This window comes from Streptomyces sp. NPDC047079, from assembly GCF_040643755.1.
In the GTDB taxonomy this organism is placed as follows: Bacteria; Actinomycetota; Actinomycetes; order Streptomycetales; family Streptomycetaceae; genus Streptomyces.
This window is the reverse complement of sequence record NZ_JBEYUZ010000004.1, coordinates 112,388-460,899: the sequence shown is the minus strand read 5'-3', so window position 1 is coordinate 460,899 and position 348,512 is coordinate 112,388. Positions and strand designations below refer to the sequence as shown.

General features: G+C 71.1%; 305 protein-coding genes, 7 tRNA genes, 5 pseudogenes and 1 riboswitch (1 of these 318 cut by a window edge). Of the genes and pseudogenes, 95 read left to right on the top strand and 222 right to left on the bottom strand.

Annotation, left to right across the window (positions count from 1 at the left end):
* Positions 1 to 490: 490 nt before the first annotated feature.
* Positions 491 to 2,032, bottom strand: a complete 1,542-nt coding sequence (locus tag ABZ823_RS09130; protein ID WP_361655859.1) for an amino acid permease — start codon at positions 2,030 to 2,032, stop codon at positions 491 to 493.
* A gap of 47 nt (positions 2,033 to 2,079) precedes the next feature.
* Positions 2,080 to 3,036, bottom strand: coding sequence for a hypothetical protein (locus ABZ823_RS09125; RefSeq protein WP_361655905.1), 957 nt, complete (start codon positions 3,034 to 3,036; stop codon positions 2,080 to 2,082).
* A gap of 220 nt (positions 3,037 to 3,256) precedes the next feature.
* Here ABZ823_RS09125 and ABZ823_RS09120 point away from each other — a divergent pair, with 220 nt between their 5' ends.
* Together ABZ823_RS09120 and ABZ823_RS09115 are read left to right on the top strand one after the other, a co-directional pair.
* Complete coding sequence (locus ABZ823_RS09120) at positions 3,257 to 3,841, top strand: hypothetical protein (RefSeq protein WP_361655902.1); 585 nt, start codon at positions 3,257 to 3,259, stop codon at positions 3,839 to 3,841.
* 466 nt (positions 3,842 to 4,307) lie between these two features.
* Positions 4,308 to 6,167 carry an AAA family ATPase gene (locus ABZ823_RS09115; protein ID WP_361655857.1) on the top strand — a complete coding sequence of 620 codons (1,860 nt, stop codon included), beginning with the start codon at positions 4,308 to 4,310 and terminating at the stop codon, positions 6,165 to 6,167.
* A 100-nt stretch (positions 6,168 to 6,267) separates the two neighbouring features.
* Here the strand turns inward: ABZ823_RS09115 and ABZ823_RS09110 are convergent, their stop codons facing one another.
* The 9 genes from ABZ823_RS09110 to ABZ823_RS09070 form a co-directional block, all read right to left on the bottom strand.
* Positions 6,268 to 7,338 (bottom strand): hemolysin family protein, encoded by a 1,071-nt coding sequence (locus tag ABZ823_RS09110; RefSeq protein WP_361655854.1) that lies wholly within the window; start codon positions 7,336 to 7,338, stop codon positions 6,268 to 6,270.
* A complete protein-coding gene (locus tag ABZ823_RS09105) occupies positions 7,335 to 8,666 on the bottom strand; it encodes a hemolysin family protein (RefSeq protein ID WP_361655852.1) in 1,332 nt (443 codons plus the stop codon). The genes ABZ823_RS09110 and ABZ823_RS09105 overlap by 4 nt, the downstream gene beginning before the upstream one ends.
* 233 nt (positions 8,667 to 8,899) lie before the next feature.
* Entirely contained in the window at positions 8,900 to 9,355 is a 456-nt protein-coding gene (locus tag ABZ823_RS09100; protein ID WP_361655849.1) for a PH domain-containing protein, read from the bottom strand.
* A gap of 14 nt (positions 9,356 to 9,369) precedes the next feature.
* The gene (gene hisG / locus ABZ823_RS09095) at positions 9,370 to 10,218 is read right to left on the bottom strand and encodes an ATP phosphoribosyltransferase (protein WP_361655847.1); all 849 of its coding nucleotides are present in this window, start codon (positions 10,216 to 10,218) and stop codon (positions 9,370 to 9,372) included.
* 48 nt (positions 10,219 to 10,266) lie between these two features.
* Positions 10,267 to 10,539, bottom strand: coding sequence for a phosphoribosyl-ATP diphosphatase (locus tag ABZ823_RS09090; RefSeq protein WP_128789165.1), 273 nt, complete (start codon positions 10,537 to 10,539; stop codon positions 10,267 to 10,269).
* Between the two features lie 34 nt (positions 10,540 to 10,573).
* Positions 10,574 to 11,059, bottom strand: a complete 486-nt coding sequence (gene ribH, locus ABZ823_RS09085) for a 6,7-dimethyl-8-ribityllumazine synthase (RefSeq protein WP_361655844.1) — start codon at positions 11,057 to 11,059, stop codon at positions 10,574 to 10,576.
* A gap of 19 nt (positions 11,060 to 11,078) precedes the next feature.
* A complete protein-coding gene (locus ABZ823_RS09080; RefSeq protein WP_361655841.1) occupies positions 11,079 to 12,449 on the bottom strand; it encodes a bifunctional 3,4-dihydroxy-2-butanone-4-phosphate synthase/GTP cyclohydrolase II in 1,371 nt (456 codons plus the stop codon).
* Positions 12,446 to 13,090 carry a nicotinamide mononucleotide transporter family protein gene (locus ABZ823_RS09075; RefSeq protein WP_361655838.1) on the bottom strand — a complete coding sequence of 215 codons (645 nt, stop codon included), beginning with the start codon at positions 13,088 to 13,090 and terminating at the stop codon, positions 12,446 to 12,448. Before ABZ823_RS09075 ends, ABZ823_RS09080 begins: the two co-directional genes overlap by 4 nt.
* A complete protein-coding gene (locus tag ABZ823_RS09070; protein WP_361655835.1) occupies positions 13,087 to 13,689 on the bottom strand; it encodes a riboflavin synthase in 603 nt (200 codons plus the stop codon). Before ABZ823_RS09070 ends, ABZ823_RS09075 begins: the two co-directional genes overlap by 4 nt.
* 146 nt (positions 13,690 to 13,835) lie before the next feature.
* Positions 13,836 to 13,966, bottom strand: a riboswitch (FMN riboswitch).
* Positions 13,967 to 14,284: 318 nt separating this feature from the next.
* Here ABZ823_RS09070 and ABZ823_RS09065 point away from each other — a divergent pair.
* On the top strand, positions 14,285 to 15,169 hold the full coding sequence (locus tag ABZ823_RS09065) for an RNA polymerase sigma-70 factor (protein ID WP_361655833.1): 885 nt from the start codon (positions 14,285 to 14,287) through the stop codon (positions 15,167 to 15,169).
* 95 nt (positions 15,170 to 15,264) lie between these two features.
* Positions 15,265 to 16,023: an NAD(P)H-binding protein gene (locus ABZ823_RS09060; protein ID WP_361655830.1), complete on the top strand. Its 759-nt coding sequence runs from the start codon at positions 15,265 to 15,267 to the stop codon at positions 16,021 to 16,023.
* 96 nt (positions 16,024 to 16,119) lie between these two features.
* Here the strand turns inward: ABZ823_RS09060 and ABZ823_RS09055 are convergent, their stop codons facing one another.
* The gene (locus tag ABZ823_RS09055; protein WP_361655828.1) at positions 16,120 to 17,406 is read right to left on the bottom strand and encodes an ROK family transcriptional regulator; all 1,287 of its coding nucleotides are present in this window, start codon (positions 17,404 to 17,406) and stop codon (positions 16,120 to 16,122) included.
* Between the two features lie 132 nt (positions 17,407 to 17,538).
* On the opposite strand from ABZ823_RS09055, the gene ABZ823_RS09050 reads away from it, so the two are divergent.
* A complete protein-coding gene (locus ABZ823_RS09050; protein WP_361655899.1) occupies positions 17,539 to 18,750 on the top strand; it encodes an MFS transporter in 1,212 nt (403 codons plus the stop codon).
* On the opposite strand, the gene ABZ823_RS09045 is transcribed toward ABZ823_RS09050, so the two are convergent.
* On the bottom strand, positions 18,710 to 19,168 hold the full coding sequence (locus ABZ823_RS09045) for a hotdog domain-containing protein (protein WP_361655825.1): 459 nt from the start codon (positions 19,166 to 19,168) through the stop codon (positions 18,710 to 18,712). The two genes, ABZ823_RS09050 and ABZ823_RS09045, sit on opposite strands and share 41 nt — an antisense overlap.
* A 99-nt stretch (positions 19,169 to 19,267) precedes the next feature.
* Positions 19,268 to 20,533 (bottom strand): alginate lyase family protein, encoded by a 1,266-nt coding sequence (locus tag ABZ823_RS09040; RefSeq protein WP_361655822.1) that lies wholly within the window; start codon positions 20,531 to 20,533, stop codon positions 19,268 to 19,270.
* A gap of 121 nt (positions 20,534 to 20,654) precedes the next feature.
* Here ABZ823_RS09040 and ABZ823_RS09035 point away from each other — a divergent pair, with 121 nt between their 5' ends.
* The 3 genes from ABZ823_RS09035 to ABZ823_RS09025 all read left to right on the top strand — a co-directional run bounded on the left by ABZ823_RS09035 (position 20,655) and on the right by ABZ823_RS09025 (position 24,100).
* Positions 20,655 to 22,085, top strand: a complete 1,431-nt coding sequence (locus ABZ823_RS09035; protein ID WP_361655819.1) for a solute carrier family 23 protein — start codon at positions 20,655 to 20,657, stop codon at positions 22,083 to 22,085.
* 320 nt (positions 22,086 to 22,405) lie between these two features.
* A complete protein-coding gene (locus ABZ823_RS09030; protein WP_361655817.1) occupies positions 22,406 to 23,080 on the top strand; it encodes a DUF5995 family protein in 675 nt (224 codons plus the stop codon).
* Positions 23,081 to 23,170: 90 nt separating this feature from the next.
* Positions 23,171 to 24,100 carry an LLM class F420-dependent oxidoreductase gene (locus ABZ823_RS09025; protein ID WP_361655814.1) on the top strand — a complete coding sequence of 310 codons (930 nt, stop codon included), beginning with the start codon at positions 23,171 to 23,173 and terminating at the stop codon, positions 24,098 to 24,100.
* A gap of 29 nt (positions 24,101 to 24,129) precedes the next feature.
* On the opposite strand, the gene ABZ823_RS09020 is transcribed toward ABZ823_RS09025, so the two are convergent.
* From ABZ823_RS09020 to ABZ823_RS08975, 10 genes are all read right to left on the bottom strand, one after another.
* Complete coding sequence (locus tag ABZ823_RS09020; RefSeq protein ID WP_361655811.1) at positions 24,130 to 25,827, bottom strand: NAD(P)/FAD-dependent oxidoreductase; 1,698 nt, start codon at positions 25,825 to 25,827, stop codon at positions 24,130 to 24,132.
* Positions 25,828 to 25,876: 49 nt separating this feature from the next.
* Positions 25,877 to 26,665 (bottom strand): carbon-nitrogen hydrolase family protein, encoded by a 789-nt coding sequence (locus ABZ823_RS09015; protein ID WP_361655808.1) that lies wholly within the window; start codon positions 26,663 to 26,665, stop codon positions 25,877 to 25,879.
* A 221-nt stretch (positions 26,666 to 26,886) separates the two neighbouring features.
* Positions 26,887 to 27,270 (bottom strand): DUF742 domain-containing protein, encoded by a 384-nt coding sequence (locus tag ABZ823_RS09010; RefSeq protein ID WP_361655797.1) that lies wholly within the window; start codon positions 27,268 to 27,270, stop codon positions 26,887 to 26,889.
* A gap of 6 nt (positions 27,271 to 27,276) precedes the next feature.
* Complete coding sequence (locus ABZ823_RS09005; protein ID WP_361655789.1) at positions 27,277 to 27,726, bottom strand: roadblock/LC7 domain-containing protein; 450 nt, start codon at positions 27,724 to 27,726, stop codon at positions 27,277 to 27,279.
* Positions 27,716 to 30,166 carry a nitrate- and nitrite sensing domain-containing protein gene (locus tag ABZ823_RS09000; RefSeq protein ID WP_361655787.1) on the bottom strand — a complete coding sequence of 817 codons (2,451 nt, stop codon included), beginning with the start codon at positions 30,164 to 30,166 and terminating at the stop codon, positions 27,716 to 27,718. Before ABZ823_RS09000 ends, ABZ823_RS09005 begins: the two co-directional genes overlap by 11 nt.
* A 137-nt stretch (positions 30,167 to 30,303) precedes the next feature.
* Positions 30,304 to 31,770: an HAD-IA family hydrolase gene (locus ABZ823_RS08995; RefSeq protein WP_361655783.1), complete on the bottom strand. Its 1,467-nt coding sequence runs from the start codon at positions 31,768 to 31,770 to the stop codon at positions 30,304 to 30,306.
* 47 nt (positions 31,771 to 31,817) lie between these two features.
* Complete coding sequence (locus ABZ823_RS08990; RefSeq protein ID WP_361655780.1) at positions 31,818 to 32,906, bottom strand: ABC transporter ATP-binding protein; 1,089 nt, start codon at positions 32,904 to 32,906, stop codon at positions 31,818 to 31,820.
* A 5-nt stretch (positions 32,907 to 32,911) separates the two neighbouring features.
* Entirely contained in the window at positions 32,912 to 33,724 is an 813-nt protein-coding gene (locus ABZ823_RS08985) for an ABC transporter permease subunit (protein WP_361655777.1), read from the bottom strand.
* Positions 33,712 to 34,611 carry an ABC transporter permease subunit gene (locus ABZ823_RS08980; protein WP_361655775.1) on the bottom strand — a complete coding sequence of 300 codons (900 nt, stop codon included), beginning with the start codon at positions 34,609 to 34,611 and terminating at the stop codon, positions 33,712 to 33,714. Before ABZ823_RS08980 ends, ABZ823_RS08985 begins: the two co-directional genes overlap by 13 nt.
* On the bottom strand, positions 34,608 to 35,765 hold the full coding sequence (locus ABZ823_RS08975) for an extracellular solute-binding protein (protein ID WP_361655772.1): 1,158 nt from the start codon (positions 35,763 to 35,765) through the stop codon (positions 34,608 to 34,610). The genes ABZ823_RS08980 and ABZ823_RS08975 overlap by 4 nt, the downstream gene beginning before the upstream one ends.
* Positions 35,766 to 35,988: 223 nt before the next feature.
* Here ABZ823_RS08975 and ABZ823_RS08970 point away from each other — a divergent pair, with 223 nt between their 5' ends.
* Positions 35,989 to 36,729 carry a GntR family transcriptional regulator gene (locus ABZ823_RS08970; RefSeq protein WP_361655769.1) on the top strand — a complete coding sequence of 247 codons (741 nt, stop codon included), beginning with the start codon at positions 35,989 to 35,991 and terminating at the stop codon, positions 36,727 to 36,729.
* A 102-nt stretch (positions 36,730 to 36,831) separates the two neighbouring features.
* Here the strand turns inward: ABZ823_RS08970 and ABZ823_RS08965 are convergent, their stop codons facing one another.
* The 8 genes from ABZ823_RS08965 to fmt all read right to left on the bottom strand — a co-directional run bounded on the left by ABZ823_RS08965 (position 36,832) and on the right by fmt (position 45,916).
* A complete protein-coding gene (locus tag ABZ823_RS08965) occupies positions 36,832 to 37,284 on the bottom strand; it encodes an Lrp/AsnC family transcriptional regulator (protein WP_361655766.1) in 453 nt (150 codons plus the stop codon).
* Positions 37,285 to 37,294: 10 nt separating this feature from the next.
* Positions 37,295 to 38,788, bottom strand: coding sequence for an amino acid permease (locus tag ABZ823_RS08960; RefSeq protein WP_361655763.1), 1,494 nt, complete (start codon positions 38,786 to 38,788; stop codon positions 37,295 to 37,297).
* A gap of 350 nt (positions 38,789 to 39,138) precedes the next feature.
* Positions 39,139 to 40,581, bottom strand: coding sequence for a GuaB1 family IMP dehydrogenase-related protein (locus ABZ823_RS08955; protein WP_361655760.1), 1,443 nt, complete (start codon positions 40,579 to 40,581; stop codon positions 39,139 to 39,141).
* A 106-nt stretch (positions 40,582 to 40,687) separates the two neighbouring features.
* Positions 40,688 to 41,041 carry a barstar family protein gene (locus tag ABZ823_RS08950; protein WP_361655758.1) on the bottom strand — a complete coding sequence of 118 codons (354 nt, stop codon included), beginning with the start codon at positions 41,039 to 41,041 and terminating at the stop codon, positions 40,688 to 40,690.
* A 356-nt stretch (positions 41,042 to 41,397) separates the two neighbouring features.
* The gene (locus ABZ823_RS08945; RefSeq protein WP_361655896.1) at positions 41,398 to 42,441 is read right to left on the bottom strand and encodes a sugar-binding domain-containing protein; all 1,044 of its coding nucleotides are present in this window, start codon (positions 42,439 to 42,441) and stop codon (positions 41,398 to 41,400) included.
* A 78-nt stretch (positions 42,442 to 42,519) separates the two neighbouring features.
* Positions 42,520 to 43,206 (bottom strand): ribulose-phosphate 3-epimerase, encoded by a 687-nt coding sequence (gene rpe, locus ABZ823_RS08940; protein WP_361655755.1) that lies wholly within the window; start codon positions 43,204 to 43,206, stop codon positions 42,520 to 42,522.
* A gap of 283 nt (positions 43,207 to 43,489) precedes the next feature.
* A complete protein-coding gene (locus ABZ823_RS08935; protein WP_361655753.1) occupies positions 43,490 to 44,908 on the bottom strand; it encodes a transcription antitermination factor NusB in 1,419 nt (472 codons plus the stop codon).
* A gap of 75 nt (positions 44,909 to 44,983) precedes the next feature.
* Entirely contained in the window at positions 44,984 to 45,916 is a 933-nt protein-coding gene (gene fmt / locus ABZ823_RS08930) for a methionyl-tRNA formyltransferase (protein WP_361655750.1), read from the bottom strand.
* A gap of 297 nt (positions 45,917 to 46,213) precedes the next feature.
* On the opposite strand from fmt, the gene ABZ823_RS08925 reads away from it, so the two are divergent.
* On the top strand, positions 46,214 to 46,747 hold the full coding sequence (locus ABZ823_RS08925; protein ID WP_361655747.1) for a hypothetical protein: 534 nt from the start codon (positions 46,214 to 46,216) through the stop codon (positions 46,745 to 46,747).
* Positions 46,748 to 46,858: 111 nt separating this feature from the next.
* Here ABZ823_RS08925 and ABZ823_RS08920 read toward each other — a convergent pair whose 3' ends face one another.
* The 14 genes from ABZ823_RS08920 to pyrR form a co-directional block, all read right to left on the bottom strand.
* Positions 46,859 to 49,021: a primosomal protein N' gene (locus tag ABZ823_RS08920; RefSeq protein ID WP_361655744.1), complete on the bottom strand. Its 2,163-nt coding sequence runs from the start codon at positions 49,019 to 49,021 to the stop codon at positions 46,859 to 46,861.
* 149 nt (positions 49,022 to 49,170) lie between these two features.
* Positions 49,171 to 50,379 (bottom strand): methionine adenosyltransferase, encoded by a 1,209-nt coding sequence (gene metK / locus ABZ823_RS08915; RefSeq protein ID WP_361655741.1) that lies wholly within the window; start codon positions 50,377 to 50,379, stop codon positions 49,171 to 49,173.
* Positions 50,380 to 50,618: 239 nt separating this feature from the next.
* Positions 50,619 to 51,821, bottom strand: a complete 1,203-nt coding sequence (gene coaBC, locus ABZ823_RS08910) for a bifunctional phosphopantothenoylcysteine decarboxylase/phosphopantothenate--cysteine ligase CoaBC (RefSeq protein ID WP_361655738.1) — start codon at positions 51,819 to 51,821, stop codon at positions 50,619 to 50,621.
* Positions 51,822 to 52,000: 179 nt separating this feature from the next.
* Positions 52,001 to 52,273, bottom strand: a complete 273-nt coding sequence (rpoZ, locus tag ABZ823_RS08905) for a DNA-directed RNA polymerase subunit omega (protein ID WP_003982715.1) — start codon at positions 52,271 to 52,273, stop codon at positions 52,001 to 52,003.
* Between the two features lie 52 nt (positions 52,274 to 52,325).
* Positions 52,326 to 52,883 (bottom strand): guanylate kinase, encoded by a 558-nt coding sequence (gene gmk / locus ABZ823_RS08900; RefSeq protein WP_361655735.1) that lies wholly within the window; start codon positions 52,881 to 52,883, stop codon positions 52,326 to 52,328.
* 37 nt (positions 52,884 to 52,920) lie between these two features.
* Positions 52,921 to 53,244 (bottom strand): integration host factor, encoded by a 324-nt coding sequence (locus ABZ823_RS08895; protein ID WP_055492888.1) that lies wholly within the window; start codon positions 53,242 to 53,244, stop codon positions 52,921 to 52,923.
* A gap of 275 nt (positions 53,245 to 53,519) precedes the next feature.
* Positions 53,520 to 54,365, bottom strand: coding sequence for an orotidine-5'-phosphate decarboxylase (gene pyrF / locus ABZ823_RS08890; RefSeq protein ID WP_361655732.1), 846 nt, complete (start codon positions 54,363 to 54,365; stop codon positions 53,520 to 53,522).
* Positions 54,362 to 55,468, bottom strand: coding sequence for a quinone-dependent dihydroorotate dehydrogenase (locus tag ABZ823_RS08885; RefSeq protein WP_361655729.1), 1,107 nt, complete (start codon positions 55,466 to 55,468; stop codon positions 54,362 to 54,364). The genes pyrF and ABZ823_RS08885 overlap by 4 nt, the downstream gene beginning before the upstream one ends.
* A gap of 57 nt (positions 55,469 to 55,525) precedes the next feature.
* On the bottom strand, positions 55,526 to 58,834 hold the full coding sequence (gene carB, locus ABZ823_RS08880) for a carbamoyl-phosphate synthase large subunit (protein ID WP_361655726.1): 3,309 nt from the start codon (positions 58,832 to 58,834) through the stop codon (positions 55,526 to 55,528).
* On the bottom strand, positions 58,827 to 59,969 hold the full coding sequence (gene carA / locus ABZ823_RS08875) for a glutamine-hydrolyzing carbamoyl-phosphate synthase small subunit (protein WP_361655724.1): 1,143 nt from the start codon (positions 59,967 to 59,969) through the stop codon (positions 58,827 to 58,829). The genes carB and carA overlap by 8 nt, the downstream gene beginning before the upstream one ends.
* Positions 59,966 to 60,526 carry a hypothetical protein gene (locus tag ABZ823_RS08870; RefSeq protein WP_361655721.1) on the bottom strand — a complete coding sequence of 187 codons (561 nt, stop codon included), beginning with the start codon at positions 60,524 to 60,526 and terminating at the stop codon, positions 59,966 to 59,968. The genes carA and ABZ823_RS08870 overlap by 4 nt, the downstream gene beginning before the upstream one ends.
* The gene (locus ABZ823_RS08865) at positions 60,523 to 61,809 is read right to left on the bottom strand and encodes a dihydroorotase (RefSeq protein WP_361655718.1); all 1,287 of its coding nucleotides are present in this window, start codon (positions 61,807 to 61,809) and stop codon (positions 60,523 to 60,525) included. Before ABZ823_RS08865 ends, ABZ823_RS08870 begins: the two co-directional genes overlap by 4 nt.
* Before the next feature lie 5 nt (positions 61,810 to 61,814).
* A complete protein-coding gene (locus ABZ823_RS08860) occupies positions 61,815 to 62,810 on the bottom strand; it encodes an aspartate carbamoyltransferase catalytic subunit (RefSeq protein ID WP_361655716.1) in 996 nt (331 codons plus the stop codon).
* A gap of 104 nt (positions 62,811 to 62,914) precedes the next feature.
* Positions 62,915 to 63,484, bottom strand: coding sequence for a bifunctional pyr operon transcriptional regulator/uracil phosphoribosyltransferase PyrR (pyrR, locus tag ABZ823_RS08855; RefSeq protein WP_361655713.1), 570 nt, complete (start codon positions 63,482 to 63,484; stop codon positions 62,915 to 62,917).
* Positions 63,485 to 63,750: 266 nt separating this feature from the next.
* Here pyrR and bldD point away from each other — a divergent pair, with 266 nt between their 5' ends.
* Complete coding sequence (bldD, locus tag ABZ823_RS08850) at positions 63,751 to 64,254, top strand: transcriptional regulator BldD (protein WP_361655710.1); 504 nt, start codon at positions 63,751 to 63,753, stop codon at positions 64,252 to 64,254.
* Between the two features lie 189 nt (positions 64,255 to 64,443).
* On the opposite strand, the gene nusB is transcribed toward bldD, so the two are convergent.
* The 18 genes from nusB to ABZ823_RS08760 all read right to left on the bottom strand — a co-directional run bounded on the left by nusB (position 64,444) and on the right by ABZ823_RS08760 (position 83,312).
* Complete coding sequence (gene nusB, locus ABZ823_RS08845) at positions 64,444 to 64,872, bottom strand: transcription antitermination factor NusB (RefSeq protein WP_361655707.1); 429 nt, start codon at positions 64,870 to 64,872, stop codon at positions 64,444 to 64,446.
* A 2-nt stretch (positions 64,873 to 64,874) separates the two neighbouring features.
* Positions 64,875 to 65,441, bottom strand: coding sequence for an elongation factor P (efp, locus tag ABZ823_RS08840; RefSeq protein ID WP_361655704.1), 567 nt, complete (start codon positions 65,439 to 65,441; stop codon positions 64,875 to 64,877).
* A 56-nt stretch (positions 65,442 to 65,497) separates the two neighbouring features.
* The gene (locus ABZ823_RS08835) at positions 65,498 to 66,604 is read right to left on the bottom strand and encodes an aminopeptidase P family protein (RefSeq protein WP_361655701.1); all 1,107 of its coding nucleotides are present in this window, start codon (positions 66,602 to 66,604) and stop codon (positions 65,498 to 65,500) included.
* 353 nt (positions 66,605 to 66,957) lie between these two features.
* The gene (locus ABZ823_RS08830; RefSeq protein WP_361655698.1) at positions 66,958 to 67,824 is read right to left on the bottom strand and encodes a Pro-rich N-terminal domain-containing protein; all 867 of its coding nucleotides are present in this window, start codon (positions 67,822 to 67,824) and stop codon (positions 66,958 to 66,960) included.
* A 201-nt stretch (positions 67,825 to 68,025) separates the two neighbouring features.
* Complete coding sequence (gene aroB / locus ABZ823_RS08825; protein ID WP_361655695.1) at positions 68,026 to 69,117, bottom strand: 3-dehydroquinate synthase; 1,092 nt, start codon at positions 69,115 to 69,117, stop codon at positions 68,026 to 68,028.
* On the bottom strand, positions 69,114 to 69,632 hold the full coding sequence (locus ABZ823_RS08820; protein ID WP_361655692.1) for a shikimate kinase: 519 nt from the start codon (positions 69,630 to 69,632) through the stop codon (positions 69,114 to 69,116). The genes aroB and ABZ823_RS08820 overlap by 4 nt, the downstream gene beginning before the upstream one ends.
* Positions 69,629 to 70,813, bottom strand: a complete 1,185-nt coding sequence (gene aroC / locus ABZ823_RS08815; protein WP_361655689.1) for a chorismate synthase — start codon at positions 70,811 to 70,813, stop codon at positions 69,629 to 69,631. The genes ABZ823_RS08820 and aroC overlap by 4 nt, the downstream gene beginning before the upstream one ends.
* 177 nt (positions 70,814 to 70,990) lie before the next feature.
* Positions 70,991 to 71,827 (bottom strand): shikimate dehydrogenase, encoded by an 837-nt coding sequence (locus ABZ823_RS08810; protein ID WP_361655686.1) that lies wholly within the window; start codon positions 71,825 to 71,827, stop codon positions 70,991 to 70,993.
* Positions 71,824 to 73,587, bottom strand: coding sequence for an endolytic transglycosylase MltG (gene mltG, locus ABZ823_RS08805; RefSeq protein ID WP_361655683.1), 1,764 nt, complete (start codon positions 73,585 to 73,587; stop codon positions 71,824 to 71,826). The genes ABZ823_RS08810 and mltG overlap by 4 nt, the downstream gene beginning before the upstream one ends.
* Positions 73,588 to 73,710: 123 nt before the next feature.
* Positions 73,711 to 74,175 (bottom strand): Holliday junction resolvase RuvX, encoded by a 465-nt coding sequence (gene ruvX / locus ABZ823_RS08800; protein WP_361655680.1) that lies wholly within the window; start codon positions 74,173 to 74,175, stop codon positions 73,711 to 73,713.
* A gap of 13 nt (positions 74,176 to 74,188) precedes the next feature.
* Positions 74,189 to 76,861 carry an alanine--tRNA ligase gene (gene alaS / locus ABZ823_RS08795; protein ID WP_361655677.1) on the bottom strand — a complete coding sequence of 891 codons (2,673 nt, stop codon included), beginning with the start codon at positions 76,859 to 76,861 and terminating at the stop codon, positions 74,189 to 74,191.
* A complete protein-coding gene (locus ABZ823_RS08790) occupies positions 76,861 to 77,208 on the bottom strand; it encodes a hypothetical protein (RefSeq protein WP_361655674.1) in 348 nt (115 codons plus the stop codon). The genes alaS and ABZ823_RS08790 overlap by 1 nt, the downstream gene beginning before the upstream one ends.
* Positions 77,209 to 77,215: 7 nt before the next feature.
* Entirely contained in the window at positions 77,216 to 77,683 is a 468-nt protein-coding gene (locus tag ABZ823_RS08785; RefSeq protein ID WP_361655671.1) for a DUF948 domain-containing protein, read from the bottom strand.
* A 291-nt stretch (positions 77,684 to 77,974) separates the two neighbouring features.
* Complete coding sequence (gene rpsD / locus ABZ823_RS08780; RefSeq protein WP_361655669.1) at positions 77,975 to 78,589, bottom strand: 30S ribosomal protein S4; 615 nt, start codon at positions 78,587 to 78,589, stop codon at positions 77,975 to 77,977.
* A 346-nt stretch (positions 78,590 to 78,935) separates the two neighbouring features.
* Positions 78,936 to 80,291, bottom strand: a complete 1,356-nt coding sequence (locus tag ABZ823_RS08775) for a replication-associated recombination protein A (RefSeq protein WP_361655666.1) — start codon at positions 80,289 to 80,291, stop codon at positions 78,936 to 78,938.
* 67 nt (positions 80,292 to 80,358) lie between these two features.
* Positions 80,359 to 81,015, bottom strand: a complete 657-nt coding sequence (locus ABZ823_RS08770; protein ID WP_361655663.1) for a vitamin K epoxide reductase family protein — start codon at positions 81,013 to 81,015, stop codon at positions 80,359 to 80,361.
* A 313-nt stretch (positions 81,016 to 81,328) separates the two neighbouring features.
* Complete coding sequence (gene hisS / locus ABZ823_RS08765) at positions 81,329 to 82,591, bottom strand: histidine--tRNA ligase (protein WP_361655660.1); 1,263 nt, start codon at positions 82,589 to 82,591, stop codon at positions 81,329 to 81,331.
* Positions 82,592 to 82,601: 10 nt separating this feature from the next.
* Positions 82,602 to 83,312 carry an MBL fold metallo-hydrolase gene (locus tag ABZ823_RS08760; protein WP_361655657.1) on the bottom strand — a complete coding sequence of 237 codons (711 nt, stop codon included), beginning with the start codon at positions 83,310 to 83,312 and terminating at the stop codon, positions 82,602 to 82,604.
* A gap of 169 nt (positions 83,313 to 83,481) precedes the next feature.
* On the opposite strand from ABZ823_RS08760, the gene ABZ823_RS08755 reads away from it, so the two are divergent.
* Positions 83,482 to 84,312: a peptidylprolyl isomerase gene (locus ABZ823_RS08755; RefSeq protein ID WP_361655654.1), complete on the top strand. Its 831-nt coding sequence runs from the start codon at positions 83,482 to 83,484 to the stop codon at positions 84,310 to 84,312.
* A gap of 135 nt (positions 84,313 to 84,447) precedes the next feature.
* Positions 84,448 to 85,677, top strand: coding sequence for a DUF349 domain-containing protein (locus ABZ823_RS08750; protein WP_361655651.1), 1,230 nt, complete (start codon positions 84,448 to 84,450; stop codon positions 85,675 to 85,677).
* Positions 85,678 to 85,759: 82 nt separating this feature from the next.
* Here ABZ823_RS08750 and ABZ823_RS08745 read toward each other — a convergent pair whose 3' ends face one another.
* The 15 genes from ABZ823_RS08745 to pgsA form a co-directional block, all read right to left on the bottom strand.
* The gene (locus tag ABZ823_RS08745) at positions 85,760 to 88,282 is read right to left on the bottom strand and encodes a bifunctional (p)ppGpp synthetase/guanosine-3',5'-bis(diphosphate) 3'-pyrophosphohydrolase (protein ID WP_361655648.1); all 2,523 of its coding nucleotides are present in this window, start codon (positions 88,280 to 88,282) and stop codon (positions 85,760 to 85,762) included.
* Between the two features lie 205 nt (positions 88,283 to 88,487).
* Complete coding sequence (locus tag ABZ823_RS08740) at positions 88,488 to 89,036, bottom strand: adenine phosphoribosyltransferase (RefSeq protein ID WP_361655645.1); 549 nt, start codon at positions 89,034 to 89,036, stop codon at positions 88,488 to 88,490.
* A complete protein-coding gene (secF, locus tag ABZ823_RS08735) occupies positions 89,033 to 90,133 on the bottom strand; it encodes a protein translocase subunit SecF (protein ID WP_361655642.1) in 1,101 nt (366 codons plus the stop codon). Before secF ends, ABZ823_RS08740 begins: the two co-directional genes overlap by 4 nt.
* A gap of 3 nt (positions 90,134 to 90,136) precedes the next feature.
* Positions 90,137 to 91,939 carry a protein translocase subunit SecD gene (gene secD, locus ABZ823_RS08730; protein ID WP_361655639.1) on the bottom strand — a complete coding sequence of 601 codons (1,803 nt, stop codon included), beginning with the start codon at positions 91,937 to 91,939 and terminating at the stop codon, positions 90,137 to 90,139.
* Between the two features lie 141 nt (positions 91,940 to 92,080).
* Positions 92,081 to 92,566 carry a preprotein translocase subunit YajC gene (yajC, locus tag ABZ823_RS08725; protein ID WP_361655637.1) on the bottom strand — a complete coding sequence of 162 codons (486 nt, stop codon included), beginning with the start codon at positions 92,564 to 92,566 and terminating at the stop codon, positions 92,081 to 92,083.
* A gap of 162 nt (positions 92,567 to 92,728) precedes the next feature.
* Positions 92,729 to 93,799 (bottom strand): Holliday junction branch migration DNA helicase RuvB, encoded by a 1,071-nt coding sequence (ruvB, locus tag ABZ823_RS08720; RefSeq protein WP_361655634.1) that lies wholly within the window; start codon positions 93,797 to 93,799, stop codon positions 92,729 to 92,731.
* 37 nt (positions 93,800 to 93,836) lie between these two features.
* Positions 93,837 to 94,442, bottom strand: coding sequence for a Holliday junction branch migration protein RuvA (gene ruvA / locus ABZ823_RS08715; protein WP_361655632.1), 606 nt, complete (start codon positions 94,440 to 94,442; stop codon positions 93,837 to 93,839).
* Complete coding sequence (gene ruvC, locus ABZ823_RS08710; RefSeq protein ID WP_361655629.1) at positions 94,439 to 94,969, bottom strand: crossover junction endodeoxyribonuclease RuvC; 531 nt, start codon at positions 94,967 to 94,969, stop codon at positions 94,439 to 94,441. The genes ruvA and ruvC overlap by 4 nt, the downstream gene beginning before the upstream one ends.
* A gap of 145 nt (positions 94,970 to 95,114) precedes the next feature.
* Positions 95,115 to 95,867, bottom strand: a complete 753-nt coding sequence (locus tag ABZ823_RS08705; protein WP_361655626.1) for a YebC/PmpR family DNA-binding transcriptional regulator — start codon at positions 95,865 to 95,867, stop codon at positions 95,115 to 95,117.
* Between the two features lie 48 nt (positions 95,868 to 95,915).
* The gene (gene pdxT / locus ABZ823_RS08700) at positions 95,916 to 96,524 is read right to left on the bottom strand and encodes a pyridoxal 5'-phosphate synthase glutaminase subunit PdxT (protein WP_361655623.1); all 609 of its coding nucleotides are present in this window, start codon (positions 96,522 to 96,524) and stop codon (positions 95,916 to 95,918) included.
* 50 nt (positions 96,525 to 96,574) lie between these two features.
* A complete protein-coding gene (gene pdxS, locus ABZ823_RS08695) occupies positions 96,575 to 97,486 on the bottom strand; it encodes a pyridoxal 5'-phosphate synthase lyase subunit PdxS (protein ID WP_361655621.1) in 912 nt (303 codons plus the stop codon).
* A 135-nt stretch (positions 97,487 to 97,621) separates the two neighbouring features.
* On the bottom strand, positions 97,622 to 98,167 hold the full coding sequence (locus ABZ823_RS08690; RefSeq protein WP_361655618.1) for a hypothetical protein: 546 nt from the start codon (positions 98,165 to 98,167) through the stop codon (positions 97,622 to 97,624).
* An 85-nt stretch (positions 98,168 to 98,252) separates the two neighbouring features.
* Complete coding sequence (locus ABZ823_RS08685; RefSeq protein WP_361655615.1) at positions 98,253 to 99,413, bottom strand: glycosyltransferase family 4 protein; 1,161 nt, start codon at positions 99,411 to 99,413, stop codon at positions 98,253 to 98,255.
* Positions 99,410 to 100,333, bottom strand: coding sequence for a phosphatidylinositol mannoside acyltransferase (locus tag ABZ823_RS08680; protein ID WP_361655612.1), 924 nt, complete (start codon positions 100,331 to 100,333; stop codon positions 99,410 to 99,412). Before ABZ823_RS08680 ends, ABZ823_RS08685 begins: the two co-directional genes overlap by 4 nt.
* 28 nt (positions 100,334 to 100,361) lie before the next feature.
* On the bottom strand, positions 100,362 to 101,048 hold the full coding sequence (pgsA, locus tag ABZ823_RS08675) for a phosphatidylinositol phosphate synthase (protein WP_361655609.1): 687 nt from the start codon (positions 101,046 to 101,048) through the stop codon (positions 100,362 to 100,364).
* 341 nt (positions 101,049 to 101,389) lie between these two features.
* On the opposite strand from pgsA, the gene ABZ823_RS08670 reads away from it, so the two are divergent.
* On the top strand, positions 101,390 to 103,588 hold the full coding sequence (locus tag ABZ823_RS08670; protein ID WP_361655606.1) for an elongation factor G-like protein EF-G2: 2,199 nt from the start codon (positions 101,390 to 101,392) through the stop codon (positions 103,586 to 103,588).
* 191 nt (positions 103,589 to 103,779) lie between these two features.
* Positions 103,780 to 105,438: a hypothetical protein gene (locus ABZ823_RS08665; RefSeq protein WP_361655603.1), complete on the top strand. Its 1,659-nt coding sequence runs from the start codon at positions 103,780 to 103,782 to the stop codon at positions 105,436 to 105,438.
* An 88-nt stretch (positions 105,439 to 105,526) separates the two neighbouring features.
* Here ABZ823_RS08665 and ABZ823_RS08660 read toward each other — a convergent pair whose 3' ends face one another.
* The 4 genes from ABZ823_RS08660 to ABZ823_RS08645 all read right to left on the bottom strand — a co-directional run bounded on the left by ABZ823_RS08660 (position 105,527) and on the right by ABZ823_RS08645 (position 110,129).
* Complete coding sequence (locus ABZ823_RS08660; RefSeq protein WP_361655600.1) at positions 105,527 to 106,087, bottom strand: HIT domain-containing protein; 561 nt, start codon at positions 106,085 to 106,087, stop codon at positions 105,527 to 105,529.
* Positions 106,088 to 106,271: 184 nt separating this feature from the next.
* Positions 106,272 to 108,248 (bottom strand): threonine--tRNA ligase, encoded by a 1,977-nt coding sequence (thrS, locus tag ABZ823_RS08655; protein WP_361655597.1) that lies wholly within the window; start codon positions 108,246 to 108,248, stop codon positions 106,272 to 106,274.
* A gap of 100 nt (positions 108,249 to 108,348) precedes the next feature.
* The gene (locus tag ABZ823_RS08650; protein WP_361655594.1) at positions 108,349 to 109,566 is read right to left on the bottom strand and encodes a hypothetical protein; all 1,218 of its coding nucleotides are present in this window, start codon (positions 109,564 to 109,566) and stop codon (positions 108,349 to 108,351) included.
* Positions 109,563 to 110,129, bottom strand: a complete 567-nt coding sequence (locus ABZ823_RS08645; RefSeq protein ID WP_361655592.1) for a DUF4365 domain-containing protein — start codon at positions 110,127 to 110,129, stop codon at positions 109,563 to 109,565. The genes ABZ823_RS08650 and ABZ823_RS08645 overlap by 4 nt, the downstream gene beginning before the upstream one ends.
* A 169-nt stretch (positions 110,130 to 110,298) precedes the next feature.
* Between ABZ823_RS08645 and ABZ823_RS08640 the strand changes: the two genes are divergently transcribed.
* Positions 110,299 to 111,024: a 3'-5' exonuclease gene (locus ABZ823_RS08640; RefSeq protein ID WP_361655589.1), complete on the top strand. Its 726-nt coding sequence runs from the start codon at positions 110,299 to 110,301 to the stop codon at positions 111,022 to 111,024.
* Positions 111,025 to 111,103: 79 nt separating this feature from the next.
* On the opposite strand, the gene ABZ823_RS08635 is transcribed toward ABZ823_RS08640, so the two are convergent.
* The 4 genes from ABZ823_RS08635 to ABZ823_RS08620 all read right to left on the bottom strand — a co-directional run bounded on the left by ABZ823_RS08635 (position 111,104) and on the right by ABZ823_RS08620 (position 112,685).
* A tRNA-Val gene (locus ABZ823_RS08635) sits at positions 111,104 to 111,175 on the bottom strand.
* 39 nt (positions 111,176 to 111,214) lie between these two features.
* Positions 111,215 to 111,661: an SRPBCC family protein gene (locus ABZ823_RS08630; RefSeq protein WP_361655586.1), complete on the bottom strand. Its 447-nt coding sequence runs from the start codon at positions 111,659 to 111,661 to the stop codon at positions 111,215 to 111,217.
* A gap of 460 nt (positions 111,662 to 112,121) precedes the next feature.
* Positions 112,122 to 112,193 (bottom strand) — tRNA-Val (locus ABZ823_RS08625).
* Positions 112,194 to 112,247: 54 nt separating this feature from the next.
* Positions 112,248 to 112,685 (bottom strand): TIGR02611 family protein, encoded by a 438-nt coding sequence (locus ABZ823_RS08620; protein ID WP_361655583.1) that lies wholly within the window; start codon positions 112,683 to 112,685, stop codon positions 112,248 to 112,250.
* A gap of 191 nt (positions 112,686 to 112,876) precedes the next feature.
* Between ABZ823_RS08620 and ABZ823_RS08615 the strand changes: the two genes are divergently transcribed.
* Together ABZ823_RS08615 and ABZ823_RS08610 are read left to right on the top strand one after the other, a co-directional pair.
* Positions 112,877 to 113,290: an SsgA family sporulation/cell division regulator gene (locus tag ABZ823_RS08615; protein ID WP_003959770.1), complete on the top strand. Its 414-nt coding sequence runs from the start codon at positions 112,877 to 112,879 to the stop codon at positions 113,288 to 113,290.
* Between the two features lie 296 nt (positions 113,291 to 113,586).
* Entirely contained in the window at positions 113,587 to 114,144 is a 558-nt protein-coding gene (locus tag ABZ823_RS08610; protein WP_361655580.1) for a CGNR zinc finger domain-containing protein, read from the top strand.
* 267 nt (positions 114,145 to 114,411) lie between these two features.
* On the opposite strand, the gene ABZ823_RS08605 is transcribed toward ABZ823_RS08610, so the two are convergent.
* Positions 114,412 to 114,564, bottom strand: coding sequence for a hypothetical protein (locus ABZ823_RS08605; RefSeq protein WP_361655578.1), 153 nt, complete (start codon positions 114,562 to 114,564; stop codon positions 114,412 to 114,414).
* A gap of 162 nt (positions 114,565 to 114,726) precedes the next feature.
* Positions 114,727 to 115,227, bottom strand: a complete 501-nt coding sequence (locus ABZ823_RS08600) for a hypothetical protein (RefSeq protein ID WP_361655575.1) — start codon at positions 115,225 to 115,227, stop codon at positions 114,727 to 114,729.
* Between the two features lie 193 nt (positions 115,228 to 115,420).
* Between ABZ823_RS08600 and ABZ823_RS08595 the strand changes: the two genes are divergently transcribed.
* A complete protein-coding gene (locus tag ABZ823_RS08595) occupies positions 115,421 to 115,942 on the top strand; it encodes a DsbA family protein (RefSeq protein WP_361655572.1) in 522 nt (173 codons plus the stop codon).
* Between the two features lie 3 nt (positions 115,943 to 115,945).
* Here ABZ823_RS08595 and ABZ823_RS08590 read toward each other — a convergent pair whose 3' ends face one another.
* The 3 genes from ABZ823_RS08590 to ABZ823_RS08580 form a co-directional block, all read right to left on the bottom strand.
* Positions 115,946 to 116,770, bottom strand: coding sequence for a GNAT family N-acetyltransferase (locus tag ABZ823_RS08590; RefSeq protein ID WP_361655569.1), 825 nt, complete (start codon positions 116,768 to 116,770; stop codon positions 115,946 to 115,948).
* A gap of 54 nt (positions 116,771 to 116,824) precedes the next feature.
* Complete coding sequence (locus tag ABZ823_RS08585) at positions 116,825 to 117,646, bottom strand: aminodeoxychorismate lyase (RefSeq protein WP_361655566.1); 822 nt, start codon at positions 117,644 to 117,646, stop codon at positions 116,825 to 116,827.
* Between the two features lie 127 nt (positions 117,647 to 117,773).
* On the bottom strand, positions 117,774 to 118,820 hold the full coding sequence (locus ABZ823_RS08580; RefSeq protein ID WP_361655564.1) for a chorismate-binding protein: 1,047 nt from the start codon (positions 118,818 to 118,820) through the stop codon (positions 117,774 to 117,776).
* 176 nt (positions 118,821 to 118,996) lie between these two features.
* Between ABZ823_RS08580 and ABZ823_RS08575 the strand changes: the two genes are divergently transcribed.
* From ABZ823_RS08575 to ABZ823_RS08555, 5 genes are all read left to right on the top strand, one after another.
* Positions 118,997 to 119,069: transfer RNA gene (locus tag ABZ823_RS08575), tRNA-Gly, on the top strand.
* A gap of 39 nt (positions 119,070 to 119,108) precedes the next feature.
* Positions 119,109 to 119,182, top strand: a tRNA-Cys gene (locus ABZ823_RS08570).
* A 1-nt stretch (position 119,183) separates the two neighbouring features.
* Positions 119,184 to 119,255: transfer RNA gene (locus ABZ823_RS08565), tRNA-Val, on the top strand.
* Between the two features lie 29 nt (positions 119,256 to 119,284).
* Positions 119,285 to 119,356, top strand: a tRNA-Val gene (locus tag ABZ823_RS08560).
* Positions 119,357 to 119,399: 43 nt separating this feature from the next.
* Positions 119,400 to 119,471, top strand: a tRNA-Val gene (locus ABZ823_RS08555).
* A 45-nt stretch (positions 119,472 to 119,516) separates the two neighbouring features.
* Here the strand turns inward: ABZ823_RS08555 and ABZ823_RS08550 are convergent.
* The 3 genes from ABZ823_RS08550 to ABZ823_RS08540 form a co-directional block, all read right to left on the bottom strand.
* Positions 119,517 to 119,804 carry a zf-TFIIB domain-containing protein gene (locus ABZ823_RS08550; protein ID WP_361655562.1) on the bottom strand — a complete coding sequence of 96 codons (288 nt, stop codon included), beginning with the start codon at positions 119,802 to 119,804 and terminating at the stop codon, positions 119,517 to 119,519.
* 74 nt (positions 119,805 to 119,878) lie between these two features.
* On the bottom strand, positions 119,879 to 120,817 hold the full coding sequence (locus ABZ823_RS08545; protein ID WP_361655559.1) for an aminoglycoside phosphotransferase family protein: 939 nt from the start codon (positions 120,815 to 120,817) through the stop codon (positions 119,879 to 119,881).
* Between the two features lie 295 nt (positions 120,818 to 121,112).
* On the bottom strand, positions 121,113 to 121,319 hold the full coding sequence (locus ABZ823_RS08540) for a hypothetical protein (protein ID WP_234517230.1): 207 nt from the start codon (positions 121,317 to 121,319) through the stop codon (positions 121,113 to 121,115).
* Between the two features lie 610 nt (positions 121,320 to 121,929).
* Between ABZ823_RS08540 and ABZ823_RS08535 the strand changes: the two genes are divergently transcribed.
* Entirely contained in the window at positions 121,930 to 123,243 is a 1,314-nt protein-coding gene (locus ABZ823_RS08535) for a serine/threonine-protein kinase (RefSeq protein ID WP_361655893.1), read from the top strand.
* A gap of 203 nt (positions 123,244 to 123,446) precedes the next feature.
* Here ABZ823_RS08535 and ABZ823_RS08530 read toward each other — a convergent pair whose 3' ends face one another.
* From ABZ823_RS08530 to ABZ823_RS08495, 8 genes are all read right to left on the bottom strand, one after another.
* Positions 123,447 to 124,265 carry an RNA methyltransferase gene (locus ABZ823_RS08530; protein ID WP_361655556.1) on the bottom strand — a complete coding sequence of 273 codons (819 nt, stop codon included), beginning with the start codon at positions 124,263 to 124,265 and terminating at the stop codon, positions 123,447 to 123,449.
* Between the two features lie 90 nt (positions 124,266 to 124,355).
* Positions 124,356 to 125,588: a uroporphyrinogen-III C-methyltransferase gene (gene cobA / locus ABZ823_RS08525; protein WP_361655553.1), complete on the bottom strand. Its 1,233-nt coding sequence runs from the start codon at positions 125,586 to 125,588 to the stop codon at positions 124,356 to 124,358.
* A gap of 175 nt (positions 125,589 to 125,763) precedes the next feature.
* On the bottom strand, positions 125,764 to 129,429 hold the full coding sequence (cobT, locus tag ABZ823_RS08520; protein ID WP_361655550.1) for a nicotinate-nucleotide--dimethylbenzimidazole phosphoribosyltransferase: 3,666 nt from the start codon (positions 129,427 to 129,429) through the stop codon (positions 125,764 to 125,766).
* A gap of 344 nt (positions 129,430 to 129,773) precedes the next feature.
* Positions 129,774 to 130,985, bottom strand: coding sequence for a precorrin-6y C5,15-methyltransferase (decarboxylating) subunit CbiE (gene cbiE, locus ABZ823_RS08515; RefSeq protein WP_361655547.1), 1,212 nt, complete (start codon positions 130,983 to 130,985; stop codon positions 129,774 to 129,776).
* A gap of 130 nt (positions 130,986 to 131,115) precedes the next feature.
* The gene (locus ABZ823_RS08510) at positions 131,116 to 131,754 is read right to left on the bottom strand and encodes a GNAT family N-acetyltransferase (RefSeq protein WP_361655544.1); all 639 of its coding nucleotides are present in this window, start codon (positions 131,752 to 131,754) and stop codon (positions 131,116 to 131,118) included.
* Positions 131,755 to 131,885: 131 nt separating this feature from the next.
* On the bottom strand, positions 131,886 to 132,719 hold the full coding sequence (locus tag ABZ823_RS08505; protein ID WP_361655541.1) for a MetQ/NlpA family ABC transporter substrate-binding protein: 834 nt from the start codon (positions 132,717 to 132,719) through the stop codon (positions 131,886 to 131,888).
* Between the two features lie 83 nt (positions 132,720 to 132,802).
* Positions 132,803 to 133,540 carry a methionine ABC transporter permease gene (locus ABZ823_RS08500; protein ID WP_361655538.1) on the bottom strand — a complete coding sequence of 246 codons (738 nt, stop codon included), beginning with the start codon at positions 133,538 to 133,540 and terminating at the stop codon, positions 132,803 to 132,805.
* Positions 133,537 to 134,580 carry an ATP-binding cassette domain-containing protein gene (locus tag ABZ823_RS08495; protein ID WP_361655535.1) on the bottom strand — a complete coding sequence of 348 codons (1,044 nt, stop codon included), beginning with the start codon at positions 134,578 to 134,580 and terminating at the stop codon, positions 133,537 to 133,539. The genes ABZ823_RS08500 and ABZ823_RS08495 overlap by 4 nt, the downstream gene beginning before the upstream one ends.
* Positions 134,581 to 135,182: 602 nt before the next feature.
* Here ABZ823_RS08495 and ABZ823_RS08490 point away from each other — a divergent pair.
* Both ABZ823_RS08490 and ABZ823_RS08485 read left to right on the top strand, forming a co-directional pair.
* Complete coding sequence (locus tag ABZ823_RS08490) at positions 135,183 to 135,542, top strand: hypothetical protein (protein ID WP_361655532.1); 360 nt, start codon at positions 135,183 to 135,185, stop codon at positions 135,540 to 135,542.
* Position 135,543: 1 nt separating this feature from the next.
* Positions 135,544 to 135,972, top strand: coding sequence for a hypothetical protein (locus tag ABZ823_RS08485; RefSeq protein ID WP_361655529.1), 429 nt, complete (start codon positions 135,544 to 135,546; stop codon positions 135,970 to 135,972).
* A 41-nt stretch (positions 135,973 to 136,013) separates the two neighbouring features.
* Here the strand turns inward: ABZ823_RS08485 and ABZ823_RS08480 are convergent, their stop codons facing one another.
* From ABZ823_RS08480 to ABZ823_RS08470, 3 genes are all read right to left on the bottom strand, one after another.
* Positions 136,014 to 136,517, bottom strand: a complete 504-nt coding sequence (locus tag ABZ823_RS08480) for a GNAT family N-acetyltransferase (RefSeq protein ID WP_361655526.1) — start codon at positions 136,515 to 136,517, stop codon at positions 136,014 to 136,016.
* 45 nt (positions 136,518 to 136,562) lie between these two features.
* Entirely contained in the window at positions 136,563 to 137,069 is a 507-nt protein-coding gene (locus tag ABZ823_RS08475) for a sigma-70 family RNA polymerase sigma factor (RefSeq protein WP_361655523.1), read from the bottom strand.
* A gap of 74 nt (positions 137,070 to 137,143) precedes the next feature.
* Positions 137,144 to 138,319, bottom strand: coding sequence for a glycerophosphodiester phosphodiesterase (locus tag ABZ823_RS08470; protein ID WP_361655520.1), 1,176 nt, complete (start codon positions 138,317 to 138,319; stop codon positions 137,144 to 137,146).
* Between the two features lie 338 nt (positions 138,320 to 138,657).
* Here ABZ823_RS08470 and ABZ823_RS08465 point away from each other — a divergent pair, with 338 nt between their 5' ends.
* Entirely contained in the window at positions 138,658 to 139,347 is a 690-nt protein-coding gene (locus ABZ823_RS08465) for a lysophospholipid acyltransferase family protein (protein WP_361655517.1), read from the top strand.
* A gap of 138 nt (positions 139,348 to 139,485) precedes the next feature.
* Here the strand turns inward: ABZ823_RS08465 and ABZ823_RS08460 are convergent, their stop codons facing one another.
* The 5 genes from ABZ823_RS08460 to ABZ823_RS08440 form a co-directional block, all read right to left on the bottom strand.
* The gene (locus tag ABZ823_RS08460; protein ID WP_361655514.1) at positions 139,486 to 141,009 is read right to left on the bottom strand and encodes an MFS transporter; all 1,524 of its coding nucleotides are present in this window, start codon (positions 141,007 to 141,009) and stop codon (positions 139,486 to 139,488) included.
* Positions 141,006 to 141,557 (bottom strand): helix-turn-helix domain-containing protein, encoded by a 552-nt coding sequence (locus ABZ823_RS08455; protein ID WP_361655511.1) that lies wholly within the window; start codon positions 141,555 to 141,557, stop codon positions 141,006 to 141,008. The genes ABZ823_RS08460 and ABZ823_RS08455 overlap by 4 nt, the downstream gene beginning before the upstream one ends.
* Before the next feature lie 80 nt (positions 141,558 to 141,637).
* A complete protein-coding gene (locus ABZ823_RS08450; protein ID WP_361655508.1) occupies positions 141,638 to 142,609 on the bottom strand; it encodes an aldo/keto reductase in 972 nt (323 codons plus the stop codon).
* Positions 142,610 to 142,683: 74 nt separating this feature from the next.
* On the bottom strand, positions 142,684 to 144,117 hold the full coding sequence (argH, locus tag ABZ823_RS08445) for an argininosuccinate lyase (protein WP_361655506.1): 1,434 nt from the start codon (positions 144,115 to 144,117) through the stop codon (positions 142,684 to 142,686).
* A 109-nt stretch (positions 144,118 to 144,226) separates the two neighbouring features.
* Positions 144,227 to 145,420, bottom strand: coding sequence for an argininosuccinate synthase (locus tag ABZ823_RS08440; protein ID WP_361655503.1), 1,194 nt, complete (start codon positions 145,418 to 145,420; stop codon positions 144,227 to 144,229).
* A gap of 34 nt (positions 145,421 to 145,454) precedes the next feature.
* Between ABZ823_RS08440 and ABZ823_RS08435 the strand changes: the two genes are divergently transcribed.
* The 3 genes from ABZ823_RS08435 (at position 145,455) to ABZ823_RS08425 (ending at position 147,044) form a co-directional block, all read left to right on the top strand.
* Positions 145,455 to 145,625 (top strand): hypothetical protein, encoded by a 171-nt coding sequence (locus tag ABZ823_RS08435; protein WP_361655500.1) that lies wholly within the window; start codon positions 145,455 to 145,457, stop codon positions 145,623 to 145,625.
* Between the two features lie 120 nt (positions 145,626 to 145,745).
* Positions 145,746 to 146,333, top strand: coding sequence for a pyridoxamine 5'-phosphate oxidase family protein (locus ABZ823_RS08430; protein ID WP_361655498.1), 588 nt, complete (start codon positions 145,746 to 145,748; stop codon positions 146,331 to 146,333).
* Between the two features lie 3 nt (positions 146,334 to 146,336).
* Positions 146,337 to 147,044: a L,D-transpeptidase family protein gene (locus ABZ823_RS08425; RefSeq protein WP_361655495.1), complete on the top strand. Its 708-nt coding sequence runs from the start codon at positions 146,337 to 146,339 to the stop codon at positions 147,042 to 147,044.
* A 33-nt stretch (positions 147,045 to 147,077) separates the two neighbouring features.
* Here ABZ823_RS08425 and ABZ823_RS08420 read toward each other — a convergent pair whose 3' ends face one another.
* On the bottom strand, positions 147,078 to 148,580 hold the full coding sequence (locus ABZ823_RS08420) for a HAMP domain-containing sensor histidine kinase (protein ID WP_361655492.1): 1,503 nt from the start codon (positions 148,578 to 148,580) through the stop codon (positions 147,078 to 147,080).
* Complete coding sequence (locus ABZ823_RS08415) at positions 148,577 to 149,317, bottom strand: response regulator transcription factor (protein WP_361655489.1); 741 nt, start codon at positions 149,315 to 149,317, stop codon at positions 148,577 to 148,579. Before ABZ823_RS08415 ends, ABZ823_RS08420 begins: the two co-directional genes overlap by 4 nt.
* 231 nt (positions 149,318 to 149,548) lie before the next feature.
* Here ABZ823_RS08415 and ABZ823_RS08410 point away from each other — a divergent pair, with 231 nt between their 5' ends.
* From ABZ823_RS08410 to ABZ823_RS08390, 5 genes are all read left to right on the top strand, one after another.
* Positions 149,549 to 150,898 (top strand): ferric reductase-like transmembrane domain-containing protein, encoded by a 1,350-nt coding sequence (locus ABZ823_RS08410; RefSeq protein WP_361655486.1) that lies wholly within the window; start codon positions 149,549 to 149,551, stop codon positions 150,896 to 150,898.
* A gap of 7 nt (positions 150,899 to 150,905) precedes the next feature.
* Positions 150,906 to 151,448 carry an FMN-binding protein gene (locus tag ABZ823_RS08405; protein WP_361655483.1) on the top strand — a complete coding sequence of 181 codons (543 nt, stop codon included), beginning with the start codon at positions 150,906 to 150,908 and terminating at the stop codon, positions 151,446 to 151,448.
* A 124-nt stretch (positions 151,449 to 151,572) separates the two neighbouring features.
* Positions 151,573 to 152,910, top strand: a complete 1,338-nt coding sequence (locus ABZ823_RS08400) for a ferredoxin reductase family protein (protein WP_361655890.1) — start codon at positions 151,573 to 151,575, stop codon at positions 152,908 to 152,910.
* Positions 152,911 to 152,938: 28 nt separating this feature from the next.
* Complete coding sequence (locus ABZ823_RS08395; RefSeq protein ID WP_361655480.1) at positions 152,939 to 153,766, top strand: FMN-binding protein; 828 nt, start codon at positions 152,939 to 152,941, stop codon at positions 153,764 to 153,766.
* Between the two features lie 12 nt (positions 153,767 to 153,778).
* The gene (locus ABZ823_RS08390; RefSeq protein ID WP_361655477.1) at positions 153,779 to 154,567 is read left to right on the top strand and encodes an FAD:protein FMN transferase; all 789 of its coding nucleotides are present in this window, start codon (positions 153,779 to 153,781) and stop codon (positions 154,565 to 154,567) included.
* Positions 154,568 to 154,632: 65 nt separating this feature from the next.
* On the opposite strand, the gene ABZ823_RS08385 is transcribed toward ABZ823_RS08390, so the two are convergent.
* From ABZ823_RS08385 to ABZ823_RS08360, 6 genes are all read right to left on the bottom strand, one after another.
* Positions 154,633 to 155,169 (bottom strand): arginine repressor, encoded by a 537-nt coding sequence (locus ABZ823_RS08385; RefSeq protein ID WP_361655474.1) that lies wholly within the window; start codon positions 155,167 to 155,169, stop codon positions 154,633 to 154,635.
* 7 nt (positions 155,170 to 155,176) lie between these two features.
* The gene (locus ABZ823_RS08380) at positions 155,177 to 156,421 is read right to left on the bottom strand and encodes an acetylornithine transaminase (protein WP_361655471.1); all 1,245 of its coding nucleotides are present in this window, start codon (positions 156,419 to 156,421) and stop codon (positions 155,177 to 155,179) included.
* Positions 156,418 to 157,335, bottom strand: coding sequence for an acetylglutamate kinase (gene argB / locus ABZ823_RS08375; protein ID WP_361655468.1), 918 nt, complete (start codon positions 157,333 to 157,335; stop codon positions 156,418 to 156,420). Before argB ends, ABZ823_RS08380 begins: the two co-directional genes overlap by 4 nt.
* The gene (gene argJ / locus ABZ823_RS08370) at positions 157,332 to 158,483 is read right to left on the bottom strand and encodes a bifunctional glutamate N-acetyltransferase/amino-acid acetyltransferase ArgJ (RefSeq protein WP_361655465.1); all 1,152 of its coding nucleotides are present in this window, start codon (positions 158,481 to 158,483) and stop codon (positions 157,332 to 157,334) included. Before argJ ends, argB begins: the two co-directional genes overlap by 4 nt.
* Complete coding sequence (gene argC, locus ABZ823_RS08365; RefSeq protein WP_361655463.1) at positions 158,480 to 159,508, bottom strand: N-acetyl-gamma-glutamyl-phosphate reductase; 1,029 nt, start codon at positions 159,506 to 159,508, stop codon at positions 158,480 to 158,482. Before argC ends, argJ begins: the two co-directional genes overlap by 4 nt.
* A 97-nt stretch (positions 159,509 to 159,605) precedes the next feature.
* Positions 159,606 to 160,037 carry a GtrA family protein gene (locus ABZ823_RS08360; RefSeq protein WP_361655460.1) on the bottom strand — a complete coding sequence of 144 codons (432 nt, stop codon included), beginning with the start codon at positions 160,035 to 160,037 and terminating at the stop codon, positions 159,606 to 159,608.
* Between the two features lie 507 nt (positions 160,038 to 160,544).
* On the opposite strand from ABZ823_RS08360, the gene ABZ823_RS08355 reads away from it, so the two are divergent.
* Genes ABZ823_RS08355 through ABZ823_RS08345 form a run of 3 tightly spaced genes read left to right on the top strand, consistent with a single transcriptional unit; the run spans position 160,545 to position 161,875 of the window.
* Positions 160,545 to 160,970, top strand: a complete 426-nt coding sequence (locus ABZ823_RS08355; RefSeq protein ID WP_361655457.1) for a MerR family transcriptional regulator — start codon at positions 160,545 to 160,547, stop codon at positions 160,968 to 160,970.
* Complete coding sequence (locus ABZ823_RS08350) at positions 160,967 to 161,404, top strand: carboxymuconolactone decarboxylase family protein (RefSeq protein WP_361655454.1); 438 nt, start codon at positions 160,967 to 160,969, stop codon at positions 161,402 to 161,404. The genes ABZ823_RS08355 and ABZ823_RS08350 overlap by 4 nt, the downstream gene beginning before the upstream one ends.
* Positions 161,405 to 161,422: 18 nt before the next feature.
* The gene (locus tag ABZ823_RS08345) at positions 161,423 to 161,875 is read left to right on the top strand and encodes a DUF6314 family protein (protein ID WP_361655451.1); all 453 of its coding nucleotides are present in this window, start codon (positions 161,423 to 161,425) and stop codon (positions 161,873 to 161,875) included.
* Positions 161,876 to 161,886: 11 nt separating this feature from the next.
* Here the strand turns inward: ABZ823_RS08345 and ABZ823_RS08340 are convergent, their stop codons facing one another.
* Positions 161,887 to 162,474: a histidine phosphatase family protein gene (locus tag ABZ823_RS08340; RefSeq protein ID WP_361655448.1), complete on the bottom strand. Its 588-nt coding sequence runs from the start codon at positions 162,472 to 162,474 to the stop codon at positions 161,887 to 161,889.
* Positions 162,475 to 162,527: 53 nt separating this feature from the next.
* Entirely contained in the window at positions 162,528 to 164,024 is a 1,497-nt protein-coding gene (locus ABZ823_RS08335; protein WP_361655445.1) for a PLP-dependent aminotransferase family protein, read from the bottom strand.
* Between ABZ823_RS08335 and ABZ823_RS08330 the strand changes: the two genes are divergently transcribed.
* Both ABZ823_RS08330 and ABZ823_RS08325 read left to right on the top strand, forming a co-directional pair.
* Positions 164,023 to 164,988: a DMT family transporter gene (locus ABZ823_RS08330; protein WP_361655443.1), complete on the top strand. Its 966-nt coding sequence runs from the start codon at positions 164,023 to 164,025 to the stop codon at positions 164,986 to 164,988. The two genes, ABZ823_RS08335 and ABZ823_RS08330, sit on opposite strands and share 2 nt — an antisense overlap.
* 94 nt (positions 164,989 to 165,082) lie before the next feature.
* Positions 165,083 to 165,289 carry a DUF1918 domain-containing protein gene (locus ABZ823_RS08325; protein WP_361655440.1) on the top strand — a complete coding sequence of 69 codons (207 nt, stop codon included), beginning with the start codon at positions 165,083 to 165,085 and terminating at the stop codon, positions 165,287 to 165,289.
* Positions 165,290 to 165,365: 76 nt separating this feature from the next.
* On the opposite strand, the gene ABZ823_RS08320 is transcribed toward ABZ823_RS08325, so the two are convergent.
* The gene (locus tag ABZ823_RS08320; RefSeq protein ID WP_361655437.1) at positions 165,366 to 166,586 is read right to left on the bottom strand and encodes a family 10 glycosylhydrolase; all 1,221 of its coding nucleotides are present in this window, start codon (positions 166,584 to 166,586) and stop codon (positions 165,366 to 165,368) included.
* A 222-nt stretch (positions 166,587 to 166,808) separates the two neighbouring features.
* On the opposite strand from ABZ823_RS08320, the gene ABZ823_RS08315 reads away from it, so the two are divergent.
* The gene (locus ABZ823_RS08315; RefSeq protein ID WP_361655435.1) at positions 166,809 to 167,666 is read left to right on the top strand and encodes a 3-hydroxybutyryl-CoA dehydrogenase; all 858 of its coding nucleotides are present in this window, start codon (positions 166,809 to 166,811) and stop codon (positions 167,664 to 167,666) included.
* Between the two features lie 630 nt (positions 167,667 to 168,296).
* Here ABZ823_RS08315 and ABZ823_RS08310 read toward each other — a convergent pair.
* The 12 genes from ABZ823_RS08310 to ABZ823_RS08255 all read right to left on the bottom strand — a co-directional run bounded on the left by ABZ823_RS08310 (position 168,297) and on the right by ABZ823_RS08255 (position 185,956).
* Positions 168,297 to 169,091 (bottom strand): DUF6008 family protein, encoded by a 795-nt coding sequence (locus ABZ823_RS08310; protein ID WP_361655432.1) that lies wholly within the window; start codon positions 169,089 to 169,091, stop codon positions 168,297 to 168,299.
* A gap of 89 nt (positions 169,092 to 169,180) precedes the next feature.
* Positions 169,181 to 169,525 carry a winged helix-turn-helix domain-containing protein gene (locus tag ABZ823_RS08305; protein WP_361655430.1) on the bottom strand — a complete coding sequence of 115 codons (345 nt, stop codon included), beginning with the start codon at positions 169,523 to 169,525 and terminating at the stop codon, positions 169,181 to 169,183.
* A 31-nt stretch (positions 169,526 to 169,556) separates the two neighbouring features.
* Positions 169,557 to 170,528 carry a hypothetical protein gene (locus ABZ823_RS08300; RefSeq protein WP_361655427.1) on the bottom strand — a complete coding sequence of 324 codons (972 nt, stop codon included), beginning with the start codon at positions 170,526 to 170,528 and terminating at the stop codon, positions 169,557 to 169,559.
* A gap of 575 nt (positions 170,529 to 171,103) precedes the next feature.
* On the bottom strand, positions 171,104 to 172,477 hold the full coding sequence (locus ABZ823_RS08295; protein ID WP_361655424.1) for a cytochrome P450: 1,374 nt from the start codon (positions 172,475 to 172,477) through the stop codon (positions 171,104 to 171,106).
* A 3-nt stretch (positions 172,478 to 172,480) separates the two neighbouring features.
* The gene (locus tag ABZ823_RS08290) at positions 172,481 to 173,455 is read right to left on the bottom strand and encodes a DUF1702 family protein (protein ID WP_361655421.1); all 975 of its coding nucleotides are present in this window, start codon (positions 173,453 to 173,455) and stop codon (positions 172,481 to 172,483) included.
* Between the two features lie 2 nt (positions 173,456 to 173,457).
* Positions 173,458 to 174,456 (bottom strand): DUF1702 family protein, encoded by a 999-nt coding sequence (locus tag ABZ823_RS08285; RefSeq protein WP_361655418.1) that lies wholly within the window; start codon positions 174,454 to 174,456, stop codon positions 173,458 to 173,460.
* 496 nt (positions 174,457 to 174,952) lie between these two features.
* Positions 174,953 to 175,504: a flavin reductase family protein gene (locus ABZ823_RS08280; protein ID WP_361655415.1), complete on the bottom strand. Its 552-nt coding sequence runs from the start codon at positions 175,502 to 175,504 to the stop codon at positions 174,953 to 174,955.
* Positions 175,501 to 175,974, bottom strand: a complete 474-nt coding sequence (locus ABZ823_RS08275) for an acyl-CoA thioesterase (RefSeq protein WP_361655412.1) — start codon at positions 175,972 to 175,974, stop codon at positions 175,501 to 175,503. Before ABZ823_RS08275 ends, ABZ823_RS08280 begins: the two co-directional genes overlap by 4 nt.
* Positions 175,975 to 175,976: 2 nt before the next feature.
* Positions 175,977 to 181,868 carry a type I polyketide synthase gene (locus ABZ823_RS08270; protein WP_361655409.1) on the bottom strand — a complete coding sequence of 1,964 codons (5,892 nt, stop codon included), beginning with the start codon at positions 181,866 to 181,868 and terminating at the stop codon, positions 175,977 to 175,979.
* Complete coding sequence (locus tag ABZ823_RS08265; RefSeq protein WP_361655406.1) at positions 181,865 to 182,860, bottom strand: enediyne biosynthesis protein; 996 nt, start codon at positions 182,858 to 182,860, stop codon at positions 181,865 to 181,867. Before ABZ823_RS08265 ends, ABZ823_RS08270 begins: the two co-directional genes overlap by 4 nt.
* Positions 182,857 to 184,812, bottom strand: a complete 1,956-nt coding sequence (locus ABZ823_RS08260; RefSeq protein ID WP_361655403.1) for a CRTAC1 family protein — start codon at positions 184,810 to 184,812, stop codon at positions 182,857 to 182,859. The genes ABZ823_RS08265 and ABZ823_RS08260 overlap by 4 nt, the downstream gene beginning before the upstream one ends.
* 532 nt (positions 184,813 to 185,344) lie before the next feature.
* Positions 185,345 to 185,956, bottom strand: a complete 612-nt coding sequence (locus ABZ823_RS08255) for a TetR/AcrR family transcriptional regulator (protein ID WP_361655400.1) — start codon at positions 185,954 to 185,956, stop codon at positions 185,345 to 185,347.
* 110 nt (positions 185,957 to 186,066) lie between these two features.
* Between ABZ823_RS08255 and ABZ823_RS08250 the strand changes: the two genes are divergently transcribed.
* Positions 186,067 to 187,425 (top strand): carotenoid oxygenase family protein, encoded by a 1,359-nt coding sequence (locus tag ABZ823_RS08250; RefSeq protein WP_361655398.1) that lies wholly within the window; start codon positions 186,067 to 186,069, stop codon positions 187,423 to 187,425.
* A 373-nt stretch (positions 187,426 to 187,798) separates the two neighbouring features.
* On the opposite strand, the gene ABZ823_RS08245 is transcribed toward ABZ823_RS08250, so the two are convergent.
* Both ABZ823_RS08245 and ABZ823_RS08240 read right to left on the bottom strand, forming a co-directional pair.
* Complete coding sequence (locus tag ABZ823_RS08245) at positions 187,799 to 188,140, bottom strand: hypothetical protein (protein ID WP_361655396.1); 342 nt, start codon at positions 188,138 to 188,140, stop codon at positions 187,799 to 187,801.
* 442 nt (positions 188,141 to 188,582) lie between these two features.
* Complete coding sequence (locus tag ABZ823_RS08240) at positions 188,583 to 189,380, bottom strand: TIGR03084 family metal-binding protein (RefSeq protein ID WP_361655393.1); 798 nt, start codon at positions 189,378 to 189,380, stop codon at positions 188,583 to 188,585.
* 252 nt (positions 189,381 to 189,632) lie between these two features.
* Between ABZ823_RS08240 and ABZ823_RS08235 the strand changes: the two genes are divergently transcribed.
* From ABZ823_RS08235 to ABZ823_RS08215, 5 genes are all read left to right on the top strand, one after another.
* Positions 189,633 to 190,193 carry a DUF5987 family protein gene (locus ABZ823_RS08235; RefSeq protein WP_361655391.1) on the top strand — a complete coding sequence of 187 codons (561 nt, stop codon included), beginning with the start codon at positions 189,633 to 189,635 and terminating at the stop codon, positions 190,191 to 190,193.
* On the top strand, positions 190,190 to 191,842 hold the full coding sequence (locus ABZ823_RS08230; protein ID WP_361655388.1) for a GMC family oxidoreductase: 1,653 nt from the start codon (positions 190,190 to 190,192) through the stop codon (positions 191,840 to 191,842). Before ABZ823_RS08235 ends, ABZ823_RS08230 begins: the two co-directional genes overlap by 4 nt.
* 5 nt (positions 191,843 to 191,847) lie before the next feature.
* Positions 191,848 to 192,942 carry a carboxymuconolactone decarboxylase family protein gene (locus ABZ823_RS08225; RefSeq protein ID WP_361655385.1) on the top strand — a complete coding sequence of 365 codons (1,095 nt, stop codon included), beginning with the start codon at positions 191,848 to 191,850 and terminating at the stop codon, positions 192,940 to 192,942.
* Positions 192,943 to 193,547: 605 nt separating this feature from the next.
* Entirely contained in the window at positions 193,548 to 194,378 is an 831-nt protein-coding gene (locus tag ABZ823_RS08220; protein ID WP_361655382.1) for a hypothetical protein, read from the top strand.
* 19 nt (positions 194,379 to 194,397) lie between these two features.
* Complete coding sequence (locus ABZ823_RS08215; protein WP_361655379.1) at positions 194,398 to 195,252, top strand: helix-turn-helix domain-containing protein; 855 nt, start codon at positions 194,398 to 194,400, stop codon at positions 195,250 to 195,252.
* A 430-nt stretch (positions 195,253 to 195,682) separates the two neighbouring features.
* Here ABZ823_RS08215 and ABZ823_RS08210 read toward each other — a convergent pair.
* Positions 195,683 to 195,941 (bottom strand): annotated as a pseudogene (locus ABZ823_RS08210) (wyosine base formation domain-containing protein); the annotation flags it as partial.
* A 200-nt stretch (positions 195,942 to 196,141) separates the two neighbouring features.
* Positions 196,142 to 197,443 (bottom strand): transposase, encoded by a 1,302-nt coding sequence (locus tag ABZ823_RS08205; protein ID WP_361655376.1) that lies wholly within the window; start codon positions 197,441 to 197,443, stop codon positions 196,142 to 196,144.
* A gap of 296 nt (positions 197,444 to 197,739) precedes the next feature.
* Between ABZ823_RS08205 and ABZ823_RS08200 the strand changes: the two genes are divergently transcribed.
* Positions 197,740 to 198,336, top strand: a complete 597-nt coding sequence (locus ABZ823_RS08200; RefSeq protein ID WP_361655373.1) for a TetR/AcrR family transcriptional regulator — start codon at positions 197,740 to 197,742, stop codon at positions 198,334 to 198,336.
* 478 nt (positions 198,337 to 198,814) lie between these two features.
* Here the strand turns inward: ABZ823_RS08200 and ABZ823_RS08195 are convergent, their stop codons facing one another.
* Complete coding sequence (locus ABZ823_RS08195) at positions 198,815 to 200,224, bottom strand: FAD-dependent monooxygenase (RefSeq protein ID WP_361655370.1); 1,410 nt, start codon at positions 200,222 to 200,224, stop codon at positions 198,815 to 198,817.
* Between the two features lie 577 nt (positions 200,225 to 200,801).
* Here ABZ823_RS08195 and ABZ823_RS08190 point away from each other — a divergent pair.
* Together ABZ823_RS08190 and ABZ823_RS08185 are read left to right on the top strand one after the other, a co-directional pair.
* Positions 200,802 to 201,911 (top strand): hypothetical protein, encoded by a 1,110-nt coding sequence (locus ABZ823_RS08190; protein ID WP_361655367.1) that lies wholly within the window; start codon positions 200,802 to 200,804, stop codon positions 201,909 to 201,911.
* A gap of 141 nt (positions 201,912 to 202,052) precedes the next feature.
* A pseudogene (locus ABZ823_RS08185) lies at positions 202,053 to 202,271 on the top strand (IS1380 family transposase); the annotation flags it as partial.
* A gap of 132 nt (positions 202,272 to 202,403) precedes the next feature.
* Here the strand turns inward: ABZ823_RS08185 and ABZ823_RS08180 are convergent.
* A complete protein-coding gene (locus ABZ823_RS08180; RefSeq protein ID WP_361655364.1) occupies positions 202,404 to 203,204 on the bottom strand; it encodes a helix-turn-helix transcriptional regulator in 801 nt (266 codons plus the stop codon).
* A 666-nt stretch (positions 203,205 to 203,870) separates the two neighbouring features.
* Here ABZ823_RS08180 and ABZ823_RS08175 point away from each other — a divergent pair.
* Both ABZ823_RS08175 and ABZ823_RS08170 read left to right on the top strand, forming a co-directional pair.
* A complete protein-coding gene (locus tag ABZ823_RS08175) occupies positions 203,871 to 205,052 on the top strand; it encodes an acyl-CoA dehydrogenase family protein (RefSeq protein ID WP_361655361.1) in 1,182 nt (393 codons plus the stop codon).
* 15 nt (positions 205,053 to 205,067) lie between these two features.
* Entirely contained in the window at positions 205,068 to 205,532 is a 465-nt protein-coding gene (locus ABZ823_RS08170) for an SgcJ/EcaC family oxidoreductase (RefSeq protein ID WP_361655358.1), read from the top strand.
* Here the strand turns inward: ABZ823_RS08170 and ABZ823_RS08165 are convergent.
* The 7 genes from ABZ823_RS08165 to ABZ823_RS08135 all read right to left on the bottom strand — a co-directional run bounded on the left by ABZ823_RS08165 (position 205,521) and on the right by ABZ823_RS08135 (position 213,443).
* Complete coding sequence (locus ABZ823_RS08165) at positions 205,521 to 206,015, bottom strand: hypothetical protein (protein WP_361655908.1); 495 nt, start codon at positions 206,013 to 206,015, stop codon at positions 205,521 to 205,523. The genes ABZ823_RS08170 and ABZ823_RS08165 overlap by 12 nt on opposite strands.
* 371 nt (positions 206,016 to 206,386) lie before the next feature.
* Entirely contained in the window at positions 206,387 to 207,241 is an 855-nt protein-coding gene (locus tag ABZ823_RS08160) for an alpha/beta hydrolase (RefSeq protein WP_361655355.1), read from the bottom strand.
* A gap of 125 nt (positions 207,242 to 207,366) precedes the next feature.
* Positions 207,367 to 208,824, bottom strand: a complete 1,458-nt coding sequence (locus ABZ823_RS08155) for an MFS transporter (RefSeq protein WP_361655353.1) — start codon at positions 208,822 to 208,824, stop codon at positions 207,367 to 207,369.
* Between the two features lie 96 nt (positions 208,825 to 208,920).
* On the bottom strand, positions 208,921 to 209,745 hold the full coding sequence (locus ABZ823_RS08150; RefSeq protein ID WP_361655350.1) for a hypothetical protein: 825 nt from the start codon (positions 209,743 to 209,745) through the stop codon (positions 208,921 to 208,923).
* Positions 209,746 to 209,776: 31 nt separating this feature from the next.
* The gene (locus tag ABZ823_RS08145; RefSeq protein WP_361655348.1) at positions 209,777 to 211,351 is read right to left on the bottom strand and encodes a condensation domain-containing protein; all 1,575 of its coding nucleotides are present in this window, start codon (positions 211,349 to 211,351) and stop codon (positions 209,777 to 209,779) included.
* Positions 211,352 to 211,466: 115 nt separating this feature from the next.
* Positions 211,467 to 212,822 carry a condensation domain-containing protein gene (locus ABZ823_RS08140; protein ID WP_361655888.1) on the bottom strand — a complete coding sequence of 452 codons (1,356 nt, stop codon included), beginning with the start codon at positions 212,820 to 212,822 and terminating at the stop codon, positions 211,467 to 211,469.
* A gap of 81 nt (positions 212,823 to 212,903) precedes the next feature.
* Positions 212,904 to 213,443: a phosphopantetheine-binding protein gene (locus tag ABZ823_RS08135; protein ID WP_361655345.1), complete on the bottom strand. Its 540-nt coding sequence runs from the start codon at positions 213,441 to 213,443 to the stop codon at positions 212,904 to 212,906.
* A gap of 188 nt (positions 213,444 to 213,631) precedes the next feature.
* On the opposite strand from ABZ823_RS08135, the gene ABZ823_RS08130 reads away from it, so the two are divergent.
* Positions 213,632 to 214,291: a DUF899 domain-containing protein gene (locus ABZ823_RS08130; RefSeq protein WP_361655342.1), complete on the top strand. Its 660-nt coding sequence runs from the start codon at positions 213,632 to 213,634 to the stop codon at positions 214,289 to 214,291.
* Between the two features lie 106 nt (positions 214,292 to 214,397).
* On the opposite strand, the gene ABZ823_RS08125 is transcribed toward ABZ823_RS08130, so the two are convergent.
* Positions 214,398 to 215,411 (bottom strand): alpha/beta fold hydrolase, encoded by a 1,014-nt coding sequence (locus tag ABZ823_RS08125; RefSeq protein WP_361655339.1) that lies wholly within the window; start codon positions 215,409 to 215,411, stop codon positions 214,398 to 214,400.
* 229 nt (positions 215,412 to 215,640) lie between these two features.
* Here ABZ823_RS08125 and ABZ823_RS08120 point away from each other — a divergent pair, with 229 nt between their 5' ends.
* The 3 genes and pseudogenes from ABZ823_RS08120 to ABZ823_RS08110 all read left to right on the top strand — a co-directional run.
* On the top strand, positions 215,641 to 217,245 hold the full coding sequence (locus ABZ823_RS08120) for an NAD(P)/FAD-dependent oxidoreductase (RefSeq protein WP_361655336.1): 1,605 nt from the start codon (positions 215,641 to 215,643) through the stop codon (positions 217,243 to 217,245).
* A gap of 161 nt (positions 217,246 to 217,406) precedes the next feature.
* Positions 217,407 to 218,627, top strand: coding sequence for a cytochrome P450 (locus ABZ823_RS08115; RefSeq protein ID WP_361655333.1), 1,221 nt, complete (start codon positions 217,407 to 217,409; stop codon positions 218,625 to 218,627).
* A 469-nt stretch (positions 218,628 to 219,096) separates the two neighbouring features.
* A pseudogene (locus ABZ823_RS08110) lies at positions 219,097 to 219,447 on the top strand (transposase); the annotation flags it as partial.
* A 100-nt stretch (positions 219,448 to 219,547) separates the two neighbouring features.
* On the opposite strand, the gene ABZ823_RS08105 reads toward ABZ823_RS08110, so the two are convergent.
* The 4 genes from ABZ823_RS08105 to ABZ823_RS08090 all read right to left on the bottom strand — a co-directional run bounded on the left by ABZ823_RS08105 (position 219,548) and on the right by ABZ823_RS08090 (position 227,312).
* On the bottom strand, positions 219,548 to 220,981 hold the full coding sequence (locus tag ABZ823_RS08105; RefSeq protein WP_361655330.1) for a tryptophan 7-halogenase: 1,434 nt from the start codon (positions 220,979 to 220,981) through the stop codon (positions 219,548 to 219,550).
* Positions 220,982 to 221,065: 84 nt separating this feature from the next.
* Positions 221,066 to 222,088: an LLM class flavin-dependent oxidoreductase gene (locus ABZ823_RS08100; RefSeq protein WP_361655327.1), complete on the bottom strand. Its 1,023-nt coding sequence runs from the start codon at positions 222,086 to 222,088 to the stop codon at positions 221,066 to 221,068.
* Positions 222,085 to 227,037 (bottom strand): amino acid adenylation domain-containing protein, encoded by a 4,953-nt coding sequence (locus tag ABZ823_RS08095; protein WP_361655324.1) that lies wholly within the window; start codon positions 227,035 to 227,037, stop codon positions 222,085 to 222,087. The genes ABZ823_RS08100 and ABZ823_RS08095 overlap by 4 nt, the downstream gene beginning before the upstream one ends.
* A gap of 65 nt (positions 227,038 to 227,102) precedes the next feature.
* Positions 227,103 to 227,312, bottom strand: coding sequence for an MbtH family protein (locus ABZ823_RS08090; RefSeq protein WP_361655321.1), 210 nt, complete (start codon positions 227,310 to 227,312; stop codon positions 227,103 to 227,105).
* Between the two features lie 199 nt (positions 227,313 to 227,511).
* On the opposite strand from ABZ823_RS08090, the gene ABZ823_RS08085 reads away from it, so the two are divergent.
* Positions 227,512 to 227,775, top strand: coding sequence for a helix-turn-helix domain-containing protein (locus ABZ823_RS08085; RefSeq protein WP_361655318.1), 264 nt, complete (start codon positions 227,512 to 227,514; stop codon positions 227,773 to 227,775).
* Here ABZ823_RS08085 and hppD read toward each other — a convergent pair.
* From hppD to ABZ823_RS08065, 4 genes are all read right to left on the bottom strand, one after another.
* Positions 227,772 to 228,809: a 4-hydroxyphenylpyruvate dioxygenase gene (gene hppD / locus ABZ823_RS08080; protein WP_361655885.1), complete on the bottom strand. Its 1,038-nt coding sequence runs from the start codon at positions 228,807 to 228,809 to the stop codon at positions 227,772 to 227,774. The genes ABZ823_RS08085 and hppD overlap by 4 nt on opposite strands.
* Positions 228,810 to 228,956: 147 nt before the next feature.
* Entirely contained in the window at positions 228,957 to 230,246 is a 1,290-nt protein-coding gene (locus ABZ823_RS08075; protein ID WP_361655315.1) for a PLP-dependent aminotransferase family protein, read from the bottom strand.
* Entirely contained in the window at positions 230,239 to 230,913 is a 675-nt protein-coding gene (locus tag ABZ823_RS08070) for a hypothetical protein (protein ID WP_361655313.1), read from the bottom strand. Before ABZ823_RS08070 ends, ABZ823_RS08075 begins: the two co-directional genes overlap by 8 nt.
* Positions 230,907 to 232,394: an FAD-linked oxidase C-terminal domain-containing protein gene (locus ABZ823_RS08065; protein WP_361655310.1), complete on the bottom strand. Its 1,488-nt coding sequence runs from the start codon at positions 232,392 to 232,394 to the stop codon at positions 230,907 to 230,909. Before ABZ823_RS08065 ends, ABZ823_RS08070 begins: the two co-directional genes overlap by 7 nt.
* Positions 232,395 to 233,458: 1,064 nt before the next feature.
* On the opposite strand from ABZ823_RS08065, the gene ABZ823_RS08060 reads away from it, so the two are divergent.
* Positions 233,459 to 234,568 (top strand): NAD-dependent epimerase/dehydratase family protein, encoded by a 1,110-nt coding sequence (locus ABZ823_RS08060; RefSeq protein ID WP_361655308.1) that lies wholly within the window; start codon positions 233,459 to 233,461, stop codon positions 234,566 to 234,568.
* Between the two features lie 70 nt (positions 234,569 to 234,638).
* Positions 234,639 to 234,782 (top strand): hypothetical protein, encoded by a 144-nt coding sequence (locus ABZ823_RS08055; RefSeq protein ID WP_361655306.1) that lies wholly within the window; start codon positions 234,639 to 234,641, stop codon positions 234,780 to 234,782.
* 130 nt (positions 234,783 to 234,912) lie between these two features.
* Here the strand turns inward: ABZ823_RS08055 and ABZ823_RS08050 are convergent, their stop codons facing one another.
* Positions 234,913 to 237,096, bottom strand: a complete 2,184-nt coding sequence (locus tag ABZ823_RS08050) for a molybdopterin-dependent oxidoreductase (protein WP_361655303.1) — start codon at positions 237,094 to 237,096, stop codon at positions 234,913 to 234,915.
* Positions 237,097 to 237,370: 274 nt separating this feature from the next.
* On the opposite strand from ABZ823_RS08050, the gene ABZ823_RS08045 reads away from it, so the two are divergent.
* From ABZ823_RS08045 to ABZ823_RS08035, 3 genes are read left to right on the top strand one after another with little or no spacing between them, the layout of a single operon-like run.
* Positions 237,371 to 237,910: a phosphopantetheine-binding protein gene (locus ABZ823_RS08045; protein WP_361655300.1), complete on the top strand. Its 540-nt coding sequence runs from the start codon at positions 237,371 to 237,373 to the stop codon at positions 237,908 to 237,910.
* Positions 237,911 to 237,912: 2 nt separating this feature from the next.
* Positions 237,913 to 239,064, top strand: coding sequence for a pyridoxal phosphate-dependent aminotransferase (locus ABZ823_RS08040; protein WP_361655297.1), 1,152 nt, complete (start codon positions 237,913 to 237,915; stop codon positions 239,062 to 239,064).
* A gap of 2 nt (positions 239,065 to 239,066) precedes the next feature.
* Positions 239,067 to 239,846, top strand: a complete 780-nt coding sequence (locus tag ABZ823_RS08035; protein ID WP_361655295.1) for an SDR family oxidoreductase — start codon at positions 239,067 to 239,069, stop codon at positions 239,844 to 239,846.
* A gap of 55 nt (positions 239,847 to 239,901) precedes the next feature.
* Here the strand turns inward: ABZ823_RS08035 and ABZ823_RS08030 are convergent, their stop codons facing one another.
* The 5 genes from ABZ823_RS08030 to ABZ823_RS08010 are packed head-to-tail and all read right to left on the bottom strand — an operon-like array spanning position 239,902 to position 243,825.
* The gene (locus tag ABZ823_RS08030) at positions 239,902 to 240,129 is read right to left on the bottom strand and encodes an acyl carrier protein (protein ID WP_039658261.1); all 228 of its coding nucleotides are present in this window, start codon (positions 240,127 to 240,129) and stop codon (positions 239,902 to 239,904) included.
* Between the two features lie 32 nt (positions 240,130 to 240,161).
* A complete protein-coding gene (locus tag ABZ823_RS08025; RefSeq protein ID WP_361655292.1) occupies positions 240,162 to 241,190 on the bottom strand; it encodes a beta-ketoacyl-ACP synthase III in 1,029 nt (342 codons plus the stop codon).
* The gene (dmpG, locus tag ABZ823_RS08020; protein WP_361655290.1) at positions 241,187 to 242,233 is read right to left on the bottom strand and encodes a 4-hydroxy-2-oxovalerate aldolase; all 1,047 of its coding nucleotides are present in this window, start codon (positions 242,231 to 242,233) and stop codon (positions 241,187 to 241,189) included. Before dmpG ends, ABZ823_RS08025 begins: the two co-directional genes overlap by 4 nt.
* Complete coding sequence (locus ABZ823_RS08015; protein WP_361655288.1) at positions 242,230 to 243,141, bottom strand: acetaldehyde dehydrogenase (acetylating); 912 nt, start codon at positions 243,139 to 243,141, stop codon at positions 242,230 to 242,232. The genes dmpG and ABZ823_RS08015 overlap by 4 nt, the downstream gene beginning before the upstream one ends.
* Positions 243,142 to 243,168: 27 nt before the next feature.
* Positions 243,169 to 243,825: a class I SAM-dependent methyltransferase gene (locus ABZ823_RS08010; protein ID WP_361655285.1), complete on the bottom strand. Its 657-nt coding sequence runs from the start codon at positions 243,823 to 243,825 to the stop codon at positions 243,169 to 243,171.
* A gap of 216 nt (positions 243,826 to 244,041) precedes the next feature.
* Between ABZ823_RS08010 and ABZ823_RS08005 the strand changes: the two genes are divergently transcribed.
* Both ABZ823_RS08005 and ABZ823_RS08000 read left to right on the top strand, forming a co-directional pair.
* Positions 244,042 to 245,859, top strand: coding sequence for a non-ribosomal peptide synthetase (locus tag ABZ823_RS08005; protein ID WP_361655282.1), 1,818 nt, complete (start codon positions 244,042 to 244,044; stop codon positions 245,857 to 245,859).
* A complete protein-coding gene (locus ABZ823_RS08000) occupies positions 245,859 to 247,382 on the top strand; it encodes a 4-hydroxyphenylacetate 3-hydroxylase N-terminal domain-containing protein (RefSeq protein ID WP_361655279.1) in 1,524 nt (507 codons plus the stop codon). The genes ABZ823_RS08005 and ABZ823_RS08000 overlap by 1 nt, the downstream gene beginning before the upstream one ends.
* 61 nt (positions 247,383 to 247,443) lie before the next feature.
* Here the strand turns inward: ABZ823_RS08000 and ABZ823_RS07995 are convergent, their stop codons facing one another.
* Positions 247,444 to 248,742 carry a cation:proton antiporter gene (locus ABZ823_RS07995; protein WP_361655277.1) on the bottom strand — a complete coding sequence of 433 codons (1,299 nt, stop codon included), beginning with the start codon at positions 248,740 to 248,742 and terminating at the stop codon, positions 247,444 to 247,446.
* A gap of 635 nt (positions 248,743 to 249,377) precedes the next feature.
* On the opposite strand from ABZ823_RS07995, the gene ABZ823_RS07990 reads away from it, so the two are divergent.
* Entirely contained in the window at positions 249,378 to 249,635 is a 258-nt protein-coding gene (locus ABZ823_RS07990) for a hypothetical protein (protein WP_361655274.1), read from the top strand.
* Positions 249,636 to 249,657: 22 nt separating this feature from the next.
* On the opposite strand, the gene ABZ823_RS07985 is transcribed toward ABZ823_RS07990, so the two are convergent.
* The 10 genes from ABZ823_RS07985 to infC form a co-directional block, all read right to left on the bottom strand.
* Positions 249,658 to 250,203 (bottom strand): NUDIX domain-containing protein, encoded by a 546-nt coding sequence (locus tag ABZ823_RS07985; protein ID WP_361655271.1) that lies wholly within the window; start codon positions 250,201 to 250,203, stop codon positions 249,658 to 249,660.
* A gap of 163 nt (positions 250,204 to 250,366) precedes the next feature.
* On the bottom strand, positions 250,367 to 251,707 hold the full coding sequence (locus ABZ823_RS07980; RefSeq protein WP_361655268.1) for a transcriptional regulator: 1,341 nt from the start codon (positions 251,705 to 251,707) through the stop codon (positions 250,367 to 250,369).
* Positions 251,708 to 251,976: 269 nt separating this feature from the next.
* Positions 251,977 to 253,137: a PP2C family protein-serine/threonine phosphatase gene (locus tag ABZ823_RS07975; RefSeq protein ID WP_361655266.1), complete on the bottom strand. Its 1,161-nt coding sequence runs from the start codon at positions 253,135 to 253,137 to the stop codon at positions 251,977 to 251,979.
* A 276-nt stretch (positions 253,138 to 253,413) separates the two neighbouring features.
* The gene (gene pheT / locus ABZ823_RS07970) at positions 253,414 to 255,957 is read right to left on the bottom strand and encodes a phenylalanine--tRNA ligase subunit beta (protein WP_361655264.1); all 2,544 of its coding nucleotides are present in this window, start codon (positions 255,955 to 255,957) and stop codon (positions 253,414 to 253,416) included.
* Positions 255,957 to 257,078, bottom strand: coding sequence for a phenylalanine--tRNA ligase subunit alpha (gene pheS / locus ABZ823_RS07965; protein ID WP_361655261.1), 1,122 nt, complete (start codon positions 257,076 to 257,078; stop codon positions 255,957 to 255,959). Before pheS ends, pheT begins: the two co-directional genes overlap by 1 nt.
* A 148-nt stretch (positions 257,079 to 257,226) precedes the next feature.
* Positions 257,227 to 258,381 carry an ATP-binding protein gene (locus ABZ823_RS07960; RefSeq protein WP_361655258.1) on the bottom strand — a complete coding sequence of 385 codons (1,155 nt, stop codon included), beginning with the start codon at positions 258,379 to 258,381 and terminating at the stop codon, positions 257,227 to 257,229.
* A gap of 89 nt (positions 258,382 to 258,470) precedes the next feature.
* Entirely contained in the window at positions 258,471 to 259,331 is an 861-nt protein-coding gene (locus ABZ823_RS07955; RefSeq protein WP_361655255.1) for an RNA methyltransferase, read from the bottom strand.
* A 206-nt stretch (positions 259,332 to 259,537) separates the two neighbouring features.
* Positions 259,538 to 259,921, bottom strand: coding sequence for a 50S ribosomal protein L20 (rplT, locus tag ABZ823_RS07950; RefSeq protein ID WP_055492778.1), 384 nt, complete (start codon positions 259,919 to 259,921; stop codon positions 259,538 to 259,540).
* A 96-nt stretch (positions 259,922 to 260,017) separates the two neighbouring features.
* The gene (gene rpmI / locus ABZ823_RS07945; protein WP_003947156.1) at positions 260,018 to 260,212 is read right to left on the bottom strand and encodes a 50S ribosomal protein L35; all 195 of its coding nucleotides are present in this window, start codon (positions 260,210 to 260,212) and stop codon (positions 260,018 to 260,020) included.
* Between the two features lie 186 nt (positions 260,213 to 260,398).
* Positions 260,399 to 261,121: a translation initiation factor IF-3 gene (infC, locus tag ABZ823_RS07940; RefSeq protein ID WP_361655253.1), complete on the bottom strand. Its 723-nt coding sequence runs from the start codon at positions 261,119 to 261,121 to the stop codon at positions 260,399 to 260,401.
* A gap of 338 nt (positions 261,122 to 261,459) precedes the next feature.
* Between infC and ABZ823_RS07935 the strand changes: the two genes are divergently transcribed.
* Positions 261,460 to 261,873 carry a DUF1844 domain-containing protein gene (locus ABZ823_RS07935; protein WP_361655250.1) on the top strand — a complete coding sequence of 138 codons (414 nt, stop codon included), beginning with the start codon at positions 261,460 to 261,462 and terminating at the stop codon, positions 261,871 to 261,873.
* Positions 261,874 to 261,897: 24 nt separating this feature from the next.
* Here ABZ823_RS07935 and ABZ823_RS07930 read toward each other — a convergent pair whose 3' ends face one another.
* Positions 261,898 to 262,629, bottom strand: coding sequence for an SseB family protein (locus ABZ823_RS07930; protein WP_361655247.1), 732 nt, complete (start codon positions 262,627 to 262,629; stop codon positions 261,898 to 261,900).
* A 150-nt stretch (positions 262,630 to 262,779) separates the two neighbouring features.
* Between ABZ823_RS07930 and ABZ823_RS07925 the strand changes: the two genes are divergently transcribed.
* Positions 262,780 to 263,742 (top strand): serine hydrolase, encoded by a 963-nt coding sequence (locus tag ABZ823_RS07925; protein ID WP_361655244.1) that lies wholly within the window; start codon positions 262,780 to 262,782, stop codon positions 263,740 to 263,742.
* Positions 263,743 to 263,802: 60 nt separating this feature from the next.
* On the opposite strand, the gene mycP is transcribed toward ABZ823_RS07925, so the two are convergent.
* Together mycP and ABZ823_RS07915 are read right to left on the bottom strand one after the other, a co-directional pair.
* Positions 263,803 to 265,038 (bottom strand): type VII secretion-associated serine protease mycosin, encoded by a 1,236-nt coding sequence (gene mycP, locus ABZ823_RS07920; protein WP_361655242.1) that lies wholly within the window; start codon positions 265,036 to 265,038, stop codon positions 263,803 to 263,805.
* Complete coding sequence (locus ABZ823_RS07915; RefSeq protein WP_361655239.1) at positions 265,035 to 266,261, bottom strand: hypothetical protein; 1,227 nt, start codon at positions 266,259 to 266,261, stop codon at positions 265,035 to 265,037. Before ABZ823_RS07915 ends, mycP begins: the two co-directional genes overlap by 4 nt.
* Before the next feature lie 805 nt (positions 266,262 to 267,066).
* Here ABZ823_RS07915 and ABZ823_RS07910 point away from each other — a divergent pair.
* Entirely contained in the window at positions 267,067 to 268,269 is a 1,203-nt protein-coding gene (locus ABZ823_RS07910; protein WP_361655236.1) for an amino acid deaminase/aldolase, read from the top strand.
* Positions 268,270 to 268,380: 111 nt separating this feature from the next.
* Here ABZ823_RS07910 and ABZ823_RS07905 read toward each other — a convergent pair whose 3' ends face one another.
* The 3 genes from ABZ823_RS07905 to ABZ823_RS07895 are packed head-to-tail and all read right to left on the bottom strand — an operon-like array spanning position 268,381 to position 271,930.
* A complete protein-coding gene (locus ABZ823_RS07905; protein ID WP_361655233.1) occupies positions 268,381 to 269,172 on the bottom strand; it encodes a 3-oxoacyl-ACP reductase in 792 nt (263 codons plus the stop codon).
* A complete protein-coding gene (locus ABZ823_RS07900) occupies positions 269,169 to 270,536 on the bottom strand; it encodes an aldehyde dehydrogenase family protein (protein WP_361655882.1) in 1,368 nt (455 codons plus the stop codon). The genes ABZ823_RS07905 and ABZ823_RS07900 overlap by 4 nt, the downstream gene beginning before the upstream one ends.
* 23 nt (positions 270,537 to 270,559) lie before the next feature.
* Positions 270,560 to 271,930, bottom strand: coding sequence for a glutamine synthetase family protein (locus ABZ823_RS07895; protein ID WP_361655230.1), 1,371 nt, complete (start codon positions 271,928 to 271,930; stop codon positions 270,560 to 270,562).
* Between the two features lie 75 nt (positions 271,931 to 272,005).
* On the opposite strand from ABZ823_RS07895, the gene ABZ823_RS07890 reads away from it, so the two are divergent.
* Positions 272,006 to 272,743 carry an FCD domain-containing protein gene (locus tag ABZ823_RS07890; protein WP_361655227.1) on the top strand — a complete coding sequence of 246 codons (738 nt, stop codon included), beginning with the start codon at positions 272,006 to 272,008 and terminating at the stop codon, positions 272,741 to 272,743.
* A 64-nt stretch (positions 272,744 to 272,807) separates the two neighbouring features.
* Complete coding sequence (locus ABZ823_RS07885; protein ID WP_361655224.1) at positions 272,808 to 273,497, top strand: gamma-glutamyl-gamma-aminobutyrate hydrolase family protein; 690 nt, start codon at positions 272,808 to 272,810, stop codon at positions 273,495 to 273,497.
* Between the two features lie 56 nt (positions 273,498 to 273,553).
* Here the strand turns inward: ABZ823_RS07885 and ABZ823_RS07880 are convergent, their stop codons facing one another.
* Positions 273,554 to 274,477 (bottom strand): LysR family transcriptional regulator, encoded by a 924-nt coding sequence (locus tag ABZ823_RS07880; RefSeq protein WP_361655221.1) that lies wholly within the window; start codon positions 274,475 to 274,477, stop codon positions 273,554 to 273,556.
* A 71-nt stretch (positions 274,478 to 274,548) separates the two neighbouring features.
* Between ABZ823_RS07880 and ABZ823_RS07875 the strand changes: the two genes are divergently transcribed.
* Complete coding sequence (locus ABZ823_RS07875) at positions 274,549 to 275,673, top strand: TDT family transporter (RefSeq protein ID WP_361655218.1); 1,125 nt, start codon at positions 274,549 to 274,551, stop codon at positions 275,671 to 275,673.
* On the opposite strand, the gene ABZ823_RS07870 is transcribed toward ABZ823_RS07875, so the two are convergent.
* Positions 275,639 to 276,358, bottom strand: coding sequence for a helical backbone metal receptor (locus ABZ823_RS07870; RefSeq protein WP_361655215.1), 720 nt, complete (start codon positions 276,356 to 276,358; stop codon positions 275,639 to 275,641). The two genes, ABZ823_RS07875 and ABZ823_RS07870, sit on opposite strands and share 35 nt — an antisense overlap.
* Positions 276,359 to 276,402: 44 nt before the next feature.
* Positions 276,403 to 276,981 (bottom strand): XRE family transcriptional regulator, encoded by a 579-nt coding sequence (locus ABZ823_RS07865; RefSeq protein ID WP_361655213.1) that lies wholly within the window; start codon positions 276,979 to 276,981, stop codon positions 276,403 to 276,405.
* A 607-nt stretch (positions 276,982 to 277,588) separates the two neighbouring features.
* On the opposite strand from ABZ823_RS07865, the gene ABZ823_RS07860 reads away from it, so the two are divergent.
* Both ABZ823_RS07860 and ABZ823_RS07855 read left to right on the top strand, forming a co-directional pair.
* Positions 277,589 to 278,518, top strand: coding sequence for a 5'-3' exonuclease (locus ABZ823_RS07860; protein ID WP_361655879.1), 930 nt, complete (start codon positions 277,589 to 277,591; stop codon positions 278,516 to 278,518).
* A gap of 234 nt (positions 278,519 to 278,752) precedes the next feature.
* A complete protein-coding gene (locus ABZ823_RS07855; RefSeq protein WP_361655210.1) occupies positions 278,753 to 279,595 on the top strand; it encodes a siderophore-interacting protein in 843 nt (280 codons plus the stop codon).
* 60 nt (positions 279,596 to 279,655) lie between these two features.
* On the opposite strand, the gene ABZ823_RS07850 is transcribed toward ABZ823_RS07855, so the two are convergent.
* The 3 genes from ABZ823_RS07850 to ABZ823_RS07840 all read right to left on the bottom strand — a co-directional run bounded on the left by ABZ823_RS07850 (position 279,656) and on the right by ABZ823_RS07840 (position 282,324).
* Positions 279,656 to 280,432: an ABC transporter permease gene (locus ABZ823_RS07850; RefSeq protein ID WP_361655207.1), complete on the bottom strand. Its 777-nt coding sequence runs from the start codon at positions 280,430 to 280,432 to the stop codon at positions 279,656 to 279,658.
* Positions 280,429 to 281,442, bottom strand: coding sequence for an ATP-binding cassette domain-containing protein (locus ABZ823_RS07845; RefSeq protein WP_361655204.1), 1,014 nt, complete (start codon positions 281,440 to 281,442; stop codon positions 280,429 to 280,431). The genes ABZ823_RS07850 and ABZ823_RS07845 overlap by 4 nt, the downstream gene beginning before the upstream one ends.
* A 231-nt stretch (positions 281,443 to 281,673) precedes the next feature.
* Positions 281,674 to 282,324 carry a PadR family transcriptional regulator gene (locus ABZ823_RS07840; RefSeq protein ID WP_361655202.1) on the bottom strand — a complete coding sequence of 217 codons (651 nt, stop codon included), beginning with the start codon at positions 282,322 to 282,324 and terminating at the stop codon, positions 281,674 to 281,676.
* Between the two features lie 218 nt (positions 282,325 to 282,542).
* On the opposite strand from ABZ823_RS07840, the gene ABZ823_RS07835 reads away from it, so the two are divergent.
* Both ABZ823_RS07835 and ABZ823_RS07830 read left to right on the top strand, forming a co-directional pair.
* Positions 282,543 to 284,066 carry an amino acid permease gene (locus ABZ823_RS07835; RefSeq protein WP_361655199.1) on the top strand — a complete coding sequence of 508 codons (1,524 nt, stop codon included), beginning with the start codon at positions 282,543 to 282,545 and terminating at the stop codon, positions 284,064 to 284,066.
* 31 nt (positions 284,067 to 284,097) lie between these two features.
* Positions 284,098 to 284,646 carry a GNAT family protein gene (locus ABZ823_RS07830; protein WP_361655196.1) on the top strand — a complete coding sequence of 183 codons (549 nt, stop codon included), beginning with the start codon at positions 284,098 to 284,100 and terminating at the stop codon, positions 284,644 to 284,646.
* 29 nt (positions 284,647 to 284,675) lie between these two features.
* Here the strand turns inward: ABZ823_RS07830 and ABZ823_RS07825 are convergent.
* Positions 284,676 to 284,801, bottom strand: a pseudogene (locus tag ABZ823_RS07825) (GNAT family N-acetyltransferase); the annotation flags it as partial.
* A 151-nt stretch (positions 284,802 to 284,952) separates the two neighbouring features.
* Between ABZ823_RS07825 and ABZ823_RS07820 the strand changes: the two are divergent.
* Positions 284,953 to 285,894, top strand: coding sequence for an RluA family pseudouridine synthase (locus tag ABZ823_RS07820; protein ID WP_361655193.1), 942 nt, complete (start codon positions 284,953 to 284,955; stop codon positions 285,892 to 285,894).
* Between the two features lie 4 nt (positions 285,895 to 285,898).
* Here the strand turns inward: ABZ823_RS07820 and ABZ823_RS07815 are convergent, their stop codons facing one another.
* The 6 genes from ABZ823_RS07815 to ABZ823_RS07790 all read right to left on the bottom strand — a co-directional run bounded on the left by ABZ823_RS07815 (position 285,899) and on the right by ABZ823_RS07790 (position 291,584).
* Complete coding sequence (locus ABZ823_RS07815) at positions 285,899 to 287,431, bottom strand: cytochrome P450 (RefSeq protein ID WP_361655190.1); 1,533 nt, start codon at positions 287,429 to 287,431, stop codon at positions 285,899 to 285,901.
* Between the two features lie 138 nt (positions 287,432 to 287,569).
* The gene (locus ABZ823_RS07810) at positions 287,570 to 288,190 is read right to left on the bottom strand and encodes an ATP/GTP-binding protein (protein WP_361655187.1); all 621 of its coding nucleotides are present in this window, start codon (positions 288,188 to 288,190) and stop codon (positions 287,570 to 287,572) included.
* Positions 288,171 to 288,587, bottom strand: a complete 417-nt coding sequence (locus ABZ823_RS07805) for a DUF742 domain-containing protein (protein ID WP_361655184.1) — start codon at positions 288,585 to 288,587, stop codon at positions 288,171 to 288,173. Before ABZ823_RS07805 ends, ABZ823_RS07810 begins: the two co-directional genes overlap by 20 nt.
* Positions 288,584 to 288,991 (bottom strand): roadblock/LC7 domain-containing protein, encoded by a 408-nt coding sequence (locus ABZ823_RS07800; RefSeq protein WP_265559338.1) that lies wholly within the window; start codon positions 288,989 to 288,991, stop codon positions 288,584 to 288,586. The genes ABZ823_RS07805 and ABZ823_RS07800 overlap by 4 nt, the downstream gene beginning before the upstream one ends.
* Entirely contained in the window at positions 288,988 to 290,607 is a 1,620-nt protein-coding gene (locus ABZ823_RS07795; RefSeq protein WP_361655180.1) for an ATP-binding protein, read from the bottom strand. Before ABZ823_RS07795 ends, ABZ823_RS07800 begins: the two co-directional genes overlap by 4 nt.
* Before the next feature lie 350 nt (positions 290,608 to 290,957).
* A complete protein-coding gene (locus tag ABZ823_RS07790) occupies positions 290,958 to 291,584 on the bottom strand; it encodes a helix-turn-helix domain-containing protein (protein ID WP_361655177.1) in 627 nt (208 codons plus the stop codon).
* A 337-nt stretch (positions 291,585 to 291,921) separates the two neighbouring features.
* Between ABZ823_RS07790 and ABZ823_RS07785 the strand changes: the two genes are divergently transcribed.
* The 4 genes from ABZ823_RS07785 to atzF are packed head-to-tail and all read left to right on the top strand — an operon-like array spanning position 291,922 to position 298,518.
* A complete protein-coding gene (locus ABZ823_RS07785; protein ID WP_361655174.1) occupies positions 291,922 to 292,746 on the top strand; it encodes an urea amidolyase associated protein UAAP1 in 825 nt (274 codons plus the stop codon).
* Positions 292,743 to 293,339, top strand: coding sequence for an urea amidolyase associated protein UAAP2 (locus tag ABZ823_RS07780; protein WP_361655171.1), 597 nt, complete (start codon positions 292,743 to 292,745; stop codon positions 293,337 to 293,339). Before ABZ823_RS07785 ends, ABZ823_RS07780 begins: the two co-directional genes overlap by 4 nt.
* Positions 293,336 to 296,854 (top strand): 5-oxoprolinase/urea amidolyase family protein, encoded by a 3,519-nt coding sequence (locus tag ABZ823_RS07775; protein ID WP_361655168.1) that lies wholly within the window; start codon positions 293,336 to 293,338, stop codon positions 296,852 to 296,854. The genes ABZ823_RS07780 and ABZ823_RS07775 overlap by 4 nt, the downstream gene beginning before the upstream one ends.
* Positions 296,855 to 296,865: 11 nt before the next feature.
* On the top strand, positions 296,866 to 298,518 hold the full coding sequence (gene atzF / locus ABZ823_RS07770; protein ID WP_361655165.1) for an allophanate hydrolase: 1,653 nt from the start codon (positions 296,866 to 296,868) through the stop codon (positions 298,516 to 298,518).
* A 119-nt stretch (positions 298,519 to 298,637) separates the two neighbouring features.
* Here the strand turns inward: atzF and ABZ823_RS07765 are convergent, their stop codons facing one another.
* From ABZ823_RS07765 to ABZ823_RS07715, 11 genes are all read right to left on the bottom strand, one after another.
* Complete coding sequence (locus ABZ823_RS07765) at positions 298,638 to 301,490, bottom strand: DEAD/DEAH box helicase (protein WP_361655162.1); 2,853 nt, start codon at positions 301,488 to 301,490, stop codon at positions 298,638 to 298,640.
* A gap of 91 nt (positions 301,491 to 301,581) precedes the next feature.
* Entirely contained in the window at positions 301,582 to 302,532 is a 951-nt protein-coding gene (gene tatC / locus ABZ823_RS07760) for a twin-arginine translocase subunit TatC (protein WP_361655160.1), read from the bottom strand.
* 48 nt (positions 302,533 to 302,580) lie between these two features.
* Positions 302,581 to 302,862, bottom strand: a complete 282-nt coding sequence (gene tatA, locus ABZ823_RS07755; protein WP_361655157.1) for a Sec-independent protein translocase subunit TatA — start codon at positions 302,860 to 302,862, stop codon at positions 302,581 to 302,583.
* Positions 302,863 to 303,096: 234 nt separating this feature from the next.
* Positions 303,097 to 303,291, bottom strand: a complete 195-nt coding sequence (locus ABZ823_RS07750) for a hypothetical protein (protein WP_361655155.1) — start codon at positions 303,289 to 303,291, stop codon at positions 303,097 to 303,099.
* Positions 303,292 to 303,300: 9 nt separating this feature from the next.
* Positions 303,301 to 303,561 (bottom strand): hypothetical protein, encoded by a 261-nt coding sequence (locus tag ABZ823_RS07745; protein ID WP_361655876.1) that lies wholly within the window; start codon positions 303,559 to 303,561, stop codon positions 303,301 to 303,303.
* Positions 303,562 to 303,638: 77 nt separating this feature from the next.
* Positions 303,639 to 304,667 (bottom strand): WYL domain-containing protein, encoded by a 1,029-nt coding sequence (locus ABZ823_RS07740; protein ID WP_361655152.1) that lies wholly within the window; start codon positions 304,665 to 304,667, stop codon positions 303,639 to 303,641.
* 17 nt (positions 304,668 to 304,684) lie between these two features.
* Positions 304,685 to 305,638 (bottom strand): WYL domain-containing protein, encoded by a 954-nt coding sequence (locus ABZ823_RS07735; protein WP_361655149.1) that lies wholly within the window; start codon positions 305,636 to 305,638, stop codon positions 304,685 to 304,687.
* A 189-nt stretch (positions 305,639 to 305,827) separates the two neighbouring features.
* A complete protein-coding gene (locus tag ABZ823_RS07730; protein WP_361655146.1) occupies positions 305,828 to 306,199 on the bottom strand; it encodes an FKBP-type peptidyl-prolyl cis-trans isomerase in 372 nt (123 codons plus the stop codon).
* Positions 306,200 to 306,269: 70 nt separating this feature from the next.
* Positions 306,270 to 307,274 (bottom strand): FKBP-type peptidyl-prolyl cis-trans isomerase, encoded by a 1,005-nt coding sequence (locus ABZ823_RS07725; protein ID WP_361655143.1) that lies wholly within the window; start codon positions 307,272 to 307,274, stop codon positions 306,270 to 306,272.
* A gap of 129 nt (positions 307,275 to 307,403) precedes the next feature.
* Positions 307,404 to 308,765: a Pup--protein ligase gene (pafA, locus tag ABZ823_RS07720; RefSeq protein WP_019754142.1), complete on the bottom strand. Its 1,362-nt coding sequence runs from the start codon at positions 308,763 to 308,765 to the stop codon at positions 307,404 to 307,406.
* 9 nt (positions 308,766 to 308,774) lie between these two features.
* Positions 308,775 to 310,034 carry an MFS transporter gene (locus ABZ823_RS07715; protein WP_361655140.1) on the bottom strand — a complete coding sequence of 420 codons (1,260 nt, stop codon included), beginning with the start codon at positions 310,032 to 310,034 and terminating at the stop codon, positions 308,775 to 308,777.
* Positions 310,035 to 310,138: 104 nt separating this feature from the next.
* On the opposite strand from ABZ823_RS07715, the gene ABZ823_RS07710 reads away from it, so the two are divergent.
* Entirely contained in the window at positions 310,139 to 311,152 is a 1,014-nt protein-coding gene (locus tag ABZ823_RS07710) for a LacI family DNA-binding transcriptional regulator (RefSeq protein WP_361655138.1), read from the top strand.
* Between the two features lie 119 nt (positions 311,153 to 311,271).
* Here the strand turns inward: ABZ823_RS07710 and prcA are convergent, their stop codons facing one another.
* The 6 genes from prcA to arc form a co-directional block, all read right to left on the bottom strand.
* Entirely contained in the window at positions 311,272 to 312,024 is a 753-nt protein-coding gene (gene prcA / locus ABZ823_RS07705) for a proteasome subunit alpha (protein ID WP_361655135.1), read from the bottom strand.
* Positions 312,025 to 312,085: 61 nt separating this feature from the next.
* A complete protein-coding gene (gene prcB / locus ABZ823_RS07700; protein WP_361655132.1) occupies positions 312,086 to 312,931 on the bottom strand; it encodes a proteasome subunit beta in 846 nt (281 codons plus the stop codon).
* Positions 312,883 to 313,116: an endonuclease VII domain-containing protein gene (locus ABZ823_RS07695; protein WP_361655130.1), complete on the bottom strand. Its 234-nt coding sequence runs from the start codon at positions 313,114 to 313,116 to the stop codon at positions 312,883 to 312,885. Before ABZ823_RS07695 ends, prcB begins: the two co-directional genes overlap by 49 nt.
* A gap of 281 nt (positions 313,117 to 313,397) precedes the next feature.
* Entirely contained in the window at positions 313,398 to 313,616 is a 219-nt protein-coding gene (locus ABZ823_RS07690; RefSeq protein ID WP_030608326.1) for a ubiquitin-like protein Pup, read from the bottom strand.
* Positions 313,617 to 313,797: 181 nt separating this feature from the next.
* Positions 313,798 to 315,309, bottom strand: a complete 1,512-nt coding sequence (gene dop / locus ABZ823_RS07685; protein ID WP_361655127.1) for a depupylase/deamidase Dop — start codon at positions 315,307 to 315,309, stop codon at positions 313,798 to 313,800.
* 233 nt (positions 315,310 to 315,542) lie between these two features.
* Positions 315,543 to 317,309, bottom strand: coding sequence for a proteasome ATPase (arc, locus tag ABZ823_RS07680; protein WP_361655124.1), 1,767 nt, complete (start codon positions 317,307 to 317,309; stop codon positions 315,543 to 315,545).
* A 246-nt stretch (positions 317,310 to 317,555) separates the two neighbouring features.
* Here arc and ABZ823_RS07675 point away from each other — a divergent pair, with 246 nt between their 5' ends.
* On the top strand, positions 317,556 to 317,858 hold the full coding sequence (locus ABZ823_RS07675; protein WP_361655121.1) for a ferredoxin: 303 nt from the start codon (positions 317,556 to 317,558) through the stop codon (positions 317,856 to 317,858).
* Positions 317,859 to 317,973: 115 nt separating this feature from the next.
* Here the strand turns inward: ABZ823_RS07675 and ABZ823_RS07670 are convergent, their stop codons facing one another.
* From ABZ823_RS07670 to ABZ823_RS07660, 3 genes are all read right to left on the bottom strand, one after another.
* Positions 317,974 to 318,549: a hypothetical protein gene (locus ABZ823_RS07670; protein ID WP_361655118.1), complete on the bottom strand. Its 576-nt coding sequence runs from the start codon at positions 318,547 to 318,549 to the stop codon at positions 317,974 to 317,976.
* A 212-nt stretch (positions 318,550 to 318,761) separates the two neighbouring features.
* Positions 318,762 to 319,664, bottom strand: coding sequence for a tRNA (adenine-N1)-methyltransferase (locus ABZ823_RS07665; RefSeq protein ID WP_361655115.1), 903 nt, complete (start codon positions 319,662 to 319,664; stop codon positions 318,762 to 318,764).
* Between the two features lie 54 nt (positions 319,665 to 319,718).
* On the bottom strand, positions 319,719 to 321,413 hold the full coding sequence (locus ABZ823_RS07660; protein ID WP_361655112.1) for a site-2 protease family protein: 1,695 nt from the start codon (positions 321,411 to 321,413) through the stop codon (positions 319,719 to 319,721).
* A gap of 218 nt (positions 321,414 to 321,631) precedes the next feature.
* Between ABZ823_RS07660 and ABZ823_RS07655 the strand changes: the two genes are divergently transcribed.
* Both ABZ823_RS07655 and ABZ823_RS07650 read left to right on the top strand, forming a co-directional pair.
* A complete protein-coding gene (locus ABZ823_RS07655; protein WP_361655109.1) occupies positions 321,632 to 322,576 on the top strand; it encodes a RecB family exonuclease in 945 nt (314 codons plus the stop codon).
* Between the two features lie 14 nt (positions 322,577 to 322,590).
* A complete protein-coding gene (locus tag ABZ823_RS07650) occupies positions 322,591 to 323,262 on the top strand; it encodes a response regulator transcription factor (protein ID WP_234518887.1) in 672 nt (223 codons plus the stop codon).
* 42 nt (positions 323,263 to 323,304) lie between these two features.
* Here ABZ823_RS07650 and ABZ823_RS07645 read toward each other — a convergent pair whose 3' ends face one another.
* The 4 genes from ABZ823_RS07645 to metH form a co-directional block, all read right to left on the bottom strand.
* Positions 323,305 to 324,888, bottom strand: a complete 1,584-nt coding sequence (locus ABZ823_RS07645; protein WP_361655106.1) for an ABC transporter substrate-binding protein — start codon at positions 324,886 to 324,888, stop codon at positions 323,305 to 323,307.
* Between the two features lie 137 nt (positions 324,889 to 325,025).
* Positions 325,026 to 326,630: an ABC transporter substrate-binding protein gene (locus ABZ823_RS07640; RefSeq protein WP_361655103.1), complete on the bottom strand. Its 1,605-nt coding sequence runs from the start codon at positions 326,628 to 326,630 to the stop codon at positions 325,026 to 325,028.
* Positions 326,631 to 327,047: 417 nt separating this feature from the next.
* Complete coding sequence (locus ABZ823_RS07635) at positions 327,048 to 327,749, bottom strand: HAD family phosphatase (RefSeq protein WP_361655101.1); 702 nt, start codon at positions 327,747 to 327,749, stop codon at positions 327,048 to 327,050.
* Positions 327,750 to 328,001: 252 nt separating this feature from the next.
* Positions 328,002 to 331,526 (bottom strand): methionine synthase, encoded by a 3,525-nt coding sequence (gene metH, locus ABZ823_RS07630; protein ID WP_361655098.1) that lies wholly within the window; start codon positions 331,524 to 331,526, stop codon positions 328,002 to 328,004.
* A gap of 266 nt (positions 331,527 to 331,792) precedes the next feature.
* On the opposite strand from metH, the gene ABZ823_RS07625 reads away from it, so the two are divergent.
* The 7 genes and pseudogenes from ABZ823_RS07625 (at position 331,793) to ABZ823_RS07595 (ending at position 339,409) form a co-directional block, all read left to right on the top strand.
* Positions 331,793 to 332,557 (top strand): IclR family transcriptional regulator, encoded by a 765-nt coding sequence (locus ABZ823_RS07625; RefSeq protein WP_361655096.1) that lies wholly within the window; start codon positions 331,793 to 331,795, stop codon positions 332,555 to 332,557.
* Positions 332,558 to 333,000: 443 nt separating this feature from the next.
* Positions 333,001 to 333,789 (top strand): MIP/aquaporin family protein, encoded by a 789-nt coding sequence (locus ABZ823_RS07620; RefSeq protein WP_361655093.1) that lies wholly within the window; start codon positions 333,001 to 333,003, stop codon positions 333,787 to 333,789.
* Positions 333,790 to 333,898: 109 nt separating this feature from the next.
* On the top strand, positions 333,899 to 335,437 hold the full coding sequence (gene glpK, locus ABZ823_RS07615; RefSeq protein WP_361655091.1) for a glycerol kinase GlpK: 1,539 nt from the start codon (positions 333,899 to 333,901) through the stop codon (positions 335,435 to 335,437).
* A 6-nt stretch (positions 335,438 to 335,443) separates the two neighbouring features.
* Positions 335,444 to 337,051: a glycerol-3-phosphate dehydrogenase/oxidase gene (locus ABZ823_RS07610; protein ID WP_361655088.1), complete on the top strand. Its 1,608-nt coding sequence runs from the start codon at positions 335,444 to 335,446 to the stop codon at positions 337,049 to 337,051.
* A 64-nt stretch (positions 337,052 to 337,115) separates the two neighbouring features.
* Positions 337,116 to 337,325: pseudogene (locus tag ABZ823_RS07605) on the top strand (purine-nucleoside phosphorylase); the annotation flags it as partial.
* 260 nt (positions 337,326 to 337,585) lie between these two features.
* The gene (locus tag ABZ823_RS07600; protein ID WP_361655085.1) at positions 337,586 to 338,257 is read left to right on the top strand and encodes a FadR/GntR family transcriptional regulator; all 672 of its coding nucleotides are present in this window, start codon (positions 337,586 to 337,588) and stop codon (positions 338,255 to 338,257) included.
* Positions 338,258 to 338,434: 177 nt separating this feature from the next.
* On the top strand, positions 338,435 to 339,409 hold the full coding sequence (locus tag ABZ823_RS07595; RefSeq protein WP_361655083.1) for a PAC2 family protein: 975 nt from the start codon (positions 338,435 to 338,437) through the stop codon (positions 339,407 to 339,409).
* A gap of 120 nt (positions 339,410 to 339,529) precedes the next feature.
* Here ABZ823_RS07595 and mshC read toward each other — a convergent pair whose 3' ends face one another.
* The 4 genes from mshC to ABZ823_RS07575 all read right to left on the bottom strand — a co-directional run bounded on the left by mshC (position 339,530) and on the right by ABZ823_RS07575 (position 343,302).
* The gene (gene mshC, locus ABZ823_RS07590) at positions 339,530 to 340,759 is read right to left on the bottom strand and encodes a cysteine--1-D-myo-inosityl 2-amino-2-deoxy-alpha-D-glucopyranoside ligase (protein ID WP_361655080.1); all 1,230 of its coding nucleotides are present in this window, start codon (positions 340,757 to 340,759) and stop codon (positions 339,530 to 339,532) included.
* A 374-nt stretch (positions 340,760 to 341,133) separates the two neighbouring features.
* Positions 341,134 to 341,952: an SCO1664 family protein gene (locus ABZ823_RS07585; RefSeq protein ID WP_361655077.1), complete on the bottom strand. Its 819-nt coding sequence runs from the start codon at positions 341,950 to 341,952 to the stop codon at positions 341,134 to 341,136.
* Positions 341,916 to 342,506, bottom strand: a complete 591-nt coding sequence (locus tag ABZ823_RS07580; RefSeq protein ID WP_361655074.1) for a DUF3090 domain-containing protein — start codon at positions 342,504 to 342,506, stop codon at positions 341,916 to 341,918. Before ABZ823_RS07580 ends, ABZ823_RS07585 begins: the two co-directional genes overlap by 37 nt.
* Before the next feature lie 109 nt (positions 342,507 to 342,615).
* Entirely contained in the window at positions 342,616 to 343,302 is a 687-nt protein-coding gene (locus ABZ823_RS07575) for a histidine phosphatase family protein (protein ID WP_361655071.1), read from the bottom strand.
* Between the two features lie 125 nt (positions 343,303 to 343,427).
* On the opposite strand from ABZ823_RS07575, the gene corA reads away from it, so the two are divergent.
* Positions 343,428 to 344,426 (top strand): magnesium/cobalt transporter CorA, encoded by a 999-nt coding sequence (corA, locus tag ABZ823_RS07570; protein WP_361655068.1) that lies wholly within the window; start codon positions 343,428 to 343,430, stop codon positions 344,424 to 344,426.
* Between the two features lie 43 nt (positions 344,427 to 344,469).
* On the opposite strand, the gene ABZ823_RS07565 is transcribed toward corA, so the two are convergent.
* Entirely contained in the window at positions 344,470 to 345,258 is a 789-nt protein-coding gene (locus ABZ823_RS07565; protein ID WP_361655065.1) for a ferritin-like domain-containing protein, read from the bottom strand.
* Positions 345,259 to 345,471: 213 nt separating this feature from the next.
* Positions 345,472 to 346,527, bottom strand: coding sequence for an LLM class F420-dependent oxidoreductase (locus ABZ823_RS07560; RefSeq protein ID WP_361655062.1), 1,056 nt, complete (start codon positions 346,525 to 346,527; stop codon positions 345,472 to 345,474).
* A 254-nt stretch (positions 346,528 to 346,781) separates the two neighbouring features.
* On the opposite strand from ABZ823_RS07560, the gene ABZ823_RS07555 reads away from it, so the two are divergent.
* Together ABZ823_RS07555 and ABZ823_RS07550 are read left to right on the top strand one after the other, a co-directional pair.
* The gene (locus ABZ823_RS07555) at positions 346,782 to 347,765 is read left to right on the top strand and encodes an aldo/keto reductase (protein ID WP_361655060.1); all 984 of its coding nucleotides are present in this window, start codon (positions 346,782 to 346,784) and stop codon (positions 347,763 to 347,765) included.
* Positions 347,762 to 348,512, top strand: the beginning of a protein-coding gene (locus tag ABZ823_RS07550; protein ID WP_361655058.1) for a helix-hairpin-helix domain-containing protein. The gene runs 1,562 nt beyond the window's last position; only the first 751 of its 2,313 coding nucleotides appear in the window; the start codon lies at positions 347,762 to 347,764; the stop codon falls past the right edge of the window. Before ABZ823_RS07555 ends, ABZ823_RS07550 begins: the two co-directional genes overlap by 4 nt.

Sequence of the window (348,512 nt, the reverse complement as noted above, 5' to 3'; positions counted from 1 at the left end):
CGGGGCCACGCGGACCACGCGGGGTCCCCCCCGGACGGGGGGTTTCCCGCCGCCGGCCGGGCGGCGGGGGCGGCCCGGGCCGCGGGGGGCGCGGGCGGGGCGGTCGCCGTGGCTACGGCGACCGCCGCGGCGAGGACGGTTCTGCGGGACGGCTCTGAAGCTCTGCTCATCGGTGGATGACCCCCAGGTGTCCTGAAGCGATGGTTCAGACGCACGGTGTGCGCCAACTATGGCGGCCGTCCCGGCCGTCCGCCACCGCTTCGGCCCACGGCGTGTCCACCACTATTGGTCCCTACCACCGGCAGGACCGGGGCCGCCGCGCCCGGCACGCGGACGCCGTGGCGCCGGGCGCGGCGTCCGCGCGCCGGGGCATGCATGCGCCGTGCACCCGCCGCGCCCGACGGGGAACGCCCGGCGCGGTATGCGCCATGCGTTCCCCGTCGACCGCGGTCCCGGGGCGGCGGTGGCCCCTCGAACCAGGTCCATCGCCTCAGACCAGGTCCATCGCCGCCACCTCGTCCGGGCGGCCGTAGCTCACCGGCCCCCGGAAGCGACGGCGCGCGGTGGCGAACCACCACACCGTGGCGACCACCAGCACGACCGCCAGGGCGATCGGTGCGTAGTTGAAGGAGTCGATGGTGATCGGCGACGCCTGGGGCAGCATGAACAGCGCGCTGCTGAGCATGATCCAGAGGACGGCGACCACCCCGACGGGCCGGCTCCAGCGTCCGAGGTGCCAGGGCCCCGGGCGGAAGTCGGCGCCGAGCCGGAGCCGCAGGAAGATCGGCACGGCGTAGGCGAGGAAGAGCCCCACGACGTTGACGCTGACGATCGCGGTGAAGGCGGTGTGCGACCACCAGCCGGGCAGCACCAGGGCGAGCGAGCAGGCGACCGCGAGCCACACCGCCTTGACCGGCGTACGGGTGCGCGGCGAGACGGAGTGCCACCAGTGGGAACCCGGCATCGCGCCGTCCCGGGAGAAGGCGAAGATCTGCCGGGTGTTGCTGGTCAGGTTGGCCAGCCCGCAGAAGAGCATGGCGCCGATGACGATCAGCAGCAGGGCCTTCGCCGGGCCCGTGCCCACCCCGTCGATGAGGATCTGGACGGGCGGCGCCGCGGAGCCGGCCACCTTGGCGTAGTCGCCGATGCTGTACACCAGGGCCAGCATGAGGACCAGTCCGGTGGCCGCCGACCAGGAGATGGCGCGGGTGATACCCCGGGGAGCGTTGACCGTCGCCCGGACCGTTTCCTCGGACATGTGGAAGCTGCCGTCGAAGCCGGTGAAGGTCCAGCTGGCGACGAGCAGCCCGAGCATGCCTCCGTAGAGCGCGTTGGTGAATCCCGTGTTGTTCACGAAATCCGTCACGAAGGAAGCCGGCCGGTGCTCGTCCGGGCCGACGACCAGTGCGCCCACGATCACCACCAGCCCGATCAGCAGCCACCACACGGAGATCCTGTTGAGGACCGCGACAAGACGCACGGTGTAGGTGTTGGCCAGCCCCTGGAGCACGATGATCAGTGCGGTGATCAGCACGGTCTGGTGCGCGGTCGGCCGGTAGGAGGGCCACTGGAGGGCGAGGAAGGCCTGGATGAACGTGGCGGCCGCGTATCCGGTGGCCGCGGTGCCGCCCACCTGGCCCACGAAGTTGAGCCAGCCGGTGTACCAGGACCAGGCTCCCCTGTGCCGTCGGGCGAGTTTACCGGCGGAGAAATACAGGGCCCCGCTCGTCGGATAGGCGGACGCCACCTCCGCCATCGCGGCGCCGATGAAAAGCACCATGACGGAGACGCCGATCCAGCCGAAGACGAGAACGCGCGGGCCGCCCGCGTTCATACCGAAGCCGAATGAGGAGAATATTCCGGAGAGAATGTTGATGATGGTGAAGGATATGGCGAAATTGTCGAAGGCCTGGAACCTCCTGGTGAGTTTCCGTGGGTATCCCATCGCGTGCAGGGTCGCGTCGTCGTCGATCGCGACGGTATCCCGGCCCGCACGTCGTCTCGTACGGGGCATCGACATCCGTTCTGACACAACCGGACCTTTCTGTGTGGGGGGTTGGCCGTGGGCGGACAGACGGGTCAGGCAGCTCCCGGCGCGGGCAGTCCGCAGGCCCGGCGGGCGCGCGAAAGCTGTTCTTCGGGCTCCCCGAAGACGCTCCACGGCATACGGGAGGCGTAGGGCCCCATGGCCGTCAGGACGGCGCGCCCCTCGAACACGCACTGGCCCATGACCAGCGCGTGCGCGAGGTACGCCAGGTCGAGCACCGGCGTGAAGCGGTAACCGGCGACCTCCGGCAGCCAGTTCTGGTACGCCGCGAGCGCGGTGGAGCGCCACTGGGGCTGCTCCCAGACGCGGTCGGCGAGCGCCTGCGCCGGGTTGTAGCTCTCCACGAGGGCGACCAGGGGCAGCAGTCGCAGGGGTGAGGTGGCGGGCGCCCGCTGGCTGAGGAAGGCGGCGACGTCCCAGGCGGCGTTCGCCGAGCCGCGGTGGCGGGTGAAGAAATAGGCGAGGAAACGGTGGTGGCCCTCGCGGTGGAAGGGCTCGAGCCGCAGGATGTGCGAGAACAGCTGCCAGGGGCCCGGCGGCGCGGTGAGCAGGCCCTGCGGGGCGGGTTCTCTGATCTTGTGCAGACGCGCGAGCGCCAGCCTGGCCACCCAGGGAGTGGGGTCGTGCGGCGCCATGACGGTGGCGCGCGCGCACGCCTTCAGGGCGATGCGCTCCAGCGGGCGGGCCCGCTCGTCACCGGCGTCCACGGCGCGCAGTGCCCGCAGGACGGCGACGCGCGCCCACAGCAACGCGGCCTCGGGGCTGGGCTCCTCGGCGAGCCAGCGTTCGGCCAGGTCGGAGTCGGCGGCCTCGGAGGCGAGGACCAGGGAGCGGTGGGCGCGCAGTCCGGGGTCGTCGCGCGTCTCGGCGAGCAGTCCGTGGGCGCCCAGATAGCGGCCGGCCCGCACTTCCACGCATACGCTCGCCAGCTCGCGGTCGTCGGCCGCCGGATGCCACACGTACTGCCCTGCGAATAACTCCGCGGCCATGCTCCCCTGTCCGTCCCCGTACGACCTGCGCTTGCGCAGCAGCACCTTACTCACCATGCGGCACAACCGGAATGCCGTTTCCTGCCTCCTGGACCGTCTCGGTGATTGACCACTGGACAGTTCAACGCGGCACTAATTTTCCGGGGCCGGCCACCTCCGCCCGCTCGCGTAAAATGTTCGTTCGGAAAACGCCCACACTCCTTCCCGTCCAGGAATCGCCATTCACACGCTCGCGTCCCGTCTGCGGCGGCTGCCGCCCTCCTGCGGCCCCGTCCGCCTCATCGGTGTCGACGGGCACGCCGGCTCCGGGAAGTCCACCTTCGCCGGGCAGTTGGCCGCCGCGCTGGACAACGCGCCAGTACTGCACCTCGACGACATCGCCACCCATGAGGAGCTGTTCACCTGGACGGATCGGCTCCTGCACGAGGTGATCACCCCGCTCGGCCGCGGTCAGACCGCGCGCTACCGGCCCTACGAGTGGCGCACCCGCAGCTTCGGCCCCGCCCGCTCGCTGCCGCCCGCCGAGGTGATCCTCGTCGAGGGGGTGGGCGCCGGACGCCGCGCGCTGCGTCCACATCTGGCACGGCTGCTGTGGATGGAGACACCGCGCGAGGAAGCCTGGGAGCGCGGGCGGTTCCGGGACGGCGGGGAGCAGAGCGCGTTCTGGGCCGGATGGGTCGCGGCGGAGCGGCGGCATTTCGCCGAGGACCCGTCGCGACCGTTCGCCCATCTCCTGGTGCTGCAGAGGCCGAAGGGCTATCAGATGCTGCAAGGGCCCGCCGGGGCCCATTGTCCGGACCGATAGATCACTGTCAGTGACCAGCCCACGCCGTTGTGCTGAACTTGTGAAGGCCCTTGCGGGCGAACTTCTTTGAGTGCTTCACGTCGGCTTGACCCCGGGGCGGGGCAGGACTTACGTTCTCAATGTGCGGTTTCGAAGCCGCCCCCAGAAACGCGAAGCCCCCGGTTGTTCCCCCGTGATCGGGGGCTTCGTTCTGCCCTGTGACCCCGCTTCCGGGCGCCGCGAGGCGTGATCCGCTCACCCTCGGTCACCATGCACGGCGCGCCCCGCCCGCCCCCACCTCACCGAACGGCTTGTGCGGCACCCTTCGGTGCGCCGCTCCCCCGCAGGTACGATGCCTCTCGACGCGACCTTCGGACGGCTGCTTGACCGTTCCAACTCCGGTCCGCGGTACAGCGGTTCGAGCAAAGCGGCCGACGGGCACGGGCCCGGCGGTGAACCAACGGGGGCACGGTTTGTGGGGGACGTGATGGACTTCGGCTCGCGGGGCCCCGAGGCCCCGGCCGACCTCGCCTGGCTGCGAGGTGTCGACGCCTACACCATGGGCGCGTATCCGCAGGCGGAGGAGGAGTTCCGCGTGGCGGTCCGGATGGATCCCGGGATGGCCGACGGCTGGCTCGGGCTGCACGCGCTGCGCGTCGACACGACGACCGCGCTGCTGCGGATGTTCCGCCACCGGGACCGCTTCGGGGAACAGCGGGCGCGGCACCGGCGGACTCTGAACTCCTGGTACTGGCTGGGATGGTGGGTGCAACCGGTACTGGAGAGCCCGCGGGACCTGCTGCTCGCGCATGCCTCGCACTGGCTGGACGGCCGCCATGTCCCGGAGCTGGACCGGGCGCTGGCGGGGCTGCCGCCCGTCGACGCCGACCCCCAGGTCCGCTTTCTGCACGCCTGCCGCGCCTACCTCGTCAAGGACTGGGAGCAGCTGGTCCGGCACACCGACCCGCTGATCGACGACCCCATGCTGGGCATCGAGGCCGGACTGTTCGGCGGGATGGCCCGGGTCCGCCTGGAGACGTACGGACAGGCCGAGCCGCTGCTGTCCGCGGCGCTGATGCGCTGCCGCAGCGAGCAGCCGCAGCGCAAGGAGCTGCGGTACTGGCTGGCGCGGGCACACGAGGGCACGGGCCGTTCGGCGGCCGCCCTGCCCCTGTACCGGGCGGTCCACCGGGTCGACCCGGCGTTCATGGACACCTCCGCGCGGCTCGCGGCGATCGCCGAGGGCGACGGGTACGACGAGTCGACCGACCTCACCGCCGTGGCGCTCGCCGGGGGCGGCGACGCGCTGGAGAGTCCGGACGGTCTCGATCCGTTCTTCGGTACCGAGAGCCGGGAGGTGAAGTTGTCCGAGCCCGACCTCCCGCCGACGGGCGCGCTGCCGGCGCAGAACGACCTCGTGCGCGAGAAGGTGACGGTACCGGCGTCGCCCCTGCCGACGGGCCCTACCGATCCGGCACTGCTGGAGGAGGCACTCGCCGAGCTGGAGCGCATGGTCGGCCTTGAGCCGGTCAAGCGCCAGGTGAAGGCCCTGTCGGCGCAGTTGAACATGGCAAGGCTGCGGGCCGGCCAGGGCTTACCCGTGCAGCCGCCCAAGCGCCACTTCGTCTTCTCGGGACCCTCGGGCACCGGCAAGACCACGGTGGCACGCATCCTGGGCCGGGTCTTCTACGCGCTCGGCCTCCTCGGCGGCGACCATCTCGTGGAGGCCCAGCGGGCGGACCTGGTCGGCGAGTACCTGGGTCAGACCGCGGTGAAGGCCAATGAACTGATCGACTCGGCGATCGGCGGCGTCCTGTTCGTGGACGAGGCGTACTCGCTGTCCAACTCGGGCTACGGCAAGGGCGACGCGTACGGCGACGAGGCCCTTCAGGTGCTGCTGAAGCGCGCGGAGGACAACCGCGACCACCTGGTGGTGATCCTGGCCGGCTATCCCGAGGGAATGGACCGCCTCCTGGCCGCCAACCCCGGCCTGTCCTCCCGCTTCACGACCCGGGTCGACTTCCCCTCGTACCGCCCCCTGGAGCTGACCGCGATCGGCGAGGTCCTGGCCGCCGAGAACGGCGATGTCTGGGACGAGGAGGCCTTGGAGGAGCTCCGTTCCATCGCCGGTCATGTCGTGGACCAGGGATGGATCGACGAGCTCGGCAACGGGCGGTTCCTGCGGACGCTGTACGAGAAGAGCTGTGCGTACCGGGACCTTCGGTTGAGCGGGTATCCCGGGACCCCGACTCGGGACGACTTGTCGACTTTGCGGCTGCCGGATCTGATGCAGGCGTACGGGGAAGTCCTGTCGGGCCGGGGACCTCAGGATCCGTCGGGCCCCTGACCTCGATCGCCCGGTCCACCCGCGAATCCGGTTCGCCCGCGGATCTCGAATGCCCGGTTCACCCGCGCCCCCTCACGGGGCGCGGGTGAACCGGTCTCGGTCAGCTCGGTACCGCTTCCCGATCTTCCGGCATGCGCGGCTGGGGCGGGGCCTCGCGATGGGCCGGGTCCCTGACCTCGCCCACCAGGAGCTCCAGGACGTCCTCCAGGGCGACCAGGCCGAGCACCCTGCCGGAGCCGTCGGCCACCTGGGCGAGGTGGGTGGCGGCCCGGCGCATCACCGTGAGCGCGTCGTCGAGCGGCAGCTCGGCCGCGAGCGTGGTCATCGGGCGCCAGAGCCGCTGCGGCACCGCCCGCTCGGAGTCCTCCAGATCGAGGACGTCCTTGACGTGCAGATAGCCCATGAAGGCGCCGTTCGGTGCGACCACCGGGAAGCGGGAGTACCCGGTGCGCGCGGTGAGCGCCACCACCTCGCCCGGGGTCACCGTGGGCTCCACCGTCACCAGCAGCGCCGGATCGAGAAGCACGTCGGTCACCGGGCGCGAGCCCAGCTCCAACGCGTCCTCCAGCCGCTCCTGCTCCTCCGGGTCGAGCAGGCCCGCCTGGCCGGAGTCCTCCACCAGCTGGTTGAGCTGCTCGCTGGTGAAGACGGCCTCGACCTCGTCCTTCGGCTCCACCCGGAACGACTTGAGGATCACCCGGGCGCAGGCGCTCAACGCGACCGTCACCGGCCGGCACAGCCGCGCGAACCCCACCAGCCCCGGGCTCAGCCACAGCGCGGCCTTCTCCGGTGCCGCCATCGCCAGGTTCTTCGGCACCATCTCGCCGATCACCAGGTGGAAGAAGACGACGGCGGCGAGCGCGATCACATAGCCGAGCGGATGGACCATCCCGTCCGGCAGACGCACCGCCTCGAACACGGGTTCAAGCAGATGCGCCACCGTCGGCTCGGCGACCGCGCCCAGCGTCAGGGAGCAGACGGTGATGCCGAACTGGGCCGCGGCCATCATCTGCGGGAGCCGTTCGAGACCGTAGAGCACCTGCCGGGCCCGTGCGGTCCCGAGCGGCTCGATCTGACTGCGCCGCACGGACACAAGCGCGAACTCGGCGCCGACGAAGAACCCGTTCACCAGCACCAGCAGCGCCGCGAACAGGAGTTGCAGCAGGCTCATCGCACCGCCTCCGCGGCCGGCGCGGGGGCGTCCACGACGAGCCTGACCCGCTCGGCGCGGTAGTGCCCCACCTCGCGCACCGTGAGCCGCCAGCCGGGCAGCTCGGCCCGGTCCCCGGGCGCCGGGATCCGGCCGAGCAGATCGGCGACCAGCCCGGCGACGGTCTCGTACGGCCCCTCCGGCACTTCCAGGCCTATCCGCTTCAGGGTGTCCACCCGGCAGCTGCCGTCGGCCTCCCAGGCGGGGCGCCCGTCCTCGGGCGGCACGGCGGCGAGCTCGGGCAGGTCCTGTCCGTCGTGCTCGTCACGCACCTCGCCGACGAGTTCCTCGACGATGTCCTCCAGGGTGACGACCCCTGCCGTGCCGCCGTACTCGTCGACGACGACCGCGATGGGCTGCTGGCTGCGCAGCAGCTCCAGCAGGGGCTGCACGGGCAGTGTCTCGGGGACGAGCAGCGGCGTCTGGGCGATGCGGGTCACAGGGGTGCGCAGCCGTTCGTGCGCCGGCACCGCGAGGGCGTCCTTGAGATGCACCATGCCGACGACCTCGTCGATCTTCTCTCGGTAGACGGGGAAGCGGGAGAGGCCGGTGGCCCGGGTCAGGTTGACCACGTCCTGCGCCGTGGCGGACGACTGAAGGGCGCTCACCTTCACCCGTGGGGTCATCACGTGCTGCGCGGTCAGCTCGCCGAGGGACAGCGTGCGTACGAACAGGTCGGCCGTGTCCTGTTCCAGCGTCCCGGCCCGCGCCGAGTGCCGGGCCAGGGACACCAGCTCCCCGGGCGTGCGGGCGGAGGCCAGCTCCTCGGCGGGCTCGACACCGAGCGCGCGCACCAGCCGGTTGGCGACCGTGTTGAGGGCCGCGATGACGGGCCGGAACAGCCGGGAGAACTGATGCTGCGGGCCCGCGACGAAGCGTGCGACCTGGAGCGGCCGGGAGACCGCCCAGTTCTTGGGCACGAGCTCGCCGATCACCATCTGCGCGGCGGACGCCAGCAGCATGCCGACGACCACGGCGATGCCGTCCGCCGCGCCCTCGGGGAGGCCGGTCAGGCCGACGGGGCCGCGCAGCACCTGGGTGAGCGCCGGTTCGGCGAGCATGCCGACGACGAGCGAGGTGATGGTGATGCCGAGCTGGGTGCCGGAGAGCTGGAAGGACAGCTCCTTGAGCGACTCGACGACCGTACCGGCCCGTCGGTCGCCCTCGGCCGCGGCCTTCTCGGCATCGGGCCGTTCGACGGTGACCAGTCCGAATTCGGCCGCGACGAAGAATCCGTTGGCCAGGATGAGCAGGAATGCCGCCCCGAGGAGCAGCAGGGTGTTGGTCATGATGCCGCCGCCTCCGCGTCGACGCGGACCTCAGGGATTCGGTCCGCGCTATGTCGGCAGGGGGCGGCGCAGGTACTACAGGACGATCCGTCCATCGCCGGAGGGAGTCACTCCTCGGGTAGCAGGAACCCCTGAGCACCGGGCGGAGCCTCAGGGGCGGAGGCGCAACGGAAGCGCCTCCCCCACCAGATTAATCAACATTCCGTCTTGTGCGTCAGGGCGGCCGGGCGGAGTCAGCCCGGATGTCGCTCGGGATCGGCCGTGGAGCGGGCTTCGGCGAGCGCGCGCAGCGTGCGCGCGTCCTGGATCGCCCGCTGCCTGGCGATGCCCGGCTGGATGCCGAGGGCGGGCAGGCTGGTGCCGTCGCTCAGGTCGAGGAACACCCACGGATCACCCGGACGCAGGTTGACCTGGAGGATCTCCGCCCAGTCGAGGCGGCGCCGGCTGGCGATGTTCACGACGGTGACCCCGGACTCCTCGGCGACGACCTTGGGCCGGGAGAACAGCAGCAGTACCCCGCACAGGAGGGCCGCCGTGGTGATGAAGCCGAGCCGCTCCCCGGTGGTGAGCGGCTCCAGCAGCAGGCCGACCGTGGTGATGACGGCGAATATCGTCATCCCCGCGGTCACCAGCACGACCCGGGTGGTGGCGGGGCGGAAGGTCACGGGGAGGGTGGGCAGGTCCGACATCGGTGTGTGGTCTCTCACAGGCGGCAGGCGTGGATCGCCGTGGTCAGGATGGCCCGGGCGCCGATCGCGTACAGGTCGTCCATGATCCGCTGGGCCTCCTTGGCCGGGACCATGGCGCGGACGGCGACCCAGCCCTCGTTGTGCAGCGGGGAGACGGTCGGGGACTCCAGGCCGGGGGTCAGGGCGACGGCCTTCTCCAGCTGCTCGACACGGCAGTCGTAGTCCATCATCACGTACGTCCGCGCGACGAGTACGCCCTGGAGGCGGCGCAGGAACTGCTGGACCTTGGGTTCCTCGGTGTCGGCGCCGGTGCGGCGGACGACGACGGCCTCGGACTTCATGATCGGCTCGCCGATGACCTCCAGACCCGCGTTGCGCAGCGAGGTGCCGGTCTCGACGACGTCCGCGATGACCTCGGCGACACCGAGTTCGATGGCGGTCTCGACGGCGCCGTCCAGGTGGACGACGGAGGCGTCGATGCCGCGGTCCGCGAGGTGCTTGGCGACGATGCCCTCGTAGGAGGTGGCGACCGTCGTGCCCGTGAGGTCCTCGACGCCGTTCGCCGTTCCGGGCTTGGTGGCGAAGCGGAAGGTCGAGCGGGCGAAGCCGAGGGGGAGGATCTCCTCGGCGTTGGCGCCGGAGTCGATGAGCAGGTCCCGCCCGGTGATGCCGATGTCGAGGCGGCCGGAGGAGACGTAGATCGCGATGTCGCGGGGGCGGAGGTAGAAGAACTCGACCTCGTTCTCCGGGTCGACGATCCTGAGCTCCTTGGACTCCCGGCGCTGCTGATAGCCGGCCTCATGCAGCATCTCCGCCGCAGGGCCGGACAGTGAACCCTTGTTGGGGACGGCGATGCGCAGCATGAGGTCGGCTTCCTTTGCTCGTTCGTACGGAAATGTGTGCGGATCTGCTCAGAGGTGGGCGTAGACGTCGTCCAGGGAGATTCCGCGCGCCACCATCATCACCTGGACGTGGTACAGCAACTGCGAGATCTCCTCGGCGGCCGCGTCCTTGCCCTCGTACTCGGCGGCCATCCAGACCTCGGCGGCCTCCTCGACGACCTTCTTGCCGATGGCATGGACACCCTTGCCCACCAGCTCGGCGGTACGGGAGGTGGCGGGATCGCCGTGGGCGGCCTTGTGCTGGAGCTCGGTGAAGAGCTCCTCGAACGTCTTCTTGGACATGGTGGTGCTAACCCTACGCGCTCCGGACGCTCTCTCAGTGCCAGGGCTCGGATACGGAGCGGAGCGTCGCCGCGGTCGCCACCGCCGCAGTCACGGCTTCGTGGCCCTTGTCCTCGCTGGATCCCTCCAGACCGGCGCGGTCCAGGGCCTGCTCCTCGGTGTCACAGGTCAGCACCCCGAAGCCGACGGGGACGCCGGTCTCGACGGACACCTGGGTGAGGCCCTGGGTGACGCCCTGGCACACATAGTCGAAGTGAGGGGTGCCGCCTCGGATGACGACACCGAGGGCGACGATGGCGTCGTAGCCGCGGCCCGCGAGCACCTTGGCGGCGACCGGCAGCTCGAAGCTGCCGGGGACCCGCAGCAGCGTCGGTTCGTCGATCCCCAGCTCCCGCAGGGCGCGCAGGGCGCCCTCCACCAGACCGTCCATCACCTTGTCGTGCCACTGTGCCGCGATGACGGCGACCCGCAGGTCGCTCACGTTGCGTACGGACAGCTCCGGTGCACCCTTGCCGCTCACGTCTCTCCTCAGTGCTCTGTTACTGGTTGCCGCAGGCGGACACGGCGGTCGTGTCCAGCCACGGCAGGTCGTGCCCCATCCGGTCCCGCTTGGTGCGCAGGTAGCGGAGGTTGTGTTCGCCCGCCTGTACGGGCATCGGCTCCCGCTCGGTGACCTCGAGGCCGTGCCGGACCAAGGCGTGGGTCTTGTCGGGGTTGTTGGTCATCAGACGCAGGCTGCGGACGCCGAGGTCCTCCAGGATCTGGGCGCCGGCGGCGTAGTCACGGGCGTCGGCGGGCAGTCCCAGCTCCAGGTTGGCGTCCAGGGTGTCGCGGCCGCGTTCCTGGAGTTCGTAGGCGCGCAGCTTGGACAGCAGCCCGATGCCGCGCCCCTCGTGGCCGCGCAGATAGACCACCACGCCCCGGCCCTCGGCCTGGATGCGCTCCAGGGACGTCTCCAGCTGGGGGCCGCAGTCGCAGCGCAGGGAGTGGAAGACATCGCCGGTGAGGCACTCGGAGTGCATCCGGACCAGGACGTCCTCGCCGTCGCCGATCTCGCCGTGGACGAGGGCGACATGCTCGACGCCGTCCACGGTCGACCGGTAGCCGTACGCCGTGAAGGTGCCGAACACGGTCGGCAGGTGGACCTCGGCCTCGCGGCGGACGGTGGGTTCGGAGGTGCGGCGGTAGGCGATGAGGTCCTCGATCGAGATGATCGTCAGGCCGTGCTTGCGGGCGAACGGGACGAGTTCGGGCAGGCGCAGCATGTGGCCGTCCTCGCCGGCGATCTCCACGATCGCGCCGGCCGGGCGCAGGCCGGCGAGCCGGGCGAGGTCGACGGCGGCCTCCGTGTGGCCGTCGCGGACGAGGACGCCGCCGGGCTTGGCGCGCAGCGGGAAGATGTGGCCGGGGCGGACGAAGTCGTCGGGGCCCGCCTCTCCCCCGGCCAGCAGCCGCAGGGTGGTGGCGCGGTCGGCGGCGGAGATTCCGGTGGTCACACCGTGGGCGCCGCTCGCGTCGACGGACACGGTGAACGCGGTGCGCATCGACTCGGTGTTGTGGTCGACCATCTGGGGGAGTTGGAGGCGGTCGAGTTCCTCGCCCTCCATGGGGGCGCAGATCAGGCCGCGGCACTCGCTCATCATGAAGGCGACGATCTCGGGGGTGGCCTTCTCGGCGGCGATCACCAGGTCGCCCTCGTTCTCCCGGTTCTCGTCGTCGACGACCACGACCGGGCGCCCGGCCGCGATGTCGGCGATGGCCCGCTCGACCGGGTCGAGTGTGAAGTCCTCGATGGCGTCGGTGCTGTAGGGAACGGGCCTCGGGGCGGCGGCGCGATCGGCGTCTCCCCAGGGCTTCTGCTCTTCGCGAGCTTCGGGCAGGGCGGTGGTGGACGATGGGCGGGACGTCATGCGCGGGCTCCTTCCAGGACGGGCCGCGCGGCCCTGCGGGAGCGCAGCCACCAGTCGCGCATGCCCCACAGGACGAGCGCGCCGTAGATGACGTAGACGAATCCGGAGAAGGCGAATCCGTTGGCGAAGTTGAGCGGGACGCCGACGGCGTCGACGAGCAGCCAGGCGAACCAGAACTCGACCATGCCGCGCGCCTGGGCGTACATGGCGACGATGGTGCCGACGAAGATGTAGGCGTCGGGCCAGGGGTCCCAGGACAGCGACGGGAAGGCGGTGAACAGGCCCGCCACGGCGAGCGTGCCCGCGGCCGCGGCGCCGGCCAGGACGCCGCGCTCGCGCCAGGTGGCGAACCGCACCGCGATGTGGCCGTCCTCCGCCTGCTCCTTGCCGCGGTTCCACTGCCACCAGCCGTAGACGGCGACGACCATGACCACGATCTGCTTGCCGGCGCTTCCGGACAGATGGGCGGTGGCGAAGGCCGCGAAGAGGATGAGGCCGGACAGGAACTGGATCGGCCAGCTCCATATGGAGCGCCGCCAGCCGAACGCCAGGGCGATGAGGCCGATGACGTTGCCGATCATGTCCGACCACTTGATGTGCTGGCCGAAGAGGACGAAGGCTTCGGAGTTGAGCCAGTTCACCGGCCGGCCCCCTGGTTCGCCAGCAGCCGCTCGACATACTTGGCGACGACGTCGACCTCGAGGTTGACCGGGTCGCCGGGCTGCTTGAGGCCGAGCGTGGTCAGGGCGAGCGTGGTGGGGATGAGGCTGACGGTGAAGTGGTCCGGGCCCGCTTCGACGACCGTGAGGCTGATGCCGTCGACGGTGATGGAGCCCTTTTCCACGACGTAGCGGGAAAGGCCCGCGGGGAGCGAGACCTTGACGATCTCCCAGTTCTCGGAGGGGCGGCGCTCCAGCACGGTGCCCGTGCCGTCGACGTGGCCCTGCACGATGTGCCCGCCGAGGCGCGCGCCGACGGCGGTGGGGCGTTCGAGGTTGACCCGGGAGCCGACCGTGAGTGCGCCGAGGCTGGAGCGGTCCAGGGTCTCCGCCATGACGTCGGCGGTGAACTCGTCGCCCTCGTGCTCCACGACGGTGAGACAGACGCCGTTGACGGCGATGGAGTCTCCGTGCCGGGCTCCCTCGGTGACGACGGGTCCACGGAGCCGGAAGCGGGAGGAGTCGCCGAGATTCTCGACGGCGGTGACCTCACCCAGCTCTTCGACGATTCCGGTGAACACTTCCCGGGTCCTCCTGCCTCAGTAGGGCACGGACTCCGGGGCCTGTCGATGACGACAGCAGACACGGGCGAGGACACCGGGGCGACGCCGGACAGGGCCCGTCCTCAGGACGAGCCGATACGGCGGCACGCATGAATGCCCGCCCGCCGCGCACTGCCTCCCATCCGGACTTTAACCGTCGGTCCAGGAATTTCACCTGGTCAACCGATCGCTGGAGGCGACCGGGTCGCGGACTGTAACCGCCGGTTCGGACTTTCACCGACCCCGGAGTGCGCTGCTTTTGGTACAGGGCCAGTCTGCCACGCCTGATCGGGGCCATGCGGGTGAACCACTGTGGGGTGCCTCACATGTTCACATGCTGGACTTGCGCGCTCCGCCCGGCAGGCCCCACCACCCGGCTGCCGGGCATCTCAGGGACAACCGCCGTCCCATCAACGGCATTTGACAATTGGTCCATACCTATTGACCGATCTGGTCTAGTCCTCTTAGGGTCGCGTCCCGGCGCGGTGCGCCGTCCCTGAGCGGCCCGGCGGCGGTGACGGAGGCCCTTGCCCCGCCGCCGGGCCTCCACCAGCGCGTCTGGGAGGCTGGCGGCGTGACGACGCACGCCGACGAGTTCGAGAGCCACCGTGCCCGCCTGTTCGGCCTGGCCTACCGGATGCTGGGGTCCGCCGCGGAGGCGGAGGACACCGTGCAGGACGCGTATCTGCGCTGGAGCGCGGCCGACCGGGGCGCCGTGGAGCGGCCGGGCGCATGGCTCGCCAAGGTCGTCACCAACCTCTGTCTCAGTCGGCTCACCTCGGCTCGCGCCCGGCGCGAGCTGTACCCCGGACCATGGCTGCCGGAGCCCGTGGTCACCTCGGACGGCACGCTCGGCCCCCTGGAGTCGGCCGAACAGCGCGATGCCGTGTCCTTCGCCCTACTGGTCCTCCTGGAGCGGCTCACCCCCGCCGAGCGCGCGGTGTACGTGCTGCGGGAGGCGTTCGCATACGGCCACCGGGAGATCGCGGAGGTGCTGGACCTCGGCGAGGCCAACTGCCGCCAGCTGTACCGCAGGGCGGTGCGGCGCCTGGCGGACGCCGGCGCGCGGTTCGAGGCGGAGCCCGAGCGCCAGGCCCGGCTCGTGGAGTCGTTCCTCACGGCGGCCCGGGAGGGAGATCTGACCGGTCTGGAGAAGCTGCTCGCGGCGGACGTGACCTGGTGGAGCGACGGCGGCGGCAGGGTCAGCGCGGCGCGGCGGCCGATCGAGGGACGGGAGAAGGTGCTCAGGTTCCTCGCGGGCGCCCTGCGGGGATTCGCCGCACACGTCGGCTTCACCGTCGTGGAGGTCAACGGCGCGGCCGGGCTGGTGGCCCGCCTCGGCGGCCGGGTCGTCGGGGTGGTGGCGTTCGAGGTCCGCGACGGGCTCGTCGCCCGGGTGCGGGCGGTGGTGAACCCCGACAAGCTGGCGTTCGTGGAGCGCCGGCTTCGCCGCTGCTGAGCCTGTCGCTGTCACATACGACGGGTGCCGTCCGGTCGTACCGGCGAAGGGGCGTTCCACGGGGAGCGCCCGGCGTCCGAAGGGACGGGAACGGCATGAACACGATCCTGGTGACCGGCGGCACCGGAACCCTCGGCAGGCTCGTCACCGAGCGGCTGCGGGCGGACGGCCACGAGGTACGCGTCCTGGCACGGCACGCGCAGCCCTACGCCGTCGATCTGATCCGGGGCGGCAGCGCCCTGGAGGCGGCTCTCGCCGGCGTCGACACGGTGGTGCACTGCGCCAGCACGCCCCGCGGGGGCGACGAGCAGGCCGCCGCCCACCTGATCGCGGCCGCGCGGCGGGCGGGGGTGGGCCATCTCGTGTACATCTCGATCGTCGGGGTGGACGCGGTGCCGATCGGCTACTACCAGGCCAAGTACGCCGTCGAACGGCAGATCCGGGAGTCGGGAATGGGCTGGACGATCCTGCGGACGACCCAGTTCCACGATCTGCTCGTCCGGATCTTCGAGGCCATCGGCAGGCTGCCCGTGCTGATGCTGCCGGCGGGGGTCGGCGACCAGCCGATCGCGGTGGCCGAGGTGGCCGACCGGCTGGCGGAGCTGGCGGTGCAGGGGCCTGCCGGACGGGTCGCGGACATGGGCGGACCCGAGGTGCTGACGTTCCCCGACCTCGCCCGCGCCTGGCTGCGGGCGACGGGGCGCAGCCGGCCGGTCGTGAGCGTACCGGTCCCCGGCAGGGCGTTCCGCGCACTGCGCACCGGTGGCCATCTGACCCCCGGGAACGCGGTGGGCAAGGGCACGTTCGAAGAACACCTGGCGGCGCGGCTCGGGAGCGGGCCCTCGGGGCGCTGACCGCCGGGTGCCACGGGGATGGCGCCGCGTCGGGGTGGCAAAGAGTACGGGGGCGATAGGGGGCCTGTGGGGCGGCAGGGAGGGCGCGCTAAGGGGTCAGCGGGGCGCAGGCGCGAACAGTTCGTCCTGCGCGCCGTCCCGCGCGGTCAGCAGCGCACCGCGCAGCACCGCGCCGCCGCCCAGCGCGGTCGCCCGTACCTCGGTCCGCAGCGGCGACATACGGACGAGCCGCTCCTGCACCCGCGCGGCGAGCAGCTGCCCACCCGCCCGTCCGACCTCGCCGCCGAGCACCACGCAGCCGGGGTCGAGGACGGCGGTGACGGACGCGGCGCCGATGGCGAGACGGCCGGCGAGGGCGTCGAGGAAAGCGGACGCGGTGCGCTCGTCCGGGGCGGCGTGCCGGCCTGCCACGGCCTCCCGGTCCGCCGCCCCGGCGGCATCGTGGCCCGCTTCGGCGCCGTGCCCTGCCCCGGTGTCCCTGCCTTCCGCCGCCTGCACGGCCCGGCGGACCAGCGTGGCCGCGGACGGCCCGTCCGGCTGACCCCGGGTCACCAGCCCGTGACCGACCGCCAGTTCGGCGATGGCGGCAGCCCCCGCGAGGGAGTGGAAACCGCCCTCGCAGTCCGTCGCCGACGGCAGCGTCACGGTGCCCGGGACCGGCAGGAAGCCGATCTCGCCGGTGCCGCCCGAGGCGCCGCGGCGCAGGGCGCCGTCCAGCACCACGGCCGCGCCGGTGCCGTGTCCCAGCCACAGCAGCACGAAGGTGTCACGGTCACGCGCGACGCCCTCCCGCTGCTCGGCCAGAGCGGCGAGGTTGGTCTCGTTCTCCACGATCACCCGCGCGGGCAGCCGCTCCTGGAGCGCGATGACCAGCCGGCGGTGCCACTCGGGCAGCCCCGTGGAGTCACGCAGTTCTCCCGTGGCCGGGTCGATCAGTCCGGGCGCCCCGATGCCGACCGTGTGCAGCGAGGGGGCACCGGCCTCCTTGGCGGCGCGCTCCACCAGCGTTACCGCCTGTTCGACCGCCGGCCCGGTACCCGTGTCGCCGCCGATGGGCACCGAGGCCTCGGCGAGCACCCGGCCGAGCAGATCCGACACGAGGACGGAGACACCCCCGGTGCGCACATCGAGGGCCGCGAGGTGGGCGCGGTCGCCGACGATCCCGTACAGCCGCGCGTTCGGACCGCGCCGCTGTTCGCCCGACTCCCCCACCACCGCGATCAGCCCGGCCGCGGCGAGCCGTTCGACGAGGTCGGCGACCGTGGGCCGGGACAGTCCGGTGAGCTGTTTCAACTGCCCTGCCGTCAAGGGGCCTTCCTGCTGGAGAAGGCGCAGGGCGAGCCGGTCGTTGATGGCCCGGGCGGTGCTCGGGGATGCGGGCATGCCGGGAATCCTCCCAGATCGACGGGGCCGCTCGCGGGGCGGCTTCCCAGCCGCTATCTATCAGGCAGGGTTCCTGATAGTTTACGCCCGCAGGGGGGCGGCGACGCGGGGAGGGGCCCGAGAATGAGCGTGATGACCGCAGGGGGCTATGAGCAGCGCGAGGTGAGGCGCGCCCGGCACGCCGTGGCGGCCGTGTTCGCCGTGCACGGTGCCGTCACCGGCTCGTTCGCGACCCGGGTGCCCTGGATCCAGGACCATGCCGCGGTCAGCGCGGGCCAGCTGGGACTGGCGCTGGCGTTCCCCGCGCTCGGCGCGTCCCTCGCCATGCCGCTCGCGGGCCGCATCACCCATCGCTTCGGCGCCCGCAACGCGCTGCGCGGCCTGATCGCCCTGTGGACGCTCGCCCTGGTCCTGCCGTCCCTCGCCCCGAACCTTCTCACCCTGTGCCCGGCGCTGTTCGTCTACGGCGCCTCGGCGGGCATGGCGGACGTCACGATGAACGCCCTGGGCGTGGAGGTAGAGAACCGGCTCGGCCGGTCGATCATGTCCGGTCTGCACGGCATGTGGAGCGCGGGCGCCCTGCTGGGCTCGGCGGCGGGCACGCTCGCCGCGCATCTCGGCTCGGACGCCCGGGTGCACCACGCCCTGGCGGCGGCCGTCCTGACCGTGCTGGGGCTGGCCGCCTGCACCTGGGTGCTGGACCTTCAGCCCGCCGAGGGCGAGGAGCCGCCGCCCCGGTTCGCGCTGCCGCCGCGGTCGGCGCTGCTGATCGGTGCGATCGGGTTCTGCGCGGTGTTCGCCGAGGGGGCGAGTCTGGACTGGTCCGCCGTGTACCTGCGGCACCAGCTGGACAGCTCCGCCGGGCTGGCGGCCGCGTGCACGACGGGCTTCACGCTCACCATGGCCCTCGCCCGGATCGCCGGTGACCGGGTGGTCGACCGTTTCGGTTCGGTGCGCACGGTGCGGGCGGGCGGCGTCCTGGCCGTCCTCGGCGGCCTGATGATCGTGAGCGCGGGGCACCCGGCGGTGGCGATGGCCGGGTTCGCGCTGACGGGCCTCGGCATCGCGGTCGTCGTACCCCTGTGCTTCGCGGCGGCGGGCCGCAGCGGGCCGAACCCGAGCCAGGCCATCGCCGGTGTCGCGACCATCACCTACACCTCGGGGCTCGTGGCGCCGAGCGCGATCGGCGGACTGGCCCAGGCGACCAGCCTCGTGGTGTCGTTCGGCCTGGTGACGGTGCTGTCCTGCGGGCTCGCCGCGTTCGCCGGGGTGCTGCGCACGGGCGGGCGGGACACCGTGAAGGTCAGCCGGCCGGACGCAGCAGTTCCCGGCCCACGGCCCTGAACCGCTCGCTCCAGGACGTCGGGCGAAGCGTCGCGGCGTCGAGCCGGACGAGGACCCGGGTGCCGTGCGCGTATGTCACCGACCCGTCGGCCGAGCAGAACCGGAACCCGTATGTGAGGCCGGTGTTCCCGAGCCGCTCGAGCCACAGGTGGACGGCGTAGGCGCCCGGCCTGGTCACCGGGGCCTCGTAGCTGATCCGTAGCTCCTTGACGGCGTTGCAGAAGTCGCCCGCCGCCTGCCAGTCGCCTTCGAAGGCGAATCCCCGCTCGTGCCACAGCGCCGTCCAGGCCCGCTCGACCATGACCGGATAACGGGCGTTGTGGAGCAGCCCCAGTGCGTCCAGGTCGTCGAAGTGGACGGTGACGGGGATCAGGCGGCCGTACGACAGGACGGGCGCGGTTTCGACGTCGGCGGTCACGGGCGGGGCTCCTCGACATGGTCCGGAGAGGCGCTCGCGACGGTGCGGCGCTGGAACACGCCCATGGTAAGCGGTCGCTCAGCCGCCTTCTCCCCAGGGTCAGCCCGCGATGGAGTCCAGTTGTTCGGCGGCGGGGCGCAGGACCCAGAGGTCACCGCCGGGCGGGGTCTCCAGCAGACGTACGGCCTGCTGGGCCCGGGCGTCGCCCGCGTCCGCGGCCGCGTGCACGACGTCCGTTGCCGCGTACCGGTGGAACTCCAGCTCCGGGTGTGTCCAGGCCGTGGCGCCGGTGGCGGCGGGCAGGAGGTAGTCGACCGCCTTGAACAGGCTCTGCCCGTCCGGGCCCCGGTGGGCCCACAGGTCGACGCCGACGTGCCGGCCGATCGCCGCCAGCCGGGTGTACGCCACCAGGTCGAAGGTGGAGTAGTGCCAGCTGCGCGTCCTGGCCAGTTCCTGGGGCTGGCTGCCGTCCCCCGCGATCTGCGTGTCGATGCGCGCCGCGCGCGCGGCGAGGACGGTCCGCCGGGCGAGTTTCTCGTCGCCGGTCGCGTAGGCGAGGGCGGCGAGTTGCATGTCGTAGAAGGTGCCGTGGTTGTTCTGCGCGGCGCCCTCCTCCTTGCCGAAGGCGCTGTCCGTCAGCCAGGTACGGAAGGCGATGTTCCACTCCCGCATCGCGGTCCGGTCCGCCTTGGACCAGCCGGGAGCGCCGGTGTCCAGGAGGGCGACCGCGTCGAGGACGCTGGTGTAGGACTGCGAGAAGTCGATGATGCCGATGGCGCGGCCGTCGTACTTGCACGGGATGAACTGCCCGTGGTCCAGGTTGGGGTTCATCCGCGTCGCCGGGTCGAGGAACCAGGTGCGCAGGACCTGGGCGGCCTTCTCGGCGTACTGCTGCCTGCCGGTGTAGTACCAGGCGAGCGAGAGGTCGTAGGTCGAGTCGAAGACCTTCTCCACGTCCTGGCGGTCGGTGCCGCTGTCGACCTCGGGGTTGCGCTGCCCGTCGCGCTGTACATAAGGGCAGCCCCAGGGATTGTCCGCGGTCTTCGGCCGTGTGGGCCACCAGTAGGGGGCCTGGCTGAGGTAGTCGTGGACGTCGCCGCCGGGTGCGGGCTTCGGTTTGTCGACGACCGTCCAGGGTCCCTGGCCCAGCCAGGCGTCGGCGCGCGTGGTCAGATCGTTGAGCGCGCTCCGCAGGCGCGGGTCACCGTGGTCGAGCCGGAGCCTGGTCTGCTGAAGCCGGGTGCCGTCGAGGACGGGCGTGCGGGGCACTTTCGGGGCCGCGTGGGCGGAGGCGGTCGGCATCAGGACGGCCGCGAAGGCGGTTGCGGCGGCGAGCAGGGCGGCCAGGCGGGGGTGTGCACTCATCGGACTCCGATCAGCTAGGTGAACGCAGTTCATAAGTGAGATCGTGTGAGCGTAGGACTCCCTGGAGCCCCTGACAATGGTTCGGACGGTTCTTCACGTACAGAGAAAGAGAAGCCTCACCATGGACCTCGGCGTGCGCTGGAAGCTGCACGGTGACGGGCACACGCCCGCGCCAGGAGCGGTCGTCCGCCCCGACGAACGGCTTTCCTGGCCCCGCACGATGGGGCTGGGCGCCCAGCACGTCGTGGCCATGTTCGGCGCGAGTTTCGTGGCGCCCGTGCTCATGGGGCTGGACCCCAATCTCGCGATCATGATGTCGGGCGTCGCGACCGTGATCTTCCTGCTGGCCACCCGTGGCCGGGTGCCGAGCTACCTGGGCTGCTCACTGTCCTTCGTGGGTGTCGCCGCGGTGATCCGGGCCCAGGGCGGCACCAGCGCCACCGTGACCGGCGCCGTGTTCGTCGTGGGCGTCGCGCTGTTCCTGGTGGGCCTCGCCGTCCAGCGGTTCGGGGCGCGGATCATCCACGCGGCGATGCCGCCGATCGTGACCGGCGCGGTCGTGATGCTGATCGGGTTCAACCTCGCGCCGGTGACCGCGTCGACGTACTGGCCGCAGGACCAGTGGACCGCCCTGCTGGTGATGCTGTTCACCGGGCTCGCCGTGGTCTGCCTGCGCGGCTTCTGGTCACGGATCGCGATCTTCCTGGGCCTGGTCTTCGGCTACGGGATCTCGTGGGTGTTCGACCGGGTCCTCGGAAAGATCCACTCGGTGGACGCGAGCGGCAGGCTCACCGACCACTGGCGGCTGGACCTGTCCGGCGTCGGCAAGGCGGACTGGATCGGCCTGCCCCACTTCCACGGGCCGTCCTTCCAGTGGTCCGCCGTCCTGGTCGCCCTGCCGGTGGTGATCGCGCTGGTCGCGGAGAACGCCGGACACGTCAAGGCGGTCGGCGAGATGACCGGCGACCCGCTTGACGACAAGCTGGGCACCGCCATCTCCGCCGACGGCGTCGCCTCCATGCTCTCCACCGCGGTCGGCGGCCCGCCCAACACGACGTACTCCGAGAACATCGGCGTGATGGCCGCCACCCGCGTCTACTCGACCGCCGCCTACTGGGCCGCCGCCGGCTTCGCCCTGCTCTTCGGCGTCTGCCCCAAGTTCGGCGCGGTCGTGGCCGCGATCCCCGGCGGTGTGCTCGGCGGTATCACCGTCATCCTCTACGGCATGATCGGCCTGCTCGGCGCGCAGATCTGGATCAACTCCGATGTCGACCTGCGCAATCCGCTCAACCTGGTGCCCGCCGCCGCGGGCATCGTCATCGGCGTGGGCAACGTCAGCCTCAAGTTCACCGATCACTTCTCGTTGAGCGGTATCGCCCTGGGAACGGTGGTCGTGATCACCGGCTATCACGCGCTGCGGGCCCTGGCCCCCGCGCATCTGAGGACCCAGGAGCCGCTGCTGGACTCGGGCACCTCCTTGTACGACGAGGAGACCGACGCGGAGGACGGCGCCGCGGCGTCGCGGGCCGCGCGCGGGAGTGACGACTCGTAGGCGGACGCGCGGCGCGCGCACGGCTCGACGAGGAACGGCTTCTGTGCGGCCCCGCCGGTCATGGCCGGCGGGGCCGGCCCTTCGCGCGACCGTCGTCGAGTGCGGCCGTCGTCGTGGCCGCGGTGCCCACCGCGACCACCGCCGAGGCCGCGGCGACCAGGACACCGCGGCGCACGCCACGCCTGCGGCCGCCAGGCCCGTAGGCCTGACACTGCCGCCCCCTTCCGTCCCCCTGATGGCCCACGTGGGGCGTCGCCCGTTCCGGGGAAGCCCGCGGGCCGATGGGACCCCGGTCGGCCCCGGGCTGGAACCCTGCCCCCATGGTGCGTTTGGAGCAAGGGACCACCGGGGTGGACACGGTCGTCTCACGCATGCGGGCGCTCGACGGAGCCTGGCCGGAGCACGACGGAGTCGCGGTCTTCAACCGCGTCTACCTCGCCGTCACCCAGGAGGTCGACCGCCGTCTGGACGGGGGGTACTTCCCGGACCGCCGGGCCGCGATCGCGCTGGACGTACGGTTCGCCGAGCGCTATCTCACCGTGGCCGAGGAGGGGCCGGTGCCCGCCTGCTGGCGGCCGTTGTTCCAGCTCCGGCGCCATCCCGGTGTACGGCCGCTGCAGTTCGCTCTCGCGGGCATCAACGCGCACATCGGCCACGATCTGGCGCTCGCCGTTGTCGACACCTGCCGTGCGCTCGGCTGCGAACCGGCCGGTCTGGAGGACGAGTTCGAGCGGGTGGGCGACCTCCTCGTCTCGCTGGAGGAGCGCATCCGCGACGACCTGATGCCCGGCCCCGATCTGCTCCAGCTCGCCGACCCCCTGACCCATCTGCTCGGTGCGTGGAGTCTGGAGCGGGCCCGGGAGGCCGCATGGTCGGCGGCCCGGGCGCTGTGGGCACTGCGGCACCTGCCGGACGTCGCCGAGGAGTTCGGGCGCCGGCTGGACGCGGCCGCGGGATTCACGAGCCGGATGCTGCTGACGCCCCTGCCGCACTGATCCGGCCGCCCGCGCCTGTCGTGCCCGGCCGTGCCCGGTCGCCGCTGTACGTTGACGAGGGGGCCCATCCACGGCGAAGGAGCAACAGGTATGGCGACCCGGCTCGGACTCGGCCTCCCCCAGAACCAGCAGTACGACATCGGCCGGGACGTGCCGGATGTCGCACGCGCCGCCGAGGACATGGGCTACGACAGCCTGTGGGTGTACGAGCGCGCCCTGTTCCCCGTGTCGACGACCCAGGGGCTGTACGGCATCGAGGGCATGCCCTGGCCGGAGAACTACCGCGGGGTGGCCCACCCCCTGGTGTGCCTCGCCCTCGCCGCCACGGCCACCCATCGCGTGCAGCTCGGCACGAGTGTCCTGGTGGCGCCCCTGCACGGCCCCTTCCAGCTCGCCAAGGCGCTCGCCTCGCTGGACGCGGCGAGCGACGGCCGGGTCGTGGCGGGCCTGGGCACCGGCTGGTCCCTCGACGAGTACGCGGCGGCCGGGATCCGCCCGTTCGAGGAGCGCGGCCGGGTCATGGACGAGATCATCGATGTCTGCCGTGCCGTCTGGGGACCGGACCCGGTCTCGTACGAGGGCAGGCTTTCGAAGATCTCCTCCGCCGTGGTCGCGCCCAAGCCGGCCCGGCCGATCCCGATCCTGCTGGCCGCGACCAACAGGACCGCCCAGCGGCGGCTCGTCGACAAGGCCGACGGCTGGATCCCGGTGGGCCTCGGCGCCGACCAGCTGGCGGCGCAGTGGCGCGCGCTCCAGGACCTGGCCGCCGAGATGGGCCGCATCGAGCCGCTGAAGACGGTGATGCGCGCGAACGCCGCGTACACGGCGAAGGCGTACGACGGCCCGGACCGGGGCCCCTTCCAGGGCAACGTCGACCAGATCGTGGAGGACCTGGCGGCCCACGCCGAGGTCGGCGTCGACGAGATCCTCATCGACGTGCAGGGCTCGGTCAGGGACGCGGAGGAGCTGAAGGACGTGGCCGCGAAGGTGTACACGACGGCGCGGGCGGCCGGCGTCTGACCGGCCGCCCTCCCCTCGTCGGCGCGGCTTCAGTCCTCCGGCAGCTCCACCGGCGCGATCTCGTCGTAGACGTCGCCGGGGCCGGGGTTGGACGGGTCGGTGGCACCGCCGAAGTGGTGCATCACGCCCCACACCGCGTTGAGCGCGGTCTGCACGGCGCCCTCGGCCCAGCCCGCCGTCCAGGAGATGTCGTCGCCGGCGAGGAAGATGCCCCGCTTGTCGGCGGGCAGCCGGTCCTGCATGAAGTGCGTGAACAGGCGCCGCTGGTAGCGGTAGTGGCCGGGCAGGTTGGCCTTGAACGCGCCCATGAAGTAGGGCTCGTTCTCCCAGGAGACCGTCACCGGGTTGCCGATGACGTGCTTCCTGATGTCGACCTTCGGGTAGATCTCGCCGAGCGACTTCAGCATGACCTCCATCCGCTCGTTCGCGGACAGCGGCAGCCACTTCAGGCTGTCGTCGCACCAGGTGTACGACAGGCAGATGACGGCGGGCTTGTCCGGGCCGTCGTCCAGCAGGTAGGTGCCACGGGTCATCCGGTCGGTGAGCGTCATCGACATGACGTCACGGCCCGTCTCCTCGTCCTTGTCCAGCCAGAACGGCCGGTCCACGGGCACGAAGAGCTTGCTGGACTCCATGTAGTGGGTGCGCTCGATCGCCGTCCAGTGGTCGATCGGGAACAGCGCGTCGTCACAGGCGATCTTGGAGAGCAGCATCCAGGACTGGGCGGTGAAGATCGCCGCCTGGTAGGTGCGGATGTCCCCGTGCGCGTCCGTCACGGTGATCCGGTTGCCGGCGGTGCGGTGCAGCCGGGTCACGGCGGGCCGGGGCTCGCCGTTCTCGTGCAGCGACTTCAGGGACGTGCCGTAGGCCCAGTGCACGATCTTCTGCGGCTCGCGCTCCCACAGGCGCAGCGGCAACTGCTGCGAGCCGCCGACGATGCCGCGGTGGTGGTCGTCGGCCTCGGTGTAGACGACCCGCAGGATCTCCAGGATGGAGTTCGGGAAGTCGGTGTCCCAGCCGCCGGTGCCGAAGCCGACCTGGCCGAAGATCTCGCGGTGCCGGAAGGACCTGAAGGCCTCGGAGTCGCAGAGGAAGCCGTAGAACGTCTGGTTGTCGAGCTTCTCGACGAGCTTGGACCAGATCTCGCGGATGCGCGGCACATCGCGCTCGCGCATGGCCCGGTTCATGTCGGAGAAGTCGGCGCCCTCCTCCAGGCACGCGTTCCACGCCTTCGCCACGTCACGGTAGACCTGCGGCAGGTCGTCGAGGGTCTCGGCGTAGTGCGTCTCTCCCTTGAGGTCCACGACGGTCGAGGGGGTGGCCTCGGCGAGCGGGTTGGGGAACGGCCTGGTCTTCAGGCCCACCAGGTCGATGTAGTGCTGGAGTGCCGTGGAGGACGGCGGGAAGCGCATCGCGCCCATCTCGGCGGTCAGCGACGGGTCGCAGCCCTCGAAGCCGACGGTGCGCAGCCGGCCGCCGATCTTGTCGGCCTCGTAGACGACGGGCTTGAGGCCCATCTTCATGAGCTCGTACGCGGCCACGATGCCGGACAGGCCACCGCCGATGACGGCGACCTCGGTGCCGTGCGCGGTCGCGGGTATCTGGCCGAGGCCCGCCGGATGGGCGAGGAAGTCGTCGTAGGCGTAGGGGAAGTCCGGGCCGAACATGGTGATCGGCGGCTGCTGCTCGTCTGCGTGCTCGACGGCGTTGGGCACCGTGGACGTCATGGGGTACGGACTCCTTGCGCGGGAAGAACTCGGGGGAAGGCTGCGGAGGTCAGACGAGGGACCCGTAGAGGCCGGGGCGGCGGTCCTTGAGGTACGGGTTCGCCTCGCGGGAGGCGGCGAGGTGGGCGGGGTCGGCGTCGGCGAGGACGAGTTCCTCGACGCGGCCCGCCCGGGCGCGGGCGACACCGTCGGGTCCGGCGAGGGTGGACAGCCCGACGAATTCGAACTCGCCTTCCTGACCGACCCGGTTGACGTAGGCGACGTACATCTGGTTCTCGAAGGCCCGCACCGGGACGAGGGACTCGGCGACGAACTGGAACGGATGCATCTGGGCCGTGGGGACCACGAGGAGGTCGGTGCCGGCCAGGGCGTGGGCGCGGACGTTCTCCGGGAACTCCACGTCGTAGCAGATCATCAGGCCGATGCGCAGGCCGTTCAGCTCGGCCTGGACGACCGGCTGGTCGCCCGGGGTGAAGTGGTCGCGTTCGAAGCAGCCGAAGAGGTGGGTCTTGCGGTAGTTCGCGAGGCGGACGCCGTCGGCGGAGATGAGCTGCGCGGCGTTGAAGACGGTCTCGCCGTCCCGCTCCGGGTAGCCGTAGGCGAGCGCCAGACCGTGCCGCGAGGCGATGTCCGCGATCGCGTCCGCGGAGTCGCCGTCGGCCGGCTCGGCGAGCCGGGTGATCGCGGCACCGATCGCGTACCCGGTGAGGAACATCTCCGGGGCGACCAGCAGCCCGGCCCCGGCGGCGGCGGCACGGCCCGCGGCCTCGTCGAGCACCTTGAGGTTCTCGGCGACCGAGCCGGGGCGGCCGGAGCTCTGGAGCAGGGCGGTGCGCATGCGTGTTCTCCACCGGTACGGAGGGGGTCAGGGGGCCAGTTAGACGGTACGGTCGGCGCCCTCGGCCGGACAAGGAGGAGCCGTTGCGCGCCCGTGCGCGGATCGTTGCGTGCGAGACGGGCCATCCGGCGATTCGTTGCGTGCCGGCGGCCCCGTCCTGGGGCCGCCGGGGCGGGGGCAGAAGGCGCTCCGGCCGGTGCGGGCCGGTGCCTCCCCGGGGCTCACAGCTCGCGCAGCCGCTCCACGATCTCCCGTAGCAGCTCCGGGTCGGCCGCCGGGGCGCCCGCGGGTCTGCGGCGCGGCTCGTCGATGCGCACCAGACCGGCCTCGGCCAGATCGCCCAGCAGCACACGGACGACGGTGAGCGGGAGGTCGGCGTCCGCGGCGAGTTCCACGACCGGCCGCGGCCCACGGCGCACCAGGTCGAGCAGGGACGCCCGGGCGTGATCGACGTCCGGGCGCGAGTCCTCCGTGTCCAGGGCGGTGACCTGCGACATCAGGTCGATGGGGTGCCGGTGCGAGGGACGGGTCCGGCCCCGCGTCACGGTATAGGGGCGCACCATCGACCCGGTCTCGTCCTCGTACCAGTGGTCGTCTTCGGGCACGGCCGGTCAGGTGTCGGCGGGGCCCGAGGCCGACCGCACGGCGGCGTCCATATGGCGGCCGACCCGGCGTACGAGCAGCGCCATCTCGTGCGCCAGCTGTCCGACGTCGGTCCGGGCCTCGCTCAGTACGGCCAGCCGGGTGCCGGCTCCGGCCGGGGTGACGAACAGGTATGCGTCGTCGAGCATCACCATGGTCTGCCGGACCTGCCCCGCGCCGAACCGCTCCCCCGCCGAGCGGGCCAGGCTGTGGAAGCCGGAGCTGACGGCGGCGAGGTGCTCGATGTCCTGTCGGCGCATGCCCTCCGAGCAGCTCAGCGGGAGGCCGTCCGCGGTCAGCAGCACGGCCTGGCGTACGTGGTCGGTTCTGGCCACGAGGTCGTCGAGCAGCCAGCCGAGGTCCGTGCCGGGCGGCTGGTCGGCCTCGGCGGGGTGCTCGGGGCTGCGGTCACGGCGCATCGTCGGCGTCCGTCCCTTCCTCGCTGTCGGTTCGCTCCGTGGGGATTGCGGTTCGCCCGGTGGGGCCGGGTTCCATGGGCGTGCCCTTCCGGCCGCGGTCCAGGCCGCGCTGGTAGGCGCCGAAGATGGCCCGGACCTCATCGGCGCTCACCTCGCGTCCCGGGGCCGGCCCAGAGGTCGGGGCCTCGGTGCGCAGACCGGGGGCGAGGGAGGTCTGACGGACCCGGGTGGGCAGGGCGGGAACGCCGGAGGGCGGGCCACCGGAGGCCTGGGGGCCGGACGTCGAACTCCCGGAGGCCGGGGAGCCGGACGTCGAACCCCCGGAGGCCGTGGCGCTCCCGGTTCCGCCGGCCGCCGTCCCCTCCGTGGCCGGCGACCCCCGCTCGCCCGTATACGCGGACCCTTCCTCACGCGGATGCCGCTGCTCCCGCTCCGGCTCCCGCTCCCCGTCCCGGGTGAGCACCGCCGTCCTCCCCCGAGCGGGCAGCGCCCGCACGGGCGCCTCGTCGCCCTGGACCGGTGTCCCGGGCCCGACCTCCGCCAGGACCGCCTCCGGCAGCAGCACCACCGCCGTCGTACCGCCGTACGGCGACCGGGTCAGGGTGACCTCGACACCGTGACGGGCGGCGAGCCGGCCCACCACGTACAGCCCCAGCCGGTCGTGGCGCGTCGGATCGAAGTCGTCCGGCCCGGTGAGCGTGCGGTGGGCCGCTTCGATCTGGTCGGGGCCGAGGCCGAGGCCACGGTCGTCGATCTCCAGGACGAAACCGCCGCGGGCCTGTTCGGTGCGCAGGGTGACCCGTGTGTGGGGCGGAGAGAACACGGTGGCGTTCTCTAGCAGTTCGGCGAGCAGATGCACGATGTCGGCGACGGCGTCCGCCGCGATGCCCACGTCCGGCATCGGCGGCACCACCACGCGTGCGTAGTCCTCGATCTCGCTCACCGCGGAGGACACCACGTCGGCGACGGGCACAGGTCGCCGCCATCTGCGGCCGGGGGCCGCGCCGGAGAGGATGATCAGGCTCTCCGCGTGCCGCCGCATACGGGTGGTCAGATGGTCGATCCGGAACAGTTCCTCGAGGACGTCCGGGTCGTCCGTACGTCTCTCCAGTGTGTCGACGAGCTTCAGCTGGCGGTGGACGAGGGCCTGGTTGCGCCGTGCGATGTTGAGCAGCACGGCGAAGAGTCCGCGGCGGAGCGTGGCCTGCTTCACGGCGGCTTCGACGGCCGCGCGGCGTGCGGCGTTGAACGCCCGGCCTACCTGCCCTATCTCGTCGGGGCCCCCCTCGCCCTCGGCCAGCGGCGGCGCCTCGGCGAGGGCGTCCACCTCCTCGCCGGCACTCAGCCGTTCCATGACCTCGGGAAGCTGTCGGGTGGTCAGCAGGTCGGCGGCGTCCCGCAGTGTCTCCAGACGGCGGGAGATGCGCCGGGCGCCGCGCACCGCCAGCCACAGCGACAGGCCCACGGCGGCCAGGCCGACCACCCCGACGGCTGCGGCCACGGCCAGCTCCCGGTAGGCGAAGGCCCGCCCGTGCGCGGCCGAGTTCTTGGCGGCCTGGGTGCACAGCAGCATGTAGCGCTTCACGGCCCGGTCGGTGGTCGTGCGCCAGGAGTCGGCGGCGACCGCCCGGCCCGCGCCGGCGGCACCCGCCCGCAGAAGCGCGTCCTCGCCGGCCGTCAGGGCCTCGTGCACCTGGTCACGCCGGAACCGCTCGAAGAGCGTGCGCGAGTCGGCCGGAAGGTCGGGCACATAGGTCCGCTCGAACACACGGCGGTCCTCGATGGTGGCCGTGAGCATGTCGTACTGACGGTCGGTCAGTCGACCGGCCGCGCGCGCGCCGGCGACCAGCGCGTCCTCCCGCGAGACGAACTCCCGCACCCGCACCAGCTCGGTGACGACCTGTGCCTCCCGCGCGAGGCGGCCGGCCTGGAGCGCGGTGAGGGCGGACTGGACGTCGAAGCCGGGTTCCACGAGCGTGCTGTACTCGCTCACCGCACGGTCCCAGGAGACACGGCCCGACAGCACGCGCTCCCGCAGCACCTCCAGCCTGCCCGCGGCGGCGAGCGCGGCGTCGAGCGTCCGGCGCTGCCGGGCGGACAGCCGGCCGCGGTCCCCGTCCCGGATGGCGTCACGCAGGGCGTTCACCGCCCGGTCGGTTCGGCGCTGCTGCTCCAGCAGGTCGAGGGCCTCCCCGTTGCGGTGGCCTCCGCCCAGATACGCGGCCGCGAGCCGCCGTTCGATCTGGATCTGTCCGATGGCCGTGTCGACGGGCGTGCCGAAGTCCTCGTACACGCCCTGGACCCGGACGAGCGCGCGGAGGTCGCCGGTGACCGACACCATGGCGAAGCTCCACAGCGTCAGCAGGGCGACGGCCGGAGCGAGCGAGAGCGCCACGATGCGCGCGCGGACCGTGGTGGGACGGCCGAAGGACCAGCGCATGGTCTCCCCAGGGGACAGGACGGTGGGGTGCCGGGCGGGGCTCGGGCGACCCGCAGGTGTTACTCGCCGGTAGCGAGTGCGGCACAACCTACGGGATGGCGTGCCGCCACCGCAATGGTGTTCCGGGTGACCCGGTGTCATGACCTCCGGGAGACGGCGAAGGTGGTGACCACCGCCGCGTGGTCCGAGGGCCAGTCGTTGCCGGTGACGTCGGGCCAGGGGTGCGGGGTGCCGGTGACCACCGTGCGGGAGTCGAGCACCTCCAGGCCCCGGTGGAGCACGTAGTCGATGCGGTCCTGCGGTTCGGGGCGCCCGCTGCCGTCCTCGTGCAGGGGGTGGACCGGGGACCAGGTGTGGCCCGGGTCGCGGGCCGGGTCCGGGTGCGCCTCGCGGTAGGAGTCGCGAAGGCCCGCCTCCTCGGCGGCCTTCGTCACCGGCCAGGCGACCTCCGGCCGGTCCAGGTGCGAGGGGCAGTTGAAGTCGCCGACGAGCACGATGGGAACGCCCTCGGCGACCGACTCGTCGATCCGGCGCAGGGTGTCCCGCATCTGGGCGAGCCGCACCTCCTCGTGGGCGATCAGCTCGGCCGCGGGCAGCCCGTCGAAGGCGGATTCGTAGGGGCCGTACGGCGTGTAGTCCAGGTGTGCCGTCCAGATGTCGACCTCGCACCCCGGGCCGATGCGTACCCGCACGCCGGCCGCCCCGTAGAAGCCCACGTCCGGGTCGCCGAAGCGGGCGGTGATCGGGTACCGGCTGATGACGCCGAGGTTCTGCCCGGCCCGGTGGTGGTACCAGCCGAGTGCCTCGGCCAGTTCCCGGGCCGCAGTGCCGCCGGTCTCCTGCAGGCCCACCACATCGGCCCCCGTCTCCAGGACGGCCTTGAGCTGCTTGGCCCGGTGGTCGTCGACCATGCTGCCGCCGAGCCACAGGTTCCAGCTCATCACGCGCAGCTCGTACGACAGCAGGGACCGCAGCCGCTCGGGTGTGGCCTCCTCCAGGCTGGCCAGCACGGTCCGTCCGGGCGCCGCGTCGATCGGCGCGAGCGACGGTACGGCGAGCACCGCGCAGCCCGCCGCCTCGGCGGAGGCGACCCCGGTCGGGGTGTCCTCCACGGCCACGCAGCCGGCGGGGTCGACGCCGAGCGCGCGGCACGCGGCCTGATAGGGGTCGGGCGCGGGCTTGGTGCGCTCGGTGTCGTCGGCGGTGACGGAGACCGCGAAGCGTTCGGCGCCCAGTGCTTCCAGGACCATGTCGGTGACGGCCCTCGGGGAGGCGGTCACCAGGGCGGTGGGGATGCCGTCGCGGGCGAGGGCGTCGAGCAGGCCGAGCGCGCCGGGGCGGGGTACGACGCCGTCCCGGACGCGGTCGGCGAACTCACGGTCCAGCTCGGCGGCGAGTTCGGCGGCCGGGGCGCCGGTGAGCGAGGCCAGCCAGCCGGCCGTGTGCTCGACGGGTCGGCCGAGCACCTCCGGCTGGTCGCCGGCTCCCAGTGTCCGGCCGACTCCGGCCGCGACCCGCTCCACCGCCTCCCACCACAGACGCTCGGTGTCGACGAGCGTGCCGTCCATGTCGAACAGGACGGCCTGGAGGGGGCGTCGGGTCACGGTTCTCTCTTTCCTGTGTGGGGGGAGGGCTTGCATCCGGGTGGGCTTCAGCGGGTGCGCTCGGCCACCAGCGCGGGGCGCTCCGGCAGCGTCACCGTCACGGCGGCGCCCGCGGTCAGCGCCGCCGCCTCGGGCGCCGGCAGGTCGGCCTTCACCTCGGTGGCGTCGGCGAGGCGCACGGTCAGCCGGACCGTCGCGCCGAGGAACGCGGTGGCCACCACGCGCGCCTCTCCCTTGTCGTCCGCGGTCACCCGCACCGCCTCTGGCCGCACCAGCACGTCCACCTCGCTCACGGCGGGCGCCTCCCCGTCGACGGGCAGCCGCTGCCCGAGGACCTCGACGGCGCCCGAGGACAGCACGCCGGGGATCCGGCTCATCGTGCCGACGAACTCGGCGACGAAGGGTGTGGCGGGGCGGCCGTACAACTCGGCGGGTTCGGCACACTGTTCGAGCCGTCCGGCGCGCATCACCGCGACGCGGTCCGCCATGGACAGGGCCTCCTCCTGGTCGTGGGTGACGAACAGGGTGGTGATGCCGAGTTCCTGCTGGAGGCGGCGGATCTCCTCGCGCAGGGTGAGCCGCACCTTGGCGTCGAGCGCGGAGAGCGGCTCGTCGAGCAGCAGGACGCGCGGGCGCAGGGCGAGCGCCCGGGCCAGGGCCACGCGCTGCTGCTGTCCGCCGGAGAGCTGGTGCGGGAAGCGATCGCCCTTGTCGCCGAGGCCGACCAGGTCGAGCAGTTCGGCGGCACGGGCGCGGCGCTGCGCGGTGCGCACCTTGCGCATGCGCAGCCCGAAGGCCACGTTGTCGACGACGGTCAGATGCGGGAAGAGGCTGTACGACTGGAAGACCATCCCGGCGTCGCGGCGGTGGGCCGGGACGCGGGTGACGTCCTCGCCGTCCACGAGCACCTCCCCGGAGTCGGGGTGCTCGAATCCGGCGAGCATGCGCAGCGCGGTGGTCTTGCCGCAACCGGACGGCCCCAGCAGGGCGAGGAGCTCGCCGGGACGGACGGTCAGGTCGAGTCCGTCGAGGGCGACGGTGGCGCCGAACTCGCGCCGCAGAGCGCGGAATTCGACGGTCGCTGCGTGGTCGCGGGATACGGCCGCAGCGCGCGGGGCGGCCTGGTCGAGGGTCATGTGGTTCATCCCTTGGCGGCGGATCGGGAGCGCCCGCCGAAGACGGCGAGCGAGAGGAGCAGGGCCCAGGTGACGAGCAGGCTGAGCACGGAGACGGCGACGGAGAGCTGGGCCTGGGAGCCGCCGACGCTGTAGATCCACACCGCGAAGGGAGTGAAGCCCAGCAGCTGGGCGACGGTGAACTCGCCGAGGACCAGCGCCAGCGTGAGGAAGGAGGCGTTCAGCAGCGCTCCGCGCAGATTCGGCAGCACCGCCCGGACCAGCGCCTGGGCCGGGCTCGCCCCGCAGCTGCGCGCGGCCTCCACGAGGGTGCGCACGTCGATGGCCCGCAGGCCCGCGTCCAGGGCCCGGTACACGAACGGCAGCGCCATCACGACGTAGGCGAGGACGAGCACGACGGGGAAGTCCTGGTTCTGGATCGCCACGAACGTCTGGAACAGCGGTGTGCGGGAGAGGTAGTCGGGTCCCCACTTCAGGACGGTGGCGATGCCCGCGACGAACGCGATCGGCGGGACGACGAGCGGCAGCGAGCAGACCACCTCGACGACCGGCCGCAGCCGGGGCGCGTCCAGTCGCAGCGCGACGGTGGCGGGCACCATCAGCAGCAGCACCACGACGATGGTGGCGGCCGCCAGTTCCAGCGACAGCAGCAGGCCGGAGCCGAAGCCGGGGGTGGAGACGATCCGGCGGTAGGCGTCGAAGGTGACACCCTGGCCGGGCACGTCCACCGTGAAGACCACGGAGGCGGCGAGCGGGACCAGGAAGTACAGGCCGGCCAGGGTGAGCACGCCCCAGCGCCACAGGTTCAGGCGAGCCATCGCGCACTCCGTCGTTGCAGGGGCAGGTACACGGCCATGACCAGGCCCGCGACCAGGACCATGTCGAGGCTGAGGGCGAGCGCGACGTTCTCCTGGCCGACCAGGACGTTGCCGGAGAGGGCGTCGGCGATCTGGAGGGTGACCAGCGGTACCGCGCTGCCCACCATGGCCGCGGCGGTGGCGTACGCGGAGAAGGCGCTGCCGAACAGCAGCACGAGTCCACCGAGCAGCGAGGGCAGCAGCACGGGCAGGGCCACATGGCGCCAGTACTGGACGGTGGTGGCGCCGTTGTTGTGCGCGGCCTCCCGCCACTGGGCGCGCAGGCCCTCCAGCGCCGGGGTGATGGTGAGGACCATCAGCGGGACCAGGAAGTAGAGGTAGACGATGACCAGGCCCCAGAAGCTGTAGAGGTTCCAGCCCTTGTCGGTGAGGCCCAGGTGGCGGGTGACCACTCCGGAGTTGCCTAGGGTGGCGACGAAGGCGAAGGCCAGCGGCACGCCGCCGAAGTTGGCGAGGACCCCGGAGGCGGTGAGCACGGCCTCGCGCAGGGCGCGGAATCGGGAGGTCACCACGGCCTGGGCGAGCAGCAGCCCGAGGACGGTGCCGAGGGCGGCGCAGACGGCGGACAGCTTCACGCTGCCTGTCAGGGCGGTGAGGTAGGCGCCGTGCAGGGAGACGGTCAGGTTCGCCGTGCCGTAGGTCGTGGCGCCCGTCGTGGGGTCCTTGACGCTGAAGGCGCCGTTCAGCATGGCCAGGGCGGGAATACCGAAGGCGACGGCCGTGAAGGCGAGCAGCGGGACGACGGCGAGGGTGCCGGGGACGCGGCGCCGCCGCTGCTGTGGAGCAGCGGCGGGCGCCACCTCGGCCTCGGTGAGGACGGCGGTCATCCGGAGACGGCCTTCCCCCAGCCCTGCGCGATGGCCGTCTTGGCCTTGCTCTGCTGTGCCTCGGTCGGGAAGGCCGGCGTGCCGGAGACCTGCGGGAGCTTGGCCGCGGCGGTCTTGTCGAGCGTGCCGGCCTTGTCCATGGCGGTCATCAGCGCGGGGCGGGCGTATCCCTTGAGCCAGAGGTTCTGCCCCTCGGTGCTGTAGAGGTACTCCTGCCACAGGCGGGCGGCCGCCGGGTGCGGGGCGTCCTTGGTGATGGCCTGCGAGTAGTACTGGGCGTACCGGCCGTCGGAGGGGATGGCGACCTTCCAGTCGACGCCCTTGGACTTGAACTCGTCGGCGTACCCGGCGTTCAGGTAGTCCCAGTCGATGCTGATCGGGGTCTCGCCCTTCTCGACGGTGGCCGGGGTGGACTCGACGGGCGTGTAGTTGCCGTTCTTCTTGAGCTTGGCGAAGAGGTCGAGGCCGGGCTGGACGTCGTCGAAGGAGCCGCCGTTCGCGAGCGCGGCCGCGTAGACGCCACCGAAGGCGGAACCCGACTTGGTGGGGTTGCCGTTGAGCGCGACCTGGCCCTTGTAGCGCGGCTCGAGGAGGTCCTTGAAGCTGGTCGGGCACTGCTTGACCCGCTTGGCGTCGCAGCCGATGGAGATGTAGCCGCCGTAGTCGTTGTACCAGCGGGCCCGCGGGTCCTTCTGGCCTTCGGGGATGTCGGCGTAGCCCGTCACCTTGTACGGCGCGAGCAGTCCCTGCTGGGCGGCGCTGAGCGCGAAGGAGCTGCCGAGGTCGAGGACGTCGGGGGCGCGGTCCTGGCCCTTGCGGGAGGTGACGGCGTTGATCTCGTCCTGGCTGGAGCCGTCGGGGTTCTCGACCTGCACCTTGATGCCGTACTTCTTCTGGAAGCCGTCGATCAGGGCGCCGTAGTTGGCCCAGTCGCGGGGCAGGGCGATCGCATGGAGCGTGCCCTCCTTCTTGGCCGCCTTCACGAGGGCGTCGAGGCCGCCGAAGTCCGCGGCCGAGGCCGCGGTGGCCGCGCTCTTGCCGTCGGCGGTGGTGGACGCGTTGTCGGGGGCCGCGCCGCAGGCGCTGAGGGCGAGGGCGGCGGCGACGGCGAGGCCACCGGTGAGGACGGCGGTTCTCGGCAGGAACACGGTCACTGTCTCTCCAGGAGTACGCGCGAGCGGTGAGCTGAGGCAGGGAGAACTTGCTGAACTTGTCTGAACAAGTTGTCCTTAGTACGCCCGTCGCGGATGTCCTTTTCGTAAACGACGGCGAAACCCTGGACCCTTCTTGCCTGCACAATCCCGACAGGGGAAGATCACGCCCAGGTCTCGACTAGGCTGGCCACGCTGTGAACAGCAGCCGACTCAGAGGGGAAGCATGGCGGCGCGACACGAGGAGATCGCCGACGAACTGCGGCGGGCGATCGACCGCGAGGAGTACACGGTGGGCAGTCTGCTGCCCACGGAGACGGATCTCGCGGCCCACTACGGCGTCTCCCGCGGCACGATCCGCCAGGCGGTCGCGGCCCTGACCGCCGAAGGGCTCATCGGGTCCCGGCAGGGCGCCCGCCGGGTGGTGCTGGCCAGCCGCCGCAGCCAGAGCTTCGCGGAGCTGCGCAGCTTCGCGCAGTGGGCCCGCGCCATGGGGCGCGAGGCGACCGGGCATGTGGTGCGGCAGGAGTACCGGCCGGCCGCCAAGGAGGACGCGGTACGGCTCCAACTGGCGGAGCGCACACCGGTGTTGCACGTGCTGCGGGTGCGCGGGCTGGACGGCGAGCCCGTGCTGCTGGAGCGCACCGTGTACGCCGACTGGATCTCCCCGGCGGTGGAGTCCATCGAGCCGGACTGCCCCTCCGTCACCCAGCGGCTCTTCGAGGACACGGGCCTGGTGTTCGCATACGGCGAGCACATCATCGACGCCGTCGCGGCGGGCGCCCAGGACGCCGAACTGCTCGGTGTACGCAGGGCCGGCCCGCTGCTGCGGGTCCGCCGGGTCACGACCACCCGCGAGGGGCGGCCGGTGGAGTGGTCGGACGACCGCTACCGCTCGGACGCCGTGAGCTTCAGCGTCCACAACTCGATAGGGAACAACGCGCTGGCCCGGAAGACCGCGGAATAGGGCTCGGGATGTGCCGATTCCTGCCGGGTGCGGGCCGTCCTGGGCCGGTCGCGCGGTTTGCCCGGGGCCCTCGGGCGCGCAGGAGCGGCCGCCCGGGAGGGTTTACGTCGGCGATCCCGACGAGAACCGGCGCAGCAGCGGCGACAGCACGAGCACCGACTTCGTGCGCTCCACGAACGGCTCCCCGGCGATCCGCTCCAGCACGCGCTCGAAGTGGCGCATGTCGGAGGCGAAGACCTGCGCGATCGCGTCCGCCTCACCGGTGACGGTGGAGGCGGCCACGACCTCCTGGTAGCGCTCCAGACCCCGCTGGATGGTCTCCGGCGACGTGTTGCGCCGGCAGTAGATCTCGACGAACCCCTCGGTCTCCCAGCCGAGCGCCCCCGGGTCCACCCGGACCGTGAACCCGGTGATCGCGCCGGTGGCGCGCAGCCGGTCCACCCGCCGCTTCACGGCGGGCGCGGACAGGCCGACCAGATACCCGATGTCCGCGTAGGAGCGGCGGGCGTCCTCGGCGAGGGCGTGGACGATGCGTTCGTCGAGATCGTTCAGCAAGGCGGGTGGTTCACTTCTCTACGGTGACTGCGGGTGCCGTGGGCTCCGCGGCGGACAGCCGGGAACGCCGGTAGCCATACAGGAAGTAGAACATGAGCCCGACGGCCATCCAGACCCCGAAGACCACCCAGGTGACGGTCGACAGGCTGCCCATCATCCACACGCAGAGCGCGAAGCCCAGCGCGGGCAGCACCGGCGACAACGGCACCCGGAAGGTACGGGACATGTGCGGACGGGTCCGGCGCAGCACCACGACCGCGATATTGACCAGCGCGAAGGCGAACAGCGTGCCGATGCTCGTGGCGTCGGCCAGCTGCCCGAGCGGGATCGCCGCCGCCAGGACACCGCAGAAGGCGGAGACGATGACGGTGTTGGCGCGAGGTGTGCCGGTCCTGGGGTGCACCCGGGAGAAGACCTTGGGCACCAGGCCGTCCCGGGACATCGCGAAGAGGATGCGCGTCTGGCCGTAGAGCACGGTCAGCACGACGCTCGCGATGGCGATGACCGCGCAGGCCGCCAGCAGCGTGCCCCAGAACGTCTGTCCCGTGACGTCCTTCATGATCTGGGCGAGCGCCGCCTCCGAGTCGTTGAACCGCTTCCAGGGCTTCGCGCCCACGGCGACGGCGGCGACGACGACGTACAGCGCCGTCACGATCACCAGCGAGAGCATGATCGCGCGCGGCAGGTCGCGCTGGGCGTTCTTGGCCTCCTCACCGGCCGTGGAGGCGGCGTCGAAGCCGATGTAGGAGAAGAAGAGCGTGGCCCCGGCAGCGCTGACCCCGGCCATGCCGAGCGGCATGAAGTTCGCGTAGTTGCCGGAGCGGAAGCCCTGGATCCCGATCAGGCAGAACAGCAGCAGCGCGGCGATCTTCACACAGACCATGATCGTGTTGGCGCGCGCCGACTCCCTGGCACCGCCGAGCAGAAACGCCATGGCCAGCAGTACGACGATCAGCGCGGGCAGGTTGAAGATGCCGCCGTCACCGGGCGGGGCGGACAGAGCGGCCGGGATGGTGACACCGATGGTGCCGTCCAGCAGCTCGTTGAGGTACTCGCCCCAGCCGACCGCGACGGCGGCGACCGACACGCCGTACTCCAGGACCAGACACCAGCCGCAGATCCAGGCGATCAGCTCACCCATCGTTGCGTACGCATACGAGTACGAGGAACCGGAGACCGGGATCGTGCCCGCCAGCTCGGCGTAGGACAGCGCGGAGAACAGCGCGGTGAGACCGGCGATCACGAAGGACAGCGTCACGGCCGGACCGGCCTTCGGGACGGCCTCGCCGAGAACCACGAAGATGCCGGTGCCGAGCGTGGCACCGATGCTGATCATGGTCAGCTGCCACAGCCCGAGCGAACGCCGCAGCGTTCCTCCCTCGCCCTGGCCGCCCTCGGCGACCAGGCGTTCCACGGGCTTACGGCGCATCAAACGCGCACCGAGGCCGGGTGAGGGCGTTGCCGGATGACTGGGGGACTGCGGGGGTGCGCCTTGGTCGAGCACGCGTGGGCTCCTTATCGCTGCTGGTCAAGGGGGCAGGCGCGGACCGGCGGCACCCGGGGACGGGGACCACCGAGCGGGGTCCTCGCCACGCACGTACAGCGCATGACCCTATGAGTCCGCCCTTCACGGGCGTAATGCAGCAACCTTGCGCACCGTCGCAAGATCCTTGCGTTCATCGGGAAGTGGCGGAATTTTGTTGCGCGAGCCCTTTCGATGTTTGCGCCGGTCGATCACCGGGGCTGCCCCCTCCCCCCGTCCCCCGGCCGGCGGCCGCCGTCCGCCCGGGCATGCGGACGGCCCCCGCTCCCCGTTTCCGGGGTGCGAGGGCCGTGGCCGAGGACGTCGTCCCGTCAGCTCCAACTGGCGTGCAGCGGCTTGCCCTCCGCGTAGCCCGCCGCGCTCTGGATGCCCACGACGGCCCGCTCGGCGAACTCCTCCAGGGAGCTCGCGCCGGCGTACGTGCAGGAGGAGCGGACGCCCGCGATGATCGAGTCGATCAGGTCCTCGACGCCCGGGCGGGCCGGGTCGAGGAACATGCGGGAGGTCGAGATGCCCTCCTCGAACAGCGCCTTGCGGGCCCGGTCGTACGCCGACTCCTCCGACGTGCGGTTGCGGACCGCGCGCGCCGACGCCATGCCGAACGACTCCTTGTAGAGGCGGCCGCCCGCGTCCTGGTGCAGGTCGCCCGGGGACTCGTAGGTGCCCGCGAACCACGAGCCGATCATCACATTGGACGCACCCGCCGCCAGTGCCATGGCGACATCGCGCGGATGACGGACGCCGCCGTCCGCCCAGACGTGCTTGCCGTGCTTCCTCGCCTCGGCCGCGCACTCCAGCACCGCCGAGAACTGGGGCCGGCCGACGCCGGTCATCATCCGCGTGGTGCACATGGCACCGGGGCCCACACCGACCTTGACGATGTCCGCTCCGGCCTCGATCAGGTCGCGCACGCCCTCGGCGGCGACGATGTTGCCCGCCACCAGCGGCACCTTCGCATCGAGCGCCCGCACCGTCCTGATGGCGCTGATCATCGACTCCTGGTGGCCGTGCGCGGTGTCGATCACGAGGGTGTCCACACCCGCGTCGAGCACCTGCTTGGCCTTGCCCTCGACGTCACCGTTGATGCCGACGGCGGCGGCGACGCGCAGCCTGCCGTGCGCATCGGTGGCCGGGGTGTAGAGCGTGGCGCGCAGGGCGCCCTTGCGGGTGAGGATGCCGGCGAGCTTGCCCTCCTTGTCGACGGCGGGCGCGTAACGGCGGTTGGCGCCGTCGAGGACGTTGAACGCCTCACCCGGGTCGATGTCGGCGTCGAGCAGCAGCAGGTCCTTGGACATGACCACTTCGAGCTGGGTGAAGCGGTCCACTCCCGAGAGGTCCGTGTCCGTGACCACGCCGATCGGCCGCTGCTCCGCGTCGACGACCACGCCCGCGTTGTGCGCGCGCTTGGGCAGCAGCGCCAGGGCGTCGGCGACGGTCTGGTGCGGGGCGAGCACGATCGGGGTGTCCAGCACCAGATGACGGCTCTTGACCCAGGAGATGACGTCGGTGACCACGTCGATCGGGATGTCCTGCGGTATGACGACCAGCCCGCCGCGCCGGGCCACCGTCTCCGCCATACGGCGGCCGGCGATCGCGGTCATGTTGGCGACGACCAGCGGGATGGTGGTGCCCGTACCGTCCGGGGCGGAGAGGTCCACGCCCTGCCGGGAGCCGACCGCCGAGCGGCTCGGCACCATGAACACGTCGTCGTACGTCAGGTCGTAGGCGGGCTGGATGTCATTGAGGAAACGCACGTGCTGCACATCCCAGTCGATCAGAGGCGGCCCCCGGACAGGTCAGCCAGGGGGAAGAGCACGTACTTCATTGTCCCATGGCGGCACTCGTCCGGACCCCGGCCAATCATCCAGGCAGGTCAGAGGCTCCTTCGTGGGATCCTCCAAGCTCGAGCGCCACGGACAGCTCCGGCGTCCCCTCCACGGCCTCGGAGAACACCTCCTCGGCGATCCGCCACTCCTCGGGCCGCTCCTTCGCGTACGCCCGCCAGCCCCGCACGACGAGCAGCAGGCCCCGCTCCATGGCACCGGCGGGCCAGACGGAGAGGTCGGTCAGCGAGTCGGCGAGCGCGTCCCAGTTGCGGCCGAACCACTCGGGGAGGTCCAGGGCGCGCACGACCCGTTCCATGAAGGCGGCCTTGTCGGTGGCCCCCTCGAGGTCGAGCGCGACCACGAGGCGGCCCCGCAGGTCGTCGGTCATCTCCGCACCGCCCTGAACGCGTCGTAGTGATCCTCGATGTGATCGTCGAGGTAGTAGACCTCGCCGCACCGCCCGTGACAAGGCGCCGGGCCCCGCGCCGGCTGCCCTGTGGAGCGTCCCCCGCGCGCGGGGGACGCCACTGGACGACGTGCCCGCGCCTACACGGCGTGGTGCCGTCACGGCCGTCCCTTCCCGTCCGGGCGGCCGCCAGGTGCGCGACCACGCCCGGGCGTCGGCCCCGTGGAGCCGCGCCCGGGCCCAAGGCCCCCCTCAGGGCCCTCAGGGCGCCGTCGGGGTCCTCATGGACCCTCGGGGCCCCCAGGGGCCGTCCGAGCCCCCGGAGACCGTCTGAGCCCTCAGGGGCCGTCGGGGTCCGCCCGGTGCAGCGCGGGGGTCGGCGTCGGGCCCACCGTCATCAGGGAGTCCGCCGCCGCCGTGTCCGTCACCAGGCTGGTGACGAGGCCGGAGCGCAGTACCGCGTCGATGGCGGCCGCCTTCCGCTGCCCGCCCGCGATCGCGACGACCTCGGGGATACGCCGCAGCTGGTCGGCCTTGACCGTGATGCATCGCTCCCCGAGGTCCCGTCCGACCCGGCGGCCCTCGGCGTCGAAGAGGTGCGCGGACATCTCGGCGGCGACACCGAGGGACGCGTAGTGGGCGCGCTCCTCCTCGGTGAGCATGTCGTGCACCGTGGAGATGCCGGGCTCCCAGGAGCCGATGGAGACGCAGGCGACCGTGACCTTGTCGAAGTACTCGAAGGCGCGAGCGATCCCCGTCTGGTTGCGGAGGGCGGCCGCGGTCGCCGCGTCCGGCAGCAGCATCGGCGCGTAGATCGGGTGCGCGTCGCCGCCCGAGACCTGCGCGGCGCGGCGAACGGCCTCCACCGAGCCGCGCTCGGCGGTCCCGGCGTCGTACACGCCCGTCAGCTGCACCACCGTGCAGGGCGGCAGCCGGTCAAGGGCGGCCGCCATGTGGATGGTCGACCGGCCCCAGGCGAGCCCCAGCACATCGCCCTCGGTCACCAGTTCGCCGAGCAGGTCGGCGGCCACCTCGCCCAGGTTCTCGGGATCGGGCGACTCCTCGGCCTCGGCCGGGGACTCGACCACGACGGCGTGTCTGAGGCCGTAGCGGGCGCGCAGCGCGTCGGAGCGCTCCGCGTCCAGCTCGGCCGGAACACGGATCTCGATCCGTACGAGATCCCGTTCGAGGGCGGTCTCCAGGACCCGGGCCACCTTGAAGCGGCTGACGCCGAACTCCTCCGCGATCTGGATCTTGGACTTGCCCTCGAGATAGAAGCGACGGGCCATGGCCGCCGCCTGCACCAGCTCAGCGGGTCCCATCCGCATGGCTGACCGGCCCGCCGACATACCCGACACGGCCATCTCCTCACTGCTGTTCACACTCTGCATTCGCCGTTCATCCTTGCAGATCCGGCGGATTCGATCAGCCCGGACGGACGGCGTTCAGGTTCCGTTGGCTCAGTCGTCGCACGCCCAGGACGCACGGGCCGTCGCCGCCTGAGCCTGGGTGCGTAGTGCACGTACCGCCGCGGCCGGGTCCGCCGCCCCGTACACCGCCGAACCGGCCACGAAGACGTCCGCTCCCGCCTCCGCGCACCGCTCGATGGTGGAGGCGGAGACGCCGCCGTCGACCTGCAGCCAGAGCTCGAGGCCGTGCTTGCTGATCAGCTCACGGGTGCGGCGGATCTTGGGCAGCATGATGTCCAGGAACGCCTGACCGCCGAATCCGGGCTCGACCGTCATGATCAGCAGCATGTCCAGCTCGGGCAGCAGGTCCTCGTACGGTTCGATGGGCGTCGCAGGCTTGAGCGCCATGGAGGCCCGGGCGCCCTTGGCCCGGATCTCCCGGGCGAGTCGCACGGGCGCGCCGGCCGCCTCGACGTGGAACGTGACCGATCCGGCACCCGCTTCGACGTACTGCGGCGCCCACCGATCGGCGTCCTCGATCATCAGATGGCAGTCCAGCGGGGTGTCCGTCGCCCGTGCCAGGGCCTCCACGACCGGCACGCCGAGCGTGAGGTTCGGGACGAAATGATTGTCCATGACGTCGACGTGGAGCCAGTCGGCTCCCTCCACGGCCTTCGCCTCCTCGGCGAGGCGGGCGAAGTCGGCGGACAGGATGCTGGGGTTGATCTGCACGGCCATGCACCAAGCCTGCCATGCCCGGCTCCGGTCGCTCTCCCCGGTCCGCGCCAAGGGGCTTGGCCGGTCCGACGACGGGCGACGCGCTCCGCACGGCAGCGCCCCGCCCCGCGCCGGCACGGTCGTCCCGCCGGGTGCCGGAAACGCCCCACCACGCCCTGACGAACCCGCCGGGGCCCCGTACCGCACCGCGGCACGCACACGCCGGGCCCTGTACCGCACCGCGGCACGCACACGCCGGGCCCTGTACCGCACCGCGGCACGCACACGCCGCCCGGCCCGGATGTCAGGCAGTGCGGCGGACCAGCGCCAGATACATCGCGTCGGTGTCGTGCAGATGCGGCCACAGCTGCACGTCGGGACCGTCGCCGAGGGCGGGTACGCCGGGCAACAGCGGCCGGGCGTCGATGAGTTCCGCGTCGCGGTACTGCTTGAGGACGTCGTCGACCACGGCCCGGGTCTCGGCGAGGTGGGGCGAGCAGGTGGCGTAACCCACGACGCCCCCGACCCGCACGGACTCCAGGGCCGTCCGCAGCAGGCCACGCTGGAGGGGCGCGAATCCGTCGAGGTCCTCGGGCCGGCGACGCCAGCGGGCCTCGGGCCGTCGGCGCAGCGCACCGAGCCCCGTGCAGGGCACGTCCATCAGGACCCGGTCGAAGGAGCCGGGGCGCCAGGGCGGCCGGGTCCCGTCGGCGGCGATGACCTGGTACGGCCCCGGGTTTCCGGCGAGCGCCCGGGCCACCAGGCCGGCCCGGTGCGGCTGCTTCTCGGAGGCGAGCAGCGTGGCGCCGCGCTCGGCGGCGAGGGCGGCGAGCAGCGCGGCCTTGCCGCCGGGGCCGGCGCATCCGTCCAGCCACCGCTCGTCCGGCCCCTGGAGGGGCGCGTTCGCGAGGGCGAGCGCGACGAGCTGGCTGCCCTCGTCCTGGACGCCCGCACGCCCCTCCCGCACGGCCTCGACGGCCCCGGGGTCACCGCCCTCGGTGAGCCGGACGGCGTACGGCGACCAGCGGCCGGGGACCGCGGCCTCCTCGCGCAGCAGCTCCTCGGCGCCGGCGCGGCCGGGCCGGGCCACGAGCGTCACCTCGGGCCGCTCGTTGTCGGCCTCCAGCAGGTCCTCGATCCCGGCACGACCGCCGCCGAGGGAGTCCCACAGGGCGGAGACGACCCAGCGAGGATGCGAGTGCACGACGGCGAGGTGGTCCTCGGGATCCTGGTCGTAGGGCGGAGCGACCCGTTCCAGCCAGCCGTCGAGGTCGTGCTGGGCGACCTTGCGCAGGACGGCGTTGACGAACTTGGCCCGCCCGTCACCGAGCACGACGCGGGCGAGCTCGACGGTGGCGGACACGGCGGCATGGCTGGGGATCCGTGTTCCCAGCAACTGGTGCGCGCCGAGACTGAGTACGTCGAGCACCGGCGGGTCGACCTCGCGCAGCGGCCGGTCGACGCAGGCCGCGAGGATGGCGTCGTACGTCCCCTGCCGGCGCAGCGTCCCGTACACCAGCTCGGTGGCGAGCGCCGCGTCCCGTCCGTCCAGGTCGCCCTTCTCGCGTGCCTTGCGCAGCAGCGGCGGCAGGACGAGGTTCGCGTAGGCGTCCCGCTCGTCGACGGCCCTCAGCGCGTCGAAGGCGAGGATGCGGACGGGGTCCTTCTTGGGCCGGCGGTAGGGCTTGCCTGGCGTGCGGGGACGACGGGACTGGTCGCTCACGAAAAAGGTGCTCCGGCTATGGGACGACGTGTACCTCCCAGCGTACGTCCGGGAGGTGACGGGCAGGCGGGGAGGTCAGCCGCCGAGGGTCTCCGAGGCGCCGATCCGCACCCCGCGCGCCCAGTCCGCGGCCTGCATCGGCTTCTTGCCCTGGGCCTGCACCCACACCAGCTCCACGGCGTGGGAACCGGTGCCGACGTACACGTTGTTCTTGCCGACCGACAGCTGCCCCGGGGCGAGATCCGTGCGGTCGGGCACGGGGGTGACCTGGATCAGCTTGAGCCGCTCGCCGCGGAAGGTGGTCCAGGCGCCGGGCGCGGGCGTGCAGCCCCGCACCACGCGGTCGACGCGGAGCGCGGGCGCGGCCCAGTCCACATGCGCGTCCTCGACGGTGATCTTGGGTGCGAGAGTGACGCCCTCGGCGGGCTGCGGTACGGCCTTGAGGGTGCCGTCCTCGATGCCGTCCATGGTGGCGGCGAGCAGCCCGGCACCGGCGAAGGCGAGCCGGGTGAGCAGGTCGCCGCTGGTGTCGGTGGGGCGGATCCGCTCGGTGACGGTGCCGTAGACGGGCCCGGAGTCCAGTCCTTCCTCGATCAGGAAGGTGGAGGCCCCGGTGATCTCGTCGCCCGCCATGAGGGAGTGCTGCACGGGGGCGGCGCCGCGCCAGGCGGGCAGCAGCGAGAAGTGCAGGTTGACCCAGCCGTGGGCGGGGATGTCGAGGGCCACCCGGGGCAGCAGCGCGCCGTAGGCGACGACGGGGCAGCAGTCGGGCGCGATCTCCCGCAGCCGCGCGAGGAAGTCCTCGTCGCGGGGCCTGTTCGGCTTGAGGACCTCGACCCCCGCCTCCTCCGCCCGTTCGGCGACGGGGCTGGCGACGAGCCTGCGCCCGCGACCCGCCGGTGCGTCGGGCCGCGTGACGACGGCCGCCACCTCGTGCCGCCCGGACGCGAGCAGGGCGTCCAGCGCGGGAACGGCGACCTCGGGGGTACCTGCGAAGACAAGCCTCATGGGTGGATGACGGCCTCTCGGGCGGGAGTCGGGACGAGCCCGGGCGACTGCGGCGGGCCGAGGCGCGCGGGTAGCGCACCAGTCTATGGGGGGCCCTGGCGCCGGAAGCGCGAAGGGCGCCCCGATCCAGGGCGAATGCTCCTCACAGCGCACACCGCCTCGGGGGGCGTGCATATGGCTGCTTACGCCCCGCACCGTGACCAGAGCCCCGCCTGCGCGTTGGTCAAGAAAGAGTTGACCACAACGGGCCGCGATCGCGGCCCGATTCCTTTCAACGCCGGTTCGAGAGGCTTGTTCATGGCCGACCACGCAACCCACGACGCCCAGGCTCGGGCCAGCCTGCACCTGCTGGTGCGGGACATCGAGCGGGTCCGCCGACAGGTGGACGCGCTGCGCACCCTCACCGCCCAGTTGGGCAATGTCTATCGCCCGCGCCGCTCCGGCCCGTCCACGGGCTTCGTCGTCTACGGACGTGCCCCCGCCCCGACCGTCCGGCTCGCCCAGGAGCTGCGGGACAGCGTCGAGACCCTGGTGACGGCGGCCGTGGACTTCGACCGCTCGCTCGGCTTCTCGTGGGACGCCGTGGGCTCCGCGCTCGGCGTCACCAAGCAGGCGGTCCACCGCCGTTACGGCGCCCGCCGGGCCGCCGCCCAGGCGGCGCCCGAGGCCGAACGCTCGCCCGAGCCGACCGGCAACCGCGCGCTCAACGTCGGCGCGGGCCTCCCGACCGTGCCCGCCGCCCGCTCGATGCCGACGCAGCCCACCGCGGGCAGCCCCACGCTCCGCGACGAGGTGCGCCCGTCGGCCTTCCCGGGCCCCCGCAACGGCTGAGTCGGCCTCCGCCTGCCTCCCGGCCACCGGGAGGCAGCCGTGCGCCCGCGCCGCACATCACGCCAAGGGCGGGGGCCCTACGGCGGACAACGGGACGGAACCGGGCGCCCTTCAGCCGATGTCCGGCGGGTCGATCCGAATCCGCACCGTCTCGCTCCCACCGCTGCCGCCACGGGCCATCCTGGCCGCCAGCGCGGTCTTCAGCGCTGCGGCCAGCGCCGCTCCGCTCCCGGGTGGCACCCGGATGAGCGCCCGCTCCCACCGCTCCCCCGGTGGCGGCCCCCCTGGCCGCCGTGGCCGCCCGGCCTCGGTGACCGGCGCGGGCACGGGTCCGAGCACCTCGGCGTCCGGCGGCAGTCCGGCACCGGCGAGAAAGCCCGCGACGGCCTCGGCCGGACCCGAAACCGCAGCCATCCGCGACACCGGCGGAAAGCCCAGCTCCGCCCGCTCGGCCAGCTCCCGCACCGCGTGCCCGACGGGGTCCCACCGGACCAGCGCCTGAACGGGCCGCAGCGTCGGCTCGGCGACGGCCACCAGGGTCCCGCCCGCCGACTGCGGCCGGACGAGCGCGCCCGCGCCGATCCAGCGCCGCAGCGCCTCCTCGCCCGCCCGCAGATCCGGCCGCCCGAGCATGGCCCATCCGTCGAGCAGCAGCGCGGCCGCGTAGCCGCCCTCGGCGACGGGCTCGGCCCCCGGTGTGCTGACGACCAGGGCGGGGGTGTCCGGAACCGTGTCCAGCACCTGCTCGCGCCCCGAGGTCCGCACCGGAACGGCCGGGAAGGCGCGCCCCAGCTCCTCGGCGGTCCGCCGGGCGCCCACGATCTGGGCGCGCAGCCGGAAGCCGCCGCACTCCGGGCAGTGCCAGGCGCTCTCCTCCCGCCCGCACCAGCCGCACCGCAGCTCCCCGGCGTCCTGGGCCGTCAGCGGCCCGGCGCAGTGCCGGCAGCGGGCGGGCGCACGGCATTGGGCGCAGGCCAGCCGGGGGACGTACCCCCGCCGGGGCACCTGTACCAGCACGGGGCCGTGCCGCAGCCCCTCCCGTACGACCTCCCAGGCCAGTGTCGGCAGTCGGGCCGCCCGGGCCGCCTCGTCGCGTGCGAGGTCCTGGTCCCCCACGGTCCGCACGAGCGGCGCGGCGGCTCGCACCTGCTCACGGTCGGCGACGAGCGGTGCCGCCCAGCCGGTCTGGACGAGCTGGGCGGCTTCGACGGTACAGCTCCAACTCCCCAGCAGGAAGGCGCATTTGTCGCGCGACGCCCGGAGCTCCAGGACCTCGCGGACGTGCGGGAAAGGGGCGTTGTCGTCGCTGTGGCTGGGGTCCCCGTCGTCCCAGACGACGACGAGCCCGAGGTCGTGGACCGGCGCGAACATCGCGGCCCGTGTCCCGACGACGGCCCGCACGGCCCCGCGCCGTATCGCGAGCCACTCCCGGTACCGCCGCTCCTGTCCGGCGTCGGCGGTCAGGACCGCGTGCTGTCCCTCCCCCATCAGCTCCCGCAGCGCGGCGTCGACCCGTGCGGCGGGCCGCCCCGCGGGTACGACGACCAGGGCTCCCCGGCCCGAGGCGAGCGTGGCCTGCACGGCCCGGGCGATCTCCTCCACCCACTGCGGTCCGGGCAGTGCGGTCCACACGGCCCGCGGGGCGCCGCCGGAGGCCAGGGACCGCAGGAACTCCGGCCCCCGAACGTACCGACGCCAGGATCCGGGGTCAGGCGCGGAGGGCGGCGCGGGCGGGGGGCCCATCTGCGTGGCCTCGGCCCGGCCGTGCCGCGGTGGCACAGCGAGCTGGAGCACGTCGGCGAGACTGCCCGCGTACCGGTCGGCGACGGCGCGGGCGAGCTCCAGCAGCTCGGGCGAGAGGACGGGCTCGGGTGACACGACCTGGGCCAGCGCCGCGAGAGGCCCGGTGTAGTCGGACTCGGCGACCCGCTCGACGAGGAAACCGTCGATGAGGCCGCCGCCCTCGCGCCGCCCCTCGCGCACCGTGCGCACGCCGGCCCCGAACCTGACCCGGACCCGGACCCCGGGCCGGGCCACCGCGTCCAGTTCCTCCGGCACGGCGTAGTCGAAGTACCGGTCCAGATGCAGCACGCCCTTGTCGACCAGGACGCGCGCGACGGGCAGCTCCTTGGCGAGCGCGGCCCCCCGCCAGGTACGCGGCTTGGCGCGGGGCGCCCTGGCGTTGCGCACGGCCTCACGGATCAGGGCAAGCTGCTCCGGGGGTGCGGCATCGTCCCCGCCCGCCCCTCGCTCCTGCCCGTTCCCGCTGCTCACGCTTGCATTCTTACCAAACCCCACTGACACCGCCGTGCGGGCCCGGGGCGGGCCTCGAAGCCCGCGGGTGACGCGCCGAGGCCCAGGGGTGACGCGCCGAGGCCCGGCGCCTCAAGGGCACCGGGCCTCGTGCGCAAGGGGGCGAGGGCCTACAGGCCTGCCGCCGCGCGCAGCTGCTCCACGCGGTCCGTGCGCTCCCAGGTGAAGTCGGGGAGCTCGCGGCCGAAGTGGCCGTACGCGGCGGTCTGTGCGTAGATCGGGCGGAGCAGGTCCAGGTCGCGGATGATCGCGGCCGGGCGGAGGTCGAATACCTCGGTGATCGCGTGCTCGATCTTCTCTGCGTCGATCTTGGCCGTGCCGAAGGTCTCCACGAACAGACCGACGGGCTCGGCCTTGCCGATCGCGTACGCGACCTGCACCTCGCAACGGGAGGCCAGTCCCGCCGCCACGACGTTCTTGGCGACCCAGCGCATCGCGTACGCCGCCGAGCGGTCCACCTTGGACGGGTCCTTGCCGGAGAACGCGCCACCGCCGTGCCGGGCCATGCCGCCGTAGGTGTCGATGATGATCTTCCGACCGGTCAGGCCCGCGTCGCCCATCGGGCCGCCGATCTCGAACCGGCCCGTGGGGTTGACCAGCAGGCGGTAGCCGTCCGTGTCCAGCTTGATGCCCTCGTCCAGCAGCGCCTTCAGCTCCGGCTCGACCACGAACTCACGAATGTCGGGGGCGAGCAGCGACTCCAGGTCGATGTCGCTCGCGTGCTGCGAGGAGATGACCACCGTGTCCAGGCGGACCGCCTTGTCACCGTCGTACTCGATGGTGACCTGGGTCTTCCCGTCCGGGCGCAGATAGGGGATGGTGCCGTTCTTGCGGACGTCGGACAGTCGCTTGGACAGACGGTGCGCCAGGAAGATGGGAAGCGGCATCAGCGTCGGGGTCTCGTCCGTCGCGTAGCCGAACATCAGCCCCTGGTCGCCCGCGCCCTGGCGGTCCAGCTCGTCGTCGTCGCCCTCGACACGCGACTCGTACGCCGCGTCCACACCCTGCGCGATGTCCGGGGACTGCGCGCCGATCGACACCGAGACACCACAGGACGCGCCGTCGAAGCCCTTCTTCGACGAGTCGTAGCCGATCTCGAGGATCTTGTTGCGCACCAGCGTCGCGATGTCCGCGTACGTCTTGGTCGTGACCTCGCCGGCCACGTGCACCAGACCGGTGGTGATCAGCGTCTCCACGGCGACCCGGGAGGCCGGGTCCTCGCGCAGAAGCGCGTCGAGAATGGTGTCACTGATCTGGTCAGCGATCTTGTCGGGGTGGCCCTCGGTCACGGACTCCGAGGTGAACAGGCGACGGGACACAACGCTCCCTGGGGTTGCAGCGGCTGCTGGCTGATCATTGGCGGACGGGACGGGGGCTGCGCCCGGCGTCGTCCGAGAACAGTTTATCGGTCGCGCTCCACCGCCGGCCCACCTGTCTCGCCTCTCGGGAGCCCTGTGACCTGCGGCACGGGCATTCTGCCCATGCCGCGCGCTCTTTTCCAGGGTCGCCACGCTCAAATGTGCCGGGGCTCGAGCGGGCCTCGACGGAACGGAGAAGTTCAGGCCAGGCGGGGTGCCACGAGGTCCCACACCTTCTCGGCGAGTGCTTCCTTCGGCCCGTAGGGCACCGGGGTCTCACTGCCGTCGGCGCCCAGCACCACTGCCTCGTTCTCCTCGGAACCGAAGGTCTTGCGCTCCCCCACCTCGTTCACCACGAGCAGGTCGCAGCCCTTGCGCTCCAGCTTCGCACGGCCGTTTTCCAGCACGTTGTCCGTCTCCGCGGCGAATCCGACGACGACCTGGCCCGGGCGGGCCCGGTCGGCCGAGATCTCGGCGAGAACGTCCGGATTCCTGATCAGGGCGATGGGCTCGGGGTCCTGGTCGTCCTTCTTCTTGATCTTCCCTGAGGCGTAGACGGCCGGCCGGAAGTCCGCCACCGCGGCCGCCATGACCACGGCGTCAGCGTCCGCGGCCGCCTTCAGCACCGCCTCGCGCAGTTGCACGGCCGTGCCCACCCGCACGACGTCCACTCCGGCCGGATCGGGCAGGCTCGTGTTCGCGGCGACCAGGGTGACGCGGGCCCCCCGGGCGGCGGCCGTGCGCGCCAGGGCGTAGCCCTGTTTGCCGGAGGAGCGGTTGCCGAGGAACCGGACCGGGTCGAGGGGCTCGCGGGTGCCGCCGGCAGTGACGACGACATGACGGTCCTTGAGGTCCGGCTCCCGCACGCTCCGGGCCAGCACCCGGCGGCACACCTCGAAGATCTCGGCCGGGTCGGGCAGTCGCCCCTTGCCCGTGTCGACGCCGGTCAGTCGGCCGACCGCCGGCTCGATGACGAGGGCGCCGCGGCGGCGCAGCGTCGCCACGTTCTCCTGTGTGGCCGGGTGCTCCCACATCTCCGTGTGCATCGCGGGGGCGAAGACGACCGGGCAGCGCGCGGTGAGGAGGGTGTTGGTCAGGAGGTCGTCGGCGAGGCCGTGGGCCGCCTTGGCGAGCGTGTCCGCCGTCGCGGGGGCCACGACGACCAGGTCGGCGTGCTGGCCGATGCGGACGTGCGGAACCTCGTGGACGTCGTCCCAGACCTCGGTCGAGACCGGGTGGCCGGAGAGGGCGGACCAGGTCGCGGCGCCGACGAAGTGCAGCGCGGAGGCGGTGGGCACGACACGGACGTCATGCCCGGACTCGGTCAGTCTGCGCAGCAGCTCGCATGCCTTGTAGGCGGCGATGCCGCCGCTGACCCCCAGAACGACCTTGGGCTTGTCCACCGTCTCTCCCCGGACTCGGTTACGTACATCCCCATGCTGCATCGGTGCGGGGGACGACCCCGCGCCCCCCCCGAGCAGACCACAGGCCCGGCAGGAGCGCTGCCGGGCCTGTGGAAAAACCTATCGCGGTACGGCGATATGGACGCGGCATGGCGCTATGACCTGCCGCACGGTCGGGCTTACTGCGCCGGGCCCTCGACGGCCTCGGAGGTCAGCAGACCCGCGTTGATCTCGCGCAGGGCGATCGAGAGCGGCTTCTCGTGGACATGGGTGTCGACGAGGGGACCGACGTACTCGAGGAGGCCCTCACCGAGCTGCGAGTAGTACGCGTTGATCTGGCGGGCCCGCTTGGCCGCGTAGATCACGAGGCTGTACTTCGAGTCGGTGGCCTCGAGGAGCTCGTCGATCGGGGGGTTGATGATGCCCTCGGGCGCGGTAATGGAAGAGGACACGCTCTACCTTCCGAAAGATGGGGAAAGATCAGACCTGATCACACAATCCTGATCACACAACGTTCATCAAGGCTAGCAGCTCGCGCGCCACGTCCTCGACCGAGGTGTTGACCAGGGACTCGTGGAACTCGGGCTCGGCCGCCAGCTCGATCGCGGCCGCCTCCAGGCGGCGCTCGATCACCTCGGGCGGCTCGGTGCCGCGGCCGGTGAGCCTGCGCACCAGCTCCTCCCAGGAGGGCGGAGCCAGGAACACGAGCTGCGCCTCGGGCATGGACTCGCGGACCTGCCGGGCGCCCTGGAGGTCGATCTCCAGCAGGACCGGCACGCCGGCCTCCAGGTGCTCCAGGACGGCGGCCCGCGGCGTGCCGTAGCGATTGCCGGCGAACTCGGCCCACTCCAGCAGCTCGCCGTTGGCGATCAGCTTGTCCATCTCGTCGTCGGTGACGAAGAAATAGTGGACCCCGTGCAGCTCACCGGGGCGAGGCTTACGGGTCGTCGCCGACACCGAGAGCCAGACCTCGGGGTGTTCCTTGCGCATATGGGCGACGACCGTGCTCTTGCCGACCCCGGAGGGGCCGGAGAGCACGGTCAGCCGCGGACGTTCACTCATGCAGCGATTATTCCAGCAATCCCGGAGTGCACCGGACTCAGCTGGCGGCGCCACCGAACTCGCGCTCCAGGGAGGCGATCTGGTTGGAACCGAGGCCACGGACCCGGCGGCTCTCGGAGATCCCGAGCCGCTCCATGATCTGCTTGGCGCGGACCTTGCCCACGCCCGGCAGGGACTCGAGGAGGGCGGAGACCTTCATCTTGCCGATGACGTCGTTTTCCTGGCCCTGCTTGATGACCTCGTGCAGGGAGGCGCCGGAGTGCTTGAGTCGATTCTTGACCTCGGCCCGCTCCCGGCGAGCCGCGGCGGCCTTTTCGAGCGCGGCTGCGCGCTGTTCAGGGGTAAGGGGCGGAAGAGCCACGCCTACGTCACCTCGGATGTCGAACTGTCGGATACGGACCGGTGAGGAACCTAGTCGCCCCACACCTGGGGAGCCACGAGCAACACGCTTGCCCGTTCTCTCGTCGGAGACTAGCGGGCAAGTCCGCCAGAGTCAGCGAGAACAGCGGAAAAGTCCTGGTCAGCCTCCGTCGAGACGGACTTTCCGGACATACTGCCCCGGATTTGAGGATGTATTCAGACTCAGGCGGCTCCGAGGGCACGCACCGGAGGACTCCCGCGGCGACCGCGGAACCCCTAACCGGCCGCCACGGCGATCCGGATCTCCTCCGCGAAGCGTTCCGCGGCGTCACGGAGCGCGACCACATCGGGACCGTGCCGCAACACGCCCCGGCTCACGTTCGGCACGACGTTGCGCACGGCCTTGCCGAAGACCCCGGGAAGGTCGGCCGGAGTGGCTCCCTGAGCGCCGATGCCGGGCGCGAGAAGGGGGCCGCCCATGTCGAGATCGTACGACGACAGGTCACCCAGCGTGGCGCCCACGACGGCCCCGAAGGAGCCGAGGGGCTGCTGTCCGGCGTTCTCGGCCGCGAGGTGGGCGAGCATCGTCGCGCCCACGGTCCGGCCGTCGGGGCGCAGGGCGTGCTGCACCTCGCCGCCCTCCGGATTCGAGGTCAGCGCGAGCACGAACAGCCCGGTGCCGTTCTCGCGCGCGAGGTCCACGGCCGGCTTGAGCGAGCCGTAGCCGAGGTAGGGCGAGACGGTCAGCGCGTCGGAGAACAGCGGAGCGTCCTTGTGCAGGAAGGACTCGGCGTACGCGGCCATGGTCGAGCCGATGTCGCCGCGCTTGGCGTCCATGACGACCAGGGCCCCGGCCGCGCGCGCCTCCTCGACCGCCTTCTCCAGGACGGCGACCCCACGGGCCCCGAAGCGCTCGAAGAAGGCGCTCTGCGGCTTGAGCACGGCGACGCGCTCGGCCATCGCCTCGACGACCGTGCGGCTGAACCGCTCCAGGCCCGCCACGTCGTCGTCCAGGCCCCACTGAGCCAGCAGCGAGGCATGCGGATCGATACCGACGCACAGCGGGCCACGCTCGTCCATGGCCCGGCGCAGACGCGTGCCGAAGGGTTCGAGACCTGTCATGCGGACTTCCTCACATCGGCGCCGACCGCGTCGGCGAGGGTGGCGTACGGGCTCGTGCGCAGGCGCGCCGCGAGTCCCTTGTGGAGGGCACGGCCCCAGAACGGACCCTCGTAGACGAACGCGCTGTAGCCCTGCACCAGCGTGGCACCGGCCAGGATGCGCTGCCAGGCGTCCTCGGCGCTCGTGATGCCGCCGACGCCCACCAGGGTGATGCGGTCGCCCACGCGCGCGTAGAGGCGGCGCAGCACCTCTAGGGAGCGTGTTTTCAGCGGCGCGCCGGACAGTCCGCCGGTCTCCTTCACCAGGGCAGGGTCGGAGGTCAGCCCGAGCCCCTCGCGTGCGATGGTGGTGTTCGTGGCGATGATCCCGTCCAGCTCCAGCTCCACGGCGAGGTCGGCGACGGCGTCGACGTCCTCGTCGGCGAGGTCCGGGGCGATCTTGACCAGCAGGGGGACGCGCCGGGTGGTGACCGTGCGGTCGGCGGCCTCGCGCACAGCGCTCAGCAGCGGGCGCAGTGCCTCAGTCGCCTGAAGGTTGCGCAGGCCCGGGGTGTTCGGCGAGGAGACGTTGACGACCAGGTAGTCGGCGTACGGCGCGAGCCGCTCGGTCGACTTCACGTAGTCCGCGACCGCCTCCGCCTCGGGTACGACCTTGGTCTTGCCGATGTTGACGCCCACGACGGTCCCGAAGACGGGCGTACGCGAGGCCAGGCGCGCGGCGACGGCCAGCGAGCCCTCGTTGTTGAAGCCCATGCGGTTGATCAGCGCCCGGTCGGCCACGAGCCGGAACAGACGCTTCTTGGGGTTGCCCGGCTGCGGCTCCCCCGTCACCGTGCCGATCTCGACGTGGTCGAAGCCCATCATCGCCATGCCGTCGATGGCCACGGCGTTCTTGTCGAAGCCGGCCGCGAGTCCGAACGGGCCGTGCATACGCAGCCCGAACGCCTCCGTGCGCAGCTCCTTGTACCGGGGCGCGAGGACCGCGGCGGCGAAGGTGCGCAGCACGGGGAGGCGGGCGGCGCGGCGGATCCAGCGGAAAGCCAGGTGGTGGGCCTGCTCCGGGTCCATCCGGGTGAAAACCAGACGGAAGAAAAGCTTGTACATGTCCCTGTGTCCTCACGAAGAGGGGGACACCGTTTCCGATGTCCCCCTCAAGGGCTGCTAGTCGCGGGCCGCGGTCAGGTGTTCCGCGTGTTCCTGGAGCGAGCGGACGCTCACATCACCGCGGTTGAGGGCGTCGATGCCCTGCACGGCGGCGGCGAGCGCCTGGACCGTCGTCAGGCAGGGCACCGAGCGGGCCACGGCGGCCGTGCGGATCTCGTAGCCGTCGAGGCGGCCTCCGGTGCCGTAGGGGGTGTTGACGATGAGGTCGACCTCGCCGTCGTGGATGAGCTGGACGATGGTCTTCTCGCCCGCCGGGCCGGTGCCCTCGGACTGCTTGCGCACGACCGTGACGTTGATGCCGTTGCGCTTGAGCACCTCGGCAGTGCCGGAGGTGGCGAGCAACTCGAAGCCGTGGGCGACCAGCTCCCGCGCCGGGAAGATCATCGAACGCTTGTCCCGGTTGGCGACCGAGATGAAGGCGCGGCCCTTGGTCGGCAGCGGCCCGTAGGCGCCGGCCTGCGACTTGGCGTACGCCGTGCCGAAGACGGAGTCGATGCCCATGACCTCGCCGGTGGAGCGCATCTCCGGGCCGAGGACCGTGTCCACGCCCCGTCCGTGGATGTCGCGGAACCGCGACCACGGCAGCACGGCCTCCTTGACCGAGATCGGCGCGTCCAACGGAAGCTCGCCGCCGTCGCCGTGCCTGGGCAGCAGGCCCTCCTCGCGCAGCTGTGCGACGGTCGCGCCCAGCGAGATCCGGGCGGCGGCCTTGGCCAGCGGCACCGCGGTCGCCTTCGAGGTGAAGGGAACGGTGCGGGAGGCACGCGGGTTGGCCTCGAGGACGTAGAGGATGTCACCCGCCATCGCGAACTGGATGTTGATCAGTCCGCGGACCCCGACACCCTGCGCGATGGCCTCCGTGGAGGCGCGCAGCCGCTTGATGTCGAAGCCGCCCAGCGTGATCGGGGGCAGCGCGCACGCCGAGTCGCCGGAGTGGATGCCGGCCTCCTCGATGTGCTCCATCACACCGCCCAGGTACAGCTCCTTGCCGTCGTAGAGGGCGTCGACGTCGATCTCGATCGCGTCGTCGAGGAACCGGTCGACGAGCACCGGCCGGGACGGGCTGATCTCGGTCGACTCGGCGATGTACGACGCGAGCCGGGCCTCTTCGTAGACGATCTCCATGCCGCGCCCGCCGAGGACGTACGACGGCCGTACGAGGACCGGATAGCCGATCTCGTCCGCGATGGCCTTGGCCTCGTCGAACGTGGTGGCGGTGCCGTGCTTGGGCGCCGGCAGCCCGGCTTCGGCGAGCACGCGCCCGAACGCGCCGCGGTCCTCGGCGGCGTGGATCGCCTCCGGGGAGGTGCCCACGATCGGCACGCCGTTGTCCTTCAGCGCCTGCGCGAGGCCCAGCGGGGTCTGGCCGCCGAGCTGGACCACGACGCCCGCGACCGGGCCTGCCTGCTGCTCGGCGTGGACGATCTCGAGGACGTCCTCCAGCGTCAGCGGCTCGAAGTACAGGCGGTCGGAGGTGTCGTAGTCCGTGGAGACCGTCTCGGGGTTGCAGTTGACCATCACGGTCTCGTACCCGGCGTCATGGAGCGCGAAGGAGGCGTGGACGCAGGAGTAGTCGAACTCGATGCCCTGGCCGATGCGGTTGGGGCCGGAGCCCAGGATGACGACCGCGGGCTTCTCGCGCGGCGCGACCTCGCTCTCCTCGTCGTAGGAGGAGTAGAAGTACGGCGTCTTCGCGGCGAACTCGGCGGCGCACGTGTCGACCGTCTTGTAGACCGGGCGCACGCCCAGCGCGTGCCGGACCTCGCGCACGACGTCCTCGCGCAGCCCTCGGATCTCGGCGATCTGCTGGTCGGAGAAACCGTGCCGCTTGGCCTCGGCCAGCAGCTCGGCGTCCAGCCGCTCGGCGGCGGCCAGCTCGTCCGCGGTCTCCTTGATGAGGAAGAGCTGGTCGACGAACCACGGGTCGATCCGGGTGGACTCGAAGACCTCCTCCTGGGTGGCGCCCGCGCGGATGGCCTGCATGACCGTGTTGATCCGGCCGTCCGTGGGACGGGCGGCCTCGCGCAGCAGCGTCTCCTTGTCGCCCGCCTCGCCGACGAACGTGAACTGGCTGCCCTTCTTCTCCAGCGAGCGCAGAGCCTTCTGGAACGCCTCGGTGAAGTTGCGGCCGATCGCCATGGCCTCGCCGACCGACTTCATGGTCGTGGTCAGGGTGGAGTCGGCGGACGGGAACTTCTCGAAGGCGAACCGGGGCGCCTTGACCACGACGTAGTCGAGGGTCGGCTCGAAGGAGGCCGGGGTCTCCTGCGTGATGTCGTTCGGGATCTCGTCGAGGGTGTAGCCGACGGCGAGCTTGGCGGCGATCTTGGCGATGGGGAAGCCGGTCGCCTTGGAGGCGAGGGCGGACGAGCGCGAGACACGCGGGTTCATCTCGATGACGATCACGCGACCGTCCTCGGGGTTCACTGCGAACTGGATGTTGCAGCCGCCGGTGTCCACGCCGACCTCGCGGATCACGGCGATGCCGATGTCGCGCAGGACCTGGTACTCGCGGTCGGTCAGGGTCATCGCCGGGGCGACGGTGATCGAGTCACCGGTGTGGACGCCCATCGGGTCGAAGTTCTCGATGGAGCAGACGACCACGACGTTGTCGTGCTTGTCGCGCATCAGCTCCAGCTCGTACTCCTTCCAGCCGAGGATGGACTCCTCCAGGAGCACCTCGGTGGTCGGCGACAGGGTGAGGCCCTGTCCGGCGATACGGCGCAGCTCCTCCTCGTCGTGCGCGAAGCCGGAGCCGGCGCCGCCCATGGTGAACGAGGGGCGGACGACGACCGGGTAGCCGCCGAGCCGCTCGACGCCGGCCAGCACCTCGTCCATGGTGTGGCAGATCACCGAGGAAGCCGACTCGCCGTGTCCGATCTTGCGCCGGACGGCCTCGACGACCTCCTTGAACTGGTCGCGGTCCTCGCCCTTGTGGATGGCCTCGACGTTGGCGCCGATCAGCTCGACGCCGTACTTGTCCAGGACGCCGTTCTCGTGCAGCGAGATGGCGGTGTTGAGGGCCGTCTGACCGCCGAGGGTGGGCAGCAGGGCGTCGGGGCGCTCCTTGGCGATGATCTTCTCGACGAACTCGGGGGTGATGGGCTCGACGTAGGTGGCGTCGGCGATCTCCGGGTCGGTCATGATCGTTGCCGGGTTCGAGTTCACGAGCACGACCCGCAGGCCCTCGGACTTCAGGACCCGGCACGCCTGGGTGCCGGAGTAGTCGAACTCGGCTGCCTGGCCGATGACGATCGGGCCGGAGCCGATGACCAGGACGGACTGGATATCGGTGCGCTTAGGCACGCTGGCCCTCCATCAGGGATACGAAGCGGTCGAAGAGGTAGGCGGCGTCGTGCGGGCCCGCGGCGGCTTCGGGGTGGTACTGGACGCTGAAGGCCGGCCGGTCGAGCAGCTGGAGGCCCTCCACCACGTCGTCGTTGAGGCAGACATGGGAGACCTCGGCGCGGCCGTAGGGGGTGTCGGAGACCTTGTCGAGCGGGGCGTCGACCGCGAAGCCGTGGTTGTGCGCGGTGACCTCCACCTTGCCGGTCGTACGGTCCTGCACCGGCTGGTTGATGCCGCGGTGGCCGTACTTCAGCTTGTAGGTGCCGAAGCCGAGCGCACGGCCGAGGATCTGGTTGCCGAAGCAGATGCCGAACAGCGGCGTCCTACGCTCAAGGACGGCCTGCATGACGGAGACGGGGTGGTCGGCGGTGGCCGGGTCGCCGGGACCGTTGGAGAAGAACACGCCGTCCGGGTTCACCGCGAACACGTCCTCGGCGGTCGCCGTCGCGGGCAGCACATGCACCTCGATGCCGCGCTCGGCCATGCGGTGCGGGGTCATCCCCTTGATGCCGAGGTCCACCGCGGCGACGGTGAACCTCTTCTCCCCGATGGCGGGGACGACGTACGCCTCCTTGGTGGCGACCTCGGCGGAGAGGTTCGCACCCTCCATCTCGGGGGCCTGGCGGACCTCGGCGAGCATGGTGCCCTCGTCGGGCAGCGCGTGGCCGGAGAAGATCCCGACGCGCATGGCGCCGCGCTCGCGCAGATGGCGGGTCAGCGCCCGGGTGTCGATGCCGCTGATGCCTACGACGCCCTGGTGGCGCAGCTCCTCGTCCAGCGAGCGCTTGGCGCGCCAGTTGGAGGGCACGCGCGCGGGGTCGCGCACGACGTAGCCCGCGACCCAGATCCGCTGCGATTCGGGGTCCTCGTCGTTGACACCCGTGTTGCCGACGTGGGGGGCGGTCATCACGACGACCTGGCGGTGGTACGAGGGGTCGGTGAGGGTCTCCTGGTAGCCGGTCATGCCGGTGGAGAACACGGCCTCGCCGAACGTCACCCCCACGGCCCCGTAGGCGCGGCCGCGGAAGATCCGGCCGTCCTCCAGGACGAGTACGGCGGGAGCCTTCGAGGCTCCCCTGGTGGAGGTGGTCATCGTGCGCCTTCCATCTTGTTGATCATCTGGTTCAGGGTGTCGACCCAGTCGTTGTGCTCGGCCGCGCGGTCGGAGCGGAAACCGGAGTCGAGCAGCTTGCCGCCGTGCTCCCAGGTCACGATCAGCAGTCCGCCCTCGGTGAGGACCTTGCCCGCGATGCCCTTGTCGAGCCGGGCCCCGCGCAGCCGCTCGGCGGGGACGAAGAAGTCGGTCGCGCCGGGGCGTACGACATCGAGGCCGGCGTCGGTCAGCGTGAGCTCGGCCCGGCTGCGTGAGCCCAGGCCGTGGGCCACGATGCGGTCCAGCCACTGCCCGGCGGTGGTGGAGCCGTGGTAGCGGCCGCTCATGCTCAGTTTCGCCGGGCCCGCGTCCTGGGGCGCGGTGGGAAGCTCGGGCAGGTCGCCCTGGAGGGTGCCGCGCCACTTCCAGCCCTCGCGCATCAGCCAGTAGACGAGCGCGATGAACAGGGCGAGCCCCACGAGCCAGCCGATGCGAGCGGCCCAGTCGGTCACTTCCGCCGATTTCTTCTCGGCGGCGAGCAGGATTACAGGTGTCACGCGAGCTTCCCGTCGACGAGCGTGGCCTTGCCCCGGAGCCACGTGTGGGTGACACGGCCCGGCAGCTCACGGCCCTCGTACGGAGTGTTGCGGCTGCGCGAGGCGAAGCCCGCGGGGTCCACCTGCCCACGGTATGCCGTGTCCACGAGCGTGAGGTTGGCGGGCTCGCCTGCCGAGACGGAGCGGCCGTGGCCCGTGGCCCGTCCGATCCTCGCGGGCTTGACGGACATGCGGTCGGCGACACCCGCCCAGTCGAGCAGGCCGGTGTCGACCATGGTCTCCTGCACCACGGACAGCGCGGTCTCCAGGCCGACCATGCCCATGGCAGCCGCGGCCCACTCGCAGTCCTTGTCCTCGTGCGGGTGCGGGGCGTGGTCGGTGGCGACGATGTCGATCGTGCCGTCGGCGAGCGCCTCGCGCAGCGCCAGCACATCGCGCTCGGTGCGCAGCGGCGGGTTGACCTTGTAGACCGGGTTGTAGGTGCGCACCAGCTCGTCGGTGAGGAGGAGGTGGTGCGGGGTGACCTCGGCGGTGACGTCGATGCCGCGGGACTTCGCCCAGCGCACGATCTCGACGGACCCGGCGGTCGACAGGTGGCAGATGTGTACGCGGGAGCCGACGTGCTCGGCGAGCAGCACGTCCCGGGCGATGATCGACTCCTCTGCGACCGCGGGCCAGCCGCCGAGCCCCAGCTCCGCGGAGACGATGCCCTCGTTCATCTGGGCGCCCTCGGTGAGCCGCGGCTCCTGCGCGTGCTGGGCGACGACGCCGCCGAAAGCCTTCACGTACTCCAGTGCCCGGCGCATGATCACCGCGTCGTCGACGCACTTTCCGTCGTCGGAGAAGACGGTGACGCCGGCCGCGGACTCGTGCATGGCTCCCAGCTCGGCGAGCTTCTTGCCCTCCAGGCCGACGGTGACGGCACCGACGGGGTGGACGTCGCAGTATCCGTGCTCCCTGCCCAGCCGCCAGACCTGCTCGACGACGCCCGCGGTGTCCGCGACCGGGAAGGTGTTGGCCATGGCGAACACGGCCGTGTAGCCGCCGCTCGCGGCGGCCCGGGTACCGGTCAGGACGGTCTCGGAGTCCTCTCGGCCGGGCTCGCGCAGGTGGGTGTGCAGGTCGACGAGGCCCGGGAGCAGCACCTTGCCGTCGGCCTCGACGACCTGCGCACCCTCGGCGGACAGTCCCGTACCGACCGCCTCGATGATCTCACCGTCGATGAGGACGTCCTGCGGCTCGCCGCCGAGCACCCTCGCACCACGGATCAGGGTCTTGCTCATGTGTCTTACTTCTCCTCGGTACGGGTCTGGGGGTGGGCGGGCATGTTCCGGGCATCGAATACAGCCCCGCCGAGCAGCAGGTACAGGACCGCCATCCGGATCGAGACACCGTTCGCCACCTGCTCGACGGCGGTGCAGCGCTCGGAATCGGCGACCTCCGCGGTGATCTCCATGCCGCGGACCATCGGGCCGGGGTGCATGACGATGGCGTGTTCGGGCATCCGCGCCATCCGGTCGGCGTCCAGGCCGTAGCGCCGCGAGTACTCGCGCTCGGTCGGGAAGAAGGCGGCGTTCATGCGCTCGCGCTGGACGCGCAGCATCATCACCGCGTCCGACTTCGGCAACGCGCTGTCGAGGTCGTAGGAGACCTCGCAGGGCCAGGAGCCGACGCCGACCGGCAGCAGGGTGGGCGGGGCGACGAGGGTGACGTCGGCGCCGAGGGTGTGGAGGAGGTCGACGTTGGAGCGGGCGACCCGGCTGTGCAGCACGTCTCCGACGAGCGTGATGCGCTTTCCGGCCAGGTCGTGGCCGAGCCCCGCGTCCCGGCCCACCAGGCGGCGGCGCATGGTGAAGGCGTCGAGCAGGGCCTGGGTGGGATGCTGGTGGGTGCCGTCGCCGGCGTTGATGACGGCGGCGTCGATCCAGCCGGAGTTGGCCAGGCGGTAGGGGGCTCCGGAGGCGCCGTGCCGGATCACTACGGCGTCGACGCCCATGGCCTCCAGGGTCTGGGCGGTGTCCTTGAGGGACTCGCCCTTGGACACCGACGACCCCTTCGCGGAGAAGTTGATGACGTCCGCGGACAGTCGCTTCTCGGCTGCCTCGAAGGAGATCCGGGTGCGGGTGGAGTCCTCGAAGAAGAGGTTGACGACGGTGCGGCCGCGCAGGGTCGGCAGCTTCTTGATCGGCCGGTCGGCGACCCGGGCCATTTCCTCGGCGGTGTCGAGGATCAGGACGGCGTCGTCGCGGGTGAGGTCGGCGGCCGAGATGAGATGGCGCTGCATCTGTCAGGCTCCGTAAGGCAGTTCATCATTCGGGAGGTTTCGGGCAGGCGCGCACATGCGCAGGCGCACTGCCGGGGCGTACGGCAGAGGTGTACGCCGGAGTGCTATTGCTGTGCGCCCGCCACGGTCTTCACACCGAGCAGCACGGTGTCGCGACCGTCCTCCTCGGTGAGCTGGACCTTGACCGTCTCCCGCAGCGACGTGGGGAGGTTCTTGCCGACGTAGTCGGCACGGATCGGAAGTTCGCGGTGGCCGCGGTCGACGAGGACCGCGAGCTGGACCGCGCGCGGACGCCCGATGTCGTTCAGGGCGTCGAGGGCGGCACGGATGGTGCGGCCGGAGAAGAGCACATCGTCGACGAGGACGACGAGACGGCCGTCGAGGCCGTCACCGGGGATCTCCGTGCGGGCCAGCGCACGCGGGGGTCCCAGGCGCAGATCGTCGCGGTACATCGTGATGTCGAGGGAGCCGACCGGGACCGTGCGGCCGGTGATCTGCTCGAGCTTGGCGGCGAGCCGGCGGGCGAGGAAGACGCCTCGCGTCGGGATGCCGAGGAGCACCACGTCGTCGGCGCCCTTGGCGCGCTCGACGATCTCGTGGGCGATGCGGGTGAGCACCCGCGCGATGTCGGGACCTTCGAGGACGGGCCGCGCATCGGAATGCTGCGTGTCCATACGAAAAGGACCTCCTTCTCCGCCTCACGGGACGGACCTTAAAGGACGTCGGAATTGCGCCAATCAGCTTACCAGCCCTCCGGGGGCGGTCGGTCACCCCCCTGGCGGCCAGCTGTCACCCGTTCGGCGTCACCGCACGTCGCCTTCCACGGACGGGTCGGCCGGGACCGTTCGGCTTGACGGGGCAGAGTCACGCTGCGTAACCTCACAGTGAGTCACCAGCCGCGCGGCGGAGCCGCATGCCGACACCGTGTCCGGGGAGCTATATGTCCAGCGAATACGCCAAGCAGCTCGGGGCCAAGCTCCGGGCCATCCGCACCCAGCAGGGCCTTTCCCTCCACGGTGTGGAAGAGAAGTCCCAGGGACGCTGGAAGGCGGTCGTGGTCGGGTCGTACGAACGCGGCGACCGCGCCGTCACCGTGCAGCGCCTCGCCGAGCTGGCGGATTTCTACGGGGTCCCGGTCCAGGAGCTGCTGCCCGGCACGACTCCTGGCGGTGCCGCCGAGCCGCCGCCGAAGCTCGTTCTGGACCTGGAGCGCCTGGCCGGCGTGCCGGCCGAGAAGGCGGGTCCGCTTCAGCGTTACGCGGCCACGATCCAGTCGCAGCGCGGTGACTACAACGGCAAGGTGCTGTCGATCCGCCAGGACGACCTGCGCACCCTCGCGGTGATCTACGACCAGTCGCCTTCGGTGTTGACCGAGCAGCTGATCAGCTGGGGCGTTCTGGGCGCGGACGCGCGCCGCGCCGTGGCGTCCCACGAGGAGAGCTGATCCCACCAGACTCAGCAGAAACGTGCCGCCGGGGTGGCGGGGCCATTGCGGTCCGGCCACCCCGGCGGCGTTTTCGCAAGGAGCCGCACCCGCCCGGGCCGCCGTACAGCCCGGCCCGGCCGCCGTACAGGCCAAAGGGCCCGCAGCTTGGATGCTGCGGGCCCTTTTGGTGTGAGCGCGACCGCGAAACTACTCGCGGCGCAACGACGGCTTCAGGTCCTTCAGCCGGCCGAGCAGACCGTTGACGAACGCGGGCGACTCGTCCGTGGAGAACTCCTTGGCGAGCTGAACCATCTCGTCGAGCACCACGGCGTCCGGCGTCTCGTCCACCCAGATCAGCTCGTAGGCACCGAGGCGCAGGATGTTGCGGTCGACGACCGGCATCCGGTCGAGCGTCCAGCCGACCGCGTACTGCGCGATCAGCTCGTCGATGCGCTTCGCGTGCTCCGCGTACCCCTCGACCAGCTGCATCGTGTACTCGCTCACCGGCGGCTGCCGTGTGTCGGTCCGCGAGTGCCGGATCCAGTCCGCAAGGACCGTGAGGACGTCGGCCCCGCGCTGGTCGCCCTCGAAGAGGATCTGGAAGGCGCGCTTGCGGGCCGTGTTACGGGCAGCCACGGTTAGCTGTTCACCCGGCCGAGGTAGTCGCTGGTACGGGTGTCCACCTTGATCTTCTCACCGGTGGTGATGAAGAGCGGGACCTGGATCTGGTGGCCGGTCTCCAGCGTCGCGGGCTTGGTACCGCCGGTGGAGCGGTCGCCCTGGACGCCCGGCTCGGTCTCGGCGATGGTCAGCTCGACCGCGGCCGGCAGTTCGACGAAGAGCACCTCGCCCTCGTGCTGCGCGACGGTGGCCGTGAAGCCCTCGATGAGGAAGTTCGCGGCGTCGCCGACGGCCTTCCGGTCGATGTGCAGCTGGTCGTAGGTCTGCATGTCCATGAAGACGAAGTACTCGCCGTCCATGTACGAGAACTGCATGTCGCGCTTGTCGACGGTGGCCGTCTCGACCTTGACGCCGGCGTTGAAGGTCTTGTCGACGACCTTGCCGGAGAGCACGTTCTTGAGCTTGGTGCGCACGAAGGCCGGGCCCTTGCCGGGCTTGACGTGCTGGAACTCGACGACGGACCAGAGCTGGCCGCCTTCGAGCTTGAGCACCATGCCGTTCTTGAGGTCGTTCGTGGAAGCCACGGTTGCGGAATCTCCTGGACTGACGTACGACCCCGGGGCAGGCGCACAGCCGGAGGCTAGAGCGCGAGGAGCTCCTTGGTCGTGATGGTGAGTAGCTCGGGTCCGCCGTCCGCCTCGGGGCGTACGACGAGCGTGTCATCGATCCGGACACCGCCCCGGCCCGGGAGGTGAACCCCGGGTTCGACGGTGACCGGCACGCAAGCGTCCAGTTTACCCATGGCTGTCGGGGCCAGCTGCGGGTCCTCGTCGATTTCGAGTCCCACACCGTGCCCGGTCACCGGCGCGAGGCCCCCGCCGTACCCCGCGGAGTCCAGCACCTGACGTGCCGCGCGGTCCACGTCCCGGTACGCGGCGCCGGGGGCCAGGGCCTGGCGTCCGGCGCGCTGGGCGGCGAAGACGAGATCGTACAGCTCGATCTGCCAGTCGGCCGGCGAGGTGCCGATCACGAAGGTGCGGCCGATCTCGCAACGGTAGCCGCGGTAGGCGGCACCGAGGCAGACGGAGAGGAAGTCGCCCTCCTCCACCCGCCGGTCGGTGGGGCGGTGACCTGGGCGGCCGGAGTTCGGGCCGGTGCCGACGGAGGTGGTGAAGGCGGGCCCGTCGGCGCCGTGGTCGATCAGCCGGCGCTCCAGTTCGAGGGCGAGGTGACGCTCGGTGCGGCCGACGAGGATCGACTCCAGCAGCTCGCTCAGCGCCTGGTCGACGATCTCCGCCCCGATGCGCAGCAGCGCGATCTCGTCCTCGTCCTTCACCAGGCGCAGCTGCTCGACCGCGCCGCCGAGGTCGGTGAGCCGCAGCCGGGGGGCGGCCGACGTCAGGGACCGGTGCCGGGCGACCGTGAGGTGGTTCTCCTCGACGGCCAGGGTGTCGGCGCCCTGCGCGGCGGCCAGGTCCGCCCCGGCCACTGCGGGGTCGCCGCCGGACGGCGGCAGCACCTGTACCCGCAGCGCCTCGTCCGGCCGCCCGTCGATCAGCTCGTCGTCGGGCGGTCCGGCGCACAGCAGCACGTCCTCGCCCGCGCCGACCAGCAGGACGGCGCCTTCGGGAGCGGCACCCGCGAGATAGCGGACGTTGGCGGGGCGGGAGATCAGCGCCGTCGCACTCCCACCCGCGCTGAAGCGATCCCTCAGCCGCTCCCGGCGGGCCGCGTACACCTCTGACATGACCCGAGCCTACGAGCGGTGGCCGAATGTCGCCGGTCCAGCGGGGCCGGACGGGCGGCTGCACACGGTTCGGGGGCGGCCCGGAGTCCCCAGGGGACGAGCGGCTGGGCGCCCCGGGAGGCGGCTCGGAACCGCCCCGGGCTGGGCGCCCCAGGACGCGGCTCGGAACCGCCCCGGGCTGGGCGCCCCAGGACGCGGCTCGGAGCCCCCTGGGCTGGGCAGGGGCCCTCGGCGCGATGCCGGTGGAGAGTCCCTGAGCGGCCCGGGAACGGGTCCGGCTCAGCTTCCCGACCGGCCTCCGGAGGGGACCGTGAGCGCGCGCTGCCGGCCCACGACAGCCGCCGTGCGCCGCATCACCACTGGGGCGGACTCGCGATCGAGCGGGCCAGGACCTCGTCGAGCGCCCGGGCCGTTCCCGCCACGTCGAGCTGGGAGTTGTCGATGATCGGCAGTCCGGAGCCGTACCAGCCGGCCATACGGCCGTGGATACGGGCGACCTCCTCGTCGGTGAGGCGCCGGTTGCCGGTGCGCTCCGCGTTGCGCTCCAGGACTATCTCCAGACCGGGCAGCAGCACGACCGGCAGCAGACCGGGCCCCACATGCCGTTTCCAGCCACCGAGGCCGACGACCGGGCGGTCCGGGAAGACGGCGTCGTCGAGGATGCAGGAAATGCCGTTGGCCAGGAAGTTGCGGGCCGCGAAGCCGCAGGTGCGGCGGGCGAGACGATACTGCGCCTCCGAGTTGTCGTTCCACCCCGACTGCGGGTCGGCGAAGCCGGAACGCACCCATTCACGTACGTCGTCGAGGCTGATGTGGGCCGTGGGGACGCGACGGTGGTCGGCCCAGTACTTGGCGACGCTCGTCTTGCCCGCGCCCGCGGGGCCGATGAGCAGCACGGCGAGCGTGGCGGAGGCGAGGTCGGGCGCGCTCGCGGCGGGAATCGTGCCCGGTACGCCGTCAGGGGCGCCGGACGGCAGTCGGACATGGCCCGTGGGGTCCGGCGCGGGCGGCACGGGCGCGTGGTGCGAAGGGGCGGGGGTGTGCGGGGGACCGGAAGGCCCCGGAGGGCCCAGGAAGCCCGGCGCGGGCCGGCCATACGGTGCGGGGCCCGGGTGGGCGCCCGGCTGTCCCGGGTGGTGTGCGGTCGGTGACCAGGCGGTCGCCGGTCCATGCCCCGGCTGGTGGGGCGGTGGCAGCGGATCTCCCACTGCGTGCTGCATCCGGTGCCACTCCGTCTCGTTGTCTCGGGCTCGTCCGCCTCAGGGGGCGCGGCACCCCGCTCCCCACCGAACGGTACCTTCCCCCGGCCGTCGTTGTGTGAACGGCCGGGGAGGGCCCGAAGTGCCTGTCGCCGCAGGCGAATCGGGGCAGCCGGTGCCCGACGGAGCGAGTCGCCCGCCGTTCGGCCCCTGGCGGGCGGGCTACTGGCCCACTTCGCCGTACGCGGCGAGCAGCACCGCAGGGTCCGGGCCTTCCAGCACCGTCGGCTTGGCCAGGCCGTCCAGGACGATGAACCGGAGCAGGTCGCCGCGGGACTTCTTGTCGACCTTCATCGTCTCGAGCAGCCTGGGCCACTGGTCGTAGCGGTAGTGCAGCGGCAGCCCGACGGCCTCGAGGACCGTACGGTGGCGATCGGCCGTGGCGTCGTCCAAGCGGCCCGCCAGACGCCCGAGTTCGGCGGCGAAGTGCATGCCGACGGCGACGGCCGCGCCGTGGCGCCACTGGTAGCGCTCGTTCTTCTCGATCGCGTGGGCGAGCGTGTGCCCGTAGTTGAGGATCTCGCGCAGGCCGGACTCCCTCAGGTCGGAGGAGACGACCTCGGCCTTGACCCTGATGGAGCGCTCGATCAGCTCGGCGGTGTGCGGGCCTGCCGGGGTACGGGCGGCCTTGGGGTCTTCCTCGATCAGCTCCAGGATCACCGGGTCGGCGATGAAGCCGGCCTTGATCACCTCGGCGAGCCCGGATACGTAGTCGTTGACCGGAAGGGAATCAAGCGCGGCGAGGTCGCACAGCACGCCCGCGGGCGGATGGAAGGCGCCGACCAGGTTCTTGCCCTCGGCGGTGTTGATACCGGTCTTGCCGCCGACCGCGGCGTCCACCATGGCCAGCACGGTGGTCGGCACGGCGATCCAGCGCACCCCGCGCAGCCAGGTCGCGGCCACGAACCCGGCCAGGTCGGTGGTCGCGCCGCCGCCCACGCCGACGATGACGTCGGTGCGGGTGAAGCCGGACTGGCCGAGCGCCTTCCAGCAGTAGGCGGCGACCTCGGCGGTCTTGGCCTCCTCGGCGTTCGGGACCTGGATGGCGATCGCCTCGAAGCCCTGTCCGGCGAGGTCGGCGCGCAGCGCCTCGCCCGTCTCGGTCAGTGCCTCCGGGTGGACCACGGCGACACGCTTGGCCCGGTCGCCGACCAGACCGGCGAGCTCGCCGAGGAGCTGACGGCCCACCAGTACCTCGTACGGATCGGTGCCCGCGGTGCCGCCGACCTGGATCCGCGTGACTGCCTCGCTCATGCTTGCTTCAACTCCACTGCGTCCAGGACGGCTTGGGTCACCTCTTCGGGGCTGCGGGCGTCGGTGGGCACGACGGCCGTGGCGACCCCTTCGTACAGGGGGCGGCGCGCCTCCATCAGCTCGCGCCACTGGCGGCGCGGATTGATCGCGAGCAGCGGGCGGGCCACGTTGAGACCGGTGCGCCTGACGGCCTCCTCGACGTCCATCGAGAGGTAGACCACGCGCTGTCCGGCGAGCAGCGCACGGGTGTCCTCGTCGAGGATCGCGCCGCCGCCCAGGGCCAGCACACCGTCGTGCTCGGTGACCGCCCGGTGCACGGCCCGCTTCTCGATCGCGCGGAAGACGGGCTCGCCCTCGTCCAGGAAGATCTCCGCGATGCTCCGGCCCTGCTCGGCCACGATGTCGTCGTCGGTGTCGCGGTAGCCGACCCCCAGCCGTTCGGCCAGCAGCCGGCCGACGGTGGACTTGCCCACGCCCATCGGGCCGACGAGGACGACCGCGGGCACCGCGCTCACCGGATCTCCAGGCTGTCGAGGTAGGACCGCACGTTGCGGCGGGTCTCGGTCACACTGTCGCCGCCGAACTTCTCCGCCACCGCGTCCGCGAGGACGAGCGCGACCATCGCCTCGGCGACGATGCCGGCCGCCGGGACCGCGGCCACGTCGGAACGCTGGTGGTGGGCCTGCGCAGGCTCGCCCGTGGACACGTCGACGGTCCGCAGCGCGCGGGGCACCGTCGCGATGGGCTTCATCGCGGCCCGTACGCGCAGCAGCTCACCCGTGGACAGACCGCCCTCGGTGCCGCCGGAGCGGCCCGTCGCACGCTTGATGCCCTCGGGCGTCGTGAGGATCTCGTCATGGGCCTTCGAGCCCGGCACCCGCGCCAGCTCGAAGCCGTCGCCGACCTCGACGCCCTTGATCGCCTGGATGCCCATCAGGGCGGCCGCGAGCCGCGCGTCGAGCCGGCGGTCCCAGTGCACGTGGGAGCCGAGGCCGACGGGAACCCCGTAGGCGAGGACCTCCACCACGCCACCCAGGGTGTCGCCGTCCTTGTGAGCCTGGTCGATCTCCGCGACCATCGCCTTGGACGTGTCCGCGTCCAGGCAGCGCACGGGGTCGGCGTCCAGCTTCTCCACGTCGGCCGGGGTCGGGTACACGCCGTACGGCGACTTCGCCGAGGCGAGTTCGACGACGTGCGAGACGATCTCGATGCCCGCGGTCTCCTTCAGGTACGAGCGGGCCACCGCGCCGAGCGCGACCCGGGCCGCGGTCTCACGGGCGGATGCGCGCTCCAGGATCGGCCGCGCCTCGTCGAATCCGTACTTCTGCATGCCGGCGAGGTCGGCGTGGCCGGGCCGCGGCCGGGTCAGCGGCGCGTTGCGGGCCAGTCCCGCCAGCACCTCCGGGTCCACCGGGTCGGCCGCCATCACCTGTTCCCACTTGGGCCACTCGGTGTTCCCGACCATGATCGCCACCGGGGAGCCCAGGGTGAGCCCGTGCCGGACGCCACCGAGGAAGGTGACCTCGTCCCGCTCGAACTTCATCCGCGCACCGCGCCCATAGCCCAGCCGCCGCCGCGCCAGGTGGTCCGCCACCATCTCCGTGGTGATCGGCACGCCGGCGGGAAGGCCCTCCAGCGTCGCGACAAGTGCGGGACCGTGGGACTCCCCCGCGGTCAGCCAGCGCAACCTGCTCAACGGTGCTCCTCAGTGCTCGCGCCTGGTACTGCCCTGCGTACGCGCGTCCTCGCGTACGGCGACAGCGCGACCGGGTGCGCGGCCCCGGTCCGCCACCACCGATCCTCCCACGTCCGGCGTTGTGAACCGGCCCCAGGTCCATCAGGCGGACGCGGAGCGAGCGTCCTCCGGCGGCCCCTACCGGGCCGCCAGGGCGTGCTCCCCCGCCTTGCGCATGGCGTCCAGCGGGGCCGGGGAACGGCCCGTCATCCGCTCGACCTGGAGCACCGCCTGGTGCACCAGCAGATCGAGGCCGCTGACGACGGCGCCGCCGTACGCGGACCAGCGCGCCGCGAGGTTGGTGGGCCAGGGGTCGTACAGCACGTCGAAGAGGGTCGCGGGACGCTCCGGTACGGCGGCGGCGAGCGCGTCCGTCGTACCGGCCGGGGTGGTGGCGATGACGAGCGGCGCGCTCAGCGCGCGGTCGGCGTCGGACCAGTCGGCGGTACGGACCTCCACGCCGATGCGCTCGCCCCATCGCCGCATTTCAGTCGCCCGTGCCTCGCTGCGGACGTAGGCGACGACCTCGCCCGTGCAGACACGGGCCAGTGCGGCGAGCGCGGAGGACGCGGTCGCGCCGGCACCGAGGATCGCGGCCGAGTCGACCTGCTCGACTCCCCGCTCGCGCAGCGCGGCGACCATCCCGGGGATGTCGGTGTTGTCACCGACTCGCCGCCCGTCCGCGGTGAACACGACCGTGTTCACCGCCTCGACGCAGGCCGCGGTGTCGCTGACCGAGTCGAGCAGGGGAATGACGGCCCGCTTGAGCGGCATGGTCAGCGAGAGCCCGGCCCAGTCGGGTCCGAGGTCCGCGAAGAACCCCGGCAGCGACTCCTCGTCGATCTCGAACCGGTCGTACGACCAGTCCTTCAGTCCCAGCTCCTGGTAGGCGGTGCGATGCAGCACCGGGGAGAGGGAGTGCGCGATCGGGGAGCCGAGGACGGCGGCCCGGCGCTTGCTGGTGGTGCCCGTCATTGCCCCTTCTTCTGCCCTTGCAGGTACTTCTCGCGATTGCGGTTCTGCTCTTCGTTGGTCTCGGCGAACAGAGTCTCGTTGTCGTTGATGGAGACGAAGTAGTACCAGTTTCCCTTGGCCGGCTTGAGCGCGGCCTTGATCGCGACTTCGCCCGGGTTGTCGATCGGGCCGGGGGGCAGGCCCTTGAAGCGGTACGTGTTGTACGGGTTGTCGATCTTCCGGAGGTCGTCGACGGAACCGGTGCCGAGCCGGGACTCGCCGCGCAGGTAGTTCACCGTCGAGTCGAAGTCGAGCAGACCGTTCGTCTCGGTGTTGTTCGGCTTGAGCCGGTTGTAGACGACCGTGGCGACCTTCTCGAAGTCGTGCTTGTACTTGCCCTCGGCCTGGACCAGGCTCGCGACCGTCAGGACCTGCAACGGGTTGTCCAGGTTGAGGTTCTTCGCCTTGGCCTGGATGCCGAACGCGGCGTACTTCTCCTTGGCCGTGTCGACCATCTGCTTCAGGACGTCCTCGGGCTTCATGCCCTTGGCGACGGGATAGCTGGACGGGTACAGGAACCCTTCCAGCGGGTCCCTGATGGCGCTGTTGTCGTTGGCCCAGTCGGGCAGGCCGAAGCTCTTCCACTTCTTCGCGGCGATGTCCCGGGTGGTGCCGGCCTTGAGCTGAAGCCGGCCGTCGATCGCCGCGTAGATCTTCGCGTTGCGCCAGCCCTCGGCGATGATCAGGTTGTTCTTGCTCTTCGGGCTGAGCATCAACTGCACGGCCGCCGCCGCGGACATGTGCTTGTTCAGCGTGTACGTGCCCGCCTGGATGGTCTTGCCGTTCGGGTTCTGCTCCTGCGCCGCGACGAACGCGTCGACGCTCTTGACGACACCGGCCTGCTTGAGCACCTGGCCGATGGCGAAGCCACCGGACCCCTTCGGAATGGTGACCGTGACCTGTTCGCCACTGCCCTCGCCCACATAGTCGGGCGCCGCGCCGAAACGATTTTGGTAGAACTGATACCCGAAGTAACCCACTCCGCCGATACCGCCGCCGAACACCAGGACGACGACGAGGCAGGCGCATCCATTGCGGCGCTTCCTGCCGCCCTTGTCGCCGCGCCCCCGCCGGTCGCCACGACCGCGGCGGTCCCCGGTGTCGTCGTCGTCATCGTCGTCGCCGCCCGCGAAGAAGGCGTGTTCGCCCTGATCGGGGCCCGGATCCCAGTCGGTCTTCGGCTCCGGCTCGGCCTGCCTGCGGTGCGGCGGCTCGGGCGGCGGATAGGCGTCCGGAGTCTGGTAGAAGTCGGGCTGCTCACCGCCGTACGCACCTGTCTGGGCGCCGTACGGGTCCCCGGGGTCGGCGGCGTAGGGGAGGTGGGCCTGTCCTCCGCCGCCCCATCCCTCGTCGCCCTGGCCTTGCTGCGGTTGGCCCGCGTACGGCTGCGCGTTCTGCTGCTGGTACGGGTCCGGGTACTGCTGCCCGGCCTGCTGCTCGTACTGGCCCGGGTACTGCTGACCGCCGTGGTCGGGGTACTGCTGACCGCCGTGGTCGGGGTACTGCTGGTAGCCCTGCTGCCCCTGGCCGTAGCTGGACGCCTGCGGGCCGCCGTCCCAGTGCCCGTGGTGCTGCCCCGCCTGCTCCGGGTCGTACTGGGGCCGGCCGCCGTAAGGGGACTGGCCCTCAGGGGCCTGCTGTCCTCTCCATCCGCCGTCCCCGTACAACGGGTCCTCCGGATGCCACGGTGCGGAGCCTTGGCCCCGGCCATACTCAGTCATCGATCCCCTAGAGCCGCGAGGCGGCGGTCGCGGGCTCCGGTGCCCCAGCTTCCGTTCCGCCTCTTTGCTGTGCGGTGGCTGTTCGAACACCCTCGCATCGCGCGGAACGTTACCGTATCGCGATCAGATGACCACTTCGACGCCCTCGCCGGGTGCTTTACCTGACACCCGTTCGGATTCGAGGGCCTGCTGAAGGATGATGACGGCCGCCGCCTGGTCGATCACGGACCGGCCCTTCCTGGACTTCACACCGGAGGCTCGCAGTCCCTGACCGGCCGTCACCGTCGTCATCCGCTCGTCCACGAGGCGCACCGGCACGGGTGCGATCGCACGGGCCAGTTCCTGGGCGAAGCCGCGGACCTTGACGGCGGCCGGGCCCTCGCCCCCCTTGAGGGAGCGAGGCAGGCCGACGACGACCTCGATCGGCTCGTACTCCTCGACAAGTTGCCTCAGCCGGCGCTGGGCCGCCGGAACGTCCCGTCCCGGGACCGTCTCCACCGGGGTGGCGAGGATCCCGTCGGGGTCGCAGGAGGCGACCCCGATACGGGCGTCACCGACGTCGATCGCGAGTCGGCGTCCTCTTCTCATGCGCGCGGCCGTCCTACTTGGCGGTCTCGGCGACCAGGCGCTCGACGGCCTCGACGGCGTCACCGATCGCGGCCGCGTTCTGGCCGCCGCCCTGGGCGACGTCGGGCTTGCCGCCCCCGCCGCCTCCGAGGGTCTTGGCGGCCGTACGGACCAGCTCGCCGGCCTTCAGTCCGCGCTCGCGGGCGGCGTCGTTGGTGGCGATGACCGTGAGCGGCTTGCCGTTGTTCACGGTGAACAGGGCGACCACCGCGGCCCGTCCGCCCCGGATGCGGCCGCGCACGTCGAGAACCAGCTTGCGCAGGTCGTCGGGGGTGGTGCCGTCCGGGACCTGCCCCGTGACGACGGCGATCCCGTGGACGTCCCTGGCGGACTCGGCGAGCCCGGCGGCGGCCTGCAGCACCTTCTCGGCGCGGAACTTCTCGATCTCCTTCTCGGCGTCCTTCAGCTTGCCGAGCATTCCGGCGACCTTCTCCGGCAGTTCCTCCGGACGGCCCTTGAGCAGCTCGGTGAGCTGGTTGACGACCGTGTGCTCCCGGGCCAGGAAGTTGTAGGCGTCGACGCCGACCAGCGCCTCGATACGGCGGACACCGGAGCCGATCGAGGACTCGCCGAGCAGCTTCACCAGACCCAGCTGGGCGGTGTTGTGCACATGCGTGCCGCCGCACAGCTCCTTGGAGAAGTCGCCGATGGTCACGACGCGGACGCGCTGGCCGTACTTCTCGCCGAACTCGGCGATGGCGCCCTGCTTCTTGGCCTCATCGATCCCCATGATCTCGGCGTGCACGTCGAGGTCGCGGGCGAGCACCTCGTTGATCTTCTGCTCGACATCGCTCATCACGGTCGTCGGGACGGCCGACGGGGAGCCGAAGTCGAAGCGGAAGCGGCCGGGCTGGTTCTCGGAACCGGCCTGGGCGGCCGTCGGGCCGAGGGCGTCGCGCAGGGCCTGGTGGGTGAGGTGCGTGGCCGAGTGGGCGCGGGCGATGGCCTTGCGGCGGCGGGAGTCGATCGAGGCCTGGGCCTTGGCGCCGACGGTGACCTCGCCGACCTGGACGACGCCCTTGTGCACATACACACCCGGGACCGGCTTCTGGGTGTCGCGGACCTCGATGACGGCACCGGAGTCGGTCCTGATACGGCCGGTGTCGCCGATCTGGCCGCCCCCCTCGGCGTAGAACGGGGTGCGGTCGAGGACGATCTCGATCTCGTCGCCCTCGGTGGCGGCCGGCGAGGAGACGCCGTCGACGAGGATGCCGACGACCGTGGACTCGGCCTCGGTGTCCGTGTACCCGATGAAGTCGGTGGCACCGGCGCTGTCGGCGATCTCACGGTAGGCGCCGAGGTCGGCGTGGCCGGTCTTCTTGGACTGGGCGTCGGCCTTGGCGCGCTCCCGCTGCTCCTTCATCAGGCGGCGGAAGCCCTCCTCGTCCACCGAGAGTCCCTGCTCGGCGGCCATCTCGAGGGTGAGGTCGATCGGGAAGCCCCAGGTGTCGTGGAGCAGGAAGGCCTTGTCGCCGGACAGGGTCGTGCCACCGGCGGCCTTGGTCTCGGTCACGGCGGTGTCGAGGATGTTGGTGCCGGCCTTCAGCGTCTTGAGGAAGGCGGCCTCCTCGGCGAGGGCGACCTTCTCGATCCGCTCCCGGTCGGTGACCAGCTCGGGGTACTGCTGGCCCATCATCTCGATCACCGTGTCGATCAGGTCCTTGACGACCGGCCCGGTGGCGCCGAGCAGGCGCATGTTGCGGATGGCGCGGCGCATGATGCGGCGCAGGACGTAGCCGCGGCCCTCGTTGCCGGGGGTCACGCCGTCACCGATCAGCATGGTGGCGGTGCGCATGTGGTCGGTGACCACACGCAGGGAGACGTCCGAGGCGTGGGCGTCGCCGTAGGCGACACCGGTCAGCTCCGTGGCCTTCTTGATCACGGCCATGGAGGTGTCGATCTCGTACATGTTCTGCACGTCCTGCAGAATCATGGCGAGGCGCTCGAGGCCCAGGCCCGTGTCGATGTTCTTGCTCGGCAGGTCGCCGAGGATCTCGAAGTTGTCCTTGCCGGTGCCCTCGCCCCGCTCGTACTGCATGAAGACGAGGTTCCAGATCTCCACGTACCGCTCGTCGTTGACGGCGGGGCCGCCCTCGACGCCGAACTCCGGGCCGCGGTCGTAGTTGATCTCGGAACAGGGGCCGCACGGGCCGGGGACGCCCATGGACCAGAAGTTGTCCTTCATGCCCAGGCGCTGGATGCGCTCGGCGGGGACACCGATGACGTCACGCCAGATCTGCTCGGCCTCGTCGTCGTCCTTGTAGACGGTGATCCACAGACGCTCGGGGTCGAGGCCGTAACCGCCCTTGTCCTGGGGCGCGGTGAGCAGCTCCCAGGCGAGCTTGATGGCGCCTTCCTTGAAGTAGTCGCCGAAGGAGAAGTTGCCGCACATCTGGAAGAACGTGCCGTGGCGCGTGGTCTTGCCGACCTCTTCGATGTCGGGCGTGCGCACGCACTTCTGCACGCTGGTGGCGCGCGGGAAGGGCGGCTTGACCTCGCCCAGGAAGTAGGGCTTGAAGGGCACCATGCCGGCCGGGACGAGGAGCAGAGTCGGGTCGTCCGCGATGAGCGACGCCGAAGGGACGACGGTGTGACCGCGCTCCTCGAAGAAGCTCAACCAGCGGCGGCGGATTTCAGCCGACTCCATCAGTGGTCCTCATTCCGGTTGTGCGAGTGCGTCGTGGTCTCGACGTACTTCGGGTTGCTGCGGTTCTCGATGGCGGCGTGCCGCCGGGGTGCCGGGAGGGGGTCGACGGGCGCGTTCGTACCGAGCGCGTCGCCGAGTTCCGCCTCCCGCTGTGCCATGCCGGCCCGGACATCGAGCGCGAAGTCCAACGCGCGGTCCTTGAGCCGGTGACCCGCCTCGATCGCCTTGTTCGCCGCCTGCGCGGCCAGGCTTTCGGGGGTCAGCTGCCTCAGCTTGCGGTTGACCTTGGTGGTGGCCCACACACCGGCGGCGACACCGGTGGTGAACCAGAACGTACGGCGGAACATCGCTCGGTCAGAGCCCCTCTTCCCGGTTGTTTCCCCGGTTGTTCCGCTTCCCCCGTCGCGGAGACGGGACGGTGCGGCCCACGATCACGGTACGCCGGGGTGCCTTGGCAGGCACGTTCTCTCGACGGCCGGCGATGGCCCGGCGCACGCCGTAGCCGAACGCCGCGACCTTGACCAAGGGACCGCCGAAGGTGGAGGCGACGGTCGTCGACAGCGCCGAGGCGTTCGACGTGACCTCCTGGACGTCCGAGGCGATCGCGTCGACCCGGTCGATCTGGGTCTGCGCCGAGCGCACCGCCGCGGAGGCGTCGGACAGCAGCGGGACGGCCTGGTCGGTCACGTCCGCCACCAGCTTGGTGGTCGCCTTGAGCGTCTGGGCCAGCCTCGCCAGCGCGACGGCGAGGAAGGAGACCAGGATCGCCCAGAAGACAGCCACCAGAATCCCGGCCACCTCTCCACCGGACACCGTGTGCACCCGCTCCCTGGAACGTGCCTGAACATCGAAAAGTCGCCCCCCGAGCCTATCGCGCCGGGGCGGTCGGTCCGTACCGGATTAGAGGCCGAGCGCAGCGGAGTGCGCGGGGGGTGCACACCGTGGGCACACGGGGCCCGCACACGCCACGTGCACGTTCGCGTCCACCACGTCCATTCCCGGGCCTCGCCGAAGGGTTCGGCCCGGACATGCGTCGGCCCGCCGCCCCGACCGCCCTGAGGGGCGGGGGACGACGGGCCGATGCGCTGGGGTGCTACGTCCGCCGGAAAGGGATCAACGGGCGTAGTACTCGACGACGAGCTGCTCGTCGCAGATCACCGGGATCTCCTTGCGGTTCGGCTCACGGTCCAGGCGGAACGCCAGGGCCTTGAGGTTCACCTGGAGGTAGCGCGGGGTCTCGCCGTCGGGGGCGAAGCCACCCTCGCGGGCGACCTGGAAGAGCGCCTTCTCACGGCTGCGCTCGCGGACCATCACGACGTCGTCGGGACGGACGCGGAACGACGGCTTGTCGACCTTCTGGCCGTTGACCTCGATGTGGCCGTGGACGACCATCTGGCGGGCCTGGTAGATCGTGCGGGCGATGCCCGAACGCAGGACCAGCGCGTCGAGACGGCGCTCCAGCTCGACGATCAGGGCCTCACCGGTCTTGCCCTGGACCTTGGAGGCACGGTCGTAGGCGCGCACCAGCTGGCGCTCGGAGATGTCGTACTGCGCGCGCAGACGCTGCTTCTCCAGCAGACGGACCTTGTAGTCCGAGTTCTGCTTGCGGCCGCGGCCGTGCTCGCCCGGCGGGTAGGGGCGGGCCTCGAAGTACTTGACGGCCTTCGGGGTCAGCGCGATGCCGAGGGCACGCGACTTCTTGACCTTGGGGCGGGACTGGTTCGCCATGAACCAAACACCTCGTGTTTCTGTATGGAATCGGCTTCACCAGGGTTAGGGGAGGTCGCATCCGCAGCCGGGGAAACCCTGCGGGTCCGCGTGGGACCTGCCGGGCAGCCGCTCCCCTGGTCTGGGCACATACGTGCAGCACGCGAGAGGCCCACCGACCGGTCCCGGGGAGTGCCGGGAGGTGGTGGGCTGCCCGCGACACCGTTCGACGGTGCGCGACGCTCCTGGATCCCCGTGCCGTACGGCGGTGGGGTTCCGGCTGGTTGTCCCGCTCTGGTGGCGCCGGCCTCTCATTTCTGAGGTTCCGGACACGGGACTCAGCGCTTCGAGCAAGTCTACAGGGTGGCTACGGCTGCTTTCGACGCAGATGCTTGCGGGTCCACTCCACGGCGTCCGCGTACCGCGCCTCGGCGCCGTGCCGGGTCGGGCTGTAGTACTCGCGGTCCTTGAGCGCGTCCGGGGCGTACTGCTGGGCGGCGATCCCCTCCGGCAGGTCGTGCGGGTACACATACCCCTGGGCGTGGCCGAGCTTGGCCGCGCCCTTGTAGTGCCCGTCGCGCAGATGCGGGGGCACGGGTCCGGCCAGGCCTGCCCGGACGTCCGCCATGGCCGCGCCGATCGCCGTGGTCGCCGAGTTGGACTTGGGGGCGAGCGCGAGGGCGATGGTGGCGTGGCTGAGGGTCAGGGCGGCCTCCGGGAAGCCGATCATGGCCACGGCCTGGGCGGCGGCGACGGCGATCGGCAGCGCGTTCGGGTCGGCGAGGCCGATGTCCTCGCTGGCGGAGATCATCAGGCGGCGGGCGATGAACCGGGGGTCCTCACCGGCTTCGATCATGCGGGCCAGGTAGTGCAGGGCCGCGTCCACGTCGGAGCCGCGGATGGACTTGATGAGGGCACTCGCCACGTCGTAGTGCTGGTCGCCGTCCCGGTCGTACTTCACGGCGGCGCGGTCGACCGTCTCCTCCAGCGTCGTGAGGCCGATCTCCGTCTCGCCCTTGTCGAGGGCGGCGCCCGCGGCGGCCTCCAAGGCCGTCAGGGCGCGGCGGGCGTCGCCGCCGGCGATCCGCAGCAGATGGTCCTCGGTGTCCTCGGGCAGGGCGACGGCGCCGGCGAGGCCCCGCTCGTCGCTCAGGGCCCTGCGCAGCAGGCCGCGTACGTCGTCGTCCGTGAGCGGTTCGAGCGTGAGCAGCAGGGACCGGGACAGGAGCGGGGAGATCACCGAGAAGTACGGGTTCTCCGTGGTCGCCGCGATGAGGGTGACCCAGCGGTTCTCGACGGCCGGCAGGAGGGAGTCCTGCTGGGCCTTGCTGAAGCGGTGGATCTCGTCGAGGAAGAGGACGGTCTCCTTGCCGAAGCCGCCGGTGGCGCGGCGGGCGCCGTCGATGACCGCGCGGACCTCCTTGACACCCGCGGTGATCGCCGACAGCTCCACGAACCGCTTGTTGGTCGCCTTCGAGACGACATACGCCAGGGTCGTCTTGCCGGTGCCGGGCGGACCCCAGAGGATGACCGAGGAGGGTCCGGCGGGCCCGCCGTTGCCCTCGCCGACCAGTCTGCGCAGCGGGGACCCCGGCTTGAGCAGGTGCTGCTGGCCCACCACCTCGTCGAGGGTGCGCGGGCGCATACGGACCGCCAGGGGGCTTGCGGCCGGGTCCTTCTCCTGGCGTTCTTCTGCTGCGGCGGTGAACAGGTCGGGCTCCACGCTGAAACCCTATGTCACGCCACTGACAATGCCCCCGGGCCCGGGGCGGCAGCCGGGCGGCTCCCCGTCAGGCCCAGAGCTGGCTGCCCCACCGGGTCAGGATCAGCATGGCGATGATGCCGACGTGGGTGACGGGAAGCACCCAGGTGAACTCACCGAGGAAGTTCTTCACGGGGCGCGGCGCGGGCAGGAAGTCGTTGCGGACGTTGAACGAGGTCACGTACCAGAACATGACGCTCGTGGCGACCCAGGCCAGCGAGCACCACAGGCACAGGGCGTTGATCCGGTACAGCGACTGGAACTGCAGCCAGGTGCAGAAGGCCACGCCGAAGAGCGTGCCGACGTTGAAGGTCAGCCAGTACCAGCGGGGGAAGCGGGCGCGAGCGAGCAGGCTCACGCCGACGCAGATGACGATGCCGTAGCAGACGAGGCCGAGCATCGGGTTGGGGAAGCCGAAGGCGGCGGCCTGCTTGCTCTCCATGACGCTGCCGCAGGAGATGATCGGGTTGATGCTGCAACTGGGGGTGAACGTCTTGCCGCTCACCTTGCCCTCGAGGATCTTGAACTTGTCGATCGTGATGACCCACGCGGCGAGCAGACCGGCCGCACCGGTGATCACGAGCAGCAGGGCGAACGCCAGACCGCCGCCCGCCGCCCGGGAGGCATCCACGCTTTCCGGCTCGGTGGACCCGGTGGAGACGTCCTTGACTGTCGTCTTGCTCATCACGCCGATTCCGATGCTTGAGGGAATGGACCTGCGGACAGTGGTCATTGTGCCGCACGCCCGCGGGTGCCCACCGTTCGCTGTGTACAAGGACGTACGCACGCTGGTCCCGGAACGTTCGGTTCAGGCCAGGCTCGTGGCCAGGGCCACATCCGTGGCCCCCCTGCTTTCGCACGGCGGGACGAATCGGCGTGGGCGCGGTTGACGGGCGCGAGCGCGGCGGCGCCGGACGCGCGTGACCGGATCGGGGGGCTCCCGGGCGCCGGTGTCACGCCTGACGGGGGCGAGCCGCCGTGGCCCGCCCCCGGCCGGCTCAGCCCAGTCGGGACTCCAGCTCCGCCACGATCTCGTTCACGCCGATCGCCGTCTGCTCTCCGGACTCCATGTCCTTGAGCTGGACGACACCCTCGGCGAGATCGCGTTCGCCCGCGACGATCGTGTAGCGGGCGCCGCTTCGGTTGGCGTTCTTCATGGCGCCCTTCAGGCCCTTGCCGCCGTACGCGAAGTCCGCCGCGACACCGAGCTTGCGCAGCTCCGTGACCTTGGCGAACAGGATCCGGCGGGCCTCCTCGCCCAGCGGGACCGCGAACACGCTGGTGGACTCGGGCAGTTGGAGCTCGATGCCCTCGGCCTCCAGCGCGAGTACCGTGCGGTCGACGCCCAGCGCCCAGCCCACGGACGGCAGCGCGGGGCCGCCGATCATCTCCGAGAGGCCGTCGTAGCGTCCGCCGCCGCCCACCGCGGACTGGGAACCCAGACCGTCGTGGACGAACTCGAAGGTGGTCCGGGTGTAGTAGTCCAGGCCGCGCACCAGCTTCGGGTCGTCCTCGAAGGACACGCCCGCCGCCGTGATCAGTTCGCGGACCTCCTCGTGGTACGCCTTGCACGCGTCGCACAGGTAGTCGCGCAGCAGAGGGGCGCCCGTCAGCTGCTTCTGGACCGACTCGCGCTTGTCGTCGAGGACCCGCAGCGGGTTGATATCGACGCGGCGGCGCGTGTCCTCGTCCAGGTCCAGGCCGCGCAGGAAGTCCTGGAGCGCGGCGCGGTAGACCGGGCGGCACTCCTTGTCGCCCAGGCTGTTGAGCAGGATGCGGAAGTCGCGCAGGCCGAGCGAGCGGTAGGCCTGGTCGGCCAGGATGATCAGCTCGGCGTCCAGGGCCGGGTCCTCGGCACCGATCGCCTCGGCGCCCACCTGGGAGAAGTGGCGGTAACGGCCCTTCTGCGGGCGTTCGTAGCGGTAGTAAGAGCCCGAGTACCAGAGCTTGACCGGGAGGTTGCCGGTCTTGTGGAGGTTGGCCTCCAGGGCGGCGCGCAGCACGGAGGCCGTGCCCTCGGGGCGCAGGGCGAGCTTGTCGCCGCCCTTGGTCTCGAAGGCGTACATCTCCTTCGTGACGATGTCGGTGGACTCGCCGACGCCGCGCGCGAACAGTTCCACGTTCTCGAAGCCGGGTGTCTCGATGTAGCCGTAGCCGGAGGCGCGCAGCGGGGCGGCGATGGCCTCGCGCACCGCGAGGTACTTGGCGGAGTCCGGCGGGATCAGGTCGTACGTGCCCTTGGGGGCCTTGAAGGTGCTCACGGAGGTCTCGTCACATTCCTCGTCGGGGAGCGTCCACATCCGCTCCCGGGCCGGCGGCCACCTGCCGCAGATACGGGTTGGTGGCGCGCTCCTGGCCGATGGTCGTCTGGGGGCCGTGGCCGGACAGCACCACGGTCGAGTCGTCGAGCGGCAGGCACACGCGGGCCAGCGAGTCGAGCATCTCGGCCGTGTCACCGCCGGGCAGGTCGGTGCGTCCGATGGAGCCGGCGAACAGCAGGTCGCCCGAGAACAGGATGGGCGGGATGTCCGCCGCCTCGGGCAGCCGGAAGGTCACCGACCCCTTGGTATGGCCGGGCGCGTGCGCGACGGACAGCTCCAGACCGGCCAGCTCGAGCCTCGCACCGTCGGCCAGCTCCTTGACGTCGTCGGGCTCCCCCACGGTGAGCTCACCCATCAGCGGCATCCCGATGGAGCGCCCGAGCGCCTTCTCCGGGTCGCTCATCATGTACCGGTCCTCGGGGTGGATCCAGGCCGGCACGTCGTGCGCGCCGCAGACCGGGACGACCGAGGCCACGTGGTCGATGTGACCGTGGGTGAGGACGACCGCGACGGGCTTGAGCCGATGCTTCCGGAGCGTCTCCTCGACCTGTCCGGCGGCCTCGTGGCCCGGGTCGATGATCACGCACTCCTCACCCGCTGCGGGGGCGACCAGGTAACAGTTGGTCCCCCAGGCCCCTGCGGGGAACCCGGCAATCAGCACGATCGTCCTTAAGTGTGTCGTACGGAGAGTGACTGTTTCGCGGTCAGAGCCTACCGGCGCTGCCGATTCCTCAGCGAACCCATATACGGTACGGGGCACACGCAAGCGGAAGACACACCAGACGCACGCGTACCGGTCGGCGTTACGAGACGCATGAGGAGACAACCCCGTGGTCAGCCAGGAACAGCGGCGGCGGCAGCTCGCCCGGGAGAAGTTCTTGCGGCAGCAGCAGCGGCGTACGGAGGCACGGCGCAAGTCACGCGCACGCAATGCGGTGGTCGGTGCCGTCCTGGGAGTGGTGCTGGTGGGCAGCGTGGTGTCCTACACCGCCGGGGTCTTCAAGGGCGACGACAAGAAGGCGAACGCGAGCGCGGATGTGTCCCCGAGCGCCTCCGCACCCAGCAAGGCGCCGGATCCCTGCGCGAAGCCCGCCAAGGGCGCGGTCAAGCCGCTGAGCTGGAAGAAGGAGCCGGCGATGACCATCGACACGTCGGCGACGTACACGATGAAGCTGGCGACCACGTGCGGTGACATCGGTATCGCGCTGAAGACGGCGGCGGCCCCGCACACCGTGAACTCGTTCAACTTCCTCGCGGGCAAGGGCTACTTCGACCACACCAAGTGCCACCGGCTCACCGCCGAGGGCATCTACGTGTTGCAGTGCGGAGACCCCCAGGGCACCGGCACCGGCGGCCCCGGCTACACCATCCCGGACGAGAACCTCAAGGACAAGAGCCTCAAGGGGAGCGTGTATCCGGCGGGGACGGTCGCCATGGCGAACAAGTCGCAGAAGCACACCGGCGGCAGCCAGTTCTTCCTGGTGTACCAGGACAGTCCGTTGCCGCCGAGTTACACACCGTTCGGCACCGTGGACGCGGCGGGCATGAAGGTCCTGAAGAAGATCGCGTCCGCCGGTGCCCAGCCGGCGGACCCCACCACGGGCAATACCGCACCGAACGCAACTGTTGTGGTCAACAAGGCGACGGTGACGAAATCCTGACCGTCAACTGCGGAATTTCGGTCGCGCGGGATGCGGACAGCCGCCCCGCCGGTCGCCTATGTTGGCGGTGACGAAACTGTGGACGATGCCCGGGGGCGCTGAGGCCTCTGGCGGGCATCATGTGGAGGAGGCGCTGTGAGCAGCGACCCGTGGGGCCGCGTCGACGAGACGGGGACCGTGTACGTGCGTACGGCCGACGGTGAGCAGGTCGTCGGTTCCTGGCAGGCCGGCTCCCCCGAGGAGGCGCTGGCCTACTTCGAGCGCAAGTACGAGGGCCTGGTGGTCGAGATCGGCCTCCTCGAGAAGCGAGTGCAGACCACCGACCTGTCGGCGAAGGACGCCCAGGCCGCGATCGGTCATCTGCGGGAGCAGGTGGACGCGCACCACGCGGTCGGCGACCTGGAGGCGCTGCGGACCCGTCTGGACAAGCTCCTGGGGACGGTCGAGGCTCGCCGTGAGGAGCGCAAGGCGCAGCGGGCCCGGCAGTCCGACGAGGCACGCAAGTCCAAGGAGGCGCTGGTCGCCGAGGCGGAGGAGCTGGCCCAGTCCGATCAGTGGAGGGCGGCCGGTGAGCGGCTGCGGGCGCTGGTGGACACCTGGAAGGGGCTGCCGCGGCTCGACCGGAAGTCGGACGACGAGCTGTGGCACCGCTTCTCGCATGCCCGGTCGGCGTTCTCCAAGCGCCGCAAGGCCCACTTCGCGCAGCTCGACACGCAGCGCGAGGAGGCCCGCAAGACCAAGGAGAGGCTGGTCGCCGAGGCCGAGGCGCTCTCGGCCTCGACGGACTGGGGTCCGACGGCGGCGCGCTACCGCGAGCTGATGGCCGAGTGGAAGGCGGCGGGCCGCGCACAGCGCGAGCACGAGGACGATCTGTGGAACCGCTTCCGCGGCGCCCAGGACGTGTTCTTCGCCGCCCGCAGCTCGGTCTTCGCGGAGCGCGACGCCGAGCAGGCCGAGAACCTCAAGCTCAAGGAGGAGCTGGCCGAGGAGGCGGAGAAGCTGCTGCCGGTCACGGACCTGAGGAGTGCCCGCGGCGCCTTCCGCGCGATCAACGAGCGCTGGGAGGCCATCGGCCATGTGCCGCGGGACGCCCGGGCGCGGGTCGAGGGCCGCATGCACACGGTCGAGCGGGCCATCCAGGAGGCCGAGGAGGCCGAGTGGCGCCGTACGAACCCTGAGGCCCTTGCCCGTGCCGAGGGCCTGACCGGCCAGCTTCAGGCGGCCGTCGACAAGCTGAGGGGCCAGATCGAGCAGGCCCGGGCCGCGGGCAACAACGCGAAGGCCGAGAAGCTGGAGAGGGAGCTGGAGGGCCGTCAGGCGCTCCTGGACCAGGCCCTGAAGGGTCTGCAGGAGTTCGGCGGCTGAGAACGGCTGACCCTGTCTCGCGAAGGGGGCTCCCGTACGGTGCGTACGGGAGCCCCCTTCTCCGTGTGCGGGACCGGGCCGGTCAGTCCGACGGCCTGCGGGCCGAGGTCACGCGGTACACGTCGTACACGCCCTCGACGCCCCGTACGGCCTTCAGGACGTGGCCCAGGTGCTTCGGATCGCCCATCTCGAAGGTGAAGCGGGAGGTGGCGACCCGGTCACGCGACGTCTGCACCGCGGCCGAGAGGATGTTGACGTGCTGGTCGGACAGGACCCGGGTCACGTCGGAGAGCAGCCGCGAGCGGTCCAGCGCCTCCACCTGGATCGCGACGAGGAACACGGACGACTGGGTGGGGGCCCATTCCACGTCGAGGATGCGCTCGGGCTCGCGCGACAGTGACTCGACGTTCACGCAGTCCGTGCGGTGAACCGATACGCCGCTGCCGCGGGTGACGAAGCCGATGATGGGGTCGCCGGGGACCGGCGTACAACAGCGGGCCAGTTTGACCCAGACGTCCTCGACGCCCTTGACCACCACACCCGGGTCCTGGCTGCGGCGCCGCTTGCGCCCGCGGCTCCGGGTCGGCGGGACGGCCTCGTCGATCTCCTCGGTGGCCGCCTCTTCACCACCGAGCGCCTGCACCAGCTTCTGCACGACGTTCTGCGCGGCGACATGGCCCTCACCGATGGCCGCGTACAGCGAGGAGATGTCGGGGTAGCGCATCTCGTGGGCGAGGGTCACGAGCGAGTCGCCGGTCAGGATCCGCTGGATCGGCAGATTCTGCTTGCGCATCGCCCGCGCGATGGCGTCCTTGCCCTGCTCGATCGCCTCGTCGCGCCGCTCCTTGGAGAACCACGCCCGGATCTTGTTGCGGGCGCGCGGCGACTTCACGAAGCCGAGCCAGTCGCGGGACGGGCCCGCGCCCGGCGCCTTGGAGGTGAAGACCTCCACCAGGTCGCCGTTGTCGAGAGTGGATTCCAGCGGTACCAGGCGGCCGTTGACCCGCGCGCCGATGGTCCGGTGGCCGACCTCCGTGTGCACCGCGTACGCGAAGTCCACGGGGGTGGCCCCGGCCGGCAGCGCTATGACATCGCCCTTCGGGGTGAACACGAAGACCTCGTTGCGCGACAGGTCGAAGCGCAGGGACTCGAGGAACTCGCTCGGGTCCTCGGTCTCCTTCTGCCAGTCGAGCAACTGGCGCAGCCACGCCATGTCGTTGACGGCGTCCTTGTCCTTGGCGTTGGAACGAGGCGCGTCCGTACGGACCTTGGAGGCGCCCGCGACGGCCTCCTGCTTGTACTTCCAGTGCGCGGCGATGCCGTACTCGGCGCGGCGGTGCATGTCGAACGTGCGGATCTGGAGTTCGACGGGCTTGCCGTTGGGGCCGATCACCGTCGTGTGCAGCGACTGGTACATGTTGAACTTGGGCATCGCGATGTAGTCCTTGAACCGCCCCGGAACCGGGTTCCAGCGGGCGTGGACCGTGCCCAGCGCCGCATAGCAGTCACGGACCGTGTCGACGAGGACACGGATGCCCACCAGGTCGTAGATCTCCGCGAAGTCACGGCCGCGGACGATCATCTTCTGGTAGACGCTGTAGTAGTGCTTGGGGCGGCCGGTGACAGTCGCCTTGATGCGGGCGGAACGCAGGTCGGCCTGGACCTCGTCGGTCACTATCGCCAGGTACTCGTCGCGCTTGGGCGCGCGCTCGGCGACCAGGCGGACGATCTCGTCGTACATCTTGGGATAGAGGATCGCGAAGGCGAGGTCCTCCAGCTCCCACTTGATGGTGTTCATGCCCAGGCGGTGGGCGAGCGGCGCGTAGATCTCAAGCGTCTCCCGCGCCTTCTTCTCCTGCTTCTCGCGCTTGAGGTAGCGCATGGTGCGCATGTTGTGCAGGCGGTCGGCCAGCTTGATGACCAGGACACGGGGGTCCTTGGCCATGGCCACGACCATCTTGCGCACGGTCTCGGCCTGGGCGGCCTCGCCGAACTTGACCTTGTCGAGTTTCGTGACGCCGTCCACGAGCAGGGCGACGGTGTCGCCGAAGTCACGGCGCAGCTGGTCCAGGCCGTACTCGGTGTCCTCGACGGTGTCGTGCAGCAGGCCCGCCATCAGGGTGGCCGGGTCCATGCCCAGCTCGGCGAGGATCGTGGTCACCGCGAGCGGGTGCGTGATGTACGGGTCGCCGCTCTTGCGTTTCTGACCGCGGTGCCAGCGCTCGGCCACCTGGTAGGCGCTCTCGATCTGGCGGAGCGTGGCGTTCTCGATCTTCGGGTCGTTGCTGCGCACTATCCGCAGCAGCGGCTCCAGGACCGGGTTGTACGGGTTGGCGCGCTGCACGCCGAGGCGAGCGAGGCGGGCGCGCACGCGGTTGGAGGAGCCTGAGCGGGCGGACGGGGCCGGAGCGGGACGGACCGCGGAGGTGCGCTCGGCGGGGGCCGGCTTGGGGCGCGGCCGCTCGGCGGCCGACTCGACGGGCGCGGACTGGGCGTGCTCGACCGGCCCGTGCGGGGCGTCCTTCGCTGAGCGCGCGGACTGGGCCGCGGCCTTCGACGACGCGTCGGCCTTTGCGGCGGTCAGGTGCTGGGCCTCGTCTGGCAAGAGGGCTCCTCGTGCGCGATCCGGGTCCCCCGGTCAGGCTCCGGAGACCCCATGGTAGCGATCCCGGGCTCCGGGCTCCCCCTCAGGCCGCACGGACGGCCTGCTACTGAAGGAACGCACGAGGCGGGCACCGGATTCCTCCGGGCCCGCCTCGCGGTGTACGGCGGTCTTCCGCGGCCTTGCGCGGGGGTGACCCGCACGGGTCTCAGACCTGAAGCAGCGCCTCCAGCGGCGCACCGTCGAGGGCCGGCTGCAGACGGGCACGGCCGCCCAGGAAGCCCAGCTCCATGAGGACGGACACCCCGGCGACCTCCGCTCCCGCCCGGCGGATCAGCTGGAGGGAGGCTTCGGCGGTGCCGCCCGTGGCGAGGACGTCGTCGACGACCATGACGCGGTCGGTCGCGGAGAGGTCCTCGGCGTGCACCTCGATCTCGGCGGAGCCGTACTCCAGGTCGTAGGCCTGGCGCAGGGTGGCTCCGGGGAGCTTGCCCGCCTTGCGGACGGGGATGAATCCGACGCCGGCGCGGACGGCGACCGGGGCGCCGAGGATGAACCCGCGGGCCTCCAGTCCGACGATCTTCGTCGCGCGATGCCGTACGACGAGGTCCGTCAGTGCGTCCGTGAGCGCGGTGAAGGCCCCCGGGTCCGCGAGGAGCGGCGTGATGTCCTTGAACATCACGCCCGGCTCCGGGTGGTCCGGTACATCACGGATGTGACTGAGCAGAAGTGCCTTTATGTCGGTTGTGTCGGTCATCGACGCTTTCCTGAGGGTCGGCCGCGGCCGCGGCCACGGGACGCTGGCTGGTGACGCTGGCCGACGACCGCGGGCGTCGCGTCCTGCGGCTCCTCGCCGTTCGGCGCCTCGACGAACCCGTCCTCGGCGGCGGCCTGGGTGCGCTTGGCCAGGACCCGCTTCCTGAGGGCCTTCATCTGCGGCTCGCGCTCCTTGAGGTCGGCGACGAGCGGCGTGGCGATGAAGATCGACGAGTAGGCACCGGCCGCGAGGCCGACGAACAGCGACAGCGAGATGTCGTTGAGCGTGCCCGCGCCGAGGAAGCCGCCGCCGATGAACAGCAGGCCCGCGACCGGCAGCAGCGCCACCACGGTGGTGTTGATGGAGCGGACCAGGGTGCTGTTGATCGAGCGGTTGGCGATGTCGCTGTAGGTCCAGCGGGTCTGCTTGGTGAGGTCCTTCGTCTGCTCCTTGAGGCTGTCGAAGACGACGACCGTGTCGTAGAGCGAGTAACCGAGGATCGTCAGCAGACCGATCACCGTGCCGGGCGTCACCTCGAAGCCGACGAGGGCGTAGATACCGGTCGTGATGGTGATGTCGTGGATCAGCGCGACGAGGGCCGCGAGCGCCATGCGCCATTCGAAGGCGATCGCCAGGTAGATCACCACGAGCACCATGAAGATCGCCAGGCCCTGCCAGGCCTTGCCGGCGATCTGCTCGCCCCAGCTGGGGCCGACCAGGTCGGCGTTGATCTGCTCGGAGCCGACCTTCAGGTCCTTGGCCAGCGTGTCCTTGATCTGGTCGGACTTGTCGGTGTCGATACCCGCGACCTGGATGCGCAGGCCGCCCGTGCCGAGCTTCTGCACGACGGCGATGTGGCCGGAGGCGTCCTGAGCGTAGGTCTCGGCCTGGGCCACCGAGACGCTCGTCTTCGGGGTGGTGAAGATCGCTCCGCCCTGGAACTCGATGCCCATGTTCAGGCCGCGCACCGTCAGGCCCAGGATGGCCGTGATGGTGATCAGGATCGAGATGCCGTACCAGATCTTGCGGTTGCCGACGAAGTCGTAACCGACCTCGCCTCGGTGGAGCCGGGCGCCGAGGTTGCCGAGCTTCGACATCTCTCACGCCTCCTTCGGGTCGACGGGGGCGGAGGGACGACGGGTGCGCCGCAGGGGCGGCTTGGCACCGAGGCGCTTGGGGTCCAGCCCGGACCAGCTGTGGCCGCTCGCGAAGAACGTGCGGCGGGCGAGGATCGTCATCAGCGGCTTGGTGAAGAAGAAGACGACGACCACGTCCAGGACCGTGGTCAGACCGAGCGTGAACGCGAAGCCCTGGACCTTGCCGACGGTGACGATGAACAGCACCGCGGCGGCCAGGAACGACACGAAGTCGGAGACCAGGATGGTCCGCCGGGCACGCGGCCAGGCACGCTCGACGGCGGGCCGGAGCGAGCGGCCCTCGCGGATCTCGTCCCGGATGCGTTCGAAGAACACGATGAAGGAGTCCGCGGTGATGCCGATCGCGACGATGGCACCGCACACGGCGGGCAGGTTCAGCGCGAAGTGGATCGTGGGGCCGAGCAGCGCCATGAGCACGTACGTGAGGGACGCGGACACCAGGAGGGAGGCGACGGCCACGAGCGACAGACCGCGGTAGTAGACGACCAGGTAGATCACGACCAGCGCCAGGCCGATGGCCCCGGCGATGAGACCGGCCTGCAGCTGCTCGCCGCCGAGCGCCGCGGTCACCGTGGTCACGCTCGACTCCTTGAAGGTGAGCGGAAGCGCGCCGTAGGACAGCATGTTGGACAGGCTCTGGGCCTCGGTCTGGGTGAAGCTGCCGGAGATCTCCGCGTTGCCACCGGTGATCGCCGTCTGGACGTAGGGGTGGGAGACGACCTCGTCGTCGAGGACGATCGCGAACTCGTTCTGCGGGGTGGTGTTCTTGGACAGTCGGCTGGTGACGTCGGCGAACTTCTTCGAGCCGGTGGAATTGAAGGTCATCTGGACCTGCCAGCCGGCGGCGCCCTGGGTGTCGAAGACGGCCTGGGCCTTCTTGACCTCTGTGCCGTCGACCGCGACCGGGCCGAGGATGAACTTGTTCCAGACGTTGCCGTCCTTGCCGCAGGCGACGGTGGTCTCGCCGGGCTTGGCGCCCTTGCCCGCGGTGGCGCGCTGCTCGGGCTTGCTGCAGTCGAGGGCGGCGTACTGAGCCTGGAGCTTGCTCGCGTCGCCGGAGCCGCCGCTCACGGACGGCGAGGGGCTGGCGGAGGCCTTGGCGGACGCGGAACCGGTCGCGGAGGGGGTGGCGGATCCGGTCGCCGACGGCGTGGCGGATCCGGCCTTCAGCGCGTCGGTGAGGGGGCGGCCCTGCGTGGTGGAGGAGACCGTCGGGGTGGCAGTGGAGCCGGACGTCGGCTTGCCCGTGCCGCCCGCCTTGGCGCTGCTCGACGCGCTCGGCTTGGCGCTGCCGCCCGTGCTCGGGCTGGCGCTCGGACTGGCCGGGGTGGCGGCGCCGGACGCCTCGCGTTGCAGGACCGGACGGAAGTAGAGCTTCGCGGTGGTGCCGACCTGGTCCCGGGCCTCCTTGGAGTTCATGCCCCGGGGGATGTTGACGATGATGTTGCGATCGCCCTGGGTCTGGACCTCCGCCTCGGAGACGCCAAGACCGTTGACACGGCGGTTCATGATGTCGACCGCGGTGTCCATGTTGGTCTTGTTGATCGCATTGGGCTGACCGGGTTCGTTGACCGCCGTCAGCGTGATGCTCGTGCCGCCGGCGAGGTCGATGCCGAGACGCGGAGTGGTGTTTCCGGAGGCGAACATTCCCCCGGTGAGCGCCGCGATGGCGATCAGGATGAGGGCCAGCGAGCGCCCTGGCTTGCTCTGGGCGCTCGCGCTCCGGCCCTTCTTCGGTGCTGCCACCTTCTCGTACTCCCTCTCGGGCCGCCCGGCGCCGGACGGGCGCGCGGGCGGCCATGACATGGTGTCGGGACTCCGTGCGGGAACGACACGTCCCGGGCCAAACACGGCGCGAGCGCTGCGCGCCGTGCTCCCGGGGCGTGACTACTTCGCTTCGGACTCGCCGTCGGTCTTCTTCGGCTCTGCTGCGTCGGCCTTCGCGCCGGGCGTCTCGTCGGCCACGTCGTCCGCGTCCTTCTTGCCGAGGTCGACGGCCTTGTCGGCGGAGGCGTCTGCGGGCTCGTCCGTCTCCGTGAGGGAGGAGGCGTCGTCCGGCACCACGGAGCCGTCGGCCTTCAGGTCGTGCTCGATGCCGTGGACGATGCGGTTGTACTCGTCGTCGGTGAGGACGGCGCCGATCGCGTTCTTCGCGAAGAGCAGGTCCACGCCCGGGCCGGCGTCAAGGAGGACCGTGTCCTCGTTGACCTCCTTGACCGTCGCGTACATGCCCCCGATCGTGCGGACGCCGGAGCCGGGCTGCATCTGATTCCGCATGTTCACGGCCTGCTGCTGCTTCTTCTTGGCCGAGCGCGTCATCAGGAACATGGCCGCGATGAGCACAATGAACGGGAGAAGGGTCAAGGTATTCACGGGACGGGATTTCCTTCGCACGACCGCGGATCGGCGGCCTGGTGGATGGGGGTGGTCGGCACCGCCCGCAAGGGCGGCATCGGCGGAGTCTAAGCGAGTCCGCGCACATGGAACAACGCCCAGCATGGCACCCGGGTTCCTGCCCGGGCGAGTACCGCGCCGTCACGCCCCGAACAGGTCCTGTTGTCCGTTTCCCCCGGTCGCGCCGTGCGGGGCGGTGAGGCCGAGGTGGGCCCAGGCGGCCGGCGTGGCCACGCGCCCGCGCGGGGTGCGCGCGAGGAGACCCTCTCTGACCAGGAAAGGCTCGGCGACCTCCTCCACGGTCTCACGTTCCTCCCCCACCGCGACAGCCAGCGTGGAAAGCCCGACCGGGCCACCGCCGAACAGCTTGAGGAGAGCCTCCAGGACGGCCCGGTCGAGGCGGTCGAGGCCCCGTGCGTCCACCTCGTACACGCCGAGCGCTGCCGAGGCGATCTCGCGGGTGATCACTCCATCGGCCTTGACCTGCGCATAGTCACGTACGCGGCGCAGCAGCCGGTTGGCGATACGGGGCGTGCCGCGGGAGCGCCCGGCGATCTCCGCCGCGCCGTCGGAGTGGATCTCGACGTCGAGCAGGCTCGCCGAGCGGTGGATGACGCGCTCCAGCTCGGCGGGTTCGTAGAACTCCATGTGCGCGGTGAAGCCGAAGCGGTCGCGCAGCGGGGGCGGCAGCAGACCCGCGCGCGTGGTGGCGCCGACCAGGGTGAACGGAGGCAGTTCCAGGGGAATGGCCGTGGCGCCGGGGCCCTTGCCGACGATCACGTCGACCCGGAAGTCCTCCATCGCCATGTAGAGCATCTCCTCGGCGGGCCGGGACATGCGGTGGATCTCGTCGAGGAAGAGGACCTCGCCCTCCTGGAGGGAGGAGAGGATCGCGGCGAGGTCACCCGCGTGCTGGATGGCGGGGCCGCTGGTGATGCGGATCGGGGCCCCCATCTCGGCCGCGATGATCATCGAGAGGGTGGTCTTGCCCAGGCCGGGAGCGCCGGACAGGAGTACGTGGTCGGCGGTGGCACCGCGGGCGCGTGCCGCGCGCAGCACGAGGTCGAGCTGCTCGCGGACCCTCTCCTGGCCGATGAACTCGTCCAGGTCCTTGGGGCGCAGGGCGGCCTCGACGGCCTGGTCCTCACGGTCGGCGACAGAGCCCACCAGCCGCTCGGAGGCGGGGGTGTCGGTCGTGTCGTCCCAGTTCATGGAGTGTGCCTCGGGGTCTCGTGGGGGCGCGGGTGGTTCAGCGGGCGCGGTTCAGGGTCTGCAGGGCGGCCTTCAGGAGCGCGCCCACCTGGGGGATGCCCTGGGCGGCTTCGGCCTGCGGGGTGACGGCGGCCACGGCCTCGTCCGCCTCCCGGGTCGCGTACCCGAGGCCGATCAGGGCGGCGTGCAACTGGTCGCGCCAGCCGGCGGTGACGGGCGCGCCGACCGCGGGGGCGCCGGTCGGCGCGCCCAGGCGGTCCTTCAGCTCCAGCAGCAGCTTCTGGGCACCCTTCTTCCCGATGCCCGGCACGGCCGTGAGGGCCTTCTCGTCGCCGGTCGCCACGGCGCGGCGCAGGGCGTCCGGGGTGTGGACGGCCAGCATCGACTGGGCCAGGCGCGGGCCGACACCGCTCGCGGTCTGCAGCAGCTCGAAGACCTGGCGCTCGTCGTCGTCCGCGAAGCCGTACAGCGTCAGCGAGTCCTCCCTGACGACCAGGGATGTGGCGAGCTTGGTGTCCCGGCCGACCCGGAGTCCGGAGAGGGTGTTCGGCGTGCACTGGACGGCGAGGCCGATGCCGCCCACCTCGACCACGGCGGAGTCCGGGGCGAGGGCGGCGACCGGGCCGCTGACGAAGGCGATCATGCGTTACGGCCTTTCGAGGCGTGCAGGGCGACGGCCTGCTGGAGTCGGTTCTGGGCGGGGGCGCGCCAGATGTGGCATATGGCGAGGGCGAGGGCGTCCGCGGCGTCGGCGGGCCTGGGGGGCGCGTCCAGCCGGAGCAGCCGGGTGACCATGGCGCCGACCTGCGCCTTGTCGGCGCGTCCGGTGCCGGTGACGGCGGCCTTGACCTCGCTGGGGGTGTGCAGGGCGACGGGGATGCCGCGGCGGGCGGCGCAGAGCATGGCGACGGCGCTGGCCTGGGCGGTGCCCATGACCGTACGCACGTTGTGCTGGCTGAAGACGCGCTCCACGGCGACGAATTCCGGCCGGTGGGCGTCCAGCCACTGCTCGATGCCCTCTTCGACGGCCACGAGACGGCGGCCCAGGTCGGCGTCCACGGGCGTACGGACGACGCCGACGCCGAGCATGGTCAGCGGTCGCCCGGGCACGCCCTCGACGACACCGACCCCGCACCGGGTCAGCCCCGGGTCCACCCCCAGTACGCGCACCCCCGTGCCTCCCTTCGCTCTCCCCCGGCCACCGCCGGGCCGGCTACCCCCGGTTTGTGCAGGCTATCGGCTGCCACCGACAACGACCGGCAAAGCGACGGGCCGACGGGAGGTGTCCCGTCGGCCCGGTCGTTTCGCGGCAGCGCTATGCGCCGACCTGCTCCATGATCTCGTCGCTGACGTCGAAGTTGGCGAAGACGTTCTGCACGTCGTCGCTGTCCTCGAGGGCGTCGATCAGCTTGAAGATCTTCTTGGCGCCCTCTTCGTCGAGCTGGACCTGCATGGTCGGCACGAAGTTGGCCTCGGCGGAGTCGTAGTCGATCCCGGCTTCCTGGAGGGCGGTGCGGACCGCGACCATGTCGGTGGCCTCGCTGATCACCTCGAAGGACTCACCGAGGTCGTTGACCTCCTCGGCACCCGCGTCGAGCACGGCACCCAGGACGTCATCCTCGGTGAGCTCGCCCTTGGGGACGATAACGACGCCCTTGCGGTTGAACAGGTACGACACGGAGCCCGGATCGGCCATGGAGCCGCCATTGCGGGTCATGGCGACACGGACGTCGGAGGCGGCGCGGTTGCGGTTGTCGGTGAGGCACTCGATGAGCACCGCGACACCGTTCGGACCGTAGCCCTCATACATGATCGTCTCGTAGTCGGCGCCGCCGGCCTCCAGGCCCGCGCCGCGCTTGACCGCCGAGTCGATGTTCTTGTTCGGAACCGACTGCTTCTTGGCCTTCTGGATGGCGTCGTAGAGAGTCGGGTTACCCTCGGGGTCCGCGCCTCCGGTCCGGGCCGCGACCTCGATGTTCTTGATCAGCTTCGCGAAGAGCTTGCCGCGCTTGGCGTCGATGACGGCCTTCTTGTGCTTCGTCGTGGCCCATTTAGAGTGGCCGGACATCTGCCTGTCTCCTTCGCGTAACCCGTCTCTGTATGAACGCCAGAGATCCTACAAGGACTCCGGTGCCCGGTTGGCCCGCACCATGTCGACGAACAGGGCGTGGATGCGGTGGTCGCCCGTCAGCTCCGGGTGGAACGACGTGGCCAGCGCGTTGCCCTGGCGTACGGCCACGATGTGACCGTCGTGCTCGGCGAGCACCTCGGCCTCGGCGCCCACGGACTCGACCCAGGGGGCCCGGATGAAGACGCCCTCTACAGGATCGCCCTCGATGCCGTCGACGTCGACCGCCGCCTCGAACGACTCGTTCTGCCGTCCGAAGGCGTTGCGGCGCACGATCATGTCGATGCCGCCGATGGTCTCCTGGCCGGAGCGCGGGTCGAGGATCTTGTCGGCGAGCATGATCAGGCCCGCGCAGGTGCCGTAGACCGGCATGCCGTCGCGCACGCGCGCGCGGAGGGGTTCCATCACTCCGAAGAGGACGGCCAGCTTGGAGATGGTGGTGGACTCGCCGCCGGGGATGACGAGGCCGTCGATCACGGCAAGCTCTTCGGGGCGCCGCACCGGCCTGGCCACGGCGTCGGCCGCGGCCAGGGCGATGAGGTGCTCCCGTACGTCGCCCTGGAGGGCCAGGACGCCGATGACGGGTACGTCGGTCATGTACGTGGTGTCCTCGGTGGGGTCGTGCGGTGTCCCGCGGGGGGTGCGTCTTACCAGCCGCGGTTGGCGTAGCGCTCGCTCTCGGGGAGGACGTCGCAGTTGATGCCGACCATGGCCTCGCCGAGGTTGCGGGACGCGTCCGCGATGATCTTGGGGTCGTCGTAGAAGGTGGTGGCCTTCACGATGGCGGCGGCGCGCTTGGCCGGGTCACCGGACTTGAAGATGCCGGACCCGACGAATACGCCCTCGGCGCCGAGCTGGCGCATCAGCGCGGCGTCGGCGGGGGTGGCCACACCGCCGGCGGAGAACAGCACGACCGGGAGCTTGCCGAGCTCGGCGACCTCCTTGACCAGCTCGTACGGGGCGCGCAGCTCCTTCGCGGCGGCGTACAGCTCGTGGTTGTCGAAGCCGCGCAGCTTGGCGATCTCGTTCTTGATCTGGCGCAGGTGGCGCACCGCCTCGACCACGTTGCCGGTGCCGGCCTCGCCCTTGGAGCGGATCATGGCGGCGCCCTCGGCGATACGGCGCAGGGCCTCGCCCAGGTTGGTGGCGCCGCAGACGAACGGCGTGGTGAAGGCCCACTTGTCGGAGTGGTTGACCTCGTCGGCCGGGGTGAGGACCTCGGACTCGTCGATGTAGTCGACGCCGAGGGACTGGAGTACCTGCGCCTCGACGAAGTGGCCGATCCGGGACTTGGCCATGACCGGGATGGACACGGCGTCGATGATGCCCTCGATCATGTCCGGGTCGGACATGCGGGCGACCCCGCCGTCCTTGCGGATGTCGGCCGGGACCCGCTCCAGGGCCATGACGGCGACTGCGCCCGCGTCCTCGGCGATCTTCGCCTGCTCCGGCGTGACGACGTCCATGATCACGCCGCCCTTGAGCTGCTCGGCCATGCCGCGTTTGACGCGGGCGGTGCCGGTCTCGGGGGTCTGGGGGGTGGAGAGCGTGCTGGACACGGGTTCGACCTCACTCGGGGAAAGGCGGATTTCTGCTGGACCGAGTGAACGCGAGGTGAACAGGCCACGGCAAGGGCCAATGGGGAGGCGGTGGATCGTTTTGGGAGACGGCACGGTCCGCACCGCCCCCGTGGCTCACCCCGCCGACCGGTCCGTCAGTGCCGACGGCGGCTCGTCGTCCATCTCGAAGGCCAGCGGGAAGGGGGCGTGGCCGGCCAGACGGAACCAGCGCACCTTGCGGTGGCGGCGCAGCGCCCGGGCCGCGCGTACGGCGTCGTTGTGGAACCTGCGGGCCATCGGCACCCGGCGCACGGCCTCGGTCAGCTCACGGGCAGCCGTCTCGCCACCGGGGGCCTCCCGCACCGCCTCCACCTGCGGCGCCTCGCCGAAGACGGCCCGCAGCGCCTGGCTGAGTTCGCTCTCGGCGACCTCCCGCTGCTCCTCCTCCGCCTGCCGGGCCGCGTGCGCGGCCTCGTACAGAACGATCGACGCGGCCGGATCGAGCACGCCCGAGGTCGCCAGCTCCTGGGCGACGGAGGCCCGGCGCAGCAACTGGGCGTCGAGCGCGGCTCGGGTCGCGTCGATACGGGAGTGCAGCCGGTCGAGGCGGCCCGCGGTCCAGCTCAGGTAGAGGCCGATCGCGACCAGGGCGACAAGGATCCAGATGAGGGTTGCGGTCACGGGCGGCAAGGCTACCGGGCCGGCCCCAGGGCCCTCCGCCCCGAGCAGGGCGGGCCCCGAGCAGGGCGGGGGCGGGCCCTCGGCGTCAGTCCCGGACCAGGCCCAGGCGGGCCCGCAGGCCGGTCCGTTCGTCCGTGGCCACCGCCGCCGCGCCGTCCGTCACCGTCTCGTAGACCGACAGGATGTCGGCACCGACCGTGGCCCAGTCGAAGCGACGTACGTGGGCGCTGCCGCGCGCCCGCAGTACCTCCCGGCGCCCGGGGTCCGCCAGCAGGCCCAGGGCCGCGTCGGCGAGCGCGTCGGGGTCCTCGTTGGCGAACAGCTCGCCGGCCGCCCCCTGGTCGAGGACCTGGGCGAAGGCGTCCAGGTCGGAGGCGAGCACGGGCGCGCCCGCCGACATGGCCTCGACCAGGATGATCCCGAAGCTCTCACCCCCGGTGTTGGGAGCCACGTACAGATCGACGCTCTGCAGGAAGCGTGCCTTGTCCTCGTCGCTGATCATGCCGAGGAACTCCACACGCGGGCGCAGTTCGGCGGGAAGCGTCTCCACCGCCTCCTCCTCGTCGCCCCGTCCGGCGACCAGCAGCCGGGTCCCCGGGCGGGCGGCCAGGATCTTCGGCAGGGCCTTCATGAGGACCGGCAGGCCCTTTCGCGGCTCGTCGATGCGCCCTATGAAGCCGATCGTGTCCCCCTGCCATTCGGCCTTGGGCTCGGCCTTCGCGAAGAAGTCGACGTCCACGCCGTTCGGGATCACCACGGCGTCGCCGCCCAGGTGTTCGACGAGCGTGCGCCGTGCGTACTCGCTCACCGCGATGCGCGCGCTGATCTTCTCCAGGGCTGCCTGGAGGATCGAGTAGGCCGCGAGCATCGCCCGCGAGCGCGGATTGGAGGTGTGGAAGGTCGCCACGATCGGGCCCTGCGCCGCCCAGCAGGCCAGCAGACCCAGCGACGGGGAGGCCGGCTCATGGATGTGGATCACGTCGAACTCGCCGTCGTGCAGCCAGCGCCGCACCCGGGCCGCGCTGAGGAAGCCGAAGTTCAGGCGGGCCACCGAGCCGTTGTACGGCACCGGCACCGCGCGGCCGGCCGAGACGACGTACGGCGGCAGCGGGGTGTCGTCGTCCGCGGGGGCGAGGACGGAGACCTCGTGCCCCAGACGGATGAAGTACTCGGCGAGATCGCGGATGTGGAACTGGACGCCGCCCGGCACGTCCCAGGAGTACGGGCAGACGATGCCGATCCTCACGGCGTCCCCTTCCGGGGGTCCTTGCCGGGATCCAGGTCGGCGAGCCACAGACGTTGCAGCATGTGCCAGTCCTCCGGATGCTCGGCGATCCCCGTGGCGAAGGCGTCGGCCAGCGCCTGTGTCATGACAGACGTCTTCTCGGCCCGGGTACCTGACTCGGGTACCTCGATCGGCGGATGGACGCGTCCCCGCATGATGGGCGAGTCGTCGTACCAGAGGGTCACCGGCAGCAACAGCGCACCGGTCTGCTGGGCGAGCAGCGCGGGTCCCGCGGGCATCCGCGCCGTCTCGCCGAAGAACGTCACCTCGACGCCCGACGCCGACAGGTCGCGGTCGGCGACCAGGCAGACCAGCCCGCCGTCGCGCAGCCGGCGGGCCAGGGTGCCGAACGCGGAGCCGCCGCTGTGCGGCAGCACCTCCATGCCGAGGCCTTCGCGGTAGGCGACGAAGCGGTCGTAGAGCGTCTCGGGCTTGAGCCGCTCGGCGACCGTCGTGAACGGCGTGTCAAGACCGGTGGTGACCCAGGCGCCCGCCAGGTCCCAGTTGGCCAGGTGGGGCAGCGCCAGGACGACGCCCTTGCCCGCGGCCAGTCCGTCGGTGAGGAAGTGCAGGTCCTTGGGGTCGAAGCCGTCCCTGATGCGCTCCGCGCTCCAGGCCGGGAGCCGGAAGGACTCCATCCAGTAGCGCAGATAGGAGCGCATGCCCGCCCGGGACAGCTCGGCGAGCCGCTCGGGGCTCGCGCCGGGCACCACGCGCGCGTAGTTGCTCTCGAGCCGTTGCACGCCCTTGCCGCGCCGTCTCCAGGCGATGTCGGCGATGGTCCGGCCCAGCCGCGTGGCAACGGGCTCGGGCAGTGTCCTGACCGCGCTCCAGCCGAGTCCGTACAGCCCGTCGGTGAGCCGGTCCTGGAAGCTGGTCACGTCGTCGCCCCGCTCCTGTGCCCGTCCCTCACTGCGCCGTCTCGCTTCCGTGCGAGGCGTTCTCGCCCCGGTGGGCGTCCGCCGCCGCATCCGCCTCGGCGGATTCCCGGCGGACCGTGACGACACGCTGGATCAGCGTGATCAGGCTGCCGACGGCGACGAACCACAGCGCGATCGGCAGCAGCACCTGGATGCCCGGCACACCGAACTTGTGCAGACCCGCGAACCCGGCCGCGACGAGCGAGATCACCAGTCGCTCGGCCCGCTCGACCAGCCCGTTCACGGCGACGGGCAGCCCGATCGACTCGCCGCGGGCCTTCGTGTAGGACACTACCTGGCCGCTGGCCAGGCAGAAGATCGAGACCGCGCACAGCACGTTGTCGTCGCCGTTGCCCGCGTACCAGAGGGCGAAGCCGCCGAAGATCGCGCCGTCGGCGACCCGGTCGAGGGTGGAGTCCAGGAAGGCGCCCCAGCGGCTGGAGCGGCCGAGCTGGCGGGCCATGTTGCCGTCGACGAGGTCCGAGAACACGAAAAGGGTGATGACGACCGTTCCCCAGAAGAACTCCCCCCTGGGGTAGAAGACCAGCGCGCCCGCGATCACTCCGGCGGTGCCGATGAGTGTGACCGTGTCGGGGCTGACGCCCCTGCGGATCAGAAACGCGGCGAACGGTGTGAGGACACGCGTGAAGAATGCACGCGCGTACTTGTTCAGCATGGCCTTCCCGACGGTCGGTGAGCCGCGCGGCCCCTGCTGGCCACCGGCTGGCCCATCGTAGCCACGCGCGCGTGCGGGTGACGGCCGGGCACCCGCACCCCTGTGTCACGTCCTGGTGCCGCAGGGGTCGTGGGGCGATCGCGGCGGGCGTGGCATGCCGGGTGGCGGGACCGTGGCCGCCGGATCACAGCCGGGAGGCGGGATCGCGTCCCTCGTATGGACGCACCGTGACGGTAGTGCAAAGCTCGAAGCAACCGCGGGCGTCACCGGAGCCGCCTACCGCACGCGGGTCCGCATGTCCGCGCCCACACACGACCTCACCGTCCACGGGAGGCAAAGCCATGGGCGACAAGGCGAACGCACACCCCGGAGCCGCCGGCAGGGCTACAGCGGCCGACCACCCCGCGTCCGTACGGAATGTGGTGCTGGTCGGCCACAGCGGATCGGGCAAGACGACTCTCGTGGAGGCTCTCGCGCTGACCACGGGAGCGGTGAACCGGGCGGGCCGCGTGGAGGACGGCGGCACCGTCTCGGACTACGACGAGATCGAGCATCGGCAGCAGCGTTCGGTGCAACTCTCGCTGGTCCCCGTCGAATGGGACGGGATCAAGATCAATCTTCTGGACACCCCCGGATACGCCGACTTCGTCGGGGAGTTGCGGGCCGGTCTGCGCGCGGCGGACGCGGCCCTCTTCGTCGTCTCGGCCGCGGACGGGGTGGACGGCTCCACCCGCATGGTCTGGGACGAGTGCGCGGCCGTCGGCATGCCGCGTGCCCTCGTGATCACGCACCTGGAGGCCGCCCGGGCCGACTTCGAGGAGATGACCCGGGTGTGCGCGCAGGAGTTCGGCGGGGCCGACCCCGACGCCGTCCTGCCCCTGTACCTGCCCCTGCACGGCCCTCAGGGCCCCGACGGGCACGCGCCCGTGACCGGGCTGGTCGGGCTGCTGTCGCAGAAGCTGTTCGACTACTCCTCCGGCGAGCGCAAGGAGTCCGAACCGGGGCCCGAACAGCTGCCGGTGATCGAGGGCGCCCGCAACCGGCTCATCGAGGGGATCATCTCGGAGAGCGAGGACGAGACCCTCATGGACCGCTATGTGGGCGGCGAGGACATCGACCTCGGCACGCTGGTGCAGGACCTGGAGCGGGCGGTCGCGCGCGGGGTCTTCTTCCCGGTGCTCGCCGCCGCGCCCGCCGCCGACGGCGCTCGCCAGGGCATCGGCACCGTCGAGCTGCTGGAGCTGATCACGGGCGGCTTCCCGACCCCGCTGGAGCGTGAGGCCTCCGCGGTCACCACTGTGGACGGCAAGCCCCGTGAGCTCGCGCTCTGTGACCCGTCGGGGCCTTTGGTGGCGGAGGTCGTCAAGACGTCCTCCGACCCGTATGTGGGCCGTATCTCGCTGGTCCGCGTCTTCTCGGGCACCCTGCGCCCCGACGACACGGTCCATGTGTCCGGGCACGGGCTGTCCGACCGCGGCCACGAGGACCACGACGTCGACGAGCGCGTCGGCGCCCTGTCCGTGCCGTTCGGCAAACAGCAGCGCCCGCTGACGCAGTGCATCGCGGGCGATCTGGCGTGCGTGGCGAAACTCAACCGGGCCGAGACCGGGGACACGCTCTCGGCCAAGGACAACCCGCTGCTCATGGCGCCCTGGGACATGCCGGACCCGCTGCTGCCGCTAGCCATCCAGGCGCACAGCAAGGCGGACGAGGACAAGCTCAGCCAGGGGCTGTCCCGCCTGGTCGCCGAGGATCCGACCATGCGGCTCGAGCAGAACCAGGACACCCACCAGGTGGTGCTGTGGTGCCTGGGCGAGGCGCACGCGGACGTCGCCCTGGAGCGGCTGCGCAGCCGCTACGGGGTCCAGGTCGACGTGGTGCCGCACATGGTCTCCCTCCGGGAGACGTTCGCGGGCAAATCCGCCGGGCGCGGGCGGCACGTCAAGCAGTCCGGCGGGCACGGCCAGTACGCGATCTGCGAGATCGAGGTGGAACCGCTGCCCGGCGGCTCCGGCATCGAGTTCGTCGACAAGGTGGTCGGCGGGGCCGTGCCCCGGCAGTTCATCCCGTCCGTGGAGAAGGGCGTTCGCGCCCAGGCCGCCAAGGGAGTCGCCGCCGGCAATCCCCTGGTGGACGTCCGGGTCACGCTCCTCGACGGCAAGGCGCACTCCGTGGACTCCTCGGACGCCGCCTTCCAGACGGCGGGCGCGCTCGCCCTGCGCGAGGCGGCGGCCGACGCGACGATCCATCTACTGGAACCGGTCGCCGAGGTCACGGTACTGGTCGGCGACGACTACGTGGGCGCCGTGATGAGCGACCTGTCCACGCGCCGCGGCCGGGTCCTCGGCACCGAACAGACGAGCGGTGGCCGGACCCTGGTGCGGGCCGAGGTGCCGGAGATCGAGATCGGCCGGTACGCGGTCGACCTCCGCTCCCTCTCGCACGGCACGGCCCGCTTCAGCCGCTGCTACGCGCGGCACGAGCCGATGCCGCCGCAGCTCGCCCAGAAGATCCGCGAACAGGCGCGGCAGAACGCGTAGTTGGGTCTGGCTATTTCCCTCCCTCCGGCGGGCGGCTTCTTGGCCGTCCGCCGACGGATGTCGGCGGCTGCGGATACGCTGATCACCTGATCAAGTTGAGACGCGATCACCATGATGACCTGTTCAACAGGTGTGCGGGGCAAGGAAGTCGGGAAGGCCGCAGAAGCGGGTTCGGCGGCGAGGGGGCGGCAGTGACGGACGGATTCGATTTCAGCCCCGGGGCACAGGTGCCCCTCTCGGGCTCCGCGGGGCAGACCGCGGCGACCTACGCCCTGGCCTCGGCGGCCTACAGGGACGCGAAGGTCGAGACGATCCTCGACGCCAACAACGAATGGCATAAGTCGACCGTCAGCCTTCCCCGCCCCTGGGCGAAGATCTTCCGGCCGAACCTCGGCGAGGCCTTCTCGCTCGCCGTGCGGGACCGCATGCTGGGTGCCGACCGCAAGCCGCTGATCCAGTCCTTCGGTACCGAGCCGCAGGTGGTAGTGGAGCACTGCCTGGCCGCACACCGCATCCGCCGGGAGCGCGACAACTGGCTGTCGGCGGTGACCGTGCTGTGCGGGGTGCTGTTCCTGCCCGGGCTGCTGGTGTGGCTGCTGATCTTCACGATCCGCGCCGGCATCGCCAAGCGGGACGCCAAGCGCGGGTCCGCCCTCGGCACCACGCTGCTGGTCGCGGCGGGCGCCCTAGCCGTGATCTTCCTGATCCGGATGCCGTTCACCGGCTTCTGGGGGTGGTACGCGCGCGCGTCGGTCGTCCTGCCCGTCGTCGGCTGGTTCTGGGCGAAGCAGATCTGCGAGCGGACGGCCAAGGACCTGCGCGAGCGCTGGGAGAGCCTGCTCGCCGGCGGCGGCCTCGGCGCGAAGATCCCCGAGGCGGTGCCCGGCAGCCCCGGGGAGAGCTCCGCCGAGCGGCTGCGCCAGGCACTCGCCCGGCTGAGCGCCGAGCAGCAGTCCAACTCCGTCTTCTACGCCGGGCCCAAGGGCATCCTCGGCATGGGCACGCGCTGGGGCAGCTGGCAGCTCGCCGAGGACCTGGTGCCGCGCGACCCGGACAAGGAGATCCACCCGTTCCGCAGCTGGGACGTGATCAAGGCGATCCACGACCAGTTGCGCATGCTGGAGCGCGGCCCGCTCAACACCGGCGGCTTCCCGACCCCGTCGATCAGGCACTGGATCGTCAGTCCGATCGGGGAGAAGGCCGCGGAGGTGTCCCGCCCCGAGGGCACGGACGTGGACGCCTACCGGATCAAGCCGCACGCGATACAGGAGATCTGCAACAAGCAGCAGTTCGGCGGCGGTGAGCGGCACTACCTCGGGGTCCAGTGGACCCTGTGGGACGGCCAGCTGATCCTCACCATGCTGATCACGGTGACCGTGCTGCACGAGACGCTGCGCATCGAGGTCACCGGGCACGCCCTGGGGCCGGTGAACGCGCTGTTCACGACCAAGCCCTCGGCACCGACCAAGAAGGTGCAGAAACAGGTCAGGTTCTGGGAGACCCGCGAGGTGAAGCTCCCGCTGGTCGACACGGACGAGGTGGTGCGGCTGGCGGTCCGCGCCCCGTTCAGCTGGTATCCCCCGGTGCTGAACTGGCTCGGCGGTTCGCTGACCCTTCCCGAGCCGTTCGGTCTGCGTCACGCCTGGGCGGACCAGCCGTGGCGGCACCGCTTCATGGCGGACGACGCGCTGCGGGCGGCCACGCCGGTGCTGCGGGTGGTGCACGCGGCGGCGATCCGGGTGCTGGAGGAGAACGGCGTGGACACGGAGAAGTTCGGGACGCGGTCGGCGTTCCTCAGCACGCAGGTGCAGGACCCCACGCCGCGAAAGGCCGACGTCTACGACGCGTAGGGCTCCGGCGGTCAGACAGGGGCCGTGGCGCGGGACGGGGCGGCCGGGCTCCGTCCTCGGACACGGGACGGGCGGAGTCCGCCCGCCCTCAGGCCGTAGGCCAGGACTCCGCCAGCATGGTGCGGGTGTCGGCCAGCAGCTGTGGCAGCACCTTGGTGTGAGCGACGACCGGCATGAAGTTGGTGTCGCCGCCCCAGCGTGGCACGACGTGCTGGTGCAGGTGCGCGGCGATGCCCGCGCCGGCGACCGAGCCCTGGTTCATGCCGATGTTGAAGCCGTGGGCCCCGGAGGCCCGGCGCAAGGCGGTCATCGCCTGCTTGGTCAGCTCGGCGAGCTCCGCGGTCTCCGGCTCCGTCAGCTCCGTGTAGTCGGCGACGTGGCGGTAGGGCACGACCATCAGGTGGCCGCCGTTGTACGGGTACAGGTTGAGGACCGCGTAGACCTGTTCGCCACGCCTGACGATCAGCCCGTCCTCGTCGGACTTGGCCGGAATGGTGCAGAACGGGCAGCCGTCGTCGGCCCCCGGACCGGTCGGCTTGTTCTCGCCCTGGATGTAGGCCATCCGGTGGGGCGTCCACAGGCGCTGGAACGCGTCCTGCGTCCCCACTCCGATCTGCTGCTCCGGCTCACTCGTCATGAAGTGCAGCATATTGCTTCGCTCGTTCTCGGCGTGTCGGCGGGCTCGGGCGCATCCCCTCCGAGCGGCGCCCGCCCCGGGGAGGAGGGCCTCCGAGCGGCCCCGGCCCGGCGGAGGAGGATCTTTGGACGGTCACCGGGAGCGGCGACAGGGCCCTGGGGAAACCGGTCCCCAGGGCCCTGCCGTCCCGTACGGATCAGATCTGTGCCCGCTCCTCGACGACCTTCACGATCTTCGCGATGGCCTCGTCGAACGGGATGGCGTTCTCCTGGGAACCGTCCCGGTAGCGGAAGGACACCGATCCGTTTGACATGTCCTCGTCGCCCGCGATGACCATGAAGGGCACCTTCTGCTTCTGGGCGTTGCGGATCTTCTTCTGCATCCGGTCCGAGGAGGAGTCGACCTCCATGCGCAGGCCCTCCTTCCGGGCGGCCGCGGCGAACTGCTGAAGATAGTCGACGTGCGCGTCACCGATCGGGATGCCGATGGCCTGGACCGGGGCCAGCCAGGCCGGGAAGGCGCCCGCGTAGTGCTCGAGGAGCACCGCGAAGAAGCGCTCGATGGAGCCGAACAGGGCCCGGTGGATCATGACCGGGCGCTGCTTGGAGCCGTCCGCGGCCGTGTACTCCAGGTCGAAGCGCTCCGGCAGGTTGAAGTCCAGCTGGACCGTCGACATCTGCCAGGTGCGGCCGATCGCGTCCTTGGCCTGGACGGAGATCTTCGGGCCGTAGAAGGCGGCGCCGCCCGGGTCCGGGACCAGCGGCAGGCCCTGCTTCTCGGCGACCTGGCGGAGGGTCTCGGTGGCCTCCTCCCATGCCTCGTCGGAGCCGACGTACTTCTCCGGGTCCTTGGTGGACAGCTCCAGGTAGAAGTCGGTCAGGCCGTAGTCACGCAGGAGGTTCAGCACGAAGGTGAGCGTCTTGTCGAGCTCGTCGGCCATCTGCTCGCGGGTGCAGTAGATGTGCGCGTCGTCCTGGGTGAAGCCCCGGGCGCGGGTCAGGCCGTGCACGACGCCCGACTTCTCGTACCGGTACACGGTGCCGAACTCGAACAGGCGCAGCGGCAGTTCGCGGTAGGAGCGGCCGCGCGCGTCGAAGATCAGGTTGTGCATCGGGCAGTTCATGGGCTTGAGGTAGTAGTCCACGCCCTCGTCGAGCTGCATGGGCGGGTACATGCCGTCTGCGTACCAGTCCAGGTGGCCCGAGGTCTCGAAGAGCTTCCCCTTCGTCGCGTGCGGGGTGTAGACGAACTCGTAGCCCTCCTCCTCGTGGCGGCGCCGCGAGTAGTCCTCCATCACCCGGCGGACGATGCCTCCCTTGGGGTGGAAGACCGCGAGGCCGGAGCCGATCTGCTCGGGGATCGAGAACAGGTCGAGCTCGGCGCCCAGCTTGCGGTGGTCACGCTTCTCGGCCTCGGCGAGGAAGTCCAGGTGCGCCTTCAGCTCGTCCTTGGTCGGCCAGGCCGTGCCGTAGATGCGCTGGAGCATCGGGTTCTTCTCGCTGCCGCGCCAGTAGGCGGCGGCGTTGCGCATCAGCTTGAACGCCGGGATGAGGCGGGTGGAGGGCAGGTGGGGACCTCGGCAGAGGTCCTTCCAGCACAGCTCACCGGTCTTGGCGTCCAGGTTGTCGTAGATCGTCAGCTCACCGGCGCCGACCTCGACATCCGCGCCGTCCTCGCTGGAGGCCGAGCCCTTGAGGCCGATCAGCTCCAGCTTGTACGGCTCGTCCGCCAGCTCCTCGCGGGCGGCCTCGTCCGTGACGACACGGCGCGAGAAGCGCTGGCCGCGCTTCTGGATCTCCTGCATCTTCTTCTCGACGGCCTTGAGGTCCTCGGGCGTGAACGGCCGCGCGACCTCGAAGTCGTAGTAGAAGCCGTCCTTGACCGGCGGGCCGATGCCCAGCTTCGCCTCGGGGAAGAGCTCCTGCACGGCCTGCGCCATGACGTGCGCGGTGGAGTGGCGCAGGATGTTGAGACCGTCCTCGGAGGAGATCTCGACGCCCTCGACGGTCTCGCCGTCCTTCACCTCGTGGCTGAGGTCCTTCAGTTCGCCGGCCACCCGCGCGGCGATGATCGAGCGCTCGCCGGCGAAGAGGTCGGCGGCCGTAGTGCCCGTCGTCACCACGCGCTCTTCCCGCTCGGAATCGCGTTGGATGATCACACGGACGTCTGACACCGGTCTCTCCTGACTGCTGGTGGATGCGGCGCCATACCTGGAGCGCGCGCATGACTGGGATCGTACCGACCCGGCGCCGCCCACCGCGAAGCGGTTGTCGTCAGTCCCCGCCGCAGGCCTCCTCGAAAAAGTCGAGGTTCTCCTGGAGGGACTTCATCAGCCGGTCCCGCTCGGCCTCGTCGACCTGCACCGGGGCCACCCCGGACGGGTCCACCAGACGCCGGAAGCCGCCGCGGCTCTGAAGCCTGCCGTGCACCCGTACGGGCAGCCCGACGAGGTGGGCCTGGCCCGCTATCCGGTACGCCTCCTCGTCCAGGGTCATCCGTACGTGCGGCACCTCGGCCCCGGCGATGACGCGTAGCCGTACGGTGCCCTCGCCGCGCGGTCCCGACCGGCGCAGGCGTACCACCGCGCCGGTGATCCGCACCGGGACGGAGGGCTCCTCGCGCAGATAGCGGGCCCCGGCCTCGCGCAGTACGGGAAGGTCGCCCGGCGAGAACTCGACCGGCTCGGCGGGCGTCGCGCCGCCCTCCGGCACACCGGCGGCGGGCGCCCACTCGACGGCGATGCGGGCGCCCTCGGAGCCGCGTACGAAGGCGACGAGGGCCTCGGTCAGCTCATGGCTCACGCCTGCCTCGACGGCGGCGTCGAAGGCGTCCATGCCCCCGGTGGCGCGCTGGTAGTCGACGGCCTCCCGGGCCGCGTACAGCGCCTGGTAGAGGCGTACGGCGAGCGGCCGGCCGGTGGTGACGGGCACGAAGGCGGTGAGCCGGCGGCCGCCGGGGGCGGCACCGACCAGCACGTTCTCCAGCAGTGCGGCGGCGGGCCTGCGGTGCCGGGCACCGTAGTAGCCCGCACGCGCGCGGGTGGCGAGCGCGGCGGCCAGCAGCATGCGGCGGGCGGCGGAGCGCAGTTCGTCCTCGACGGCCCAGGGCGCGGCGCCCGCGGGTCCCGTGGCCACGTCCCGCCACCAGCGGATCTCGTCGCTGGGCACGGAGAGCCCGAGCAGGACGTCGCGGGCGGAGGGCGAGCCGCTGCGGGTGAGGGCGAGGAGGGCCTCGGCGAGCAGGTCGTCGCTGTCGGGGAAGGCCCGGCTCTCCGGTACCAGCAGGCTCGTCCCGCCGGCGCCCGGGCCCGGCGGCGTCCACCGGCCGTAGCGTCCGGGGGCGCCGCCACGCCGCTGCCAGCCGTGCCGGTGCAGGAGGGCGCCGAGCACGGCGGGATCGACCTCGTCGGGTGCGGGCGGCTGGTTCCACAGCGGCTCCGCCGGGTGCGGCCGGACGGCGCGGGCGGGCTCGTCGAGGGGACGGTGGGTCACGGTCTGCCTCCCGTTCCGACCCGGGTCATGATCTCGCACAGGGCACGGTCGTCGAAGATGCGTGAGGTGGGGATGCGCACGGTGGTGCGGTGCCGGCCCGTGATCGCGTGCCCGGCGAGGTTGATCCAGTAGCAGCAGTGCCGCAGGTCGAGACGGTCGTGGCCGGCCCGCAGCCACTGCTCCTGGGACCGGGGCACGATCATCACGACGAGGATCTTGTGTACGGAGACGGGGGTACGGGCGAGCTTCGCCAGGTGCTCGTTGTCGAGCGTGAAGGAGAAGAAGCGGCCCGGCGGGTTCGGCGGGATCTGGTAGGTGCACTTGAGCTGCACCTTGATGGTGACCTCGTCGTCGACGGTGTGGCCGGGGGCGCTGTGGCTGACGTGCCAGTCGATGCCGTTGTCCGGGAAGGGCTGGGACAGCGAACAGCCGGCCGCCGCGGCGACCGCGTGCAGATAGCCCACCTGGAGTGTCTCCATGCAGGCGGTGGTGGCGAGGGTGCCGCGAATCAGGCCCGTGCGTTCGGGCAGCAGCCCGCCCCGCTCGGGCTGCGCTATCGCCATGACCAACAGCCTTCCCCGTCGGACCAGTCCCCGTGACGGGTCGCTGAACTGCAAAGACCCGTACTCCTGTTGTGTCCTTCCGGCGTACGGCGCAAACGGCCCGGGTATCACCAAACGGGGCAGAAGACGGTACGTCAACTGCCGAAGGTGGACGAGGAGTTGGGTTCGTATGACGTGCTGGTACGAGGGCCCCCTGGCCGCGTTCGACACGGAGACAACGGGCGTGGACGTCGAGACCGACCGGATCGTGTCGGCCGCCGTCGTCGTCCAGGACGCACCGGGCACCCGGCCGAGGGTGAGCCGGTGGCTGGTGAACCCGGGCGTGCCGGTGCCCGCTGAGGCGACGGCGGTGCACGGGCTGACGGAGGAACACCTCCAGCACAACGGCCGCTGGCCGTCGCCCGTGATGGAGGAGATAGCCAAGGAGCTGGCCGAACAGGCCGCGCTGGGACGGCCGTTGGTGGTGATGAACGCACCGTTCGACCTGACGCTCCTGGACCGGGAGTTGCGCCGCCACCGCGCCTGCGCGCTCGAGCGCTGGTTCGCGTCGCAGCCGCTGTGCGTGCTCGACCCGCGGGTCCTCGACAAGCATCTGGACCGCTACCGCAAAGGCCGTCGCACCCTCACCGACCTGTGTGCGCACTACGGGGTCGCACTGAAGGGGGCCCACGACGCGGCGGCGGACGCGGTGGCCGCGCTGGAGGTCGTACGGGCGCTGGGCCGCCGTTACGCGACCCGTTTGGAGCGGCTGACTCCGGTCGAACTGCACAGCCTTCAGACGGGATGGCACGCGGCGCAGGCGCGGGGGCTTCAGGCGTGGTTCGCGCGCAGTGGCACGGAGGAGGTGGTGGACACGGCCTGGCCGCTGCGCCCGGAGCTGCCGGCCGCTGCCTGACCTGGGCGGACCGGGGCGGAGCCTGCCGCCCCGGTACACGAAAGACCGGTCCGCCTGTGACGGACCGGTCTTCTCCGGGTGGGCGATACTGGGTTCGAACCAGTGGCCTCTTCGGTGTGAACGAAGCGCTCTCCCACTGAGCTAATCGCCCCGGAACGCAGTGAACAATACAGGTCCGGGCCGGGTTCCTTCAAACCGCTTCGAGGTGCGCCAGCAGTCCCCGCCGTCCCGAGCGCATCATGATCCGGTGGTTCGCGCGGAAGACCGGCCGCCCCACCAGGGCGAACCGCCTGAGCAGCGGCTTGGTCGCCTCGACCTCCTGGTCGTAGCGGACGAGGCTGCCGGAGGCGGTCGCGGTGACCGTCCAGCGGGCCCAGCCGTCGAGGTCGCCGGACAGCACGGCCTCCAGGACACCGGCCGCCGGATCGCGCCGCACCTCCCGCGCGGTGAAGGTGATGTCGTACGGCAGCAGCGAGCGGGCCCGGACGACGGCGGTGGTGTCGTCGAGCCGGATCACTTCCCGCACTTGAGGCCACCAGTCCGGGTATTCCTGGGAACGCTCCAGCACCGCGTACACGGCGGCGGGCGGCGCGGGCAGCGCCCACAGGCTGCGGAAGCGGTAGTGGGTCAGGTCCATGAGCAGAGTCTGCCCGGGTCCGCCCCGGTTTCTGAGTACGCGTACTCATGCCGTGGGACGCGGGGCGGGCCACACTTGCGGGTGCGAGCGCCGCCGCCCGTGCGGCGGCGCTCCCCGACTCGTCGGCGTGAAGAGGGAGTTCGGCGATGCGGGCGGTGCCGTACGCGACGGCGAACGGGACTTGAGACCGGGCAGTGACCACTGCTGCCGCACTTCCGAGGGAATCCGAGGGCGTTCCGGAACACCTCCGCGGAAATGCCGCCGACCGCCTGGGTCCGGGACTTATCGCCAAAAAGCGACACGACCTGGGAACGTCGTGAATCGTTTTGAGTAAGCGCTTGCCGACGCACGGTAAGGATGTACGGCAAGGGGGCCGGCATATGGCCGAAACAGGCCCGTGCACACGACGAGGGCGGCGGGCACTCGCGCTGTCCGCGCATACCCGCCGCCCTCAGTGCTGTGGGCGATACTGGGATCGAACCAGTGACCTCTTCGGTGTGAACGAAGCGCTCTCCCGCTGAGCTAATCGCCCGGGCGCAGGGAGAACATTACCCCATGTCAGGGCGCGCCTTTGACCGGGAGCGGATCACTCCTCCTCGACGCTCCAAGGCATCGCGAGGCCGAACTTCCACACATAGACCCCGACGAGGGTCGCGGCGATCACCACGCCCACCGACGTCAGGACGATGTTCCGGCGGCGCACCCTGGGGTCGAGCGCACGCCGGGCCGCCTCGGTGACCTTCCGCTTCGTCCAGCGGAGCACCAGCTGGGCCCAGACGAACTCCGTCGCCCAGATCGCCATGCCCGCGAAGATCACCAGCCAGCCCGGCCCGGGCAGCGGAAGCATGATCACGCCCGCGCCGACCACCGCGAGGCCGGCCAGGAAAACGCCCACCTGCCAGCTGAGATGCAGGGCCCGCCGCTCCCTGATGAATTCCGGCGCCCGGGAACCGAGGGCCCGCTCGGACTTCGGCTCCTCTTCGGTCGCGGCGCCCTTGCCCCGCTCGTCACTCCCCGTATTCATGCGGCCCGACCCTACCGGAGAGGAACCGGTCACCGGAATGGCCGAACCGCCCGAACGGTGTCTCGGCCGTACGAGCTACGCAAAGACACGCAAAACGCTCAGAGGGGTTTACAACGGCACCGTAGGTGGCATGTCGATTTCGCCGACGTGCGAATCCCCGAGCGCACACTGAGCGAAAGGCCCTGGCGCTTATGAACACCACGGTCAGCTGCGAGCTGCACCTGCGCCTCGTTGTGTCGAGCGAGTCCTCACTGCCTGTACCCGCAGGACTGCGGTATGACACGGCCGATCCCTACGCCGTGCACGCCACCTTCCATACCGGAGCCGAGGAGACCGTCGAGTGGGTGTTCGCCCGCGACCTCCTCGCGGAAGGGCTGCACCGGCCCACAGGGACCGGTGACGTCCGCGTCTGGCCGTCCCGCAGTCACGGTCAGGGCGTCGTATGCATCGCCCTGAGCTCTCCGGAGGGCGAGGCGCTGCTCGAGGCCCCGGCGCGGGCACTGGAGTCGTTCCTGAAGCGGACGGACGCAGCCGTGCCTCCGGGCACGGAACACCGGCATTTCGATCTCGACACAGAGCTCTCCCACATCCTGGCGGAGAGCTAGCGCACGATCCGCAAGCCGCCCGTCGCCGTCCACTCGGGGAGACGGTTCGGGCCGGGACAACCGCATACGGCACACCCTGGCGCCGTCACCGCGAGCCCTCGCGGAGGCGGCGCCCGGGCGTACGCACAGTGGGTTACCGCGCCACTCCGCGCCGTGGCGTGGTGGCTCCGCCCGCGCGCCACGGAAGTCGAGCGACGCCACGGCTTGGTGCGTGGCGGCCCCACGGCGACGAGGAGCCGCTAGGCTCGGCCAGCATCGGCGGGCGTCCGCCCGACCCCCAGGCCAGGGAGCGACACGTGCTGATCACCCATGACACCCGGTGCGCGCTCGACCTCGTGGTGGATCTGGTGAACACCTCGGCCGAGGGCGACGAGAGGGAGGGGCTTCCCGATGTCGCCGCCCTCGACCGTTTCGCGCGGGAGCACGCTCTGAGTGACGTCGGCGTGCTGTCGGAGCTCGATCTCGCCGCGGTGCGCCGGATCCGCGGGCGGCTCGCCACGATCTTCTCCGCGCCCGACGCCCGGATCGCGGCCGGGCTGATCAACGAATTGGTGGCGGCGGCCGGAACCACGCCCCAGCTCACCGATCACGACGGCTACGACTGGCATGTGCACTACTTCGCGCCCGGCGCCTCGATCGCCGACCACATCGCCGCGGACTGCGGGATGGCGCTGGCGTTCTTTGTGGTGGCCGGGGAGCAGGAGCGGCTGCGCCACTGCGAGGCGCCCGACTGCCGGCGCGCGTTCGTCGACCTCTCCCGCAACCGCTCCCGCCGCTACTGCGACAGCCGCACCTGCGGAAACCGCCTCCATGTGGCGGCCTACCGGGCGCGTCGCAAGGAAGCGGCGGGCTGAGCGCGGCCCGACCAGGGGACGTCGCCGCGCGCCGAGCCGGGGAAACGGCGTCCCATGGGGGTGTGGGTCCGGTGGTCTTTAGGCTGATCCGCCGCCGGGCGCAAGCGCCCGCCGTGCCACCGCCACCGTCGGGACGGAGTCGGGCGGAACCCCTTCTCCGCTACTCTCCGTGAGCGCGTAACCGGCCCGGCGGTGATCCCTTCGACGCGTACCGTGGCGGGGCTGACGGAGCCCGCGGCGGGTGGCGCCGGGGGCTCCGCATACGGCTCAGAGCAGCAGCAGATCGTGCAGTGATGCCATGAGCAGCAGGCAGCCGATCACCGCTAGGAAGATCATCAGCGGTGGCTGGGAAAGCGCGAAGAGACAACCACGGCGCTCCTCGGGAGGAACGCCGGTGCCGCTCTGGGTTCTGTCCAGCATCTCGCGGCGATGATGACGTAGCCGACGCCCGCATCGCGATCAACACGCCCGCAATGCCCGGGAGTTCGCCAATATCCGCGACACCGGGACCGAAGTTGATCTCGGAGCGCCCTCTCGTGATCGTCGGGCGCCCACCGTCCGGCCACGTGCCGTTTCAATCCGTCATATGCCGTGCTTCTTGAGAATGGCCTCGATATCGCTGAAGTCGTCCGCGGAGTCGGCCGTACGGGCCTTGTGGGGATCGGCCGCGGGCCGGGCGTCCGGGCGGGCCCCGGCGCCGAGTGCCGGCCCGGAGGACGAGGGAGCCACCGCCGCCCGGCGCGCGGCCTCGGCCGCCCTGCGCTCCCTGCGTCCACCGCCGCGGCGCTCCACGGCGCGGGTCGTCAGGAAAAGGAGCCAGGCGACACCGAGCACTCCGAAGCCCGCCCAGGCCATGGGACTGAACGCCGTGCCGGCGAGCCAGCCCACGACGCCGGTCATGACCAGGCCGATCGGCACGAGCGAGTACGCGGCGAGACGGAAGGCCGCGAGGAAGCGCTTGCGGTAGGCCGTGACCGCCGCGACACCCAGGCCGGCCGCGGAGACGGCGGAACAGACTGTCTCGGCGATCATCCGGTCCTCCAGGCGCAGCTCGGTCGGGCGGGGTCGGTTCGTCCCTTCCATCCTGCACCGTTCCGCGCCCCCGGTGCCACGGTCCGGGCGGACCTCAGGGACATCTCCGGGTCGGCTCCTCCCCAGGGTGCGGAAACACCTCCACCCCTGACCGCACGGCCCCTCTCCCGTCTCCACCCCGGCCGCAGGGGGCCGCCGACGGACCCGTTTGGGGCGGGGTCCCGAGGCTGGAAGACTGGTGACCATGAGCGACTCCTCCCCCGCACCCGTCACCGCGCCCGTCCTCGAGGTCTGGTGCGAACTCCAGTGCCCCGACTGCCGCAGCGCCCTCGACGATCTCCGCGCGCTGCGGGCCCGCTACGGCGACCGGCTGGAGCTGCGGCTGCGGCACTTCCCGCTGGAGAAGCACCGGCACGCCTTCGCCGCCGCGCAGGCCGCCGAGGAAGCGCTCGAGCAGGGGCAGGGCTGGCCCTACGTCGAGGCGGTGCTCGGCCGCGTCGAGGAGCTGGACCGCAAGGGGGAGGCGTTCCTGGTCGAGGTGGCGCGCGAACTCGGCCTGGACGCCGAGGAATTCGACACCGCGCTGATCGACGGCCGGCACATCCTCGCCGTCGACGCCGACCAGGCCGAGGGCAAGGCGATCGGCGTCACCGGCACTCCCACCTATGTCATCGGCGGCGAGCGCCTCGACGGCGGCAAGAGCCAGGAGGGGCTGCGCGGGCGCATCGAGGAGATCGCGGACCGGCTGCTGGCCGAGGGTGCGTGAGCCTCAGGCCAGCACCTTGTACAGGTGGTGCGCGGTCGTCTCGTACCCCAGTGAGGCGTAGAGCCGTTCGGCGGGGGTGTTGCCCGCGAAGACACTGAGTCCGATGCGGTTCTTGCCGCCCTCCACCGCCTGCGCCTCCGCCAGCGCCATCAGCGTGCGGCCGTGACCGCGGCGCCGCTGCTCAGGACGGACCTCCACACCGAGCACGAACGCGGTCTCGGGCCACAGCCCGAGCCACAGGCTGCCGGCCGGATCCCCCTCCTGTTCCAGAACGCTGACCAGGGTGTTCTCGGTCGCCAGGCCGTCCGGCAGGAACTTGGCGAGATCCCGGTCCGCCTTGGCGTACGCCTGGCGCTCCGGCACTCCCCGCTCGATCAGGTCCCGAGCGAAGCCGTCACGCTCCCGGGCGTGCCACGGCCCGTACTCCGCCTCGGTCATGGGTCGGGCGACGCTGCCGGCGGGCAGCCGGGGCCTGCCGGAGCCCAGGCTCTTGGCCATGCTCCGGCTGCGCGGCACGTACCCGAGCGCCGTCACGAGCCGGAGGGCCGCCTCGGCGTCCGCGGGCACCGACACCACGATGTGCGCGCAGCCCCAGCCGCGCAGCACCTCCTCGGCGGCGAGCGCCGCCACGGTGCCCCTGCCCCTGCCCCGGTCCGGTTCCTCGATACGCAGGTCGTCCAGACGTGCCACCGTGGGCCCGTACTCGGGGTGCGTCGACAGACGCAGGCCTCCCACCGGGCGGCCGTTCACACATACGTGGTAGCACCGTGAACGCGTTCCGTCCGGGTGCTGTCGAAGCGGCTCGTCCGGCCGCAGGGTCGTGGTCATCAGGGGTTGTTCTACCCCCTGCCGGGCCGCGGTTCAGCCGAATATTCCCGGCGGTCAGGGATCGAGGTCGTCCCCGGCCCGCTCGGCGAAGATCCGCATGGCCTTGGCGGTCACCGGCCCCGGCGCGCCCGGCAGTTCGCGGCCGTCCACCCGGTGCACGGCCTGGATGTCCCGCAGGGTGGACGTGAGGAAGATCTCGTCCGCGCGCTCCAGTACGTCCAGCGGCAGGTCGGTCTCGCGGGCTCCTGCCCACTCGACGGTGAGCGCGCGTGTGATGCCCGCGAGACAGCCGGAGGCGAGCGGCGGGGTGTGGATCTCGCCGTCGAGGACGACGAAGACGTTCGAACCGGTGCCCTCGCAGAGCTGTCCGACGGTGTTCGCGAACAGCGCCTCGGAGGCGCCCCGTTCGGAGGCCCGGGCGAGGGCGACGACGTTCTCCGCGTACGAGGTGGTCTTGAGGCCGGCCAGCGCGCCGCGCTCGTTGCGGGTCCACGGGACGGTGATCACCGCGGTGGAGTCGGGACGCCGGGTGGTCTCGCCGAGGGCGACCACGAGGGTCGGGCCCCGATCACCACGGTCGGAGCCGAGGGGGCCGTGACCGCCGGTGTAGGTGATGCGCAGGCGCCCGAGCGGCATCGGGTTGGCCTCCAGGACCGCGGCGCAGGCGCGCCGGACCTCGTCGAGATCGGGGTCGGGCAGGCCGAGGCCGCGCGCCGAGCGGGTGAGCCGGTCGAGGTGGCGGGTCAGCGCGAACGGCCGGCCGCCGGTGGCCTTGACGGTCTCGAAGATGCCGTCCCCCACGGTCAGTCCGTGGTCGAAGACGGAGACGCGGGCGGAGTCGATGTCCTGCAGCCCGCCGTCGAGCCAGAGCTTCACTGGTCTTTACCTCGCAAGATGGTGGCGGAAGCGTCGTCCGACGCATGGGTGCGGCCGCGAGTCGGACCCGCGACCACACCGCGCACGGGCACGCCGTCCCCCGGATGGACACAGCACGGGAGGTGGCTCATGCCGGTCCCGTGTCCTGGTACTCCCCCGACGCTACCGCGAGCAGCCGGGCGGCCTTGAGCTCGGTCTCGTGCCATTCCCCCTCGGGGTCGGAGCCCCAGGTGATGCCCGCGCCCGCGCCGAAGCGCAGGACGGGGGCGCTCCCGGCGGGCCGGTCGATCCAGAAGGTGCGGATGCCGACGGCCAGCTCACCCACGCCCCGGTCCGCGTCGACCCAGCCGATGCCGCCGCAGTAGGGGCCGCGGGGGGCGGTCTCCAGGGCGTCGATGATCCGCAGGGCGCTGGACTTGGGGGCGCCGGTGATCGACCCGGCCGGGAACGTGGCGGCGAGCAGCTCCGGCCAGCCGGCGTCCGCGCGCAGTTCGCCGCGGACGGTGGACACGAGGTGGACCAGTCCGGGGTGCTTCTCGACGGCGCACAGGTCGGGCACGGTCACGCTCCCCGTGGTGCAGACACGGCCGAGGTCGTTGCGCACCAGGTCCACGATCATCACGTTCTCGGCGTAGTCCTTGTCCAGGAGTTCCGCCTCGGTCCGCGCGGTGCCCTTGATCGGGCCGGATGCGACGGAGCGGCCGTCGCGGCGCAGAAACAGTTCGGGGGACGCCGTGGCCGTCTCCACGCCGTGCCCCGGCAGGCGAATCGTTCCTGCGTACGGTGCCGGATTGCCTCGGGCGAGCACGGAGGTCAGGGCGTCCACGTCGGCGTCGGCCGCGATCGGCGCGGAGAGCACTCGGCAGAGGTTCACCTGGTAGACCTCCCCGGTCGCGATGTGCTCGCGGATCCGCCGCACCCCGGCCGTGTACGCGGCGCGGTCGAGCGAGGACGTCCAGTCACCGACGGCCGGACCTCGCCATGCCCCGGGCCGGGGCGCGGGCACCGGCGCCTCTCGTACGTCCGCGAAGCGGGCGCAGGTCAGGCGCCCCTCGTAGTCCGCGCAGACGGCCCAGAAGCCGGTGGAGTCGAGGGCCGCGGGATCGCTGGTGACATCGAGGAGACCGGTGGCGACGCGGTCACCGAAACGCGCGAGAGGAGGGAGGTCGGACACACAGCCGAGTCTATGGCGGGTGTCCCCGAGGTGGCCTGGGCGTGTCCGCTCGGGACCCCGGCCGTGTCCGTGACCAGGCGCAGCGCAGCACGCTGCGCAAACGCGTTTTTGTACTGGCCCGGGAATCCGCTAGAGTTCAACACGTCGCCGGGCGCGGAAGCGATCCGAAACGACAAGCGGACGTAGCTCAGTTGGTAGAGCGCAACCTTGCCAAGGTTGAGGTCGCGAGTTCGAGCCTCGTCGTCCGCTCGAAGGAACCAGGGGATCTTCCCGAACCCCTGCACTCCTGGTGGAGTGGCCGAGAGGCGAGGCAACGGCCTGCAAAGCCGTCTACACGGGTTCAAATCCCGTCTCCACCTCCAAGGACGATTAGCTCAGCGGGAGAGCGCTTCCCTGACACGGAAGAGGTCACTGGTTCAATCCCAGTATCGTCCACTGGACTCCCCGGCAACGGGTGTCCCCCGGCGCGATTAGCTCAGCGGGAGAGCGCTTCCCTGACACGGAAGAGGTCACTGGTTCAATCCCAGTATCGCGCACGCAGCACCCCTGGCCGTCTCCCCGGAGCGGTCGAGGTCCCGAGGACGATTAGCTCAGCGGGAGAGCGCTTCCCTGACACGGAAGAGGTCACTGGTTCAATCCCAGTATCGTCCACACATCGAAGCCCCCGGCCCCGCGGCCGGGGGCTTCCTCGTGACCTCAGCTGGAGAACAGCATGTGGCCGAAGCTCTTGTGGCGCTGGTGGCCGTAGTGACCGTGGCCGCCGTGATGGCCGCCGTGCGGGGCACCCCAGGCGGGAGCGGCGGGGTAAGCCTGCTGGGCGGGCGGGGGCGGCGGGGCGGGCTGCGCCCACTGGGACTCCAGACGGGTCAGCGCCTCCAGCTCCCCGTAGTCGAGGAAGATGCCGCGGCAGCCGCTGCACTGCTCGATCTGGACGCCGTTGCGGTTGTACGTGTGCATCGGCGCATGACACTTCGGACACTGCATCGTCTGCTCAACTCCTCTTACTTCGGTGGTGCTTCGCCAGGTAGGGACTCGGCGGGGTGCCGATCGGTTGCAGCCTACTGGGCACACCTTTCCGTCAACTCCGGCGGAATGCGGCTCATTCGGACGCAGGAGTCGATGACCGCCTGCTCCGCCTCGTCCAAGGGGCGCTGCTGGACGAGGGACTTGGCGATGGCCAGGGCCGCGGTCTGCACCGTGAGGGCGCGGGCCGGGACGTCCAGCGCCGGCCAGGGGTCGCCGGCGGAGGGAACGGCCGGGCCGCCCTCCTCCCGGTACGCGGCAAGGAAGCGGGACCACTCGCCGGGTGGCAGAAGACCGCAGGCGTACCAGGCGGCCGGGCGGGCCAGGTCCCAGGCCGGATCGCCCACGCCGAGGTCGTCGACGTCGATGAGGAGCCACCGGCCGGTGTCCGAGGGGTGGCGGACCAGCTGGCCGAGGTGCATGTCGCCGTGGCAGAGGGTCCGGGCGAGCGGCGCGGGAGCCTGCGCCCGGGCCCAGGCCGGGAGGGCGGCCCAGGCACGCAGGACGGGTTCGGCGGCGGGGTGGGGGCCGGCCGCGCGCAGGCGCCGGACGGCGCGGGCGGCCTTGGCGGGGCCGCGCATGAGCGGCAGTCCCGCGGGGACGGGGGCCAGGTGCAGCCGGGCGAGAAGACCCGCGGCCGCCTCCCAGGGAGCGGCCTCGGGGGTGTCGGGGTCCACCGGGGTGCCGTGCGGCCAGAAGGTGACGAGGCGGTCGTGCAGGGTGACGGCGGCCGGGCGCAGGGGCGCGAGAAGGATGCCGGGGAGCCGGGTGGCGGTAGCGAGGCGGAGGGAGAGTCCGGCGGGGTCGGTGCCGGGGGCGTGGGCCTTGGCGATGGTGTCGCCGTGGCGGACGACGGTGGCGTCGTCGTCGCGCTCGGCCAGGACCGTGCCCGGGTCCGCGCAGCGGCAGGCCGCGCCGACCGGGTGCGCGGCGGCGCGCAGCTGCGCGGTCAGCGCGGGCAGGAGTACGTTCACGAATCCCCCGGGGTGTGCGGGTGGCTGTGCCGGGAGCGTACGGGCAAGGGGGCGGCCAGGATCAAGGGGCCCGGCACTCCACATGCCCGGTACCTCCGGCCGGGCGGGGGCGGGATGCTTCTTTCCGCGCTCGGCGGGTGCCTCCCGCCGGGAACCCTGTGCCCGGTGGAAGAGCAACGCCCGCGCAGCTCCCCAGCTGCGCGGGCGTCTGTGCCGTCCGCCGCACCCCCGTCCCCACGGGGTTTCATGGGTGGATGTCCCCGCCCGGACCGCTCTTCCGGGCCTGGGGCGCCGCTCAGCGCCCCAGCATCACGCCCACGGACGACGCTTGTGTGACCACTGCCTCCCAGCCGCCGAAGACGTACACGAGCAGGGCCGCCAGGGGGAGGACCATCGCGGTCGCCACCAGCGGGTGGCGGCGGCCCGGGCGGCGGGTGCCGAACGCGTCGTACGCCCTGCGTTCCCGCGTGCGGATCAGTGTCCGCGGTGCCGTGTGGGCCATGGTCCCTCTCCTGACCGTGGTTCCGTTGTCGCTGGCAGCGGCGGGTGTCTGACCTCGGGGGACGAGTGCTCCACCCGCCGCTTGACCTCAAATCTAGGCTCCGGGAGGGCTTCGGACGTCATGCCCTCGTATCGATTGCCGGGCCTCCCGGAGGATGAGCGACAGCCCGCGGCGTACTCCCCTGGGTGGAGAAGAGGTCCTACGTCTCAGGGTCTTCCCGGAGGGAACGCCGGGTGTGGTCCTTCCGCTCGGCACCGTCTGCTCCGTACCGCCCGGGGGCGCTCACCGGGTGACTTCGCTCACTTCCACGGCTTCCCCGCGGACCGTGGTCTCCACCGGGCGATCCGCCCCGCTCGCCACCGCCTCGGGGGTGCGCATCGCGTCCCCGGCCGTCCCGGCACGACCACGCCCCGCGGATCCAACCCCCGTGCCCCGTCCGTCGGTTGGGATCATGGTCGGCGTGGGGCCGCGTTGCCCGCCACAGCCCTGACCACCTCTCAAGTTTCGCGCCCCGCAACGACAATCGATCGGGGAGAGAGGGCGCGGCCTCTGCGCGGACATGGCCGTGGAAACGTAAGCTGTGGCTCGTCAGACGGACCGGGCAGCGGGGATGGACATGGCGATGATGCGCCTGAGGCGTGAGGACCCGCGTGTCGTCGGCTCGTTCAGACTTCACCGGCGGCTCGGCGCGGGCGGGATGGGCGTCGTCTACCTCGGCTCCGACAAGCGGGGCCAGCGGGTCGCACTGAAGGTGATCCGGCCGGACCTGGCGGAGGATCAGGAGTTCCGGTCACGGTTCGCGCGTGAGGTCTCGGCGGCACGACGGATTCGTGGAGGGTGTACGGCGCGGCTGGTGGCCGCCGACCTGGAGGCGGACCGTCCGTGGTTCGCCACGCAGTACGTGCCCGGCCCCTCCCTGCACGACAAGGTCGCCGAGGAGGGGCCCCTGACGGCCGCCGACGTGGCCGCCGTGGGTGCCGCCCTGTCCGAGGGTCTGGTGGCGGTTCACGAGGCCGGGGTCGTCCACCGCGACCTCAAGCCGTCCAACATCCTGCTGTCCCCGAAGGGGCCGCGGATCATCGACTTCGGTATCGCCTGGGCGACGGGCGCCTCGACGCTCACCCATGTCGGGACGGCCGTCGGCTCGCCGGGCTTCCTCGCGCCCGAGCAGGTGCGCGGCGCCGCCGTGACCCCGGCCACGGACGTGTTCTCGCTGGGTGCGACGCTGGCGTACGCGGCTACCGGCGACTCCCCCTTCGGGCACGGCAGTTCCGAAGTGATGCTCTACCGCGTGGTGCACGAGGAGCCCCAGCTGCACGGGGTGCCGGACGCGCTCGCCCCGCTCGTCCGCGCATGCCTGGCGAAGGACCCCGAGGAACGGCCCAGCACGCTTCAACTCTCCCTCCGGCTCAAGGAGATCGCGGCGAGGGAGGCGCAGGGCATCGCGGATGTGAGGCCGCCCGCCCAGCGCGGTGAGCCGGACCGGCCGACGGGGCGGCTGGCGGAGCAGTACGCCGAGCAGCGCACCGTGCGGCGTCCCCAGGGCCCCGGCACTCCCCCACCCCGCAGCAACGGCTCCCGGCCCGGGGCGCGCCCGACGCCCGCGCAGCGCAACACGACCCGCTCCGGCGGCCGGCCCGCACCGCGCAGCGGAGCCGGGCGGCCGGCCCCGCGGACCACCGGGACCGGTCGTCGCCCGGCCAACCCGCGGCTGCTGCGCCAGCGGCTGTTCGTGTTCGTGGTGGTGACGCTGATGGTGGCGCTGGGCATCGCGGCCGCCCAGGGCTGCCAGGGCCCGGCGCGCGGGCTGGGTGAGGGGGGCGGGCACAGGGAGGTACGACCGGAGCGGTCGTACGCTCCGTTGCCCGGGCCTCCCGTGGCCGTCCAGTACCGCAGCGAGCCGAGCCTGCACCGGCTCGGTTGAGTAGATACGTAGGCACCGGCCTGAGTAGGCGTACTCAGGAACCGGCGATGACCACCGACCACAGTGGAGGCAGACCGAACAGCCGACAGGAGACGTCGACGAGAAGGGCAACATCGTCGCCGCGTCGGACGCGGGGTGAGCCGGCCCGGCCCAGGGCGCGTGTCCTTCCTTCGTACCGCCCGGGCTGATCCGGACGAAACCCTTCAGGACCCGGGACGGCCGGTGGCCACCGCGTAGAAGGCCACCGCGGCCGCCGCGCCCACGTTGAGCGAGTCCACTCCGTGGGCCATGGGGATTCGGACCCATTCGTCGGCGGCCACCAGCGCCTGGGTGGACAGGCCGTCGCCCTCCGCGCCGAGCATCAGCGCGACCCGTTCCATCCTGTGCGGTGCCGTCTCGTCGAGCGTCTTCGCCTTCTCGTCGGGGGTGAGCGCGAGCAGGGTGAAGCCCGCCCCGCGGACCGAGTCCAGTCCCTTCGGCCAGGTCTCGAGGCGGGCGTGCGGCACCGAGAAGACCGCGCCCATGGAGACCTTGACGCTGCGGCGGTAGAGCGGGTCGGCGCAGTCCGGCGACAGCAGGACCGCGTCCATGCCGAGGGCGGCGGCCGAGCGGAAGATAGCGCCGATGTTGGTGTGGTCGTTCACCGACTCCATGATCACCACTCGGCGGGCGGTGGCCAGCAGCTCGTCCGCCGTCGGCAGCGGCTTGCGCTGCATCGAGGCGAGGGCGCCACGGTGCACGTGGTAGCCGGTGACCTGCTCGGCGAGTTCCGGGCTGACCGCGTACACCGGGGCCGGCAGTTCGTCGATGACGTCCCGCATCAGGTCGACCCACTTCGCGGACAGCAGCATGGAGCGCATCTCGTAACCCGCCGCCTTGGCCCGTCTGATCACCTTCTCGCCCTCGGCGATGAACAGGCCCTCCGCGGGTTCGCGCTTGCGGCGCAGCTCCACGTCGGTCAGGCCCGTGTAGTCACGCAGACGCGGGTCGGTGGGGTCCTCGACGGTGATGAGATCGGCCACAGGGTGATACTGCCTTGTCCTGGGAGCGGTGCCAACGGCTGGAAGGGGCTGGTTACGGCGGGTTACGAAGGGCTGGAACGGGTTGATCGGTCACGCTTCGGGACGTGGGCCCGCCTTCACGACCTGCCCGATGACGATCACGGCCGGTGGCCGCACGTCCTCGGCGCGCACGATCTCGGCGACCGTCGCGAGGGTGGCGTCGACCCGGCGCTGGGCGGCCGTGGTGCCTTCCTGGACCAGGGCGACGGGCGTGTCGGGCGCCTTGCCGTGGGCGACGAGCGCCTCGGCGATCTTCCCTATCTTGTCGACGCCCATGAGGATCACCAGCGTGCCGGTGAGCTTCGCCAACGACGGCCAGTCGACCAGAGAGCGCTCGTCGTCAGGGGCGACATGGCCGCTCACCACAGTGAACTCGTGTGCGACACCACGGTGGGTGACGGGGATGCTGGCCGCACCCGGCACCGAGATCGAACTGGAGATGCCCGGGACCACCGTGCACGCGATGCCCGCCTCGGCGAGGGCCTGCACCTCCTCCATGCCCCGGCCGAACACAAAGGGGTCACCGCCCTTGAGCCGGACGACCGACTTGCCCTGCCGGGCGTGTTCGATCAGCGCGTTGTTGATGGCCTCCTGCGCCATGGAGCGGCCGTAGGGGATCTTCGCCGCGTCGATCACCTCGACGTGCGGCGGGAGTTCGGCGAGCAGGTCGCGGGGGCCGAGCCGGTCCGCGATGACCACGTCGGCCTCGGCGAGCAGGCGCCGGCCGCGGACCGTGATGAGGTCCGGGTCGCCGGGGCCGCCACCGACCAGCGCGACACCGGGCGTACGGGTGCGGTGGTGCGGAGCGACGAGCGTGCCGTCGCGCAGACCCTCGACGACCGCGTCGCGGACGGCGGCGGTGTGCCGAGGGTCGCGGCCCTTGGCCTCGGTCGTGAGCACGGCGACCGTGACGCCCTCGCTGTGGCCCGTCGCCGGGGTCCAGGCGGTGGCCGCGTCGGCGTCGTCGGAGCGGACGCACCACACACGGTGGCGCTCCGCTTCGGCGGAGGCGGCGGCGTTGGCCTCGGGGTCGCTGCTGGCGATGAGGGCGTACCAGGCGTCCGCCAGGTCCCCGTCCCGGTACGGGCGCCTGAGCCAGGTGATCTCGCCCGCGTCCGCCATGGCCTCCACCGAGGGGGTCACCTCGGGAGACACGAGATGGACGTCCGCGCCGGCCGCGATCAGCGCCGGGAGACGTCGCTGGGCGACCTGGCCGCCACCCAGGACGACCACGCGGCGGTCGAACAGGCGGAGCCCTACGGGGTACGGGGGGTGTTCGGCCATGGAGGTGCGGCTCCTCGTCCAGGCGGTACGGAAGGGGCCTCTACGGCGTCGGAGCGGCCCTGACGTGGGAATTTTACGTACGGCACAGCGGAGCGCCGCGCTCGGTCCGGTCCGTGGACAAGGACACGGAACCCCGGGAGGCCCGGGAACCTCCGCCCCGGGCCTCCTCGCGTGCCTACTTCTCGGTCACTCCGGCCGAGTCGAACGTCGCCACCTCGTGCATCGCCCGCGCCGCGCTCTGCACGAGCGGCAGCGCGAGGAGCGCGCCGGTGCCCTCGCCAAGGCGCAGGTCCAGGTCGACAAGGGGGCGCAGGCCGAGCTTGTTCAGGGCGGCGACATGGCCGGGCTCCGCACTGCGGTGGCCCGCGATGCAGGCCGCGAGAACCTCGGGGGCGATCGCGCGGGCCACCAGGGCGGCGGCGCCCGCGCTGACACCGTCGAGGATCACCGGGGTGCGCAGGGAAGCGCCGCCGAGCAGCAGTCCCACCATCGCCGCGTGTTCGAGGCCGCCGAATGCCGCGAGGACGCCGATGGGGTCGGCCGGATCCGGCTGGTGCAGTTCGATCGCGCGGCGCACGACCTCCGTCTTGCGGGCGAGCGTCTCGTCGCTGATGCCGGTGCCACGGCCCGTCACCTCGGCCGGGTCGGTGTCGGTGAAGACCGCGATCAGGGCGGCGGAGGCCGTGGTGTTGGCGATGCCCATCTCACCGGTGAGCAGCGCCTTGTTGCCGGCGGCCACCAGGTCGCGGGCCGTCTCGATGCCGACCTCGATCGCCTGCTTGACCTCCTCGCGGGTCAGGGCCGGTCCGGTCGTCATGTCGGCCGTGCCCGCGCGGACCTTGCGCGGCAGCAGGCCCGGGGTCGCGGGCAGGTCCGCGGCCACGCCCACGTCGACGATGCACACCTCCGCGCCCACCTGGTTGGCGAACGCGTTGCACACCGCTCCGCCGCCGAGGAAGTTGGCGACCATCTGGCCCGTCACTTCCTGGGGCCATGGCGTGACGCCCTGGGCGTGGACACCGTGGTCGCCGGCGAAGATCGCGACGGCCGCGGGCTCCGGGATCGGCGGCGGGCACTGCCGGGACAGGCCGGACAGCTGCGCGGAGATGATCTCCAGCATGCCGAGCGCGCCCGCGGGCTTGGTCATGCGCTTCTGCCGCTCCCAGGCCTCGCCGAGTGCCTTGGCGTCCAGAGGGCGGATCCCCGCCACGGTCTCGGCGAGCAGGTCGTGCGGCTCCTCGCCGGGCAGGGCACGACGGCCGTAGGTCTCCTCGTGCACGACCCAGGACAGCGGGCGGCGCTTGGACCAGCCCGCCTGCATCAGCTCCGGCTCCTCCGGGAACTCGTCGACGTAGCCCACGCAGAGGTAGGCCACGACCTCCAGGTGCTCGGGCAGGCCGAGGGCGCGGACCATCTCGCGCTCGTCGAAGAAGCTGACCCAGCCGACGCCGAGGCCCTCGGCGCGAGCCGCGAGCCACAGGTTCTCCACGGCGAGCGCGGAGGAGTACGGGGCCATCTGCGGCTGGGTGTGCCGGCCGAGGGTGTGGCGGCCGCCCCGGGTCGGGTCGGCGGTGACCACGATGTTCACCGGGGTGTCGAGGATGGCCTCGATCTTCAGTTCCTTGAACTGCTTCGCGCGGCCCTTGGGGAGCGACTTGGCGTACGCCTCGCGCTGACGCTGCGCCAGTTCGTGCATGCTGCGGCGGGTCTCGGCGGAGCGGATCACGACGAAGTCCCACGGCTGGGAGTGGCCCACGGAGGGCGCCGTGTGGGCGGCCTCCAGGACGCGCAGCAGCACCTCGTGGGGGATCGGGTCGCTGCGGAAGCCGTTGCGGATGTCGCGGCGCTCGCGCATCACGCGCAGCACCGTCTCACGTTCGGCGTCGTCGTATCCGGGTGCCGCCGGGCCGGTGGACTCAGTGACGTCTTCCACTGCGGCCGTGCTCTCTTCCTGGTCGGCGGCCCGGGTGTCCAGGTCCTCCGCCTGCTGTGCGACTACGGGCTCCGGTTCCGCGGTACGCGGCTCCGGAGCGGATGCCTCGCCCTCCCGGGGCGCGGGAACGGTGACGACGGGTTCCTCCGTCGCCGCTGCGGCGACGGCCGGGTCCTCCTGTTCGGCGCCGGGAGCGGGTTCTTCGGGGGCCCCCTGCTCCTCGGCGGGCAGCGGCGGCACGTCCAGAGCGTGCGGCGGGGTGGGGGCCAGGTACGGACCGGCCGGGACGGTGCCCTCGACGGGCACGAACCTGCCGAGCGAGTGGTCCGCTCCGGACTCCGCCGGGACGGCGGCCGGCTCGTCGTGTGCGGGATGCTCGCCCGGGGCCTGGTCGGCGGACGCCGTCGGCGCCTCGGCCGGGGCTACCACGGCGGCCGGTACGGCCTGGCCGGGCTCGGCGACCGCGGACTGCGCCACCTGCTCGGCGGACTCCGGCAGCGGGATCGCGAGGTCCGGCACCCCGCTCTCGGTCGTCTGGGCGGGCGGGGCGCCGTGCACGGCCTCCTCCGGCTGCTCGTCCGGCCCGGCGGTCATCGTCTGGACCGCGTCCTGCGGAAGCGGGGCCGGGGCGGGCACACCGGGCTCGGGGGCCCCTGCGGGCGGCGCCGCGAAGCCCGTGGCCGGGGTGGCATGGGCGTCGGTCGCCTGCCGGGGTACGCCCGCGTGGGCCGCCTCGTCCGCCGGCTGCGGTTCGTTCGGCACGGCGGCGAAGGAGGCGGGGTGCGGCAGCTCGGTGTCCCGTGCCGCCTCCGGGCCCTGGGGGCCGGTCGCTGCGGGCTGCCCGTCCGGAGCGGCCTGGGGGGCGACCGCGACGGGCGACGCCTCCGGAGCCGATGCGGTTTCGGGTGCCGGGGCGGCCTCGGCGGGAGACGTCTGCGGGACCGCAAAGCCTTCGGCCGTCTGCGGGGCGTCCGGGAACGGCGCCCCCTCCGCGTCGGGCACGGCCACGACGGTCGGGCCCTCGGGGGCGACGGGCGTCCCCTCGGCGATGGGAGCGGCGGGGGCGGTGTCCGTGACGTGCGGAACCGCGGGCTGAGCCGTCGTCGGCAGTCCCTGGGCATCCTGCGGCAGCCCCGGGGCGTGCCGCGGCTCGGAGTCGGACGGCGCTTCGGGTGCCTGGGGGCCAGGGGCGTGAAACGCCTCGGGGCCGGCCGGAGCCGGCTGCCCCTCGAACCGCCCCTGACCGTCCGGGTGCTGGGGCACGGCCTCGGGGGCGAACGGCGCGGGATCCGGGGCGAAGGGCGCGGCCTCCGCGACCGTCACCGGCGAGGGCGCCGCCGCGGGAACGACCGTTTCTGCGGTGCTCCCCTCGGGGCCCACCGGTCCCGGGGCCCCGGCCTGGTGCGAGGCACCCCATGGCATCGCGCCCTGCGGGGAGTTGTCCACCAGTTGCGGCACGTCGAGGTACTCGGGCCCGGTCGTCGGCGGCCCCGCCGGCCGCAGCGGCGCGTCCGCCGGGCCGCGGTCGGAGAGGGAACGCACCGGGCTCGCGGTGGCGTCCGGGGTCGGCGGGCCGAGGTGCAGCGGGCGCCGCGCCGGGGCCGGCTGCGGCACGGACGCCGGAGGCGGCGTACGGACCGCGCCGAGGTCGATCGAGCCGCTGTCCCGCCCGGCGGTCTCGTGCGGGCCCGGCTCATGGGAATACGACGCCGGGGCCTGGGCGGTCTGCGGCATCTCGTTGCCCCATGCCCCCTGCTGGCCGGGCATCAGGAGAAGGTCGTCGTCATCGGGGGCGCTGTCGGAGGGGTTGAGGTAGGTGTACGCGCCCGGCGCGAGGACGCCCGGCTGATCCACCATGCCTGCGCTCTCCGGCAGCCCCTCGCCCGGGACCTGGCCGGTGTCGGTCATGCGTACCCCTCGCCCATCGGTTAGTGCTCCTACGCCCAGCTCGCCCGGAACGGCGCGCCGACCGCCCGCAGTGAAGAACGAGCGTGCGTGCCCAGCGGCACGAACGACCCGCCAACAATGACGACAAAGCCATTGAACGGCATTGTCGCGGCGACCTCGCCGTCGCGGCAGCCTGATCCACGACGACCCGCTGTGGACTGCGCCACGTTGCGCGCGCTCCGGTTCTGCCGTACCACACTGCCCCCAAAAGAGGCATGGTTTCCGGACATTGGCTGATGTAGTGCCGGATCACCCAAGTGCGGTACAACGATCGGCCAGCCTACCGCGCCGGTACGACGACCGGATCACGGGGCGCGGTCAGGCAATCGCCCGCTGAGCAGGAACGCGACACTCCGTTCCTTCTCCGCCCAGGCCCGCGTGTCCAGTTCGACGGACTGCAACAGGGCACACTCCACGTCGTAGCCGTGCTCCGACAGGTCCCGGCCGAGGAGTTCGGCCTCGTCCCGGGTGGCCGCGTGCGCGACGATGCGCTGCGGGCGGCGGTCGGCGACGGCGGAGACCACCACGGCTCCCCCGCCTCCGACGCGTACGACGTCCGGTTCCGGGAGGTCCTCGAGGATGTGCGGGGCGGTGCCGTGCACGATCTGGGGCTGGACGCCGAAGCGGCGCGCCGCGGCCGCGGTGCGGCCGCACGCGTCCGGGTCGCGGTCGACGGCGATGACGGCCGCCCCGCAGCGGGCGGCCTCCACGGCGAACGCCCCGCTTCCGGTGCCGATGTCCCACACGAGATCCCCCACCCTGGGGCCGAGGCGGGCGAGTTGGACGGAGCGCAGCAGATCCGTTTCCCCTTCGCCGAGTCCGCCGCCGTACGCCTCGGCGGGCAGCGCCCAGCCGCGCGGTTCCGCGCCCGGGTCGCGGCCGGCGATCCAGCCGCCGTCGTCCGTCACGGTCACCGGTCCCCCGATGACGATGACGACGTTGGGGTCGCGCCAGGTGTGGTCGGCGGCCTTGTCGGAGGTCACGACGGTGACCTGTTCCCGCTCGGTGCCGAGTTCCTCGCAGATGACGAAGGTGCGGTGCACCCCCTCGAGGAGCAGGCCCAGTTCGGCGGGCCCGGCACCCGGTGAGGTGAGGACCGCGACTTTGGTGTGGGCCCGGCAGACGTTCACCGCGCGCCGCAGCGTCCGGCGGTGTGCGACGACCACCTGCGCGTCATCCCAGGGCATTCCCGCACGCGCGAAGGCGGCGGCCACCGAGGAGACGGCCGGCACGACCTCGACCTCCAGGCCGAACTCGGGGGCGCGCAGGGTCCGTACGACACCGAAGAAGCCCGGGTCGCCGTCGGCGAGGACAACGGCGGTGCCGCGGTGGCCGGCGATACGGCGGGCGGCGAGGGCGAGGCTGCCGAGGCGGATGCGCTCGGCCGTCTGGGGCACCTCCGGGAGCGCGAGGTGGTGGGCCGCGCCGGCGACGAGCGTGGCGGCGCCCAGGGCGGAGCGCGCGGCGGCGGTCAGCGGCGAGCCGTCCCAGCCGATCACCGTGACCCGGTCGGCCATCGTCGTCAGTCTCCCAGCAGGTCTTCGCAGGTCGTCAGGGGGCACGCCCGCACGGCGGGCTCCGTGAGACTACCCGGTCGAGCTGGGGCCGGCCGCCCGGGGGCCCGGCCGGTGGGAGCGGATCCCGGTTTCAGTGCCAGTGCGAGAACGACGTGAAACCGCCGCTGTCGGCCAGCTCGTCGCTGACCCCGTCCAGATCCTCCGGCAGCAGGCTCCAGACGATGAAGTCGGTCCGTACGTCGGTCCAGGTGCCGTCCTCCGTGCGGACGCGGGCTATGCAGGCGTTGCGCAGGACACCCTCGCTGATGCAGCCGATCTTCTGGGCGACCTGCTGGGAGGCGGTGTTGTCGGCCGCCGTGCGCAGTTCGATCCGCTCGAATTTCTGATCCCCGAAGAGCCATTGGGCGGTGGCGAGCGCCGCCTCGGAGGCGTAGCCCTCGCCGCGCGCCCAGGGGGCGATGACATAGGCGATCTCACTGGATCGGACACGCCAGTCCGTGTTCTGCAGATGCACGATGCCGACGAGACGCTGGGTGAGGAACTCGGTGACCGCGAAGACGATGCCACGGCCCTCGGTCCGTTCGGCGGGGGCACGCTCGGTGATCCACCGCCGGGCGTCGGCCTCGGTGTAGGGGTACGGGACGGAGGTCCAGGCGGTGACGAGCTCGTCGTTCATCATCTCGGCGAAGGCCTGGACATCGGGCTCCTCGAAGGGGCGCAGAACCAACCGCTCCGTGCTGATGGAGACGTTGGGGAAGGTGCCAGTCATGCGCCGCTCCGTAACCGTTGAAAAACCTGCAGGGCCTGCTGAACTGCCCAGCATGCAGCATGAAAGCACTGAACCGCACCACGGGGTCCACACCCTGTGAAGGTATGGACCCCGTGCCTGACGATATGAGATCAGAACGACGCGATGACCGACCCCTGGTACTTGTCCTCGATGAACTTCTTCACCTCGGGCGAGGTGAGGAGCTTCGCGAGCTTCTTGACCCGCGGGTCGTCCTCGTTGCCCTTCTTGACCGCGAGGAAGTTGCCGTACGGGTTGTTCTTCGGGGACTCCAGGACGAGGGCCTCCTTTGCGGGCTTGAGGCCGGAGGAGATGGCGTAGTTGCCGTTGATCACCGCGGCGTCCACGTCGTCCAGGGAACGCGGGGTCTGGGCCGCCTCGACCTCTTTGAACCGGAGGTTGTTCGGGTTCTTGGCGATGTCCTGGGGGGTCGCCTCGTTGCCGGCGCCGTCCTTGAGGGTGATGAGCCCCTTGGAGGCGAGCAGCTTCAGGGCCCGCGCCTCGTTGACCGAGTCGTTCGGGACGGCGATGGTCGCACCGCTCTTCAGGGCGTCGGCGCTCTTCACCTTGTGGGAGTAGAGGCCGAGCGGCTCCAGGTGCACCGTGACGACGGGCACGATGTGGGTGCCCCGCTTCTTGTTGAAGTCGTCCAGGTACGGCTGGTTCTGGAAGTAGTTGGCTCCGACGGAGCCGTCCTCGGTCGCCGTGTTCGGCGTGATGTAGTCGGTGAACTCCTTGACCTGGAGGTCCAGGCCCGCCTTCTTCGCGAGGTTGTCCTTCACGAAGTTGAGGATCTCGGCGTGCGGGGTCGGGCTCGCGGCGACGACCAGCGGGCCGCTGGTGTCCGCGGCGGAGGACGAGCTCTTGCCGGAGCCGCAGGCGCTGAGCCCGAAGGTGAGGGCCCCGGCGGCGAGGACAGCGGTGGTGATCTTGGCGGTGTTACGCACGAAAAGTGCCTTTCCTTATGGGTGGTGCGACCCCGTCATGGGTGGGCGGGGAGTCAGGGGGATCCGGGCGGCCCGGTGGGGGCTCAGGCGGCCTTGCTCACGTCGGCCGCCGCGGGCTCCTTCGCCTTCAGCAGCCGCAGTTTCGGCACCGGCCCGGAGCGGCCGCCGCGCCGGTGCAGAAAGTGGGCCGCGTAGTCGCCGGCGAACTGGATGAGCGAGATGACGACGGCGAGGATCGCCACGGTGATCCACATCAGCTGGGTCTCGAAGCGCTGGTAGCCGTAGCGGATGGCGATGTCGCCGAGGCCGCCGGCGCCGACCGTGCCCGCCATCGCGGAGTAGCCGATGAGGGCGACGACCGTGGTGGTGGCGGAGGAGATCAGCGAGGGCAGGGCCTCCGGTACGAGGACCTTGCGCACGACGGTCCAGGTGTTGCCGCCCATCGCCTGCACGGCTTCGACGAGGCCGCCGTCCACTTCGCGGACGGCCGTCTCGACCAGACGGGCGAAGAAGGGGATGGCGCCGATGGCGAGCGGCACGATGGCCGCCTCACGGCCGATGGTCGTCCCGGTGACCCAGCGGGTGAAGCTCATCAGGGCGACCATCAGGATGATGAAGGGCATCGAGCGGGCGATGTTCACGATCTGCCCGAGGACCTTGTTGGCGACGACGTTCTGAAGCAGCCCGTCCCGGTCCGTGAGGACCAGCAGGATGCCGAGCGGAAGTCCGCCGACGACGGCGATGAGCGTGGACCAGCCGACCATGTAGAGGGTGTCCCAGGACGCCTGCGACAGCAGCGGTTGCATCTCGGACCAGGTCACTTGGCACCTTCCTTCACCAGCGCGGGCTCTTCGGCGTCCCGGCCCACGACGTCGATCTGAAGGCCCTGCTCGCGCAGGAAACCGATGGGCACCACGTTCTCCTCGTAGCGGCCGGGGAGTTCGATGCGCATCCGGCCGACCTGCTTGCCGCCGACGGTGTCCATGGCTGCGCCGAGGATCGAGATGTCGATGTTGTAGGTGCGCGAGAGCTGCGAGATGACGGGCTGGGTGGCGGCGGCCCCGTGGAAGGTGACGTCGAGGACGGTGCGGTCGTCGCCCGACGCGGCACCGCTGACCGGGAAGAGGGCGGCGGCCAGTTCGGAGCCGGGGGTGGCGAGCAGTTCGCTGACGGTGCCGGACTCGACGATGCGGCCCTTCTCCATGAGGGCAGCCGAGTCGCAGATGCTCTTGACGACGTCCATCTCGTGGGTGATGAGCAGGACGGTGAGCCCCAGCTGCCGGTTCAGGTCGCGCAGCAGCTGGAGGATGGAGCGCGTGGTCTCCGGGTCGAGGGCGCTGGTCGCCTCGTCGGAGAGCAGCACCTTGGGATCGCCGGCGAGGGCGCGGGCGATGCCGACGCGCTGCTTCTGACCGCCGGAGAGCTGGGCCGGGTAGGCCCTGGCCTTGTCGGCGAGGCCGACGAGGTCGAGGAGTTCGAGAGCCTTGCGGGAACGTTCCTTCCCTGACTTGCCGAGGATCTCCAGCGGCAGCTCGACGTTGTCCTGGACCGTCCGCGAGGACAGCAGGTTGAAGTGCTGGAAGACCATGCCGATACGGCTGCGCGCCTGGCGGAGCTCCTTGCCCGCGCGCGGACCGCGGCCGGCGAGCGCGGTGAGGTCCTGCCCGGCCACGGTGACCGTGCCGGACGTGGGGCGCTCCAGGAGGTTGACGCAGCGGATCAGCGAGGACTTGCCGGCGCCGGACTGGCCGATGACGCCGTACACCTCACCCTCGCGTACGTGCAGGTCGACGCCGTCGAGGGCGGTCACCTCGCGGCCGCGCGAGCGGTAGACCTTGGTAAGGCCCGATGTGGTGATCACTGGGGTTTCCGTCACTGTCGAGTGCAGGGCGTGGATGTGCGCCGGGCACGGGTGCGTGGGGAACGCGACACGGTTCTCACGATCGAACCGGGGAGGACCTGTGCGCGTTGGGGTCCCCCTGTGCCGTTCCGGCGGTGGGGGGAGGCTCAGTCGCATACGACACGGGCGTAGGGACAGGGCACGGCGGTCTCGCTTCGGGGCGCGAGGCTCTGGATGGTGCGGGGGCCCTCTAGCAGGCGCACATTCGACACATACAACGAGCACCGGGCGTCATGGTCGCCTCGGTCGCAAGGGCGCGGCAGCTCGTCGTGGTCATGGGCCTCAGTAAAGCAGACACGTCACCGGGGCCCGCCACGGCCGTCCGCTATTCGGACAGCCGTGGACAGTGTTCGGCCGTCTCACTGGACCCCGGCGCATGCCGGTTGACCAGTGGCGACACGGCCGAGGGGCCACGAGCACCGGACCGTGTCCGGCAGGCGGACCGGGCGGGTTGTGGCCAAGGCCACGGTGTCCGGCCCGGTGGGGCGCCGGCTGCCGGTGTCCGCGGGGCACCCGCCGGGGGCGAGGGCACCGGGTCTTTTGGACCGTAATAGGGTCACGGCATGCTTGATGCCCTGACGCTGGCGACCGGTGTCGCCGCGCTGCTGCTCGCCGCCTGGTGCGGCTGGGCGGCCTACCGCGACCAGCCCACGAAGGACTGGCACTTCATCGGCATGGCCGTGGTGACGCTGCTGACCCTGGCCCAGCTGGTCGTCGGCATCGTCCAGCTGGGGCGCGGCGAGAAGCCGGAACAGGGCACGACGATCTTCGTGGCGTATCTGCTCGGCGCCTTCGCTTGCGTCCCGGCGACGGGTTTCATGTCGCTGGCGGAGCGCACCCGCTGGGGTTCGGTGACGGTCACGGCCGGCGGTGTGGTCCTCGCGGTGCTGGAGGTGCGGCTCTATGACATCTGGGGAGGCTGAGATGGCGGCCACGCAGGAGAGGCCGGCGAAGACGCGGCTCATCACCGGGCCCGGCATGCTGCTCGTCTGGCTGTACGGCGTGATGGTGGTCGGAGCGGTGTCACGCTCGGTCGTACAGATCTCGACCCAGTTCGACAAGGCCCCGCTGGCCTACTCGCTGTCCGCGGTGGCCGGAGTCGTCTACGGCTTCATCACGTACTCCCTGGTCCGCGGCGGCGAGAGGGCCCGGCGGGTGGCCCTGGCGTGCTGCGCGGCGGAGCTGGTGGGCGTACTCACCGTCGGCACCTGGACCTTGGTGGAGCCGTCCGCGTTCCCGGACGCGACCGTCTGGTCGGACTACGGGATGGGGTACCTCTTCATCCCCGTACTGCTGCCGCTGTCGGCCGTGTACTGGCTGCGGAAGGCGCGCGCGCGGCCACAGGACGGCTGAGCGCCGGGAGGGGCGCGCCCCTCGCGGGGCGCGGTGTCCGCTCAGGCCGTCGTCGCGTACGTCGACGCCGGGGCCTGCTTCTCCAGGACGATCATCGGTACGCCGTCGGCGCCCCGGGACGTGCCCGCGGCCTCGTAGCCGAGGCGGCGGTACAGCCGCAGGCTGCCCTCGCTGCGGTGACCCGCGCTGAGGCGGAACTTCTTCGCGCCGCGTTCCTCCGCCAGCGCAGCCTCCGCCGCGCGCAGCAGGCGGGCGCCGATGCCGTGGCCCTGCAACCTCGGGTGGACGCACAGCTTGCCGATGGACGCCGCGCCGTCGTCGGTGACAGTGCCGCGCACGGAGCCGACGACCTCCTCGCCGAGGCGCGCCACGAAGACGCAGTCCGACGCGACCTCCTCGCGGACCGAGTCGAGGCTCTGGACGAGCGGATCGATGCGGTAGTTGCCGTACCGCGCGGCCTCGCTCTGGAAGCACAGGTACTGCAGCCTGAAGATCTGCTCGGCGTCCTGTTCGGTCGCCACAGAGATGGTCACGCTCATGCCCATGTGCGCATGCCTCCCGCTCACCTGATCGCCGGTCGTACCCCACTCCTATCCCCGCGGTTCACCGGCCGCAACCTCCGTCGCCAGCAATCGCCGCAGACATCCCAGGCATTTGGAACGTTCAGGGCCGAGGCTGCCCTGTGAGATACCCAACTCCCCCGCGATTTCCCGATACGTCAGGTCGTGCGGGGAGAGCAGTGCCGCCATGAGACGGGGGCAGCGGCCGGGCAGCCGCCGTACGGCCGCGTGCAGCGCCCTGCGGCGAGCCGCCATGAGGGCCTGCTGCTCGGGATCGCGGCCCGTGTCGTCTACGGGCTCGGTCCCATACGGGAGTTCGAGGCGGGCGGTTCGGCGGCCGCGGCGCGCCTCGGCGCGCACGGCGCGGCGCAGCCATCCCTGCGGATCGACGGGCGGCCGGTCCCCCTCCAGCCGCTCCAGAAGCCGCAGCCACACCGCCTGTTCCAGATCGCCCGGCTCCAATCCCGAGGCGTGCGCCTCCGCCGACGCCTCGGCGGTGAGCAGGGGGCGCAGGGCCGTCAGCATCTCGTGGGTCATATGCGGCGTGACGCGGCCGCCCCGGCGACGGGTTGCCGGGGCGGCCGGGAATCACCCCAAGCGGGGTCCTCGCGTCAGGCGTTGACCCCTCGGCCGCGCAGGAAGTCCTCGCGGGCGAGCAGTCCGGTGTCGGCGTTGTCGGTGAACACCCCGTCGATACCGGTCGCGAAGTACGCCTTGAAGGCGCCGAACACGTCGCCGTACGCCGCCGGGTCCGTGCCCTTCCTGAAGTTCGCGGGCAGGAAGGTGTTCTCGTTGCGCATCGTGTAGGGGTGCAGGATCAGGCCCGCGGCGTGCGCGTCGGCGACGAGTGCGGACGGCTGGGTGAGGTTGCCGTTGGCGTCCTTCGGGATGACCAGGTCGAGGGTCGGGCCGATGCCCTGGGCGTAGGAGGCGATCTCCTTCAGGCCCTTGGGGGTGACGAGGTCGGCGACCGTGCGCGGGTCGCCCGTCTCGACGAAGTCCCACGGGCGCGTGTTCGCGGCCGACAGCAGCACGACGAGCGGGTTGCCGACCAGCTTGTCCAGGCGCTGGATGCTGGTCGGCTCGAAGGACTGGATGATGACGGGCGAGCCCTTGCGGTCCTTGCCGTGCGTCCGCAGGATCTTCGCGAGCCGCTCCTCCAGGCCGAGGCCCAGCTTGCGGAAGTAGGTGGGGTGCTTGGTCTCGGGGTAGATCCACACCTGCTTGCCGCGCTTGCGGGTCTGCTCGTCCTGCCAGCGGAGCACCTCCTCGAAGGTGGGGATCTCCCAGCGGCCGTCGTAGAGCGTGTTGCGCTGACGGGTGGCCGGGATGCGCTCGATCGCCCGCAGGGTCTTCAGCTCCGCGAGAGTGAAGTCCTCGGTGAACCAGCCGGTGGTGGAGACGCCGTCCAGGACCTTGGTGGTCTTGCGGTCGGCGAACTCGGGGTGGTCGGCGACATCGGTGGTGCCACCGATCTCCGGCTCGTGCCGGCACACGAGGTGGCCGTCCTTGGTCGGTACGAGGTCGCCGGCCTCCACGATGTCGGCGCCCATGTCGAGCGCCAGCTGGTAGGAGCCGAAGGTGTGCTCCGGGCGGTAGCCGCTGGCGCCACGGTGCCCGATGACGGTCGGCACCGGGAGCCCCCTCAGTCCTCCGCCGTGCCGCGCGTCCGCGCTCGCCACGCCGGGCAGTCCGAGGACCGCACCGCCCGCGCCCAGCACCGCGGCCCCGAGCAGCGCCCTCCGGCCCGTCCCCCGCCCCCGCTCGTACGACTCCAGCGTCCCCATGGGTTCCTCCCGCCACGCGTGTCGAAAGCGGGTCGATCGTAGGTGCGGCCGGGTGACGGCCGGGAGACGTAAACAGGAACGCCCGACGCACGCGGGCCGTCCTGCCGGATGCATGGAGGCGCTCGTGCGGGACACCCGTGCCCACGACAGCGCGTGACGTGCCGTCAGCGCTCGGGCGCGATGTCCGTCACACCCGTCCGGCGGATGACGAACGTGCGACACGACGCCGCCGCAGGTAAACAGTCGTCAATGACTCGTCACAACCCGGTGAACCCGATGTGCGCCGGACCGGGCGCTCCGAGTATCGTCCTCACCTGCACAGACTCATACCGCATCCCTTGACACCGGAGGGCCCGTTGTCCCGCTTCGCGCTCATCAAGGCAGTGCTCGGACCGATCATGCGCCTGATGTTCCGCCCACGGGTGGAGGGCGCGGAACACATCCCGGGAGACGGCCCGGTCATCCTGGCCGGCAACCACCTGACGTTCATCGACTCGATCGTGCTGCCGATCGTGACCACGCGGCAGGTGTTCTTCATCGGCAAGGACGAGTACGTCACCGGCAAGGGGCTCAAGGGCAGGCTCATGGCCTGGTTCTTCACGGGCGTCGGCATGATCCCGGTGGACCGGGACGGCGCGAACGGCGGGGTGGCCGCCCTGATGACCGGCCGCCGGGTGCTGGAGGAGGGCAAGATCTTCGGTATCTACCCGGAGGGCACCCGCTCCCCCGACGGCCGTCTGTACCGCGGCCGCACCGGCATCGCCCGCCTCACCCTGATGACCGGCGCCCCGGTGGTCCCCTTCGCGATGATCGGCACGGACAAGCTCCAGCCGGGCGGCCGCGGTATGCCGCGGCCGGGCCGGGTCACCGTGCGCTTCGGTGAGCCGATGGAGTTCTCCCGGTACGAGGGGATGGACCGGGACCGCTATGTGCTGCGGGCGGTCACCGATTCCGTCATGACCGAGGTCATGCGGTTGTCGGGGCAGGAGTACGTGGACATGTACGCCACGAAGGCGAAGGCCGCGTAGCGGGTGCCGGGGGCGCCTCGGCGGCGCCGGGGTCCGGGTGACGGGGCGGGTGCCGGTGCGTCGTGGCGCATCGCGCCCGCGCGGCGGAGCCGCACATCGGCACGGTCCCGCTCCCCTGCCGGGGCGCGGTCGCCTCGTTCACGACGGGCTGTCCAGCCGTCGGCCGCGCAGCAGGAACCACGCCGCCACCGCCGTCGCCAGCAGGACCGCCGCGCCCGCGCCCGTGGCCAGCCTCAGGCCCTCGACGAAGGTGTCGCGGGCCGCCGACAGCAACGCCTCGCCGGTGCCCGTGGGCAGGTGCCGCGCCGCCTCGACCGCGCCGCCCAGCGATTCGTGGGCCGCGGCCGGGGTGCCCGCCGGGGCCGTGAAGTCGCGGTAGACGCCGGTCACGATCGAGCCGAGCAGGGCGATGCCGAGGGCCGCGCCGAGTTCGTACGCCGTCTCGGAGACCGCCGAGGCGGCACCCGCCTGCTCCTTGGGCACGCTGGAGAGGATCACATCGGCGGTCACGGTGAACGACAGACCGGCGCCCACGCCCACGACCAGCAGTGCGGACCCGATCAAGGGGTAGCCGGTGGACCGGTCGAGCAGGGTGAGGGCGGCCAGCGCCAGCCCCACGGCGGCGAGCCCGCCGGAGACCACCGCGCGCACCGAGAAGCGACGGGCCGCCGCGCCCGCGACGAGCCCCGCCGCCACCGCGCCGACGGCGGCGGGCAGTTCGGCGAGGCCTGCCTCGAAGGGCCGCCTGCCCTGCACCAGTTGCAGATATTGCGAGAGGAAGAAGACCAGGCCGGACATGCCGAGGACGGTCAGCAGGTCGGCGAGGACCGCCCCGCTGAAGCCGCCGCGGCGGAAGAGCCGCATGTCCAGGAGCGGCACCGCAAGCGTCAGCTGACGTCGTACGAAGCCGGCGAGCGCCGCGGCGCCGAGGACACCGGTGGCCGCGACCGCCGAGGTGAGACCGTGTGCGGCCGCCTCCTTGACCGCGTACACGACGCCGACCATGCCGACGAGCGACAGCCCGACGCTGATCAGGTCCCAGGGGCCGGGGTTCGGGTTGCGGGACTCGGGCAGCGTGCGGATGCCGACGAGGACGAGGACCACCATCACGGGCACGTTGATGAGGAAGACCGAGCCCCACCAGAAGTGTTCGAGCAGGAAGCCGCCGGTGATGGGGCCGACCGCGGTGCCGGCCGAGGCGGTGGCACCCCAGATGCCGACCGCGAGGCTGCGTTCGCGCGGGTCGTGGAAGATGTTGCGGATCAGGGCCAGCGTGGCGGGCATCAGGGTCGCGCCCGCGACACCGAGCAGCGCCCGCGCGAGGATCATCGTCTCCGGCGTCGCCGCGTAGGCGTTGAGGACGGATATCAGGCCGAAGGCCGTGGCGCCGCCGAGCAGGATCCGTTTGCGGCCGATGCGGTCGCCGAGGCTGCCCATGGACACGAGCAGCCCGGCGATGACGAACGAGTAGACGTCGCCGATCCACAGCAGCTGGGTGCCGGACGGCTGCAGGTCCTCGGTGATGTAGGGGGTCGCGAGGCCGAGGACGGTCGCGTCCACGGCCACCAGCAGCACGGCGAGCACGAGCACCGAGAGCGCGAGCCACCGCTCCGGTCGCTTCTCCACCCGCGGCGCGAGCGCCGGCTGCAAGGTGCTGGTCATGGTTCCTCTCTCCTGAGGGCGCCGCCGAGGAACATCTCGACGATCATGTAGGTGAAGTCCTTGGGGGCCAGGCGGCCCTCCGACAAGGCCCAGGCGCCCGACGCCAGCAGGCCGTACAGCGCGTCGGTGAGCCAGGCCGGGGTGAGGTCGATACGGAACTCGCCGCTGGACTGGCCGCGCCGGAACAGCGCGGCCATCCGGGCGTCGATCCGGGCCCAGCCCGCGTTCTGTACCGCGCCCTCGTAGAGCTGGTTCTCGCTGTAGAGGAAGGCGAGGAGGGCCGCGGCGGGCTCGATCTCCGTCACGAAGCGGCGCAGGGCTTCCTGAGCCGAGCCGTCGTCGAGCCGTGCGGCGTCCAGCGCCGCCTCGCACTCCTCGATACCGAGTGCCTCCAGGGCCCGAACGAGCGCGTCGCGCCCGGCGAAGTGGCGGTGCAGCGTGGCCCGGCTGATCCCGGCCGCCTTGGCGACCTCGTCCATGGTGGCGGTGGATTTCCGGGTGAGCAGGGCGGCTGCGCTGCGCAGCACGTGGTCACGATCGACGGCCATGAGACGAGGATAGCGCATATGAGACATCATTGTCTCAGACAATCCGTAAACGTCTCAGCAGCCGCGAGTTTCGGGGAAGATCAGTGCCAGGGCAGCTGTCCGCGTCGCTCCCAGTACGCACGCGGTTCCTCGGCGAGGGCTTCCAGCCGGGCGAGCTGGTCCCCGTCGAGGTCGACGACGGCGGCGTGCAGGTTGGAGGCGAGCTGGTCCGTGGTGGCGGCGCCGGAGAGGACGACATCGGCCCAGGGCCGGCGCAGGATCGCGGCGAGGGCGACCGCGTCGGAGCCGAGCGATGTCTCCTCGGCCACGGCCTTCAGCGCCCCCGGGGCGTACTGGCCCGCCAATCGGCCGTTGGCCATGCCCTCCTTGACGAGCACGGTGAGCCCGGCGTCGTGGGCCTCCGCGAGGGCGGGGGCCGCCGAGGTCTCCAGGAGGTTGTACGTGGACTGGACGGTACGGAAGAGGGGCTCACCGTCGACGGTCACGGCGAGCGCGGCGCGGATCGTGTCGGCCTGCGCCGGGCCGCTGGTGGAGAAGCCGATGGTCAGGCCCTGCGCCGCGGCCTCGGCGAGCTTCGCGTGGAGTCCCCTGTCGGTGAGCGCCGGGCTGCCGGGGGTCACCGAGTGGATCTGGTAGAGGTCGAGCCGGTCGCCGAGCAGGGCGGCGGTCTCGGCACGCTGCCGCTCGTACGTGGCGACGCTGTGGTCCTTGACCTCGTGCTGCTCGGCGTCGGTGGTCCAGCCCGCGGTGTAGGTGTAGCCCCACTTGCTGCCGACGACGACGTCGTCGATCCCGGGGCGGGCGTTCAGCCAGTCGGCGAGGAACTCCTCGGAACGGCCGTACGAGCGGGCCACGTCGAAGTAGCGGACACCCTGGGCGTAGGCCGCGTCCAGCAGTTCGTGGGTACGGGCGCGCAGGGCGTCGACGCTGCGGACGGCCGGGAGGTCCTGCTCCCGGCCCAGGTTGATGTACCCGGGGCGACCGACGGCGGCCAGACCCAGGCCGAGGTGGCAGGTGGGTGTCGTGGCCGAGGCCAGTCGGGCGAAGGGCATCGCGGGCTCCCGTTCGGTCGGCTCCTTGCGGCTCGGACCCAACGTAGCCCGCGCCGCCCCTCCCCGTACGCCCGCTACTTCCTCTGCCGCGCGGTGGCCCACGCGTGCTGCGCCGCCACGTCCGCCTTCACCTCGGCGAGCTGGACGGCGACCGCACTTGGGGCCGTTCCGCCGCGGCCGTCGCGGGAGGCGAGGGCACCGGGGACGTCGAGGACGGTACGGACCTCCGGGGTGAGATGGGCGCTGATCTTGGCGAACTGTTCGTCCGTCAGCTCGTCCAGCTCCTTGCCCTCGGCCTCCGCGGCCTTCACGCACTCGCCGGCGACCTCGTGCGCCACCCGGAAGGGCACACCCTGCTTGACCAGCCACTCGGCGATGTCCGTGGCGAGCGAGAAACCGGCCGGGGCCAGCTCCTCCATGCGCTCGCGGTGCACGGTCAGCGTGGCCATCATGCCCGTGAAGGCCGGGAGCAGGATCTCGAGCTGGTCGATGGAGTCGAAGACCGGTTCCTTGTCCTCCTGGAGGTCGCGGTTGTACGCGAGCGGCAGGGCCTTGAGGGTGGCGAGGAGACCCGTCAGATTGCCGATCAGACGGCCGCTCTTGCCGCGCGCCAGCTCCGCGATGTCCGGGTTCTTCTTCTGCGGCATGATCGAGGAGCCGGTGGAGAAGGCGTCGTGGAGGGTGACGAAGGAGAACTCCTTCGTGTTCCAGATGATGACCTCCTCGGCGATCCGGGAGAGGTTGACGCCGATCATCGCGGTGATGAAGGCGAACTCGGCGGCGAAGTCGCGGGAGGCCGTGCCGTCGATGGAGTTGCCGACGCTGCCGCGCTCGAAGCCGAGGTCCTCGGCCACCGCCTCCGGGTCCAGGCCGAGGGAGGAGCCCGCGAGGGCGCCGGAGCCGTACGGCGACACGGCGGTCCGCTCGTCCCACTGGCGCAGCCGCTCGGCGTCCCGGGAGAGGGACTGCGCATGGGCGAGCACGTGGTGGGCGAAGAGCACCGGCTGGGCGTGCTGGAGGTGGGTGCGGCCGGGCATCGCCACGTACGGGTGGGCCTCGGCCAATCCGATCAGCGCGTCCTGGAGGTCGGCGATCAGGCCGCCGATGACGCGGGCGTGGTCGCGCAGATACATCCGGAAGAGGGTGGCGACCTGGTCGTTGCGGGAGCGGCCCGCGCGCAGCTTCCCGCCGAGGTCGGGGCCGAGGCGTTCGAGGAGGCCGCGCTCCAGGGCGGTGTGGACGTCCTCGTCGGCGATGGTGCCCACGAAGTCTCCGGAGGCCACGTCGGCTTCCAGCCGGTCGAGGCCCGCGATCATCCGGGTCAGCTCGTCGTCCGTGAGAAGCCCCGCCTTGTGCAGCACGCGCGCGTGGGCGCGGGAACCGGCGATGTCGTACGGCGCGAGCCGCCAGTCGAAGTGGACGGACGCGGACAGCTTGGCCAGGGCCTCGGCGGGACCGTCGGCGAAACGGCCGCCCCAGAGCCGTACGTCACCGCTGTTGCTGCTCAACTCTGTGCTCCTCGGAAGGTGGGGATGTGCCACCGCCTCCCCACCCGGGAGTGAGGAGGCGGCGGTCAGGCTCATGCGTGTCTGTCGGGCGGTGCCAGGGGCCCGCGCCCTACGCGAGGTCCCGCTTGGCGGCGATCTTGGACGACAGGCTGTAGATGTCGATGAAGCCCTTGGCCGCGGACTGGTCGAACGTGTCGCCGGTGTCGTAGGTCGCGAGGTCGAAGTCGTACAGCGACTCCTGGGAGCGCCGGCCGGTGACGACCGCGCGGCCGCCGTGCAGGGTCATACGGATGTCCCCGGAGACGTGCTGGTTCGCTTCGGCGATGAAGCCGTCCAGGGCGCGCTTGAGCGGGGAGAACCACTGGCCGTCGTAGACCAGTTCGCCCCAGCGCTGCTCGACCTGCCGCTTGTAGCGGGCGAGTTCACGCTCGACGGTGACGCTCTCCAGCTCCTGGTGGGCGGTGATCAGGGCGATCGCGCCCGGAGCCTCGTACACCTCGCGGGACTTGATGCCGACGAGCCGGTCCTCGACCATGTCGATCCGGCCGATGCCCTGGGCGCCGGCCCGCTCGTTGAGCTGCTGGATGGCCTGGAGGACGGTGACGGGCTTGCCGTCGATGGCGACCGGGGCGCCCTCCTTGAAGGTGATGACCACCTCGTCGGCGTCGCGAGGCTCGGCCGGGTTGGAGGTGTACTCGTAGATGTCCTCGATCGGGGCGTTCCAGATGTCCTCGAGGAAGCCGGTCTCGATGGCCCGGCCGAAGACGTTCTGGTCGATGGAGTACGGGGACTTCTTGGTGGTCGCGATCGGCAGGCCCTTGGCCTCGCAGAAGGCGATGGCCTTGTCGCGGGTCATCGCGTAGTCACGGACGGGGGCGATGCACTTGAGGTCGGGGGCGAGGGCGACGATGCCGGCCTCGAAGCGGACCTGGTCGTTGCCCTTGCCGGTGCAGCCGTGGGCGACCGTGGTGGCGCCGTGCTTCTTGGCGGCGGCGACCAGGTGCTTGACGATCGTCGGCCGGGACAGGGCGGAGACCAGCGGGTAGCGGTCCATGTAGAGGGCGTTGGCCTTGATCGCCGGGAGGCAGTACTCGTCGGCGAACTCGTCCTTGGCGTCGGCGACCTCGGCCTCGACGGCACCGCACGCGAGCGCTCGCTTGCGGATGACGTCCAGGTCCTCCCCGCCCTGACCGACGTCCACGGCGACGGCGATGACCTCGGCGCCGGTCTCCTCCGCGATCCAGCCGATGGCGACGGAGGTGTCCAGACCGCCGGAGTAGGCGAGTACGACGCGCTCGGTCACGGGTTTCTCCCTCACAGTGCATTCGCTGATATGCATGAGTATGCAGGAGGCTGCATGGTTCGTCAATCCCATCGGGGTCGTGGCGAGGGTTCGAGAGGAGATCTCAGAACTCCGTGAACCGCCGAAACGGCTTGCCCGTATCTCTCGCCGGGGCCTGGACTGCCTGGCCGCCTACTCCCTGGCCGCCTGCACGCTCACCGAGTGACGTGACAGGCACCGTGGCCGCCCCGCGCGCCGGCCGGGGCGGCCACGGACCCCCCCGAAGGGCCCAGCGGAAGCCGCAATTCCTTAGACAGGCGAAAGATCTCAGCCGATAATCGGCGGCATGGGAAAAACCTATGAGCGCATAGACGGCAGACTGCGGACGTTCATCGAGGCACAGCCCCTGTTCTTCACCGCCACCGCCCCCCTCGCCGCCGACGGCACGGTCAACCTCTCCCCGAAGGGGCTCAAGGGGTCGTTCGCCGTCGTCGACGACCTCACCGTGGCCTACCTCGACTTCGCCGGATCCAACGCCGAGACCATCGCGCACCTGCGGGAGAACGGCCGGATCACCCTGATGTGGTGCGCCTTCCAGGGACCTCCGAACATCGTGCGGGTGCACGGCCGGGGGGAGCCGGTCTTCCGCGACGACCCGCGCTTCCGGGATCTCCTCGCGCACTTCCCGGACATCGCCCCGGCCCCGCACGGCCTGCGCGCGATCATCGTCGTGACCGCGGAGCGGATCCGGGACACCTGTGGCTACGCGGTTCCCTTCATGGCGTACCAGGAGGACCGCGATCTGCACGCCAAGCGCTTCGCGCGCGAGGACGACGCCTCCCTCGATGCGTACTTCCGGAGGAAAGAACACATCGGAACCAGCCTCGACGGCCTGCCGGGACTGCCGTTGCCGCTGCCGCCCTCTACGTTCTGAGCCATGCGCTCCGGTGTCGTCGCCGCCCTCGCCTCCGCTCCCCTCCTCCTGCTGCTCGCTGCCGCGCCGTACCCCGCCGGGGAGGTCCCGCTCCCCGGGCGGATGGCGGACACCGGCGGCGGCAGCCAGCTGATCACCGCGCAGGCGCCCACGGCCGCCGCGACCTCTGGCACGGTCACCTGGTGGGACCGCCGGGGCGGGCAGTGGGTGAAGGCGGGTTCGGCGGCCGCGCGCTTCGGCGCGCGGGGCCTGGTGGAGGGCGGCTCGCGCACACAGGGCACCAGCACGACTCCTACGGGGCTGTACGACCTGCCGTTCGCGTTCGGCATCGCGGCGGCCCCCGCGGGGACCAGGGTGCCCTACCGCCGGGTGCACCAGAGCTCCTGGTGGTGCCAGGACAACGACTCGCGCTCCTACAACCGCTGGACGGAGCCCCTCCCCGCCGACTGCCGGGCCTCGGAGGCGGAACACCTCAGCGCATACGACCCGCAGTACTCCCACGCCATGGTCATCGGCTTCAACTACCACGCCCCGGTGCGCGGACGCGGCGCCGGGATCTTCCTGCACGTCAACGGCAAGGCGGCGACGTCGGGCTGTGTGTCGGTGCCCGGCGACGCGATGCGGCGGATCCTGGCCTGGGCGGATCCCGCGCGGGCGCCGCACATGGCCATCGGAACGACCACCGGGGCCACCGCGCTCACGCGCTACTGACCCCGCCCCGGGGCCCGGGCGCCCGTCCCGCGGTCACTCGCCACCGGCCCCGTCACCCGGCAGCCGTACGGTGAACGCCGTCGCGCCGGGACGGCTGTCCAGCTCCACCGTCCCCCCGTGCGCCTCCGCCACCGCCGCCACGATCGACAGGCCCAGCCCCGCACCGCCGCCGGGGTGGTCCGGGCGCCGGCGGTGGTCGGCCCGGGTGAAGCGTTCGAAGACGCCGGGGCGGATGTCGCCGGGCACTCCGGGGCCGTCGTCGTGGACCGTGAGGACGGCCGTGGTGCCCTCGGTCTCCAGCGATACGACCACCCGGGTGCCCACAGGTGTGTGCAGACGCGCGTTGGCCAGCAGATTGGCCAGCACCTGCTGGAGCCGGTGGGTGTCGCCGGTCACCGTCACCGGCTCCTCGGGCAGCTCCATCGTCCAGCGGTGCCCCGGGCCCGCGGCGCGCGCGTCCGTGACCGCGTCGAGGACCAGTCGGGTGAGGTCGACGGGACGGCGCTCCAGCGGGCGGCCGGCGTCCAGCCGGGCCAGCAGCAGCAGATCGTCGACCATTTCCCCCATGCGCGCCGACTCGGCGGCGATCCGCTCCAGGGCACGGTTCACCTCGGACGGGACCGGGACCGGGTGCAGCAGCGCCAGTTCGGCGTGGCCGCGGACCGAGGCAACCGGAGTACGCAGCTCGTGACTGGCGTCGGCGGCGAAGCTGCGCAGCCGTTCCTCGCTCGCGTGCCGCTTGGTCAGCGCGTCCTCGACATGGCCGAGCATGCGGTTGAAGGCGGTGGCGACGCGGCCCACCTCGCTGCGCGGATCGCCCTCGGGGGCGCGCGGCGGCAGCGCGACCTCACCGCTGGCGAGCGGCACTTCGCTGACCCGGACGGCGGTGTCGGCGACCCGGCTGAGCGGTCGCAGGGACCAGCGCACCCAGACGGCGCCCGCGACCCCGGCGACCGCGAGTGCCGCGCCGAAGACGACGGCGGCCACGAGTTCCAGCCGGTGCACCGCGGCCTCCACCGGTTCCAGCGGAAGCCCGGTGACCAGGACGTCGCCGTCGCGGCCGGTCGCCGCCGTCATCCGGTAATCGCCCAGGGCCGACAGATGGACGCTGTGGCCCCTGCCGTCCGTGCGGACGGCCGCAAGCGTGCGCTCGTCCCGGGCGCTCAGCGGGGCGCTCAGACCGGTGCTCTGGGTGCCGGGGCGCACGACCGCCGCATTGGTGACCGTGTCGCCGACCAGCCGGGCGCCGAAGGTGCCGGCGGACTGCTTGCGTGTGTCACCGTGTTCGTCGCCGTCGTGGTCCGACGGTGCGACGGCGTGCTCGAGGCTCGCCGGGAACCGTGCTCCGACATCGCGCAACTGCTGGTCCAGCCTCCCGGTGAGGAAGCCGTTCAGCTCCACGACGGCGGCGACCCCGACGGCGGCGCAGCCGAGCGCCAGCAGCACGACGAGCCCGGCCGTGAGCCGGGCCCGCAGGGTCCGCGGCCGGGGCACGCGCCGCACGCGCCGTACCGCCGCCGACAGCACGGCCTTCACCGGGCCACCGGCTTGAGCACGTATCCCGCCCCGCGCACGGTGTGGATCATGGGCTCGCGGCCGGAGTCCACCTTCTTGCGCAGATACGAGATGTACAGCTCCACGACGTGGGCCTGGCCGCCGAAGTCGTACGACCACACCCGGTCGAGGATCTGGGCCTTGCTGAGCACGCGCCGCGGATTGCGCATCAGGAAGCGCAGCAGTTCGAACTCGGTGGGCGACAGCTCGATCAGGTCACCGGCCCGGGTGACCTCCCGGGCCTCCTCGTCCATGACCAGGTCGCCGACGGCGAGCCGGGGGCCCTCCTCGAGCTGCCGCGCCATGCCGGCGCGGCGCAGCAGTCCGCGCAGCCGGGCGACGACCTCCTCCAGGCTGAACGGCTTGGTCACATAGTCGTCACCGCCCGCGGTGATGCCGGCGATGCGGTCCTCGACGGCGTCCCGGGCGGTGAGGAACAGCACACACACATCCGGCTTCACCCCGTGCAGGGAACGCAGTACCCCGAAACCGTCGGTGTCCGGCAGCATCACGTCCAGGACGACGGCGTCGGGCAGGAGGTCCCGTGCCTGGGCGACGGCGGCGGCCCCGTCGTCGGCCGTGCGCACGTCCCAGCCCTCGTAGCGCAGGGCCCCGGACAGCACCTCGGCGAGGTCCGGGTCGTCGTCGACGACAAGGACGCGCACGGGCGTGCCGTCGGGACGGGAGAGCGCGGGGCGGCCGGATCGTGGTGTGTTCATCGCACTTACCAGGATGACCCCTGTCGGAGGCGGCCGGTGCCGCCGGAGCCTCTGAGTTCGCTATGAGCGCCCGGCACCGTGCGCCACGAGTGCCCGGCACCCCGCCCCGAGTGACCGGCGCGCAGCCACCCCCGCAGGCTGCTCCGGCTCAGGAGTGACTCATGTCCCTCAGAGCGTCCTCAGAACTTCCGCCTGCACAGTTGCGTTCTCGACGCCCGAAAGGAACCCCTCATGACCACGGTGTACCGGCAGCAGGCGCCGCCCGTGCCGCCGATCGTCCGGCGCTCCCCCGCTTCCCCGCTGCTGGGCGCCCTGTGGGCCGGGGCGGCCGCCGTGGTCACCCTGTGGTGGCAGAACACCCAATCGGTGGTGGGCACCGCCGGCTGGCTCACCGGGGCCGGACGGATCGCGGGGCTGTTGTGCGGATACGCCTGCGCGGTCCTGGTCGGGCTGATGGCCCGGGTTCCGCTCCTGGAGCGGCGGATCGGCTCGGACCGGGTGTCACGCTGGCACGCGATGGCCGGGCGGTACACGGTCTGTCTGCTGGTGGCGCACATCGTCCTGATCATCGCCGGGTATGCCGCTCAGGACCGGGTCTCGCTTGTGCGCGAGACGCTCACGGTGGTCCTCGACTACCCGGAGATGATCAAGGCGACCCTCGGGACGGTCATCCTGTTCGCGGTCGGGATCACGTCGATGCGCGCCGTCCGCCGACGGACCGGCCACGAGTTCTGGTACTACGTGCACCTCCTGACCTACGCCGCGGTGTTCCTGGCCTTCGGCCACCAGCTGGCACTGGGCGCGGAGTTCGCCGGGAGCGCCCTCGCGCAGGGTGTCTGGTACGCGCTGTACCTGGGTGTCGCGGCCCTCGTGGTGTGGTTCCGGGTCCTCGGCCCGGTGCGGCTGAACCTGCGGCACCGGCTGCGGGTGGAGGCGGTGCACCAGGAGGCGCCGGGCGTGTGGTCCGTGGTCGTGCGAGGCCGGCGGCTGGACGAGCTGGGCGCGGAGCCGGGGCAGTTCTTCCGCTGGCGGTTTCTCACGGAGGGCCTGCGCTGGACCTCGACGCCGTACTCCCTGTCCGCACCGCCTCGCCGTACGCAGCTGCGCATCACCGTCAAGGCGCTCGGCGACCACAGCACGTCGGTCGCCCTGCTGCGGCCGGGCACCCGGGTGTGGGCGGAGGGCCCGTACGGAGCGCTGACCGCCGACCGGCGGACCACCGGCAAGTCGCTGCTGATCGCGGGCGGAGTCGGGATCACCCCGCTGCGCGCCCTGTTCGAGACGCTGCCGGGCGAGGTGACGCTGCTGTACCGGGCGCGCTCGGCCGAGGACCTGGCACTGGGCGGCGAGCTGGAGGCCATAGCCCGGTGGCGCGGCGCCCGGGTGCTGTACGCCCTCAACGGCGAGGACGGCTCGCGCCCGCGTCTGACACCGGGCGCGCTGCACGGCTCGGTGCCCGAACTCGCCGACCACGACGTCTTTCTGTGCGGTCCGCACGGGTTCGCCGAGGACATGTACGAGGCGCTACGGGCGGCCGGGGTCCCGGACCGCCGTATCCATCACGAGTCGTTCGAGCTGTGAGGGCGTCATGCACCCGTTGAAGAGGAAGAGCCCGCTGCGGCGGATCGTGCTGGCGAGCGCCGCCACGGTGTCCGGCATGGTGATGCTGCTGTCGCTGAAGCCGCATGTGTCACCGTCCGTCGCGGTGGGCGCGCCGCCGCCGTCGGGTTCCGGCGCGTCGGGCGTCCCGGGTGGATCGAACGGTTCCGGCGGATCAGCGGGGTCGAGCGCCTCGGGCGGTTCGAGCGCCTCGAGTGGATCCACCGGTTCCGGGGGGTCCGGTGCGTCCGCCGGCACCAAGACCGTGACCGGGACCTCCGTGCAGACCCGGTGGGGCCCCGTCCAGGTCCGCGTCACGGTGACGAACGGCAGGATCACCGACGTCGCGGCGGTCGACTACCCCCGGGACAACCCGAGGGACCAGGAGATCAACAGCTATGCGCTGCCCCAGCTGAGGAGGGAGGCCCTCGCCGCCCAGAGCGCGAGCATCGACACGGTCTCGGGCGCCAGCTACACCAGCGAGGGTTACCGTGCGTCACTCCAGTCCGCCCTTGACTCCGCGGGACTTTGAACGCGGGGCAGGTACGGCACGTACCTCTGGGCCAAGGGGGCCGCTGGCCTCACCCGTCCCATGGAGGAACACGGAGGAGACCGTGTCCACGATCGCCGGTGGCCGCGCCGCGCGGCGCCAGACGATGCGCGCCATCCGCCCTCGCCGCTCCCCTGCCGTCCCGCTTCTGGTCGCGGTCTGGGCGGGCGCGGCGGGCGTCATCTGGCTGTGGTGGGCGAACACCCCGTCCATCGCCGACAACAACAGCAGGATCCTCAACGCGGGGCGGATCACCGGCCTGCTCGCCGGCTATCTGATGGCGCTGGTCGTGCTCCAGATGGCGCGGGTGCCCGCGCTGGAGCGGCGGGTCGGCTCCGACCGGGTCGCGCGCTGGCACGCCATGACCGGCCGGTACACCATCTGCCTGGTCCTCGCCCACCTCTTCCTGACCATGTGGGGGTACGCCCTGCAGAACGGCAAGGGGCTGGGCGGGATCGTGCAGCAGACCATCGACTCGGTCGACCAGCTGCCGGACGTCGGCAAGGCCACCATCGGCACGGGCCTGCTGGTGCTCATCGGGCTGATCTCGATCGGCCCGATCCGCCGCAGAATCTCGTACGACCTGTGGTATCACGTCCACCTGCTCACTTACGCGGCCACCTATCTGTCCTTCTGGCACCAGCTGTCGACCGGCAACGAGTTCGCCGCCCAGCCCGCGGCCAAGACCGCCTGGTACGCCCTCTACGGCTCGGTGACCGCGCTGGTGATCTGGTACCGCATCCTCACGCCGATCCGGCTGAACCTGCGCCACCGGCTGCGGGTGGAGGCGGTCATCGAGGAGACGCCCGGCGTCGTCTCGGTGCTGATGACGGGGCGGAAGCTGCACCGGATGGGCGCGGAGGCCGGGCAGTTCTTCCGGTGGCGCTTCCTCGCGCCAGGTATGCGGTTCAGCTCGCACCCGTACTCGCTGTCGGCGGCACCCCGCCCCCAGATGCTCCGCATCACGGTGAAGGCGATCGGCGACCACAGCTCCGCGCTGCGGGACCTTCAGCCGGGCACCCGGGTGTGGGCGGAGGGGCCCTACGGCGCGCTGACGGCGGCCCGGCGCAGCCGCGGCAAGGTGCTGCTGGTGGCCGGTGGTGTCGGCATCACGCCGATGCGGGCGCTGTTCGAGACACTGCCCGGCGCACCCGGCGATCTGACCCTCCTCTACCGGGCCAACACCACCCAGGACCTGGCCCTGTGGGACGAGCTGGCCCAGATCGCCGAGGAGCGCGGCGCCCGGCTGATGTACGCGGTCAACAGCCCGGACGGGGAGCGCCCGGACATCTCGGCGGACACCCTGCGCCGGAAGCTGCCGGACATCGACCACCACGACGTCTTCATGTGCGGACCGCCCGGCTTCGCACAGCAGGTGTTCGAAGCACTGCGCGGCGCGGGGGTTCCCGCCCGCCGCATCCATCACGAGTCGTTCGAGATGTGAGCGACGGGATTCAGGAGCTTTGGGAGCGATGAGGAAGACCCACCCCCTCAGGCGTGCCGTACTCGCCGGCGCCGCCACCGTGTCAGGGATCGTTCTGCTGCTGTCGCTGAAGCCGGCGTCGGATCCGGCCTCGGCCCAGGCGGCGGGCGGAGCCGCGCCGCAGCAGACGGCCGCGGCCCAGGAGTCGCCGCAGGGCGGCAGCGGGCGGCAGACGGGGACGCAGACCGTCACCGGCGATGTGGCCAGGACGCAGTACGGCGATGTCCAGGTGCGTCTGACGCTGGACGGCGGAAAGATCACCAAAGCCGAGGCGGTCCAGGCGCCCAAGGGCGGGGTCAGCGACCAGAAGACCGCGCTGGCCGTCCCCCGGCTCAACCAGGAGGCGGTCGCCGCGCAGAGCGCCAACATCGACGCGGTCTCGGGCGCCACCTACACGAGCGGCGGCTACAAGCAGTCGTTGCAGTCGGCGATCGACAAGGCGAAGGCCGCCTCGGGTGGGGGGACCTCCGGCGCGGCGGGCGGTTCCGGTTCCGGTTCCGGTTCCGGTTCCGGTTCCGCGGGAGGCTCCGGGTCGTCGGCCCAGGCGCGTACGGTCACGGGGAGCGTGGCACACACCCAGTACGGCGATGTCCAGGTGCGTCTCACGCTGAGCGGCGGAAAGATCACCAAAGCCCAGGCGGTCCAGGCGCCCAAGGGCGGGGTCAGCGACCAGAAGACCGCGCTGGCCGTCCCCCGGCTCAACCAGGAGGCGGTCGCCGCGCAGAGCGCGAACATCGACGCGGTGTCCGGCGCGACCTATACCAGCGCCGGATACAAGCGGTCCTTGCAATCGGCCCTGGACAAGGCCGGTGGCTGAGTGGCCGGACAGGTGACCGATCCCGCCGCGGCACCGCCCGCGCTGCGCCACACGGAAGAGGTGATGGGCACCGTCGTCTCCTTCGATGTGCGCGGCGGTGAGCCCGAGGCCGTACGCACCGCGCTGGAGGAGGCGATCGCCGAGCTCCACCGCGTGGACGAGGTGTTCAGCACCTACCGGGAGCACAGCCAGATCTCACGGCTCGCCCGGGGCGAGGTGACCATCGAGGAGTGCGATCCGGAGGTTGCCGAGGTGCTCGCGCTGGGTGCCGAGGCGCAGCGGCGCAGCGGCGGCTGGTTCAGCACGCGCTACGAGGGCCGGGTCGACCCGACCGGCATCGTCAAGGGCTGGGCGGTCGAACGGGCGGCCCGGCGGCTGGCGGCGGCCGGGGCGAGCGGGGTGAGCGTCAACGGCGGCGGGGACGTACAGCTGTACGGGGTGCCCGGGCCGCACCGCCCCTGGCGGGTCGGTGTGTCGGATCCGCTGCGCCCCGGCGGGCTCGCCGGGGTGGTCTCCGCGGCCGGCAGCGACGAGCTGGCCGTGGCCACGTCCGGGACCGCGGAGCGCGGCGCGCACATCGTGGATCCGCGTACCGGCCGTTCGGCGGTGACCGACCTGGTCGCCGTGACCGTGGTGGCGCCCCGGCTGACCTGGGCCGACTGCTGGGCGACGGCCGCGTTCGCCATGGGCTCGCGGGAGGGGCTGGCCTGGCTTGAGTCGCTGCCGGACGTGGAGGCGCTGCTGATCACGGCGGGCGACGAGGTGCGGTGCACGGGTGGGCTGGCGGCACGGCTGGGATGACCGGACATACGGGGAGGACGCACCGGAGCCGGTGCGTCCTCCCCGTATGTCCGGGTTCTTCCGTATCAGTGCCCGGCCTGCGCCAGCCGCAGCAAGTGGTCCGCCAGCGCCTGGCCCCCGGTGGGATCCCGGCTGATCAGCAGCAGGGTGTCGTCACCGGCGATCGTGCCGAGGATGTCGTGCAGTTCCGCCTGGTCGATCGCCGAGGCGAGGAACTGCGCCGCACCCGGCGGGGTGCGCAGGACCACGAGATTCGCGGACGCCTCCGCGGAGATCAGCAGCTCCTGGGACAGGCGCCGCATCCTCTCCTCCTTCGCCGACCCGCCCAGCGGTGCGCGAGGGGTGCGGAAGCCGCCCTCGCTGGGAACCGCGTAGATGAGGTCGCCGTCGGTGTTGCGGATCTTCACCGCGTTCAGCTCGTCCAGGTCCCGGGAGAGCGTCGCCTGAGTGACGTTCAGCCCGTCGTCGGCGAGGAGTTTCGCCAACTGGCTCTGGGAGCGCACCGGCTGCCGGTTGAGGATGTCCACGATCCGGCGGTGGCGCGCGGTGCGGGTCTGCGGCACGGCTGGTCCCGTGTGCTCGTGGTCCTGCGCCTGGGTCATCGTCGTCTCATTCTCCGGATCGTCCGTCCCCGTTCACTGCGTCGAGGACACCGGGAAGCGCCTGGAGGAAGGCCGCCACGTCGTCATTGCCGAGGTTCAGCGGCGGCATCAGCCGTACGACGTTCGGGGCGGGCGCGTTCACCAGGAAACCGGCGTCCTGAGCCGCCTGCTGCGCCTGCTGCGCGAGCGGCTCGCTGAGCACGATACCCAGGAGCAGGCCCGCACCCCGGACATAGTCGATCAGCGGGTGCCCCAGCGCCTCGATTCCCTCCCGCAGTCGCTCGCTCTGCCGTTTGACGTTCTCCAGGAGTCCCTCGGCCGCGATGGTGTCGAGGACGGCGAGCCCGGCGGCGCAGGCGACGGGGTTGCCGCCGAAGGTCGTGCCGTGCTGGCCGGGCCTGAGCAGCTCGGCGGCTCGGCCGAAGGCGACGGTGGCGCCGAGCGGCAGCCCGCCGCCGAGGCCCTTGGCCAGCGTGACCACATCCGGCAGGACACCCTCGTGGGCCTGGTACTCGAACCAGTGCCCGGTGCGGCCGACACCGGTCTGCACCTCGTCGAGCACGAGCAGCGCCCCGGTGGCGGCGGTGATCGCCCGGGCCGCCTTGAGGTAGCCGGCGGGCGGGACGACGGCCCCGTTCTCGCCCTGGACGGGCTCGATGATCACGAGGGCGGTGTCCTCGGTGACCGCGGCGGCCAGCGCCTGGGCGTCGCCGTAGGGGACATGCGTGACCTCGCCGGGCAGCGGCAGGAACGGCTCCTGCTTGCCGGGCTGGCCGGTGAGGGCGAGGGCGCCCATGGTGCGGCCGTGGAAACCGCCGTCGGTGGCGACCATGTGGGTGCGTCCAGTGAGCCGGCCGATCTTGAAGGCGGCTTCGTTGGCCTCGGCGCCGGAGTTGCAGAAGAACACCTTCCCGTCCCGGCCGAAGAGCTGGAGCAGCCGTTCGGCGAGGGCGACGGGCGGTTCGGCGATGAACAGGTTGGAGACATGGCCGAGGGAGGCGATCTGCCTGCCCACCGCCTCGACGACGGCGGGGTGGGCGTGACCGAGCGCGTTGACGGCGATGCCGCCGACGAAGTCGAGGTACTCCTTGCCGTCCGCGTCCCACAGCCTGGTGCCCTCGCCGCGGACGAGGGGCAGCCTCGGGGTGCCGTAGTTGTTCATGAGCGCCCCCCGCCACCGCTGAGTCAGCTCCTCGTTGGCGGAGTGCGCGAGGCCCCCGGAGTCGGCGGTGATTCCGGTCGTACCAGTCATTCGGAGACCCCCTGAGCGTATTCGTCGGGCACGACCATCGTGCCGATGCCCTCGTCGGTGAAGATCTCCAGCAGGATCGAGTGCTGGACCCGGCCGTCGAGGACGCGGGCGGTGGTGACGCCGTTGCGCACGGCGAACAGACAGCCCTCCATCTTCGGGGCCATTCCGGAGGACAGCTCCGGCAGCAGCTTCTCCAGCTGGGAAGCGGTCAGACGGCTGATCACCTCGTCGGAGTTCGGCCAGTCCTCGTAGAGTCCCTCGACGTCCGTGAGGACCACGAGGGTTTCGGCGCCCAGAGCCGCAGCGAGTGCCGCAGCCGCCGTATCAGCATTGACGTTGTAGACATGTCCGTCGTCCTGACTGCGGGCGATCGAGGACACGACCGGGATCCGGCCGTCGGCGAGCAGCGCCTCGATCGCGCCCGTGTCGATCGCGGTGATCTCGCCCACCCGCCCGATGTCGACCGGTCGGCCGTCGATCTCGGGCCGGTGCCTGGTGGCGGTGATGGTGTGCGCGTCCTCGCCGGTGAGGCCGACCGCGAACGGACCGTGCTGGTTGAGCAGCCCGACCAGCTCGCGCTGCACCTGACCGGCCAGCACCATCCGTACGACGTCCATGGCGTCCTCTGTGGTGACGCGCAGGCCCGCCTTGAACTCGGTGGGGATGCCGTGCCGGTCGAGGGCCGCGCTGATCTGGGGGCCGCCGCCGTGCACGATGACGGGCCTGAGGCCGGCGTGCCGCAGAAAGACGACGTCCTGGGCGAAGGCGGCCTTCAGCTCGTCGTTCACCATGGCGTTCCCGCCGAACTTGATGACCACGATCTTGCCGTGGTGACGGGTCAGCCAGGGCAGCGCCTCGATGAGGATCTGGGCCTTGGGCAGGGCGGTGTGTTTACGCGTCGTTCCGGTGCTCATGAGGAGTAGGCGCTGTTCTCGTGGACGTAGTCGGCGGTGAGGTCGTTGGTCCAGATGGTGGCGGTCTCGGTGCCGGTGGCGAGGTCGGCGACGATGTGCACCTCGCGGTAGCGCATGTCGACCAGCTCGCGGTCCTCGCCCACGGAACCGTTCTTGCAGACCCAGACACCGTTGATGGCGACGTTGAGCTGGTCGGGCTCGAAGGCGGCCCCGGTGGTGCCGATCGCCGACAGGACACGGCCCCAGTTGGGGTCCTCGCCGTGGATCGCGCACTTGAGGAGGTTGTTGCGGGCGATGGAACGGCCCACCTCCACGGCGTCCTCCTCGGTCGCGGCGCCCACGACCTCGACCTTGATGTCCTTGCTGGCGCCCTCGGCGTCGCCGATGAGCTGGCGGCCCAGGCCGGCGCAGACCTCCCGGACGGCGTCCGCGAATTCCTCGTACTCCGGGATGACGCCGGACGCCCCGGAGGCGAGGAGGAGGACGGTGTCGTTGGTGGACATGCAGCCGTCGGAGTCGACGCGGTCGAAGGTGACCTTGGTGGCGGCGCGCAGCGCCTTGTCCAGGGTCTCGTTGTCGGCCTCGGCGTCGGTGGTGAGGACGACGAGCATGGTGGCGAGGCCGGGAGCGAGCATGCCCGCGCCCTTGGCCATGCCGCCCACGGTCCAGCCGTCCCGGGTCACCACGGAGGTCTTGTGGACGGTGTCCGTGGTCTTGATGGCGATGGCGGCCTTCTCGCCGCCGTGCTCGGACAGCTGGGCGGCGGCCGTATCGATGCCCGGGAGCAGCTTGTCCATGGGGAGCAGGACGCCGATGAGGCCGGTCGAGCAGACGGCGACCTCGATGGCGCCCCGGCCGAGGACGTCGGCGGCCTTCTCCGCCGTCGCGTGGGTGTCCTGAAAGCCCTTAGGGCCGGTGCAGGCGTTGGCGCCGCCGGAGTTGAGGACGACCGCGGAGACCTGGCCGGCCTTGAGGACCTGCTCGGACCACAGCACCGGCGCGGCCTTCACGCGGTTGGAGGTGAAGACGCCCGCGGCGGCGCGGCGGGGCCCGTTGTTGACTACGAGGGCCAGGTCCGGGTTACCGTTCTCCTTGATCCCGGCGGCGATACCGGCCGCCGTGAACCCTTTTGCTGCCGTGACACTCACGGTGCGACTCCGATCGTGGAAAGCCCGGTGGTTTCGTCGAACCCGAGGGCGATGTTCATGCTCTGCACGGCACCGCCCGCGGTGCCCTTGGCCAGATTGTCGATGGCGCTGATCGCGATGATGCGGTGCGCGGCGGCGTCGTATGCGACCTGCACCTGAACGGCGTTGGAACCGTGGACGGACGCGGTGGCGGGCCACTGCCCCTCGGGGAGCAGATGGACGAAGGGCTCGTCGGCGAAGGCCTTGTCGTAGGCGGCGCGGACGGACTCGGCGGTGACGCCGGGGTTCGCCTTCGCACTGCACGTGGCCAGGATGCCTCGGGACATGGGCGCCAGGGTCGGGGTGAACGAGACGGACACGGTCTCGCCGGCCGCCGCACTGAGGTTCTGGATCATCTCGGGGGTGTGCCGGTGCACGCCTCCGACGCCGTACGGGGACATCGAGCCCAGGACCTCGCTGCCGAGCAGATGCGGCTTGGGCGCCTTGCCGGCGCCGGAGGTGCCCGAGGCGGCGACGATCACGGCCTCGTTCTCGGCGAGGCCCGCCGTGTAGGCGGGGAAGAGTGCGAGCGAGACGGCCGTCGGATAGCAGCCGGGCACCGCGATGCGCTTGGACCCCTCCAGCGCGGCGCGGGCGCCCGGCAGTTCGGGAAGGCCGTAGGGCCAGGTCCCGGCGTGCGGTGAGCCGTAGAACCTCTCCCAAGCGGCCGCGTCCTCCAGCCGGAAGTCCGCACCCATGTCGATCACGAGCACCTCCGCCCCGAGCCGCTCGGCGACCGCGGCGGACTGGCCGTGGGGCAGGGCGAGGAAGACGACGTCGTGCCCTGCGAGATGATCGGGTCCGGTCTCCTGGAGCACCTGGTCGGCCAGGGGCAGCAGGTGCGGCTGGAGCGCGCCCAGCCGCTCACCGGCGTTGGAGTTCCCGGTCAGGGCGCCGATCTCGATCTCGGGGTGGGCCAGGAGCAGCCGCAGCAGCTCCCCGCCCGCGTATCCGCTCGCTCCGGCGACCGCCGCACGTACCGTCATGGAACCTCCTCCTGGATGGCATGACTATACGTATCGCTGCACGTTTATGCAATCCTGGAGGCCGAGCCTCTCTCTCGATGGTGACCGCCGGGCCGCGTCACCGCACAGGAGCGCGTGAGGGGGCGCCCGCGGCGGCACCTTCGTCCTTGGGCAGCATGATCGTGCGGGAGACGACGAAGGTCACGGGAATCGCCGCGGCGGAGGCGAGCAGTGGGGCGAATCGGCTCCCGGCGTGGAGGACGTCGACGATCACGTAGACACCCGCCGTCGTGACCAGGAAATTGGTGGCATTCGTCAGGGGGAACAGCATGAATTTACGCCAGGTCGGCCGCGTGCGGTAGGTGAACCGAGCATTGAGGAAAAAAGATCCGATCATGCTGAGGATGAACGCGAGAATATGCGCGGCAAGATAAGGAAGACGGACGAGAAACAGGAGGTAGAGCCCGTAATAAGTCAGGGTGTTGACGACGCCGACCATGGCGAAATTAAAGATCTGCCTCGCCATCGGACGCGTGAGTACGGTACGCATCAGGGAATGAGGTCCTTCGTCGTGCCGCGCACCGTGCAGTCTTCCGTCCGCAGGACGCGGTGACGGTGATGACCGCCGCGAGCAGGGCGGCGGCGTGCGTCGGCCGGATCCGCCGGTCGGGAGGGATGGCGGGTTTCACACCCTCTCCCTGTCCGGTCGGCGTCGCGCGTTCCCGCGAGCAATTCCACGGCCGGCTGATTCGACCGTTGACTGGGTCGGGCAAGGCATTGCTGACAGGCCCCCAGAGAATTGGGACGTAGGTCGTCTCGTTCGGGGGCGCCACTCCCCGCCTTTCGCTTGTTTCGCCCACGTAGACAGGTGGTTCTTCCCGATGGTTGTGTCGCCCGCGGAAAGTGAAAGGATGAATTCCGAATACGGGGTGAGCCATTCAAGGGTTTCCATTGCCATTGGGCGAACAAAAGCAGTACGGAAAGTGACGGCCAAGTGCAACTCCGGTCGTCGGCGCCCGCTTGACCTGGAGCGCGCTCCAGGTTCTACGGTCTTTCCATGACCAGCGGACAGCCTCTCCCGCCGGGCCGCGAGCCGACCCTGACGATCGCCCAGGTCGCCGAGCGCACCGGTCTCAGCCACGACACCCTGCGCTACTACGAGAAGGCGGGCCTGATCGAGCGGGTCGGCCGGACCACCGGCAACCAGCGGCGCTACGAGGCGGCCGACCTGGCCTGGCTGGAGTTCCTGCTGCGGCTGCGCGAGACGGGGATGTCGATCGCGGACATGCAGCGCTTCGCCGGGCTGCGGGCTCGGGGTGACAGCACCGTGGCCGACCGGCTGGCGATGCTCCGCGCGCACCGTGCCGACCTGGCCGAGCGGATCCGCGCGCTGCGGCGCACCGCCGCCGTCCTGGACACCAAGATCGACCACTACGAACGGCTGCTCCTCGAGCGGCAGCCGGGAACGGACGAACCGATATGAGCCAGAGCACCACCCGTGAGGACCGCTTCGCCCACGGCCTGGAGGTCCTGCGCAGAGTCGACGGCGAGGCCGGTCAGCGGGTCGTCGACTCGCTCGCCGACATCAACCCCGAGCTCGGCCACCAGATCGTCGCCTGGGCCTTCGGCGAGATGTACGACCGGTCCGCGCTCGCCCCGCGCGACCGCCAGTTGGTGACCCTGGGCATGCTCACCGCGCTCGGCGGCTGCGAGCTGGAACTCGACGTGCACGTCAACGCGGCGCTGAATGTCGGCCTGACCCCCGAGCAGATCGTCGAGGCGCTGCTGCACTCCGCCGTCTACTGCGGCATACCGAGGGCACTGAACGCGACACTCGCCGCGAAGAAGGTCTTCGCCGAGCGTGGGCTTCTGCCCCTCGGGCAGCAGCCCACCGCGGGATCCGCCGCCACCGCTTGATCCCATAGGGTCGACGGTATGGATTCCAGGTTCTGGCCCGTGCGGGACGTGCTCGCCCATCTCGCCGGACGGTGGAACGTGGCGCGGGTCGTACGCGACCTGGCGAGCGGTGAGGAAGGGCGCTTCACGGGGACGACGGTGTTCTCGCCGCTGGAGGACGGCGGCGACGGGCTCCTGCACCACGAGTCGGGCACGTTCGTCTGGCGGGGCACGCCGCGTCCCGCCGAGCGGAGGCTGTGGTTCCTGCCGGGGGACTCCGCCGGCACCGCGCGGGTGCGCTTCGCGGACGGCCGCCCGTTCCACGACCTCGATCTCACCACCGGCCGCCATGTCGCCGACCATCCCTGCGCGGCGGACCTGTACCGGGGCGAGTTCACGGTCCAGGACGCGGACCACTGGCGCACCAAGTGGCGTGTCGCCGGGCCCACGAAGGACCTGGTCCTGACCACCGACTACACACGCGGTGGCTAGTGCCCCCTCACTCACCCCCGCCTGCGGGCCGCCGGCTCCAGGCGGAGGTTCCAGCGGCCGTCGCGTCCGGCGAGCGTGACCGTCGACAGGGGGCGGACGTCCATGTTCCAGTACGACGACGGCTGAGCCCTCAGCGCGTACACGACGGCGGCCCGGACCACCGACGGCTCCGCCACGGCCACGATGCGGCTGCCGTCGTCCACCGGGCGTGTCTCCAGCCAGCCGCCCACCCGGGAGATGAACGCGGCCAGCGACTCGCCGCCGTGTGGCGTGGAGCGGGGATCGGAGAGCCAGGCGTCCACCATCGACGGCTCCCGCGCCATCGCCTCGCCCAGCGTGAATCCGCGCCAGCGGCCCATGTCGCAGTCCCGCAGCGCGGGCTGCACCAGCGGGGCGTACCCGAGCGCGTCCCCGGTCGCCCGGCTGCGCGGCGCGGGCGAGCAGTAGCGCAGCTCGGCCGCCGCCAGCTGCGCCAGATCTCCGGCGGCCCACTGCACCTCGTCCCAGCCCGCCTGGTCCAGCGGGCGGTCGTCCTCGAATCGCTCGGCGAGCAAGGAGGAGCAGCGCGCGGCGGCGACGAACGTGACCCGAACATGCACAGGGCGATCGTGGGACCCGCAAGTGCGCAGGTCAAGGGGGCGTTACTCAGGAGTTACCAAGGGTATCGCCCCCGGGGGTCACCGAGGGCGTGACCATGGGTTTCGTCCTCGCGGGGCCCGAACACCTCGTCGCAGGCGGCACGCAGACGCCGTACGCCTTCCACGATCTCCCCCGCCCCGGCGACGGACGCGAAGCTCAGCCGGAGGTGGGCGGCGGGGGGTTCGGCGCTGAAGTAGGGGCGGCCGGGCGTGACCGCCACGCCCGCGCGGAGGGCGCCCGCGACGAGGGACGGCTCGTCGGTGCCGTCGGGCAGGCGCGTCCAGAGGTGGTAGCCGCCGGAGGGGATGTGCGCCGGCGCGAGTTCGGGCAGGTGCAGGCCGAGGGCGGCGGTCATCGTGTCCCGGCGGTGCTTCAGCTCGGCGGCGACGGCGCGCAGATGACGGGGCCAGGCGGGCGAGCCGACGAGTTCCAGGGCGGCCTCCTGGAGCGGGCGCGGCACGAAGAAGGTGTCGACGACCTGGATCGCCCGCAGCCGCTCCAGTACCGGGCCGCGTGCGGCCAGCGCGCTGACCCGGAAGCTGGGCGAGGTGGCCTTGGTGAGTGAGGACACGTGCACGACGACACCGTCGGGATCCTCGGCGACCAGCGGGGCCGGCAGCGGACCGGCGTCCTCGTGCGCGAGCCGCCGTACGAAGTCGTCCTCGACGACGAACGCGCCGGCCTCGCGCGCGATGTGCAGCACCTCGCGCCGGCGCTCCGGTGCGAGGACGGCGCCGGTGGGGTTCTGGAACAGCGGCTGACAGACGACGAGGCGGGCCCCGCTCGCCCGGAAGGCGTCGGCGAGCAGGTCCGGTTTCATTCCGTCCGCGTCGACCGGCACGGGCACGGGTCGCAGGCCCGCCGCGCGGGCGATCGCCAGCATGCCGGGGTAGGTGGGCGACTCGACCAGCACGGGTGCGCCGGGCGGCGCCAGTGCCCTCAGTGCGGTGGTCAGCGCGGACTGGCCGCCGGCCGTGATCAGTACGTCGGCGGCGGTGATCGCGCCGCCGATGCCCCGTGCGAACCACTCGCGCAGCTCGGGCACGCCCTCCACGGGTGGCCGGGCCCACACGCCGGGGCGGCGCCCGGCCCGCGACAGGGCCGCGCCCATCGCGCGCTCCGGTTGCAGTCCCGGGTGCAGATAGCCGCCGTTGAACTCGACCACGCCGGCGGGCGGGGCGGCCAGGGAGTGCAGCACTCCGGAGGCATCGACGCTCCGGGGCACGAGTTCGGCGGCGGCCTCCGCGCTGAGCGCGACCTCCTGCCAGGCGGTGTCGCCCACCGTCGGGGCCGCCGCGCGCGGCTCGGTCCGATAGGCGCCGGCTCCGGGCCGCGTGACCACGAGCCCCTCGGCGGCCAGCTGCGCGAGCGCACGGGAGACGGTCACCGGGCTGACGCGGAAGCGCTCGACCAGCGCCCGACTGGACGGCAGCTTCTCCCCTGGCGAGTAGCGGTTTATCTCGGACCGCAGTCTGCTCGCCAATTCCCGGACACTGCTACGCTCTTGCATGAGAGCACAGGATAGCGCTACCGGTAGTAGGTCGATAGCGGCCGCACAGACGAACGGCGGCACGGCCCGCGGGCGGGTACGGCGGGTCGGGACGGCAGGCCCGGCCCCGCGGTACGGGGGCACGCTTCAGGCCGCCCTCGGGGTCGTGGCCTTCTCCCTGACGTTTCCCGCCACCGCCTGGGGACTGGAAGGGTTCGGGCCCTGGTCGCTCGTGGCGATGCGCAGTGTGCTGGCCGCGGTCATCGCCGGTGGGTGCCTGCTCGCGCTGCGGGTCCCGCTGCCCGCGCGGCGGCACCGGGCGGGACTCGCGGTGGTCGCGGCCGGGGTCGTGCTCGGTTTCCCTCTGCTGACGACCCTCGCCCTGCAGACCTCGAGCACGGCGCACGCCGCGGTGGTCGTCGGACTGCTCCCGCTCACGACGGCGCTCTTCTCCGCCCTGCGCGTCGGCGCCCGCCCCTCCCGTACCTTCTGGCTCGCCGCCCTGGCCGGCGCCGCGGCCGTCATCGCGTTCACCGTGCAGCAGAGCGGGGGCGCGCTGACCGGCGCGGACGCCTATCTCTTCGGTGCGCTGCTGGTCTGCGCCGCGGGCTACACCGAGGGCGGCCGGCTGGCCCGGGTGATGCCCGGCTGGCAGGTCATCGGCTGGGCCCTGGTGCTGTGCCTGCCGCTCAGCGTGCCGGCCACGCTCATCGCCCTCTCCCACGAACCCGTCCACCTCACGGCCCACGGCGTGGCGGGCCTGCTGTGGGTGGCGGCGGGCTCCCAGTTCCTCGGACTGTTCGTCTGGTACCGCGGCATGGCGGCCATCGGAATCCCCCGGGCCAGCCAGTTGCAGCTGGCACAGCCGCTGCTCACACTGGTGTGGTCGGTAGTGCTCCTCGGCGAGCAGCTCACTCCGGCCGCACCGCTGACGGCCGCTGCGGTGCTGGTGTGTATCGCGGTCACCCAGCGGGCGCGGGCCTGACCGGGGCGGGGGCGCGCGGAGCGGGTCGACCGGCGCCACCGGCCGTGGATCGCGGCCACGGACCGACACTCGCATGTGACGAGGAGGCCCCCAGATGCGCGCAACCGTGGGCGACAAGCTGGTGCAGCACGGCAGGACCGTCGGGCAGCACGACAAGATCGGTGAGATCGTCGAAGTGATGGGCACGAACGGCACCCCGCCGTACCGTGTCCGCTTCCAGGACGGACACGAAGGCGTGTGCTCACCAGGACCCGACACCGAGATCCGCCACAAGGAGATGGGTCAGCAGATCGGGCAGTAGGGCAAACCGGACGGGCCGGGCCCGGACCGGAGCCGAGTCCGCCCGTCGGATCACGCACGGCGGTACGGGCGCGGACTCAGCGCGGAGGATTCGCCGGCCGGCCGTAGTGGTCGGCGACGATCCGCGCCATGGCCCCGGCCGGGTCCGCCCCCACCTCCTTGGCCGCGAAGAAGACATGTCCCCGCGCCTGCGGGTACCGCTTGGCCAGGGTGAGGTGGCGCGAGAGTTCCGCGGGGTCCTGCCAGGCGGGGGGCTGCGCCGGGTCACCGGCCTTGTAGAGCGCCTCACCCACGTACAGCTGTGTGCGCGTGCCCTGAGTCTCCCCCGCCCACCAGGGCACGAGCTTCGCATAGTCGGCCGCGCGGAAGCCGATGTTCCAGTACAGCTGGGGGCAGATGTAGTCCAGCCAGCCGGACCTCACCCACTTCCTGGTGTCCGCGTACAGGTCGTCGTATGTCTGCACCCCGGCCCGGGTGTCCGAGCCCCGGGGGTCGGTGTCGGCGTTGCGCCACACTCCGAAGGGGCTGACGCCGAAGCGCGCCGCCGGCCGGAGCGCGCGGACGCGCGTCGCGGTCTCCTGTACCAGAAGGTCGATGTTGTGCCGCCGCCAGGCAGCCCGGCTGGTGAACCCGCCGCCGTAGGCCGCGTACGCCACGTCGTCGTCGAAGACGCCGCCCTCGACGGGATACGGATAGAAGTAGTCGTCGAAGTGGACTCCGTCGATCGGATAGCGGCGTACGGCGTCGAGGATCGCTTTCTCGACGAACAGGCGCACCTGCGGCAGTCCGGGGTTGTAGTACAGCTTGCCGCCGTAGGCCACCACCCAGTCCGGGTTGCGGCGGGCGGGATGCCGGGCGGCGAGCCGCGTGAGGTCGGTGTGGGAGGCCACCCGGTACGGGTTGAACCAGGCGTGCAGCTCCAGTCCCCGGGCGTGCGCCTCCTGCACCGCCGTGCCGAGCGGATCCCAGCCGGGGTCCTGACCCTGGATGCCGGTCAGGAACTGGGACCATGGCTCGTAGGGCGAGGGCCAGAGCGCGTCGGCCGACGGGCGTACCTGGAAGAAGACGGTGTTCAGCCGGCGCCGTACCGCGGTGTCGAGGTGGGCGCACAGCTCGGCGCGCTGCGCGGCGGGCGGCAGTCCGGCCCGCGAGGGCCAGTCGCGGCGGAACACGGTCGCCAGCCACATCCCCCGCATGTCCCCGGCCGCCGCGCGGCGTGGTCCTGCGACGGCATCACCCGCCGACGCCAGGGTCGACAGGGCGGCCACCGTGAACGCCCGGCGTGACATCCCTGGCATAGCTGCACCCCCATACGCTCCGGAACTTTCCGATCACGGATCGTATCCCCTGGGGGCGGGCCCGACCCGGACGATCGATCACCGGCACGCCGGGGGTAACGTGCAGAGTCGAAAGCAGGCACCGAACCACGGGGGACCTGCCAGAGGGCGTCCTGTGATCGCGCGAGCCGGTGTGGTGCGCAGACCCCCTCCCCAGGCCCGATGATCAGCTAAGGGGACGATGTGACCGACATCGAACGCGTCGGAGTGGTGGGCTGCGGCCAGATGGGAGCGGGCATCGCCGAGGTGTGCGCCCGCGCCGGACTGGACGTGAAGGTCGCCGAGACCACCGGCGAGGCCCTGGAGATCGGCCGGACCCGTCTGTTCAGCTCCCTGGCCAAGGCGGCGGAGCGCGGCAAGATCTCCGAGGAGGAGCGGGAGGCGACGGAGGCACGCCTCACCTTCACCACCGACCTCGGCGAGTTCGCGGACCGCGACCTGGTGATCGAGGCGGTCGTCGAGAACGAGCAGGTCAAGACGGAGATCTTCCAGGTGCTCGACCAGGTGGTGATCCGCCCGGACGCCATCCTCGCCTCCAACACCTCCTCGATACCGCTGGTGAAGCTCGCGGTCGCGACCGCGCGGCCGGACCAGGTGGTCGGCATCCATTTCTTCAACCCGGCACCGGTGCAGAAGCTCGTCGAGCTGATCCCGGCGCTGACCACGTCCGAGGGCACGCTCGGCCGGGCCCAGCTGTTCGCGGAGAAGCTCCTCGGCAAGCACGCGATCCGCGCCCAGGACCGCTCCGGTTTCGTGGTGAACGCCCTGCTCGTGCCCTATCTGCTCTCCGCCATCCGTATGTTCGAGTCGGGTATCGCGGGGCGCGAGGACATCGACAACGGCATGGAGCTGGGCTGCGCCCACCCGATGGGCCCGCTGAAGCTGTCCGACCTGATCGGCCTGGACACCATCGTCTCCATCGCCCACTCGATGTACGAGGAGTACAAGGAGCCTCTGTACGCCGCTCCCCCGCTGCTCCAGCGCATGGTGGAGGCGGGCCGGCTGGGCCGCAAGACGGGTTCTGGCTTCTACACCTACTAGCGAGTGCGGCGACGCCGCCAAGTGGCGCTGTTCCAGGGCGAATTCACCCGGGCCAGCGCCTACGGCGGCGCTGCTGTCGGGAGACTCTCGCGGCGTCCGCCAGGTCCTCATCCGAGCGACCACGGGAACCAGTAACCGCCGGGCCCCCGACCGGGGCTGCACCCACCCCGACTACGGGCGTGCCCGGGTCCACCGGCACGCAACGCCCCCGCCGGGAAGCAGCGTCCGAGCGCGCGTCGGCCCGCCGGGAGGGCACACTCCACCCCCGCAACAAAACAGGCGGTGAAGCCGGCGGACGGAACATCTCGTGCTCCGCGGCCGGCCCACCGCCCGCTACCGTCCACATCACGCCCCGCCGCCCTGGCCGCACACATCCTCGACCGCCCCAAAACCCCCGGCCTGCCCGACGGATACCCCACCGCGGACAAGCCCGGTCACTGCGGCCGGCGGCGACCGACACCGGGATGCCCACGGCATGCGAGCCGGGTCGCTGCAGCCGGTGGCAGCCGGTACCGGGACAACGACGCATGCGCGGCCGCCCGGCACCGCATGCCCTGTGAGGCGGTGCCACACCGCCTCACAGCAGGAATCGGTCACCGCACCACCCAGTGGCGTGCACGACCACGGACCTCAGGAGCGGCCGGCCAGGGTCGTCCCGCTCACCGGGCCCTCCTCGGAAACCCCGAGCGCCCCAGCAGCCCCAGCCACGGCCTCCACCGTCTCGCACGCGTCAGGCACAAGACCCTCATACGCCGCCCTGACCGCGCGCCGCTCCTTCCAGAGGTGGTAGACCGCGACAACCAGAATGACCGTACCGATCAGGTTGGCGACGAAGTGCCACCACACCCGGTATGTCACCAGCGCCGGACCCGGTTCGATCAGACCGAACCAGGTCGACAGCCCGATCGCACGGCTGGCGCCGAACGCAATGGACAAAGTCAACGCGACATGCTCCAGACCATGGACGGTCTGCATCCACACACCCATCCTGGCCCACTTGCGCGACCTGAGATCACGAGCGGCCCGCCGCGTGATCTGCGCGACACCGACAAGCCCCGCAAGGAAGATGAAGTTGCCAACCAGATGCAGAATCTCCATACCCAGCGTCGGCTTGGCCGGATCCACCTGCCCCATGCCACGCGCCAGCCCGGTCCCCCACGGAGTCATCCAAGCAGGCGAATACGGGTGAGCCACCCAGTAGCCCACCTGCGCCACATGCTCCTGGAAGTGACCGACCTGACCGATCACACCCAGCCCGATCACAGCAACGGCAGTCTTGTACGTCCAGGGCCTGACCCGCCCACGACTCCCGAAAGCGAGGACGACGACAGCCCCCCACATCACCACCGCCCACCCCGTCAACAACAACGCCCCCAGCGTGTCCCACGACGACACACCACCCCCCATACCCGACATACCATCCATCCCGTGCGCTCCACCCGCGTGACCCATGAACGCCCCCTCCCAGAACCCGACATCCGACACCGGACAGCCACCCACAAAGGCGCCCGGCGCTACGCTAAACACCCCCAACCCCCAACAACCACTCCCCGCGTGCGCAAAAGGTGCCGGCCGGGTTGTAGCCGGCACCGGTCACCCGAGCGGGCGGTGCGCGCCCCGGCACATCGTGCCGCCGTAGCCCTGCCGGTACCCGGCCGGCCGCAACGGTCGCCGGGAAGGGGAACTGCCTTCTCCTCGGCCCAAATCGCCTCCCAGCCGGAAACAGCCCGCTCATCGCGCTGGACGACTCGCCGTGCGGGCACTTGCGGGCTGAAGCCGAGCCGGCGCACCAACCTCGTCGCGCCGGAGACGCTGTGGCAGATAGGGAACTTCTTGCCGATCGGCGTGCGCTCACTCACCCGTTCGGCGCGGCATCCCGGAGCCCTGCTGTCAGTTGTTCCAAGGTGCCGTCGGGAACCAGATGTAGTCGAGCCTGCCGAGAATCCGCACGGTCCAGTAGACGAGGGTGAAGACGCCAGTGACCAGGAACGCCGAGGCGGTCAACGTGGCACCCCTTCCTGGCTTGCTCGTCAGCCAGCGCTGTATGCGTTTGCCAGCTCCGTAAGAAAGTGCGATGAACAGCAATGACATGACGAGTATGTTGCCGATGGACTGCAGAGAGAAGGCGATTGCGCCGTACAGCGGGTTGTGGGTGGTCGCGGCGTGCCGGAACAGATTGCGGAACAGAGGATAGGGCCGCCCTATCAGAAAGGCGCCGACCAGCGCACCCATCAGGATCAGCGGCGCGTTTCGGAATCGACGGGAGATGGCGGCCAGCGGGTCTTTGATCAGGCCCATGGCGGCCAATCCAAGGACGATCATTACGATCCCGATGCAGCCAAAAGTGACCATCGCCTGGACGATCCTGGGAGTGATACCTCCGGCGGGATTCACGGCGTTCGAGAACTGCGGCATGTGCGTGCCGACCATGCCGACTATCATTCCGTAGACGACAGCTACCGGAATCATGCCGACGGCCATCCAGCCCAGCGGCTTGACGGTATGCAGGAACCGGGCCCGTCTCGACTGGCTCTGCCCCATCAACGGCCCCACCGCCCCAAAGACCGCGATGTTGCACGCCGTGAAGGACCCGGCCAGGCCGGTGACGAACGCGAAGACCACACCGGCGGCGATACCGCCGATAGGCGTGGCCGCTGCGTCGTGCCCGAGAATCGTATCGGCGGTGTTGAATCCGATCTCGTCGTCCACGAGCTTGGCGGACCAGGCGTAGGCGAGAAAGAGACCGCCGATCAGGCTGAACAATACAATCAGTCCCCGCCTTCGCGGGAAGCTGTCGGGAACGAAGAGGGAGGTCTTGCGCGAACTGATGGCAGGTGCCAGAACTGTGGGTGTCTCACTCACGGAGATGGCCTCCTGTGGCTTGGCGTACCGGATGTCACGACCGCCGATTATGAGGGGACGGCTCCCGGCGCAGCTACTCCGAGCTTGCCTTGCGGAACCTTGCGCACGCTCAGTTCACCTGCTGCTTCCCACACACGTAGGTGCCGGTAACAGCAGTCGCTGGTACTCGCAATACGATTTTGCGATGAGGTGCTGGTGGGCAGGCTCGCTGTGGCTGTCCTGCCATTCGTGAGTGTGTGAGCAACAGGCCGTGGCCGCATCCTCGCACTGGTCGTGCCGGCGAAGTCGTTGCCCGGCGCGGGCTCCCGGCGGCGGGCGCGCTGCGCGACCTCGCCGGTGCGTTCGGCACGGCTGCGGTCGGACTGCTGCCCGCGTACCGCGCCCGGTTCGGGGACACGGTCCTTGGACGGGCCGGCCCCGGCTGCCGCCCTGGCCGGGCTGGTCTGCCTGGCCGGGGCCGCGACGTACTCCGCGGTACCGAGCCGCCGAAGCCCCGTCCGGTAAGACCTCGGCGGCGCGGCGTACTTCATCCGCGACCACCGGGCCGCGACGGGCAGACATGGCCCGCTGAGGCATCAGCCGCGCTGCACGGACATCCGCAGGCCGCCGCGCACCCGGAGCGAGAGCATCGGCTCGGGCACCACGGACGCGCCCTTCGGCAGCACCAGGCGCAGTTCGCGCATGACCATCGCGATCACGAAGACCGCCTCCATCATTCCGAGATGGTTTCCCACACAGAAGCGCGGTCCGGCGCCGAACGGAATGTATGCGTAGCGGGGACGCTGCGCGCGCCGCTGCCGGTCGAAGCGGTCCGGCTCGAAGCGCTCGGGCCGCTCCCAGAACGCGGGGTGACGGTGCAACGTGTAGGGACACACCACCACGTCGGCACCGGCCGGGATGTCGTATCCAGCGATGACATCAGGACCCTGAGCGATCCGGGAGAGCATCCACACCGGCGGGTAGAGCCGCATGGTCTCCTCGACCACCATCGTCGTGTACGTCAGCCGTTGCAGGTCTCCGAACTCCGGCAGCCGGTCGCCGAGCACGCTCCGGGCCTCATCGCGTAGCCGCTCGACCACCTCGGAATTCTGATCTATGAGATGGAAGGCCCAGCTCAGGGTGCTGGCCGTGGTCTCGTGTCCGGCCAGCAGCAAGGTGACCAGCTCGTCGCGCAATCTGCGCCGCGCCACCCGCGGGTCCTGTTCGGCGTGCACGGATTCGAGCAGCCGGGAGAGCACGTCGTCCGTGTCTCCGCCGGAGCGCAACGCGCGGTGCGCCGCGAGCTGTTCGGTCACCTTCTGCAGCCGAGCTCGGGCGGCCCGGAAACGGAACTGCTGGGGCAGCGGCAGGAACTGCGGGACCGCCCCGAGGGTGACGACCTCGAACATCGCCTGGTCCTGAACGGCCTCGAAGTCGCGGCCGATCGAGGCGTGACCGCTGAGGTCCTCGTCGAGCAGGGTGCGCCCGAGCACTCCCAGGGTCAGCTCGGTCATCTCCGCGGTGATGTCCACCGGCCCGGCCCCGGTTCTGGAGCGCAGTCGACCGACCATCCGCGCCGCCTCCTCGGCCACGACCGAGGCCTGCGCCGCGATCCGCTTGGCCTGGAAGGCGGGCTGGATCACCCTGCGCTGTTCCCGCCACAGCTCGCCCTCGCTGGTCAGCAGTCCGTCGCCGAGCGCCCGGCGGGCCTGGTGCAGGCCGATGCCCTTGTGGTAGTTCCCCGGGTTGTCGGTGAGCACATACTTGGCGTAGTCGGGATGGTTGAAGAAGTAGAGCGTTTTGGGGCCGATCGCGACCCGCACGGCATCGCCGTAGCCGTCCGCGGCCGTGCGCATCAGCGCGAGCCGGTCGCGCAGCAGCATGTTGAGCAGCTTGAAGGTGGCGAATCGGGAGGGTCCGGGCGGGACCCGCCGCCGTTTCCCGGTCGCTCGGGCCTGGGTGACGGTCACTGCTCAGTCCTCCGCACCGGCGGCGAGCCGCTCGGCGATCCGGCAGCGCCAGACCTCGTAGGCCGGCATGCCGTCGTCCACGCAGGGATCGGGCAGCGACTCCTGGCAGACGAGCACGGCCTGCTCGGGAGTGGTGCCGCACAGTACCTCGGTGGCCAGCACGGTGTGCTCGTTGCCCAGCCCCGCCTCGAGGCGCGCGGTGGCGGCGAACGCGGAACCCTGGGCGAGCCGGTGCCGGTGCTTCCCTGCCCGCTCCTGGAGGAGCTGCAGTTCTGCCCTGCCGGCGCCCCCGGCGTACGTGGCGGCCAGTCCGACCCCCGCGTACAGGTCCGCGTGCCGTTCCTCGGAGAACGAATCGATCATTGCAGTGACCCGCTCGACGTCCGTCCCGCCGACGAACCACATGGCACGGCCGATCCCCTGGTCGATGACCCGGTCGGCGTACCAGGACCACTGGGCGCCGGGCCAGGGGAAGTCGGGCTCCTGATACTGCCCGCGCACGTACTTGTCGGTGCGAAAGTACGCCTGGTGGAAGCCGTAGCCGTCGAGCACGAGCCAGCGCAGCAACGGGTCGGCGGTGTACATCCGGGACCAGCGGAACCGCGGCACCCGGGCCATGGCCCAGCCCACTCCCACGTAGACCATGTACTTGTGTCTCCCGGCCTCGCCACGCAGGAAGTGCTCCACGTGCCGGTTGCCGCCGATCGGCAGCCCGTCGCGCACCGCCATCCCCATGGCGGCGCCCTCGTAGGCGAACCCCCGGAACTGTGGCGGCACGGTCTCGAGTCGCACCTCGGCATCCGCGGTCGAGGAGGCCGCGGCGGCGTAGGCGTAGCCGGTCAGGAAGGACTCACCGACCGTTTCGAGTCGTTCGCGTGCCTCGGGACTCTTCTCGTGGAAGCCGCGGGTGGACAGCTTCGTCTCGTTCATGCTCGGGGTCAGCAGGCGGCTGCGGAGCCGGCCGAACTGATTCGCCATCTCTACTCCTCGTGGGAAGGGGCGAGGACCGCGCTCATGAAGTGCGCGCGGATGTTCCGGCGCCACAGCTCGTACTGCGGCACGGGGCCGGTGCCGGTGCGCTCGGCCTCGGTGCGGTCGGCCAGATCCACGGCCTCGTCAATGACCAGTCCGGTCAGCTCGGACGCGGCAGTGACCGTGTGCTCGGGCACGAACTGCGCGTAGTGCCTGGCCTTGATCGCGAACACCGCGCCGATCGCGAGGTCCGCGGCGTAGCCGGCCCGGGCGGCCGTGTCCCGCAGCCCTGCGAGCTCCGTGGCCGTCGCGCCGCCCGCGAAGGTCGCAGCGAGACCGACGCCGCTCCACAGGTCGGCCCGCCGGTCCTCGGTGAAGCGCTCCAGGGCCGCGGCCACGGCGGGGGCGCGGCCGCCGTGGATGAACCACAGCGCGCGTCCGATCCCCTGGTCCACGGCCCGCAGGAAGTACCCGGGATGCCCGTCCCACGGGTACGGGGCGGGCCGGTACTGCCCGTCGACCCACCGTGCCGTGTCGAAGTACGCGCGGTCGAAGCCGTACCCGTCGACGGCCAGCCAGCTCATCGTGGGGTGGAAGGGGATCTCGCCGAGATCGGGCAATACCTTGTGCCACAGCGGACGAGGCAACCGCGCCATGGCGAAGCCGATGCCGATGTAGGCCAGGAAGAAGTGCGGGCGGCCGGATCCGAGAATCAGCTCCCTGGTCCGATGCCCGCGCACCGCGTCGCGCACGGTGAACGCCATGACCGCCCCCTCGTACGCGAACCCTCGCAACTCGGGTTCGACCATCGCCAGCCGCCGTTCGACCTCCGCGGTCCCGCGGGTCTCGATGCCCCATTCGAAGCCGACGGCCACCGACTGAGGAATCGCCTCCAGCCGCGCCGTGGCCGGAGTCGGTACGACCGGGAATTCCCGGCCGGCGAAGCTGACCGAGTGCAGCGAAGGGGCGAGCAGAAGTCTGCGCAGCGAACCGAGCGGGGTGGCCATCTGGCAACTCTCCCTTGGCTGTCGGTCTCGACGGTCCGGGCCGGGCCGATCCCGCCTCGGACACCTTTGTCAGGCATCATCGCCACCGTCCCGGCGGGCCGGCCACTTCCGGAGTGCGCCGTCGCCGCCGACCCGGAAGTCCCGCAACGGCTGTGGGCGCTGTCGGCATCCTGGCCCCGGTGCAGGCGGATCCGACGTCGCTGCCCTGGAGCGGCCCGACGGGCGGCGGGTCGGTGCCCGTTGCCCGACATGCCCGGCGATCCGGCGGAGCCTGCCTGGTGGCCTGGGTCAGAGGTTCGTCGTTGGATCTGCTCGGCGGTCCACTCCCAGACCCGGCGTGCAGTGCCGCGGTCGCCCGAGTGTTCGCCGACCATCAGGCCGCTCGAACGCAACGCCGGCCTTCACCGCCCCGAACCGGGCGGTGAAGGCCGGCGCCGCACTCGGCAGCGTCTCCCGGCCGTGTCCCACCGGCAGGGAACGGTCCCTGCCATGAGCGTCAGACGGAGAGCCGGTGGAAGCCGCCGCCGAAGTACAGCAGCGGGTCGTCGGTCTCCTTGCGCCCGATGTCGAGCACCGAGCCCAGGAATATCGAGTGGTCGCCGCCGTCGTAAACCGCCGCAAGACTGCATTCCAGCCATGCCTGCGCGTCGGCCAGGACGGGAGTTCCGGTGTGCCGTCCGGGCGTGGTGTCGACCGTCTCGAACTCGCGCGGGCCTCGTGGCCTGCTGCGGTCCGCGAAGTACCTGGCGACGTCCTGCTGATGGCCTGAGAGGACGGAGACCGCGAAGGCCTCCTCCGTCAGGATGACGTCGTGGACCGCTGCCGTGCGCACCACGCACACAAGGATCAGCGGTGGTTCGAGCGAGACGGAGGTGAAGGAGTTCGCGGTCATGCCCCGGGGGATGTCCCGGCCCGCGCTGAGGACGGTGACCCCCGTGGCGAAGCGTCCCAGCACGCCGCGCAGTTCGCCGCGGGCGTGATCCGGCCGCGGCAGGTCGACAACGCGCAGGGGGCGGTGAGGTGGCGTCAGTGGGTCTGCGGTGGTCATGCCGTGGCCCCGGTCGTCGTGTCGACGAGTTGTCCACCGTGCCGCGCCGCGTAGGGCGCCAGCGCGGTGCGCAGCGCTTCCGGCACCCGGGCCGGACGGGTGTCGTTGTTCGGGCCGCGCATGCACGCGATCCGTTGCTGTCCCCGAGCCACGAGGTCCTCGGTTCCGTCCTGCCGCAGGCGGACGTAGTCGAAGCTGAAGGCCACCTGCGTCTGCGTCAGGTCGTCGAGGCGCATGCGGATCGACAGCTCGTCGAACGCCGTGATCTCCGCGAAGAACTCGCAGTCGACCTTGAGGGTGAACAGTTTCAGGTCGCCCTGGACGTCCGCGAGCACGTCGGGTGCGTGGTCCCGCAGGAACATCTCGCGGCACCGCCCCTGCCAGCGGAGGTAGTTGACGTAGTAGACGTTGCCGACCAGGTTGGTGTCCTCGAAACCGACCAGATGGCGATACTCGTAGTACGGCTGCATCGTCAGTCGTTCCTCTCCATGGTCTGCGCCATGAGCGCGAAGACAACGGGCTCGCCGACCCCTTCCAGGAGCGTCGGGAAGGTCGCGATCCGGGCCGCGCCCGAGCGCAGCACCACCCAGTGCTTCTCCGCCCCGGGCGTGCTGTCGACCGTGAGTGCGGCGAGTGCGCGGCCGTTCTTGCGCAGGCACTCGACCGCGCTCCACACCCTGGTGGCCGCGACGGACAGCTCTTCCTCGTGTTCGTTCGCGATCAGCCGGGCGAGGGCGGTGCCCTCCGGTCCCAGCAGCCCCTCCCATTCCTCGAGGGAGCGGGGCTCGGCCGGCTGTACGTCGCAGGCGACCGGCACCTCGCCGGCCACGACGAAGGTCACCCCTGCGCCGTGCGAGGCGGAGAGTTGCGGCCCGCCCGCGATCTCGGGCCTGCCGTCCGGACGGTAGGCCACCACCGTTCGACGACCCAGAGCCCAACTGGCTGCCTGGGCTGTGCACTTACGGCGTGCGGCCACTCCTTCCGCGGGTGCCTCGTCATCGGGCCGCACGACGCAGCGTACGGCCTCGGGCAGGAGCCGCTCGGCGCGCCGCTCCAGGTACGGGCCGAGCAGAGCGGGCTGCCAGGGCCCGGTTCCGTCCTGCTTGCGTACCGCCTGCAGGACCAGCCCCTCCCAGCGTTCGACCAGCATGCCCGACTGGTCGCGGACGTCGAGGTCGTAGACGTAGGTGTCGCCGGTGCGTGAGCGCTCCCGCGCGTGCAGCGTCACCTGCTTCCTGTCGTGCGCGGCGGTGGGGTCGGTCAGGTGGAGGCGCTCGATGCTCACCGGGAGCAGCGTGGCGTCCGGCACGCAGCACTGGATCGAGTGCATCAGGGCGTCCCGGGTTCCCGGGTCGGCAAGTACGAGTTCGGCAGGCAGATGCCGCGCGAACCAGGGGAGCGTGGCCGCGTCGGAGATCTCCGCGACACACTCCCTGGCGGCCAGTTGCCGGTAGCCGGCGAGGCGTTGGAAGCGCAGCCCTTGGAAGAGGACCGGTCCGTAGAGGTCGCGTGCGGGGTCCAGCGGGATCCGCGGCGCGTCGTCGCGGACGGGTGCGGGCCCGGTGTCCTTCGGCTCCGGTCGGTCGTAGCGGAGCGTGGCGCGGAAGTGGTCGGCCTGGAAGCCGGTCTCGCTGCTGCGGATGACGGCCCGTACGGCTCCGACGTTCTCGGCCAGCACCGCGACCCGGATGGTGGTCCGCCCGTCCGGAGGTATGACGATCGGGCGCAGGAACTCCACGTCCTCCAGCGTGGGTGCGCCCTCGAACCCGGTGAGCGCCGTAGCCGCCTGGGCCATGGCCTCCATGCCGAGGACCGCGGGGAACAACAGGTCGCCGTCGAGCTCGTGGTCAGCCAGATAGGGGTCACCCGAGGCGCTCAGGTCGGAGTCGACGACCAGTTCGACGCCCGGATAGTGGGCTTGCGGGCGGTCGACGAAGCGCAGCAGCGGGAGGTCGGTGGTCTCCAGTGTCAGCGTCGGCAGGCCGCCGGCACGTCCCATCACGACCACGCCGGACGGCGTCTGCGGCTCGGCGAGCAACTGCTTGAGCAGGGCCACGCCCTCCTCGGTGGGGATCGGCTCGATCCCCTCCCGGACCAGCGACTCCAGCACGCCGAGCCGCTCGCCCATGCCGGACCCGGACCACACGGACCACTCCAGAGCAATGCACCGGCAGTCGGGGTAGTCGTCCTGAACCCGCTGGGTCAGGTCGGTGAGCCAGTCGTTGGCGGTGGCGTAGTCGCCCTCGCCGCGCAGGCCGGCCCGGCCGATGATGCTGCCGAAGGTGACGAGGAGCCGCAGGGCGGCCGGATCAACCGCGGTGAGCACGTTCTCCAGGCCGGTGATCTTCGTGGCGAGGGTGCGGCGGAACGACGCCTCGTCCAGGTTGGTGAGTGCGTGCGGTTCGTTGCGTCCCGCGCCGTGAAGCACGGCGGTGACCGGCCCGAGCGCATGGCGGATCTCGTCGACCGCCGCCTTGACCTCGTCGGCGGACGTGACATCGGTGCTGACGTAGCGGAAGTTGACACCCGCCGCGGTCATACGGTCGAGGTTCGCCCGCAGTTCGGGATCGGTGGCCGGGTCCGACCGGCCGAGCAGGCCGACACCGGCTCCGGTACCCGCGGCGAGGGCGAGGGCGCATTCGGCAGTGATGCCCTTGCCGCCGCCGGTGACCAGCAGGACGTCCTCGGTGTCGAGCACCTGCGCCGTCCCGGGGGTCGCGCCATGCTCACCAGCCGGGGTAGCGAGCGGCAGCGCGCGCAGCACGGGTACGGTGCGGCGGTCGTCCGCCCCATAGTGGACCTCGCTGAACCCACTGGTCGCCGAGACGTCGGTGACGATGCGGGCGCTCAGTTCCCGTGCGCGTTCCGCCGGCATCCTGTTCGGCAGTGGCAAGGTGACCACCGTGGTCGCGATGCCCGGTGCCTCCAGGTGCAGGGTCTTGGCCAGCCCCGCCGCACCCCGCCGGTCACCGACCGCGACGAAGCGGGTGGCGTCGGTGCGGGACAGTGCGGCACGGGCTGCGGCGATCATGAGCGCCGTGTGGTTCTCGTCGCAGTCCCTGGGCAGGCACAGCAGCACGCCGCCGCCGAGCCCCCCGATGCGCAGCGCCTCGTGGAGCGCGGGCGCGAGCGGGTGCCCTTCGGGTGCGAACAGCTCCCAGTCGCCGTCGCCGGCGGACTCGGGTACGGCCGCGGGGCCCGGCTCCGCCGGCACCAGGTCGACGGCGAAGGCCCGTACCCAGGGGGCCACACCCAGGGGCACCTGGGGCTGTGCCGCGTCGTCATGGGCCGTCTCGTCCAGCCCGTCCAGCAGTTCCGCGAGCTCGGCCAGCGTGGAGGTGGCGAACGCCGTGGTCACCATCGGTGCGGTGATGCCGCGTTCCTGGGCAGCGCGGTTCATGATCTGAGCCACGGTGATGGAGCTCAGATGCAGCTCGTCGAGTGGGTTGCTGTGTGGGTTGACCGCCTCCAGGGGCAGTTCGGCACGCTCCGCGGCCAGGCGCAGGAGCACCGAGAGGCTGTCGCCGTCCCCGGCCGCGGCGGCTTCCGGCGCCTCGTTCGCCGGAGCGGAGACGGGCGGTGCGTCCAAGCGCACGTCGGCGAAGGACAGATCGACTTCGGGAGTCGACTCGCACGGGCTGGCGAAGAAGTGGAACTCCTTGTCCAGGGGCAACGGCCGGGTGAACCGGTCCTCGAACAGCGCGGCGTGCCGCAGGCCCGCGCCGAGGGTGTAGGCGGCCGCGGTCGCAGTCAGCAGGCCGGACAGAGAAGTGCTGTCCGCGTCGAGCGAGACGACGGGCACGCCGGGGGCGATGTCCGCGACCAGGCCCTGCAGGATCTTCCCCGGGCCGACCTCGAGCAGCAGGTCCACCTCAGTGGACAGGGCCTGGACCGCCTCGGCGAAACGCACCGGCTCCAGCACCTGCCGGGTCAGCAGCTCCGGCACATCGGTGTCGGCCGTGACCTCGCCCGCCGTCACCGTGGAGATCACGCGACGGGCCGGCGGGGTGAACTCCTGTGTCCCCAGGTAGGCCCCGAAGGCTTCGGCCGCGGGGGCGACGGCCTCGGAGTGGAAGGCGTGCGAGACGTTGATCAGCGCCGTGCCCAGGCCCTGGGCGGAGGCTGCGGCGCAGACTCGCTGGACGGCGTCCGCCGGCCCGGAGATCACGGTCTGCCGGGGACCGTTGTAGCCGGCGACCACGACCGGTTCCCCGGCCAGCAGCGGTTCGACGTCGGCGGCAGGAGCGGCGATGCCCGCCATGCCTCCGCCGCCCTCGCTCGCCTCCGCCATGAGCCGGCCGCGCTCCGCGGCGATCCGCAGCACCGAGGCCTCGTCCGTCGCTCCGGCCCAGTGCAGGGCGGTGACTTCGCCGAGGCTGTGTCCGGCCGCGGCCACCGCCTCGATACCCAGGGTGGAAAGCACCCGCAGGGCGGCGAGGGAGGAGGTGACGATGCGCGGCTGCGCCACCGCGGTGTCCACCAGGTCGCCGTCGGTGGGCAGCGGGTGCGCGCGGTACAGCTCGTCGACCGAGGCGAAGCGCCGGCGTATCGCACCGCCGTCGCCCCGTCGGCCGGCGCCCTGGCCGGGGAAGAGGAACCCGATGCGGGCTTGCGGCGTCGCGCTGCCCAGGAACACCCCTCCCGCGATGTCGAGCGCCGACCGTGCCCCGCCGTCCAGCAGCGTGAGCAGCTTGGTGAAGCGCTGCTCCGCCTGTTCCGGGGTGGCCGCGACGACGGCGGCCCGGATCGGCCGGCCGTCGAGTTCGCTCTGCAGCGTGGCGGCCAGGTCGCCGAGTTCCGCGAAGGACAGTCTCGGGACGAAGGCGGCCAGGCGGGTGACCTTGCCGCGCAGCTCGGCCATCGTCTCGGCGTCGAGCATCAGCAGCTCCGCGTCCTGCCGGGACCGTACGAGCTGTCGGGTGACCCGGCCGACGGCCTCCTTGCGCACTCCGTCGGCGTGTTCGACCACGATGTGCGCGTTGATACCGCCGAAACCCATGGAGGAGACGCCCGCGCGGATGGGGGCGTCCTTGGGCCACAGCTCCGGCTCGCTGGGGACGCGCAGGGCCGGCCGGTCGCCGGTGAGTTCGGGATGCGGGTCCACGTGACTGGTCGCGGGCGGAATGACCTGGTGGCGTACGGCGAGGACGGCCTTGATGAGCCCGGCGACCCCTGCCGCCGCCTTGGTGTGCCCGAAGTTGCCCTTCACCGTGCTGATGGCGGCGGGCGCCGCGTCCGGGTCGGCGGCCCGGCGCGATTCCGAGAAGGCGCGCAGCTCGGTGGCGTCACCCACGGCGGTGCCAGTGCCGTGACCTTCGAAGTAGCCCACCGTTTCGATGCCGAACCCGGCGGCGGCGTAGGCGCGCTGCAGGGCGAGGCGGTGTCCGCCGGCCTCGGGCCGGGTGATCCCGCCGCGGCCGTCGGAGGAGTAGCCCCAGCCGGCGATGCTCGCGTACCGGAACCTGCGCTGCGCGACAGCGTCCTGGTCGCGCATGAGCACGAGGATGCCGCAGCCCTCACCGGGCCAGAAGCCGTTGGAACCACGGTCGTAGACGCGCATCTCACCGGTGGCGAGAGCACCCGTCTTGGCGAAGCCGATCACTTCGAAGGGGTCGATGCTGAGGTCCACACCGCCGACGACGGCGACGTCGAGCCGTCCGTCGGCCAGGGCGTCGCATGCGGTGGCGACGGAGAGCAGCGACGAGGAGCAGGCCCCGTCGACGGTGAACCCACCGCCCTTGAGGTCGAAGTGGTTGCAGATCCGTCCGGCGATGGTGTTGGCGAGACCGCCGGCCAGGGTGTCCTCGCCGATCGGCGGGAAGGGACTCTTGTAGCGCTCCTCGAGTTTTTCGAGGAACACGGCCAGGGTGGCGTCGTCCCAGCCCTGCTCGCGCAGCGCCGCTCCGACGGTGCGGCGCACATAGGGCCAGCGCAGCCGCATCAGGTTGGCCCGGCTGAACTCGCCGGTGAGGGTGTTGCCGATGATGACCCCGGTGTTGAGGTCGCCGAGGCCCTCCCCGAAGGGGAAGCCGGCGTCCTCGAGGGCCTGGGCGGCGGTGTCGAGCGCGAGCCAGTGCGTCATGTCGGTGGCGCGGAAGGTACTGCCCGCTACCCGGTACTTGACCCGGTCGAACTCGAAGCCGTCGAGGACGGCGGCCTTGCTGGAGTAGAAGCGGTCCGGAGCCGCGGGGTCGGGCGAGTAGTAGTCCTCGGCGCGCATCCGCTCGTCCGGCAGCCGGCGGAAGGCCCGTCGGCCGGCCAGGACGTTCTGCCACAGCTGCTCGTGGGTGTCCGCGTCGGGGTAACGGCAGGCCATGCCGACGACGGCGATTCTGGCGGGGTTGGGTCGGGAGGAGGACGTCATGCGGCCACCGCCTCGGTCGTGGTCTTGTCGCCGAGCGCCGTACTCGGACCCACGGCGTGGTCGCCCCCGGAGGTCCCCGAGGCGTTCCGGCGCTGGACGAGATGGGCGACCCACCAGCCGATGCCGCGCAGAGCGCAGACCGCGGTGGTGGCGAAGAAGAGGGTGTAGACGACGTTGAAGAGCATCATGATGCCGTAGACGACGGCGACCGAGGACCCGAAGACGAACTGGTTGCGCCCCTTGGTGGGGGTGGTGCCCGGGTCAGTGATCATGTAGTTGGTGAACAGGACGAAGGCCACGCCGCTCATCGGTCCGAGCGCGGACGCCAGGGCCACGTCCCAGAACCAGTGCCGGATCAGGGCCTGGATCACGAAGCCGCCGAGCCAGCCGACGATCAGTGCGGTCCGCTTCGTGAGCGCCGTGTTGATGATCGTTCCGGCGGTGGCGATGATCAGCGGGATCGCCACTCGGAAGAAGGTGTTGGCGTTCTCGGTGAACTGGTAGGGCGGAGAGATGCTCACCCATGATCCGAAGCAGACCAGCGTGAGGGTGATCCCGAAGTTGGACGGGTTCATGTAGTGCCGCATGCGGCCCGCGACGGGGGCCTGCAGCGCGTGCTTGCCCGCGACACCCACGAACACCCCGAAGAGCACCGGCAGGATCTGGTTGTTCGCGTACAGCAGCATGTTCGCGGCCAGTGCCGTGATGTGGGAGGGCAGGAGGAACTCGTAGACGCCGCGGAATCCCCTGCCCCGGAAGCGCGGTGAACGACGCTGGGCCCAGGCACTCAGCAGCTCGAGGAGGATCTCGGTCGTGTAGCCGGTGACAACCGCGATGATGGGCCACAGCCATGGCTGCTCGAAGCCGAGCACGGTGTACCCGAGAATGTTGAACACGCTCATCGAGATGGCGAAGTTGCGCAGAGCGAGGTAGCGGGGGTCGCGTTTGGCCGCCGGCGGGGATCCGGCTGGTGAAGAGGCAACGGCGGTCATCGGTTGGCAACCTCCTGCGCGGTGTCGGTCAGCATGAACGTGTGGGTGCCGGGGGTGAGCTTCTGGGTCGTGCGGTGCCTTCCGCCGTCCGCGTCCCGCCACGACAGTTCCACGGTCGCCGGCCCGTGGTACGAGTCGAGTCCGAAGTGCACGTCGAAGCTGCGGAAACCGCTGTGGCCGCCGCCGCCGTCGAGCTGGGAGACCTGGGTGCCGGCGGGCGTCGTGACCTTGACGGTGGCGCCGTAGGCGGGCGCGCCGATGTTCGCGATGCCCTTGCCCTTGCCCTTGCCCGCGTCCTGGCCGGAGCCGGCGGCGGGCCGGTACAGGCGCAGGCCGAGGTACTGGCCCTTGTCGGCGGCCTGGTTGGCGTAGAAGGCCGGCGGACCCCACTGTCGCGCGACGGCGAAGTCGAGGGTGCCGGTCCCGGTGGTGTCCCCGGTGGCGAGCGCCCGGCTGGGGATCTTCACGTCCAGCCCCAGCTGCTTGGAGACGTTGGCGTACTTTCCGCTCTCGGTCCTCGCGTAGAAGCCCAGTATGTCGTCGCCGGCGATGTCGTCACCGGGCTGGACGTGGGGCCACATGGCCGGGTTGGACAGCAGGTCGTCGTTGGTCATGGCCATCTCCTGCAGCCAGGGCCAGCGGTCGATCTTGCCCTTCACGAAGCCGGTGGCCTGCAGGATCGACACCTCCCCGTTGTTGAGGAAGTCGGCCATCTTGGTGTCCCAGCCCCAGCCGGTCCAGGCGACACCGTGCTGCTGTGCCTCCTGTGTGAACGGCGCCTCGCCGGCGGCCAGCTTGCGGGCCATGTCGGCCTCGTTCTTGGCCTTGTTCATCCAGAGGAAGTTGCTCTCCTCCAGGCCCCAGTCGACGGTGATGTTGCTGACCATCATGTCGAAGCGGCCGTTGTGGTCGACGTCGGCGAAGTCGACTCCCATGCCCTTGAAGGAGCCCTTGCCGAGCACGAAGGACTTGGGCGTGGTCGGCGTGCGCTTCCCGGTGGCCTCGGTGTACTCGATGTGCCCGGGGGTCGACCGGTTGTAGAGCAGGTGGTCGTGGCCGAAGTCGTCGGCGATGTACATCTCGGGCAGGTCGTCTCCGGTCAGGTCGGCTCCGGAGATCGCGAGCGTCCAGCCGGTGGACGCGTGGTAGGGGATGGCTCCCTTCTCCTCCACGAAGGAGACGGTGGGCTCGTCGCCGACTCTCGCGCCGGTCCAGCGCAGGACATGGTCGCCGCCGGCGTTTTTCGAGTTGGACAGCGAGTCGTTCATGCCCACGTTGTCGAGACCCTTCGGGTCGAGCACATCCGAGTCCCGGAAGTAGTTCCCCACCACGACCGACGGGTGTCCGCTGCCGTCCAGGTCGCCGACGTACACCGCGTCGGTGTTCCAGCGGGGGCCGTGGTACGCGCCGTCGGAGCTCTCCGACGGCACGACCTCGCGCGGCACGTACGCGTCCGGTGAGAGGGTGGTGGCGCTGTCCTTGGCCATGAACACGACGGGCGTGCGTCCCCAGTAGGAGACCAGCAGGTCCATCCTGCCGTCACCGTTGAAGTCCCCCGGTGCGCAGCCGGTGGGCGCCATGGCGTGGTCCATCGGAAGCGGGGCCGCGTCGAGGACGAACGGAGTGAACCGGTCGTCCTTCGCTGCGGTCGGGGTGTACGTCACGACGACCTTGTCGGTACGGGTGTCGACGATGCACATCCCGTCGGCCTTCCCGTGGCCGACCAGGTCGTTGACGGCTATCCCGGCACCGACCGAGGAGATCCAGGAGCGTATCTTCTGATAGGCCGGATTCACCTTGCGAACCGTGTTCATGTGCTGCGAGTTGTAGCCGGGTGGCAGCGCGATGGGCATTTCCTGGAACTTGTACTTCGCCGCGGCGTCATCACCGCCGGCCACGGCGACGGAGGTGCGGACCGCGAAGAACAGGGACGCGGCCACCAGTACCGTCACCACACCTGGCGTCATTCTGCGAAATCGCTCGTGTTGATTCATCGCACTCCCCCTCAGTTGCCACAAAGAACTGGACGGATGTTCGGCGTGGGTTCGCGTTCCGAGAATGAGCGACGGCAGCTCACACTGCCTCTCCGACATTGCCTCACACGGGCGACACCTCAGCGGACTGCTGATTTTCGGCGGAAGACAGCACTCTCGAAGGAGGCTCACCGCCGGGAAGCCGTGACGCCGCGTCACCCGACCGACGCGGCCACGCTGATGCAGGATCTACGGCACGCGGCACACTCCACGGCCCTGGTGCATGCCGCGGGCCGGCCCGGCTCGGCCGGACAACAGTGGCCTGATGCGGCAGCGGGAACGTCCCGCCATCCCTGATGGATCAGCACGGGCGCGGTTCACCGGACAGGCGTCCGGCGCCCCGTCGGCGACGAGGGTCTTGCGCGCATGGCGGCACTGCCGCCGTCATTCCCCCCTCGGAACGGGCGCCGGCGGCTTCACGTCGCACGCCGGGTCGGCCGCGGCGGGCCGCTCAACGGTCCGTACCGCCGCGGCTCGCCCTCAGCGCGGCGGTCACCGCGTCCCGGTCCGCGCCGACGCTCACGAGGAGACCGGTCACCTGGGCTTCGAAACAGACATCCGCGTCGTAGGGCTCGATCAGGTACCCCCCGAGTTCGAGGGTGACGAGACCGTGCAGCGCGACCCACATCTGATGGGCCACGAGGAACGTGTCACCGGTGTCCAGCCTGCCCATCTCCATGCCGCGTTCCACCGCCCGCACCAGGACGTTCAGTGTGTAGCGGCCATGCTGACGGTCCTCCTCGGTCAGCGAGAAGCCTCCCAGGCCGGCACCGCCGAACATCACGCCGTAGAGGTGGCGGTGCTCCAGCGCGTTGCGCCGGTATGCCGCTCCGAGGGCGCAGATGTCCGCGACCGGGTCCGGCGACTCCCCCACGTCCCTCAGGCGCTGGTCAAGCAGTCGGAAACCCTCCTGAACCATGGCTCTGACCAGGTCGTTCTTCCCCCCGAAGTGCGTGTACACCGCCGTCGTGGAGGTACCCACCGCCGCGGCCAGGCGACGTGTCGAGAGCGCGGCGGGGCCCTCTTCCGCGAGCAACTGTGCCGCAGCCTCGAGGAGTTGCACGCCAAGAGTTGGATTCGCTGACCGTGGGCTCACCGTTGACATCCTCTCACGCCGGTGCGACTCTGGCGTAACGATGTTACGTAACAGTGATTTCATGAGGATGGACAGCGATGCCCACTCATCATCAGAACAGCACGTCACATCTGCTGAGCAGCGGTTACCAGCCGGTTACCGAGGAGGTGACCCTTCCCTTCCCGACGGTGCGCGGAAAGCTGCCCACCGAGCTCGACGGCACCTTCCTGCGGATCGGCCCCAATACGCTGGGCGGCCACGACCCGGCCCACGACCACTCCTTCGCCGGCGACGCGATGGTGCACGGCCTGCGGCTGTGCGACGGCCGGGCCGAGTGGTACCGCAACCGCTGGGTGCGCACGGACCGGGTGGCACGTGCCCTCGGTGAACTCCCCACGCCCGGACCGCGCCACGGCCTGTCGGACAACACCAACTGCGCCATCGTCCGGCACGCCGGGCACACGTATGCGCTCGGCGACGGCGGGGCACTGCCGACACGGCTCGGTGACCGGCTCGAGACGCTCGACCGGGTCGACTTCGACGGCACCCTGCCCCGCGGCTTCAGCGCCCACCCCGTCCTGGATCCGCTCACCCAGGAGATGCACGCGGTGGCGTACGAGCCGGGCCGCCCCGGCGTCGACCACCTGACGCTGGACGCGTCCGGCCGGGTGCGACGATGCGAGAACATCACGGTGAAGGACACCCCGATGATGCACGCCTTCTCGCTGACGGACCGTGACGCGATCATCTACGACCTGCCGGTCACCTACAGCGCCCGGGCGGCGGCCGCGGGCTCACGCGTCCCCTACGCGTGGAACGACGGCCACGGCGCCCGCCTCGGCGTGCTCCCCCGGGAGGGCGGGGACGCCGACGTGCGGTGGATGGACATCGCACCCTGCTTCGTCTTCCATCCCGTCAACGCCTACGGACGGGGCCGCCACATCATCGTCGACGTCATTCGCCACGAGCGCGCTTTCGATCGCGACCCCCTGCATCCCAGCGAGTCCTCGCCCACCCTGTGGCGCTGGACCGTGGACCGGGCCAGCGGCACCGTGACCGAAGCCCAACTGTCCCACCAGGTACAGGAGTTCCCTCGTATCGACGACCGGTACACGGGCGCCCCGTACCGCTATGCCTTCACGGTGGGTCTGCGCCCCGGTCAGGGCGCCGCACTCGCCGGACCCGCACTGCTGCGCCATGACCTCGTCACCGGCCGTGTCGACAGGCACGACTTCGGCGCGGGACGCGAAGGTGGCGAAGCGGTCTTCGTGCCGCGCGCCGCCGACGCCCCCGAGGCGGACGGCTGGCTGCTCGCTGTCGTCCACGACACCGCCACCGACCGCAGCGAACTCGTCGTCATCGACACCGCGGACTTCACCGGGCCGCCGGTCGCGGCCGTCCGCCTGCCGGTGCGCATCCCGCACGGCCTCCACGCACAGTGGACGGCGGCCGGCTGACGGCGCGTCACGCCCCTTGTCCACTGGCCTCCGCCAGAACGCCGAAGTGGTGCTGGCACTACGGCGCGGTCGCCGAGGAGCTGATGAGCTACCCGCCCGCGCACAGCCGAACTCCACGCCCGGCTCCTCACCACCTCGGCAGGGTCCGGAGGGACGGCATTTCGGCTCGTACCACTTCCTGACGAGGAGTCACGTCCGGACGCGGTCCGCGAGGTCACGGGCCGCACGCTCCCCGCGGCCGTCCTCCCGGCCCGTCCCATGCTGCCGTTCGCCCGGTGCAAGGACGTGCTGCAACGGGTGCGGCGCCGGCCGGGCACATATCGCGACGACAGGCCGGCGCGGCGGCCACCACCGGTTGAAGCGGCCGGTCCCACTACGAGGGCTTCCCGGCCGGCCGGCCGCCGTCATCAGCATCGGGGGCCGACGGACCACCGGGCTCTGCGTCGAGCACCTCGCCGAACCCGGTGAGTGCCAGCAGCAGCCGCAACCGCGTCCCCACGCCCCGGAGAACGAAATCCCGGCCGGCGCGCCGGGTGGTCAGCTTCAACCGGGCAAGGTGGTCAAGATCGGCCGCGCGCGGCTGAGCAACGGCGGACACGTCACAGACGACGACCGCGGCGTCCGGCCGGGCGGTCAGCAGCGCGGCCAGTTGGTCGGCAAGGAACGCCCCCGACCCAGACGGGAGCGAACGCAGGGCGAACGTCACGGTTTCCATACCGCGTCAGACGTCCGAGCGGGCCGGAACTCATCGGCACAGCATGACCAAGCTCGCGGACGCAGCTGCCCACTCCCGCACGGAATTCGGATGTTCGACAAAAAGACACGGTGGCACCGCCAGTGCGCGGACATGCGGAGCTGCCGCCGAGCCAGGCATGGGCACCACGCCGTTCAGTGGCGGTTCGCGTAACCGCTCGCCGAACCGGGACGGCGGATTTCTCCCCGCATTCCATCGGTCGCCCTGTCGATTCCGGCCGCGTCCCCTTCGTCGTAGGGATGACAGGCCGGGGCCGCCGCGGGACAGGCGGCCCCACCCCACCTCAGAAGAGGACCCGATGTCGCGCGACGCCGCCCTGCAGGCCTCCGCCCCGCTGCTGCTGGTGATCGACGCGGGTGCCGATCCGATCCCCGGCCCCTGGACGAGGGCGGCCGCCTGCCGGTTACGGCGCGAACTGACCCGGCGTCCGCCCGGCTCCGCCTGGTCCCCGGTAGGCCTGGGCGATGCCCAGCCACTGCTCGGCCCTGGTCCCCTCGGCCCGCACCGCGAGGTCAGCGTGGTGGCGGCGGCGGGAAACCAGCAGCGCGAAGTCGGCGGCCGGTCCTGTGACCCGGTCGACGGCTTCCTCCGGCCCGAAGGTCCAGGTGGTCGCGCCGGAGGGGGCGGTCAACTCGAAGCGGAACTCCTCGCTCGGCGGGACCAGTCCATGCGCCTGGTAGCCGAAGTCCCGGGTGTGCACGCCGAACCAGGCCAGGTGTCCGACCCGGTCGGTGTACTCCCGGCGTACGCCCAGCGCGTCCGCGATGTCCTGGCCGTGTGCGAAAACCTCCATCATGCCGGCCGCGGCCAGCACCGACGGCGGCAGGGGGTTGACCAGCCAAGGCACCGTGCCCTTCTGGTCGGCCGCCGCGAGCCCTGCCACTGAGGCGGCCAGCTCCTCACGCCAGCGTGCTCTCGCCGCCTGGGGACCCGCGGCGAGGAACTGGGCGAGCGCCGCGTCCACCGCCGCCTGGAAGCCGTTCCTGGCCTGCGCCGCGTACTCCGCGAAGCGCTGCGGGTCGCGCGCGGAAGTGGCGGCGAGATGGCAGACGAAAGCGAGGTGAGCGACCTGGTGCGCCACGGTCCAACCCGGGGCGGGCGTGGGCAACTGCCACTGCTGTTCGTCCAGGCCGTCGAGCAGCGCGTCGATCTCCTCGCCCTCGGCCACCAGATCCGCATATACGTCAAGGGTCTTCGTCATGGGCGGTCCTTCCGGGAAAACGGGGTTTCCTGCGCACGCCGATCACAGCGGCGAAACGAGTCTGTTGCCGGACCCGGCACTTGTCTTCTCGTCCGTTGCCCGGTCGGGATCCCCACGTCGGTGCGGAGCCCGACCGGCAGTCACGAAGATGCGCGGACCACCGCACCCACCCAGAATCGTCCACGCCACACGTACCCAAGCGCACTGACGTAGACCACCAGACGGCTTTCGCCGCGTCCGAGGGAGTCCGCCATGCCAGAGCCGGAAGGCCCGGAGTCGAGGAACGCAGTCCTCGAAGCCTTCGCCGACACGATCATCCCCGGTGAGAAGCGCCATCCGGACGACCGTGCGGTGGCCGGGGTGAGCGCGGGCGGGGGCGCGGTGGCGTCAGGCGTGATCGCCGTGCTCGAAACGCCCGAGGGCGGGATGGCCCCGGCACTCGACGACCTGGCCAGAACGCTCGACGAACACGCCGTCCGGTTCCGCACCGACCACGGGTTGCCCCCCGACGAGCGTGAGCCGTTCGTCGGACTCCGCTACGACGAACGGCTGGCGCTGGTCGGTGAACTGCTCGCGCCCGAACACCCGGAGCGCGCCATGTGGGCCGGCCTTGCGATGTTCAGCTTCATGGCCTTCGACACGGGTGCGCACATGCACACCGCGGACGCCATCGCGGCCGGCCACCCGGGCCTGGCAACCCTCGGTTTCGCCCCGCCCGGCGAGGACGGGCTGTGGCGCTTCCCGGCCTACTCCTACGGTCGGCAGCTGGCCGACATACACCCCGACACCGACCCCACCGGGAGCCCCGCGTGAACGCCACCGAAACCACGGATGTCCTGATCGTCGGCAGCGGCTTCGGCGGCGCGATCACCGCCTACCATCTCGCCGCGGGCGGGGCGCGGGTGACGGTACTGGAGCGCGGGCCCTGGTTGCGCGCCGAGGACTTCGACCACGATTTCAAGTTCGGCTCCTCGGCCACCCGCGTGTTCGACTTCGTGGTCGGCGACGGGATGAGCGTGCTCGGCGGCAACTGCGTGGGCGGCGGCAGCGTCGTCTACTTCGCCACCATGCCGCGCGCCCCGCGTTTCGTCTTCGAGCGGCACGGCTCCATCGGCCGACGGATGTGGCCGACCGTGATCGACCGCGACGCCCTCGAACCCTGGTACGACCGGGTGGCCGAGGCCCTGCCGATCACCTCCACCTCGTGGGACGAGGTGCCTTACATCGGCGGGGTCTTCGCCGCGGCGTGCAAGGCCGCCGGGCACACCGCGAACCCCTCGCCGTCCGCCGTGGACACCAGCCTGTGCACCAACTGCAACTGGATGATGTCCGGCTGCCGGTTCGACGCCAAGCGTTCCCTGCTGCTCAACTACCTGCCCGCTGCCCTTTCGCACGGTGCCGAGATCAGGCCTCTGCACGAGGTGCAGAAGATCACCAGGCTGGACACCGGCGGCTACCGGGTGCACTACAACACGATCCACGAGGTCGACTACCGGCAGCAGACAGGCTCCGGCGCCATCGACGCGAAGGTCGTGATCCTCGCGGCCGGCACCGCGGCCACCCCTGTCATCCTGCAGCGCTCCGAGGCCGAGCTCGGCACGATGCCGCACGCGGTCGGCCGCTACTTCTCCGGCAACGGCGAACGGCTGAACACCGCAGTGCTCGAGGAGGACAAGGTCAGGGAACTGCTCGGGCTCTCCCGCGACGAAGAGAACGCGTACGGCGCCTATCAGATCGGCCGCGGACCGGTCGTCGCGTCCTGGGACCGCCTCGACGCGGAGCTGCCCGAGTACGAGCGATTCTCCCTGGAGCAACTGTACTTCCCGCCCGGCTTCGGCACCATACTGGCGCAGGTCCCGGACGCGACGGGCCCGACCTGGTACGGGCCGGAGAAGAAGGAGTTGCTGCGCAAGTGGCGCTCCTGGCTGACGGTCTTCACCATGTCGGAGGACGACAACGAGGGGGTGTTCGGTCCGCCGCCGCCGACCGGCAACTCGGAGCGGCTTTCGCAGCAGTTGCTGGGCTTCGGCCGCCTGCGCTACCGGCCCACCGCGAACACGCTGCGGGGCTGGGAGGTCTCGGACGCGGCGGTCCGGCAGATCCTCGAGCACAACGGGCTGTCCCGGGTGATGCCGTGGACCAACGACGTGATCGGCGCGTACACCGTGCACCCGCTCTCGTCGTGCCGGATCGGCGACGACCCGGCGACCTCGGCGCTCGACGACCGGCACGAACTGCGCGGGCACCCGGGCATCTTCGTCACCGACGGCTCGGCCGTACCCGGGGCCCTGACGGTCAACCCGGCCTTCACCATCGCGGCACTCGCCGAACGGGCGGTGCCCGGGATCGTGCGCGCGCTGCGGGAACGCGGGGTCGATGTCCGCTACGGCGCGCCCGCGCCGGACGGCGGGGGCGCGGCCCGGCGCGGCACGGCTGCGGCCGCCCGCGCGGTCCTGGGGTGACCGGCGTGGCCCGGATCTCCGCGCGCGCCATGCGCGGACTCGCGCTCGCCCAGATCCGCCTTGTCACCCCGGTCCGGCCAGGCGACGCGGACGGGCTCACCGCCCAGGTGTACCGGCAGATGGAGCGGGAGTTCGGCGTACTGGCGCCGCCGGTGGCGCTGCACTCCCCCGCCCCCGAGGTGATGACGGCGGCATGGCTGATGCTCCGGGAGACGCTGATCGCCCCGGGCCTGGTCGACCGCGCGGTGCGGGAGGCGGTGGCCGCGGCCGTCTCGGCGGTGAACACGTGCCCGTACTGCGTGTCCGTGCACAGCGCCACGCTGCACGGCCTGGTCGGCGGCCAAGACGCGCGGACCATCGCCGCCGGACGGGTCGCGGAGGTGGCCGGGACGCGGCTGCGCGAGGCAGCGGTCTGGGCGACGGCGGCTGCCCTGCGGCCGCGGGCGGGCGAGGGCCCACACGTGCCCTTCACTGCGCAGGAGGCTCCCGAGTACGCCGGTGTGGCGGTGCTCTTCCACTACCTCAACAGGATGGTGAACACCTTCTTGGAGGACGCGCCGATGCCGGCGAGCGCGCCGCGGGCCGGGCTCGGCATGGTGCAGCGTGTGCTCAGCCACGTGATCCGCGGGGCGGGCCGGAGGATCGGCGAGGCCGGCGCCTCACTCGATCTGCTGCCGCAGGCGCCGGTGCCGGCAGACCTCGCCTGGGCCAGGCCGAACCGGACGATCGAGCAGGCCTTCGCGCGAGCCGCCGACGCGGTGGACCGGGCAGCGCGGGAGGTGGTAGCCCCGAGTGTCATGGACCTGCTTGACATGGAGCTCAAGGACTGGGACGGCCTGCCGCGCGGGCTCAGCCGCAGCTGGGTGGAATCCCCGCTCGCAGCGCTGCCGCCGGCCGACCGCCCGGCGGGCCGGCTCGCCCTGCTCGTCGCCTTCGCCTCGCACCAGATCGACGCCACGGTCGTCGAGGCCTACCGAAAGGACCGGCCGGACGACGCCGACCTGGTGGCGCTGGCCTCCTGGGCGGCGCTTTCCGCGGCCCGCCGGACCGGTAGCTGGTTGCCGGTGGGACTCGACGCGAAAGATGGGCATGGCGCCTGATCGCGAAGCTGGACCGTCCCGTTCCCGTGGTGGGCGGGGCGGCGCCCCGCGGCCCTGGCACGTCACCGGCCCTCCCCCTCACGCAGGTGAACCTCCCACCGGATGCCGCCAGACGTGACCCGGATCTCCTAGCTTCGCCGGGGTCGGGACGGTGGCGTGGAGACCGGTCATCTGCACAGGATGGCAACAGCGGGGGCCATGCAGGAGTCCGGGCGACTGCCGGGCATCAGCCGTCTGTAGTTACCTGTCAGTTGGGGTATCTCACGGAGCGATGCATTCCGAAAGGACTAGCCAGAGTTGCCGCTTCGGATCGTCGAACGGCTTACAGAGAAGCGGGTAACGGGTAGGTTCGGATCGTAGCTTGCTCACTGAGCCAACCCGGCCCGCCTGGTTTGGCGATAGGCCGGCAACTCGTTTCGGAGGAACCCGTGAGGGGCGTCGCTGCAAAAATGAGGGAACAACCGCCTTACTTCACGCAGCCCGTACACGTGAAAGACCTCTCACCCGCGGATTCTCCGCGGCTGAACGGGGTCGACGAGGCTCACGCGCAGCACCTTGCCGAAGTCTACTCATCACTGCCACCGATACTCGTTCACCGCCCCTCCATGCGGGTAATCGACGGAATGCATCGCGTCAGGGCGGCGGTGATACTCGGACTGGATACGGTCGATTCCCAGTTCTTCGACGGCTGCGAGGCCGAGGCATTCATCCAGTCGGTCACCCGGAACATCGCTGACGGTCTGCTCTTGTCGCTCGCCGACCGCAGGGCGGCCGTCCGCCGTATCCTCACCAGCTTCCCCTCCATGTCCGACCGGAGCGTCGCCGTCTACACCGGCCTCGATGTCGGAGTCGTAACCGAGGTTCGCCGGCATGCGGCTGCCGATTCACCGCGGCCGAACCTCCCCGTCGGCGGCGGTGGCATATTGCCTCCGCCGGCCTGCACCGCCGAGCGCGGACAGACCGCCAATCCCCTGGCCAACACCCCCGAGAGGCTGCTGAGACCGATTGCACAGGAGAGGGGGCTGCCATCGCTGGGCACCGCCCAAAGCGTTCGGGAGCGCCTGCGCAGGGAGGAGGAGCGGCCCCCCGACGCTCAGCCGCGCATGGTGTCCCCGCACACGCCCACTGCTTGGCACGCCCAGGTGCGCTCCGCCCGGCCCACGACGGCGCGCACGTCTCGGGACCTCTTGCGGATTCTGCGCAACAACCCGTCCCTCCGGGACTCGCAATCCGGGCGGGATTTCCTCCGCTGGCTCCACGGCCATTTCATCACCGATGATGCCTGGAAAAAACTCGTAGAGAACGTCCCTCCGCACTGCACGGAGACCGTGGCGGAAATCGCCATGAAGTGCTCGGACACCTGGCGGCGCTTCGCCGAGGAACTCTCGGAAAAGAAGAGGATCCATCCGGTGCCCGCGGGCCGTTCCCGCGGCTGAAGTCTTCGAAGGGGTATCCATGACCACCGCCTCCATGGAGATGGCAATCCTCCGGGTCATCAACGATATGCATGATCGCCTTGATCAGGACCTGACCATCGACGACCTGGCCAGGACTGCAAGGTTCAGCAAATTCCACTTCACCCGGGTGTTCCGGGAGGTGACCGGTATCTCCCCGGGACGCTTTTTGTCCGCGCTCCGCATCCAGGAGGCAAAGCGCCTTCTTGTCAGTACCGACCGCAGCGTGGCAGATATCAGCGCCCAGGTCGGGTACAGCAGTGTGGGGACATTCAGTTCACGATTCAAAGAATGCGTCGGTCTGCCGCCCAGCAGATTCCGAGAGCTGGACGGGGACTTCAGGAGCGTGAGCGCACAGCCGTCACGTGGGAGCGGCGCCGGGCCCGGTGCGGCCCCCTCCCTCTCCGTGCAGGGTCGCATCGTGCTGCCCGCGGACCGGCCCCTGGGCCAGGTCTTCGTCGGGCTCTTCGCGAGCCCCATACCTCAGGGCAACCCCGTTCAGTGCACCATCATGGACGGGCCCGGCCCGTTCGAACTGCACGAGGTCAGGCCGGGCACTTGGTATCTGCTGGCGGCCTCCGTTCCCTATGGAAGCCCGTCCGTCCTGGCCGGGCGCGGACGGGGAGCCTCGGAGAACCTTTCCGTTGGACGATACGGGCCCGTCACGGTCCGGCCCGAGGTGTTGCTGATGCCTGCCGACGTCGTCCTCCGCCCGGCGAGCCTGTTGGATCCGCCGGTGCTGATCGCCGTGCCCGGCAGCAGGGCAGCACGTACCACGTCCGGGGCAGCGAGCCGCCGGCGTGTGGCGGCCGCGATCAGTGCGCCCGTGCCACGGTCATCGGCAGCCGGTCTGTGACCGGTTCCTCCCCCGGCCGGCCCCGGGCGCACAAGCGGCCTCCGAGCCCGCGCCGCCGTTCGGCCTGCGGCTGAGCGCAACCTGATCGGCCTGATGATGCCCTGCCCGTTCCGGTCCGGCCGGCGACGGTCGAGCGGCCGCTGGGGACGGCCCGGTCCAAGGATGGTGCCGTCCCGGCGTGGCGACCGCGCCCGATGGCACCCATCGTCGTCAGCACAGCGGCCGGGCTCCAGCTCACCAGCCACGGCGGCTTGCCACCCGTGCGCGGCGCCGCCGGTCCAGCGCTGCGGCCGGCGGCTCAACGGCGGATGCCGCGAGCCCTCTCACGGCGCGAAACAGCGAAACACCGGCACGGCAGGGCCCGTTCCGTGACGTCGCCGCGACGGACCAGGTCCGCAGAGCTGCCAGGTGACGACCCGGATGCCGCGGCTCAGTCCTCCGCGGGTACGGACTGGCCCAGCTTGCGGCCTTCGCCGACGGGGCCGCGGTAGGCCTGCGCGACGTCCAGCCACTGCTCGGCGTCCTCGCCGGCGGCGGTCAGGGCGGTCGTCGTGGTGGCGGCGCCGGACGCCCAGCAGGCGGAAGTCCTGCGCGGGGCCGCTGATCGTCTGGGCGTCCTCTGCACCAACGCTCCACGGCTCGCCCGAAGATGCGGTGAGCTCGAAGCGGAAGGGCGCGGCGGGCGGGGTCGGGCGAGCCCGCCGTTCGCGATCAGGTTCGGACCATCGGACGGTGCGGAGACCTTCGCCGCGGCATGGGGAGATCGCATCTCGGAAGTGCCCTGTCGGTCGTACGTGCCCGAAGCGTGGAGACTCCCCGCGTGGCAGTCGCAGGGCACTTCCTCGTTCCCGGCAACATCACCGCCGGATATCGGCCGGTGGATCCGGGCTCAGCGGGTGCGGTGCACCAGGGCATCTTCATCGAAGACGACGCGGCCGCGCTCGTCGTACCGCAGCGGGCCAAGTGTGCGATCACCACCCGGCTGCCGCGTACGCAAGGGCATTCCCTCACGCTGCAGCAAGCGAGAGCCCTCCCGTCTCGGGGCGGAGCTGAGCAGGCGGTGTGCGTAAGCCGCGGACACCAGGGTCATGTGATGGTGCCATCCGGGGTAGGAACGCCCCTCGAAGTCGAGCAGGCCGACGTGCTCCTCCATGTCCCGCACCGCCCCTGCCGTGCGGGACAGCAATCCTGCCAAAGCGAGTACATCCTCCGTAGAGGTGTCCAGCATATTGGTGAGCCACAGCTGAGCCGAGCGGCCCTTCGCGCCGTTGCGCACCGCGAGCAGCCGGTAGGTGCGCAGGGTCGCTCCGGAACTCTGTTCGGGCACGTGCACGAAGCAGGACGTCACCGTCTCGGCGCCGAGGTGACCGATCCCGGCCACATCCTCGGTGCGGACCGGGAAGCCCGGGTCGCGATCATGGAGAGTGCAGGCCGACAGGAGCGGCCCGTGGAAGGAGGCGCTGACATGGCAGGGCGTCCTCGGGCAGCACCCGAGAATCTTGAGGTTTCCCGGCACGGCAGTGACGAACTCGCGCTCCATCAGGGCAAGTCGGCCGATCACCACGCTCGCACCGGATGAGCTGTCCAGGTCGGCCACAACAGGCAGTGGCCTCGACCGGGCACCTGCGGCGCCCGGGCCGGCCAGTTCCAGCACGTGCGTCGCGAACGGCCAGGCCCGCGCCTCGTCCGGTATGCGGGCGCGCGCCCGCCGCAGCGGATCCCTGGTCCACGCCCGGGGAAGCAACAGGCTCCAGTCCACCGGTAGAGCGGCGTCGTCGGACGCCAGGAAAGCCCCGACGCCCACCTGACAGGTCACCGAGCGCCCTGTGGAAGCCAGGTAGCGGCGGTGCACTCCGCAGGAGTGCTGCCCGCGCTTGCGCAGGATGGCCTGGTCGATCACCATCGCCCGCAAGGGCAGTTGCTGCTCGACCCAACGGGCCAGTTCCTCCCGGACGGGCATCCAGTCCCACGGGCTCGTGTTGATGAACTTCTGCAGCGACTGGGGGGCAGTGCGAGATTCCGAGGCCGCCGCGGCAATACGCCGCACGGACTTCTTTCCCGGCGCAGTGAGCAGCCCCTCCAGATAGATGTGCGCCCAGCGGCGTTGATCGGCCCTCGGCAGGTGCTCGAATAACCTCCGGGCGAACGCGGGCAGTGAGGCCTGCGTCAGAGTCCTGGCAGGCGTCTCCATGGCATCTCCCCCATCCTCGCAAGAGCAAGCATCTGCCGAGGTGCAAAAATAAAACGGGTACCCTCATTTTTCTAGTCCGCGACAGGGGCAGCTTCCCACTTCGCCACCTCGATACATGCCAAGAACCGACATAGCCGTATTCAACCACGCAAAAGTAAGCAAGTGGATAAGATCCGGTAACGGCGTTGCTGGTTCTCGAACCGGTGCAAAATTGGACAAATTGACCTGTGTGCGGGCCTGTTGACTTGGACCCACACCTTCCTGCATCCATCAACAAGCACCCAGCCGGAGAAAATATGGTGAAACAAGACAGAGCTCTACGGACGCGTACTGCCATCATCCGGGCCGCCGCCATCGAGTTTGACCAGGACGGCTATGACGGTGCCTCGTTCTCTCGAATCAGCAAAGCCGCAGGCGTGTCCATGGGCTCATTAAGTTTCCATTTCGCGACAAAGGCAGAGATGGCGGATGCCGTACAGGAAGAGGGCGGCATTCTCATAAAAGAGGCCGTACAGCACGTCATCGCGCAGACGGCACCACCGCTCACCCGGGTCGCCGACCTCACGCTCGACCTGGTCCGGCTCCTGGAGGCAGAGCCCTCGGTTCGTGCCGCCGCCCGTCTCGCCCGGGAACGGACTGCTCCGTCGTCATGGCCGAACAGTTGGCTCCCGGCCGTTCAGAAGCTCCTCGACGAGGCTCACACAGCCGGCCAGCTCCGCAGCAGTGCCCCGCCCGAGGACGTCACCGCCCTGGTGGAGTACCTGACCAATGGCGCCGAGGCACACCTGCGCAGCAGGCCGAAGACCGAGCCCGGGCACGGAGGGACCGTGAAGCAGCTCGAACGTCTGTGGCACCTGGCCCTGACGGGCGTGTCAGCGGAACAATCGGCCTGAGACATCACCACCGTCCGGCAAACAGGGCCACGCGGAGGTTCCCCTTGGGCGTTCTGTGAAGGCCCGTGGCGAGGTTCCGCAACGCGCTCCTGATCGCCGCCACTTCCTGGTCGGCGCGGTTCGTGGACATGGCCATCGGTGACGACGTCGGGGACACCCTGCTGGGCACCGTCGCCAAGGACACTCCGATCGCCTGCGTCCTGGCGGGCCTGGCGTTCGCGCCGGCCGCCGCGCTGCCTGACAGCCCGCGAAGACCGAAGAAAAAGCTCATGCGTTGTCCGTGCTCCTCAGTACCCGGATCTCGCCTCGGGGATCCTCCGGTCCCCCTCACACGATGACGCCCTTTGCCTCCGGCTCGGGGCCGGCACCACCTCTCGCCTCGGGGATTGCCAACCCAGGCGATCGCCCATGCCGGGCACACACGCCGGTCGCCCCAGTCGACAGTCGACTGGGGCGATTCCGCGACGCGCGCCGCGGGTTATGCCGCCGTCGTCTGTGCGGACCAGGTCTCCACCGGGCTGATCGGCACCAGCGGCGGCGGCGTCGGACTCTTGGCCGGTCCCCGCAGCGCGTTCCACAGCACTCGCGCTATGAACGCGGGTCTCTGCAGCGACTCGGGCCTGTCGATCAAGCCGGCCGTGCGCATGTACGCGGCGGCGACCTTCTTGTCGCGGGTCGCGGCGATCTGAACCAGCTTCAGGAACTTCTGCGCCGCCTTCACCTGCAGCGTGCGCTCGCCCTCGACCCCGGGGAAGCTCAGGTCGACGATGTTGGTCATCTCCCAGGCCAGGTCGATGACGTTCTTCGCCAGGTCCTGGAAGTACAGCAGCGGCTGCGGCGCGGCCCCGCTGTGCAGGTGTCCGCGCAGGATCAGCGCCGACAGCGCCGCCACCGTCATGCCCTGCGCGTACACCGGGTTGAAGCAGGTCACCGCGTCACCGACGACGACCAGGCCGTTGGGGAAGCGGGTCAGCTTCTCGTAGCGGCGGCGCAGTGTGGTGGGGAAGCGGAAGGCGACCGGCTCGTCCAGCGGCTCGGCGTGCTGCAGCGTCTCCCAGATCTCCGGCGCGGCGAGGGTCTTCACGAAGCCGTAGAAGCCCTGCTGGTCGGTCGGCGGGTGGTCGCCGAGTATGCCGTAGGCGGTCAGCTCGACGCGGCCGCCGTCGGTCTTGGTGAAGATCGCGCCGCGCGGCAGCTTGGCGTTGGCGACCGGGTTGATCGACAGGTCGTGGCCGTACGGGTCGGCCTTGAGCCTGTAGTGCTGGGTGACGTAGCCGAGGCCGACCTTCTTGCTCTCCTCCTCGACCGTTTCGTAGCCCAGCTCCTGCAGCCACACCGGGGTGCGCGACCCGCGGCCGGTGGCGTCGACCACCAGGTCGGCCTCGATGGTGTGCTCGTGCTCGTGACCGTTTGCCAGCACGCGCACACCGACGACGGTGCCCCGGTCCGGGGTGGTCGCCAGGCCGAGGATGCCGTGCTCCTCCACGAACTCCACGTTCGGCAGCGCCGCGGTGCGCCGGCGGATGTGCTTCTCCAGCATCGGGCGGCTGGCCGCCACGCAGGTCAGACCCGCGTCCTCCTGCTTGATGCGCACGCCGTTGAAGTACCAGCGCACATCGCCGCACAGGTCGCCGGTGGGCACCCCGTCGGCGAAGATCTCCTGCGTGATCCCGGGGTAGAACTCCTCCATGACCAACTGGCCGCGGGCCAGCAGGCCGTTGATGTGCTTGCCCTGCGGGCAGCTGCGCCGCGGCTCCTCGGCGCCGAGCAGCCTGTCGCGGTCGATGATCTGCACCTCGTCGTAGGCGTCGGCGAGCACCCTGGCCGCGAACAGGCCCGCAATGCTGCCACCCAGTACCACCGCGCGGGATTTCGTAGAGTCGCTCACGGATTCTCCAAGTGGGTGTGTCAGGTTGCCAGCCGGTGCGTCCATCGTTCCGCTGTGCCACGTGCGCCTGCATCTCCGCGGTTGCCAGGGAGACGGCAGTGGATCGAACGCGTGCGCCTCATCGCCCGTGATCGATGCCGGCGTCCTTGGACAGCCGAAGGATCGGCCTCGCGAGCATGGGCAGGGCGCGTCCCGGTCTCCGCCGCGTACGGGACATGGCGGTGCCCGCGATGGACGAGGGGAGCGTGGATCTCGTCGTTGAACACCCGGCCACGATGACGTTCGACGACCTGTACGACCGTCAGGAGCAGAGCCGAGCCACCCCCGTGTGCGGGCTACCGCTCAGCTCTCGGCACAAGGTGGTTTTCGAAGATGAAACGGCAACTCATGGCGCCCGATGATGCACGTGTGCCCTGATGCCGTCCGCAGGACATGACAGGCGCACCGGAGAACGGTTTGCCGAGGCGGCGCGCGTGGCAGTTGCCTGATACCAGGATTCCCGCGTTTTCGGCGGGAGGCCAGGAGCGTTGGGCTTGCCCTGGACCTGCCGCTGCGGCCTGAGGGGAAGGCAATCAGTGTGAGCGGCGACTTCATCCGTCGACGGCTGCGCGCGGGTTCGTTCGCGCAGGTCCGGTACGTGACCCCGATCCGTTACCCCGAGGCGCGGGGCGTCGTCGCCGACGTCTACCGGGGCGTGGAGCACGACTTCGGGGTGCTGGCCCCGCCGATCCTGCTCCACGCCCCCTGCCCGGACCTGCTGGCGGCGAGTTGGGTGATGATGCGCGAGGCGCTGCTGGCGTCACGCCGCGCCAGTCGCAGCGTCAAGGAGGCGGTGGCGACCGCGGTATCGGTCAGCAACACCTGCCCGTTCTGCGTGACGGTCCACAGCGCCACCCTGCACGGCCTGATCCGTGGCCGCTCGGCGGCGGCCGTCGCCGCGGACCGGCCCGGCTCGGTCGACGACAGCCGGCTGCAGGACGTGGCGACCTGGGCCATGGGTGCCGCCGGCACGCTGTGCGCGCGGACGGGCGGCGGCGCGGAGCCGCCCTTCCCCCCGGAGCAGACCTGCGAACTCGTCGCGGTGGCGACTCTGTTCCACTACCTGAACCGGATGGTGAACATCTTTCTCGGCAGCGCGCCGCTGCCGCCCCGGGTCCCCGGCAAGGCCCTGCGACCGGTGGCGGCCCTCCTCAGCAGCCTGATCCGGGCGGCGGCGCCGGCGGTCGGCGACCCCGGGGAGTCGCTGGACCTGCTGCCGTCGGCGCCGCTGCCGCCGGACATGGCCTGGGCCCTGGGCGATGACGTGGTGGCACAGGCCTTCGCGCGGGCCGCGGCGGCTGCCGACCTCGCGGGCGAGGCGTCGGTGCCGCCCCGGGTCCAAGAGCTGGTACGGCAGCTGGTCGACGCCTCCGACGGGCTGCCGAGCGCCGACGGTCGGGCGGCGGTGGAGGCGGCCGTCCAGACGCTGTCAGAGCGCGAGCGGGACGTCGGGCGGTTGGCGCTTCTCACGGCTCTGGCCTCCTACCAGGTGGAGGAGTCCGTCGTGGGGTGGTTCCGGGAGCGGCAGGGCTCTGATGCGGCCCTGATCGAGGTCACCGCCTGGGCGAGCATGGTCGCCGCCCGGCGGGAGGCCGGGCGGCTGTGGGCCGGTGCCTGTGCGGCACGGTGCGAGTACCGGCGGGCCTGACCCGCCGCATCGCGCCGGCACTCACCGAACGCTCACCGAATCAGCTGATCTTCCCGGCCCTGCCGGTCCAGTCCTCGTGGCGGATTCCGCGACGTCGCGAACCGGCGAGAGCACGCCTCGCCCCGGGCTTCACGAAGCGGGCTGTCCGCCAGGCTCCGCGTCCAGAGCAACGGCCGAGCCGTGGTCTCGCAGGCCGGGTCGGTCCTGCGGGTCGAAATGCCCGCGAACATCGGCCCCGACCGGGCCCTCTCCGCAGCGCTCGCCCCCTGGCGCGAACCGCCGGCCGTCCACGACCCGGGCAAGGTCGCCTTGGGCCTCGCGCCGGCGGTCGCGTTCGGCGGGGACTTCCTCGCCGACGTCGCGCACGGCCCGGAGCAGTGGCACCCGGCGCCCAGCCGACGCGACACCCGGGCCGCCGGCAGGCCCGCCCTCAGCCACAGAAAGCGAAACGGTCCACCGACTCCGTCGACTGACCGTCAGGCAGGATCGAGGCTAACCGACGTCTCGCGTCGCCAGCCGGGAGGCCAGGGTCCGGGCGTCGGGCACCGCCAGCAGTACCGGCGGATCCATGATCCGTGCCGAGCTCAGCAGCACGTCGACCTTCCGCACCGTCTGGTTCCCCTCGCGGCCGGTGACGATCGGCCCCTTCGACCCGACCATCATCGGTTCGCGCTCCACGGCCGCGACTGCCCGCGACGGGTTCGGCACGTCATGCGCGAGCCGGTGTGCGTGGACGTACCACGATCCCTTCGGCACCCGGTGCAGCTGGTAGTGGCCGGGGCGCTCCAGCAGCATGCTGCGAACCGGCGCCCCCTCGGGGAGCCGTCCGGGGAACAGGCCGACGAACACCGGTCCGCCGCGCTCCTCGTGCGCACGCACCACGCCCTCGACCAACGACGCAGACGTGTCGGCGGCGGACTCCGTGGACTCCGGCGGGGCCGGGTCGGGGAGGTGGGTGGCGAAGCCGCCCTGCTTCCGGTACTGGGACGGGGACATTCCGACGCTGCGGCTGAAGCGTGAGCTGAAGGTGCCGACGCTGTTGAAGCCGACCAGGAAGCTGATGTCCGCGACGTTCAGGTCGGTGGACACCAGGAGCTGCTTGGCCCGCTGCAGGCGGATCGCCGACAGGAACCGGCCCGGTGACAGGCCGGTCACCCGTTGGAAGACCCGGGTGAAGTGGAACTTGCTGAACATGGCGGCCTTCGCCATGTCGTCCAGGGTCACCGGCTCTCCGAGCCGGTCGTGCATCGTGGTGATGGCACGCTGCACCGCCTGTTCCACGGTCTCGTCCATGGCATGGCTCCGATTCCTCAGTGCGACGGTCGCCGTCGGCGGAGCCCGGGCAGGTCCGGTGCCCCGGTGTCTCCGAGACCGGCGAAGTGGGGGTCCGGTGATGCCTGGGGCGTCGGCGGACCTCACCTGGGTCTTCAGGTCTTGGGCTCGGCGATATGCGGGTGGATCGGTGGTTCTCGATGCGGATCAGTGCATGTGCTTCGTGCGGGTCGCCGCGGCACCGCCTGGTCCGTGGCCGCGGGTCGGCGGGGCGCGGGCGGTGCGGCGCCCGCCGTGCCGGCCGCGACGGCCGGCTGGGGTCCGCGTGCGGCAGGCGAATGACGCGTCGGAATGTCCTGTCGGTGCTCAAGCTCTGCGCATCAGCATGCAGAGACCCCTTATCGAGAACGTCTCCCGGAATGCCGTTGTGGGACTGAAGCGGCTCTGGCGCTGGTGGGAGGTCCTGAGGTCAGCACTTTGAGACATGGAATCGCCGGGACCCGAGTCGGGCGGGCGCCCGGGTCGGCGCCGGCAATCTCGGAGACGACACGGCGATGCCAAGGCTCTTAACGTCAGGGATCATCCGGCCCGTCGTGAGGGGCGTGTGGTTCACCGTGCGGGGCCCGGACGCCGTGCCGGTGGCGGCCGGCCCTAGACGACAGATCCCCCTTCCCCAGGAGGTGTCCCGTGTCCGACATCGAAGTACCGACCAGACAGGAAATGGTGCGCCGGGTGGCTGAGCTGGCGCCGCTGCTGCGCGGGCACGCCGCCTGGAACGAGGAGCACCGGCGCATCCACGACGAATCGATCGAGGCGCTGACCGACGCCGGCGTCTTCAAGCTGCGCGTCCCGACCCGCTACGGCGGTTTCGAGGCGGACAGCGCGACCCTGGTCGACGTCGCCACCGAGCTGGGCCGCGCGGACGGCTCCACGGCCTGGGTGGCCTCGGTCTACTGGATTCCCGGCTGGATGGCCTGCCTGTTCCCCGACGAGGTACAGGACGAGGTCTTCGCTCGCCCGGACGCCCGGGTGTGCGGGACCCTGAGCCCGTCGGCGACCGCCACCCCCGCCAAGGGCGGTGTCGTCGTGAACGGCAAGTGGGGCTTCCAGAGCGGCTCGCAGCACGCGCACTGGCAGGAGATCATCGCGATCCTGGTGCCGCCGGAGGGTCAGCCCTATCCGATCGTCGCGCTGGTGCCGATGTCGGACCTGCTGATCGTGGACGACTGGCACACCACCGGGCTGAAGGGCACCGGCAGCGTCAGCACGGTGGCGCAAGACGTGTTCATCCCGGCCGAGCGCGTACTGCCGCTGCCGGCGATCCTGGACGCCCAGTCCGCGTCCAAGCTGAACGCCGACTCGGCGATCTACCGCGCACCGCTGCTCCCGGTGGCCTCGGCCTCCGCCGTGGGACCACTGGTCGGCATGGCCCGCGGTGCGATGGACGCCTTCGTCAAGCGGCTGCCCGACCGCAAGATCACCTACACCGCCTACGAGAAGCAGTCCGAAGCGCCGATCACCCACCTGCAGATCGCCGAGGCGGCGATGAAGATCGACGAGGCGGCGTTCCACGCGCACCGGCTGTCGGCCACCCTCGACGCCAAATGCGCCGAGGGCTCGGCGTGGGACGTCGGCGAGCGCGCGCTGGCCCGAGCCGACCTCGGCGCTACCGGTCGGCTGGCCAAGGAAGCGGCGGACATCCTCGGCACCGCCAGCGGCGGTTCCTCGATCTACACCAGCGTGCCGATCCAGCGCTATGTCAGGGACCTGAACGCGGTCACGCTCCACGCCCTGATGCACCCGAACACGAACGCAGAGCTCTACGGACGCGTGCTGTGCGGCCTTGACCCGAACACCGCCTACATCTGAGACAGGAGTGAGCACATGAGCACGGACACCCACACCGAGTCGAGTACCGCCGCGCCCGAGGCTGACATGGCGGCGATCGCCGCGCTGACCCAGAAGGTGGTCGCGGCCTGGGCCTACAACGACGCCGAGTCCTTCGCCAACGTCTTCGTCGAGGACGGCACGATGATCCTGCCCGGCATGTACCTCAAGGGCCGCGACGCGATCCACACCTACCTGGTCGAGTCCTTCGCCGGGCAGTACAAGGGCACCCAGGTCACCGGACGCCCGCTGGACTTGCGCCTGCTCAGCGCGGACTCCGGCATCCTGATCACCCAGGGCGGGGTGCTGCCGGCCGGCCACAGCGAGGTGCCGGACGAGCAGTCGATCCGGGCGTCCTGGGTGGTGGTCAGGCGAGACGGGGAGTGGCGGCTGGCCGCCTACCAGAACAGCCACGCGCAGCTGAAGCTGCCCGCCCCGGGCGGGGCTGCCTCAGTACGGTGACTTCGCATGACCGACACCGAGATGGAGATCACCGCCGACCTGGTCCGCGGCCCGCTGCAGGAGCAACTTCCAGACCTTGCAGGGCTGACCATGTCGTCGTGGCGGAATGCGGTGATCTCCGAGTCGCGCGCCGGGCGGGCAGTGCCGCTCGTGCTTCGCTGACCAGCCGCGTCGCACGGGCAGACCGGTGCGGCCCTCGGTGAGTACCAGTGATCCGTCGTTGAGCCACCGGTCCACAGTGGTGCGCGAGATGGCGTTGCCGCCGGCGAGGGCGGACAGGTGCTGGTCGTCCCGCAGCGCAGCCGGCACGATCACCGCGATCCGCCCCGCTGGGAGCTTGCGCCACCGCGACCCGATCTTCTTCAGGCGAGTGCGCGACAGCCCGGTCGGGAAGCGCAGGGTCTGCGTGGACAGCGGCAGCCGGCACTGGTAGGCAAACTCGATGTGGTCCCCGGCCGGGACGGTTGTGTAGGCATACTTCATCAACCCGGGCCGGGGGCCGCTTGGTTACGGGGCCGGGGCAGGCACATCACGGCCGGGCGGTGAAGGTGCCGTTGTGCAGCCGGCCGCGGGCGGCCGGCTTCGACGGCTTCCCGCGCAACGGTTCCGGCCGGCCCGACACCGAGTGTCGATACCCAGCTCGGCGCTGACCGACATACCCGACCTCAGGCCGGTCGAAGGCACCTGACCCGTCGTCCGCCGCCCCGGCCTCATACTCACGACATCAGGCCAACAAAGGTCCGCAACGACTGAAATCAGCTCAATGAACCGCGGATGCGTGACCCGCATGTGGTGGTGTGGAGGGGCCGGGTCGCCCGGCCCCCCTGCCCTATGCGTGGGGAAGGGCCCTGAGGTCAGAGCTCGAGCATCGCCTTGCCGACCTCGTCGGCGGACGCGGCGGGGATCGCGGTCGCGGCCTGCTCGAGCACGAGGAGCCGCGCGCCGGGGATCTCACGCGCGAGCGCCTCACCACAGCCGACCGGGAAGAACCGGTTGCGACGACCGTGCACCACGAGCGTCGGCACCGCGAGTTCGGGCAGGCGCTCGCGCCAGCGGGGCGCGCAGTCCAGGCTGGCGAACACGGTGCCAAGCTGGTTGGCCATCTGGACAGAGCGCGATGTGCCCGGCGTGCGGTCGAAGATCCGCCCGGCGATGGTCCGTGCCGCGTCGGGGTCGTCACCGAAGACGGCAGCTCCGGCAGCCGCCCACTCCGCCACCGAGGCACGGTCGGACCAGTCGGGCTTCGGGAGCTGGAACCGTTCCTTCATCGCCGCCTGGTCGTGGTCGGGCAGGTCGTCGTCGACCGGGCCGGGGGCGACGGACCGCGTCCCTGCGAGGGTCAGTGCGGAGAACGCCTTCGGGTGGTCGAGGGCAGCCACCTGGGCGACCATCCCGCCGACACCGATGCCCGCCAGGTGGGCGGGGCGGTCGTCGAGCCCGCGGGCCAGCGCGGCCGCGTCGGCGGCAAGGTCCCGGAGCGTGTACGCGGGCGCGCCGGGGTCGACGGTCGTCGACGCGCCGGCGTCGCGCAGGTCGTAGCGGACGACGTGACGTCCGCCGCGGGCGAGCGCCTCGCAGAGCGCGTCGGGCCAGGACAACATGGTCGTGCCGCCCGCGAGCAGCACCAGGGGCGCCGCCTCGTCGCCGAAGTGCTCGACGCCGAGCGTGACGCCTTCGGGCGTGCGGAACGTGTCAACTGTCGATTTCATCGTCAACCTCCAGGACAGCCGGTGCCGACGGCATCAGCGGTCCATCGATGTAATGGTTTTCAGCCGCCGGAAGACGGCTTTGCCGACGAGGTGGGAGACACCTCGTCGGCAAGGCCGTCCTCGCCCTATGCGGCCGCCGGCTCCGGTGCCGGTTCCCCTTCCGGGGGCCCTGCCGGCGCCTGACGGGGCATCAGCGTGACGAACGGGATGCTGAGGGCCGTGGCGGCCAGGACGACGACGAGAGTGACCTTCATCGCGTGGCCGTATCCGGAGGCCGCGTACTCGAAGAAGATCGACGAGACCCCGGCCGAGCCGATCGCCGTGGAAAGCTGCTGCATCGAGCCGAGCGAGCCACTGGCGCTGCCCGCTTCTTCAGGCTTCGCGTCACCGAGGGCGACGGTCGGGATCGTGGTGTAGCACAGGCCGGTGCCGATGCCGATGACCAGGAACGCCGGGGCCAGCGCCCACAGGCTGACGTGCGTCCCGTAGTGGTTGACGAGTGCCAGGACCCAGCCGCTGCCGATGATGCTGACGCCCAGGCCGATGAAGACGAGCGTGCGGCCGAGCTTGGTGACCAGGCCGCCCATGGCGGCGAACGTGGAGATGATGAGCCCCGCGGTGAGCGGCACCATGTTGAGCGCGGCGGTCCGCGGGCTGGCGTGCAGCCCCTCCTGCATGAACAGCGACAGCACGAAGAACAGGCCGGTGCCCGCGGCGAACGAGACCAGGCCCACGAGCATTCCGGAGGTGAAACCCCGGTTCTTCAACAGCGAGGGCACGATGAGCGGGTTGGCCGCGGTGCGCTGACGGTAGGCGAAGGCGACGAAGAGCAGGACGCCGGCGGCGATCGAGGCGATGGACACGGCTTTCCAGCCGTTGGTCGAGCCCTCGATCAGGCCGTACAGCAGCCCGAGCATGGCCAGCCCGAGCAGGCCGGAGGCCCACCCGTCGATGACGGTGGACCGGTCGCCGTCGTCGCGCGGCAGGAGTCTGGCGGCCAGAAGCAGCCCGGCGACGCCGAGGACGATGTTGAGAAGGAAGACCGGGCGCCAGTCCAGGCCGAACAGGTTCGCGTCGATGATGACTCCGGCGAGGACCGGGCCGACGACAGCGGAAACACCGAGAACCGGGCCGAACAGGCCGAACGCCTTGGCGAGCATTTCGGGGCTGAAAACCTTCGTCATGATCGCCATGCCCTGCGGGATGAGCAGAGCGCCGAACGCCCCCTGGGCGATCCGGGCGATGATGATCAGGATCGGGTCGGGGGCGAACCCGGCCAGTGCCGAGGCGAGGGTGAACCCGCCGATGCCGAGCAGGAAGAGCTTGCGTTGGCCGAACTTGTCACCCAGCCGTCCGCCGACCAGGAGCAGGACGCCCATGGCGATCATGTACGCTGGCCCCAGCCACTTGATCAGGCTCACTCCGCCGTGGAGATCGGCGGCGATGGTGGGGGCCGCGATGTTCGTGATCGTCCCATCGATCACATCGAGAGCGTCGACAACCAGCACCAGTCCCAGGATCGCCCACATCCGGCGGCTGGAGACGCGTGCGGTGTCCGTGGCCGAATTCTGTAAACTAGTCAAGAGAAACGTCCCTCTCGGTTCCGTCAGGGGCGCCCGCCCTGGGCGCTTTCGGCTTCGCGAACACTACTGGGCCGTCCGACGCTACTGGCGCAGTTTTTACGACACGTGCCGATCCAGTGTCTGTCCGTCGACCTCCTCCAACACGGACGTGGCCAGCTCCGGCGTCACGGCGTCGGGCCGCTGCGCGGGCGGCGGGGGTGTGACCCGGCACCGTTCCGGAACGCTCCCGGGCAGCACGAAGCCCGGATCGTCGGTCAGCACCGAGATCGCGACCGCGTCGGAGGGCACCTTCACGGGCTGGTCGTTGCGGCAGGCCAGCAGGAAGGCCAGCCAGGTCCGGTACGACACCAGCAGCTCGGAGAAGGCGAGAGGGGGCTTGCTGAGGCCGAGCCGCTTCGCCACCTCCGCCAGGTCCTGGCTCATGAGCTGCTCCATCCCGGCGATGCAGGACCACGGATCGCCGTCCAGGTCAGGACAGGGACGGCGGCCCGCGCCCAGCTTCCCCTGGAACTCGGCGAAGATCTCGGTGACATGGTCCGTATCGGGCCAGGTCGGCTGCACCAGGATGGCGGTGACCTCCCGCTCCCCGGCCAGCCGGTTGGCGATCCGCAGGGACAGGGCGGCGGAGCTGCAGTGGGCCACGACGAACACACGTCGGTCGGGCGCCGCGGAGGATTCGCCGGCGCGGAAGAGGGCAGCGGCCTCGTCAGCCAGGTCCGGCAGGGCGGCATAGAGCCGGTCGCCGGACAGCGCACCGCGCGGATCCACCTGGTAGACCGAGTGACCGACGGCCGCGTCACCGACCAGCCTGCTGAGCCGCGGCGCCGCGGTGAGTGGCTGGAAGTCGGCAACCAGGATGGCCGCTCCGTCCCCGGAGCCGAGCCGGCTGCACAGGGGTTTGGTACCAACGACGGCCTGCATTGACGTGTCCTTCCCGGCTCGCGCTGGATTCCTACTTCGGCAACGCCGCATCCGGGGACTTCAGCGACGCGAGCAGCAGCTCCCGGTACTCGTCGACCATCGCGACGATGGTCGACAGGTCGAAATCGAGGCTGTTGTACTTCACGACGCCCACCACGTCCCCGTCCGGGTGCAGGTCCAGTTCCCACAGGTTGCCGTCCGGGATCTCCGACACGTCGACCAGTGACGTCAGACGCCGGCGGAGCGCGGAGAAGCGGAGGCCGCCGATCTCGTCCGCTCCCGTCTCCGGCGGGAACTGGGAGATCTGGAACGCGGAGACGACGCTCCTCACATTCATGATCGGACCCGCCATCAGTTCCGGTTCGGACTTGGCGATGATCTCGCCGAACGGGAGCTCGTAGGAGTACGCCTCCAGCAACGAGGCCCGGGTCCGGCGCACCAGGTCGGCGAAGCTCGCACAGCCGGACACGTCGGTCCGGATCGGCAGGAAGTTGAACAGCGTCCCCACCGTGTCCTCGAAACCGGGCTCGGTGCGGCCGGACGTGATGACGGGAGAGACGATGTCGGTCACGCCTGTCCTGCGGTGCAGGAACAGGTTGAAACAGGCGAACAGGACCATGAACGGCGAGCTGTGCAGCGACTTGGCCAGCGCCGTGGTGGCGCCGGCCAGCTCCTGGTCGAGCACGAAGCGGTACACCGAATAGACCGGTGGCACGTCCAACCGCCTGGGCCGGTCGGTGGGGAGGATGAGCATCTCCCCGCCCAACAGCGTGTCCTGCCAGTACTCGCGCGCGATGGCGGCCGACTCGCTGTTGCGGACTTCCTGCTGCCAGTGGGCGTACTCGCCGAGCTGGCGCATCACCGGCAACTCGGGGGCGGGCAGCCCCCGGCGGGTCGCGTAGCAGATGGCGAAGTCACGCATCAGCACGTGCATGGACCAGCCGTCACTGGCCAGGTGGTTGGTGACGAGCACGAACACCGCGTCGTCGTCGTCGAACCGCGCCAGGGTGACTCGCAGCAACGGCAGCTCCGTGGCGCCGAGCCTGCCGTGCCGGTCGACCTCGTCGAGGAACTCGTGCGCCAGGCGCTCGCGGTCGGCCTCACCCGCTGCTGGCGGAAGGTCGACGACGGTGAGGGCCACCGGAGACGGCGGGGAGACTCGGGCGTAGGGGGCGTCCTTGTCCCTGACGATGGTCGTGCGCAGCGCCTCGTGCCTCGCGACGACATCGTCCAACGCGAGCTGCACGGTCGCCACGTCCAACTGCCCGCGAACGCGCCAGCCGGCCAGGACGATGCCCCGCGGGCCGAACACGCCGAGGTCGTCACCCCGGTCGAAGGCGCACATGAATTCCTCATTGGCCGAAAGCGGGCGCCGCGCGGACGCGTCGTCGGCCTTCCGGGTCCGTGGAGCCTGGGCAAGGCTGTTGGGACGCATGTCGGCCCACTGCGCTTCGACATACTCCAGGCAATTCAAGCGGGAGTCCGCGTCGTGCGCCGTGACCCAGCCGGCCGGAACGGCGATGTCGGCGGGCCACAGGCTGTATTGCCCTTCGGAGTTCACGAGAACCCGGTACAGGGCGTCGGCGTCCTCGAACGGATTGGACACGGCAACCTCATTCCCATTAGCACGATCCAGCCGGTCATTGCCACCACGGTCGCCCGGCGTCACGATCGACGGTTAGCGTGGTGGGCCTTCTTCGCGTCGATCGACTCGTAGCGGTCTACGAGTGATCCTGTGCGGAGAGGGCCGCCGCCCTTTCGGATCGGCTGCGGTTCCATGCCTGCTGCGGCCGGTCGGCCATCGCCAGGACCAGCTCGACGAAGTCAGAGCCCCAGCCGTCGACCGTGTCGGCGTCCACCGAGTCGGGTTCGTACTCGATGACACAGCGGAAGTCGCCCCCCGGAACGACGAGGAAGGTCCAGATGATCACGCCGCGACGGAACGAGGCGGGCTCCTCTTCCGGCAGGGTCACCGGTTCGACGCTGGTGGTGAAATCAGTGTCCTGGTGGTCCGCCGGCGCACTGACGTAGTTGAAACCGGCCGGCAGGACCATCGGATCGCCGGGCGGGTTCATCAGGGTGGGGTACATCCCGAGGAGCGACTCGGTGGGCAGCTGGTGCTGCTGGGCCTCGGCGCTCGCCTTGCGGGCACAGAGCATGAGGTCGAGGAAGGTCTTGCAGTCGTCGAACTCCAGCCGGACGGGAACGAGGTTCGCGAAGAACCCGATGGTGTCGTAGTACTCCCTGGCCGGCCGGCCGCTGTTCACGGTCATCAGCGTGATGTCGGTCTGGCCGGAGATCTTCTCCATCAGCACCATGTACGCCGCCAGGCAGACATGCCAGATGCTGCACCGGTTCCGGGCCGCGCCCGCGGTGACCTTCGCGAGGGTGTCGGGATCGATCGAGAAGTTCCGCACCGCGGTGCGTGCCGACTGGTTCTCGGGGTTGTAGGGCCGGTCGGCCGGCATCGTACACATCGCGGCGCCGGCCAGCTTGTCCTTCCAGTAGCGGCGCGCCTGCGCCGCCTTCTCGCTCTGCAGGAACTCCTGCTCCCAGGAGGCGAACCCGCTGTACGGAACCGGGTTCGGCAGCGTATGCGGCACCCCGGTCACCCTGGCCCGGTAGCAGGCCGCGATTTCGCTGCGGAGGACGCCGACCGACCAGCCGTCACTGTAGAGGTGGTGGCTCAGGAGGGTGAGCACGGCATCCTGGTCGTCGAATCGGTGCAGGACGGCGCGCAGCGACGGCGCCTGAAGGAAGTCCATCGACTCTTCGTTCACCTCGTGGAGCAGCTCGGCGGCGATCTCGTCGCGGGATCGGCCGGGGACCTCCGGAACGTCGTGCACGGCGAGCGGGACCGGCATCGGCGGCAGCACTTCCAGAGATCCGCTCATGCCGCTCTCGTCGTAGTGGACCCGGCTGCGCAGGGATTCCTGCCGTGCCACCACATCGTCGAGCGCGCCCTTGAGCGCGTCGACGTCCAGTTCGCCCTTGATGCGAAGCACATGTGCGCAGACGTGCTTCGGTGAGCGCTGGATGCCCATCGGGTCCTTCTGCCGGGAACTCAGCGGATACATGTTCACGGTGACACTCCAAAATCTGTCGTGCGAGGTCGGGGGACCGCCGGCCGTCAGGTCGTACCCGGCACCGGCCCGTCGTCAGACCTCGGTGCTCAGCGTGTCCAGGAGCCGGTCGAGCTCCGCCGCGGTGGGCGCGTCGAAGACTTCGTTCATCGATATCTCCAGGCCGACCGCCTGGCCGACGCGGCTGGCGATCAGCATGGCGTCGATGGACTCGCCGCCCATGGTGAAGAAGTCGTCGTCCAGGCCGCACCGGGGCCTGGCGAGCACCTCGGCGAAGATCGTGCACAGCACTTCCTGGCGAGCCGATTCCGGCGACCGGTAGGGCATCAGGCCCCGCAGATCAGGCGCCGGCAGCGCCCGCGGCTCCGGCGTCCCGTCGGAGGCCACCGGCATGGCGTCGACGACCACGATCGCCGCCGGCACCGCCGCGCCGGGCAGCGCCCCCCTGAGGTACTTGTGCAGCGCGGCCATGTCGAAGCCGGGGCTGCCGGGCACGACATAGGCCACATGGACCTGGCCGGCAGGATCCTGAGCATGTGTCAGGACGGCGACGTCCGCGAGTTCGGGGTAAGCGGCCAGCACGTCTCGCACGTCCTGGATCGCAGCAACAGCCATCAGTCGCTCACCTTCCATGCAGGCTCCCAGCGTTCCCCACAACCTTCGCAGCCCCGGACTCGGCGGCAATCTTCTCCATTGCTCAGATCGAGCCTGGCTGAGGCAATTGAAGAGATGCGCCTCAACCGACCCGCCGGAACAGTGGTGACCAAGCCAATGGACGAGTCCGGGAATCAGGAGATGTCGCGATGGCTCTGCCCAAAGTTGTGTCACGAGATGAATGGTTCGCGGCGCGTCTGCCCCTCCTCGCAAAGGAGAAGGAGCACAGCCGCGCACGGGACGCGCTGCATGCCGAACGGCAGAGCCTGCCGATGTTCCGTGTCGACAAGGATTACGGCTTCGACACACCCGACGGCAAGCGGAGCCTGCTCGAGCTGTTCGACGGCCGGCGACAGCTGATCATCTACCACTTCATGCTGCCGTCCGACACCGGCGGCAGCTTCTGCGTCGGCTGCTCGTTCTGGGTCGACAACATGCCCCACCACCTCGAGCACCTGCACGCCCGCGACACCTCGCTGGCGGTGGACTGCCCGGTGCCCCTGGCCGACTTCGTCGCGCACAAGGAGCGGATGGGCTGGACGGTCCCCGTGGTCTCCTCACTCGGCAGCAGCTTCTACGACGACTTCAACTTCGAGCTCGTCCCGGGAGCGACGAAGATACCCGGAATCAGCGTCTTCCTGCGCGGCGACGACGACGAGGTCTACTGCACCTATTCGACTGCCTTCCGCGGCACCGATCTGGTCAACAACACCTACAACTACCTCGACCTGACCTTCCTCGGGCGGCAGGAAGCCGATCTGCCCTTCAAGTGGGCCTGGTTGCGGTATCACGACCAGTACGAGAACTGAGCCGGTCCCCCGGGGGGCCGGCCGTTCGCCTGGCACAGGACGCTCAATATGGCCGGTACCCCCGCGGGGGTACCGGCCACATGTCATATCCGGACGTCGGCGCCGGTCAGGACTTCAGCACCTCGGCCAGTGCGTCGTCGATGGCGGCCGCGTCCTCGGGGATCATGCCGAACATGGTGAAGTGCCCCAGCGGACCTTCGATCACCCGCAGCCGGGCATTGCGGATCATGGCCGCGTCGCGCTCGTGATCCTCGACCGGGAACAGGAGGTCGTCGCCGAACGCGAAGGCAAAGAACTCGGCGGTGATCCGGCCGAGTGCCGCCTTCATGTCTCCGCCGGTGCACAGGCTGACGTCCGCGGCGCGCCACTTCGCCGCCTGGCGGAGCAGGTTGTTCGGGTCCATCGGCTGGAAGTGGCCGCGGGTGAATCCCAGGGTGAACTCCTCCGCGGCGGCGAATCCGATCCGGCGCCACACCTCGTCGCGGAAGAACCGGTAGCTGGTGCTGGTCGCGGCCCAGGCCATCGCATGCCTGCTCAGGCCGAGACGCACGTCGTCGGAGTCGGTGTAGAAGCCGTCCGCGAACGCGGGATCCGAGCGCAGGAGTTCACACTGCACGTCGAGCTGCAGCTGGTTCTGGACCGGGGTCTTCGCGGTGGCCGCGAACACGGCCGCCCGCAGCACCATCTCGGGGTGGCGCACCGCCCATTCGTAGGTCTGTTGACCGCCCATCGACCAGCCGAGCACCGTGTGCAGGGCCGTGATGCCGAACTGCTCGGTCACCAGCCGGTGCTGGGCCCGTACGTCGTCGGCGATGGTCACCGCGGGGAAGTGGCCGCGGTCGAACGGCGCCGGCGTGTTGCTCGGCGACGACGACAAGCCACTGCCGAACTGGTCGGGCAGGATGAGGAAGTACCGGGAAGGGTCGAGCGCGCGGCCCTCACCGATGAGCATCTGCATCGAGGCGGACGTGCCCGAGTACATGTGCGGCACGAGCACGGCGTTGTCCTTGGCCGTGTTCAGGCGGCCGAGCGTCCGGTACGCCAACCGCGCGGCGGGCAGCGTGTCCCCGCTGTCCAGCGTGTACGGACCGAGTTCGAAGTACTCATGCGGACCCTGCACCGCGGCAGAATAGTATTCGGCGCCCATTGTGACCTCCCAGGGAATGGCTCCAGACACGACTGTCCCGCCGCCGGCGGTGACCGTCTTCTCCACCCGTGCGCGCCTCCCGGGCACCGCAATCGAAGAGAATCCGAACCGTCCGCCCTCGCCAATAATCGGGAACACCGTTGTCGTCAGCGGTCAAGGCGTATTGGGTGCCACCATCCACGGTTGCGGAGGATTGATACACATGGCCAGCGCGGCAGAGGAACTCGATGCGGTTGTGGTCGGAGCCGGCTTCTCCGGTCTCTACATGCTTCACAAGCTTCGGGAAAAGGGGCTGTCGGTCAAGGTTTTCGAAGCCGGCGCCGAGATCGGCGGCACGTGGTACTGGAACAAGTACCCCGGCGCCCGGTGCGACGTGGAGAGCATGGACTATTCGTACTCGTTCGATCCCGAGCTGGAGCAGGAATGGGAGTGGACGGAGAAGTACCCGAGCCAGCCCGAGATCCTGTCCTACCTCCAGCACGTCGCCGACCGGTACGGCCTGCGGAAAGACGTGGTCCTGCGGACCCGGGTGACGCAGGCGAGCTTCGACGAGAGCACGTCCCGGTGGACCGTCCGGACCGATCAGGGCCACGAGGTGTCCGCGCGGTACTGCATCATGGCGACCGGCTGCCTGTCGAAGCCCAAGTTCCCCGAGGTGCCCGGCCTGGACAGGTTCTCGGGCCCCTGGTACCACACCGGCCTGTGGCCGGACAGCGCCGTCGACTTCAGCGGGCAGCGCGTCGGCGTGATCGGCACCGGCTCGTCGGGCATCCAGGTCATCCCGTTCGTCGCCGACCAGGCCGCCGATCTGACGGTGTTCCAGCGCACGCCGAACTACGTCCTGTCGTCGTTCAACGGGCCCATCGACCAGGACCGGGTCGCCGCCATCAAGGCGAACTACCGGCAGGCCCGCGAGGCGGCGCGGCAGTCCATCTTCGGCATCGCGGTGGACATGCCGACGAAGTCGGCGCTCGAGGTGAGCGACGAGGAGCGCCGGGAGGCCTACCAGAAGGGCTGGGAGCGCGGACACCTGAACGCGATCATCCAGGCCTACACCGACCTGATCTTCAACGAGGAGTCCAACGAGACCGCCGCGGAGTTCATCCGGGAGCAGGTCCGCGCCAAGGTCTCCGACCCGGCGACGGCGGCGAAGCTCGAGCCGCGCGGCTACCCGTACGGCACGAAGCGGCCCTGCCTCGACACCAGGTACTACGAGACGTTCAACCGCGAGAACGTCCACCTCGTCGATCTGCGGGAGGAAGCGCTCGTCGAGATCACGGAGACGGGCGTCCGGACCACCGCGGGCGAGTACGCGTTCGACACCCTGGTGATCGCCACGGGCTTCGACGCCATGACGGGCGCGCTCCTGGGCATCGACATCACCGGCAAGGGCGGTGTGTCGCTGAGCAAGAAGTGGCAGGACGGCCCGGACACCTACCTCGGTCTGGCGCTCTCGGGTTTCCCGAACCTGTTCACGATCACCGGTCCCGGCAGCCCGTCCGTGCTCAGCAACATGGTCGTCTCGATCGAGCAGCACGTCGAGTGGATCAGTGACCTGATCGACCACATGACCGCCAACGGCCACTCCGTGGTCGAGGCGGAAGCCACCGCGGAGAAGGAGTGGACCGACCACGTCCGCGCGGTCGGCGACATGACGCTGTTCCCCAAGGCGGATTCGTACTACGTCGGTGCCAACGTCCCCGGCAAGGCCCGCGTCCTCATGCCGTACGTCGGCGGCGTCGGGGGCTACCGGCAGAAGTGCGACGAGGTGGCGAGCGCCGATTACGCCGGGTTCGCGCTGCGGTGAGGTGGGCCCCGCGCCGCCGACCAGTCGGATCGGCGGCGCGGGGCACCATCCTGGCAAGCAGGAAGAATACGACCGGTCTGATCGAACCATAGCCTGGTCGCATCCACTTTGCGGAAACGGCTACGAGGGAGCGGATCCTGATGGAGAAGCGTTGTCCCGTATTGGATACGACGGGTCGGGATATCCACGCCGAAGCAGCCACGCTGCGGGCGCTCGGACCGGCGACCCAGGTCGAACTGCCCGGCGGCGTCGTGGTCTGGTCGGTGACCTCCCACAGCGTCATCAAGGAGATGCTGTCCAACCCGAAGGTCACCAAGAGCGCACGCAACCACTGGCCGGCGTTCTACAACGGCGAGCTGGCGCCGGACTGGGAGATGATCAGCTGGGTGGCCATGGACAACGTGTCCACCTCCTACGGCAAGGACCACGTGCGACTGCGCAAGCTCATCGGCAAGGCGTTCACCCCGCGCCGCACCGAGGCCATCCGCCCGCTGGTCGTCGGCCTGACCACGATGCTGCTCGACTCGCTCGAGGCGGTGCCCGCCGGCGAGGTCGTCGACCTCAAGGAGCGGTTCTGCTACCCGCTGCCGGGCATGCTGGTCGCCGAGCTGATCGGCATGGGCGAGGAGCAGCGCGCCGCCACCGCGAAGGTCATCGACATGATGATCGACACCACGGTGACCCCGGAGGTCGCGCAGGGCATCCTGCAGGGCTGGCGCGGCGCGATGGCGGACCTGATCGCCGAGAAGCGCGCCAACCCGGGCGAGGACATCACCAGCGACCTCATCGCCGCCCGCGACGAGGACGGCTCACGGCTGACCGAGCAGGAGCTGGCCGACACCATCTTCGCCATCCTGGGCGCCGGCTCGGAGACCACGATCAACTTCTTCGACAACGCCATCACCGAGCTGCTGACCCACCCCGAGCAGCTCGCGAAGGTCCTGTCGGGCGAGCACAGCTGGGACGACGTCATCGACGAGATTCTGCGCATGCAGTCCCCGCTGGCGAGCCTGCCGCTGCGCTACGCGGCCGAGGACATCGAGCTGGACGGCGTGACCATCCCCAAGGGCGACCCGATCCTGATCAACTACGCGGCGGTGGGCCGCGACCCCGACCTGCACCCGGACAACCCGGCGTGCTTCGACGTCGCCCGCGGCAGCAAGGACCACCTGTCCTTCGGCCACGGCCCGCACTACTGCCTGGGTGCCGGCATAGCCCGCCTGGCCGCCACGATCGGCCTGTCGGCCCTGTTCGAGCGCTTCCCGGACCTGTCCCTGGCCGTGGCGCGCGACGAGCTGGTGCCGATGCCGACGTTCATCATGAACGGCCACCGCTCCCTGCCCGTCCGGCTGCATGCGATGGCGAGCAGCACGGTCGCCTGATCGTACCGTTCAGGTGAGATGACGGTTCGTCGGGCTTGACGGAGCTGGTCGGTCAGTCGGCCGCGCGGGTGGCTGAGCTGGACAGCGGTTGGGCAAGGACTCCTCGAACTCTTCCGAGCCACCTTCATCGGACCTTCGATCGCGCACTGCGGCGAACTGGCGCCCGCAGTGGGTGAAGGTGATGTCCCCGACTCGCTTCGACAGGCCCTGCCACAGGTGGAAGCGGTCACCGACCTGCACCGCGTCCGGGGCGCCGTCGGTGATGCCCTGGCGGTGGCCCAGCGAGCCAACCCTGCGGACCACCTCAACGCCGGGATGTATGCGCAGCCGGCTGCCCGGCATCGCGCCCGGCCCGCAAGTCGATCGGGCAGCCGGGTGCCGGCATCGACCAGCAGCGTGCCGTAGACGTCCGTGTACAGCGCGAAGACATGGGAAGTCTTGCCAGGGCCATATCAACGAGTACACGGACACCGGCCGCTACGGCACTACACCCGCGACGGCCTGGGACCGCACCCATCCGAGGCTGACCACCCGCTCGGCGTTGACCGACCTTGACGGTGAACCCCTGCCGGTCTGGCCGTGGTCCTCGGCCAGCGGCATGACCAGCGACGATGTCGGTCTGCGCCGGCAGGCGTCCCCGTGCGGACTCGATCTTCAGCAGACCTTCCGCTTGGCGAAGCAGACCCTGGGCCGGACCCGCCCCGAACTCCTTACCGCCGAAGCCGCCGACCGCTGGACCTGGCTCGTGACGGCCGCCCGCACTCAGTTGCACCTCGCCCGGCAACGCGCCGCTGATCTCCGCCGCCCCTCGGGGAAGCCCGATGGGCAAGGCAGGAGCGGTTTCTGAGCACCTGACCGACAGCGCACTGTCGCGCTGCGATAAGGGCCGGCGCCACCGCAAGGGTGTCGCCGGCCCCGCCTCACGCTGCCGCGGTTGCCGGCAGAGCCCAGTGCATCCCGTCGGCCGACGGCACCAGCCCTCCATCGCGGACCGGTACCTGCTCGTCGATGGTGCCTCCGGTGGCGGCCTGCACCTGGATGTTGGCTCCAGCCTGCGCGACCGACCAGATCGCCTCCTCGACGTCCTGCCGGTTGCCGTAGGAGCCGGCGTTGACCAGGGCGCGCTCGTCCGAGGAGCCACCGCCGACGAGGGACACGAAGGACTGCAGTTCCGAGGCCGTGTTGCCGGTGACCCTCTTGGCCTTCCAGAAGTAGGACTCCTCGTCGGAGTGCATGTCGTAGAAGGAGACGAGGAAGTCGTGGAAGCGCATGTACTCCTGCCGGTACCGGGCTTCGTACTCCTCGAACAGCGTCTTCTCGTCCATCCCTGACTCGGTCGTCGGGCGCAGGGCGGTGTTGAGCGAGCGCGCGGTGAGCAGTCCGCCGTAGGTGGCCAGGTGCACGCCGGAGGAGAACACCGGGTCGATGAAGCCCGCCGCGTCGCCCACGAGCACCAGTCCCGGCCGCGAGAACTTCTCCTGGATGTAGGAGTAGTCCTTGCGCACCCGGATCTCGCCGTACGGGCCGCTGGTGACCCGCTGGGCGTCGGACAGGAAGTCGGCGATCATGGGGCACTCCGCGATCAGCTCGTCCAGTGCCTGCTCGCGGTCTCCCCGGACGCGGTCCAGCGCTTCGCGGTGCACCACCGCGCCCACGCTGGTGAGCTCGTCAGACAGCGGGATGTACCAGAACCAGCCGGCGCTGAAGGCGACGGCCAGGATGTTGCCGCTGGTCGGGGCGGGCATCCGCTTGCCGCCGGTGAAGTAGCCGAACAGCGCGAGGTTACGGAAGAACTCCGAGTACTGCCGCTTGCCGCCCACGCGGGAGTGGATGCGGCTCAGGTTCCCCGAGGCGTCCACCACGTACCGGCCGCGGAACTCGCGCCGCACGCCCGCGGCGTCGGTGCAGCTGACCCCACAGACCCGGCCGTTCTCCTCGATGACGTCGGTGACGGTGTGCTCCTCGTGCACGTCGACGCCGTTCCTTCTGGCGTTGTCGAGCAGGATCTGGTCGAACTTCATCCGCTCCACCTGGTAGGCGGGTGCCGCCGTGCCGGCGAATTGGGGCGAGATGCCGAAGTCGAACGTCCACGGCTCGGGGTTGGAGCCCCAGCGGAAAGTGCCGCCCCGCTTGACCGGGAACCCCGCCTCCTCGAGTTCCTCGGACACCCCGAGCAGCCGGCAGACGCCCTGCACGGTGGACGGCAGCAGCGACTCGCCGATCTGGTAGCGAGGGAACCGCTCCTTCTCCAGGAGTACGACCCGGTGCCCTTGCCGGGCCACCAACGTCGCCACCGTCGAACCGCCCGGGCCGCCGCCGACGACCACGACGTCAGTCTCAGTAATGTCTGTCATCGCTTTCCTTCGCTAAGTGCAGGCGGACGCCTGCGGCCTTCGACCGCGCCGACGGACTCGGCGCGAGACGGCTGATGGCTGTTGCTACCTGTCCATGGCCGCGACAGCTCGCTCGATCGCGACCCGCGCGTGCCACAAGTCGTCGGGCTCCCGGGGGATGTCGAGCACGAAGGTGCGGATGCCTCCGTTCAGGTACGTGGTCACCGCCTGTGCCACCTCGTCGTGGTTCCCCACCAGGTAGGGGCAGAAAGTGTGGTGATACCGGAAGGGAACCAGCCAGTAGGGCTGCCCCTCCGCCTCGTCGGGGATGGGCACGGAAGCCAGTCGCGGCTGCCAGGACGAGCCACCGGCGGACAGGAGCAGCTTCATTCGCTCGGCTCCCTCCGGGTCGGCCGGAAACCGCTTGTGGGCGATCCGCCACGCCTCGGCCGAGTCGTCCCGTGCGATGATGCCGATGCTGATGCCTGAGCCGAACTTGTTCTTGCGCACGTCGGGGCTCGCGAAATCCTCGGGCAGCACCGGGAACGAGAGTTGGCCGAGGCCCAGCGTCTCGCCGGCCTGCAGGCTGGCCGCCGAGGAGCCGGACACGTACGCCGTCGGCAGCAGGTCGTCGGGCACCGCCGTGGTGAGCCGGGCCCGCCGGACCGTGTAGTACTCGCCCGCGAAATTGGCCATGCCGCCACCGAGCAGCATGTTGACGATCGTCACGTACTCGGTGAGCCGGTCGTAGCGGGCGTCGTGCGACAGGGTGTCCCCCTGGACGGCGAGATCGCGGATGAATCCGCCGCTGACGTAGTTGATGTCGACTCGCCTGCCGTACAGGTGTGCAAGCGACGACACCGCCCTGGCCACCGCGAACGGGGTCTTGTCCAGCGGCTGTACCGCGACGAGCGGTACGAAGGAGGCGGTGTTCGCGATGGCCGCCTGGGCCGCCAGCCATACGTCCATCGAGGTGTTGTCGCTGTACACGAGGGCGCCGCGGTAGCCCGCGTCATCCACCCACCCGGCCAGCTCCAGCAGCGTGCGCAGGTGGGAATTCTGGCCGTGTCCGATACTGGACCGGACTGTCGAATAGAGGGTGACACCGCCGGCGGCCAGATCGATCATGTCGTCCCTCCCGCCTTGCGGCCGTGGTTTCGCGAATCAGGCTGTTCGGTCGCGGACACCGGGACCCGGCCGGCGACGCCGCTGACGGACGGGTCGGCGAGGAAGTCCCGCAGGCTGATCGTGATCCCGAACTGCTCTTCAAGCCGGGCGACGAGCACGGCGGAGAGCAGCGAGTGCCCGCCCAGCTCGAAGAAGCTGTCATCGACCCCGACCCGCTCCACCCCCAGGACCTCGGCGAACAGCTCGCACAGCAGCTTCTCGACGGGTGACGGCTCCCGGCCGGCCCCGGCGGTGAAAACGGGTGCGGGCAGGGCCTTTCGATCCAGCTTCCCGTTCGCCGTCAACGGCAGCGCGTCCAGGACCACCACCGCGGAGGGCACCATGTGGCTGGGCAGGACCTGTCCCGCCGCGGCCCGCAACCCCGCGGGATCCAGCACGTACCCGGCCGCCGGCTGCACATAGCCCACCAGCCGCCGGTCCCCCGGCCGGTCCTCCCGGACCACGACGACGGCTTGGTCCACTCCGGGCTGCCTGGCGAGCACCGCCTCGACCTCGCCCGGCTCGACCCGGAACCCGCGGACCTTGACCTGCTCGTCGACCCGGCCCAGATACTCCAGCTCGCCGTCTTCCTGCCAGCGCACCAGGTCGCCGGTGCGGTACATCCGCTCCCCCGACCCGAACGGGCAGGCCACGAACCGCTGCGCGGTCAGCCCGGGCTGATTCAGGTATCCCCGGGCCAGGCATGGTCCGGCCAGGTAAAGCTCCCCAGCCACGCCGGGCGGCACCGCTTCCAGCCGCGCGTCCAGCACATACGCTCGCACGTTCCAGATCGGCCCGCCGATCGGCGCGTCCCCTCCCGACAGCGGCGCGCTGATCGTCGTGCACACCGTCGTCTCGGTCGGGCCGTAGGCGTTGAACATCCGCCGGCCCGCCGACCACTCGACGGCCAACTCGCTGGGGAGGGCCTCACCGCCGACGACCAGACACTCCAACTCGTGCAGGCTTTCGGGTACCGCCCCGGCCAGAGCAGCCGGTGCCACCACCGCGTGGGTGGCTCGCAGCTCGCGCAACGTCTCGGCCAGCTCTTCCCCGGCCAGCGGCCCCGGCTCGGGAAGGACCAGCGCCGCACCGGCGGGCAGCGACGAGAGCAGCTCCAGCAGTGACATGTCAAAGCTCAGCGAAAGGAGCTGGGCCACCCGTGAGTCCGGGGTGGTCCCCAGAGTGCTGATCATGAACGCGGACAGGTTCGCCAGACCCAGATGGCTCACCACCACGCCCTTGGGACGCCCGGTGGACCCCGACGTGTAGATCACGTAGGCCGGATGTGCGGGCAGCAGCGGGGCCGGCCGGTCTTGATCGGTGACAACGCCGCCGGGCTGCCCCGCCACCGCCGCGGCGACCTCGGGGGCGTCCAGGACGACCAGTGGGCTCTGGGTGACCAGGCGCCCGCCGGCCTGCCGGCTCGTGACCACCGCGACCGGTGCGGCGTCGGTGAGCATGAACTCGATCCGGTCCGCCGGATAGCCCGGGTCGATCGGCAGATACGCCGCGCCGGTCTTGGACACCGCCAGCACCGCCGCCACCAGTTCCAGTGATCGCGGCAACGCCACCGCCACCACGCGCTCCGGCCCGGCGCCCAATCCCACCAGATACCGCGCCAGCCGACTCGACCACGCGTCCAACTCCGCGTACGTCCACGACACACCTGCGCACACCAACGCCACCGCGTCCGGCGTCCGCGCCACTTGCGCCGTGAAAAGCTCCGGCAACACCGTCACGGGCACATCCCGCGCCGTCGCGTTCCACCCCGAGACAACCAACTCGCGCTCAGCCGCCGTCAGCAGTCGCACGCCGCTGACCCGCAGCACCGGGTCGGCCGCGACCTGGCCCAGCAGCCGCACCAACCGTCCGGCCAGCGCTCGCACCGTGCCCACGTCGAACAGGTCCGCCGCGTACTCCAGCACGCCGCTGATCCCGTCCGGGGTGCCGTCCGGCCGGTGCCGCGACCGGAACGTCAGCGACAGGTCGAACTTGGCTGAGCCCGCGTCCAGCGGCACGTCCTGTGCCTGCAGACCAGGGACCTCCCACTGCCTGGCGGTGTCGTCGTCCGAGGCCAGCATCACCTGGAACAGCGGGTGGTGAGCGCTCGAACGAATCGGGTTCAGCACTTCCACCAGCCGTTCGAACGGGACATCCTGGTGCGCGTAGGCCGCTAGGTCCCGGTCGCGGACCCGGCCGAGCAGCTCCGTGAAACTCGGGTCGCCGGACAGGTCCGTTCGCAGCACCAACGTGTTGACGAAGAATCCGACCAGCTGGTACAGCCTCTCGTCACCACCGCGGCCGGCCACCGGAACACCGATCGGGATGTCGGTGCCCGCCCCGGACCGGGACAGCAGAACCGCCAGCCCGGCCTGGAGCACCATGAACAACGTCACCTGATGGGCCCGCGCCAGTTCCACCAGCGCGAGGTGCAGCTCCGCGTCCAGATCCATCGTGATGTGCGCACCCCGATAGGAGGGGTGCGCCGGGCGGGGCCGGTCGAACGGAAGCTCCAGGTGCTCGGGCAGGTCAGCCAGTGCCGACTGCCAGTAGGCCACCTGCCGAGCCAGTACGCTGTCACGCTCTTGGTCCCCGCCGAGCAGTTGGCGTTGCCACAGCGTGTAATCCGCATACTGCACCGGGAGCTCCGGCCACTGCGGCGCGTGGCCCGCCAACCGTGCCTGGTACGCCTCCCCCAGGTCCCGCAGCAGGACGCTGAGCGACCAGCCGTCGCTGGCGATGTGGTGCATCAGCAGCACCAACACGCACTCGTCAGGACCCAGCATGAACAGCCACGCCCGCACCGGCAGCTCGGCAGCCAGGTCGAACGCATACCGGGCCGCCTGGTCGGTCAGCACGGCCAGTTCGGACTCTCCGGCCTGCACCACCGTGACCTCGGGCACCGCCGACGCGGCCGCGGTCACGCGCTGGTACGGCTGCCCGTCCACCACCGGGAACGTCGTCCTCAGCACCTCGTGCCGCCCGACCACGTCGCGTAACGCCGCGGTCAGCGCTTCCGCGTCCACCTGCCCCCGCAGCCGCCACGCGACCGGCACGTTGTAGGTCGCGCTCGGCCCCTCCGACTGCGCCAGGAACCACAGCCGCTGCTGCGAGAACGACAACGGCAAGCGCTCCGGCCGGTCCGCCCGCACCAGCGCCGGCCACGCTTCCCCGGTCTCGTCCAGCGACCGCGCCAGCGACTCGACCGTCGGGTGGTCGAACACCGTCCGGATCTCCAGCTCCACGCCGAGCACCGACCGCACCCGGCTGATCAGCCGGGCCACCAGCAGCGAGTGTCCTCCCAGATCGAAGAAGCTGTCCTCGACCCCCACCCGCTCCACCCCGAGGACCTCGGCGAACAGCTCGCACAGGATCCCTTCGGCAGGGGTGGACGGCTCCCGGCCGGCCCCGCCGGCGAAGACAGGCGCGGGCAGGGCTTTTCGATCCAGCTTTCCGTTCGCCGACAGCGGCAGCGCGTCCAGGACCACCACCGCGACAGGCACCATGTGGACGGGCAGCACCTGGGCCGCGGCGGCCCGTATAGCGACCGCGTCCACCTGGCTCCCCGCCGCGGGCACGACATAGCCCACCAGCCGCCGGTCCCCCGGCCGGTCCTCGCGGGCCACCACCACGGCCCGGGCCACCCCGGGCTGCGCGGCCAGCACCGCCTCGATCTCGCCCGGCTCGATCCGAAACCCGTGGACCTGAACCTGCTCGTCGACCCGGCCCAGATACTCCAGCTCGCCGTCTTCCCGCCAGGACACCAGGTCGCCGGTCCGGTACATCCGCTCTCCGGACCCGAACGGACACGCCACGAACCGCTGCGCGGTCAGCCCGGGCTGGTTCAGGTATCCCCGAGCCAGGCACGGCCCGGCCAGATAAAGCTCCCCCGCCACCCCGGGCGGCACCGGTTCCAGTCGAGCATCCAGCACGTACGACCGCGCATTCCAGATCGGCTTCCCGATCGGCGGCGCATCCCCTCCCGACAGCGGCCCACTCACCGTCGTGCACACCGTCGCCTCGGTCGGGCCATACGCGTTGAACATCCGCCGGTCCGCCGACCACTCGGCGGCGACCTCGCCCGGGCAGGCCTCACCGCCGACCACCAGGCATTCCAACCCTGACAGCTGCTCCGGAGTCGCTCCGGACAGGGAAGCCGGCCCGACCAGGGCATGGGTGGCCCGCAGCCCGCGCAGCGCGTCGGCCAGCACCTCCCCGGCCAGTTGCCGCTGTTCCGGCAGGACCAGCGCCGCACCGGCGGGCAGCGACATGACCAGCTCCATGACGGCCGCGTCGAAACTCAGCGAGGCCACCTGACCGACCCGCGATTCCGGCCCGATCCCGAAGGTGTCGATGAGGAACGCGGACAGACTCGCCAGACCCAGATGGCTGACCACCACGCCCTTGGGGCGCCCCGTGGACCCCGACGTGTAGATCACATAGGCCGGGTGCGCAGGCAGCAGCGGCGCCAGCCGGTCCGCGTCGCCGACGCTGCTGTCCGGCAGTTCGGCCACCGCCGTGATCACCTGCGGGTCGTCCACATGGATCACGGTCACGCCGGCCACGTCCGGCAGGCGCGCGGAGGTGGCCCGGTCAGTGATCAGCAGGCCCGGCGCGGCGTCGGTGAGCATGAACTCGATCCGGTCCGCCGGATAGCCCGGATCGATCGGCAGATACGCCGCGCCGGCCTTGGACACCGCCAACACCGCCGCCACCATTTCCGACGACCGGGGCAGCACCACCGCCACCAGCCGCTCCGGTCCGGCACCCGACTCCACCAGATACCGCGCCTGCCGACTCGATCGCGCGTCCAACTCCGCGTACGTCCAGGACACACCTGCGCACACCAACGCCACCGCGTCCGGCGTCCGCGCCACTTGGGCCGTGAACAGCTCCGGCAACACCGTCACGGGCACATCCCGCGCCGTCGCGTTCCACCCCGAGACAGCCCACTCCGGCTGAAGGCCCATCTCAGTCATGACCGTTCGGCTTGGACAAGGCTGTTGGGGCGCATGTCAGTCCACCGCGCTTCGACATACTCGAGGCAATTCGAGCGGGAATCCATGTCGTGCGCCGTGACCCAGCCGGCCGGAACGGCGATGTCGGCGGGCCACAGGCTGTACTGCCCTTCGGAATTCACCAGGACCAGGTACAGGGCGTCAGGGTCCTCAAATGGATTAGACACGGAAACCTCATTCCCATTGACTATCAGATTCCTGGTGTGCCGAGTCGCAAGTTGGCCGGCGGTTGCACGGCGGGGTGATGCCTGGTCCGAAGCCGCTGGTGCTGGAGTCGTCCGATCGTGAACGCGGGGGGCACGGGGGCCGGTTGCGCAGGCGGACCGCCAGCCAGGCGCTGGTGTACCGGTCGAGGGTCGTGCCGGCGTGTGCGGAGGCCGACCGAAGGCGCAGGTCGCGGAGGATCTGGGTATCTCGCGGGAGACGGTGAGCAAGTGGCGGGCGCGGTTTGTCGCCGACCGGCTGGACGGGCTGGTGGACAAGCCGCGGACGGATGCCCCGCGGAAGGTCACGGACGAGCAGGTCGAGCCCCTGGTCGCCCATACCCTCGGCCGGAAGCCACCGTGCGGTGACCGCAGCGGCGTCGAGCTGGAACGCGACATCCGCAGCTGGATCAACGAGTGGAACTAGTGATCCGCTTCTTGCTGCGCCTTGACGCTGTCGTAAAGGTGCCTGATGTTCGAGCTGCCGAACGAGGTCGCACCGACCCGCTCGATGATCTCCAGGAAGATGGTGTTCCTCGGGTGAACGGACTTGGCGAAGATCTGGTACAGCTGCCCGTCGTGGTCCTCGTCCACCAGGACGTTCAGATCACGCAGCTCATCGACGGGATGCCGATGCTGCGGGACCCGGTCGGCGAGCGCGGAGTAATACGCAGCCGGTGTGGTCAGCAGCTCGATGCCTCGATCGGCGAGTCGCCGCACGGTGGTGAGGATGTCCGCGGTGCTGAAGGCCAGGTGCTGCACGCCTGGACCGTCGTGTTCTTTGAGGAACCTGTCGATCTGGCCTATCGCCATACGCGTGTCCGCCTCGATGAGAGTGAACGTGACAGCGCGCGACTTGCTCTGGACCACCTTGATGATCATCCCCTGGTCACCGGTGACGATCCGCTCGGTGAGGGTGAGGTCGAAATCAAGCGTCCGCTGGTAGTACTCGACGGTCTCGTCGAGCCGGCCCGGTTCGACGCAGGCCGCGAAATGGTCCACCTTGAGCAGCCCGCTCCCTGGGACGGAGCCGCGGCCCGGCACCGCGACGAGGCCGCGCACGTCGGCTACTGTCGAGCCGTCTGGTCGCTGGATGAACGTGTGCGTCACGTCGCCGAAGCCGGCCACCGTCGCGGTGGTCACCGCTCCCTGGGTGACCGGCTCCGTGACCGGCCGCACGCCGCGCCTCACGGCCTCGGCGAACGCCCCGGCGGCGTCCGGCACCCGGATGCCGATGTCACCGACACCGTCCCCGTGCCGCTCTGTGTAGTCGCGAGCGGGATGGACCTCGCTCGACTCGGTGAGCAGCAGATCGATGCCGCCTTGCCCGACGTTGACCGACCGCGTCGCTCCGCCTGCCGGGGCCGACTTCGCGCGCACGGCGAAACAGTAACCTTCAACGAGCCAAGCGAGGCTTCGTTCGATATCTTCCACATAGAACTCGACATAGTCGATCTCCATATGCTGAAGAGCGTTCTTCACGGTCTCTACCTCCACCGGCGAACATTTGACACCTGGCGTCCCGCCCCAGCGAGCTACTTCAAGAATCACAGTGCCGGACCGGCGCTGTCGTCTCTCATGTTGCCTGCGTCATAAAATGACAGCGGGTCATGCATTCTCTGCGACAAGCCGGGAAAGCCGTTGCACGCCCTCTGCGATCTGTTCCGGCATCAGGTAGCTACAGGACAGCCGGACCGAGTGGTCGCCGCCGTCGACGTAGAAGAACCTCATCGGCGTCCACAGAACGCCGTACTGCTCCGCGGAGAGTTCGAGAAGTATCTCGTCGGCCCGGAGCGGCAGGTCGACGACCGCGAAGAAGCCGCCGCTCGGCACGTTCCACCGCACCGCGCCTTCGCCGCGCTCGGATTGCGGGAAGTGCTTCTCCAGCGCGGCGAGCAGGGTGCGCAGGTTGCTCCGGTAGAACGCGATCTTCTCCCGGTTGGCGGCGCGCAGGCCGCAGCCTGACTCGACCAGGACGCCGCCGATGACGGCCTGCGAGATCGCCGAGGTGTTCAGGGTCAGCATGCTCTTGACCGCCGACATCTCGTCGGCGAGCAGGGTGCGCCGGCCGTTCTCGCCGACCACGGTCTGGTCGGCGACGAGGAAGCCCACCCGGGCGCCGGGGAAGCAGGACTTCGAGAACGATCCCAGATAGATCACGCGTCCGTCGGTGTCCAACGACTTCAGGGTCGGACGCGGCTCGTCGTCGAGTCCGAACAGGCCGTACGGGTCGTCTTCGAGCAGCAGCAGGTCCTGCTCGCCGGCGATGTCGAGCAGCCGACGGCGGGTCGACACGGGCAGCGAGACGCCCGAGGGGTTGGAGAAGTTCGGCACGAGGTAGAGCGCGCGAGGGCGCTTGCCGGCGGCGCGGACCGCACGCACCACCTCGGCCACGGTCTCCGGCGCGAGCCCGGCTGAAGACTCCGGCACAGGCACCACCTCGACGCCGAGGATCCGAGCCGCGCCGTTCAGCCCCACGTAACAGGGCTCGACGGCCAGGACGACGTCCTGAGGACTCGTACACAGCGCCCGCAGCGCGATGACCATGGCCTCCTGGCAGCCCGCTGTGACCATCACCGAGTCCGGCGGCACCACGATGCCCTCGTCGATCTCGAGCATCCTGGCGATCAGGGTGTGGAGCTGGCCGTTGGTTCGCCCGTACTGGAGCAGCAGACCGCGCACCTGTGCCTCGGGAAGTCCGTCGGCGCGGAGATGGTTCAGATAGGCCTCGAGGTAACGCTGCACGTCTTCGGCCGAGTAGAACCCGTCGTAGGGACGCCCCGCGGCCAGCGAGATCGCGTTCGGGAACCGGCTCGCGACCTCGTTGAGGAAGTTCATCGAGGCCGCGGCCGGGTCGGACACCGAGACGTGCAGGTCGGCACGGGACAGCTCAACCATGGGGCGCAGATCCGGTCACGGCCAGCGTCGTCAGCTCCACGAGCCGGGTGCCGACGTCGATGACGGGCAGGTCGCAGACGGCAGTGATCAGCGGCAGGAGCGCGGTGAAGTGCGTGCAGGCCAGAACGACGGCGTCGAGGTCGAGGTGCTGAGCCAGGCGCAGGGTGGTCGGCAGGTGCGAGGCGGCGAAGGCCGCCTCCACGTCACCGGCCTCGATCCCGCGCACCAGCGCGGAATCCGACACGCCGAGCATCCGATGCTGGGGGGCGATCCGCAGGGCGGTCCGTTCAAAGCCGAGGAGGGCCTGCGCGTTCCCGGTGACCACCAACGACGACTTCAGCTTCGGCAGCAGTTCGCCGTAGACCGTGATCGGTGAGACGACCGGCAACGCCGCGCCGTCATGGTTCACCACCGCGGACAGGGAGTTGCAGAACAGCATTGCCTGTTCGGTCCCGCCCGCCCGCAGCTCGGCGAGGCGCTCGTGGAACGAGGCCGCCAAGGTGCCGGGGTCGTGGTACTGCAACCAGTCCTGCTCGTCGGGCGACGCCGCCATGGCGTACGGCTGCGCGGCCACCCCCTCGGCGCGCAGCAGTTCGGCGCCGAGCCCCGTGTCGTACGGGGTGCCGGCGATGACCGCCACCGCGGGCCCTGTGCCACCCATCACCATGGGATCACCGTCCTCGCGACATCCGTTTTCTTCGATGGTCGCAGCCGGGACGGCGGCCGCCGCCTTCCAGCTTGCGGCCAGTCCGGCGCGATCACCTTTCCGGGGTTGAGGATCCCGGACGGGTCGAGCGCGGCCTTCAGTGCCCGGTGCACCCGCATTCCGACGGGGCCGAGTTCTCGGGCGAGCCAGTCCCGTTTGAGCATGCCGACGCCGTGCTCGCCGGTGCAGGTGCCGCCCAGCGCGAGGCCCAGCTGCATGATGTCGTCGAACACCCGCCGCCCACGGTCCATGCTGGACGGATCCGCCCGGTCCACCACGATGACCGGGTGCAGGTTTCCGTCTCCGGCGTGCCCGACCACCGCGACCAGGAGGCCGTGTCGTGCGGAGATCTCCTCGACGCCTGTGACGAACTCGGCGATCCGCGTTCTCGGCACCGCGACGTCGTCGACCACGAGGCCACCTCGGCCGCTGGGAAACGCCTGCGTCGCAAGGCGTTCCATCGCCGGATGGGCCAGCCGGCGGGCAGCGGTCAGCGCCTGCGCCTGCTCCGCGTCCTCGGCCACATACAGTTCGCTCGCCCCGGCGGCTTGACAGCGCTCTGCGATCGCGGCCAACTCGGCCCCGGCACGGTCGCCTGTGTCCGTCGCGATCAGCAGCATCGCCGCGGCCGTACCCGGAAGGCCCATCGGCCGGTATGCCTCGATCGCCCCCAGGTGCGTGCGGTCGAGCAGCTCCAGCATGCTCGGGACGTGGCCGGCGGCGGTCACCGCCGCCACGGCGCTGCAGGCGGCCGCCACCGTGGGGTACAGCGCGACCAGGGTCCGGACCTCCTCGGCAGCGGGCCGGAGCCGAACAGTGATCTCGGTGATGATGCCGAGCGTGCCCTCCGCGCCGACGAACAGCCGGGTCAGGTCGTACCCTGCGACGCCCTTCACCGTCCGGCGGCCGCAGCGCAGGATCTCACCGTCGGCGAGCACGACCTCCAGGCCGAGCACGTACTCGCCGGTGACGCCGTACTTCACACAGCACATCCCGCCCGCGTCCGTGGAGACGTTGCCGCCGATCGTCGAGGACTCCCAGGAGCCCGGATCCGGCGGGTAGGCGAGGCCGTGCTCGGCGGCGGCGCGGCTCAGGTCGGCGTTGACGACGCCCGGTTGCACGACCGCGATCCGCTCTGCCGGCTCGATCTCGAGGACCCGGTTCAACCCGGTCAGCGACACCACCAGGGCACCGTCGACCGCGTTGGCTGCACCGGTCAGCCCTGTGCGCGCACCCTGCGGGACGACCGGCACACCGTGTGCGGCGGCCACCCGGACGGTCGCGGCGACTTCGGCGGTGTCCCGCGGGCGCACCACGGCCAGCGGCGTGCCCGCGGCGCACAGGTCAGCCTCGTCGCGGCGGTGAACGGCCAGCAGATCCGGGTCGGTGAGCACGCGATCGGCGGGCAGAACCGCCAGTAGCTCTTCGACTGTGGCATCCATTCCCGCACCGTAACGAGGCGCACCGGCAGGACTCCATCCGGCGATGCGAACACCGCATTCCGAGAGATGGGCACCGATGTGCCGGTTTGCCGCCGACGCCGCGCGATACGGGTTCACAGATCGGGAAGCCGGGCCGGTCGCGTCCTGGGAACGGGGTGAACGGCTCGACGCGGTAGGTGCCGTGCAGTGATCTTGTGCCGCGTAGCAGTCGGGACGGCGGGGGACTTCACCACCGAAGCCGTCCACCCGGGTGCGGGAGAGACGGGGACCGGTCCGGCGCCAACGCAGTCAAGCGCCGTGCCACGGGCGAGACCGATGCCGGTCCCTTTGGGACGGGCCTCCTTGCGCGTCCACACCCGGTCCACCACAGCCGGGGCTGGGCTCGCGCACCAACTCCACCGGGTCCGGGCAGACCCCCAGCCGGGCACCGAGAACCATCCGCAGCGCCACATGCGCGGCGGTACAGCACCAGCGGTCCTCCTCACGCACAAGGACCGCAGCACGCCGCTGCTCCTCGGCATCCAGCACCCCGGAGGCGACATGCACAGCTGCATCCCCGTGCCGGTGTCCATCCACCAGCCAGGGCCCTTCCCCGTCCGGTGGACCGGCCGGCCACTCACCCGGTGCCGCGCACCGTTCCGCGAGGTCCACAGGTGCTGGCGGTCTGGACGTATCGCTGATCATCGCGGAGGTACGGACAGTCGTCGACGGGACGGAAGGCCGGTCTTCTTGCCGGTCCAGGGCGGCCAGGGCCGTCACGAACTCGTGGATGAGCGCTGTAGCGGCTGGACGCGCCGTGGCTGCGCTGTATTCGGGCGGAAGGCCGCCCTGCGGGATCTGGGGCAGCGTCTGTCTCTCGCTCATGCCCTGCCTCCGGAAGGGGTGGTGCCGGAGCCGCGCAACAGCAACACGGTCCACAGCACGGACAGCGACGATGGCACTCCCCGCCGGGGACAGGCATCTTCGGCCGTGCTCCGCCTGCCACTGGTGAAGTGCTCCCCGCCGAACCGACTGGGGCAACGCGCGAGAAGCGCAGCGGCGCCCCGTACCTCACCATGAGCGGGATGCGTGCCACGGCCGGGGCGCCGGCACAGACCCCGCCGCACCCCGCGGCCTGGACGAAGGAGGAAACCATGCTGGTCTGTGTGACGGGCGGCACCGGTTTCGTCGGCTCCCACTCCGTCGCGGCCATCCTCCGTTTCGGCGCGCGGGTGCGGATACTGGCCCGCGACCCCGCCGGTGCCGACCGGGCGCTGCGGCCGCTGGGTATCGACCCGGCGGCCGTCGAGGTCGTGACCGGTGATGTCACCGACGCAGCGGCGGTGGCCAGGGCTGTCGACGGCGCAGACGCAGTGCTGCACGCGGCGTCCGTGTACTCCTTCGACAGCAGACGGCGCGCCGAGATGCGCAGAACCAACGTGCGCGGCACCCGGCTGGTGCTGAGTTCCGCCGTGCGTGCCGGGGCCGACCCCGTCGTCCACGTCTCCACCGTCGGCGCGCTGTACCCCACCGCCCAAGCGGCGATCCGGGCGGACTCCCCCCTCGGCATGCCGCACGAGGCCTATCTGGCAAGCAAGTCCGTGGCCGAAGGCATCGCCCGTCTGCACCAGGAGGAGGGCGCGCCCGTGGTGATCACCTACCCGCCGGCGCTGCTCGGGCCGCACGACCCCCACCTGGGTGACCAGAACGCCCGGCTGCGCAACGCGCTGCGCGGTCTGATGCCCGTCTGGCCGCGCGGCGGCTTCCCGGTGGGCGATGTCCGGGACACTGCGGAACTGCATGCGGAGCTGCTCGCCAAGCCGGCGGGGGCACGGGAACGGCACTTCGGGCCGAACCGGTATCTGACCACCCAGCAGTACGTCCGCACTCTTCGTGAGGTGACGGGCCGGGAGCTGCCCGCGGTGTTCCTTCCGGCCCGCGCGATGCTTCCGCTCGGGGCCCTGACCGGCGTGCTGCAGCGGATCTGGCCCTGGCACATCCCTGCCGAACACGGCGCCGTGTACACCTGCGCGCACGCGGTCCCCGTAGGCCCGGACGTCTCCACGTACGGCATCGGCCCGCGGCCCGCCGCCGACACCATGGCCGACACGGTTCGCTGGCTGCATGGCACGGGCCGGATATCGGCCCGCCAGGCCGGCTCGGCAGCAGCCGTGCCCGAGGCTTCCCGGGCATAGGAACTGCTGCCGGCCGGGGAGCAGACAACCCCGGCGCCACCCGGGACGCCGATACCTGCCGGCGCAGTCGGTGGCCGACGCCGACCTGCAGTTGAAGCCGGCCGACGTGCTGGACCCGCCGGTGCTGCTCACGCTCATGGACGTGCGGCGGACTGCCTTGGATGTCGCGCGGCGGGCTGAACGGAACGGCGGGTTGAGCGGCTCGCCGGTCTGACAGCGGCGGTGTCGCAGGACACCGCCGCTTCCGGCATTCTGCTTGCGCGGAGCCGGGTGCCGACCATGTCAGTGCGCAAGGGCAGGTTCGAGGTCGCGCGGACCGACTCGGCCGCGCGACCCTACGCTCCCTACCCCTGAGGCGCAGCCCGCACCGTCACCGGCACCCCGTTGAACACAGCGGTCCCCGACACCCCGTCCAGCACCGCGTCGTCGGTCAGGATGTTAGTGTTCACCCCGGGGTCCCGGCGCGCCACCCTCTGTGGGGAGTCCTGGTGGCCCCAGCCGTGCGGCAGACTCACCACGCCGGGCATGATCGTGTCGGTGACCTCGATCGGCACTGTCAACTCGCCGACCGCCGAGCCGATCAGCGCCGGCGTCGTGGCGTCCAGGCCGAGCCGGGCGGCGTCGCCCGGGTGAATCTGGAGCGTGCAGAGGTTGGTGCCGCCGCGAAGCTCCTCCACGTTGTGCAGCCAGCTGTTGTTCGACCGGAGGTGGCGGCGGCCGATCAGCACGAACTCCGGCGGCTCGGCGTCCAGACAAGCGCGCAGCCGTTGGGCCTCCGCGACGAGTTGCGGCGGCGCCAGGTCCACCCGGCTGTCCGGGGTGCGGAGCAGGGCCGGCAGGCGTGATTGCAGCGGCCCCAGGTCCAGGCCGTGCGGCGCGTCCAGCAGTGCCTTGAGCGACAGGCCGTAGCCGCCGGCCCGTAGCAGCGCGTCCACGATCTTCTCGGTGCCGTCCTCCCCGTCGAGCGTGTCGACCGCCTCCCCGGTGATGCCGAGCTGGTCGAGGAGCATCTCCTCGGCGCGGGTCGGCTCGGTGCCGACGCCTGGCCCTGGCCCGGCGGCGATCAGCATCAGCCGGGCCAGGATCTCGGCCTCGGAGCGCTGGTCGTCGTCCAGCGGCAGGATCGCGCGGGAATAGCGCGCGTAGTTGCGCACCATGATGATCTGCACCAGGAAGTCGAAGTGCGGACTCTGGAGCGTCCGCGGCGGCGGCAGGATCACGTCGGCCAGGCGCGTCGTCTCGTTCAGGTACGGGTCGACGCAGACCACGAAGTCCAGCCCCTCGATGGCCCGGGCCAGCCGGGGAGCGTTGGGGGCCGAGGACGCCGGGTTCCCGGCGACCGTCACCAGTGCCCGGACCTGCCCCTCGCCCGGAGTCTCGATCTCGTCGGCCAGTGTTGCGACCGGGTACTCCCCGAGCACCTCCGGCAGTCCCCGCACCCGGCTGTGCCACTTCCCGGTCGAGAACGCCGGGCCCGCCCGGAAGATCTCGAGCGCCGCCGTCTCGGCGAACATCACGCCGCCCCGGCGGTCCAGGTTGCCCGTCAGGGTGTTGAGGACATCCACCAGCCACTGGGCCACCGTGCCGAACGGCGTCGTGCACGTCCCGATCCGCGCGTAGACCGCGGCCGAGGGCGCGGCGGCCAGCTCCCGGGCCGTCCGCACGATGGTCTCCGGCGCGATGCCGCACACCGGTCCCACGGCCTCCGGCGGGAAGTCGCGGGCCAGCTCGCGCAGTTGCTCCAGCCCGGAGACCGGCAGAGCGATCCGTTCCAGACCCTCGTCCAGCACGGTGTGCACCATCGCCATCAGCAGCAGCGGATCGGTGCCGGGCCGGACGGACAGGTGCTCGTCGGCCAGCGCGGCGGTGCGGGTGCGCCGGGGGTCGACGACCACCACCTTCCCACCCCGCCGTCGTAGAGCCTTGAGACGCCCGGCGAAGTCCGGAGCCGCGCACAGCGAGCCGTTGGACTCCGCCGGGTTCGCACCCAATATCAGCAGGTGGTCGGTGTGATCCAGGTCCGGCACCCCGATCGCCATCGCATCGCCGAACATCAGGCCGCAGGCGACCTGCTTGGGCATCTGGTCCGCGGTACTGGCCGAGTACACGTTCTTCGACCCCAGGGCCTGGGTGATCGGCTGGCGGTAGAGATACGCGGCGATGGTGTGGAACGTCGGGTTGCCGAAGTACAACGCCACCGCGTCCCGGCCGTGCGTGCTGATCACCTCGGACAGGCCGGCGTCCACCGCGGCGAACGCCTCCTCCCAGCCGACCTCCCGCAACTCGCCATCCTGGCGGAGCAGTGGTCTGCGCAGCCGGTCGGGATCCTCGTCCACCTTTCCCAGCACCGCACCCTTGGGACAGATGTATCCCTTGGAGAGGGGGTCCCGCTCGTCCCCGGCGACCCGGAGGACGCGGCCGTCGTCGTCCAGATCGAGCCGCAGAGCACAGCCTGCCTCACACAGCGGACAGGTCCGGTACGCGGTACGGGTCCTGATTTTCTGGTCCGTTATGTTTTTGATGGTCACCACTACTCCCGTGGGGATGGCGCCTGATTCCCGACGACAGGGTATTCGGGAACCCGCCCGCGCGAGGCCATGCTCTTCCACAGCCGCATTCTGCGAGATGGGACCGTCCCCGGAATTGACCGGAGTGAGTCAGCATTCTGAAAGATGCTCAGGATACGACTGCCAGGCGGGAATGAACGCCTTGTCGTTGAGCAATCTGGGAGGATGTCGGCAGGCCTGGGGCTGCGAAGGTTGTGGGGGAATGCTCGGAGCCTGCATGGAAGGTGAGCGACTGATGGCTGTTGCTGCGATCCAGGACGTGCGAGACGTGCTGGCCGCTTACCCCGAACTCGCGGACGCCGCCGTCCTGACACATGCTCAGGATCCTGCCGGCCAGGTCCATGTGGCCTATGTCGTGCCCGGCAGCCCCGGCTTCGACATGGCCGCGCTGCACAAGTACCTCAGGGGGGCGCTGCCCGGCGCGGCGGTGCCGGCGGCGATCGTGGTCGTCGACGCCATGCCGGTGGCCTCCGACGGGACGCCGGAGCCGCGGGCGCTGCCGGCACCTGATCTGCGGGGCCTGAGGCCCTACCGGTCGCCGGAATCGGCCCGCCAGGAAGTGCTGTGCACGATCTTCGCCGAGGTGCTCGCCAGGCCCCGGTGCGGCCTGGACGACGACTTCTTCACCATGGGCGGCGAGTCCATCGACGCCATGCTGATCGCCAGCCGCGTCGGCCAGGCGGTCGGCCTGGAGATATCGATGAACGAAGTCTTCGACGCGCCCACCGCGGCGGAGCTCGACCGGCTCCTGGACACGCTGAGCACCGAGGTCTGACGATGGTCGACGTCGCCAACCGGATGCGGGGCCTGCAGGAGTCCTCGATCACCGCTATGACGGTGCGTTGTCAGGAGCTCGGTGCCATCAACATCGCGCAGGGACTGTGCCAGGTCCCACCGCCTCCTTCGCTGCTGGCGGAGGGCGCGCGGGATTTCCGGGACATCGACCATTCGTACAGCGCGCCCGAAGGATTCGCCGTCTTCCGCGAAGCTGTCGCCGACAAGCTGAAGAAGTGCAGCGGGCTCAGCGTCGAGCCGGCGACTCAGATCGTGGCAACCGTCGGCGCGACCGGCGCCCTCATGGCCACGCTCACAGCGCTGCTCAACCCGGGAGACGGCGTGCTCCTTTTCGAGCCCTTCTACGGCAACTATCCGACCGCGCTCGGGGTGCTGGACCTGCGCGCGGAGCCGGTTCGGCTCTTCGGCCCGGGTTTCGAGGTCACCGAGGAGGCGCTGCGATCGGCTGTCACCGACCGCACCCGAGCGATGATCGTCTGCACGCCGAACAACCCGAGCGGGCGACGGCTCACCATGGCCGAGCTCATGGCGATATCCGCCGTCGCGGAGGAGCACGATCTGCTCGTCATCACCGACGAAGTCTATGAGGACATCTACTTCGGCCCGGCCCCGCACATCGCCCCGGCGACCGTCGGCGATCTCGGCAGGCGCACGGTGACGGTGTCGTCGCTGGGGAAGTCGTTCAGCGTTCCCGGATGGCGGCTCGGTTACGCCTGCGGCCCGGAACGGCTGATGGACGCGGTCAGGGTCGCGGCCGAGTCGCTCGTGGTCTGCCCGCCGGCTCCGCTCCAGGAACTCGGCGCGCGGGCGCTGAGGCTGGGCGACGACTACTATCGCGGCCTCCGCGCGATGTACGACCGGAAGCGCCGAGCCCTGACGGAAGGCTTTGTTGCCGCCGGGCTGTCGCCCAACGAACCGGACGGCTCCTACTACCTGTTCGTCGATTGCTCGCCCTTGGGAGTGACGACCGGGGCGGAAGCGACGGAGATCCTGCTGCAGCGAAGCCTCGTCGGAACGGTGCCCGGAGAGACCTTCTACCTGAACTCACCGGACCTTCCGTACATTCGCGCGTGTTTCTCCCTTCCGGACGAAGTCATAGCCGATGCCGCCGGCAGGTTGGCGAGAGGGGTCTGACCATGACCGAGAACGTGAGTGAGTCGGCCGGAGGCCGCGCGGTTCTCGTGACCGGGGCGGCCCGGGGTATCGGGTGGGCCGTCGCGCGGCGGTTCGCGAAGGCCGGTGACCGGGTGGCGATCCTGGACCGGGTGCCGGGTGAGGTCGCCGAGAAACTGGTGGCCGGGCTTGACGGCGGCGGGCATGTCGTCGTCGAGGCCGACCTGACCGACAGTGAGGCTGTATTGGCGGCAGTGGACTCGGCCGTCGCCCAACTGGGCTGTCTGGACGTCCTGGTGAACAACGCCGGCATCTTCGTCGCGCACCCGATCACCGAGGTCGACTACCCCACCTGGCAGGAGCTGTGGCGCTCGACGTTGGGGGTCAACCTGGTCGGCGCGGCCAACGTGACCTGGTGTGCGGTCAGGCACATGAAGGAGCGGGATCGCGGTGGGCGGATCATCAACGTCTCGTCACGGGGCGCGTTCCGCGGCGAGCCGGACGTGCCTGCCTACGGAGCCAGCAAGGCGGGCCTGAACTCGTTGACCCAGTCGCTGGCGCTCGCGCTCGCGCCGCACCGGATCGCGGTCTCCGCAGTGGCACCCGGGTTCGTGGCCACCGACATGACCACGGAGTGGCTCAAGCCGCCGAGCGGCGACGAGATCAGGGCACAGAGCCCGTTCGGCCGCGTCGCAGAGCCGGATGAGATCGCCGCTGCCGTCTTCTACCTGGCCTCCGCTCAGGCCGAGTGGGCCAGCGGCGCCATCCTCGACCTGAACGGCGCCTCCTACCTGCGCACCTGAGCGGGTGGTGGGGCGGCTGTTGCCGCCCCACCACCACAGGCGTCAGCGGGAGACATCAGAGGCCGGTCCGCTGCTCCATGAGGGCGGCGATGTCCGTCACCCTGTCGAGCTCGATCAGCTCGTCGTCGGTGATCTCGATGCCGTGGTGCTGGCTGAGCACCAAAGACAGCTCGACGACGGCGAGTGAGTCTATGCCCGCCTCTTCGAGGGTCGCGTCCGGATGCACGCTGTCGGCGTCCAGCAGCAGGACATCGACCATGATTGCCTTCAGCTGCTCGTACATTGCGTCCTCCGGTGTCCAATAGCTCCGATGCCCTACGCATCGTGGAGTTCGAGGTGGGGCCAGGTCAGCGTGGTGGCGCCCCAGGTGAGGCCGCCGCCGAAAGCGACGAGCAACAGCCGGTGGCCCGCTTCGATGCTCCCGTCCGCCGTCGCCTGGGCGAGCAGGACCGGGATCGAGGCGGCGGCGGTGTTGCCGACGTCGGCGATGTTCTGTGCCATCACGTCCCGGCGCAGGCCGAGCCGCGCAGCCAGCGCGGCGCTGACGCGCGCGTTCGCCTGGTGGGTGACCACGCGGTCGACGTCGCCCAGCTGCCAGCCGGCCAGGTTCAGCGCCTCGGTCCCCGCAGCGCTCATCCGCTCGACCGACTGCCGGAACACCTCGCGTCCCCGCATCCGGAAGTACTGCGACCCGTCGTCGGGGACCGGTCCCGGGAACGGCTGTCGCGCACCGCCGGCCTTGACCGTGATCAGCTCGCTGCGATCACCGTCGCTGCCCAGGACCAGCGGGCCGACGGCTCCCGGCTCGTCGGCCCGGCCGCGCCGCAGCACCACCGCGCCGGCGCCGTCGCCGAAGATCGGCAGGGTCGTCCGGTCGTCCGGGTCGAGCAGGGTGGAGAACGCCTCCGCTGCGATCATCAGGACGCGCTCGGCCAGCCCCGCCGCGATGAAACCCGCCGCCGTCGCCAGGCCGTAGAGGAATCCGGTGCACACGGCGGAGACGTCCAAGGCTGCGACACCGCCGAGGCCGAGGCGCGAGGCCACCTCGGGCGCGGTCGCCGGGCAGCGCTGGTCCGGGGTGGTGGTCGCCAGCACGACGGCGTCGATCTGCCCGCCGCCGGCCGACTTGAGCGCGGCCCGGCCCGCCCGGACCGCGAGGTCGGATGTCGCCTCGCCCGGCTCGACCCAGCGGCGCCGGGAGATCCCGGTCCGTCCCACGATCCAGTCTTCCGAGGTGTTCAGACGCGCGCACAGTTCCGCGTTGGTGACGATCCGGTCCGGCACCCGGTACCCGATGCCGCAGATGACCGCCCGATCCGCGGCCCCGCCCGTGCCACCGGTCACGGCTTGTCCCCGATCCCGGCGCCTCTCAGGGCCAGCGCGACATCCATGATGAGGTCCTCCTGGCCCGCGACCGCCTGGCGCCTGCCCAGTTCGAAGAAGACATCGCGCGGATCGACGTTCTCGCGCGCGGAGATGTCGAGCACTCGGGTCTTGAATCCGGAGAACACTCCGGCCAGGCCGCTGACGACGGAGATGGAGTCGATCGTGGGCGGCGCGGGCATCAGTTCCCGTTCGGCGATGTCCGCCGCGTCCAGGAGCCCGTACAGGTCGATGCCGGTCCGGTACCCGAGTCGTTCGAGCACCGGCACCAGTACCTCCAGCTGGGTGTTGCCCGCGCCGGCACCGAAGCCCCTCGCGCACGCGTCCAGGATGTCCGCTCCCGCGTCGGCGGCCGCGACGGAGTTCGCGACGGCCATGCCCAGGTTGTTGTGCCCGTGGAAGATCACCGGCACGTCGACGGCCGCGCGGATGGCCCGGATGCGCTCGGTGACGTCGGGCGGGAGGTAGTGGCCGGCGGAGTCGAGGATGCCCACCCCGGTGGCACCGTAGCCGACCAGGCGCGCGCATTCCTCGGCGAGCTGGTCCGGGGTCGCCATGTGGCTCATCAGGAGGACGCCGTGCGCCTCGACACCCTCGTCGCGCAGGAAGCCGAGGTGCCGTTCGGCCAGGGTCGCCTCGGTGCAGTGAGTGCCGATGCGGACCAGGTCGACCTCGTGCGCGATGGCGTTCTTGATGTCCTGGACCGTGCCCCAGCCCGGAAGCAGGAAGACGCCCAGTTTGCTGTTCGTCAGGGCTTCCCTGGTGATCGACAGCATCTCGTCGTCGTTGAGCTTGGCGAGGCCGACCTGGAGAGAGGACGCGCCCAGCCCGTTGCCATGGCCGACCTCGACCACCGGAACGCGCGCGGCGTCCGCCGCCCGGGCGTACGCGCGCAGCTGGTCCGCGCCGAGGCGGTGCCGGACGGCGTGGTGGCCGTCCCGCAGACTCGGGTCGTGGATCTGGATCGGCTTGCCCGGGGTCTCCGGTCCTGTCGCCTCGGTCATGACTTCCCCACGCCTGCCATCGAGAGCCGTTCCGCCGCGTGGCTCTCCGCGACGAGGATCGCGGCGGAATTGATGATGTCGAGGTTCCCGGCGTACCGCGGGATGCGGTCCCCGGACGAGGTGACCTCGACGGAGACGAACGCCTTGCCGTCATCCACGGTGCACGCCTTCACCTCGAAGCCGCCGGCGTAGGAACGGACTTCGTCCGCGGCTGCCGCCACCAGCGGGGACACCGATTCGGTGGTGAGATCCGGGCCCAGCAGGGACATCGCGACCCGGAAGGTCGCCGGGGGCCGCGCGGGGCTGATGTTGAGCATCACCTTGACGTCCCTGACACCGGTGAAGCAGCGGATCGCTTCCTGCGTGGTCTCCACGTACTCGTCGAGGTTCATGCGCGTCCCGTGACCGATGCTCAGGGTGGCGCAGGTCGTCACCACCTCGATGTAGTCGATCTGGTGGGTCCGCGTTATCGCGTGCAGGATCGGCACCGACGCCTGCCCGCCGCAGCTCACCATGCTGAGGTCACGGTGGCCGGGGATGTCCGCCCGGTTGACGGTCGGGATGATCATCCGCCCGCTCCGGCTCGGCGTCAGGTCGATCAGCGTCGTGCCCAGCGGCGAGAGCTTCTCCACGTGCCGAGCGTGGGAGGCCGCGCTGGTGGCGTCGAAGACCACGTCGAAGGGGTGCTCGACGTCCACCAGGGACTCCACGCCCCCGGCCGAAACCGGCACGCCCAGTGCCGCCGTCCGCCGCAGTGCCGGCGCGGCTTCGTTGCGGCCCGCGACCAGCCGCAGATCGAGACGACCGGAACGGATGATCTTGGCCACCAGATCGATGCCGATGAGGCCGGTGCCGAGCACCGCCACGGACAGCCTGCCGGCCGCTGCCTGGGAGTCGTTGTAGGTCATTCGTCGCTCCTGACGCGAGAGGACATCTCAGTCGCGGGCGCGCTTGTACGCCAGCGTGACGCCGTCGAAGATGGGGAGCATGGTCAGCTCGACTCGCTCGTCGTCAAGCAGCGTGGCGTTCAGCGCACGCATCGAGTCGATCTCCGGGTCGCTGATGTCCGGTCGCGCGACGTTGCCGGTCAGAAGGACGTTGTCGATCGCCATCAGACCGCCTGGCCGCAACAGCTCGAGGCAGCGCTCGAAGTAGAGCGGGTAGCCTTCCTTGTCGGCGTCGATGAAGACGAAGTCCACGGTGCCGGCCGCGCCGTCGGCCAGCAGCATGTCCAGGGTCTGGGCCGCCGGGCGCAGTTCGAGCTGGATGCGGTCGGCGACGCCGGCCCGCTCCCAGAACGGGCGCCCGATGCCGGCCCACTCCTCGTTGAAGTCGAGCGCTATGAGGCGGCCGCCCGGTGGAAGCGCGCGGGCCATGCACAGCGTGCTGTAGCCGGTGAACACCCCGACCTCGACGACGGTTTTGGCCGACATCAGCCCGACGAGGAAGCCGAGAAGCTGCCCCTGCTCCGGCGAGGCCGACATGTTGTGTTCGAACACCTGCGAGGTGGTGGCCGCCCGCAGCTCGCGCGCGATGTCGTCCTCGCGAAGCGACACGTCCTGCACGTATTGCTGGATCTCATCGTCGAGCACCAAATGAACAAGCACCGGTTCCCCCTCGCGACACCGATGTATGACGACCGGCGTTCATCGTGTCAGGGAAGAACACGGCCAACGTCTCCGAAGTTGCGCATCGGAACAGGCGGCAACGGTGCACAGCAAGGAAGAAGGCGATCCGGGCTGACGCCTTTGGCATGGTTATGAAGGAATGCAAGGAACCGGTCTCATGAATACGAAGCATGTTCCTTCATGACGACAGCCGAATACACAGAGCTATGCGGAGAGTGGCACATGACAGCCTTTTCTATTCCCGCCCGGTTCGCTGAGCAGGTCGCCAGGACGCCGCATGCGACAGCCGTGTCCGAGGCTGCGACCGGGGCCGCTCTGAGTTATCAGGAACTGGACCGGCGAGCCAACCGGCTCGCGCGTCATCTGATCAGGCTCGGGGTCGGCCGCGAGGATCGGGTCGGGGTTCTGATGGAGCGGTCCGCCGATCTGGTGGTCGCGCTCCTTGCGATCCTCAAAGCCGGCGGGGTCTACCTGCCGGTCCACGAGGCCGACCCCGCGGACCGGCGGCAGTTGATCGTGGACCGCGCCCGCCCCGTGCTGCTGCTCGTGGACGACGCGATGCGCCTGGCCGGCGTGCCCGACCGCGTACCGGTCGTCGCGGTGCACGACCCGGAGATCGCCGGGGAACCGATCGACGATCCGCAGGTGCGGATCCATCCCGATCAGTTGGCCTACGTGATCCACACGTCCGGTTCCACCGGCCAGCCCAAGGGCGTCGCGGTGACCCAGCGGGAAGTGGTGCGGCTCCTGGTGGATCCGCAGTGGGCCGTCGAGCGGCACGCGCGGGTGCTGCAGTTGGCGCCGTACGCCTTCGACGTGTCCGCGTACGAGATCTGGATGCCGCTGCTGCACGGCGGCCAGGTGGTCGTCGCGCCCCCCGGCCGGCTGGAGCCCTCGGTCCTGAGTGAGCTGATCAGGAAGTACGAGATCACCGGGCTCCACATGACCGCCGGCCTGTTCCGGGTGTTCGCCGAAGAGTCCCCCGCGACGTTGGCCGGCGTGCGCGAAGTGCTCACCGGCGGCGACGTGATCTCGCCGGTGGCCGTCCGCCGGGTGCTCGAGGCCTGCCCCGACATCGTGATCCGCGCGCTGTACGGCGCGACGGAGGGAAGCGTGTTCTCGGCGCACTGTGTGATCACCCGCGAGACGGAACCCGACAAGGTCGTGCCGGTCGGCGACGTCTTCACCGGGATCCGCATCCACATCCTGGACGAGGGCCTCACGCCCGCGCCGGCCGGCGCCGTCGGCCAGATCTACCTCGCGGGCGAAGGCGTCGCCCGCGGGTACCTCGGCCAGCCCGGCCTGACCGCCGAGCGGTTCGTGGCCGACCCGTTCGGCCTGCCGGGATCGCGCATGTACCGGACCGGCGACATGGCCCGCCGGACCGCCGACGACACGATCGAGTTCGTCGGCCGGGAAGACAGCCAGGTGAAGATCCTCGGCTTCCTGGTCGATCTGGCCGAGGTGGAGGCGGCGCTGGCCGACCATCCGGGGCTGACGCAAGTCGTCGTCCTGGCACGCGAGCGGGAAGACGGGAACAAGCAGCTGGTCTGCTATGTCGTAGCCGAGCCGGGCACGGTCGACCTGGCGGCGGTACGCGCACACGCCAGGACGAAGCTGCCCGGCTACATGACGCCGGAGGCGTTCGTCCGGCTCGACGCGCTGCCGCTGACCGCCAACGGCAAGCTGGACCGCGCGGCGATGCCGGAACCGGACTTCAACCAGGTCGTCGCCTCCCGTGCGCCACAGACGCCGCTCCAGCAGGAGCTGTGCGCGATGTTCAGCTCCCTGCTCGAGGTGCCCGAGGTGGGGATCGACGACAGCTTCTTCGACCTCGGCGGCCAGTCTCTGCAGGCGATCCGGCTGTGCAACCGGATCGGCGCCGCAGTCGGCGTCGGGGTCTCGGTGAACAAGCTGTTCGACAACCCGACCGTGGCCGAGCTGGCGGCGTACATCGACGCCAAGCGGGCCGCGTACCGGGCTACGGCGGCCTCCTGATGACGGGGCCGACCCGGCCGCTGACCGGTGCCGAGTACCTCGAGAGCATCCGTGACGACCGCGAGGTCTACATCTACGGAGAACGGGTGGCCGACGTCACCGGGCATCCGGCGTTCCGCAACCCGGCCCGGATGATCGCCCGGCTCTACGACGCGCTGCACGATCCGCAACACCGGGACGTGCTCACCACTCCGACGGACGCCGGCGGCCCCGGCGGCTTCACACATCGCTTCTTCACCACGCCGCACAGCGCCGTCGATCTGGTCGCCGACCAGCAGGCCATCGCGGCGTGGTCCAGGCTGACCTACGGCTGGATGGGACGCAGCCCGGACTACAAGGCCTCGCTGCTCGGCACGCTCGGCGCGAACGCGGACTTCTACAACCCGTTCGCCGACAACGCGCGGCGCTGGTACCGGGAGTCGCAGGAGAAGGTCCTGTACTGGAACCACGCCATCGTCAACCCGCCGGTGGACCGGCATCGGGCACCGGACCAGGTCGGCGACGTGTTCGTGCACGTCGAGCGGGAGACCGACAGCGGCGTGATCGTGAGCGGGGCGAAGGTCGTCGCGACGAACTCCGCGCTCACGCACTACAACTTCGTCGCCCACACCGGCCTGCCGGTCAAGGACCGCAAGTTCGCCATCTCGGCCACCGTGCCGATGAACGCGCCCGGGCTGAAGCTGATCTGCCGGCAGTCCTACTCCGCCGCGGCGGAGGCGACCGGCAGCCCGTTCGATTACCCGCTGTCGTCCCGGCTGGACGAGAACGACTCCATCCTGGTCCTGGACAAGGTACTGATCCCGTGGGAGAACGTGTTCATCTACGGCGATGTCAACAAGGTCGGCATGTTCAGCGGGCACTCCGGGTTCGTCGAGCGGGCCATGTTCCACGGCAGCACGCGGCTCGCGGTGAAGCTGGAGTTCATGGCCGGTCTGCTGGCCAAGGCTTTGGACATCACCGGGGCCGCCGACTTCCACGGCGTGCAGACGAGGCTGGGCGAGGTGCTCGCCTGGCGGAACCTGTTCTGGGGGCTGTCCGACGCTGCGGCGCGGAACCCGGTGGAGTGGCGGGACGGGGCGGTGTTGCCGAACCCCGACTACATCATGGCGTACCGGTGGTTCTCCCAGGTCGGCTACAACAGGGTCCGGGAGATCGTGCTGCAGGACGTCGCGAGCGGACTGATCTACCTGCCGTCCAGCGCGCAGGACTTCCGCAATGAGGAGATCCGGCCGTACCTGGACACCTACCTGCGCGGCTCGCACGGCGTCGAAGCCGTCGAGCGGGTGAAGGTGATGAAGCTGCTCTGGGACACGATCGGCACGGAGTTCGGTGGCCGGCACGACCTCTACGAGCGCAACTACTCCGGCAACCACGAGAACACCAGGATCGAGTTGCTCCGCGGCCAGATCGGCGATGGGAAGATGGACGGATACCGAGAGTTCGTCGATCGCTGCCTGGCCGAGTACGACCTCGACGGTTGGCGGGCACCCGACCTCGCGCCGGTTCGGATCCCTGCGTTCTAGGGACACGCAGAGCGCGAATCAGCCGGCGCGCACCGGGGTGCGTGCCGGCTGACGGTATCCGTCACGATGCTGATGTGACGCTCCACGCCGCCAGCTGCCGCTCACGCGTCAGCTCCTCCTCGTCCGGGACGAAGCGCCTCATGGCGCGGCGCAACAGCGGCGGCGTCACCAGCGAAGTGACCATCGCCATCAGTGCCAGGACCGTGAACGCGTCGGGGCTGAGCACCCCGAGCTGGAGTCCGGCCATCGCGATCACCACGCCGACCACACCGCGGGCGTTCATGCCGATGCCGAGTGCCATCCCCTCGGCCGGCTCGAGCCGGCCGGCCCGGGCGCCGAGGTAGGCGCCGGCGAACTTGCCGACCGTCGCGACGGCCACCACCGCCACCGCAGCGGCCAGCACCGGCGGGTGCCGCAGCGCCGTGAGATCCATGCGCAGGCCGATCGCGGCCAGGAACAGCGGCGCCAACACCGCCATGACGATCGACCGCAGCGGCGCGAGCTGCGCCGGATCGGCGAGGCTGAGCAGACTGACGCCGGCGACGAAGGCCCCGAACAACGGTTCCAGCCCGGCGGCCGCGGTCGCCGCGCCGGCGGCGAAGCAGAGCACGACGGCGACCGCGATGGTCGGGCCCGGGTCCGCGAGCCGAGCACAGACCCGCAGCATCGGTCCGACGATCCGGCGAGCCAGGACCGCCACCACCAGGATCACGACCAGGTAGCCGAACGTCCGGGGCAGCGAGGCGTCCGCGGAGTCGTGGGCCGCGAGCGCCGACGCGACCGACAGCAGCAGCCAGGCCGCCGCGTCGTCGAACAGCGCCGCGGTCATGATGAGCTGCCCGAGATTGCGGTGCAACAGGTCCAGGTCGCTCAGGATCTTGGCGATCACCGGAATGGCCGTGACGCACATCGCGACCCCGACGAACAGCGCGAACGTCGCGCGCGGCATGTGGGCCGGGATCAGGGAGCCGGGCAGCAGGAACCCGGTCGCGATCCCCAGGCCGCCGGGGACGATCAGCCCGCCGAGGCTGATCCGCAGCGCGACGGAGCCGCGGCGGCGCAGCAAGCCGTGGTCGAGCTGCGCGCCGGTGATGCCGACCAGGAGCAGCGCGCCGAGTTGGGTGAGCCCGTCGAGCAGATGGGCCTGCTCGGCGGCAACCGGAAACAGCCAGTGCTGCAGGCCTGGGGCGGCGTGCCCGAAGACCGTCGGCCCGGCCAGGACGCCGGCGAACAGCTCGCCGGTGAGCGCGGGCAGGCCGAAGCGGACCGCCAACCGGCCCAACGCCAGGGCGAGGGCCAGCAGGAGGGCGATCTGCAGCAGGAAGGTGATCAGATGGGGTGTGGAAAGGGGTTGGATCACGGGGCGGCCTCGCTGGATTCTCGTCGGATCAAGGGGGCCGGGCATTGAGGTCGTCGGTGGCGCGGTGAACTCGAACCCGAGCTCGATCGCCGGCACGCCAGGTCGCCGAAGTCCCAGACCCGGATGACGGTTTCTCTGGAGCTACGCCGAAACCTTCTGCGTTCTAAGAACGCCGGCAGCAGCCACGGCCGCCGCCCCTGGTCACGCCCTGGCTCGGCGCCGATTGCCGGTTACTCATCGTGCACCCTTCTGCGTGTCGCATGGAGTGGTGCCGTCAAGCCTTCCGGCAACGGCTACCCTGCGCTTCTCCCTGCTTGCCTCACTCGTGGATCCTCCGGATCGCCGTAACTCATAGTGGCCGCCAAGCGGTTCCCGGCTCGTTGAACGGGTTGACCGGAGCTTCTCCACCTACGGCTGGTCCCGGGGCTCTCCCCACCCTCCGCTGGTCACGGACCGTGAGTCTTGGGCCTGCACGGGGCCGGCGCCGTTCGCGGTGCCGGGCCCGTGCCATTCACACACCGTGTGCGACGGGGACACGCATATGCCTTTCGCACACTCTCCCCACGCGTCCACCAGCCGGGTTGACTCTTCATGTGCATGCAAGGGATGTGCCGACTACGGAAAGGAGCGGACACGTGACCGCCGACCCCGAGCATCCCGTGATCCATGGAGAAGTCGCAGAGTTACGCCGTCGCCTCGATGTGGCGCACGCACGGGTCGAGGGAGGTCTGGCCCTGCTTGGTCATCGCGCCGAGCAGAACGCCAAGGATCTCGACGAACTGACGGTGAGGGTCGTGGCGCTGGAGCACACGCGCTGGCCGCTGCCCGCGGTGGCCGCCCTCACGGCGGTGGGCGCGCTCGTCGTGGCGATCTGGCAGGCACTGGGCCGCTAGGGGGTCCCCGTCGCGGTGGGGGTCAGGGCAATGCGTCCTGCCCGAGCCTGAGGTGGTGCAACAGGAGTAACGCGGCCGCCATGTTGGCGGCCGGGACCTCCCCGCGGGCGACCAGGTCGGGGACGAGCTTGAGGGGAACCCATTCCCGACGGTCCGACTCGAAGTCGTCCACGGGGTGTCCGACGTACTCTCCCTCGCCGGCCCAGTAGACGTGGTGCCGGGCGTCGGTGAGTCCGTTGGACGGTTCGACGCTCATGAGATGGCGCAGAGGTCCCGGCCGCCAGCCGGTCTCCTCCTCGAGTTCGCGGGCCGCCGCGGCGACGATGTCCTCGCCGTCCTCCACGACCCCCGCCGGGAGCTCCCACCCCCAGCTGTCGGTGATGAAGCGGTGCCGCCACAGCAGCAGTACCTCGTTGGCCTCGTTGACGACGGTGGCCACGGCGACGGGCCGAAGCCGTATCAGGAAGTGGTCCAGGTGCCGGCCGTCCGGCAACTCCACATCCGCCAGATTGACGCTGAACCAGCGGTTTGCATACACAGTTTGTTCGTTCAGTTTCGTCCACTGCACGGTTCTGCCACCTTCCGCTGAGTAAGTGGCAATATCGCAGCAGGAGCGGTGACTCAGCAGGCTCACAGCGGCGCACGCCCGGCGCAGCGGCGGGCGCGGCGGTCTCCACCGGGGGGAAGACCGCCGGGCCGGGGCGACCCTCCGGCAGCGGCCGACCGGCTCTCTACAGCGGTACGCGCAGGGCGCCGTCGATGAGTTCGGCCGCCTCGGCCGTTCCCGCGCAGCCACTGCGCGCCAGGTGTTCGCGTACCGCACGCAGTCTGTCGCGCAGCCGCATGGACTCCATCCCCCGCGCCTGTTCCGCCATTTCGACCGCGGTGGCCACCGCCTTGTCGGCGTTGCCCTGCCGTAGTTCGATCTGGCTGAGCATCGCGAGCCGGTGCACCCGGCCACGGTCGTGCGCGGGCGTGTCCACGGCGGCCGCGGCGTGCTCCCCCGCCGCCGTCAGATCACCGAGGCTGAGCAGTGCCTCCGCGACCTGGACGTTGACGAGACCGGGCTGGACATAGCCGGTCTCGTCGGGTTCGTGGCCGCGCCGGATGCGCTCGGCGGCCGACTCGGCCCGCCGGATGCAGGACAGGGCGCTCGTCGCATCGCCGAGATGCGCGTACGCCTTCGCCTGCATCGCATAGAGGTCGGAGGCGAGCGCCGGGGTGATGTGCGTGCCCGCCGTGCGCAGTGCGGCCTCGGCGAAGGCGACGGCCTGCCGGTACTCCTTCATGAACAGTGACTGGTTGACGAGCAGCGCTATCACATACGCGCCGAGCCCGCGGTCCCCGCTGGCCTTCGCCAGGCGCAGGGCCTGGTGGAAGTAGCGCTGGGCGAGGCCGTGGGCGTCCGAGTCGTACGCGCAGATGCCGGCGATCGCCACCAGACCGCCGGTGGCACGGTGCAATTGGCGGCCCATGGCGTCGGTGTAGCTGCCGCGCAGCAGCGGCGCCGTCTCGGAGTTGAGGAAGCCGACGATCCGGCTGCGGGTCGCTATGCCGCCCGCCTTGCGGTACATCTGCTCGTAGTGGGCGCGGGCAGCACGCAGCATCTCGACGTCGGCGGGGGTTACCCGGTGCCGGCCGCCCCGCGAGACGTCCACGTCCTCGGGCGGGTTCTCCCACTCCCACACCGGCATCACGGCGGGTGTGCCCGTGACCGCCGGGGCATCGAGGATGTGGGGGCGCTGCTGTTCGTCGGAGCGCCACAGGGCGGTGGCCCGTTCGACGAAACCCGAGAGGCCGGAGCCGTGCGGGGCGGCCGGTTCACCCGGCACACCGAGGCCGATGTCGTCGAGGGTCACCGGGCGGTGCAGCCGGGCGGCGAGCACCTCGCAGATCAGGTCGGGCACCTGGCCGCGCGGACGCTGGCCCTTCAACCACCGCGCCACGGCGGTGTGTTCGTACCTCAGCGCGAGTCCGCGCGCCCGCCCCACCTGGTTGACATGCGCGGCGAGTCCCGCGTGGGATATCCCGGCCTCGTCGAGGATCGCGTCGAGCAGGGTGTTGGGCTGCATGAAAGGCCCTCCGGTGGCTCGGTGCGGACAGCGTAGTGCGTCGGGGTTCACACGGGGTGTGAACCAAGTGCGCGCATCCGGGCTGTGCGTGCGCTGTTGCGGAGAGTTTCCGGCCGGTTGACTGAAACCCCTCGCAAGAGGCCGGCGGGCCGCCGGCTCCCCCTCGTACAGTGCGGCGGCCCGACTCCGCGCCGTCCGCCCAGCTGCCTGCCCGACACTCCGTGGCGGGGCGGACGGCGCGACGGCGCTCCGCCGGGCACGTCGGCCGGCTACCGGTGCTTCGTCGGACGCGGATCCGTGGTGGCTTGTCGCGAGGTTCCCCACGCACCTGCCGGGGCGCCTCCGCGGCGGTCGTTGCGCAGGACCAGAAGGGCCACGTCGTCGGTGAAGCGTGCGCCGGTGTGGTGGAGCAGATCCGCGAAGACGGTGCGCAGCACGCTCTGGGGTACGACGTCGTCGCTGACGGCCCTGGCCAGGGCGGTGGACAGGGGGAAGAAGCCCCCGTGCGGGTCGCGGGCGTCCTCCGCTCCGTCGGTGTGCAGGAACAGCGCCTGTCCGGGCGGCAGTCGCCCGCAGTCGGTGGCGGGCAGGTCGTCCGGAAGCGGGAACGGCCCGAGTGGAGGCAGGGGTTCGGACCGGCTGAGGGGGACGGCCCTGCCCCGCTGGAGCAGATACGGCCACGGATGGCCGCAGTTGAGGGCGCGCAGCTCTCCCTCGCGGCCGATCTCCAGCAGCAGGAGCGTCACGAACTCCTCCACGACCGGGCTGTCCGGCTCCCGGCCGGACGAGGGGTGTTCCGCCCGGACCCGCTCGCGCAGGTGCCGGGCCAGCGCCCGGTCCAGTCGGCGCAGCAGCGGGGCGAGTTCGGACTCGTCGTGCGCCGCCTCGCGGAAGCTGCCGAGAACGGCGGCGGCGGTGGCGAGGGCCGTCAGTCCGTGTCCGCGCACATCGCCGATCACGACGCGGACCCCGTGCTCCGTGGCGATCACCTCGTACAGATCACCGCCGACGACGGCCCCGCGGTCCGCGGACACCTGGGCGGCGGCCACGCGCAGCCCGTCGATCCACGGCGGCAGCGGGCGCAGCAGCACGCTCTGGGCGGCGCCCGCGACCTTCCGGGCCTGCCTCAGCTCGCGCAGGTACGCGTGCCGGACGTGCAGGAGCAGCCCCGCGCCGGCCGCAAGGAACGCCGCGCTGCCCACGACCCGCGCACCGATGGTGTGCTGCTCGGCGAGCGGACAGGCCAGCTTGTACGTGATCGCGGTCGCACCCCATACGGTGGGCAGCCCGACCGCGAGCGCCCGCCGCAAACGCCGGGGGCCCCTGCGGGAGCCATGGCGGACGCCCCGGGCGACGGCGGAGCCCCACCGGCCGCGGGAATGTACATCCGGCCGCGGCCCGCGAGGGGACCCAGCCTTGATACGGATCATGCCGGCCCCCCATGAGAGCCCTGAGTGCGCAGAAGCGGCCCGCGGAGTCCCACCTCACGCTCCTGGGGCGGTCCGATTCTGTCGACCGGACCGGCCGCCGGTAGGGATCATCCGGACTCGCCACCCTAATGAGTGAGGTGGGCGAGGGGATCACGGAGGCGCGCCCGTATGCGACGAGGGGAGCCGCGCGGCCGGGAACGACCTGCGGCTCCCCTCGTCCCGGTCCGGGCGGATGGTGCCTCTCGCCCGACGGGGCGAACGCTGCCTGTTGGGGCACTAGCTCCGCAGCGCAGCGCCGGTGCGCTCGGCCGCCAGCGCGACCGCCGCGTCACGGGCGGCGGAGGCCTCGTCGACGGTCAGGGTGCGGTCGGAGGCGCGGAAGCGCAGCGCGTAGGCCAGCGACTTCTTGTCGTCGCCGAGCTGAGCGCTCTCGTAGACGTCGAACAGCCGGATGGACTCCAGCAGCTCACCCGCGCCCTCGCGCAGCGCGGCCTCGACGTCCGCTTGCGGGACCGCCTTGTCCACGACCAGGGCGACGTCCTGCGTGGCGACGGGGAAGGCGGAGATGTGCGGCGCCTGCGGGGTGCCGTCGCCCACCTGCTCCAGGACGTCCAGGTTCAGCTCCATCGCGCAGGTGCGCTCGGGCAGGCCCAGCGCCTTGACCACGCGCGGGTGCAGCTCGCCCGCGTGGCCCACGACCCGCTCGGTGCCGTCCACGGCGACCGCCAGCTCGGCGCAGCGGCCCGGGTGCCACGGCCCGTACTGGCCCTTGCGGACGATCAGCTCGGCCCCCGTCTCGCGGGCCACGGTCCGCGCCGCCTCGACGGCGTCGGCCCAGTCGGCCGGGCGGCCCTTGCCCCACCAGCCGGCCTGTTCCCGAGCGCCCGCGAGGACGACGGCGACATGGCGCGGCTGCTCGGGCAGCGCCGCGTTCAGCTCCGCGATCTCCTCGTCGGTCGGGCGCCGGTCGACGGGCAGGTGCACGGCCGCCCGCCGCTCCCCGACGGTCTGGGGATGGAAGACGAGTCCGGTCTCGAACAGCGCCAGGTCGTGGTTGCCACGGCCGTCGTTGCGGCGCAGCGCGCCGAGCAGGCCCGGCAGCAGCGTCGTACGGAGGGCGGGCTCCTCGTCGCTGAGCGGGTTGACCAGCTTGACGACCCGGCGGGCCGGGTCGTCGGCCTCCAGACCGAACTGGCCGAAGACCTGCTCGCTGACGAACGGGTAGTTCGGCGCCTCGACGTACCCCTCGCCGGCGAGGGCCCGTCCGACCCGGCGGTGCAGCCGCTGCCGTTGGGTCAGCCCGCGGCCCGAGGGGAGCCGGGGCAGCGTGGAGGGCAGGTTTTCGTAGCCCTCCAGGCGGATGACCTCTTCGGCCAGGTCGTTGGGGTCGGTGAGATCCGGCCGCCAGGACGGGACGGTGACGATCAGCTCGTCCTGCCCGTATACGTCGCAGCCGACCTCCTGGAGGCGGCGGACGACGGTCTCACGGCCGTATTCGACGCCCGCGACCCGGTCCGGGTGGTCGGCGGGCATGGCGATGGTGTGCGGCGCGGACGGCGCGATGACCTCGGTGACGCCGGCGTCGGCCGTGCCGCCCGCGAGCAGCACGAGCAGGTCGACCGCCCGCTGGGCCGCCGCGGAGGCGGCCTGCGGGTCGACGCCGCGCTCGAAGCGGCGGGACGCCTCCGAGGACAGCTTGTGACGGCGGGCGGTGCGCGCGATGGAGATCTGGTCGAAGTGCGCGGCCTCGATGACGACCTCGGTGGTCGCGTTCTCCGGGCCGTCGACGGGCGTCTCCCCTGGAACTCGGGGGAGGTCGGCGATCTCGGTGTTGGCGCCGCCCATGACGCCCGCGAGGCCGATGGGGCCGCCGTCGTCGGTGATCACGAGGTCCTCGGCGTGCAGCGTGCGCGTCACACCGTCGAGGGTGGTGAGCTTCTCGCCCTCCTCGGCCCGGCGCACGCCGATCGGGCCCTGCACCAGCCTGCGGTCGTAGGCGTGCAGCGGCTGGCCGATCTCCATCATCACGTAGTTGGTGATGTCGACGGCGAGCGAGATCGGGCGCATGCCGACCTTCTGGAGCCGGCGCTGCAACCAGATCGGGGAGTGTGCCTGGGGGTCGAGGCCGGAGACCGTGCGGGCGGTGAAGCGGTCGCAGCCGCGCGGTTCGGAGATCCTCACCGGGTGGCCGAACGCGTTCGGGGCCGGGACGTCGAGCAGCGCCGGGTCGCGCAGCGGCAGGCCGTAGGCGATGGCGGTCTCACGGGCGACACCGCGGATGGACAGGCAGTCGCCGCGGTTCGCGGTGACGGCGATGTCGAGGACCTCGTCGACGAGCTCGAGCAGCTCGATGGCGTCCTTGCCGACCTCGGTCTCCGGCGGCAGCACGATGATGCCCTTGGTGCCGTCGTCGCCCATGCCCAGCTCCTCGCTGGAGCAGATCATGCCGTGCGAGTTCCGGCCGTACGTCTTGCGCGCGGAGATCGCGAAGCCGCCGGGGAGCACGGCACCTGGCAGGACCACGACGACCTTGTCGCCGACGGAGAAGTTGCGGGCGCCGCAGACGATCTCCTGCGGCTCGCCGGTGCCGTTGGCCTGGCCGACGTCGACGGTGCAGAAGCGGATCGGCTTCTTGAAGCCATCCAGCTCCTCGATGGTCAGCACCTGGCCGACGACGAGCGGCCCCTTGAGGTCGGCGCCGAGCTGCTCGACGGTCTCGACCTCGAGGCCTGCCGAAATGAGCTTGGCCTGGACGTCGCGCCCGGTCTCAGTCGCCGGCAGGTCGACGTACTCCCGCAGCCAAGAAAGCGGGACCCGCATCAGATCTCCATCCCGAACGGCCGGGTGAACCGGACGTCACCCTCGACCATGTCTCGCATGTCTTCGACGTTGTGGCGGAACATCAGCATCCGCTCGATGCCGAACCCGAAGGCGAAGCCGCTGTACTTCTCCGGGTCGACACCGCAGGCGGTGAGCACCCGCGGGTTGACCATGCCGCAGCCGCCGAGCTCGATCCAGCCCTCGGACGAGCAGGTGCGGCAGGGCCGGTCGGGGTTGCCGACGGACTCGCCCTTGCAGACGTAGCAGAGCATGTCCATCTCGGCGCTCGGCTCGGTGAACGGGAAGAAGTTCGGCCGCAGCCGGGTCTTCATGCCCTCACCGAAAAGCGACTGGACCATGTGGTCCAGGGTGCCCTTGAGGTCGGCCATGGTCAGGCCCTCGTCCACGGCGAGCAGCTCGACCTGATGGAAGACGGGCGTGTGGGTGGCGTCCAGCTCGTCGGTGCGGTAGACGCGTCCGGGGCAGATCACGTAGACCGGCAGCTCACGGTCGAGCAGCGAGCGGATCTGCACGGGCGAGGTGTGGGTGCGCAGCACGACGCCGGACTCGGTGCCGCCCTCGGGGCCCTGAACGAAGAACGTGTCGGCCTCACCACGGGCCGGGTGGTCCGGGCCGATGTTGAGGGCGTCGAAGTTGAACCACTCCGCCTCGACCTCGGGGCCCTCGGCGACCTCGTAGCCCATGGCCACGAAGACGTCCTCGATGCGCTCCGAGAGCGTGGTCAGCGGGTGGCGGGCGCCGGCCGGGACGCGGTCGTGGGGCAGCGTGACGTCCACCGACTCCTCGACCAGGACGCGGGCGTCCCGCTCGGCCTCGAGCTCGGCCTGGCGGGCGGCGAGGGCCTTGTTCACGGCGCCGCGGGCCATGCCGACGCGCTTGCCGGCCTCGGCCTTGGCGTGCGGGGGCAGGGCGCCGATCTCGCGGTTGGCCAGGGCCAGCGGCGAGGCGGGGCCGGTGTGGGCGACCTTGGCCTCGTGGAGCGTGTCGAGGGAGTCCGCGGCGGTGAAGGCGGCGAGCGCCTCGTCCCGCATGCGCTCGATCTCTTCCGGTTTCAAGGCCTCGACCTCGACAGGGTCGTACGACTTATTGGGTGCCGACATCTCTTCCCGTGCTTCCGATTGGCTGGCTGAGGGTCCCCGTCACCGACTCGTGAGTGAATCGTCTCCGTCTTCGGGACGCAAAGGTGCCAAAGGCCGAGTCTAACGGTGCCGGGGAAAGCGAATGCGCCCATGGGTGCTCGGGCGGCGTCTACAGCAGATACGCCGGGGTCCCCACAGGCAGGGTAAATCGGAACTCCGCGCCGCCGCCGGGGGCGCGGCCGACCGTGATGGTGCCCCCGTGGGCCTCGACGATGCCCTTGACGATGTAGAGCCCGAGGCCCGTGCCACCGCGCTTGCTGCCCCGCCAGAAGCGGGTGAAGACGCGGTTCATGGATTCCTCCGGAATGCCGGGGCCCTCGTCGCTCACGGTGACCGACGTGGCTCTGTTCTCGTCGCGCTCCCCGGGGCCCCCATCGCGGGGGGACACCGCGGGCGTGACGTCAATCGTGACGGTTCCCTCGCCGTGGCGCACGGCATTTTCGATGAGGTTGCTGAGCACCTGGTCGATCTTGTCGGGGTCGGCCCACAGGGCGGGCAGCGGCTGTTCGATGCGCAGCAGGAAGCGGTCCGCGGGCTGCCCCGCGGTGACGTACGCCTGGATGTGCCGTCCCACCGCCGCGCCCATGTCGACGGGCTGCCGGCGCAGCTCCAGCCGCCCGGAGTCGATGCGGGAGATGTCGAGAAGCTCCGCGATGAGCCGGGTGACCCGGTTGGCGTCGGCGTCGACGGTCTCCAGCATCAGCCGTTTCTGGTCGTCGGTGAAGCGCTCCCACTTGGCGAGCAGGGTGGCCGTGAAGCCCTTGACGGAGGTGAGGGGCGAGCGCAGCTCATGGGCCACGGTGGCGATCAGCTCGGCGTGGCTGCGCTCGGTGCGGCGCCGCGCCTCGGTGTCACGCAGGGAGACGACGACCCGTCGGATGGGCCCGTTCGGGTACGCGCGCACGTAGCGCGCCGAGACGAGGACCTCGCGCCCTCCCGGAAGCAGCAGATTGCGCTCGGGCTGCCGGACCCGGATGGCGAGCCCGCCGTAGGGATCGGTCAGCTGCCACCAGCGCCGCCCCTCCAGGTCCTCCAGCGGCAGCGCGTGCTCGAGGGGTCTGCCGAGGGCTTCGGCGGCGGGGACGGCGGTGATGCGGGCGGCCGCGGCGTTGAAGCAGATCACATGGCCGTGCTCGTCGGCGATCACGAGTCCGTCGGGGAGTTCGTCCGGGTCGATGCCGGGTTCGGCGAGATCACCGCGCCGGGAGGCGGGCGCGCGGTGCGCATCCCGTGCTCCCGGTGCTCTGCTCGTGCCGACACCCATCCCCGTACCCCACTTCTCGTCTGGCCTGGGGACCTGCCTCCCCGCTCAAGCCGAGAGCTGGGGGGAGGGCCCCCGAGCCCGCCACCCTACTAGCCGGGGGTGACGGAACGGCACCCTCCGACGGCGCGCTGTGCTCGGGCGGACGCATAGAGACATACGGCGGCGGCGGTCGCGAGGTTCAGGCTCTCGGCCTTCCCGTGGATGGGCACCCGCACCACCGCGTCCGCCAGTGCGCGGGTCTCCTGCGGGAGCCCCCAGGCCTCGTTGCCGAACACCCAGGCGGTGGGGCCGCCCATGGTGCCCTCGTCGAGTTCGTCGTCCAGGTCGCGGTCGCCCGCCCCGTCGGCGGCCAGGATCCGCACACCGGCCTCCTTCAGGCCCGCCACGGCCTGCTCGACGGGAACGCCGACGGCGACCGGCAGGTGGAAGAGGGATCCGACGGAGGCGCGGACGGCCTTGGGGTTGTAGAGGTCGACGGAGGCATCGGTGAGGACGACGGCCTCGGCTCCGGCGGCATCGGCGCACCGCAGCACCGTTCCGGCGTTGCCGGGGTCGCGGACGTGGGCGAGGACCGCGACGAGGCGGGGGCTGCCGCCGAGGATCTCGTCGAACGGGGTGTCCAGGAACCGGCAGACCCCGACCAGTCCCTGCGGGGTGACGGTGGTGGAGATGTCGGCGATCACGTCCTCGTCCGCGAGATGGACACGGGCACCGGCCTCCCGGGCCCGCCCCACGATGTCGGCGTACCGCTCCGCGGCGTCCGGGGTGGCGAACAGCTCCACCAGCGTGGCCCCACCGGCGCTCCGGTGCCCGGCGGCCTCGCGCACCGCCTGCGGCCCCTCCGCGAGGAAGAGCCGCTCCTTCCCCCGGAAGTTCCGCCTTGCCAGGCGCCGCGCCGCGCTGACGCGAGGCGAGCGGGGGGAGAGCGGCTCGGGGGCGGCGGGGGGCATGTGTGTCACCTTCGGGAGTTCAAGGGTTGCTGTGCGGCGACTGTGCGGCGACGGCGCTGCGCCACGGCGGCGGGATCCGGGGCCGGACGGAGTGGGTCGTCCAGCGGCGCCGGACGACCCGCCGGGGCCGCCGAACACAGTCGGACCCGCAGGCTGCGGGAGCCTGCGGGTCCGTTCAGTCACATCGGCTGGGCCGACGCGGCGGTTCAGGCCGCCTTGGGGGCGTTCACGTCCGCCGGCAGCGCCTTCTGCGCGACCTCGACGAGCGCGGCGAACGCGCCCGCGTCGTTGACGGCCAGCTCCGCGAGGATCTTGCGGTCGACCTCGACGTTCGCGGCCTTCAGACCCTGGATGAAGCGGTTGTAGGTGATGCCGTTGGCGCGGGCAGCGGCATTGATGCGCTGGATCCACAGCTGACGGAAGTCGCCCTTGCGCTTCTTGCGGTCGTTGTAGTTGTAGACCAGCGAGTGGGTGACCTGCTCCTTGGCCTTGCGGTACAGGCGCGAACGCTGACCGCGGTAGCCGGAGGCCTGCTCGAGGATCGCCCGGCGCTTCTTGTGGGCGTTGACTGCCCGCTTGACGCGTGCCACTTGTTAACTCCTTGTAGCGGGGCCGCGGTGGAACTCACACGGCCCGGAAACGATTGGGTCCCGGTCCAGACGTTCGGCGCTAGGCGCGCCGCCGCGTCACTTGCCGAGAAGCTTCTTGATCTTCTTGGCGTCGCCCGGGGCCATCTCGGCGTTGCCGGTGAGGCGACGCGTCAGACGGGACGACTTGTGCTCGAGCAGGTGGCGCTTGCCGGCGCGCTCGCGGAGCACCTTGCCGGAGCCGGTGATCTTGAAGCGCTTGCTGGCACCGCTGTGCGACTTGTTCTTCGGCATAGCGCCGTTCTCTCCTCGTCGGTGGCGTTCCGGTGCCCGGTTGTGAAAACCGGGCACGATGGAACGTCTCTTGTATCGGTTACGTCCTGGGACTGCTGTCCCGGGCTTTCCGGGGTCCGTACGTCCGCCTCGCGGCGGTCCGTACGTCCGTACGTCCGGTGCTCCCCCGGGGCCTCGGCCCCGGGATCACGCCTCGGCGGAAGCCTCGGCCGGGGCCTCAGCGGTCTCGGCCTCAGCGGCGTTCTGCGAGCGGCCGGGGTGGGCCTTCGCCTCCGCCTTGCGAGCCTCCTGCGCCTGACGAGCCTCGGCCATCGCCTCGGTCTTCTTCTTGTGCGGACCGAGAACCATGATCATGTTGCGGCCGTCCTGCTTCGGGTTCGACTCGACGAAACCGAGGTCCTGGACGTCCTCCGCGAGCCGCTGAAGCAGTCGGTAGCCCAACTCGGGCCGGGACTGCTCGCGACCACGGAACATGATCGTGATCTTGACCTTGTCGCCCTGCTTGAGGAACCGGACGACGTGACCCTTCTTGGTGTCATAGTCGTGCGGGTCGATCTTCGGCCGGAGCTTCATCTCCTTGATGACCGTGTGCGCCTGGTTCTTGCGCGCCTCACGGGCCTTCATGGCCGACTCGTACTTGAACTTCCCGTAGTCCATGAGCTTGCACACGGGCGGACGGGCGTTCGCCGCGACCTCGACCAGGTCCAGGTCGTACTCCTGCGCAAGCTCCAGGGCCTTGGCAAGCGGCACGATACCGACCTGCTCGCCACTGGGACCGACAAGTCGCACCTCGGGAACGCGAATCCGGTCGTTGATGCGGGGCTCGGTGCTGATGGATCCTCCTCGGTAGCACCACACGGCCGCCTGGCGGACAGCCGCGTATGTCCGGTTGACATAAGGACCAACCATCCCAGCACATGAAAAATGCCCCGGACGGTACACAGGCGGGACTCCGAACCTTCCGGAGCACCGCCGCGGTGACCGCGGGGCGCACTCTCGGGCGACTCCACCGTCCGTACGGAACGGTGGTGGCCGCCTGACCGGTGACCCGCCGTCCCGGAGGACGGTCAGGTGGGAGATCGGAGCCTCCACTTGTGGGCCGGGCACAGTCGTGCTCAGCCGGTCGTCACACCAGGTTAGCAGCTCCCCGGGACAGGTGCGAACCGGCGTGCACCGGGCATCCACGGCCCCGGCCGCCCGGCCTCCCGCGCGCGGGCGGGCGCGCCCCGGGGCCTATCGTGTGGGACATGAGTGACACCTCCCGCGAGGAATCCCGGGCTTCCGCAGAATCCCCGGCCGCCGCAGAATCCCCGGCCGCCGCCGGGAGCCCCGACTTCGACGCCATGACCCGTGACATCGCGGAGGTCCCCGCGGTCGAGGTGATCGTGACCGTCGCCGTCAACCTGATGAGCGCCGCCGCCGTGAAGCTCGGTCTGACCGAGGAGGGCGACAAGTACAAGGACCTGGACGAGGCCCGCAAGCTGGTTCACGCCCTCGCCGGTCTGCTCGACGCGAGCGCGACGGAGATCAGCTCCTTCCACGCGGCTCCGCTGCGCGACGGTCTGAAGTCGCTCCAGCTGGCGTTCCGCGAGGCGTCGATCGTCCCGGACGAGCCGGGCCAGGGACCGGGCGAGAAGTACACCGGCCCCGTCTACGGCTGACCCGGAAGCGCCCACACGGCTGATTCACCCGCGTACGTACAAGGGCTCGCCCGGAGGCGTCACCCCGGCCGGCAGCAGTGCCAGGTCGAGACCGCGCACCAGGCGGGCCCTCAGCGTTTCGTCGGCCGCCAGCCGCCCGGCGACGGCGCGGGCGGCCTGAGCCGGGGGCACCGACGGATCGAGGACCAGCGCCAGGGTGCCGTCGGCCTCTCCGGGACCCAGATGGGCGCGGAGCACCGACGGTTCCGCGGCGACGGCGGAGCGCACGGCCTCGATCACCGCGGGGTCCTCGAGGGGGTCGGCACTGGTACGGCCCTCCGCGAGCGCCAGCAGCGCGGGGCCCGTCAGCTCGAAGGGCACCGGCCCCGACACGTCCAGCACGACCGTGTCGGCCTTCTCGTGCGCCGCCGCCTGGAGGGCCCGGTGCAGGGGTACGGCGACGGGACGGGCGGCCGGGTCCCAGCGTGCCAGGGCGTCCGTGGACGTGAAGGCGGGCAGCGCCGTGCGGCCGCCGGCCCGCAGCGTCGGTACGGCCATGTCGCTGGTCTTCTCGCGGCGCAGGCCGTTCTCGTCCTCCTCCGCCTCCCCGAGGACCGCGACGACGGGCACGAGGAGCCGTGCGTCCTTCAGCGCCTGAAGGACGGGCGCCACGGCAGCCCGGTCCTCGGCCCACGCGGCGAGCGCCGTGCTCAGCCGGGGGTCGGCCGCGCCGTCGTCGTCGGAGAAGCCGGAGTCGGGAATGTTCTTGTTCGCCACGGTCACCGACCCTATAGGGGGGTCTCCGCTGGGCTTGTGCCGACCCTGAAACACAGCGGTCACCCGCTTCACGGTTTCCTCAGAAGCTACTGACACGGATTTCACGTCCGACAAACGGCGCGCACAGCACCGGCCCCGAGTATCGCGGGCATGGAGTCCCACAGAGCCCCCCGACGACGCCGTGCCCGCTCCCCGCGACGCCGCCCGCTGCTGTGCACGGCGCTGGCCTCCGCCGTCATCGTCGGCGGCGCGGCCGCCGCGAGCGCGTATGTGAAAGCGCAGGCGCACGCCGACGGGGGCGCCGTATCGTCGCAGTCGTCGGCGACACCCTCGGCGCCGGCCCCGGTGAGCGAGGAGGCGTCGGTGGAACCTGCGGCGGAGCCCTCGGCGGACCGCAACGCGCTGCTGGCGAAGGCCATGAAGGCGGTCGCCGTCGAGGACGGCGCGGACGTGGCCGTGGCGGTGATGGAGTCGGACTCCGGTGAGCGCGCCGTGTACGGCGACGGCACCTTCGACACGGCGAGCATCGTGAAGGTCGACATCCTGGCGACGCTGCTGCTCCAGGCGCAGGACGCCGGCCGGCACCTGACCGCGCAGGAGCGGACGTACGCCACCGCGATGATCGAGAACAGTGACAACGCCTCCGCGTCGGCGCTGTGGACGGCGATCGGGCAGGCGGACGGCCTCGACACCGCGAACAAGCGTTTCGGCCTGACGGACACCGCGGGCGGTGACGGCGCGCTGTGGGGACTGACCCGGACCACGGCGGCCGACCAACTCGCCCTGCTCCAGCAAGTGTTCGGGGACACTTCCCAGCTGAGCAAGGCCTCGCGAGGATATCTGCGGGGGCTCATGGGCGACATCGCGGAGGACCAGCGCTGGGGTGTGTCGGCGGCGGCGGACGGCGCGCAGTGGGCCTTGAAGAACGGCTGGCTGCCCCGCAGCACGACCGGGCTGTGGGACATCAACAGCATCGGGCGGGTCACGGCCGGCGGGCACCGCTGTCTGGTGGTGGCGCTGTCGAACGGCAACTCCACCAAGGCGAAGGGCGTTTTGCTGGTGGAGGCGGCCGCGCGGGCGGCGGTTTCCGTTTTCGCGGACGAACCGGCCTGAGAGCCGGGGGAAAGGCCGAGGGCTGGGGACCGGCGAGACCTGTCGGGATGGGCGGGCGCGTCAGAAGCCGGCGGAGCGTGACCTGCTACGGCCTCGCCACAGCACCACCGACACCACCAGCAGCACCGCGCCCAGTCCGCCCGCCAGCAGGCCCGCCCAGTCCGGGGACCGCGTACCGTTGTCAGCCGAGACGGGGCCCGGGCCGAAGTACTCGCTGTCGTACCGGGCCGCCCGGGTGTTCTCCGGCTTGAGCTTCGCCGCCGCCTTGACGGCCGCCGCGGGGTCCACGAAGCCGAAGCCGCGGGAGTCGTCGCGACCGCCGGTGGGGACGTCGCGGGCCGTCTCCTCCAAAAGCCGCTTGATCTGGGCCGGGCTGAGGCCCGGATGGGCCGCCTTGATCAACGCGACGACGCCCGAGACGAACGCGGAGGCCGCGCTGGTGCCCCAGCCCTCGTAGTACTTGCGGTCCGGGTCGGCGATGACGACGTCCACGCCGGGCGCGCTGACCGTGGCGTACCAGCGGCGGGTGGAGAAGGAGGCGCGGGTGCCGTAGTGGTCGACGGCGGTCGCCGCGATGACACCCGGGTAGGCCGCCGGATACGAGATGTGGTCGCCCTTGTCGCCGCCGTTGCCGGCCGAGGCGACGACGACCGCGCCCTTTTTCAGGGCGTACTGCACCGCCTCGTCCTCGGCGGCTTCCGGGTGCGCGGAGTCGGAGTCGTCCCCGAGGGAGAGATTGATGACGTCGGCGCCGTGGTCGGTGGCCCAGCGGATGCCCTCGGCGAGGGCGTTGCCCCGGGTGTTGCGCGCCTTCGAACGGACCGGATCGCCCTCTTCGAGGATGACGCGGACCGGGAGGATCTTCGCCTCGGGTGCGATGCCCATGACGCCGTCGGAGTCACCGATGCCATGGCCGTGACCGGCGATGAGACCGGCCATGGCGGTGCCGTGCCTGCCCCAGGGACGGTCTCCGGGCCGTGCGCCGAAGCCCACCATGTCCTTGTCGGCGAGCACGTTGCCCGCCAGGTCGGGGTGGGTCGCGTCCACGCCGGTGTCGAGGACGGCGACGGTGATGCCCCTGCCCTTGGTGGTCTGCCAGACCTCGTGGGCGTGCAGGGCGTCGAGGGCCCACTCCTTGGCGCGGATGCCGTCGGCGTGCGCGGCGCTGGACGGCAGCAGGGCCAGGGAGCCGGCGAGCAGGACGGTCAGGAGGCGGGCGCCGGTCCTGCGGCTCTTCGTGACGGCGCCTTCCGCGGTGGTGCGGGGCCGCGGGCGGGCGGTCTTACCGGGGTTCATGACGGCTTCTCCGTGGCCGCGGTGACGGTTTTGCGGAGGGCGGCCCCGATGCGGTCGGCGAGGCCCGTCGCGTCGTTGCCGAGGCCCGCCTGGGCGGGGGCGGTGGTCGCACCGGGCTTCATGGCGTCCTCGGCGGGCTGCGGTTCGGTGACGGTGCGGCCGTCGGCGAAGCCGGAGACGGCGTACACGACGACGGGGACGTCCGTGCGGATCGAGATCGTCCAGGAGGCTCGCTGGGCGTCGCCGAATCCCGCCGCGACGGTGCCCTCGGCGGCGTAGGGGCGGGGCATCAGGTCGGTGCGCCGGCCGAGGCCCTCCTTCTTGAAGCGGCCTGCCAGGGCGCTCATGGCGGCGGAGTCGGCCCGGGTGAACAGCAGGCCGACGGTGGTGACCTGGCTGCGGGTGGCGTCCGTGTAGGTGGCGCGCAGCAGCCGCAGACAGCCGACGGGGGCGAGGGCCTTGCGCAGCAGCGGGTCGAAGGCGTCCGCGCAGCCGCTGTCGGGGGCGACGGCGACACGTGTCCAGGTGCGGTCGGCTTCGCCGGGACCGGCTCCCGGGCCATGGACGGTGGGCGGGAAGAGCTGGTCGACGGGCACGTCGTGCCAGAGGCTTCCGGCGACGGCGAACGCTCCTTGTGCTCCGTCGCCCGGACCGTCGTCGATGAGCCAACTGCCGGTGAGAGCACCGCCGATGAGTCCGAGCCCGAGGACCAGGGAGACGGCGGCCCCGGCGGTACGGGGGCTCACCCGGGCGCCGAGGAGGCGCGGGCGCGCGGTGTCGGCGTCAAGGGTGTCGGGCTGGGCGAAGGTGACGAAGGGGCGCGCCGAGGTGAAGGGGCGGGCCTCGGCGGGGCCGGGCCGCAGGCGCGCGGTCGTCTCCACGATGCCCTCGGCGGGCAACGCGGGTGAGACGTCCGGTCCGGCACCCGACAGGGACGCACCGACGGTGGGCGGCGCGTCCGGAAAGCGCGCGGAGGGCGCGGGCGGGGGTGGGGCGGCGGGCTCGGCGTACCGGTCGGGACCGAGGTTCGGGGGTCGGTGGTAGGCGGCGGCACCGCCCGCGTGCGTCTGCGGGTCTCCGCCGGAGACCGGGGCCGCGGTGACGCCGGAGGCGGAGACGGGGCGCCAGGGATCGGATGCGCCGGGAGCCGGGGCGGGGCGCCGGGGATCGGATGCGCCGGGGGCCGGGGCCGCGCCGGGAGCCGAGGCCGCAGCGGAGGCCACAGCCCCCGTAGCGCCGGGAGCCGAGGCCGCACCGGAGGCCACAGCCTCCGAAGCGCCGTACGCCTGAGCCGCCGTGGGGGCAGGGCGCCGCGGGTCGGCCGTGCCCGAGGCCGGGGCAGGCCGCCGCGGGTCCGACGGGTGTGTCCCACGCGCCGGGGACGACGGCTCCCTCGTGGCCGGCGGCGTGCCCTGCGCGGGGATCGCCGGACGGGACGGAACCGTGCGCGCGGAGGGCCGTTGCTGGGGTGCGGGGATCCTGCCCGGCGTCCCGCTCGGCCGAGGCGGCGTCGCGGGGCGGGCTGGGATGTCGCGCCCGGGGGCGGCCCCCGCCGCGGGCGGCTGCTCGGGGCGGCCCGGGACCGCGGTGTGGTCGCGCGGCGCCGGCACGGGCGGCTGTGGAGCGGAGGGCGTACGGTCGGGCCCCGTGGGCGCCGCGCCCGGCGGGCTCGACGGGCGGGGCGGATTGGTCGGACGCGGAGGGATGGAGGCGCGGCGCGCTTCCGTGCTCATGCACCCCCCGTTTCGTTGTGGCCGGGCTGCCCCGGGGGTCACCGGGGGAGTTCGACCGCCCGTGGGGAGCGGTCCGTACGCGCGGTGCGGGCCGCGCTGCCCGTCCCTGGGCAGGCATACCCGCACGAACGGACACCCATCCCCGGCGTACGCGCCGGGGCGGGGCCTGTCACTTCCCGCGTGCGCGTCACTCTACGGGTTGATCCCCCTCGAACGGGAACCAGTCGGCGGCACCGGGGCATCTGCCCGGATCGTCCCCCTACCCTGCGGAATTCGCATCTGGCAGGCTTCGTTCATGACTGCCCGCGCCGCAGACCGGGCCCGCTACGACCGGGCCACCTCTCATCTCGACGCGCCTGTCGCGATCGTGGACCTGGAGGCGTTCGACGCCAACGCCGACGACCTTCTGCGCAGGGCCGGCGGCAAGCCGATCCGGGTCGCCAGCAAGTCCGTACGGTGCCGTGCCCTGCTCGAACGCGTCCTGTCGCGGGAGGGTTTCGCGGGCGTCATGTCCTTCACGCTCGCCGAGTCCCTGTGGCTGGCCCGGTCCGGTTTCGACGACGTGCTGCTCGCCTATCCGTCGGCCGACCGGCGGGGCTACGCCGAGCTGGCGGGCGACCCCAAGCTCGCCGCCTCCGTCACGGTGATGATCGACGATCCGGCTCAGCTGCGCCTCATCGACGACGCCCGCGACGGCGGCACCGAAGTGGTGCGTGTCTGCCTGGAGTTGGACACCTCGCTGAAGCTGCTCGGCGGGCGCGTCCGCGTCGGCGCGCGGCGCTCGCCGCTGCACTCGCCCGCCCAGGTCGCGGAGATGGCCCGGACGGTGGCGCGCACGCCCGGTTTCCGGCTGGTGGGCCTCATGGCCTACGAGGGCCACATCGCCGGTGTCGGTGACGCGGTGCCCGGCCGGCCGCTGCGGTCGGGGGCCATCCGGCTGATGCAGTCCGCGGCGCGCAAGGAGCTGGGCCGAAGGCGCGCCGAGGCGGTGCGTGCCGTCCGGTCCGTGGCGCCGGAGCTGGAGTTCGTCAACGGCGGGGGAACGGGCAGTGTGCAGTACACGGCGGCCGAGGAAGCGGTGACCGAGATAGCGGCGGGCTCGGGGCTGTACGTGCCGCGGCTGTTCGACAACTACACCTCCTTCCGTGGGCGTCCGGCCGCGCTGTTCGCCCAGCCGGTCGTCCGCCGGCCTGGCGTGGGGGTGGTGACCGTGCTGGGCGGCGGCTACCCCGCCTCGGGTGCCGCGGGACGCGACCGGCTGCCCGTCCCGTATCTGCCCGAGGGTCTCGCCTACGACCCCCAGGAGGGCCCGGGCGAGGTGCAGACACCGCTGCTGGGTGCGCCCGCCGACGACCTCCTCATCGGCGACAAGGTGTGGTTCCGGCACGCCAAGGCGGGCGAACTGTGCGAGCGGTTCGACGTGCTGCACCTGGTGAAGGGCGACGAGGTCACGGCGACCGTGCCGACCTACCGCGGCGAGGGGCACACCTTCCTGTGACGATGGCGGCCCGAGCGGCCGACGGAACGGGTGCGGCCGCCGGGGCGGCGGCCGCGCCCTGGGTCCACGCCAGGAGATGCTTCACACGGCGCGGACCGTACCCCTTCGCCCCTACAAGGGCGTGACGTACGCGCCCGCGATGCCGCCGTCCACCAGGAAGTCGGTGGCGTTGACGAAGGAGGAGTCGTCACTGGCGAGGAACGCGACCGCCGCGGCGATCTCCTCGGCCTCCGCGAACCGGCCGACCGGGATGTGGACCAGGCGGCGTGCGGCCCGCTCGGGATCCTTGGCGAACAGCTCCCGCAGCAGGGGGGTGTTGACCGGCCCGGGGCACAGGGCGTTGACCCGGATGCCCTCGCGGGCGAACTGCACGCCCAGTTCGCGGGACATGGCGAGCACGCCGCCCTTGGACGCGGTGTACGAGATCTGCGAGGTGGCCGCGCCCATGCGGGCGACGAACGACGCCGTGTTGACGATGGATCCTTTGCCCTGGCGCCGCATGTAGGGGATGGCGGCCTTGCAGCACAGGTAGACGGAGGTCAGGTTGACCTCCTGGACCCGCTTCCAGGCCTCGAGGCCGGTCTCCAGGATGGAGTCGTCGTCGGGCGGCGAGATGCCGGCGTTGTTGAAGGCGATGTCGACGCTGCCGTAGGTGTCGTACGCGGCCTTGAAGAGCGCCTCGACCTGCTCTGCGTCGGTGACGTCGACCTTCACGAACAGCCCGTCGACCTCGTCGGCGGCCGCCTTGCCGCGGGTCTCGTCGATGTCGCCGCAGACGACGTGGGCGCCCTCGGCGGCGAGGCGGCGCGCGGTGGCGAGACCGATGCCGCTGCCGGCTCCGGTGACGACGGCGGTCCGGCCGACCAGGCGGCGGCAGATGATGTCCGGTGTCTGCGAGGTCACTGTGCGGGGCCCTCCGTGCTGATGAAGACGTTCTTGGTTTCGGTGAAGGCGGTCAGCGCGTCCGGGCCGAGTTCCCGGCCGATCCCCGACTGCTTGAAGCCGCCGAAGGGGGTCCAGTAGCGGACGCTGGAGTGGGAGTTGACGGACAGGTTGCCCGCGCGGACGGCGCCGGAGACGCGCAGCGCGCGGCCGACGTCACGGGTCCAGATGGAGCCCGAGAGGCCGTACGGGGTGTCGTTGGCGAGGCGGATCGCGTCGGCCTCGTCCTCGAAGGGCAGCACGACGGCGACCGGCCCGAAGACCTCTTCGACGGCCACGCGCGCGTGCGGCTCGACACCGGTGAGGACGGTGGGCGGGAACCAGAAGCCGGGGCCTTCGGGGGCCTTGCCGCGGATGCCGGGCGCGTCGGCGTCGACATAGCCGCGGACGCGTTCCAGCTGGGTCCTGGAGATCAGCGGGCCCATCTGGGTGCTCTCCTCGGCGGGGTCGCCGACGACGACGGATTCGACCGCGGGGGCGAGGAGGTCGAGGAAGCGGTCGTAGGCGGAGCGCTGGACCAGGATGCGGGTGCGGGCGCAGCAGTCCTGGCCCGAGTTGTCGAGGAAGGACATGGGGGCGGCGGCCGCGGCGGCGTCGAGGTCGGCGTCCGCGAAGACGATGTTGGGGCTCTTGCCGCCGAGTTCGAGGGTGACGCGTTTGAGGAGGGCGGAGCCCTTGGCCAGCACCTGCTTGCCGACGGCCGTCGACCCGGTGAAGACGATCTTCGCGACGCCCGGGTGCTCGACGAGTGCGGTGCCCGCGACGGGGCCGTGGCCCGGAAGCACCTGGAACAGTCCTTCCGGCAGGCCCGCCGCGACCCCCAGCTCGGCCAGGCGCAGGGCCGTGAGCGGTGTCGTCTCCGCTGGTTTGAGGAGCACAGCGTTGCCGGCGGCGAGCGCGGGCGCCGTGCCCCACACGGCGATCGGCATGGGGAAGTTCCAGGGCGCGATGACGCCGACGACGCCGAGCGGCTCGAGGATCGTGACGTCCAGGCCGCCGGGGACCGGGATCTGACGGCCGGTGAGGCGCTCCACTCCCCCGGCCGCGTAGTCGAGCAGGTCGCGGACGTTGCCCGCCTCCCAGCGGGCGTTGCCGATCGTGTGTCCGGCCTCGCGGACCTCCAGCCACGCGAGTTCTTCCAGATGGTCGTCGACCGCCGCCGCGAACCGGCGCAGCAGCCGGGCGCGGTCGCCGGGCGGGAGCGCCGCCCACCGGGACTGTGCCCGCGCGGCGCGTACGACGGCGGCGTCCACGTCGGCCGGGCTCGCCGCGGGGACGGTGGCGACGACCTCTTCGGTGGCCGGGTTGAGTACCTGGAGTTCCATCGCGTTCGGCAAGGAAGGACCTCTCACATGCGTTCGAAGGAGCGGCGCAGCTCCCAGTCGGTCACCGCGGCGTCGAAGGCCGCCAGCTCGACGCGGGCCATGTTGCGGTAGTGCGCCACCACCTCGTCCCCGAAGGCGGCCTTGGCGAGGGAGCTGTTCTCCCAGAGTTCGGCGGCCTCGCGCAGGGTGGTGGGCACGTGCTCGTACTCGGCGGTGTACGCGTTGCCGGGGCAGGGGTCGGGGAGCTCCAGCTTCTGTTCGATGCCGTGGAGGCCCGCCGCGACCATCCCGGCGACCGCGAGGTGCGGGTTGACGTCGCCGCCGGGCACCCGGTTCTCGAAGCGCAGCGAACGGCCGTGACCGACCACCCTGAGGGCGCAGGTGCGGTTGTCGTGCCCCCAGGCGACCGCGGTCGGCGCGAAGGAGCCGGGCTGGAAGCGTTTGTAGGAGTTGATACCCGGGGCGTACAGGAGCGTGAACTCGCGCAGCGCGGCGAGCTGGCCCGCGAGGAAGTGCCGCATCACCTCGGACATCCCGCCGGGGTCGTCCGGCGTACCGGCCATGGCGGGGCGCCCGTGCTCGTCCGTGAGCGAGAGGTGGATGTGACAGGAGTTGCCCTCGCGCTCGTTGTACTTGGCCATGAAGGTGAGCGAGACGCCCTCCTGGGCCGCGATCTCCTTGGCGCCGGTCTTGTAGACGGCGTGCTGGTCGCAGGTGACCAGGGCCTCGTCGTAGCGGAACGCGATCTCGTGCTGGCCGGGGTTGCACTCGCCCTTGGCGGACTCGACGGTGAGGCCGGCGCCCGCCATCTCGTTGCGGATACGGCGCAGAAGGGGCTCGATGCGGCCCGTGCCGAGCACGGAGTAGTCGACGTTGTACTGGTTGGCCGGGGTAAGCCCCCGGTAGTTCGCGTCCCAGGCCTGCTCGTAGGTGTCCTTGAAGACGATGAACTCCAGCTCGGTGCCCACCTGGGCGGTCAGTCCCAGGGCGGCCAGGCGCTCCAGTTGGTGGCGCAGGATCTGGCGGGGCGCGGCGGCCACGGGGGACCCGTCGCTCCAGGCCAGGTCGGCGACGACCAGGGCCGTACCGTCGTGCCAGGGCACCCGGCGCAGGGTGCTCAGGTCCGGGTGGAGGGCGAAGTCGCCGTAGCCGCGGTCCCAGGAGGACATCTCGTAGCCGTCGACCGTGTTCATCTCGGTGTCGACGGCGAGGAGGTAGTTGCAGCCCTCGGTGCCGTGCTCCAGTACCTCGTCGAGGAAGAAGCGGGCGGCGAACCGCTTGCCCTGGAGGCGCCCTTGCATGTCGGGGAAGGCGAGGACGACGGTGTCGATCTCGCCGCCCGCGACGAGGGCGTGGAGTTCCTCGACGCCGAGCGGGGGTGTGCGGTGTGCCACGGGAGGTCTCCTTAGGTCCGCCGAGAGTCATAAGGTATTTCCGAGAACCATTTCTTGGGAAGGGGGCACGGCCAGATGTCGCAGGCGGAGTCCGGCGGCGGCCCGCGGGACCGGCTGACACCGGTGCTGCGGCCCGTGCGGGCGGGCAACGGCTTCGAGGAGGCGCTGGAGCAGATCCTCCAGGTCGTCCGTCTCGGGCTGGTGCCCGGAGGCGAACGTCTGCCCGCCGAGCGGGAGTTGGCGGAGCGGCTGGGGATCAGCCGGGTGACCCTGCGCGAGGTGCTGAAGGTGCTCCAGGACCAGGGCCTGGTGGAGTCGCGGCGCGGGCGCTACGGCGGCACCTTCGTGCGGCCGCGCACCGGCGCGGGCGGCGAGGACGAGCTGCGCCGGCGCGTCGAGCGAACCGACATCGAGGACGTGCTCCGGTTCCGCGAGGTCCTGGAGGTGGGGGCGGCGGGCCTGTGCGCGGCGCACGGCCTCACCCGGGAGCAGGGCGAGCGGCTGCGGGAGGCGCTGGCGCGCACGCAGGACGCCCCTCTCGGGGAGTACCGGCGGCTGGACACGCTGCTGCACCTCACGCTGGCCGAGCTGTGCGGCTCGCCGTCGCTGACGGCGCAGTACGCGGCCGTCCGGGCGACGGTCAACGACCTGCTGGACTGCATCCCGCTGCTGGTGCGCAACCTCGAGCACTCGCAGCGGCAGCACGAGGCGCTGGTGGAGGCGGTGCTCGACGGGGACGCGGACGGCGCGCGGGAGATCATGCGGGAGCACTGCGCGGGGACGGCGGCGCTGCTGCGGGGGTTCCTGGCGTGAGCACGCCCGCCCCCACCCCTGGTAAAGGTAGGAATTCACTCCATTGGAACCCGGGGAGGCCCATGTGACCGGACGACCACTGATCGGTCTGAGCACGTATCTGGAGGCCCGTACCCGCTGGGGCCGCTGGGAGCTGGACGCGGCGCTGCTGCCGGCGGGCTATCCGCTCCTGGTGCAGCGGGCCGGCGGACTGGCCGCGATGCTGCCGCCGGACGATCCGGCGCACGCGGCGGAGACGGTGGCCCGGCTGGACGGTGTGGTGATCACGGGCGGCCCGGACGTCGACCCGTCCCGCTACGGCGCCGAGCGCTCCCCGCGGACCGGTCCGCCTGCGCCCGAGCGGGACGCGTGGGAACTCGCCCTGATCCGGGCGGCCTTGGCGTCCGGCACCCCCCTGCTCGGTATCTGCCGGGGGATGCAGCTGCTGAACGTCGCTCTGGGCGGCACGCTCGTGCAGCACATCGACGGGCATGTCGACCGGGTGGGGGAGTTCGGACGGCACACGGTCAAGCCGGTGCCGGGCACACGGTACGCGCGGGTGGCGCCGCAGTCGGTGTCCGTGCCGACCCACCACCATCAGGCGGTGGACCGGCTCGGCCAGGGGCTGGTGGTGTCGGCCTACGCCGAGGACGGCATCATCGAGGCGGTGGAGCGGCCGGGGGCCGACTGGGTGCTGGGCGTCCAGTGGCATCCGGAGATGGGCGAGGACGTGCGCGTGATGGGGGCGCTGGTGCGGGCCGCGGCGACCGTCTGACCGGGCCGGTCCCGGCCGCGGCGACCGTCTGACCGGGCCGGGCCGCTGCCTCCGCGTCACGCCCGGGTCAGCCCCAGCAGGTCCCGTCCCGGACCCGTGGGCCGGTGACCCGTGCGCCACACGGCCCGCAGCGCCCGGTCCAGCCGTACCCCCTCGACGGGAACGCGCACCAGGCGGCGGGCGGAGAGTTCCTCGCCGACGGCGAGTTCGCTCAGCACCGCCGGACCCGCGCCGCTGACCGCGGACGCCTTGACCGCCGTCGTCGAGGACAGCTCGAGCAGCGGGCGGGCCAAGCCGCCCAGAGCCGCCTGAAGGACCTGGCGGGTGCCCGAGCCCTCCTCCCGGAGGATCAGCGGGGTCGAGGCCAGTTCCCCGGCGGACAGGCGCACACGGCGGCGTGCCCACGGGTGCCCCGGTGCGGTCACCACGATGAGCCGGTCGTGGGCGACGACCGCCGCGTCCAGCCCGGCCGGCACGCTGAGGCCCTCCACGAAACCCAGATCCGCCTCGTCCGCGAGCAGACGCCCGGCGACCGCCGCCGAGTTCCCGGCCAGCAGCGACACCGCCGTGTCCGGCCGCCGCGCCCGCAGCGCGATCAGCCAGCCCGGCAGCAGATACTCCGCGATCGTCATGCTCGCGGCCACCCGCAGCCGTGAGTCGCGTCGGCCCCGCAGCGCCTGTGCCCCCGCGTCGAACACCTCCGCGGCCTCCACGATCCGCCGCGCCCAGTCGGTGACCAGCGCCCCGGCGTCGGTCAGCCGTGAACCGCGCGGCGAGCGGTCCACCAGCGCCACGCCGAGCTGACGCTCCATCGACCGGATCCGGCTGCTGGCCGCGGGCTGGCTGATCCCCACCTCCCGCGCCGCACGCCCGAGGCTCCCCAGCCGGGCGACGGCGAGCAGCAGTTCCAGCGCGCCCAGATCCGGCACCCGGTGCGCCAGACCGGCCACCGGGGCCGCCGCCTCCACACCCATGCTCATAAGCACAGCTTATGCCGTGATAGAGACACACTCCCTGGTCGGCGGGGGTGGTCCCACGAGACCGTGCGGACATGGCCACCGCAGCTCAGCCTCTCGTCCTCCCCCGCGTCCCCCGGCGTCGCGCCGCCGCCGTCCGGCACCTCGGCCCGAACTGGTACGCCTCCGTCATGGGCACCGCGATCGTGGCGACGGCCGGTGCCGGTCTGCCCGGTGCCGCGCGCGTGCCGGGGCTGCGGGCGGCCTGCGCGGCCGTGTGGGCGTTCTCCCTGGCCCTACTGGTGGTCCTCCTGTGCGCCCGCGCCCTGCACTGGATCCACCATCGTGACCAGGCCCGTGCCGATCTCCTGGACCCCGCCGTGGCTCCCTTCCAGGGCTGCTTCGCCATGGCCCTGCTCGCCGTGGGCGGCGGTGCCCTGGTGGTGGGCCGGGACTGGACCGGGCCGGGCCCCGCCCTCGCCCTGGACGCCGCGCTCTTCACCGCCGGCAGCGCCGCCGGCCTGGTCGTCGCCGTGGCGGTGCCGTATCTGATGGTCGCCCGGCACCGCATCGAGCCGGACCAGGCCGGCCCCGTCTGGCTGCTGCCCCTGGTCGCCCCCATGGTCTCCGCGGCCCAAGGGCCGCTGCTGGTCCCGCATCTGCCCGCCGGGCAGGAGCGGGAGACCCTGCTGCTGGCCTGCCTGGCGATGGCCGGGATGAGCCTCCTGGCCACGTTCGTGACGCTGCCGCTCATCCTCGCCCGGCTCGTCATCCGGGGCCCGCTGCCGCTCGCCTGGACGCCGGCCCTGTTCCTGGTCCTCGGCCCGCTCGGCCAGTCCGTCACCGCCGCCGGCGCTCTCGGGGCCGTCGCGCCGGGGGCCGTGCCGCCGCCGTACGCCCGGGGCTTGGACGTCCTCGCCCTGCTCTACGGCGTTCCGGTGCTGGGCTTCGCCGTGCTGTGGCTGGCACTCGCCGCCGCCCTGGTGGTGCGCGCGCTGCGGCGGGACATGGGATTCACGATGACGTGGTGGGCGTTCACCTTCCCGGTCGGCACGTGTGTCACCGGCGCGGAGGCGCTGGCCCGGCGCACCGGGCTCGTCGTCCTGGACGCACTGGCCATCGGGCTGTATGTGCTGCTCGTCGCGGCCTGGGCCGTCGCCGCCTGCCGTACGGGCCGGGGCGTCGTCAGCGGCGAGCTGCTCGCAGCGCCTCGGCGATGACGCGTGGTGCCTCGGCCAGGGACGGGCCGTACCAGGTGAGGTGACGCCCGCTGACCAGCGCGCACGGTGTCCCCTCGAACGCCTCCGGGCCGTCCTCGGCCGTGAACCGGTACGGCTCGTCGGGCAGCACCACGAGGCCGGGCGCCGCCGCGCGCAGTTCCTCCAGGGGGATGCGCGGATAGCGGCCGGAGTGTGCCGCGTACAGGTTGTCCACGCCGAGCCGGGCCAGGACGTCCCCGGCGAAGGTGTCGCGGCCCAGCACCATCCAGGGTCGTCGCCAGACGGGCACCACGGCGGTGGTACGGGGCTCGGGCAACGGCAGCCCTGCCCACGCGGCGCGGGCCTCGTCCAGCCAGCGCGGCGGGGCGGGCGCCCCGCACGCGGCCACGACCCGCTCCAGCTCGCGGAAGGCCCCCGGCACGTCCCGCACCTCGGTGACGAGGACCTTCAGCCCTGCCTCGCGGAGGGCGGTGAGGTCCGGCTCGCGGTTCTCCTCCTCGTTCGCGAGCACCAGGTCGGGGGCGAGCCGGACGATCCGCTCGACCTTCGGGTTCTTGGTGCCTCCGATCCGGACGGCGTCGAGGTCCACGGGGTGACTGCACCAGTCCGTCGCGCCGACCAGCGCCTGGGGCACGGAGGCGGCCACGGCCTCCGTCAGCGACGGCACGAGCGAGACGACACGCATACGGCCTCCTCGGGCGTGCGGGGCGGTGACAGGGATCCGGCGGGTCAGCGGCGTCGGCGGGACGGGTCCTCGACCGCCTCGATGTGGTCCGCGACCGCGACCACGATCACCCGGGTGTCCGGCACGGTCGCCCGCCAGCGGTGGCGCACTCCCCCGCTCAGGTAGAGGGTGTCGCCGCGTCCGAGCCGGTGCGCCCGGCCCTCCGCCTCCACCTCGACGGCTCCCTCGACGACGTACATCAACTCGTCGTTGCGGTGCTGGAATTCGCGGCCCTCGTCGTGGTCTCCGATGAACTCCATCGCGTGCAGCTGGTGGTGGCCGCGCACCAGCGCGCGCACCCGCGGCAGGTCCGGCTCCACGGCCTCGTCGTCGGCGCGCAGCACGTCCACGCTGCACGCCGGGTCGGCGGCGGCGAGCAGCTCGACGGCGGTGGTGCCGAGCGCGTCGGCGATCCGCTCCAGGGAGGGGCGGCTGGGGCGCGCCCGCTCGTTCTCGACCTGGCTCAGGAAGGGGACCGACAGGCCGCTGCGCTGAGCCACGACGGCGAGGGTGAGCTCCAGGGTCCGCCGCCGCCGCCGGACGGCCGCACCCACCCGAAGGGGCTGTTCTTTGTGATCGCCCATCGCTCCGGCTGCCTCCCTCGCTCGTCGGTCCGGCTGCCCTGTCCGGCGGACGTGCCGCCGCTGCCCGGTGATGCGTCGGTGCACTGCTGCTGTCGAGTTCTGTCTGCACCCTACGCATGTTCGGCCAACCGTTTCATGCGCCCGTCACATCGGTGTCAGATACAACAGTGGCGAGGGTCCCGGTTCGCGCCACTGGGCGAGCCCTTCCGCCGCCCCGCGCACACGTCTGCGCACCGGACGAAAGGGCTGGTCACAGAGAGACGGGCGCCCACGCGGCCGCTTCGCCGAGGTGCGGCGCGGTGCGGTCCGCCGGGCCGCCGAGGCCGGGGCGGGCGGTCCCGCCGACCGGGGGCCGCGAGGCCGGCCGCTCCCAGGGACAGCACGAACGTGGCCGACGGTGCCGAAGCGGTGTACGGCACCCATGACGGGCCGGGGGCGGTGCGTGGCGGATGGACCCGATCGGGTTGTCCGGATCTTTCTCATACGTCCGTACGGACCGTCTCGTACGCCGGCACGGGGGCGGCCCCTCGGCGGCCCCGGCGGCCCCTCAGCGGCCCCGGCTACCCCGGCGGGCGTCTTCTGGGCGCTGTCGGTGCCGTACGGCATGATGCGGAAGGTGACCCGACGCCTGATGCTCCTCGACACCGCCTCGCTCTACTTCCGCGCCTACTTCGGCGTCCCGGAGTCCGTGAAGGCCCCGGACGGCACACCCGTGAACGCCGTGCGGGGGCTGCTCGAATTCATCGACCGCCTGGTCCGGGACCACCGCCCGGACGACCTGGTCGCGTGCATGGACGCGGACTGGCGCCCGCACTGGCGGGTGGAGCTGATCCCCTCCTACAAGGCGCACCGGGTGGCCGAGGAGCACGCCGCGGGACCGGACGAGGAGGAGGTGCCGGACACGCTCTCCCCGCAGGTGCCGGTGATCGAGGAGGTGCTGGACGCCCTGGGCATCGCGCGCGTAGGCGTGGCGGGGTACGAGGCGGACGACGTGATCGGCACGTTCACGGCCCGCGCGAACGGCCCGGTCGACATCGTGACCGGCGACCGCGATCTGTACCAGCTGGTCGACGACGCGCGCGGGGTGCGCGTGCTGTACCCGCTCAAGGGCGTCGGCACGCTCCAGCTCACCGACGAGGCGGTGCTGCGCGAGAAGTACGGCGTCGACGGCCCCGGTTACGCGGATCTGGCGCTGCTGCGCGGCGACCCGAGCGACGGACTGCCGGGGGTGCCGGGCATCGGCGAGAAGACCGCGGCGAAGCTGCTCGCGGAGTTCGGGGACCTGGCGGGGATCATGGCCGCGGTGGACGACCCGGCGTCCCGGCTCACCCCGGCCCAGCGCAAGCGGCTGGACGAGGCACGGCCGTACGTGGCGGTCGCGCCGAGAGTCGTCCGGGTCGCCGGGGACGTCCCCCTGCCGGAGGTCGACCCGGCCCTCCCGCACGCGCCGCGCCACCCCGCGGCACTTGACGAACTGACGGTCCGCTGGGGCCTGGGCGGCTCACTTCAGCGGCTGCTCACCACGCTCGGCACCTGACGTCGCGGACGACGCGTCCGGCGCCGGGCCGGCCGCGCGACCACCCGCCGGGCCGCCCGTGAGCCGTGCCGCGCGCCGCCCGTGAGCCGTGCCGCGCGCCGGGCGTACGAGCCGTGCTGCGCGCCGGGCGTAACGGTTCCGGAAAGGCGGGCTCATCGAGGCTTCACGGGAGGGGTGTCAGCCGGACGCAGATGGTAACTTAGGTAACCCTAAGCGAGGGATTGGGAGACCGTCATGGCAGAGCGCCCGGCAGGCAGGGCACGGAAGGCCCACACGGCGCAGGTCGTGCGCACGCAGCGGCTGACCCCGCACATGCAGCGGGTGGTGCTGGGCGGCGAGGGGCTCGCCGAGTTCGCGACGGGCGGCTGCACGGACCACTATGTGAAGCTGCTGTTCCCGGCCGAGGGCGTCACCTATCCCGAACCCTTCGACATGCAGCGCATCCGCGAGGAGTTTCCGCGCGCGCAGTGGCCCGTGACGCGGACGTACACCGTGCGCGGCTGGGACCCCGAACACCGGGAACTGACCCTGGACTTCGTCATCCATGGCGACGAGGGCCTCGCCGGTCCCTGGGCGCTGCGCGCGCAGCCGGGCGAGACCGTGCGGTTCGTGGGTCCCGGCGGCGCCTACGCCCCGGACATCGCGGCCGACTGGCATCTGCTCGCGGGAGACGAGAGCGCGCTGCCGGCGATCGCGGCCGCCCTGGAGGCGCTGCCCGAGGGGGCAGAGGCGTACGCCTTCGTGGAGGTCGCGGGCCCCGAGGAGGAGCAGAAGATCGACTCCCATGCGGGTGTCGTCTGGCTGCACCGGGGTGACCGCCCGATCGGCGAGGCCCTGGTCGAGGCCGTGCGGGCCCTCGAGTTCCCCGAGGGCCGGGTGCACGCGTTCGTCCACGGCGAGGCCGGCTGGGTGAAGGAGCTGCGCCGGCTGCTGCGCGTCGAGCACCGCATCCCCCGCGAGGACCTCTCGATCTCCGGCTACTGGCGCCTCGGCCACAACGAGGACGGCTGGCAGGCGTCCAAGCGCGACTGGAACGCGCGCATAGAGGCGGAGCAGGAGGGCACCGCCGCCGCGTGAGAGCGGCGGGAAAGGACAGGGGCGGCACCGGCGAGGTGCCGCCCCTTCGTGGTGGGGTGATCAGACCGACCGCTGGTAGGAACGGAACGTGCGGATCGACAGCCAGACCGCGGCGAGAGCCAGTGCCAGCAGCGCCCCTCCGCGGCCGAGCACCTCACCCCAGTCGGGGTGCGCGGACATCGCCGAACGGCCGGCCACCATCGCCCAGTCGAGCGGGTTGAAGTCGGCGATGTGCCGCATCCACGAGGGCATCTGCGACGGGGCCATGAAGGCGGAGGACAGGAAGGTGAGCGGGAGCAGCAGGAAGGTGTTGATCCCGATGATCGATTCCCTCTCGCGCACCAGCATCCCGAGCGCGTTGGACAGTGCCCCGAAGACGGTGCCGAGCAGCACCGAGGCGACGACGAGCACGGTGACGCCGCCGATGCCGCCCGGGTAGTCGGCGCCGCCCAGCAGGCCGAGCAGCACGATCACCATCGACTGGAGGGCGGTGACCAGGCCGTTGTTGACGACGTTCCCGTTCATCAGCGCGGCCCGGCTGACCGGTGTGGTCAGAAAGCGGTTGAGGGTGCCCCGCTGGATCTCCTCGAGGGTCCCCATGCCCGCCCACATGTTGGAGCTGAGGGCACTCATCACCACCACGCCCGGGACGAGGTAGTCCAGGTAAGAGGTGGTGCCGAAGCCGCCGAGTTCCACGACCTTCTTGAAAAGGCTGCCGAAGAGGAACAGCCAGATCACCGGCTGGATGAGGGTGATGACCGCATATGCGGGCTGCCGGGCGAAGACCAGCAGCTGACGCCGGGTCATGTACCAGGTCTCCAGGAGCGCGGCGCTCATCGGGCACCTCCCGCGAGGACGAGGGCGTCGGTGCCGGTGACCTCGGCCTCGGAGTAACGGCGGCCCGCGTAGCGGAGGTAGACGTCGTCGAGCGAGGGGCGGGCGACGGTCACGGAGGCCACGCCGGCCCCGGCGCGCTCCAGCGCCCCGAGCAACGCGGGAACGGCGGCCGCTCCGTCGTCGGCGCGGACGCTGACGCGGCGCCCGTCGAGCAGGACCTCGTGCACGCCCGGAACCGCCCCGAGGGCACCTTGCAGCAGCGCCCGCCCGCTGTCGCCGAGCGTCTCGCGCAGCTCCACATGGACGGCGTCCCCGCGCAGTTCGCCCTTGAGGTCCTCGGGGGTGCCCTCGACCACGACACGGCCGCGGTCGACGATCGCGATGCGGTCGGCGAGCCGGTCGGCCTCCTCCAGATAGTGAGTGGTGAGCAGGATGGTCAGGCCCTCGTCGCCGGCGAGACGGGCGATCTCGTCCCACATCGCGGTGCGCGCCTCGGGGTCGAGACCGGTGGTGGGTTCGTCGAGGAAGAGCACGTCGGGGCGGTGGACGAGGCCGAGGGCCACGTCCAGGCGTCGCCGCATGCCGCCGGAGTACCCCTTGACCTGGCGCCGGGCGGCCTCGGTGAGGGTGAAGCGCGCGAGGAGCTCGTCCACACGCGCGGTGAGCTTCCGGCCCCTCACCCCGTAGAGCCTGCCCTGGAGTTCCAGGTTCTCGCGGCCGGTGGCGACGGGGTCGGCTCCCGAGTTCTGCGCGACCACGCCGATCGCCCGGCGCACCCGGTCCGGGTGGCGCAGCACGTCGTGCCCGGCGACGGCGGCCGAGCCCGAGTCGGGGCGGGCCAGTGTGGTGAGGATCTTGACGGTGGTGGACTTGCCGGCGCCGTTGGGGCCGAGGAGCCCGAAGACGGTGCCGGACTCCACGGTGACGTCCAGGCCGTTCAACGCCGTGACGTCACCGGGATAGGTCTTGACGAGCTGACGCGCCTGCACTGCGGGCGCACGGGTGTTCATGACGACTGCTCTCCATGGACGGGCCTCGATGAGCTCGATGAGCTCGATGGGCCGAGGGATCGGGATCCGCTTGCGCGGAGAAACGACTGATCCGCGGGAGGAGCGCCGGGCTATCCTGGGTGTGCCGCACCTCGATCGCCTGGATGTGCCTCATGGCGGATTCAGCTCGGGGTTCGAGACCCCGGCAGGGCTGCTGCAACAGCCCGGCCGGGGTCTTCGCCGTCACGGCGGCTACGGTCCGTTCACGTCGCCGCCCTCCAACTTCCGGTACTTCTTGGGGACCTCTCCCGTCTCCTGGAAGGCCCGCCACTCCCGCAGGCCGGGAAACGTGCCCGCGGTGAGCTCGGCGAGGAGGCCGCGTACCCACGCGGCCTCCGCCTCGACCATATGGAGCTCGTACTCGGACTCGATCAGGAAGAGCCGGGGCAGGGTCTCGTGGAGCTTCTCCCTGACGCCCCGCAGGCCTGCGGCCCGCACGTCCAGGCTCCCCAGCCGCTCCGCGAGGAGGCGGGCCACCTCTTCGGGATGGAGCACGCCCATCAGCGAGAGCGCCGCCTCGAAGATGGGGAACTCCCGCGCCGGGACGGCGAGCAGGTCCGACAGCCACTCGGTGGCCTCTTCCCGTCCGGCGTCCGTGATGCCGTAGAGCGTGCGCTCGGGGCGGTTCCCCTGGCGCTGCACCTCGGCGACCTCGACGAAGCCGTGCTTCTGGAGGTTCTGGACGACGGTGTACAACGAGCCGTAGTTGATCTTGAGGCTGGTGTCCTTGCCGCGACGGCGCAGGGTCCGGGCGATCTCGTACGGGTGCATCGGCCGCTCGGTGAGCAGCACCATGACCGCGAGCGCCAGCGGATTGCCGAGCTTTCGGCGCTTCGTCGCCATTGGACTGTCACCTCGCTTCCGAATATCCGTCGCCGAACATATCGCGTGTCACGGCCGCGCGCAATACACACGACATATCGCGAACAGCCTGTCCGCGCAAGAGCGTGAGGACTTGGGCCCGCACCGGACACGGCGGCGTGATACGGGCGAAACAGCGCGTGCCTAATTTCTGTCGCCCGACAGGAAATGCACTCCCGGCGACGAAGGCAGGTGCCGTCGTGACGACGACCGATGACCGCTCCCTCGGAGAGTTCGGCTACCGCCAGGAACTGCACCGCAGCCTCGGCCGGTACGCGTCCTTCGCCGCCGGGTTCTCCTTCATCTCCGTGCTGACGACCGTCTTCCAGTTCTTCGCGTTCGGATACGCGTTCGGCGGCCCCGTCTTCTTCTGGACCTGGCCGGCGGTGCTGGTGGGCCAGGTGCTGGTCGCCGCGTGCTTCGCGGAACTGGCGGCGCGCTACCCCCTCTCGGGCGCCGTCTACCAGTGGTCCTCACGGCTGTCGAACGCCGCTTTCGGCTGGTTCGCCGGCTGGATCATGGTGATCGGGCAGGTCGTCGTGGTCGCCGCCGCGGCGCTCGCCCTCCAGATGGTGATGCCGCCGCTGTGGTCCGGCTTCCAGCTGGTGGGCGGCGATCCCTCTCCCACCTCCGCGACGGGCGCGGCGAACGCGGCGGTCCTCGGCCTCGTCCTGCTGGCCCTCACCACACTCGTGAACATGGTCGACAACCGTGTGATGTCCGTGATCAACCGGGTGGGGGTCACCGCCGAGATCATCGGCGCGTGCCTGATCGTCGTGCTGCTGCTCACCCACTCACGGCGCTCCCCCGGCATCACCTTCCACACCGGCCCCGGCACCGGCGGCCTGCTCGGCGCCCTGCTCGTGGGGTCGTTCACGGCGGCGTACGTGATGATCGGCTTCGACAGCGCGGGCGAGATGAGCGAGGAGACCCACCACCCGCGCCGCACCGCGCCCCGCACGATCCTCACCGCCCTCGGCGCCGCGGGACTGCTCGGCGGGCTGATCGTCCTGGGCGGCATCCTCGCCGCGCCCAGCCTGACGGACGGCCGGCTCGGCACCGACGGCCTTGCCTACGTCCTCACCAGCAGCCTCGGCGACGGCGTCGGCCGGGTACTGCTCGCCGACGTGGTGGTCGCGATCGCGGTCGCGACCCTCGCGATCCAGACGGCGGCCTGCCGGATGCTCTTCTCCATGGCCCGCGACGGACAGCTGCCGTTCGCCGGGCGGCTCGCCCGCGTCAACCCGCGCACGGGCATGCCCGGCGCCCCCGCCGTGGTGGTCGGCGTCCTGGCCGCCGCCGTGCTGCTGCTCGACTTCGTCTCGCCGGAGGCGTTCCTGGCCATCGGCACCACCTGCATCGTGATGCTGTATCTGGCGTACGCGATGGTGACGGGCCCCCTTCTGGTACGGCGTCTGCGCGGCGAGTTCCCCGCAGGAGGCACCGACGAGACGGGCACCCCTCTGTTCTCCCTCGGCCGCCGGGGCGTCCCGGTGAACGCCCTCGCCCTGCTCTACGGCCTGGTGATGACGGTCAACCTGGCCTGGCCGCGCGCGGCCGTGTACGACCCGCCGGGCGGGCACTGGTACTTCCGGTGGTTCACCGTGCTGTTCCTGGTCGCGACGCTGGCCGTGGGCGCGGTGTGCCGTGCGTACCGCACGCGCACGGCGGCCCCGGCAGCCGTACCCGAAGCGGCCGTTCAGGAGGCGGCCGCCCGGATCTGAAAGGTCACCGGAATCGATCTAGGATTCCGCAATGATCGAAGGCACGTTGGTAAGACTGCGCCCGCTGCGCCCCGAGGACGCCGAGCACCATCTCCGGTGGCGCAACGACCCGGAGGTCGTCCGCTGGGCCGCCGCCGGTGACCCCTGCTTCGGCCCGGTCACGGCGGAGGCGGTCAGGCTCGGCTTCGACACCATGCTGCGGCTGAGCCCGAGGGAGTCGGCCGTGTTCACGGTCGAGGAGCCGGCCGACGGCAGGGTGATAGGCATGGCCGACTACCGGGACCTGGACCCGTATGCCGGAGTGGCCACGCTGGGGATCACCATCGGCGAGCAGGAGTTCTGGGGTCGCGGCCACGGCTCCGAGGCGCTGCGGCTGCTCGTGGACCACCTGTTCGGCGCGTACCCCCTCAGCCGGCTGGAGCTGGACACCTGGAGCGGCAACGAACGCGCCGTCCGCGCCTTCACCACACTGGGATTCCGCGAGGAAGGCCGCCGCCGGTCAGCCGTGCTGGTGGAGGGGAAGCGTTACGACCGCGTGCTTTTCGGGATGCTTCGCGAGGAGTGGGCGAACCCCGCGTAACGGCTGCACGGCCCGGTCGTCCAGGGGCACTAGGAGCGCCGGACGCCCTGGATCCGGGCGTGCAGGCGCATGTCGTGCCAGCCGTCCGGGTGGCGCAGGGCACTGCGCTTGGTGCCCTCCAGGGCGAAGCCCGTCTTCGTCGCGACGCGGCAGGCCGGCCTGGCAGTACGCGCGTCATGCCCTACCTCGTCAGCGATGTCCTGCCGCGCCGGGTGCGGCAGCCAGGAGCCGGGCACTTGGTCCTGACGCCCCGACCGCTGAAGCTCCTCGGCCACGGCCACCGCGGACCTCGTACGCTTGGCCGTGATGCGACGCAAGACCCGGATCCCGCCCTCCCCCCTGCCCCAGCGCCACGGGGTCGATCCGGTACGGGTGCGGCTGCCGTTCGAGCAGCGCTGGGCTACCGTGCGGGACCACCTCGTGGCGCGGCTGGCGGCCGGGGACGGGGTGATCGACGGAATGCTCGACTCGGGGCTGATCGTGGGTGCCGACGGGCGGCCGGTCGCGCGCGACGCGGCGTACGTGCCGGGCATGTACGTGTGGTTCCACCGGGCGCTGCCCGAGGAGCATCCCGTGCCGTTCCCTCTCGAGGTGGTGTACCGCGACGAGCGCATCGTCGTCGCCGACAAGCCGCACTTCCTCGCCACCACCCCGCGCGGCAGTCATGTCGCGGAGACCGCCCTCGCCCGGCTCCGGCGCGACCTCGGTATCCCCGCACTGACCGCCGCGCACCGGCTGGACCTGCTCACCGCGGGCCTCGTCCTGTTCACCGTGCGGCCCGAGGACCGCGGCACCTACCAGTCGCTGTTCCGCGACCGACGAGTGACCAAGGAGTACGAGGCCGTCGCCCCGTACGACCCCGACGTGGCTCTGCCGCGCACCGTACGCAGCCGGATCGTGAAGGAGCGCGGGGTCCTCGCGGCCCGCGAGGTGCCCGGCGAGCCCAACTCGGTCAGCCGGATCGAACTGCTGGAACACCGCGCCGGCCGGGCACGTTACCGACTGCTCCCCGCCACCGGGCAGACCCATCAGCTCCGGGTGCACATGGCCGCGTCGGGGCTGCCGATCCTCGGCGATCCGCTCTACCCCGTGGTGACCGGGCCCCGGCCGGCCGGTGACTTCCGGCGCCCGCTCCAACTGCTGGCGCGTGTCCTGGAGTTCACCGATCCGGTCACGGGGCGGGCGCACCGCTTCGTCAGCGGACGGGTCCTCGAGGCCTGGTCGGCGTACGAGTCCTGGGCCCGGTAGCGGCTCAGTCCCCCCGCCACCACCGCACCACCCGCCGCCACGGCCCCAGGCGTCGTCGGGGTTCCGCGGCCGCTTGCGCCGGCAGCGGGCGAGCGCCCGGTGCCGATGCGGCCGACCCGGCGGTCACCGGCTCGCGCGGGACCGGACGGGCGGCCACCGGCTCCGTGATCTCCGGCCCGCCGGTCGTGATCAGCCAGCCGGGGCGCTGAGTCGGCAGGGGACGCGGGCCCGGCCGTTGCTTCACGTCCTGCGGCGGCCTGGGCTCGAACCGCACCGGCAGCTCCACCAGGTGCCGTGACGCGATGGACGCCGTCCAGCGCAACTCGTCCTCGGCGCAGTCGAGCTGGATGTCCGGCAGTCGCATCAGCAGCGCGTCGATGCCGGTGTCGGCGATGGCGCGGCCGATGTCCTGGCCGGGGCACTCGTGGGGGCCGCCGCCGAAGGCGAGATGGGAACGGTTGCCCTGCATACCGGCGGAGAGGTCGGGCCGTACGCGCGGGTCGACGTTGCCCGGGGCGATGCCGAACAGCAGCCCGTCGCCCTTGCGGATGCGCTGGCCGCCCAGCTCGGTGTCCTGTTTGGCGAAGTAGCCGAGGATGCCGCTGAACGGTGGCTCGTCCCACAGGGACTGCTCGACCGCCTCGGGCACCGTCATCTGCCCGCCGTTGAGCTGGGCCCTGAAGCGCGGGTCGGTGAGGATCACGCGCAGCACGTTGGCGATGAGGTTGGCCGTGGCCTCGTAGGCGGCGATCAGGACCAGACGCAGGTGTTCCCTGATCTCGTCGTCGGTCAGCCGAGCCGGATGGTTGACGAGGTGGGTGGTGAAGTCCTCCTCCGGCTGGGTGCGGCGGCGGGCGGTGAGCCGGGTGAGGGCGTCCACGATGTACTGGTTGCTGGCGATCGCGGTCTCGGTGCCTTTGAGCATGTCCCGGGCGGCGTGCACGATCCGGTCGTTGTACTCGTCGGCCATTCCGAGGACCTCGCACATCACCGCCATCGGCAGGTGGTCGGCGAACTGGCTCACCAGATCGGCCCGGCCCGCCTCGCAGAACCGGTTGACGAGGGTTTGCGTCGTGCGATTGATGTACCGGCGCAGTCCCCGGTAGTCGATGGTGGACATGGCGCCGGTGACCGCGCCGCGCAGCCGCAGGTGTTCGTCGCCCTCGGCGTAGGAGCAGATGGGCTGCCAGGCGAAGTGCGGGGTCAGCGGGTGGTCGGGCTTGACCCGGCCGGACCTCAGCTGGGCCCAGGTGCGGCTGTCCCGGGTGAACTGCGAGGGAGAGCGCACCATGTGCAGGTTCTCGGTGTGCCCGAGCACCACCCACATCGGCACGTCGTCGTGGATCAGCACCGGGGCCACGGCGCCGTGCTCGGCACGGAGTTTCTCGTACAGGGCTCCCAGGTCCTCCGCCTCGGGACCGTAGAGCCGGCGCACTCCGCCGGGGCCGAGGCCGTGGGCCGGGCAGCCGGGCGGTGGGAGGGGCGCGTCGTCGGCGGTGAGGTCCGTGTCGGTCAGGGGGTGGGATTCAGGCGTCACGATGGTCGCTCCGAAACGGTCGGGGCCGGTGTCTGGGGTGGGGACGGGACATGCGGGGGCCGGAAACGGAACATCCGAGTCCTGGAAAAGCGAAAGGGGAAGGGGAAGGGGAAAAGAGCAGATATGGGTGCCACTGGGTCAGGCAGGGGCGTGCGCCAGCGCAAGGGAGTGCAGGAAGCGCATGAGTGTCATCAGGACTTCACGGCTGGAGGCGCGGCGCCGTGCGTCGCACTCCATGATCGGGATCTCCTCGGGCAGGTCGAGCGCCCCGCGCAGCTCCTCGATGGGGTAACGGGGAGCGTCCGGGAAGGAGTTGACCGCGATCACGAAGGGCACACCGCGTTCCTCCAGTCGGCCGATGACGTCGAAGCTGACCTCGAGCCGGCGGGTGTCGAGCAGCACGACCGCCCCGAGCGCTCCCTCGAACAGACCGTTCCACAGGAACCAGAACCGTTCCTGGCCCGGGGTGCCGAACAGGTACAGCACCAGTTGCTCGGTGATGCTGATCCGGCCGAAGTCCATGGCCACGGTGGTGGCCGTCTTGGTGTCGGAGCCGTAGTCGTCGTCGACTCCGATGCCTGCCTGGGTCATGGTCTCCTCGGTCGTCAGCGGCCTGATCTCGCTGACGGAACCGACCATGGTGGTCTTGCCGACTCCGAAGCCGCCCACGATCACGATCTTCACCGCTGCCTGCGTGGTGTGCGGCAGGTGGTCCTCGGCCCGTGGACCGGGGACGGTGTCAGAGCTTTTGAAGTCCATGCATCACCGCTTCGAGAAGGGATCGGTCGGGCACCGCCTCGCGGACGATCGGGGCGCGTGCCTGGACCAGTTCGGCCGCCAGCAGCTCGGTGAGCAGGACCGTCACCACGCCGAACGGCAGACTGAGATAGGCCGAGATCTCGGCCACGGACAGGGGGGCACGGCACAGCCGCAGCAGCGCCGACTGCTCCGGCGTGGCTGTGGGCGGCGGGTCGGCGCTCGTCACGATCAGGGTGACGAGGTCGATGGGGGCGCGCTCGCCACCGGCGGTCGCTCCGGTGAGGATGTACAACCGCTCGGGGTTCTTCTGCTCGCCCTGCTTCGGGCCGCCTTTCGCGACCGGCTCCGGCGGGGGCTGTTCCTTGGGGTGACGCCGTCGGCGTTGCGGAGGAGTCATACGGTCTGCCCGTTGCGCCGCGGCGGACTCGTCAGGTGGGAGCCGATGCGGAGGACGAGGTCGCGCATGCGGTTGCTCATCAGTCCGGCCTCGGCGACCGTGTCGGCGAGGACCGCGAGGTAGGCGTTGGGGCCCGCCGCCATCATGTAGAAGTAGCCGCCGTCGATCTCGATGATGACCATGCGCATCCGGCCGTCGCTGTCCGGGATCTCGGCGGCGACCGCTCCGGCCAGGCTCTGCAGTCCGGCGCAGGCCGCGGCGACGCGGTCGGCCGCGTCCGGGTCACCGCCGTAGCGGGCGATGCGCAGACCGTCGGCGGAGAGCACCACGACCTGGTGGACGCCCGGTACACCGTCGGCGAGTTCCTTCAGCAACCAGTCGAAATTGCCTCGCTGCTGGATCACTTGTGGTCCCCCTCGTCGGCCTGGGCAGGGGCCGGTTCGTCGTGGCTGGTGAGTGCGCGCGGGTCGTCAGCCGGGGGCCCGGCGGAGAAGGCGTTCGGGTCCGGGGCGGTCTTGAGCCCGTCCATGAACGCCTCGACCCACAGACCGGGAGCGGGCTCCTCCTTCTCCGGTTCGGGCTCGGGCCTCCAGGGTGCGTGCGTCGTGGCCTCGACGGCCCGGGCGGCGGCCTCCGCGGCGGCGGCCTCCGCCATACGCCGGCTGAGCGGGGTCTTCACCCTGCTGCGGCGCTGCGGCAGGCCGCCCGCGGTCCACTCGGTGACCACGGGGACGTCGTCCTCCATGGTGAACTGCTCCGGGATGCGCGGGCCGGTGGTCGGACGGCGCCTCTTCTCCACGCGCTCGGGCCCCTCGACGCCGTCGTTGTCCAGGGTCGGCACGGAGGTGGCGCCGATGCCGTGGGCGAATCCGGGCGCGGGGTCGGTGGTCAGCATGTCGTTGGGGATGACGAGGATGGCGCGGACGCCGCCGTACGCCGACTGCCGCAGCGAGATGTGCATGTTGAACATCGTCGACAGGCGACCGACCACGGCCAGGCCGAGACGCGGTGCCTCGCCGATCTCCTGGACGTCGACGCCGGCCTGGGCCTCGGCGAGCATCCGCTCGACCTTGGCGCGGTTCTCCTCGCTGAGGCTGATTCCGCCGTCCTCGATCTCGACGGCGATGCCGGTCTGCACCTCGGTGGCGGTGACGTGGACCTTGGTCTGGGGCGGGGAGTAGCGCGTGGCGTTGTCGAGGAGTTCGGCCGCGGCGTGGATGATCGGCTCGACGGAGGTGCCCTTGATGTTGACCTTGGCGATGGAGTGCAGCTCGATGCGGGTGTACTCCAGGATGCGGGACATCGCGCCGCGCAACACGCTGTAGAGCGGTACGGGCTGGGGCCACTGGCGGCCGGGCCGGCCGCCGCCGATGACGGCGATGGAGTCCGCGAGGCGGCCGATCAGCGCGGTGCCGTGGTCGATGCGCAGCAGGTCGTCGAAGACCTCGGGGTTGCGGCCGTGGTCCTCCTCCATCTCCCTCAGTTCCTTGGCCTGCTGGTGGACGAGGGCCTGGACGCGGCGGGCGATGTTGACGAAGGCGCGCAGCGCGGAGTCACGGCGTGCGATCTCGCGGTCGACGATCTGGAGCACGGTGCGCAGCAACTGGCGCTGCGGCTGCGGCAGTCCGCGGAAGTGAGGGTTCTCGTCGACGACCGTGCGGATCACCTCCGCGGGGGAGATGCCGTCCCGGACCGTGTCGAGGGCCCTGGGCACGATCTCGGTGCGGAAGAACTCGAGGTCGTCGTCCTGGGAGGCGATGCGCTGTTCGAGGTAGGCGGCCCGCTGTGCGAAGTCGGCGCGCAGCGAGCGCAGCGAGCGGTCCCGGCGTGCGGCCAGGGCCGCGACGGCGGCCACGAGGAGCGTGGCGGCGGCGCCGAACCAGCCGACGGCGGGCTTGGCCGGGGCCGTCACCAGGACGACGGCGGTCCCGGTGGCCGCGGCCATCAGTATGGCGGGCAGCAACATCACGGGTGCGTAGGGAAGTTCACGGCCACCGGGAGGCGATGGAACACTCACCATATATGCCCTCTGAGACGAATCGGCTGGACGGGTGCTTGCTTGGCGAAAGCGGGCGTAGACACCGGAACGCAATCCGGCATCGGCGGATCTTCGGTATGTTGGGGAACAAGCGCACGATTACGCCTCAACTCGGTGCGCTGCGGGCGAGCTTAGTCCGACCGGATCATCGCCATGTCATATTCCGCAAGCACCTGAAATGCCCGCGGGGCAGGAGTACGCTCGACTTCTTTTGCACGCTGAGCCTTTGTTCGCACACGGTGCGTCACGGGGAACAGGCGTCGGGGACGGTCCGCCCATATGGGTGACATTCCTCCGTCGCGGATGACGTGGGCGCCCCTCAGGCCGCCGTCTCACACACCGGCGATGCGCAGCGCGGCGTCCGCGGTGGCCTCCGCGAACGCCGCGACCGGACGGTCCGGGTCGGAGCGGTGGACGAGGATGACACCCTCGATCAGACCGAAGACCAGATCCGTCCGCAGGTCCAGCTCACCTTTGGCGAGCGCGCCACCCGCCGGAGTGCCGGCGATCAACTGCCGGTAGGCGTCCTTGAGTTCGGCACGTACGGCGTGGAAGCCGGCAAACCGCTCGGCGCGGACCTCGGGCAGCAGATAGAGGCCTCCGAGGTTGTGCGGGCCGCCGCAGAGCAGCTCCACATCGGTGCGGCACAGCTCCCACAGGCGCTCCTCGGCCGAAGCGACATCGTCGGCGAGCAGCTCACGCGCACAGGCCAGCGAAGGCGTGACCGTGGACTCCAGCAGCTCGGCGAGCAGCTCCTCCTTGCCGGAGACGTAGTGGTACATGGACGCCTGCCGCATCCCGGCCCGCTCGGCGACGGCCCGGGTGGTGGTGGCCGCGTACCCCCGCGTGGTGAACAACTCGGCGGCGGCCGCGAGGAGTTCGTCGCGCGGCGACAGCCCGCTGTCGGGCCGCTGCGCCACCCGCGGCCTGCCGACCCGCCGCCCCCCACCGGTTCTCATGCGTTCGATCCTCGCACACGGCGACGCACGGCGATCTCGACGAGCGGGCGCACGCTCCGGCGGTGATCACGCGGCCAGAGGGCCCTGGGAAGCACAGCGGCCAGGCGCGCACCCGAAACCCCGACGGCCGGGCGCGCGCCCCTCCCCCGGCGGGTCGCGAGGGGGCCGCCGTGCGGCGGTGCCGGTGAGGGATCGGTAACCGGTCGGCAACAGCCGGGACACGGACGCGACCCGCTCCGCACCTAATTTCTGTCGCGCGACAGAAATAGTCCGGTTCTTCTGCCGGACGACAGAAGAACCCGGAGCAACAGTCACCGGATCACCCGGAGGTCCCGCGATGGCGACAGCGACCACCCACGGAGCCCGCGAGCACGCCCGGGCACAGGAGGGCACCCGAGCCGAGGCCATGCCCGTCGTGCCCGCGAGCGCCTGGCCCGCACCGCCCTGCGAGGCGGGCCACCTGGTGTGGGCGGAGACCGTGGCCGGCGGCAACTACAGCCACCGCGTCCTGGCCCACGGCACCGAGCTGCGCCTGACCGACCCGCGCGGTGAGGCCTGCGCCCACCTCCTGCTGTATGCCGCCGACCGCCCCTGGGAGCGGCTCAACGTCGCCGACACGGTCAAGGTGCAGTGGAACGCCTACCTCGGCGAGGGGCAGCTGCTGCTGTCCGACCAGGGCCGTGTCCTCGCCTCGGTCGTCGCCGACACCACCGGCCGGCACGACGCGCTGTGCGGCACCTCCACCCTCGTACGCAACACACGGCGGTACGGCGACGGCACCCCGCAGTCGGCGTCCCCCGCCGGGCGGGAGCTGTTCAAGCTGGCCGCCGCCAAGAACGGCCTGGCACCCCGCGATCTGCCGCCGTCGCTGTCGTTCTTCCAGGGCGTGGAGGTCCGGGCGGACGGCGCCCTCCACTTCACGGGCTCCGGCGGCCCGGGCGGCAGCGTCACCCTGCGCGCCGAGCAGGACGTCACGGTGCTCCTCGCCAACGTCCCGCATCCGGCCGACCCGCGCCCCGACTACGTCTGCGCCCCCCTGGAGGTCCTCGCCTGGCGCTCGGAGGCGACGCGCCCCGGCGACCGGCTGTGGGAGGCCACCCCGGAGGGCCGCCGCGCCTTCCTCAACACCGTCGAATTCCTCGCCGCCAGGGGGCTCGCATGAAGACCGTCGTTCCGGCCCGCGCCGCCTGGTCTGCCGTCGTCCGCACCGGCCGGACGCTGACCATCACCGACCTGCACGGCAACCAGGCCGTCGACTTCCTCGTGTACGACGCCCACGACACCTCCGTCCGCTACAGCGCCCCCGACACCATCCACGCGCAGGGGAACATCTTCCTGACCACGGGCAGCGTGCTGCTCTCCAACGAGCACACCCCGCTGATGACCGTCGTCGCCGACGAGGTGGGCCGCCACGACACGGTCGGCGGCGCCTGCTCCAAGGAGTCCAACACCCTGCGGTACGGGCACCACACCTGGTCGCAGCACGCCTGCGTGGACAACTTCCTCGCGGAAGGCGCCCGGTACGGTCTCGGCAAGCGCGATCTGGTCTCCAACGTCAACTGGTACATGAACGTGCCCGTCGAGAAGGACGGCACCCTCGGCATCGTCGACGGCATCTCGGCGCCCGGCCTGTCCCTGACCCTGCGTGCCGAACGCGACGTACTGGTGCTGGTCTCCAACTGCCCCCAGATCAACAATCCCTGCAACGGCTTCGAGCCGACCGCGGTGCAGATGGCGATCGGCGGCACCGAATGAGCTTCGAGACCCTGCTGGTGGCCAACCGGGGCGAGATAGCGGTCCGCGTGATGCGCACCGCCCGCGAACTCGGCCTGCGCACGGTCGCGGTGTACTCCGACGCGGACCGCTCGGCACCCCACGTCCGCCTCGCCGACCAGGCCGTACGGCTGGGCCCCGCGCCCGCGAAGGAGTCGTACCTCGACGCCGACCTGGTGCTGAAGGCCGCCAAGGACACGGGCGCGGGCGCCATCCACCCCGGCTACGGCTTCCTGTCCGAGGACGCGGTGTTCGCCCGCCGCTGCGAGGACGCCGGGATCGCGTTCGTGGGGCCCACGCCCGAGCAGCTGGAGCTGTTCGGCGCGAAGCACACGGCACGGGCCGCCGCCGAGGTGGCGGGCGTGCCGCTGGCGCCGGGCACGGGCCTGCTGCCCTCCCTGGACGAGGCACTGCGCGAGGCCTCCGTGATCGGCTATCCCGTGATGCTCAAGGCGACCGGCGGGGGCGGCGGCATCGGCATGTCGGCCTGCCGCTCCGCCGCCGAACTGGCCGAGGCATGGGAACGGGTGCAGCGTGTGGCCGCCGCCTCGTTCGCCACCGCGGGCGTCTTCCTGGAACGGCTCGTCGAGCACGCCCGCCATGTCGAGGTGCAGGTCTTCGGCGACGGCCGGGGCCATGTCGTCACCCTCGGCGACCGCGACTGCTCCCTCCAGCGCCGCAACCAGAAGGTGGTGGAGGAGGCACCGGCGCCCTATCTGCCCGCGCGGGTGCGCGCACAACTCGCCGCGGCGGCACACGACCTGTGCGCGTCGGAGGGCTACCGCTCGGCCGGCACCGTCGAGTTCGTGTACGACGCCGCCCGCGAGGAGGCCTACTTCCTGGAGGTCAACACCCGTCTTCAGGTGGAACACCCCGTCACCGAGGAGATCTACGGGGTGGACCTCGTCGCCTGGATGCTGCGGCTGGCGCGCGGCGACCGCGACGTCGTACGGGACCCGGGGCCGCCCCGAGGCCATGCCGTCGAGGCCCGCCTGTACGCCGAGGACCCCTCGCGCGGCCACCGGCCCAGCGCGGGCCTGCTGACCCGGGTCGAGTTCCCGCCGGGCGTCCGCGTGGACGGCTGGGTGGAGACGGGCACCGAGGTCACGACCGCATACGACCCCCTGCTCGCCAAGGTCGTCGCCCGCGGCCCGGACCGGGCGCACGCGCTCCGGCGGCTGGACGAGGCCCTGTCGCGGACGCGGGTCGACGGCATCGAGACCAATCTGGGGCTGGTGCGGGCGGCCCTCGCGGACCGGGACGTCCGAGCGGCCACGCACTCCACGGCGACCCTCGACGGCGTCACCGACCCCACCCCGCGCATCGAGGTGCTGTCGGCCGGGACACTCACCACCGTGCAGGACTGGCCGGGCCGCACCGGCTACTGGCAGGTGGGCGTGCCGCCGAGCGGCCCGATGGACGACCTGTCCTTCCGACTCGGCAACGGGGCGCTCGGCAACCCGGCGGGCGCGCCCGGCCTGGAGTGCACGCTCCAGGGCCCGACACTGCGCCTCACCCACGCCACGACCGTGTGTGTCACGGGCGCCCCGGCGCCCGTCACGGTCGACGGCACCCCGGTCGCCCAGTGGGAGCCCGTGACAGTCCCCGCCGGCGCCGTACTGGAGATCGGGGCGCCTCCCGGGCCCGGCCTCAGGACGTACGTGCTGTTCGCGGGCGGCGGCCTGGACGTCCCCGGGTTCCTGGGCAGCGCGAGCACCTTCACCCTGGGCCGGTTCGGCGGCCACGGCGGCCGTGCGCTGCGCACGGGGGACGTCCTGCACAGCGGCGCGGTGACCGCCGGCACCCCGGTCCCGGCGGCCGACCGCCCCGTCTTCGGCTCGTCCTGGCTGCTCGGCGCCCTGGAGGGCCCGCACGCGGCACCGGAGTTCTTCACCGAGGAAGACATCGAGGACTTCTACGCCGCGGAATGGAAGGTCCACTTCAACTCGGCGCGCACGGGCGTACGGCTGGTGGGCCCCAAGCCGCGCTGGGCCCGCCCGGACGGCGGGGAGGCGGGTCTGCACCCCTCCAACATCCACGACACCCCCTACTCGGTCGGCGCCGTCGACTTCACCGGTGACATGCCGGTGCTGCTCGGCCCGGACGGCCCCTCGCTCGGCGGCTTCGTCTGCCCGGCGACGGTGGCGACAGGGGAGCGCTGGAAACTCGGCCAGCTGCGCCCCGGCGACACGGTCCGCTTCGCGCCGCTGGCCGACGACGGCAGGCCGCGGCCTGCGATCGTGGACGGCGGGGTGCTGGCCCGGGACGGCGATGTGACCTATCGGCGCAGCGGTGACGACAACCTGCTGGTCGAGTTCGGGTCGATGCAGCTGGACCTGGCGCTGCGGATGCGGGTGCACGCGCTGATGGAGGCGGTGTCAGGGGCCTGCCTGGACGGCGTCACGGACCTCACGCCCGGTATCCGGTCCCTCCAGATCCGGACGGATCCGCAGCGGCTCCCGCAATCCGAACTGCTCGCGGCGGTGCGGGAGCTGGCCGTGTCCCTCCCGCCCACCGACGCACTGGTCGTGCCCTCCCGGACGGTCCATCTGCCCCTGTCCTGGGACGATCCGGCCACCCGCGAGGCCATCGCCCGCTACATGGCGGGCGTCCGCGACGACGCGCCCTGGTGTCCGTGGAACATCGAGTTCATCCGCCGTGTCAACGGGCTCGCCTCGGTCGAGGACGTGTACCGCACGGTCTTCGACGCGGAGTACCTGGTCCTGGGCCTGGGCGATGTGTATCTCGGCGCGCCGGTGGCCACGCCCCTGGACCCGCGCCACCGCCTCGTCACCACGAAGTACAACCCGGCCCGCACCTGGACCGCCGAGAACTCGGTCGGCATCGGCGGGGCCTACCTGTGCGTCTACGGCATGGAGGGCCCCGGCGGCTACCAGTTCGTGGGCCGTACGACGCAGGTGTGGTCGGGGTGGCAGCAGCGGGGCGCGTTCGAGCCGGGCTCACCGTTGCTGCTGCGGTTCTTCGACCGCATCAGGTGGTACCCGGTCGACGCGGACACACTGCTGGAACTGCGCGCGGACATCGCCTCCGGCCGCTTCGTACCGCGCATCGAGGAGGGCGAGTTCTCCCTGGCACGGTACCGGGCGTTCCTCGCCGAGAACGCCGACGCCATCGCCGGGTTCAGGTCCCGTCAGGGCGCCGCCTTCGCCGCGGAACGCGACGCCTGGGAGGCGGCGGGCGAGTTCGCCCGGGCTCAGACGGCGGCCCCGCCCGCGCCGGCAGCGGCCGAGGTCGCGCTCCCGGCGGGCGGGCGGCTGGTCGAGGCCGAGTTCTCCGCGTCCGTGTGGCAGCTGCATGTGGCGCCGGGGGACACGGTGAGGTCCGGGCAGCCCCTGCTGGCGCTGGAGGCGATGAAGATGGAGTCGAGGGTGCACGCGCCGATGGACGGCGTGGTGACAGAGGTCCTGGCGAGGCCGGGCGACCAGGTGGAGGCGGGGACGGCGCTGGTCGTCCTGGCCCCGCCGACTGAGCCGTAGGAGGAGCAACGATGTCCCCCACTGTGTCCCGGGTCCGTGCCGCCCATGCCCGGATCGAGGCGGCGGGCCGCCCCGAGATCTGGATCGGCCTGCGCCCGCGCGGGGAGGTCGAGGCGGAGGCGCGGACGGTCGACGAGCGGGTGGCCGCCGGTGAACGGCTCCCGCTCGCCGGACTCCTCTTCGCCGTGAAGAACAACATCGACGTCGCGGGCCTGCCCACGACGGCGGGCTGCCCGGCGTACGCGTACGAGCCCGAGGCCGACGCTCCGGTCGTCGCCCGCCTGCGGGCGGCGGGCGCCATCGTGCTGGGCACCACCAACCTCGACCAGTTCGCCACGGGCCTGGTCGGCACCCGCTCCCCCTACGGTGCCGTCCGCAACGCCCATGATCCGGCCCGGATCAGCGGTGGTTCGAGCTCCGGCTCGGCCGTCGCGGTGGCCCTCGGCCTCGTCGACTTCGCCCTGGGCACGGACACCGCCGGTTCGGGCCGGATACCGGCCGCCTTCAACGGCGTCGTCGGTCTGAAGCCCACCCGCGGCCTGGTCCCGACCACGGGTGTCGTCCCGGCCTGCGCCTCGATCGACTGCGTCACGGTCTTCGCCCGTACCCTGCCCGAGGCGGAGCGGGCGCTCGCGCACATGGTGGCACCGCCCGTCCGTGAACTGCCCTCCGCGCCGGGGCGCGCCCCGGGTCCGTGGCGTGTCGCGGTGGCGGACCGGGAGCGGCTCGGCGAGCTGGACGACGGCTGGGGCGAGGCGTACCAGGCGGCGGTACGACAGCTCGGCGCGTCGGGCGCCGAGGTGCGCACCCTCGACCTCACGCCCTTCACCGAGGCCGCGGCGATGCTGTACGAGGGTGCGTTCGTCGCCGAGCGCTATACGGCCGTGGGGAGCTTTGTCGACAAGTTGATCGCCGAGGGTGGCGACGGGCTCGACCCGACCGTCGCCCGCATCATCACCCGCGCCCGCGACATCCCGGCCCACCGGCTCTTCGCCGACCAGGACCGGCTGGCTGCCCTGCGTGCCCGGGCCCTGGAGGAACTGGGGGACGCGGACGCCCTGCTGCTGCCCACCGCGCCGGGCCACCCCACCCTCACCGAGGTCGCAGCCGATCCCCTGGGCGCCAACGCCCGCCTCGGCCGCTTCACCAACTCCACCAATCTCTTCGACCTGGCGGCGGTCGCCGTTCCCGCGGGCGAGGTCGGCGGGCTGCCCTTCGGTGTGATGCTGATCGGTCCGGCCTTCACGGACGAGCGGCTGGCCCGGATCGCGGGCCTGCTGCGTCCGGAGACCCGTCTGGCCGTGGTCGGCGCCCATCTGTCGGGGCAGCCTCTCAACCCTCAGCTGCTCGCGCTGGGCGCCCGCTTGGACCGTACGACGACGACCGCGCCCGTCTACCGGCTGCACGCCCTGTCGACGACACCGCCCAAGCCCGGCCTGGTCCGGGTCGGCGAGAACGGTGCCGCGATCGAGACTGAGGTCTGGCGCCTGCCGGCGGAGGGACTGGGCCGTCTTCTGGCCGCCCTCCCCCGCCCGATGGCCCTGGGCGGCGTCGAGCTCGCCGACGGCAGCAGCGTGCCGGGGTTTCTGTGCGAGCCGGCCGCCCTCGCGGACGCGGAGGACATCACCGCGTACGGGGGCTGGCGGGCGTATCTGAACCGCTGACCGGACCGACGCCCGCACGGCCCTCCCCGCTCGCGGGGTTCGCCCCCTGCGCCGGGACGGCGGTCCGGGCCGTCTCGCACAGACGGCCCGGTGACCGGTCGCGGACTGCCGGGGGCGGCTCAGCCCACCGAAGAGTAGGCGACCACCCCGCGCAGCATGCCGTCGACGGCCTTGCGCGCGTTCTTCGCCACCGTGGAGCCCTCCCCGGGAGCCGCCGCCGCGATCTGCCCGAGGACGTCGATGACCTGCTTGGACCAGCGAACGAAGTCACCGGCCGGCATCTCGGCCTCGCGCAGGACCTCGTCGAGGCCCTTGCCGCCGGCCCACATGTACGCGGCCCAGGCGAAGCCCAGGTCGGGTTCGCGCTGGCCCACGCCCTCGGTCTGGTTGATGCGGAACTCCTCCTCCAGGGCGTCCAGCCTGCCCCAGATGCGCACCATCTCGCCGAGCGCGGCCTTGGCCTTGCCCGACGGCAGCTTCGGCGCCATCGCGTCGTCCCCCACCCGGGCCTCGTACACCAATGCCGAGGCGCACGCGGCCAGTTCGGTCGGGGCGAGGCCCTCCCAGACGCCCTCGCGCAGGCACTCGCTGGCCAGCAGGTCCAGTTCGCCGTACAGCCGCGCGAGGCGCTTTCCGTGTGCGGTCACCTCGTCGCCGCGCAGATAGTCCAGGTCGGTGAGCAGGGCGACGATGCGGTCGAAGGTGCGGGCGATGGTGTTCGTCCGGCCTTCGATACGGCGCTCCAGCTGAGAGGTGTCGCGCATCAGGCGGTGATAGCGCTCGGCCCAACGGGCGTGGTCCTCACGGTCGTTGCACCCGTGGCAGGGGTGGGCGCGCAGGGCCGCCCGCAGCCGGGCGATCTCACGGTCGTCGGCGGCCGCGGAGCGCTTCTTGCGGTGCCGATCCGGCGGGATGTGCCCGGCCTTGGTGCGCAGCGCGGAGGCGAGATCGCGACGGGACTGCGGCGAGCGGGGGTTGAACGACTTCGGGATGCGCATGCGCTCCAGCGCCTCCACGGGCACCGGGAAGTCCATGGCCGCCAGCCGCTTGACCTGTCGTTCGGCGGTGAGGACGAGCGGGCGCGGGCCGTCGTGGTACTCCATGCCGCGGTGGCCGCCCGCACGGCCCGCGGGCAGTCCGGGGTCGAGCACCAGGGCCAGGCCCGCGTACTTGCCGGTCGGCACGTGGATGACGTCACCGGGCTTGAGCCGCTCCAGGGCGACGGCGGCCTCGGCGCGACGCTGGGCGGCGCCCTGGCGCGCCAGTTCCGTTTCGCGGTCCTTGAGTTCGCGACGCAGCCGCGCGTACTCCTCGAAGTCGCCGAGGTGGCAGGTCATGGACTCCTTGTAGCCGGCCAGTCCCTCCTCGTTGCGCTGCACCTGGCGCGAGATCCCGACGACCGACTTGTCGGCCTGGAACTGCGCGAAGGAGGTCTCCAGCAGTTCCCGGGAGCGGTGCCGGCCGAACTGCTCGACCAGGTTCACGGCCATGTTGTACGACGGCTTGAAGCTGGAGCGCAGCGGGTACGTCCGCGTGCCCGCCAGCCCCGCGAGGTGTTCGGGGCTCATGGCACGCTGCCACAGCACCACCGCGTGGCCCTCGACGTCGATCCCGCGGCGGCCGGCGCGCCCGGTGAGCTGGGTGTACTCGCCGGGGGTGATGTCGGCGTGCTGCTCGCCGTTCCACTTGACGAGTTTCTCCAACACCACCGAGCGGGCGGGCATGTTGATGCCGAGCGCGAGGGTCTCGGTGGCGAACACCGCCTTCACCAGGCCCCGGACGAACAGCTCTTCGACGACCTCCTTGAACGTCGGCAGCATGCCCGCGTGGTGGGCGGCGATACCGCGCTCCAGGCCCTCGAGCCACTCGTAGTAGCCCAGCACGTGCAGGTCCTCGTGGGGGATCGAGGCGGTGCGCTCCTCGACGAGCGCTCGCACCTGTTCCCGCTCCTCCTCGCTGTTGAGCCTGAGGCCCGCGTACAGGCACTGCTCGACGGCGGCCTCGCAGGCGGCCCGGCTGAAGATGAACGTGATCGCGGGCAGCAGGCCCTCCGCGTCGAGACGCTCGATCACCTCGGGCCGGCTCGGCGTCCAGACCCGGGAGCGCTGTCTGCGCTCCCGCTCGCGGTCGGCCTCGCGCATGGCGCGGCCCCGCCTGCGGTCCTGGAAGGACGGGCGGGTGCCCTCCATCCTGGCCAGGCGCATCAGGTCGGGGTTGACGGCCTTCTTGTGGCCCTCTCCCTCCTCGAACAGGTCGTACATCCGGCGACCTGCCAGCACGTGCTGGAACAGCGGGACGGGCCGGTGCTCGGAGACGATCACCTCGGTGTCACCGCGGACGGTGTCGAGCCAGTCGCCGAACTCCTCGGCGTTCGAGACGGTCGCCGACAGGGACACCAGCGTCACCGACTCGGGCAGGTGGATGATCACTTCCTCCCAGACGGCGCCGCGGAAGCGGTCGGAGAGGTAGTGCACCTCGTCCATGACCACATATCCGAGGCCGAGGAGGGTCTGAGAGCCCGCGTACAGCATGTTCCGCAGGACCTCGGTGGTCATCACGACGATCGGGGCGTCGGGGTTGACGCTGTTGTCGCCGGTGAGGAGGCCGACCTTGTCCGTGCCGTAGCGACGGCACAGGTCGGAGTACTTCTGGTTCGACAGCGCCTTGATGGGGGTCGTGTAGAAGCACTTCTTGCCCTGGTTCAGGGCGAGGTGGACGGCGAACTCGCCGACGATCGTCTTGCCGGAGCCGGTGGGCGCGGCCACCAGCACTCCCTTCCCCGCCTCGAGCGCCTGGCAGGCCTCGATCTGGAAGGGGTCGAGGCCGAAGTCGTACATCTCGCGGAAAGAGGCGAGCGCGGTGGCCTGCTCGGCAGCGCGCCTGCGTGCTGCCGCATACCGCTCGGCCGGTGAGAGGTCCTGTGTCATCGTGCTTTCGAGCGTACCGGGCGGCGCTGACAACACGACGATCATTATCCGGATCTCCCCACGGCAGTGGGCCCCACCGGCGAAACAGGTGGGGCCCACTGGGGCGCTCAGGACATCACGGACCGTGGCGACCCGCTCACGTCACGTCATCGTAGCCGTTCACCCGGTCATGGTCCGAACCGCCGCGCTCCGGCAGCGCGCCGGACGCCGCCACCGGCTCGACCTCGCTGATGGCCTCCGGGGTGAGGTCCAGATCCGAGGCCTCGTCGTCGCCCGGGCCCTCCGCCTCGCGCCGGCGCCTGCGCCGGTCGTTCAGCAGCGCGAAGCCCGTGGCGATGAAGTAGAGCAGGACGATCGGTGCCGCGAGGGACAGCATCGAGATCGGGTCGACGGTCGGCGTGGCGAAGGCCGCGAAGACGGTGACACCCATGATCATGGCCCGCCACCAGCCGAGCATCCGGCGACCGGTGACCAGCCCGGTGAGGTTGAGCATGACCAGCAGCAGCGGCAGCTCGAAGGAGAGGCCGAAGACGATCACCATGCGGGTCACGAGGTCGAGCAGATCGCCCAGCGGAAGCAGGTTGACCGCGCCGGCGGGCGTGAAGTCGATCAGGACGCTGGCCGCAGCGGGCAGCACATGGTACGAGAACCAGGCGCCCGCCATGAACAGCGGGAAGCCGGCCGCGACGAAGGCGATCGAGTACCGCTTCTCGTGCTTGTGCAGGCCGGGCGCGACGAAGGCCCAGAGCTGGTACAGCCACACGGGGCTGGCGATGACGACACCCGCCGTCAACGCGACCTTTATCATCAGGGTGAACGGACCCAGCAGGCCCTCCACGGTGATGTTGCCGCAGGCACCCTTGCTCTGGTTGGCCAGCTCGGTGAAGGACTTCGAACATCCCACCGAGTGCTGGATCGGCTGGGTGAGGAAGTCGATGATGTCCCGGTAGTACATCGCGGCGAAGATCGCGCCGATGATGATCGCCAGGACCGACTTCCCCAGCCGGTTGCGCAGCTCACGAAGGTGCTCCACCAGGGGCATCCGCCCCTCTGGGTCCTTCTCCCTCTTGCGGGCGGACTTGAGCAACCCACATCCTCATCTCGTGCAGCGGACCGGGAGTCCCCGGTCCTCACCTCAGCGCTGGGTCGTGTCCGTCGGCTCGTTGACCGGGCGGGAGCTGGTGACATCGCCGGGCGCGGCCTGGATCGTGCGCTGGGCCGAGGGCTGCTCGTCGTTCGGCGGGCCGGCCGGGGCGGACGGCTTGCCGTCCTCCTTCATCGCCTTGGCCTCGCTCTTCAGGATGCGCGCGGACTTGCCGAGGGAGCGCGCCATGTCCGGAAGCTTCTTCGCGCCGAACAGCAGGATGATGACGACGAGGATGAGAATGATCTCGGGAGCTCCGAGCCTACCGAACATAAGTCTTTACCTTCTCACCGAGGCGGCAGGGGGTGGGGGTGCTGTCCGATCAGTCGGACATGTATCCGACTTCCGTCAGCGATCGTAACGCTCAGGGGTGAACGCGAGGCAATCCCTGTGCGTACTCCCGGTCTGCGGTCCGCGCCTCGTTCTCCGGGCCGCGATCAGCAGGGTACCTGGCCGCGGTGGCAACTAGACAGGGAGAAGCGACTCGTTGCACATCCATGGGACGTCTCATACCCGGTCCGCGGCCCGCTCGGCACCCACCGCCGCCCGCTCCAGGTCCTCCGCCGCGCGGTTGATACGGCGCGCGGAGTCCGCGACCTGCCGCCCGAGGCGCTGTGCCTCCAGGAAGACCCGGACCGCGAGGACACCCAGAACGGCAAGCCCCAGGAACCCCAGGGCGATCGCCAGCATCGGCCAGAACATGACCCGAGCCTAGAGGGTCGAGTGCAGCCGCAGCGTCCGCACCCCGCCCCCGGTGAGGAGCTCGACGATGCGCTCCCCGGCCGGCTTGCGCACGGCCGCGCCGCACTCGGGGCAGGTGAAGGAGTAGAACGTCGTCCTGCTGCTGGCGCCGATCACCAGGCGCAGCGCGCTCGCGCCCAGTTCGAAACGGGCCCGGCAGTCGGGACACCCGGCTCTGAACACCACGTCGGCCACCCGCCGCATGCCGGCGAACGCCGTCCGCACCGACATCTCCGCCGCCACGGGCGCCTGCGGCGCACCGGCCGCGGCGCCCGACTGCTCCGACGCACCAGACATCGCCGACGTGCTCACAGCCCCTGCTCCTGCCTGTCGTACAGCCCGACCTCAACTCCGTCCGGCCCGTCGTACGCCGCGAGCGCCTCGCGAGCCGCCCGGCGGGCGCTTTCCGCGAGGTCCTGCGGCGACACGATCCGGCCGTCGCGTCCGAGCCGCAGCGCCAGCCGCCGCAGCGACGCCGGGTCCGGGGTCCGCAAGGTGATACGCAGCCCGCCGTCCGGCAGCTCATCCGCGCTGTCGTGCGGGTAGTACTCGGCGACCCAGCGCCCGCCCGGACCGACCTCGACGACCACCTCGGGGTCCTCGGCCGCGGGCTGGACGAGCCCCTCCGAGAGGTCCCTCAGCTCGACCTCCGGCGGCGCCGACGGCTCGTCCAGGATCCTGATCTCGGCGACCCGGTCCAGCCGGAAGGTGCGGCGCGCCTCCGAGCGGCGACACCACGCCTCCACATAGGTGTGGCCCACGCTGACCAGGCGGATCGGGTCGATCTCGCGCTCGGTGACCTCGTCACGGGCGGGCGAGTAGTAGCGGATCCACAGCCGGCGGCGTTCGGAGATCGCACGGTCGACGTCGGCGAAGACACCGCCCTCCGACTCGAACGTCACCGACAGGCGCGAGCTGGCGCCCGCGGCCTCACCGGCTGCGGTCTCCACCTTGGCGGTGGCGCGCAGCAGCGCCTGCCGGTCGCTCTCGCGCAGTCCGGGCAGGGTGGCCACGGCCCGCGCGGCGACGAGCAGCGCGGTCGCCTCGTCGGCGGCCAGACGCAGGGGCTCGGCGGCGTCCGCGCCGAGGGCGGCCGGGTTGTGCCACCAGATGCGCTCGCCGTCGGTGTCGATGTCGAGCAGGTCGCCCCCGCGGAAGCTGGTGCCGCACATGGGCAGCACATCGAGGTCCGAGACGAGCTCGTCCTCGGTGATCCCGAAGGCCCGGGCGACGTCCTCGACGCGCGCACCGGGGCGCTCCCGCAGATACGTCACCAGGGAGAGCATCCGCCGGGTCTGGTCGATGGCGTTCGTGGGTCTGACCGGCTTGGCTGCCACTGTGCTCCGTCTCCCCCTCAGCCCTTGGCCACGGCACGCAGCCGGTCCACCACGTCGGCCCGCAGCTCGGCGGGCTCCAGGACGACGACGTCGGGGCCGAACTCGACCAGCCAGGCGTCCAGGCCGTGCCCGTACGGAATCTCCAACTCGTCCCAGCCGTCGCCGAGTTCCCGTACCGCGGTGGCCTTCGCCCGAAGGGGGTACCCCGCGCCCGTGCGCAGCCGGATCCGGGCCGAGCGGTCCGCGGTCTCGCCCGCCCAGCTCGCCACGGTCTCACGGACGGTGACCACGTCCGGCACCTGCGCGGTGAAGCCGCCGCCGCGGCTGCGCACCTTGCCGGTGATCCGGGACAGCCGGAAGACACGTTCCGCGCCCCGGTCGCGGTCCCAGCCGGCCAGGTACCAGTGGCCCCGCCAGCACTCCAGCGCCCAGGGCTCGACATGGCGCGGCTCGGGGCGCGCGGCGGTGGCCTTGCGGTAGTCGAAGACGACGGGACGGCGGTCGCGGCAGGCCAGCATCAGCGGCTCGAAGGCGGCCTCGTGCACCGGGATGCGGGGCTCAAGGGCACCATGGGCCTCGTACGGGTCGACGTCCTCGGGCAGGCCCGCGGCACGCAGCTTCTGGAGGGCACCGCTGGCCGCACCGGCGAGCCGGGCCTGCTGCCACACCTTGGCGGCGAGGCCGAGGGCGGCCGCCTCCTCGGCGTCGAGGGTGATGGGCGGCAGGCGGTTGCTGTCGCGGCGGGCGAGATAGCCGATCTCACCGTCCAGGTTCTCCACGGTCTCGATGACCAGGCCCAGCTCGCGCAGATCGTCCTTGTCGCGCTCGAACATCCGGTTGAAGGAGTCGTCCGAACCCGCTTCGAGATAGGCCTCCAGGGACTCCCGCAGCTCACGCTTGCTGAGCGGCCGCCGCGTCCCCAGCAGACACAGCGCCAGGTTCATCAGCCGCTCGGCCTTGGCAATGGCCATCGACGCCCTTCGTCTTCCCTATGGTGCTTACGATCGACGACCGTACCGCTCGCACGGGGCCAGGCAAAAGCCGAGCGCCCATGCCCGCACGGGCATGGGCGCAAGATGATCACTTCCGATCGTCCGCGACGCGTCGGCCGCATAACGCCCGGACCGGCCCCGCCTGGGTGCCGGTGATCGATGCTCGGATCAGACCGCGACCAGGTCGCAGACGAAGATCAGCGTCTCGCCGGGCCTGATGCGGGCGCCGGCGCCACGGTCACCGTAGGCGAGGTGCGGGGGGATGATGAGCTGGCGGCGGCCGCCGACCTTCATGCCCTGCACGCCCTGGTCCCAGCCCTTGATGACCTGGCCGACACCGAGCTGGAAGTTCAGCGGGCCGCCGCGGTTCCAGGACGCGTCGAACTCCTCACCGGTGGAGAAGGCCACGCCCACGTAGTGGACGGAGACGGTGTCGCCCGCCTTGGCCTCCGGGCCGTCGCCCTCCCAGATGTCCTGGATCTCGAGGTCGGCCGGGGGCTCGCCGCCCGGGAAGTCGATCTCGGGCTTCTCGATGCTCACGTCAAAAGCTCCTGCTAGTTCGGGTTGAGGCTGTTGCGGCAAGACCGACATTCTCACATCGCCGCGAGGGTTACATCTTCGCCAGGATGTCCACCGAGAAGACCAGCGTGGAGTCCTTCTTGATGCCGCTGCCCTGGGGCGGGTTGTCGCCGTAACCCAGCTTGGGCGGTACGACGACCAGCACCCGGCTGCCCACCTTCTTGCCGGTGAGCCCCTGGGCCCAGCCCTTGACGACCTGCTGCAACGAGAACGAGGTCAGCTGCCCGCGGCTGTAGGTGGAGTCGAACTCCTTGCCGGTGTCCCACAGCACCCCCTTGTACTGCACGAGGACGGTGCTGTCCGCCGCGACCGTCTCGCCGCCCCCCTCGATCACGTAGTTCGCGACCAGCCCCGTCGGGGGCTTGACCTTCGGGACCTCGATGGACGGGGCCTTGCCGTCGGTGTTGGTGCCGACCTTCGGCTGGTTCGGGTCGTTCTGCGGGACGACCTTGCCCTTGGCCGAGCTCTTGCTGTTGAAGGTGTTCTGGATGTCGACCACGAACACCAGTGTGTCGGTGCCCTTGATGCCCGCCTCGGGGTTGCCCTGCGAGCCATAACCCCACGCCGGGGGCACCGCCATCAGCACCCGGCTGCCCGCCTTCCGGCCCTGGAGGGCGTACCGCCAGCCGTCGATGATGCCGCCCTGGGCGAGCTGGATGACCAGCGGCGTCTTGCGGTCGTAGGAATTGTCGAAGACCTTCGCCGTGTCCCAGACCTGGCCCAGGTAGTGCGCCTGGATGTAGTCGTTCTCCGCGACCGTCGGGCCGCCGCCCGCGATCACCGTCTTGACCGCCAGGTCCTTGGACGGGGAGCCGGGGCCCTTCGCCACGGTCGGCTTCTCGCCGAACCTGGTCCCCGCCGTGATCGCCGGAAGCGGCCCTTCGACGATCTTGGGCGGTGGGGCGGCGGACGGAGCCGAGGCCGAGGGAGACGGACTGGTGCCGGTCTTGCCCTTGCCGGGGCCGTTGTCGCCGCATCCGGCGAGCGTGACCAGTCCGGCGGGCAGGGCGGCAAGGAGCAGCGAGCGTCGGCGCACGATGGGGCCTCGTATCGGTCGATCTTGACGGTTGGCGTGCGCGCAACTCTACGGCGTGCGAAGGGCGCCGTACGGCAAACGTACGGCGCCCCGCGTTGCGATCCGGCCGTCGCCGGGGGAACGCACCGCTCACATTCCGGCGATCAGCTTCTCCACCCGGTCGTCCACCGAACGGAACGGGTCCTTGCACAAGACGGTGCGCTGTGCCTGGTCGTTCAGCTTGAGATGCACCCAGTCGACCGTGAAGTCGCGGCGCTGTTCCTGCGCCCGCCGGATGAAGTCGCCGCGCAGCCGTGCCCGAGTGGTCTGCGGGGGGACCGACTTGCCTTCGAAGATCTTCAAGTCGTTGCAGATGCGGGCGGCTTGGCCCTTCTTCTCCAGCAGGTAGTACAGGCCGCGACGACGGTGGATGTCGTGATAGGCGAGGTCTATCTGCGCGACCCGCGGATGCGACATCGTCATGTTGTGCTTGGCGCGGTACCGCTCGATGAGCTTGTACTTCATCACCCAGTCGATTTCGGTACCGATCCGGTCCAGGTCCTCCGACTCGATCGCGTCCAGCGTACGGCCCCACAGCTCCAGGACCTGCTCGACGGTGCCCGTACGGATGCCGCGGCGCTCGCAGAAGTCCACGGCCTTCTCGTAGTACTCGCGCTGGACCTCCAGGGCGGAGGCCTCACGGCCGCTCGCCAGGCGCACCTTGCGGCGGCCCGTGATGTCATGGCTGACCTCACGGATGGCCCGGATCGGGTTCTCCAGGGTGAGGTCGCGCATCACCGTGCCCGCCTCGATCATGCGCAGCACCAGGTCGGTGGCACCGACCTTCAGCAGCATCGTCGTCTCGGACATGTTCGAATCGCCGACGATCACATGCAGCCGGCGGTAGCGCTCGGCGTCGGCGTGCGGCTCGTCCCGCGTGTTGATGATCGGCCGGGAACGCGTGGTCGCCGAGCTGACACCCTCCCAGATGTGCTCGGCGCGCTGGCTCACGCAGTAGACCGCCCCCCGCGGGGTCTGGAGCACCTTGCCGGCACCGCACAGCAGCTGCCGCGTGACCAGGAACGGGATCAGGATGTCCGCGAGCCGGGAGAACTCCCCGTGCCGCGCCACCAGGTAGTTCTCGTGGCAACCGTAGGAGTTGCCCGCCGAGTCCGTGTTGTTCTTGAAGAGGTAGACGTCGCCCGCGATTCCCTCCTCGTGCAGGCGGCGTTCGGCGTCGACCAGCAGTCCCTCGAGAATGCGCTCGCCGGCCTTGTCGTGGGTGACCAGTTCGATCACATTGTCACACTCGGGTGTCGCGTATTCCGGATGTGATCCCACGTCGAGATAGAGACGGGCACCGTTGCGCAGAAAGACATTGCTGCTCCGGCCCCATGACACGACACGGCGGAAGAGGTACCGCGCCACCTCGTCAGGCGACAGGCGGCGCTGTCCCCTGAACGTGCACGTGACGCCGTACTCGTTCTCCAGCCCGAAAATGCGGCGGTCCATGAGTGAACATTACGCCCGATCCCCCGAGCTGAAACGGGGTTCGACAGCACGGTTTGGATCATTTTCCGATGAAGCCGCAACCACCGCGCTCTCCGCGGGAGCTGCGAGAACCCGTCCGGTGGCCAGCAGGACCACCAACGACACCGCCCCGGCGGCGCCCGGCACCGCGAACCCCCACACGGCACCGCCCGCCTGCACCACCGGCCCCGCCACCCCCGTACCGACCGACGCACCCACCGTGAACGTCGTCACCAGCCAGGAGAACGCCTCGGTGACCGTACCCCTCGGCGCATGCCGGTCCACGATGATGAACGCGCAGGCGATGCACGGCGCGAGAAAGACACCCGCCAGCGCGGTCAGCAGGACCATGGCCACCGCACCCGGCACCAGCGTCAGCGGCAGATAACACACCGCCAGAAGAGCCACCAGCACACGCAGTCGCCGCTCCGGCGCGTCGCGCCACTGCCGCGCCCCGTACAGCGTGCCGCCCACGAGCGCACCGAGCCCCAGCCCGGCCATCAGCCATCCGTACTCCGTGTCCCCACCGTGACCGTCGGCGTACGCCACCGCCGCCACCGTGATCGATCCGAGCGCGATCCCCACGAACAGGAACGCGCCGAGGAGCGCCAGCAGCCCTGGCGAGCGCAGGGCGCCCAGCCAGTGCGCCGCACGCGGCGCCGACCGCCACGCGCGGGACGGAGGCGAGACCACCACCGACAGCGCGCCCAGCACCCCGACGGCACTGAGCACCACGAGCGCGGCCCGGGCCGACCACAGCGACGCGCACAGCGTGACCAGCAGCGGCCCGACGGTGAACATCACCTCCTGGGCGACCGCGTCCATCGCGTACGCGGTGTGCACCTGCTCCTCCCGGTGCAGCACCACCGGCCACAGAGCCCTCAGACCGCCCTCCAGGGGCGGCGTGGACAGCCCGGCGACCGCCATGGCGGCGTACGCCACCGCCGGCGGCTCCAGACCCGTCAGTGCGAAGACCGTCATGGCGAGGGCCGAGACGAGCGCGGCGGGCAACTGGACCCGCGGCTGGCCGTGCAGATCGACCAGCCGCCCGAGCAGCGGCTGACCCGCGGCGTTGGCGACCCCGTAGACCGCCGCGAGCGCGCCCGCGAGGCTGTACGTACCGCCCTCGGCGCGCACGAAGAGGACCACCGCGATCGCCGCGGTGGCGTTCGGCAGCCGGCCCACCAGCGTCCCGACGAGCAGACGCGCGGCATGCCTCGCCCTCAGGATCTCCAGGTAACCCGCGGCCATCCCGTCCTCTCTCCACGCCCTCGTCTAGCGTTTTACGTATAACGTCGCCTGCCATACGTACCATGTGCGCTGTCCACGAGTCCAGACGAAAGAGCAGGCCCACGGTGGCACCAGGTAGCACGCGACCCACCAGCCGCGATGTCGCCCAGGCCGCCGGAGTCTCCCAGGCGGCCGTCTCCCTCGTCCTCGGCGACAAATGGCGCGGACGCGTCTCCGCGGCCACCGCCGAACGGGTGCGCCAGGCCGCGCGCGAACTCGGCTACCGGCCCAACCTCGCCGCACGCAACCTCCGCCTCGGCCGCACCCGCACCGTCCTCCTCGTCGTCCCCGCCCTGACCACCGAGTTCTTCGCCGGTGTCTACACCGGCGCGGCCCGCGTCGCCGCCCGGCACGGCTTCGGCGTCGTCCTCTACCCCTCCCCCGAGGGCGTGGGCCCCGCCAGAGACCCCTTCCACTCCGCACAGGCGGCCCTCGACGGCGTGATCGCCTCCTCCATGGCCGCCGACGCCCTCACCGCCATCCGCGGCGACCAACTGCCCCTCGTGATGCTCGACAGCGACCCCCACGGCAGCCTCGGCGCCGCGACCGTCAACCTGGACATCGCCGACGGCGTACGCCAAGTGGCCGACCACCTGCTCGCCCTCGGCCACCGCCGCTTCCTCCACCTCGCCGCGGACATCCCCTCGTGGACCTTCCGCATACGAGCGCGAGAACTGGCCGCACGACTCAGCGCGGTACCCGGCACCACCCTGCACACCACGTGCGCACCCATCACCATCGAGGACGCCCTCGCCGCCGCAGAGGCCGCCCTCGCCGCACCCGGTCCCCGCCCCACCGCCCTCGTCTGCGACGACGACAAACTCGCCGCCGGCGCCTACAAGGCCGCCCGCCGACTCGGCCTGCGCATCCCCGAGGACCTCTCCGTCACCGGTCTCGACGACCTCGCCCTCGCCACCGCCCTCGACCCCGAGCTGACCACCGTGCGCCTGGACGCGGAGCTCTTCGGCGAACGGGGCATGCAAGCCCTCCTCGCCGTCCTGGAGGGCCGAACCCCGGAACAGGGCGACATCCCCGTCGAACTCGTCGTACGGGGCTCCACGGCACCGCCCAGCCCCTGAAACGACACCACGACCCACACTCTCCACACACAACGCCGCGCGCCCCGACCGGAAAGGGCCGGGGCGCGCGGCAACACACGGACTACGACGTCACGCGCCTCGCGGAGCGGGACGTCAGATCACTCCTCGTCCTCCGGAGCCTCGCCCTCCGCCTCCGCAACGGTCGACGCGCCGTCCGCCTGAAGCAACCGCGACAGCTGACGGCCCCCGATCCGCCTGAACTTCCGCGCCTGCGGACGCGTACGGTCCAGTACCGCGACCTCCAGGCGCTCCGCGGGAATCTCCCGCTCACCGCCGTTCGTGTCCCGGGACAACGCCTGCACCGCCAGCTTCAGCGCCTCCGCAAGGGTCATCCCGTCCCGGTGGCGCTGATCCAGGAAACTGCTGATCTGCTCCGCGTTGCCACCGACCGCCACCGAACCGTGCTCGTCGACGATCGACCCGTCGTGCGGCAGACGGTAGATCTGGTCGCCCTCCGGGGTCTCCCCCACCTCGGCGACCACCAGCTCCACCTCGTACGGCTTCTCCGCCGCACTCGAGAAGATCGTGCCCAGGGTCTGGGCGTACACGTTCGCCAGACCACGAGCGGTGACATCGTCCCGGTCGTAGGTGTAACCCCGCAGGTCGGCATAGCGGACCCCGCCGATGCGGAGATTCTCGTACTCGTTGTACTTGCCGGCCGCCGCGAAGCCGATCCGGTCGTAGATCTCGCTGAACTTGTGGAGCGCACGGGACGGGTTCTCACCGACGAACACGATGCCGTCGGCATACTGCATCACGACCAGGCTGCGGCCGCGCGCGATGCCCTTGCGGGCGTACTCCGCCCGGTCGGCCATGGCCTGCTGGGGGGAGACATAGAACGGCGTCGACACCGGTTATCCGTCCCTTTCTGTCGAAGTCACTCGATCACCTTGATAACAGCCGGGGCCGGCGTCAGAGCAGGGCGGCCCTCGGGCCGTCCGGCTCCTCGAGACGGCGCTGGAGGACCGCCCGGGCGACCTCACCCGCCTCGTCCTCGGTGAGCCTGCGGAAACCGTCCTCGGTGATCACGGTGATGACCGGATAGATCCGGCGGGCGACGTCGGGACCGCCCGTCGCGGAGTCGTCGTCCGCCGCGTCGTACAGGGCCTGGACCACCAGGGTCGTGGCCTGCTCCTCGGTCAGGTCCTCACGGAAGAGCTTCTTCATGGCACCCCGCGCGAAGATCGAGCCGGAGCCCGTCGCCGCGTAGCCGGACTCCTCGGAACGGCCGCCCGTCACGTCGTACGAGAAGATGCGGCCCTTCTCCCGGTCCACGTCGTAACCGGCGAAGAGCGGGACCACGGCCAGGCCCTGCATCGCCATGCCGAGGTTGGAACGGATCATGGTCGACAGGCGGTTCGCCTTGCCCTCCAGGGAGAGCTGCGCGCCCTCGACCTTCTCGAAGTGCTCCAGCTCCAGCTGGAACAGCTTCACCATCTCCACGGCGAGACCCGCCGTGCCGGCGATGCCCACCGCGGAGTACTCATCCGCCGGGAACACCTTTTCGATGTCCCGCTGGGCGATGACATTACCCATGGTCGCCCGGCGGTCGCCTGCGAGCACGACGCCCCCCGGGAACGTCGTGGCCACGATCGTGGTGCCGTGCGGAGCCTCGATCACGCCCTGGGTGGGCGGCAGCTGCCGTTTGCCGGGCAGTAGCTCGGGCTGATGCTCGGCGAGGAAGTCCATGAAGGAGGACGAGCCCGGCGTCAGGAAGGCAGCCGGTAGACGCCCGGTGCTACGAGGGTTGGCTTCCACGCGTTTCCTTCCACATAGGTCGCAGCCCGCTTTGTCACGTCGGGCCGATCCTTGAACTGCCCCAGTGCGGCATTGCAGCTGAAGCACAGTACGCCACGGACCCTACCCGTCCAGTGGCAGTGATCCACATGCACAGCAGAGGCCGACAAACATATGCAGCAGACGCCCCCTTGGGATGCGGTCAACTCGTCACGCTCGGCTTCTGTGATGCCCTAGGCCCGGTGGAACGTCCGCCTTTTCCCGCACGGGCCCGCCCACGGCCTCCAGACGGCGCCGGTAGTGCGCAGCGCTGTCCTCCGCTACGCACTCCCGGCATCGCCGCTGAGGGCCGTCACGCCGGCTCTTGTCTCGCACGAAGGCAGTGAGGGGCAATTCCCTCTGGCGGCGCGTGCACCGCATCGCAGACGACTCCCAGGCCGCTCCCATCCCCCACCTTCAATCCGAAGGAAAAGTGGCCCACGCTCCTTTACTGCCCACCCTTTTGCACGAAGGAGCGCACGAAGTCCTCGGCGTTCTCCTCGAGTACGTCGTCGATTTCGTCCAGCACGGAGTCCACGTCGTCGCTCAGCTTCTCGTGCCGCTCCTTGAGGTCTTCGGAGGCCTGCGCGTCCTGCGCCTGCTCCTCGACCTCCTCCGTGGAACGTGTGGCCTTCTGCTGTCCGCCGCCGGTGTCCTTGGTCGCCATAACCCTCACCCCGCTCAGTTCGCCCGACATGGTCGGCATTCCTGCCGATCGGTGATGATCAGACCCTACAAGCCCGGTCTGACATCGGCCCCGTAGTTGCTCCAACGTACGGGGACCGCCTCGATGATTCCCGGGCGCCGGGTTTTACTACCCTGCCCGGCGGAGCCGTCCGGGCACCCGTTCAGCCGCCCGAGAGCACCCTGACCAGGTCCTCCGCCGTTCGGCAGCGGTCCAGGAGCTCCTTGACGTGATTACGCGTTCCGCGAAGCGGTTCCAGGGTTGGGACGCGTTGCAGGGAGTCCCGGCCCGGAAGGTCGAAGATCACCGAGTCCCAGGAGGCCGCCGCGACGTCGTCCGCGTACTGCTCCAGGCAGCGCCCGCGGAAGTACGCGCGCGTGTCCTCAGGAGGCTTTGTGCGGGCCCGCTCGACCTCGTCCTCACTCAGGAGCCGCTTCATGCGGCCGCGGGCCGCCAGACGGTTGTAGAGGCCCTTCTCGGGGCGTACGTCGGCGTACTGGAGGTCCACCAGATGGAGCCGGGCGGCGTCCCAGTCGAGACCGTCGCGGCGCCGGTATCCCTCCATGAGCTCCCGCTTGGCGACCCAGTCCAGTTCGCCGGCCAGGCTCATGGGGTCCCGCTCCAGGCGGTTGAGCGTGTCCTCCCAGCGGGACAGCACGTCCTTGGTCTGGTCGTCGGCGTCCGCCCCGTAGCGCTCCTCCACGTATTTGCGCGACAGCTCGTAGTACTCCATCTGGAGCTGTACGGCGGTGAGCGTCCGGCCGCTGCGCAGCGTGACGAGTCGCTTGAGGCCGGGGTCGTGGGAGACCTGGTGGAGGGTGCGTACGGGCTGGTCGACGGCGAGGTCGACGGCGATGAAGCCGTCCTCGATCATCGACAGGACCAGGGCGGTCGTGCCCAGCTTCAGATAGGTCGAGATCTCCGACAGGTTCGCGTCGCCGATGATCACGTGGAGGCGGCGGTACTTCTCCGCGTCCGCGTGGGGCTCGTCCCGTGTGTTGATGATGGGGCGCTTGAGTGTCGTCTCGAGGCCGACCTCGACTTCGAAGTAGTCGGCGCGCTGACTGAGCTGGAAGCCGTGTTCGTGGCCGTCCTGGCCGATGCCGACGCGTCCGGCGCCGGCGAAGACCGGGCGGGAGACGAAGAAGGGCGTGAGGTGGCGCACGATGTCCGAGAAGGGGGTTTCCCGCTTCATCAGGTAGTTCTCGTGCGTGCCGTAGGAGGCGCCCTTGTTGTCGGTGTTGTTCTTGTAGAGGTGGATCGGCTGGGCTCCCGGGAGCTGGGCGGCCCGCTCCGCGGCCTCTGCCATGATCCGCTCGCCGGCCTTGTCCCAGAGGACGGCGTCGCGGGGGTTGGTCACCTCGGGGGCGCTGTATTCGGGGTGTGCGTGGTCGACGTACAGTCGTGCGCCGTTGGTGAGGATGACATTGGCCAGGCCGATGTCCTCGTCGGTCAGCTGGCTGGCGTCGGCGGCCTCGCGGGCGAGGTCGAAGCCTCGCGCGTCCCGCAGCGGGTTCTCCTCCTCGAAGTCCCAGCGGGCCCGGCGGGCCCGGTGCATCGCCGCCGCGTAGGCGTTGACGATCTGGGACGAGGTGAGCATGGCATTGGCGTTGGGGTGGCCGGGGACGGAGATCCCGTACTCCGTCTCGATGCCCATTACTCGCCGTACGGTCATGCGGCCCTCCTTGCCAGGCGGCGCCCTCGGTCGGGGGCGGCGCTCAAGTACCGCTGGTGCTCCGGTGCGCGTGCGGTGCCCGTCCCCGCACGGCGCGACGCGGCGGTACGAAAGAGCCTAGAACGCCTTTGCGCTGGTGGGGAGATCATTTGCGTCATTGCCTTGCTCCGGCCGTGTCCGGAAAAGCGTCGGCTGCGGGTACCCGGAGAGGGCACCCGCAGCCGCCCTGTCTTTTACAGGTACTGACCGGTGTTTGCCACCGTGTCGATGGAGCGCCCTGTGTCCGCGCCCTGCTTTCCGGTGATCAGGGTACGGATGTAGACGATCCGCTCGCCCTTCTTTCCGGAGATGCGGGCCCAGTCGTCGGGGTTGGTGGTGTTGGGCAGGTCCTCATTCTCCTTGAACTCGTCCACGCATGCCTGGAGGAGGTGGGAGACCCGGAGGCCTTTCTGGTTGTGCTCGAGGAAGTCCTTGATCGCCATTTTCTTGGCGCGGCCGACAATGTTTTCGATCATGGCGCCGGAGTTGAAGTCCTTGAAGTAGAGGACTTCCTTGTCGCCATTGGCGTAGGTGACCTCCAGGAAGCGGTTCTCGTCGGACTCGGCGTACATCTGTTCCACGGCGGTCTGGATCATGCCCTGGACGGTGGCGGCCTTGTCGTTTCCGTGCTCGCTGACGTCGTCGGCGTGCAGGGGGAGCCTCTCGGTCAGGTACTTCCCGAAGATGTCCTTGGCCGCTTCGGCGTCCGGACGCTCGATCTTGATCTTGACGTCGAGGCGGCCGGGGCGCAGGATCGCGGGGTCGATCATGTCCTCGCGGTTGGAGGCGCCGATGACGACCACGTTCTGAAGGCCCTCCACGCCGTCGATCTCGGCGAGCAGCTGGGGGACGATGGTGTTCTCCACGTCCGAGCTGACGCCGGAGCCGCGGGTGCGGAAGAGGGACTCCATCTCGTCGAAGAAGACGATGACGGGGGTGCCCTCGCCGGCCTTCTCCCGGGCCCGCTGGAAGACGAGGCGGATCTGCCGCTCGGTCTCGCCGACGTACTTGTTCAGGAGCTCGGGGCCCTTGATGTTGAGGAAGAAGCTCTTGCCCGCGGCCTGACCGGTCACTTCGGCGACCTTCTTGGCGAGGGAGTTGGCCACGGCCTTGGCGATGAGGGTTTTGCCGCATCCGGGGGGCCCGTACAGCAGGACGCCCTTGGGCGGCCGCAGTTCGTGCTCCTTGAAGAGGTCGGGGTACAGGTACGGCAGCTCGACCGCGTCGCGAATCGCCTCGATCTGGCCGGAGAGGCCACCGATCTGCTCGTAGCCGATGTCGGGGACCTCTTCGAGGACGAGTTCCTCGACCTCGCTCTTCGGCACGACCTCGTAGACATAGCCGGAGCGGGGTTCGAGCAGGAGGGCGTCGCCGGGGCGGATGGTGACGTCCAGCAGCGGCTCGGCGAGCCGTACCACCCGTTCCTCGTCGGTGTGCCCGAGCACCAGGGCGCGCTCGCCGTCCTCGAGGATCTCCTTGAGGGTGACGATGTCCCCGACGCGCTCGTACTCCATGGCCTCGACCACGTTGAGCGCTTCGTTGAGCATTACTTCCTGGCCGCGGCGGAGCTCGTCGAGTTCCACGCTGGGGCTGACGTTCACCCGGAGCTTGCGGCCTCCGGTGAAGATGTCGGCCGTGCCGTCCTCGTTCGCCTGAAGGAAGACACCGAAGCCGGCCGGCGGCTGGGCGAGCCGGTCGACCTCTTCCTTGAGGGCCACGATCTGGTCGCGGGCCTCTCGGAGCGTGTTGGCGAGCCGCTCGTTCTGCGCGGACACGCCGGCCAGGTTGGTCTGCAGCTCGACGATCCGCTCTTCGAGAATCCTCGTGTGTCGCGGAGAGTCGGCGAGCTTGCGTCGCAGGACGGCGATCTCCTGCTCAAGGTAGGCGATCTGCCCGGCCGGGTCCTCGGACCCTCGTCCCGGGCGGATGCCGCGGTTAATGTCGTCGTCGTGGGCTGCCACGGTCCTCACCTCCTCCAAGGGGAGCTGGACGCTTCCAGACCCTACCTGGGTGGGTGCCGATTGAAACCCCTAGATCACAAAGACTGTCGGGGTGTGTCCGATCTTCACCCTTGCGCTCTCCCTCACGCCAGGGGAATACCCACCGAACATGATTGGAAAGCCGCCGAAGGTAGGGTCGGGGTGTTCAACACCCGTCAGGGCTGGCCGGATTCCCGGGGCGGCTCCGCGCAGGAAACGGCAGGAGAGATGACCGTGCAGCAGGCCGCAGTCGAGGGCGAGGCACTGGAGGTCTGGATCGACCAGGATCTGTGTACCGGTGACGGCATCTGCGCCCAGTACGCGCCCGAGGTCTTCGAGCTGGACATCGACGGTCTTGCCTACGTGAAGGGTCCGGACGACGAGCTTCTGCAGGCCACAGGGGCCACAACCCCCGTGCCGCTGCCGCTTCTCACGGATGTGGTCGACTCGGCGCGGGAGTGTCCCGGTGAGTGCATCCACGTGCGTCGGGTTTCGGACAGGGTGGAGGTCTACGGCCCGGACGCCGAGTGATCGTACGACCACGGACTGTCACTCATGTCTGTTTCCTCACACCGGGTTCGCCCCGTCGACGGCCGGATGCCCCCGGGCGGTCATGAACCGCGGGTCCCGGGGGCGGTGACGCGGGTCACACGGTCCGGGTCCCGGAGGGGGTGGAGCGGATGAACGCGCCGCCCTTCCACTGCCATTCGGCGGGGCTCTTCACGTCGGGGCAGCAACTCGGTACGTCGGTCGAGGAGTAGCCGAGCAGGGTCGCGGTGACGGCGGCGTCACGGACGGCGAAGCCGGTGACCGTGAGGCGGTCCTTGGGGTCGACGAGCGTGGCGACGACGCGGGGTTCGGTGCGGCCGGCGGCCTGGGTCAGCACGTAGAGGCCGTCGGGCGGGGTGCCCATGCTCGCGTCGCAGTGGACGACGGCCACGGTCTCGGGGTGCCCGTCGCCGTCGAGGTCGCCGGCGGCCTTCTTCTCGACGAGGGCTTCGGTGGGCCCGCAGTCGAGGGGGAAGTGGGCCCTGGCGGGGTCGGGGGGCGCGACCGTGGCGGGGGCTGCCTTGGTCGGGGCCTGGGGCTGGGCCGCGGTCGCCGAGCCGGGCTGGAGCAGGGAGGTCAGGGCGATCACGCCGGAGACGGCCGTGGCGGTGGCGACCCAGTGGATCGGCCGGGCGGTGGTGTGTGCGAGTTCCGGAACGGCGGGGTGCTGCACGAGAGAAGTGTCTCCTGTGAGGGCTGTGCCGGTGGGGTGCCCCGCATCGTGCCACACGTCACAGTGCGGGGGAACGGCGGGTGCGTAGTTCTGGTGGTGCGTCAGGTTCCGGGACGCGCGGAGGCCTCAACGGGCGAGCGCCGTGGTCGAGTTCCGCGGGGGTGCGGGAACTCGGCCACGGCGCTCGTGCGTTGGCTGGGTGCGGAGTCGGCTCAGCGGCCGGCGCCGCCGTCCGCGTTGGGGCCGGCGTAGTCCTCGCCGTAGGCGCCCTTGGCGGGGCGGCGGCGCCGCATGGGCGGCTCGACGCCATCGGCGAGGCGGCGGGCGGTGAGAAGGAAGCCGGTGTGGCCGATCATCCGGTGGTCGGGGCGGACGGCCAGGCCTTCGATGTGCCAGTTGCGGATCATCGTCTCCCAGGCGGTCGGCTCGTTGAAGCAGCCGATCTCGCGGATGGACTCGACGGTCCGGGCCAGCTGGGTGGTGGTGGCGACGTAGCAGCACAGGATGCCACCGGGGACGAGTGCCTTGGAGACGGCCTCCAGGCACTCCCAGGGGGCGAGCATGTCGAGGATGACGCGGTCTACGTCGGTGTCGCTCAGGTTGTCCTGGAGGTCGCCGACGGTGAGCTGCCAGGCGGGGTGGGGGCCGCCGAAGTAGCGTTCGACGTTGGCCTGCGCGATCTCGGCGAAGTCGGCGCGGCGCTCGTAGCTGTGAAGCGTGCCCTGGTCGCCGATGGCGCGCAGCAGGAAGCTGCTGAGCGAGCCGGAGCCGACGCCGGCCTCCACGACGCGGGCGCCGGGGAAGATGTCGGCGAAGGCGAGGATCTGCCCCGCGTCCTTGGGGTAGACGACGGCTGCCCCGCGGGGCATGGACAGGACGTAGTCGGGGAGCAGGGGGCGCAGCGCGAGGTAGGCGACGTTCCCGGTGGTGCGGACAACGCTGCCCTCGGGTGCGCCGATCAGTTCGTCGTGCGGGAAGGAACCCTTGTGGGTGTGGAAGTTCTTCCCGGCTTCGAGCGTGAACGTGTAGTGGCGGCCCTTGGGGTCGGTCAGCTGTACCTGGTCCCCGACCTTGAAGGGCCCGCGACGGCGGGCGGCACCGGTCGGTTCGGACATGTGACCAGCCTACCGGTCGTCACGGGGGCCGCCGACCACGCCGGGGGCCGGGCCTCAGCTGGGGCGGGCCATGGCCTTCACGAAGGCGCGCTCGACGTCGGCGGCGGACAGGACGCCGTAGATCTCGCCGTTCTCCTCGACGACGAGGTACTCGGTGGCGGGGTTGGCGCGCAGGGTGTCCAGCAGGTCTTCGCCTGCGAGTTCCGCGGAGACGCGCATGCCGTCGGTCAGCTCCTGGGCGAGTTCGCTGGCGGACACCCAGGGACGGCGGTGTTCGGGTACGCCGACGATGGCGGACTCGCGGACGAGCGAGAGGGGTCGGCCGTGGCCGTCGACGACGACCAGGGCGCGGGCGCCGGCGGCGTTGGCGCGGCGCAGGGCCTCGGACAGCGAGGTGTCGGTCTCGACGGGGACCGCGCGGCGGGTGAGGGTGCGGGCGCGCAGCTCAGGCAGGTGTTCGCGCAGTCGGGCCACGCGGAGGCTGTTGCCGGCACCGGTCCAGATGATGGCCGCGAGGATGGCGGCGAGCAGGGCGTCGGTGACGGTGTCCATGCCGACGTTGTCCTCGGCGGTGGTGCCGAGGGCGCCGGACTGGGTGAGCAGTGGCAGGCCGATCAGGACCGAGATGGCGAGGGCGCGGCCGACCCATGCGGCGGCGACGGTGCCGCTCATCGGCCTGCCGGTGATCTTCCAGACGACGGCGCGCAGCATGCGGCCGCCGTCGAGGGGGAGGCCGGGGAGCAGGTTGAAGGCGGCCACGATGAGGTTGGAGATCATCAGGCCGGCCAGCAGGACGCCGGGGACGGTGCCGGGCTGGACGGGCTGCATGGCGAGGTAGAAGATCCCGGCGAGGACGAGGGAGAGCAGGGGGCCCACGAACGCCAGGACGAATTCCCGGCCCGGGGTCTCGGCCTCCTTCTCGATCTCGGAGACGCCTCCGAAGAACTGGAGCTGGATGCGGCGCACCGGCAGTCCGAAGCGGAGGGCGGCGACCGTGTGGGCGAGTTCGTGGACGAGGACGGAGGCGTAGAAGGCGACGGCGAAGAAGAGGGAGACGAGGTAGCGGGCGGCGCCGAGCTGGGGCAGCACGCGGTCGAGCTGGCCGCCGAACACCCAGGTGATCAGGGCGGCGACGAGGAACCAGCTGGGGGCGACGTAGACGGGAACGCCGAACGGCCGCCCCATGAGGATGCCGCCGCCGGATTCCCTGGGGCGTCGTGGGGGGCGCCCCTTGCCGTCGCTTGCGGTGTGGGCGTGGCTGCGGGCGTCCGGGTCGTCGCCGGGGCGGGACAGGGCGAAGCCGGGGGCGGGGGGCGGTGTGGCCGTGGAGTCCTCGGTGTCCGGGGAGGCGGGCCCCGGGGTGTCCGGGGAGGCAGGCTCGGGGGTGTCGGGGGAGGCCGGCTCGGGGGTGTCGGGGGAGGCCGGCCGGGGGGCCGTTCGGCCGTCGGAGTGGTCCGGTGCCGACTGCGGCGCGGGGTGCCCCGCGGAAACGGGTTCGGTGTGGTCGCCCTCCGCCTGGGCGGAGCGGGTGGCCCCGTGGTCCGCGGCCGTCGGTGGTTCGCCGTCGGCCGGGGTCTGCGCGGCCTGCTCGCGGGTCGCCTCCTCCGGCGGGGCCGGCTCGGCCGCCGAGGGGGCGCGGCCCTCTTCGGGGTGTGCGGCGTCGGCGGGCCGTGCCGCGGGGGCTGCCTCGCGGCCGGTGGCCCCGCCGTTGCCGGGGCGCGGCTGTCCGCTCCCGCCGCTCTCGTCCACGATGTCCCCTCGATCGAAGCGTCTCCCCGGCCCCGGTCGTGCCGGGTGGGAGGGTCTGGGTCGATGGTATTCGGCCGTCGCGTCGTGTTCCGCCCCGGCACCCCCTCTGTTTGCCCCTCGGCAGCACGGACCGCTCGGGTACGCCGGTGCCGGAACGCACCGGGTTCGCCCGGGCGCGGCTGGGTCACTGTCAGTGGCGGGCCGTATCGTCTGTGGGCATGGATACCAGCACCGACGGCTCCGCCCGGCCGTCCGCCGTGGCCGCCGCGCCTCCGGAGTCGCTGTCGCCCTCGCGCGCCGGCGACTTCATGCAGTGTCCGCTTCTCTACCGCTTCCGGGTGATCGACAAACTGCCCGAGAAGCCGAGCGAGGCCGCGACCCGGGGCACGCTGGTGCATGCGGTGCTCGAGCGGCTGTTCGACGCGCCGGCGGTGGAGCGGACCGCGCCGCGGGCCAAGTCCCTCATCCCGGGGCAGTGGGACCGGCTGCGGGAGACCAGGCCGGAGGTCACGGAGCTGTTCGCGGACGATCCGGACGGTGAGCGGCTGGCGCGCTGGCTGGGCGAGGCGGAGCAGCTGGTCGAGCGCTGGTTCACGCTGGAGGACCCGACCCGCCTGGAGCCCGCGGAGCGGGAGCTGTTCGTGGAGGCGGAGCTGGATTCCGGGCTGAGGCTGCGCGGGATCATCGACCGCGTCGACGTCGCGCCGACGGGCGAGGTGCGGATCGTCGACTACAAGACGGGCAAGGCACCCCGCCCCGAGTATGCCGAGGGCGCGCTGTTCCAGATGAAGTTCTACGCCCTGGTGGTGTGGCGGCTGAAGGGGATGGTCCCCCGGCGGTTGCAGCTCGTCTATCTCGGCAGTGGCGACGTGTTGACGTACGACCCGGTGCTCGCCGATCTGGAGCGTGTCGAGCGCAAGCTCCTCGCCCTGTGGGAGGCGATCCGGCTGGCGACGGAGACGGGCGACTGGCGGCCGCGCCGCACCAAGCTGTGCGGCTGGTGCGACCACCAGACCGTCTGCCCGGAGTTCGGCGGTACTCCCCCGCCGTACCCGCTGCCGGTGCGAGCCGGCGGCGGGGGCTCCGCCGCGCAAGTGCCGTCGCCGGCGGGCCGGGTGCCGGAGGCGGGTGGCGTCGAGCAGGGCAGAATGGGGCCGGACTAGCGAAGGAGACTTACGTGGCCATCCGCGTCCTACTGGTCGACGACCAGCCGTTGCTGCGCACGGGCTTCCGGATGATCCTGGAGGCCGAGCCGGACATCGCGGTCGTCGGCGAGGCCGGAGACGGCCTCCAGGCGCTCGACCAGGTGCGTGCCCTCCAGCCCGATGTGGTGCTGATGGACATCCGCATGCCGCGGATGGACGGGGTGGAGGCGACCCGGCAGATCACCGGGCCCGGCCGGGACGGCCCGGCGAAGGTGCTGGTGCTGACCACCTTCGATCTGGACGAGTACGTGGTGGAGGCGTTGCGCGCCGGTGCAAGCGGCTTCCTCCTCAAGGACGCTCCCGCCGACGAGCTGGTGCAGGCGATCCGCGTGGTCGCGGCGGGTGAGGCGATGCTCGCTCCGAGCATCACGCGCCGCCTCCTCGACAAGTACGCGGGACATCTGCCGTCCGGGGACGAGCCGGTTCCGGACACGCTGCACACCCTGACCGAGCGCGAGGTGGAGGTGCTGAAGCTGGTGGCGCGCGGTCTGTCCAACGCCGAGATCGCCGCGGACCTCTTCGTCAGCGAGACCACGGTCAAGACGCACGTCGGTCATGTGCTGACGAAACTGGGGCTGCGGGACCGGGTACAGGCCGCGGTGTACGCGTACGAGAGCGGGCTGGTGCGCCCGGGCGCGCAGTAGTCGCGGCCATGGCGGCACGGGCCCGCGCTCGTACGGTCCGGCTCAGCCCTTGCTGATCTCCCAGAACCGGAAGACGGTCGAGGCGTCGAGGCAGTATTCGAGGCCGTAGACGTCGTCCCGTGCGACGGCGTACTGCTTGGCCTGCCACACGGGGATGACGGGGACGTCCTTGGCGACGATGTCCTGGAGCCTGCCGTAGGCGTCGTCGGTCGCCGAACGGTCGCTCTCGGCGGCCGTCTTGGGGATGAGGTCGCCGGTGATCGTGTGATTGACGTAGTGGTTGTCCAGGACGTTGCCCGTGCCGAAGAACGGGGCGGTGAAGTTGTCGGGGTCGGGGTAGTCCGGCACCCAGCCCTTGACGTACACGCCGTACTTGCCGGCGGCGATGTCCTTCTCGTACTGACCGAAGGGGACGGACTTGACGGTCGCCTCGAACAACCCGCTGGCGCTGAGTTGTTGGGCGATGATCTTCAGCTCCTCGTCGGTGGCGGGGCCGTAGCGCGACGGGGTCGACCAGAGGGTGAGCCGTACCTTGCCGGTGATGCCTTCGGCGCGCAGCGCGGCCGCCGCCCGGGGCCTTGAGGGACGGGCGCCGTAGGCGTCGAAGAAGGACGTCTGGTGGCCGGTGATACCGGCCGGGATGATCGAGTAGAGCGGGCTCGCGGTGTCGTTGTAGACCTTGCTGACGAGGGCGTCCCGGTCGAGGAGGTAGGCGATGGCCTTGCGGACGGCGAGCCTGCCGGCCACCGGGTCGTCCATGTTGAAGACGAGGTGCTGGACCTCCGCGCTGGAGCCTTCGACGACCTCGATGCCCTTGCCGGTCGATGTGTCGTTGTCGATGTCGGCGATGTCGTCCGCGGCCAGACCGCGGTAGGCGAGGTCGATCCCGCGGTTCAGCAGGGCGTTCTTCAGGGCCGACTGGTCGCCGTGGAAGAACCGCACGGTGACACCGGAGTTGCGCACCTTCGCGCTGCCCCGGTAGGCGGCGTTGACGGACAGGACGGCCTTGTCCTTGTCGAAGGAGTCGAGCGTGTAGGGGCCGGAGCCGACCGCCTTGCCGTCCTTGCGCAGGGCGTCCGCGGGGTAGGCCGTGTGGTCCACGATCGCGCCGGCGCCGGAGGCTATCTTGCTGGGGAAGGTCGCGTCGGCGTACTTGAGCCGGAAGACGACCGTCTTCGCGTCCGGGGCCTCCACCGAGCCGAGCATCGGGAACATGATGGCCGGGCCGGCGGAGTCGTTGATCCTCAGCATGCGGTCGAAGGAGAACTTGACGTCCTTGGAGGTGAGCGGGTCACCGTTGCTGAACTTCAGTCCGTCCTTGAGCGTGCACGAGTAGACCTTGGTCTCCGTGTCGGTGAACGAGCACTGCTGGGCCGCCTCCGGCTCCGGTTCGGTACCCCCCTTGGGAAAGCTCAGCAGGGACTGGAAGACGTTGTTGAACAGCAGCCAGGAGCCCGGGTCGTAGCCGGAGGCCGGGTCCGTGGCCAGGACGTCGTCGGACATCCCCATGGTGACGGAGGAGCCGGTGCCCGAGGAGTCGCCGGTCGGGGAGCCGCATCCGGCGAGCAGGCCGACGGCCAGCCCCGTTGCCACGGTCAGGACCGGCCACTGATTGCGCAGGTTCACGTGTATGTGCCTTGCCTTCGGTTCTTGTGGGCCGGCTCATGGTGGGGCCCGGCCATGCGGGAGCCTCCGGATGGTATCGCGGGCATGCCAACGGCCCCCGGGCCGGGCGGCCCGGGGGTTCGCTGGGACGGGTGGGGTCAGCCGCCCACACCTCGGCCGAGCTCCCACAGCTGGAGCGTGGAGGAGGAGTTCATCGCGTACTCGCTGCCCGTGATGTCGTCCCGGGTGGCGACGTACTGCTTGCCCTGCCACAGCGGCAGGATCGGCACGTCGTCGGCGACGATGTCCTGGATGTCGGTGAGGCTCCTCGACGCGGTGAGACGGTCGGCCTCACGCCGGGACTGCGGGATCAGGTCGTTGCGGATCTGGGAGTTGTCGTACGGCGAGCCGAGGGTGTTGTCCTTGTCGAGGAACGGCGCGAGGTAGTTGTCGGCGTCCGGGAAGTCCGGGAACCAGCCCATGCCGTAGACGTCGTACTGGCCCTTCTTCTCGGCCGGGCGGAACTTGTCCCAGGGGGTGCCCTGGACGCTGACGTCGAACAGCCCGCTGGCGTTGAGCTGCTCCTTGAGCACCTCGAATTCCTTGGCGGTGGCCGAACCGTAGTGGTCGGTCGTGTAGTGCAGCGTCAGCTTCACCGGGGTGGTGATGTTCGCCTTGTTCAGCACCGTGCGGGCCTTGGCCACACTCGGGTCGCTGTACTTGTTGAAGAACGCGTTGGTGTGGCCGGTGATGGTGGCCGGGACCAGCGAGTACAGGGCCTGGGCCTGGGTGCCGTACACCTTGGAGACGAGGGCGCTGCGGTCGATGACCTGGGCCATGGCCTGGCGGACGGCCTTGGACTTGACCGTGGTGGCGTCGGTGTTGAAGCCCAGGTAGCGGATTTCGAGGCCCGGCATCTCCACGAGGTTGATGTTGCCGGTGGCGTCGTTCTGGAGCTTGCGGATCTGCTCCGGGGACATCGTGCGGGTCATGACGTCGATGTCGCCCTTGTCGAGGGCGGTGCCCATGCTGTCGGCGTCCTTGAAGGACTCCAGAACCACCTTGTCGTTCTTGGGCTTCAGCAGGCCCTTGTACGTGGGGTTCTTGGTGAACGTGGCCTTGACCAGCTGGTTGTTCTGGACCTCGGCCTGCATGGTGTACGGGCCGGAGCCGTCGATCTGGAAGCCGTCGCGGAGCTTGCCCTTCTCGTAGTTCTTGGGACTGACGATGCCGGCGACCGGCGTCGACAGCTTGAACGGGAAGGTGGCGTCCGCGGTCTTCAGATGGAAGATGACTTCGTTTTCGCCCTGCGTCTCGACGGTGTCGATGGTGGACAGCAGCGCGAAGACACCGCTGTCGGCCTCGAGCGAGAGGGCCCGGTCGATGGAGAACTTGACGTCGGCCGCGGTCACCTTGTCCCCGTTGGCGAACTTCAGGCCGCTGCGCAGCTTGCAGGCGTAGCGCTCGTTGCCGGTGTCGGTGAAGCCGCAGCTCTCGGCGGCCTCGGGCTCGGGCTCGCCGTCGCCGCGGGGCTGGACCATCAGGGTCTGCACGGTCTGACGGAGGATGTTCCAGCTGCCGACGTCGTACGCGTACGCCGGGTCGACGGGCGCGGGCGCGTCACTGGAGGCGGTGAACCCGTCGGTGGTCCCGACGACGATGGCGTCACCGCTCTTGCCCCCGCTGTCGGACCCGCCGCAGGCAGCGAGGACGGGGGCGAGCAGGCCGACGACGGCCGGCAGCACCAAAGTCTTGCGGTTCATGCTCGAGTTTCTCCAGGCTGTTGGATCCGTGTACCCGTCAAGAATGGGTGGTGCGAGGGATCACGGGATGTGGCGATGTTCTCGCGATGAGATTAGTCCGCGCCCGCACGAGGGCTCACCGCCAGCGGAGTTGAGTTCCCATCACGCTGTGAAACCGCTTGCGGACGCACCGAAAAACCGCTCAGGGAAGGATTCGTGCAGCGTTCCACCAATCGGGACACAAGGTCGCGCCTGAACCCCCCGACCGGGGGGGCTCAGCACACTCCGCCCGCACTGTCGACCCCCTTATGCGTGGCGAACGTCACAGCCGCAAGTCCCGTTGCGTACACCGGAATTCCACGGGGCAGCGAGTATTAATTCATTCGCCGGGACAGCCGACGGTATTTCATCCATTCGGGATGCACGCTGGGTGAACGCTCAGCGCATTTCCGTCATCAAACGCCGGAGAAATGGCAGGTCGACCTCTTCGAGAGAGGTCACTACGGTCCGGCCGGCGGCGGGGGCGATGGGCGCGACCGACGGCACGGCGACCACCCGGCAGCCGGCTGCCTCGGCGGCGGCGACACCGGTGGCGGTGTCCTCGATGACCGCGCACCGGGCGGGGTCCGCGTCGAGGCCGGAGGCCGCCAGCAGGTACGGGTCCGGGAACGGCTTGGTGCGCGGCACCTCGTCCCCGGCGACGGTGAGGGTGAAGTACTGGGGGCCGATCGAGGCCAGGACCCGGTCGATGATGCGCCGGTGCGAAGCGGAGACCAGGGCGGTGGGGATCTCGTGCGCCGCCAGTTCGGCCAGCAGCCGGGCGGCGCCGGGCATCAGGGGCAGTCTGCGGTCGATACGGTTCTCGAACCCGTCGTTGAGCAGCACGCTGAGCTCGTCGAGGGTGATGTCGGCGCCGGTGGCCTCGATCAGGAAGCCCGCGCTGCGTGTCATGGGACCTCCGACCACGACATGGCGCCAGGAATCGTCGAGGGCGTGGCCGAGGGAGGCGAAGACCTCCACCTCGACGTCCCACCAGAATCCCTCGGTGTCCACCAGGGTGCCATCCATGTCGAGAAGCACGGCCTGGAGGGCTGAGCCTTCGGCCGTACGGGTTCCGAGCGCGGGGACCGTTGTGGTCATCCGGCGTACCTCCTTCAAGGGACGACCAGGCCGGTTCCCGGACGGGGAACCGGCCTGCGGTGGACCGACCAGTGTACGACGCCCGCGGGGAAAACGCGTGGCAGGGCCGGGCCGCCGCGCCCACGCGGGCGCCGGTGGTCTGGAACGCCGCAGCCCCGCACCCTGCCGCTCGGGGGCGGCGGGGCGCGGGGCTGTACGGCGGGACCGGTCCCGCGGGGCGGGCGCTCGCGGGGTCGGTCCGGCCCGAGGGTGCTATCGGGCGTTGAAGTACTTGGCCTCCGGGTGGTGGATCACGATCGCGTCCGTGGACTGCTCCGGGTGCAGCTGGAACTCCTCGGAGAGGTGGACGCCGATCCGCTCCGGCTCGAGGAGCTGGGCGATCTTGGCGCGGTCCTCCAGGTCGGGGCAGGCACCGTAACCGAGCGAGAAGCGGGCGCCGCGGTACTTGAGGGCGAACATGTCTTCGATGTCGGCCGGGTCCTCGCCGGCGAAGCCGAGTTCGGCGCGCACCCGCGCGTGCCAGTACTCCGCGAGCGCCTCCGCCAACTGCACGGACAGGCCGTGCAGTTCCAGGTAGTCGCGGTAGGAGTTCGACTCGAACAGGCGCCCGGTCTCCTCGCCGATCCGGGAGCCGACGGTGACGACCTGGAAGCCCACCACGTCCTGTTCGCCGGACTCCTCGGGGCGGAAGAAGTCGGCCAGGCACAGCCGGCGGCCGCGGCGCTGGCGCGGGAAGGTGAACCGGGTGCGCTCGTTGCCCGCCTCGTCGAGGACGATCAGGTCGTCGTCCTTGGACACGCACGGGAAGTAGCCGTAGACGACGGCGGCTTCCAGCAGGTTCTCCGTCTGGAGCCGGTCGAGCAGTCCGCGCAGCCGGGGCCGGCCCTCGGTCTCGACGAGTTCGTCGTACGTCGGTCCCTCACCGGTGCGGGCCTGCTTCAGGCCCCACTGGCCCTTGAAGAGCGCGCCCTCGTCCAGCCAGGACGCGTACTCCTTGAGCGGGATGCCCTTGACGATCCGGGTGCCCCAGAACGGCGGGGCGGGCACGGGGTTGTCGGTGGCGACGTCGGAGCGGACATGCCCCTCCTCGGGCCGCTCCTCGATCTCCGCGGTGGCGGCCCGCACCCGGCGCTGCCTCAGCTCGGGCAGCCTGGCACCGGGCACGCCCCGCTTGACCCCGATGAGCGCGTCCATCAGGCGCAGGCCCTCGAAGGCGTCGCGGGCGTAGCGGACCTCACCCTCGTACAGCTCGTGAAGGTCCTGTTCCACATAGGCTCGGGTGAGTGCCGCACCGCCGAGGATGACCGGGTAGGCGGCGGCCAGTCCCCGCTGGTTGAGCTCCTCCAGGTTCTCCTTCATGATCACCGTGGACTTGACCAGCAGCCCGGACATGCCGATGACGTCGGCCCGGTGCTCCTCGGCGGCCTCCAGGATCGCCGAAACCGGCTGCTTGATACCGAGGTTGACGACGTTGTAGCCGTTGTTGGACAGGATGATGTCGACGAGGTTCTTGCCGATGTCGTGGACGTCGCCGCGCACGGTCGCCAGCACGATCGTGCCCTTGCCCTCGGCGTCCGACTTCTCCATGTGCGGTTCGAGGTAGGCGACGGCGGACTTCATGACCTCGGCGGACTGGAGCACGAACGGCAGCTGCATCTGGCCGGAGCCGAAGAGCTCACCGACGACCTTCATCCCGTCCAGGAGCGTCTCGTTGACGATGTCGAGGGCCGTGCGGGTGGTGAGGGCCTCGTCGAGGTCGGCTTCCAGGCCGTTCTTCTCGCCGTCGATGATGCGCCGCTTGAGGCGTTCCTCCAGCGGCAGCGCGGCCAGTTCCTCGACCTTGCCAGCCTTCAGGGACTTGGCGGTGGCGCCCTCGAACAGCGCCATCAGCTTCTGCAGCGGGTCGTAGTCCTCGGTGCGGCGGTCGTAGATCAGGTCCAGGGCCGTGGTGACCTGCTCCTCGTCGAAGCGCGCGATCGGCAGGATCTTCGAGGCGTGCACGATGGCCGAGTCCAGGCCCGCCTTGACGCACTCGTGCAGGAAGACCGAGTTGAGCAGGATGCGGGCGGCCGGGTTGAGGCCGAAGGAGATGTTCGACAGACCCAGCGTGGTCTGCACGTCGGGGTGGCGCCTCTTCAGCTCACGGATCGCCTCGATGGTGGCGATGCCGTCCTTACGGGACTCCTCCTGACCGGTACAGATGGTGAAGGTCAGGGTGTCGATGAGGATGTCCTCCTCCCGGATGCCCCAGTTGCCGCTCAGGTCGGCGATCAGCCGCTCGGCGATCTCGACCTTCTTCTGAGGGGTGCGGGCCTGGCCCTCCTCGTCGATGGTCAACGCGATGAGGGCGGCGCCGTGCTCCTTGGCGAGCCGGGTGACCTTCGCGAAGCGGGACTCGGGGCCGTCGCCGTCCTCGTAGTTGACCGAGTTGATGACGGCCCGGCCGCCGAGCTTCTCCAGGCCCGCCCGGATGACGTCGACCTCGGTGGAGTCCAGCACGATCGGCAGGGTGGAGGCGGTGGCGAAACGGCCGGCCAGCTCCTCCATGTCGGCGACACCGTCCCGGCCCACGTAGTCCACGCACAGGTCGAGCATGTGGGCGCCCTCGCGGATCTGCTCCCGGGCCATCTCCACACAGTCGTCCCAGCGGCCCTGAAGCATGGCCTCACGGAACTTCCTGGAGCCGTTGGCGTTGGTGCGCTCCCCGATGGCCAGATAGGAGGTGTCCTGACGGAACGGCACCGACTGGTACAGGGACGCGGCGCCCGGCTCGGGACGCGGGCTGCGCTCGACGGGGGCGAGCCCGCGGACCCGCTCGACAACCTGGCGCAGATGCTCCGGCGTCGTACCGCAGCAGCCGCCGACCAGGGAGAGTCCGTAATCGCGGACGAAGTTCTCCTGGGCGTCGGCCAGGCCCTCGGGGCCGAGCGGGAAGTGCGCGCCGTCCTTGGTGAGCACCGGCAGACCGGCGTTCGGCATGCACAGCAGCGGGATGCGTGAGTGCCGCGTGAGATAGCGCAGGTGCTCGCTCATCTCCGCGGGGCCGGTGGAGCAGTTCAGACCGATCATGTCGATACCGAGGGGTTCCAGCGCGGTCAGCGCCGCACCGATCTCGGAACCGAGCAACATCGTCCCGGTGGTCTCGAAGGCCATCGAACACAACAGCGGCACCTCGATGCCGGTGGCCTCCATGGCACGTCGGGCACCCAGCACCGACGCCTTGGTCTGAAGCAGATCCTGCGTGGTCTCGACGATCAGCGCGTCGGCACCGCCGGCGAGCAGGCCCTCCGCATTGGCCTGGAAACCGTCGCGGATCGTGGTGTAGGGGACGTGGCCGAGAGTGGGCAGTTTGGTGCCGGGACCGATAGAGCCCAGCACCCACCGCTGCCGGCCGTCGTCCGCGGTGAACGTGTCGGCGACCTCGCGGGCGATCCCGGCACCCGCCTCGGACAGCTCGTACACGCGGTCTGCGATCTCGTACTCGGCCATGGCCGCGTGGTTGGCCCCGAAGGTGTTGGTCTCGACGCAGTCGACGCCCACCGCGAAGTACGCCTCGTGGACGGAGCGGACGATGTCGGCGCGGGTGAGGTTGAGGATCTCGTTGCAGCCTTCGAGGCCCTCGAAGTCCTCCAGGGTCGGGTCCTGGGCCTGAAGCATCGTGCCCATCGCCCCGTCGGCCACCACGACTCGGGTGGCAAGGGCTTCCCGGAGGGCTTCGGTTCGGGTCCGGCGGTCGGCGGAGGCGGACGAAAGGGACGGATTCGGCAACGAGGCCATGGAAGATGCTCCCTGGAGTGCGACGGCTGTCGGCTTTGCGCTTCCCATGGAAGGCGCACGCGGCAAGGGTAGCCCCCGGCGGGCCGTACGGTCAGAGGCGTCCACGGGGCGGACGGGCGTGCTCCGTGTGACCCCCGTGGGGACTCCCGTGGAACGGATGGCGACCACCCATTGGCGAGAGGTCGGTAACGACCGGTAGTGTTCGGCATTGCCGAACGGTGGTATACGACGGTCGGCGACGGTCCAAGGACGGAGGCAGGACGGCGATGGCACGGAACATCCAGTCGCTCGAACGGGCGGCCGCGATGCTGCGGCTGCTGGGGGGCGGCGAGCGACGGCTCGGCCTGTCGGACATCGCCTCGTCACTGGGCCTCGCCAAGGGCACGGCCCACGGCATACTCCGCACATTGCAGCAGGAGGGTTTCGTCGAGCAGGACGCGGCCTCTGGCCGCTATCAGCTGGGGGCCGAGCTGCTGCGCCTCGGGACCACCTATCTCGATGTGCACGAGTTGCGGGCGCGCGCCCTTGTGTGGACGGACGACCTGGCCCGGGCCAGCGGGGAGAGCGTCTATCTGGGGGTGCTGCACCAGCAGGGTGTGCTCATCGTGCACCACGTCTTCCGTCCCGACGACAGCCGGCAGGTCCTGGAGATCGGGGCCATGCAGCCCCTGCACTCCACGGCCCTCGGCAAGGTGCTGTCGGCGTACGACCCGGTGGCGCACAGCGAGGTGCTGGACAACGACCGGAAGGCGTTCACCGACCGCACGGTGTGCGAGCTGGACGACTTCGAGCACCTGTTGGACCTGACCCGGGCCCGGGGGTACGCGGCCGACGTCGAGGAGACATGGACCGGGGTGGCCTCGGTGGCGGCGCCCATCCACGACCGGCGGCGGATGCCGGTGGGCGCGGTGGGGATCACCGGCGCCGTGGAACGGGTGTGCCAGGGCGGCGAGCTGCGTCCCGAGCTGATCGCGGCAGTCCGCGACTGTGCCCGCGCGGTGTCGCGGGACCTGGGCGCCGGGCGGTTCTGAGTCCTCGGCCGCCTCCCTCTGACCGAGGATCCCGAGGCCAGTCCAGGACGTACCGGCCCTTTCGCGCGCCCGGGGGACGCGCGCCCCACTCCAGCGACGGGTGACGCATGGCCGTCAAGCGTGCGACGACCCCTCCCGGCATCGCTTCGCCACTCGCCGCGACCGCGACACGCACCTGGTCGCACGCTAGGCGCACCTCTCCCAAGATCGATAACTCACCGCGATCAATAACGATCGTGCATTCGATAACAGGACCCTTGACGTGCGGCGAACCGGAAGCGAGACTCCCGTCCATCGGTCGGCATTGTCGAACAACTACCGGCAATAAGCGTTAGAGTGTGACAACGCCACGGGCCGACATCGCTCTCACCCCTGAGGGCGCGGACCACCGGAGGGACCCGGGGTTCGCCTTCCCCCCTGGACGAAGGACAAAGGAGTCGCGGGTGTCCAGCTCCGACATCTTCATCGGCGAGACCATCGGTACCGCCATACTCATCCTGCTCGGAGGCGGCGTGGTCGCCGCCGTCTCGCTGAAGGCCTCCAAGGCCCGCAACGCCGGCTGGCTTGCCATCACCTTCGGGTGGGGCTTCGCCGTTCTGACGGCGGTCTACACCTCGGCGCCCCTCTCCGGCGCCCACCTCAACCCGGCCGTGACGCTCGCGCTCGCCATCAAGGACGGCGACTGGAGCAACGTCCCGGTCTACTGGGCCGGCCAGTTGCTCGGCGCGATGATCGGCGCCGCCCTGGTCTGGGTCGCCTACTACGGCCAGTTCCACGCCCACCTCACCGACAGAGAGATCGTCGGCGGTCCGGGGGCGCAGGACACCAAGGCCGTGGAGGCGCAGGAAGCCCAGGCCGGCCCCGTGCTCGGCGTCTTCTCCACCGGTCCCGAGATCCGGAACGCGGTGATGAACCTCGCCACGGAGATCATCGGCACGGTCGTGCTGGTGCTCGCGGTCCTCACCCAGGGCCTCAACGACAAGGGCAACGGCCTCGGCACCCTGGGCGCCCTGATCACCGCGCTGGTGGTGGTCTCGATCGGTCTCTCCCTGGGCGGCCCCACCGGCTACGCGATCAACCCGGCCCGTGACCTCGGTCCGCGCATCGTGCACGCCTTGCTCCCTCTGCCCAACAAGGGCGGCTCCGACTGGGGCTACGCCTGGATCCCGGTCGTCGGTCCACTGATCGGCGGCGCGATCGCAGCAGGCATATACAACGTCGCCTTCGCCTGAGAAGACTGAGCCTCTCCGGACATCTCGCCTTTCCGGACATCTCGCCTCGCCTCTCAGCACCGCGCCGTAAAGACCGCCCCTCATATCCGTGGAATCCCAGGAGCACACCGTGACCGACGCACACACCGCCGGCCCGTTCATCGCCGCAATCGACCAGGGCACGACCTCTTCGCGCTGCATCGTCTTCGACCGGGACGGCCGCATCGTCTCCGTCGACCAGAAGGAGCACGACCAGATCTTCCCGAAGCCGGGCTGGGTCGAGCACAACGCCACCGAGATCTGGACCAACGTCCAGGACGTCGTCGCCGGAGCCATCGAGAAGGCCGGCATCACCCGTGACGACATCAAGGCCATCGGCATCACCAACCAGCGCGAGACCACCGTGCTGTGGGACAAGAACACGGGCGAGCCCGTCCACAACGCGATCGTCTGGCAGGACACCCGCACCGACGCGCTCTGCAAGGAGCTCGGCCGCAACGTCGGCCAGGACCGCTTCCGCCGCCAGACCGGCCTTCCGCTCGCCTCGTACTTCGCCGGCCCCAAGGCCCGCTGGCTGCTCGACAACGTCGAGGGGCTGCGCGAGCGCGCCGAGGCCGGGGACATCCTCTTCGGCACCATGGACACCTGGGTCATCTGGAACCTGACCGGCGGTGTCAACGGCGGGCGCCACGTCACCGACGTCACCAACGCCTCCCGCACCCTGCTGATGAACCTGCACACCATGCAGTGGGACGAGAAGATCGCCGACTCGATCGGCGTCCCGCTCGCGATGCTGCCGGAGATCCGCTCCTCCGCCGAGGTCTACGGCGAGATCACCGGCGGGCGCCTCGGCGAGCTGCTCGGCGGCATCCCCGTGGCCTCCGCGCTCGGCGACCAGCAGGCGGCCCTGTTCGGCCAGACCTGCTTCTCCGAGGGCGAGACCAAGTCCACCTACGGCACCGGCACCTTCATGGTGATGAACACCGGTGACAAGATCATCAACTCCTACTCGGGCCTGCTGACGACCGTCGGATACCAGATCGGCGAGCAGAAGCCGGTCTACGCCCTGGAGGGCTCGATCGCCGTCACCGGCTCCCTGGTGCAGTGGATGCGCGACCAGATGGGCCTGATCTCCACCGCCGCCGAGATCGAGACCCTCGCGCTGACGGTCGAGGACAACGGCGGCGCCTACTTCGTACCGGCCTTCTCCGGTCTGTTCGCCCCGTACTGGCGCTCCGACGCCCGCGGTGTGATCGCCGGCCTGACCCGGTACGTCACCAAGGCGCACCTGGCGCGCGCGGTCCTGGAGGCCACCGCCTGGCAGACCCGCGAGATCGCCGACGCCATGACCAAGGACTCGGGCGTCGAGCTGTCGACCCTGAAGGTCGACGGCGGCATGACCTCCAACAACCTGCTGATGCAGACGCTCTCGGACGTCCTGGACGCGCCGGTGGTGCGCCCGATGGTCGCCGAGACCACCTGCCTCGGCGCCGCCTACGCCGCCGGTCTCGCCGTCGGCTTCTGGACCAACACCGACGACCTGCGCGCCAACTGGCGCCGGGCCGCCGAGTGGACGCCCCACATGGACGCGGAGACCCGCGACCGTGAGTACAAGAACTGGCTCAAGGCCGTCGAGCGGACCATGGGCTGGATCGAACACGAGGAGTAATTCGCGATGACCACCCTGCAGAGTGTCCCGGCTCTGGGCACCCACCCGGCCTACGGCTCCAACCCGAGCCGCGCCGAGACCCGGGAGCAGCTGTCCAAGGCGACCTACGACCTCCTGGTGATCGGCGGCGGAATCCTGGGCATCTCCACGGCCTGGCATGCCGCACAGTCGGGCCTGCGGGTGGCACTGGTGGACGCCGGCGACTTCGCCGGCGCCACCTCCTCGGCCTCCTCCAAGCTGCTCCACGGCGGACTGCGCTACCTGCAGACCGGTGCGGTGAAGCTCGTGGCGGAGAACCACTTCGAGCGCCGTGCGGTCTCCCGTCAGGTGGCCCCTCACCTGGCGAACCCGCTCACGTTCTACCTGCCCGTGTACAAGGGCGGGCCGCACGGCGCGGCGAAGCTCGGGGCGGGCGTCTTCGCCTACTCCGCGCTGTCGGCCTTCGGTGACGGCGTGGGCCACCTGCTGTCGCCGGCCAAGGCGCACCAGGACGTTCCGGAGCTTCGCACCGAGAACCTCAAGGCCGTGGCCGTGTACGGCGACGACCAGATGAACGACGCGCGCATGGCGATGATGACGGTCCGCGCGGCCGTCGAGGCGGGCGCCGTCGTGCTGAACCACGCGGAGGTCACCGGCCTGCGCTTCACCCGGGGCCGGGTCACCGGTGCCGAGCTGAGGGACCGGCTCTCCGGGGACGATTTCGGTGTCGACGCGCGCCTGGTGCTGAACGCGACGGGCCCGTGGGTCGACCACCTGCGCCGTATGGAGGACCCGAAGGCGGCGCCCTCCATACGCCTGTCCAAGGGTGTGCACCTGGTCCTCAAGCGCACCTCCCCCTGGAAGGCGGCGCTCGCGACGCCGATCGACAAGTACCGCATCACCTTCGCCCTCCCGTGGGAGGACATGCTGCTGCTCGGCACCACGGACGAGGAGTACGAGGGCGATCCGGCCGAGGTCGGGGTGAACGAGAAGGACATCGCCCAGATCCTCGACGAGGCCGCCTTCTCGGTCCGCGACCAGCAGCTGCGGCGTGAGCTGATCACCTATTCCTTCGCCGGTCTGCGGGTACTGCCCGGCGGCCCCGGCGACACCGCCAAGGCCAAGCGAGAGACCGTCGTCACGGAGGGCAAGGGCGGCATGCTGTCCGTCGCGGGCGGCAAGTGGACCACCTTCCGGCACATCGGCCGTACGGTCATGCAGAAGCTGGAGTCCCTGCCGGGCCGTCCGCTCGGCGACGACTTCGAGCCGATCTCGACGCTGCCGAAGAAGCTGCCCCTGCCGGGCATCGCCAACCCGCGGGCGGTCGCCCACCGGCTGGTCGTCGACGGTCCCGCGCCCGGCCCCCGGATGGCGCCGGACACCGCCAAGCACCTGGCGACCCACTACGGCTCGCTGGCCTTCGACATCGCGCGGCTCGCCAACGACAACCCGGAGCTGGGCGAGCGCGTCCACCCGGACGCGCCGGAGATCTGGGCGCAGGTCGTCTACGCCCGGGACCACGAGTGGGCCGAGACGGCGGACGACGTGCTGCGCCGCCGCACCACCCTGACGATCCGCGGCCTGGCCACGGACGAGGTGCGCGGCAAGGTGCAGGACCTCCTCGACAAGAAGTAGGTCCGCCACGACAAGGGGCGGCTTCCCGCACGGAGCCGCCCCTTTGGTGTGCGCCGCCGCACCTGCGATCGAGATGGAACGGTCCGCGCTGGTGGTGACCGCGTCGCTGCGCGGGCTCGTGGCGGGCGGCGTGCTCGTGGTGGACGGGTTCGACGCCGAGGAACTGGTCGACGAGGACGCGTCGTTCCCCACGGGCGGCTACGACCCGCACCGCGCGGCGGTGGCCCGGGGTGTGGAGTGCGGCGCGGTCGTCTCCCTGGAGGTGCTGCGGCTGCCTGGCCGGGGAGCCCACGGCATGAGTGAGCGCGTCGGTCCGCCGGTGCACGGCGGCGTCCCTGCTCGCGCACCCCGCCGACCTGGCCGGCCCCGGGACCCTGCGGCGGCCTCCACGGCCGCATACGTGTCCCCGGCGCGACGCGGTCCCTGCTCGTGGGCGCACTGTCTCCCGCTGCGGCATCGCTCCCTCCCCCGTTCAGCCCACTGGCCCCCCATAATGAGCCGATACATCGGATGTCTCAGCGACAGGGGCCCGTCATGGCAGTCACCGATGAGGCGATCGAGAAAATCAAGGGAATGATCGTCTCCGGCGCACTGCGCCCCGGCGACCGCCTGCCCAAGGAGAGCGAGCTGGCCGCCGAACTCGGACTGTCCCGCAACTCCCTGCGGGAGGCCGTGCGGGCCCTGTCGCTGATCCGCATCCTGGACGTGCGGCAGGGCGACGGCACGTATGTGACGAGTCTCGACCCCCAGCTGCTGCTGGAGGCGCTGAGCTTCGTGGTGGACTTCCACCGCCACGACACCGTGCTGGAGTTCCTCGCGGTGCGCCGCATCCTGGAGCCGGCCGCGACGGCCATGGCGGCCTCCCTGATCAGTGAGCAGCAACTGGACGCGCTCACCGCCCAGTTGGACAAGCTGGGCCCCGAGCCGTCTGTGGAGGAACTGGTCGCCTGCGACCTGGAGTTCCACCGGGGCATCGTGCAGAGCTCCGGCAACTCGGTGCTGTGTTCGCTGCTCGACGGGCTGTCCGGGCCCACCACGCGGGCCCGGATCTGGCGCGGCCTCACCCAGGAGGACGCGGTCAGCCGGACGCTGCACGAACACCGGGCGATCCTGGGCGCCCTGAGCGACCGGGACGCGGAGGCGGCCCGCTCCTGGGCGACCGTGCATATCGCGTCCGTCGAGCAGTGGCTGCGCTCGACGCTGTGATCCCTCCGGGTGCGGATCAGCCAGGGGCGACTCGGCCGGGATGACGATCATGGGTGTCCGAGGGCTCCTTACGGGGCAGTCATCCGTTCACTCCCCCGTGCAAGGGGGCTGCGGCCGTCCCTGCCGCACGCCGTAAGGTTGGGACGTACGCGAGGGCACGTCGGAAGGAGGCGCTGGGTGATCGAGCTCGAGGGGGTTCCCGAGCTGATCGACCCGGTCATGGTGGCCGCGTTCGAGGGCTGGAACGATGCCGGCGACGCCGCTTCCACCGCGGTCGCGCATCTGGACAGGGAGTGGAAGGGCGAGGTGTTCGCGGCGCTGGACGCCGAGGACTACTACGACTTCCAGGTGAACCGCCCCACCGTGTTCATGGAGTCCGGGGTTCGCAAGATCACCTGGCCCACGACCCGTCTGTCGGTGGTCCGCGTCGGCGGCGAGAAACCCCGCGACCTGGTCCTGGTCCGCGGCATCGAGCCGTCGATGCGCTGGCGCTCGTTCTGCAACGAGCTGTTGGGCTTCGCCCACGAACTGGGCGTGGAGCTGGTGGTCATCCTGGGCGCCCTGCTCGGCGACACCCCGCACACGCGTCCGGTCCCCATCAGCGGCACCACGTCCGACTCGGACCTGGCCCGCCGGATGGACCTGGAGGAGACCAAGTACGAGGGCCCCACGGGCATCGTGGGTGTCCTCCAGGAGGCGTGCGCGCACGCGGGCGTCCCGGCCGTCTCGCTGTGGGCGGCGGTCCCGCACTACGTCTCCCAGCCGCCGAACCCGAAGGCCACGCTGGCCCTGCTCAACCGTCTGGAGGACCTGCTCGACCTGCGCATCCCGCTGGGCGAGCTGCCGGAGGACGCGCGAGCCTGGCAGCTCGGCGTGGACCAGCTGGCGGCGGAGGACAGCGAGGTCGCCGAGTACGTCCAGACGCTGGAGGAGGCCCGGGACACCGCCGAGTTGCCGGAGGCCTCGGGCGAGGCGATCGCCCGGGAGTTCGAGCGGTATCTGCGCCGACGGGACGTCAGCCCGCCCGGCGGGCACGCCACGGCGGAGGGCGGCGACGGCTCCTACCGGCGGGACACCCCCGGCGGCCGTCCCCGCCCGCCGAAGCCGCCGCGGACGGGCGGCGGCGAGGACGAGGACTCCACGGAGGACTGACGGGCGGTCGCCGGGCAGGCGTGGTGGCGGTTGAGTCCGTCGGCCTGCACAAAGACGAGGAGCGGCGCCGGTCCGGTCGTGACGACCGGACCGGCGCCGCTCCTTGTGTCCGGGGCGTGGTCAGAGGGCCACGCCGAGCAGCGCGTCCACGGCACGCGAGACCACGCCGGGCGCGCCCGGGTCCGTGCCCCCGGTCTCCTCCTGGAGGGCGGTCCAGCGGTCGACCGCGGCGAGCGCGGCCGGGGCGTCCAGGTCGTTCGCGAGGGCGTCGCGGATCTCCTCGACGAGGGCCTCGGCGGGCGGTCCGTCGGGCCGGGAGACGGCGGCGCGCCAGCGGTCGAGCCGTGCCACGGCATCCTGGAGCACCTGGTCGGTCCACTCCCAGTCGGCCCGGTAGTGGTGGGAGTGCAGCGCGAGCCGGATGGCCCCCGGATCGACGCCGTCCCGGCGGAGCCGGGATACGAAGACCAGGTTGCCCTTGGACTTGGACATCTTCTCGCCGTCCAGCGCCACCATGCCGGCGTGGACGTACGCCTTGGCCATCGGGAACTCGCCGGTCAGCACCTGGGCGTGCGAGGCACCCATCTCGTGGTGCGGGAAGGCGAGGTCGGAGCCGCCGCCCTGCACGTCGAAGCCCATGCCCAGGTGGTCCAGCGCGATGGCCACGCACTCGATGTGCCAGCCGGGGCGCCCCCGCCCGAGCGATCCGCCGTCCCAGCTGGGCTCGCCGTCACGGGCGGCCATCCACAGCATCGGGTCGAGCGGGTTCTTCTTGCCCTGACGGTCCGGGTCGCCGCCGCGCTCCGCGGACAGCAGGCGCATGGCGGCGGCGTCCAGCCGGGACACCTCGCCGAAGTGGGGGTCGGACTCGACGGAGAAGTAGATGTCCCCCTCGAGTTCGTAGGCGGCGCCGAGGTCGCGCAGCCGTTCGACGAGCGGCACGATCCCGGGTATCGCCTCGACCGCGCCTATGTAGTGCTGCGGGGGAAGCATCCGCAGCGCGGTCATGTCCTCGCGGAACAGTGCGGTCTCCCGCTCGGCGAGGGCGGCCCAGTCGACGCCGTCGCGCTCGGCGCGCTCCAGGAGGGGGTCGTCGACGTCGGTGACGTTCTGGACGTAGTGAACCTGCCGCTTGGTGTCCAGCCACACGCGCTGGACGAGGTCGAACGCGTTGTAGGTCGCCGCATGACCCATGTGGGTCGCGTCGTACGGGGTGATGCCGCAGACGTAGATACGGGCGACGGGACCGGGGTCGAGGGTGACGAGGCCGCCGGTCGCGGTGTCGTGGATCCTCAGGTCGCGGCCCTGACCAGGCAGGGCGGGGACCTCGGAAGCGGGCCAGGCATGCATGTCATGAGCGTAACCGGCCCGAAGTTCGCCATACGAACCGGACCGGGCCGGATGGCCGGGAAGGCCCTCTTGCGGGAAACCCGGCGATGTGCAGGCCCCGTGGCTCGCCCCCGTGGCCGGCGTACGCCGCCTCACCCCGGACGGCCGATGTGCGCCGCCTCGCGCCGGGCGGCCGGTGCCGCCTCACCCCGGACGGCCGATGTGCGCCGCCTCGCGCCGGGCGGCCGGTGCCGCCTCACCCCGGACGGCCGATGTGCGCCGCCTCGCGCCAGGCGGCCGGTGCCGCCTCGCCCGGGGCGGGCGCCGTACGCCACGCCTCAAGGTCCCGTGCACGTCAGTCGGCCCCCCCGGGGGTCGGCACACTCCGGTTCCCGTCACACCGGCGGCCAGGGAATCGCCGGCCACTCCCCGCTCGGCTCCGGATGCCTTCCCGAGACCAGCAGCGCCTCCACCCGCGCGCGCGTGGCCTCGATCTCCGCCGGGGTGATCAGCCCGGCCAGGCGTACGGCCAGTGCCGCGCCCTCCTCCAGGCCCTCCTTCAGCCCCTTGAGCGCCTCGACGGCCTCCCCTGTCAGCGGCTCCCCCGCCCACCCCCAGAGCAAAGTACGCAGCTTGTTCTCGGTGTTGAACGTGACCCCGTGGTCGATGCCGTACAGGCGCCCACCGGCCGCGGGCAGCAGATGGCCGCCCTTGCGGTCGGCGTTGTTGATGACCGCGTCCAGGACGGCCAGTCGCCGCAGCCGGTCGTCGTCGACATGCACCAGCAGCGCCGTCCTCCCCTCGCCGATGTCCGCCAGCCCGATCTCCTTCCAGCCGGGCTCCGGCTCCTGGGCATCCACCAGCGCGAGCAGCTCGCCGTCGGGCACGACCTCCACCCACAGCTGGCACATGCCCTCGCCGTAGGGCCCCTCACGCAGCACGGTGGGAGGCACGAGCCCCCAGCCGGTCGCCTCGGACACCTCGTAGGCGGCGACCTCGCGCCCGGCGAGCGTGCCGTCGGGGAAGTCCCACAAGGGTCGCTCCCCGGCTACGGGCTTGTAGATGCAGGCGGCCTCCCGGCCGTCGTAGGAGACCGTGCAGTACAGCGCCGCGTTGGAGGCGTCACGGATACGTCCGCGCACGGTCAGCTCGCCCTCGGCGAGCAGCTGGGCCGTGGTCACGCTCCGCGGCGGTATCCGTTCTGGCGCGGACATACATGTCCTTCCGGGTCGAGCGGGAGGCTGCACAGCGGGCACGGCGGCCGCCCGGCGTTGACGACGTCGAGGGCGCGTTTGGCGAAGGCCCGGGCCTGTGCGCCGCTGAGCCGGACCCGGAGCATCGGCGGACCGTTCTCCTCGTCCTGGAGCAGCCGCTCCTCGGCCTCGGCGAGGTCCTCCTCGGAATCGGCGTCCAGTTCCACGAGTGCCTGAGCCTCGACGATCATGCGCTGTTCCTCGCCGTCCCAGGCCAGGGCCATGGTGCCGACGCGGAACTCCTCCTCGATCGGGGTCTCCAGCGGATCCGTGTCGGCGATCTCCGCGGGGGCCACCGCGGGGACGGCGGCACTGCCGCCGCTGCGCCGCACGACCTCGTCGAGCAGCTCGTCCATGCGCTCGGCAAGCGCCGCCACCTGGGTCTTCTCCAGGGCCACGCTGGTCACCCGGGGGCCGGCAGTGGCCTGCAGGAAGAAAGTACGGCGCCCGGGCAGCCCGACCGTACCGGCCACGAAACGGTCCGGGGGGTCGTAGAGGAACACCTGACGGGACACGTCCTGTCTCCATTGGATCGGGACCGGGACCGGCTGATCGCGTCGGCCCGTTCCGGTTGCTGACAACTACTGCGCTGGTGCGACCGCTTCACCCTACTGCGGCCGACGATCACGGTGCGCCCGCACCACCCCCGACCGTGGCGTCCGCACCGGAGGGTTCCGCACGGGGTACGAGAGAGGCGAAATCCCCGGTGTCCCCGAGGCGAACGAGAAATGGCCGCAGCCGGGTGTAACGGATCGCGGTGATGGAACACGGTTCCACGGAGATCCGCTGGAAGAGGTCGAGATGAAGTCCGAGTGCGTCCGCGACAAGCGATTTGATGATGTCACCGTGCGAGCACATGAGGTATACGGCGTCGGCGCCGTGGTCGCGCTCCACGCGCGCGTTCCACTCCCGTACCGCTTCCGCGGCCCGGCTCTGCATGGCCCGCATCGACTCGCCCCCCGGAAAGGCCGCCGCCGACGGGTGCGCCTGGACCACCTCCATCAGCGACTCGTCCTTCAGCTCGGCGAGCTTGCGGCCGGACCAGTCGCCGTAATGGCACTCGCCGATGCGTTCGTCGGTCTGCGCGCGCAGCCCGGGACGGGCGTCGAGCAGCGGCTGGAGGGTCTCCTGACAGCGTTGCAGGGGACTTGTGACGACCTCGGCGATCGGCACCTCGGCGAGCCGGCCGGGCAGGGCCGCGGCCTGCGCGGCGCCGCGCTCGTCGAGGGCGACGCCGGGCGTCCAGCCGGCGAGAAGTCCCGCGGTGTTGGCGGTGGAGCGTCCGTGCCGGACGAGGATCAACGTGGGCATGCCGTCCAGCGTACGGGGACGCCTCCCGACCGGGGCCCGGGGAACGGCGGGTGCCCGTCACCCGGGCGCCCGGGGGGCCAGGACCGGGAATGCGGGTGGGATCGGCTGACGGGAGAGTGCGCTCCGTGATCGTCGACTGCGCCATATACCGTGACGGGCGCCGGACGGAGGGGCCCGAGGATCTCTCCGATGCGCTTCAGGAGGCTCGCGCCTCGGGGGACGCCTTCTTGTGGATCGGCCTGTACGAGCCGACGGAGAAGGAGTTCGACCTGGTGACCGAGGAGTTCGGGCTGCATCCGCTGGCCGTCGAGGACGCCCTGAAGGCGCACCAGCGACCCAAGCTGGAGGTGTACGAGGACTCGCTGTTCATGGTGTTCAAACCGGTGTCGTACGAGCCGCGCAGCGACACCGTCCACTCCGGCGAGCTGATGGTCTTCCTCGGCGACTCCTTCGTGGTCACCGTGCGCCACGGCAAGGACAGGCCACTGGGCTCCATCCGCCGGCACCTGGAGCAGCAACCGGAGATGCTGCGGCTCGGTCCGACGGGGGTGCTGTACTCCATCGCGGACTCGATCGTCGACCAGTACCTGGACGTGGCGACCGAACTGGGCACCGACCTGGAGGAGCTGGAGACGGAGGTCTTCTCGCCCTCGGCCGGAGGCTCGCGGCACACGGCGTCGCGGATCTACACCTTCAAACGGCAGGTCCTGGAGTTCCGGCGGGCGACGGTCCCGCTGGCGCCGCCGCTGGCCCGGCTGGCGGGGCAGATGGCGTCCGGGGCGACGGTGCCGTTCGTGCAGGAGAAGTCACGCCCATTCTTCCGGGACGTGCACGACCATCTGACCCGCGTGAACGAGTCCGTGGAGGCCCTGGACCGGCTGGTGTCCGACGTACTGTCGGCGCATCTGGCGCAGATGAGCGTCCGGCAGAACGACGACATGCGGAAGATCTCGGGGTGGGCGGCGATGGCCGCGGTGCCGACGATGATCGCGGGGATCTACGGCATGAACTTCGACCACATGCCGGAGCTGCACTGGGTGGCCTCGTACCCGGCGGTGATCCTGGCGATGGCGGCGCTGGAGGTTCTGCTGTACCGGCTGTTCAAGCGGCGGGGCTGGCTGTAGCGGCGCGGCCGGCGGCATGTGGCACAGGGCCGGCGGCGCGGGCTCAGGCGTACTCGGGAGCCGTGGTCGCGGGCCCGCCCAGGGCGTCGCGGCGTTCGGGCATCCTGAGCGACACCATGCGACGCCAGCCGCCCGCGCGTTCGTAGCCGTACATCGCGTGGATGCAGGCCGCGAGCAGCGCCGACTTGGCCTTCGGCCAGCGCAGGATCCGGGCCATGTGGGCCATCACGGCGAGGCTGACGTCCCGGTGGACCCGGATCTCGGTCAGTGCGCACTCGCGCAGCGCCCGCCGGATCGGGTGGGCGTGTCCGGCGTCCGCGAGACGCAGCAGCTCCTCGTGGCAGTAGGCGAGGTGGTTGTCCTCGTCGTTCGAGATCATCCGGATCGCGCGGCCCATGTCGGGGTGGTCGCCGAAGTGCTTGCACAGCAGCTCCATCTGCTCGGAGGCACGCTGCTCGGTGACCCTGCTGTGGGCGAGGTAGACGACGATGTCCTGCACGGTCAGCGGCCGGTCTCCCCTCAGCTTGTCGTGGGCGAGTCCGATGCCGTGCCTCTCCAGGAGCATCGTGTAGTCCGTCTCGGGAGGGACCCGGACGGGTTCGAGTCCGCGCTTCTTCAGCAGCGCGCGGAAGATGCGCCCGTGTTTGTCCTCGTCGGCGCCGTGCCTGCTGATCCTGGGCGCGAGCCGGCGCTCTCCGGCCGGCACGAGTGCGGCGATGCGCCCGTTCTCCCAGCCGCCCTGCGACTCACCGCTGGCCGCGATGGAGCAGAAGAGCCGGAACGACTCGTCGTTGTCGAAGATCTCCTGGAACAGGCTCTTGACCGAAACCATCACGGGCGCCTCTCTGCAGGGGTCTGCAAAGAACGAGTCAAGTGGGATGCCAGGGGTGCGGCAACACGGGTGCCGGAGAACTGCGCCGAACGAAGGACACGCGGGCACGGGTGGGCGCGTAACCCGGGGCCCGCCGAAGCGTTGTTCCCCGTGACGGCCGTGGCGGGGAAGACCCCCGAGCCCCCACCACGGCCGCGGGGACTTTCCGGCGGGTTACGCGAGCCCGGCCCGCTCCAGGGCGTCGGCTCCCGCCCGGAGCGAGGTGATCCGCTCTTCCAGCGTGAAGCCCGCGGGAGCCAGCGAGAGCGTGGTGACACCGGCCGCGGCGTAGGCCTTCATCCGGTCGGCGATGCGGTCCACGGAACCGAGCAGGGTGGTCCGGTCGATCAGCTCGTGCGGGACGGCGGCCGCGGCACCCTGCTTGTCGCCGGACAGGTACTTGTCCTGGATCTCGGCGGCCGCCTGCTCATAGCCCATGCGCCGGGCGAGCTGATTGTAGAAGTTCTGCTTGGGGCTGCCCATGCCGCCGACATACAGAGCGGTGTAGGGGCGGAAGGTGTCGGCGAGCGCGGCCACGTCCTTGTCGTCGCCGACCGCGAGGGGGAGGGTGGGGCACACGTCGAAGCCCTCGAGGGTCTTGCCGGCCTTCGCGCGCCCGGCACGCAGGTGCTTGATCGCGGTGTCCTCGAGGTGGTCGGCCGAGGGGAAGATGAGCAGGGCCCCATCGGCGATCTCGCCCGTCTGCTCCAGGTTCTTGGGGCCGATCGCGGCGATGTAGAGCGGGATGTGCTCGCGCTGCGGGTGCACGGTCAGCTTGATCGGCTTGCCGGGGCCGCCGGGCAGCGGAAGGGTCCAGTGCTCGCCCTCGTACGACAGCCGCTCCCGCGTCATCGCCTTGCGTACGATCTCCACGTACTCCCGGGTGCGGGACAGCGGCTTGTCGAACTTGACGCCGTACCACCCCTCGGAGACCTGCGGCCCGGACACGCCGAGGCCGAGGCGGAAGCGGCCGCCGGAGAGCGAGTCGAGGGTGGCGGCCGTCATCGCGGTCATCGCGGGCTGACGGGCCGGGATCTGGAAGATCGCGGAGCCGACGTCGATGCGCTCGGTCTGGGCGGCGACCCAGGAGAGCACGGTGGCCGCGTCGGAGCCGTAGGCCTCCGCGGCCCAGCACACCGCGTAGCCGAGCCGGTCGGCCTCCTGGGCCACGGCGAGGTTGTCCGCGTCCATTCCGGCGCCCCAGTAGCCGAGGTTGATCCCGAGCTGCATGGCCGATTCCCCTTACCGATCAGTAACGTCCCTTGTGCGCAGACCTTAGCGCGGGGCGCGCCCGGAGGGGAGAGCGGTGCCCGGGCGGTGGCGCGGGTGCCCAAAGAGCGGAGGGCGAGGGGCGACGCTGCCGGCTGCGGGGCGCCGGTCGTCGCCGCCGGTGCCGGGGGAACGGAAATCGCCGTGGCCACCGGGGAAATCGGTTGTCCACAGGCAACCCACGCGGCCAGTTCCGGCCAGTAGTGTCGGCGTTCATGGAGCAGAGGCATCTCGGCCGTACCGGCCTTCGTGTGTCCCGCATCGGACTCGGCACCCTGACGTGGGGGCGTGACACGGACGAGCACGACGCCGCGGAGCAGTTGAAGGTGTTCTGGGAGGCGGGCGGGACCCTCGTGGACACGGCCGACGTCTACGGGGGCGGGGAGGCCGAGTATCTGCTCGGGCAGCTGATGGACGGGCTCGTGCCACGGCGGGACCTCGTCATCTCGACGAAAGCGGGGAGCGTGCCCGACCCCGACCGCCGTTTCGACGGCTCGCGCGGCCATCTGCTCGCCGCGCTGGACGCCTCGCTCGCCCGCCTCGGCACGGACCATGTCGATGTGTGGCACCTCCATGCCTTCGACCCGTACACCCCGCTGGAGGAGACCCTTCAGGCGCTCGACCTGGCGGTCAGCAGTGGCCGGGCGCGGTATGCGGGGGTGTCCAACTTCTGCGGCTGGCAACTCGCGAAGGCGGCGACGTGGCAGCTGGCGGCCCCGGGTGTCCGGACCCGGATCGCCAGCGCCCAGATGGAGTACTCGCTGCTCCAGCGGGGCGTTGAGCGCGAAGTCCTGCCGGCCGCCCTGGATCTGGGGGTGGGGCTGCTGCCGTCCTCTCCCCTGGGCCGGGGGGTGCTCACCGGCAAGTACCGGCATGCGACGCCGCCGGACTCGCGGGGGGCGTCGGAGCACATGGCCCCGTTCGTCGCGCCCTACCTCGACGACACGGCGAGCAGCATCGTGGACGCGGTGCAGACGGCCGCCGACGGGCTCGCCGCGTCACCGCTCCAGGTGGCGCTGGCCTGGGTCCGTGACCGGCCGGGGGTGGTGGCGCCGATCGTCGGCGCGCGCAACGCACAGCAGCTCACGGCGGCGTTGTCAGTGGAGGCGCTTAGTCTTCCTGACGAGATCTGCCGGGCGCTGGACGATGTGTCGGCCCCGGTGCACCGCTATCCCGATCACGACTGGAGCACGCTGTGAGCACGGACCCGGAAACCACGGAGACGGCCTCCCACCCGGGGGAACCGGCCGACGAGGCCGGGACCGGGACGGGCGCAGCCAGGGCCGCGGGCGGCCCGGTGGACGAGGAGCCCGCGACCGAAGAGAACGCCGGGAGCGGCGGGGACAGCGGGGACGGCGCAGCCCAGGCGGCCGGCGAGGGCGCCACGGCAGAAGGCGGTGTCGGTGGCGGCGGTACGGCCGGCGCGGGCGACCGTGACCGTGGTACCGCCCACGCGGGCGACGGCGACGGAGCGTCGCCTCAGAGGTCGGAGGCCGAGGCGGAGTTGGCCGCTCAGCAGGTCGAGCGGGAGCGGATCGAGCGGCGGAAGGCGGAGAGGAAGGGGCCGGTCGAGGCGGGCGGGAAGCTCAGCGGGAAGGCCGCCGACCTGCTGGCGGCCGTGCGGGCCGTGGAGAGCGGCGCGAAGCCGGTGACGAGCGCCTTCAGCGAGCCGGCGCCCGCCCCGCGCAGGCCCACCCCCGAGCCGGTGCGGCGCGCTCAGCCGGTGGCACCCCCGGCGGCCGCGGCAGGGCCCGCCGCGGAGACCGTCGCGGCCGTGCGCGCCGTGCTGACCGAGGGCGGTGCGCCCGAAGCCCTGGCGCTCCAGGCCGCCACGGCCCTCGGTGAGGGCGTGGACGCGCGTCTGCGTGCGGACCCCTGGCTGCTGTTGCGCGTTCCCGGGGTGCGGCCCGAGCAGGCGGACGGGTTCGCCAGGGCCCTGCTCGGCG

Bases quoted from the DNA above. Each gene is read 5' to 3' on its own strand.
- ABZ823_RS09125 (WP_361655905.1), bottom strand. From the start codon at position 3,036: ATGGCCGCGGAGTTATTCGCAGGGCAGTACGTGTGGCATCCGGCGGCC.
- ABZ823_RS09115 (WP_361655857.1), top strand. From the start codon at position 4,308: ATGGACTTCGGCTCGCGGGGCCCCGAGGCCCCGGCCGACCTCGCCTGG.
- ABZ823_RS09110 (WP_361655854.1), bottom strand. From the start codon at position 7,338: ATGAGCCTGCTGCAACTCCTGTTCGCGGCGCTGCTGGTGCTGGTGAAC.
- ABZ823_RS09105 (WP_361655852.1), bottom strand. From the start codon at position 8,666: ATGACCAACACCCTGCTGCTCCTCGGGGCGGCATTCCTGCTCATCCTG.
- ABZ823_RS09100 (WP_361655849.1), bottom strand. From the start codon at position 9,355: ATGTCGGACCTGCCCACCCTCCCCGTGACCTTCCGCCCCGCCACCACC.
- hisG (WP_361655847.1), bottom strand. From the start codon at position 10,218: ATGCTGCGCATCGCCGTCCCCAACAAGGGTTCACTGTCCGGCCCTGCG.
- ABZ823_RS09090 (WP_128789165.1), bottom strand. From the start codon at position 10,539: ATGTCCAAGAAGACGTTCGAGGAGCTCTTCACCGAGCTCCAGCACAAG.
- ABZ823_RS09080 (WP_361655841.1), bottom strand. From the start codon at position 12,449: ATGACGTCCCGCCCATCGTCCACCACCGCCCTGCCCGAAGCTCGCGAA.
- ABZ823_RS09060 (WP_361655830.1), top strand. From the start codon at position 15,265: ATGAACACGATCCTGGTGACCGGCGGCACCGGAACCCTCGGCAGGCTC.
- ABZ823_RS09055 (WP_361655828.1), bottom strand. From the start codon at position 17,406: ATGCCCGCATCCCCGAGCACCGCCCGGGCCATCAACGACCGGCTCGCC.
- ABZ823_RS09050 (WP_361655899.1), top strand. From the start codon at position 17,539: ATGACCGCAGGGGGCTATGAGCAGCGCGAGGTGAGGCGCGCCCGGCAC.
- ABZ823_RS09040 (WP_361655822.1), bottom strand. From the start codon at position 20,533: ATGAGTGCACACCCCCGCCTGGCCGCCCTGCTCGCCGCCGCAACCGCC.
- ABZ823_RS09035 (WP_361655819.1), top strand. From the start codon at position 20,655: ATGGACCTCGGCGTGCGCTGGAAGCTGCACGGTGACGGGCACACGCCC.
- ABZ823_RS09030 (WP_361655817.1), top strand. From the start codon at position 22,406: ATGGTGCGTTTGGAGCAAGGGACCACCGGGGTGGACACGGTCGTCTCA.
- ABZ823_RS09025 (WP_361655814.1), top strand. From the start codon at position 23,171: ATGGCGACCCGGCTCGGACTCGGCCTCCCCCAGAACCAGCAGTACGAC.
- ABZ823_RS09020 (WP_361655811.1), bottom strand. From the start codon at position 25,827: ATGACGTCCACGGTGCCCAACGCCGTCGAGCACGCAGACGAGCAGCAG.
- ABZ823_RS09015 (WP_361655808.1), bottom strand. From the start codon at position 26,665: ATGCGCACCGCCCTGCTCCAGAGCTCCGGCCGCCCCGGCTCGGTCGCC.
- ABZ823_RS09005 (WP_361655789.1), bottom strand. From the start codon at position 27,726: ATGCGCCGTGACCGCAGCCCCGAGCACCCCGCCGAGGCCGACCAGCCG.
- ABZ823_RS09000 (WP_361655787.1), bottom strand. From the start codon at position 30,166: ATGCGCTGGTCCTTCGGCCGTCCCACCACGGTCCGCGCGCGCATCGTG.
- ABZ823_RS08990 (WP_361655780.1), bottom strand. From the start codon at position 32,906: ATGACCCTCGACCAGGCCGCCCCGCGCGCTGCGGCCGTATCCCGCGAC.
- ABZ823_RS08985 (WP_361655777.1), bottom strand. From the start codon at position 33,724: ATGGCTCGCCTGAACCTGTGGCGCTGGGGCGTGCTCACCCTGGCCGGC.
- ABZ823_RS08980 (WP_361655775.1), bottom strand. From the start codon at position 34,611: ATGACCGCCGTCCTCACCGAGGCCGAGGTGGCGCCCGCCGCTGCTCCA.
- ABZ823_RS08970 (WP_361655769.1), top strand. From the start codon at position 35,989: ATGGCGGCGCGACACGAGGAGATCGCCGACGAACTGCGGCGGGCGATC.
- ABZ823_RS08950 (WP_361655758.1), bottom strand. From the start codon at position 41,041: ATGACCGACGACCTGCGGGGCCGCCTCGTGGTCGCGCTCGACCTCGAG.
- rpe (WP_361655755.1), bottom strand. From the start codon at position 43,206: ATGGCCGTGCAGATCAACCCCAGCATCCTGTCCGCCGACTTCGCCCGC.
- fmt (WP_361655750.1), bottom strand. From the start codon at position 45,916: ATGAGGCTTGTCTTCGCAGGTACCCCCGAGGTCGCCGTTCCCGCGCTG.
- ABZ823_RS08925 (WP_361655747.1), top strand. From the start codon at position 46,214: ATGGCCGACCACGCAACCCACGACGCCCAGGCTCGGGCCAGCCTGCAC.
- gmk (WP_361655735.1), bottom strand. From the start codon at position 52,883: ATGAGTGAACGTCCGCGGCTGACCGTGCTCTCCGGCCCCTCCGGGGTC.
- pyrF (WP_361655732.1), bottom strand. From the start codon at position 54,365: ATGACAGGTCTCGAACCCTTCGGCACGCGTCTGCGCCGGGCCATGGAC.
- ABZ823_RS08885 (WP_361655729.1), bottom strand. From the start codon at position 55,468: ATGTACAAGCTTTTCTTCCGTCTGGTTTTCACCCGGATGGACCCGGAG.
- carA (WP_361655724.1), bottom strand. From the start codon at position 59,969: ATGACCACCTCCACCAGGGGAGCCTCGAAGGCTCCCGCCGTACTCGTC.
- ABZ823_RS08865 (WP_361655718.1), bottom strand. From the start codon at position 61,809: ATGAGCAAGACCCTGATCCGTGGTGCGAGGGTGCTCGGCGGCGAGCCG.
- ABZ823_RS08860 (WP_361655716.1), bottom strand. From the start codon at position 62,810: ATGCAGCGCCATCTCATCTCGGCCGCCGACCTCACCCGCGACGACGCC.
- pyrR (WP_361655713.1), bottom strand. From the start codon at position 63,484: ATGGACACGCAGCATTCCGATGCGCGGCCCGTCCTCGAAGGTCCCGAC.
- bldD (WP_361655710.1), top strand. From the start codon at position 63,751: ATGTCCAGCGAATACGCCAAGCAGCTCGGGGCCAAGCTCCGGGCCATC.
- ABZ823_RS08835 (WP_361655701.1), bottom strand. From the start codon at position 66,604: ATGTCAGAGGTGTACGCGGCCCGCCGGGAGCGGCTGAGGGATCGCTTC.
- ABZ823_RS08830 (WP_361655698.1), bottom strand. From the start codon at position 67,824: ATGCAGCACGCAGTGGGAGATCCGCTGCCACCGCCCCACCAGCCGGGG.
- aroB (WP_361655695.1), bottom strand. From the start codon at position 69,117: ATGAGCGAGGCAGTCACGCGGATCCAGGTCGGCGGCACCGCGGGCACC.
- ABZ823_RS08810 (WP_361655686.1), bottom strand. From the start codon at position 71,827: ATGACGGGCACCACCAGCAAGCGCCGGGCCGCCGTCCTCGGCTCCCCG.
- mltG (WP_361655683.1), bottom strand. From the start codon at position 73,587: ATGACTGAGTATGGCCGGGGCCAAGGCTCCGCACCGTGGCATCCGGAG.
- ruvX (WP_361655680.1), bottom strand. From the start codon at position 74,175: ATGAGAAGAGGACGCCGACTCGCGATCGACGTCGGTGACGCCCGTATC.
- alaS (WP_361655677.1), bottom strand. From the start codon at position 76,861: ATGGAGTCGGCTGAAATCCGCCGCCGCTGGTTGAGCTTCTTCGAGGAG.
- ABZ823_RS08790 (WP_361655674.1), bottom strand. From the start codon at position 77,208: ATGTTCCGCCGTACGTTCTGGTTCACCACCGGTGTCGCCGCCGGTGTG.
- rpsD (WP_361655669.1), bottom strand. From the start codon at position 78,589: ATGGCGAACCAGTCCCGCCCCAAGGTCAAGAAGTCGCGTGCCCTCGGC.
- ABZ823_RS08770 (WP_361655663.1), bottom strand. From the start codon at position 81,015: ATGAGCAAGACGACAGTCAAGGACGTCTCCACCGGGTCCACCGAGCCG.
- ABZ823_RS08740 (WP_361655645.1), bottom strand. From the start codon at position 89,036: ATGACCGACACAACCGACATAAAGGCACTTCTGCTCAGTCACATCCGT.
- secF (WP_361655642.1), bottom strand. From the start codon at position 90,133: ATGTCGAAGCTCGGCAACCTCGGCGCCCGGCTCCACCGAGGCGAGGTC.
- ruvB (WP_361655634.1), bottom strand. From the start codon at position 93,799: ATGAACTGGGACGACACGACCGACACCCCCGCCTCCGAGCGGCTGGTG.
- ruvA (WP_361655632.1), bottom strand. From the start codon at position 94,442: ATGATCGCCTTCGTCAGCGGCCCGGTCGCCGCCCTCGCCCCGGACTCC.
- ABZ823_RS08705 (WP_361655626.1), bottom strand. From the start codon at position 95,867: ATGTCCGGCCACTCTAAATGGGCCACGACGAAGCACAAGAAGGCCGTC.
- pdxT (WP_361655623.1), bottom strand. From the start codon at position 96,524: ATGACCGACGTACCCGTCATCGGCGTCCTGGCCCTCCAGGGCGACGTA.
- pgsA (WP_361655609.1), bottom strand. From the start codon at position 101,048: ATGCTGAACAAGTACGCGCGTGCATTCTTCACGCGTGTCCTCACACCG.
- ABZ823_RS08670 (WP_361655606.1), top strand. From the start codon at position 101,390: ATGGGCGACAAGGCGAACGCACACCCCGGAGCCGCCGGCAGGGCTACA.
- ABZ823_RS08660 (WP_361655600.1), bottom strand. From the start codon at position 106,087: ATGCTGCACTTCATGACGAGTGAGCCGGAGCAGCAGATCGGAGTGGGG.
- ABZ823_RS08645 (WP_361655592.1), bottom strand. From the start codon at position 110,129: ATGGCGATAGCGCAGCCCGAGCGGGGCGGGCTGCTGCCCGAACGCACG.
- ABZ823_RS08640 (WP_361655589.1), top strand. From the start codon at position 110,299: ATGACGTGCTGGTACGAGGGCCCCCTGGCCGCGTTCGACACGGAGACA.
- ABZ823_RS08630 (WP_361655586.1), bottom strand. From the start codon at position 111,661: ATGGACCTGACCCACTACCGCTTCCGCAGCCTGTGGGCGCTGCCCGCG.
- ABZ823_RS08620 (WP_361655583.1), bottom strand. From the start codon at position 112,685: ATGAATACGGGGAGTGACGAGCGGGGCAAGGGCGCCGCGACCGAAGAG.
- ABZ823_RS08615 (WP_003959770.1), top strand. From the start codon at position 112,877: ATGAACACCACGGTCAGCTGCGAGCTGCACCTGCGCCTCGTTGTGTCG.
- ABZ823_RS08605 (WP_361655578.1), bottom strand. From the start codon at position 114,564: ATGCTGGACAGAACCCAGAGCGGCACCGGCGTTCCTCCCGAGGAGCGC.
- ABZ823_RS08600 (WP_361655575.1), bottom strand. From the start codon at position 115,227: ATGGAAGGGACGAACCGACCCCGCCCGACCGAGCTGCGCCTGGAGGAC.
- ABZ823_RS08595 (WP_361655572.1), top strand. From the start codon at position 115,421: ATGAGCGACTCCTCCCCCGCACCCGTCACCGCGCCCGTCCTCGAGGTC.
- ABZ823_RS08590 (WP_361655569.1), bottom strand. From the start codon at position 116,770: ATGACCACGACCCTGCGGCCGGACGAGCCGCTTCGACAGCACCCGGAC.
- ABZ823_RS08550 (WP_361655562.1), bottom strand. From the start codon at position 119,804: ATGCAGTGTCCGAAGTGTCATGCGCCGATGCACACGTACAACCGCAAC.
- ABZ823_RS08540 (WP_234517230.1), bottom strand. From the start codon at position 121,319: ATGGCCCACACGGCACCGCGGACACTGATCCGCACGCGGGAACGCAGG.
- ABZ823_RS08535 (WP_361655893.1), top strand. From the start codon at position 121,930: ATGGACATGGCGATGATGCGCCTGAGGCGTGAGGACCCGCGTGTCGTC.
- cobA (WP_361655553.1), bottom strand. From the start codon at position 125,588: ATGGCCGAACACCCCCCGTACCCCGTAGGGCTCCGCCTGTTCGACCGC.
- cobT (WP_361655550.1), bottom strand. From the start codon at position 129,429: ATGACCGACACCGGCCAGGTCCCGGGCGAGGGGCTGCCGGAGAGCGCA.
- cbiE (WP_361655547.1), bottom strand. From the start codon at position 130,985: ATGGCCGACCGGGTCACGGTGATCGGCTGGGACGGCTCGCCGCTGACC.
- ABZ823_RS08510 (WP_361655544.1), bottom strand. From the start codon at position 131,754: ATGACTGGCACCTTCCCCAACGTCTCCATCAGCACGGAGCGGTTGGTT.
- ABZ823_RS08490 (WP_361655532.1), top strand. From the start codon at position 135,183: ATGCTTGATGCCCTGACGCTGGCGACCGGTGTCGCCGCGCTGCTGCTC.
- ABZ823_RS08485 (WP_361655529.1), top strand. From the start codon at position 135,544: ATGGCGGCCACGCAGGAGAGGCCGGCGAAGACGCGGCTCATCACCGGG.
- ABZ823_RS08480 (WP_361655526.1), bottom strand. From the start codon at position 136,517: ATGGGCATGAGCGTGACCATCTCTGTGGCGACCGAACAGGACGCCGAG.
- ABZ823_RS08475 (WP_361655523.1), bottom strand. From the start codon at position 137,069: ATGACCCACGAGATGCTGACGGCCCTGCGCCCCCTGCTCACCGCCGAG.
- ABZ823_RS08470 (WP_361655520.1), bottom strand. From the start codon at position 138,319: ATGGGGACGCTGGAGTCGTACGAGCGGGGGCGGGGGACGGGCCGGAGG.
- ABZ823_RS08460 (WP_361655514.1), bottom strand. From the start codon at position 141,009: ATGACCAGCACCTTGCAGCCGGCGCTCGCGCCGCGGGTGGAGAAGCGA.
- ABZ823_RS08455 (WP_361655511.1), bottom strand. From the start codon at position 141,557: ATGGCCGTCGATCGTGACCACGTGCTGCGCAGCGCAGCCGCCCTGCTC.
- ABZ823_RS08450 (WP_361655508.1), bottom strand. From the start codon at position 142,609: ATGCCCTTCGCCCGACTGGCCTCGGCCACGACACCCACCTGCCACCTC.
- ABZ823_RS08435 (WP_361655500.1), top strand. From the start codon at position 145,455: ATGAGTATGCAGGAGGCTGCATGGTTCGTCAATCCCATCGGGGTCGTG.
- ABZ823_RS08430 (WP_361655498.1), top strand. From the start codon at position 145,746: ATGGGAAAAACCTATGAGCGCATAGACGGCAGACTGCGGACGTTCATC.
- ABZ823_RS08425 (WP_361655495.1), top strand. From the start codon at position 146,337: ATGCGCTCCGGTGTCGTCGCCGCCCTCGCCTCCGCTCCCCTCCTCCTG.
- ABZ823_RS08415 (WP_361655489.1), bottom strand. From the start codon at position 149,317: ATGAACACACCACGATCCGGCCGCCCCGCGCTCTCCCGTCCCGACGGC.
- ABZ823_RS08410 (WP_361655486.1), top strand. From the start codon at position 149,549: ATGACCACGGTGTACCGGCAGCAGGCGCCGCCCGTGCCGCCGATCGTC.
- ABZ823_RS08405 (WP_361655483.1), top strand. From the start codon at position 150,906: ATGCACCCGTTGAAGAGGAAGAGCCCGCTGCGGCGGATCGTGCTGGCG.
- ABZ823_RS08400 (WP_361655890.1), top strand. From the start codon at position 151,573: ATGCGCGCCATCCGCCCTCGCCGCTCCCCTGCCGTCCCGCTTCTGGTC.
- ABZ823_RS08395 (WP_361655480.1), top strand. From the start codon at position 152,939: ATGAGGAAGACCCACCCCCTCAGGCGTGCCGTACTCGCCGGCGCCGCC.
- ABZ823_RS08385 (WP_361655474.1), bottom strand. From the start codon at position 155,169: ATGACCCAGGCGCAGGACCACGAGCACACGGGACCAGCCGTGCCGCAG.
- ABZ823_RS08380 (WP_361655471.1), bottom strand. From the start codon at position 156,421: ATGACTGGTACGACCGGAATCACCGCCGACTCCGGGGGCCTCGCGCAC.
- argB (WP_361655468.1), bottom strand. From the start codon at position 157,335: ATGAGCACCGGAACGACGCGTAAACACACCGCCCTGCCCAAGGCCCAG.
- argC (WP_361655463.1), bottom strand. From the start codon at position 159,508: ATGACGGTACGTGCGGCGGTCGCCGGAGCGAGCGGATACGCGGGCGGG.
- ABZ823_RS08360 (WP_361655460.1), bottom strand. From the start codon at position 160,037: ATGCGTACCGTACTCACGCGTCCGATGGCGAGGCAGATCTTTAATTTC.
- ABZ823_RS08355 (WP_361655457.1), top strand. From the start codon at position 160,545: ATGACCAGCGGACAGCCTCTCCCGCCGGGCCGCGAGCCGACCCTGACG.
- ABZ823_RS08350 (WP_361655454.1), top strand. From the start codon at position 160,967: ATGAGCCAGAGCACCACCCGTGAGGACCGCTTCGCCCACGGCCTGGAG.
- ABZ823_RS08345 (WP_361655451.1), top strand. From the start codon at position 161,423: ATGGATTCCAGGTTCTGGCCCGTGCGGGACGTGCTCGCCCATCTCGCC.
- ABZ823_RS08330 (WP_361655443.1), top strand. From the start codon at position 164,023: ATGAGAGCACAGGATAGCGCTACCGGTAGTAGGTCGATAGCGGCCGCA.
- ABZ823_RS08335 (WP_361655445.1), bottom strand. From the start codon at position 164,024: ATGCAAGAGCGTAGCAGTGTCCGGGAATTGGCGAGCAGACTGCGGTCC.
- ABZ823_RS08325 (WP_361655440.1), top strand. From the start codon at position 165,083: ATGCGCGCAACCGTGGGCGACAAGCTGGTGCAGCACGGCAGGACCGTC.
- ABZ823_RS08320 (WP_361655437.1), bottom strand. From the start codon at position 166,586: ATGCCAGGGATGTCACGCCGGGCGTTCACGGTGGCCGCCCTGTCGACC.
- ABZ823_RS08310 (WP_361655432.1), bottom strand. From the start codon at position 169,091: ATGGATGGTATGTCGGGTATGGGGGGTGGTGTGTCGTCGTGGGACACG.
- ABZ823_RS08290 (WP_361655421.1), bottom strand. From the start codon at position 173,455: ATGGCGAATCAGTTCGGCCGGCTCCGCAGCCGCCTGCTGACCCCGAGC.
- ABZ823_RS08285 (WP_361655418.1), bottom strand. From the start codon at position 174,456: ATGGCCACCCCGCTCGGTTCGCTGCGCAGACTTCTGCTCGCCCCTTCG.
- ABZ823_RS08280 (WP_361655415.1), bottom strand. From the start codon at position 175,504: ATGACCACCGCAGACCCACTGACGCCACCTCACCGCCCCCTGCGCGTT.
- ABZ823_RS08275 (WP_361655412.1), bottom strand. From the start codon at position 175,974: ATGCAGCCGTACTACGAGTATCGCCATCTGGTCGGTTTCGAGGACACC.
- ABZ823_RS08270 (WP_361655409.1), bottom strand. From the start codon at position 181,868: ATGACGTCCTCCTCCCGACCCAACCCCGCCAGAATCGCCGTCGTCGGC.
- ABZ823_RS08265 (WP_361655406.1), bottom strand. From the start codon at position 182,860: ATGACCGCCGTTGCCTCTTCACCAGCCGGATCCCCGCCGGCGGCCAAA.
- ABZ823_RS08250 (WP_361655398.1), top strand. From the start codon at position 186,067: ATGCCCACTCATCATCAGAACAGCACGTCACATCTGCTGAGCAGCGGT.
- ABZ823_RS08245 (WP_361655396.1), bottom strand. From the start codon at position 188,140: ATGGAAACCGTGACGTTCGCCCTGCGTTCGCTCCCGTCTGGGTCGGGG.
- ABZ823_RS08240 (WP_361655393.1), bottom strand. From the start codon at position 189,380: ATGACGAAGACCCTTGACGTATATGCGGATCTGGTGGCCGAGGGCGAG.
- ABZ823_RS08235 (WP_361655391.1), top strand. From the start codon at position 189,633: ATGCCAGAGCCGGAAGGCCCGGAGTCGAGGAACGCAGTCCTCGAAGCC.
- ABZ823_RS08220 (WP_361655382.1), top strand. From the start codon at position 193,548: ATGCGGGTAATCGACGGAATGCATCGCGTCAGGGCGGCGGTGATACTC.
- ABZ823_RS08215 (WP_361655379.1), top strand. From the start codon at position 194,398: ATGACCACCGCCTCCATGGAGATGGCAATCCTCCGGGTCATCAACGAT.
- ABZ823_RS08205 (WP_361655376.1), bottom strand. From the start codon at position 197,443: ATGGAGACGCCTGCCAGGACTCTGACGCAGGCCTCACTGCCCGCGTTC.
- ABZ823_RS08200 (WP_361655373.1), top strand. From the start codon at position 197,740: ATGGTGAAACAAGACAGAGCTCTACGGACGCGTACTGCCATCATCCGG.
- ABZ823_RS08180 (WP_361655364.1), bottom strand. From the start codon at position 203,204: ATGGACGAGACCGTGGAACAGGCGGTGCAGCGTGCCATCACCACGATG.
- ABZ823_RS08170 (WP_361655358.1), top strand. From the start codon at position 205,068: ATGAGCACGGACACCCACACCGAGTCGAGTACCGCCGCGCCCGAGGCT.
- ABZ823_RS08165 (WP_361655908.1), bottom strand. From the start codon at position 206,015: ATGAAGTATGCCTACACAACCGTCCCGGCCGGGGACCACATCGAGTTT.
- ABZ823_RS08160 (WP_361655355.1), bottom strand. From the start codon at position 207,241: ATGAAATCGACAGTTGACACGTTCCGCACGCCCGAAGGCGTCACGCTC.
- ABZ823_RS08150 (WP_361655350.1), bottom strand. From the start codon at position 209,745: ATGCAGGCCGTCGTTGGTACCAAACCCCTGTGCAGCCGGCTCGGCTCC.
- ABZ823_RS08140 (WP_361655888.1), bottom strand. From the start codon at position 212,822: ATGTATCCGCTGAGTTCCCGGCAGAAGGACCCGATGGGCATCCAGCGC.
- ABZ823_RS08135 (WP_361655345.1), bottom strand. From the start codon at position 213,443: ATGGCTGTTGCTGCGATCCAGGACGTGCGAGACGTGCTGGCCGCTTAC.
- ABZ823_RS08130 (WP_361655342.1), top strand. From the start codon at position 213,632: ATGGCTCTGCCCAAAGTTGTGTCACGAGATGAATGGTTCGCGGCGCGT.
- ABZ823_RS08120 (WP_361655336.1), top strand. From the start codon at position 215,641: ATGGCCAGCGCGGCAGAGGAACTCGATGCGGTTGTGGTCGGAGCCGGC.
- ABZ823_RS08105 (WP_361655330.1), bottom strand. From the start codon at position 220,981: ATGACAGACATTACTGAGACTGACGTCGTGGTCGTCGGCGGCGGCCCG.
- ABZ823_RS08100 (WP_361655327.1), bottom strand. From the start codon at position 222,088: ATGATCGATCTGGCCGCCGGCGGTGTCACCCTCTATTCGACAGTCCGG.
- hppD (WP_361655885.1), bottom strand. From the start codon at position 228,809: ATGGAGATCGACTATGTCGAGTTCTATGTGGAAGATATCGAACGAAGC.
- ABZ823_RS08075 (WP_361655315.1), bottom strand. From the start codon at position 230,246: ATGGTTGAGCTGTCCCGTGCCGACCTGCACGTCTCGGTGTCCGACCCG.
- ABZ823_RS08070 (WP_361655313.1), bottom strand. From the start codon at position 230,913: ATGGTGATGGGTGGCACAGGGCCCGCGGTGGCGGTCATCGCCGGCACC.
- ABZ823_RS08065 (WP_361655310.1), bottom strand. From the start codon at position 232,394: ATGGATGCCACAGTCGAAGAGCTACTGGCGGTTCTGCCCGCCGATCGC.
- ABZ823_RS08060 (WP_361655308.1), top strand. From the start codon at position 233,459: ATGCGTGCCACGGCCGGGGCGCCGGCACAGACCCCGCCGCACCCCGCG.
- ABZ823_RS08045 (WP_361655300.1), top strand. From the start codon at position 237,371: ATGGCTGTTGCTGCGATCCAGGACGTGCGAGACGTGCTGGCCGCTTAC.
- ABZ823_RS08040 (WP_361655297.1), top strand. From the start codon at position 237,913: ATGGTCGACGTCGCCAACCGGATGCGGGGCCTGCAGGAGTCCTCGATC.
- ABZ823_RS08035 (WP_361655295.1), top strand. From the start codon at position 239,067: ATGACCGAGAACGTGAGTGAGTCGGCCGGAGGCCGCGCGGTTCTCGTG.
- ABZ823_RS08030 (WP_039658261.1), bottom strand. From the start codon at position 240,129: ATGTACGAGCAGCTGAAGGCAATCATGGTCGATGTCCTGCTGCTGGAC.
- dmpG (WP_361655290.1), bottom strand. From the start codon at position 242,233: ATGACCGAGGCGACAGGACCGGAGACCCCGGGCAAGCCGATCCAGATC.
- ABZ823_RS08015 (WP_361655288.1), bottom strand. From the start codon at position 243,141: ATGACCTACAACGACTCCCAGGCAGCGGCCGGCAGGCTGTCCGTGGCG.
- ABZ823_RS08005 (WP_361655282.1), top strand. From the start codon at position 244,042: ATGACGACAGCCGAATACACAGAGCTATGCGGAGAGTGGCACATGACA.
- ABZ823_RS08000 (WP_361655279.1), top strand. From the start codon at position 245,859: ATGACGGGGCCGACCCGGCCGCTGACCGGTGCCGAGTACCTCGAGAGC.
- ABZ823_RS07980 (WP_361655268.1), bottom strand. From the start codon at position 251,707: ATGCAGCCCAACACCCTGCTCGACGCGATCCTCGACGAGGCCGGGATA.
- ABZ823_RS07975 (WP_361655266.1), bottom strand. From the start codon at position 253,137: ATGATCCGTATCAAGGCTGGGTCCCCTCGCGGGCCGCGGCCGGATGTA.
- pheT (WP_361655264.1), bottom strand. From the start codon at position 255,957: ATGCGGGTCCCGCTTTCTTGGCTGCGGGAGTACGTCGACCTGCCGGCG.
- pheS (WP_361655261.1), bottom strand. From the start codon at position 257,078: ATGTCGGCACCCAATAAGTCGTACGACCCTGTCGAGGTCGAGGCCTTG.
- ABZ823_RS07960 (WP_361655258.1), bottom strand. From the start codon at position 258,381: ATGGGTGTCGGCACGAGCAGAGCACCGGGAGCACGGGATGCGCACCGC.
- ABZ823_RS07955 (WP_361655255.1), bottom strand. From the start codon at position 259,331: ATGCCCCCCGCCGCCCCCGAGCCGCTCTCCCCCCGCTCGCCTCGCGTC.
- rpmI (WP_003947156.1), bottom strand. From the start codon at position 260,212: ATGCCGAAGAACAAGTCGCACAGCGGTGCCAGCAAGCGCTTCAAGATC.
- infC (WP_361655253.1), bottom strand. From the start codon at position 261,121: ATGGTTGGTCCTTATGTCAACCGGACATACGCGGCTGTCCGCCAGGCG.
- ABZ823_RS07935 (WP_361655250.1), top strand. From the start codon at position 261,460: ATGAGTGACACCTCCCGCGAGGAATCCCGGGCTTCCGCAGAATCCCCG.
- ABZ823_RS07925 (WP_361655244.1), top strand. From the start codon at position 262,780: ATGGAGTCCCACAGAGCCCCCCGACGACGCCGTGCCCGCTCCCCGCGA.
- mycP (WP_361655242.1), bottom strand. From the start codon at position 265,038: ATGAACCCCGGTAAGACCGCCCGCCCGCGGCCCCGCACCACCGCGGAA.
- ABZ823_RS07910 (WP_361655236.1), top strand. From the start codon at position 267,067: ATGACTGCCCGCGCCGCAGACCGGGCCCGCTACGACCGGGCCACCTCT.
- ABZ823_RS07900 (WP_361655882.1), bottom strand. From the start codon at position 270,536: ATGGAACTCCAGGTACTCAACCCGGCCACCGAAGAGGTCGTCGCCACC.
- ABZ823_RS07890 (WP_361655227.1), top strand. From the start codon at position 272,006: ATGTCGCAGGCGGAGTCCGGCGGCGGCCCGCGGGACCGGCTGACACCG.
- ABZ823_RS07880 (WP_361655221.1), bottom strand. From the start codon at position 274,477: ATGAGCATGGGTGTGGAGGCGGCGGCCCCGGTGGCCGGTCTGGCGCAC.
- ABZ823_RS07875 (WP_361655218.1), top strand. From the start codon at position 274,549: ATGGCCACCGCAGCTCAGCCTCTCGTCCTCCCCCGCGTCCCCCGGCGT.
- ABZ823_RS07870 (WP_361655215.1), bottom strand. From the start codon at position 276,358: ATGCGTGTCGTCTCGCTCGTGCCGTCGCTGACGGAGGCCGTGGCCGCC.
- ABZ823_RS07865 (WP_361655213.1), bottom strand. From the start codon at position 276,981: ATGGGCGATCACAAAGAACAGCCCCTTCGGGTGGGTGCGGCCGTCCGG.
- ABZ823_RS07860 (WP_361655879.1), top strand. From the start codon at position 277,589: ATGCGGAAGGTGACCCGACGCCTGATGCTCCTCGACACCGCCTCGCTC.
- ABZ823_RS07855 (WP_361655210.1), top strand. From the start codon at position 278,753: ATGGCAGAGCGCCCGGCAGGCAGGGCACGGAAGGCCCACACGGCGCAG.
- ABZ823_RS07850 (WP_361655207.1), bottom strand. From the start codon at position 280,432: ATGAGCGCCGCGCTCCTGGAGACCTGGTACATGACCCGGCGTCAGCTG.
- ABZ823_RS07845 (WP_361655204.1), bottom strand. From the start codon at position 281,442: ATGAACACCCGTGCGCCCGCAGTGCAGGCGCGTCAGCTCGTCAAGACC.
- ABZ823_RS07840 (WP_361655202.1), bottom strand. From the start codon at position 282,324: ATGGCGACGAAGCGCCGAAAGCTCGGCAATCCGCTGGCGCTCGCGGTC.
- ABZ823_RS07830 (WP_361655196.1), top strand. From the start codon at position 284,098: ATGATCGAAGGCACGTTGGTAAGACTGCGCCCGCTGCGCCCCGAGGAC.
- ABZ823_RS07820 (WP_361655193.1), top strand. From the start codon at position 284,953: ATGCGACGCAAGACCCGGATCCCGCCCTCCCCCCTGCCCCAGCGCCAC.
- ABZ823_RS07810 (WP_361655187.1), bottom strand. From the start codon at position 288,190: ATGGACTTCAAAAGCTCTGACACCGTCCCCGGTCCACGGGCCGAGGAC.
- ABZ823_RS07805 (WP_361655184.1), bottom strand. From the start codon at position 288,587: ATGACTCCTCCGCAACGCCGACGGCGTCACCCCAAGGAACAGCCCCCG.
- ABZ823_RS07795 (WP_361655180.1), bottom strand. From the start codon at position 290,607: ATGGTGAGTGTTCCATCGCCTCCCGGTGGCCGTGAACTTCCCTACGCA.
- ABZ823_RS07790 (WP_361655177.1), bottom strand. From the start codon at position 291,584: ATGAGAACCGGTGGGGGGCGGCGGGTCGGCAGGCCGCGGGTGGCGCAG.
- ABZ823_RS07785 (WP_361655174.1), top strand. From the start codon at position 291,922: ATGGCGACAGCGACCACCCACGGAGCCCGCGAGCACGCCCGGGCACAG.
- ABZ823_RS07780 (WP_361655171.1), top strand. From the start codon at position 292,743: ATGAAGACCGTCGTTCCGGCCCGCGCCGCCTGGTCTGCCGTCGTCCGC.
- ABZ823_RS07775 (WP_361655168.1), top strand. From the start codon at position 293,336: ATGAGCTTCGAGACCCTGCTGGTGGCCAACCGGGGCGAGATAGCGGTC.
- atzF (WP_361655165.1), top strand. From the start codon at position 296,866: ATGTCCCCCACTGTGTCCCGGGTCCGTGCCGCCCATGCCCGGATCGAG.
- ABZ823_RS07765 (WP_361655162.1), bottom strand. From the start codon at position 301,490: ATGATCGTCGTGTTGTCAGCGCCGCCCGGTACGCTCGAAAGCACGATG.
- tatA (WP_361655157.1), bottom strand. From the start codon at position 302,862: ATGTTCGGTAGGCTCGGAGCTCCCGAGATCATTCTCATCCTCGTCGTC.
- ABZ823_RS07750 (WP_361655155.1), bottom strand. From the start codon at position 303,291: ATGTTCTGGCCGATGCTGGCGATCGCCCTGGGGTTCCTGGGGCTTGCC.
- ABZ823_RS07745 (WP_361655876.1), bottom strand. From the start codon at position 303,561: ATGTCGGTGCGGACGGCGTTCGCCGGCATGCGGCGGGTGGCCGACGTG.
- ABZ823_RS07735 (WP_361655149.1), bottom strand. From the start codon at position 305,638: ATGGCCATTGCCAAGGCCGAGCGGCTGATGAACCTGGCGCTGTGTCTG.
- pafA (WP_019754142.1), bottom strand. From the start codon at position 308,765: ATGGACCGCCGCATTTTCGGGCTGGAGAACGAGTACGGCGTCACGTGC.
- ABZ823_RS07715 (WP_361655140.1), bottom strand. From the start codon at position 310,034: ATGGCCGCGGGTTACCTGGAGATCCTGAGGGCGAGGCATGCCGCGCGT.
- ABZ823_RS07690 (WP_030608326.1), bottom strand. From the start codon at position 313,616: ATGGCGACCAAGGACACCGGCGGCGGACAGCAGAAGGCCACACGTTCC.
- dop (WP_361655127.1), bottom strand. From the start codon at position 315,309: ATGACCGTACGGCGAGTAATGGGCATCGAGACGGAGTACGGGATCTCC.
- ABZ823_RS07675 (WP_361655121.1), top strand. From the start codon at position 317,556: ATGACCGTGCAGCAGGCCGCAGTCGAGGGCGAGGCACTGGAGGTCTGG.
- ABZ823_RS07665 (WP_361655115.1), bottom strand. From the start codon at position 319,664: ATGTCCGAACCGACCGGTGCCGCCCGCCGTCGCGGGCCCTTCAAGGTC.
- ABZ823_RS07655 (WP_361655109.1), top strand. From the start codon at position 321,632: ATGGATACCAGCACCGACGGCTCCGCCCGGCCGTCCGCCGTGGCCGCC.
- ABZ823_RS07640 (WP_361655103.1), bottom strand. From the start codon at position 326,630: ATGAACCGCAAGACTTTGGTGCTGCCGGCCGTCGTCGGCCTGCTCGCC.
- ABZ823_RS07635 (WP_361655101.1), bottom strand. From the start codon at position 327,749: ATGACCACAACGGTCCCCGCGCTCGGAACCCGTACGGCCGAAGGCTCA.
- metH (WP_361655098.1), bottom strand. From the start codon at position 331,526: ATGGCCTCGTTGCCGAATCCGTCCCTTTCGTCCGCCTCCGCCGACCGC.
- ABZ823_RS07625 (WP_361655096.1), top strand. From the start codon at position 331,793: ATGGCACGGAACATCCAGTCGCTCGAACGGGCGGCCGCGATGCTGCGG.
- ABZ823_RS07610 (WP_361655088.1), top strand. From the start codon at position 335,444: ATGACCACCCTGCAGAGTGTCCCGGCTCTGGGCACCCACCCGGCCTAC.
- ABZ823_RS07600 (WP_361655085.1), top strand. From the start codon at position 337,586: ATGGCAGTCACCGATGAGGCGATCGAGAAAATCAAGGGAATGATCGTC.
- mshC (WP_361655080.1), bottom strand. From the start codon at position 340,759: ATGCATGCCTGGCCCGCTTCCGAGGTCCCCGCCCTGCCTGGTCAGGGC.
- ABZ823_RS07585 (WP_361655077.1), bottom strand. From the start codon at position 341,952: ATGTCCGCGCCAGAACGGATACCGCCGCGGAGCGTGACCACGGCCCAG.
- ABZ823_RS07575 (WP_361655071.1), bottom strand. From the start codon at position 343,302: ATGCCCACGTTGATCCTCGTCCGGCACGGACGCTCCACCGCCAACACC.
- ABZ823_RS07565 (WP_361655065.1), bottom strand. From the start codon at position 345,258: ATGGTTTCGGTCAAGAGCCTGTTCCAGGAGATCTTCGACAACGACGAG.
- ABZ823_RS07560 (WP_361655062.1), bottom strand. From the start codon at position 346,527: ATGCAGCTCGGGATCAACCTCGGCTACTGGGGCGCCGGAATGGACGCG.
- ABZ823_RS07555 (WP_361655060.1), top strand. From the start codon at position 346,782: ATGGAGCAGAGGCATCTCGGCCGTACCGGCCTTCGTGTGTCCCGCATC.